The 461,373-nt window shown below is 67.8% G+C and carries 429 protein-coding genes, 2 tRNA genes, 1 pseudogene and 2 riboswitches (2 of these 434 running past the window's edge); of the genes and pseudogenes, 183 read left to right on the forward strand and 249 right to left on the reverse strand.

Annotated features, from left to right (window positions below; all coding sequences use genetic code 11):
* A protein-coding gene (locus MNR00_RS11090; RefSeq protein ID WP_241925982.1) for a peroxidase family protein crosses the window boundary here: on the reverse strand, positions 1–258 show its 5' portion. Its footprint begins 5,364 nt before the window's first position; only the first 258 of its 5,622 coding nucleotides appear in the window; the start codon lies at positions 256–258; its stop codon lies off the left edge, out of view.
* Positions 259–673: 415 nt separating this feature from the next.
* On the opposite strand from MNR00_RS11090, the gene MNR00_RS11095 reads away from it, so the two are divergent.
* Positions 674–1,192, forward strand: coding sequence for a hypothetical protein (locus tag MNR00_RS11095; RefSeq protein ID WP_241925983.1), 519 nt, complete (start codon positions 674–676; stop codon positions 1,190–1,192).
* Positions 1,193–1,212: 20 nt separating this feature from the next.
* Here MNR00_RS11095 and MNR00_RS11100 read toward each other — a convergent pair whose 3' ends face one another.
* From MNR00_RS11100 to MNR00_RS11125, 6 genes are all read right to left on the reverse strand, one after another.
* Complete coding sequence (locus MNR00_RS11100; protein WP_241925984.1) at positions 1,213–2,319, reverse strand: hypothetical protein; 1,107 nt, start codon at positions 2,317–2,319, stop codon at positions 1,213–1,215.
* Entirely contained in the window at positions 2,316–3,449 is a 1,134-nt protein-coding gene (locus MNR00_RS11105) for a glycosyltransferase family 2 protein (protein WP_241925985.1), read from the reverse strand. The genes MNR00_RS11100 and MNR00_RS11105 overlap by 4 nt, the downstream gene beginning before the upstream one ends.
* Positions 3,450–3,457: 8 nt before the next feature.
* Positions 3,458–4,753, reverse strand: a complete 1,296-nt coding sequence (locus tag MNR00_RS11110) for a nucleotide sugar dehydrogenase (RefSeq protein WP_241925986.1) — start codon at positions 4,751–4,753, stop codon at positions 3,458–3,460.
* Between the two features lie 65 nt (positions 4,754–4,818).
* On the reverse strand, positions 4,819–5,886 hold the full coding sequence (gene wecB, locus MNR00_RS11115; protein ID WP_241925987.1) for a UDP-N-acetylglucosamine 2-epimerase (non-hydrolyzing): 1,068 nt from the start codon (positions 5,884–5,886) through the stop codon (positions 4,819–4,821).
* 12 nt (positions 5,887–5,898) lie between these two features.
* Positions 5,899–7,038, reverse strand: coding sequence for a hypothetical protein (locus MNR00_RS11120; protein ID WP_241925988.1), 1,140 nt, complete (start codon positions 7,036–7,038; stop codon positions 5,899–5,901).
* A complete protein-coding gene (locus MNR00_RS11125) occupies positions 7,035–8,177 on the reverse strand; it encodes a glycosyltransferase (RefSeq protein ID WP_241925989.1) in 1,143 nt (380 codons plus the stop codon). The genes MNR00_RS11120 and MNR00_RS11125 overlap by 4 nt, the downstream gene beginning before the upstream one ends.
* A gap of 85 nt (positions 8,178–8,262) precedes the next feature.
* Here MNR00_RS11125 and MNR00_RS11130 point away from each other — a divergent pair, with 85 nt between their 5' ends.
* Together MNR00_RS11130 and MNR00_RS11135 are read left to right on the forward strand one after the other, a co-directional pair.
* Positions 8,263–9,591, forward strand: coding sequence for a glycosyltransferase (locus tag MNR00_RS11130; RefSeq protein ID WP_241925990.1), 1,329 nt, complete (start codon positions 8,263–8,265; stop codon positions 9,589–9,591).
* Positions 9,591–10,013, forward strand: coding sequence for a hypothetical protein (locus tag MNR00_RS11135; RefSeq protein ID WP_241925991.1), 423 nt, complete (start codon positions 9,591–9,593; stop codon positions 10,011–10,013). Before MNR00_RS11130 ends, MNR00_RS11135 begins: the two co-directional genes overlap by 1 nt.
* Here the strand turns inward: MNR00_RS11135 and MNR00_RS11140 are convergent.
* From MNR00_RS11140 to MNR00_RS11245, 22 genes are all read right to left on the reverse strand, one after another.
* Positions 9,997–10,428 carry a hypothetical protein gene (locus MNR00_RS11140; RefSeq protein WP_241925992.1) on the reverse strand — a complete coding sequence of 144 codons (432 nt, stop codon included), beginning with the start codon at positions 10,426–10,428 and terminating at the stop codon, positions 9,997–9,999. The genes MNR00_RS11135 and MNR00_RS11140 overlap by 17 nt on opposite strands.
* Complete coding sequence (locus MNR00_RS11145) at positions 10,425–11,756, reverse strand: glycosyltransferase (protein ID WP_241925993.1); 1,332 nt, start codon at positions 11,754–11,756, stop codon at positions 10,425–10,427. The genes MNR00_RS11140 and MNR00_RS11145 overlap by 4 nt, the downstream gene beginning before the upstream one ends.
* Positions 11,753–12,919 (reverse strand): hypothetical protein, encoded by a 1,167-nt coding sequence (locus MNR00_RS11150; protein ID WP_241925994.1) that lies wholly within the window; start codon positions 12,917–12,919, stop codon positions 11,753–11,755. Before MNR00_RS11150 ends, MNR00_RS11145 begins: the two co-directional genes overlap by 4 nt.
* A 35-nt stretch (positions 12,920–12,954) precedes the next feature.
* Complete coding sequence (locus MNR00_RS11155; RefSeq protein WP_241925995.1) at positions 12,955–14,745, reverse strand: ABC transporter ATP-binding protein; 1,791 nt, start codon at positions 14,743–14,745, stop codon at positions 12,955–12,957.
* Complete coding sequence (locus MNR00_RS11160; protein WP_241925996.1) at positions 14,742–15,749, reverse strand: Gfo/Idh/MocA family oxidoreductase; 1,008 nt, start codon at positions 15,747–15,749, stop codon at positions 14,742–14,744. Before MNR00_RS11160 ends, MNR00_RS11155 begins: the two co-directional genes overlap by 4 nt.
* Entirely contained in the window at positions 15,749–16,846 is a 1,098-nt protein-coding gene (locus MNR00_RS11165; protein WP_241925997.1) for a DegT/DnrJ/EryC1/StrS family aminotransferase, read from the reverse strand. The genes MNR00_RS11160 and MNR00_RS11165 overlap by 1 nt, the downstream gene beginning before the upstream one ends.
* Complete coding sequence (locus tag MNR00_RS11170) at positions 16,843–17,454, reverse strand: acyltransferase (protein ID WP_241925998.1); 612 nt, start codon at positions 17,452–17,454, stop codon at positions 16,843–16,845. Before MNR00_RS11170 ends, MNR00_RS11165 begins: the two co-directional genes overlap by 4 nt.
* Positions 17,451–18,683 carry a glycosyltransferase family 4 protein gene (locus MNR00_RS11175; RefSeq protein WP_241925999.1) on the reverse strand — a complete coding sequence of 411 codons (1,233 nt, stop codon included), beginning with the start codon at positions 18,681–18,683 and terminating at the stop codon, positions 17,451–17,453. The genes MNR00_RS11170 and MNR00_RS11175 overlap by 4 nt, the downstream gene beginning before the upstream one ends.
* A complete protein-coding gene (locus MNR00_RS11180) occupies positions 18,680–19,087 on the reverse strand; it encodes a DUF2304 domain-containing protein (RefSeq protein ID WP_241926000.1) in 408 nt (135 codons plus the stop codon). Before MNR00_RS11180 ends, MNR00_RS11175 begins: the two co-directional genes overlap by 4 nt.
* Positions 19,088–19,089: 2 nt before the next feature.
* Positions 19,090–19,818 carry a glycosyltransferase family 2 protein gene (locus tag MNR00_RS11185; protein WP_241926001.1) on the reverse strand — a complete coding sequence of 243 codons (729 nt, stop codon included), beginning with the start codon at positions 19,816–19,818 and terminating at the stop codon, positions 19,090–19,092.
* 33 nt (positions 19,819–19,851) lie between these two features.
* Positions 19,852–21,777 carry a DUF6541 family protein gene (locus tag MNR00_RS11190; RefSeq protein WP_241926002.1) on the reverse strand — a complete coding sequence of 642 codons (1,926 nt, stop codon included), beginning with the start codon at positions 21,775–21,777 and terminating at the stop codon, positions 19,852–19,854.
* A complete protein-coding gene (locus MNR00_RS11195; protein WP_241926003.1) occupies positions 21,774–22,511 on the reverse strand; it encodes an ABC transporter ATP-binding protein in 738 nt (245 codons plus the stop codon). The genes MNR00_RS11190 and MNR00_RS11195 overlap by 4 nt, the downstream gene beginning before the upstream one ends.
* Entirely contained in the window at positions 22,508–23,443 is a 936-nt protein-coding gene (locus tag MNR00_RS11200) for an ABC transporter permease (RefSeq protein ID WP_241926004.1), read from the reverse strand. Before MNR00_RS11200 ends, MNR00_RS11195 begins: the two co-directional genes overlap by 4 nt.
* Before the next feature lie 101 nt (positions 23,444–23,544).
* Entirely contained in the window at positions 23,545–25,560 is a 2,016-nt protein-coding gene (locus MNR00_RS11205) for a cell wall-binding repeat-containing protein (RefSeq protein ID WP_241926005.1), read from the reverse strand.
* A 180-nt stretch (positions 25,561–25,740) separates the two neighbouring features.
* The gene (locus tag MNR00_RS11210) at positions 25,741–26,814 is read right to left on the reverse strand and encodes a glycosyltransferase (RefSeq protein WP_241926006.1); all 1,074 of its coding nucleotides are present in this window, start codon (positions 26,812–26,814) and stop codon (positions 25,741–25,743) included.
* A 91-nt stretch (positions 26,815–26,905) separates the two neighbouring features.
* A complete protein-coding gene (locus MNR00_RS11215) occupies positions 26,906–28,375 on the reverse strand; it encodes an LCP family protein (RefSeq protein ID WP_241926007.1) in 1,470 nt (489 codons plus the stop codon).
* The gene (gene purE, locus MNR00_RS11220; RefSeq protein WP_241928830.1) at positions 28,372–28,839 is read right to left on the reverse strand and encodes a 5-(carboxyamino)imidazole ribonucleotide mutase; all 468 of its coding nucleotides are present in this window, start codon (positions 28,837–28,839) and stop codon (positions 28,372–28,374) included. Before purE ends, MNR00_RS11215 begins: the two co-directional genes overlap by 4 nt.
* A gap of 123 nt (positions 28,840–28,962) precedes the next feature.
* A complete protein-coding gene (locus MNR00_RS11225) occupies positions 28,963–30,087 on the reverse strand; it encodes a 5-(carboxyamino)imidazole ribonucleotide synthase (protein WP_241926008.1) in 1,125 nt (374 codons plus the stop codon).
* Positions 30,088–30,176: 89 nt separating this feature from the next.
* On the reverse strand, positions 30,177–30,716 hold the full coding sequence (locus tag MNR00_RS11230; protein WP_241926009.1) for a PH domain-containing protein: 540 nt from the start codon (positions 30,714–30,716) through the stop codon (positions 30,177–30,179).
* Positions 30,717–30,785: 69 nt separating this feature from the next.
* Positions 30,786–31,562 (reverse strand): biotin--[acetyl-CoA-carboxylase] ligase, encoded by a 777-nt coding sequence (locus MNR00_RS11235; RefSeq protein WP_241926010.1) that lies wholly within the window; start codon positions 31,560–31,562, stop codon positions 30,786–30,788.
* On the reverse strand, positions 31,563–32,849 hold the full coding sequence (locus tag MNR00_RS11240) for a CDP-glycerol glycerophosphotransferase family protein (RefSeq protein ID WP_241926011.1): 1,287 nt from the start codon (positions 32,847–32,849) through the stop codon (positions 31,563–31,565).
* 23 nt (positions 32,850–32,872) lie between these two features.
* Positions 32,873–34,102, reverse strand: a complete 1,230-nt coding sequence (locus tag MNR00_RS11245) for a hypothetical protein (protein ID WP_241926012.1) — start codon at positions 34,100–34,102, stop codon at positions 32,873–32,875.
* Positions 34,103–34,219: 117 nt separating this feature from the next.
* Between MNR00_RS11245 and MNR00_RS11250 the strand changes: the two genes are divergently transcribed.
* Positions 34,220–35,239, forward strand: coding sequence for a glycosyltransferase family 2 protein (locus MNR00_RS11250; RefSeq protein ID WP_241928831.1), 1,020 nt, complete (start codon positions 34,220–34,222; stop codon positions 35,237–35,239).
* Between the two features lie 21 nt (positions 35,240–35,260).
* On the opposite strand, the gene MNR00_RS11255 is transcribed toward MNR00_RS11250, so the two are convergent.
* The 4 genes from MNR00_RS11255 to MNR00_RS11270 form a co-directional block, all read right to left on the reverse strand.
* Positions 35,261–36,637 carry an FAD-dependent oxidoreductase gene (locus MNR00_RS11255; RefSeq protein WP_241926013.1) on the reverse strand — a complete coding sequence of 459 codons (1,377 nt, stop codon included), beginning with the start codon at positions 36,635–36,637 and terminating at the stop codon, positions 35,261–35,263.
* Positions 36,638–36,647: 10 nt separating this feature from the next.
* On the reverse strand, positions 36,648–38,084 hold the full coding sequence (locus MNR00_RS11260; RefSeq protein ID WP_241926014.1) for a CDP-glycerol glycerophosphotransferase family protein: 1,437 nt from the start codon (positions 38,082–38,084) through the stop codon (positions 36,648–36,650).
* The gene (locus MNR00_RS11265) at positions 38,081–39,334 is read right to left on the reverse strand and encodes a CDP-glycerol glycerophosphotransferase family protein (protein WP_241926015.1); all 1,254 of its coding nucleotides are present in this window, start codon (positions 39,332–39,334) and stop codon (positions 38,081–38,083) included. The genes MNR00_RS11260 and MNR00_RS11265 overlap by 4 nt, the downstream gene beginning before the upstream one ends.
* A gap of 65 nt (positions 39,335–39,399) precedes the next feature.
* On the reverse strand, positions 39,400–40,950 hold the full coding sequence (locus MNR00_RS11270; protein ID WP_241926016.1) for a trypsin-like peptidase domain-containing protein: 1,551 nt from the start codon (positions 40,948–40,950) through the stop codon (positions 39,400–39,402).
* A 97-nt stretch (positions 40,951–41,047) separates the two neighbouring features.
* On the opposite strand from MNR00_RS11270, the gene MNR00_RS11275 reads away from it, so the two are divergent.
* Positions 41,048–42,253: an aminotransferase class I/II-fold pyridoxal phosphate-dependent enzyme gene (locus MNR00_RS11275; RefSeq protein ID WP_241926017.1), complete on the forward strand. Its 1,206-nt coding sequence runs from the start codon at positions 41,048–41,050 to the stop codon at positions 42,251–42,253.
* Between the two features lie 66 nt (positions 42,254–42,319).
* Here the strand turns inward: MNR00_RS11275 and MNR00_RS11280 are convergent, their stop codons facing one another.
* The 4 genes from MNR00_RS11280 to MNR00_RS11295 all read right to left on the reverse strand — a co-directional run bounded on the left by MNR00_RS11280 (position 42,320) and on the right by MNR00_RS11295 (position 47,527).
* Complete coding sequence (locus tag MNR00_RS11280; RefSeq protein ID WP_241926018.1) at positions 42,320–43,126, reverse strand: carbon-nitrogen hydrolase family protein; 807 nt, start codon at positions 43,124–43,126, stop codon at positions 42,320–42,322.
* Between the two features lie 89 nt (positions 43,127–43,215).
* Positions 43,216–43,292 (reverse strand) — tRNA-Met (locus MNR00_RS11285).
* 147 nt (positions 43,293–43,439) lie between these two features.
* Positions 43,440–46,358: a UPF0182 family protein gene (locus MNR00_RS11290; protein ID WP_241926019.1), complete on the reverse strand. Its 2,919-nt coding sequence runs from the start codon at positions 46,356–46,358 to the stop codon at positions 43,440–43,442.
* A gap of 83 nt (positions 46,359–46,441) precedes the next feature.
* Complete coding sequence (locus MNR00_RS11295) at positions 46,442–47,527, reverse strand: S16 family serine protease (protein WP_241926020.1); 1,086 nt, start codon at positions 47,525–47,527, stop codon at positions 46,442–46,444.
* Between the two features lie 121 nt (positions 47,528–47,648).
* Between MNR00_RS11295 and MNR00_RS11300 the strand changes: the two genes are divergently transcribed.
* The gene (locus tag MNR00_RS11300; RefSeq protein ID WP_241926021.1) at positions 47,649–49,130 is read left to right on the forward strand and encodes a zinc-dependent metalloprotease; all 1,482 of its coding nucleotides are present in this window, start codon (positions 47,649–47,651) and stop codon (positions 49,128–49,130) included.
* Positions 49,131–49,960: 830 nt separating this feature from the next.
* Here MNR00_RS11300 and MNR00_RS11305 read toward each other — a convergent pair.
* Together MNR00_RS11305 and nudC are read right to left on the reverse strand one after the other, a co-directional pair.
* Positions 49,961–51,682, reverse strand: a complete 1,722-nt coding sequence (locus MNR00_RS11305) for an ATP-dependent helicase (RefSeq protein ID WP_241926022.1) — start codon at positions 51,680–51,682, stop codon at positions 49,961–49,963.
* Positions 51,679–52,584, reverse strand: a complete 906-nt coding sequence (nudC, locus tag MNR00_RS11310; protein ID WP_241926023.1) for an NAD(+) diphosphatase — start codon at positions 52,582–52,584, stop codon at positions 51,679–51,681. Before nudC ends, MNR00_RS11305 begins: the two co-directional genes overlap by 4 nt.
* 165 nt (positions 52,585–52,749) lie before the next feature.
* On the opposite strand from nudC, the gene MNR00_RS11315 reads away from it, so the two are divergent.
* Positions 52,750–54,093 carry a hypothetical protein gene (locus MNR00_RS11315; RefSeq protein ID WP_241926024.1) on the forward strand — a complete coding sequence of 448 codons (1,344 nt, stop codon included), beginning with the start codon at positions 52,750–52,752 and terminating at the stop codon, positions 54,091–54,093.
* Here MNR00_RS11315 and MNR00_RS11320 read toward each other — a convergent pair.
* Together MNR00_RS11320 and MNR00_RS11325 are read right to left on the reverse strand one after the other, a co-directional pair.
* Positions 54,039–57,491, reverse strand: coding sequence for an ATP-dependent DNA helicase (locus MNR00_RS11320; RefSeq protein WP_241926025.1), 3,453 nt, complete (start codon positions 57,489–57,491; stop codon positions 54,039–54,041). The two genes, MNR00_RS11315 and MNR00_RS11320, sit on opposite strands and share 55 nt — an antisense overlap.
* On the reverse strand, positions 57,488–60,718 hold the full coding sequence (locus MNR00_RS11325) for an ATP-dependent DNA helicase (RefSeq protein ID WP_241926026.1): 3,231 nt from the start codon (positions 60,716–60,718) through the stop codon (positions 57,488–57,490). Before MNR00_RS11325 ends, MNR00_RS11320 begins: the two co-directional genes overlap by 4 nt.
* A gap of 153 nt (positions 60,719–60,871) precedes the next feature.
* Here MNR00_RS11325 and MNR00_RS11330 point away from each other — a divergent pair, with 153 nt between their 5' ends.
* Complete coding sequence (locus MNR00_RS11330) at positions 60,872–61,096, forward strand: DUF3107 domain-containing protein (protein WP_241926027.1); 225 nt, start codon at positions 60,872–60,874, stop codon at positions 61,094–61,096.
* A gap of 1 nt (position 61,097) precedes the next feature.
* Positions 61,098–61,385, forward strand: coding sequence for a hypothetical protein (locus MNR00_RS11335; protein WP_241926028.1), 288 nt, complete (start codon positions 61,098–61,100; stop codon positions 61,383–61,385).
* A 39-nt stretch (positions 61,386–61,424) separates the two neighbouring features.
* On the opposite strand, the gene MNR00_RS11340 is transcribed toward MNR00_RS11335, so the two are convergent.
* Entirely contained in the window at positions 61,425–62,135 is a 711-nt protein-coding gene (locus MNR00_RS11340; RefSeq protein WP_241926029.1) for a ferritin-like fold-containing protein, read from the reverse strand.
* Between the two features lie 212 nt (positions 62,136–62,347).
* Between MNR00_RS11340 and MNR00_RS11345 the strand changes: the two genes are divergently transcribed.
* The gene (locus tag MNR00_RS11345) at positions 62,348–63,880 is read left to right on the forward strand and encodes a DEAD/DEAH box helicase (RefSeq protein WP_241926030.1); all 1,533 of its coding nucleotides are present in this window, start codon (positions 62,348–62,350) and stop codon (positions 63,878–63,880) included.
* A gap of 12 nt (positions 63,881–63,892) precedes the next feature.
* On the opposite strand, the gene MNR00_RS11350 is transcribed toward MNR00_RS11345, so the two are convergent.
* Positions 63,893–64,813, reverse strand: coding sequence for a DUF817 domain-containing protein (locus MNR00_RS11350; protein WP_241926031.1), 921 nt, complete (start codon positions 64,811–64,813; stop codon positions 63,893–63,895).
* Positions 64,814–64,895: 82 nt separating this feature from the next.
* Positions 64,896–65,774: a PHP domain-containing protein gene (locus MNR00_RS11355; protein WP_241926032.1), complete on the reverse strand. Its 879-nt coding sequence runs from the start codon at positions 65,772–65,774 to the stop codon at positions 64,896–64,898.
* A gap of 54 nt (positions 65,775–65,828) precedes the next feature.
* Here MNR00_RS11355 and MNR00_RS11360 point away from each other — a divergent pair, with 54 nt between their 5' ends.
* The 5 genes from MNR00_RS11360 to MNR00_RS11380 all read left to right on the forward strand — a co-directional run bounded on the left by MNR00_RS11360 (position 65,829) and on the right by MNR00_RS11380 (position 71,513).
* Positions 65,829–66,851 carry an endonuclease/exonuclease/phosphatase family protein gene (locus MNR00_RS11360; protein WP_241926033.1) on the forward strand — a complete coding sequence of 341 codons (1,023 nt, stop codon included), beginning with the start codon at positions 65,829–65,831 and terminating at the stop codon, positions 66,849–66,851.
* Between the two features lie 147 nt (positions 66,852–66,998).
* A complete protein-coding gene (locus MNR00_RS11365; RefSeq protein ID WP_241926034.1) occupies positions 66,999–68,471 on the forward strand; it encodes a S8 family serine peptidase in 1,473 nt (490 codons plus the stop codon).
* Positions 68,472–68,557: 86 nt separating this feature from the next.
* The gene (locus MNR00_RS11370; RefSeq protein WP_241926035.1) at positions 68,558–69,985 is read left to right on the forward strand and encodes an aminopeptidase P family protein; all 1,428 of its coding nucleotides are present in this window, start codon (positions 68,558–68,560) and stop codon (positions 69,983–69,985) included.
* A gap of 8 nt (positions 69,986–69,993) precedes the next feature.
* Complete coding sequence (locus MNR00_RS11375) at positions 69,994–70,881, forward strand: aminoglycoside phosphotransferase family protein (RefSeq protein ID WP_241926036.1); 888 nt, start codon at positions 69,994–69,996, stop codon at positions 70,879–70,881.
* Positions 70,878–71,513, forward strand: coding sequence for an HAD family hydrolase (locus MNR00_RS11380; protein WP_241926037.1), 636 nt, complete (start codon positions 70,878–70,880; stop codon positions 71,511–71,513). The genes MNR00_RS11375 and MNR00_RS11380 overlap by 4 nt, the downstream gene beginning before the upstream one ends.
* Here MNR00_RS11380 and MNR00_RS11385 read toward each other — a convergent pair.
* Entirely contained in the window at positions 71,503–72,135 is a 633-nt protein-coding gene (locus MNR00_RS11385; RefSeq protein WP_241926038.1) for an HAD family phosphatase, read from the reverse strand. The two genes, MNR00_RS11380 and MNR00_RS11385, sit on opposite strands and share 11 nt — an antisense overlap.
* A gap of 95 nt (positions 72,136–72,230) precedes the next feature.
* Here MNR00_RS11385 and MNR00_RS11390 point away from each other — a divergent pair, with 95 nt between their 5' ends.
* On the forward strand, positions 72,231–73,163 hold the full coding sequence (locus MNR00_RS11390; RefSeq protein WP_241926039.1) for an alpha/beta hydrolase: 933 nt from the start codon (positions 72,231–72,233) through the stop codon (positions 73,161–73,163).
* Between the two features lie 254 nt (positions 73,164–73,417).
* Here the strand turns inward: MNR00_RS11390 and MNR00_RS11395 are convergent, their stop codons facing one another.
* Entirely contained in the window at positions 73,418–73,645 is a 228-nt protein-coding gene (locus MNR00_RS11395) for a hypothetical protein (protein ID WP_241926040.1), read from the reverse strand.
* Positions 73,642–74,193, reverse strand: a complete 552-nt coding sequence (locus MNR00_RS11400) for a helix-turn-helix transcriptional regulator (RefSeq protein ID WP_241926041.1) — start codon at positions 74,191–74,193, stop codon at positions 73,642–73,644. The genes MNR00_RS11395 and MNR00_RS11400 overlap by 4 nt, the downstream gene beginning before the upstream one ends.
* A 286-nt stretch (positions 74,194–74,479) precedes the next feature.
* On the opposite strand from MNR00_RS11400, the gene MNR00_RS11405 reads away from it, so the two are divergent.
* Complete coding sequence (locus MNR00_RS11405; protein WP_081860107.1) at positions 74,480–74,791, forward strand: thioredoxin family protein; 312 nt, start codon at positions 74,480–74,482, stop codon at positions 74,789–74,791.
* 175 nt (positions 74,792–74,966) lie between these two features.
* Here the strand turns inward: MNR00_RS11405 and MNR00_RS11410 are convergent.
* The 7 genes and pseudogenes from MNR00_RS11410 to MNR00_RS11440 form a co-directional block, all read right to left on the reverse strand.
* A pseudogene (locus tag MNR00_RS11410) lies at positions 74,967–75,176 on the reverse strand (CoA-disulfide reductase); the annotation flags it as partial.
* A gap of 54 nt (positions 75,177–75,230) precedes the next feature.
* On the reverse strand, positions 75,231–75,668 hold the full coding sequence (locus MNR00_RS11415) for a signal peptidase II (protein ID WP_241926043.1): 438 nt from the start codon (positions 75,666–75,668) through the stop codon (positions 75,231–75,233).
* 92 nt (positions 75,669–75,760) lie between these two features.
* On the reverse strand, positions 75,761–76,366 hold the full coding sequence (locus MNR00_RS11420; RefSeq protein WP_241926044.1) for a cadmium resistance transporter: 606 nt from the start codon (positions 76,364–76,366) through the stop codon (positions 75,761–75,763).
* Positions 76,366–78,282, reverse strand: coding sequence for a cation-translocating P-type ATPase (locus tag MNR00_RS11425; protein ID WP_241926045.1), 1,917 nt, complete (start codon positions 78,280–78,282; stop codon positions 76,366–76,368). The genes MNR00_RS11420 and MNR00_RS11425 overlap by 1 nt, the downstream gene beginning before the upstream one ends.
* Positions 78,279–78,638 carry a metalloregulator ArsR/SmtB family transcription factor gene (locus MNR00_RS11430; RefSeq protein WP_241926046.1) on the reverse strand — a complete coding sequence of 120 codons (360 nt, stop codon included), beginning with the start codon at positions 78,636–78,638 and terminating at the stop codon, positions 78,279–78,281. Before MNR00_RS11430 ends, MNR00_RS11425 begins: the two co-directional genes overlap by 4 nt.
* Positions 78,639–78,822: 184 nt before the next feature.
* Positions 78,823–79,821, reverse strand: coding sequence for a MerR family transcriptional regulator (locus MNR00_RS11435; protein ID WP_241926047.1), 999 nt, complete (start codon positions 79,819–79,821; stop codon positions 78,823–78,825).
* Positions 79,822–79,823: 2 nt separating this feature from the next.
* Positions 79,824–80,498, reverse strand: a complete 675-nt coding sequence (locus tag MNR00_RS11440; protein WP_241926048.1) for a HEAT repeat domain-containing protein — start codon at positions 80,496–80,498, stop codon at positions 79,824–79,826.
* A gap of 456 nt (positions 80,499–80,954) precedes the next feature.
* Between MNR00_RS11440 and MNR00_RS11445 the strand changes: the two genes are divergently transcribed.
* The 3 genes from MNR00_RS11445 to MNR00_RS11455 all read left to right on the forward strand — a co-directional run bounded on the left by MNR00_RS11445 (position 80,955) and on the right by MNR00_RS11455 (position 83,455).
* Positions 80,955–81,143, forward strand: coding sequence for a hypothetical protein (locus MNR00_RS11445; RefSeq protein WP_241926049.1), 189 nt, complete (start codon positions 80,955–80,957; stop codon positions 81,141–81,143).
* Positions 81,107–82,588 carry an HNH endonuclease signature motif containing protein gene (locus MNR00_RS11450; protein WP_241926050.1) on the forward strand — a complete coding sequence of 494 codons (1,482 nt, stop codon included), beginning with the start codon at positions 81,107–81,109 and terminating at the stop codon, positions 82,586–82,588. The genes MNR00_RS11445 and MNR00_RS11450 overlap by 37 nt, the downstream gene beginning before the upstream one ends.
* A 228-nt stretch (positions 82,589–82,816) precedes the next feature.
* Entirely contained in the window at positions 82,817–83,455 is a 639-nt protein-coding gene (locus MNR00_RS11455; protein WP_241926051.1) for a YdcF family protein, read from the forward strand.
* Here MNR00_RS11455 and MNR00_RS11460 read toward each other — a convergent pair.
* The 3 genes from MNR00_RS11460 to MNR00_RS11470 are packed head-to-tail and all read right to left on the reverse strand — an operon-like array spanning position 83,430 to position 85,344.
* Positions 83,430–84,119 carry an alpha/beta family hydrolase gene (locus tag MNR00_RS11460; protein WP_241926052.1) on the reverse strand — a complete coding sequence of 230 codons (690 nt, stop codon included), beginning with the start codon at positions 84,117–84,119 and terminating at the stop codon, positions 83,430–83,432. The two genes, MNR00_RS11455 and MNR00_RS11460, sit on opposite strands and share 26 nt — an antisense overlap.
* A complete protein-coding gene (locus tag MNR00_RS11465) occupies positions 84,116–84,526 on the reverse strand; it encodes a hypothetical protein (protein WP_241926053.1) in 411 nt (136 codons plus the stop codon). The genes MNR00_RS11460 and MNR00_RS11465 overlap by 4 nt, the downstream gene beginning before the upstream one ends.
* The gene (locus MNR00_RS11470) at positions 84,523–85,344 is read right to left on the reverse strand and encodes a general stress protein (protein WP_241926054.1); all 822 of its coding nucleotides are present in this window, start codon (positions 85,342–85,344) and stop codon (positions 84,523–84,525) included. The genes MNR00_RS11465 and MNR00_RS11470 overlap by 4 nt, the downstream gene beginning before the upstream one ends.
* A gap of 76 nt (positions 85,345–85,420) precedes the next feature.
* Between MNR00_RS11470 and MNR00_RS11475 the strand changes: the two genes are divergently transcribed.
* The 3 genes from MNR00_RS11475 to MNR00_RS11485 are packed head-to-tail and all read left to right on the forward strand — an operon-like array spanning position 85,421 to position 88,333.
* On the forward strand, positions 85,421–86,701 hold the full coding sequence (locus MNR00_RS11475) for a CBS domain-containing protein (protein ID WP_241926055.1): 1,281 nt from the start codon (positions 85,421–85,423) through the stop codon (positions 86,699–86,701).
* The gene (locus MNR00_RS11480) at positions 86,701–87,225 is read left to right on the forward strand and encodes a DUF1003 domain-containing protein (protein ID WP_241928832.1); all 525 of its coding nucleotides are present in this window, start codon (positions 86,701–86,703) and stop codon (positions 87,223–87,225) included. The genes MNR00_RS11475 and MNR00_RS11480 overlap by 1 nt, the downstream gene beginning before the upstream one ends.
* On the forward strand, positions 87,212–88,333 hold the full coding sequence (locus tag MNR00_RS11485) for a P-loop NTPase (RefSeq protein WP_241926056.1): 1,122 nt from the start codon (positions 87,212–87,214) through the stop codon (positions 88,331–88,333). The genes MNR00_RS11480 and MNR00_RS11485 overlap by 14 nt, the downstream gene beginning before the upstream one ends.
* Before the next feature lie 3 nt (positions 88,334–88,336).
* On the opposite strand, the gene MNR00_RS11490 is transcribed toward MNR00_RS11485, so the two are convergent.
* Entirely contained in the window at positions 88,337–88,735 is a 399-nt protein-coding gene (locus MNR00_RS11490; protein WP_241926057.1) for a twin-arginine translocase TatA/TatE family subunit, read from the reverse strand.
* An 87-nt stretch (positions 88,736–88,822) separates the two neighbouring features.
* Between MNR00_RS11490 and MNR00_RS11495 the strand changes: the two genes are divergently transcribed.
* Positions 88,823–89,455: a class I SAM-dependent methyltransferase gene (locus MNR00_RS11495; RefSeq protein WP_241926058.1), complete on the forward strand. Its 633-nt coding sequence runs from the start codon at positions 88,823–88,825 to the stop codon at positions 89,453–89,455.
* An 83-nt stretch (positions 89,456–89,538) separates the two neighbouring features.
* Here MNR00_RS11495 and MNR00_RS11500 read toward each other — a convergent pair whose 3' ends face one another.
* From MNR00_RS11500 to dapE, 3 genes are all read right to left on the reverse strand, one after another.
* Positions 89,539–89,712 carry a DUF3117 domain-containing protein gene (locus MNR00_RS11500; RefSeq protein ID WP_241926059.1) on the reverse strand — a complete coding sequence of 58 codons (174 nt, stop codon included), beginning with the start codon at positions 89,710–89,712 and terminating at the stop codon, positions 89,539–89,541.
* 100 nt (positions 89,713–89,812) lie between these two features.
* Positions 89,813–91,051 carry a hypothetical protein gene (locus tag MNR00_RS11505; protein ID WP_241926060.1) on the reverse strand — a complete coding sequence of 413 codons (1,239 nt, stop codon included), beginning with the start codon at positions 91,049–91,051 and terminating at the stop codon, positions 89,813–89,815.
* A complete protein-coding gene (gene dapE / locus MNR00_RS11510) occupies positions 91,033–92,106 on the reverse strand; it encodes a succinyl-diaminopimelate desuccinylase (protein WP_241926061.1) in 1,074 nt (357 codons plus the stop codon). The genes MNR00_RS11505 and dapE overlap by 19 nt, the downstream gene beginning before the upstream one ends.
* A 90-nt stretch (positions 92,107–92,196) precedes the next feature.
* On the opposite strand from dapE, the gene dapD reads away from it, so the two are divergent.
* Positions 92,197–93,138, forward strand: coding sequence for a 2,3,4,5-tetrahydropyridine-2,6-dicarboxylate N-succinyltransferase (gene dapD / locus MNR00_RS11515; protein ID WP_241926062.1), 942 nt, complete (start codon positions 92,197–92,199; stop codon positions 93,136–93,138).
* Positions 93,139–93,336: 198 nt separating this feature from the next.
* Positions 93,337–94,896 (forward strand): DEAD/DEAH box helicase, encoded by a 1,560-nt coding sequence (locus MNR00_RS11520; RefSeq protein ID WP_241926063.1) that lies wholly within the window; start codon positions 93,337–93,339, stop codon positions 94,894–94,896.
* Positions 94,897–95,054: 158 nt separating this feature from the next.
* Here the strand turns inward: MNR00_RS11520 and MNR00_RS11525 are convergent, their stop codons facing one another.
* From MNR00_RS11525 to MNR00_RS11555, 7 genes are all read right to left on the reverse strand, one after another.
* On the reverse strand, positions 95,055–95,393 hold the full coding sequence (locus MNR00_RS11525; protein WP_241926064.1) for an SHOCT domain-containing protein: 339 nt from the start codon (positions 95,391–95,393) through the stop codon (positions 95,055–95,057).
* 45 nt (positions 95,394–95,438) lie between these two features.
* Complete coding sequence (locus MNR00_RS11530; protein ID WP_241926065.1) at positions 95,439–96,758, reverse strand: citrate synthase; 1,320 nt, start codon at positions 96,756–96,758, stop codon at positions 95,439–95,441.
* A gap of 165 nt (positions 96,759–96,923) precedes the next feature.
* On the reverse strand, positions 96,924–98,036 hold the full coding sequence (gene dapC, locus MNR00_RS11535) for a succinyldiaminopimelate transaminase (RefSeq protein WP_241926066.1): 1,113 nt from the start codon (positions 98,034–98,036) through the stop codon (positions 96,924–96,926).
* Complete coding sequence (gene fdxA, locus MNR00_RS11540) at positions 98,037–98,357, reverse strand: ferredoxin (protein ID WP_241926067.1); 321 nt, start codon at positions 98,355–98,357, stop codon at positions 98,037–98,039.
* Between the two features lie 9 nt (positions 98,358–98,366).
* Complete coding sequence (locus MNR00_RS11545) at positions 98,367–98,801, reverse strand: histidinol dehydrogenase (RefSeq protein ID WP_241926068.1); 435 nt, start codon at positions 98,799–98,801, stop codon at positions 98,367–98,369.
* Between the two features lie 31 nt (positions 98,802–98,832).
* Positions 98,833–99,147: an AzlD domain-containing protein gene (locus MNR00_RS11550; RefSeq protein WP_241926069.1), complete on the reverse strand. Its 315-nt coding sequence runs from the start codon at positions 99,145–99,147 to the stop codon at positions 98,833–98,835.
* Complete coding sequence (locus MNR00_RS11555) at positions 99,144–99,890, reverse strand: AzlC family ABC transporter permease (RefSeq protein WP_241926070.1); 747 nt, start codon at positions 99,888–99,890, stop codon at positions 99,144–99,146. Before MNR00_RS11555 ends, MNR00_RS11550 begins: the two co-directional genes overlap by 4 nt.
* A 66-nt stretch (positions 99,891–99,956) precedes the next feature.
* On the opposite strand from MNR00_RS11555, the gene MNR00_RS11560 reads away from it, so the two are divergent.
* Complete coding sequence (locus MNR00_RS11560; RefSeq protein ID WP_241926071.1) at positions 99,957–100,502, forward strand: XRE family transcriptional regulator; 546 nt, start codon at positions 99,957–99,959, stop codon at positions 100,500–100,502.
* A 7-nt stretch (positions 100,503–100,509) separates the two neighbouring features.
* Here the strand turns inward: MNR00_RS11560 and MNR00_RS11565 are convergent, their stop codons facing one another.
* Together MNR00_RS11565 and typA are read right to left on the reverse strand one after the other, a co-directional pair.
* Positions 100,510–101,385: a phospholipase gene (locus MNR00_RS11565; protein ID WP_241926072.1), complete on the reverse strand. Its 876-nt coding sequence runs from the start codon at positions 101,383–101,385 to the stop codon at positions 100,510–100,512.
* Between the two features lie 270 nt (positions 101,386–101,655).
* Positions 101,656–103,566, reverse strand: coding sequence for a translational GTPase TypA (gene typA, locus MNR00_RS11570; protein ID WP_241926073.1), 1,911 nt, complete (start codon positions 103,564–103,566; stop codon positions 101,656–101,658).
* Positions 103,567–103,732: 166 nt separating this feature from the next.
* Between typA and MNR00_RS11575 the strand changes: the two genes are divergently transcribed.
* A complete protein-coding gene (locus MNR00_RS11575; protein WP_241926074.1) occupies positions 103,733–104,512 on the forward strand; it encodes a CPBP family intramembrane glutamic endopeptidase in 780 nt (259 codons plus the stop codon).
* A gap of 23 nt (positions 104,513–104,535) precedes the next feature.
* Here the strand turns inward: MNR00_RS11575 and MNR00_RS11580 are convergent, their stop codons facing one another.
* The 9 genes from MNR00_RS11580 to MNR00_RS11620 form a co-directional block, all read right to left on the reverse strand.
* Positions 104,536–105,093 (reverse strand): PH domain-containing protein, encoded by a 558-nt coding sequence (locus tag MNR00_RS11580; RefSeq protein ID WP_241926075.1) that lies wholly within the window; start codon positions 105,091–105,093, stop codon positions 104,536–104,538.
* 15 nt (positions 105,094–105,108) lie between these two features.
* Entirely contained in the window at positions 105,109–106,752 is a 1,644-nt protein-coding gene (locus MNR00_RS11585) for an ABC transporter ATP-binding protein (protein ID WP_241926076.1), read from the reverse strand.
* On the reverse strand, positions 106,749–107,693 hold the full coding sequence (locus MNR00_RS11590) for an ABC transporter permease (protein ID WP_241926077.1): 945 nt from the start codon (positions 107,691–107,693) through the stop codon (positions 106,749–106,751). Before MNR00_RS11590 ends, MNR00_RS11585 begins: the two co-directional genes overlap by 4 nt.
* Entirely contained in the window at positions 107,680–108,612 is a 933-nt protein-coding gene (locus MNR00_RS11595) for an ABC transporter permease (RefSeq protein WP_241926078.1), read from the reverse strand. Before MNR00_RS11595 ends, MNR00_RS11590 begins: the two co-directional genes overlap by 14 nt.
* Positions 108,613–108,690: 78 nt before the next feature.
* The gene (locus tag MNR00_RS11600) at positions 108,691–110,325 is read right to left on the reverse strand and encodes an ABC transporter substrate-binding protein (protein ID WP_241926079.1); all 1,635 of its coding nucleotides are present in this window, start codon (positions 110,323–110,325) and stop codon (positions 108,691–108,693) included.
* A 180-nt stretch (positions 110,326–110,505) separates the two neighbouring features.
* Positions 110,506–113,334 (reverse strand): aminomethyl-transferring glycine dehydrogenase, encoded by a 2,829-nt coding sequence (gene gcvP / locus MNR00_RS11605; protein WP_241928833.1) that lies wholly within the window; start codon positions 113,332–113,334, stop codon positions 110,506–110,508.
* Positions 113,335–113,390: 56 nt separating this feature from the next.
* Positions 113,391–113,768: a glycine cleavage system protein GcvH gene (gcvH, locus tag MNR00_RS11610; RefSeq protein WP_241926080.1), complete on the reverse strand. Its 378-nt coding sequence runs from the start codon at positions 113,766–113,768 to the stop codon at positions 113,391–113,393.
* Positions 113,765–114,871, reverse strand: a complete 1,107-nt coding sequence (gene gcvT / locus MNR00_RS11615; protein WP_241926081.1) for a glycine cleavage system aminomethyltransferase GcvT — start codon at positions 114,869–114,871, stop codon at positions 113,765–113,767. The genes gcvH and gcvT overlap by 4 nt, the downstream gene beginning before the upstream one ends.
* A gap of 153 nt (positions 114,872–115,024) precedes the next feature.
* A riboswitch (glycine riboswitch) is annotated at positions 115,025–115,118 on the reverse strand.
* Between the two features lie 61 nt (positions 115,119–115,179).
* Positions 115,180–116,091, reverse strand: a complete 912-nt coding sequence (locus MNR00_RS11620) for an amidohydrolase family protein (protein ID WP_241926082.1) — start codon at positions 116,089–116,091, stop codon at positions 115,180–115,182.
* Positions 116,092–116,142: 51 nt separating this feature from the next.
* Between MNR00_RS11620 and MNR00_RS11625 the strand changes: the two genes are divergently transcribed.
* From MNR00_RS11625 to MNR00_RS11645, 5 genes are all read left to right on the forward strand, one after another.
* Positions 116,143–116,796 (forward strand): NUDIX domain-containing protein, encoded by a 654-nt coding sequence (locus MNR00_RS11625; protein WP_241928834.1) that lies wholly within the window; start codon positions 116,143–116,145, stop codon positions 116,794–116,796.
* A gap of 89 nt (positions 116,797–116,885) precedes the next feature.
* The gene (gene nadA / locus MNR00_RS11630; protein WP_241926083.1) at positions 116,886–118,190 is read left to right on the forward strand and encodes a quinolinate synthase NadA; all 1,305 of its coding nucleotides are present in this window, start codon (positions 116,886–116,888) and stop codon (positions 118,188–118,190) included.
* Entirely contained in the window at positions 118,187–119,677 is a 1,491-nt protein-coding gene (gene nadB, locus MNR00_RS11635) for an L-aspartate oxidase (RefSeq protein ID WP_241926084.1), read from the forward strand. Before nadA ends, nadB begins: the two co-directional genes overlap by 4 nt.
* Positions 119,674–120,525, forward strand: a complete 852-nt coding sequence (nadC, locus tag MNR00_RS11640) for a carboxylating nicotinate-nucleotide diphosphorylase (protein ID WP_241926085.1) — start codon at positions 119,674–119,676, stop codon at positions 120,523–120,525. The genes nadB and nadC overlap by 4 nt, the downstream gene beginning before the upstream one ends.
* 3 nt (positions 120,526–120,528) lie before the next feature.
* On the forward strand, positions 120,529–121,668 hold the full coding sequence (locus MNR00_RS11645; protein WP_241926086.1) for a cysteine desulfurase family protein: 1,140 nt from the start codon (positions 120,529–120,531) through the stop codon (positions 121,666–121,668).
* A 131-nt stretch (positions 121,669–121,799) separates the two neighbouring features.
* Here MNR00_RS11645 and MNR00_RS11650 read toward each other — a convergent pair whose 3' ends face one another.
* Complete coding sequence (locus MNR00_RS11650) at positions 121,800–122,789, reverse strand: squalene cyclase (protein ID WP_241926087.1); 990 nt, start codon at positions 122,787–122,789, stop codon at positions 121,800–121,802.
* A gap of 81 nt (positions 122,790–122,870) precedes the next feature.
* Here MNR00_RS11650 and MNR00_RS11655 point away from each other — a divergent pair, with 81 nt between their 5' ends.
* On the forward strand, positions 122,871–123,809 hold the full coding sequence (locus MNR00_RS11655) for a glycosyltransferase family 2 protein (protein ID WP_241926088.1): 939 nt from the start codon (positions 122,871–122,873) through the stop codon (positions 123,807–123,809).
* A gap of 4 nt (positions 123,810–123,813) precedes the next feature.
* Positions 123,814–124,581: an SDR family oxidoreductase gene (locus MNR00_RS11660; protein WP_241926089.1), complete on the forward strand. Its 768-nt coding sequence runs from the start codon at positions 123,814–123,816 to the stop codon at positions 124,579–124,581.
* 12 nt (positions 124,582–124,593) lie between these two features.
* On the opposite strand, the gene MNR00_RS11665 is transcribed toward MNR00_RS11660, so the two are convergent.
* Positions 124,594–126,480: an ABC transporter ATP-binding protein gene (locus MNR00_RS11665; RefSeq protein WP_241928835.1), complete on the reverse strand. Its 1,887-nt coding sequence runs from the start codon at positions 126,478–126,480 to the stop codon at positions 124,594–124,596.
* Positions 126,481–126,661: 181 nt separating this feature from the next.
* On the opposite strand from MNR00_RS11665, the gene MNR00_RS11670 reads away from it, so the two are divergent.
* Entirely contained in the window at positions 126,662–128,134 is a 1,473-nt protein-coding gene (locus MNR00_RS11670) for an MDR family MFS transporter (RefSeq protein ID WP_241926090.1), read from the forward strand.
* Between the two features lie 101 nt (positions 128,135–128,235).
* Here MNR00_RS11670 and MNR00_RS11675 read toward each other — a convergent pair whose 3' ends face one another.
* A complete protein-coding gene (locus MNR00_RS11675) occupies positions 128,236–128,394 on the reverse strand; it encodes a hypothetical protein (RefSeq protein ID WP_241926091.1) in 159 nt (52 codons plus the stop codon).
* Positions 128,395–128,514: 120 nt separating this feature from the next.
* On the opposite strand from MNR00_RS11675, the gene MNR00_RS11680 reads away from it, so the two are divergent.
* The 4 genes from MNR00_RS11680 (at position 128,515) to MNR00_RS11695 (ending at position 130,650) form a co-directional block, all read left to right on the forward strand.
* A complete protein-coding gene (locus tag MNR00_RS11680; RefSeq protein ID WP_241926092.1) occupies positions 128,515–128,994 on the forward strand; it encodes a DUF6328 family protein in 480 nt (159 codons plus the stop codon).
* A gap of 20 nt (positions 128,995–129,014) precedes the next feature.
* Positions 129,015–129,587: a GNAT family N-acetyltransferase gene (locus MNR00_RS11685; RefSeq protein WP_241926093.1), complete on the forward strand. Its 573-nt coding sequence runs from the start codon at positions 129,015–129,017 to the stop codon at positions 129,585–129,587.
* Positions 129,588–129,671: 84 nt separating this feature from the next.
* Positions 129,672–129,962 (forward strand): Fe-S cluster assembly protein HesB, encoded by a 291-nt coding sequence (locus tag MNR00_RS11690; RefSeq protein ID WP_241926094.1) that lies wholly within the window; start codon positions 129,672–129,674, stop codon positions 129,960–129,962.
* Positions 129,963–130,074: 112 nt separating this feature from the next.
* On the forward strand, positions 130,075–130,650 hold the full coding sequence (locus MNR00_RS11695) for a 1-acyl-sn-glycerol-3-phosphate acyltransferase (RefSeq protein WP_241926095.1): 576 nt from the start codon (positions 130,075–130,077) through the stop codon (positions 130,648–130,650).
* A 46-nt stretch (positions 130,651–130,696) separates the two neighbouring features.
* On the opposite strand, the gene MNR00_RS11700 is transcribed toward MNR00_RS11695, so the two are convergent.
* The 4 genes from MNR00_RS11700 to MNR00_RS11715 form a co-directional block, all read right to left on the reverse strand.
* Positions 130,697–131,341, reverse strand: a complete 645-nt coding sequence (locus MNR00_RS11700) for a DUF1345 domain-containing protein (protein ID WP_241926096.1) — start codon at positions 131,339–131,341, stop codon at positions 130,697–130,699.
* A 52-nt stretch (positions 131,342–131,393) separates the two neighbouring features.
* On the reverse strand, positions 131,394–132,458 hold the full coding sequence (locus tag MNR00_RS11705; protein WP_241926097.1) for a tellurite resistance/C4-dicarboxylate transporter family protein: 1,065 nt from the start codon (positions 132,456–132,458) through the stop codon (positions 131,394–131,396).
* A gap of 24 nt (positions 132,459–132,482) precedes the next feature.
* A complete protein-coding gene (locus tag MNR00_RS11710; RefSeq protein WP_241926098.1) occupies positions 132,483–133,052 on the reverse strand; it encodes an alpha/beta hydrolase in 570 nt (189 codons plus the stop codon).
* 91 nt (positions 133,053–133,143) lie between these two features.
* Complete coding sequence (locus MNR00_RS11715) at positions 133,144–133,539, reverse strand: hypothetical protein (RefSeq protein WP_241926099.1); 396 nt, start codon at positions 133,537–133,539, stop codon at positions 133,144–133,146.
* 116 nt (positions 133,540–133,655) lie between these two features.
* Between MNR00_RS11715 and MNR00_RS11720 the strand changes: the two genes are divergently transcribed.
* On the forward strand, positions 133,656–134,075 hold the full coding sequence (locus tag MNR00_RS11720; protein WP_241926100.1) for a hypothetical protein: 420 nt from the start codon (positions 133,656–133,658) through the stop codon (positions 134,073–134,075).
* Positions 134,076–134,205: 130 nt separating this feature from the next.
* A complete protein-coding gene (locus MNR00_RS11725) occupies positions 134,206–134,640 on the forward strand; it encodes a hypothetical protein (protein ID WP_241926101.1) in 435 nt (144 codons plus the stop codon).
* 13 nt (positions 134,641–134,653) lie between these two features.
* Here the strand turns inward: MNR00_RS11725 and MNR00_RS11730 are convergent, their stop codons facing one another.
* Positions 134,654–135,091 (reverse strand): VOC family protein, encoded by a 438-nt coding sequence (locus MNR00_RS11730; RefSeq protein ID WP_241926102.1) that lies wholly within the window; start codon positions 135,089–135,091, stop codon positions 134,654–134,656.
* 231 nt (positions 135,092–135,322) lie between these two features.
* Here MNR00_RS11730 and MNR00_RS11735 point away from each other — a divergent pair, with 231 nt between their 5' ends.
* Both MNR00_RS11735 and MNR00_RS11740 read left to right on the forward strand, forming a co-directional pair.
* Positions 135,323–137,140 (forward strand): ribonucleoside triphosphate reductase, encoded by a 1,818-nt coding sequence (locus MNR00_RS11735; protein WP_241926103.1) that lies wholly within the window; start codon positions 135,323–135,325, stop codon positions 137,138–137,140.
* Positions 137,137–137,874, forward strand: a complete 738-nt coding sequence (locus MNR00_RS11740) for an anaerobic ribonucleoside-triphosphate reductase activating protein (RefSeq protein ID WP_241926104.1) — start codon at positions 137,137–137,139, stop codon at positions 137,872–137,874. The genes MNR00_RS11735 and MNR00_RS11740 overlap by 4 nt, the downstream gene beginning before the upstream one ends.
* 103 nt (positions 137,875–137,977) lie before the next feature.
* Here the strand turns inward: MNR00_RS11740 and MNR00_RS11745 are convergent, their stop codons facing one another.
* Complete coding sequence (locus tag MNR00_RS11745) at positions 137,978–138,346, reverse strand: hypothetical protein (protein WP_241926105.1); 369 nt, start codon at positions 138,344–138,346, stop codon at positions 137,978–137,980.
* An 84-nt stretch (positions 138,347–138,430) separates the two neighbouring features.
* Here MNR00_RS11745 and MNR00_RS11750 point away from each other — a divergent pair, with 84 nt between their 5' ends.
* Positions 138,431–139,438: a GNAT family N-acetyltransferase gene (locus MNR00_RS11750; RefSeq protein WP_241926106.1), complete on the forward strand. Its 1,008-nt coding sequence runs from the start codon at positions 138,431–138,433 to the stop codon at positions 139,436–139,438.
* A 5-nt stretch (positions 139,439–139,443) separates the two neighbouring features.
* Here MNR00_RS11750 and MNR00_RS11755 read toward each other — a convergent pair whose 3' ends face one another.
* Both MNR00_RS11755 and MNR00_RS11760 read right to left on the reverse strand, forming a co-directional pair.
* Positions 139,444–139,845 carry a VOC family protein gene (locus MNR00_RS11755; RefSeq protein WP_241926107.1) on the reverse strand — a complete coding sequence of 134 codons (402 nt, stop codon included), beginning with the start codon at positions 139,843–139,845 and terminating at the stop codon, positions 139,444–139,446.
* Positions 139,842–140,675, reverse strand: a complete 834-nt coding sequence (locus tag MNR00_RS11760) for an ornithine carbamoyltransferase (RefSeq protein WP_241926108.1) — start codon at positions 140,673–140,675, stop codon at positions 139,842–139,844. The genes MNR00_RS11755 and MNR00_RS11760 overlap by 4 nt, the downstream gene beginning before the upstream one ends.
* Before the next feature lie 119 nt (positions 140,676–140,794).
* Between MNR00_RS11760 and MNR00_RS11765 the strand changes: the two genes are divergently transcribed.
* Together MNR00_RS11765 and MNR00_RS11770 are read left to right on the forward strand one after the other, a co-directional pair.
* Positions 140,795–141,136 carry a YciI family protein gene (locus MNR00_RS11765; protein WP_241926109.1) on the forward strand — a complete coding sequence of 114 codons (342 nt, stop codon included), beginning with the start codon at positions 140,795–140,797 and terminating at the stop codon, positions 141,134–141,136.
* A 44-nt stretch (positions 141,137–141,180) separates the two neighbouring features.
* Positions 141,181–141,675: a tetratricopeptide repeat protein gene (locus MNR00_RS11770; protein WP_241926110.1), complete on the forward strand. Its 495-nt coding sequence runs from the start codon at positions 141,181–141,183 to the stop codon at positions 141,673–141,675.
* On the opposite strand, the gene MNR00_RS11775 is transcribed toward MNR00_RS11770, so the two are convergent.
* The 3 genes from MNR00_RS11775 to MNR00_RS11785 all read right to left on the reverse strand — a co-directional run bounded on the left by MNR00_RS11775 (position 141,642) and on the right by MNR00_RS11785 (position 143,126).
* Positions 141,642–142,109 (reverse strand): DUF2809 domain-containing protein, encoded by a 468-nt coding sequence (locus tag MNR00_RS11775; protein ID WP_241926111.1) that lies wholly within the window; start codon positions 142,107–142,109, stop codon positions 141,642–141,644. The genes MNR00_RS11770 and MNR00_RS11775 overlap by 34 nt on opposite strands.
* 31 nt (positions 142,110–142,140) lie before the next feature.
* A complete protein-coding gene (locus MNR00_RS11780; RefSeq protein ID WP_241926112.1) occupies positions 142,141–142,554 on the reverse strand; it encodes a PaaI family thioesterase in 414 nt (137 codons plus the stop codon).
* 101 nt (positions 142,555–142,655) lie between these two features.
* Positions 142,656–143,126: a hemerythrin domain-containing protein gene (locus MNR00_RS11785; RefSeq protein ID WP_241926113.1), complete on the reverse strand. Its 471-nt coding sequence runs from the start codon at positions 143,124–143,126 to the stop codon at positions 142,656–142,658.
* Positions 143,127–143,323: 197 nt separating this feature from the next.
* Here MNR00_RS11785 and MNR00_RS11790 point away from each other — a divergent pair, with 197 nt between their 5' ends.
* Positions 143,324–144,130, forward strand: coding sequence for an inositol monophosphatase family protein (locus tag MNR00_RS11790; protein WP_241926114.1), 807 nt, complete (start codon positions 143,324–143,326; stop codon positions 144,128–144,130).
* Here MNR00_RS11790 and MNR00_RS11795 read toward each other — a convergent pair.
* The gene (locus MNR00_RS11795) at positions 144,124–144,699 is read right to left on the reverse strand and encodes a HEAT repeat domain-containing protein (protein ID WP_241926115.1); all 576 of its coding nucleotides are present in this window, start codon (positions 144,697–144,699) and stop codon (positions 144,124–144,126) included. The genes MNR00_RS11790 and MNR00_RS11795 overlap by 7 nt on opposite strands.
* A gap of 40 nt (positions 144,700–144,739) precedes the next feature.
* Complete coding sequence (locus tag MNR00_RS11800; RefSeq protein ID WP_241926116.1) at positions 144,740–145,354, reverse strand: dihydrofolate reductase family protein; 615 nt, start codon at positions 145,352–145,354, stop codon at positions 144,740–144,742.
* A 150-nt stretch (positions 145,355–145,504) separates the two neighbouring features.
* On the opposite strand from MNR00_RS11800, the gene MNR00_RS11805 reads away from it, so the two are divergent.
* Positions 145,505–145,939, forward strand: coding sequence for a GNAT family N-acetyltransferase (locus tag MNR00_RS11805; protein WP_241926117.1), 435 nt, complete (start codon positions 145,505–145,507; stop codon positions 145,937–145,939).
* A 13-nt stretch (positions 145,940–145,952) separates the two neighbouring features.
* On the opposite strand, the gene ychF is transcribed toward MNR00_RS11805, so the two are convergent.
* Entirely contained in the window at positions 145,953–147,026 is a 1,074-nt protein-coding gene (ychF, locus tag MNR00_RS11810; RefSeq protein WP_241926118.1) for a redox-regulated ATPase YchF, read from the reverse strand.
* Between the two features lie 57 nt (positions 147,027–147,083).
* Here ychF and MNR00_RS11815 point away from each other — a divergent pair, with 57 nt between their 5' ends.
* Positions 147,084–147,731 (forward strand): SAM-dependent methyltransferase, encoded by a 648-nt coding sequence (locus tag MNR00_RS11815; RefSeq protein WP_241926119.1) that lies wholly within the window; start codon positions 147,084–147,086, stop codon positions 147,729–147,731.
* Positions 147,732–147,876: 145 nt separating this feature from the next.
* Here MNR00_RS11815 and MNR00_RS11820 read toward each other — a convergent pair whose 3' ends face one another.
* Positions 147,877–148,617: a class I SAM-dependent methyltransferase gene (locus MNR00_RS11820; protein ID WP_241926120.1), complete on the reverse strand. Its 741-nt coding sequence runs from the start codon at positions 148,615–148,617 to the stop codon at positions 147,877–147,879.
* Between the two features lie 58 nt (positions 148,618–148,675).
* Here MNR00_RS11820 and MNR00_RS11825 point away from each other — a divergent pair, with 58 nt between their 5' ends.
* Both MNR00_RS11825 and MNR00_RS11830 read left to right on the forward strand, forming a co-directional pair.
* Entirely contained in the window at positions 148,676–149,260 is a 585-nt protein-coding gene (locus tag MNR00_RS11825; RefSeq protein ID WP_241926121.1) for a 3'-5' exonuclease, read from the forward strand.
* A gap of 27 nt (positions 149,261–149,287) precedes the next feature.
* Positions 149,288–149,671 (forward strand): ankyrin repeat domain-containing protein, encoded by a 384-nt coding sequence (locus MNR00_RS11830; RefSeq protein ID WP_241926122.1) that lies wholly within the window; start codon positions 149,288–149,290, stop codon positions 149,669–149,671.
* Positions 149,672–149,710: 39 nt separating this feature from the next.
* On the opposite strand, the gene MNR00_RS11835 is transcribed toward MNR00_RS11830, so the two are convergent.
* Entirely contained in the window at positions 149,711–150,013 is a 303-nt protein-coding gene (locus MNR00_RS11835) for a hypothetical protein (protein WP_241926123.1), read from the reverse strand.
* Positions 150,014–150,108: 95 nt separating this feature from the next.
* A complete protein-coding gene (glpX, locus tag MNR00_RS11840) occupies positions 150,109–151,095 on the reverse strand; it encodes a class II fructose-bisphosphatase (RefSeq protein WP_241926124.1) in 987 nt (328 codons plus the stop codon).
* A gap of 182 nt (positions 151,096–151,277) precedes the next feature.
* Between glpX and fbaA the strand changes: the two genes are divergently transcribed.
* On the forward strand, positions 151,278–152,306 hold the full coding sequence (gene fbaA, locus MNR00_RS11845; RefSeq protein ID WP_241926125.1) for a class II fructose-bisphosphate aldolase: 1,029 nt from the start codon (positions 151,278–151,280) through the stop codon (positions 152,304–152,306).
* A gap of 150 nt (positions 152,307–152,456) precedes the next feature.
* Positions 152,457–152,900, forward strand: coding sequence for a hypothetical protein (locus tag MNR00_RS11850; protein ID WP_241926126.1), 444 nt, complete (start codon positions 152,457–152,459; stop codon positions 152,898–152,900).
* Positions 152,901–152,918: 18 nt separating this feature from the next.
* Here the strand turns inward: MNR00_RS11850 and MNR00_RS11855 are convergent, their stop codons facing one another.
* From MNR00_RS11855 to MNR00_RS11865, 3 genes are all read right to left on the reverse strand, one after another.
* Positions 152,919–153,419, reverse strand: a complete 501-nt coding sequence (locus tag MNR00_RS11855) for a hypothetical protein (RefSeq protein WP_241926127.1) — start codon at positions 153,417–153,419, stop codon at positions 152,919–152,921.
* A gap of 117 nt (positions 153,420–153,536) precedes the next feature.
* Complete coding sequence (locus tag MNR00_RS11860) at positions 153,537–154,220, reverse strand: zf-HC2 domain-containing protein (protein ID WP_241926128.1); 684 nt, start codon at positions 154,218–154,220, stop codon at positions 153,537–153,539.
* On the reverse strand, positions 154,217–154,723 hold the full coding sequence (locus tag MNR00_RS11865; protein ID WP_241926129.1) for a sigma-70 family RNA polymerase sigma factor: 507 nt from the start codon (positions 154,721–154,723) through the stop codon (positions 154,217–154,219). The genes MNR00_RS11860 and MNR00_RS11865 overlap by 4 nt, the downstream gene beginning before the upstream one ends.
* 81 nt (positions 154,724–154,804) lie before the next feature.
* On the opposite strand from MNR00_RS11865, the gene MNR00_RS11870 reads away from it, so the two are divergent.
* Complete coding sequence (locus MNR00_RS11870) at positions 154,805–155,275, forward strand: DUF2231 domain-containing protein (protein ID WP_241926130.1); 471 nt, start codon at positions 154,805–154,807, stop codon at positions 155,273–155,275.
* A 3-nt stretch (positions 155,276–155,278) separates the two neighbouring features.
* Here MNR00_RS11870 and MNR00_RS11875 read toward each other — a convergent pair whose 3' ends face one another.
* Positions 155,279–156,037, reverse strand: a complete 759-nt coding sequence (locus tag MNR00_RS11875; protein ID WP_241926131.1) for a GntR family transcriptional regulator — start codon at positions 156,035–156,037, stop codon at positions 155,279–155,281.
* 201 nt (positions 156,038–156,238) lie between these two features.
* On the opposite strand from MNR00_RS11875, the gene ehuB reads away from it, so the two are divergent.
* Genes ehuB through ehuA form a run of 4 tightly spaced genes read left to right on the forward strand, consistent with a single transcriptional unit; the run spans position 156,239 to position 159,332 of the window.
* Positions 156,239–157,138, forward strand: coding sequence for an ectoine/hydroxyectoine ABC transporter substrate-binding protein EhuB (gene ehuB, locus MNR00_RS11880; protein WP_241926132.1), 900 nt, complete (start codon positions 156,239–156,241; stop codon positions 157,136–157,138).
* 10 nt (positions 157,139–157,148) lie between these two features.
* Complete coding sequence (gene ehuC / locus MNR00_RS11885) at positions 157,149–157,874, forward strand: ectoine/hydroxyectoine ABC transporter permease subunit EhuC (RefSeq protein ID WP_241926133.1); 726 nt, start codon at positions 157,149–157,151, stop codon at positions 157,872–157,874.
* Positions 157,871–158,533 carry an ectoine/hydroxyectoine ABC transporter permease subunit EhuD gene (ehuD, locus tag MNR00_RS11890; protein WP_241926134.1) on the forward strand — a complete coding sequence of 221 codons (663 nt, stop codon included), beginning with the start codon at positions 157,871–157,873 and terminating at the stop codon, positions 158,531–158,533. Before ehuC ends, ehuD begins: the two co-directional genes overlap by 4 nt.
* A gap of 22 nt (positions 158,534–158,555) precedes the next feature.
* The gene (ehuA, locus tag MNR00_RS11895) at positions 158,556–159,332 is read left to right on the forward strand and encodes an ectoine/hydroxyectoine ABC transporter ATP-binding protein EhuA (RefSeq protein ID WP_277884369.1); all 777 of its coding nucleotides are present in this window, start codon (positions 158,556–158,558) and stop codon (positions 159,330–159,332) included.
* 55 nt (positions 159,333–159,387) lie between these two features.
* Here the strand turns inward: ehuA and MNR00_RS11900 are convergent, their stop codons facing one another.
* Genes MNR00_RS11900 through MNR00_RS11910 form a run of 3 tightly spaced genes read right to left on the reverse strand, consistent with a single transcriptional unit; the run spans position 159,388 to position 162,293 of the window.
* Positions 159,388–160,647, reverse strand: coding sequence for a hypothetical protein (locus MNR00_RS11900; RefSeq protein ID WP_241926135.1), 1,260 nt, complete (start codon positions 160,645–160,647; stop codon positions 159,388–159,390).
* A 9-nt stretch (positions 160,648–160,656) separates the two neighbouring features.
* Positions 160,657–161,262, reverse strand: coding sequence for a DUF6264 family protein (locus MNR00_RS11905; RefSeq protein ID WP_241926136.1), 606 nt, complete (start codon positions 161,260–161,262; stop codon positions 160,657–160,659).
* Positions 161,259–162,293 carry a 4-hydroxy-3-methylbut-2-enyl diphosphate reductase gene (locus MNR00_RS11910; protein ID WP_241928837.1) on the reverse strand — a complete coding sequence of 345 codons (1,035 nt, stop codon included), beginning with the start codon at positions 162,291–162,293 and terminating at the stop codon, positions 161,259–161,261. Before MNR00_RS11910 ends, MNR00_RS11905 begins: the two co-directional genes overlap by 4 nt.
* Before the next feature lie 118 nt (positions 162,294–162,411).
* On the opposite strand from MNR00_RS11910, the gene xseA reads away from it, so the two are divergent.
* From xseA to MNR00_RS11950, 8 genes are all read left to right on the forward strand, one after another.
* The gene (gene xseA, locus MNR00_RS11915; protein ID WP_241926137.1) at positions 162,412–163,689 is read left to right on the forward strand and encodes an exodeoxyribonuclease VII large subunit; all 1,278 of its coding nucleotides are present in this window, start codon (positions 162,412–162,414) and stop codon (positions 163,687–163,689) included.
* Position 163,690: 1 nt separating this feature from the next.
* A complete protein-coding gene (locus tag MNR00_RS11920) occupies positions 163,691–163,936 on the forward strand; it encodes an exodeoxyribonuclease VII small subunit (protein ID WP_241926138.1) in 246 nt (81 codons plus the stop codon).
* Positions 163,936–164,577 carry a DUF4245 family protein gene (locus tag MNR00_RS11925; protein WP_241926139.1) on the forward strand — a complete coding sequence of 214 codons (642 nt, stop codon included), beginning with the start codon at positions 163,936–163,938 and terminating at the stop codon, positions 164,575–164,577. Before MNR00_RS11920 ends, MNR00_RS11925 begins: the two co-directional genes overlap by 1 nt.
* Positions 164,574–165,245, forward strand: a complete 672-nt coding sequence (locus MNR00_RS11930; protein WP_241926140.1) for a carbonic anhydrase — start codon at positions 164,574–164,576, stop codon at positions 165,243–165,245. The genes MNR00_RS11925 and MNR00_RS11930 overlap by 4 nt, the downstream gene beginning before the upstream one ends.
* Complete coding sequence (locus tag MNR00_RS11935) at positions 165,242–166,636, forward strand: class II fumarate hydratase (RefSeq protein WP_241926141.1); 1,395 nt, start codon at positions 165,242–165,244, stop codon at positions 166,634–166,636. The genes MNR00_RS11930 and MNR00_RS11935 overlap by 4 nt, the downstream gene beginning before the upstream one ends.
* A 94-nt stretch (positions 166,637–166,730) precedes the next feature.
* Positions 166,731–167,681 (forward strand): DUF559 domain-containing protein, encoded by a 951-nt coding sequence (locus MNR00_RS11940; protein ID WP_241926142.1) that lies wholly within the window; start codon positions 166,731–166,733, stop codon positions 167,679–167,681.
* 61 nt (positions 167,682–167,742) lie between these two features.
* Positions 167,743–168,303: a hypothetical protein gene (locus tag MNR00_RS11945; protein WP_241928838.1), complete on the forward strand. Its 561-nt coding sequence runs from the start codon at positions 167,743–167,745 to the stop codon at positions 168,301–168,303.
* Positions 168,304–168,563: 260 nt separating this feature from the next.
* A complete protein-coding gene (locus MNR00_RS11950) occupies positions 168,564–169,118 on the forward strand; it encodes a hypothetical protein (protein WP_241926143.1) in 555 nt (184 codons plus the stop codon).
* Positions 169,119–169,246: 128 nt separating this feature from the next.
* Here the strand turns inward: MNR00_RS11950 and MNR00_RS11955 are convergent, their stop codons facing one another.
* From MNR00_RS11955 to MNR00_RS11965, 3 genes are all read right to left on the reverse strand, one after another.
* Positions 169,247–170,569 carry a PhoH family protein gene (locus MNR00_RS11955; RefSeq protein WP_241928839.1) on the reverse strand — a complete coding sequence of 441 codons (1,323 nt, stop codon included), beginning with the start codon at positions 170,567–170,569 and terminating at the stop codon, positions 169,247–169,249.
* Between the two features lie 204 nt (positions 170,570–170,773).
* Positions 170,774–171,901 (reverse strand): aminotransferase class V-fold PLP-dependent enzyme, encoded by a 1,128-nt coding sequence (locus MNR00_RS11960; protein ID WP_241926144.1) that lies wholly within the window; start codon positions 171,899–171,901, stop codon positions 170,774–170,776.
* Positions 171,902–171,950: 49 nt separating this feature from the next.
* On the reverse strand, positions 171,951–172,733 hold the full coding sequence (locus MNR00_RS11965) for an isoprenyl transferase (RefSeq protein ID WP_241926145.1): 783 nt from the start codon (positions 172,731–172,733) through the stop codon (positions 171,951–171,953).
* 138 nt (positions 172,734–172,871) lie between these two features.
* On the opposite strand from MNR00_RS11965, the gene MNR00_RS11970 reads away from it, so the two are divergent.
* Together MNR00_RS11970 and MNR00_RS11975 are read left to right on the forward strand one after the other, a co-directional pair.
* A complete protein-coding gene (locus MNR00_RS11970) occupies positions 172,872–173,558 on the forward strand; it encodes a hemolysin III family protein (RefSeq protein ID WP_241928840.1) in 687 nt (228 codons plus the stop codon).
* 75 nt (positions 173,559–173,633) lie between these two features.
* Positions 173,634–174,107 carry an S-ribosylhomocysteine lyase gene (locus MNR00_RS11975; protein ID WP_241926146.1) on the forward strand — a complete coding sequence of 158 codons (474 nt, stop codon included), beginning with the start codon at positions 173,634–173,636 and terminating at the stop codon, positions 174,105–174,107.
* A 24-nt stretch (positions 174,108–174,131) separates the two neighbouring features.
* Here MNR00_RS11975 and MNR00_RS11980 read toward each other — a convergent pair whose 3' ends face one another.
* A complete protein-coding gene (locus MNR00_RS11980) occupies positions 174,132–174,374 on the reverse strand; it encodes a hypothetical protein (RefSeq protein ID WP_241926147.1) in 243 nt (80 codons plus the stop codon).
* A gap of 74 nt (positions 174,375–174,448) precedes the next feature.
* On the opposite strand from MNR00_RS11980, the gene MNR00_RS11985 reads away from it, so the two are divergent.
* A complete protein-coding gene (locus tag MNR00_RS11985; protein ID WP_241926148.1) occupies positions 174,449–174,835 on the forward strand; it encodes a DUF4307 domain-containing protein in 387 nt (128 codons plus the stop codon).
* Positions 174,836–174,956: 121 nt separating this feature from the next.
* The gene (greA, locus tag MNR00_RS11990; RefSeq protein WP_241926149.1) at positions 174,957–175,448 is read left to right on the forward strand and encodes a transcription elongation factor GreA; all 492 of its coding nucleotides are present in this window, start codon (positions 174,957–174,959) and stop codon (positions 175,446–175,448) included.
* Between the two features lie 69 nt (positions 175,449–175,517).
* Here the strand turns inward: greA and ilvA are convergent, their stop codons facing one another.
* Together ilvA and MNR00_RS12000 are read right to left on the reverse strand one after the other, a co-directional pair.
* Positions 175,518–176,747, reverse strand: a complete 1,230-nt coding sequence (gene ilvA, locus MNR00_RS11995; protein WP_241926150.1) for a threonine ammonia-lyase — start codon at positions 176,745–176,747, stop codon at positions 175,518–175,520.
* Positions 176,744–177,940, reverse strand: coding sequence for an AI-2E family transporter (locus tag MNR00_RS12000; RefSeq protein WP_241926151.1), 1,197 nt, complete (start codon positions 177,938–177,940; stop codon positions 176,744–176,746). The genes ilvA and MNR00_RS12000 overlap by 4 nt, the downstream gene beginning before the upstream one ends.
* Positions 177,941–178,009: 69 nt before the next feature.
* Here MNR00_RS12000 and MNR00_RS12005 point away from each other — a divergent pair, with 69 nt between their 5' ends.
* A complete protein-coding gene (locus MNR00_RS12005; RefSeq protein ID WP_241926152.1) occupies positions 178,010–179,290 on the forward strand; it encodes a crosslink repair DNA glycosylase YcaQ family protein in 1,281 nt (426 codons plus the stop codon).
* A 4-nt stretch (positions 179,291–179,294) separates the two neighbouring features.
* Here the strand turns inward: MNR00_RS12005 and MNR00_RS12010 are convergent, their stop codons facing one another.
* The 13 genes from MNR00_RS12010 to MNR00_RS12070 all read right to left on the reverse strand — a co-directional run bounded on the left by MNR00_RS12010 (position 179,295) and on the right by MNR00_RS12070 (position 191,561).
* Complete coding sequence (locus tag MNR00_RS12010; protein WP_241926153.1) at positions 179,295–179,861, reverse strand: LemA family protein; 567 nt, start codon at positions 179,859–179,861, stop codon at positions 179,295–179,297.
* A gap of 73 nt (positions 179,862–179,934) precedes the next feature.
* Positions 179,935–181,248, reverse strand: a complete 1,314-nt coding sequence (locus MNR00_RS12015; protein WP_241926154.1) for a D-arabinono-1,4-lactone oxidase — start codon at positions 181,246–181,248, stop codon at positions 179,935–179,937.
* A complete protein-coding gene (locus MNR00_RS12020) occupies positions 181,245–182,465 on the reverse strand; it encodes an alanine racemase (protein WP_241926155.1) in 1,221 nt (406 codons plus the stop codon). Before MNR00_RS12020 ends, MNR00_RS12015 begins: the two co-directional genes overlap by 4 nt.
* 233 nt (positions 182,466–182,698) lie before the next feature.
* Positions 182,699–182,771, reverse strand: a tRNA-Leu gene (locus tag MNR00_RS12025).
* A gap of 70 nt (positions 182,772–182,841) precedes the next feature.
* On the reverse strand, positions 182,842–184,443 hold the full coding sequence (locus MNR00_RS12030; RefSeq protein WP_241926156.1) for an FAD-dependent oxidoreductase: 1,602 nt from the start codon (positions 184,441–184,443) through the stop codon (positions 182,842–182,844).
* Between the two features lie 20 nt (positions 184,444–184,463).
* A complete protein-coding gene (locus tag MNR00_RS12035; RefSeq protein ID WP_241926157.1) occupies positions 184,464–185,849 on the reverse strand; it encodes a S8 family serine peptidase in 1,386 nt (461 codons plus the stop codon).
* Positions 185,846–186,379 (reverse strand): DUF501 domain-containing protein, encoded by a 534-nt coding sequence (locus tag MNR00_RS12040; RefSeq protein WP_241926158.1) that lies wholly within the window; start codon positions 186,377–186,379, stop codon positions 185,846–185,848. The genes MNR00_RS12035 and MNR00_RS12040 overlap by 4 nt, the downstream gene beginning before the upstream one ends.
* Positions 186,380–186,414: 35 nt before the next feature.
* Positions 186,415–186,966 carry a septum formation initiator family protein gene (locus MNR00_RS12045; RefSeq protein ID WP_241926159.1) on the reverse strand — a complete coding sequence of 184 codons (552 nt, stop codon included), beginning with the start codon at positions 186,964–186,966 and terminating at the stop codon, positions 186,415–186,417.
* Positions 186,967–187,043: 77 nt separating this feature from the next.
* Positions 187,044–188,324, reverse strand: coding sequence for a phosphopyruvate hydratase (gene eno, locus MNR00_RS12050; protein ID WP_241926160.1), 1,281 nt, complete (start codon positions 188,322–188,324; stop codon positions 187,044–187,046).
* A 113-nt stretch (positions 188,325–188,437) separates the two neighbouring features.
* Complete coding sequence (locus MNR00_RS12055) at positions 188,438–189,100, reverse strand: O-methyltransferase (RefSeq protein ID WP_241926161.1); 663 nt, start codon at positions 189,098–189,100, stop codon at positions 188,438–188,440.
* 70 nt (positions 189,101–189,170) lie between these two features.
* Positions 189,171–190,160, reverse strand: a complete 990-nt coding sequence (locus MNR00_RS12060; protein ID WP_241926162.1) for a CPBP family intramembrane glutamic endopeptidase — start codon at positions 190,158–190,160, stop codon at positions 189,171–189,173.
* Entirely contained in the window at positions 190,157–191,215 is a 1,059-nt protein-coding gene (locus MNR00_RS12065) for a DUF1648 domain-containing protein (RefSeq protein ID WP_241926163.1), read from the reverse strand. Before MNR00_RS12065 ends, MNR00_RS12060 begins: the two co-directional genes overlap by 4 nt.
* On the reverse strand, positions 191,205–191,561 hold the full coding sequence (locus MNR00_RS12070; RefSeq protein WP_241926164.1) for a GntR family transcriptional regulator: 357 nt from the start codon (positions 191,559–191,561) through the stop codon (positions 191,205–191,207). Before MNR00_RS12070 ends, MNR00_RS12065 begins: the two co-directional genes overlap by 11 nt.
* 98 nt (positions 191,562–191,659) lie before the next feature.
* Here MNR00_RS12070 and MNR00_RS12075 point away from each other — a divergent pair, with 98 nt between their 5' ends.
* The 4 genes from MNR00_RS12075 (at position 191,660) to MNR00_RS12090 (ending at position 195,461) form a co-directional block, all read left to right on the forward strand.
* The gene (locus MNR00_RS12075) at positions 191,660–191,959 is read left to right on the forward strand and encodes a DUF4442 domain-containing protein (RefSeq protein ID WP_241926165.1); all 300 of its coding nucleotides are present in this window, start codon (positions 191,660–191,662) and stop codon (positions 191,957–191,959) included.
* A gap of 102 nt (positions 191,960–192,061) precedes the next feature.
* Entirely contained in the window at positions 192,062–193,168 is a 1,107-nt protein-coding gene (locus MNR00_RS12080) for a tyrosine-type recombinase/integrase (RefSeq protein WP_241926166.1), read from the forward strand.
* Positions 193,169–193,179: 11 nt separating this feature from the next.
* A complete protein-coding gene (locus tag MNR00_RS12085; RefSeq protein ID WP_241926167.1) occupies positions 193,180–193,497 on the forward strand; it encodes a helix-turn-helix transcriptional regulator in 318 nt (105 codons plus the stop codon).
* A 569-nt stretch (positions 193,498–194,066) separates the two neighbouring features.
* Entirely contained in the window at positions 194,067–195,461 is a 1,395-nt protein-coding gene (locus tag MNR00_RS12090; RefSeq protein ID WP_241926168.1) for a hypothetical protein, read from the forward strand.
* Positions 195,462–195,754: 293 nt separating this feature from the next.
* Here the strand turns inward: MNR00_RS12090 and MNR00_RS12095 are convergent, their stop codons facing one another.
* Positions 195,755–198,115 (reverse strand): arylsulfatase, encoded by a 2,361-nt coding sequence (locus MNR00_RS12095; RefSeq protein WP_241926169.1) that lies wholly within the window; start codon positions 198,113–198,115, stop codon positions 195,755–195,757.
* Positions 198,116–198,326: 211 nt separating this feature from the next.
* Between MNR00_RS12095 and MNR00_RS12100 the strand changes: the two genes are divergently transcribed.
* Positions 198,327–198,578, forward strand: coding sequence for a DUF4442 domain-containing protein (locus MNR00_RS12100; protein ID WP_241926170.1), 252 nt, complete (start codon positions 198,327–198,329; stop codon positions 198,576–198,578).
* A 6-nt stretch (positions 198,579–198,584) separates the two neighbouring features.
* Here the strand turns inward: MNR00_RS12100 and MNR00_RS12105 are convergent, their stop codons facing one another.
* Genes MNR00_RS12105 through MNR00_RS12115 form a run of 3 tightly spaced genes read right to left on the reverse strand, consistent with a single transcriptional unit; the run spans position 198,585 to position 199,841 of the window.
* Positions 198,585–198,974 (reverse strand): DUF5655 domain-containing protein, encoded by a 390-nt coding sequence (locus tag MNR00_RS12105; protein WP_241926171.1) that lies wholly within the window; start codon positions 198,972–198,974, stop codon positions 198,585–198,587.
* A gap of 55 nt (positions 198,975–199,029) precedes the next feature.
* Positions 199,030–199,590, reverse strand: a complete 561-nt coding sequence (locus tag MNR00_RS12110) for a hypothetical protein (protein WP_241926172.1) — start codon at positions 199,588–199,590, stop codon at positions 199,030–199,032.
* Positions 199,587–199,841 carry a hypothetical protein gene (locus MNR00_RS12115; protein ID WP_241926173.1) on the reverse strand — a complete coding sequence of 85 codons (255 nt, stop codon included), beginning with the start codon at positions 199,839–199,841 and terminating at the stop codon, positions 199,587–199,589. Before MNR00_RS12115 ends, MNR00_RS12110 begins: the two co-directional genes overlap by 4 nt.
* A gap of 100 nt (positions 199,842–199,941) precedes the next feature.
* Between MNR00_RS12115 and MNR00_RS12120 the strand changes: the two genes are divergently transcribed.
* Positions 199,942–201,168 (forward strand): amino acid permease, encoded by a 1,227-nt coding sequence (locus tag MNR00_RS12120; RefSeq protein ID WP_241926174.1) that lies wholly within the window; start codon positions 199,942–199,944, stop codon positions 201,166–201,168.
* A gap of 3 nt (positions 201,169–201,171) precedes the next feature.
* Here MNR00_RS12120 and MNR00_RS12125 read toward each other — a convergent pair whose 3' ends face one another.
* A complete protein-coding gene (locus tag MNR00_RS12125) occupies positions 201,172–201,942 on the reverse strand; it encodes a helix-turn-helix domain-containing protein (protein WP_241926175.1) in 771 nt (256 codons plus the stop codon).
* Between the two features lie 102 nt (positions 201,943–202,044).
* Here MNR00_RS12125 and MNR00_RS12130 point away from each other — a divergent pair, with 102 nt between their 5' ends.
* Positions 202,045–202,542 (forward strand): VOC family protein, encoded by a 498-nt coding sequence (locus MNR00_RS12130; protein WP_241926176.1) that lies wholly within the window; start codon positions 202,045–202,047, stop codon positions 202,540–202,542.
* 196 nt (positions 202,543–202,738) lie between these two features.
* On the opposite strand, the gene hisS is transcribed toward MNR00_RS12130, so the two are convergent.
* On the reverse strand, positions 202,739–204,004 hold the full coding sequence (gene hisS / locus MNR00_RS12135; RefSeq protein WP_241928841.1) for a histidine--tRNA ligase: 1,266 nt from the start codon (positions 204,002–204,004) through the stop codon (positions 202,739–202,741).
* Between the two features lie 77 nt (positions 204,005–204,081).
* On the opposite strand from hisS, the gene MNR00_RS12140 reads away from it, so the two are divergent.
* Positions 204,082–204,309 carry a hypothetical protein gene (locus MNR00_RS12140; RefSeq protein WP_241926177.1) on the forward strand — a complete coding sequence of 76 codons (228 nt, stop codon included), beginning with the start codon at positions 204,082–204,084 and terminating at the stop codon, positions 204,307–204,309.
* Positions 204,310–204,334: 25 nt separating this feature from the next.
* Complete coding sequence (locus MNR00_RS12145; RefSeq protein WP_241926178.1) at positions 204,335–204,631, forward strand: type II toxin-antitoxin system PemK/MazF family toxin; 297 nt, start codon at positions 204,335–204,337, stop codon at positions 204,629–204,631.
* A 227-nt stretch (positions 204,632–204,858) separates the two neighbouring features.
* Here the strand turns inward: MNR00_RS12145 and MNR00_RS12150 are convergent, their stop codons facing one another.
* Positions 204,859–205,476 carry a MazG family protein gene (locus tag MNR00_RS12150; RefSeq protein WP_241928842.1) on the reverse strand — a complete coding sequence of 206 codons (618 nt, stop codon included), beginning with the start codon at positions 205,474–205,476 and terminating at the stop codon, positions 204,859–204,861.
* Positions 205,477–205,573: 97 nt separating this feature from the next.
* The gene (gene nhaA, locus MNR00_RS12155) at positions 205,574–206,758 is read right to left on the reverse strand and encodes a Na+/H+ antiporter NhaA (protein ID WP_241926179.1); all 1,185 of its coding nucleotides are present in this window, start codon (positions 206,756–206,758) and stop codon (positions 205,574–205,576) included.
* A gap of 68 nt (positions 206,759–206,826) precedes the next feature.
* Here nhaA and MNR00_RS12160 point away from each other — a divergent pair, with 68 nt between their 5' ends.
* Complete coding sequence (locus MNR00_RS12160; RefSeq protein WP_241926180.1) at positions 206,827–209,490, forward strand: phosphoenolpyruvate carboxylase; 2,664 nt, start codon at positions 206,827–206,829, stop codon at positions 209,488–209,490.
* Between the two features lie 122 nt (positions 209,491–209,612).
* Positions 209,613–210,980 (forward strand): NADP-specific glutamate dehydrogenase, encoded by a 1,368-nt coding sequence (gene gdhA / locus MNR00_RS12165; protein WP_241926181.1) that lies wholly within the window; start codon positions 209,613–209,615, stop codon positions 210,978–210,980.
* 91 nt (positions 210,981–211,071) lie between these two features.
* Here the strand turns inward: gdhA and MNR00_RS12170 are convergent, their stop codons facing one another.
* Both MNR00_RS12170 and MNR00_RS12175 read right to left on the reverse strand, forming a co-directional pair.
* The gene (locus tag MNR00_RS12170; RefSeq protein WP_241926182.1) at positions 211,072–211,668 is read right to left on the reverse strand and encodes a gamma carbonic anhydrase family protein; all 597 of its coding nucleotides are present in this window, start codon (positions 211,666–211,668) and stop codon (positions 211,072–211,074) included.
* 25 nt (positions 211,669–211,693) lie between these two features.
* Positions 211,694–213,382: an MFS transporter gene (locus MNR00_RS12175; RefSeq protein ID WP_241926183.1), complete on the reverse strand. Its 1,689-nt coding sequence runs from the start codon at positions 213,380–213,382 to the stop codon at positions 211,694–211,696.
* A gap of 187 nt (positions 213,383–213,569) precedes the next feature.
* Here MNR00_RS12175 and MNR00_RS12180 point away from each other — a divergent pair, with 187 nt between their 5' ends.
* Entirely contained in the window at positions 213,570–214,445 is an 876-nt protein-coding gene (locus MNR00_RS12180) for an SDR family oxidoreductase (RefSeq protein ID WP_241926184.1), read from the forward strand.
* Between the two features lie 46 nt (positions 214,446–214,491).
* Positions 214,492–215,325 carry an alpha/beta hydrolase-fold protein gene (locus tag MNR00_RS12185; protein ID WP_241926185.1) on the forward strand — a complete coding sequence of 278 codons (834 nt, stop codon included), beginning with the start codon at positions 214,492–214,494 and terminating at the stop codon, positions 215,323–215,325.
* A 111-nt stretch (positions 215,326–215,436) separates the two neighbouring features.
* Here MNR00_RS12185 and cydB read toward each other — a convergent pair whose 3' ends face one another.
* Both cydB and MNR00_RS12195 read right to left on the reverse strand, forming a co-directional pair.
* On the reverse strand, positions 215,437–216,477 hold the full coding sequence (cydB, locus tag MNR00_RS12190) for a cytochrome d ubiquinol oxidase subunit II (RefSeq protein WP_241926186.1): 1,041 nt from the start codon (positions 216,475–216,477) through the stop codon (positions 215,437–215,439).
* A 27-nt stretch (positions 216,478–216,504) separates the two neighbouring features.
* Positions 216,505–218,097 (reverse strand): cytochrome ubiquinol oxidase subunit I, encoded by a 1,593-nt coding sequence (locus MNR00_RS12195; RefSeq protein WP_241926187.1) that lies wholly within the window; start codon positions 218,095–218,097, stop codon positions 216,505–216,507.
* Between the two features lie 151 nt (positions 218,098–218,248).
* Between MNR00_RS12195 and MNR00_RS12200 the strand changes: the two genes are divergently transcribed.
* Complete coding sequence (locus MNR00_RS12200) at positions 218,249–218,605, forward strand: BlaI/MecI/CopY family transcriptional regulator (protein ID WP_241926188.1); 357 nt, start codon at positions 218,249–218,251, stop codon at positions 218,603–218,605.
* Positions 218,606–218,610: 5 nt separating this feature from the next.
* Positions 218,611–219,435, forward strand: coding sequence for a M56 family metallopeptidase (locus MNR00_RS12205; RefSeq protein WP_241926189.1), 825 nt, complete (start codon positions 218,611–218,613; stop codon positions 219,433–219,435).
* A 30-nt stretch (positions 219,436–219,465) separates the two neighbouring features.
* Here the strand turns inward: MNR00_RS12205 and cydC are convergent, their stop codons facing one another.
* Genes cydC through MNR00_RS12225 form a run of 4 tightly spaced genes read right to left on the reverse strand, consistent with a single transcriptional unit; the run spans position 219,466 to position 228,230 of the window.
* Positions 219,466–222,924, reverse strand: coding sequence for a thiol reductant ABC exporter subunit CydC (gene cydC, locus MNR00_RS12210; protein ID WP_241926190.1), 3,459 nt, complete (start codon positions 222,922–222,924; stop codon positions 219,466–219,468).
* 30 nt (positions 222,925–222,954) lie between these two features.
* Positions 222,955–223,752: an alpha/beta hydrolase gene (locus tag MNR00_RS12215; RefSeq protein ID WP_241926191.1), complete on the reverse strand. Its 798-nt coding sequence runs from the start codon at positions 223,750–223,752 to the stop codon at positions 222,955–222,957.
* A 20-nt stretch (positions 223,753–223,772) separates the two neighbouring features.
* A complete protein-coding gene (mfd, locus tag MNR00_RS12220) occupies positions 223,773–227,309 on the reverse strand; it encodes a transcription-repair coupling factor (RefSeq protein ID WP_241926192.1) in 3,537 nt (1,178 codons plus the stop codon).
* 9 nt (positions 227,310–227,318) lie between these two features.
* Complete coding sequence (locus MNR00_RS12225) at positions 227,319–228,230, reverse strand: permease (protein WP_241926193.1); 912 nt, start codon at positions 228,228–228,230, stop codon at positions 227,319–227,321.
* Between the two features lie 95 nt (positions 228,231–228,325).
* Here MNR00_RS12225 and MNR00_RS12230 point away from each other — a divergent pair, with 95 nt between their 5' ends.
* The 14 genes from MNR00_RS12230 (at position 228,326) to MNR00_RS12295 (ending at position 244,045) form a co-directional block, all read left to right on the forward strand.
* Positions 228,326–228,892 (forward strand): GNAT family protein, encoded by a 567-nt coding sequence (locus MNR00_RS12230; protein WP_241926194.1) that lies wholly within the window; start codon positions 228,326–228,328, stop codon positions 228,890–228,892.
* Positions 228,893–228,945: 53 nt separating this feature from the next.
* Entirely contained in the window at positions 228,946–229,809 is an 864-nt protein-coding gene (locus MNR00_RS12235; protein ID WP_241926195.1) for a DNA-formamidopyrimidine glycosylase family protein, read from the forward strand.
* Between the two features lie 100 nt (positions 229,810–229,909).
* Complete coding sequence (locus MNR00_RS12240) at positions 229,910–233,515, forward strand: family 20 glycosylhydrolase (RefSeq protein WP_241926196.1); 3,606 nt, start codon at positions 229,910–229,912, stop codon at positions 233,513–233,515.
* A gap of 335 nt (positions 233,516–233,850) precedes the next feature.
* Positions 233,851–234,900 (forward strand): bifunctional diaminohydroxyphosphoribosylaminopyrimidine deaminase/5-amino-6-(5-phosphoribosylamino)uracil reductase RibD, encoded by a 1,050-nt coding sequence (ribD, locus tag MNR00_RS12245; protein WP_241926197.1) that lies wholly within the window; start codon positions 233,851–233,853, stop codon positions 234,898–234,900.
* Positions 234,900–235,529, forward strand: a complete 630-nt coding sequence (locus MNR00_RS12250) for a riboflavin synthase (protein WP_241926198.1) — start codon at positions 234,900–234,902, stop codon at positions 235,527–235,529. The genes ribD and MNR00_RS12250 overlap by 1 nt, the downstream gene beginning before the upstream one ends.
* Positions 235,526–236,794 (forward strand): GTP cyclohydrolase II, encoded by a 1,269-nt coding sequence (gene ribA / locus MNR00_RS12255; RefSeq protein WP_241926199.1) that lies wholly within the window; start codon positions 235,526–235,528, stop codon positions 236,792–236,794. The genes MNR00_RS12250 and ribA overlap by 4 nt, the downstream gene beginning before the upstream one ends.
* Complete coding sequence (ribH, locus tag MNR00_RS12260; protein WP_241926200.1) at positions 236,791–237,267, forward strand: 6,7-dimethyl-8-ribityllumazine synthase; 477 nt, start codon at positions 236,791–236,793, stop codon at positions 237,265–237,267. Before ribA ends, ribH begins: the two co-directional genes overlap by 4 nt.
* Positions 237,268–237,313: 46 nt before the next feature.
* Positions 237,314–237,670 carry a Fe-S protein gene (locus MNR00_RS12265; RefSeq protein ID WP_241926201.1) on the forward strand — a complete coding sequence of 119 codons (357 nt, stop codon included), beginning with the start codon at positions 237,314–237,316 and terminating at the stop codon, positions 237,668–237,670.
* Positions 237,671–237,812: 142 nt separating this feature from the next.
* Positions 237,813–238,985, forward strand: a complete 1,173-nt coding sequence (locus tag MNR00_RS12270; protein ID WP_241926202.1) for an ABC transporter substrate-binding protein — start codon at positions 237,813–237,815, stop codon at positions 238,983–238,985.
* Between the two features lie 23 nt (positions 238,986–239,008).
* Positions 239,009–239,887, forward strand: coding sequence for a branched-chain amino acid ABC transporter permease (locus MNR00_RS12275; protein WP_241926203.1), 879 nt, complete (start codon positions 239,009–239,011; stop codon positions 239,885–239,887).
* Positions 239,888–239,889: 2 nt separating this feature from the next.
* Positions 239,890–241,647: a branched-chain amino acid ABC transporter ATP-binding protein/permease gene (locus MNR00_RS12280; RefSeq protein ID WP_241926204.1), complete on the forward strand. Its 1,758-nt coding sequence runs from the start codon at positions 239,890–239,892 to the stop codon at positions 241,645–241,647.
* Complete coding sequence (locus MNR00_RS12285; RefSeq protein WP_241926205.1) at positions 241,640–242,365, forward strand: ABC transporter ATP-binding protein; 726 nt, start codon at positions 241,640–241,642, stop codon at positions 242,363–242,365. Before MNR00_RS12280 ends, MNR00_RS12285 begins: the two co-directional genes overlap by 8 nt.
* Positions 242,362–243,588: an alpha-hydroxy acid oxidase gene (locus MNR00_RS12290; RefSeq protein WP_241926206.1), complete on the forward strand. Its 1,227-nt coding sequence runs from the start codon at positions 242,362–242,364 to the stop codon at positions 243,586–243,588. Before MNR00_RS12285 ends, MNR00_RS12290 begins: the two co-directional genes overlap by 4 nt.
* A gap of 43 nt (positions 243,589–243,631) precedes the next feature.
* Complete coding sequence (locus MNR00_RS12295) at positions 243,632–244,045, forward strand: hypothetical protein (protein ID WP_241926207.1); 414 nt, start codon at positions 243,632–243,634, stop codon at positions 244,043–244,045.
* 3 nt (positions 244,046–244,048) lie between these two features.
* Here MNR00_RS12295 and MNR00_RS12300 read toward each other — a convergent pair whose 3' ends face one another.
* On the reverse strand, positions 244,049–245,080 hold the full coding sequence (locus MNR00_RS12300) for a S66 peptidase family protein (protein ID WP_241926208.1): 1,032 nt from the start codon (positions 245,078–245,080) through the stop codon (positions 244,049–244,051).
* Positions 245,081–245,165: 85 nt separating this feature from the next.
* On the opposite strand from MNR00_RS12300, the gene MNR00_RS12305 reads away from it, so the two are divergent.
* Both MNR00_RS12305 and MNR00_RS12310 read left to right on the forward strand, forming a co-directional pair.
* Positions 245,166–245,372 (forward strand): AsnC family protein, encoded by a 207-nt coding sequence (locus MNR00_RS12305; RefSeq protein WP_241926209.1) that lies wholly within the window; start codon positions 245,166–245,168, stop codon positions 245,370–245,372.
* 36 nt (positions 245,373–245,408) lie between these two features.
* Positions 245,409–247,292: an ABC transporter ATP-binding protein gene (locus tag MNR00_RS12310; RefSeq protein ID WP_241926210.1), complete on the forward strand. Its 1,884-nt coding sequence runs from the start codon at positions 245,409–245,411 to the stop codon at positions 247,290–247,292.
* A 12-nt stretch (positions 247,293–247,304) separates the two neighbouring features.
* On the opposite strand, the gene MNR00_RS12315 is transcribed toward MNR00_RS12310, so the two are convergent.
* From MNR00_RS12315 to MNR00_RS12325, 3 genes are all read right to left on the reverse strand, one after another.
* A complete protein-coding gene (locus MNR00_RS12315) occupies positions 247,305–247,664 on the reverse strand; it encodes a DUF202 domain-containing protein (protein ID WP_241926211.1) in 360 nt (119 codons plus the stop codon).
* A complete protein-coding gene (locus MNR00_RS12320; protein ID WP_241926212.1) occupies positions 247,661–248,020 on the reverse strand; it encodes a DUF202 domain-containing protein in 360 nt (119 codons plus the stop codon). Before MNR00_RS12320 ends, MNR00_RS12315 begins: the two co-directional genes overlap by 4 nt.
* Before the next feature lie 119 nt (positions 248,021–248,139).
* Complete coding sequence (locus MNR00_RS12325) at positions 248,140–249,921, reverse strand: phosphoenolpyruvate carboxykinase (GTP) (protein WP_241928843.1); 1,782 nt, start codon at positions 249,919–249,921, stop codon at positions 248,140–248,142.
* A gap of 200 nt (positions 249,922–250,121) precedes the next feature.
* On the opposite strand from MNR00_RS12325, the gene MNR00_RS12330 reads away from it, so the two are divergent.
* A complete protein-coding gene (locus MNR00_RS12330) occupies positions 250,122–251,564 on the forward strand; it encodes an XRE family transcriptional regulator (protein ID WP_241926213.1) in 1,443 nt (480 codons plus the stop codon).
* 56 nt (positions 251,565–251,620) lie between these two features.
* Here MNR00_RS12330 and MNR00_RS12335 read toward each other — a convergent pair whose 3' ends face one another.
* From MNR00_RS12335 to MNR00_RS12355, 5 genes are all read right to left on the reverse strand, one after another.
* The gene (locus MNR00_RS12335) at positions 251,621–252,397 is read right to left on the reverse strand and encodes a thioesterase family protein (RefSeq protein WP_241926214.1); all 777 of its coding nucleotides are present in this window, start codon (positions 252,395–252,397) and stop codon (positions 251,621–251,623) included.
* Positions 252,398–252,409: 12 nt separating this feature from the next.
* Complete coding sequence (locus MNR00_RS12340) at positions 252,410–253,609, reverse strand: M20 family metallopeptidase (protein ID WP_241926215.1); 1,200 nt, start codon at positions 253,607–253,609, stop codon at positions 252,410–252,412.
* Between the two features lie 52 nt (positions 253,610–253,661).
* The gene (locus MNR00_RS12345) at positions 253,662–254,717 is read right to left on the reverse strand and encodes a winged helix DNA-binding domain-containing protein (RefSeq protein WP_241926216.1); all 1,056 of its coding nucleotides are present in this window, start codon (positions 254,715–254,717) and stop codon (positions 253,662–253,664) included.
* Between the two features lie 137 nt (positions 254,718–254,854).
* Positions 254,855–256,303, reverse strand: coding sequence for a glyceraldehyde-3-phosphate dehydrogenase (locus MNR00_RS12350; RefSeq protein WP_241926217.1), 1,449 nt, complete (start codon positions 256,301–256,303; stop codon positions 254,855–254,857).
* A gap of 140 nt (positions 256,304–256,443) precedes the next feature.
* Complete coding sequence (locus tag MNR00_RS12355; protein WP_241926218.1) at positions 256,444–257,601, reverse strand: DUF998 domain-containing protein; 1,158 nt, start codon at positions 257,599–257,601, stop codon at positions 256,444–256,446.
* 80 nt (positions 257,602–257,681) lie between these two features.
* Between MNR00_RS12355 and MNR00_RS12360 the strand changes: the two genes are divergently transcribed.
* The 3 genes from MNR00_RS12360 (at position 257,682) to MNR00_RS12370 (ending at position 260,391) form a co-directional block, all read left to right on the forward strand.
* Complete coding sequence (locus MNR00_RS12360) at positions 257,682–258,236, forward strand: GNAT family N-acetyltransferase (protein WP_241926219.1); 555 nt, start codon at positions 257,682–257,684, stop codon at positions 258,234–258,236.
* A gap of 9 nt (positions 258,237–258,245) precedes the next feature.
* Positions 258,246–259,652: an amidase gene (locus MNR00_RS12365; RefSeq protein ID WP_241926220.1), complete on the forward strand. Its 1,407-nt coding sequence runs from the start codon at positions 258,246–258,248 to the stop codon at positions 259,650–259,652.
* Between the two features lie 82 nt (positions 259,653–259,734).
* On the forward strand, positions 259,735–260,391 hold the full coding sequence (locus tag MNR00_RS12370) for an HAD-IA family hydrolase (protein WP_241926221.1): 657 nt from the start codon (positions 259,735–259,737) through the stop codon (positions 260,389–260,391).
* A 6-nt stretch (positions 260,392–260,397) separates the two neighbouring features.
* Here the strand turns inward: MNR00_RS12370 and MNR00_RS12375 are convergent, their stop codons facing one another.
* Positions 260,398–260,835 (reverse strand): Lrp/AsnC family transcriptional regulator, encoded by a 438-nt coding sequence (locus MNR00_RS12375; protein WP_241926222.1) that lies wholly within the window; start codon positions 260,833–260,835, stop codon positions 260,398–260,400.
* A gap of 148 nt (positions 260,836–260,983) precedes the next feature.
* Here MNR00_RS12375 and pdhA point away from each other — a divergent pair, with 148 nt between their 5' ends.
* The 11 genes from pdhA (at position 260,984) to MNR00_RS12430 (ending at position 272,794) form a co-directional block, all read left to right on the forward strand.
* The gene (gene pdhA / locus MNR00_RS12380; RefSeq protein ID WP_241926223.1) at positions 260,984–262,093 is read left to right on the forward strand and encodes a pyruvate dehydrogenase (acetyl-transferring) E1 component subunit alpha; all 1,110 of its coding nucleotides are present in this window, start codon (positions 260,984–260,986) and stop codon (positions 262,091–262,093) included.
* Positions 262,090–263,127 carry an alpha-ketoacid dehydrogenase subunit beta gene (locus MNR00_RS12385; RefSeq protein ID WP_241926224.1) on the forward strand — a complete coding sequence of 346 codons (1,038 nt, stop codon included), beginning with the start codon at positions 262,090–262,092 and terminating at the stop codon, positions 263,125–263,127. Before pdhA ends, MNR00_RS12385 begins: the two co-directional genes overlap by 4 nt.
* Positions 263,124–264,638, forward strand: coding sequence for a dihydrolipoamide acetyltransferase family protein (locus MNR00_RS12390; RefSeq protein ID WP_241926225.1), 1,515 nt, complete (start codon positions 263,124–263,126; stop codon positions 264,636–264,638). The genes MNR00_RS12385 and MNR00_RS12390 overlap by 4 nt, the downstream gene beginning before the upstream one ends.
* A 149-nt stretch (positions 264,639–264,787) precedes the next feature.
* Positions 264,788–265,975 carry an acetyl-CoA C-acyltransferase gene (locus MNR00_RS12395; RefSeq protein WP_241926226.1) on the forward strand — a complete coding sequence of 396 codons (1,188 nt, stop codon included), beginning with the start codon at positions 264,788–264,790 and terminating at the stop codon, positions 265,973–265,975.
* Between the two features lie 148 nt (positions 265,976–266,123).
* A complete protein-coding gene (locus MNR00_RS12400; protein ID WP_241926227.1) occupies positions 266,124–266,864 on the forward strand; it encodes an enoyl-CoA hydratase/isomerase family protein in 741 nt (246 codons plus the stop codon).
* Complete coding sequence (locus tag MNR00_RS12405) at positions 266,861–267,712, forward strand: 3-hydroxyacyl-CoA dehydrogenase family protein (protein WP_241926228.1); 852 nt, start codon at positions 266,861–266,863, stop codon at positions 267,710–267,712. The genes MNR00_RS12400 and MNR00_RS12405 overlap by 4 nt, the downstream gene beginning before the upstream one ends.
* Positions 267,709–269,811 (forward strand): phenylacetic acid degradation bifunctional protein PaaZ, encoded by a 2,103-nt coding sequence (gene paaZ / locus MNR00_RS12410; RefSeq protein ID WP_241926229.1) that lies wholly within the window; start codon positions 267,709–267,711, stop codon positions 269,809–269,811. The genes MNR00_RS12405 and paaZ overlap by 4 nt, the downstream gene beginning before the upstream one ends.
* Positions 269,812–269,816: 5 nt before the next feature.
* On the forward strand, positions 269,817–270,197 hold the full coding sequence (gene paaI / locus MNR00_RS12415) for a hydroxyphenylacetyl-CoA thioesterase PaaI (protein WP_241926230.1): 381 nt from the start codon (positions 269,817–269,819) through the stop codon (positions 270,195–270,197).
* A 39-nt stretch (positions 270,198–270,236) separates the two neighbouring features.
* Positions 270,237–271,538, forward strand: coding sequence for a phenylacetate--CoA ligase PaaK (gene paaK, locus MNR00_RS12420; RefSeq protein WP_241926231.1), 1,302 nt, complete (start codon positions 270,237–270,239; stop codon positions 271,536–271,538).
* 223 nt (positions 271,539–271,761) lie between these two features.
* Complete coding sequence (locus MNR00_RS12425) at positions 271,762–272,166, forward strand: hypothetical protein (RefSeq protein ID WP_241926232.1); 405 nt, start codon at positions 271,762–271,764, stop codon at positions 272,164–272,166.
* A gap of 268 nt (positions 272,167–272,434) precedes the next feature.
* Positions 272,435–272,794 carry a hypothetical protein gene (locus MNR00_RS12430; protein WP_241926233.1) on the forward strand — a complete coding sequence of 120 codons (360 nt, stop codon included), beginning with the start codon at positions 272,435–272,437 and terminating at the stop codon, positions 272,792–272,794.
* Between the two features lie 249 nt (positions 272,795–273,043).
* Here MNR00_RS12430 and MNR00_RS12435 read toward each other — a convergent pair whose 3' ends face one another.
* From MNR00_RS12435 to MNR00_RS12445, 3 genes are all read right to left on the reverse strand, one after another.
* Complete coding sequence (locus MNR00_RS12435) at positions 273,044–273,415, reverse strand: hypothetical protein (protein ID WP_241926234.1); 372 nt, start codon at positions 273,413–273,415, stop codon at positions 273,044–273,046.
* 333 nt (positions 273,416–273,748) lie between these two features.
* Positions 273,749–274,426 carry a hypothetical protein gene (locus MNR00_RS12440; RefSeq protein WP_241926235.1) on the reverse strand — a complete coding sequence of 226 codons (678 nt, stop codon included), beginning with the start codon at positions 274,424–274,426 and terminating at the stop codon, positions 273,749–273,751.
* A gap of 197 nt (positions 274,427–274,623) precedes the next feature.
* Positions 274,624–276,732, reverse strand: a complete 2,109-nt coding sequence (locus MNR00_RS12445) for a RecQ family ATP-dependent DNA helicase (RefSeq protein WP_241926236.1) — start codon at positions 276,730–276,732, stop codon at positions 274,624–274,626.
* Between the two features lie 88 nt (positions 276,733–276,820).
* Here MNR00_RS12445 and MNR00_RS12450 point away from each other — a divergent pair, with 88 nt between their 5' ends.
* Entirely contained in the window at positions 276,821–277,153 is a 333-nt protein-coding gene (locus MNR00_RS12450; RefSeq protein WP_241926237.1) for a helix-turn-helix domain-containing protein, read from the forward strand.
* Positions 277,154–277,253: 100 nt separating this feature from the next.
* On the opposite strand, the gene MNR00_RS12455 is transcribed toward MNR00_RS12450, so the two are convergent.
* The gene (locus MNR00_RS12455) at positions 277,254–277,943 is read right to left on the reverse strand and encodes a hydrolase (protein ID WP_241926238.1); all 690 of its coding nucleotides are present in this window, start codon (positions 277,941–277,943) and stop codon (positions 277,254–277,256) included.
* Positions 277,944–278,128: 185 nt separating this feature from the next.
* Here MNR00_RS12455 and paaA point away from each other — a divergent pair, with 185 nt between their 5' ends.
* From paaA to MNR00_RS12485, 6 genes are read left to right on the forward strand one after another with little or no spacing between them, the layout of a single operon-like run.
* A complete protein-coding gene (gene paaA / locus MNR00_RS12460) occupies positions 278,129–279,106 on the forward strand; it encodes a 1,2-phenylacetyl-CoA epoxidase subunit PaaA (protein ID WP_241926239.1) in 978 nt (325 codons plus the stop codon).
* Positions 279,106–279,393 (forward strand): 1,2-phenylacetyl-CoA epoxidase subunit PaaB, encoded by a 288-nt coding sequence (paaB, locus tag MNR00_RS12465; protein ID WP_241926240.1) that lies wholly within the window; start codon positions 279,106–279,108, stop codon positions 279,391–279,393. The genes paaA and paaB overlap by 1 nt, the downstream gene beginning before the upstream one ends.
* Complete coding sequence (gene paaC, locus MNR00_RS12470) at positions 279,390–280,220, forward strand: 1,2-phenylacetyl-CoA epoxidase subunit PaaC (RefSeq protein WP_241926241.1); 831 nt, start codon at positions 279,390–279,392, stop codon at positions 280,218–280,220. The genes paaB and paaC overlap by 4 nt, the downstream gene beginning before the upstream one ends.
* Positions 280,214–280,714 carry a 1,2-phenylacetyl-CoA epoxidase subunit PaaD gene (gene paaD / locus MNR00_RS12475; protein WP_241928844.1) on the forward strand — a complete coding sequence of 167 codons (501 nt, stop codon included), beginning with the start codon at positions 280,214–280,216 and terminating at the stop codon, positions 280,712–280,714. Before paaC ends, paaD begins: the two co-directional genes overlap by 7 nt.
* Before the next feature lie 14 nt (positions 280,715–280,728).
* On the forward strand, positions 280,729–281,874 hold the full coding sequence (paaE, locus tag MNR00_RS12480; protein WP_241928845.1) for a 1,2-phenylacetyl-CoA epoxidase subunit PaaE: 1,146 nt from the start codon (positions 280,729–280,731) through the stop codon (positions 281,872–281,874).
* A gap of 30 nt (positions 281,875–281,904) precedes the next feature.
* The gene (locus MNR00_RS12485; protein WP_241926242.1) at positions 281,905–282,675 is read left to right on the forward strand and encodes an enoyl-CoA hydratase-related protein; all 771 of its coding nucleotides are present in this window, start codon (positions 281,905–281,907) and stop codon (positions 282,673–282,675) included.
* An 18-nt stretch (positions 282,676–282,693) separates the two neighbouring features.
* On the opposite strand, the gene MNR00_RS12490 is transcribed toward MNR00_RS12485, so the two are convergent.
* The gene (locus tag MNR00_RS12490; RefSeq protein WP_241926243.1) at positions 282,694–283,203 is read right to left on the reverse strand and encodes a phosphoribosyltransferase; all 510 of its coding nucleotides are present in this window, start codon (positions 283,201–283,203) and stop codon (positions 282,694–282,696) included.
* A gap of 47 nt (positions 283,204–283,250) precedes the next feature.
* On the opposite strand from MNR00_RS12490, the gene MNR00_RS12495 reads away from it, so the two are divergent.
* Complete coding sequence (locus tag MNR00_RS12495) at positions 283,251–284,066, forward strand: class II glutamine amidotransferase (protein WP_241926244.1); 816 nt, start codon at positions 283,251–283,253, stop codon at positions 284,064–284,066.
* A 155-nt stretch (positions 284,067–284,221) separates the two neighbouring features.
* Positions 284,222–285,946 carry a thiamine pyrophosphate-binding protein gene (locus MNR00_RS12500; RefSeq protein ID WP_241928846.1) on the forward strand — a complete coding sequence of 575 codons (1,725 nt, stop codon included), beginning with the start codon at positions 284,222–284,224 and terminating at the stop codon, positions 285,944–285,946.
* 25 nt (positions 285,947–285,971) lie between these two features.
* Here MNR00_RS12500 and MNR00_RS12505 read toward each other — a convergent pair whose 3' ends face one another.
* From MNR00_RS12505 to MNR00_RS12535, 7 genes are all read right to left on the reverse strand, one after another.
* A complete protein-coding gene (locus MNR00_RS12505; RefSeq protein ID WP_241926245.1) occupies positions 285,972–287,705 on the reverse strand; it encodes a Na+/H+ antiporter in 1,734 nt (577 codons plus the stop codon).
* Positions 287,706–287,819: 114 nt separating this feature from the next.
* The gene (locus MNR00_RS12510; protein WP_241926246.1) at positions 287,820–288,926 is read right to left on the reverse strand and encodes an endonuclease/exonuclease/phosphatase family protein; all 1,107 of its coding nucleotides are present in this window, start codon (positions 288,924–288,926) and stop codon (positions 287,820–287,822) included.
* 55 nt (positions 288,927–288,981) lie between these two features.
* Positions 288,982–289,614, reverse strand: coding sequence for a response regulator transcription factor (locus tag MNR00_RS12515; protein ID WP_241926247.1), 633 nt, complete (start codon positions 289,612–289,614; stop codon positions 288,982–288,984).
* A 5-nt stretch (positions 289,615–289,619) separates the two neighbouring features.
* Positions 289,620–290,774: a histidine kinase gene (locus MNR00_RS12520; protein ID WP_241926248.1), complete on the reverse strand. Its 1,155-nt coding sequence runs from the start codon at positions 290,772–290,774 to the stop codon at positions 289,620–289,622.
* Between the two features lie 10 nt (positions 290,775–290,784).
* Positions 290,785–291,540, reverse strand: a complete 756-nt coding sequence (locus MNR00_RS12525; protein WP_241926249.1) for an ABC transporter permease — start codon at positions 291,538–291,540, stop codon at positions 290,785–290,787.
* A 3-nt stretch (positions 291,541–291,543) separates the two neighbouring features.
* Positions 291,544–292,494 (reverse strand): ABC transporter ATP-binding protein, encoded by a 951-nt coding sequence (locus MNR00_RS12530; RefSeq protein WP_241926250.1) that lies wholly within the window; start codon positions 292,492–292,494, stop codon positions 291,544–291,546.
* 127 nt (positions 292,495–292,621) lie between these two features.
* Entirely contained in the window at positions 292,622–294,478 is a 1,857-nt protein-coding gene (locus tag MNR00_RS12535) for an FAD-dependent monooxygenase (protein ID WP_241926251.1), read from the reverse strand.
* Positions 294,479–294,634: 156 nt separating this feature from the next.
* Here MNR00_RS12535 and MNR00_RS12540 point away from each other — a divergent pair, with 156 nt between their 5' ends.
* Positions 294,635–295,321, forward strand: coding sequence for a helix-turn-helix domain-containing protein (locus tag MNR00_RS12540; protein ID WP_241926252.1), 687 nt, complete (start codon positions 294,635–294,637; stop codon positions 295,319–295,321).
* A gap of 13 nt (positions 295,322–295,334) precedes the next feature.
* Here MNR00_RS12540 and MNR00_RS12545 read toward each other — a convergent pair whose 3' ends face one another.
* Positions 295,335–296,516 (reverse strand): FAD-dependent monooxygenase, encoded by a 1,182-nt coding sequence (locus MNR00_RS12545; RefSeq protein ID WP_241926253.1) that lies wholly within the window; start codon positions 296,514–296,516, stop codon positions 295,335–295,337.
* A 92-nt stretch (positions 296,517–296,608) separates the two neighbouring features.
* Here MNR00_RS12545 and MNR00_RS12550 point away from each other — a divergent pair, with 92 nt between their 5' ends.
* Positions 296,609–297,319 carry a TetR/AcrR family transcriptional regulator C-terminal domain-containing protein gene (locus tag MNR00_RS12550; RefSeq protein WP_241926254.1) on the forward strand — a complete coding sequence of 237 codons (711 nt, stop codon included), beginning with the start codon at positions 296,609–296,611 and terminating at the stop codon, positions 297,317–297,319.
* A gap of 78 nt (positions 297,320–297,397) precedes the next feature.
* Here the strand turns inward: MNR00_RS12550 and MNR00_RS12555 are convergent, their stop codons facing one another.
* Complete coding sequence (locus tag MNR00_RS12555) at positions 297,398–298,780, reverse strand: MFS transporter (RefSeq protein ID WP_241926255.1); 1,383 nt, start codon at positions 298,778–298,780, stop codon at positions 297,398–297,400.
* Positions 298,781–298,913: 133 nt separating this feature from the next.
* Between MNR00_RS12555 and MNR00_RS12560 the strand changes: the two genes are divergently transcribed.
* From MNR00_RS12560 to MNR00_RS12585, 6 genes are read left to right on the forward strand one after another with little or no spacing between them, the layout of a single operon-like run.
* A complete protein-coding gene (locus tag MNR00_RS12560; protein ID WP_241926256.1) occupies positions 298,914–300,401 on the forward strand; it encodes a fumarylacetoacetate hydrolase family protein in 1,488 nt (495 codons plus the stop codon).
* Complete coding sequence (locus MNR00_RS12565; RefSeq protein WP_241926257.1) at positions 300,398–301,075, forward strand: GntR family transcriptional regulator; 678 nt, start codon at positions 300,398–300,400, stop codon at positions 301,073–301,075. Before MNR00_RS12560 ends, MNR00_RS12565 begins: the two co-directional genes overlap by 4 nt.
* Positions 301,075–302,571 (forward strand): 5-carboxymethyl-2-hydroxymuconate semialdehyde dehydrogenase, encoded by a 1,497-nt coding sequence (gene hpaE / locus MNR00_RS12570; protein WP_241926258.1) that lies wholly within the window; start codon positions 301,075–301,077, stop codon positions 302,569–302,571. The genes MNR00_RS12565 and hpaE overlap by 1 nt, the downstream gene beginning before the upstream one ends.
* A 14-nt stretch (positions 302,572–302,585) precedes the next feature.
* A complete protein-coding gene (gene hpaD / locus MNR00_RS12575) occupies positions 302,586–303,767 on the forward strand; it encodes a 3,4-dihydroxyphenylacetate 2,3-dioxygenase (protein ID WP_241926259.1) in 1,182 nt (393 codons plus the stop codon).
* A 2-nt stretch (positions 303,768–303,769) separates the two neighbouring features.
* Entirely contained in the window at positions 303,770–304,552 is a 783-nt protein-coding gene (locus MNR00_RS12580) for a fumarylacetoacetate hydrolase family protein (RefSeq protein WP_241928847.1), read from the forward strand.
* Positions 304,537–305,340, forward strand: coding sequence for an HpcH/HpaI aldolase/citrate lyase family protein (locus tag MNR00_RS12585; RefSeq protein ID WP_241926260.1), 804 nt, complete (start codon positions 304,537–304,539; stop codon positions 305,338–305,340). The genes MNR00_RS12580 and MNR00_RS12585 overlap by 16 nt, the downstream gene beginning before the upstream one ends.
* Before the next feature lie 26 nt (positions 305,341–305,366).
* Here MNR00_RS12585 and MNR00_RS12590 read toward each other — a convergent pair whose 3' ends face one another.
* Positions 305,367–306,776 carry an NAD(P)-binding protein gene (locus tag MNR00_RS12590; RefSeq protein WP_241926261.1) on the reverse strand — a complete coding sequence of 470 codons (1,410 nt, stop codon included), beginning with the start codon at positions 306,774–306,776 and terminating at the stop codon, positions 305,367–305,369.
* A 155-nt stretch (positions 306,777–306,931) separates the two neighbouring features.
* On the opposite strand from MNR00_RS12590, the gene MNR00_RS12595 reads away from it, so the two are divergent.
* From MNR00_RS12595 to MNR00_RS12610, 4 genes are all read left to right on the forward strand, one after another.
* On the forward strand, positions 306,932–308,161 hold the full coding sequence (locus MNR00_RS12595) for an MFS transporter (RefSeq protein ID WP_241926262.1): 1,230 nt from the start codon (positions 306,932–306,934) through the stop codon (positions 308,159–308,161).
* Positions 308,162–308,261: 100 nt separating this feature from the next.
* Entirely contained in the window at positions 308,262–309,116 is an 855-nt protein-coding gene (locus MNR00_RS12600; protein ID WP_241926263.1) for a transporter substrate-binding domain-containing protein, read from the forward strand.
* Between the two features lie 40 nt (positions 309,117–309,156).
* Positions 309,157–310,002, forward strand: a complete 846-nt coding sequence (locus MNR00_RS12605) for an amino acid ABC transporter permease (protein ID WP_241926264.1) — start codon at positions 309,157–309,159, stop codon at positions 310,000–310,002.
* Positions 309,999–310,733, forward strand: coding sequence for an amino acid ABC transporter ATP-binding protein (locus MNR00_RS12610; protein ID WP_241926265.1), 735 nt, complete (start codon positions 309,999–310,001; stop codon positions 310,731–310,733). The genes MNR00_RS12605 and MNR00_RS12610 overlap by 4 nt, the downstream gene beginning before the upstream one ends.
* Positions 310,734–310,788: 55 nt before the next feature.
* Here the strand turns inward: MNR00_RS12610 and MNR00_RS12615 are convergent, their stop codons facing one another.
* Complete coding sequence (locus MNR00_RS12615; protein WP_241926266.1) at positions 310,789–312,153, reverse strand: TIGR00366 family protein; 1,365 nt, start codon at positions 312,151–312,153, stop codon at positions 310,789–310,791.
* Between the two features lie 91 nt (positions 312,154–312,244).
* Between MNR00_RS12615 and MNR00_RS12620 the strand changes: the two genes are divergently transcribed.
* Positions 312,245–312,964, forward strand: coding sequence for a DUF6882 domain-containing protein (locus MNR00_RS12620; RefSeq protein ID WP_241926267.1), 720 nt, complete (start codon positions 312,245–312,247; stop codon positions 312,962–312,964).
* A 49-nt stretch (positions 312,965–313,013) separates the two neighbouring features.
* Positions 313,014–313,592, forward strand: coding sequence for a hypothetical protein (locus MNR00_RS12625; protein ID WP_241926268.1), 579 nt, complete (start codon positions 313,014–313,016; stop codon positions 313,590–313,592).
* Between the two features lie 88 nt (positions 313,593–313,680).
* Here the strand turns inward: MNR00_RS12625 and MNR00_RS12630 are convergent, their stop codons facing one another.
* Entirely contained in the window at positions 313,681–314,562 is an 882-nt protein-coding gene (locus MNR00_RS12630) for a bifunctional methylenetetrahydrofolate dehydrogenase/methenyltetrahydrofolate cyclohydrolase (protein ID WP_241926269.1), read from the reverse strand.
* A complete protein-coding gene (gene glyA, locus MNR00_RS12635; protein ID WP_241926270.1) occupies positions 314,559–315,833 on the reverse strand; it encodes a serine hydroxymethyltransferase in 1,275 nt (424 codons plus the stop codon). Before glyA ends, MNR00_RS12630 begins: the two co-directional genes overlap by 4 nt.
* A gap of 36 nt (positions 315,834–315,869) precedes the next feature.
* Positions 315,870–315,952, reverse strand: a riboswitch (ZMP/ZTP riboswitch).
* A 61-nt stretch (positions 315,953–316,013) separates the two neighbouring features.
* Here glyA and MNR00_RS12640 point away from each other — a divergent pair.
* From MNR00_RS12640 to MNR00_RS12665, 6 genes are all read left to right on the forward strand, one after another.
* Positions 316,014–317,540, forward strand: a complete 1,527-nt coding sequence (locus MNR00_RS12640) for a family 20 glycosylhydrolase (protein WP_241926271.1) — start codon at positions 316,014–316,016, stop codon at positions 317,538–317,540.
* Positions 317,537–318,727, forward strand: a complete 1,191-nt coding sequence (locus MNR00_RS12645; RefSeq protein WP_241926272.1) for an amidohydrolase family protein — start codon at positions 317,537–317,539, stop codon at positions 318,725–318,727. The genes MNR00_RS12640 and MNR00_RS12645 overlap by 4 nt, the downstream gene beginning before the upstream one ends.
* Before the next feature lie 404 nt (positions 318,728–319,131).
* Positions 319,132–320,907: a sigma-70 family RNA polymerase sigma factor gene (locus tag MNR00_RS12650; protein WP_241926273.1), complete on the forward strand. Its 1,776-nt coding sequence runs from the start codon at positions 319,132–319,134 to the stop codon at positions 320,905–320,907.
* 40 nt (positions 320,908–320,947) lie between these two features.
* The gene (locus MNR00_RS12655) at positions 320,948–321,319 is read left to right on the forward strand and encodes a YrdB family protein (RefSeq protein WP_241926274.1); all 372 of its coding nucleotides are present in this window, start codon (positions 320,948–320,950) and stop codon (positions 321,317–321,319) included.
* 10 nt (positions 321,320–321,329) lie between these two features.
* Complete coding sequence (locus tag MNR00_RS12660) at positions 321,330–322,694, forward strand: FAD-linked oxidase C-terminal domain-containing protein (RefSeq protein WP_241926275.1); 1,365 nt, start codon at positions 321,330–321,332, stop codon at positions 322,692–322,694.
* Entirely contained in the window at positions 322,687–323,082 is a 396-nt protein-coding gene (locus tag MNR00_RS12665; RefSeq protein WP_241926276.1) for an NUDIX domain-containing protein, read from the forward strand. The genes MNR00_RS12660 and MNR00_RS12665 overlap by 8 nt, the downstream gene beginning before the upstream one ends.
* 45 nt (positions 323,083–323,127) lie before the next feature.
* On the opposite strand, the gene MNR00_RS12670 is transcribed toward MNR00_RS12665, so the two are convergent.
* Both MNR00_RS12670 and MNR00_RS12675 read right to left on the reverse strand, forming a co-directional pair.
* Positions 323,128–323,907, reverse strand: a complete 780-nt coding sequence (locus tag MNR00_RS12670; RefSeq protein ID WP_241926277.1) for a glucosamine-6-phosphate deaminase — start codon at positions 323,905–323,907, stop codon at positions 323,128–323,130.
* The gene (locus tag MNR00_RS12675; RefSeq protein WP_241926278.1) at positions 323,900–324,835 is read right to left on the reverse strand and encodes an ROK family protein; all 936 of its coding nucleotides are present in this window, start codon (positions 324,833–324,835) and stop codon (positions 323,900–323,902) included. The genes MNR00_RS12670 and MNR00_RS12675 overlap by 8 nt, the downstream gene beginning before the upstream one ends.
* 202 nt (positions 324,836–325,037) lie before the next feature.
* Here MNR00_RS12675 and MNR00_RS12680 point away from each other — a divergent pair, with 202 nt between their 5' ends.
* A complete protein-coding gene (locus MNR00_RS12680; protein ID WP_241926279.1) occupies positions 325,038–326,504 on the forward strand; it encodes a L,D-transpeptidase family protein in 1,467 nt (488 codons plus the stop codon).
* A gap of 85 nt (positions 326,505–326,589) precedes the next feature.
* On the opposite strand, the gene MNR00_RS12685 is transcribed toward MNR00_RS12680, so the two are convergent.
* Entirely contained in the window at positions 326,590–328,809 is a 2,220-nt protein-coding gene (locus MNR00_RS12685; RefSeq protein ID WP_241926280.1) for an NADP-dependent isocitrate dehydrogenase, read from the reverse strand.
* Positions 328,810–328,987: 178 nt separating this feature from the next.
* Here MNR00_RS12685 and MNR00_RS12690 point away from each other — a divergent pair, with 178 nt between their 5' ends.
* Both MNR00_RS12690 and MNR00_RS12695 read left to right on the forward strand, forming a co-directional pair.
* The gene (locus MNR00_RS12690; protein ID WP_241926281.1) at positions 328,988–329,446 is read left to right on the forward strand and encodes a GNAT family N-acetyltransferase; all 459 of its coding nucleotides are present in this window, start codon (positions 328,988–328,990) and stop codon (positions 329,444–329,446) included.
* A 241-nt stretch (positions 329,447–329,687) separates the two neighbouring features.
* Positions 329,688–330,560 (forward strand): DUF559 domain-containing protein, encoded by an 873-nt coding sequence (locus MNR00_RS12695; RefSeq protein ID WP_241926282.1) that lies wholly within the window; start codon positions 329,688–329,690, stop codon positions 330,558–330,560.
* 122 nt (positions 330,561–330,682) lie between these two features.
* On the opposite strand, the gene MNR00_RS12700 is transcribed toward MNR00_RS12695, so the two are convergent.
* The 3 genes from MNR00_RS12700 to MNR00_RS12710 all read right to left on the reverse strand — a co-directional run bounded on the left by MNR00_RS12700 (position 330,683) and on the right by MNR00_RS12710 (position 335,265).
* Positions 330,683–331,471, reverse strand: coding sequence for a hypothetical protein (locus MNR00_RS12700; RefSeq protein WP_241926283.1), 789 nt, complete (start codon positions 331,469–331,471; stop codon positions 330,683–330,685).
* 81 nt (positions 331,472–331,552) lie between these two features.
* Positions 331,553–333,361 (reverse strand): ABC transporter ATP-binding protein, encoded by a 1,809-nt coding sequence (locus tag MNR00_RS12705; RefSeq protein WP_241926284.1) that lies wholly within the window; start codon positions 333,359–333,361, stop codon positions 331,553–331,555.
* A complete protein-coding gene (locus MNR00_RS12710) occupies positions 333,358–335,265 on the reverse strand; it encodes an ABC transporter ATP-binding protein (RefSeq protein ID WP_241926285.1) in 1,908 nt (635 codons plus the stop codon). Before MNR00_RS12710 ends, MNR00_RS12705 begins: the two co-directional genes overlap by 4 nt.
* Before the next feature lie 285 nt (positions 335,266–335,550).
* On the opposite strand from MNR00_RS12710, the gene MNR00_RS12715 reads away from it, so the two are divergent.
* On the forward strand, positions 335,551–335,991 hold the full coding sequence (locus MNR00_RS12715; protein ID WP_241926286.1) for a hypothetical protein: 441 nt from the start codon (positions 335,551–335,553) through the stop codon (positions 335,989–335,991).
* 4 nt (positions 335,992–335,995) lie between these two features.
* On the opposite strand, the gene MNR00_RS12720 is transcribed toward MNR00_RS12715, so the two are convergent.
* From MNR00_RS12720 to purN, 4 genes are all read right to left on the reverse strand, one after another.
* A complete protein-coding gene (locus MNR00_RS12720) occupies positions 335,996–336,505 on the reverse strand; it encodes a methylated-DNA--[protein]-cysteine S-methyltransferase (RefSeq protein WP_241926287.1) in 510 nt (169 codons plus the stop codon).
* Positions 336,502–337,998: an Ada metal-binding domain-containing protein gene (locus MNR00_RS12725; RefSeq protein WP_241926288.1), complete on the reverse strand. Its 1,497-nt coding sequence runs from the start codon at positions 337,996–337,998 to the stop codon at positions 336,502–336,504. Before MNR00_RS12725 ends, MNR00_RS12720 begins: the two co-directional genes overlap by 4 nt.
* A 213-nt stretch (positions 337,999–338,211) precedes the next feature.
* The gene (gene purH / locus MNR00_RS12730) at positions 338,212–339,819 is read right to left on the reverse strand and encodes a bifunctional phosphoribosylaminoimidazolecarboxamide formyltransferase/IMP cyclohydrolase (RefSeq protein WP_241926289.1); all 1,608 of its coding nucleotides are present in this window, start codon (positions 339,817–339,819) and stop codon (positions 338,212–338,214) included.
* Between the two features lie 52 nt (positions 339,820–339,871).
* Complete coding sequence (gene purN, locus MNR00_RS12735) at positions 339,872–340,453, reverse strand: phosphoribosylglycinamide formyltransferase (RefSeq protein WP_241926290.1); 582 nt, start codon at positions 340,451–340,453, stop codon at positions 339,872–339,874.
* 94 nt (positions 340,454–340,547) lie between these two features.
* Between purN and MNR00_RS12740 the strand changes: the two genes are divergently transcribed.
* Positions 340,548–341,477: an LLM class F420-dependent oxidoreductase gene (locus MNR00_RS12740; RefSeq protein WP_241926291.1), complete on the forward strand. Its 930-nt coding sequence runs from the start codon at positions 340,548–340,550 to the stop codon at positions 341,475–341,477.
* 16 nt (positions 341,478–341,493) lie between these two features.
* Here MNR00_RS12740 and MNR00_RS12745 read toward each other — a convergent pair whose 3' ends face one another.
* The gene (locus MNR00_RS12745) at positions 341,494–342,768 is read right to left on the reverse strand and encodes a DUF6350 family protein (protein ID WP_241926292.1); all 1,275 of its coding nucleotides are present in this window, start codon (positions 342,766–342,768) and stop codon (positions 341,494–341,496) included.
* 90 nt (positions 342,769–342,858) lie between these two features.
* On the opposite strand from MNR00_RS12745, the gene MNR00_RS12750 reads away from it, so the two are divergent.
* Positions 342,859–344,337 (forward strand): NCS2 family permease, encoded by a 1,479-nt coding sequence (locus MNR00_RS12750; RefSeq protein ID WP_241926293.1) that lies wholly within the window; start codon positions 342,859–342,861, stop codon positions 344,335–344,337.
* A gap of 96 nt (positions 344,338–344,433) precedes the next feature.
* Here MNR00_RS12750 and MNR00_RS12755 read toward each other — a convergent pair whose 3' ends face one another.
* The 5 genes from MNR00_RS12755 to sucC form a co-directional block, all read right to left on the reverse strand.
* Entirely contained in the window at positions 344,434–345,660 is a 1,227-nt protein-coding gene (locus MNR00_RS12755) for a Dyp-type peroxidase (protein WP_241926294.1), read from the reverse strand.
* Complete coding sequence (locus MNR00_RS12760; RefSeq protein WP_241926295.1) at positions 345,657–346,202, reverse strand: copper chaperone PCu(A)C; 546 nt, start codon at positions 346,200–346,202, stop codon at positions 345,657–345,659. Before MNR00_RS12760 ends, MNR00_RS12755 begins: the two co-directional genes overlap by 4 nt.
* Before the next feature lie 148 nt (positions 346,203–346,350).
* Positions 346,351–346,956 (reverse strand): hypothetical protein, encoded by a 606-nt coding sequence (locus tag MNR00_RS12765; protein WP_241926296.1) that lies wholly within the window; start codon positions 346,954–346,956, stop codon positions 346,351–346,353.
* 113 nt (positions 346,957–347,069) lie between these two features.
* The gene (gene sucD / locus MNR00_RS12770) at positions 347,070–347,972 is read right to left on the reverse strand and encodes a succinate--CoA ligase subunit alpha (protein ID WP_241926297.1); all 903 of its coding nucleotides are present in this window, start codon (positions 347,970–347,972) and stop codon (positions 347,070–347,072) included.
* Positions 347,973–348,002: 30 nt separating this feature from the next.
* A complete protein-coding gene (gene sucC / locus MNR00_RS12775) occupies positions 348,003–349,169 on the reverse strand; it encodes an ADP-forming succinate--CoA ligase subunit beta (RefSeq protein WP_241926298.1) in 1,167 nt (388 codons plus the stop codon).
* A 131-nt stretch (positions 349,170–349,300) separates the two neighbouring features.
* Here sucC and MNR00_RS12780 point away from each other — a divergent pair, with 131 nt between their 5' ends.
* Positions 349,301–349,960, forward strand: a complete 660-nt coding sequence (locus MNR00_RS12780) for a TetR/AcrR family transcriptional regulator (RefSeq protein ID WP_241926299.1) — start codon at positions 349,301–349,303, stop codon at positions 349,958–349,960.
* A gap of 66 nt (positions 349,961–350,026) precedes the next feature.
* On the opposite strand, the gene MNR00_RS12785 is transcribed toward MNR00_RS12780, so the two are convergent.
* Complete coding sequence (locus MNR00_RS12785) at positions 350,027–350,527, reverse strand: hypothetical protein (protein ID WP_241926300.1); 501 nt, start codon at positions 350,525–350,527, stop codon at positions 350,027–350,029.
* A gap of 88 nt (positions 350,528–350,615) precedes the next feature.
* On the opposite strand from MNR00_RS12785, the gene MNR00_RS12790 reads away from it, so the two are divergent.
* Both MNR00_RS12790 and MNR00_RS12795 read left to right on the forward strand, forming a co-directional pair.
* A complete protein-coding gene (locus tag MNR00_RS12790) occupies positions 350,616–352,064 on the forward strand; it encodes an NAD(P)/FAD-dependent oxidoreductase (RefSeq protein WP_241926301.1) in 1,449 nt (482 codons plus the stop codon).
* Positions 352,061–353,101, forward strand: a complete 1,041-nt coding sequence (locus MNR00_RS12795) for an ATP-dependent DNA ligase (RefSeq protein WP_241926302.1) — start codon at positions 352,061–352,063, stop codon at positions 353,099–353,101. Before MNR00_RS12790 ends, MNR00_RS12795 begins: the two co-directional genes overlap by 4 nt.
* A gap of 12 nt (positions 353,102–353,113) precedes the next feature.
* On the opposite strand, the gene MNR00_RS12800 is transcribed toward MNR00_RS12795, so the two are convergent.
* The 3 genes from MNR00_RS12800 to MNR00_RS12810 form a co-directional block, all read right to left on the reverse strand.
* Complete coding sequence (locus tag MNR00_RS12800) at positions 353,114–353,599, reverse strand: nitroreductase family deazaflavin-dependent oxidoreductase (RefSeq protein ID WP_241926303.1); 486 nt, start codon at positions 353,597–353,599, stop codon at positions 353,114–353,116.
* Positions 353,592–354,659, reverse strand: coding sequence for an ATP-dependent DNA ligase (locus tag MNR00_RS12805; RefSeq protein WP_241926304.1), 1,068 nt, complete (start codon positions 354,657–354,659; stop codon positions 353,592–353,594). The genes MNR00_RS12800 and MNR00_RS12805 overlap by 8 nt, the downstream gene beginning before the upstream one ends.
* Before the next feature lie 79 nt (positions 354,660–354,738).
* Complete coding sequence (locus MNR00_RS12810) at positions 354,739–355,866, reverse strand: ABC transporter substrate-binding protein (protein ID WP_241926305.1); 1,128 nt, start codon at positions 355,864–355,866, stop codon at positions 354,739–354,741.
* A 127-nt stretch (positions 355,867–355,993) separates the two neighbouring features.
* On the opposite strand from MNR00_RS12810, the gene MNR00_RS12815 reads away from it, so the two are divergent.
* Together MNR00_RS12815 and MNR00_RS12820 are read left to right on the forward strand one after the other, a co-directional pair.
* Positions 355,994–357,010 (forward strand): iron ABC transporter permease, encoded by a 1,017-nt coding sequence (locus MNR00_RS12815; RefSeq protein ID WP_241928848.1) that lies wholly within the window; start codon positions 355,994–355,996, stop codon positions 357,008–357,010.
* A complete protein-coding gene (locus MNR00_RS12820; RefSeq protein WP_241926306.1) occupies positions 357,007–357,810 on the forward strand; it encodes a heme ABC transporter ATP-binding protein in 804 nt (267 codons plus the stop codon). Before MNR00_RS12815 ends, MNR00_RS12820 begins: the two co-directional genes overlap by 4 nt.
* Here the strand turns inward: MNR00_RS12820 and MNR00_RS12825 are convergent.
* From MNR00_RS12825 to MNR00_RS12855, 7 genes are all read right to left on the reverse strand, one after another.
* Entirely contained in the window at positions 357,807–358,616 is an 810-nt protein-coding gene (locus MNR00_RS12825; RefSeq protein ID WP_241926307.1) for an HtaA domain-containing protein, read from the reverse strand. The genes MNR00_RS12820 and MNR00_RS12825 overlap by 4 nt on opposite strands.
* Before the next feature lie 64 nt (positions 358,617–358,680).
* Entirely contained in the window at positions 358,681–361,134 is a 2,454-nt protein-coding gene (locus MNR00_RS12830) for an HtaA domain-containing protein (protein WP_241926308.1), read from the reverse strand.
* 184 nt (positions 361,135–361,318) lie between these two features.
* Entirely contained in the window at positions 361,319–362,395 is a 1,077-nt protein-coding gene (locus MNR00_RS12835) for a biliverdin-producing heme oxygenase (RefSeq protein WP_241926309.1), read from the reverse strand.
* Between the two features lie 96 nt (positions 362,396–362,491).
* Positions 362,492–363,631 (reverse strand): SseB family protein, encoded by a 1,140-nt coding sequence (locus MNR00_RS12840; protein WP_241926310.1) that lies wholly within the window; start codon positions 363,629–363,631, stop codon positions 362,492–362,494.
* Positions 363,632–363,790: 159 nt separating this feature from the next.
* Complete coding sequence (locus tag MNR00_RS12845) at positions 363,791–366,340, reverse strand: UvrD-helicase domain-containing protein (RefSeq protein WP_241926311.1); 2,550 nt, start codon at positions 366,338–366,340, stop codon at positions 363,791–363,793.
* Between the two features lie 56 nt (positions 366,341–366,396).
* Positions 366,397–367,416, reverse strand: coding sequence for an ABC transporter permease (locus MNR00_RS12850; protein WP_241926312.1), 1,020 nt, complete (start codon positions 367,414–367,416; stop codon positions 366,397–366,399).
* On the reverse strand, positions 367,413–368,435 hold the full coding sequence (locus tag MNR00_RS12855; protein ID WP_241926313.1) for an ABC transporter ATP-binding protein: 1,023 nt from the start codon (positions 368,433–368,435) through the stop codon (positions 367,413–367,415). Before MNR00_RS12855 ends, MNR00_RS12850 begins: the two co-directional genes overlap by 4 nt.
* 36 nt (positions 368,436–368,471) lie before the next feature.
* Here MNR00_RS12855 and MNR00_RS12860 point away from each other — a divergent pair, with 36 nt between their 5' ends.
* Positions 368,472–368,852, forward strand: a complete 381-nt coding sequence (locus tag MNR00_RS12860; protein ID WP_241926314.1) for a YccF domain-containing protein — start codon at positions 368,472–368,474, stop codon at positions 368,850–368,852.
* A gap of 4 nt (positions 368,853–368,856) precedes the next feature.
* On the opposite strand, the gene MNR00_RS12865 is transcribed toward MNR00_RS12860, so the two are convergent.
* The gene (locus MNR00_RS12865) at positions 368,857–369,843 is read right to left on the reverse strand and encodes a glycerophosphodiester phosphodiesterase family protein (protein ID WP_241926315.1); all 987 of its coding nucleotides are present in this window, start codon (positions 369,841–369,843) and stop codon (positions 368,857–368,859) included.
* An 88-nt stretch (positions 369,844–369,931) separates the two neighbouring features.
* On the opposite strand from MNR00_RS12865, the gene MNR00_RS12870 reads away from it, so the two are divergent.
* Both MNR00_RS12870 and MNR00_RS12875 read left to right on the forward strand, forming a co-directional pair.
* Positions 369,932–370,852: a Bax inhibitor-1/YccA family protein gene (locus MNR00_RS12870; protein ID WP_241926316.1), complete on the forward strand. Its 921-nt coding sequence runs from the start codon at positions 369,932–369,934 to the stop codon at positions 370,850–370,852.
* A gap of 163 nt (positions 370,853–371,015) precedes the next feature.
* Entirely contained in the window at positions 371,016–371,288 is a 273-nt protein-coding gene (locus MNR00_RS12875) for a GlsB/YeaQ/YmgE family stress response membrane protein (RefSeq protein ID WP_241926317.1), read from the forward strand.
* 2 nt (positions 371,289–371,290) lie between these two features.
* On the opposite strand, the gene MNR00_RS12880 is transcribed toward MNR00_RS12875, so the two are convergent.
* The 15 genes from MNR00_RS12880 to MNR00_RS12950 all read right to left on the reverse strand — a co-directional run bounded on the left by MNR00_RS12880 (position 371,291) and on the right by MNR00_RS12950 (position 393,252).
* Positions 371,291–372,559 carry an RNA polymerase sigma factor gene (locus MNR00_RS12880; RefSeq protein WP_241926318.1) on the reverse strand — a complete coding sequence of 423 codons (1,269 nt, stop codon included), beginning with the start codon at positions 372,557–372,559 and terminating at the stop codon, positions 371,291–371,293.
* A gap of 10 nt (positions 372,560–372,569) precedes the next feature.
* Positions 372,570–372,995: a YciI family protein gene (locus MNR00_RS12885; protein WP_241926319.1), complete on the reverse strand. Its 426-nt coding sequence runs from the start codon at positions 372,993–372,995 to the stop codon at positions 372,570–372,572.
* Between the two features lie 181 nt (positions 372,996–373,176).
* Positions 373,177–374,763 (reverse strand): glutamine-hydrolyzing GMP synthase, encoded by a 1,587-nt coding sequence (gene guaA, locus MNR00_RS12890; RefSeq protein WP_241926320.1) that lies wholly within the window; start codon positions 374,761–374,763, stop codon positions 373,177–373,179.
* Positions 374,760–375,269, reverse strand: a complete 510-nt coding sequence (locus MNR00_RS12895) for a DUF3817 domain-containing protein (protein WP_241926321.1) — start codon at positions 375,267–375,269, stop codon at positions 374,760–374,762. The genes guaA and MNR00_RS12895 overlap by 4 nt, the downstream gene beginning before the upstream one ends.
* A gap of 118 nt (positions 375,270–375,387) precedes the next feature.
* On the reverse strand, positions 375,388–379,725 hold the full coding sequence (locus MNR00_RS12900; protein ID WP_241926322.1) for an ExeM/NucH family extracellular endonuclease: 4,338 nt from the start codon (positions 379,723–379,725) through the stop codon (positions 375,388–375,390).
* Positions 379,726–380,035: 310 nt separating this feature from the next.
* Positions 380,036–380,842, reverse strand: coding sequence for an SURF1 family cytochrome oxidase biogenesis protein (locus MNR00_RS12905; RefSeq protein WP_241926323.1), 807 nt, complete (start codon positions 380,840–380,842; stop codon positions 380,036–380,038).
* Complete coding sequence (locus MNR00_RS12910; RefSeq protein WP_241928849.1) at positions 380,839–381,957, reverse strand: GuaB3 family IMP dehydrogenase-related protein; 1,119 nt, start codon at positions 381,955–381,957, stop codon at positions 380,839–380,841. The genes MNR00_RS12905 and MNR00_RS12910 overlap by 4 nt, the downstream gene beginning before the upstream one ends.
* 232 nt (positions 381,958–382,189) lie before the next feature.
* Positions 382,190–383,875, reverse strand: coding sequence for an ATP-binding cassette domain-containing protein (locus MNR00_RS12915; RefSeq protein ID WP_241926324.1), 1,686 nt, complete (start codon positions 383,873–383,875; stop codon positions 382,190–382,192).
* A gap of 686 nt (positions 383,876–384,561) precedes the next feature.
* Entirely contained in the window at positions 384,562–386,043 is a 1,482-nt protein-coding gene (locus tag MNR00_RS12920; protein ID WP_241926325.1) for a pyridoxal-dependent decarboxylase, read from the reverse strand.
* Complete coding sequence (locus MNR00_RS12925; RefSeq protein ID WP_241926326.1) at positions 386,040–387,404, reverse strand: MFS transporter; 1,365 nt, start codon at positions 387,402–387,404, stop codon at positions 386,040–386,042. The genes MNR00_RS12920 and MNR00_RS12925 overlap by 4 nt, the downstream gene beginning before the upstream one ends.
* Before the next feature lie 41 nt (positions 387,405–387,445).
* Positions 387,446–387,997 carry an OsmC family protein gene (locus MNR00_RS12930; RefSeq protein WP_241926327.1) on the reverse strand — a complete coding sequence of 184 codons (552 nt, stop codon included), beginning with the start codon at positions 387,995–387,997 and terminating at the stop codon, positions 387,446–387,448.
* Between the two features lie 101 nt (positions 387,998–388,098).
* Positions 388,099–388,374: a DUF2277 domain-containing protein gene (locus MNR00_RS12935; protein WP_241926328.1), complete on the reverse strand. Its 276-nt coding sequence runs from the start codon at positions 388,372–388,374 to the stop codon at positions 388,099–388,101.
* 112 nt (positions 388,375–388,486) lie between these two features.
* The gene (locus tag MNR00_RS12940; protein WP_241926329.1) at positions 388,487–390,346 is read right to left on the reverse strand and encodes a hypothetical protein; all 1,860 of its coding nucleotides are present in this window, start codon (positions 390,344–390,346) and stop codon (positions 388,487–388,489) included.
* Positions 390,347–390,604: 258 nt separating this feature from the next.
* The gene (locus tag MNR00_RS12945; RefSeq protein ID WP_241926330.1) at positions 390,605–391,303 is read right to left on the reverse strand and encodes a response regulator transcription factor; all 699 of its coding nucleotides are present in this window, start codon (positions 391,301–391,303) and stop codon (positions 390,605–390,607) included.
* The gene (locus MNR00_RS12950) at positions 391,303–393,252 is read right to left on the reverse strand and encodes a histidine kinase (protein WP_241926331.1); all 1,950 of its coding nucleotides are present in this window, start codon (positions 393,250–393,252) and stop codon (positions 391,303–391,305) included. The genes MNR00_RS12945 and MNR00_RS12950 overlap by 1 nt, the downstream gene beginning before the upstream one ends.
* A gap of 224 nt (positions 393,253–393,476) precedes the next feature.
* Between MNR00_RS12950 and MNR00_RS12955 the strand changes: the two genes are divergently transcribed.
* Complete coding sequence (locus MNR00_RS12955) at positions 393,477–395,450, forward strand: S16 family serine protease (protein ID WP_241926332.1); 1,974 nt, start codon at positions 393,477–393,479, stop codon at positions 395,448–395,450.
* Positions 395,451–395,515: 65 nt separating this feature from the next.
* Positions 395,516–395,923, forward strand: a complete 408-nt coding sequence (locus tag MNR00_RS12960; RefSeq protein WP_241926333.1) for a hypothetical protein — start codon at positions 395,516–395,518, stop codon at positions 395,921–395,923.
* Between the two features lie 65 nt (positions 395,924–395,988).
* On the opposite strand, the gene guaB is transcribed toward MNR00_RS12960, so the two are convergent.
* Positions 395,989–397,491 carry an IMP dehydrogenase gene (guaB, locus tag MNR00_RS12965; protein ID WP_241926334.1) on the reverse strand — a complete coding sequence of 501 codons (1,503 nt, stop codon included), beginning with the start codon at positions 397,489–397,491 and terminating at the stop codon, positions 395,989–395,991.
* A 333-nt stretch (positions 397,492–397,824) separates the two neighbouring features.
* Here guaB and MNR00_RS12970 point away from each other — a divergent pair, with 333 nt between their 5' ends.
* The 4 genes from MNR00_RS12970 to MNR00_RS12985 are packed head-to-tail and all read left to right on the forward strand — an operon-like array spanning position 397,825 to position 401,856.
* Entirely contained in the window at positions 397,825–399,132 is a 1,308-nt protein-coding gene (locus tag MNR00_RS12970; RefSeq protein WP_241926335.1) for a branched-chain amino acid ABC transporter permease, read from the forward strand.
* A gap of 3 nt (positions 399,133–399,135) precedes the next feature.
* Entirely contained in the window at positions 399,136–400,113 is a 978-nt protein-coding gene (locus MNR00_RS12975) for a branched-chain amino acid ABC transporter permease (RefSeq protein WP_241926336.1), read from the forward strand.
* A 43-nt stretch (positions 400,114–400,156) separates the two neighbouring features.
* A complete protein-coding gene (locus MNR00_RS12980) occupies positions 400,157–401,083 on the forward strand; it encodes an ABC transporter ATP-binding protein (protein ID WP_241928850.1) in 927 nt (308 codons plus the stop codon).
* Positions 401,080–401,856, forward strand: a complete 777-nt coding sequence (locus tag MNR00_RS12985) for an ABC transporter ATP-binding protein (RefSeq protein WP_241926337.1) — start codon at positions 401,080–401,082, stop codon at positions 401,854–401,856. The genes MNR00_RS12980 and MNR00_RS12985 overlap by 4 nt, the downstream gene beginning before the upstream one ends.
* A 76-nt stretch (positions 401,857–401,932) precedes the next feature.
* Here MNR00_RS12985 and MNR00_RS12990 read toward each other — a convergent pair whose 3' ends face one another.
* Complete coding sequence (locus MNR00_RS12990; RefSeq protein WP_241926338.1) at positions 401,933–403,186, reverse strand: ABC transporter substrate-binding protein; 1,254 nt, start codon at positions 403,184–403,186, stop codon at positions 401,933–401,935.
* A gap of 110 nt (positions 403,187–403,296) precedes the next feature.
* Entirely contained in the window at positions 403,297–404,244 is a 948-nt protein-coding gene (gene rarD / locus MNR00_RS12995; RefSeq protein ID WP_241926339.1) for an EamA family transporter RarD, read from the reverse strand.
* A gap of 129 nt (positions 404,245–404,373) precedes the next feature.
* Between rarD and MNR00_RS13000 the strand changes: the two genes are divergently transcribed.
* From MNR00_RS13000 to MNR00_RS13010, 3 genes are all read left to right on the forward strand, one after another.
* On the forward strand, positions 404,374–406,290 hold the full coding sequence (locus tag MNR00_RS13000; RefSeq protein ID WP_241926340.1) for an Hsp70 family protein: 1,917 nt from the start codon (positions 404,374–404,376) through the stop codon (positions 406,288–406,290).
* 21 nt (positions 406,291–406,311) lie between these two features.
* A complete protein-coding gene (locus MNR00_RS13005) occupies positions 406,312–408,852 on the forward strand; it encodes a LuxR C-terminal-related transcriptional regulator (RefSeq protein ID WP_241926341.1) in 2,541 nt (846 codons plus the stop codon).
* Between the two features lie 144 nt (positions 408,853–408,996).
* Positions 408,997–409,839, forward strand: a complete 843-nt coding sequence (locus MNR00_RS13010; protein WP_241926342.1) for an IniB N-terminal domain-containing protein — start codon at positions 408,997–408,999, stop codon at positions 409,837–409,839.
* Positions 409,840–410,299: 460 nt separating this feature from the next.
* On the opposite strand, the gene MNR00_RS13015 is transcribed toward MNR00_RS13010, so the two are convergent.
* The 5 genes from MNR00_RS13015 to groES all read right to left on the reverse strand — a co-directional run bounded on the left by MNR00_RS13015 (position 410,300) and on the right by groES (position 415,874).
* A complete protein-coding gene (locus MNR00_RS13015; RefSeq protein ID WP_347271911.1) occupies positions 410,300–411,961 on the reverse strand; it encodes a GTPase in 1,662 nt (553 codons plus the stop codon).
* On the reverse strand, positions 411,958–413,832 hold the full coding sequence (locus tag MNR00_RS13020) for a dynamin family protein (protein WP_241926343.1): 1,875 nt from the start codon (positions 413,830–413,832) through the stop codon (positions 411,958–411,960). The genes MNR00_RS13015 and MNR00_RS13020 overlap by 4 nt, the downstream gene beginning before the upstream one ends.
* Positions 413,833–413,872: 40 nt before the next feature.
* The gene (locus tag MNR00_RS13025) at positions 413,873–414,094 is read right to left on the reverse strand and encodes a hypothetical protein (protein WP_241926344.1); all 222 of its coding nucleotides are present in this window, start codon (positions 414,092–414,094) and stop codon (positions 413,873–413,875) included.
* Between the two features lie 95 nt (positions 414,095–414,189).
* Positions 414,190–415,374, reverse strand: coding sequence for a hypothetical protein (locus MNR00_RS13030; protein ID WP_241926345.1), 1,185 nt, complete (start codon positions 415,372–415,374; stop codon positions 414,190–414,192).
* Between the two features lie 203 nt (positions 415,375–415,577).
* Complete coding sequence (groES, locus tag MNR00_RS13035) at positions 415,578–415,874, reverse strand: co-chaperone GroES (RefSeq protein WP_067242196.1); 297 nt, start codon at positions 415,872–415,874, stop codon at positions 415,578–415,580.
* A 138-nt stretch (positions 415,875–416,012) separates the two neighbouring features.
* On the opposite strand from groES, the gene MNR00_RS13040 reads away from it, so the two are divergent.
* Positions 416,013–417,191 (forward strand): class I SAM-dependent methyltransferase, encoded by a 1,179-nt coding sequence (locus MNR00_RS13040; RefSeq protein ID WP_241926346.1) that lies wholly within the window; start codon positions 416,013–416,015, stop codon positions 417,189–417,191.
* Here the strand turns inward: MNR00_RS13040 and MNR00_RS13045 are convergent, their stop codons facing one another.
* The 20 genes from MNR00_RS13045 to coaA form a co-directional block, all read right to left on the reverse strand.
* The gene (locus MNR00_RS13045; protein ID WP_241926347.1) at positions 417,192–418,310 is read right to left on the reverse strand and encodes a hypothetical protein; all 1,119 of its coding nucleotides are present in this window, start codon (positions 418,308–418,310) and stop codon (positions 417,192–417,194) included. It lies immediately after the preceding gene.
* Positions 418,300–419,463 carry a hypothetical protein gene (locus MNR00_RS13050; RefSeq protein WP_241926348.1) on the reverse strand — a complete coding sequence of 388 codons (1,164 nt, stop codon included), beginning with the start codon at positions 419,461–419,463 and terminating at the stop codon, positions 418,300–418,302. Before MNR00_RS13050 ends, MNR00_RS13045 begins: the two co-directional genes overlap by 11 nt.
* A 3-nt stretch (positions 419,464–419,466) precedes the next feature.
* A complete protein-coding gene (locus tag MNR00_RS13055; protein WP_241926349.1) occupies positions 419,467–419,904 on the reverse strand; it encodes a hypothetical protein in 438 nt (145 codons plus the stop codon).
* Positions 419,901–420,995, reverse strand: coding sequence for a tRNA (adenosine(37)-N6)-threonylcarbamoyltransferase complex transferase subunit TsaD (gene tsaD, locus MNR00_RS13060; RefSeq protein WP_241926350.1), 1,095 nt, complete (start codon positions 420,993–420,995; stop codon positions 419,901–419,903). The genes MNR00_RS13055 and tsaD overlap by 4 nt, the downstream gene beginning before the upstream one ends.
* Positions 420,992–421,474 carry a ribosomal protein S18-alanine N-acetyltransferase gene (gene rimI / locus MNR00_RS13065; RefSeq protein WP_241926351.1) on the reverse strand — a complete coding sequence of 161 codons (483 nt, stop codon included), beginning with the start codon at positions 421,472–421,474 and terminating at the stop codon, positions 420,992–420,994. The genes tsaD and rimI overlap by 4 nt, the downstream gene beginning before the upstream one ends.
* Positions 421,471–422,058: a tRNA (adenosine(37)-N6)-threonylcarbamoyltransferase complex dimerization subunit type 1 TsaB gene (gene tsaB / locus MNR00_RS13070; RefSeq protein ID WP_241926352.1), complete on the reverse strand. Its 588-nt coding sequence runs from the start codon at positions 422,056–422,058 to the stop codon at positions 421,471–421,473. Before tsaB ends, rimI begins: the two co-directional genes overlap by 4 nt.
* Positions 422,059–422,223: 165 nt before the next feature.
* The gene (gene tsaE, locus MNR00_RS13075) at positions 422,224–422,706 is read right to left on the reverse strand and encodes a tRNA (adenosine(37)-N6)-threonylcarbamoyltransferase complex ATPase subunit type 1 TsaE (RefSeq protein WP_241926353.1); all 483 of its coding nucleotides are present in this window, start codon (positions 422,704–422,706) and stop codon (positions 422,224–422,226) included.
* On the reverse strand, positions 422,703–423,803 hold the full coding sequence (alr, locus tag MNR00_RS13080) for an alanine racemase (RefSeq protein ID WP_241926354.1): 1,101 nt from the start codon (positions 423,801–423,803) through the stop codon (positions 422,703–422,705). The genes tsaE and alr overlap by 4 nt, the downstream gene beginning before the upstream one ends.
* On the reverse strand, positions 423,800–424,162 hold the full coding sequence (locus MNR00_RS13085) for a holo-ACP synthase (RefSeq protein WP_241926355.1): 363 nt from the start codon (positions 424,160–424,162) through the stop codon (positions 423,800–423,802). Before MNR00_RS13085 ends, alr begins: the two co-directional genes overlap by 4 nt.
* 214 nt (positions 424,163–424,376) lie before the next feature.
* Entirely contained in the window at positions 424,377–424,868 is a 492-nt protein-coding gene (locus MNR00_RS13090) for an SRPBCC family protein (RefSeq protein WP_241926356.1), read from the reverse strand.
* The gene (locus MNR00_RS13095; protein ID WP_241926357.1) at positions 424,865–425,257 is read right to left on the reverse strand and encodes a metalloregulator ArsR/SmtB family transcription factor; all 393 of its coding nucleotides are present in this window, start codon (positions 425,255–425,257) and stop codon (positions 424,865–424,867) included. Before MNR00_RS13095 ends, MNR00_RS13090 begins: the two co-directional genes overlap by 4 nt.
* 43 nt (positions 425,258–425,300) lie before the next feature.
* A complete protein-coding gene (locus tag MNR00_RS13100; protein WP_241926358.1) occupies positions 425,301–426,137 on the reverse strand; it encodes an ATP-binding cassette domain-containing protein in 837 nt (278 codons plus the stop codon).
* Positions 426,134–427,015: an ABC transporter ATP-binding protein gene (locus MNR00_RS13105; protein ID WP_241926359.1), complete on the reverse strand. Its 882-nt coding sequence runs from the start codon at positions 427,013–427,015 to the stop codon at positions 426,134–426,136. The genes MNR00_RS13100 and MNR00_RS13105 overlap by 4 nt, the downstream gene beginning before the upstream one ends.
* Positions 427,012–428,073, reverse strand: coding sequence for an ABC transporter permease (locus MNR00_RS13110; protein ID WP_241926360.1), 1,062 nt, complete (start codon positions 428,071–428,073; stop codon positions 427,012–427,014). Before MNR00_RS13110 ends, MNR00_RS13105 begins: the two co-directional genes overlap by 4 nt.
* Complete coding sequence (locus tag MNR00_RS13115) at positions 428,066–429,061, reverse strand: ABC transporter permease (protein WP_241926361.1); 996 nt, start codon at positions 429,059–429,061, stop codon at positions 428,066–428,068. The genes MNR00_RS13110 and MNR00_RS13115 overlap by 8 nt, the downstream gene beginning before the upstream one ends.
* A gap of 48 nt (positions 429,062–429,109) precedes the next feature.
* Positions 429,110–430,804 carry an ABC transporter substrate-binding protein gene (locus tag MNR00_RS13120; protein ID WP_241926362.1) on the reverse strand — a complete coding sequence of 565 codons (1,695 nt, stop codon included), beginning with the start codon at positions 430,802–430,804 and terminating at the stop codon, positions 429,110–429,112.
* 268 nt (positions 430,805–431,072) lie between these two features.
* On the reverse strand, positions 431,073–432,212 hold the full coding sequence (locus tag MNR00_RS13125; RefSeq protein ID WP_241928852.1) for an ROK family transcriptional regulator: 1,140 nt from the start codon (positions 432,210–432,212) through the stop codon (positions 431,073–431,075).
* 262 nt (positions 432,213–432,474) lie between these two features.
* Entirely contained in the window at positions 432,475–434,322 is a 1,848-nt protein-coding gene (gene glmS / locus MNR00_RS13130; RefSeq protein WP_241926363.1) for a glutamine--fructose-6-phosphate transaminase (isomerizing), read from the reverse strand.
* A 137-nt stretch (positions 434,323–434,459) separates the two neighbouring features.
* A complete protein-coding gene (locus MNR00_RS13135; protein ID WP_241926364.1) occupies positions 434,460–435,263 on the reverse strand; it encodes a hypothetical protein in 804 nt (267 codons plus the stop codon).
* Positions 435,264–435,379: 116 nt separating this feature from the next.
* Entirely contained in the window at positions 435,380–436,324 is a 945-nt protein-coding gene (gene coaA, locus MNR00_RS13140; protein ID WP_241926365.1) for a type I pantothenate kinase, read from the reverse strand.
* 85 nt (positions 436,325–436,409) lie between these two features.
* On the opposite strand from coaA, the gene MNR00_RS13145 reads away from it, so the two are divergent.
* Entirely contained in the window at positions 436,410–437,420 is a 1,011-nt protein-coding gene (locus MNR00_RS13145) for an LCP family protein (RefSeq protein WP_241926366.1), read from the forward strand.
* Positions 437,421–437,728: 308 nt separating this feature from the next.
* On the opposite strand, the gene MNR00_RS13150 is transcribed toward MNR00_RS13145, so the two are convergent.
* A complete protein-coding gene (locus tag MNR00_RS13150) occupies positions 437,729–438,871 on the reverse strand; it encodes a histidine kinase (RefSeq protein WP_241926367.1) in 1,143 nt (380 codons plus the stop codon).
* Between the two features lie 241 nt (positions 438,872–439,112).
* Here MNR00_RS13150 and MNR00_RS13155 point away from each other — a divergent pair, with 241 nt between their 5' ends.
* The 11 genes from MNR00_RS13155 (at position 439,113) to MNR00_RS13205 (ending at position 451,969) form a co-directional block, all read left to right on the forward strand.
* Positions 439,113–439,769 carry a response regulator transcription factor gene (locus MNR00_RS13155; protein ID WP_241926368.1) on the forward strand — a complete coding sequence of 219 codons (657 nt, stop codon included), beginning with the start codon at positions 439,113–439,115 and terminating at the stop codon, positions 439,767–439,769.
* Between the two features lie 57 nt (positions 439,770–439,826).
* On the forward strand, positions 439,827–440,537 hold the full coding sequence (gene lepB, locus MNR00_RS13160; protein ID WP_241926369.1) for a signal peptidase I: 711 nt from the start codon (positions 439,827–439,829) through the stop codon (positions 440,535–440,537).
* A gap of 272 nt (positions 440,538–440,809) precedes the next feature.
* Entirely contained in the window at positions 440,810–442,246 is a 1,437-nt protein-coding gene (locus MNR00_RS13165) for a sugar transferase (protein WP_241926370.1), read from the forward strand.
* Between the two features lie 43 nt (positions 442,247–442,289).
* Complete coding sequence (locus MNR00_RS13170) at positions 442,290–444,137, forward strand: DUF4012 domain-containing protein (RefSeq protein ID WP_241926371.1); 1,848 nt, start codon at positions 442,290–442,292, stop codon at positions 444,135–444,137.
* A gap of 42 nt (positions 444,138–444,179) precedes the next feature.
* Positions 444,180–445,490: a UDP-glucose/GDP-mannose dehydrogenase family protein gene (locus tag MNR00_RS13175; RefSeq protein ID WP_241926372.1), complete on the forward strand. Its 1,311-nt coding sequence runs from the start codon at positions 444,180–444,182 to the stop codon at positions 445,488–445,490.
* A complete protein-coding gene (locus MNR00_RS13180) occupies positions 445,490–446,596 on the forward strand; it encodes a glycosyltransferase (RefSeq protein WP_241926373.1) in 1,107 nt (368 codons plus the stop codon). Before MNR00_RS13175 ends, MNR00_RS13180 begins: the two co-directional genes overlap by 1 nt.
* A 45-nt stretch (positions 446,597–446,641) precedes the next feature.
* On the forward strand, positions 446,642–447,313 hold the full coding sequence (locus tag MNR00_RS13185) for a low molecular weight phosphatase family protein (protein WP_241926374.1): 672 nt from the start codon (positions 446,642–446,644) through the stop codon (positions 447,311–447,313).
* A complete protein-coding gene (locus MNR00_RS13190) occupies positions 447,297–447,791 on the forward strand; it encodes a VanZ family protein (RefSeq protein WP_241926375.1) in 495 nt (164 codons plus the stop codon). The genes MNR00_RS13185 and MNR00_RS13190 overlap by 17 nt, the downstream gene beginning before the upstream one ends.
* Positions 447,792–447,853: 62 nt before the next feature.
* Entirely contained in the window at positions 447,854–449,164 is a 1,311-nt protein-coding gene (locus MNR00_RS13195) for a UDP-glucose/GDP-mannose dehydrogenase family protein (RefSeq protein WP_241926376.1), read from the forward strand.
* A gap of 207 nt (positions 449,165–449,371) precedes the next feature.
* Entirely contained in the window at positions 449,372–450,511 is a 1,140-nt protein-coding gene (locus tag MNR00_RS13200) for a glycosyltransferase family 4 protein (RefSeq protein ID WP_241926377.1), read from the forward strand.
* Positions 450,512–450,703: 192 nt separating this feature from the next.
* Positions 450,704–451,969, forward strand: a complete 1,266-nt coding sequence (locus MNR00_RS13205) for a nucleotide sugar dehydrogenase (RefSeq protein WP_241926378.1) — start codon at positions 450,704–450,706, stop codon at positions 451,967–451,969.
* Between the two features lie 545 nt (positions 451,970–452,514).
* Here MNR00_RS13205 and MNR00_RS13210 read toward each other — a convergent pair.
* From MNR00_RS13210 to MNR00_RS13245, 8 genes are all read right to left on the reverse strand, one after another.
* On the reverse strand, positions 452,515–453,852 hold the full coding sequence (locus MNR00_RS13210; protein ID WP_241926379.1) for a hypothetical protein: 1,338 nt from the start codon (positions 453,850–453,852) through the stop codon (positions 452,515–452,517).
* A gap of 100 nt (positions 453,853–453,952) precedes the next feature.
* Positions 453,953–455,128, reverse strand: coding sequence for an oligosaccharide flippase family protein (locus MNR00_RS13215; protein ID WP_241926380.1), 1,176 nt, complete (start codon positions 455,126–455,128; stop codon positions 453,953–453,955).
* Between the two features lie 46 nt (positions 455,129–455,174).
* Positions 455,175–456,275: a glycosyltransferase family 4 protein gene (locus MNR00_RS13220; RefSeq protein WP_241926381.1), complete on the reverse strand. Its 1,101-nt coding sequence runs from the start codon at positions 456,273–456,275 to the stop codon at positions 455,175–455,177.
* 22 nt (positions 456,276–456,297) lie between these two features.
* Positions 456,298–457,008 carry an acetyltransferase gene (locus tag MNR00_RS13225; RefSeq protein WP_241926382.1) on the reverse strand — a complete coding sequence of 237 codons (711 nt, stop codon included), beginning with the start codon at positions 457,006–457,008 and terminating at the stop codon, positions 456,298–456,300.
* Complete coding sequence (locus MNR00_RS13230) at positions 457,001–457,621, reverse strand: sugar transferase (RefSeq protein ID WP_277884358.1); 621 nt, start codon at positions 457,619–457,621, stop codon at positions 457,001–457,003. The genes MNR00_RS13225 and MNR00_RS13230 overlap by 8 nt, the downstream gene beginning before the upstream one ends.
* Positions 457,622–457,624: 3 nt before the next feature.
* Positions 457,625–458,758 (reverse strand): aminotransferase class I/II-fold pyridoxal phosphate-dependent enzyme, encoded by a 1,134-nt coding sequence (locus MNR00_RS13235; RefSeq protein ID WP_241926383.1) that lies wholly within the window; start codon positions 458,756–458,758, stop codon positions 457,625–457,627.
* Positions 458,751–460,631 (reverse strand): nucleoside-diphosphate sugar epimerase/dehydratase, encoded by a 1,881-nt coding sequence (locus MNR00_RS13240; protein ID WP_241926384.1) that lies wholly within the window; start codon positions 460,629–460,631, stop codon positions 458,751–458,753. The genes MNR00_RS13235 and MNR00_RS13240 overlap by 8 nt, the downstream gene beginning before the upstream one ends.
* Positions 460,632–460,716: 85 nt before the next feature.
* Positions 460,717–461,373, reverse strand: the 3' portion of a protein-coding gene (locus MNR00_RS13245; RefSeq protein ID WP_241926385.1) for a hypothetical protein. Its footprint extends 552 nt past the window's final position; 657 of the gene's 1,209 nt are visible here — the last part of the coding sequence; its start codon lies off the right edge, out of view; its stop codon occupies positions 460,717–460,719.

The following is a 461,373-nucleotide window of genomic DNA, read 5'->3' on the forward strand; positions in this document are numbered from 1 at the left end:
TCCGTTCACGAGGTTGTTGAAGCTGCCATCCACCGTGCGAAGGCCGAACGGGAGCTTCGCGTCGGGAACGCACTTGCCGGTCGTGTCGGTGGGAGTTGCGCAGAGCAGCGCCCCGACATCCCCGCCAGTCGTCGTGCGCTGGTCATGCGCTTCGGCGATCTGTATCTGCCGGAGGATGAAATCCAGATCGTTGGCGTTCACGTAGAACGATGTGGTTTCCGGTGTCTCCGTCACCGCGACTGCAGCGGGTCCGGACATGACCAGTCCGGTGAATATCATCGTCGCTGAAGCGACACTGGCGATCACCGCCCTGAGTGTTCGTGGACGACGAACCGGATCTCTTTGCATGACCATGTCCCCAGACATGAGGCCCCCTTGTTGTCTTGACAGGAGCCACAGGCGCAGGCCTAGAGCACGGCTTATCCTCGCAAACCCGAAGATACCCCTGACGCGCCCCAGTTCGCGTCTGAGCGTCCGTGTCTTCCCAGTAGTACAACGGATGCTCACAATCACAACTTCGTGATGGTGTACTCATGCGTACACGAGATTCTCAGCCAGCACAAGAGAAGACTCTCAGCTGAAACAAAAGAATTTCTGGAATGGAGTTCTTGGCACCGGAGACGTCGGGCCCTAGACTGCGAGCACTCAATGACCATCGAACTAGGAGGCGCCGATGACTCGACTGGTCACCGTACTGACGTCGCTCGCCGTCGGCGCCGCCCTGCTCAGCGGCTGCACGGCGCAACCGGAGCCCGACACGTCGGAATCGCCCGCTCCCACACGGACCCTTGCGCTGCCCTCCGAAAACGATATCGCCGAGTACCACGACGTGTCCTGCGCGGATCTCATCACGGCAGATCTCGCGCGCACGTTGAACACGGGCGGCTTCGAAGCGGGGGAACCTCAGCCGTGGCCGGCCGACGAGCCGACGTTCGCCGACGGGCAGATCTGCGAATGGAGCGACGGCACTTCCGAACCCGAGCTGTTCGGGTGGGCACGAGCGACTCCCGACGAGATCGAAGCCGCACAGACGCACCTCGACGGCGAGGGATGGAGCACCGAGCAAGGCGAAGCCGAAGCGGTCGTCTATCTCGCACCTGACGCCGACCGCGCATTCATCTTCGATCTGAACGGAGAAGTACACTACGGTTCGACCCTGGACGGCGCGAAGTCAGTCACGCCGCCCGCATGACGTCCCTGAATCCTCGCTGATCAGGGTGAGTAGGGTGCGTGCACCAGAAGGTACGCGCCGTACCACGCAGAGATCAGCGCCAGCGTGATCAAGATGATCAGTCGTGTTGACCGGCGCGCTCGCGCGAGCGCTTGTGCGATCGGTATCAGCAGCGTGAAGGCGGGCAGGATCAACCGCGCCTTCGACTGGTAGTAGCCGGCCGCGCCGAACGAGAGCACGACGACCAGCAGCCCATACAGCTGCAGCTCCCAGCGCCCCCGTTCGGCCGCCGAGATCGCGAGCAGCGCGATCGTGATCGCGATGATGGCCGTCACCACCAGCAGTTGCAGTGACGCCTCACCGGACAGCATCGTCCGGAATGTGCGCAGAGTGTAGAGCCCGCCGTCGAAGGTGGTTCCCCAGCCCCGCTGCACCTCCAGCCAGCCATCGATGCCGCCCGTGCGCGTCGACACCCAGGCGATGTACCCGAGCCACCCCAGCGGCGAGATCGCACCGCCGACCCAAGCCCGCCAAGACCGGCCCCGCGTGCGGATCAATTCGACGATCGCCGCGATCCCGACGACGGCGATCAGCGCGGCGGCCGTGGCCCGAGTGAGTCCCGCGAACGCGGTGAGCACGCCTGCGAGGAGCCATTGCCGGCCGATGACGGCGAAGAGCGCCCAGGCTGCGAGTGCCGTGAAGAGGGATTCCGTGTACGCCATCGACTCGGTGATGGCGTGTGGCAGCGCACCCCAGAGCACCGCAAGCATGGTGCCCATCAGCGCGTTGCCCAGCCGCCTGCCGATGAAGAACAGGGCGAGCGCACATGCAAGTCCAGCGGTCCAGCTGATGATCAGCCCCGCTGCCGGAATTCCGACGACCGCTCCCAGAGCGCGTGCGAGCATCGGGAACAGCGGGAAGAACGCGAGATTGCTGGGCGCGACGCTGCCGTCGTCGTAGCCCTCCGCAGCGATCGTGAGCAGTGGACCCGCGTCGTATCGCGCGGTGAGCGAATGCCACAGTGTCGGCAGCGAACGACCGCCCGCCCACCAGAGCGCGATGATGCCGAGTGCTCGGACCGCGACGTAGCCCAGGGCTGCGGGGAGTGCGGCGCGCAGTGCCGTGCGAATCGCGCCGGGGGTGCTCACGCCTCTCCGCTTCGGAGCGGCAGACGCTGCGGTCCCGTGGCCTCGGCGCCGAACGCGGTCGTGCCGTGCCGCGGACGATAGACCACCAGCGAATGGAAGACGAAGCGCACGACGAAGGCGACGGCGAGTGTGGCTGCTGTCGCGACGGCAGCCGAGATGTGCCAGCTCTCGACCAGCATCGCCATCACCGGGATTCGAATCACGGCCTCGGCGTTGTTGAACAGGAACGACTGCCCGAAGCGGCGCCGGAACGGTGCTGCCGCACCCTTCAGCTCGAAGAACACATACCGATCGAGGACGAGGAAGTTGCCGACGATCGTCACCTCAGCGCCGACGATCGCCGCCCAGACGTAGCCGACGCCAAGGTTCGTCAGCATCCACACGATGAAGATGTTGACGACGGCGCCGATCGCACCGACTAGGGCGAACGCAGGCATCTTGCCGAACCGCAGCGAGGAGAGCTGCCGGAGAAACCGGATCCCCTGGCGCAGGGATGCCTTGGACTCGCCTGCGTTGCGATCCGCGAAGTCGAAGGAAACCTCGGCGATCCGCAGCGTGTGCCTCGCGAGGATCTCGAGCAGGATCTTGAACCCCTGCGGGCGCAGTGACGCGCGGTCGATCTTGCGCAGATCGACAAGGAAGAAGCCGGTCATCGGGTCGCTGCAGCCGAACAACCGACGGGGGAACATCGCCTTCGTCAGCAGCGTCGATCCGCGTGACACGGCGCGACGCGTGAAGCCTGCCAAGCCTGCCGCTGAACCCTCCCCCGCGTAGCGCGAGGCGACCACGACGTCGGCTTCGCCACGGTCGTAGCGTTCGATCAGCTGCGTGATGACTTCGGGCGGATGCTGCAGATCTCCGTCCATGACGATGCAGACCTCAGAGGTCGCCACGTCGAAGCCTCGCAGCACGGCACCACCCAGACCACCTGTCGCCTCATCGCGATGCAGCAGGCGCACCGGCACTGAGGAGTCAGCCGCGACGCGCTCGATCTCCGCCGGGGTGCCGTCGGTCGAATCGTCGACGAACACGACCTCAGCGATGTTCGGAAGCACACTGAGCCGCGCCACCAAGGGGGCGACGTTCGGCCCCTCGTTGTACGTGGGGATGATGACGGAGACTGCGACCAAGGCTCGACTCAGACGGCAGTGCCGACGACGATGCGGGGCGTGCCGGCCCACCGGGTCGCGTCGCTGGCGTTGCGGCCGTCGACGAGCAGCTTCACACCGGGGATCTGTTCGGGGCTGAGGGTCTTGTAATCGGCGTGGTCGGTCTGCAGGATCGCCAGGTCCGCGTCGCCGCCGATCTCGTACGGCTCGAACCCGAGTCCGCGCAACTCATCATCGGTGTACAGCGGGTCATGCACGACGACCTTCGCCCCACGCGACTGCAGGGCCTTCACTGTCGGGAACACTCCGGAGAACGCGGTCTCCTTCACCCCGCCACGGTACGCGGCTCCCAGCACGACGGCCTTCTGCCCTGCCAGGTCTCCGAGGATGCCCTCGGCCTGCGCGACCAGACGCTCCGGCATCGACGCGTTCAACTGCCGCGCGACACGCACGATATCCGCATCCGGATCCGTCGACAGGTACAACCGCGGATACACTGGGATGCAATGCCCACCCACCGCAATACCCGGGCGGTGGATGTGACTGTACGGCTGCGAATTGCACGCCTCGATCACCTTGTACACATCGATCCCGTGCGACGCCGCGAACAGACCGAACTGGTTCGCCAGGCCGATGTTCACATCCCGGTAGGTCGTCTCGGCGAGCTTCGCCATCTCCGACGCCTCCGTCGAACCCAGATCCCACACGCCGTTCGGGCGGGGCAGGTCAGGGCGCTCATCGAACTGCAGCACGGCCTCGTAGAACTCCCGCGCCCGTCGCGTCCCCTCGGCAGAGAGCGCACCGATCAGCTTCGGATACTTCCGCAGATCCTCGAACACCCGACCGGTCAGCACCCGCTCCGGCGAGTACACGACATGGAAGTCCACACCCTCCGTCAGGCCGGACCCCTCTTCCAGCATCGGCTTCCACCGCGTGCGGCTCGTCCCCACCGGCAGCGTCGTCTCATATGAGACCAGCGTGCCAGGCGTGAGGTGCTCTGCCAGCGACTTCGTGGCGGAGTCCATGTACTTGAAGTCCGGCTCCCACGTCTCGTCGTCCACGAACACCGGGGCGACCAACACGACAGCATCCGCCCCGGGAATCGCCTCGGCGTAATCTGTGGTCGCACGCAGCTTGCCTGCGGGGATCAGCTCCTCGAGGCGCTCCTGCAGATGCGCCTCACCCGGAAACGGCTCCACTGCCGCATTGATCGAATCAACCGCCTTCTGATTCACATCAACACCGATCACCTCATGACCGGACGACGCGAACTGAACAGCAAGAGGAAGCCCGATCTTACCCAGGGCGACAACAGCAATACGCATGGGCTCCATTCTAAGGGCCTCGTCCTGGGTGAACGGCCCCGCGTGGCCCACGTCGCCCGAGGAGATCACCGCCTCCAGATGGAGAGCACCTCGATCACGCGCTGCGCGGCATGGCCGTCACCATACGGCTCAGCATTCGAGTCTGCGGGCCGTGGCCGGGTCACACCGGCGGCGATCTCCTCGGCCGAGTTCGCCAGCACGTTCCACCCCAGATCGACCGTTTCGACCCATTCCGTCTCGGTACGCACGGTCGTGCACGGCACACCCAACAGGAAGGCTTCCTTCTGCAGGCCGCCTGAGTCTGTCACGATGCCTGCGCTGTCCAGCGCAGCGGCGATCAACTCGGGATAAGCCAGCGGTGCGTGCGCGATCAGCGAGCCTTGGGTGAGTGAGATGCCGTGTGCGGCCGCCTTCGCCACCACCCGAGGATGCGCGAGCAGAACGACCGGCTTGTCGAGCCCGGCGAGACTCCCGGCGACCTCTGCCAGGCGCGTCGGCTCATCAGTGTTCTCGGCGCGGTGAATCGTCGCGACATAGAACCCACCCGACTCAAGCCCGAGCTCCTGCAGCAGAACTGACCGCGTTCCAGCCACCTGATCACGTACCTCGTAGAGCACGTCAGTCATGACGTCGCCGACCAGCGCAGTGCGCTTCGCCAGCCCCTCGGACGCCAGATGATCGACGGCCACCTGCGTCGGCGCAAGCAGCAGATCCGCAGCGTGATCGGTCATCACCCGGTTGTGCTCCTCGGGCATCCGACGATTGAAGCTGCGCAGCCCCGCCTCCAGATGCGCGACCGGAATGTGCATCTTCACAGCACTCAAAGCGGCCGCCACCGTCGAGTTCGTGTCGCCGTAGACGAGTACCCAGTCGGGCCGGTGCTCATCGAACACCGCATCCAACGCTGCCAGCATCGCCCCCGTCTGCACACCGTGAGAACCGCTGCCGACTCCCAAGTGCACATCTGGTGCACCGATGCCGAGGTCTTCGAAGAAGACGTCGGAGAGCATCGGATCGTAATGCTGCCCGGTATGCACGATCACATGCTCCACCCCGGCTGCCTTCGCAGCTTTGTGGATGGGGGCGAGCTTCACGAACTGCGGGCGTGCGCCCACGACACTGACGATCTTCACGGTGAGTCCAGTCTACGGAGCAGCCAGGAGCGGTAGGAGCATCGCGACCGCAGCGGCTCCTTCGTGCTCGAAGCTCAACCTCTCAGCATTCGCATCCGATGCGTCCTTGAATGCCATGATCTGTTCGGCTGTCAGCGATCGCAGCGAATCCGCGCAGCTGCGCGCATCGAAGCCGGTGCTGACGACGCCGAGACCGTACTCGCGCACGAGTCGCTCCATTTCGACCGTCGGGCCGATCGCCAGCGCCAGACGCCCCTGAACGAAGTCGAACAGTTTGTTCGGCAGCGTCAGACGCGCGTTCGTGTGCACGGGCGGGATCCAGAAGACACCCACATCGTACGCGTTCAATGTGGCGGGCAGCATGGCCGGCGGCACCGGATCATGGAAGACGATGCGCGGGTCACCAGCGGCACGGTCACGCAGGGATCGCAGGTATTTGCCGCCGTCGGCGGCGGGAACGAGGTACATGTCGAGAGTGAACCGCGCGTCGAGCAGCTTCACAGCGTCGATCATCGTCTCCAGGTTGCGGCCGTGCACGGCTCCTCCGCTGTGCACCAACCGGATCCGGTTGGGCTGCACGGCGGTAGGCGACAGATCCTCGAACGGAGCAGCGTTGCGCATCACCTGTGGTCTCACGCCGAAGTCACGGTGATATAGCTTGGCAATCTCGCCCCCGACCGTGGTCATGACGGCCGCACGCGGCAGATACTTGCGGCAGAGGTGGACCATGAAGGGCGCTACGAGAAGGCGCCATGACAGCACGTGCGTTCGCTCTTCCGGAGCCCACTCGTGCATGTCGGCCCACACCGGGGCATCGCCGGCGACGGCGAAGGCCAACCCCAGCACGCGAGCGTCATTCGCAACCACCAGGTCGAACTCGCGCCCGCGAAGCTGTCCGAGCGCGTACGCCACTCCAGGCGCCGTCAATTCGACGGAATCGAACCTGCGCAGCGCCAGCTTCATCACGCCCCCGAGTGTCTGAGGCAGAGAGAGACTGCCGTCTGGGACGCGGATGTGCTCGACGACTCCGTCAGGCTGATCACCGTAGCCGACCGTGACGACATCGCCGAGTGCACGGAGGATGCCGATCTGGCGCAGCACTCGCGCGTCACGCCGGATGGGTGAGAGTGAGATGCAGAGGATGCGGGTCACCGGTGGAACTCCTCGTAGATGGCGGAAAGCCGGCGGGCGCTGGTGCTGAGGCTGCGATGCTCGACGACGAACGCTCGAGCTCTGCTGCCCATCTCCCGGCGACGATCCGGGGTCTGGGAGAGGGATTCGGCGAGCCTTTCCTGCAACGCGGCGACATCTCCCTCCGGGGCCAGCCATCCCGTCACATCGGCTTCCATCATCTCGGAAGTGCCACCGCTGTCATACGCGATGACTGGGACACCGCACGCCTGCGCTTCGAGCAGAACCAGACCGGCGGCCTCCCTGGCACGCCCGTTGATGCGGGTGGGAAGCGCGAGCGCGTGTGCTGAGTGCAGCAGATCCCGCACCTCGGCGCTGGCGCGCCCGCCGAGCACGTGCACATGGGGCAGATCCCGTGCAGCCTCCTCCAGTCCTGCTCGCGCCGGCCCATCGCCGACGAAGACCAGCTCGTGCGGGTGATCGTCGATGACCGCACTCGACGCAGTCAGCAGATCGAATACGCCCTTGACGTCGACCAGGCGGCCGACAAAGAGCAATCGCCGGGTCCCTGCCTCATCGACTGCCGGCGACGGCGCGAAGATATCCGTATCGACACCCTGGTAGTGCACGCGAACCCGGTCAGGGGAGGCGCCGCCCTGCACGGCGATACCGGCGATGTACTCGCTCACCGCCAGGATCAGGTCCGCCTCGCGATACGCCGTCTTCACCTCGCGCTGCATGGCGAGCAGCGCGGGGCGTGCACGGACTCCCCGCTCGCGCAGCGGTGTGAGCGGGACGAACGCATCGCCACCATGCACTGTGACGATCAGGGGTCGTCGGGTGCGTCTGGCGGCCGACACCGCGGCGCGTGACCCGTACGCGAAGTGCTGATGGATGACGTCTGGCGCCCACCGCGCGATGCGACGGGCTGTCGCCTGCCACAGCAGCGCCCCGATCTGCTCCCGTCGACGCACGGGCAGTCGGTTCGCTATGGGAAGAGACTCCGTCAGCGTCTCATCCAGCTTGATCCCGTCGAGCGCAGACGAGTCGGTGATGTGGGCGGTTCCCGTGAAGATCCGCACTTCGTGCACCGCACGCAGCATCCGCGCATGGGCGACGGCGAAGTACGTCGGAGGGATGAGAAGGGATCCCTTCGTCACCGCTACGCGCATCTGCTCCTCCAAGAACCCGATGTTATTGTTAGGCGTTCTCGCCCTCTGATCACTTATTCTCAGCAGGTTCGCCTTGTCGCACGTCTCGCCGCCTCACCTACTCTATGTTGCCTGGGGCTTTCCTCCGTCACGCAGCGGTGGTGCGTACCGGCTTCTCGCGACCGCCAATGCGTTCGCGAGAGAAGGTTGGGAGGTCACGGTCCTCACCGTGCCCCGTGAGGTGTTCCTGCGCAGCACGGGCATCGACCCCTCGATGGAGGAGCGCGTGGATCCGCGCATCCGCGTGGAGCGTATCCCGTTCCCCCACGATGAGACGGTCCTGGACCTGCGAACGTGGAGCAGCTTCCGAGCGCATGCCCCCGAACTGTGGAACGGCTGGCGAGGCTGGCGTACGTCCCGCGTCTTCCCCGAACCCCGATATGGACTGTGGCGCACGAATCTGGAACAGGCGGCGACGCGCATCCACCGCGAGCGACCGGTCACCCTCACAATCGGCTCCGGGAACCCGAACGTCGTACACACCGCGGGTTTCCATCTGAAGAACACCGCCGGAGTCCCGTTCATCATGGACTACCGCGACACGTGGCAGCTGGACATGTACTCCGGACGCCGGACGCTCACCGACCGGCATCCCGGTGCCCGATGGGAGCGACGTCTCATCGAGACTGCGGATGAGGTCTGGTTCGTCAATGAGCCGATCGCACAATGGCACCGGCAGCTGTACCCGGACGCCGCGGGCCGCGTCCAGGTGGTCTCGAACGGATTCGACCCGGAGTTCGTCGGAGACGTAGCCCCTCCACGCGCCGACCGCTCCGAAGGGCTCGTGTTCGGGAACATCGGCACGATGACCTCCCAGACCCCCATCCCGCAGCTCGTGGATGGATGGCTGACAGCCCGGGCTGGCGGCGCGCTGCAGGATGCACGGATCGACCTCTACGGGTACCTCGGTCATCAGGGCGACGACGAGGGCGGTGTGCTGTCGACCATCGCGCGCGTTCACGACGGCTCCGTCCGGTACGTCGGCCCGGTTTCGAAGGCCGAGATCTCTGACACCTACGCCGGATTCGACGCGCTGATACTGCCGCTCGGCACAAGCCGCTTCATGACAAGCGGGAAGGTCTTCGAGTACATGTCGACGGGTCTTCCGATCGTGTCGGTGCATGACCCGGTGAACGCTGTAAGCGACACGCTGCGCGGTTACCCCGCTTGGGCGCCCGCCGCCTCGCTGAGCGCGCGGGACATCGCCGACGCTCTCACTCGCGCCGCTGACCTCGCAGCCGGACAGACGCTCGATGACCGACGGCGGGCGCGGGAGTGGGCAAGCCGCTACGAGCGCGCACACATCCTTCGGCCCGTTGCGCAGAACTGGCGTCAGCGACTCACCCGAGAGGTCGGTGTCTGATGCGCATCGTCGCCATCATGTCCAGCGGTCAGGAGAATCCCGCGCTCGCTGAGCTCGCTGCGCAGGCGGAAGTCATCCGTGTCCGCCCGGCGTCGAAGAACGCGGGCACTCCCGAGCACCCACTCACCCTTCCAAGCCAGGGGCCCGTAGCGCGTCGCATCGAACGACTGGCCTGGGGCTCTGCACTCGGCCGAAATCTGATCCGCATCACCCCTCTGGATCGGTCTCGACGACTGTGGAGCGCGGCGAGAAGAGATCCCGTTCTGCGCGACCTGGTCCGCGAAGCGGACGTCGTGGTCGCCCTCGACCGAGACGCCATCCTCACCGTATGGAAACTCTCCCGGATGCGCGAACTCGGGGTGTCCTGGGACGCCGTCTACGGCGGTACCGCCGCGCTGTTCGCACTCAATAATCGCGGCTGAAGCGGTCCACGGCAGCTCGTGCCGCCGGGAATCCGGCGACTGCCGAGATCCTCCGTCCCCGCGCCGAGAGATCACGCGCCGTCCGCCAGACCGCGAAGTGCGCATCGCGTTCGGTCGACACGAGAAGATCCGCTTCGGCGATCGCGGCTCCCGCATCGGCCGACCTGCGTACCCGGTGTGCGAACATCGCGCCGGGATCCAAAGGCGTCAGCCGCCGAAGCACACGACCGGGCGGTGTGCGGCGCGCGTACTCGGACAGTCGCTCCCGAATGCCGGATCCCCCCACCGCAACGGAGTATGCGCCGTCCCACTGCGCGTGAGCAGCGGACACGACGGTGACTTCGGCGTGATCGGTGAGCGTGGCGAGGCTCGCCCTGATATCGTCTGCAGTCGGCGCGAACACGACGATCTTCATGCTCTTGACCTCGCATCCAGAGCAGCTTCGACGTCCGCGACGGCCGCCGCCAGGATGCGCGTGCGCTCCCAGCGACCGCCGGATGAGATCGTGCGGCGTCGGTCTTCCACGGTGGTGGACTGCACCTGGCGCGCGGCCGCGAGCAGGGCGTCGGCGATGTCTGCTGTGTCAAGAGAACGAGGTGCGTGCCAGTGGTCGGTATCGTCGAGCACCTCGCCGACGGGTGTCTCGGGAGTATGCACCGAAACGATGGGCAGCCCTGTCGCTGCGTACTCATAGACCTTGCCGCTGGTGACACCGGGGCCGCTGGGCAGCGCCAGCAGCAGTGCGTCGAACTGCTGGTACGCTTCCGCGAGCCGGCTGCGCTTCACCGGGCCTTCGTAGACGATGCCAAGGGGCTCGGCTTCGGCCAGCGCCGCCATGAGCTGCGGGCTGCCCACTCCCGTGCGGCCCAGGTGTCCACGCAGCACAAGACGTGTTCCCGGTGGCATCAGCAGGCGGGCGGTTCGCCACGCTTCGACGACCTCGTCAAGCGGAAACGCGCCGAAGTTGATCGTCCCGATGTAGCCGAAGGTCAACGGACCGCTCGAGCAGTCGCGATGTGGCACCCCCAACGCCTCTGGCCCCGAGGCGTGCGCGGGGAGATCGAAGCCGTTGCGCACCGTGCGCATGACCGAGGCGCTTCCCGGGTACTCGCCGGCATGCCAGACGCGGATCGGGTCGTTGACGAACCAGACCTGGAAGGCGCTGCGCATCAGCCCCCGCTCGCGCCGGCGGACAGCATCCGTCAGGCCCGCGGGCGGCTTCCCGGTGAAGGTGAGGAAAGTCCACGCGTCACGATAATCGAGGATGTACGGCACCCCGTGCTTCGCGTGCAGGTGCTCTCCCGGAACGAAGTCGACGTACGGTGCGGCGGTGCCCAGCGCGAGGTCGACCGGACGGGCTGAATGCACAGCTTCGGCTGTCCTGCGCAGGGGCGGGGCCCACGATCCGTACCATGCCTCAGGAAACTCACGCTGATCCCGACGCAGTCGGCGGCGTGTCCAGAACTCAGGCTGACGAGCGCGAGTCCGTGACCACTCGGTGATGTCAGTCGACAGCTCATGGTGTTCAAGCGGCACCTCGATGATGTCGATACGCGGATCGATCGTCTCGAGCAGCGTCTCGTCCGACACCTCATTGGCGCGAAACAGCGCCGCTGGACCAGTGAGCACGGTCACGTGCCAGCCGGCGCGCACGAACGCATTGGCGATGCCGGCCGCGCGATAGACGCCGCTGGTTCTGGCCGGCGGAAATGCCCATGCCGTCAGCAGCAGGTGCCTGCTCATGGCTGCGCCCTGAGGAACGGCTCGAGAACCTGTGCAGAAAGCATCCCGTCGTGCACCGCGCGCACGAAAGCGGGGCCGCGCTGTGCCACCTCGCGGTAGTGGTCGGGACGTGAACGGATGTCGTCGAGCACCTCGCGCAGCGTAGCCGGGGTCGCTTCGACGACAGGCAATTCCAAACCCGTGGTCTCGCGCACGTGATCGCGCACCTGATCGTGCACGTGCGCAACGGCGATGCGGCCGGCTGCCATGGCTTCAACCGAGGTGACCGAGTACATGCCCAATGCGAACTGCTCGAGCACAACGTCGGCCTCGGAGTACAGAGCCGGCATCTGGCGCGACGGCACACGGATGACGCGCCGATAGTCGATCGCTTCCGAGTCGTGCATCGTCTGCACGATCGGTTCGATCAGCGCGGTGCCCTTGACCCGCGGGTTGGTGGGCGCGTGCAGAACGACAGGACGGACATCGCGAAGGATCTCGCTCGAGTCCGCCCAACGGTCGGGGTCCACGACGATGGGCAGCCACTGCGCACCGGGCCTGTCAAGTAGCATCTCCGGCGTTGAGACGAACACCGGCGCAGCGACACGGTCGAGCACGCGCTGGTTGAAAGCGGCTCGGGCCTGGAGCCTGCTCACCCAATCGGTCGGCGCATCGCGGAACGGAGACCATTCGTCAAGTTGGGCATGCCGGTCGGGCAGTCGGATGTCGGTGCCATGGCACAGCATCCCGATCTGCACCCCCCGTGCCCGCAGCCACTCGACTTCGCGGGCCACGACCTTGTCGCTGGCCGCGCCGAACATTGAAGACACCGCCTCGATCATCACGTGTGTGAAACCAGATCCGACGGTGTCACGCTGGGCGACGCCCCAGCGCCGGGAGTTGGTATAGACCGCGTCAGGCACCCGGTAATCGACTGGAAAGTCAAGCCCGCCGTTGTCGCCCGCGAGCATCGACACCGCGCCGACCCCCGGCAACCGCTCAGCGGCACGAGCCCAGCTATCACCTTGGCCGGCGAAGTTGCGCGGCCCGACCAGCAGTCGCACGTCCGTCGCTGGTGGGCGAACCGGCGCAGGCACATCCCGTGGTCGGTAGCGCCCCGTTTCCGGGCCGGTGCGAGCGGTGATCACTTCGGGCAGATAGGTGCGCAGCAGGCGCTTGCCCATGCGCCAACGCGACGAGACGAGACCCGCGAGACTACTCACGCCAACCCCGAAAGCCGCGCCAGGAGCGCGAAATCCTCGTGCTCGGTGGCGACCTCGTCAAAGGTGCCTGTGGCGGCAATGCGGCCCTCCTGCATGAACAGGACCTGATCGGAAGCCCGGATAGTCGAGAGCCGGTGAGCGACCGCGATGACGGTGACCTCACCGTGCAGTTCGTGAATCGCCTCGGTCACGTTCGCCTCGGTCTTGCTGTCAAGCGCACTGGTAGCCTCATCGAGCACAAGGACGAGTGGGTCCGTGTACAGAGCGCGAGCGATGCCGAGCCGCTGGCGCTGGCCCCCGGAGAGCGTCATGCCGCGCTCACCGACCGTGGAATGCACGCCGCCATCACGGTCTGAGATCACCTCCCACAGCTGTGCACGGCGGGCAGCGCGCTCAACGCGTTCGAGATCGTAGCTGTTGTCCCACACCAGTGCGATGTTCTGGGCAATGGTGCCATCGAACAGCGCCACATCCTGTGGAACGTAGCCCACGTGGTGACGCCACGCTGCGAGGACGTCCTGCAGCGGTCTGCCGTCGATGAGGATGCGCCCCGAACTCGGCGAGATGAGCCCCAGGAGCAGATCAACGAGGGTTGATTTGCCCGCGCCCGATGGCCCTGCGATTCCTACCGTCGTCCCCATTCGGATATCGAGACTGAGCCCTTCGACGGCGGGGGTCGAGGAGCCGGGGAACGTGAACGCGACGTCTTCGAGAGCGAGCACGTGCGGAGCAGACGGCAGCGGCTCGCGTCCGAGATGCTCCTGCGCCTTCAGATATTCCTCCGCCGACTCGATGTCGGCGATCACGGTGTCGACATACGGCGCTGTGGTGACGGTGCGTGTGATGACGGATTGGAAGCCGGTGAGGGCGGGCACCAACCTGAAGCCGGCGATGCCGAACAACGCGACCGCGCCGATGGCGTCCTGCGGCCCATTGATCGGCCCGCCGACGAAGTACGCGACACCGCCCGTGAGCAGGAATCCGCCGATGACCGCGGAATCGAAGATGAAGCGGGGCACGGCCGAGAGGAAGTTCGAGTTCGACCGGGCGCGGGCCGAAAGGGATCGTTGCTTCTCGACGACGACTTCGACTTCGGAGGCCTTATCACGCAGCGTGATCTCTTTCAGCGCCGACACCATGCCCGAGATCAGTGCAGCCGCGGCCATCTGCGAGTCGCGCGCGACTCGAGCCGCCTGGCGTGTGCGCCCGCCCAACACGAAGTACTGCAAAGCGGCGATACCTACCAGATACACTGCGGTGATCAGCGCGGTCAGCGGCTGCGCCACGACGATCACCGCCAGCACGCCGATCGAGGTGACGAGCAGGCCGGGCAGTGTGGTGACCGGCAGAAGGAAACCGCTTGTCACGTTCGCAACACCGGTGTTTGCCATCTGCACAACCTGAGCGGAATTTCGGCGGAGTCGGTCGGTCCACGGTGCACGAAGGTAAGCAGCGAGCAGCCGAGCGCCGACACGGACCTCGAACTCCGCGAATCGCCGGGTTGCAATCCACTGCAGACCCACATTCGCAGCCGACTTCGCAATGACCAGCACCGAAAGGCCCGCGATCATCCAGACCAGCGCCGATTCGGGCATCGCTCCGACGATCGGCAGTGAGATCGCGCTCCCCGTCGCCGCCGCTGCCAGCGTCAGCGCCAACAGCATCAGCGCGATCACATCGACGATCGACAGCAGGGCTGCGACGACGGAGTACCACAATAGAAACCGCCGCGCGGACTGCGGAAGATACGGCAGCAGGCGCCGCAACAGGACAGTGATCTGCTTCATCGGGCTGTGAAGCTCGCCACGTCGACTGACGTGTGTGTGCGGGCGGAGTCGAGTGCGGCTTCGACGACGGTGAGGGTGCGTTGTCCTTGTGCCATGGTGACGATGTCGGTGGCCTTGCCGAGCACGGCGTCGCGGAAGGCTTCGTGTTCGACGCGCAGTGGTTCGCGTTTGGGGAACGCGTAGCGGGTGACGTCGCCTTCGGAGACGCCGCGGAAGGAGGAGACGGATTCCCACTCGAGGGGGATGGTGCCGTTGGCGTAGAAGGTGAGGTCGCCGGTGGAGGTATCGGCGACGAACGCGCCCTTCTCCCCCGTGACGACGGTGAGGCGTTCCTTCATCGGGCTCAGCCAGTTGACGATGTTGTTCACGATCACCCCGGACGTGGTGCGGCCGGTGATGGTGATCATGTCCTCGAACTCACGGCCGGACTTGAATGCCGTCTGCGCGAACACGGTCTGATAGTCGGACTGCACCACCCACGCGGTGAGATCCACATCGTGCGAGGCGAGGTCCTTCGCCACCCCGACATCCGCGATCCGGGACGGGAACGGCCCCTGCCGGCGGGTCGCGACCTGATAGACCGCACCCAGCTCCCCCGCCTGAATCCGCCGACGCAGCTCCTGCAGCGCCGGGTTGAAGCGTTCGATGTGCCCGACAGCGCCGACCAGCCCCGCGGCTTCGAACGCGTCGACCATCCGCTGCCCGGCCTCGAGACTGTGCGCGATGGGCTTCTCGACCAGGGTGTGCACCCCGGCGGCGGCGAGTTTCAGTGCCGCGTCCTCATGGAACCGGGTCGGCACCGCCACCACCGCCATATCGATCCCCGCACCGATCAGCGCGTCGATATCGGGCAGCACCTGCAGATCTCCCGCGACACCGTGCGGGTCCCCGCCCGGGTCGGCGATCGCGACCAGGTCGACCCCATCCAGCTCACGCAGCACGCGGGCGTGATGACGCCCCATCATCCCCACACCGAGCAGCCCTACCCGCAGCACCTCAGTCATCAGGAGCCCGCGCCTGCGACGGCGTTGACGGCAGCGACGATGCGGTCAAGGTCGTCCTGAGACAGCGACGGATGCACCGGCAGCGACGCGACCTCCCGCGCCGCGCGCTCCGTCTCGGGCAGCTCCAGGCCCGGCGCGAACGGCGCGAGCGAGGGCAGGCGGTGATTGGGAATCGGGTAATACACCCCGGCCCCCACCTGGTGCTCCTCCTTCAGCGCCGCCACGAACCCGTCACGGTCCTCCGGGACGCGGATCGTGTACTGGTGATACACGTGCACCGCGCCGTCGGCAACCGGCGGAACCACCACACCCTGCAGGTGCGCATCCAGGAACGCCGCATTCTGCTGGCGCTGCGCCGTCCAGGCATCGACCTTCGTCAACTGCACCCGACCGATCGCCGCGTGAATGTCCGTCATCCGGGCGTTGAACCCGACGACCTCGTTCTCGTACTGCCGCTCCATGCCCTGATTGCGCAGCAACTTGACCCGACGGGCGATCTCCGCCGTCGCCGTCGTCACCATGCCACCCTCACCACTGGTCATGTTCTTCGTCGGATACAAGCTGAACATCGCGAACTCACCGAACGACCCCACCGGACGGCCATCCAACGCCGCACCGTGCGCCTGCGCCGCATCCTCATACAACGCCACACCGCGCTCTGTCGCCAGAGCCTCCAGCTCCCGCATCCGCGCCGGGTGCCCATACAGGTGCACCGGCAGGATCCCCCGAGTCTTCGACGTGATCGCCGCAGCCACCGCGGCCGGATCCAGGCTGAACGTCGCCGGCTCGATATCGACGAACACCGGGCGCGCACCCGTCAACGCCACCGAATTCCCCGTCGCCGCGAAGGTGAACGACGGCACTATCACCTCATCACCCGGACCCACGCCCGCGGCGAGCAGCCCCAAGTGAAGCCCCGCAGTCCCGGAGTTGACCGCCACCGACGGCCGACCCGGCACGAAATGAGCCGAGAACTCCTCCTCAAACGCCGCCACCTCCGGCCCCTGCGCCACCATCCCACTACGCATCACACGATCAACAGCAGCCCGCTCCTCATCACCGATGATCGGCTTCGCCGGGGGAATGAACTCGCTCACGCGACCTCCTTGGTGAGAATTCCATTGGATTCGAAGTATGTGGCGCCCGTTGTCGGGCACACCCACGTGGCAGCATCATCACCGGCGATCAGCGGCACTCCGGATTCACCTACCCAGCCGATCCGGCGGGCCGGAACGCCGGCCACCAGCGCGTATGCAGGCACATCCCTGACAACTACCGCACCGGCGGCGACAGTCGCCCACGCGCCGATCGTGACCGGGGCGACGCACGTCGCGCGCGCGCCGATGGCGGCACCCCGCTCGATGGTCACACCGACCGGCTCCCAGTCGTGAGCGCTCTTGATGGAGCCATCGGCGTTGATCGCGCGTGGGTAGGTGTCATTTGTCAGGACAACGGCCGGACCGATGAAGACGCCGTCTGCCAGCTTGGCGGGTTCATACACGAGTGCGTAGTTCTGCACCTTGCAATTGTCACCCATCTCCACGCCGGTGCCGATGTACGCACCGCGGCCGACGATGCAGTTCTCACCCATCCGGACGCCCTCACGAACTTGAGCGAGATGCCAGATCGAAGAACCATGACCGATCTTTGCGTCGGGCGAAACGTCGGCGGAATCGACGATCCGCACGTTGTTCGAAGATGTCATTGAGTTGGCCTTTCGGGGCCGCCAGATGCCAGGCGGGAGTCGGCTTCGAGTTTACGTGCACGCGTGCTTGCAGCCTGAGTGACCGCCCGTGCTACACGCTGAGCCACAGCACGAAGCGACACGTTCTGCTGCGCCCACGACGCGCGGTGCGGTCGCATCCGCTCAGTCGTTCCGTCCTTGGCCTGCGCAAGCAGCTGCTGCATTGCCGTTGCAACGGCATCGGGTGTGAATCCAACCGCGAAACCGAGTTGACCCGAACGCACGAGCTCGGCCCCGGCGTCGGGCCCGGCGAACAGCACCGGTGTGCCCGTGGCGGCCGCAGCGTACGTCTTGGTCGGCTTGGCGAAGTCATAGCCGATACCGGGAACGATGCTGACAAGGGACGCCGCGGCCCCGCGGATCCAAGACGTCGATTCCGCCGGGCTCACCACGCCGCCGAACTCGACGCGCCCCGGGACGAGTTCCTGAGCGACCTGCTTCAGTTGGGATTCCACGGCGCCCTGGCCGAAGAAGCGCAGCCGCACACCCGGGTGACTTTCTGCGATCTGTGCGAAAGCACGAATGAAGATATCTGGCTGCTGCCACTCCGACATCGTCCCCGTGTACACGAAGTACGTCTCATCCGAAGCCGGCTCCACGTCAGGCGTGAAGATGTCGGTGTCGATCCCGTTGCCGACTGTCACGACGTGCTCGGGGTCGGCACCGAGAAGCACAAGTCGTTCGGTGACTTCGGCGGAGACCGAGATGATGATGCCCGCGCGTTTCAGGACCGCACGCTCCATCCGGCGCATAACGGAGACGATGACGCTTGGCGCCCCCATCGAGATCACTCCATCAGTCCAGACATCAGCCGCATAATAGACGAGCGGTCGGCGCTTGAGACCTGCGATCACCGTGGCGACGAGGCCGGTAGTGGGAGGTGATTCCGCAACAGCGACGTCGAATCGAGTCGCGAGCAGACGCCCCAAAAGTGGGAGGTCGAAGCTCATGTACTGCACGTAGCCGCGCACATTGCCACCCTCGTCGCGGAGCACTGGCCAGCGACGCACGTCGACACCACGAGCGTCCGGCGTCTTCGGTGCGTGCGCGGGTGGTGTGGTGGTGAGAACGGCAACGTCGGCGCCCCGTTCAGCGAGCTCACGCGCAAGCGCGCCGAGCCGGAACGCACCTGCGCTCACCTCCGGCGGAAACAGCCGCGAGGCGATGACAACGCGCAACCCACCGGTCATGAATCCGCACCGTCCGGCCGTGGCGCGTCACTCTCGACCACGGTGCTGCCACCGAGTCGCTTCTCGAGCTGCGCGATGCGGCGCTCGTGGAAGGCGGATTGCTCGGCCAGCACGCGCATCTTCTCCTCGGTCCTGGTGAGCTCTGCGCCATACTGCAGGCTCACCAAAAACAGCAGCGCGATCGCGACGAAGAACACCAGGTTGATGGGCACGACGATGCCCAACGCTGCCGCGGCCCATCCCAGCGTCTGCGGAAACACTGCGATAACCAGCGCCATCACTCCACCGACGAACCACCAGCCGGCGTGGCGCTCGCGCAGCGTGCCGCGCCGCATTAGCTCGATGATGGCTATCAGCGCCAGCACAGCTGCGACTACGCCGAAGATGTAGGTGATGGTGCTCATGTTCATACGTCACTCCCCATTCGTGCGCGGGGACGGATCATCGCGAGTCCGAAGGCCGCGCAGGCCCGAATCAGGTACGCGGCGGCCCTGATCGGGCGATGTGAGGGCTCGCCGCCCTGACGCACGCGCATCGCCACAGGCACCTGTCGGATGCGCAACCCGGCACGGGCCGCGATGACGAGCGCCTCGATGGTGTCACCGAGGTACTCCGCCGGAAACTCTTCAGCGAACAGATCGACCGCTCGCGGACCGGCGGCCTTGAACCCGCTAGTGACGTCGGTCAGGGCGGTTCGCGCAACCCGACTGATAACGGATGCGAGCAAGCGCATCGCCCAACGGCGCGGTCCACGAGCGCCGTAGTCGCCTTTGCCCGCGAAGCGTGCGCCGATCACCAGGTCGGCGTCCGCGAGCGTTGCGATCATGTCGGCGATCATCTCGGGATCGTGTTGTCCGTCAGCATCCACCTGGATGACCACATCGTGCCCGTTCGCACGGGCGAAGCGGTACCCGGCACGCATTGCGCCGCCGACACCGAGATTGAACGGGAGACGCAGCACATCCGCACCGACGGCGTGGGCACGGTCTGCTGTCGCGTCCTGCGAACCGTCGTCAATCACGAGGCATCGTGCGGATGGGTACGCGGTACGGACATCACGGACCACGTCCGCGACGGATTCTTCTTCGTTCCAGGCCGGAATCACGACGAGAACGGACGGATCAACCGGGCGCATCACAACAGATCTTACCGAGTCGAGCCCAAGACGCTACTGAGCGCACGCCGTGATGCGCCAGAGCGAGGCGTCCCCCACGGAGTCGATGAGCTCGAAGCCCGGCTGGCCCGCGAAGTCTGTCATGCCAGGCATCAGATACCGGCCGGGTCCCGCTTCGCCCTCGCCGAAGTCGAGGACGTACTCCGGGTCGCCGAACGCTTCGAGCGCGGTGCAGACGGTGGGATCGGTGCCCGCATCCCGAAGCCCGGCGGCGAGGACATCCCACTCAGATGTGCGCGGAGCCGCCCACGTTCGCGGATACACGTCGATGCCGCTGAGGAAGTAACCGAAGCCTGAGCCCGTAGAAGGGTTTCCGATCACCCGCGCATCCGCCGGGACGTTCTCGTCCAGCGATTCAAGCAGCTGTCGCTCGTCAGGGTTGAGGTAGGCGTCGGTGGCCGCCAGGTAACGTGACTCGCGGTCGTACGTACCTTGCGTGACGGCCGGCATGGCGACCGGTCGCAGGAGGATCAGCACGATCATGAACACTGTCGTCGCTGCGAGTCCCACCAGCGTCGACGTCGGCTCGGCGGACCATCGTGTTCGGGCTGAGATCCCACGCACGAGGGCTTCCGCCCCGATGGCGGCGAGCGGGATGACCACGATGGGCGCCAGCGAGGCGATCCGGTATGGATCGGCATACCACGCACCGAGGATGCCGACACGTATCAACGGGGCGCCGATGGCCGCCACCAGCAGGTACAACGTCGAGATCCCGGCCCAGGCGACCACGAACCAGCGCAACGCTGCTGCACGTGCCGCCACCACCAGTCCGATCAGCATCAGTGCACTGATGCCGAATGCGAACGGGATCATCACCTGCCCGTTCAACAGCACGTCGAGGAACACCGCGAGTTTGCCGCGGAACGGTGGCCAATGCGATCCGGACGTTCCCTGCGCGAGGTACAGCCAGATCGCGATCACCGCAAGCCAGAGCACGCCGAGCGCACCGGCCAAACGCGGCCAGCCCCAGGCTGCACGTCGCGCGAAGGCCTCGAACGTCAGCCACACCGCGCAGATCGCCAACCACGGCAAAACACCAGCAGGCTGCGCGAGCAGAATCGCCGCGACTCCCACGAGGATGAGCAACGCGACTCTCACGACGTGGGCGACCGGGCGCGTGGTCCCTCCCCAGCGCGGGAGAGTGATGACCAAAGCAATCGCGGCCGGGATCATGGCGGTCGACAGGGCGTTCGGGAAGAGCACTCCCCACTGGAACATCAGCAGTGGAAAGGTCTGCAGCGCACCCGCGAGGATCGCCGCGTAAGCCGCAACGTCAGATGAGGCCGTCACGGCGCGCGCCAACCAGGTGATGCCAAGAGGCCAGATCGCAGCTGCGATCACCACTGTCACCATGTTGGTCGCCACAGTGATCTCAGCACCCGTAAGCAGCACGATGAGTGAGACGGTCCCGTGCCACGCTGCAGGATAGAAGCTTCGGCCGCCGATCACCGAGTTGACGTGCAGCGATGAGGCATTGTCGGTCTCGAGGATGTAGCGGACGGCATTCATGTGGAACACGGCGTCGTTCGTCTGCGAGATACCGAAAGGATCCTGCACGTAAGCGACGACGCGCCAAGCGGACAGCACGATGCCGACACCAACGGCTGCCGGCAGCAGCCAGTGCAGCGACGGCCGCACGGCATCATGGAGTTGTCCACCGGCCCATCGACCGATGAGCAGAGCGATGAGGACCAAGGCCACCATGGCCGCAGCCCACGGCACCAGGCCCCACGGCACCCCGAGTCGACCCAGCAGCATCGCGATCACAGCTGTCGCCGCGACCGTGAACAGTGGCGCGAAGGCCACCATCGGCAATCCGCGTAACCCTGCGAACCGGAGCGCGAGCACCCCCGGCACAAAGATCACGCCTGCGGCGACCAGCAGAACCGGCAGTTGCGCGAACCAATCGAGAATCACGCGACGTCCACCAGAGCGATCGCGCCTTCGAGTTCGCCGTCGTAGATGACTTCGCCCCTGCTGATCACGACGCCGCGGGTGCAGAGGTCGCGGACCATCTCCATGTCATGGCTGACCACGACGAGAGTCTTGCCTGCAGCGATCAACTCCTCGAATTTCCGGCGGCATTTCTCTCGGAACGGGACATCGCCGACCGAGAGGATCTCGTCCATCAGGAGAACGTCGAGCCGGACATGAATAGCGACCGCGAAGGCGAGGCGGAGGAACATCCCAGACGAGTAGTGCTTTACCTCCTGATCGATGAATTCCTCGATCTCACTGAAGGCGACGATCTCGTCGTAGCGTCGGTCGATCTCGGCCTTCTTCATTCCGAGGATCGCGGCATTGAGATACACGTTCTCGCGTCCGGACAGCTCGGGGTGGAATCCCGCACCCACCTCGATGAGCCCGGCGACCCGGCCGCGCGTGAGGACTTGTCCGCCATCGGGCTCCATCACTCCGGATATCAACTTGAGCAGTGTCGACTTGCCCGATCCGTTCATGCCCAGGATCGCCACCGATTCACCCTCGCCGATCACCAGGTCGACACCCTTGAGTGCTTCGAACGTGGATGTCAGCTTGCGGCGTCGTATCCACGCCACCACGGTGTCTTTCAGCGAGAACGCGTGGTTCAGGGTGAACGTCTTGCGTACATCATCGATGATGATGCTCGGGCGCAGTGTGGTTTCACTCATAGGTCCTGGGCGAACTTTCCCTCAAGGCGGCGGAACACGAACTGCCCGAGCAGAAGTGTGGCGACCGCGATCAGCGCCGTCCACAGCGTGTTGATGCCGAGGCCGGGAGGCAGCGGGATGATCGCATCGCCCACATATCCCGCGGCGTTGACCAGATCCTGGGTGGCCGGCCGCCAGAACGCGTAGTGGAACAGCTGCACTCCCTGGGTGATCGGGTTGAGCATGTACACCTCGACGAGCCAACTCGGCCAATGCAGCTTGTCGACAATGGCGTCCTCGACCATGGTCCAGGAGTAGAGCACCGGTGATGCCCATGTTGCGAGCAGCAGCAGAAGCTCGACGATGTTCTCAGCGTCGCGGAACCGGACGTTGATCGCTCCGAACAGCAGGCCGAGACCGAGCGAGAAGACCATGACGATGGCCATGCCGGCGAGTGCGGCCAGTACGCCGAGCACCGTGATGTGGGCTGCCCATCCCATCAGCAGGCATACCAGCAGCAGCAGACCGACCTGCGGAAGGAAGTGCACGAACGAGACGAGCACGGCGGAAACCGCGAACAGCTGCCGCGGGAGGAACACCTTGCGCACAAGCGCGGCATTCCCGACGATCGACGTCGTGGCGTTCTTGAATCCCTCGGAGAAGAGGTTGATGACGACGATCCCCGAGAACAGATAGACCGCGTAGTTCGGGACGCGATCAAGATTCATGAAGATGCCCAGGACGATCCAGAACACCAGGAACTGAGCCGCTGGGCGCACGTACGACCAGAGCCAGCCCAGTACCGAGTTGCGGTAACGAGTCGTGACTCCGGTTCGCACCAGCAGGCGCAGCAGATAGCGCCAGCGCACGACATCGATCAGGCCGTGGCTCTTGCCAGGGGTGTCGAAGTCGGAGCGCGGCACAGCGATGAAAAGATCTCGGGTATCAGTCACGGGCCCACTAACTCGTACGGCGACGGTGGCGGTCGTCGCGGCCCAATCATCTTATGGCACGAGCGCTGGACAGACGATCATCGCCGCCACCCTGCGACTGATCATTCATACAGTTGCGCGCTGATCTGCGCCTCGACGGCCGCGGACACGACCCCTGTCCCCCCCAGAATCACCACTCGTTTCGGCGCGAGTCGCGCCAGCTCAGCCGTCACCGCGTCCGGCACTGCCCCAGGCCAGGTCAGGAGCACCGGTCCTCCGAGCGCCCCCGCGGCGGCGGCACCCGACAACGCGTCAGGGAAATCCCGGCCGTTGGCGACATACGCGACCGGCACACCCGCCGACGGGAACCCCGCCTTCGACACCGCAACCGCCGTGTCATAACGCGACGCACCACCCTGACGCGTCACCGCAGGCACCACGGCACGCACCTGCTTCTCGACAGCCGCGGACACCACGCCGGTGCCCCCCAGAATCACCACTCGCTTCGGCGCCAAACGCGCCAACTCCGCCTTCGCCACGTCCGGCAGACCACCCGAACGTGTCAACAGCACAGGACCACCCAGCGCACCCGCCGCAGCCGCACCCGACAACGCATCAGGGAAATCCTGCCCACTGGCAACATACGCGACCGGCACACCCGCCGACGGGAACCCCGCCTTCGACACCGCAACCGCCGTGTCATAACGCGACGCACCACCCTGACGCGTCACCGCAGGCACCACGGCACGCACCTGCTTCTCGACGGCCGCGGACACCACGCCGGTGCCCCCCAGAATCACCACTCGCTTCGGCGCCAAACGCGCCAACTCCGCCTTCGCCACGTCCGGCAGACCACCCGAACGTGTCAACAGCACAGGACCACCCAGCGCACCCGCCGCACCCGCACCCGACAGCGCATCAGGGAAATCCTGTCCACTGGCGACATAAGCCACCGGAACACCCGCCGACGGGAACCCCGCCTTCGACACCGCAACAGCCGTCTCATAACGCGACACACCACCCTCACGCGTCACCGCAGGCGACTTCGGCGCGACCGCGGCGGACGCAGCGGACGCCTTCGAGGTGCCGGCGAGGTTCTTGGCCGTGACAGAGAACGTGTAGCTCGTGCCGTTGCTGAGGCCCGTGACCACGGTCTTGGTCGCACCGGTCGTCGTCACTGACCGACCGCCGGGCTGCGCCGTCACCGTGTAGCTGGAGATAGCAGCCCCGCCGTTGGATCCAGGCGCGGGCCAGGACACGGTTGCCTGACGGTCACCCGCTGTGGCCGTCGGTCTGCCGGGCGCGCCCGGCACATTCGCCTTCGTCGGTCCGAACCAGTCGGTGAAGTAGTTGTAGAAGTTGCGGTTGCCGTATGCCGAGCACGAATCGCCAGTGCCATAGCCTGCTCGGAGCGCCGCCGCGTTCGGCTGGTACGGCGTGTAGTAATACAGCGCCGAAGTCGCCTTGTTTGCAACTCTGACGGGTGATGTGCCGCAGCTCTTGTTCGGGTTGTAGAGGATGTTCCACGTCTTGCCGGGGGCGTACCAAGTGAAGTACCTGCCCTCCATGTAGAGCTGCATCTGGCGCGCAGCACCGTAGATCTGGTGGAAGAAGCCGACGAAGTTCGGATCGCATGGGGCGGTATCCGGGCAGCCTTGGCCGAGGGCGATGTCATAGCGCCATGCGCTGGGCCAGGTGTGTGTGACCAGGCCCTGCTCCTTCTGCAGCATGACGATCAGCACCTGGGGGTTGATGTTGCACGCCTGCGACACCCGGTAGATGATCCGTGCCGCACTCTCGTTCTTCGCTCCGGTGTAGCCCTTGCAGTACTTGTCGGCGGGCATCGTCACGGAGTTGATCCGGAAGTCCTTCAGACAGACGATCGGACCGTACTTGTCGCTGCCGCCGCGGCAGGTCTTCACCTTCGAGGTGAAGAAGGACTGGATCTGGGCCTCGGTCATCGTTGTCTTGTTGGTGAAGACCGCGTCGCTGATGAGATTGCCGGCGTCGAAGCCGGCCAGCGAGGTCTTGACCGGACCACCACTGACTCCTGCCGCCGCGGGAGCGACAGGCACGGATATCGCTGTCGCCGGCACCGCAGTACCGAGCACAAGGCCGACGACGGCGAGCAGCGTCACCCCCCAACGGGTTGCTGCGGACACGCGTCTGGAACGGACTCCACCCCAAGTCATGTGACTAGTGTGACGGAAGTTGCCGGATGATGCCACCCGACCGGTATATCGGCCGCCTTTCGACGGCGTTTCGCCACGGCTCGCAGGCGGCTCGCAGAAGGTTCGCAGACAGCATGCAGTCTGCCGTCAGAGCTCGGCGTGCAGCGCCCAGACCCGCTCGGCCGAGCTCGCCCACGAGAACGCGCGGGCGCGATCGGCTGCCAGCACGCGCAGACGCCGTTCGCCAGCGTGCAGAGCATCGTCGACGGCATCCGAGATCTCATCGGACGCGACCACCGCTCCCCCGTCGGCGATGACATCCAGGTGCACGCCGGAGTCGACCGCGACCAGCGGCACTCCCAGCGACATCGCCTCGACGGCGCGCCACGGCCAGGCCGTCGACTCAGATGTCGCGATCAGTGCCGCAGCGCCGCCGAGCACAGCCGCCCGTTCGGCGTTTCCGAGGGCACCGCGGATGTGCGCCCTGCGCTCCGGCAGGCCCGCCGCTGATGCGGCATCCACCAACAGCGGCTCCGTGCCGTCTGGTGCATCAAGCACGACCATGTCGATGTCAGCCGCCGCCACAGCGCGAAAGGCCACCGCCATCGACTTCGCATCCCCTGTCACGACGACGTAGCGCTCAGGGAGCTGCAGATCCGCGCGACGCTGCTCAGCATCCGCCGGCACTGCGAAACCAGTCGGAGCCGCCCCGGCGATCACGCGGATCCGATCGCCGAGACGCACCAGATCGCTCAGTCGCGCTGCCATGGCATGCGAGGGGACGACGACAGCATCCGCGTGCTTCACGGCGCGCTTGAGCATCGCGCGCTGCCAGGCGACGGCGGACTTCGACAGCGAGCCCGGATTCTCCCACGCGTCGAGATCCCACAGCGTGATGGTCGTCTGATCGTTGTCGTGCACGCGATCATGGCGCACGAGCGGCGCCATCAGACTGGGCGCGTGGATGAGCCCGCCGCCGACTCCGGCGGCGATTCCCAACTGCCACGCTCCGGCGAGTTCACGTCGCCCGAGCGGCAGGGTGCGCACGTCCTGAACGCCATGCAGCTGCAGATCTGTCCCACTGGGAACGATCGCCGAGACGACGCATCCGCGGGGCGCGGTCTGCACGAGGCCGGCGGCCAGCGCGAGCCCCGCCCGTGCCTGATCGGCGTCGACGACATGCACCGCCTGATCGAGGACGATCCGCAACTGCACACTCATGACGTCATGCTATCCGCGGCCTGCTGGGAGAACCCGAGGCGCGGCCGTCGACCCGCTTGGCCCATTCACGAACGGAGATCGGCGCGAGCGCTCACGGCGCCGGCGTCTCGGTCTTCGGCGGGTGCAGCGCCTCCTGCATCATCTCGTGGACGTGATCGAAGTCGACCTCGCCCTCCTGGAACCCGTTGTCCGGAGTCAGCTCGATCTCGGTGACCTTCTGCTCCTTGGCCTTCATCACCAGGTCGAAGAACTCCGGCAGCTTGTCCTGCGGCAGGTCGGTCTGCACGAGCTCCGTTCCCGCTGCGGCGATCTCGTTGAAGCGGGTCACGACGTTCTGCGGCGTGAACTGGTTGAGGATCGCGACCTGCAGCTCGCGCTGGCGCTTCATGCGGTCGAAGTCGTCGGTGGTGTAGCGGGAGCGGGCGTACCACTGGGCGGTGTCGCCGTCCATGACCTGCGTGCCCGTTTCGATCCAGCCGGTCGCCCAGTCCTTGGCGGGCTGGTTGGGGTACGCGGGTCCGCCACCCTCGGGCAGCCTCTCCTTCACGGTGATCTCCACCCCGCCGAGCGCGTCGATCATCGCGGCGAAGGCGTCCATGTCGACGAACACGTAGTAAGGGATCTCGATGCCGAGGATCCCCTCTGCGGCGTCCTTGGTGGCTTCGATCTCGGGGGTGGAGCCGTGCTCCGCCGCGTCCGGGTACAGGCCGACGCCGTCGTCCTCACGACACACCTGCACGGCGTTCGTGAGCTGGTTGACGCCGGGTCCCCAGCCGCACTGCTGGTCGTCGTGTCCCTCGAAGTAGTTGCGGTAGTCGAACCCGACGAGGTCTGGATCGCGCATCGGGCTGTCCTCTGCGAACGGGAAGCTGCGCATGTCGCGCGGGATGCCGGTGATCGTCACTGCCCCGGTGTCGGCGTTGACCGAGACGACCGAGATGCTGTCGAACCGCATCGAGTCACGGCCGTCGCCGCTGTCGGCACCGAGCAGCAGGATGTTGTAGTAGCCGTCGCTGGGCGGCAGGCTGGGCCCGCTGTTGCCGAACAGCGTCGTCAGCGCGCCACGGCTGGACGCGGCGACCGTCGAGGCGTAGACCGCCCCAGAGCCAACCAGGGCGAGGATGAGGATGGATGCCACGGGCAGGGCCCACCGTGAGAATGTCGGCACCTTCACCAGCTTCACCTGTCGCAGCGTGTCGATGGTCAGCACGACCCACAGCACGACGTACGCCAGCAGCAGCACCTGCACAAGGGTCAGCACGATCCACGACAGCGGTCCGGTCATCAGCCAGACCAGCGCGGGCCTGGCGAACAGCGCCAGACCGGCGAACACGATCAGCGCCAGCCACCCGAACAGCGTGGCGCCGATTCCGAAACGGCCGAGTCTGCGGTTGCCCGCGAGCACCTGCGCCGAACCGGGGATCAGCACGTTGAGGACGACCAGCCACCAGCCGCGCCTGCCCATCAGGCCCGGATCGGTGGCATCCGGATTGCGCAGCGGACGCGTCTCGATCAGCGGGCGCCCGCCTCGTTCGGAGGCGCGCGGAGCCGCCAGAGTCACAGCGAGTCCTTCAACCGCTGGTTCTTCTGCTCCACCTGGCCCTCGAGGTCGCGCGCGTACGCCTCGACCCGGTCGCCGAGAGCGGCGTCGGAGGTGCCGAGGATCCGCGCGGCGAGGATGCCCGCGTTGCGCGCGCCGCCGATCGACACGGTCGCCACCGGGATGCCGGCGGGCATCTGCACGATCGAGAGCAGCGAGTCCATCCCGTCGAGGTAGGCCAGCGGCACAGGCACCCCGACGACCGGCAGCGCGGTCAGCGATGCCAGCATGCCCGGCAGGTGGGCGGCTCCCCCGGCACCGGCGATGATGACGCGGATGCCACGGCCGCGCGCTTCACGTCCGTAGCTCACCAGCTTCTCGACGGTGCGATGCGCCGAGACGACCTCGACCTCATGCGGGATGCCGAAGTCGGTGAGCGCCTGGGAGGCGTCACTCATCACGCGCCAGTCGGAGTCGGAACCCATCACGACGCCGACCAGGGGCGAGCTCGAGGAATGCAGTGGCTCAGTCACCATGACAGGCTACGGCGCGCCGCTGGGAGAACGTCGCAGCGGCACGCAACAGACCTGGTTCGATCGCGCGCAGTGTCAGTTGAAGTGCGCGGCTGCCGCCCTGGCCGTGTACACGACGTCGTCGAGGTCTTCGCCTGTCACGTTGACGTGTCCGACCTTGCGCCCTGGGCGCGGCGCCTTGCCGTACGTGTGGATCTTCGCCTCGGGATGCTCGGCCATGGCCGGCGCGAAGCGCTCTGCGAGCGTGCCCTCAGCCGGGCCGCCGAGGATGTTCACCATCACGGTCCACGACTCCCTGGGCTCGGTGCGGCCGAGTGGCAGGTCGGCGACGGCACGCAGATGCTGTTCGAACTGTCCGGTGACCGCGCCGTCCTGGCTCCAATGGCCGCTGTTGTGCGGGCGCATCGCCAGTTCATTGACGAGAATGCGCTCGTCGTCGGTTTCGAACAGCTCGACAGCCAGCATCCCCGTCGCGCCGATGCCTTCCGCGATCTGCCGCCCGATCTGCTCGGCGACCTCGGCGAGGCGCTCTGTCACGTTGGGCGCGGGGGCGATGACCTCCGCGCACACGCCGCCGCGCTGCACGGTCTCGACGACCGGGTACGCGACCATCTCTCCGCTCGGGCGCCGCGCGATCTGCTGCGCGAGTTCGCGGGTGAACGACACCATCTCCTCTACGAGCAGGGCTTCACCCTCAGGAAGCTGCTCGAACCAGTCGGCGGCCTCGAGGCCCATGCGCACGACGCGCACGCCCTTGCCGTCGTATCCGCCGCGCGGGGTCTTCACCACTGCGCGACCGCCGTGATCGTTGATGAAGGCCTGCAGCTCGAGGTGATCGTGCACTGCCGCCCAGTCGGGCTGCGGAATGCCGAGCTCGGTGAGCTTCGCCCGCATGACCAGCTTGTCCTGCGCGTACTGCAGCGCGTCAGGGCCGGGGTGCACCTGAGCGCCGTCGGCGACCAGCGCACGCAGCACGTCCTGCGGCACGTGCTCGTGATCGAAGGTGATGACGTCGACGTCACGCGCGAACGCGCGGACCGTCTCGAGATCGCGGTAGTCGCCGACAGCGGTCGCCGCCAGCTGCGCTGACATGCCCTCGCCCTCGGCGAGCACCCGCAGTTCGAGACCGAGCTCGACCGCCGGGGCGATCATCATCCTGGCGAGCTGTCCTCCGCCGATCACACCTACGCGCACCGTCATCAAAGCACCTTTCATCACTGCCATTCTCGCGCACTCCGCGCGTGCGATGGATCAGGGCGACGCCGACGGCTCACGGCGCCGGCGGGCGATCAGATGGAGCCGGGCTGCGCGTCGCGGTGCGCGAGGATCTGATTCACCTCGACCTGATCGGCCAGGGTCTCGTGCACCAGGTTGACGCTCGGCACGTTCTGCAGCCGCAGAGGCGCATCGACACCATTGTTCAGCGTGAGCGTCCCTGCACCCCACAGCCGCTGCAGCAGCCCCCGGCGCACCGCGATCGAGTAGCCGCGGGTGTGCGACAGCTCCGTGCGGTGACGCGAACCGAGACCGTCGCGCAGGATCACGCGCCTGTTGGTGATCGTGTAGCTGCGCGAGAGCCAGCGCAGGAACGGCACCACGACAAGCAGCAGCACGAGCGCCGCGGCCGCCACCAGCAGCATCCAGTTCTCGAACGGCGCCGGCAGGTTGTCGTAGAAGTAGGTGGTCGCGCCGCAGATCGCGATCAGCGCCAGTGCCGACCAGAGCAGGCGTCTCGCATGACCGCGGAATCGGGCGACCAGCAGCTCTTCGACGGGCGCGCCGGGTGGCGGCATCATCGGCCGTCCTCCGAGCGTCACCGGCTGTGTCATGCCTCCATTGTGCCTGCGGCTGCTGACAACTCTGTGAGGCGGCCCGTGCGTGTCAGAAGACGTCGCAAGTCAGACCAAGCGGGCATGCACGACGTCGCCGGAGGCCACCGCGATCTCCACCGCACCGGCCGCGCTCGAATCGTCGACCACCAGGCGCCCATCGGCCTCCAGCCGCACGGCACGACCGCGCAGCACCCGGCCGTCGGGCAGCGACACCTCGACATCCTGCCCGAGCGTGAGACAGCGTTCACTCGCCTCGGTGTGCAGACCAGAGCTGCCGGCATCGCCTGCCAGGGAGAGGTCTCGCACGATCCTGTCTAGCCTCGCGAGGTAGTCGGTGACCAGCCGGTCGACGTCTGCTGTCACGCCGAGGGCCGCGAACGACGTCGCCGTCGGGACGGGCAGCTGATCAGCGGTCATGGCGGTGTTCACCCCCGTGCCGACGATGATCGCTACACCGCTGACCTCGGCGAGGATGCCGCAGATCTTGCGTCCGTCGACGAGCACGTCGTTCGGCCATTTCAGCCCCACCTGGTGTTCAGGCAGCTGCGCCGAGACAGCATCCGTCATCGCGACCCCCGCGGCCAGCGGAATCCAGCCTCGGGCTTCGATGGCGGCCGGCAGGTCGCGCAGCAGCACCGAGACGGCGAGCGCTGCGCCCGGCGGCGTGTTCCACGTGCGATCAAGGCGACCGCGTCCTGCCGTCTGCGAGTCGGTGAGCAGCACCGACAGATGCGGCCAGGCGACAGCATCCGACGCCCTCTCGCGCAGCTCGGCGTTCGTCGAGCCGCACTCCGGCATCGTCAGCAGCCGCGAGGCGACCGCGCTCGCGCGTGTCAGGTCCACTCAGTCCTCGTCGTCGTCATCGCGCTCGTCGTCCTCGTCATCGTCGTCAGCGGGTTCGTCGTCGACGTCGCGGCTGTGCCAGTCATCCCATTTGGCCATCAGCTCTTCGATGGCCGCGTGGAACTTCGCGGTGGCGACCCCAGGCGTGGTGTCACCGAAGTAGTGCTGCACCCAGGTGCGCAGCCGCGCGATCGCTTCCTCGTCGACACTGACCCGATCGACTTCTGCGACGATATCGGCTGCGCCGGAGGTCGTCAGCCACTCGCACGCCGAAAGGTATCCCTTCGTGTCGATCGAGGCCCGCTCGTCGGCGGGACGCGTGATCAGCAGGGGCTTGCCCGCGGCGAGACGGTCGTAGACCATTGCCGAGATGTCGACGATGGCCACGTCTGCGGCTGCAAGCTGCCAGCCGAGCTCAGGGCCGTCGTCGTAGACGTGGTGCGCGGCGGGATCCGCCGAGTTCGCCGTGGAGATCGCGGCGAGGATGCGCTGGTGCGCGGCGCCGTACGCATCGTCCACCACACCGCTGCGCGGGTGCGGGCGGTAGATGACGCGATGGCGGCCAGTGGCCAGCAGACCGTTCACGATCGCTTCACCGTGCGTGGCGATCGAGCCGTAGTGGGCCGACGGCCGATCACCCTCCCACGTCGGCGCGTACAGCACGACCATGCGCTCGTCGGGCGTGTACGGCAGTGTGCCGGAGTAGTGGTCGGCCTGCGGGCGGCCGATCTCGATCGTGCGGCGGTCGATGTCGTAGTCCCACAGTGTGCGGCTCAGGCGATCGCGGGCCGCCTGACCGGCGACCAGCGCGTAGTCGTACGCCTTGTACTGGTTCGTCGTCATGTACATCTTGTCGGACTCGCCGTGGTTGATGAACACGTGCCAGCGCCGTCCGTAGCGGAACATCTGGAAGTTGCGGGTGTTCTGGTTCACATACAGCACGACGCGGATGTCCTGCTTGGCGATGAACTTCTCGAGGTTGCGCACGGTGGGAACGAAGGCCACCGGAGGACCGTCCTCGGCGATGAGCTTCTCAGCCCCAGTGGCGCTCCGAGAGAGCACGACGACCGGCCAGCGCTTCGCCAGGTCTTCAAGCGGGCGGTACCACTGCCGCATCTGGTACATGTTGACCGCACCGTCGGCGAAGTACACCGCGACCTTGTAGTGGCCCTTCGGATGCGGCCCCTGACGCGAGAGGGTGCGCCTGACGTGCTGCACGGCGGTGCGGGAGGCGAGTGCCTTCCTCAACAGCCGATATGCCTTCTTTCCATCTGAGACGACACCCATCGGTCCAGGATACTGGGGCCGCGCTATGCGTCTCCTCGCGCGGCGTGCTCCTCCCAGGCATCCGACAGCCGCTGCACGGCCGCCTCGAAACGCTCGGTCGCAGCCCCGGGGGTCGTATCGCCGAAGTAGCGCGTCGACCAGCGGCCCAGCCGAGCGACCGCGTCCTCGTCGGCGCGGACGCGCTCGACCTCGGCGACGACGTCGTGCGCCGCGTCGGCCGTCAGCCATTCGCAGTCGGCGAGGTATCCGGTGCGATCGATCTGCGCCTCGTCGCTGACCGGGCGCGTGACCAGCAGCGGCTTGCCGGTGGCGAGGCGGTCGTAGATCATCGCCGAGACGTCGACGATCGCGACGTCGGATGCTGTCAGCTGCCACCCGATCTGCGAGCCGTCATCGTGCACGTGCTGCGCCGCCGGGTCCGCAGCGTTCGCGGCGCGGATCATCGAGACGATGCGAAGGTGTGCGGCACGGTACGCATCATCCGTCACCCCGGTGCGAGGATGCGGGCGGTAGATCAGCCGATGCCGACCGGTGCTGAGCAACTGCTCCACCAGCGTCACGCCGTGGCTGCGCACGGAACCGTAGCTCATGGACGCGCGATCGCCTTCCCAGGTCGGGGCGTAGAGCACGACGCTGCGCGCATCCGGGACGTAAGGCAGCGCACCGCCGAAGTGATCGGCCTGTGGGCGGCCGATCATGCTCGTGCGCGCGTCGACCTCGTAGTCCCACAGCGCATCGGCCAACCGGTCGCGTGCGGCGTCGCCCGCGATGAACGCGTGGTCGTAGGCCTTGTACTGGTTGCTGGTCATGTACACCTTGTCGGACTCGCCGTGGTTGATGAACACGTGCCAGCGCCGTCCGTAGCGGAACATCCGGAAGTTGCGGGTGTTCTGGTTCACGTACAGCACGATCCGAATCTGCTGATCGTCGAGGAACCGTTCGAGATCATCGACACCGGGCACGAAGGCGGTCGGCAGCGCATCGTCATCCAGCAACGCCTCCGCCCCCAGCGGCGAGCGCGAGAGCACGACGACGGGATGTCTTCTGCTGAGCCGCTGCAGCGGCCCGTACCACTGCCGGATCTGGTACATGTTCACGTCGCTGTCGGCGAAGTGCACGGCGATCCGGAATCGGTCGGCATCCAGCGGACCGCGGGCCGCGAATCTGCGCCGCACGCGGTCGCGAGCGGCCCTGATGGCGAACGTCCGCCGCAGCAGACGGTACGCCTTCTTCACATCTCTGATGGCGTCCATCCGGTGACCATAGTCGGCCGACCTCAACGGCGGCCGATTCTGACGCCCATCCCCGCATGACATGATCGACTCGTGCACGAGAACGACCGGACCGCAGCAGAGGGCGTCTCGTTCGTCATGCCCGTGCTCAATGAGCGCGACTACCTCGAGCACGCCGTGCGCTCGGTGCTGGAGCAGGATGTCGACGGCCCGACCGAGCTCGTGCTGGCGCTCGGCCCATCGACGGACGGCACCACAGAGCTGGCGCACCGCCTCGCGGCCGAAGACGCCAGAGTGCACCTGGTGCAGAACCCGGCTGCGCACATCCCGGTCGGGCTGAACGCGGCGATCCGCGCCAGCAGGTACCCCACCGTCATCCGGGTGGATGCGCACTCCGAGCTCTCGCCCGGATACGCGCATCAGGCCCTGGAGACCCTCGCTCGCACGGGAGCTGCGAACGTCGGCGGCGTGATGCGCGCCGATGGACGCACCCCGTTCCAGCGCGCAGTGGCACGGCTGTACAACTCCCCCGTCGGCCTCGGTGGCGGCGCCTACCACGGCAGCGAACACGAGGGCGAGGCCGAATCGGCCTACCTGGGCGTGATGCGCCGGGAGGTGCTCGACGAGGTCGGCCTGTTCGACGAGACGATCCGCCGCGGTGAGGACTGGGAGCTGAATCTGCGCATCCGCGAGGCCGGTCACCTGGTCTGGTTCGATCCGAGACTGTCGGTGACCTACTGGCCCCGGGAGAACTGGTGGCGACTTGCCCGCCAGTTCCGCGCCACCGGTGCATGGCGGGGCGAGCTGGTGCGCCGATTCGGCCGCAGCAACGGCCTGCGGTTCTTCGCCCCTCCCGCCCTGGTGGTCGTGACAGCTCTCGCGCTGATCGTCGGCGTGCTGCAGTTGACCGGTGTGCTCACCGGCGGGCTGAGCCTTGCCGCATCCGCCGTGTACCTGCCCCTACTCGCCTATGCGGTGCTGGTCATCGCTGTGGCGCTGTCAGGGAGACGCGGGCTGCGCGAGCGGCTCTGGACGATGGCGGTGCTGCCGACCATGCACTTCGCGTGGGGACTCGGCTTCCTCGCCGGCGTACTGCGCGGCGCGGGCGACACCGTCGACGCCTCCCGGCTGGGAGATCGCAACACGCCACTGCCGTGACGCGCCTGCAGCAGCCGCGCCTCAGTTCAGATGCGCCAACACGTCGTTCAGCGCCTCGGTCATCGACGGATGCGTGTAGATGCCGTCGCGCAGTTGGCTCGCGGTCGCGCCGAGCCGCATGCCGACGGCGACCGCGTTGATGACCTCGTGGCTGTCGTGGCCGAGCATGGTCAGGCCGAGCAGCTCATCGGTCTCAGCATCCACCACCGCGCTCATCACGCCTCGTGCGTCGGTCATCTTCGCGCGCGGGACGGTCGCCATCTCCGCAATGCGCCGCGTGGATGTCCGCACGGCGCGGCCAGCGGCCCTTGCCGCGCTCTCTGTCAGACCGACCCGCGCCAGCGGCGGGGTCGTGAACACGACCGTGGGCACGGCGACGCGATCGCTGACCCGGCGGGTCCCCGCCCCGAGCAGCTGATCGCGCACGATGCGGAAGTCATCCAGTGAGAGGTAGGTGAACTGCGGTCCACCGTGCACATCGCCGACGGCGTAGACGTGCTCGAGGCCGGTGCGCAGCCGGTCGTCCACGACGACCTCACCACGCTCGCCGACTGCGATGCCGACCCGCTCCAGCCCGAGGCCGGCCGTGACAGGCCGGCGTCCAAGCGCGGCGAGCACACGATCCCCGGCGATTTCGACCGTGGCCCCGTCAGCGGCGCGCGCGATGACGCGAACCCCCTCATCGTCGTCTTCGACTGCCGTGACGGTCGTGTTCGTGCGGACCGCGACACCGGCATCGGCGAGCAGCTGTTCGACCTCGGCTGACGTCGACGGGTCCTCGGCGGGGAGCACACGCTCTCCCCGGTGCACCAGGGTCACGCGCGTGCCGAAGGCCGCGTGCATCGAGGCGAACTCCACACCGACGTAGCCGCCGCCGAGCACGATCAGGTGCTCTGGCCGCTCCGCCAACGCGAGTGCACCGGTGCTGGTCACCACGCGCGCGCTCTCGCGCAGACCGGGCAGCGGCGGCAGAACCGGCTCCGCGCCGGTGTTGATGACGATCGTCTCTGCTCGCAGACGCAGCTCGTCGTCCCCTGCCGTCACCAGCAGGGTGTGCGGGTCCTCGAACTCCGCGCGGCCGGTGATGACCCGCGCCGTGTCCGGGCTGTCGAAGATCTCGAAGTTCTTCGCACGCATCGTCGCGGTCAGCATCTGCGTGCGCGTCGCCGACGCGCGGAACCAATCCTCGTCCGACATCGAGCGATCCGGATTCTCGGCGGCATGGATCAGGGCTTTGGTGGGCACGCACCCGATGTTGATGCAGGTGCCGCCGTACATCGCGGCGGACTGCTCGACGATGGCGACCTGTCGACCGGCAGCGGCGAACGCACCAGCCAGCGTCTTGCCACCTTTGCCGAAGCCGATCACAGCCAGCTCCACGGCAATGTGCCCGTCCATACTCAGCCTCCTACGCTGTCAGCCACCCCTGGTCGAGGATGCGCGAGACGACCCGATCGGCCGCCGCTCCGTCGTCGAGTCGGTTGAACTGCGCCTTCCACGCCGCGTAGCGCTCCTGGTAGGCGACGGGAACCTCACGGTCCTCCAGTGCCTGCACGAGCTCGGCCTGCGAGTGCACCAGCGGACCAGGCGCGCGTTCCGCGAGATCGAAGTAGAACCCGCGCAGCTCACCGCGGTAGTGCTCCATGTCAGGCACGAGGAAGAACATCGGTCGCCCTGTGACGCTGAAATCGAACATCACCGAGGAGTAGTCGGTGATCAGTGCGTCTGCGATCAGCAGCAGGCGCGAGGTCTCCGGATAGCCCGTCACATCGATCACCCGTGCCCCGGCGTGGTCGCGGCCCGGCTTGAGCGTGCGCGAGTGCCCTCGCACGAGCACGACCGAGTTCGTGTCGGCGGCGAGCTGCTGCGGATCGATGAAGTCGACCATCTCGGCGCGGTCGTCGCGCCAGGTCGGCGCGTACAGCAGCACGCGCTCGTCGGCGTCGATGCCGAGCGCCTCGCGGATCGGCGCAGGGCCGCCGGTGACGAGCATGTCGTTGCGCGGGTACCCCTCCACCCAGATCGGCTTGCCGAAGAACGCGTATGCCTTCTTCAGGATGCGCGATGCGTAGGCGTTCTGCGCGAGCAGCACGTCCCACCGGCGGGACTCCTTCACGACGGCAGCCATCCGCCGCGGGTCGAACCCCGGCCGGTGCAGTGCGAGGCGCTTGAGCGGCGTGCCGTGCCAGGTCTGCAGCACGCGCTGCCCCGGCTTTCGCACGAAGCGCTTGCGCAGCCAGTCGTTGACGATCAGCATCCGGGATTCGGCTCGCGCACGCCACCACTCCGGCCCGCCCTCGACGACCGCGACGGCGCCGTCCGGCACCTCGACAGACAGGTCGGTGACGCTCCAGTAGCGGGTGACCGATGGTGCGCGCTCGGCGAGCACCCGGTCGATCGCTCGAGGGTTGCATCCCGCGGTCTGCCCGTAGAAGCTCTCGAAGAACACGGCGTTCTCACCGGCGCCGATCTGCGACGCGTAGCGCTCCTCGAGCGTGCGCTGCCCCTCTGTCGTCTCGTAGATGGGTGCGATCGCCGGTGCGATCGTGACCGCGTCCCCGCGCACCTCGACCCGCAGAGTGGGCAGCAGCGTCGGCTCGACGTCGAGATCGCTCACCTCGGTGCCGTCGACGGTCAGACCGTACTCGCCTGACGGCAGCGGCAGTTCGGCGCCGCCCCAGCGCGCCGCGCGCAGCGGGAATGTGGCCTTCCAGGTCTTGCCGCCGCCGGTCACCTTGGCCGCGACCCGTGCACGGGGGCCTTCGAGTGCGGCGGAGGCCGGGCGCTGGCCGGTTCCTGCGATGATCAGCGACTGCGTCTGCTCATCGATCCGAGCGGTCGTCATCGTGCTCCCTTCGGCGCGGGGATCCCCCGCGCGCGGATGGCCTGGTACACGCGGTGGGCGTTGCGCCCGTCGCGGTAAGCGTGCATCTGCGCGCTGAGCGCGGCAGAGCGGTCGGATGCCGCGGTATACGCGTCGTGGTCGCCGAGCACCTCGTCGATGCGGTCGATCGCATCGTCCCAGTCCCTGGCGTAGTCGGGGCCTGCGACATCCTCGTATCGCCCGTAGAAGCCGCGATCCCTGCTGTAGTCCTCGACGTCAGGGGCGAGGTAGACGACGGGCATGGCCAGCAGGCCCACGTCATACGCCATCGACGAGTAGTCGGTGACCAGCATGTCGATGCGCGGCAGCGCAGGGGTGGCATCCGGCAGCAGGTCGGAGTTCAGCATCCGCACTCGTCCACTGGACCACGGCGGCGCATACGCCCCCTCGCCCAGCGGGTGCGAGCGGATGAACAGCACCGCGTCATGCTGCTCGAGCAGCCGCACGATCCGCACCCACTGCTCCGCGCTCGGCACTGCGGCATCTCCCGCGCCGTCGCGCCAGGTCGGCGCGTACAGCAGTGCGCTCTGGTCGGAGCGCAGCGGACCTGTGCGGGTGAGCAGGGTCGTCGCGGTGGCGACGCGCTGCTGCGCGGTGCCCGCCGAGAGCACGTCAACGCGCGGCTCTCCGGTGACGATGACTCGCTCATCACCGAGCCCGAACGCAGACTCGAGGCGCCCGCGGGAGCGATGCGAGGCGGCCGGCAGCACGCGGATGCGCTGTGCGGCCCCGCGGTACAGCGCGGTGAGCACGTGGCGCAGGATGCCTGCGGCAGGGATGCCGCTGGGCACCTGCACGGTGACCGGCGAATCGAGTCCTATCCGCTTGAGCGGGATGCCGTGCCACAGCTGCACGACGAAACCATCGCTGCTGCCGTAGCGGTTCACGTCTCCGAGCCCGTGCGTGACGACGAGAACACCGGCTCTGGCCGTCGCCCACCAGCCCCGAAGACCGTCGCGGCGCCTGGTGCGGATGCCGATGGCCTTCGCATCGTCCTCATCGCGGGAGCTGCGCGCCAGCCAGAGCGTGCGGTGCCCGGCATCCGACGCCTCGCGGTACAGCGCGAGCGCCCCATCGCCCACTCCGGCACCGCACCCGAACACCCAGGTGTCACCGCGCGGCAGCAGCAGGGTTCCTATGCGCCCAAGGGCATACAACGGCAGCCGGAGCAGCTTGGCCGCGTTGCCGGTTCCGAACGAGAAGGACGCCACCCCGCGAGCCTATCGCGGGGTGGCGTCCTGTCCTGAGAGCGAACCGGGGCGGATTCGCGCCGGATTCAGAGCTTCAGTTCACCGAGCGTGACCTCGGTCGTGTACGTCTTTCCTGAGCGGACGTAGGTCAGCTCGGCCTTGCTGCCGGCAGCGGCGGCCCGCACCTGGGCGGTGAGGTCGCTCGCGCTGGTGATCGGCGCACCGTTGAACTCGGTGACGATGTCACCGCCGCGCAGTTCCGCGTCAGCAGCGGCGCCGCCTGCGGTCGGGTCGACGATCACCGCACCGGCGACCGAGGCACCCTCGACGCTGGACGCATCGCGCACCGTGGCTCCGAGCAGGCCGTGTGTGGCCTCGCCGTTCTCGATCAGCTCACCTGCGACACGCTTGGCGATGTCAGAAGGGATGGCGAAGCCGAGACCGATCGAGCCGGGCTCGCCGCCCTGCGACGAGTTGCCCGCGGTGGCGATGGCGACGTTGATGCCGATCAGGCGTCCCTTGCTGTCGACCAGTGCGCCACCGGAGTTGCCGGGGTTGATGGCGGCGTCGGTCTGGATCACCGCGATCGAGATGGACTGCTTGGCCTGCTGGGCGCCCATTCCGGGGATGTCGAACTGGAACGGTCCGCCTTCGGAGTCACCGCCGTCCGATCCATCGCCTGGGGTCTGGTTCTCGTCAGGAGCGGTGTCGGGCAGAGCCGACGAGGCGACCTGGATGCTGCGGTTGAGCGCACTGACGATGCCGGTCGTCACCGAGTTCGACAGCCCGAGCGGGGCGCCGACGGCCACAGCCGTGTCACCCACGTTGAGCTTGGACGAGTCGGCGAAGTCGATCGGCTTGAGGTCCTTGGCGCCCTCGAGCTTGATCACCGCGAGGTCGTAGACCGGGTCGGTGCCGACCACGGTCGCCGAATAGATGTGCCCGTCAGATGTGGTCACGCGGATCGTCGGATCGGCGACCGCACCGCCAAGGGTGACCACGTGCGTGTTGGTGAGCACGTGACCCTCCTTGTCGAGGATCACTCCGGATCCGCTGCCGGACTCCTGCTGGCCGGCGACCTCGATCGTGACGACCGACGGCAGCACCTCGCTGGCGATGGCCGTGGTCTCGTTGACCGACCCTGGGTTGTTGACGGTGACCGTCTCGGGCCCTGACGCGGACTGCGAGACCGGCTGGTTCAGCACGGCGGCGCCGAGTGCGCTGCCGCCGAAGCCCGCGACGCCACCCACGATGGCAGCGGCCAGGAGGAGGCCGGCGACCTTGACAGTGCCGTTGCCCTTCTTGGACGACTGCGGCATGGTGGCGACGTTCGAGTCGATGGGTGCCGTCTGCGCCGCGCCATACGGCGGGACGTGCGCCTGCTGCGAGGCACCGAACGACGCGCCAGGCTGCGCCGGCGCGGCGTGCGGCGCCTGGAAGCCCGGCGTCGGCTGCTGGTGCGAGCCGAACGTGGCGGGGATGCTGTGCCCGGCCGGAGCCTGGGGAGCCTGGGGGGCCTGCGGTGTCTGCGCGCCGGCATCTGGAGCCGGCGTCTGCGGGTTCGAGTGCGTCGGGGTCGCACCGACGTTCGGCACCTCGGGGTTCGAGGCCTGGCCGTTGTTGTTGTTGTCGCTCATGATCTGCTCCTTCTCAACGCCCTATCAGAGTGGCAAGCGAGGCTGTGCGATTCCTATGGTGAGGATGGAATTCCCCTATGGTCTTAGCCTGTTCTGCATGAGTGTCATTCCGGGCGCCTGGCGCCGGACCGCCGCAGGAGCAGGTCTGCTGTCGCCGCAGGGCGACGTCGCACCCACTATTTTCGCAGAGATGTCCGCCGCGGCGGTGCGAACCGGGGCGATCAATCTCGGTCAGGGCTTCCCCGATGAGGACGGCCCGCACGAGGTGCTCGACGCCGCAAGGGCCGCGATCGCGCAGGGCGCGAACCAGTATCCGCCCGGCCGTGGTATCCCTGATCTGCGTGCCGCGATCAGCGAGCATCAGCAGCGCTTCTACGGGCTGACCGCCGACCCCGACACCGAGGTGCTCGTCACGGCCGGTGCGACGGAGGCTCTCACGGCGACCCTGCTGGCTCTGATCGACGGGCCGGACGACGAGGTGGTCGTCTTCGAGCCGTACTACGACTCCTATGCCGCGGCGGTGGCACTGGCCGGCGGGCGGCTGCGCACTGTTCCACTGCACCGGCCCGATTTCCAACCCGATCTCGACGAGCTCTCCGCCGCGGTGACCGATCGCACGCGGGTGATCCTGGTGAACGACCCGCACAATCCGACCGGCGCGGTGTTCTCGCCGCAGGTGCAGGCAGAGGTGGTGCGACTGGCGAACAAGCACGGAGCGATCATCGTCACCGACGAGGTGTACGAGCACCTGTCGTTCGACGGCCCGCACGTGCCGATCGCCACCCTGCCCGGCGCCGCGGAGCGCACGCTGACCGTCTCGTCGGCGGGCAAGACCTTCTCGGTCACTGGCTGGAAGATCGGCTGGGTGCATGGCCCGGCAGCGCTGATCACCGCTGTGCTCACTGTGAAGCAGTACCTCACCTATGTGAACGGCTCCCCGTTCCAGCCCGCAGTCGCCGTCGGGCTGCGTTTGCCCGACACGTACTTCTCGGATGCCCGTGCTGCGCTGCGCGCCAAGCACGCACTGCTGGGTGACGCACTCGTCTCAGCCGGATTCGAAGTGCATGCTCCGCAGGGCGGCTACTTCACGGTCGCCGACGCCACGGCGCTCGGCGGAGCGGATGCAGCGGCATTCTGCCGAACGCTGCCCGAGCGGGCCGGGGTCGTCGCCATCCCGCTGACCGCGTTCGTCTCTCCGCAGCACCAGGGCGACTACGCCGAGCTGGTGCGCTTCGCCGCCTGCAAGCGCATCGAGGTGCTCGAGCAGGCAGCGGCGCGGCTTGCCGCCCTGCGGCCGGTGTGACTCGCGTGACGGACTACTGACGCTCTCGGCGTGTTGCGTAGGTGGCCGGTGGCACGCCTGGGCGCGTCAGTGATCGGGCACGACGCGGTAGCGGCGCAGCGCCAGCACCGGATTCGTCTCGCGGGTGCGGGTGATGAGCTCACCGTCGATGGATGCCAGGGCGATGCCCTCCCCTGCGCTCACGCCGGCGACCACCACCCCCTGCGGGTCGATCACCTGCGACAGCCCGACCCCGATCGGCGCGGGGTGGTCAGCGGCGATCACGTAGGCGGTGTTCTCGATCGCGCGGGCAGCCAGCAGCGTGGTCCAGTGATGCTCCTTCAGCGGACCGCGCACCCATTCAGCCGGAACGATCATGGCATCCACACCGGCATCGGCCAGGGTGCGCGCCACCTCGGGAAAGCGCAGGTCATAGCAGGTCATCAGCCCGAATCGGATGCCGTCGACGTCGAAGATCGCGGCTGCGCCCACCTCGCCGGGCGCGATCCAGTCGGACTCGCGCTGCCCGAACGCGTCGTACAGGTGCTGCTTGCGGTAGACCGCGAGAGTGCCGGCATCCGACACGGCGACGACAGCGTTGTGCACGCGACCCGCGTCTGCCGTTTCGAGCATCCCGGCGACGACGATCACGTGGTGCTCTGCGGCTGTCGCGCTCAGCGACGCGACGAACGGGCCATCGAGCGATTCGGCGTTCACAGCGAGGGACTCATCGAACGGGTTCGCGAAGTAATTCGAGTACTCCGGCAGCACCACGACGCGCGCGCCGCGAGCGGCGGCCCGCGCGACCAGGTCGACGACCTGCGCGCGGTTCTGCGCCGCGTCTGCTCCGGGCGCGAACTGGCAGACGGCGACGAGCGGAGTCGATGCTGGCATCTGCCCATCCTGGCACGCGGCCCGCGCAGGTGTCCGTGCACGGGAAAGGCGGAAGGCCCGGTCTCTTTCGAGACCGGGCCTTCCTCATCTGGTTGCGGGGACAGGATTTGAACCTGCGACCTCCGGGTTATGAGCCCGGCGAGCTACCGAACTGCTCCACCCCGCGGCACGTTTAGAAGCCTAACACGGCTCTCGGAGCACGGCGAATCGACGACCCTGCACGGAGCGCACCGGGCGTGTCGTGCGGGTGCGTGAGACGCGGAAGAGGGCGCCCCCTCGGGGACGCCCTCTTCCGATCAGATTGAATCGGAAGCTACTTACCGGCCTCTTCCTCCAGCGCGAGCAGCTGCTCGATCGCGGTGGTGAGCTTCTTGTCCGCAGCGGCGAAGGCCTCCAGGTCACCGGACTTGAGGGCCGTCTCACGCGCGGCGAGTGCGTCCTTCGCATCCGACAGCGCGGCTGCCATCGCATCCGACGGCGGGGTGGGCGTGCCACCCTCGTCCGGCTCGGTCGGGGTATCCGGATCCGTCGGCGTCTCGGGATCCGTCGGCGTGACTTCCTCATCGCCGCCCTCCGCTCCGGCGTCGCCGCCGAACAGGGCATCCAGCGCCTCAGTGAGGGTGTCTTCGAACGCGACGCGGTCACCGAACGCGACCAGCACCTTCCGCAGGTTCGGCAGCTTGGTGCCCTCGGACGACTGCACGAACACCGGCTGCACGTACAGCAGGCCGCCGCCGACAGGCAGCGTCAGCAGGTTGCCGTACTTCACCTCGGAGTTTCCGAGGGTCAGCACGTTCAGCTGATCGGCGATGTCGGTGTTCGAGTCGAACGTGTTCTGCACTTGACCTGGACCTGGCACTGTCGTCGACGAGTCGATCTCGAGCAGCTGCAGCTTGCCGTATTCGTCCGATTTCACTCCCGCCTTCGTGCCGGCATCGGAGTCGACGGCGAGGTAGCCCATCAGCACCTCGCGACTCTCACCCTGCTGGGCGGCCGGGATGAAGGTGGAGAACATCGAGAAGCGCGACTCATCCTGCCCCGGCATCTTCATCGACAGGTAGTACGGCGGCTGCAGACGGTCCTTGGCACGCGGGTCGTCCGGCGTCTGCCAGCGGTTGACCTCCTGCGCGAAGGCGTTGGCGTTGTCGATGTGGTAGACGCCGAGCACGTCGCGCTGCACCTTGAACAGATCAGTCGGGTAGCGCACGTGGCTCATGAGCTGCCCTGACATCTCACTGATCGGCTCGACGGTGGTCGGGTAGACCTTCTGCCAGGCCTGGAGGATCGGGTCCTCCTCGTCCCAGGCGTACAGCTTCACCGACCCGTCGTAGGCGTCGACGGTGGCCTTGACCGAGTTGCGGATGTAGTTGACGTTGTCGAAGGCGACGACGGATGCCGGGGTGCGGGAATCCGCGATGGCGTCCTGCAGGCTCACCGTCGTCGAGTACGGGTAGTTCGCACTCGTGGTGAAGCCGTCCACGATCCAGACGATGCGGCCGTCGACGACGCTCGGGTACACGTCCTGATCGAGCGTCAGGTACGGCGCGACCTTCTCGACGCGGGTCTTCGGGTCGCGGTCGTACAGGATCTGCGACTCGTCGTTCACGAGGTTCGAGAACAGGATCTGCTCGGACTGGAACTTCATCGCGTAGAGCAGCTTGCGGAACGTGTTGCCGATGCGGGGTCCGCCGTCGCCCTCGAACGTCGTCTTCGTGTCGCTCGCGCCGTCCTGGCCGCGCGGATAGTCGATCTCGACGGGGGCGGTGTCCTTCGGCGCGCCGACGATCGAGTACTCGGGCGAGGATTCGCCGAAGTAGATCCGCGGCTCGTACTCGGCTACTTCGCTGAGCAGACCGGAGGACGGGATGCCGCTCTCGAGGAAGACAGGCTCACCGTCATCGGTGCGCTGGTTTCCGGCGAGGGCGACCAGACCGTAGCCGTGCGTGTAGACGGCTGCGCGGTTGTTCCAGCTGTCACCGCCACCGAGCTTGGTCATGTCGAGGTCGCGCACCGAGACCACGGTGTCCTGCGTCTTGCCGCCGAGCTCGTAGCGGTCGACGTCCAGCTCAGGGGCGAACTGGTAGTACTGCCGGTACTGCTGCAGCTGTCGCACGGTCGGGCTGATGACAGCCGGGTCCATGATGCGGACGGATGCCGTCGTCTCGGCGTCTGCGCGCAGCTGGCCCGGCTCGGTGTCGACGGTGGCACTGAACGGGGTGACCTCCATGTCGGCCACGCCGTACGCCTCCTTGGTCGCGGCGATGTTCCGGTCGTAGAACTCGGACTGGTAGGCGTTCTCGTTCGGAGCCACCTGGAAGGTGGTGACCACCCACGGGTAGCCGACGCCGACCACCAGCGAGGCGACGATCAGCAGCGCCGTCGCGACCAGCGGGAAGCGCCAGCGGCCGATGATCGCGGTGACGAAGAACAGCACGGCGACGACGGCGGCGATGATCGACAGGATCGCAAGGCCAGGGATCGTGGCGTTCACGCCGGTGTATGCGGCACCGGTGATGCGTCCCTCCTGCTGGACGAGCGTGAGGTAGCGGTCGAGCCACAGGCTGACCGCCTGCACTGCCAGGTACAGACCGGCGAGCACCGCGAGCTGGATGCGCGCCGGCTTCGAGATGCGCAGTTCGCGCTGGCCGATCTGCACCGAGCCGTAGAGGTACGAGACCAGTGCTGTGATCACCAGGCTCAGCAGCAGCACCGCCGAGACGAACGCGAGCAGCATCGAGTAGAACGGCATGGCGAACAGGTAGAACCCGGTGTCGAGGCCGAACTGCGGGTCGAGCGTGTCGGTGGTGACACCGTTGAGCCAGAGCACCACGGTCTTCCAATTGCCTGCAGCCGCGAACCCGGCGAAGACACCGAAGAAGACGGGCAGGCCCCACATGGCCAGTCGGCGCAGTGGCTCGATGACCTCCTGGTAGCGGTCCAGCTGCGAGCTCAGCCGCACATACACGGGCCGCAGCCGGTAGGCGAGCTGGATGCACAGCAGGATCGGCAGGGCCATGCCGAGGAAGCCGATCACGAACATCGTGACCGTGGCGATCCACTGCGTCGTCAGCACGGACGCGAAGTCCAGCTGATCGAACCAGAGGTACTCGGTGTACAACGATGCGAACACGAAGAAGCCTGCGATCAGGGCGGCGATCACCGCCACCGAGATCACAATGATTCTTCGGGACGTGCTTGGTGTGGCCTGCTGCGGCGCTGGGGTGGTGGTCACCACTCCATCCTAGGCAGGCGCCCCTATGCGGCGGCCGCGAGTACGCTCAACGCGGACAGCGACGGCACCGGAAGCTCGGCGATTCAGCGCGTGCAGGTCGGCAGCTCGGACGTGTCACCGCCGTCGGCGATCACCTCGAGGATGTCCAGCGACTCCTCCAGCGTGCTGGTGCTGTACACGTCGAGACCGGCGGGGACATGCCCGACGACCTCGTCGCAGTTGCTCTCCGGTGCGAGGAACACGGTCGCTCCCCCGTCACGTGCGCCGTACAGCTTCTGTCGGATGCCCCCGATCGGCCCGACCGCGCCCGATGCCTCGATCGTCCCGGTTCCTGCGATGTTCTCCCCGCCGTTGAGCTTGCCCGGAGTCATCGTGTCGATGATCCCGAGCGCGAACATCATGCCGGCGCTCGGTCCCCCGACGTTGTCGAGCTGCAGCTGCACATCCACCGGGAAGTCGTACTCGGTGGTGAGTGAGACGCCGATCAGCCAGAACGGGTCGCCGGCGGCATCCGTCGTCTTCTCAGGGGTGAGGGTGACGTCCTGCTCCTCACCGTCGCGTTCGACGACGAGGGCGACCTCCTCGCCTTCGCGCTTCTGGATCTCGTCGCGCAGCACGCTGGCCGAGTCGACGGCGACGCCGTCCACAGAGAGGATCGTGTCGTCCTTCTCGAGCACGCCGTCGGCCGGGGTGTCCGCGATGGCCTCGACGACCTTGACCTCGGCGCCCACGTCGTAGCCGAGCTCGTTCAGCGCGGCTGCCGTCGCCTCGTGCTGCGAGTCGACCATCAGCTCGGCGTTGCGCGAGTTGCGCTGGTCTGTGGTGACCCCCTTGGGGAAGAACGTGTCCAGCGGAACGACCGCACGTGACGGATCGAACCAGGCCAGCGCGAGTTCGAACCACGTGGGGGTGCGATCGGGGCTGCCGACGACCTGCAGGGTCGTGAGATCGAGGGTGCCTCCGGTGGGGTACGTGCGCGCTCCATCCACCTCGATCAGCGGCACCTCCTCGCCGTCGGCGCTGAGCGCCGTGCCGAGGGTGTCGTAGATCGGTCCCGGCCGCTGGATGACGTACTGCGTCGGCATGAAGGTGAGCCCGACCAGGGCGACCAGGGCGACGCTCAGGGCGGTCACACCCAGCACGGTGCCGTTGCTGCGGCGTGATGACACGGGTCCTCCGAAGGGCGTTCGCGAGCGGCGTACAGCGATCCGGGCCCTCAGGGTCCGAGCACAGGATCGTGTGACTAGCGTAGAGCGCACACGCCAAGAGCATGCTGAAAGGGCCACCCCCATGCCAGATGACGACCAGGATCCTTCGGACTTCGAGGAGATGCTCCGCCGCATGATGTCCGGCGGGAACATCGATCCAGAACAGCTGCGCGAAGCGCTGTCGGGCATGGGCGGCATGCAGATCGACCCCGCGCAGATGCAGGGCTTCATGGCGCAGATGCAGGGGATGTTCGCTGGCGACCCGTGGCAGAACGCCGAACGCCAGGCGCTGCACATCGCCAACCGCGATGGTCTCGGCATCACCGACGGCTCTCGCTCGTCGCTGGTCGACGCGTTCGGCCTGGCCAACCTGTGGCTGAGCGAGGCCACCACGATCTCAGAGCTCGCCTCGCCGCCCCAGGCGATGACCCGAGGTGAATGGGTGGAGAAGACCCTTCCTGTGTGGAAGGAGATCGCAGCCCCGGTGTCGACGTCGATCGCGGACGCGCTCACCGGTGCGCTGGAGACTCAGGTCCCCGAAGACATGCAGGGCATGGTGCAGGGCGCCGGCCAGCTGATGCGTGGCCTTGGCGGCACGCTCTTCGCCGCGCAGTTCGGGCAGGTGCTGGGGCGGCTCTCGCTGGAGGTCGTCTCGGGTGGGGATGTCGGCATCCCCGTGCTGCCCGCAGGGACCGCGGCCGTCATCCCGCAGAACATCGCCGCCTTCGGCGAGGGGCTCGAGGTGCCGGAAGACCAGATCGCGCTGTACCTCGCGGTGCGCGAGCTCGCGTACGCCCGGCTGTACCGACACGCCAAGTGGCTGCATCTGCACGTGCTGTCGCAGATCACCGACTTCGCCCGCGGCGTCACGGTCGACATCGAGGCACTCGAGGACGTGGCATCGCGCCTTGACCCGTCCAACCCTGAAGAGCTGCGAGCCGCGATCGAGGGCGGCGCACTGCTGCCGGCGCAGACCGAGGCGCAGCGCGAAGCACTGACCAGGCTGGAGAATCTGATCGCCACGATCGACGGCTGGGTGGACGTCGTCACCGAGCAGGCCGTCGCGCGTCTGCCCGACAGCGTGCGTCTCGCCGAGGCGGCGCGCCGTCGCCGTGCGGTCGGCGGCCCTGCGGAGGATGCCCTCGGTGCGCTCGTCGGCCTGAAGCTGCGCCCGCGGCGACTGCGTGAGGCGTCAGCGATGTGGCGCGCGGTGACCGACGCGGTCGGCGTCGCGGCGCGGGATGCCCTGTGGGATTACCCGGACATCATGCCGCAGTCCAGCGACATCGACGACCCCACGGCGCTGATCGCCCGCATGCAGGCGGTGCAGCGCGGCGAGGCCCCGGTTGCCGACGAATTCGACGAAGCACTCGCTCGTCTGCTGGACGGAGACGACTTCAGCGGCGAGGCACCTGCCGCGGCGTCAGATGCTGACGCGGCGTCAGATGCTGACCCGTCGTCGGAAGCTGGCGCAGAAGCCTCGGATGCCGACAAGACGTCTGATGCTGACACCGCGTCGGATGCTGAGGACGACGACCGCCCGGAGGGCGACCGCCCCGTCTGATCCCGCCTGTTCCGTCGTTCGGGTCGTCGTCTGCGACGGCTGTCCACAGCCATCCGAAAACCGAAATCCCTCCACAGATCCCATTCGGGCGTCCCATGGCGTGCGGTGCGTGACGAGAATCAGGGGCATGAGTCCCCTGACCCCGTCGACGCTCACCCACCTGGATCCCCGATACCCGATGCTCTGGCGTGACGACTGCACCATGCAGTTCGGGCTGGAGGGTGCGGTGCGCGTGCAGGTCGACGAGCCCTGGGTGGAGCCGCTGCTGCAGCAGCTGATCCGGGGCATCCGACACGGCTCGTTCGACGTCGTGGCGCACGGCGTCGGCGCGCCGCGCGCCGCGGCACGTCGGATGCTCGAGACGCTGCGGCCCATCCTGGTGCAGGACGCCCCCGCCGCCCCGCCGGTGTGGATCGACGATCTCAACATCGCGGACGGGCGCGTCGCTGAGCGGATGCGCCTGGCGCTGGAAGACGAGGGGATCCAACAGGCGCCCCGCGGCACACCGAAGGCCGTGGCGGTGGTCGTCATCGGCGGTGCGGCGGCTGCACTGCAGCTCGCGCCGTATCTGCGCGACGACGTACCGCATCTGCCAGTGGGGTTCGAGCAGCAGGCCGCACTGGTCGGCCCGCTCGTGGTGCCGGGTCAGACCCCGTGCCTGTCCTGCCGCGACGCGCATGAAAGCAGGCGCGACCCGGCGTGGCCGACTCTGCACGCCCAGCTGGTGGGACGCAGTGTGGCGATCAGCACGGCCAGGATCGCGCACGCCGCGGGGCTCGTGGCCCGGATTCTGCGCACGCCCACCCCGGCGGCCGGTCTGATGGTGCGGGTCAGTCCGGACGGACGGAACGCCTGGCGTTCGATCCGCCATCACGAAGAATGCCTGTGCCTCGAGATGTCGTCCCGATCTCAGCCAGGAACCGAGACGGCACCCGCTCCCCTCGCCCTGCCGAGCGGGACCACGACACCGCCAGCGTTCGCGCGGCCCGCGTGATGCCGACATAGGCGAGCCGGCGTTCCTCGTCGACCTGCTCGAACGACGACGCGTACGAGATCGGCAGCGCCCCCTCGGCCCAGCCGGACAGGAACACGTGCGGCCATTCCAGCCCCTTCGCCGCGTGCAGTGTCGACAGCGTGACCGTGTGCAGCACCGGCTCATGCTGATCCTGAGCTCGGGCCATCAGATCATCGGCGAAGACACGCAGCGTCGTGCCGACCGGGGCCTCCTCCGCCAGCCGCAGGATCGCTCGGCGCGCTTCCCATCCATCGCGCTGCGCTCCCCCGGCCTCTGGTGGCTCCTCGGTGAGCCCCAGCCCACGCAGCACATCCCGCACGGTCGGCAGGAATCCAGCATCCGACGGCGCCACAGCCGCACCCCGGAGCCCCAGCACCGCCTGGCGCACCTCCGGCATGTCGAAGAAGCGCGTGCCGCCGAGCACGCTCGTGGCGATGCCGCGCGCGGCGAGCGCCTGCTGCAGCACTGCCGACTGCGCATGCGCACGGTAGAGCACCGCGATGTCAGCCGGCGATGCCCCAGATGCGATGCGCTTCACGATCGCGGCGGCGATGCCGTCGGCCTCCTCGCGCTCACTGTCATAGGCGCTCAGGGTGGGCGTCTCACTGCCGATGCCCCCACCGGCGGGTACGAGGGCGAGTGCCCCTGGACGCCCGCGCATCAGCGCGTTGGCGGCTTCGAGGATCGGCGCCTGCGAGCGGTAGTTGGTCTCCAGACGCACGATCTTGGCGTCCGTGTAGCGCTTCTCGAACTCGAGCAGATAGCGCTGCTGCGCGCCGGCGAAGGAGTAGACCGTCTGGCTCGCATCGCCGACCACGCAGATGTCACGGCGGTCGCCGAGCCACAGCTCGAGCAGCCGGTTCTGCAGCGGCGAGACGTCCTGGAACTCGTCGACCGTGAAGTGCCGATACTGCTCGTGCACAGCGGCAGCGACGCGGCTCTCCGCTTCGAGCATGCCTGCGCAGGCCAGCAGCACGTCCTCGAAGTCGAGTTGCCGGCGATCGTCCTTGAGTGCCTCGTAGGCGGCTTGAAGTTCCAGGAGCTGCTCAGGTCGGATGCCCGAGATCGGTCGATTCTGCGCGGCGTACTGCTCGATCGAGAGCATCGAGACCTTGCGCCATTCGATCTCGGAAGCGATGTCGCGCAGGGTCGCGGTGCTGGGCCGCAGCCGCATCGCGTCGGCCGCCTGACCCAGCATCCGCACCTTGTTGTCGATGATCTTGGGGGCGACGTCGCCGGTGAGGGTCGGCCAGAAGAAGTTCAGCTGCTTGAGCGCTGCCGCGTGGAAGGTGCGCGCAGCGACACCGCCGACGCCGAGGTCGCGCAGCCGGCCACGCAGCTCCCCCGCCGCCTTCGCTGTGAAGGTGACTGCCATCACGCGGGACGGCGAGTACGCTCCGGTGTCGACACCGTGCGCGATGCGGTGAGTGATGACACGAGTCTTGCCGGTGCCGGCGCCGGCGAGCACGGCGACGGGTCCTCGGAGCACCGACGCCGCCTCTCGCTGTCGGTCATCGAGGGAGTCCAGGGCGCTCACAGTGCTCGGCTTCCCCGATCGGCGTGCCAGTCGACGATGAGCCTTCGTGCGATCGATGCTTCACCTGGCAGTCCCACTGGGCCGTCACCGGCGAGCGCACTGCCGATCTCGTCCCTGGTCAGCCAGCGCACGTCGATGATCTCCTCACCGTCTGGCACAGCGCGCTCATCGTCGGCGACGGCGCGGAATCCGATCATCAGCGATCGCGGGTACGGCCACGGCTGCGACCCCAGATAGCGCACATCGGCCAGCCGCACGCCGGCCTCCTCCTCGATCTCGCGGTGCACCGCAGACTCCAGCGACTCTCCTGCCTCGACGAAGCCCGCGAAGCACGAGTACATCCGTCCGCGCCAATTGGCGTTGGCACCGAGCAGCAGCTTCTCGCCGTCCGGGCTCTCCACCGCGACGATCACGGCGGGGTCGGTGCGCGGGAAGTGCTCGCGCCCGCATCCGGGGCAGTGCCGCGCCCAGCCCGCCTGGGTGAGTTCGAGCGCGGTGCCGCACGACGGGCAGTGCCGCGCCTCGACCAGCCAGCCCGCCAGCGCGATGGCGCTGACGAAGATTTCGGATTCGAGGGCAGAAAGCCGGCCGCCGGCATCCCGAAGTCCCAGCCAGGTCTCATCGGGTGCCGCGTCGATGCTGTCGGCGTGGGCGGAGACGGATGCCAGCAGCAGCGCCGCACCGTCGGAATCGCGCCCGAGCAGTGCCCATTCGGCCTCACCGACGCTCCCGGAGTCGACCCGCAGCACGCTCACATCGTCGGCGGTGTCGGCTGTCACGCGCAGGCGCCCGTCACGGACGACGACCACGCGGGTGTCAGGTTCGGCGATCAGTCGCTCGATGACTCCGGACTCGGGGCGAAGCTCCGCAGCCCTGTCGAGGGCGCCCTGTGATGCGATCATGCGATCCCCCTGATCTCGTACGTTTCACTCCTGCTCGTGCGCATGATGCCTGGGTGCATAAACCGCGGCAAGGGCGTGGCGCGGGCGCACCGACAAGGGTGCAGACCTACCCTTGAGAACATGGCACGCTCTCCTTTCACTCTAGTGGCGGCGGTTACTGCTGCATTGCCCGGGGCGGAGGTCGTCGGCGCCCGCACTCTGACTTCAGACGGCGACGGACGGTTCGACTCGGCTGTGGCGACCCTGGCCGACGGGCGCGAGCTGGTGATCCGCGTCGCCGAAGACGATGCCGCCGCCCTCGAGCTCGCCGAGGAGTCGCTGGCGCTGCGGGCTCTGACCGCAGGAGCCCGCGAGATGCTGCCGTTCCGCGCCCCGACGCATGTCGGGGAGACCCGCGTGGGTGAGGCTCGAGCCCTGGTCACCGATCTGATGCCCGGCTTCCAGATCGATGCGACACTCATCCCGGCAGGACGCGGAGCCGCCGTCTCGATCGGCGAGACGATCGCAGCCGTGCATGCGCTGCCGACCTCGGTCGTGCGGGCCGCAGGCCTTCCGGTCCGCGACGCCGCCGAAGTGCGCGCCGAGGTTCAGCAGATCGTCGATCGGGCCGCAGCCACCGGCAAGGTTCCCACACGGCTCACGGTGCGCTGGCGCGACGCGACAGCAGACGATGACCTGTGGCAGTTCGAGACCGCGGTGACCCTGGGAGGCGTGCAGGCGCAGTCCTTCCTGTTCGAGGACCACCCGGACGATGGTCCGCAGGTGGTCAGCATGCTCGGCTGGCGTGGTCTGACGGTCGGCGATCCGGCTGAGGACCTCGGCTGGCTCTCTGGTGCACCCGACGCTGCCGGCGACGTGCACGAGGCGTACACCGCCGCATCGTCACGGGCATCGGACGACGCGCTGCGGGTGCGCGCCCGGATGCACGCCGAGCTGGAGTTCGCCCGCTGGCTGGTGCACGGCGCCGAGTTGCGCCGCTCCGACATCATCGACGACGCCGCCGCGCTGCTGGAGTCGCTGGCCGAAGGACTGCGCAGCGATGATCTGCGCGTCATCGCCGCGTACACCGGCGGGGTGGATTCCGCCCTCGACGTGCTCGAGCGCGTGCCGGACACGACCGCGGCGACGATCGACACGTCGATGCAGACCGACGCGTACCGTCCCGAGGATCTGATGTGGCAGGACGTGGATCTGCCGGAGGCCGAGGACGCCGAGCAGGATGAGTCTCCGGCTGACGCGGACGCACCCGACGACGCCGAGGCAGCGGACGACGTGCCGTCCGCGGATGCGGTGGCCGAGAACCCGTCCTGGGAGGATCCGACGCAGGATCTCACCGAGATCAGCGGCGTGCGCGGCTCGGGGCACGACGCTGCGACGCCGATCGCGGAGGCGGAATCGGATGCTGTCGACGACGACCAGGAGCGCCCGAGCGACCTGGATTCGGCCGAAGAGGCTCAGCGCGCCGCGCGGGCGGCACTCCAGCGCTGGACCAGCTCCGACTCAGAGTAGACGCGGTCGCCGCGGATGACCAGATCGTCCGCCACGTAGTACAGCGCGACGTCGATCTCCTCCAGAGGCACCCCGAATCGCCGGTGGTAGGCGAGGCGGTAGAGCGCGAGCTGCAGCATCCGATCCTCGCGCTCAGCAGCCGTGCGCGGTGCGCGGCCCGTCTTCCAGTCGACGATCTCGATGCGGCCGTCGCGGTCCTCGCGGCGGTAGACCGCGTCGAGCTTGCAGATGACGATGTGCCCCTGCGCGCTCGCCGCGTCACCGTGGAAGGCGAAGTCGATCTCGATCTCGACGGCGATGGGCTTCAGCGGCGCCCACTCGCTGGCCTCGAACGTCGCCCGAAGGCGATCCAGGTCAGCGGCGTCCGCATCGGAGACTCCCGGCCCCTCCGGTGCATCGTCGTCGATCTCCCACAGGCCGTCATCGATCCCCGTGCCACCGCCGACGAGGCCGGACCGGTTCTCGACCCAGGCGTGGAACAGGGTGCCAAGCCGGGTCTGGCGGTAGGGGCGCTCCGGCATGGGCCGGACGATCTGCCCCAGCGTTCCGGCGTAGTCGGTGACGTAGTCCTTGAAGCGCGAGGCGGGCACGCGGGTCGGCGCCTCGGCGTCAGTGCCGCGCTGGCGCGCAGCGCGCTCGGCGAGCAGCCGCTGCAGTTCGACCGTCGGCTGCGGCTGCGTCTCCTGCGCGCGGCGCACGTCGTCAGCGGCGCGCTCGATCAGCGGGCGCCTGGCGCCGAGCGGGTCAAGTGGCCAGGTGGTCGTCATGCCGGGGCCGTCGTACGGATTCTCCTCCGGGTCCACGGGCGCGATCGCGTCGAGTCCGAGCACGTCGATCGCCTCGAACAGGTACGGGCTGGGCGTGCGCGGCTTCTTCTGTCCTGCCCAGTGCGCCCCGGTGAGCAGCAGATCGCTGCGGGCACGGGTGACGGCGACGTACGCGAGTCGGCGCTCCTCCTGCTTCTGGTAGTCGGAGTACGCCTTCTTGAATCGCGTCAGCGCGCCGCCTGGATACGTCTTCGTGATGCCGCCCGACAGCGACCGCTGCCCTTCGCGCTGACGCTTGACCGGATCCAGGCCGGCAGCATCCATCGCCTCCTGCGGGTCCCACTCGAACGTCGGCAGCGCGTCGGCGTCTCCGCGCAGCGGGAACGGAACGGCGCCGAACCCGAACCAGCCCGCGGTGTCGGTGGCCCGCGAGGGCAGTTCGTCGTCCACCAGGCGCACCACGGCCACCGCATCCCATTCCAGGCCCTTGGAGCCGTGGATGGTCAGCAGTTGCACGACACCGGGCTCGGGAGGCTCGGGGCGCGGCATGAGCTCATCGGTGCTCTCGGCCTTCTCCAGCCAGGCGAGCAGACTGCTGATCGTGCCGCGCTCGTCGGCGGCGAGGAACGCGCGCACCTCGTCGGCGAACGATCGCAGCTGCGTTGTGGCGATGCGTGCGGGGCCGCGGGTCTCGTTGACGGCGAGCTCGATGTCGAGGCGCAGCTCAAACTCGATGAGCCGGATCAGCTCGGGCAGCGGCTGGGTGATCGCCCGGCGCAGGCGCTCGAGCATCTCCCCCGCGGCGCGGATGCGCGCTCGCCCTTCTGGTGTGATGCCCTCGATCAGGCGGTAGTCGTCGCGCATACCGCGCACCACGTCCACCGCGTCGACGATCGACACCGATTCGTCGGCACCGCTGGAGGACCGCACCAGCGCCCGCACCTCGTCCGACAGCGGCATCAGTGCGCTGTCGCGGCGGGAGATCTCGGCTGCCAGGTCGTACAGCGCCGCCATGTCGGCCACACCCACCGCGAAGCGCGGTCCGGTGAGCAGACGGATGAGCGCAGAGCCCGCATTGGGGTCGTGGATGACACGCAGAGTGGAGACGACGTCGACCACTTCCGGCGTTGCGAGCAGGCCGCCGAGTCCGAGGATGCGATGCGGGATGCCTGCCGCGGCGAGCGCCCCGGCGAAGGTCTGCATGTGCCGCTTGGAGCGGAACAGGATCGCCCCGGTGTGCGGAGAGGTGCCCTGTTTCGCGGTGTGGTGCGCGGTGCGACGGGCGGCGAACCACTCGGCGACCTGCGTCGCCTCCTCGTCCACGGTGAACGCGAATCGCACCTCGACCGAGCCTTCGCCCGCACCGGGCCGCGTCTCGAGCGGCGGCACGTCGAGCCCTTCACGCTGCAGCGGCTTCAGCACCTCGTTGGCAACATCCAGGATGTGTGCGTCGTTGCGCCAGCTCGTCATCAGGCTGTACGTCTGCGCAGGCTGCTCGATGGCGAACGAGCCGGAGAAGGCGTACAGGTTGTCGGCGCTGGCACCGCGCCATCCGTAGATGGACTGGTGCGGGTCACCCACCGCCATCACCGCCGAATCGCGGAACAGCTCGGCGAGGAATCGCGTCTGTATTACGGAGGTGTCCTGATACTCGTCGAGCAGCACGACGCGGTGCTGCTCGCGCAGCTCGCCCCGCACATCCGGTGACGACTCGATGATGTCGTACGCGCCCGACACCTGGTCTGCGAAGTCGAGCACGCCGCGGCGGGTCTTCTCCGAGATGTAGTCGCGCACCAGGTCTGCGAGCACGGGCAGGGCGAGCAGGTTCGCCGACGCCTTGTCGACGGGGTCGGTGCCGAGATAGGGCTGGAAGGCGGAGGCCTGGTCTACGGCGATCCGCACGGCACGGTCGAGGTCGACACGATGGTCGAGCACATCGCCGGCGAGCTTCTGCACAGCATCCACGATGCCGGGCAGAGCGCGATCGATCAGCTCGAGCCCTGGCAGGTCGGCGCGCAGCACCACATCGCGGGCGAGGATCCACGACGCGGCCTGGCTCAGCATCGCGACGTCCGGGTCTCGGCCGATGCGCGCGGCGTGCTCGCGCACGATTCCGTCGGCGAACGCGTTGTACGTCGACACCCGCGGACGGATCATCAGGTCTTCCGCCGCGCGCGGCAGCGTGGCGTCCCACCCGGTGGCGTGGGCGGCGGCGAGCTCGTCGAGCACGTGCGATCGCACCAGGTCACGCTGGCGGCCTGGGGCGGCAGCATCCACTCGTTGCAGTGCGCCCGACGCGACGATCTCCGGCAGATGCGGCAGCAGCCCGCGGCGGCCGTACTCATCGATCATCGCCAGCCGGGCGCCGATGCGCTCCGACAGCTCTCCGGCCGCCTTTCGGGTGAAGGTGAGGCCGAGGATCTCATCGCGTCGCACATGCCCGTTGGCGACGAGCCACACGACGCGGCCCGACATCGTCTCGGTCTTGCCGCTGCCAGCGCCGGCGACCACGAGTGCCGGGGTTGGGGGCGCCTCGATCACCTGCTGCTGCGCCGGCGTCGGGGTCGGCAGTCCGAGTGCGCTGGACACGTCCGTCGCCGAGATGCCCAGTGACCCCTGCCAGGCGCTCACGCGCTCACCGCCGGCACTGTGTGGATGAGACAGGGCTGCACCCGCCATTGCGTGTCGGCGCAATGCGCCTCCACCTGTGCCGTGAAGCTGCTGGCCGACATGCCGCGCGCGGCTTCGGCGACGCGCTTCAGGAACTCATCGCGCGCCTCGCCGTCGAGTGTGTGCTGGTGCGCGACGCGGTAGTCGCTCTTCGAGAGCGTCTTGGCCACGAGCACCAGGCGGGCACCCGCGAGCGCGGCAGGTTCGGCACCGTCGACCAGCCCCTGTTGCACGGCGAGTTGATATGCCGACAGCTGCGCGTGTGCGAGCACTTTCTCATCGCTCTCGGGTTCGTACTTGCCGGTCTTCAGATCGACCACGACCACGTTCTCCTTGTCGCGCGTCATCGCCTGCCATCCGCGGCCACGCGCATCGGGGTGTTCTCCGCCACCGGCCGGGTAGGCCTCGACGCGGTCGATGTAGCCGTGGATGATCGCCTGGCGTGTGGCGTCCTCGCCTGCCTCGCTCTCAGCGACGGCGTGCACGGTGGGCATGGCATCCTCATCGGCGGGGACGTCGACGGTCAGCCGGAACTCCACCTCGCTGGCGAGCACCCTGCCGCCGTCGGCCGCCACCTGACCCAGGTACGAATGCACGCGGTCGACGTACTGCTCGGCCCTCCGCCGCTCCTTGCGTCCGATCCACTCGGTGTCGAAGTCGAGTTCGGGCCAGCGCTGGGCGACCACCTCGCGCATGCGCTCGAGGTCGCCGTCGGGGGCGGTCTCCATGGCGGCGTGCACGATGGTTCCGATGCCGGCCGAGGGCGGCAGCACGGTGTCACCGCCGAGGGCGGAGACGACCCAGTTGAGACCGCACTCCTCGAAGGCCTCCATGCGCGAGGGCGATACGCGTGCCGCCTCGACATCGAGGTCGCGCAGCGGCGCCACCGTCGACGGCGGCGTGACGCCGTACCACTCGCCGGTCGCTGCCCCCGGCACGCCTTCCTGTGCCAGTACGGCCAGCTGGCCGGCGGCTTCTTGGCGGGCGGCCGGCGAAGTCGAGGTGGTCAGCGCGCGGCGATGCCGTGCGACCAGGCCGCGCAGGGTCAGCGGATGCTCGGCAGACGGATGCCGCTCGGGTGGTTCGGGCTGCGGGAGGAACCCGAAGAAGGGGCTCGGAGTGGAGTCGTCGTCGTCGACTGCGGTGATCAGCAGGCGCGAGCGCGCCCGCGAGACCGCGCGGACGAACAGTCGCAGCTCGTCGTGCAGCGCGCTGCGGCGGCGGTCGAGCACACCGGGGACGATGGCGTCGGTTCCCGTGCGTGCGGCGGTGATGGCGTCGGCGAGGCGCCAGGTCTGCAGCATTCCGCCGCGAAGACGCACATTCGGCCAGACGCCGTCCTGTACGCCGGCGATGACGACGGCGTCGAACTCGGCACCGAGTGCGGTCGCCGGTGTCAGCAGCGTGACGCGTCCAGGACGCTCGGGGGCGGAGAGCGTGTCCTCCGGCACCTCGCTGCCGAGGATGTCGCGCACGAACGTCTCGGGCTTCTCCTGTGGGGTGCGTTCGACGAATCGCTTGGCCGCATCGAACAGGGCGACCAGCGCGTCGAGCGCCCTGGCGGTCTCGCCGCCGGTGGACTGCATGGCGTTCTCGCGCCACGAGATCTGCAGCTTTCGCCCGTCCACTCCCCTGGCCGCATCCCACGCCCGCCACAGCAGATCGTGGATGGTCTCGCCGGCCTCGGCAGCGGCCGTCATCTCGGCGAGCGTCTCGGAGAACCGGGCAGCGGCACGCGCCTCGCCGGCGTCGATGAGGGTCAGATGGGTCGGGGCGGCCATCGCCTGCCGCAGCAGTTCGCGCGCTGGCGCCTGACCGCCGTGTTCGAGTTCGAGGTGGCGCAGTCGGGCCCGCAGACGCCGCAGACCGATGGCGTCCATGCCGCCGAACGGCGACCGCAGGGCCTCTTCGAGCTGCTGAGGGGTGCGCTCCTCCAGCGGTGTCAGAGCGAGGTCGACGATGCTGACCAGGTCCCGCACGACCGACTCGTCGCCGAGGGGCCGCTGCACCCCGGCGGCGCGGGTGGGCACGTCACGTGCGGCGAGTTCGGCCTCGAGCTGAGCGACCTGCCTGGTGTCGTGGGCGATGACGGCCATGCGATCCCAGCGGATCCCGGCGCCGAGGTGCCAGTCGCGCAGAACACCGGCGATGCGGTCGACCTCTTCATAGGGCGAGGGGGCGATGAAGGTCGTGAGGGCCGCGTCGGCGTCGTCGACCGCAACGGGTGCTCGACGGTGATCGACCCGCCCTGACGCGCCGATCGCCTGCGTCACAGTGCGGGTGAGCGCGGTGAGGGCGGGCACCTGTCGGTGCGGGGCGTCGAGCACGTGCACGTCGCCGAGCTCTGCGGCGAGCCGCGCGAACAGCTCGGGGCTCGCGCCGCGGAATGCGCCGGACGAGATGTCGGGATCGCCGAACGCCAGCACGGCAATGCCCCGCGAACGCAGGGCGCGTACGAGGGCGATGCCGCCGCGCGTGAGCTCCTGGGCGTCGTCGATGAGCACGACCCGCAGACCCGCGAGCGGCCCCAGATCTGCGGCGTCGGCCGTGTGCAGGATGCCAGCGGCCTCACTGAGCAGATCCGCCGCATCGCGATGGGCTGAACGCAGGCGACCCAGCACGTCGTGGTAGTCGTCGAGGAAGTCACCGGCGGCCGCCCATAGCTCGTCGCCCTGATCCCGCAGCTCCCCGGGCAGCACACCGAGTTCCGTGCACTCGGCGAGGAATGCACGCAGTTCGGAGCGGAAGCCCTTCGACGCGCGAACCGACGGTCCGAGCGAATCCGGCCAGCGCACGGCACCGTCTTCATTGTCGTCTTCGGCGTCGCCAGCGAGCAGATCGGCGATGATGCGGTCCTGGTCCGCGCCGGTGAGCAGAGCCGGCGGCTCTTCGCCGGCGCGCACCATGGCGCCGCGCACCAGCTGGAATGCGAACGATCCGACCGACCGTGCCAGCGGCCCAGGCGTCGCCTGCGCGACGCGCACGCCGATCCGGTCACGCAGCGCCGTCGCCGCCTGCCGGTTCGGCGTCAGCGCCAGCACCTCCTCCGGACGCATGCCCGCATCGAGCAGGTGCACGACGCGGTCGACGAGCGCGGTCGTCTTTCCGGTGCCGGGGGCGCCGATGACGACGCCGGATGCTGCCGGGTCAGCATCCACGATCGCGCGCTGCGCAGCATCCTCAGTCATGGTTCCCACGCTATCGGCGCGGACGGACATCCCCACTCTGCGCCACCGCGACCCTCGCGCTGTGCGCCCACGGCGAAATCGACCGCGCCGTCGAACCGAGGCCGGATGCCAGCCGGTAGAGTTGCCGGTGTTCGCAGAACGTCAGGAGATCGCGTGGAAATCCGCATCGGCATCGTCAACACCGGCCGTGAGCTCAGCTTCGAGACCAGCAGCAGCGCCGAAGAGGTGCGCAAGCAGGTGACCGACGCGCTCGAGCAGAACGCGAGCCACATCAGCTTGGCCGACGCCAAGGGCAGCTCGTACATCGTGCCCACCGCGAACCTCGCCTACATCGAGCTGGGCACCGAAGAGTCGCGTCGCGTCGGCTTCGTCGCCTGACATGTACATCCTGCTTGCACTCATCGCCGCGTGCTCGCTGGGCATCGGACTGCATTTCCTGATGCCCAAGCGCGACCTGCGCGGTGTCGCCGTCACTCCGGCGGTCGCGACCGCGGTCGCGGCCGCGGTCTACACGATCATGCAGTGGGCCGGCATCGCCGACGGAAACGTCTGGCTGTGGGTGGTGAGCATCGGGGGCGGCCTGCTGGTCGCAGCGATCGCCACCGCCAGCATCAGCGCGCAGCGCACGCACCACGACCGGCTCGAGAAGCAGGCCCTCGGGATCTGACCGGCGGACGGCTGCTGCCGCCCGCGATCCGATCGGATGCTACGAGGCGAGACCCATGGCATCCATCCGCCGCGCGTGCGCGCCCATCAGCTCGGTGTAGACCGGCTCGATGCGGACGTCATCGGCTTCGAGGCGCCCTGGGCGCAGCGCGCCGCGGCAGACCAGCAGTGTGTCGCCGACCAGGCGCCTGCCCCACATCGACAGCAGTGAGCGCCATTCGTCGTCGCTCTCGATGGTCTGCTGGATGATCGCGACGATCTCGCTTCCGCGATCGTCCTGACGCAGGATCGCGGCGACCCGCTCCCCCGTCTCGCCGTAGCTCGAGGCGAGCGCGAGGTAGAAGTCGTCGAGCATGCCTGCGGTGAGGTACACCGACAGCAGCGTCTCCTCCTGGCGCACGCCGATGGTCTTGAGCCGGAACGCGTCGAGGTTCTCGCGGAACGGCAGCATGACCTCGGTCGGGTCATCGCCCAGGTCGGAGATGATCTCGACGATGCCGCGATGCTTGTCGAGGGCGGCGCCCGCGGCGCGGGAGAGCGCCTCCTTGCGCGCGAGTTCGTGCGTGCCTCGGATGCCGCGGGTGAGCGTCTCGAAGTAACCGAGCTGCAGATAGGCGGCTTGGCCGAGGAAGCGGTTCAACTCCGGCGCGAGTTCGGCGAAGTCGATGCGCGTGGCGCCGCTACTGTCGCCCCTGCTGCGCAGCGTCAGATTGCGCCTCTGCGGCTTGCGCTTCCAGAACCAGTTGACCACCTGCTCAGACTACCGGCCGCGAGCTGAGGCGCTGCAGCAAGGCGCCTTGAAGCCCTCCTCCCGGCATCCGACGCCCTCTCCGGTAGGCTTACCCCTGTCCTGCCATCGGAGCAGGGCCCCGCGCCTGTGGCAGCAGTTGACGGCGTGGATCCGTTAACAAGGCGCCGCTCGTGAGGCAACCGCCGCGCACGCGCCGGACAGGCAAACATACTGTGACTTCATTCGCTGATCTGGGGATCGATCAGGACATCGTCGAGGCGCTCGCCGCCAAGGGGATTGTCGACGCCTTCCCCATCCAGGAGCAGACCATCCCCCTCGGCCTTCCCGGCCAGGACATCATCGGGCAGGCCAAGACCGGCACCGGCAAGACCTTCGGCTTCGGCATCCCCGTGGTGCAGCGCCTCGGCCTTGACCCCGAGCCTGGCGTCAAGGCGCTCATCGTCGTCCCCACCCGCGAGCTCGCGGTGCAGGTGTACGAGGACATGGATCTGCTCACCTCGAACCGCTCCACGAGCGTCGTCGCCATCTACGGCGGCAAGGCGTACGAGGGCCAGATCGACCAGCTCAAGGCCGGCGCGCAGATCGTCGTCGGCACGCCGGGTCGTCTGATCGACCTCGCCAACCAGCGTCTGCTCGACCTGTCGAACGCGACAGAGGTCGTGCTCGACGAGGCGGACAAGATGCTCGACCTCGGCTTCCTCGCCGACATCGAGAAGATCTTCTCGAAGCTGCCGCCGGTGCGCCACACGCAGCTGTTCTCGGCGACCATGCCCGGCCCGATCGTCGCGCTCGCGCGTCGGTTCATGACCAACCCGATCCACATTCGCGCCAACGACCCCGACGAGGGCCTGACGCAGGCGAACATCAAGCACATCATCTACCGCGCGCACTCGCTCGACAAGGACGAGATCATCGCCCGCATCCTGCAGGCCGAGGGCCGAGGCAAGGCCGTCATCTTCACCCGCACCAAGCGTGCAGCGCAGCGACTGGTCGATGAGCTCGGCGATCGCGGATTCAACGTCGGCGGCGTGCACGGCGACATGGGCCAGGAGCAGCGCGAGCGCTCGATGGCGGCGTTCAAGGCCGGCAAGCGCGACGTGCTCGTCGCCACCGACGTCGCCGCCCGAGGGATCGACGTGGACGACATCACCCACGTCATCAACCACACCATCCCCGACGAGGACAAGACGTACCTGCACCGCGCCGGTCGCACCGGCCGCGCGGGCAAGACGGGCATCGCCGTCACGTTCGTCGACTGGGAGGACCTGCACAAGTGGGCCCTGATCAACCGCGCCCTCGAGTTCGGCCAGCCCGAGCCCGTCGAGACCTACTCGTCGAGCCCGCACCTGTTCACCGACCTCGACATCCCCGAGGGCACGAAGGGCCGTCTGCGCACGGCGCCGAAGGCCGAGAAGGCACCGGCGGAGCGCAAGCAGCGTCCGCCGCAGAAGGCATCGGATGCTGCCGCCGAGGGCACCGACGAGGGCACCACCCGCCGTCGCCGTCGTCGTCGTCGCGGCTCCGAGGGCGAGAAGGTCGGCTCGACCTTCGCCGAGGGCGCTGAGCAGCCGGCATCCTCCGCTGCCACGGAGGCTGTCTCGGACGCACTTCGGAATTCCGAGGGCGGCGGAGGTACGCACGACGGTGACACCACGACCGAGCACCGCGACGGCAAGCCGGCACCGCAGCGTCGTCGCCGCCGTCGCCGCAGCGGCGGTGGTGCAGGCGCCCCGACCGGCGCCTGACGCTCCATCAGCTCATCGAGGCCTCTCCTGCTCAGCAGGAGGGGCCTCGACGCTGTCATCGGGACGCACTCGAGCGGATGCCACCGCCCCCGGCCCCCGCGGCGGGTACACCCACGTGACCAGCACGACCGAGATGATCATCAGCAGGAACCACGAGCCGAGCTTGCTGATCGACACCAGCTGCCAGCCGTCCACCTGGTCGGGGTAAGCCCACGCTCCCGCCCAGGTGCCGATGTTCTCGGCCAGCCAGATGAAGAACGCCACGCCACCGAACACCGCCAGCACCGGCAGCCGCAGCACCTTCACGCGGATCCGCGCGTACATCACGGTGCGCCCCCAGAGCACGACCACGGCGGCGAAGAGCACCCAGCGGGCATCCCACCAGAAGTGGTGCGTGAAGAAGTTCGCGTAGATCGCCACTGCGACGATCGCGGTCAGCCAGCGCCGCGGGTATCGCGAGAACCGCAGATCGAACAGCCGGTACACCCGCACCATGTACGACCCGATCGCCGCGTACATGAAGCCGCTGAACAGCGGCACTCCGCCGATGCGCAGCATCCCCTCGGCCGCATATGCCCACGATCCCACGTCGGTCTTGAACAGCTCCATGATCGTGCCGGTGAGGTGGAACAGCACGATCACCCGCAGCTCGCGCACCGTCTCCAGCCCGAAGACGAGCATGGCGACCTGGATCAGCACCGCGGCCACAGTCAGGAAGTCGTTGCGGGCCAGCGCCGCATCATCGGGATAGAACAGCCGAGCCGCGATTATCACGACCAGCAGGCTCGCGCCGAAGGCACACGCCCATGCCTGTTTGAGCACGAACACCACGAACTCGATGAGCGCAGCGCGCACTCCCTGCGCGGCTGCGTCCTGCAGCATCCGATCTGCGACCTGATCGATGCGCTGCTCCAGCGCGGTGCCCCACTGCATGCCGTCGACGGTATCGACACCGCCCGACAGACCACCGGGAGAATCCCGACCGTTCGCTGAGGCCCGGGCGCGCAGTCGGGTGCTAGGCGTATCGCGGCTGTGCGCCGGTCGCGCGGTCGATGATCCTGGCCACCATCTCGTCGGACGTCGTGTTCTCACCAGGACGGTTCGGCTTGCCGGTCATGCCGTGATAGTCGCTCGAACCCGTCGCGATCAGGTCGTGTCGGGCGACCAGCTCGCGCAGCGCCTTCTTGCCGTCCTCGGTGTTCTCGCGATGGTCGATCTCGAAACCGCCGAGCCCCTCGGCGATCAGCCTCTCCAGGAACGACACCGGCAGCATCCGATCCCTACCCATCGTGACCGGGTGGGCGATGATCGCCACTCCCCCAGCTCTCGTGATCAGCCGCACCGCGGTGAGCGGATCGGGCGCGTAGTGGGGTTCGTAGTAGCCGCTGCGCGGATGCAGGATGCCCTCGAATGCCTCCGTGCGGTCGAGCGCGAAGCCGCGCGCGATGAGCGCGTCGGCGATGTGCGGGCGGCCGACCGTGGCATCCACCGTCGTCTGCTCGAGCACGTCGTCCCAGCGCAGGTCGTAGTCGCGGGCGATGTTGCGCACGATCCGCTCGGCGCGGCCGACGCGGTCGGCACGGATCTTCTCGGTCTCTGCGGCGAGCGCCGGATCCGTCGGGTCGAAGAGGTAGCCGAGCACATGCACGCTGCGCCAGTCGTGCCTGGCCGACAGCTCCATGCCCGGCAGGAACGTCATGCCAAGCGAAGCCGCCGCGGCGCCCGCCTCGTCCCAGCCGGTGGTGCGATCGTGGTCGGTGAGGGCGAGAGTGCGGATGCCATGCGCATGGGCCTGTCGCATGACCTCGGTCGGCGTCTCGGTGCCGTCGGAGTGGTTGGAATGCAGGTGCAGATCACTCGGCCCTGTGAAGGTGGAGTGCGCGCCTGACGTCATCCTCTGAGCGTACCGCCAGGGCCGTCACAGCCGGCTCCTCTAGGCTTTCGGACGATGCTACGACTGATCGGAATCCTCATCTCGGTGCTGTTCGCGATCGCGACGGCGATTCTCGTGTGGCCGCAGTTCTTCCGGCTCGAGATGACCTTTCCGATCGCGCAGCTCGTGTCGTCCCGGATGCTCCTGGTGGTCGCGTTCCTCGCCATCGCCGTGTTGGCCGTGCTGCTGATGTTCGCCCGGCCGCTGCGCGGCTTCGCAGCATCCATCCTCATCATCGCGCTACTCGGCGCCGGTGCGAACGGCGTCGTCGGTGCCGTGCGCGGGTTCGGGTTGGATGCGCTGCCGCAGAAGTCGGATGCCAGCATCCGCGTGCTCACGTGGAACACCGCCGGCGCTGCGGTGTCGGCCGAGACCATCGCCAAGGTCGTCCGCGACCAGCAGGTCGACATCGTGACGCTGCCCGAGACCTCTGAAGAGGTCGGCGAGCAGATCGCCATCATGATGCGCGACGCCGGCGACCCGATGTGGGTGCATCACGTGAACATCCGCCCCGACGTGCCAAACGGCCCGCAGGCGTGGCAGACCACGATCCTCACGTCGGCAGAGCTCGGCGAGTACGCGGTCATCGACTCGTCGACCGACGGGTCGAGCAACACCGGCTCGGTGCCGAGCGCCGTCGCGATGCCGGTGAGCGGCGATGGCCCCACGATCGTCGCCGTGCACGCGGTGGCGCCGCGACCGGATGCCATGACGCGGTGGAAGTCGGACCTCGCGTGGATCGCCGACCAGTGTCCCGAGGGCGACTTCATCCTGGCCGGCGACTTCAACGCGACCGTCGATCACATGGCCGGTCTCGGCATGGACGGCGGCACGATGGGCCGCTGCAGGGACGTGGCGTCGAACACCGGCAACGGGATGGTCGGCACGTGGCCCGCTGACCTGCCGCGCCTGCTCGGTGCACCGATCGACCACATCATGGCCAGCGCGAACTGGCGGGCCTCCGGGTCGGTCGTCCTCGATGATGCCGGCGGCAGCGACCACCGGGCCGTGGTGGCGCAGCTGGAGCCCGCAAGCTGAGCTGTTCTGTGCGTTATCTTCGAGCAGCCATTGAACCGCCAGTGGGCGCACGCTAGAAATGCAGGTGAGGGCCACAGCCCTCCCGGCGCACCGCCGGTCTTCCAACGATGAAAGGCCGTCATGACTCCCCATTTCCGACGCCGAACGATGCGCAGCATCGTCGGCACCGCCGCCGCCCTGGCGCTCGTCCTCGCGGGCGGACTCAGCGCCACCGCAGCAACCTCCGAGACCTCGACCCCCGTCCCGATCCTGCCCCCAGACGGCACTGTCATGAGCTACGTGGTCAACACCGGCCAAGCCAACCCCGGTCAGACCCGCAAGGCTGAGAAGGCCATCGCCGCAGCCGGCGGCGTGGTCGTGCAGAGCTGGCCGCAGATCGGTGTGATCGTGGCGCAGTCCGACCGTGCGGCTTTCCGCGACGACATCAAGGTCACCGGCAAGAACGCGGTATCTTCCGTCGGGGCCACCCGCACAGCGGAGGTCAAGGACAAGGTCACCGGCTCGGGTGTGCCGTGGGGTCCCGGTTCGTCTGGCTGGAACCAGGGCAAGAACAAGCCGGTGAACGGCGACGAGCCATCCGTCCCGATCCCGGGCTCCGGCACCGAGCAGTACACGTCGCTGCAGTGGGACATGACCATGATCGGCTCCGACAAGGCGAACCTCGTCACCGACGGCAGCCGCAACGTCCTGGTCGGCGTGCTCGACTCCGGCATCGACCCGAACCATGTCGACCTCAAGGCGAACATCGACGTCGCCAACTCAGTCAACTGCACGGTCGGCGGTCGCCCCGACCAGTCCGAAGGCGGCTGGTATCCGACCACCTCGGATCACGGCACGCACGTCGCCGGCACGATCGCCGCGGCACGCAACGGCGTCGGCATCGTCGGCGTCGCACCGAACGTGCGACTGGCCTCTGTCAAGGTCGTCAACGACGACGGGTACATCTACCCCGAGTACGCGATCTGCGGATTCATGTGGGCCGCGCAGCAGGGGATGGACGTCACGAACAACAGCTACTACGTCGACCCGTTCGAGTTCTGGTGTGCTGACCAGCCCGACCAGGCCGCCGTGCAGGAGGCCGTGACGCGCGCCGTGAAGTGGTCCGTCGACAAGGGCGTCGTCAGCGCCGCAGCGGCAGGCAACTCAGCGCTCGATCTGCGAACAAACACGACCGATGCAGGCAGTCCCAATGACGCTGCAGAACCGGTCACGCGCACGATCAACTCCGGATGCCTGGACCTTCCCGCCCAGCTCCCAGGGGTGGTCACCGTGTCGTCCATCACACAGACGGGTCAATTGTCGTCCTTCTCGAACCGCGGTCTCGGGCAGATCGATGTCGCGGCCCCTGGTTCGCGCATCGCGTCGACGGTTCCGGGCGGCTGGGCGTACAAGAACGGCACGTCGATGGCCTCACCGCACGTCGCCGGTGTGCTCGCCCTGATGAAGTCGGTGCATCCCGAGCTGACCCCGGCGCAGATGGTCGAGAAGCTGCAGGCCGATGCGACACCGACCCCGTGCTCGCCGCCGCAGAGCAACCGGGGCGCGGCCTGCGAGGGCACGACCGCGCTGAACAGCTACTACGGCTACGGCATCGTGGACGCGCTGAAGGCCGTGCAGTGATCTGACGACGCTGCATGATCTGCGGGACCCGGGTGCTCATCACGATCACCCGGGTCCCGTCGTGTGAGGAGTGAGAGGATGGAGGCATGAGCACCCCCGCAGATGGCGACACGATCGCCGAGTCCTCCGACGCCGTCGTCGAAGAGCAGCCCAAGAGCCCCCGCAAGCAGCCGTTCCCGCAGGGCTTCCTCGACACGATCTCCACCGGATGGGCCGATCGCACCGAGTCGATGCCGTCGGCCCGTGCCCAGGCGTCCTACGCCGCCGCGCGTCGTGCCAAGGTCTCTGAGGCCTTCCCCGGTAAGCGCCTGGTGATCCCGGCAGGGTCGTTCAAGCAGCGCAGCAACGACACCGACTACCCGTTCCGCGCGCACTCCGCTTTCGTGCATCTGACCGGCTGGGCGAACGAGTCCGAGCCCGACTCGCTGCTCGTCTTCGAGCCGGCGTCCTCTGGCGGCCACGAGGTCACCTTGTATTTCCGTGAGCGTGCGGATCGCACCACCAGCGAGTTCTACTCGGATGCCACGATCGGCGAGTTCTGGATCGGCCCGCGCCCGTCACTGGCCGGCGTCGCCGCTGACCTCGACCTCGCCACGGCGCACGTCGACACGTTCGTCTCCGGAGACGGCGACCTCGTCGTCGATGCCGATGAGGACCTCACCCGCTTCGTCTCCGAGCTGCGGCTCGTGAAGGACGAGTACGAGATCGCCGAGATGCGCAATGCGATCGCGGTGACAGCATCCGGATTCGATGACATCATCAGCGAATTCGACAAGGCGATCGCGCACCCGCGCGGCGAGCGCATCGTCGAGGGCGTCTTCCACCAGCGCGCCCGCAGCGACGGGCATTGGGAGGGCTACGACACGATCGCGGCGTCCGGTCACCATGCCTGCTACCTGCACTGGACCCGCAACGACGGCACCGTCGTGCCTGGTGACCTCATCCTCATCGACGCCGGTGTCGAGGTCGACAGCCAGTACACGGCTGACATCACGCGCACACTGCCCGTGAACGGCACCTTCTCCGACGTGCAGCGCCGCGTGTACGACGTGGTGCTCGAGGCTGCGGATGCCGCGTTCGCCGTCGCGAAGCCCGGCGCACGGTTCCGTGAGGTGCATGAGGCCGCCATGGCGGTCATCGCCCGTCGCACCGCTGAGTGGGGCGTGCTGCCCGTCAGCGCCGAGGAGGCGCTCGACGCCGACAAGGGCGGTCAGCACCGCCGCTACATGGTGCACGGCACGTCCCATCACCTGGGGATCGATGTGCACGACTGCGCGCAGGCGCGTCGCGAGATGTACTACGACGGCGTGCTGGAGCCCGGCATGGTCTTCACGATCGAGCCGGGACTGTACTTCCAGATCGATGACCTCACGGTGCCGGCTGAGCTGCGGGGCATCGGGGTGCGCATCGAGGACGACATCCTGGTGACCGCGGATGGCGCCGAGAACCTCTCGGCTGACATCCCGCGCACGGCCGAGGACGTCGAGGCCTGGATCGCACGGCTGAACGGCTGAGCATCAAGATGCACGACGACCAGCTGGTCGTCACCACGGAACTCGCGGGCGAGCTGATCGCCCGCGAGTTCCCACGTCTGGCGGGGCTGCCGATCACGGCGGTGTCGGGCGCGGGGACCGTCAACGCGATCTTCCGCGTCGGCGCCGACGTCGGCGCCCGCTTTCCGCTGCAGGCGACGGATGCTGCGGTGCTGAGCGCCGAGGTCGCGGCGCTGACGGAGTTCGCCGACGCATCACCGTTTCCCGCGCCGCGGCCCCTCGGCCTCGGTGCGGGTGACGAGCGCTACCCGTCGGCCTGGGCGCTGCAGAGCTGGCTGCCCGGCGACGTCGCCGATCCACTGCGCGCTGCCCACTCCGAGGCCTTCGCCGAGGATCTGGGCGAATTGATCGTCGCTTTGCGGGCGGTGCCGGTCGGTGACCGCATCTTCGCGGGCCGCGGACGTGGCGGCTCGCTGAGCGACCATGACGGCTACATTGCACACTGCCTCGAACAGAGTGCCGGTCTCGTCGACGTCACGAGGGTCGCGGCGGTCTGGACGGCCCTGCACGAGACTCCGACGGCCGGCGAGCACGTCATGAGTCACCGCGACCTGACCCCGGCGAATCTGCTCGTGTCGGAGGGACGCCTGGTCGGCGTGCTCGACGGTGGCTCGTTCGGCCCCGCCGATCGCTCGCTCGATCTGGTCTGCGCGTGGCATCTGCTCGATGCCCCGCGGCGAGCTCGGCTGCGCGGGATCGTCGGTGCGTCGGATGCTGAGTGGCGCCGCGGTGCGGCTTGGGCACTGCAGCAGGCGATGGGTCTGGTCTGGTACTACGAGGAGTCCAACCCGGTCATGGCAGAGCTCGGTCACAGCACAGTGTGGCGGGTGCTGAGTGACAAGGATGTCAGCGGGTGAGCGCACCCGGCATCATCGTCTTCGACCTGGACGGCACACTGGTCGATCAGCTCGCCGCCGTGCGGCGTTGGACTGACGAGTTCGTCATCCGGTATGACGTCGACCCTGCCTTGTCTCGGTGGATCACAGATCAGTTGACCGCTCGCGCACCCAAGGACGAGGCATTCGAGCGCATCTCGGAGAGGGTGCCCGCATCCGGGCATCCATCGAAGTCATGGCGGGACTACCGCGTACGCATGCCCGAACTCGTCAGTCTGTTCCCCGGAACGGAGGACGCCCTGCGTGGACTGCGGCGTGCGGGATGGGTGCTCGGCATCGCCACCAACGGCATGGCCGACAATCAGGTCGGCAAGATCAGGCGCACCGGCCTCGATGCCCTGGTGGACGGCTGGGTGGTGTCGTCGGAGATCGGGGTCCGCAAGCCGGATCCGCTTCTGCTCACGGCGCTCGCCACGCAGCTCGACGTCCCTCTGCACGGCTGGATGGTCGGCGACGGCATGGAGTCGGATATCGAGGCCGGCCGCCGTGCGGGTCTGCGCACGGCACGGGTCTGTGCCGCGGGTGACTCCGCTGATGCCGACCTCATCGTGCCGGACGTCGCGGCGTTCGCCGCGGCGATTCTCACACGCTGACAGCGAGCCCCGTTGCGCGCAGCGCCTCGCGCAGCCCGTCGATGCTGGTGAAGTGATGCGTGGGCATGCCGAGCACGTGGGCCCCGGCAAGCTTGCCGGCCGAGTCGTCGGTGAAGAACACCTCGTGCGGGTGGAGGGAGAGCGCGTCGAGCACGTGCTGGAAGGCGCGCACGTCAGGCTTGGCGAAGCCGATGTCGGCTGAGTTGAAGACAGCGTCGACGCGAGAATCGATCCCGAGCTCACGCAGTTCGGCCGGGATCGTGTCCGTGCCGTTGGTGAGGATGGCCGTGCGGATGCCGGATGCCCGCAGCTCGTCGCTGAGCGCCAGCATGTCCTCATCGGGCGTCGACGGGTGCGCCGCCCATTCGGCCGCGGCGACGGTGTTCTCAAGGAGGGCGCCGACGCGCAGCATCCACTCCTCCCGCGTGATCGCGCCGGTCGTGACGGCGGCGAGCAGCGACGCATCGAAGGCGGTCTCATGGATGCTGCCGGCAGGCAGCCCGTGCCGGGCCTCGATCCGCGCGACGTGCACCGGGTCGAAGTGCCGCAGCACTCCGTCGAGATCGAAGACGACGGCACGGATCATGCGACGGTCGGTGTCGGTCGGCTGTGATCTCTCCATTCATCCATGCTGACATCCGCAACGACATCCGATGGACAGATCGGAGATGTACAAGGAGGCTTCTCGAGGTCGACGCTTCGCCATAGGATGCCGCAGTGGAATCGCTTCTTGAGATCAACGGCACCCGACTGTTCGTCGACGAGCGAGGGCCGGCCGAGGGCCGACCTCTCCTCTTCATTCATGGAGGCCCCGGCAACTCGTGCTGGGACTTCATGTCATCGGTCGGCGACAGGTTCGCCGACCAGGGTTTTCGCGTCATCGGAGTGGACCAGCGCGGGGTGCTGCGCTCGGATCCCCTGCCCGCGGATCCGCCGCTGACCGTCGACCTGCTGGTCGACGACTTCGAGCAGATCCGTGAACAGCTGGGGATTGCGAGCTGGGCGATCATCGGTCATTCCTCGGGCGGGGCGTACGCCTTCGACTACGCGCTGCAGCATCCCGAGCGCATCGATGCGCTCGTACTCGACTGCCCGGCGCTGGACACGGATGCGACCGACCGGTTCCGACTTCCGCAGGCCGCCGCGATGCTCGATGAGATCGGACTGCACGATGACGCTGCGGCGTGCCGCCGATTCGCCGCGCTCGATCGCCCCATCACCGCCGAAGATCGCACGTGGGAGGCCATGCAGCCCCTCGGCTCGCGGTATCTCGACCTGTTCCTGCACGACGCCGAGACCCGTGCGCGCTACGAGGGTCTGATGGGCTCGGCACCGGACGACCTCGACTGGTCGCGCGGGACCTCGCATCTGCCGCTGCTGGCAGAGATGTACCGGGACCAGCCGCCGCAGCTGGCGGAACTGTCCATGCCGTCGATGCTCGTTGCGGGCGAGACCGACATGGTCGCGCCGCCCGTGGTGCGGGAACGGCATCGAGCCGCCACGGGGCATGACGTCGTCACGGTTGCCGGCGCGGGGCACTTTGCGTACGTGGAACGGCCGGAGGAGTACGTCGAACGCGTGGCGGGGTTCTTGAGGGCATGTCCGATCTCACCAGAGTGGCCGGTTGGCGAGACAGAGCATCCCCGGTAAGGCGGGCGCGTGGTGCGCTGCCGAAACTGCCGACTGTCTCACGAAACTTGTCGGTAGTCGCGTTTCGCTCTCGGCCTGCCTAAAAGGTCGGGCGGACCGTTTCGGCGCGATAGGTTGCGGCAGGGGGTTTCGGCAGGTGCGCGACGGGCGTGTCGTGCAGTCAACCGGCGACCTCGGTGCGCATGCCGGAAACGATCGTTTTCGGCAGGGTCATCACAAGACAGCGAGGCACGCCCGCACGGACAGCAGAGCCCTCAACGAGGGCTACTCGCGACTTCCGCCTCTTGCCGAAGCCGATCGAGTGCGTCGCGGTACTCGGGGTCTTCAGTCACATCGTCCTGCGAGTGAACTTCCCACGTGCTCCGCTCATACTTCGTTTCGAGAAGCTCGATGATGTCGTCGTACAGCGCCGTGAACGTCTCAGGAGATGCAAACACCGTGACGGACAACTCCGCGAGTGTGAACCCGTCGAGCGCCGTCACGATACCGGCTCGACAATCGCGGGCATCTTGGCCGAGGGCGCACGCCGTTGCTCGCGAAGCTGCCGCTTGCTACGGGAGAGCGGATAGCGGGAGTCAAGGCGGGAGAGCGGATAGCGGGAGTCAAGGCGGGGTTCGAGGATAATCCGGCCGAGTGCGATGAGGATCACCAGTCCACCCGTCCAGTAAGCGAGGAAAAGCGCAAGGCCGGACGACCCCATCGTCAAACTCAGAACGGTCAGAACCACTCCGATCCCGACGTACAGCCACCGCCACGCCGCAACCGCACGATCGCGGGCGCTCTGCTGTTCGGCAGCGCGTGAATCGAGCGCTTCCACGCGATTGCCAAAGTCCGCGTCGTCGATGCTGGCGAAGAGCTCGCTCACCGATACGCGCAGTGCGTCGGCCACCAGAGACAGAGTCTCCAGGCTCGCTTCATTGCCCGCTTCCAGGCGCTGAATCGTCCGCAACCCGACGCCGCTCTCAGTGGCGAGCCGCTCCTGGGTCCAGCCGGCCGCCTGCCGAAGGTCCGTGATTCGGGTTGTGTTCATGGAACTCATACTCGTCGTTCGCTGCCGCCTTCACCACGTCACGGGCCCGCCAGTCAGCCGCCAGCTTCCCGCCGTGGGGCCGCCATCGCGGTCTCACTGTCTTTCGCGATGCAGGTTGCTCACGCGGATCGGCCAAAAACCTCTGCCTAAACCCCCTTGCGGACACCGTTTGCGGCAATCCCTCTCGCCAACATCCGCCGAAGGCGCCAGAAACGATCGTTTTCGGTGATAGCCCTCCACCACAAATGGGTCACGACATCAGCAGAGAATCGAGGATGATTGAGTCGTGGAGATTGAGCTGCTGCATATCGCTGATTGCCCTAGCTGGGTTGAGGCCAGTCGTCGTGTTGCCGAGGCGCTTAGCGAAACAGGCCACGACGGATTGAGCCTGCGTTATCGACTCATCCGAACAGAGGAAGACGCCGCCGGGGTTCAATTTGCGGGCTCCCCGACGATCACGGTGGACGGAAACGATCTCTTCCCGGGGTCGGATCGTAGTAGTGAGTTGGCTTGCCGCATCTACAGCACACCTGCTGGGTTGGCCGGGATGCCAACGGTTGAACAGATCCGAGAGGCAATGAGGGCCTATGGAGACTGAGCTCGATGTCGCCTGCACGTGCTGCGGCCGGCATCTACCACGAAGGAAGCTGCACGCCCTCGGAGACGACGGTGCGTTCATCTGTCGACGATGCGGTTTGTGGGTCGCGCTTCGCTTACGACGTGACCGCCCGCCTACGTAGTCCCCACACTCAGAAGCCGCACGCACGGGCGAGCTACACCACGGCGATTGTCCGGACTTCGCGCTCCCATGCCTGTGTTGCGACCTGCACGGCATCCCAGGGGGAGCCGAGCGGGGGCGTGTAGGAGAGGTCGAGGTCGCTCATTGCGGCGATCGTCATGCTGTGGTGCAGCGCTGCCGCGTAGGTGTCGATGCGCTTGGAAATTTCCGCACCGCGGGTGCCGACGAGCTGCGCGCCGAGCAATAGCGCCGATGTAGAGGGCGAGTTGATGGGTTGTCCCCTGCTTCTCAAGGGGTTTCACTTTGTGGTCTCATCGCCGGCGCGGATCATGAGGAGCGCTCCGGTGATCGCTGCGGCGAAGATCACGATGTCGGCGATGTTCCCGATGAACCAGTTTCCGTAGGCGAGAAAGTCCACGACGTGTCCGCGGGCGAATCCCGGATCGCGGAAAAGGCGGTCGCCTGCGTGTGAGGCGGCAGCTCCTCCGAGCGCGCCGATGACGATTGCCCATCCCAGGCGTTGTACTCGGAACGCGAACACGATTGCTGTGACGGTGGCGGCGACGGCTAGCAGCGCGAACACCCAGGTGAAGCCTTCCCCGAAGGAGAATGCCGCTCCGGGGTTGTAGGCGAGCTGCAAACCCAACAGGTCACCGATTAGGGGGACGCGCTCACGCTCAGTGAGGGCCGCTTCGGCCCACACCTTCGTTCCCTGATCAATCAGCACGACAATCACGGCGATCAGGAGCGCTCCGCCAGTGAGCTGCCACCGCCGCGCCGACGGCAGCTTTCGCGCAGCGGGCGGGTGGCCTTCTGCCTGGGAGGAGGTCACCCGAGCACCTCGATCAGACGGACGATGACGCCGGATTCGATCAGGATGAACAGGCCCAGACCGATGAATACGGCCGGTACAAGCCAGTGCTCGACGCGCTCCAACCCCTCGGTGACTGCCTTGTTAGTGCCGATGAGCCGGCCGGCCGCGCACCAGACGGCAACGAGGATGAGGAACACGACGATCATGATCGCGACGTCGCCGGGCGTGCTGGTGCGGAAGATCGGCGTGTAGAGGGAGATGTTGTCCGCCCCGTTGGCGATCGTGATACCCGCGACCCCCCACAGTCCGACCGCGGTGATCTTGGCGTCGTCATCGTCATCGCCGTTGCGGCGCAGGCCGTGAATGAGCGTCCAGATGCCGATGCCGAGCGGGATCAGGCCAAGGAAGCCGACCCATTCGTCCGGGACGATGGTGAGGCCGAGCGCGGCGATCACGCTGATGACGACGAGGGTGATGAACCCGAGGTACTGGCCTGCGACGATCTGCCACGGCCGGGGTTTTCCTCGGCTGGAGGCGAGGAACAGCACGGTGAGCACGACGATGTCGTCGATGTTGGTTGCCGCGAACAGGCCGATCGCTGATCCGATGGTGGCGAGCATCAGCTTTCCAGTCGTGGCGTGCGGGTGCGGGCGGCACGTAGGCCGTTGAGGATCACGATGACCTCGGCGACCTCGTGGACCAGGACGACAGCCGCGAGCCCCAGGACTCCGAAGAGTGCGAGCGGGAGCAGGGCGGTGATGATCAGCAGCGACAGGATGATGTTCTGGTTGATGATCCGTCGACCGCGCCGGGCGTGATCGAACGCCCGCGGGATGAGGCGTAGATCATGGCCGGTGAAGGCCACGTCGGCGGATTCGATCGCTGCGTCGGAGCCGGTCGCGCCCATCGCGATGCCGACGTCTGCGCCCGCGAGGGCGGGGGCATCGTTGATGCCGTCGCCGATCATCGCGACCGGTCCCGCCTTCGACAGTTCCCCGATCGCGGTCGCCTTGTCCTCCGGGCGCAGCTCCGCGCGCACGTCGCTGATCCCGGCCTGCGCAGCCAGGGCACGAGCGGTCCGGGCGTTGTCGCCGGTGAGCATCGTCACCCCGACGCCCTGGCCGGTGAGTGTCCGGACTACCTCGGGGACTTCAGGTCGCAGCTCGTCGCGGACGCCGATCGCGGCGACCGGTGACCCGTCTCGGTGCACGATGACGACGGTCATGCCCTGCTCTTCCAGCGTTGCGACCCGCTCGACGAGGTCGCCGGCGTCCAGCCAGCGGGGACTGCCGACGGTGATTCTCGATCCGTCGATGGTGCCGTCAATACCGTGGCCGGCCTGCTCGGTCACATCTGCAGCTGCCGGTGTCCCCGGGGCTGCGGCGGTGATCGCTGAGGCAAGAGGATGTGTGCTGTGCTGCTCCAGCGCAGCCGCCCACGCCAACGCCTGGATCTCGGTTACACCGTTCGCGGTGAGCACGGCGGTGACCACGGGCTCGTTGCGGGTGAGGGTGCCGGTCTTATCGACGGCGACGTGCCGGACCGTGCCGAAGCGCTCGAAAACGGCGCCGGACTTGATGATCACACCGAACTTGCTCGCGGCGCCGATCGCAGCGACGACCGTCAGCGGGACCGAGATCGCCAGCGCACACGGAGACGCCGCGACCAGCACGACGAGCGCGCGGGTGATCCACACCTCCGGGTCCCCCAGCAGCGAACCGATAATCGCGACAAGCGCCGCGAGGATCAGAACGCCGGGCACCAGTGGGCGGGCGATCCTGTCCGCCAGACGGGCACGCTCGCCCTTGTCGGTCTGCGCTTTCTCGACCAGCTCCACGATCGTCGTGAGCGAGTTATCGGTGCCCGCAGCCGTCGCCTCAACCTCCAGCGCGCCGGCACTGTTGATCGCACCGGCCGACACAACATCGCCAGGCTCGACCTCGACCGGGATCGACTCCCCGGTGATCGCCGATGTGTCCAGGCTGGAGCGCCCGGATCGGACGATCCCATCGGTCGCGATCCGCTCACCCGGGCGGACCACCATGACCTGGCCAACCGTCAACTCTCTCGCCGGCACCTGCGCGGAGACACCGCCCTGCAGCACCGTCGCTGTCTCCGGCACGAGCTTCAGCAGTGCCCTTAGCCCGCCGCGGGCGCGGTCCATCGCCTTGTCCTCGAGCGCCTCAGCGATCGAGTACAAGAACGCCAGAGCTGCAGCCTCCTCCACGTACCCGAGGATGACTGCGCCGATCGCGCTGATCGTCATCAGCAACCCGATGCCGAGCTTGCCCTTGAATAGTTTCCGGATCGCGCCCGGCGTGAACGTCGACGCGCCCAGCAGTAGTCCGACCCAGAACAGCACCAACGCCGGGATCTCTAAGCCGGACCACTCGAGGATCAGACCCCCCAGGAACGCGACACCCGAGAAGATCGGCACCATGATCCCGCGGTCTTTCCACCAGGGCCGCTCAGCCTCTTCGTGTTCCTCTCCCGCCGTGGCGGCAGGCTCATGCTCGCAACCACACGCCTCGCTCACGCGCCAGCCCCCGCTCCGCAGCAGCCCGCCACCGTGCACGCCGAGTCCACGCACGGGGCGTGCACGTCGACAGCCAGCGTCACGTCCACCAGTGCGACGAGGGCAGCAGCTAGGTGCGGGTCGGCGATTTCGTATCGGGTCTGACGGCCCTCCGGCTCGGCAACGACGATGCCGCAATCGCGCAGGCAGGTGAGGTGGTTCGACACGTTCGAGCGCGTCAGCTCCAGCCCGCGCGAGAGCACAGCGGGATAACTCGGTCCCTCGAGCAACGTCATTAAGATCCGGGAACGCGTCGGATCCGCCATGGCCCGGCCGAGTCGGTTCATCACATCAAGACGAGAAGCAATGGTCAGCATGCACTGAACTATACAGTTGCTGCTGACCTATCGCCAATCCTCCAGGACTGCAGGAGGCGATCGCCGCTCCATCCGAATACCTTCGCCCAAACCACCATCCGGCAAACGTTTATGGAGGGACTACCACCATCCCAGACAAGCCCCCGCCGCAAACGATCGTTATTGGCAGTTGCAGCAGTGGTTGCTATCGCCTTGATCGAGCTTTGAGGTGGGCATGGGCGGCGATCGCGACGGCAGCATCGGTGTCGGCGGCAAGTAGTTCCAAAGTCGAGTCCGCTGCCGCGCCCGGCATGGAAGCGAGCATCCCGACGAGGCGGCGGCGCCCGTCGGTGTCCGCTGCACTGCTAGCGACGCTCGCATGACGGGCGATGCGCGTCGCAACCTGCTCGTCTGTCGCGAGGATCTCGAGCGCGTCGCCGGCTTCGATATCCAAGTCACCGGCCGCCACCAGCGCGACCAGTGACGGAACGGCACGGTCGTCACCCTTCATCCCCGCGGTGATATGTGCCCGCGCGCGGATCTGCGGATCTGAGTGCGCGGTTTGCGCGGCGACCACCGCCAGCGATCCTGGCGTGCCAATCTTGAGCAACGCTTCGAGCGCGCGATGGCGTCGTTGCTGCCCGTCCGACTTGAGCGCTCCGCTGAGGGCGGGAACCGCGGTATCGCCGATTCGCGCTATCGACCAGAGGAGTGCGCCGGCCGCGTTCGGCTCTTTCTCGCGAAGCAAGGCTTCCACGAGAACCGCGGAGTTGCTTTCATCGACCGTGTCGAGCGACAAGGCCAACCGTTGCCGGTCGGACGCGCTACTGGAGTCGAACCCCCGAATGAGTTCGACGATGCGCAGCACGTCCGACCAATGGCGCGGCTCGCTCGCGTGCACTCTCTCGAGTCTCGAGAGAAGTTCTACGGTCGTTTCCAACTGCGCTCGGGCGCGCTCAGCGAGCTGTTCGACGAGCTTCCCGGGTGCGAAGTCGGCGGTGTCGAGGGTTGTCGAGATCTGCGCGAGGCTGAACCCGAGCGAGCGGAGGCTCTCTACGTGGAAGAGCCGTTGCACGTCCGCGTCCGTGTACTCGCGGTAGTCGCCGGCCGTGCGCGTCGACGGAGAAACGAGACCGATGCGGTCGTAGTGGCGCAGCATCCGTGCGCTGACGCCACTACGCCGCGCGACCTCGCCAATCAGCACAGTCAGTCCTGCCCGATCGTAGGTGCAGCACGCAGCGCGACCACACGCCGCGATTCGACGACCGCGGCCTCGAAGCTGTCGTCGGGGTGCGCCATGACATGTGCGGTGGCGAGGGCGTGAGCTCGAACGTCCGGGTCTCTGGACTCTGAGGCCTCCTCAACCACGTCTTCGGCCACAGGACCGAGCATGGCGATCGCACGACTCAGGCTCCGCCGAAGCTCACCATCACCCCGGCCAAAGTTCCTCCCCAACTCGCGGGCCAACGCGGCACGTTCATTCTCGGGCGCGAGCCCCGCCGCCGTACGCCATGCGGTCTTGGCAACTTCCTCATCGGCATCGCGCAGCAGGGCAGTCGTGATCGCCGGCCATGCTCGAGGGTCCCGAAGCTTGGACAGACTGTGCAGCGCTTGACTGCGAGCCTGCGGGCTCGCCGAGCCGAGTTCCGGCAGCAGAAGATCGACGGCCTGAGTGCGATCGTGTCGGGTGATCGCCCACGTGAGCATGTCCCTCACGTAGAAATCTGGTTCCACCGCGCACCGGTCGATAAGGATCGGTAGATAGGCGTCGTCTGCATGGATGCCGGCCGTGAGAGCAGCCTGCAGGCGAGCGGACGCATCGCCTGCGCGCAGGGAATTGCTCAGTCGTGTTACCTGCGTAGTCGTGTTGTTTTCGTTCATCAGAACCACCTCCGCATCAGACTCCACACCTTGTCATCGTGTCAAGGTCAAGCGGCTTCTGACTCCATCTCCTTGAAGTGAGGATTATGGGCCGTGCCCCCGAGCTGATAGGTGAAGCCGAAAGCATGTGCTCGCCGCCGACTACGGCAGGGCATCCGACTCGAGATGCACGCCCCGCCGCAAACGATCGTTTACGGCTGAGAGACGACAACTTAGCCATCGCACCTGACCGAATGCGCCTCGTCCGACGCACTTCATGAGATTCCGACACTCCCGTGAGACACTCCCCTACAGCTTTCGTGAGACTCCGAGACTCTCCGTGAGATCGGACAAAGCGACGGTGTTTTTGCAGAAGGTCTGACTTTCGCGACAGTCGTTACACTTCCGTGATCTTCTGGCGGCCAGAACTGTTCGCATATTCGTTCTAATGTCGGTGGTAGTGACCATGATGGAGACATGGCAGTTTTCACCGAGTTCGAGCAACAGGCAGCGGTGCTCCGCGATCTGTTCGGCGACGATGTTCAGGTGGATGCGCTCACGGGAAGGATGTCGTCGTTCGGCAGCGAGAAGCTCGTGAGCGCACTGCAGGCCGCCTCTGCCCTCGCGCGATGCGCGGAACGCATCAGTTCGTCGGCGCTGGCCTGATCGCCACCCGTTCGACGCGTGTGGCCGGACAGGACGGGCTCGCGCAGACTCGTGGGCATCGCACGCCGGCAGCCCTCGTGCAGCAGATCACCGGCGTTGGCTACGCCGAGGCCCAGCGACACGTGCGACTGGGGCTGGCGATCCTCGAGACGGATGCCGCGCGGGGCAGCACACGTGACGACGGCTCAGACTCGCAGAGACCACATGACCATGACCCTGGCTGCAACGGCACTGGCAGCCCTGGCAGCAATGACGCAGCGGATCATGACGATTCGGGTGCCGGAAGGCCCGGCTCAGACGGGTCGGACGGCGACAAACCGGCCGGTGACGAGTCGGAGGCTGGTGATGCTGGCACTGGTGCTGCTGACGGTGGTGAGCATAGTGGTCGGCGAATCCCCTGGCACGCGCCGCTGTCGACCGCGCTGATGCAGGGGCGGATCTCACCCGCCCAGCAGGACGCGATCCAGCGCGGTCTCGGCCAGCCGATCGAGGACTCTGACGACACGCACGCCGCCTGGACGGCAGCGGCCGAGCAACTCCTCGCAGATGCTGCAGAACGCACCGTCGAGGAGCTGCGCATCCAAGCACGTGCGATCCGGGACCAGCTCGATCCTGAGGGCGCGGCGCGCCGGTTCGCGGAACGGTACGAGCGACGCAGCTTCCGCACGTGGATCGATGCCGACGGGCGCGAGCGCGGACACATCGAGTTCGAAGACGAAGGTGCTGCCTGGATGAGGGCCATCCGTGACGCAGCTCTCCGCCCACGGCGCGGTGGCCCGCGGTTCGTGGGCTCCGATGAGGTGCGGGAGGCCCGAGATCTGGCCGCCGACTCGCGAACGAACGATCAGCTGTTCTACGACCTGCTCATCGACCTGCTGCACGCGGGCGCTCTCGCTGACGCGAAGGACGTGTTCGGCACCCGCCAGGCGGGAGTGCGACTCGTGCAGGTGCAGGGCGCCGATGGCGTACCGACCAGCGCGCGCACCGAGGACTACGGCATGCCGGTGCCGTTCGCGAGCGTCCAACAGCGCATGTGTGAGAGCGGAGCCGCACGGGTCACCATCGATTCCTCCGGAAATCCGCTCGACGTCGGCCGAGAGCACCGACTTTTCACACCCCGGCAACGTATCGCCCTCGCCATACGCGACGGCGGATGCCGCTGGAGGGGCTGCGATCGGCCCGCGTCGTACTGTGAAGCCCATCACATCGACGAGTGGCATGCAGAAGGCGGCAGAACAGACGTCGCTCGTGGCATCCTGCTCTGCCGCCATCACCATATGCAGTTGCATCACAATAGCTGGCGCATCACACGCGACGGCACCGACGACTTCCTGCTTCATCCGCCGGGCGGCAAACCACCCATATGTCTGCGCCCCCGCACAGCCCTTGTAGCGGCGTGGGCGGGCATCGACCCACCGCCGAAGCGATTCCGGCCCGTGGCGTGATCAAGAACCGGCCGATTGTCGACCCCAGTTCGAGCCCACCGCCGCAGTCACACCCGCCCGCAGTCGCACCGGTGCGTCCCGGGCAGACAGCGGTGCACACGTGTTGCAGAACAACGGCCATGCGGGACCCGCAGCGCACCTCCATCGCGAGCATCCCGCACCAGTGCATTGCACGCCGCGTCCGATCGGCGCTCACTGCAGGTGATCGACCGCTCTACAGTTGCTGATGTGTCCGACCCACGACCTCCCCGGCGCGCCGCCATGGCTGTCGCCGCCGCAGCCTGCGTCGCGTGGCTCTGGGCCGAGTCGATCGACCTGCGAGCGAACCGACGGGGGCTCGGCGCCGAGACCGGCCTCAGCCATCGCAGAAGACGAACCGATGCGGTGGTCGTGCTCGGCTACCGCAACCGCGGCGAGCGCGCCAACTTCGTCAATCGGTTCCGCGTGCGGGCGGGCATCCGATCCCTCGATCCTGCAGCGTCGACGTCACGGCTCGTGCTCTGCGGCGGCGCCGTCGGCGGTGAGACGCCCGAGGCGATCGTCATGCAGAAGTACGCGCGCGAGGAGCTCGGTTTCCGCGGCGCCATAGCCCTCGATCTCGACAGCCGCTCCACGTGGGAGAACGTCACCAACGCCATCCCTCATATCGAGCACGCCGACACCATCAAGATCGTCTCCAATGGGCCGCACGCCGAGATGGGGCGAGAGATCCTGTGGCAGCAACGCCCCGATCTCGCCGCACGTCTCGTCCGTGGCGCAGAGCACCGTTTCGGCGAGGCACCGGTGCTGAAGATCCTCAGCGCGCTGCGAATCGTGCAGGCCCGACTCAGCGGATCGCGCGTCAGCCGAGCCCGCGCTCCACGATGAACTCCCCCACCAGCGGCGCGAGCGACGCGCCGACCTGATCGGCCGGGCGCTTTCGTCCCTTCACCTCGAACGAATGACCGCCACCCTCGATCCACGCGATCCGGGCATCCTGGCATGCCGCGACAGCCTCCTCCAGCTGCGACAGCGGCTGCACGAACGGGTCGTTGGTGCCCTCGACGAACAACTGAGGTGGGCGCACAACAGGCAGGTGCTCCACCCGCGGCTTCTCCGGCCGCCCCGGCGGATGCAGCGGATACCCGAGGTAGACGAGGCCATCCACCTGCATTCCCTCGGCGGCCGCCATCGACGCCATCCGGCCACCGTACGACTTGCCGCACGCCCACACCGGCGCATTCGGCTCGGCCGAGTCTGCGGCATCCGCTTCCTCGGCACGGATCCACTCGACCACCGCGCGCCATGTCAGGATCGCGTGCGCCGCCGGTCCCGGCAGGCGCCGCCCCGCCTCGACATACGGAAAGTTGAACCGCAGCGTCGTGAAGCCCTGCTCGCGCAGCGCGGCGGCGAAGCCGATGAGGAATGGATGCCCCATGCCCGCGCCTGCGCCGTGCGCGATCGCCACGACCCCGCGTGATTCCCCCGCCGGCCGCTCCCACGCCGAAGTCACCGTCACCGCGCCGTTCGGCAGCGGCACAGCGATGCTCATGACGCGCTCCGCGCGAACGGCAAGCGCACGATCTGACCGCGACGCGCGCGCAGGACGGCGAAGACTACGACGACCAGATGCACGACGCACGCCAGCGCGTAGAGCGCGATGGGGATGGCCTGTGGGAAGAATCCGGATGCCGCGGCGCTGGGCTGCGTCATGCGGATCAGCCCCCACACCAACTGCATCACGAGCAGCGCCGTAGTGACGAAGAGAAACGCGGTTCCCCAGCGCCGGGCCGATGTCGCGTTGGCCTTCGCCACCTCACCCTCGCGCGCCAGGGAACGGTAGGACGCCACCATCCCGCCTCCCGCCACGAGCGGACCGAGCAGCGGAATCGGCAGCAGCACGAGCAGCCCCCACGCCCAGGCGGACGCTCCGGTGACTGACCGTGACGCGGAGGTCATCGCGCAGTGGCCGGGGGCTCCTGGCCGTTGCCGTCGCCGTCCGCGGGTGCGTCGATCGGCGCATCGCCGGCAGCATCCGCTGAGCCCCCGCCTGCAGCATCCGACGAACCCTCGACCACGGCATCCGATGTTTCCGCATCGGGAACGGCCGGCGCGGCAGCAGCAGGAGCAGCCGGCGCGGCAGCAGGCGGAAGCGGCGGCGGCGGCGGCGCGGCGGCCGTGTGCGGCGCACCGGCACCAGACTCAGCGGCACCGGACGCAGCACCGCCGGCCCCGGCCGCACCACCCGGCGTGATCCGCTCGCCATACCGCGGCGGCTCGCTCAGGTCGACTGCGGGGCGCGTCGTGGTCGGACGCTCCGGCCCCACCACCGAGCGCGCTTTCGCCAGCGAGGCCGCCTGCACGCGCACCTCGTAGTGGTCGGCCAGCATCTGCGACACGCTCGCGAAGTCCCGGCGGCGGCGCACGATCGCATACGTGATCAGGCTCATGATCATGCCGAGCGCGACACCGACGAGGATGAACCCGAGGAACAGCGTGATCGGCGCCTCGGGGTTGCCGAACAGCATGATCGCCGAGAGCACCAAGCCGATCAGCACGCCGTTGGTCGCACCGGATCGCGCAGCGGCCGCGTACCCGAGTTTGCCGGTCACCCGCTCGACGGTGCGCACCCCCTCGCCGACGATCGCGATGTCACGCGCCGGCACTTCGCCGGCGATGAGTTTCGACACGGTCTTCTGGGCGGCTTCGTAGTCGCGCGTCGACGCGATGACCTCGCCGAGGTCACTGCCGTTCATCGGGCGGTTCAGCATGCTCATCCCGCCATTGTCCCATCGTCAGGTATGAGGCGACACCTACCGCGGTCAGCGGGCCCGCCCGGACTACGCTGGAGCCGTGAGCACACAACGGATCTTCGTCGCGCGCCTGGCCGGGTGCGCCGTGTTCGATCCCGCCGGCGACCGGGTGGGCAAAGTCCGCGATGTCGTCATCGTGTACCGAAAAACCGCCGCGCCCCGTGTGATCGGCCTCGTCATCGAGATCCCGGGCCGCCGCCAGGTGTTCCTCTCGATCGGACGCGTCACCTCCATCCGCGCCGGTCAGGTGATCAGCACCGGCCTGATCAACGTCCGCCGCTTCCAGCCGCGACACGGCGAAGTGCGCGTGCTCGCCGAGTTCCTCGGCCGCCGTGTGAGCCTCGTCGACGGCTCCGGCACGGCGACGGTCGAAGACGTCGCGATCGAGCAGGATCGCCACGGAGAGTGGGCCATCACGCAGCTGTTCCTGCGCAAGCCCAAGACCAACCCCTCGCCGTTCGCGAAGGGACCGACCACGTTCGCAGTGTGGAACGAGGTCGCCGAGCTTCGGATGCCAGGAGAATCCCAGTCCGCCGAGCAGCTCGTGGCCACCTATTCCGAGATGCATGCCGCTGACCTCGCCACGACGCTGCTCGACCTGCCGCAGCAGCGCCGCATCGAGGTCGCAGAGGAGCTCCCGGACGGGCGCCTCGCCGACGCGCTCGAGGAGATGCCGGAGGACGACCAGATCGGCATCATCGATCGCCTCGACGACGAGCGCGCCGCCGACGTGCTCGACGAGATGGAGCCCGACGACGCCGCCGACCTGCTCGCCCAGCTGCCCCCCGAGCGTCTCGAGCAGCTGCTCGCGCTGATGGACCCCGAAGAAGCCGAGGACGTGCGCACTCTGCTGCGCTACGGCCCTGACACCGCCGGTGGTCTCATGACGCCGGAGCCGATCGTCCTCTCTGCAGACGCCACCGTCGCCGAGGCGCTCGCTCTGATCCGCCGGCACGAGCTGCACCCCGCGCTCGCTGCCGCCGTCTTCGTCACGCTGCCGCCGTTCGAGACGCCGACCGGCCGCCTGCTGGGCGTGGTGCACTTCCAGCGGATGCTGCGCTATCCCCCGCACGAGCGACTCGGGGCGATCCTCGACGACAGCCTCGAACCGGTGTCGGTGACGGCGTCGGCCGCCGAGGTCGCGCGCATGCTCGCCAGTTACGACCTGGTCTCGCTGCCAGTGGTCGACGCAGTGCACCGACTCGTCGGCGTGATCAGCGTCGACGATGTGCTCGACTACCTGCTGCCGGATGACTGGCGCACCACCGACGCCGAGGAGAGCACCGATACCGCCGATGCCGGCGCGGGCGGTGCCCGATGATGGCCCGCGCCAATCGCCTTGACACCCCGGGCAGCCGCGGTGCCGGTCGCGTCCCCGCTCAGTCCAGCGATCGATTCGGCCGATTCACCGAATGGGTCGCCCGCGCGATGGGCACCCCGGCGTTCCTGGTCATCCTCACCCTGTTCTGCGCGGTGTGGGTCACCTGGAACACCCTGATGCCCGAGCAGCTGCGTTTCGATGACGCTGCTCTCGGCTTCACGGCGCTGACCCTGATGCTGTCGCTGCAGGCCTCGTACGCCGCCCCCCTCATCCTGCTCGCGCAGAACCGCCAGGACGACCGCGACCGCGTGCAGATCGAGCAGGACAGGCAGCGCGCCGAGCGCAACCTGGCCGACACCGAGTACCTCGCCCGCGAGATCGTCGCCCTGCGCCTGGCTCTCGAGGAGCGCAGCTCGCAGGCCGTCACCCGCGACGTGCTGCGCCAGGAGCTGAAGGCCCTGCTCGCCGAACTCGGCGACGACCGGACCGACGAACGAGGCAGGGATCGCGATGACACCCGCTGACCGGGTGCGCGCAGCGGTCGCGGCCGTCACCGACCCCGAGCTGCGCCGCCCGATCGGCGACCTCGACATGGTGCGCGACATCACCGTCCACGACGGCACGGCGCACGTCGGCATCGTGCTCACGATCGTCGGTTGCCCCGCCGCCCAGCGCATCGAACAGGACGTGCGCACTGCCGCAGCATCCGTCCCCGACGTCACAGACGTGAACGTGGATGTGGGGGTGATGACCCCCGACGAGCGCCGCGCGCTCACCGAGAAGCTGCGAGCAGGGCGTCCGGCTCGGCAGATGCCGTTCGGGCCGGACTCGCTGACCAGGGTGATCCTGGTCTCGAGTGGCAAGGGCGGCGTAGGCAAGTCGACGATCACCGCGAACCTCGCCGTCGCCCTGGCCCAGCAGGGCCTTCGGGTGGGGCTGGTGGATGCTGATGTGCACGGCTTCTCGATCCCTGGCCTTCTCGGCATCGCGCCGGGCACCCAGCCGACGCGCATCGACGATCTGATGCTGCCCCCGGTCGCCCACGAGGTGAAGACGGTGTCGATCGGGATGTTCCTGCGCGAGGGCGAGGAGGTCGTCGCGTGGCGCGGACCGATGCTGCACCGCACAGTGCAGCAGTTCCTCACCGACGTGTTCTTCGGCGACCTGGACGTGCTGCTCATCGACATGCCGCCCGGCACCGGCGACATCGCCATCTCCATCGGGCAGATCCTGCCGCACGCCGAGGTGCTCGTCGTCACCACCCCGCAGTCAGCGGCGTCCGACGTGGCGATTCGTTCTGGCCTGGTGGCCAGGCAGACCGGTCAGAAGGTGATCGGCGTCGTCGAGAACATGGCCGCCTTCACGCTGCCCGATGGCACGCTGGTCGACCTGTTCGGCGCCGGTGGCGGCGCCGAGGTGGCCGGCGCGCTGAGTTCGGATGCGGAAGCCGTGCCGCTGCTGGCATCCATCCCGCTCAGCCCGGCGCTGCGCCAGGGCGGCGATGCGGGCATCCCGGTCGTGCTGGACGACCCCGACGACCTCGCGGCCCACGCGATCATCGAGCTCGCTCGGACGATCGCCCAACGTGGCCGGGGACTGGCAGGGCGCTCCCTGCCGATGCGTCTGACCTGAAGCTCAGGTGGCTTCGGCGTCGAACGGCGGCGGCGTCGCACGCGAGAACGCCGTGCGTGTCATCGGCGTGCGCGGCGACTGCACGGGATCGGTGGTGAACGGGTTGCTCGAGGCCGGCTTGGCCACCGGCGCCGCGGTGAAGTCGGGCTCCTCGAACAGGGCGTCCCTGATGATGCGGCGCGGGTCGTATTGACGCGGGTCGAGCTTGCGCCAGTCCACCTCGTCGATCTCAGGTCCGAGCTCATCGCGCATCTTGCTGCGTGTGTCGCGCAGGTACTCCCCCGCCCGACGCACGAACTTCGCGAACCCCTCCGCCGCCTTCGGCAGGCGCTCAGGACCGATGATGAGCACAGCGACAAGGCCGATGAGCAGCAGCTTGTCGAAGGTCAACCCGAATTCCATCCCCTTAGGCTACCCGTCGCGCCTCACCTTCGGATCCACCTGTGCCGTTTACTCTGGACAGTGCCCCCCATTCTCAGGAGAATCCCCATGAGCGAGCACGACGCGAACGCCCGATTCGCCCGCGAGACCATAGCGGAGCCCTCTGCCATCGCGCGCGCCCGCGCGCATGCCGTCGAGCTCGGCGCCGCGCCCGTCAGCCCTGGCATCGGTGCGCAGTGTGCTGTGCTGGCCGCGACCAGCGGCGCGCGTTCGATCGTCGAGATCGGCACTGGTGCCGGCGTATCCGGGCTGTGGCTGCTGCGCGGCGCCCCGCAGGCAGTGCTGACCACCATCGACAACGAGCCCGAGCATCTGGGCGTCGCTCGCCAGTCGTTCGCCGACGCGAAGATCCCGCCGGCACGGGCCCGCTTCATCACCGGCCGTGCCGCAGATGTGCTGCCCCGCATGAACGAGGGCGCCTACGACATCGTGCTGGTCGACGCAGATCCCGAGAACGTGATCGAGTACGTCGAGCACAGCCTGCGCCTGGTGCGCAACGGGGGGCTCGTACTCGTGCCCCGCGTGCTCGCGGGCGGCAAGGTCGCCGACCCGGTGCAGCGTGACGCGGTCACGACCGCATACCGGTCGCTCATCCAGGAGACCCAGGAATCGCAGGCGGTACTCGCCGCGCTCTCCACCACGGGTGAAGGCCTGCTGCAGCTCGCGCGCATCTCGGAATAGCGCCGACGCCGACCGGACAGACACGCGCACAGCCACAAGAAGGGCGATGGATCGCATCCATCGCCCTTCTCGCTGTCGATCTGTCAGGCCGGATTCACAACGCCGGCAAGCACGTCATGAAGCTCCTTCGCTTCTGCATCGTTCACGGACACGACCAGACGGCCGCCGCCTTCGAGCGGAACCCGCACGATGATCAGTCGACCTTCCTTCACGGCTTCCATCGGCCCGTCGCCAGTCCTCGGCTTCATCGCTGCCATCGTGGCTCCCTTTCCTCGGTGGTATGCGACCAGTTTATCGGTAGCAGCAGACACCGTCGTCCGCCTGCCATGATGCGACCCCCTGATCGGCGTCGAGCGGCTACGGAACCTGCCAATAGGTCTGCGCCATCGCGTACATCGCCAGGATCCACAGCCACTGCAGCAGCAGGCAGACCACCAGCATCCCCCATCGATACGCGCGCGAGCGCGGCACGGCCAGCGCGCCGACCAGCGGCGTCAGCGGCATCAGCAGTCGGAACGTGCTGGACTGCGGAAAGAACACCGCCAGCAGGTAGAGCAGATAGCTGGCGCTCCACAGCCGGATGTCGATTCCGAGCCGACGCACGCTGCGCGCGCGCAGCAGCATGAGGGCCAGGCCGACCACCAGTGCTATCAGCAGGATCCAGCCCGCCCATGCCGGCATCCCCCACTGCCTCGCCCAGAACTCCGCCCCGCGCACGAAGCCCTCGAACGGGAAGAACTCGGGGCTCGGCTCCGCGAGCCAGTTGCGCCGCCAGGACAACTCGGTCTTCAAGTACGCGCCGGGGTCGCCGGTGACGACGCCGGCGATCACCTGCCAGCTGAAGCCGACGACGGTCGCCAGCGCGCCCAGCGCGACGATGTGCACCATGTCGCGCACCGGCAGCGGTTCACGCCCCCGGCGCAGCCAGCGCGAGATGCCGTGCAGTCCGAGGAACAGCGCGAAGGCGAGGATGCCAGGACGGGTGAAGCCCATCACCGGGATCATCAGGTACAGCAGCGGGTAGCGGTGACGCGAGGCGAGATCCAGCGCGACCAGCAGCAACAGGACGAACAGCGTCTCGGCGTATCCGACCTGGAACAGCGCCGCCAGCGGGCCGTTCGCGAAGAACACCACCGCCCACATCGCCGCCCCCGCTCCGATCCGCGGTCGCAGCAGGCGGTGCAGCGCAAGGCAGGCGAGGAAGCCGGCTGCCAGTGAGATCAGCAGCGCACCAGCCCCCCAGTCGCCGAAGCCGGCGAACTTGGCGAGGTAGGCGTACACGGGCATGAACGCCCAGGCGTTCTCGGTGACCTCTCCGGACGGTGTCCGCGGCAGCGTCTGCGGGTAGCCGTTCTCGGCCACCCACCAGTACCACTGGGCATCCCAGCCGAGCACGTACTCGCCGAGGGTCGGGTCGACCCCGAACCGCGAGGCTGACGTCGACAGAGTGCCGGCCAGCACCAGGAATCCGGTCGTCACCAGCCGGGCGAGCAGGTAGACGATCGCGATGCGCCCCGTGACCGGCAGCCGCGCCCAGCCGCGCACCGTCGAGCGCCACGGGCTGGTGCTGCCCGAGGTCAGGACCCGCTCAGCCACGCCCGCAGTCCGCGTTCGACGTCATCGATCTGCGCGAGCGGGACGCGCTCTTCGTCGTGGTGAGCCAGGTGCGGGTCGCCAGGGCCGTAGTTGACAGCGGGCACCCCCATCGCCGAGAACCGGGCGACGTCCGTCCAGCCGTACTTCGCGTGCGCTTCACCGCCGACTGCAGCGAGGAACCGCTGCGCGATGGGTGCGTCGAGTCCTGGGCGGGCGCCGGCGGCGGCATCCGTGAACTCGACCTCGAAGCCGGCGAAGACGCCGCGCACATGCGCCTGCGCGTCGTCGATGCTCTTGATCGGCGCGAAGCGGTAGTTGACCTCGACCTCGCAGAGGTCCGGGATCACATTGCCGGCGATCCCGCCACGGATCGCGACGGCGTTGAGTCCCTCTCGGTACCCAAGGCCCTCCACCTCGATCTCACGCGCTCGGTATTCGGCGAGGCGGGCGAGGATCGGCGCAGCACCGTGGATCGCGTTCTCGCCGACCCAGGAGCGCGCGCTGTGTGCGCGGACACCGTGGGTGCGCACGATCGCGCGCAGTGTTCCGTTGCATCCGCCCTCGACCCGTCCGTCGGACGGCTCGCCGAGGATCGCGAAGTCCGCTGCGAACAGGTCGGGACGCGCTGACGAGAGCAGGAACAGGCCGTTCTTCGACTCGTCGACCTCTTCGTTGTCGTACCACATCCAGGTGATGTCGACGGCCGGCTCGGTGAGCTCGGCGGCGAGCTTCAGCTGCACCGCGACACCGGCCTTCATGTCGACAGTGCCGCGTCCCCAGATGTGCGGCACGCCGTCGATCTCGATGTCGCGGGTCGGCACATTGCCGTTGATCGGCACGGTGTCGATGTGTCCTGCGATGACGACGCGCTGCGGGCGCCCGAGGTTGGTGCGGGCGACGACGGTGTTGCCGTGCCGGATCACCTCGAGATGGTCGTACGCCGATGCGGCCCGTTCGATGTCGTCGGCCAGCGGCCCCTCACCCCCGGACACGCTGTCCATGTCGCAGAGGGCGCGAGTGAGGTCGGCGGCGGATGCGGTCAGATCGAGCACCATGTCCTCCACCCTATCGACGCGGCACCGGCCCTGGCCCCACAGCGTGACCCGGCGTACCGACGCGGGCCATCCGCGCGTTACCGTAGACGGATGAGCAGCGAGCGCACCGTATCGGCAATGGGACTGGCGACGATCGCGTCGGACGAGACAGTGCTGGATGCCTGGTTCCCCACGGTCCGCTTCGGGGAGTCGGATGCCGGCGACGCAGCCGCCCTCGAGCAGCACGCCGGCACGGATGAGCGGCGCGCGGTGCGCACCGAGGTCATCGGACTCACGATCGATCTCGACGCATCCGTGGCATCCACGCCCGACGCCTACCTGCGCCTGCACGCTCTCTCGCACCTCCTGGTGCGCCCCAACGAGGTCAATCTCGACGGGATCTTCGGGCACCTGCCCACGAACGCCTGGACCAATGCCGGGCCGATGCTGCCCGCCGACGCCGCCCGCCTGCGCCCTGCGCTGCTTCGGCACGGCATCCAGGTGCAGGGGCTCGACAAGTTCCCGCGACTGACCGACTACGTCCAGCCCGAGGGCGTGCGCATCGCCGATGCGTCGCGCGTGCGCCTTGGTGCGCACCTCGCACCTGGCACCACCGTGATGCATGAGGGTTTCGTGAACTTCAACGCCGGCACCCTCGGGCCTGCGATGGTCGAGGGCCGCATCTCGCAGGGCGTCGTCGTCGGCGCGAACAGCGACATCGGCGCCGGCGCCTCGATCATGGGCACCCTCTCGGGCGGCGGCAGTCACCGCGTCTCGATCGGCGAGCGCGCCCTGCTCGGCGCGAACGCCGGCATCGGCATCTCGCTGGGCGATGACAGTGTCGTCGAGGCCGGTCTGTACGTGACGGCCGGGTCGAAGGTCGTGCTCAGCGATGGGCCGGTGGATGCCTTCGGTGCGAAGCCGACGGTGAAGGCCGCAGAGCTCTCCGGACGCGCCGGTGTGCTGTTCTGGCGCAACTCGCTGACCGGCGCCATCGAGGCGAAGTCGCGTGCGGGCTCGGGCGTGACTCTGAACGACGCACTGCACGCCTGAGCGGTCCGTTCACAGGGTCAGCCACTCAGGACTGCTACCCTTGATCCTGACGCCCCTCGCCAAGCGAGACGTCTGCGTCGTCGAAACACTTCCGCACCGGCATCCGGCAGCGGTCTTATCGAGCGGCGAAACGATGCGCGATCCCGCGCCGTCGCCCACTTCCCGCAGAATTCCTGCGCCTTTCACGGAGCTACACCTATGCCTACCTTCCTCGACCTCGGCGTGCCCGCCGCCCTCGCGAACGTTCTCGCGGCCGACGGCAAGACTGAAGCGTTCGCCATCCAGCGCGACACGCTGCCCGACTCCCTCGCGGGACGCGACCTGCTCGGCCGCGGCCGCACCGGCAGCGGCAAGACCATCGCGTTCGCGCTGCCCCTGGTGGCGCGACTGGCAGCATCCGCCAGCAAGCGCCAGCCCGGCCGCCCGCGTGGCCTCGTGCTCGCCCCGACGCGCGAGCTCGCCACGCAGATCGCGGCGACCATCTCGCCGCTCGCTGCCGCAGCGAACATGCGCGTGACCACCATCTTCGGCGGCGTGAGCCAGCGCCCGCAGGAGACGGCCATGCGCAATGGCGTCGACATCGTCGTCGCCTGCCCTGGCCGTCTCGAAGACCTCATGAAGCAGGGCGTCGTCTCGCTGAAGGACGTCGAGATCGCCGTGCTCGACGAGGCCGACCACATGGCCGACCTCGGCTTCCTGCCCGGCGTGACCCGCATCCTGTCGGCCACGCCGGCGAACGGGCAGCGCCTGCTGTTCAGCGCCACGCTCGACCGTGGCATCGATTCGCTCGCCAAGCGCTTCCTGCACAACCCGGTCAGCCACGAGGTCGACGAGGCCAGCGTGCCGGTCGGCGAGATGACCCACCGGGTGCTCGTCGCCGCCGACGCGGATGCCAAGAAGAAGCTCGTGCAGGACATGGCATCCGGCCTCGGCCGCCGCATCATGTTCACGCGCACCAAGCACCAGGCCAAGAAGCTGGCGAAGGTGCTCACCGCCGCCGGCATCCCCTCGGTCGACCTGCACGGAAACCTCGGCCAGAACGCCCGTGAGCGCAACCTCGCGGCCTTCAGCGCCGACCCGGCCGACGGCGGCGTGCGTGTGCTCGTCGCGACGGACGTCGCTGCGCGCGGCGTGCACGTCGATGATGTCGAGCTGGTCGTGCATGTCGACCCGCCCGTCGAGCACAAGGCGTACCTGCACCGCTCCGGCCGCACGGCGCGCGCCGGTGCCGCCGGCACCGTGGTCACCCTGATGCTGCCTGAGCAGCGCAAGGATGTGCACGACCTGCTGCGCAAGGCCGCGATCAAGGTCGCGCCCGAGCCCGCGACCGCCGCCGCTGTCGACGAGCTCGTGGGCGAGCGCGCCCCGCACGTGAAGCCTGCTCCCCCGCAGCAGCAGAGCCAGCCCAAGCAGGGTGGCGGTCGCGGTGCAGGCCGTGGGCAGTCCGCCGGTGGCGGGCAGCAGGCGGCCGGTGGTTCGCGCCGTCGTCGCTCCGGTGGCCAGGCCGCCGGCGGTCAGGGCGGTGCGGCATCCGCCGGGCAGTCGCAGCGTCAGGGCCAGCGCGGCCAGGGCGGGCAGAGCCAGGGCAATCAGGGCGGTCGCGCCCAGGGACAGCGGGATCAGGCCGCCCGCGGCCAGAACGCTCCCCGCGGTGAGCGCAGCCAGGGCGGGTCCTCGCGTCCCGCGCACGGCGGTCCCACGCAGGGCGCACCTCGCACGCAGGGTTCCCGTCGCGCCAGCCGCCCGCAGGGCCGCTGACCAGCATCCACGTCCGCGTCATCCGGCGCTGCGCGCCAGTGACGCTCCCGTCGCAGAATGTCCCGTTCGGCTCACCGCCGAGCGGGACTTTTTGCGACCCGAGTGGCGCGGGTCAGCATCCGAGCGAGAGAAATCGCGACCGGAACAGCGCCGAAGCGTCAGCCTTCGAGCGCTTTCGCACGGGCAGCGGCGAGTTCGCCGTCTGAGATCACACCACGTGCGTGCAGGCCGTCGAGCTCGATCAGACGCTCCTCGATCGACTTCGCAGGCGAGGATGCCGCCGTGGCTCCTGCAGGCGCCAGAAGAGCGCTGCGGCCGACCTGGGCGGCCAGCTGCGTCTCCATGGCGAGCGGGTCGTAGCCGGCTTGCTTGGCGACTCTCCAGTTGCGCACGCTGACCACGATGATGAAGATCACGGCGCCGACGAAGAGCACGCCGAACAGCACGAAGAAGACGCCCATCAGATCGGGCGCGGCTTCGAACATCACATCATCCATGCGTGAACGCTACACCCCGCGCCGGCTCACGGACGACCGCAGGGATCAGCGGGTGGGGAACTGCCGCTCCGGCGATCCCGTGTACAGCTGCTGCGGGCGGCCGATCTTCGTCTGCGGGTCGAGGTTCAGCTCGCGGTACTGCGCCAGCCAGCCCGGCAGGCGACCGATCGCGAACAGCACAGTGAACATGCGGGTCGGGAAGCCCATGGCCTTGTAGATCACGCCGGTGTAGAAGTCGACGTTCGGGTATAGGCGACGCTCCTTGAAGTAGTCGTCTGCGAGCGCGATCTCCTCGAGCTCCTTCGCGAGATCGAGCAGCGGGTCGCTGACGCCGAGCGAGGCGAGCACCTCGTCTGCGGCATCCTTGACGAGCTTCGCGCGCGGATCGTAGTTCTTGTAGACGCGGTGCCCGAAGCCCATCAGCTTCACGCCGTCTTCCTTGTTCTTCACGCGCTCGACGAAGCGCTGCATGCTCTCGCCCGACTCGCGGATCTGACCGAGCATGGTCAGCACGGCCTCGTTCGCACCGCCGTGCAGCGGGCCGGAGAGCGCCTGGATGCCGGCGGAGATCGACGCGAACTGGTTCGCCCCTGTGGAGCCGACCAGGCGGACCGTCGAGGTCGAGGCGTTCTGCTCGTGGTCCTCGTGCAGGATCAGCAGCAGTTCGAGCGCCTTCGACATCACCGGGTTGACCTCGTACGGCTCGGAGTGCACGCCGAAGTTCAACTTGAGGAAGTTGTCGACGAAGCTCAGCGAGTTGTCGGGGTACAGGAAGGCCTGTCCCACGCTCTTCTTGTGCGCGTACGCCGCGATCACCGGAAGCTTCGCGAGCATGCGGATCATGTTGATCTCGACGTGCTCGGGGTTGTTCGGGTCGGTCTGACCCTCGTAGTAGGTCGACAGCGCGGCCACGGCCGAAGAGAGCACCGACATCGGGTGCGCGGTGTGCGGCAGCGCCGAGAAGAAGTGCTTCAGGTCCTCGTGCAGCAATGTGTGCCGGCGGATGCGCTCGTCGAAGTCGGCGAGCTCGGCCGGGGTGGGCAGCTCACCGTAGATGAGCAGCCAGGCGACCTCGAGGTACGTGCAGTTCTTCGCGATCTGCTCGATCGGGTAGCCGCGATAGCGCAGGATGCCCTTGTCGCCGTCGATGAAGGTGACGGCCGACTTGGTCGATGCCGTGTTCACGAACCCGTAGTCGAGACCGGTGTACCCGGTCTGGCGAGTGAGCGTCGAGAAGTCGATGCTGTTGGTTCCGCTGGTGGAACGCAAGAGAGGGAACTCCGCCGTCGTGTCACCGATCGAGAGGGTCGCCTTCTCGGGCTGAGCTGCGCTCACGCCAACCTCCTGCTGCGTCTGAATCGTCATGGGGCGATGGCTGGCACGTGGCACCGGGTCGCGTGGCATGGAGCCGAACGCGATCACATCGCTTTTACAGCCTAGCCGCGCCTCCGGCCTACTGTGACATCCGCCAAGAGATCGCCGATTCTGGCAGTGATCCACACAAAGGCCTCCGCAGGATGCGAAGGACTTTCACGAATCGGATGCTGTCAGCCGGGCCGCCGCCTGCTGCACGCGCTCCAGTGGCGCGGTCAGCGACAGGCGCACGTGCTGTGCGGAGTGGTCGCCGTAGAAGTGGCCGGGGCCGGCGAGGATGCCGAGCCGCGCGAGGCGGTCGATCGACTCCCAGGCGTCGCGCCCCTCCGTCACCCACAGGTACAGCCCCGCCTCTGAGCCGTCGATCCGGAAGCCGGCCTGCCGCAGCGCCGGCGCGAGGGCATCCCGCCGCTGCCGGTAGAGGTCCTTCTGGGCCGCGACGTGCGCGTCGTCGCCCAGAGCCACGGCCATGGCGTGCTGCACTGGCTCCGGCGGCATCAGCCCCAGGTGCTTGCGGGCGGTGAGCACGTCGCCGACGATCCGGGCGCAGCCGGCGATGAATGCGGCCCGATAGCCGGCCAGGTTGGACTGCTTGCTCAGCGAGTAGACGCTGAGAAGTCCCGCACGGGTGCCTCCGGTCACCCGCGGGTCGAGCACCGAGGGGATCGGCTCACTCTCCCACTGGCCCTCCCAGCCGAGCTCCGCATAGCATTCGTCGCTGGCCAGCACAGCACCCAGTTCGCGCGCGCGGCGCACTGCGGCGGCGAGTTCGTCGACGGTCCAGGTCCGACCGTCCGGATTGCCCGGCGTGTTGATCCAGATCAGCTTCGCGCCCTCCGGCCACTCGGCCGGGTCATCGGCGGCGACAGGGGTGGCACCCGCCACCGTCGCGCCGACGGCGTACGTCGGGTATGCGACCCTCGGATGCACGACGATGTCACCGGCCCCGAGGCCGAGCAGGGTGGGCAGCAGCGCTACGAGCTCCTTCGAGCCGATCGTGGGCAGCACGTTCGCGACGGTCAGATCAGGCACGCCGCGACGCCGCGCGTACCAGTCGACGATGGCCTCTCTCACGGCCGGTGTGCCCACGGTCTGCGGATAGGAATGCGCGTCGGTCGCCTCGGCGAGAGCCGCACGGATCACCGCTGGCGTCGGATCGACCGGCGAGCCGATCGAGAGGTCGACGAGGCCGTCGGGATGCTGGGCTGCGCGCTCCCGGTACGGGACGACCGCGTCCCAGGGATAGTCCGCGAGGTCCCGGACGCTCACCTACTCCCCCTGCGGGGGCAAGACGGAGACGACGGGGTGGTCGAAGTCGTACACGCCGACCTTCGCGGCGCCGCCGGGCGAGCCGATCTCATTGAAGAACTCGACGTTGGCCTTGTAGTAGTCCGACCATTCCTCGGGGAGGTCGTCCTCGTAGTAGATCGCCTCCACAGGGCAGACCGGCTCGCAGGCACCGCAGTCCACGCACTCGTCGGGGTGGATGTACAGCATCCGCTCACCCTCGTAGATGCAGTCCACGGGACATTCGTCGACGCAGGCGCGGTCCTTGACATCGACACAGGGAAGGGCGATCACGTACGTCACGTGATCAGTCTACGACCCCTCAGCAGTGCCGGTCTCTCGGGGCGGGGTGCCGGACGCCTGCGGGGGCACGGGCGGCTGTGACAGCGCTCGGAGCCTGGCCATGTCCGGCCACGCGACCACGAGCAGCACGATGCCGGAGGCGACATACATCCAGATGTTGCCGAGCGGAGTGTCGGGCACCACGATCGACCCGCCGGGTCCGCGCTGCGAGATGACCAGGATGAGCACCATCATGCCGAGCCCCGCAGCCAGGGCGGCCCATCGATCACCGGTCAGCGCGCGCAATGCGATGAGCAGTGCCGCACAGCCGATGGCGCCGACGATCAGCCCGACGGGCACAGGTCCCAGCATGAAGCTGTGTGCGATGGTGGCCGCGATGCCGTAGACGGCACCGACGAGGGCGGCGGCGAGCCAGGACAGGCCGCGGGTGAGGATGCTGCGCACAGAAACAGCCTAGCCACCCGACCAGCCTCGATCAGACGGCCCAGCCGACGAGCCGCAGCAGCGCAGCGACGGCGGCAGCCGCCACGACCACGACGAGGAACGACTGCCGCATCCACAGCAGACCGGCGGCGACGAGGACCGCCGGCACTCGGGCATCCACCACCACCGCCTGCCCCGCACCCAATGTCTGCACCGCGACCAGCGCTCCCAGCAGCGCGACCGTGAGCAGATCGGAGATCCGGGCAGGGCGCGGCGCCTCGAGCAGGTGCGCGGGGATCAGGTACCCGAACGCCTTCAGCGCCACGCAGATGCACGCGGCCAGCAGCACCGCACTCCACACGCTCACAGTGCCACCTCCTTCGCCGGCTCGACGTCATCGCGGCCCAGCCAGTTGAACCAGCCGACGAGGATCGCGACGGCCTCAGCGACGAGCACCGGCAGCCCCGGCATGAGGAACGGCGTGAGCGAGCCGGCGACCACGGCCGCGGCGACCCCCACGGCCACCGCCTGGCGCTGCTTCAGGCGCGGCCAGAGCAGGGCGAGGAAGGCGGCCGCAGCCGCAGCATCCAGGCCCCACGCCTTGGGGTCGCCGAGCACGTCGCCCAGCAGCGCCCCGGCGAGGGTGGTGAGGTTCCAGCCTATGAAGACGCCGAGACCGGTGATCCAGAACCCGAGGCGACGCAGCCGCGTGGAGCTCTGCGAGATGGCGACGGCGGTGGACTCGTCGATGGTGACCTGAGCCGCGGCGGCGCGGCGCCAGAATCCGTCGCCGATGATCGACGACATGCGCATGCCGTAGGCGACGTTGCGCACGCCGAGCAGCGCCGCCGAGGCGACGGCTGAGGGAAGAGCAGCCAGGCCGCCGGCTCCGAACACCCCGATGAAGGCGAACTGCGAGCCGCCGGTGAACATCAGCACGCTCAGCACGCAGGTCTGCCAGACGTCGAGCCCGGATGCCACCGCGAGCGCGCCGAACGAGATGCCGTAGGCGCTGGTGGCGATGGCAACGCCGAGCCCCTCGCGCCACACCTCTCGGGTGCCGACGCGATCACCGTCGACATCCTCGACTGTTCGATCTGCTGAACGCATGCGTATCATTCTGAACGGCGACACATCGTCAGTCAAGTCGAACGATCGTTTGCAATACTGAACGACATGGATCTGCGCGAACGACTCGCCCGCTCACTGCGCCGAGAGCGGGAATCCGCCGAATTGTCGGTGTCAGAGCTGGCGCGTCGCGCCGGGGTGTCGAAAGCCACGATCTCCCAACTGGAAAGCGGGTCAGGCAACCCCAGCGTGGAGACGCTCTGGGCGATCGGCGACGCCCTCGGCATCCCCTTCGCCACGCTCGTCGAGGAGCGCGTGAACGCCCCCCGGCTGATCCGAATGGGCGACCATGCCGGTGTGCCCTCTGCCGCCTCGCCCTATCTGGCGACACTGCTGTCGGCGGCCGCACCTGGTGCACGACGCGACATCTACCTCATTCAGGCCGAGCCCGGTGAGCCTCGTCGGTCACTCCCCCACCACGCCGGCACCACGGAGCACGTCGTCCTGGTCAGCGGCGAGGCGCTCATCGGCCCCGCCGAAACGCCGGAGCTCATGCATCCCGGCGATTACCTCTCATACGCAGGAGACGCGCCTCATGTGTTCGAGGCGCGCCTTCCTGGCACGAGTGCCGTGCTCGTCACCGAGCTGCGGTGATGCGGGATCAGTACCAGTTGACGGACTGCGAGTGCCCCCACGCGGAGCACGGCGAACCGTACGCGCGCTGGATGTAGTCCAGGCCCCAGGAAATCTGGGTGGCAGCGTTGGTCTGCCAGTCACTGCCGGCAGTGGCCATCTTGCTGCCGGGCAGCGCCTGCGGGATGCCAGTGGCTCCGCCGTTGTTGTTGTACGCCTGGTAGTTCCAGCCGGACTCCTTGGTCCACAGCGATGCGAGGCATGAGAACTCGCCGTCGCCCCAGCCGTAGCGCTCGGCCGCCATCTTGCGTGCGGCGACCTTGGCCCCGTCGGGAGTGTTGACAGCGGCCAGTGCCTCAGCGGCGCGCTTGGCGTCCGCTGCGGCCTTCGCCGCGGCCCTCTCGGCCGCGATCCGCTCCGCCTCGGCCTTCAGCCTGGCATCCTCGGCGACCTTGTCGCGCTTCGCCGTCGCGAGCGCGTTGCGCAGCGCGGTGGTGTGGCTCTGCACGGCGGCGGTCTCCTGGGCGACGTCGTCGGTGAGTCCGGCAAGGGCGACTGCCGACAGGCCGTCCGTCGCAGCCAGGGCCTTGACATCGGCCTTCAGGCCTGTGATGTTCACTGCGGTCGACACCGTGCCCGGCTGCACGTCGGATGCTGCCACGACATTGTTCAGCGCTTCGGCGTAGGTCAGCGCGATCTTGCCGTCATCGACGGCGTCCGACGCGCTCGCGAGCGCGGTATCGGATGCAGCCAGGGCGGCGGGGGCATATACGATGCCGGCTGCTGCGGCGGCGACGAGGGCCGCACCGACGGCGATGCCGATCAGCGGGCGGCGCATTGCGGTGTTCGCGGAAGCGGCGGCGGCCACCCGGCGGGACACACGGGTGTTCTGGTGATGAAGCATGGGTTCGACTTTCGGGTCGTCGTCGGCCCGGACCCGCATGGGGGTTGCTCATCGGGAGCGGCTTCCCGGGCACGAAGAACGAGTCTGTCGGGTCGACCTGGGCAGAACCCCTCGCCGACCTGGGCATTCCGTGGTGGCTTCCCGGGAATCCAGGCATCAGCATTCAGGTGAAGTATGTTATGGGTTCGTTATCTTCGGCTTCGGAGCCGCGGCGAGAACGACGAAGGCCCCGGTCGTAACCGGGGCCTTCGCACGCATGTGGAGTGCTGATCAGACGTTCGCGTCCTGACGCTTCTGGCGCGAGGTCTCGCGGCCACGGGTCGTCTGGTCCAGGATCACCTTGCGGATGCGCACGACCTCGGGGGTCACCTCGACGCATTCATCATCCCGGGCGAACTCGAGGCTCTCCTCGAGCGAAAGGTCGCGCGGAGGCGTCATCGACTCGAAGGAATCAGAGCTCGCCGCACGCATGTTCGTGAGCTTCTTCTCCTTGGTGATGTTCACGTCCATGTCGTCCGCGCGCGAGTTCTCGCCGATCACCATGCCCTCGTAGACCTCCTGCGTGGGCTTGACGAAGAACGACATTCGCTCCTGCAGGGCGATCATCGCGAACGGGGTGACGACACCAGTGCGGTCAGCGACGATCGAACCGTTCTGGCGGGTCGAGATGTGACCAGCCCAAGCCTCGTAGCCGTGCGAGATGCTGTTGGCGATACCGGTACCACGCGTGGTGGTCATGAACTCGGTGCGGAAGCCGATCAGACCGCGCGCGGGAACGACGAACTCCATGCGCACCCAGCCGGTGCCGTGGTTCGTCATGCCCTCCATGCGTCCCTTGCGGTTCGCGAGCAGCTGCGTGATCGCGCCGAGGTACTCCTCGGGGGCGTCGATGGTGAGGTGCTCGAACGGCTCGAACGTCTTGCCGTCGACCTTCTTCGTGACCACCTGGGGCTTGCCGACGGTGAGCTCGAAGCCCTCGCGGCGCATGTTCTCGACGAGGATGGCCAGCGCCAGCTCACCGCGGCCCTGCACCTCCCAGGCATCCGGACGGCCGATGTCGACGACCTTGAGCGAGACGTTACCGATCAGCTCGCGGTCGAGGCGGTCCTTCACCATGCGAGCGGTGAGCTTGTGGCCGCGCACCTTGCCGACCAGCGGCGAGGTGTTGGTGCCGATCGTCATCGAGATCGCGGGGTCATCGACGTGGATCTGCGGCAGAGCGCGCACGTCGTTGGGGTCGGCGATCGTCTCACCGATCGTGATGTCGGCGAAGCCGGCGATGGCCACGATGTCGCCGGGGCCGGCGGACTCGGCCGGGTAGCGCTCCAGGGCGCGGGTCATCAGCAGCTCGGTGATGCGGGCGCTGCTGGTGGTGCCGTCGGCGCGCACCCAGGCGACCGTCTGGCCCTTCTGCAGCGTGCCGTTGAAGACGCGCAGCAGCGCGAGCCGCCCGAGGAACGGGCTCGAGTCGAGGTTGGTCACCCACGCCTGCAGCGGCGCCTCGTCGTCGTATGAGGGTGCCGGGATGTGCTCGAGGATCGCTTCGAACAGAGGCTCGAGGTCGTCGTTGTCAGGTAGCGCGCCGTTGTCGGGGCGGTTGCCGGAGGCAGCGCCGGCGCGGCCGGACGCGTAGACGACGGGCACGTCGAGCAGCGCATCGACATCGAGGTCGGGCACGTCGTCGACGAGGTCGGATGCCAGGCCGAGCAGCAGGTCCTGCGCCTCGGCCTCGACCTCGGCGATGCGAGCGTCAGGGCGGTCGGTCTTGTTGACCAGGAGGATCACGGGCAGCTTCGCCTCGAGTGCCTTGCGCAGCACGAAGCGGGTCTGCGGCAGCGGACCCTCGGACGCGTCGACCAGCAGCACCACGCCGTCGACCATCGACAGACCGCGCTCGACCTCACCGCCGAAGTCTGCGTGACCGGGGGTGTCGATGACGTTGATCGTCACCGGCGTCTCGGTGTGCAGCCCGTTGTACGTGATCGCGGTGTTCTTCGCGAGGATCGTGATCCCCTTCTCACGCTCGAGGTCACCGGAGTCCATCGAGCGCTCTTCGAGGTGCGCGTGCTCGCCGAACGAGCCGGTCTGGCGCAGCATTGCCTCGACGAGCGTGGTCTTGCCGTGGTCGACGTGCGCGACGATTGCGACGTTGCGGAGATCAGAGCGGAGGGCGTGCGCCATTCAGGAGTCCTAAAGGATGTGTGGGATGGAGGTTGCCGCTTGTGCTGAGCGAGCTCCAGCGAGACGAAGTGCCTGTGCTGAGAGAGCTTGAGCGAGACGAAGTGACGTTCCAGGATACCGTATGGCCGGAAGTGCTTCCTGAGCGGGAGGTCGTAGCATCAGAGCTGTGACCTCGTCAGTACCCGCTCCGTCTCGTGCCCGCCTCTGGTGGGAGATCGCGATCGTGCTGGCATTGGGGCTCGGTCAGTCCGCCGTGTATGCGATCGTGCAGCTGGCGTACCGGCTCACGGACCCGATCCCTCTGGCTGATCAGACGGCGACCTTGAACCCGCCGCGCAGCGACCGCGAGATCTTCGACTTCATCTATCAGGTGCTGTCCATCGGGTTCGGGATCGTGCCCGTTCTGCTGGTCTGTTTCCTGCTGTGGCAGTCTCGCCGCCCGCACCTCGGCGCGCTTGGGCTGGATGGCGCGAAGCCTGCGAGGGATGTCGGCTGGGGCGCACTGCTGGTGCTCGCCATCGGCATCCCCGGCATCGGCCTGTACCTGCTCGGCCGCTCGCTGGGGTGGTTCGTCGCAGTGAACCCCGGTGGCCTTGACACGCACTGGTGGACGGTGCCGATCCTGCTGCTGTCGGCGGCTCGCGCGTCGATCCAGGAGGAGTTCGTCGTGCTCGGCTATCTGTTCGCCCGCCTGCGACAGCTGGGTTGGGGGCCGTGGCCGATCATCATCGCGACAAGTGTGCTGCGTGCCAGCTACCACCTGTACCAGGGGCCAGGCGCCTTCGTCGGCAACCTCGCCATGGGACTGCTGTTCGGGTGGCTGTTCGCGCGCACCGGACGGCTGCTGCCGTTCCTGGTGGCGCACTTCCTCATCGACGCCTCGGTGTTCGTGGGCTACCCGTGGGCGGCGGCGACATGGCCGGCTCTGTTCGGACTGCCCGGCTGACACCCGAGACGGAACCAGCCCACTCAGCGGGTGACGACCACCGCCACGATCGCCCACAGCAGCAGAACGCCGAACGCGGCGATCGCCATCCAGTCCCAGGTGCGCACGACCACGGCATCCGATCGGGGCGACGCCGCCGCCTCGGCACGCAGTCGGTTCAGTCGCGCGATGCCGTCGTCGGTCTCAGCCACGCCGTGCTCTTTGACGCGTCCAGGAGACAGGCGTCGATCGCGCGTGCGCGCGGGCCCGCCGAAGCTGCGCACGAGCGCGCCGTCATCGAGGACCAGCTCCAGCTGCCACCGCATCTCGATGCGCTTCACGCGCGCCCACGGGATCCAGATGCGACGCAGCAGGTTCTGCACCTGCACGCCCGTCGCATCTGCGCGGACATCCGAGACGACACCGACCACATAGACGCACCAGACGATCAGCAGCGGCCAGGGCGCCAGCAGCAGCATGTTCGCGAAACCGGAGCGCACCACGGCATCGACCAGCAGCAGCACGGCCACCACGGTGACGAGCCCGAGGAGCACAAGTGCTCCGGTGACCCGGAAGATCCGTGGTGGCCGCGTGTCGCTCATACGTCCAGTCTGCCGTCAGACGCCGCCGAGCGTCAGCGACGCTCCGGGGATGGCATCCAGCAGCCGCTTGGTGTACTCCTCCTGCGGGTTGGCGAAGATCTCGTCGACCGTGCCCTGCTCCACGATGCGCCCCTGCTCCATGACGCATACCAGGTCGGCCGCGACGCGGACCACGGCGAGGTCGTGCGTGATGAACAGGTACGTGAGGCCGAGGTCGCGCTGCAGGTCCGACAGCAGGTGCAGGATCTGATCCTGCACCAGCACGTCGAGCGCCGAGACGGCTTCGTCGAGCACGACGATGTCCGGCTTGAGCGCCAGCGCCCGCGCGATCGCGACACGCTGCCGCTGTCCGCCCGAGAGCTCGTTCGGGTACCGCCACGCGAGCTCGCGCGGCAGCGCCACCTGCTCGAGCAGCTCGAGAGAGCGCTGGTGCTGCTCTTCACTGGTGCCGATGCCGTGCACCTGCAGCGGCTCTGAGATCAGGCTGCCGATGCTGCGGAGCGGATCCAGAGACCCGTACGGATCCTGGAAGACCGGCTGCATGCGGCGGCGCAGCTTGAAGACATCAGCGCGCGACATCGTGCTCGTCGCCTGCCCGTCGATGAGGATCTCACCGTCAGTGGGCTTCTCCAGCTGCAGCAGCATCTTCGCGACGGTGGACTTGCCGGAGCCCGACTCCCCCACCAGCGCCAGCGTCTTGCCGCGCGGGATCGTGAACGACACCTTGTCGACCGCGCGGAACTGCTCGCTGCGCAGGCCGCCGGTGCGGATCGCGTAGTCCTTGACCAGCTCGCGCACCTCGACGACCGTCGGGGCGTGCTCGATCGACTCCGCCGACCCGTGCGAACCTGCACCGATCCGCTGCGAAGCGAGGCTCGGCGCCGCGGCGACCAGCCGCTGGGTGTACGGATGCTGGGGGTTGGCGAGGATCTCCTGACTCGGCCCCGCCTCGACGATCTCGCCCTGGTTCATCACCAGAATGCGATCGGCACGCTCGGCCGCGAGGCCGAGGTCGTGCGTGATCAGCAGCACCGAGGTGCCCCGCTCGGCGGTGAGAGACGCGAGATGGTCGAGGATCACGCGCTGCACGGTCACATCGAGCGCACTGGTGGGCTCATCCGCGATCAGCAGCTTCGGGTCGGCCGCCAAGCCGATGCCGATCAGTGCCCGCTGGCGCATGCCGCCGGAGAACTGGTGCGGGAACTGATGCATGCGCCGCTCGGCATCGGCGAGGCCGGCCTGCACCAGCACCTCGACCGCCCGATCGTTCACCTGCTTCTTGCCCTTGGCCAGTCCGTTCGCCCGCACGGCTTCCTTGACCTGGAAGCCGATCGACCAGACCGGGTTCAGGTTCGACATCGGATCCTGGGGCACGTAGCCGATCTCGCGGCCGCGGATGCGCTCCATGTCCTTGCGGCCGGCCTTGGTGAGGTCCTTGCCGTCGAGCATGATGCTGCCGCCGGTCACCTCGCCCGTCCCGGGAAGCAGGGAGATGATCGCCGCCGCCGTGGTCGACTTGCCGGAGCCGGATTCGCCGACGATCGCCAGCGTCTCACCGGCGAGCACGTCGAAGCTGACACCGTGCAGGACCTCGCGCGAAGTCTTGCCGGTGCGGAAGGCCACCTTGAGGTCGCGGATACTGAGAAGCGGTTCGCTCATCGCTGGGCCCTCGCCTTCGGGTCGACGGCGTCGCGCAGAAGCTCGCCGAGGGTGATGAATGCCAGCACGGTCACCGTCAGCGCCAGTGACGGCCAGAACAGTGCCATCGGCGCTGTGCGGATGTTCGTCTGCGCCTGGCTGATGTCCAGACCCCACGACATCGTGTCGCCGCCGAGTCCGACGCCGAGGAACGACAGCACCGACTCCGCGACGATGGCGCCTGCCAGCGCGAGCGTGGCGACGACGATGACGGGTGCCATGGCGTTGGGCAGCACGTGCGACAAGAGGATCTTGAAGCGCGACATGCCGACGGCTTCGGCGCCCATCACGAAGTCTGACTGTTTCACGCGCAGGATCTCAGCGCGCATGATCCTCGCGGTCCCCGCCCAGGCGAAGCCGCCGATGGCGAAGGCGAGCACCAGCTCGTTTCGCACCGGCATCACCGACATCACGACGATCGCAGCGATGATGTAGGGGATCGTGAAGAAGATGTCACCGATGCGGGAGAGCAGCGAGTCGAGCCAGCCACCGTAGAAACCGGCGTAGGCACCCATGATGACGCCGATGATGGTGCCGATCAGCGTCGCCAGCACACCCACCACGATCGAGGTGCGGGCACCCCAGATCACGCGCGAGTAGACGTCACAGCCCTGTCGGGTGAATCCGAGCGGATGCCCTGACTCGGGTCCGCCGTTGCTGTTGGCGAGCTGGCAGTCGTTGTTCGGCGCCACGTTGGTGAACCACTGCGGGAAGATCGCGACGACGAGCACGAGCAGCACGAAAGCCGCCGAGATCCAGAACATCGGGCGACGACGCAGGTCGCGCCAGGCGTCCAGCCAGAGGTTGCTGCGCTTCTCGTCGATGCGCACCTCGTCCACCCGGACGGTGGTCGTGTCGATGGGAGCGACGTAGTGCTCCTGGTTCGATTCAGTTCGAGACATAGCGGATCCTCGGATCGAGCAGGCCGTAGATCAGGTCCACGATGATGTTGATGAACACGTATACGACGACGAAAACGGTCACGAAGGACACCACTGTGGGGTTCTCTCCGCGGATGATCGCCTGGTAGAGCGTGTTGCCGACGCCGGGCACGTTGAAGATGCCCTCTGTCACGGTCGCACCGACCATGAGCACGCCGAAGACGGTGCCGAGATCGGTGACCATCGGGATCAGCGAGTTGCGCAGCACGTGCACGGGGATGACCCGGCGACGCGACAGGCCCTTGCTGTATGCGGTGCGCACCCAGTCCTGCCCCAGCGTCTCGATCGTCGAGGCGCGCGTGAGACGCATGCTGGTGGCATAGACGCTGAAGCCGAGCACGATTGCCGGCAGCCAGAGATCGCCCCAGTCGTTGTCGGCTCCCACCGTGGGTCTGAACCATCCGAGCTGGATCGCCAGGAAGTACTGCGCGAGGAATGCCAGCACGAAGATCGGCAGCGCGACGAAGATGAGCGCCAGCACGAGCATCGAGTTGTCGAAGAGGCCGCCCTTGCCGAGCGCCGAGAACAGGCCGATCACAATCGCCAGGGCGAACGCGATGCCGACTGCCATTACAGCGAGCCGCAGGGTGACGGGGAACGTCCGCGCAAGGATCTCGCTGACCGGCTGGCCCGAGAAGCTGACGCCGAAGTCGCCCTGGAAGATGCCGGTGATGTAGTAGAAGTACTGCACGAGGAACGGCTCGTCGAGGTGATACTGCGCACGCAGACTCTCGAGCAGAGCCGGATTCGGCGGTCGGTCTCCGAACAGCGCGGCGATCGGATCGCCCGGCATCGCGAAGACCATGAAATAGATCAGCAGGGTGGCGCCAAAGAACACCGGGATCGCCTGCAGGATCCGTCTGAGGATGTAAAGAGCCACCCTCGACCTCCCTTCGGGTAAGGAAGCACAGGAAAAAGGGGCGGTGGTGGTGTCACCACCGCCCCTTCACCTGGCGTGTCAGCCGATCTTGGTGATCTCGTTGTAGAGCGGCACCGAGTTCCAGCCGAACTGGACGTTGTCCACCTTCTTGCCGAAGCCTCCGACGACGTTGGAGTACCACAGCGGCATGGCGGGCAGGTCCTTCAGCAAAACCTCCTGTGCCTCCTGGAACAGCTTGTTCGCCTCAGCCGGGTCGGTGGCGGAGATGCCCTCCGACAGCAGCTTGTCGAAGTCAGCGCTGGAGTAGTCACCGTCGTTGGAACCGGCGTTGGTCGCGTAGAGCGGGCCGAGGAAGTTGTACAGACCCGGGTAGTCGGCCTGCCATCCGGTGCGGAACGCGGTCTCGATGGTGCGGTCGGTGACCTTGCCACGAAGTTCGGCGAACGTCGGGTACGGTGCACCCGATGCGTCGATGCCGAGCACGTTCTTGATCGAGTTCACGGTCGCGTCGACCCAGGCCTGGTGGCCACCGTCGGCGTTGTACGCGATCTGGAAGGTTCCACTCCACGGGCTGATCTTGTCAGCCTCGGCCCACAGCTCCTTGGCCTTGTCGGGGTCGAATGCGAGAACCTCAGCGCCCTTGAGCGAGTCGGACCAGCCGTCGATGACCGGCGAGGTGAAGTCGCTGGCCGGGGTGCGGGTGCCCTGGAAGATCACGTCGGTGATCTCCTTGCGGTCGATCGACATCGACAGCGCCTGACGGCGCAGGTTGCCCTCTTCGCCGCTGAAGTGCGCGAGACGCTCGGGGATCGTGAACGACTGGAAGATCGCCGCCGGCTGGTTCACCGCGCGGTCTCCGAGGTCGGACTCGAAGGTGCCGAAGGCGGAGTCCGGGATCGCGTCGAGCACGTCGAGCTGGTCACCCTGGAGGTCTGCGTAAGCAGCGTCCTGCGAGGCGTAGAACTTGATGTTCAGGCCACCGTTGGCGGGCGTGCGAGGGCCGTCGTAATCGGGGTTGACGACGAGGTCGATGCCCACGTCGTGCTTCCAGGCGCCTTCGCCGTCGAGCATGTACGGGCCGTTGCCGACCGGGTTCTCACCGTAGGCGGCGAGGTCGTCCCACGCGACGTCGGGCAGCGGGAAGTAGGCCGAGTAGCCCAGGCGCTGTGCGAAGTCGGATGCCGGCTTGTTCAGCGCGATGGTGAACGTGTAGTCATCCACCTGCTTCAGACCGGTCAGCTCGGAGTCCGCGTCGTAACTGAAGCCCTCGATGTCCTCGAAGAAGTAGCTGGAGAGCTGCTTGTTCGAGGCGAGTGCGCCGTAGTTCCACGCCTTGATGAAGTTGTCGGCCGTGACCTCTTCACCGTCGGTGAACTTCAGACCCTCGCGGATCTTGACGGTGAGGTGCTGCGGGTCGTCGACCTTGACCTCTTCGGCGACATCGTTGTAGACGGCGCCGTCGGCCGCGTACCCGATGAGGCCGGCGAAGATCGAGTCGAGGATCTTGCCGCCACCGGTCTCGTTGGTGTTGGTCGGGATCAGCGGGTTCTGCGGCTCGGAGCCGTTCGCCGTGATGATCGCGTTCGGATCCGCCTTGGCATCACCGCTGTCGCCTTTATCCCCATTGCCGCTATCGCTAGCGCATCCGGCCAGCGCCAGAACGCCTGCGGTGAGCAGGCCGACACCGGCGAGGGTGATCTTGTTTCGCTTCATTGCGCGTCCTCCTGTGGACAGGTACATGGGCGCGCCATCAGTGATCGCACCCGCAATGGCTCAAGGCTACATGGCCGCCACCCTGACACGGGTCCGCCGTTAATGAACCGTTACTGAGTTCACAGACGACGACGCCCCCGCCACACATGTGGCGGGGGCGTCGGAGCGCGCTGGCGGATGCTATGCGAATGCCTCGATGGGCGGGCAGGCGCACACCAGATTGCGGTCGCCGTAGGCCTGATCGATGCGGCGCACCGGCGGCCAGTACTTCGTCGCCACCAGTGAGCGCACCGGATAGGCCGCCACCTCGCGGGTGTAGGCCTGATCCCACTCCCCCGCGATGAGGCTCTCCGCTGTGTGCGGAGCATTCACCAGCGGGTTGTCCTCGGCGGGCCAGGTGCCGGCGGCGACAGCATCCGCCTCCGCCTTGATCGCGATCATCGCCTCGATGAAGCGGTCGACCTCGCCGAGGTCCTCCGACTCGGTCGGCTCGACCATCAGCGTGCCCGCGACCGGGAACGACATGGTCGGCGCGTGGAAGCCGTAGTCGATCAGTCGCTTGGCGACGTCGTCGACCGTGATGCCGGTGGCCTCCTTGAGCGGACGCAGATCGAGGATGCACTCGTGCGCGACGCGGCCCTGCTCGCCGGTGTAGAGCACCGGATAGTGGTCGACCAGGCGCGCGGCGATGTAGTTCGCCGAGAGCACTGCGGCTGCGGTCGCCTGACGCAGGCCGTCGGCTCCCATCATGCGCACGTACGACCACGAGATCGGCAGCACGCCGGCCGAGCCGTACGGTGCTCCCGAGACGGGGCCGCCGTCGAACACGAATCCACCGGCGTGCACGTCGCTCTGCGCCTGCGGGTGGCCCGGCAGGTGGGGCGCGAGGTGCGCCTTGGCCGCCACGGGACCGACACCAGGTCCGCCGCCGCCGTGCGGGATGGCGAACGTCTTGTGCAGGTTCAGGTGCGACACGTCGCCGCCGAGGTCGCCGAAGCGCGCATAGCCGAGCAGCGCGTTGAGGTTCGCGCCGTCGACGTACACCTGGCCGCCGGCCGCGTGCACGGCCGCCGTGATGTCGGTCACCTGCTCCTCGTACACGCCGTGCGTCGACGGATACGTGATCATCAGAGCGGAGAGCGTCTCGGCGTTGGCCTCGATCTTGGCGCGCAGATCGTCGAGGTCGACGTTGCCGAGCTCGTCCGTGGCCACCACGACGACCTTCATGCCGGCGAGCACGGCGGATGCCGCGTTCGTGCCGTGCGCCGACGATGGGATCAGGCACACGGTGCGGTGATCGTCGCCGTTGGCGAGGTGGTAGCCGCGGATCGCCAGCAGCCCGGCGAGCTCGCCCTGCGAGCCGGCATTCGGCTGCAGCGAGACCGCGTCGTAGCCGGTGACCTCGGCGAGCCAGGCCTCGAGCTGATCGATCATCGCGAGCGAGCCCTCGACGTCCTCGCGCGGGGCGAACGGGTGCAGCAGCGCGAACTCGGGCCAGGTGATGGCCGCCATCTCGGTGGCCGCGTTGAGCTTCATCGTGCACGAGCCGAGCGGGATCATGCCGCGATCGAGCGCGTAGTCACGGTCGGCGAGCTGCTTGAGGTAGCGCATCATGGCGGTCTCGGAGCGGTGCGCGTGGAAGACCGGGTGCGTGAGGTACTCGTCCTCGCGCAGCAGAGTCTCGGGCAGAGCCCCGGTGGAGCCGGCGCCGACGAAGCCGAAGACGCGCTCCTCCTTGCCGCCGAAGAAGACCGCGACGCGGTGCAGGTCGGTGAACGTGGTGGTCTCGTCGACCGAGATGCCCACGGTGTCAGCATCCACCAGCCGCAGCAGGATGCCACCGGCGTGCGCCGCGGAGACGATCGACTCCGCCGTGCCAGGAACGGTGACGGTGACGGTGTCGAAGAACGCGTCGTGAGCGACGGATGCCCCGGCCTCGACCAGCCAGTCGCGCAGGAGCGCGGCCTTGGCGGCGACCTCCGCGCCGATCGCGCGCAGCCCGTCAGGACCGTGGTAGACGGCGTACATCGAGGCCATCACTGCGAGCAGCACCTGGGCTGTGCAGATGTTCGAGGTGGCCTTCTCACGGCGGATGTGCTGCTCGCGCGTCTGCAGCGCAAGACGGTAGGCGGGGTAGCCGACTGCATCCTGAGAGACGCCGACCAGGCGACCTGGGAGCTGACGCTCGAGTCCGGCGCGCACGGCCATGTAGCCGGCGTGCGGGCCACCGAACGCCATCGGCACGCCGAAGCGCTGCGATGTGCCGACTGCCACATCGGCGCCGAGCGAACCCGGCGAGCGCAGCAGCGTGAGAGCGAGCAGGTCGGCGGCGGCGACCGCGATGCCGTTCGCCACGTGCACGGCATCGAAGACCGCGGACGGGTCCCAGATGCGACCGGAGGCGCCCGGGTACTGCACGAAAACGCCGAACAGCTCCGCGGGCAGCTCCTCGCCGGCGGCGAGGTCGCGCTCGACGAGCTCGATGCCGACAGCATCCGCTCGGGTGGCGAGCAGTGACTTGGTCTGCGGCAGTGCGTCGGCGTCGACGACGAACACGTTCGACTTCGACTTCGCGGCGCGGCGCGCCAGCAGCATCCCCTCGGCCACGGCCGTGGACTCGTCGAGCATCGAGGAGTTCGCCGTCGACAGCCCGGTGAGGTCGGACACCATGGTCTGGAAGTTGATCAGCGCCTCGAGGCGGCCCTGCGAGATCTCGGGCTGGTAGGGCGTGTACGCCGTGTACCAGGACGGGTTCTCGAGCACGTTGCGCTGAATCACACTCGGCGTGAACGTGCCGTGGTAACCAAGGCCGATCATGGCGCGGTTGACCGTGTTGCGCGAGGCGAGCGCGCGCAGCTCGGCGAGCGCCTCGGCCTCGGAGGCAGCACCGGGGATGACGGACTCGGCGTCCGGCCCGATGTAGATCGAGTCCGGCACGGCCTGGCGCATCAGCGCCTCGACCTGATCCCAGTGCTCGAGGTCAGAGGCGACGCCCAGCGCGTCGAGCATGTGCCGCTGCGCCTCAGACGTCGTCCCGATGTGGCGGTCGGCGAATGAGGTCACTCTCACGCCTCCGTGATCGCGACGTAGCCGTCGCGGTCGAGCAGTCCGTCGAGCGCGCCGTCGGCGATCTCGACCTTGATGAGCCAGGCGCCCTCGAACGGCGAGGAGTTCACCAGAGCGGGGTCGTCGACGACGGCGTCGTTGATCTCGACGACCTTGCCGGTGACGGGTGCGTAGAGCTCGGAGACCGACTTGGTCGACTCGGCCTCGCCGAAGACGTCGCCGCGGCTGAGCTCGGTGCCCACCTCCGGCAGTTCGACGAAGACGATGTCACCGAGTGCGTCTGCGGCGAAGTCGGTGATCCCGATCGTCGCGACGGCGCCGTCGGTGGCCACCCACTCGTGCTCTTCGCTGTACTTCAGGCTGTTGAGATCGGTCATTTCTTCCTCCGGTAGAAAGGCAGGGCGGTACGGGTCGCGGGGATCTTGGTGCCCCGCACATCCAGGAACAGCTCGGTGCCCTCTTCGGCTGAAGAGGGGTCGACGTAGGCCATCGCGATCGGGTGGCCGAGGGTGGGGCTGAGCGCACCACTGGTGATCTCGCCGACGACGGTGCCGTCAGCGAGCACGACGGGGTAGCCGGCGCGACCGGCACGGCGGCCCTCGGCGGTCAGGCCGATCAGCACGCGGGCATCCGATGCGGGCGTCACCTGCTCCTTGCCGACGAAGTCCTCCTTGTCGGCGACCACGACGCGGCCGAAACCGGCCTGCGCGGGGCGGATGTCACGCGAGAGCTCGTTGCCGTACAGCGGCATGCCGGCCTCAAGGCGAAGGCTGTCGCGGGCGGCGAGGCCGGCCGCGACCAGTCCGTGATGCTCGCCGGCGACGACCACGTCATCCCACAGCGCGGCCGCGTCATCTGCAGCCACGAGCAGCTCGAAGCCGTCCTCACCGGTGTAGCCGGTGCGGGCGAGCAGCAGCGGCTTGCCGTTGTAGGTGGCGGCAGCCCAGGCGTAGTACTTCTGCTCCGCCCACGGCACGGTGAGTTCGTCGATGCCGGCCACCGCGGCGAGGATCGCTTCGGAGTTCGGCCCCTGCACGGCGATCAGACCGTACGCGTCTGAGACGTCCTCTGCGGCGACAGCCAGGTCGCCCGTACGTTCCTGCAGCGCCGCGCTGACAGCATCCCGGTTGCCGGCGTTGGAGATGATCAGGAAGTCGTCGTCCTGCAGGCGGTAGACGATCACGTCGTCGATGATGCCGCCGTCCTCGGCGAGCAGCAGCGAGTACTTCGCCTTGCCGATGGACATGACCGACAGTCGACCGGCCAGCGCGTAGTCGAGGTACTCGGCCGCAGCGGCTCCCCGCACGGTGAACTCGGCCATGTGCGAGATGTCGAAGATGCCGGCGGCCTCGCGCACGGCGCGATGCTCGGCGAGGTCGGACGTGTAGCGCACCGGCATCTGCCAGCCGCCGAAGTCGGTGAAGGATGCCCCGAGCGCCTCGTGGCGTTCGCGGAGCGGGGTGTAGCGGGGGTCGGTCACGGAGTTCTCCCGGTCAGGATCGGGTAGGACGGCGTCTTCGTCGTCCTCGGAACTCCCCCTCTGTCATCGGGCCTGAGAGCTTCACCCTGACCTTCGAGAAGGAGTGGGGCTTTCACCGTCGGCGGATGCCGGAGCATCGCTTTCCAGAGCGGCCGGACATGCGCGGTATGGATACCTGAGAGATTGGCGGGGAGGCTTGCTCCTTCGGTGCTCGGCTGCGATCACCGAGCTCTCCCGCACACGTCATACGGCCATTGTTGAATTGGCTGTTCAGTTAGCCCTTACAGCATAGCGGGAGGTCGGCCCCGCTACGGGGTCGCGGCGCTCAGACCAAGAAGCCGTGCGCCATTGCTCCAGAGCACCGAGCGCATCCAGTCGTCGCCGAGGTCGAGTTCGGCGAGTCCCGCGAGCTGGCGGGCGTAGGCGTAGGGGATGTTCGGAAAGTCGGAGCCGAGCACGATCTTGTGCTGCAGGCGGCCCAGCCGCGCAAGGTACGCCGCCGGAATCGCGGGCTCATCGAAGTACCCGGTGGCGAACATCGTGGTGTCCAGGTGCACGTTCTCGTACTGCTCGGCGAGGTCTGCAAAGGCGTCGTATTCGGGCATCCCCATGTGCGCGATGACGAAGCCGAGGTCGGGGAACCGTGCGAGCACTTTCGCGATCGCATCCGGCCCGGTGTGCTGGCCTGGCAGCGGCTGGGACCCGGCATGGATCACGACCGGCACGCGCGCCGCGGCGAACGCGGCCCATGCCGGATCGAGCACGGGGTCGTCGGGCGCGAAGCCACCGACCTGCACGTGCACTTTGAAGAGACGGGCGCCGGCGGCGAGGGCTACCGGGACGTAGTCGGATGCCTCGGGCTCGGCATACAGCGTGCCGCAATGCACGACATCGGCGTTGGCGACCGCGAAATCGCGGTTCCAGTCGTTCAGCCATTCCGCCATGCCCGCCTTGTGCGGGTAGGTCAGTGCGGGGATCGCGCGCATGCCGAGGCGGCGTGCGATCGTGAGCCGCTCCTCGGTGCTGACCCGGTAGTGGATCGGCCAGGCTTTGCCGTAGTTGCGCTCGGCATCGTCGAAGTACGCCCAGACCTTGTCGAGCATCCGGTCGGGCAGGAAGTGCACGTGGATGTCAGCGAGACCCGGGACGCCGAGAGCGTCGAGGTAGGCGGGGATCTCGGCATCCGACTGCGGTCCTGGCGTGGTGTCGGATGCGGGCATCCACTCAGCCTACGCAGGCGACCCTCTAGGCTCGTGCCTGTGACGACAGGGATGCCAGCAGACGACGCGATCGGCGTCGCCGTGTCGACAGTGATCTTCTCGCTGCGCGGCTCTTCAGACGGCGATCGGCTGATGCTGCCGCTCGTGCGACGCACCAGGGAGCCGCACCTTGGCCAGTGGGCGCTGCCGGGTGGCTGGCTGGATCCTCGTGAGGACCTCGACGCGTCAGCATCCCGCACACTCGCCGAGACCACGGCTCTCAAGCCGAGCTATCTCGAGCAGCTGTACACGTTCGGCGACGTCGATCGCGCACCCAGTCGTGCCATCGCGATCGTGTACTGGGCGCTGCTGCGCTCGGATCTCGTCGATGCACAGCGCGCCGCGGCCGACGCGCCGGAGAACGTCGAATGGTACGACGTCGATGCCCTCCCCCCGCTCGCTTTCGACCACAACCGCATCGCCGACTACGCGCTGGACAGGCTGCGCAACAAGGTCGGCTACAGCCGGATCGCGGCCGGTCTGCTGCCGGACGAGTTCACGCTCACAGAGCTCCGAGAGGTCTATGAGGCCGTGCTGGGCGAGCGTCTTGATCCCTCGAACTTCCGCCGCCTGCTGGCTGACTCGGACGAACTGGTGCCTACTGAGTCGTTCCGCACCGGCAAGCACCGCCCGGCGCGGCTGTTCCGCTACGTCGCGCACGCCTGAGGTGCGGGGCCGGATTGCACTTAGGGTCAAGTCGACATAATCTGTTCACGACGCAGTAAGTGTCGAAGTGACCAGAAGGCGGCGCCGGAATGTCCACTCACCCCCTCAGCACGCTCGATCCGTCGGTCGACCACGCCATCCAGGCGATCGTCGACGGAGCCTCGATCGAGAGCACCTGCACCACTGACCTGGCTGCAGGTCCCTGGGACTTCGACATCCGCCCCGGATACGGGCCAGGCTCGTCGATGGGCGATGTGATCCCGACGGGCGCTCCCCGCCAGGGCGAGCTGCCCACCGCGTACCGCGAAGCAGACGAAGAAGACCTGCACGACCGCATCCGCGCCGCGAAGGAGACCCTCGGCGACCGCGTCGTCGTGCTCGGCCACTTCTACCAGCGCGAGGAGGTGGTGCGGCACGCCGACTACGTCGGCGACTCGTTCCAGCTCGCGAACGCCGCACTCGAACATCCGGACGCCGAGGCGATCGTGTTCTGCGGCGTGCACTTCATGGCTGAGACCGCCGACCTGCTCTCCCGTCCTGAGCAGTCGGTGATCCTGCCGAACCTCGCGGCGGGCTGCTCGATGGCCGACATGGCCGACATCGATCAGGTCGAGGACTGCTGGGAGCAGCTGGCCGATGTCTTAGGCCCTCTGGATGAGGCGGATGCTGACGGACTCGTCCCGGTGATCCCGGTCACCTACATGAACTCCTCCGCCGCGATCAAGGGCTTCGTCGGCCGGCACGGCGGCATCGTCTGCACGTCGTCGAACGCCGCGACAGTTCTGGAATGGGCGTTCGCCCGCGGGCGACGGGTGCTGTTCTTCCCCGACCAACACCTCGGCCGCAACACCGCGAAGGCGATGGGCGTGCCGCTGGAGCGGATGCCGATGTGGAACCCCCGTCGCCCACTGGGCGGCTCGTCAGCTGCCCAGCTCACCGACTCGCAGGTGATCCTGTGGCACGGATTCTGCTCGGTGCACCGCCGCTTCAGCGTCGACCAGATCGAGACGGCACGCGCTGAGCACCCTGATGTGCGCGTGATCGTGCACCCGGAGTGCCCGATGGAGGTCGTCGATGCCGCCGATGAAGCGGGCTCCACCGACTACATCCGCCGAGCGATCGCCGATGCCACCGAGCCCACGACTTTCGCGATCGGCACCGAGATCAACCTGGTGCGTCGCCTGGCGGCGCAGCATCCTCAGCACGAGATCTTCTGTCTCGACCCGGTGGTCTGCCCCTGCTCGACGATGTACCGCATCCACCCCGGCTATCTCGCGTGGGTGCTGGAAGAACTGGTCGCCGGCCGAGTGCAGAACCGCATTCAGGTCGCAGATGACGTCGCGGCACCTGCGCGGGTCGCACTCGAGCGGATGCTGGCAGCGAAGCCGCGATGAAGGTTCTCGTCGTCGGGTCGGGCATCGCGGGACTGACCACGGCGCTGCGTGCCGAGGCCCTCGGGCACGACGTGGAGCTGGTCGTCAAGGGCGCCATCGGCAGCGGGTGCACTCCCCTGGCACAGGGCGGCATCGCCGGGGCCTACGGCCCTGATGACTCCCCCGCGCTGCATGCGCTGGACACGATGCACGCGGGCGACGGACATGGTGACCCGCGCGCGATCGCGGCGCTGGTCGACGGGGCCGCTGCTGCCGTCGAGGCGCTGATCGACGCCGGAGTGGCGTTCGACCGCGGCGACGACGGCGAGATCGCGCGTGGACTCGAAGCCGCCCACTCGCTGCCCCGCATCGCCCACGCCGGCGGGGATGCCACCGGCGCCGCGATCTCGGCTGCCCTGATCGACCGGGTTCGCGCATCGGGCATCCACATCCGCGAACACGCCTTCGCAGCGGATCTTCTCGTGACCGATGAGCGCGCCCATGGCATCCGACTGCTGGATCGGACTGTGCTCGCGGCCGATGCCGTCGTGCTCGCCACGGGCGGCGCCGGGCAGCTGTACGCGCACACGACCAACCCCGCGGGCGCGACCGGCGATGGCATCGCGATGGCGCTGCGCGCCGGTGCCGCCGTCGCCGACCTCGAGTTCGTGCAGTTCCATCCGACGGTTCTCGAATCGTCCGGCGTGCCGTTCCTGATCTCGGAGGCGGTTCGAGGGGCGGGTGCTGTGCTGGTGGATGCCGATGGCCACCGGTTCCTGCTCGACCAGCATCCGGATGCCGAACTCGCCCCACGCGATGTCGTGGCCCGTGCGGTGACGCGGCAGGCAGCGGCGCAGGGCTCGCCAGTGCGGCTTGACGCGACCGCGCTCGGCGCTGCCGCGCTCGCCCACAGGTTCCCGACCATCGACGCCGAGCTGCGGCGACGCGGTCTGGACTGGTCGCGCGAGCCGGTGCCGGTCACGCCCGCCGCGCACTACCTGATGGGCGGCATCGCAACCGATCTCGACGGCCGCACGTCGATGCCGGGGCTGTGGGCCGTCGGCGAGACCGCTCGCACCGGTGTGCATGGCGCGAATCGCCTGGCATCCAACTCCCTGCTCGAGGGAGCCGTCTTCGCCGCCCGTGCCGCCGATTCACTTGGCGACACCCCACCACACGCATCCAGATCGCGATCGTTGTCGCCATCGAGCGCTGATAGCGACAACGATCGCGACCTGGACGGCACGACGCCCTTCACCCGCGCCGATCTGCAGCAGCTGATGTGGGATGGGGTCGGGCTGCTGCGCACCCACGACGGGATGTCGGATGCTGTCGCGCAGCTGTCTGCATGGGCCGCGCCCGCGGGCACGACTGCGACCGCTCAGGAGGACGCGAATCTGCTGACGGTCGCTCGCGCCGTGGCATCCGCCGCCCTTGCCCGCACCACCTCACTCGGCGCGCACCACCTCTCGCACGCACCAGCCCCCGCCTTGATCGGAGCCTCATGATCACCCCGGCCACCTTGCATCGCACCGTGCGCGCTGCCCTCGAGGAGGACGCACCCTGGGGTGACATCACCTCCGCCGCTCTGCTCCCCGCAGACGCCACGGCCATCGCCGATCTGGTCGCGCGTGAGTCGGGGGTCTTCAGCGGCGGCGAGGTGTTCGCCGCCGCGTTCACCCTCACCGACCCGAGCGTGCAGGTCGATCTGCACTTCGCCGACGGTGATCGGTTCGCAGCGGACGACGTGCTGGCATCCGTCACGGGACCAGCGCGCAGCCTGCTCACGGCCGAGCGGGTCGCCCTGAACTTCAGTCAGCGCATGAGCGGCGTCGCGACGCTCACCGCGGCATACGTGGATGCTGTCGCCGGCACCGGCGTACGCATCGCCGACACCCGCAAGACCACGCCGGGCCTGCGCGAGTTCGAGCGGCACGCCGTGGTCTCTGGCGGCGGCAGCAATCATCGCCGCTCGCTGTCAGATGCGGTGATGGCGAAGGACAACCACCTTGCCGTGCTGCGGGCGGGCGGTCAGGATCTGGCCACCGCTCTGCGCTCGGCACTCGGCAGCCTGCCGCACACCACGCATGTCGTGGTGGAGGTTGACCGGCTCGATCAGATCCCCGCTGTGCTCGACGGCGGCGCCGACACGGTGCTGCTCGACAACTTCTCACTCGACGACCTGCGCGCCGGCGTCGCCGTGCTCGCCGGGCGGGCGACGGCCGAGGCGTCAGGAGGAGTGAACCTCGACACCGTGCGCGCCATCGCCGAGACCGGGGTGCAGGTCATCTCAGTCGGCGCGCTCACGCACTCCGCTCGGGCTCTGGATCTCGGGCTCGACCTGCGGATCGGCTGACACATGCTCTACCTCGACCACGCCGCGACCACGCCGGTGCGCCCCGAGGTGCTCGAGGCGATGCGCCCGTACCTGACGAATGTGTTCGGCAACCCGTCGAGCCATCACACGGTCGGCGAGGCGGCGGCCGAGGCGCTGGAGTGGGCGCGCGGGCGGGTCGCCGCGGCGCTGGGGATGCGCGCCGCCGAAGTGATCTTCACCTCGGGCGGCACCGAGTCGAACAACCTCGCAGTGAAGGGCATCGTGCTCGGGGCGCCGCGCGCGGGTCAGCCGACACTCATCACGACCCCGATCGAGCACGAGTCGATTCTGGAGTCCGTGGACTATCTGCGGCGGCTTCACGACGTCGACGTGCGGATGCTGCCAGTGGACGCCCTTGGCGTGGTGACGCCCAATGCCCTGCGCGTGGCGCTAGCCAATGATGCCGTGCTGGTCAGCTTCGGCCACGCGAACAACGAGATCGGCACGGTGCAGGACGCCGCGGGGCTCATCGCCGTGGCCAGGGAGCACGGCGTTCCTGTGCATGTGGATGCGGTGCAGTCCGCGGGATGGCTCGACCTGCGCGATCTCGGCGCGGATGCCGTCTCGATCGCCGGCCACAAACTCGGCACCCCCAAGGGCATCGGCGCACTGGGCGTGCGCTCGCGCGTGCCGCTGGAGCCGCTGCTGCATGGCGGCGGCCAGGAGCGCGGTCGCCGCAGCGGCACCGAGAACGTCGCCGGCGCCGTGGGCCTGGCGACGGCGCTGGACCTCGCCGAGTCCGAGCGCGAATCCGCCGCAGCGGCCGTCGCCGCGACGACGTCCGAGTTCATCGCCGCAGTGTTGGATGCTGTGCCGCGGGCCGCCTTGACCGGCTCGCCCGACCGGCGCCTGCCGAATCTGGCGAGCTTCACCTTCGAGGGCACCAGTGGCGAAGCCGTGCTGCTGGAGCTCGAGCGCCGCGGGGTGGTCTCATCGAGTGGTTCCGCGTGCGCGGCCGGAAGTGACGAGCCCTCCCCCGTGCTGCTGGCGCTCGGCATCCCCGCCGCCACCGCGCAGACCTCTGTGCGCTTCACGTTCGGCCACACGCCGCTGCCCCCGGGGTCGGGCGATCATCTGGCGTCCCTCGTCGCTGCGGCGGTCTCAGCCGTCTCGGGTCCGTGACCGGCGTCCCAGCTCAACGTCTGCTCCCCCACCCTGCTCGCGCTCTGTTCGCGCGTTGCTCGCGCATTGCTCGTGCTCTGGCCTGTGCGCTCCGCACGAAGCGCACGCCCCGAGTAGCGCAGAACCAGCGCTCAGCCCGCGGGCTGCGCGGCATCCCACCAGTCGAGCACGCGCGCGCCGATCAGCGTCAGCCACTTCGACGGCTCGCCTGGCAGCACGTCGATGTCGATCCAGACCGCTCCTGGCAGCGAGTCGCCCTGCAGCCACGTGCCGTCCGGCTGCCGCGCTGCGCGCACCGACTCGACGGCCTCCGCCAGCCGCGGGTCGGGCTCGGTGCCCTCGAACTCCGCCACGCGCCGGAAGTGGTCCAGCGCGGCGAGCGCGCTGTACTGCCAGCGGCTGGGGGCGATGAAGTCCGTGACCCACGGCGCCACGAGCTCTCCTGTCGACAGCCGGCGCAGCAGCCGGCGCTCGAGCAGATACTCCTCACCCGCGTGGCGCGCCGCGCGCAGCGCCCCGTCACCCGTGAGCGTTTCGTACGCCAGCATCTCCACCACGGCGTTCAGGGTCGAGTGGAAGGACGAGCGCACCGAGTCGCCCTCTTCGGCCTCGCAGTTCCAGCCGCCGTCGGCCAGGCGGTGCTCGGGGAACCACGCCGCGATCGCAGAGACGTCCGCTCCCAGCCACGCACCGGTCGCGAGTGTGAAGCCGTTGATGCAGACATCGATCTCTCCACCCCAGTACGGCCGGTCCTCGAACTCCCACACGCAGTTGGCTGCCAGTTTCTCGGCTGTTCCAGACAGCGCCGCGGCGTCCAAGCCGAGATCGCGCAAGTCCTTCAGCGCCCATGTCGTGGCGATCCACGGCTGCGCGTCCCAGTCCCGTGCGCTGGCACCGGCGCCGTCGAACTCCCGCGACGGGAAGTACGCCCCTCCCGCCCATTGCCCGTCGGCATCCTGCCTGGCGAGGATCGCCGCGCCGACCCCCTCCGTCTCTACGAGGGCGCGCGTCGCCTGCCAGGTGTTCTCAGGCAGCCCAAGCAGATCGCGTTCGACCTGCCACCGCAGCGCCGGGTCGGATTCCCGCAGCCAGTCGGTCTTCTCGTCCGTCAGCGAACTCATGCGCGCGACGCTACGCCGATACGCCGTCCCTCGATACCCTTATCGCGCCGGGCGGCCTGTGCGGCGCAATAGGATCGAGGGGTGAGCGCGCGCGTGACGATGATCGTTCCGGGGCGCGACATCGCAGCATTCGCTCCGGCGGCCATCGCGTCGTTGCAGGCGCAGAGCGAGCAGCGCTGGCGCGCGATCCTCATCGACGACGGCTCGACCGACGACACCGGCGCCGTGTTCGCGGACGCAGCCGCGGCAGACCGGCGCTTCGAGGTCCTTCATCACCACGAAGCCAGGGGTCTCGGGGCCGCCCGCAACATCGGTCTGGAGCGCGTCGACACTCCGTTCGTCGGATTCCTGGACGCCGATGACGAGCTGACCCCGCACGCGATCGAGCGGTGGCTGCGCACTCTCGACGAGTCCGGCAGCGACTTCGTCGCGGCGGCCTATGTGCGCTCCCGCCTCATCGACGGCGTGTACCGCCCCGGCCGCGTGCAGCCGTGGGTCTCGGATGCCACGAACCCGCGCCGTCTGGGTATGACCCTGGCAGACCACCCGGCGGCATCAGCGAACATCGTCGCGTGGTCGAAGCTCAGCCGCACGCCACTGTGGGACGACCTGCGCTTTCCCGAGAACGTCGCCTACGAGGATCAGGTCGTCGCGCAGCGGATGTACACCGAAGCTCGCGCGTTCGATGTGATCCCCGATGTCGCTGTGCATTGGCGACTGCGCGCCGACGGCACCTCGATCACGCAGGGCAAGTCGCAGCTGCCGGTGCTGCACGACTATCTCGCGGCCCTCCTTGGCGGCATCGACGTGCTGACCGCGGCCCGACAGAGCGAGGCGGTGCGCACCCGCATCGCGCTCATCCGCGCCATGGATCTTCCGCCGCTGCAGCGCATCGCCGCGCAGCATCCGGATCCCGCCTACCGTGCCGCTCTCGAGGCGTTCCAGACAGCCCTGCGCGCCCTGCCGGAATACGACGCGGCGCGCCCCGACTCGACTCTGGCCGCGGCCCTGGCATGGTGATCGGATGAATCTCGACGCACTGTTCTCGCTGCGTGGCCTGACCGCCGTCGTGACCGGCGGCTCGTCAGGGATCGGCCGTGGCATCGCCCTCGCGCTGGCCGGCGCTGGGGCATCCGTCGTCATCGTCGCCCGCGACCGCGCTCGCGTCGACGCGACCGTCGCCGAGATCGCCGCCGCCGGCGGCCTGGCTGCTGGCATCGCCGGCGACCTCAGCACGCGCGACGGCATTCGTGCAGCGGCGGATGCTGCCGCCGAGCCGTTCGGTGAACCGGACATCCTGGTGAACTCCGCCGGCATCAACCTGCGACCGCCGTTCGGCGAGATCGACATGGACGTGTGGGATACCACGATGACCGTCAACCTCGAGGCACCGTTCCTGCTGAGTCAGCGCTTCGCGCCTGGCATGGTCGAGCGCGGGTTCGGTCGTCTGATCCATGTCAGCTCGCAGCAGGCGCATCGCGCCTTCGTCACCAGCGGCGTGTACGGCGTCTCCAAGGGCGGGCTGGAGTCCCTGACGCGCTCACAGGCCGAGGCCTGGTCGGCGAACGGGGTCACGGCGAACACGCTCGTGCCCGGATTCGTGCTGACACCGCTGAACGCCAGACTGCAGCAGGACACCGAGAAGGTGCGGCAGCTGGCAGAGCGCACCATGGTCGGCCGCAACGGCGTCCCCGAGGATTTCGCCGGAATCGCGGTGTTCCTCGCCGGCCGCTCTTCGGGCTACATCACAGGGCAATCACTGTTCGTCGACGGCGGCCTGTCGGTGCACTGACCGTACGCCGGGTCAGGATTCGCGATCGTCGATCACGCGCGACGCGGCCAGCTGCTGCGCGGCAAGGCTCGAGTACAGCCCACCCTGTGCCAGCAGTTCGGTGTGCGTGCCGGATTCGACGATGCGGCCCGCGTCGACGACATGGATCATGTCCGCCGCGATCACGGTCGAGAGCCGGTGCGCGATCGAGAGCGTCGTGCGCCCCTGCGCTGCGGTGTCCAGCGCGTCCTGCACCACGCGCTCCGACACGGTGTCGAGGGCCGAGGTCGCCTCGTCGAGCAGCAGCACGGGCGGATCCTTCAGCAGCACTCGCGCGATCGCGATGCGCTGCTTCTCGCCGCCGGAGAGGCGGTAGCCGCGTTCGCCGACGACCGTGTCGTACCCCTGCTCGAAGCCGGCGATGACGTGGTGGATGTTCGCGGCGCGACAGGCGCGCTCGAGATCGGCGTCGGTGGCGTCCGGTTTCGCGTACCGCAGGTTCTCTCGGATGGTCGCGTGAAAGAGGTACGTCTCCTGCGAGACGATCCCGATCTGATCGATGATGGATGCCTGCTTCAGGCTGCGCACATCGGCGCCCGAGAATCGCACCGTGCCGGCCGAGGCCTCGTACAGCCGAGGCGCGAGGTAGAGGATCGTCGTCTTGCCTGCGCCGGAGGGACCGACGAATGCGACGTGCATGCCGGGGTCCGCAGTGAACGAGACGCCGTCCAGCGTCGGGCGAGTGTCGGGCGCAGCATCCGGATAGCGGAAGACCACATCCTCGAACGCGATCCGTCCCCGCGGACCCGGCGCCTCGGCGACATCGATCGCATCGGGGCGATCGCTGATCTGCGGCACCATGTCGAGGTACTCGAAGATGCGCGCGAACAGTGCCGCCGAGGTCTGCAGATCGAGCGCCACGCGCATCAGCCCCATCAGCGGCATGAGCAGCCGCGCCTGCACGGTCGTGAACGCGACGACCGCACCGGCGGTGATGTCAGGGGCGCCGCCGGTGAGGAAGAAGCCCGCCACGAGGTAGATGATGGCAGGCACGCTCGACATCAGCACCTGCACGACGGCGAAGAAGCCCTGACCGCTCATCGCGCGCTTTACCTGCAGGCGCACCTGGTTGCGGTTCTCGTTCTGGTACCGCACCGACTCGGTGCGCTGCCGGTTGAACGACTTCGACAGCAGGATGCCCGAGACGCTGAGGGTCTCCTGCGTGATGCTCGTCAGCTCTGACAGCGACTCCTGCGTCTCTGCCGCGATCCGTGCGCGCACCTGACCGACGCGACGCTGGATCAGCACGAGCACCGGCATCATGATCACGGCGATGATCGTCAGACGCCAGTCGATGAGGATCATCGCGACCAGCGAGGCGATGACGGTGACCGTGTTGCCGAGGATGCTGGTGACGGTGTTGGTCAGCACTCCCGACACCCCGCCGACGTCGTTCTGCAGGCGCGACTGGATCACGCCGGTCTTGGTGCGGGTGAAGAAGCCCAGCTCCATGGCCTGAAGGTGCTCGAACAGCTTCACTCGCAGGTCGCCGGTGACGTGGTTGCCGACAGTGGAGGTGAGCCACGTCTGCACGACGCCGAGCACGGCCGACAGGAGGAACAGCCCGATCATGGCGCTCACGAGCGTGATCAGCAGCGGGATCTGCGGCCCACCGCCCTGCAGTGGGAACAGCGCATCGTCGAAGACGCGCTGCACGAGCAGCGGCGGGATGACGGCCAGCCCGGCGCTGATGACGACGAGCAGCGCGGTGAACACCAGGCGAGCGCGGTACGGCGCGAACAGCGCCACCACGCGCCGCCCGAGACCCGGCACCTTCGGGGCATCCGCATTCAGGCGCCGCTGCGCCTCGATGTCGACGCCGCGGAATCCGCCACCACCTCCGCCGCGCCCGCCACCCATGCTCATGTCCAAAGGCTAGTCCGCGATGGACGCCCCCGAGTCGAATGCGCCACCGGCACAAGAAATATCGACGGTGCGGGAATGCGCATGCCGGGGTCCGGGTTACGATTGACGGCTGATCTCTCGCATCCGCATCTCGGATTCGCGATTCCCATTCGAAAAACGACCTCTGAGGAGACCCATGTCTGCTGTCCACACCGGGTCATCCCCTGTGGTCCACGCACCCGGCGACATCCCCCGCAAGGATATGGCCGTCATCTGGGTGCTGCTGACCGCCGCCTTCGTCGCGATCCTGAACGAGACGACGATGGGCATGGCGATCCCGCACCTCATCGAGGACCTGCACATCACTCCGCTCGCCGCGCAGTGGGTCACCAGCGCCTTCATGCTGACGATGGCAGTCGTCATCCCGACCACCGGTTTCCTGCTGCGTCGATTCACGACACGGCAGATGTTCCTCGCCGCCCTGACGCTGTTCTCCGCCGGCACCCTGCTGGCGATCTTCGCCACCGGCTTCCCGATGCTGCTCGGTGCGCGCATCGTGCAGGCCTCGGGCACGGCGATCATGATGCCGCTGCTGATGACCACGGTGATGAATCTCGTGCCGCCGGCTTCGCGCGGACGCATCATGGGCCGCGTCAGCGTCGTGATGTCGCTCGCCCCCGCGCTCGGACCGACGATGTCCGGCTTCCTGCTCGACCACTACGGCTGGCGCGCGATCTTCGTCGTCGTGCTGCCGATCGCCCTGGTCGCGATGTTCATCGGCTGGCGCTGGCTCGCGAACGTCGGCGAGACCATGGAAGCACCGATCGATGTGCTCTCGATCATCCTGTCTGCGTTCGGCTTCGGCGGTCTGGTGTACGGCCTCAGCCAGATCGGCGGACTCACCACCGGCGCGAACCCCGTCCCGCTGGTCGGCGCTCTCGCCATCGGCGTGATCGGCCTCGCGCTGTTCCTCTGGCGTCAGGTCGTGCTGCAGAAGAAGGACGACGCGCTGCTGGATCTGCGCATCTTCCAGTCGAAGGACTTCTCGCTCGCGATGGGCCAGATGTTCCTGCTTTCGCTGGCGTTCTTCGGCAGCATCACTATCATCCCGCTGTTCCTGCAGGACGCCCTGCAGCTGGATGCCACCCAGGCGGGACTCATCGTGCTGCCCGGTGCTCTGGCGATGGGCCTGCTCGGCCCGTTCATCGGCCGCATCTACGACAGCCGCGGCACGCGCGTGCTGCTGGTGCCTGGCTCCATCCTCGCCGCATCGATGCTGTGGGTGTTCACCACCGTCGGCACCGACACCTCGGTGTGGGTGGTGCTGGTCGCCCAGACGCTGCTCTCGGTGGGCCTCGCCCTGTCGTTCACGCCGCTGTTCACCGCGGCGCTGGCGTCGCTGAAGCCGAAGTTCTACTCCTACGGCAGCGCCGTCATCGGCACCGTGCAGCAGGTCTCCGGCGCCGCCGGCATCGCGGTCATGATGACCGCGTTCACGGCCGTCGTGCTGGCCGGCGGCGGCACTGAGGTGCCGTCGGCTGTGGCTGCGGGCACGCGCACCGCTGTGACGATCGGCGCGATCATCGCAACCGTCACGATCATCGGCGCGTTCCTGATCCGCAAGCCCGAGGACGACAGCGACGAGGCTCCGGCGCACGCCGGACACTGACGAACGCGGTCAGACGACGGCGTCTCGCGCTTCGGCGCGGGGCGCCGTCGGCGTCTGGCGGTCAGTCGCGTCTGGTCAGGCCGTGGGCAGCGCTCTGGCGGTCAGTCGCGCTTCTCGGCGCCGGCGGCGGTGACCGTCGACCCCGGAATCACGCACACCCCGTCGACGCACACGCCCATGGCGGTGTCGTCGCCGAGCAGCTGCAGGCCGGGAAGCACGGCGAGAGCCTCGCCGCCAGGGGCCTTCTGCGCATCAGTCATACCTCGATGGTACGCGCCCTGGCGGCAGTCGGCTCGCACGTGTACCGTCCCTGCCATGATGATCTTCACCCCGTCACCGGGCTTCCTGCTCGCATCGGCCCTGAGCGAGCGGAGCCGTCCTTGAGCGCCCCCGATGCGCGAAAGGACGGCCGCGACGAGACCGAAGACGAGCGCGCTGATCGCAATTGGGATGAGCTGATGCAAGAGCTGCGCGTGATGCAGACCGGCACGCAGATCCTCACCGGCTTTCTGCTCGCCGTCGCCTTCCAGCCGTTGTTCAACGACCTGAGTGAGCTGCAGCGGATGCTGTACGTCCTGCTGGTGCTGCTCGCCGCCACGGCCACGGTGCTGGCACTCACCCCGGTGGGGATGCATCGCATCCTGTTCGCACGCGGCCGCAAAACCGAACTCGTGCGGGTCGCCAATCGCATCGTGAAGGCCAACCTGGTCGTCATCGCCGCGCTCACCGTCGGGGTGACCGTGCTCATCATCGACTTCACCTTCGACCACGTCTTCGCCCTCATCGCGGCCGGAGTGGGCGTGATCGCCATCGTCGTGCTGTGGGTGGTGCTGCCGGTGGGCCTCCGCGCCCGCGACTGACCGTCTGACAGAATCGTGCGGTGATCATCGAGACGACGCGCCTGCGGCTGCGCGAGATGGATGCTGGTGACCTGCCTGCCCTTCGGGCGATCCTGCAGGATCCGCTGGTGATGGTCGCCTACGAGGGCGCCTTCGATGATGACGGCGTCGATGAATGGCTGCAGCGGCAGCGCGACCGCTACCTCGCCGACGGGTTCGGGCTGTGGGCGGTCGAGTCCCGCGACACCGGCCGGGTGATCGGCCAGTGCGGGCTCACGAGGCAGAGCGGATCAGGCGAAGAGGCCATCGAGGTCGGCTACCTGTTCTGCCACGACGTGTGGGGGAAGGGGTACGCGACAGAAGCGGCGGCCGGATGCGTGCAGCTCGCCTTCGACACCATCGACGCGCTGCCAGGCGATGCCGTGCATGCGCAGATCCGCGACACGAACATCGCGTCGATGAATGTCGCCATCCGCCTCGGCATGACGGTGCGTGGTCGCTTCACGAAGCGTTACCGCGGCATCACCATGCCGCACCTCGACTTCGCCGTCTCGCGCTCCGCCTGGGAGGTGCGCAAGCGCGAGGTGGGAAACCCCTCCGAGTCGATGCGCTGAGGTTGAACGATCGCCGCAGGTGCGGAATCGTGGCCGGGACATCGCGCCGGACGGCGTGGTGTCCGCAACCGGAAGGAGAGCGCGATGCTCACCCTGACCGAGAACGCAAACACCATCGCGGCGACCATCGTCGCCCAGCAGAGCACCGGTCCGGATGCCGGTCTGCGCATCCATTCGTCTGGTACCGACGCCGAACCGCGATTCGCGGTCACCGTCGCCGCGACCGCCGAACCCGGCGATGCCATCGTCGGTGACGAGGAGATCCACGTCTTCCTCGAGAAGACGGCCGCCGAAGCCCTCGACGACAAGGTGCTCGACGCCGCCGTCGATGAGCAGGGCGCGGTGTCGTTCACGCTGCTGCCTCAAGCAGTCTGAGATCGAGACTGCGAGAGCCGCCGCCCCACGGGGTGGCGGCTCTTCTGCATCCGCTGTTCGATGCGCCCTGCGTATGCCGAGGAGCGCATGCGCCCTGCCCTAGCTTGGAGACATGCTTCGTCGTCTCATCGCGCGGGTGTACTGGACTTTCAGCCACTGGACGTTGCAGACACAGCCCGCCCCCACCCGCCCTACCCTGCTGATCGGGGCGCCGCACACCTCGAACTGGGATTTCGTGCTCATGCTCGCCATTGCATGGAAGCTCGGGATCGACGTGCACTGGCTGGGCAAGAAGAGTCTGTTCAATGGACTGGCCGGACCGATCATGCGAGCGATCGGCGGCATCGCCGTCGATCGCGAGAACCCGAGCCGCATCGTGGGCGAAGTCGTGTCGCAGGCGCACTCGGGTGAGGTGTTCGCACTCGTCGTCACCCCCGATGGCACGCGAAAGGGCCACACCTACTGGAAATCGGGCTTCTACCGCATCGCCCGCGAGACCGGGATGCCCGTCACACTCGGCTACGTGGATCGCACCACCATGACCACCGGTCTCGGCCCCACGATCGAGCTGACCGGAGATGTCGCCGACGACATGGATCGCATCCGCGCGTTCTACGCCGACAAGTCGGGTCTGCGCCCCGAGCACCGCGTCGAACCGCGCCTGCGCGAAGAGTCCGCAGCGAACTGACCCGCACGCGGCGAGCCTGGCCGAGCCATCGACCGCCCCTGAGCTCTCATCCGCCCAGGCTGGTGACGAGATTGATGACGGTGGCGAGGATCACCGCGCCGAACAGGTAGGCGAGCAGCGTCTGCGCCACGACGATCCGCCGGATCTCGCTGGTGGAGACGTTCGTATCCGCGACCTGGTACGTCATGCCGAGTCCGACCGAGAAGTAGGCGAAGTCGGAGTACTGCGGGTCTTCACGCTGATTGAACGAGATGCCGCCGATCGGCTCGGAGTAGTAGATCCTCGCGTAGCGCAGCATGTAGTCGACCTGGATCAGCGCCCAGGATGCTGCCACGCCGAGCACCGTGATCGCGGCGAGCAGATTGCCCTCGAGCTCGGGGGCGTTCCTCGCCTGCAGCACCACGACGCCCACCGCAACGAGGCTGACCAGGCTGCCGATGATCGCGATCAGGCGGGCCGTGCGCCGACCGGGATCCTCCGCGAGGGCATGCGTGCGTGTGGCGTCGGCGTCCATCGGCCAGACGACCAGCAGCACCCAGATCGCGTTCACCAGCGCGAGCGCGCCCCAACCGCCGACGACCCCCACCGCAGGGCCGAAGACAGCCCCCATGCCGACCCCCGCGGCGATGCCGAGCAGAATGGCACATCCGAGGCGCAGACGCACGTGCGCGCGATCAGCGGTTTCGGCCATGCCCGCATCGTACATCCGGCCACGACAGCAGTACCCGCGCGCGACACGACGGTCAGGCGTCGATGCGCACAGGCTCCTGCCGCGTCCGCAGGGTGTCCCACACCACGCGGAAGACCCGGTGCAGCATGGCGATGAACACCACAGCCCACACGATCACGGCCACCACCAGGGCGACCTGTCCGACCAGGCCTGCGGCCGGCAGTTCGTCAGCGGTGCCGAGTGATATCGATGCCGCCGCGAACATCCCGATCGGGAAGACCATCGACCAGAGCGTCGCCACGTAGGTCAGCGGCACCTTGTGCACGACGTGCCGCCACACACCGGCGCCGACCAGCAGCGGAATGAGCCACACGCAGAACACCCAGAAGATCACCACCGTCGCAGCGATCAGCGGACGCACCGCATCGACCATCGGCGATCGCTCCATCTCGACGATGCTCGCGCCGGCCACAACGGCGATCGCAAGCGCACCCATCGCGACCCAGTAGGCGGGATCGAACTGCTGCGGCGTGACGCCGAAGTGCACGACGCGCAGCAGAACGAGCATCGCCATGGCCGCGTAGAGGATGACCCCGACCGACCAGGCCAGCACAGCCAGCATCCCCACCCACGGCGCGGCGACCGCGTCGACGTACGGCCGCAGCTGAGCCATGCCGATGGCCAGCGATTGGCTGGCAACGGCCCAGATGAACCACGTGCCGTTCGCCCGAGCGAGGATGGGCTTGCCGTCACGCGTCATCAGCACCTGCCACGGCAGCAGGTACCCGAAGACGAACCACAATAGCCCGGCAAGCAGGAACAGCGGCGTGGCAGCAGCGATCATGCCCTCCTTCGCCAGCCGCACCCCGAGCACGTCAGTGGCGGCGACGATGGTGAAGAATGCGAAGGCGATCTCGGGGTCACGCACGTCTGTGGCGACCTGACGGCGGAATTCGACGGCGCGCCAGATGTACAGCGCCCACAGCACGACGTAGAGCCCGGCTGCGATCCACATCAGCGCAGCGGACAGGGGCAGCACGCCCGCGTCGTGCAATCCGATCGATACGATGCCGGTGCCCATGACCGCGGCGAAGTAGCCGGGCGCCAGGTGGGCGATCGCGTGCCGAATCGGATTCATCTCGCGGGTCTCAGTCGACGGTGGTCAGTCCCAGTCCAGATACTCCTCGATCACGACCGCGGTCTCGATCGGGTGCGTGGCCGGGAAGAAGTGGTCGGCGCCGGCGATCGTCGTGACGCTGGCACGCTCGGGTGCCGTCGCGCGCAGCGCCTCGGCGTTGGCTGCCGGGGTGACGTCGTCGTGCTCGGCCTGGATCATCAGCACCGGGATGCCAGGGGCGAGAGCGAACTGCGCGTCCTCGACGCCGAGCATGAGCAGTCCGTTCACCCGATCGGTGTGCTCTGCGGCGAACACCCTGGCGATCGTGCTGCCGTGGCCGTGTCCGCCGATCCAGGTGTCGGCGATGTCGAGATGGTCGAGAACGGCGACAGCATCCGACGCCCTCTCGCTCGCGGTGAGCCCATCGGCGGCCGTGCGCGCGCCGATGCGCACGACGCGGAAGCCGGCTTCTTCGGCGAGGTAGTGCGAGATGACGCCAAGGCCGTCGGCCTCGAGGTCGCGGTTCGTGACGAGCACGAGCGTGACGGGGCCCTCGCCCTCGTCAACGAACGGCACTGCACGGCCTTCGGGCTCGAAGGTGCTCTTCTGCGTCACTGTCGTGTTCTCTCTGTGCGGTGCGGCGTGGTGCTCTCGGCGCATTCGCCGACCTCATCACCGTACGCAACCACGACACCCGCCGACAAGTTCACCGGGCCGTGTGCACCTCATCGAACTCCTGGCGCAGGTATCGCGGTGCCTGTACACGCCAGGCCTCGGTCACGAGTTCGTTGAAGTGGTCGGGGTCGACGGCCGCCATGCGGAACGCGATCTTCGGTTCACTCCATCTGGTGGTCTCGCGCAGGAACACATCAGGGCTCATCTGCACGAGTGCCCGCGCCTCGAGGGGCTCGGCGACCTTGACACCCACGACGAGCTCTGCGGCGATGATCGCGCGCATGTCCTCGGGGATGCTCGGCCAGGGGTGGCACTCCCACGCGAAGAGCTTGCCGCGCACGAACCAGGCTGCGCCCCCGGTCATCGCGCGCTCCTCGCAGCCAGGCAGCGCGTCGGCGATGCGCCGCAGATCATCAAGAGTGGCCATACACACAGAGAGTACGATGTGCCACGGACAATAGCGCATGCCGAATCCGATGGCACGGCGAGCATGATCCGACGATCACGACGCACGACAGAATCACACCCGGGGGGGGACGACGGATGGGCGCTGACTGGGCGCGACTGTGTGAACTGCTCGACGACGACCCCGAGCTGGGGCCCGGCGTCGAGCGCAGCTTGGATGCCGATCCGTGGATCGCTCTGATCGACGGCCTCGACGACGCGGGTGCTCTCGCGTACCTCGAGAGCACCGACTCGGGAGTCGAGCTCGCCGATGCTCTGGCGCAGCTGCCCCGTGTCTTCCGCGCGGGCGCCGAGCTCGACAGCGTGGGTGACGTCGACGGAGAGCTGGCGACGGCGATCGCGGTTGCCGACGGCATCCTCTCTCGTCATGACCTGCGCATCGTCCGACTCGAGGAAGACGAAGACGCCTGCCCGCTTGTCGTCGTCCCGCACTCGCACGTCGCCGAGATCGTCGCACTGGCAGCACGCTGCGGTCACGGGGCGCACCTCTTCTCGTAGGACCGATTTTCTTCTGAGAGCCCGCGGAACGGGTGCAGTTCAACCCGAAGCGCTGTTACAGTGACGCCGTGTGCGGCTGCCGAACACGGGGCTGATCGACATCAGGTCCGAATGATCGAAGGAGAACGCGATGGCCGAGAAATCCGAGGGGCTGTCCGCGCAGGAGCGCGAGGCGGTCAAGGAGCGCGCCGCCGAACTGCGCGCTGAGCAGAAGGCTGGCAAGTCACGTGAGGCCGGCGAGAAGGCGATCCGCGAGGCCATCGACGCAATGCGGTCGGACGACCGTGAGATCGCGGAGGGCATCGGGCGGGTGGTCGCGAGAGTCGCCCCTCAGCTGGTGCCGAAGACCTGGTACGGATTCCCTGCGTATACGGATGCCGCAGGCAAGGTCGTGGTGTTCTTCAAGCCCGCTGCGAAGTATGAATCGCGCTACGCGACCATCGGCTTCGAGGAGGCTGCGCAGCTGGACGACGGCGACATGTGGGTGACCTCGTTCGCGATCCTCGCCTGGACGCCGGACACCGAGCAGACCGTCACCGAGTACATCCGCACTGCGGCCGGCTGACCCGGCATCCGACTCACGGCTTGGTCAGGTCCTGCGCGAGCATCACGATTATGCCGCTGGGCCCGCGGACGTACGCGAGCTTGTAGACGTCCTGATAGTTCGCCACGCCGCGCAGCGGGTGGCACTCGTGTCGTGCGGCGATCTCGAGCGCTGCATCGATGTCATCGACTGAGAAGGCGACCCGGTGCATCCCGATCTCGTTGGGCAGCGTCGGCGACGTCTCGATCGCGTCCGGGTGGATGTACTCGAACAGCTCGAGTCGGCCGTGTCCGTCTGGCGTCTGCAGCATGGCGATCTTGGCGTGATTGCCGTCGAGACCGACCGCGGTGTCGGCCCACTCACCGCTCACGGTGTCGCGCCCGACGACGGTCAGTCCGAGGTCGGTGAAGAACGCGATCGTGGCCTCGATGTCGCGTACCGCGATGCCCACATTCTCCATTGCGATAGCCATGCGCTTCACGCTAGCTGGCGTCCCATCGACGCGCAATACACCCGCCACGACAGCTTGCCCGCGCGCGACACGCGAGGCTGTGCAGACCCACAACCGCGCACAGGTAGATCAGGTTTTCCACGGCCGTGACGCTACATATAGGCTTCGCAAGGGCGATAGACACTACATATAGTGGTGCTGCGCTCCGGTGGTCGGAAGGACGCAGATGGCTCGACAACTCTAGGAGAACTCATGCGCACACCGGAATCCCGCCCCGAACCGCGAACGGTCGAGGTCGGCAGCACGATCGACGAGTACCTCTCGCGCGGCGATTGGCGCGTCAACGCGAACGCCAACCAGGGCTACTCGCTCGGCGGACTCATCCTCAACTCGGCAGGCAAGCTCATCGCCAACTACTGGCTCGACGAGGTCTACGCACCCGCGGCCGGCACTGCCCACCGCGAGGGCGACCTGCACATCCACGACCTCGACATGTTCGCCGGCTACTGCGCCGGCTGGTCGCTGCGCATGCTGCTCGAGGAGGGCTTCAACGGGGCACCCGGCAAGATCGCCTCCTCTCCCCCGAAGCACCTCACCAGCGCGCTCGGACAGATGGTCAACTTCCTCGGCACGCTGCAGAACGAGTGGGCCGGCGCCCAGGCGTTCAGTTCGTTCGACACCTACCTCGCCCCGTTCGTGCGCCTTGACGCGCTGACGTACGAGCAGGTCGAGCAGGCGATCCAGGAGTTCGTGTTCAACCTCAACGTGCCCTCCCGCTGGGGCACGCAGACGCCGTTCACCAATCTCACGTTCGACTGGACCGTTCCCGATGACCTCGCCGACCAGCATCCACTCATCGGCGGCGCCGTCTGCGACTTCACGTACGCCGACCTCACCGCCGAGATGGCGGTCATCAACCGCGCCTTCATCGCGGTGATGAGCCAGGGAGACGCCGACGGACGCTCATTCACCTTTCCGATCCCGACGTACAACATCACCAAGGACTTCGATTGGGACGGTCCGCTGGTCGACGAGCTGTTCGCGATGACGGCGAAGTACGGCCTGCCGTACTTCCAGAACTTCGTGAACTCCGACCTCGATCCGCACATGATCCGCTCGATGTGCTGCCGGCTGCAACTCGACCTCACCGAGCTGCTCAAGCGCGGCAACGGTCTGTTCGGCTCGGCGGAGCAGACCGGTTCCTTGGGCGTGGTGACGGTGAACTGCGCGCGGCTCGGCTTCGTGCACCCCGGAGACATGGATGCCGTGTACCGCCGCCTGGATGAGCTGCTGGACGTCGCGCGCGACAGTCTCGAGGCCAAGCGGCGCGTGATCGACCGGCACATCGAGGGTGGGCTGTTCCCCTACACGAAGCGGTACCTGGGCAACCTCGACAACCACTTCTCGACGATCGGGGTGAACGGGCTGAACGAGTTCGTGCGCAACTTCACCCTGGACGACACGAACATCACCTCCGACGAGGGTCGAGAGCTGGTCGGAGCCCTGCTCGATCACGTCCGCGCGCGCATGGTGGAGTTCCAGGAGTCCACCGGCAACATGTACAACCTCGAGGCGAGCCCCGCCGAGGGCGCGACGTACCGGCTCGCGAAGTCCGACATCGAGCGCTTCGGGCAGGCGATCGTGCACGCGGGCACCCCTGCCAACCCGTACTACACGAACTCGTCGCAGTTGCCGGTCGGCTTCACCGACGATGCGTTCGAGGCAATGGAGCTGCAAGAGGCACTGCAGGGCAAGTACACCGGCGGTACGGTGCTGCACCTGTACATGGGCGAGGCGATGGTCTCGGCCGCGGCGTGCAAGACGCTGGTCAAGCGGTGCCTGGAGGGCTTCCGCCTGCCGTACATCACGGTGACGCCGACGTTCTCGATCTGTGCACAGCACGGGTACGTCTCGGGTCATCACGAGAACTGCCCTGACTGCGGCGCCGCGTGCGAAGTGTGGACGCGCGTGATGGGCTACTTCCGTCCGATCTCGTCGTTCAACATCGGCAAGAAGGGCGAGGCTGCCGAGCGGCTGTATTTCGACCAGTGCGTGCCGGTTCCGGCATGAGTGCGCAGCGCGCCGGCGAGGCGATCGATCTGCGGGTGGCGGGGATGTCGAAGCTGTCGAGCGTCGACTGGCCGGACAAGCTGGTGACGACGGTGTTCCTGCAGGGATGCCCGTGGGACTGCTTCTACTGCCACAACCCCGCACTGATCGATCCGCGAGCCGCCGGCGCGCTGGGGTGGTCTGCCGTGTGGCAGCACCTGGAGCGGCGGGTCGGCCTGCTCGACGGCGTCGTGTTCACTGGCGGCGAGGCGACGATGCAGCACGAGCTGCTGCCTGCCGTGGCCGCTGCGCGGTCGCTCGGCTTCGGCGTCGGGCTGCACACCGGCGGCGCGTATCCTGGCCGGCTGGCGGCCCTGTTGCCGCTGCTGGACTGGATCGGATTCGACATCAAGGCGACCGCGTCAAGGTACGAGAAGGTCGTCGGCCGCCCCGGCTCGAGCGAGAAGGCGTGGCACAGTCTGGATCTGGTGCTCGACGAGCAGCAGCGCCGTGCCGGCACCGCCGCGCCTCTCGACCTCGAGGTGCGAACGACCGTGCACTCCGAGGCGGTCGACGAGCAGGGGCTGGCCGAGTTGTCGGCCCGGTTGTCGGATGCTGGCGTGCGCACCTGGGCACTGCAGCGGTTCCGCGACACCGGGACCCGTGATGTGCTCCCCCGTGTGACCGCGCCGGGTCGCCGCATCGATCTGGGCGCTGCACCCACCGACCGGTTCGAGCGCGTCATCGTGCGCTGAGCGGTCCGATTCGGCCGTCTGAGCACCCGCAGACGCCCGGCCCTCGCTGTGCGCGACCACCCGCGCAGCGCGGGTCGGGCCCTTATCGGCAGAGAACGGCGCGTCAGTCGCAGAACGGGTCGAGCGAGGTCTTGATCTGCTCGATGGCCTCGATCGACTCCGGCGAGGTCGGGTCGACGGACTCGGCGAGCTTCTGCGCGTTGGATCTGATCAGATCCCCCGGCTTGCCGCCGATGTCATCCGCGAGTCCTTTCAGCGTGGCGACCAGGTCGTCGCGCGTCGATGCGACCTGATCCGCGGTCGCATCGCCCTGGTCCAACAGCCCCTCGTACTGCGCGTAGGCATCGTCGAAGGACGTGCACACCTGGTCGACGTCGACGCCGACGGCGTCCCCGGCGAACTGCGCCACCTGTGAGCACCCGGCCAGAAGGCCGATGGCGAGGACGGCGGGGATCAGGGCGAGTCGGCGCATCGTGCCAGCGTACTGGGCCGTGCTGTGCACGACGTTGCAGCTCGGACGAGAACCAAGGCACCGTGCATCCTGTTCAATGATCAGATGATCACCACGCCGCCTGCCCTCAGCATCCGATCCCTCGACGCCACCTCGCCGGCCGAGATCGAGACGTTCTGGCGGGTGCGGAACGCGGCTCATCACGCGGACCGCCCTCATGCTGTGCTGGAAGGACTCGGAGCGCTCCGCGAGCTCATCGATCGGCCGACGCCGTACCACGAGCGGATCTGGCTCATCGCGCTGCTCGACGGTGAGATCGTCGGGATCGTCGAACTGGAGCTGCCACTCGCTGACAATGTGCACTCGGCCGCGATCGATGTAGCCGTCGCCGTCGATGCGCGTCGTTCCGGCGTCGCCAGTGCTCTGCACGCTGCTGCCGTCGCTCGCGCTCACGCCGCTGGGCGCTCGGTGCTGGTCGGTGAAGTGTCGGCGCCGAACCTCGCCGGCAGCGCGGCGATGGCGTTCGCCGCGGCCATGGGCTACCAGCGCGTGCACCTCGAGCACCATCTCGTGCTGGACCTGCCGGCGCCGTCCGATGCGCTTGCGGCGCTGGGTGAGGTGGATGCTGAGTACGAGATCATCTCGTGGGCCGATGCCTGTCCGCCCGAGTGGCGTCCGGCGTATCTCGCGATGCGCAACCAGATGAATGCCGACGTCCCGCGCGGCGACGCCGACGTGGAGCCTGTTCTGCTCACCGACCAGAGACTCGCCTCAAGTGAGCAGCTGCTTGCGGCCTCGTATCGGATCCTTGTCGCGGCCGCCCGGCATCGCGCGACGGGGGCGTTCGCCGGCTACTCCGTCGTCTTCCTGCCGCACGAAGACGTGGAACTGGCCTGGCAGGATGCCACGCTCGTCATGCCTGAGCACCGCGGCCATCGGATCGGGCTCGCGCTGAAGCGCGCCAATCTCGAGCGCATCGCTGCGCAGCATCCATCCCGCCGCGTGGCGCACACCTGGACCGACCCCGACAACACCGCCATGTACCGGACCAACAAGCGGGTCGGATTCCAGCGCGCGGAAGTCACGTGCGAGATGGAACAGAAGATCAGCTGAATCGGTCAGCCGGCGAGGTCACCCACAGCGGGCGTCATGATCTCGACCCGATTCCCGAATCCGTCGCGCGCGTGGAAACGGACATAACCCTCGAACGTGTCGCGCTCCGCCCAGGAGACGTCGAATCCGCCGCGTTCGATCCGGGCTGCGACCTGCTCCAACTCCGCGAGCGAGTCGCACACGAGGCCCGGATGCGCCTTCTTGGCCGGGACGAACGGGTCATCCACACCGAGGTGGATCTCGGCGGTGACCGTGTCGCCGTCATAGGCACGGAACCAGCATCCGCCACGACCGGCGAGGGAAGGCGGCTTCTGCACTTCCGTCAGGCCGAGGGCGTCGGCGTAGAAGCGCCGCGCTTCTGCTTCTCCACCGCGCGGAATGGACACCTGAACATGGTGCAGTTTCATCGGGGACTCCTACTCGTCAATGCGCGCGCCATCACAGCCTGCTGCACGGGCTTGAGGCCGCACTTGAACTCATAGCCCACGAAGGCTTCGTGCTCGACAGCATCCGCACTCACTTCGCGTCCTCTCACGAACGGCGGGCACGGCGCCAGCCGCACCCCGCTCGGCGCGCGGTCGAGCAGTTCGGCTGTCACTCGGTACGGCGCCAGGAGCTCGGCGTGTGCACCGGGGCCGTCGGTGATCACGACGTCGGCCGATGCGATCGCGCGGCGCAGGTCGCCTTCCCATCGGATGCCCGGAACACGAAGGTCCATCGGGCAGCTCTGCGTGAGGTCCAGACCGAAGGCCTGCGCGGCCTCCCACCAGGCGCGGCCGATGTTGCCGTCGGCGCCGACGAACAGATAGCGCAGCTGACGGGCATCCGCGACGCGCGAGAGCGCGTACAGGTCGGAGAGCACCTCGCAGGGATGGTTGGCGTCGGTCATGGCGTTGACGACAGGCAGTGCGTCGGGGGATGCCAGCCGCTGCAGCACCCCGATGTCGGGATGCCGCACGACGGCGATGTCAGCCCACTGAGCGAGGTATCCGGCGACGTCGACGAGATCTTCACTTTTGTCGAGAGTCTCGGGCGGGAACGTGATCGGCTGCAGCCCCATCTCGGCTGCACCCCGCTCGAATGAGAAGCGCGTGCGCAGGCTGGACGGTGGGAAGAACATCGCCACGGCGCCTGCGAAGCACGGGCCCCGTCCTTCGGCGTATTCGTCGGCCAGGGCGAAGAGGGAATCGAGGTCGTCTGTGGTCCACTCGGTCAGCGAAAGCAGGTGGGTCGTCATCTTCTCGCTTCCTGTCGCGTACGCGATTCGAATCTACGCCGATTTCGCAGAGGGCTTTCTTGCGCCGACCCGCGGGGCTAACTTGAACACGTCACCGACGTCGTCTGCGAGGAGCGATCATGGCGCAATACATCATCTACTTCAACCAGCAATGGGTGGGCGACCACTCTTCTGAGTGGTTTGCGTCGCGCGGGCCGCTCGCGAATGCGGTGGTGGACGAGATCAAGGGTGCCGGCGCCTACGTGTTCGCCGCGGGCGTTGATGAGGACATCGACGGCGCCTTCAGCGCAGATGCCACCAGCGGCGAGGTCGTGGTCCGCACCGGACGCGTCGCTCCTGGTGAGGCGTACCTCGGCGGCCTGACGATCATCGACGTCCCCGACGAGGACACGGCGAAGATGTGGGCGGGCAGGATCGCCGAAGCGTGCGGCTGGCCGCAGGAGGTCCGCCCGGTCTTCTGAGCATTGGGCCTTGCGAGCGGCGGCGACCTGTAAGACTGGGCGGCATGACGCTGACAACCGAAGAGTGGGAAGCCGCCGTCCGCGAACTCTGGGGGCGCTTCGACGCCCTGGAACGGGAAGACGGCGTGGCAGCGATGCGTGGCCTCGCCGCGCAGTCTCCCGCCGGTGATGGTCGGGGCGCGTTCGAGCTCGCAGGCATGTACGACTCGATGGGCTTCGAGGCTGAAGCCGGCGCCGAGTATGAGCGTGCGCTCGCACTCGGACTCGATGACGCCCGGCATGCGCGGCTCGCCGTCCAATACGGATCGACGCTGCGCAACCTCGGCCGCCTCGATGAGGCGATCGCCGTCCTGCGAGCCGCGCCGACGCATGAATCGACCGGATCAGCACCTCGCATCGTGCTCGCACTTGCGCTGCACAGCGCCGGTCGCAAGGACGAAGCTCTGCGAGAGGCGATCGAGGCGCAGATCGATGCGCTCCCCCGCTATCAGCGCTCGATGCGGAACTACGCCGCGTCACTCACCGACGGCTCCGACTGAGTCGCCTCGCCACGGGGACGCGCACGCCGCAGCATTCCGAGGATTCCCGCAGCGAGCGCGATACCCACCGCGTACCAGAGCAGATCCCCTGGCGAGAAAGCCGTTCCGAAAACAAGCCGCAACGGAGGAAACGCTGCTCCCCACTGAGCAGGTAGCGGGGACAACTGCAGCAGTTCCACGCCGAAGCACCACACGAGCGCTGCGGCCCCCGTCACCCACCACGACGCCCGCGGGGCGACGAACGCGACGAGCAGCACGATCAGGACGGCATAGAGAACGTCGCCCAGCGCGTCGCTGATGATGCCGGCCGGGGCGAGCAGATGCACGGCGAGCCCTGCGGCGACGGTCCCGATCGCGGCCAGCGCGAGGACGGATCGACGAACCCGACGCGTCTCGCGTCGGTCTGGTTCGCTGAGCGATTGAGCGGATGCCACGGGTCCAGCCTCGCACGTCGGGCTGGGCACATCACCGCGTTCGCGCGGTCACCGTGCCGGAGCCGACCGCGCACAGATACTCGCCCTCGGCGTTCTGCACGTGGATCTCGACCTGAGTCGCGGCCGTGCGCGACGTGCTGCCCTGGGTGCGGGCGCGGGCGATCAGCCGCTCCCCCTGCGCGGGGCGCAGGTAGGTGAGCGCGACCCCCGAAGTGAGCACATCAGGGCCGAGGGTCAGGCCACCGGCGAAAGTGATCGCATTGTCGGCCAGGTAGCACAGCACGCCGCCGTGGACGTAGCCGTGCTGCTGCAGCAGCTGCGCGTTCACGTCGAGCTCGAGCGTGATCCCGCTCTCATCGAATCGTGTCAGGACCGTGCCGAGCATCATGCTGAAAGGCTGTGCCTGCAGCACACCGCGCGCTTCCTCGAGGGTCAGCGTCGTCATCGAGTGTCTCCTCACTGGCATCCCGAATCGGCGGGCGAGGCGACTCTACTCGACGTACCTCGCTGATCAGCGTGCACAGTTGACTCTTCTGCACCGACGTCTCAGAGCGGGCCGAGCACCCTGCTCGGCTCGATGTCGAGGGAAAGGCTCTGCAGTACGACGAGCAATTGGCGCTCCTCGTACCGGAAATGGCTCTCCATGATCGCGGCGATGCCTTCAAGATGGCGGGCCAGCGTCTCGCGGGGCTCGGATGACGACGCTGCCGCCTGCAGTTGGCCGATCAGGTGCGCGATCATCGAATGATCCTGCTCGAGCTTTCGCAGCACGTCGCGCAACTCCGGATGCGCCTCGCCGATCGCCGGGAACAGCTGACGGTCCTCACCCTCGTGGTGCTCGGTCAGTGCGACACAGAAGCCGTGACAGAATAGCAGCAGTTCGCGGCTCGCAGCCTGCGCGGGTGCACCGGACGCCAAGGCTTCCTGCGTCACCGCCAGGGCATTGCGCAGTCGCGCGTGGACGCTGCGCAGTTCATCGGCCCAGGCGACGAGCCTGGACTTCTCACCCTCAGTCACGTGAGGGTGAAGGTGTCGACGGGTTCATTCGTCCTCATCCTTCGGATTCCACGCCTCCATGCCTGGCACGGTCTGCCACCGGCACGCGATGCTGGCACCAAGCTAACACGCCTGGTCCTCCGGAGCCGATCTCCGAGAGCCGTTCGGGTGCCGCCGCGTGGCTCGACCGGAAAGCGCCCGGCTAATACGCTCGACGTATGGAACTGAGCGACGCAGAGGTTGCGATTGCCGCGACCCTGGCAGGGTCTGACGTCGTCGCGCGGGGATACGGGACCAGCCCCCGCCGGTTCGCCAAGTCTGCGACAGACTTCGCCACCCAGACCGACATCGATGCCGAGTCCGCGATCCTGAGAATTCTCGGCGAGCACCGGCCGGATGACGCGCGCATCGGAGAAGAACTGGGTACGTCCGGCGGCGAGCACGCCGAGCGGCGGTGGTACATCGACCCGCTCTGCGGAACTCAGAATTTCGCGGCAGGCACGCCGCTCGTCGCCGTGAACGTCGCGTTGCTGTCCGATGGTGTTCCTCTTGCGGCTGCGGCGGCAGATCCGATCGCTCAGGAACTCTTCTGGACCGACGGCGTGCGCGCCTATCGCCGTCACAACGGTGACGACCAGCAGCTCGCGCCGACGGCGCATTCAGGCCTCGTCGAGGTGAACTGCGACGGACCGCTGGATCAGGCATTCGTCGGTGGACAGCTTGTGGGTGACCCGAGACTGCGCGAGCGCTACGGACCTCGGGTGATCTCGTCGACGCTCGGCGTCGTCTGGGTAGCAGCAGGGCGGCGGGCCGCTTACATCTCGGATGGAGATTTCAGGGACAATATCCACTTCGCTGCGGGCATCGCGCTGTGCGAGGTAGCCGGCTGCATCGTCAGCGACCTGAGCGGAAACGCGCTGCACACCGGTCGCGGTCTGCTCATCTCAGCTGACAGCGCGACCCATGACCGGATGGTCGCGCTCGTCGATCCCCATCTTCGGTCGGTGCTGTCGACGAGTCACTGAGATTCGGTCGAGGGCGACTTGGGGAATCGTGCGCGCAACGCGTCGCGTGCTTGCTGAGCACCACGGCGAACCTCGACCAGCGGATCCTTGAGCAGCGTCCGGATGGAGTCGAGGTCGTCCATTGTGCCCACCGCGCCAAGCGCCCGTGCCGCGGCGATCCGCACGCGCGGCGTGTCATCGGTGATCAACGCAGTCAACTCGGCGACCGCGGGCAGATCACGCGCGGCGATGACGCGCGCTGCCATCTCGCGCACACGCCAGGCCGGGTTGCCCAGCGCGCGGATGACGGCGGGAGCAGCCGATTCATCCCATGCGTACAACAGAGTGCGAGTGCCCCACAGCTCTGGCCAGTACAGCGGCGGGGCTCCGTCGAGGATGCCCTGCGCGTGCTCACCTCCGACAAGGATCAGGAACGAGTCCCCCTCGTTGTTGCCGGCCATCAGCGAGAGCGCGCGAGTGACGACTTCAGATTCGCCATCGAGCTCGACAGCGCTCTCGATGCGCTGCGCGAGCGGGATGCTGTCGGGCAGAGAGCCGTCGGAGGATGTGGCGTGAGGATTTTGAGGCACGCTTCAACGGTAGTCCCTGATGAGATCCACCAGTGTTGACCTACGCCGCGGGATCCACTCGCCAGCGCATGAGGACGTTCCCGGACTCCTCCCACACGTGCGTGCCAAGGAGCTTGAGCGCGACTGGGGGCCTGCGGTCGAACAGCGGCACTCCCCCGCCCGCTATGAGCGGGAAGGTCACCAACTGCAACTCATCGACCAGTCCCGCGTGCATGAGGTCGTTCCAGAGCACTCGCCCGAGCAGGATCAGGATGCCGCGCCCTTCGCCTTGCTTCAGCATCCGCACTTCATCCCGCGCATCGGCGATCCGCACGATCCTGGTGTGTGGCCACGCGGCGACGTCCGCGTCGCTGATCGTGTCGGAGACGACGATCTTTTCGACCGCCATGATCAACTCGGCGAACTCGCGTCGGATCGCCGTCGCATCCGGATCCTCGAGCACGCTGGCCCAATAGGTCATGTTCCCGAGGAATGACCGTCGTCCCGACAGCAACAGCGTCCCTGCGTCGCGCAGGAGGGCCGTGGTGTGAAAGTCGAACGAGTCTGCGCCGTGATAGTCGGGATGCCAGTGCTCGAAGAACGAGGCGATGTCGTGGTCATCGTCCTCGTACATCCCGTCGACGGTGGCGAAGTTGCAGACCGTGAGCGCGCGCATGCCGCGATGCTAGCGTACCGACAACAACGCCTAGCTGTTGAAGCGGAACCCCACGGCATTGCGTCGTCGATAGGCATCACGCCGCGACCGCAAAGGTCCCGCAGGCTGTGCAGACGCTGCCCGCGCGGGCCGGATCTTATGCTGTCAAGGATGGAACTACGCTCGGCAAAGACCACCGACATCGAATGGCTCGTAGAACTCCGCGCCCAGGTGCTGCACACTGACCTGGAACGGCTCGGAAGGTATGACGCCGTCCGAGTCCGTCAGCGGATGCGGGACGGATTCCGTCCCGAAAGCACACGGATCATCGTCTTCAAGGGCGAGGATGTCGGGTCCATCTCAGTGCGGGAGGAGCCGGATACTCGCTGGATTGAGCACTTCTATATCGCGCCGGTAGTGCAGAACAGAGGCATCGGGTCGAAGGTGCTGACCCTCATCCTCGCCGAGCACGATCCGCTTACCCATCGGCTGAATGTCCTCCAAGGCAGCCCCGCTCGCCGCCTCTACGAGCGCCACGGCTTCACCGTCGACTCCGAGGATGATGTGGACGTTTGGATGACGCGCCGAGGTCACGCCTCAGCGTGAGCCGGACCGACGATCAGTTGTTGAAGCGGAATTCCACCACGTCGCCGTCCTGCATGACGTAGTCCTTGCCCTCGAGGCGGGCCTTGCCCTTGGCGCGCGCCTCGGCGACGGACCCAGTGGCGACGAGGTCATCGAAAGAGATGACCTCGGCCTTGATGAAGCCCTTCTCGAAGTCGGTGTGGATGACTCCGGCCGCCTGCGGTGCCTTCGCACCCTGCGGGATCGTCCAGGCGCGCGACTCCTTGGGGCCCGCGGTCAAATACGTCTGCAGCCCGAGCGTCGCGAATCCGATGCGCGCCAGCTGGTCGAGGCCCGACTCGGTCTGACCGGTGGCCTCCAGCAGCTCCTGAGCGTCCTCGGGGTCGAGGTCGATCAGCTCCGACTCGATCTTCGCGTCGAGGAAGACCGCCTTGGCCGGGGCGACCAGTGCCTCGAGCTCGGCCTTGCGCGCAGCATCCGTCAGCACCGACTCATCCACGTTGAAGACGTAGATGTACGGCTTCGCCGTCAGCAGCCCGAGTTCGCGGATCGGTGCGAGGTCGATGTTCGAGTGCGAGAGCAGCTCACCACGTTCCAGGGCATCCTTCGCCGCCGTCGCTGCCTCGAGAACCGAGCCGTCGATGGTCTTGCGCTTGGTCTCCTTCTCGTACCGAGGAAGGGCCTTCTCGAGCGTCTGCAGGTCAGCCAGCATCAACTCGGCGTTGATGGTCTCCAAGTCGTTCTTGGGATTCACCGCACCTTCGACGTGCACCACGTCGTCGTCGACGAATCCGCGGACGACCTGAGCGATGGCATCCGCCTCACGGATGTTCGCGAGGAACTGGTTACCAAGCCCCTCACCCTCGCTCGCGCCGCGCACGATGCCGGCGATGTCGACGAACGACACCGTCGCGGGCAGCAGGCGCTCGCTGCCGAAGATCCCGGCCAGCACGGCGAGCCGCGGATCAGGCAGGCTGACGACGCCGATGTTCGGCTCGATCGTCGCGAACGGATAGTTCGCCGCGAGCACGTCGTTCTTGGTCAGCGCGTTGAAAAGGGTGGACTTGCCGACATTGGGCAGGCCGACGATACCGATAGTGAGAGCCACGGGCACTCAGTCTACCGGGGCATTGCCGCACCGCCGCCGCGGAGGGATACTGAGGCCGTGAACGACTGCTGCCCGCCGAACCGCTATGAGCGCGAGTTCAACCCGCGATTCTCGCGCGAGCTCACGCGTCGGTACCGACGCGGCGGGCTCACGACCAGCGCGCGGTGGATGGTCGACTTCGCTGAGAAGGTCGGTCTCGACGGCGCAACGGTCCTGGAGATCGGCGGCGGCATCGGCGACATCCAGGTCGAAGCACTCAAGCGCGGCGCCGCGCACACGACGAACCTCGAGCTCTCCTCTGCCTACGAAGACGACGCCGTCGCCCTGCTCGACGAGGCCGGGTTGCGCGATCGCGCGACGCGGATGCTGGGCATCGACCTCGCGCAGAAGCCGGATGCCGTGGATCCGGCCGACTTCGTCATGCTGCACCGCGTCGTGTGCTGTTACCCCGACTACGACCGCCTGCTCAGCGCCGCTGCAGATCATGCGCAGCGCGCCGTGGTGTTCAGCCACCCTGTGCAGGGCTGGGCTGGCCGCATCGCGGTGCGCGTGGTGAACGCGTACTGCGCCCTGATGCGCCGCGAGTACCGTGCCTTCGCACATTCGCCTTCGGCGATGCTCACCGTGCTGCGCCGGCACGGTTTCGAACCGCGTTTCAACGAGCGCAGCGGCCCGTGGCGAGTGGTGGGTGCGGTGCGCGCGTAGGCGTCAGGTGCAAGGCGTCGGATGCCCGTAATCAGCGATCCGCGCCAGTACCCGCGCTCGAGATCAGGCGAATGCCCCGGCAGCAGGTGAATTCGCGCGAAATCGGCCTGCCACGCCCGGCCCGCGTGCGGCGGACCCGAACTCCCTACCCGCGCTGCGCGCGGAAGGCCGAGGTCACATACGGGACATCGATGGTCGCATCGCCGGCCAGGCCGAGTTCGTCGAAGAGGGCATCCATCCCCTGCCGCACAGCCTCGCGCGTCTCGTCGGATGCCGTGATCCAGTGACTGCGTGATGCGGCCATCCGATGCAGCTGAGCACGCGTCATGGGGCGCAGCCACTCCCAGCGCTCACTCTGCACCGCATCGAACGGTGCGGCGACGGTCGGCCCGCCGGCGTCGATCATCTCTTCGGCGACGCTGGAGCTCATGACCTCCGTCAGCCGCCGCACCCAGTCCACGCGATTGTCGCGCGTGTTCCAGATCAGTCCCAGCGTGCCGCCCGGGCGCAGAACCCTCCCGACCTCGGCGGATGCACTGGCCGGATCCACCCAGTGCCAAGCCTGGCCGAGCACGACGGCGTCCAGACTGGCATCCGGCAGCGGCAGAGCCTCCGCGCTGCCGACGAACGTCGGCACCCCCGGCACGGTCTCGCGCAGTTTCGCGAGCATCGCAGCATCCGGATCGACCGCGACGACTTCCGCCTGCGGCGCATCCGCCAGCACCCGCGTCAACTTGCCCGTGCCGGCCCCGACATCGGCGATGCGCCGCGAGCGGTGCGCGAGCGTCTCCAGCATCCATGCCACGGCCTCGAACGGGTACTCGGGCCTCGCCGCCTCGTAGTCATCCGCCGCTGCACCGAAGGAAGTCGCTCGCGAATCGCTCATGCGTTCAGACTACGGCGCGCCTGCGGGCCCGGCGCACCCTTCGAACAACACTGGAATCGTGCCTTTGGACTTCACCGCAATCGACTTCGAGACGGCGAACTCCAGCCCCGCCTCCGCCTGCTCCGTCGGACTCGTCCGCGTGCGTGACGGCGAGGTCGTCGCTCAGACCGGATGGCTGATCCGTCCGCCCGCGGGACACGACGAGTTCAACATGTGGAACACCAAGATCCACGGCATCCACCCGCACGACGTCGCGGGCGCCGCCACCTGGGCCCAGCAACTCGACCGCTTGTGCACGTTCGCCGGAGACGACGTGCTCGTCGCGCACAACGCCGGTTTCGACCTCAAGGTTCTGACCACCTCATCGCAGGTGGCCGGTTTCGCTGCTCCCCCGTACCGGTCGCTGTGCTCGCTGGCCGTCGCCCGCAAGACCTACGAGCTCGAGTCCTATCGCCTGCCGGTCGCCGCAGCCGCCGCCGGCTTCGGCGAGTTCGCACACCACGACGCGCTGGCCGACGCCCGCGCGTGCGCGCAGATCGTCATCGACGCCGCCCGCCGCGCGAAGGCGGACGATGTGGATGCCCTCGGTGCAGCGCTCGGCGTGCGACTCACCGAACCCGAACTTCAGCGCGCCGTGGCCTGATCGTCTGGCATCCGCGACAATGGTCGGGTGACCAACGACGTGAGCCTCGAAGTGATCGAGGGAACCTTCGACCTGGCCCGTCAGGGGCGCACCGGCCCGCTGGGCGAGATGATCGACGCCGGAGTGCCTGTCGATGTCCGCAATCCGCGCCAGGACACGCTGCTGATCGTCGCGACCTACGCCGAGCACGGCGAGACGGTCGCCGACCTGATCGCGCGGGGCGCGAACCTGGATGCTGTCAACGCAAACGGTCAGACGGCGATCTCATGCGCCGTGTTCCGCCGCAACGAGCCGCTGCTGCGCATGCTGCTCGACGCGGGTGCGGATCAGGATGCCGGTGCGCACACCGCACGGCAGGTCGCCGACCAGTTCGGGCTCAGCGACATGCGCACGATTCTCGACTCGTACTGAGTGCTCGACTCTTCCTGACGACCGGCTGATGCTGGCGACTCAGGCGCCGCCCGGCACCCACGACAGCAGCGCGATCACGACACCGGAGAAGACGACGAACGCGCCGACCATCCACCATGAGCTCAGCTCGTGCCCCTCGTCTCGGCGCACGCGGAAGAGCACGTCGGTGCGACGCGCCGGGTCGATAGCGGGCTTCGCCGCTGCCGCTGCCTGCTGCGCAATCACCGCGGCCGCGATCTGCTCTTCGGTCACCCGCAGGATGCGTCCGGTTTTGGTGGTGATGTGCTGCACGCGACTGGGTTCGTCGGAGCTCGGCTTGTCAGACTCTTCGTTCGATGACATCCCGACCTCTCCTGTTCCTGCCTTGCCGACGCATATGGCGCGTCAGACACCCCTCATTCTGCCAGGGTGCGCAGGAAATCGCGGCATTCAGCCGATCAGAGCCACTTCGAGACGAGGTGATCCGAGGTGATGCGGCGCAATGTGCCCGACGCGCTGCGCAGCACGACGCTCTCGGTGTAGAGGTAGCCGCCCTCGCGGCGCACGCCGCGCACGAGCTGGCCATCGGTGACACCGGTGGCGACGAAGATCGTGTTGTTCCCCTTGACGAGGTCGTCGGCCTCGTAGACCTTGTCGATGTCGAGGCCCGCGTCGATGCCACGCTGGCGCTCTTCATCGTCGCGCGGCCAGAGGATGCCCTGGATGTGACCACCCAGCGCCTTGATCGCACACGCGGTCACGATGCCCTCTGGACTGCCGCCGATGCCGACGCACATGTCGGTGCGGGCGTCGTGACGGGCGGCGTTGATGCCGCCGGCGACGTCGCCATCGCTCATCAGGCGCGTTCCCGCACCGGCATCCCGGATCTCCTGGATGAGCTTCTCGTGCCGCGGCCGGTTCAGCACCGAGACGACCATCTCGTCGACGGGCTTGTCGAGTGCCTTCGCGAGGCGGCGGATGTTCTCGCCGATCGGCAGACGGATGTCGACGACGCCGACGCCGGCGGGGCCCGTGACGAGCTTGTCCATGTAGAACACGCTGGACGCGTCGAGCATCGAGCCGCGGTCCGAGACGGCGAGCACCGAGAGCGCGTTCTGTCGTCCGGCGGCGGTGAGCGAGGTCCCATCGATCGGGTCGACGGCGATGTCGCACTCGGGTCCGCGGCCGGTGCCGACCTCTTCGCCGTTGAACAGCATGGGGGCGTTGTCCTTCTCCCCCTCGCCGATCACCACGCGGCCCTGGAAGTCGACGGTTCCGAGGAACGCGCGCATCGCGTCGACGGCAGCGCCGTCGGCGGCTTCCTTCGCGCCGCGGCCGATGAACGGCACCGCGCGGATCGCCGCCGCTTCGGTGGCGCGCACGAGTTCCAGTGCGAGGTTGCGGTCGGGACGGAGGGGGCTGAGATCGGCCGTGAGACTCACCATGCGGTCAGCATAACGATCGGATGCAACGAAATTGCCGACTTTTCCACGAAACGCCATGAAGGAATCAGCGTTCTTAACGGTGCCTCAAGAACTCGTGGTGGGGGCGTGCAACAGCCGAAAGATCTCTCCTGCACGCGGCTAAAGTTGAGGCTGACCCCCGCACACCAGAAGCAGGAGAATCCATGCCCATCGCCACTCCGGATCAGTATGCAGAGATGCTCGACCGCGCCAAGGCCGGCGGCTTCGCGTACCCCGCCTTCAACGTCTCCAGCTCGCAGACGATCAACTCCGTGCTGCAGGGTCTGACCGAGGCCGGCTCCGACGGCATCATCCAGGTCACCACCGGCGGCGCCGACTACTTCGCCGGCCAGACCGTCAAGGCCCGCGCCACCGGCGCCCTTGCCTTCGCGCGTTTCGCGACCGAAGTCGCCAAGAACTACCCCATCACGGTCGCTCTGCACACCGACCACTGCCCGAAGGACGCGCTGCCCGGCTTCGTCGAGCCGCTCATCGCCGCATCCGAGGAAGAGGTCAAGGCGGGCCGCAACCCGATCTTCCAGTCGCACATGTGGGACGGCTCCGCCGTGCCGCTCGCTGAGAACATCGAGATCGCGCAGCAGCTGCTGCCCCGCATGAAGGCGATCAACGCCATCCTCGAGGTCGAGATCGGCGTCGTCGGCGGCGAAGAGGACGGCGTGCAGCACGAGGGCTCGAACGACGCTCTCTACACGACCTTCGCCGACGTCGATCAGGCCATCCAGGCACTGGGCCTCGGCGAGCAGGGCCGCTACATCGCCGCCCTCACTTTCGGCAACGTGCACGGTGTGTACAAGCCGGGTGGTGTGAAGCTGCGTCCCGAGCTGCTCGGCGAGATCCAGGCCGAGGTCGCCGCGAAGTACAACACCGGCGCAAAGCCGCTCGATCTGGTCTTCCACGGCGGATCGGGCTCCAGCGATGAGGAGATCGCCACGGCGGTCGCCAACGGCGTCATCAAGATGAACATCGACACCGACACGCAGTACGCGTACACGCGTGCCATCGCCGACTACATGTTCAAGAACTACGACGGCGTGCTCAAGGTCGACGGCGAGGTCGGCAACAAGAAGCAGTACGACCCGCGCGCGTGGGGCAAGATCGCCGAGACCGCCATGGCGGCTCGCGTGGTCGAGTCGACCCGCCAGCTCGGCTCGTACGGCCAGTCGAAGAGCTGACGCGCACCAGAACAAGACGAAGCGCCGCCGAACGCTGTCCGGCGGCGCTTCGCTGTCACTGGGGCCTTGTCCCGGGATTCACCCGCGTGGGTGAGTCGCTCACCCCTCGGGAGGATGCTGCCGAGCGGCCGCTGCGCGGAACATGGGCGCATGACCACACACCACAGCATCCCCTCCAGCATGGACAGGTCCGGCTCGAATCAGCACTCAGCAGTGCACGCGGATCGTCTCACGGTCGGCGCGGCCGTCACACTTCTCGTCATCAGCGTCCTGCACACTGCGGCCTTCGCATTTCACCAGTGGTGGGGTCCGTGGCTCGCAGGCCCCCTCCGCACGGAGCAGCTGCCGATGGAGGCCGTCGCGCAGTTCTGGGGCCTCCCCGGGGGATTCGTCGTGCCGGGTGTGCTGCTGGCGCTTCTGATTCTGCAGACGGGCCGACGCGGCCACACGATGCCGGCCTACGTCGGCGTCATCCTCGGCGCCTGGGCGCTGACCTGCGTGTGGATCGTCGGGCCGAGTGGATTCCTGCTGCTGCTCGTCCCCGCCGTGCTGCTGCTGGTCGCACGAGGGCGGGCACGCCGACGCGCGCCGTGAGCGAGTCGCGCGTCAGGTTCAGCCCCCGATCTTCTCGCCAGCGGCATCCACCACCCACCAGACATCCTTCACACCCTGACCGTTGGTGTCGCCGGCCTTGGTGTCGCCGGCGAAGAGGTACAGCGGCCAGCCGTTCAGCGTGACCTGCATCTTGCCGTCGGCGGTCTTGATGGTGCCGAGCTCGCCCGTGACGCCGTCACCCTTGGGCGTGTCGCCCGTGGCGATGATCGGCGGCCAGTTCTGCAGGCAGGCGCCGGTGCAGGCGCTGGTGTCCGCGCCCTGCGTGTCGGTGTCGAACATGTAGGCCGTCATGCCGTCGCCGGTGACGACGATCTCACCGAGGTCGGTGTCGGCGAGCTTGAGCTCGGATGCCGAGGTGCTGCCACCGCCATCGCCGTACATGCCGCCGCCATCGCTGCTCGAAGGGGCCTCCGTTCCGGAATCCCCGGCTCCTCCCGAGCCGCAGCCGGTGAGGATCAAGCCGAGGGCGAGTGCGGCAACCGCGAGTGTCCTGCGCATGTTCGTGTCCTTTCGTGGGCGCGCTCGCTGGAAGAAGCGAAGCGCTGACTGTGACACGAGACGGGTGCGCCCAGGGTTCATCCGAGCCACCCAGGGTTCATCCGACTCGCCCAGAGTTCATCCGAGTTCTGTGCGCAGCAGCACTTCACCCGCTGCAGTGCGGATCTCCACTGCGCGGATGTCGTCGATCGCGAGTGCGGTCCCGGCCGAGAGTCGCGCCGTGCGGCCGGGCTCGACCCGCCATGTCGACAGGTCGGACTCGGCCCCATCCGCGCCGACGACCGCGAGAACGTAGGTCCACCCCTCGTCGGGAGCATCCGCCCCGTAGTCGCAGGCCATGTCGATGCGCGTGCCCCATGCCAACGAGGTCAGTTCGACTTCAGCATCCACCTGCACGGGAACGACCTGCTCGAGCGCCACCGACACGGCGGGTCGGGGCGACAGCGCGACGACTCCGACCGGCACGGCGATCGCGATCGCCGCTGCGATGCCGACGGCCGCCCACGTGCGCCGACGCCGCGTGCGACGACGGGCCCGCGCGATGTCGAGCAGCTTCACCCCGGCCGCAGCGGTGTCGTCCGCATCAATGTCGCCGGCGCCGGATGCCACGGCATCGGCATTCAGACGGGACAGCAGCCCGACCGCCGGCGTGAGTTCGGCGACCGCCGCGCGACACCGCGCGCAGCCGGCGAGATGTGCCTCGTACTGCGCCCGATCGGATGCTGACAGCGCCCCCAGCGCATACGCGGCATCCCAGGTCGCGAACCGCTCGTGCTGGTCGTTCACACGATCACTGCTCACCTGGTCACCCCTCTCTCCTGCAGCGCCAGCCGCAGGGCCCTCAGTCCGTAGTGCATCCGCGACTTGACCGTGCCGCCGGGAATGCCGAGTTCTTCCGCGATCTCATCCACGCTGCGACCCCGATAGTGCGCCGCGACGATGACCGCCCGGTGTTCGTCGCTGATGGTGGCGAGCGCGTCTGAGATCAGCATCTGATCGAACAGCCGATCCGTCTGATCATCGACCGCCCGCTCCGGCAGCTCGGCCACCGGATTTTCGTGCCGGCGCCTGGCGCTGCGCGCCTCATCGATGACGATGTGCCTGGCGACCGTGAAGAACCAGGCGCGGGTCGTGGAGGCATCCTGCTCGAGGATCCGCGGGGTGCGCCATGCGCGCAGCAGCGTCTCCTGCACGACATCGTCGGCCGATCCGCGATCACCGGTCAAGCTGACGACGTAGCGCCGAATGGGCGCGGCGTGCACGTCATACAGCGCGGCGAGTCGTTCATCGTCGTCAGCGGTCACATCAGCCTCCGTAGGAGACACGAGATCCGGATGCCCGCGGTTCATTCTGAACCGAAGAAGGCTCCGGATCGTTTCTCCAGTATGAACCTGTTCGACTTCGAGTTGGCCGGCCTGCCTCTGCATCCGCTGCTTGTGCACGCGACTGTCGTGCTCACACCACTGACCGCACTCGCCCTTGCCGTCGCCGCGCTCTGGCCCGCGGCCCGTCGGCGGATGGGCCTCGCGCTGCCGATCGCCGCTCTGATCGTGGCGGTGCTCGTGCCGGTGACGATCCTCGCCGGCGAATCGCTGGCCGATCTCGTCGGCCGCACGCCCGCGGTGAGCCGCCACGAATCGCTCGGCATCATGCTGCTGCCCTGGGCAGTCGCGCTGCTGCCGGCGTCGGTCGTGGTGTGGTGGATGGGGCGCCCATCGCCCGCCGCGTCGCGCCGACCGAGGTGGGTGTCAGTGACGGTCGCGGCGATCGCCGTGGCCGTGGCGGTCGTCACGCTCGTGCTCGTGGTGCTGACCGGGGATGCCGGCGCGCGGACCGTCTGGGAGGGGACGGTCTGACAGTCAGTCGGCGACCGTGGGGTCGATGGGCTGGAAGACCTGGCCCTCCTCCTCGACGTCGACCTCGACCGTATCGACGTCGGCGTCTCCGCGCAGGCGCGACACCGCATCCGAGAACTGCTTCTCGAGCGCGTCGGCAGCGGAATCCGCGTCACCCGATGCGAGGGCGTCGAGCAGCGCGCGATAGGTCGACGACACCGACCGGCGCACCGAGTAGCCATCCGGCACGCTGAAGCTCACGATGCGGGTCTGCATCACCAGGGTGGCCATCGCTCGGGTCATCCGCTCGCTGCCGGCAGCGTCCACGAGCACCTGATGGAACTCCAGGTCCGCGTCGCCGATGGCTCTGGCATCGTCTCCGTCGCTGACGGCGACGAGGTCCTCATACGCGCGCGTGATGCGGGTGAGCACCTGCGGGTCGGCGCCGCGTGCGACCCGCCGCGCGGCCTGCGCCTCGATGGCCAGGCGCATCTCGTACACATCGGCGATCTGGTCGCCTTCGATCACCGCGACACTCATCCCTCGCCCGGGCACCGCGACCAGAATCCCCTCCTGCACCAGCCGCTGTGCGGCCTCGCGCAGCGGGCTGCGGCTCACTCCGAGCTGTGCGGCGATCTCGACCTCACCCAGCGAAGAGCCGACCGCGAGCGCTCCCGAGAAGATCGCCTTGCGCAACTCGATCGCGATGAGGTCGACGGTCGACAGCCGCGGCACGCGCAGCACTGACGCGCGGCCGACCGAACGGGGCAGGTCACGGGGCATGCAGGTCTCCTCATCCGTTAGAACGCGTTCCCATTGTCGCGCGCGCGGCGGCACATTGCCGCGCACGACTCCAGGACAACAGTTTTGTCTCGTTGTCGACAATCTGCACGTCCGATTGTACGTGCATAGACAATCTCCCGTATCGTGTGTCGCGGTCGTCGCCCACTCCGGCGACGACAGACAGTCACGAAGAGGAGCATCATGAGCAAGCGCACAGTCCGAACCGCACTCGCCGCACTGGGGGTGCTGACCCTCGCTCTCACCGGATGCGCGTCGGGTGACAACGGCGACGCCGGCGGTGACGGCGGCAGCGACGCCCAGACAACCCTCGAGAAGGCGCAGGAGTCGGGCACCATCACGCTGGCCGTGGCCTCCGAGCGCCCGTACTCCTGGGTCGAGAACGGCGAGCCGACCGGCGCCACCATCGCCATGCATGAAGAGATCTTCAGCAACCTCGGCATCGACGACATCAAGGTCGAAGAGGTCGAGTGGAACTCACTCATCCCCGGATTGAACGCCGGACGCTGGGACGTCATCAGCGCGGGAATGTCGATCCTGCCCGACCGCTGCAAGCAGGCCGCCTTCGGCGATCCCGAGATCATGTACACGACGACGCTCGCCGTGCCGAAGGGCAACCCTCAGGGGCTGACCGACCTCGACTCGGTCGTGAAGAAGGGCGACGTCAAGCTGGCCGTGCAGTCCGGGGCCATCGAAGAGGGCTACGCCAAGGAGCTCGGCATCGGCGACGTCACCAAGGTCGACAGCGCCACCGCCGGCCTCGAGGCCGTGCAGTCGGGTCGGGCGGATGCCTTCGCCCTGACCGCCGTCTCGCTGAACTGGATGACCAAGGACAGCGACGATCTCGAGACCACCGACGCCTTCGTGCAGGAGATCGACGGCGTCGAGCAGATCGGCGCCGGCGCCACGGTCTTCCGCAAGGAGGACAAGGACCTGCTCGAGGCATACAACAAGGAGCTCGCCAAGATCACCGGCGACGAGAAGTCGTACCTCGACCTCGTCGAGCCGTTCGGCTTCACAGCCGAGAACCTGCCACCCGCAGATCTGACGACGGACCAGCTCTGCTCCGGCGACCTCGGCTGACTCACACGTCGTGACCGAGAATCTCGAGGCGCTCCAGCGGGCGCTGCCCCACCTGCTCGACGGGTTGTTGATCACCGTCGAGCTCACGGTGGGCGGCGCCCTGCTGGCGTTCGTCATTGCCATCGCGCTCGGCCTGCTGGCACGGTCAGGCAACATCCTGCTGCGCGGCTTCGCCCGCACGGTGATCGAAGTGTTCCGCGGCACTTCGCTGCTGGTGCAGCTGTTCTTCCTGTTCTTCGTGCTGCCGCTCCCGCCGTTCAATCTGGAACTGCCGCCGGTCTTCGTCGGCATCCTCGGTCTGGGGCTCAACTACGGGGCGTACGGGGCGGAGGTCGTGCGCGGCTCGATCAACTCCGTGCCGCGAGGCCAGTGGGAGGCGACGACAGCGCTCAGCCTGTCGCGCACGCAGCGCATGTGGCGCGTCATCTTCCCTCAGGCCTGGGCGCTGATGATCCCATCGCTCACCAACCTGCTGATCCAGTTGCTGAAGGGCACGGCGGTGGTGTACCTCATCACGATCGTCGACCTCACCGCGCAGCTGAACAAGCTCCGCATCGACACCGACGTGTTCTTCGCCTACTCCCTGGGGCTGGTCATCTACTTCGTGATCGCGTACATCCTCACCATCGCCATGAACGCCCTCGAGGCGCGTGCCAAGCACCGCCTCGGCCAGGGCACCCGGCTGCGTGAAGCAGTCGCCGCGCCCACCGTCGACGCAGAGGGGGACGTCCCGTGAACGACGATCGAGTCATCTGGAACTGGGATCACGTCTTCGCCGCTCTGCCGGACATGCTGTGGGCGTTCCTCACCGTCACGCTGTTCGTCACGGTGCTCGGCAGCATCATCGCCGCGGTGCTGGGGCTGCTGATCGCCCTGGCGCGCAGGAGCACGCCGCGTCCGGTCGCCGCGATCCTGACGTTCGTGATGAACTTCATCCGCATGACGCCGCTCGTGGTGCAGCTGCTGTTCGCGTACTACGCCTTCACCGCCGTGCCGCCGCTGACGCTGGGTGTCATCATCTTCGGCATCCACTACGCCACCTACATGGCCGAGGTGTACCGCGCCGGTATCGACGCGGTACCGCACGGTCAGTGGGAGGCCGCCACAGCCCTGTCGATGTCACGCGGACGCACGTGGACCGCCGTCATCATCCCGCAGGCGCTGCGCTCCACCCTTCCGGCGCTCGGCAACTACGTCATCTCGATGTTCAAGGAGACGCCGTTCCTCGCCGTCATCACCGTGACCGACATGGTCCGTGCCGCGCAGGAGTACGGTGCATCGAACTTCCGGTTCATCGAAGCCATCATCATGGCGGGGGTCCTGTTCCTCGTCGCCAGCTACCCGACCTCACTGCTCATCGGGCGATTGGAGAAGCGTCTTGCCTACACAGCCTGACACCCACACCGGGGCCATCACCTTGAACGACGGCGATGTGCCCGCCATCCGCTTCGACAAAGTCGAGAAGCGCTTCGGCGACCAGGTCGTGCTGCACGACCTGGACTTCACCGTTCGCAAGGGCGACCGCGTCACGCTCATCGGCCCCAGCGGCTCGGGCAAGACGACGATCCTGCGCCTGGTGATGACACTCGAAGAGGCAAACGCCGGGTACATCCTCATCGACGGCAAGCCGCTCACGCACGTCGAGCGCGAGGGCAAGCGCGTCGAGCTGAAGGAGAAGCACAAGAACGAGATGCGCAAGCGCATCGGCATGGTCTTCCAGCAGTTCAACCTGTTCCCGAACATGACAGTGCTCGAGAACATCATCGAGGCGCCGGTGCACGTGCTGAAGGTGCCGAAGGCTCAGGCCGTCGCACGTGCGCACGAACTGCTCGAGATGGTCGGCCTGCCCGACAAGGCACATGCACACCCGACGCAGCTCTCCGGCGGTCAGCAGCAGCGCGTCGCGATCGCCCGCGCCCTGGCCATGGAGCCCGAGATCCTGCTTCTCGACGAGGTCACCAGCGCGCTGGATCCCGAAGTCGTCGGCGAGGTGCTGAACATCCTGCGCGACATCGCCCGCGACACCGACGTGACCATGCTGATCGTCACGCACGAGATGCAATTCGCCCGCGACGTCTCCAACCGGGTGCTGATGTTCGACGGCGGCCGCATCGTCGAAGAGGGCTCGCCGGAGCAGATCTTCACGGCACCGCACGAGCAGCGTACGAAGGACTTCCTCGCCGCCGTACTGTGACGGTGCTGTGAAGCCGGCGGCAGCGGGGATGCCCGTCGCCGCCGGCTGCACGAGGTCAGCGCCGCAGCATCCGCACCGTCCAGATCACGAGGTCGGCGACCGCGTCGATGATGAGCAGGATGCCCACGCCACGGCCGATCCGCGACCGGCTGCGGCTGAACGCGATGCCGGTGGCCAACTCTGCCGTGCTGATCGAGGCTCCGAGCAGCGGACGCTTGCGCAGGAATCGTGCGAAGCGATCGAGCGGCCGGCCGCGACGGGTCAGCGACGTCGTCTCGACGAGGCCGCCGAGCAGGAAGTCGCCGGCTGTGCGGCCCCAGCCCCGTGGGGTGAAGCGGCGACCGGATGCCCGATCGTCGAGCCCTGCGGAGATCAGCGTGGCGGGTACGCCGAACGCCGCGATGAAGGCTTCGATCCGGGCTGTCTCCCCCACGACGCCGCCGAGCACCTCGGGCAGGCAAGCCCGCTGCGCGGCGGCGATGTCGATCGCATCTCCCATGTCGAGCCCGGCAAGCTCCTCGCCCGTGCCGTCGGCCTCGGTCAGCATCCGCCGATACACCTCGGCGCTCTCCGGCACCGTCATCGCGTCGATCTCGAGCACGGGTCGTGTGTGCTGTTCGGAGTTCGGCCAGATCATGGCCGTGCGCCCACGCGGTGAGGTGATCTCGACCCAGGCGTCGCCGTGCGCCGGCAGGTTCACCTCGATGATCGGACCGTCGGCGCTGCCACCGGAGACCGCCATGTGCGGGCGGTCGGTGCGATAGCCGTACAGCGACCAGGTGCCCACCTCGAGATAGTCCACGCTCGTCTGCAGGATCTGCGCGGTCAGCCGCGCGCCCCACGGTCCGCGTCGCGAGAACTCCGCCACCTGCACCGGATCGACGGCGAACAGGTCCTCATCCAGCTCGGCATCGCCATCCGGCATCCCGAATCCCGCGAGGTCCTCCGGGGACGCCGCCGAGTCATCCAGCTGCTCGAACGCCTCACTGAACTGCTCGTCGAGTTCGGCATCCACCGCCTCGAGCGCATCATCCACGAACCCGAGGTGCAGCGTGAGCCCCTCAGCGTCGAACAACTCCAGCAGATGCTGGGCGGTCAGGTCGAATCGCAGCCTGCCATCCGCGTCGAGGGCGACGACATCGCCGCTGTCGGTGACCGGGATCAGCAGCACGGTCTCGTCGCCGTCGAAGCCGCGCACCGCGGCGAGCACCCGCTCATCGCGCAGGATGCGCTCAGCCGCCGACGTCGGGTCGTCACCGCCGCCCGAATCGACCGAGGCGTACGTGATCTGAAAGGCGATCTGTTCTGCTGACACCTCTCGAGGCTACCCGGCAGGCGCTGTGGGCAGACTCTGAATGAACGCCGGATCACCCATCATCGGCACCGACACGCACACCGAGACGAGCAGCATGGTCACGACGAAGCCGACCAGCGGAAGCCACCAGGCCGCGCGTCCGCGCTTGAGTCGCCGGAACGACAGCCAGGCGGTCGCAGCGTAGCCGACGACCATCACGATCACCGCGATCGTTCCCCACACACGGGCGGCTGCGAAGTTCGAGAACTCCCCCTCGACCCCGAGCATCTCCAGAGAGGTGCTCAGCGTGGTGGACAGATCCAGGAAGCCGGGGATCGACGAGACGACGTTGACCAGACCGAGCGCGAGCAGCACGATCGTGACGAGACGATTCATCGGTCCGGCGGCACGTGCGGGCGCATCCGACACAGCCTGTGAACCCGCCGTCCCGAGCGGCGCGACGGCGTGATGCGCTGGTGCCTGCGGAGGCATCGGTGCGAACTGCGAATGTGGCGTCGGATGCCCGCCCGCGGGGGCGCCCGCGGCGGCGTTCGGCTCCAACGGCGGCAGACCCGCCGCGGCGCGCTGCTCCTCGGGAGTCGCGTACTCGCCGTACTGCGGCCGATCCATGCTCATGCGCGGACAGCCCGCCCGCCGAGGGCACGCTCGTCGCGCTTGCCCGTCAGGTCTTGGCGCAGCTCCTTGGGCAGCGAGAACATCAGGTCCTCCTCGGCCGTGCGCACCTCTTCGACGTCGTGGTAGCCCGCACCGCTGAGGGCAGCGAGCACTTCCTCGACGAGCACCTCTGGCACCGAGGCGCCGCTGGTGATGCCGACGGTGTTCACTCCGTCGAGCCACTCCTGCTTGACCTCTTCGGCGTAGTCCACGCGGTACGCGGCCTTCGCGCCGTACTCCAGCGCGACCTCGACCAGACGCACACTGTTCGACGAGTTGGCTGAGCCGACGACGATCACGAGATCGGCGTCCTTGGCGACCTTCTTGATCGCCACCTGACGGTTCTGGGTGGCGTAGCAGATGTCATCCGACGGCGGATTGTGCAGCTCGGGAAAGCGCGTGCGCAGGCGATTGACCGTCTCCATGGTCTCGTCGACCGACAGCGTGGTCTGCGAGAGCCAGACGACCTTCGACGGGTCCGTGACCTGCACGGTGTCCGCCTCTTCAGGCGAGTTCACGATCGTGACGCGCTCGGGCGCATGCCCGGCCGTGCCCTCGACCTCTTCGTGCCCCTCGTGGCCGATCAGCAGGATCTCGAAGTCGTCGCGCGCGAAGCGCACGGCCTCGCGGTGCACCTTGGTCACCAGCGGGCACGTCGCATCGATCGCGTGCAGTCCGCGGTCCGATGCCGTGTTCACCACGGCCGGCGAGACGCCGTGCGCGCTGAACACGATGTGCGCGCCCTCTGGCACCTCTTCGACCTCCTCGACGAAGATCGCGCCCTTCTGCTCGAGTTCTGTGACGACGTGGATGTTGTGCACGATCTGCTTGCGCACGTACACCGGCGAACCATAGCGCTCCAGCGCCTTCTCGACCGCGACGACCGCGCGATCGACACCGGCGCAGTACCCGCGCGGGGCCGCCAGCAGCACCCGCTTCGCACCGTCGACAGGGACGTCACGCAGCGGCGCGGTGCCCACGGGGCGGGGCATGCGAGGAACGGGCAGGATAACGGCGCTCATGGCCTCGAGTCTATCCGCGGGCGCCTTGGCAAGGGCCGGGAGCGCGCGCCGGACGACCGGCGTCGGCGGCATCCGGAACAATGGATGCATGACCGTCTTCGAAGCCACTGCAGTCCCAGGCGAGCCGCCGCCGGCCGACTCGGTTTCGCCGCGCGAGTCATCCCCTGATGCCCCGACGTCCATCGCCAGGCTGAACGCCACCATCCGTGACTTCGTCGCCCAGTGGGGAACCGTGTGGGTCGAGGGTGAGATCACGTCATGGAACCAGCGCGCCGGCAACATCTTCGCGCGCCTCAAAGACGTGAGCTCCGACGCGCACATCTCGATCAGGGTGTGGTCGAGCGTGCGCGCACGCATCCCCGGCGACCTCGCCGTCGGCGATCACGTCATCGCCGCGGTCAAGGCCGACTACTTCGTCAAGGGCGGCGACTTCAGCTTCATCGTCTCGGCGATGAAGCACGTCGGGCTCGGCGACCAACTGGAGAGGCTCGAGAAACTGCGTGCCCAGCTGCGCCAGGAGGGGCTGTTCGACTCGGCGCGCAAGAAGCCGCTGCCGTTCCTGCCGCGCTGCATCGGGCTGATCACCGGTGAGCGCTCGGACGCCGAGAAGGACGTGCACCGCAACGCCGAGCTGCGCTGGCCGCAGGTGCGCTTCCGCACCGAGCACGTGGCGGTGCAGGGCGACCGCAGCGTCGCCGACATCCTCGCAGCGCTGCAGAGACTGGATGCCGATGACGAGGTCGACGTGATCATCATCGCCCGCGGCGGCGGCGACCCGCAGACGCTGCTCGGATTCAGTGACGAGCGACTCATCAGGGCGGTGGCGGCAGCATCCACTCCCGTCGTCAGCGCGATCGGGCATGAGAACGACCATCCTCTTCTCGACGACGTCGCCGACCTGCGCGCCTCGACGCCGACCGATGCCGCCAAGCGCGTCGTCCCGGACGTCGGCGAGCAGCGCGCCATCGTCGCGCAGCTGCGCGCGCGAGCCACGACCCGGCTGACCCAGCGCATCAGCCACGACATCGCGCAGCTCGAGCAGCTGCGCTCGCGTCCGGTGCTGCGCTCGCCCGACCCGATCATCGAGCAGCGCGCGCAAGAGGTGTGGCTGCTGGCCTCACGCGGGCGCGACACCGTCACCCGCCGATGGGATGCTGCGCAGCGCACCACCTCCGAGCTGCGCGCCTCGCTGCGCGCGCTCTCCCCCGCCGCCACCCTCGCGCGCGGCTACGCGATCGTGCACCACGACGGCGGGCGCATCCTCACGGACGCCGCCGATGCCCCGACGGGCACAGTGCTGACCGTCACCGTCGACCGCGGGTCGCTGCACGCACGCTCCGAAGGGCAGATCGAAGAAGGCGGATAGGATGGAGGGTGTGACCGCGCCCAACGAATCACCCGTCGAATCACCCGTCGAATCGCTGTCGTTCGAGGCCGCGCGCGACGAGCTCGTGCGAGTGGTCGCCGAACTCGAGCAGGGTTCGCCCACCCTTGAGCACTCGCTCGCCCTGTGGGAGCGCGGCGAGGCGCTGGCCGCCAGGTGCGAGGAGTGGCTGGTCGGCGCGAAGCGCCGGCTGGATGCTGCACGTGCAGCATCCGATGGAGATGAGTGATGAGCAAGCAGCCGACGGTCGTCGCGGGTCTCGGACGCCCTGAGACCCCGCAGGAGACCGCCGATCGCAAGGCCGAGTCGAGCCACGTCTACCGCTCGAGCCAGACCTTCCGCAACCTGATCGCGGCGCTGATCGTCACGGTCGCAGTCGTCGTCATCGTCGTCTTCGCCGTCCCCCGCGGCGAGCGCGTGCCTGCCCCCGAGATCGACGTCGCCGCCATCGCGGCCGATGTCGAGACGAGCATGCAGCGCCCCGCCCTCGTGCCCGATGCCGACGACTTCTGGCGCGTGAACGCCGCCGCCCTCGAGGGAGGCGCTGTCACCGTCTGGAACGTCACCCTGGCGCCGGCCGCCGACGATGAGCGCGGTTTCGTGCGCGTCGCGCAGGCGTTCAACGCCGATGTGGCCTGGGCGCCGCAGGTGCTCGGCGGCAAGGCGCCGACCGGCACGATCACCATCGACGGTCGCGAATGGGACGAGTTCAAGATCGGCAAGGCGACCGATGCGAATGTCTCGTACGCCATCGGCACCCAGGCCGGGCCCGACTACGTGCTGCTCTACGGTTCGCGATCCGCCGAGTCCACCGCTGAACTCGCCGATTCCCTGTCCGCGCAACTGGATGACCTGGAGGAGGCCGAATGACGACGACGATCACACCCGCCGAAGCATGGCAGGAGATGCTCGACGGCAACCGACGGTTTGTGTCCGGAGAAGCGCGGCATCCGAACCAGGGTGCCGACCGACGTGCTGAGATCGCCGAGGGCCAGCATCCGATCGCGACGTTCCTGGGCTGCTCGGACTCGCGCGTCGCCGCTGAGACCCTCTTCGACGTGGGGCTGGGCGACCTGTTCACCATCCGCAACGCCGGTCACATGGTGACGGACTCGGCCGTGGCGAGCATCGAGTTCGCCGTCGCCCTGCTCGATGTGCCCCTGTTGATCGTGCTCGCGCACGACTCGTGCGGCGCGGTGAGCGCGGCGGTCAAGGGCACGGCGATCGACGCCGAGCCGATCCCCATGAACATCTGGAAGCTCATCGCCCCGATCGTCCCTGCCGCACGCCGCGTGCTGCACGAGACCGGTGGCACCTCGGTCGACGACATCGACCCCGAGAAGGTCGGGCGCGAGCATCTGCGCGGCACCGTCAAGGCTCTGATGCAGTCCTCCGAGATCATCAGCGATGCCGTCGCCGCAGGGCGCCTGGCCATCGTCGGCGCGAAGTACCGTCTGGTCGATGGCACGGCCGTGCCGGTCGTCCAGGTCGGCCTCACCGATACAGACATCCCCTCTCTCGCAAAGGAGCAGCAGTGACTGACACCGAGTACCGCATCGAGCACGACACCATGGGTGAAGTGCGTGTGCCCCTGAACGCGCTGTACAGCGCGCAGACCCAGCGTGCCGTCGAGAACTTCCCGATCTCGGGCTCTGGTCTCGAATCCACTCAGATCGCCGCGCTCGCACGCATCAAGAAGGCCGCAGCCCTCGCCAACAAGGAGCTCGGCACCCTCGACGGTGACATTGCCGACGCGATCGCGGCCGCTGCAGACCTGGTGGCCTCCGGCAAGCACGACGGCGAGTTCCCCGTCGACACGTACCAGACCGGTTCTGGAACCTCGTCGAACATGAACATGAACGAGGTGCTCGCGAATCTCGCCACCGGCATCCTCGGTGCGCCCGTCCACCCGAACGACCACGTCAATGCGTCGCAGTCGTCCAACGATGTCTTCCCGACGTCGGTGCACATCGCCGTCACACAGGCACTGATCGACACGTTGATCCCGTCGCTCGATCACCTCGCCGTCGCCCTCGAGGCGAAGGCCGAGCTGTGGAAGGACGCCGTGAAGTCGGGCCGCACCCACCTGATGGATGCCACCCCCGTCACCCTCGGCCAGGAGTTCGGCGGCTACGCCCGCCAGATGCGCCTCGGCATCGAGCGTGTGCAGTCGGCGCTCCCCCGCGTCGCTGAGGTCCCGCTCGGCGGCACGGCGGTCGGCACCGGCATCAACACGCCGCTCGGCTTCCCGCAGAAGGTCATCGAGCTGCTCGCCGCCGAGACCGAGCTGCCGATCACCGAGGCCAAGGATCACTTCGAGGCGCAGGCCAACCGCGACGGCCTGGTCGAGGCATCCGGTGCACTGCGCACCATCGCCGTGTCGCTGACCAAGATCAACAACGACCTGCGCTGGATGGGCTCGGGCCCCAACACGGGCCTCGGCGAACTGCACATCCCCGACCTGCAGCCCGGCTCGTCGATCATGCCAGGCAAGGTCAACCCGGTCGTGCCGGAGGCCGTGCTGATGGTCTGCGCCCGCGTGATCGGAAATGACGCGACAGTGGCCTGGGCCGGTGCGTCCGGCTCGTTCGAGCTGAACGTCGCGATCCCGGTGATGGGCACAGCGCTGCTCGAGTCGATCCGCCTGATCTCCAACGCCGTGCGCGTGCTGGCCGACAAGACCATCGACGGCCTGGAGGCCAACGTCGAGCGCGCCGCCGCCTTCGCCGGCATGAGCCCCTCGATCGTGACGCCGCTGAACAAGGTCATCGGATACGAGGCCGCGGCGAAGATCGCCAAGCACGCCGTCGCCAAGGGTATCACCGTGCGCGAGGCCGTGATCGACCTCGGCTACGTCGAGCGCGGCGAGATCAGCGAAGAGGTGCTCGACCAGAAGCTCGACCTGCTGTCTATGACGCACGCCGGCTGACGCTGCTGTCCGCGCCTGTGGGCTGACGCGCCTGCACACTTTTCCCCGCCCTGCACACGAATCCTCGGATTCCGTGTGCAGAGCGGGGTTTTCTGTGCATGGGCGTCGTGTCCGATTCCTCCTGCACAGTCTGCGGATCGTCGCGGGTTGTCCCCAGAGCAGGGATTTCCGGCGGGAGCAGGATGCGACGTTGGTCAGAGTGGATGCCATGCTCTCCGCCTCTGACACCATCGACCGCCTCGGCGGCATCGCGCGCAGCGCTCAGTTGTATGGGTTGGGTTTCGACCGTCGATCGCTCGCCACGTGCGTGGCGAAGGGCGAGATCCGGCGCCTTCGGCCCGGTGTCTTCGGTGCCCTGTCGCTGCCCGGCGACCTCCGCACTGCGGCTCAGCATGGCGGGGCGCTGACCTGTGTCAGCGTCCTTCGCCGAGCGGGTGTCTGGACCGTTTCCGAATCGGACGTTCCGCACGTCTGGCTGGGACCGGGCCGCCACTCAAGTGCCCACGTCGGATGCCAGTGCATCGACCACTATCAGAAGGGCCGCCCGCCGATCGGCGCCGCGTCCCTCGTCACCGCATTGCTGCATTTCCGTCAGTGCGAGGGGGACGAGGAGTTCTTCGCAGCGTTCGAATCCGCGTGGAGCAAGGGACTGCTGTCCAGATCCGAACGCGCTGCGGTACGGGCAGGTCTGCCAATGAGTGCCCGCTGGCTCGTGGATCTGGCTCGCCCCGATGCCGACAGCGGCCTGGAGTCGCTGCTGCGCCTGCGGCTGCACATCCTTGGCATTCAGCTGCAGTGCCAGGTGAAGATCGACGGCGTCGGACGCGTCGATTTCGCGGTCGCTGATCGGCTCATCATCGAGGTGGACGGAAAGGAGAATCACGACGGTCACAGCATGCGTCACAAGGACTTGGTTCGGGATGCTGCCGCTTCCGCCCTGGGGTACGAAACCCTTCGATTCGACTACGCACAGGTGCTCCATGACTGGGAGACAGTCCAACGAGCGATCGTGGGTGCGCTGCTGCGGTTGAAGGTGCACGCATGACCGAGTTTGTGGATAACTCCAGCACGGTTCCCGACATACGGGTTAGCGTGGGCGGGTGACGATGACGACCGCGCCTGTGAAGACCGTGCTCATTCGAGCGGGCGCCGCGCTCATCGCCGGCGGCCTCATGCTCGGGATGCTGTCCGCCTGCTCCCCCGCGGAGCCCGAGCCGACCCCGACGAGGACCGCGCTGTTCGCCGGTGAGGACGAGGCGTTCGCGGCGGCGGAGGAGACGTATCGGGCGTACAACGATGCCTTGAATGAGGTGGATACCGAAGACCCTCATACCTTCGAGTACGCGTTGAAGCACTCAACCGGCGACTTCGAGAGTCGCGACCGCAAGAACTTGAGCACTATGCACGCTGAGGGCTACAAGATGACAGGTGACTCAGTTGTTCAAAGCTTCGCGGGAGAGAGCTACGACTCCTCCGAGGGCGTAGTCGTTGGAATAGTGTGCATCGACGTCAGCGAAACTGACATCGTTGATTCGAGCGGCGGGTCGGTGGTCGCTGACGATCGTCCTGATGTTTATGGCGCAACCGTGACCTTCATCGCGAAGGGAGAACGGTTGCTGATTTCCCGCGCCGACAAGGCTGAGGACGGCCAATGCGTCGGGGCATAGCAGCTGCGCTCTTGGTAGCGCTGATGGTTTTGATCTCATCTCCGCCGGCAGCTGCGTCAGACGACGACGGCATCGCCGGCACAGACATCATCGCCGGCACCGAGGGGAATCGCCTCGACGTGCAAGGGACCGAGTCAACGCCAGGATCCCGTGGAGATGGCGGTGATAGAGGCGCTGACTCCGGCGGAGGCATCCAAGACGCCGGCTACGTACCGCCCCCGCGGCGCACTGCAGCGGAGTGTCTGACCAATTGGAGCAACATGATCTCCTGTTGGGAGTTCGTCAACCAGCCCGAAGAAGGCGAAGACCCCGAGGAGGCCACGCCCGCGATCCCCGAGATCACGATCACTGACCTTGCCAGCTTCTCCCCCGAGCCGGGGATCCTCGCGGGCGAGCCGGACAACCTCGGCGTCGCAGGGCTCCCGACCAACTTCACGACCGACGCTGACGTGCACACGCAGGCCGGCGAACTGTTCGGCTTCCCGATCCAGGTGCGATTCACGCCCGCCACGTACACGTTCCTGTACGGAGATGGTGAGTCGCGGGCATCCGACACTGCCGGCACCAGCTGGGACGACCTCAAACAGGCCCAGTTCACGCCCACTGACACCAGCCACTCCTACGCCGAACGCGGCACCTACGATGCCAGTGTCGACGTCTCGTACACCGCCGAGATCGACCTCGGCGTCGGGTGGTTCCCCATCGACGGCCAGTTGACCATCACCGGAGCCACGCAGGAGATCCGCATCTACGAGGCGCACACCGCCCTCGTCGCGCGCACCTGCGACGAACAGCCCACCGCCCCCGGCTGCTGACCCACCCCGCGCCGGCACCGCCCGCCTCACGCGCGCACGGAACGGGGGGCCGACCGTAAACTCGCCAGACACCCATCGCGCCCGGCTGCAAGGCAACCGGGCGCGGGGGCGAACTCCGCTGAACCCCCTCAGCTGAGCTCGCTGCCCTCCAGCAGTTCGGTGACCAGCGCCGCGATAGCCGAGCGCTCCGAGCGCTGCAGCGTCACGTGGGCGAACAGGTCGTGGCCCTTCAGTGTCTCGATCACGCTGGCGACGCCGTCGTGGCGCCCCACGCGCAGGTTGTCGCGCTGACCGACATCGTGGGTCAGCACCACTCGCGAGTTCTGACCGATGCGGCTCAGCACCGTCAGCAGCACGTTGCGCTCCAGTGACTGCGCCTCGTCGACGATCACGAAGGCGTCATGCAGTGAGCGACCGCGGATGTGCGTGAGCGGCAGCACCTCCAGCATCCCCCTGGCGATGACCTCCTCGAGAACGTTCCCTGAGACGACCGAGCCGAGCGTGTCGAACACGGCCTGACCCCACGGGTTCATCTTCTCGCCCTGGTCACCGGGCAGGTATCCGAGTTCCTGGCCACCCACCGCGAACAGCGGGCGGAAGACGATGATCTTCTTCTGCTGCTGCCGCTCGAGCACCGATTCCAGACCCGCGCACAGCGCCAGGGCCGACTTGCCGGTGCCGGCGCGTCCACCCAGCGACACGATCCCGACTTCGGGGTCGAGCAGCATCTCGATCGCGATGCGCTGCTCGGCAGAGCGCCCGTGCATGCCGAACAGCTCGCGGTCACCGCGCACCAGCCGGAACTCCCCGTCGGCGACGACCCGCCCCAGCGCCGAGCCGCGCTCGGAGTGGATCACGAGCCCCGTGTTCACCGGCACTCCGCGCAGGTCCTCACTGAGGCCGACCTCGCTCTCGTACAGATCGCTCATCTCATCGCCCGACAGATCGAGCGTCGTGATGCCGGTCCAGCCCGAATCCACGGCCTGCTCAGCAAGGTACTCCTCCGCCGCCAGCCCCAGCGATGCCGCCTTCACCCGCATCGGCAGATCCTTCGAGACGATGGTGACGTCCTGCCCGTCCTGCGCGAGCTGCGCGGCGGTGGCGAGGATGCGGCTGTCGTTGTCACTGAGCCGGATGCCGGCCGGCAGGATCGACATGTCGGCATTGCCCAGCTCTACCCGCAGCGTGCCGCCCTCGCCGACCTCCACCGGGAAGTCGAGCCGTCCGTGCTCGATGCGGAGTTCATCGAGGTGGCGCAGTGCGCGGCGGGCGAAGTAGCCCAGCTCGGGGTCGTGACGCTTGTTCTCGAGCTCCGAGATCACGACGACCGGAAGAACGATGGAATGCTCCGCGAAGCGGAACAGTGCCTGCGGATCACTCAGGAGCACGGAGGTGTCGAGCACATATGTGCGAAGAGCCGTGTCGTCATGCGACACGGCTCCGGTTTCGATCTTCCGGCTGGTGGACGTCTGCTGCGCTGTACGTGTGGTCACGATCCACTCCTACTTCCCGGGAGTGATCCCGGCTCTGCAGCGAGTCGACCAGGGGCCACGAGTCGCGAACCTTGAGGCCGACTCGACCGGGCACGGTGCCCGATGCCTTGAAGGTACGACTCAGACGCAGAGACGACGCGCAGGACGCGCGGGCGTGTCGCCTTAAGAGATCGTGAACGGTGCGTGATCGGATGCCATCAGCGCCCCCTCCAGCATCCGCAGTGTCTCGTCGTCGGTGCCCGCGTGCGGCGCCACGCGCACCGTCTCCCCTCGCGCCGTCGCCGTCACGCCGGCGTCGGCGAGCGCCTGTGCGAGCCGCGCCGGATCGGCGGGCGCCAGGACCACGATGCCCGCGCGCTGCGCGCGCTCGCGCGGCGATGCCACCGGCACGCCCGCCCGATCGGCGATCTCGATGACAGCATCCACCCGTTTTGCGAGAAGCTTCTCGATCTCGGCGACCCCGATGTCACGCACGTCCCTCAGCCCCGCCGCCAGGCGCGCCGCGGCGAGCGGGTCGGGTTTGCTGACGCCGTAGGCCTGTCCGGATGCCGCCGGATCGGGAAGCGAGTCGACGAACAGTCCGTCGACGGTCGTGCCAGTGGTGCCGCTGAGCACCGGGGCGATGCGCTCGCGGGCCCGAGCGTTGAAGCGGGCGAAGCCCGTGCCGCGGCCCGCGCGCACCCACTTGTATCCGTGTCCGACGACGACGTCCGCGAGCGCGTAGTCATCGTCGACGACGCCGAAGGACTGCACGGCATCGAGCACCAGCAGCCGGTCGGGCCCGATCGCATCACGCAGCGCGGCGAGATCGATGCGGTATCCGGTGCGGAAGTCGACGTGGCTCACCGTGACGGCCGTGACGTCCTCGTCGAGCGCCGCGGCGATGACGTCCGGCGTCACGCGTCCGTCCGCGGGAGTGATCCAGCGCGGCGTCAGCGCCGTGCCGCGCGACTGCGCAGCCCGATGCAGCGTGAGACTGACGGCCGGGAATTCGGCCGTCGACACCAGCACGTCTCCGGTCAGCCCGTAGAACGCCTGCATCAGCCCGTGCGTCGACGAGTTGTGCAGCGTCACATCGGCAGCGTCGGCGCGCAGCAGCTCGGCGAGCAGCTCGCGCGCGCGGCCCTCGTACTCGAACATGGTCGGCACCGATGTCGGATACCCGCTGCCGAGCATCTCCAGGCCGCGGATCGCCTCGTCGCGCACGGTCGTAGAAATCGGCCCGAAGGCCGCCCAGTTCAGATAGCCAGGCACGAGATCGAACGTGGCGAGGTAGTCGGTGGCGCTCATCCGCTCAGTCTGCCACCGGGTGCGGACGTTCGCCCAGGGGACCGCCGGGTCAGCGCCCGAAGCGACGGTCGCGGTCGGCGAAGTCGCGGATCGCGCGCAGGAAGTCGACTTCACGCAGATCCGGGCCCAGCGCCTCGACGAAGTAGAACTCGCTGTGCGCGCTCTGCCAGAGCAGGAAGTCGCTCAGGCGCTGCTCGCCGCTGGTGCGGATCACCAGGTCCGGATCCGGCTGGCCGCCGGTGTACAGGTGCTCGCCGATCATCTCGGGGGTGAGGTGCGCGGCGAGGTCGTCGAGTGTCCCACCTGAGGCGTTGTGCTGACTGATGATGCTGCGCACAGCATCCACGATCTCATTGCGCCCGCCGTATCCGACCGCGAGGTTCACGTGCAGCCCGGTGTGATCGGCGGTACGGCGCTGCGCCTCGTCGAGAACGCGTGACAGCTCGGCCGGCAGGATGTCGGAGCGGCCGACGTGCTGCACGCGCCAGTTGCCCTGCTGCGACAGCGTGTCGGCGAGTTCGGCGATGATCTCGATGAGATCGCCGATCTCCTTTGAATCGCGCTTGGTCAGATTGTCGGCCGAGAGCAGGTAGAGCGAGACGACCTCGACCCCGAGCTCATCGCACCAGCCGAGGAATTCGCGCATCTTCGCGGCGCCGGCACGGTGGCCCTCCGCGGCGGATTCGTAGCCGAGCTGCCTGGCCCAGCGACGGTTGCCGTCGATCATCATCGCGACGTGATGGGGAACGGATGCCGGGTCGATGCGCCTTCGAAGACGGTTCCCATAGAGCCGATAAAGCGGTCCCCGCCCCGAGCTCTCGCGTTCACTCACGTGCCTACGCTACCGCCACAGACGGCGCCTCCCTGTGACTGCCCAGGATATGTACGGCAGACGGAATGGGCGCGAGCCTAGAGTGAGCACGTGAGCACCCGCCGTTCAGACAACGCCGACGTCCCAGAACTGCCGCTGATGGCGGCGGCCGACGCGGATGCCGCGGTCGAGATCAAACCGACCTGGCGCGGGTGGATCCACGCAGCCGTCTTCCCGATCGCGATCGCCGCCGGAATCGTGCTGATCGTCCTGGCGCAGGGCACCCCGGCGAAGTGGGCGGCGGCCGTCTTCATGACCTCGTCGCTGCTGCTGTTCGGCAACTCCGCGCTGTACCACCGGTTCGACTGGGGGCCGAAGACCAAGGCCGTGCTCAAGCGCATCGACCACGCCAACATCCTGCTGCTGATCGCCGGCACCTACACGCCTCTCGCCGTGCTGGCGCTTCCGCCCGAGAAGGGCACACTGCTGCTGTGGCTGGTGTGGGGCGGCACAGTGCTCGGCATCCTGTTCCGTGTGTTCTGGATCAACGCGCCGCGCTGGTTGTACGTCGCGCTCTACCTCGCGCTCGGCTGGACCGCCGTGATGTACATGGGCGACCTGCTGACCGCCAACGCCGCGATGATGGTGCTGGTGATCGTCGGCGGGCTTCTCTACACGGGCGGCGCGATCGTGTACGCGCTGAAGAAGCCCAATCCGTGGCCGGGTCATTTCGGCTTCCACGAGATCTTCCACGTCTGTACCGTGCTGGCGTTCCTGTGCCACTGGGTCGCCTGCCTGCTCATCTCGCTCGCACCGTACTCCCCCTCGCTCGGGCTGCCGGCGTAACGCGAAGCCTTCCAGCGCTCCACCCGCCCGTACGGCGTTACGCTCGACAGAGACCCCTCAGCAAGGAGCATCCCCATGGCCGATGTCGAGAGCTTCACCCTCGATCACACCGCTGTCATCGCCCCGTACGTGCGCCTGATCGGCGTCGAGCACGGCCCCAAGGGCGATGCGATCTCGAACTTCGACGTGCGCTTCGTGCAGCCGAACGAGGGCGAGATCCCCACCGCCGGACTGCACACCATCGAGCACACGCTGGCCAGCGTGCTGCGCGACCACATCGACGGCGTGATCGACATTTCGCCGTTCGGATGCCGCACCGGCTTCCACTTGATCATGTGGGGCGAGCCGGCGATCGTCGACGTCGTGAGCGCGGTCCGCGCTGGGCTGGAGTTCATCGCCGGTCCCGCCGAGTGGAGCGACGTGCCCGGCGTATCCGCCGTCGAGTGCGGCAACTACCGCGACCACAGCCTGCATTCCGCGAAGGAATGGTCGAAGCGGATCCTCGAGCAGGGCATCAGCCTCGACGCGTTCGCCCGCGTCGGCGTCTGAGCCCGGGACGTCTGAGCCCGCGGCTCAGGACTTCGTCGAGTCGCCGTCCGATTCCTCGCGGGCGGCCTCTTCAGCATCCAGCTCCTCGCGCACTTCCTCGCGATAGCGCACGCGGCGGATGCGGCGGTTCATGTCCCAGATGAGCAGGATCACGACGACGACGATCAGCACGATGATCGCGAAGCCGGCGAATCCCGGGGTCACGGAGTCCGGATCGACCGTCATGGTCGGCGTCGGCATCGGGGTGTTCTCGCCGAACAGGATCATGATTCCGCCTTCTCTCCGCAGGTCGAATACCCTGGGAGTACCAGCCTATCCGCCACCCGAGATGCAGGAGACCTGTGACCACCGCACGTGAGCTCGATGAGCGCTACGGCCGCAAGGGCCGTCGTCCCCTCCCGTGGATCATCGGAGGTGTGCTGGCCGTCGCCGTCATCGTCTTCTTCGGATGGACGACAGTCGCCAAGCAGATGAATGCGGTGGATGCTGCTGATCTGGGATTCACGGTCGTCGACACGCACAGTGTGGACCTCCGCTTCCAGTTCACGGCGCCTCGCGGTGCCGACGTCGCCTGCGCCGTGGAGGCGCTCGATGTCGAGTTCGGCGTGGTCGGCTGGAAGATCGTCGAATTCTCCGGCAACGAGTCGCACACTCAGGGTGTGCAGGTCAGCATCCCGACGGTCGCCGAGGCGACGACCGGTTTGGTGAAGTCCTGCTGGGTCGCCTAGAATCGTGGCCAGATGACCGACGCCCCGGCCCATGCCGGGGCGTCTTGGCATATCCCCGGGCATCGAATGATGTCCCGGCACTCCCCAAGCCCCTGCCGGGGCCCGCACAAAGGAGCACGCTGTGTCCACAGACGCTCAGGTACCGTTCCTCACGCAGGAGGCGTACGACCGGCTCGTCGACGAGCTCGAGACCCTTTCGACCACTGGCCGCGACGAGATCGCGGCGCGCATCGAGGCGGCCCGCGAAGAGGGCGACCTCAAGGAGAACGGCGGATATCACGCTGCCAAGGACGAGCAGGGCAAGCAGGAGGCTCGCATCCGCACGCTGCAGCAGCTGCTGAAGACGGCCAAGGTCGGCGAGGCTCCTGCCAGCCGCGGGATCGTCGAGCCCGGCACCGTCGTCACCGCGCTCGTCGCGGGTGACGAGGAGGTCTTCCTGCTCGGCAGCCGTGAGATCGCCGCCGCCGGCGTCGACCTCGACGTCTACAGCGAGGCGAGCCCGCTCGGCCAGGCCATCATGGGCCTCAAGGTCGGCGCGAAGTCCAGCTACGAAGCACCGAACGGCCGCGCGATCTCCGTCGAGATCACCGGCGTCGAGACGTACACCGGCTGAGTCCCCCAGAACCGCGAGACGGCGGGATGCCCCAGGGCATCCCGCCGTCTTCTCGTTGCAGGGACCTGATCAGTCGGGCAGCACCGAGGGCTCGTATCCGGCCGCGCGCAATGCGTCGAAGGCCAGCTGGGTGTGCTCGGGCCCGCGGGTCTCGATCGAGAGTTGCAGGATCATGTCGCTGATCTGCAGGCCGTGCCCGTGCCGCGTGTGCAGTACCTCCATGACGTTCGCACCGACCTGCGACAGGATCTCACTGACCTTGGCCAGCTGACCGGGTCGATCCGGCAGCGGGATGCGCACGGTGGCGTAGCGTCCCGAGGCCGCCAGCCCATGGGCGACGACGCGCTGCAGCAGCATCGGGTCGATGTTGCCGCCGGACAGGATCGGCACCGTGGTGCCGTTGGCCTTCACCTTGCCGGCCAGAATCGCGGCGACGCCCACTGCGCCGGCGGGCTCGACGACGACCTTGGCGTGCTCGAGCAGCACGAGGATGGCGCGGGCGATGTCGTCCTCAGAGACGGTGACGACGTCGTCCACGAGATCGCGGATGATCTCGAACGGCACCGCGCCGGGTTCGGCGACCAGGATGCCGTCGGCGATGGTCGGCTGCGTCTTGATCTCGACCGGGTGCCCGGCTGCCAGCGACGGCGGCATGGCCGCAGCGCGTTCGGACTGCACGCCGATGATGCGCACGGTACGGCCGGCCTCGGCGGCCGCCTGCTTGATGGCCGCCGCGACACCCGCGATCAGTCCGCCGCCGCCGATGCCCATGATCACGGTGTCCAGGTCGGGGACGTCGTCGAAGATCTCCAGGCCCAGCGTGCCCTGTCCGATCACGACGTCGCGATGATCGAAGGGGTGGATGAGCACGGCGCCGGTGCGCTCGGCAAACTCAGCCGCGAGGCGCAGCGAGGTCGCGACGGTGTCGCCCTCCAGCACCACCTCAGCTCCGTATCCGCGCGTGGCGAGCAGCTTCGGCACCGGCACGCCGAGCGGCATGAAGATCGTCGCCGCGATGCCGAGCGACTGCGCCGCGAGTGCCACACCCTGCGCGTGGTTGCCGGCGGATGCTGCGACGACACCTCTCACGCGCTCCTCTGGCGTGAGCTGGGCGAGGCGGTACGTCGCACCGCGGATCTTGAACGACCCGGTGCGCTGCAGGTTCTCCATCTTCAGCAGCACCGTCGCGCCCAGCGTCTCGGTGAGGGCGCGGGAGAGCTCCGTCGGCGTGTGCGAGATCACCCCGTCGAGGCTCTCGGCTGCTGCTCTGAACTCGGCAAGGCTCGGGCCTGTGGTCATCGATTCCTCCTCGGCCGCTCACGCGGCACTGTGCTCCAGATGAGATCTGCTTGTGGGTCTTCGCCGGTGCGCCACGCGCCGGTGCTGATCGTCACCGCGGCGACGTTGATGAACGCGGCCAGCGGCACGGCGAACAGCGCACCGGGGATGCCTGCGATCATCGCGCCTCCCGCGACCACCAGCACGACGGCCAGCGGATGCACCTTCACGGCGGCGCCCATCATGAGCGGCTGCAGGATGTGCCCCTCGACCTGCTGAACGAGCAGCACGACACCGAGCATCGCCAGCGCGATCCACGGCCCGTTGTAGACCAGCGCCAGGAACACCGCGATCGTGCCGGTCAGCACGGCACCGACGATCGGGATGAACGAGCCGAGGAACACCAGCACCGCGACGGGAATGGCCAGCGGCACGCCGAGCAGCGCCGCACCAGCGCCGATGCCGACGGCATCGATCGCAGCGACGGCGAGCTGCGTCCTGGCGTAGTTGACGACCGTGTCCCAGCCGTTGGTCGCGGCGGCATCGACAGCAGGCCGAGCGCGACGAGGGAAGACCTTGAGCGTCCAGCGCCAGATCCCGCCTCCGTCGGCGAGAAGGCAGATGAGGATGAACAGAGCGAGCAGCGTGCCTGTGACGATGTGCGCTGCAGTGCCGGTGACAGCGCCGGCGGCATTCCACAGCAGCGACGCCTGCTCCGTGAGCAGATTGAGTCCCTGCTGGATGAAGTCGTCGATCTGCTTGGCTGTGAGGTTGAGCGGCCCGTCGAGCAGGAACGTGCGCAGCTGGTCGATCGCCTCCTTGGTCTTGGCCTGCACATCTGGCAGTTGCAGGCGCACCTGCCAGACGACCAGCCAGACCAGTCCGGTGACGATGCCGAGGGTGGCTCCGATGGCGACCGTGATCGCCAGCCACCGGGGGAAGCGCGCGCGCATCATCAGCTGGAATCCCGGCCACAGCAGGGCGGTGATCAGGATGCCGACCATGAGCGGGATGACCAGGAGCTTGAGCAGCATCACCAGCCAGATGAACAGGGCGATGGCTCCGGCGATGACGAGTAGACGCCAGGAATACGCCGCGGTCAATCTGAGCGATCGAGGCACGGCCTCATCGGCCTCGATCTCCACGATTCGGTGGGTGGACGGCGGATCGGCACGGAACGGATTGCGGAACCTCGGTCTGGGGTTGTCGCTCATTGTGCAATTCTACGTATCGTCATGTGATCGCCCCGGCATGATGTCGGTGGTGCCGCATAGTCTGGCCGAATGGCTCCTGCGATGACCGCGACCAAGATCCCCACGCTGAGTGCTTCCGAGGCGCGCCGGATGACGCTGGCGGCGCAGGGCTTCTCACGGCGGATGCCCGATGCTGTCGCTCCCCGGCATCTGCATCGCGCCATGGAGCGCCTTGGCGTGCTGCAGATCGACTCGGTGAACGTGTTCGCCCGGTCGCACTACATGCCGATGTTCTCGCGTCTGGGCGACTACGACCCGACGCTGCTGGATCGCACCTTCGTCTCGCGCACCACGCACTACGTCGAGTACCTGGCCCACGAGGCCACCTTCATGCCGGTGGCGGACTGGCCGCTGTGGGGGTTCCGCATGCGGGCGTGGCAGGAGCGCGTGTCGACGCCGGACGCCTGGGGGCACGTGCACGCCCGCACGCTGGACTGGGTGCGGGCCGAGCTGCGCGACCGCGGACCGCTGCGTCCGGCCGACCTGCGCGAGGACGCCCCGCGGGATCGCGGCACGTGGTGGGATTGGGACGAGGCGAAGCTCGCCCTCGAGCATCTGTGGCGCAATGGTGAGGTCGCGATCGCCGGCCGGATCGGCTTCGAGCGGCGCTACGGCCTGGCCGAGCAGATCATTCCCGCCGACGTGCTCGGCACCGAGATCAGCCGCGAAGATGCGGTGCGCGAGCTGGTGCGCCGCGCGGCGCGATCGTACGGAGTGGCGACGGTCGCCGATCTCAACGACTACTACCGACTGCGCGACCAGGCGGCCGTGCGATCGGCGGTGGACGACCTCGTCGACTCTGGCGAGCTGGAGGCCGTGACCGTACGGGGGTGGGAACGCGGCGGACGCCCGATCCCGGCCTGGCGGCACCGTGAGGCCGCGCTCCCCCGCCGGATCGACCGGGCGGCCCTGCTGACCCCGTTCGATCCGGTCGTGTGGTTCCGAGACCGCGCGCTGCGGGTGTTCGACCTCGACTACCGCATCGAGATCTACGTGCCGGCGGCCAAGCGCCGCTACGGCTACTACTCGCTGCCGGTGCTGGTCGGCGATCGCATCGTCGCCAGAGTCGATCTGAAGGCCGACCGCCCAGCATCCGCTCTGCAGGTGCAGTCGGCGTGGTGGGAACCGCACGCCGACCCGCTTCGTGACGCTGAGCGCGTTGCCGAAGAGCTGGTGCGCGCGGCGCGCTGGCAGGGGCTGGAACGGCTCAGCGTGTCAGGCTGGGGTGATGCGTCGGATGCTGTCGCGCGTGCGCTGCACGGCAGCGAGCCGCCGATCGAACGCCATCAGCATCCGAGGGAAGCCGCCTAGAGGTCTAGAACTGCACCCGCGGCGGCTCGGAGATCGCGCCGTCGTCGGCGACCTCGAAGAACTCGCGCTCGGTGAAGCCGAGCCCGCGCGCGAACATGTTGTTCGGGAACACCTTGATCTTGGTGTTCAGCTCGCGAACGCCGCCGTTGTAGAACCGGCGGGCAGCCTGGATCTTGTCCTCGGTGTCGACCAGCGAGTGCTGCAGCTGCAGGTAGTTCTGGCTGGCCTGCAGCTGCGGGTAAGCCTCGGCCACGGCGAAAAGACTGCGCAGCGCCTGCTGCAGGTGCCCCTCGGCGACGCCGGCCTCAGCGGGCCCGGTCGCCGACAGTGTCTCAGCACGAGCCCTGGTGACGCCCTCGAAGACGGCCTTCTCGTGCGCGGCGTAACCGCGCACGGTCTCGATCAGATTCGGGATCAGATCCGCCCGCCGCTTCAGCTGCACGGTGATGCCGCTCCACGCCTCATCGACGCGCACATTCAGCTGCACCAGCGAGTTGTATGTCGCCCACAGATAGATGCCGACGAGCACCAGCACGCCGACGACGATCAGTACCGGCCACAGCCATTCCATGCGGAGCCCCCTCGAGAATCGAAAACCATCCTATGCGGCGATCACTGCGGATCACCTGGGCGACAGGCGTGAATCACGCACCGAGGATGCGCTCCAAGTGCCTGTTGCCGAACACGCGCTGCGGGTCGAGCCGATCGCGCAGCGCGACGAAGTCGTCGAACCGCGGATAGCGCTCGCGCAGCTGGTCGGCATCGAGGCTGTGCAGCTTGCCCCAGTGCGGACGTCCGCCGTAGCGCAGCATGATCTGCTCCACGGCGTCGAAGTATTCGCGGGGGTCCGCGCGCCAGTAGCGGTGCACGGCGATGTAGGCGCTGTCGCGCCCGGAGGCGGTCGACATCCACAGATCATCAGATGCTGCGAAGCGCACCTCCACGGGGAACTCGACCGACCAGCCGCGATCGGCGATGAGCTGCTGCAGCTCGCGGAATGCCGACACAAGGTGCTCGACCGGGATCGCGTACTCCATCTCGCGGAAGCGGACGGTGCGGCTCTGCGTCAGCACGGCGTTCGACCGGTCGGTGTACTCGCGGTCGCCGGTCATCTTCACGGCCAGACGATTGAACGGCGGGGTGATCGCGGGCACTGCCTGAGCGGTGGCGCAGACCATCCGGTAGATGCCGTTCGAGAGCAGCGTCTCGTCGATCCACTTGCCCACCGGAGGCAGCGGCTTGCGCGGGGTGGACTCGGGCAGACGGGTCTGTCGCTTGGTGAGGGCGACGTCGGTGTGCGGGAACCAGTAGAACTCGAAATGATCGTTCTCGGTGGCACGCTCGTGCACTGTGTCGAGCACGTCCGCGAGCGGGGCCGGTTCATCGACCGCGTGCAGGATGAACGCCGGAACACACTGCAGCGTCACCTCGACGATGATGCCGAGCGCGCCGAGGCTGAGCACGGCCGCACCGAGCAGCTCATTGTTGTGCGTCTCGTCGATGCGCAGGAACTCGCCGTCGGCGGTGATCATGCTCAGCCCGCGCACCTGGGTCGCGATGCCGCCGAAGCCAGACCCCGTGCCGTGCGTGCCTGTCGAGATCGCCCCGGTGATCGACTGCCGATCGATGTCACCCAGGTTCTCCATCGCGAGGCCGTGCGGGCGCAGCAGCTCGGGGATGCGGTGCAGGCGCGTGCCACCGCGCAGCGTGACGCGCCCGCGCTCAGCATCCACCGAGACGACACCCTGCAACTCGTCGAGCTCGACCAGCACGCCTGGCGCGACGGCGATGCCGGTGAAGCTGTGCCCCGCGCCGACGGCTTTGATCGTGAGTCCTTCAGCGGCCGCCGCCTTGACAGCGCGCTGCACGCCCTCCGCCGAACGCGGACGCTCCACCCGCACAGGGCGCACACTGGCCGAGCGGCCCCAGTTCTGCCAGGTTCCGCCGGGTCGTGTCATAAGAACGTCTTTCCTTCGCCTCGATAAGTGGGGATCTCGTCGATGACGACGCCGTCGGCGACGAGGTGGTACGTGTCGACCCGTTCGGCCGGCTCGCCGCTCTTGGCGTGCCGGAACCAGACGCGGTCGCCGATCTTCAGGTCGCGCGCGGTCTCGCCGCGCAGTGGGGTCTGCACTTCACCCGCCGCCTCGCGGGGCATCGTGCGCAGGTGCTGTGGCCAGACCGGCAGCGGCTGCCGTGACGCGACGGCGGGTCCAGAGGCGATCCATCCGCCGCCGAGAACGGTGGCGATGTCGGGCTCGGGCTTGCGCACGACGTCGAACGCGAAGGCGGTCGCCGGTGCGGGCGAGAACGAGCGGTACCCGTCGAAGAGGTGACCGGCAAGCAGTCCGCTGCCGGCCGTGGCCTCGGTGAGCGACTGGTCGCTGCCGGTGAACTCCAGTGATCCGGTGCCACCGCCGTTGAGGAACTCCAGCGGGGCGACGTCGAGCATCGCCTCCGCGATCTCGGCACGGCGCCGTCGCAGCTCGTCACGGGAACGGGCCTGCATCATGCGGATGATCGGAGCGTCGGCGCCCGCGGCATCCCCCTGCCCTGCGATCTGCGCCTCGTACATCTGCAACCCGACCAGCGTGAATCCGGGACGACGCACCACCTGCCGGGCGAAGCCGGCGACGTCGGCCGCGGTGAACAGCGACGAGCGGCGCACGCCGATGTGCCCGAGTGCCGCCGACCGCAGCGAGGCGTCCACGTCGATCGCGACGCGGACGTCAGGACGCTTGCCGGGTGCCGCGATGGCGTCGATGAGGTCGAGGTGGGCAAGGTCGTCGATCATCAGCGTGATGCGCGCCGCGAGCTTCTCATCGGCCAGCAGGGTCGCCAGCCCCGCCTTGTCGACGGTGGGATAGCCGAGCACGATGTCGTCGTGATCCTCAGCGAGCCAGAGCGCCTCGGCGAGGGTGAATGCGAGGATGCCACGGTAGCCGGGCAGGGCGAGCACAGCATCCAGCACCGCGCGCACGCGCACCGACTTCGTCGCGACGCGAATCGGGATGCCGCCGGAGCGCACCAGCAGATCCATGGCGTTGTACCGCAGCGCGTCGCGCTCGATGACGGCGACGGGTGCGGGCAGATGGGCCGTCGCTTCCGTCAGCGAGCGCCAGTAGCGCGCAGGCGAGCGCCACGCGGCATCGCGAGAGGAGGAATCCGGGCCCACATCGGCAGTCTTCGGGCTCTGTTCAACAGTGAGGTCGAGCACCCCTCTACCTTACGACCAAATCGGACTGAGTTTCACAACTCGTGAGACGCTGGTTCATCTTCGTGGCGCCACTTCGTGCCCCCACTGGGATTCGAACCCGCCCCACCGGCCCTCCACCCGCCGCTTCGCGTCGCGCGGAGCCTCCGCCGGCGTGGGCCCTAGTCTGGGTCTCACCCAGTGGCGCCACTTCGTGCCCCCACTGGGATTCGAACCCAGACTGAAGCGATTTTAAGTCGCCTGCCTCTGCCGTTGGGCTATGGGGGCCCACCGATCAGCCTAGCGACGCGAAAGGACCCGCACGATCGCTCGCGCGGGTCCTTCAGCAGTCAGGTGATCAGGCGTCGGCCTTGACCGTCTCCGCCTTGACGTCGGTCTTCTTGGCAGGCGTCTTGCGGGCTGCCGGCTTCTTCGGTGCGGCCACCTCAGCGGTCGACGCGTCGGCCTTCTCAGCCGAGGTCTTCACCGGTGCCTTGCGGGCCGGAGCCTTGCGCGCGGCAGGCTTCTTGGCGGCGTCCTTCGCAGGCGCTGCATCTGCTTCTGCCTTCGCCGGGGCATCCTCCGTCTTCGCCGGAGCCGGTGCGGGCGCCGCGGCGACCGCAGGACGCGGACGCGCTGCGAACTCCTCGAACGCGGCACGGGGCTGCTGCACAGCCTCGAGGTTCACGATGTCGCGGCCGAGCCACAGGTTGTTCCACCAGCCCCACAGCACGCGCCACTTGCGCTCCCACGTCGGCATGGCCAGGCCGTGGTAGCCGCGGTGTGCGATCCAGGCGACGAAGCCCTTCAGCGCGATCTTGCCGGACTGGAAGACGCCGTTGTACAGGCCGAGGCCTGCGACAGCGCCGAGGTTCTTGTGGAAGTACTCCTTGGTGCCCTCACCGCGCAGCACGGCGACGAGGTTCTTCGCGAGCACCTTCGCCTGACGCACGGCATGCTGGGCGTTCGGCACGCAGTAGCCGCCCACACCGCCGCCGGACAGGTCCGGCACGGCCGAGACGTCACCGGCGGCCCAGGCACCCTCGACGGGAGCCTCGGCGGTGCCGACGCGCAGGTCGGCGCGGGTCTGGATGCGACCGCGTTCCTCGACGGGCAGGTCGCCGCCGCGCACGACGGTCGGGTTGGCCATGACTCCTGCGGTCCAGACGATCAGGTCGGTCGGGATGACCTGGCCGGTGGAGAGCTCGACGTCGCCGCCGACGGCACCCGTGACCTGAGTGTCGAGGTGCACGTTGGCACCGCGCTTCGCGAGGTCCTTGAGCACCCACTCGCTGGTCTTCAGCGAGACCTCGGGCATGATGCGCCCCATGGCCTCGATGAGGTGGAAGTGCGTGTCGTCGAAGGTCAGCTGCGGGTACTTCGACACCAGCGACGAGGCGAGCGAGCGCAGCTCGGCGAACGCCTCGATGCCGGCGAAGCCGCCACCGACGACGACGACCGTCAGCAGACGGTCGCGCTCGGGGCCGGCGGGGATGGAAGCGGCCTTGTCGAAGTTCGACATCAGCTTGTCGCGCACGGCGACGGCCTCTTCGATGGTCTTCAGCCCGATGGCGTTGTCGGCGATGCCCGGGATCGGGAATGTGCGCGAGACTGCACCGGCGGTGACGACGATCTGGTCGTATGCGAACTCGTAGGACTCACCCACGGGCGGCGTGATCGTGGCGACCTTGTTCGCGTGATCGATGCCGGTGATCTTGGCCGTGATGACGTTGGTGCGCTTCAGATGGCGGCGGTGCGCGACGACCGCGTGGCGCGGCTCGATCGATCCGGCGGCGACCTCGGGCAGGAACGGCTGGTACGTCATGTACGGCAGCGGATCCACCATCGTCACATCAGCTTCACCCTTGCGAAGGTGCTTCTCGAGCTTCCATGCGGTGTAGAAACCTGCGTAGCCTCCACCGACAATCAGAATGCGGGGTGCAGTGCTGTTCTGAGGCACAGGGGGACAACTCCTCGTCGTCAGGGTGTGGGAGTGCGTCGACCGCGCTCCGTTCGGATGCGCCGGGCAGCTGCGGTGACGCCAAGCGCTACCAGGATACCAGGCACTGTGAGTGCCAGAAGCGGCAGGGTACCGTACCGCAGAGATTCGGTCGTCGGAAGCAGGGGCGAGCCCGCCTCGGTCGGCGGCTCGGCCGGAGGCAGCGGCGGCACGGCCTCTGGCGTCGCGGTGGCCTGCGGCTCGGGATCCTTCGGAGCGTCAGCGCGCCGGTACACCCGCACCCACTCCTTCAGATCGCCCATCGGGTTGGCATCGACCTTCGGGACGGATGCCGTCACGGCCGCGTTCACGTCGAGAAGTCCGTATCCGTAGAGCGGATCCGGCTTCTCGCGCATCTCTGGAACCGGAACCGCGGTCTTGATCAGCCGGTTGATGACATTCGCGGCATCCAGCTCCGGATGCGCGGCGCGCACCAGCGCCGCCGCCCCGGCGACGATCGGCGCGGCGCCGCTCGTGCCGTCCCACCCGACGACCTGCCCGTCGGCTGCGATGCCGACCAGCGACTCGCTCGGCGCCATGATGCCGATCGTGATCCCCTGCGTCGACGCGCCACGGCTCGCCATTCCGGTCTGGTCGACGCCCCCGACCGTGAGCACGCCGGGGATCGTGGCGGGTGCGCCGATGATCGAGGTTCCGCTGTCGCGGTTTCCCGCGGCGGCGATCACGACGACATCATGCTCGTAGGCGTACAGGAACGCCTCGTCCCAGCTCTTGTCCCAGTCCAGGGTGTTGGTGGTGAAAGACAGGTTGATCACATCGGCGCCGTTGTCGACGGCCCACTTCATGCCCTCCGCGACCTGCTCGCTGAAAGGCACGGTCGACGAAGTCCCCGGAAAGCCGAGCGAGATCGACAGCAGGTTGGCCCGCGGCGCGACCCCGATCATGCCGGTGCCGTCGGGCTTGCCCGGTGCCGCGGCGACCGAGGCCACGAGCGTGCCGTGCCCACGGTTGATGACTCCCACCGGCGTCCGGCCGTCCGCGGTGCCCACCCCGGACATGTCCTTGCCGTCCTTGACCGCGCTTCCGAACACCCCGCCGGCCTCGCCGATCCCGGTGTCGAGCACTGCGATGGTCACGCCCTTGCCGCGCGTGACGCGCCAGGCGTCGCGGATCTTCGCGCCGTCGAGCCAGTACTCCTTGGCGCGGACTGGATCGCTCGGGTCGTCAGGGATCGGCAGCGGAGTCGGCTCCGGTGTCTCGGCCTCGGTCGCTGCATTCGACTGGGGGACGGTGTCAGCGAAGGCTGTCGCCGGGGTCACGGCCACGGCCGGCGCGGCACCGAGGATCGCGGACGCCGCCATCGCCGTGAGCACGGCAATGCCCGACAGCATCCGCAATCTCGTCATTCCGCCGTGCTCCCACGGGCCGCCCCCGGATCGGTGCACGCGCACCGCTCGGGCGACCAGCTGGAGCGCGCCAGCGCGGCGTCGCCGATCGGGTTCACGCCAGGGCCCGCCGCCAGGGCATGTCCGGCCAGAGCGTGCAGGCACTTCACGCGTGTGGGCATTCCGCCGGCCGAGATGCCGTCGATCTCCGGCACGTCGCCGAACTGCGCGCGGTCGGCGAGGTAGGCCGCGTGCGCGCGCTGGTAGGCGGCGGCGACGTCGGCATCCTCTTCAAGCAGGTGTGCGAGTTCGGGCATCACCTGGGTGGCCTCGAGCGTCGACATGGCCGCTGTCGCGGCAGGATGCGTGAGGTAGTAAAACGTGGGGAACGGCGTGCCGTCGTCCAGTCGAGGCGCCGTGGCGACCACGGTCGGGTTCCCGCAGACGCAGCGTGCGGCGATTCCGACGACCCCGCGGGCTGTGCGCCCCAGCTGGCCGGAGACCGCGTCGATCTCGGCGGTGGTCGGCGTCTCGTAAGGCGGTGTCGTCACCTGACCAGCGTACGGGAGCGAGTCTGTGTGCTGACTCAGCGCGCCGGGGCCTGAACCGCGGTCTTGGCGAGCCCCGCCGAGGTGAGGCTGCGCAGCAGCTGGGGCATCCAGTCGGATGCGCGCTCCTGCAGCTCGTCGCTGACCTCGTCCTGCTCAGGAGGGAGATCGGCGGGGTCGAGATCGAAGTCGATGAGGTAGGGAACCTGCCCCGGTTTGACGTAGTACAGGCGCTCGCGGGCCTGGGTCGTGATGTAGGCGGGGTCGTCCCACCGCGCCTGCTCGCGTTCGAGTTCGGCGATCTGCTCCTGGGTGACCTGCACCGAGTGCTCGAGCGCCGAGATCTTCTGTTTCTGGTCGAGATAGGTGCCGATGGTGGGCACCAGCACCCAGGTCCCGAGCACGACGAGCGAGAGCATGATCGCGGCGAAGGCGGAGAGGCGGATGCCACTGGCCCACTCGCGCACGTCCACGGCGCGGCCCGCGATGCTGCCCCGTGCACCGTCGCTCGACTGTGCACCACGGCGCGGACGCGTCGGCGTCTCCTCGCGCGCAGGGGACGACGAAGGGGGAGCCGGTCGTCGTGCCATGCTCCCCCTCCTTCGCGTGTCTCGGCTGCTGTTCAGTGGTTCCTGTTCAGCGCTTCGGGTTCAGCGGTTCGTGCGCCTCAGCGACCGAAGCGCGGGAACGCCGATGCACCGGCGAAGACTGCGGCGTCGCCCAGGTCCTCCTCGATGCGCAGAAGCTGATTGTACTTCGCGACGCGCTCGCTGCGAGCGGGCGCACCGGTCTTGATCTGGCCGGCGTTGGTCGCAACGGCCAGGTCGGCGATCGTGGTGTCCTCGGTCTCACCAGAGCGGTGCGACAGCATCGCCGTGTAACCAGAGCGCTGCGCGAGGCTGACCGCGTCGAACGTCTCGGTGAGCGTGCCGATCTGGTTCACCTTCACCAGCAGCGAGTTGGCGACACCGCGATTGATGCCGTCGGCCAGGCGGGCGGGGTTGGTGACGAACAGGTCGTCGCCGACCAGCTGCACCTTTTCGCCGAGCGCCTCGGTGAGCAGCTTCCAGTTGTCCCAGTCGTCCTCGGCGAGCGCATCCTCGATCGTGACGATCGGGAAGTCGTTCACCAGTCCCTGGTAGTACTCGATCAGCTCGGGGCCGGTCCAGTCCTTGTTGTCGAGGCGGTACACCCCGTCGTTGAAGAACTCGGTGGCGGCGACGTCGAGACCGAGCGCGATGTCCTTGCCGGGGGTGAAGCCGGCCTTCTCGATCGCCTTGATGAGGAACTCGAGGCCCTCGCGGTTGCTGGGCAGGTCGGGGGCGAAGCCACCCTCGTCGCCGAGGCCGGTGGCGTAGCCGGCGGCCTTCAGCTCGCCGCGCAGCACGTGGTAGGTCTCCACGCCCCAGCGCAGCGACTCGGAGTACGTGTCGGCACCGATCGGCGCGAGGAAGAACTCCTGCATGTCGATGCCGTTGTCGGCGTGCTCGCCGCCGTTGATGACGTTGAACAGCGGAACGGGCAGCAGGTGCGCGTTCGGGCCACCCAGGTAGCGGTACAGCGGCAGGTCTGCCGAATCGGCTGCGGCCTTGGCGACGGCCAGGCTGACGCCGAGGATGGCGTTCGCGCCGACGCGCTTCTTGTTGTCGGTGCCGTCGACCTCGTTGAGGATCTCGTCGACGATGCGCTGCTCGCTGGCCTCGACACCCTCGATGGCCGGGCCGAGCTCGTCGAGGACTGCCTCGACGGCCTTCAGCACGCCCTTGCCGCCGTAACGGCTCTTGTCGCCGTCACGCAGTTCGTATGCCTCGAAGGCACCGGTGGATGCGCCGGAGGGAACGGCTGCGCGCTGCACGACGCCGTCATCGAGGAGCACCTCCACCTCAACGGTCGGGTTTCCGCGCGAGTCGAGAATCTCGCGTGCGCCTACTGCCTCGATAAGTGCCACAGGTGTGCTCCTTTGTCGGAGGGGAAAGGGTTCGTGGAGCGACGTCGATCCGCGGCCCAGTCTAGCCCGGGCTGTTTTCAGGACCGAGCCCCGCGTCACAGGGAACGGCGGAGTCAGACGATGACAGCGAGGGCGAAGCCGTCCCAGCCTTTGAGGCCGACAGTCTGCAGAGCGGTCGCGTCGAAGCGGGGGTCCTCCCCCAGCATCCGAAGCGCGTCGCGGGTGCCGACGACCATCGGGTCGGCGCTGCCGGCGTCGACGATGTCGCCACTGCGACCGATGTTGTCGACGATGACGACCGTGCCGGGATGCCCGAGGCGCGCCGCCCAGTCGAGGTAGATCGTGTTCGACTCCTTGTCGGCGTCGATGAACACCAGATCGAACCCGCCGACCAGCGTCGGCAGCACGTCGGCGGCACGGCCGATGCGGATGTCGACTCGCTCGCCGACCCCTGCCGAGTCGATGCTGGCGCGGGCCACGGCGGCGTTGGCGGCCTCGGCCTCGATCGTGGTGACACGGCCGGTCTCGCCGACGGCACCGGCCATCCAGATCGTGGAGTAGCCGCCGAGCGTGCCGATCTCGAGCACGCGCTTCGCGCCGCTGATGCGCACCAGCAGGTTCAACAGCTTTCCGGCGACGGGTGCGACCTCGATCTCGGGCAGGCCGGCCGCCCGCTGCGCGGCGAGCGCGGCTTCGAGCGCCGGGTCGTGCCCTACGAGCGTCTCGGCGAGGTAGTCATCGGCGGCACGCCAGTTCTGCGGAGTGGATTCGACCATGTCTTCAGCCAACCCCGGGGTGCGTGCCGCGGTCAAGGGCTCGCGGCCACGATCTGCGTGCGGCGCTGGGTCAGACGGCAGGCGGCAGTGTGGATGCCGGGTACTTCGGCGGCCTCGGCGCTGCGAGCGGCGGCTGCTTGCGGAACTGCCCTGTCAGCAGCAGGACCACGATCACGAGGCCTCCGACGATCCAGCCCGAGGCACCGAGTGCGAGCGCGAGCGCCGGGTCCATCGTCGCGCCGGCGGCGCTGAAGACGATCGGCAGACCCGCCGTGGCGTTGAGCGCGCCATGTGCGAACACGGCCGGCCACATCGAGCCGCTGCGCAGACGCAGCAGGCCGAGCAGGACACCCCACACGATGCATCCTGCGGTCATCAGCAGCACCCCGGTGAGGTCGGTGCGGCCGAAGTTGTAGCCGAGCAGGATGATCGGCGCGTGCCAGAGTCCCCAGATCGCACCGCTGATCAGCAGCGCGGGCCACGTGCCGTACCGGCGCAGTGCGGGCACGAGGAATCCGCGCCAGCCGACTTCCTCGCCGAAGGCCGCGACCGCGTTGATGGTCGCCGCGGCGAACGGGATGGATGCGAGCTGCGCCGCGAGCAGGATCCACGGCGCTGGCAGCTCGGTGCCTGCAGGAACGCTCTGTCGCAGCAGCTGCTCGAAGCCGGACAGCCCCGCGAAGTCGGCCGTGAGCCAGCCGAATGCGGCCGCGACCAGCAGCGCCGCGATCACCACGGCTGCAGCGCCGAACAGCCCGATCACCATCATCCAGACGACCCGCTTCGCAGGCCGAAGCGGCCACATGCCGAGGAACCGCAGCCGCTCCCCCTTGGGGATCGGCTTCAGCACGACCATCACGATCAACAGGGCGATCGCCGGCGTGTACATGATCACCGGCAGCAGCAGTCCGGCGTACGGCTCGGCCAGGCCGTGACCGAGCCAGAGCGGCAGCGCGATCAGCCAGGCCAACCCGCAGGCCAGCACGATGAAGGTGATGATCGCGCCGAGGCTGACCGTGACAGGGGCAGGCTCCGGCCTGCGCTGGTCGGGGTGCGTCATGATTCTTCCTCCAGGTCAGTTCGTCTGCGCTGTCGTTCCATGGCCCGCTCGCGCAGGCTCTCCAGCACGGCGGCCGCCTCGCGTGCACCATCCACGGTGACCACGAAGACCTTGCCTCTGCTATCGGTCACCTGCAGCGCCTCGCCAGCGCGCAGCACGACACCGCGCCGCCCGTCGACGCCGATGCGCCAGCCCCATCCGCCGAACTCGGCCATCGGGGCGATCTGAACGACCTCGATCCTCTCGATGCGGTCGAGCGGGATGCGGGTGTTCGGCCACCCGAGGATGGAGCGCACCTGGAGCCCACCGTCGCTCACCTGAACCCGGAAGACGAGCATCGTGGCGACCAGAACCAGCAGCAGGGCGGTCGTGCCCAGCAGGATCCATCCTCCGCCCGCTTCCTGCGCGAGGATCACGAAGGAGAGCACGAGCATCAGCAGCATCGTGCCGACCAACCCGATGGTCGCGCCCCGTGCCATCTTCGCCGTCCCGAACCAGGCCGCTCGCTCAGCGCACTGGAGGGTGATGCCCGCGACCTGCGCGCCGGCCTCTGCGGCGCGCTCCGGCGAGCGCGGCTGCAGGAACCAGCCGAGCGCCGTGCCGCCGAGGAGCAGGACGAATGCGATCGGAATCCAGCGACCGATGTCAGGCGTCTGCGTCGCGTCGGCGAGTCCGCGCTGCAGGCCCGCCGTGACCAGTCCGATGTACGAGATGAACAGCGCGATGCCGAGCCCCATGCCGCCGAGGAAGCGGGAGGTCGGACCCCACGCCTGAACCTGCTGCGTCGTGCTGCTCTGCGGCATGCGGTGTCCGAATGCGCCGATCAGCGCCATGAGAGCGACGGTGCCGCCGCCGACGCCGAGCGGCAGCGCGATCGCCGCCCACTTCGGTGCGAAACCGTCGACGCCCGAGGTACCCCAGTGCGTCGCGATGGGGTCGGGGAGCTCGGGCAGCCAGGTGGCGATCACCGCCGCGGTGATGAGCAGGATCGCCACGGGGATGATCACCCCCACCCAGAAGAACGCGGTGCGGGATCGCCGGATGTCATCGGTCATCGTGTGTCTCCTTCATGAGCGAGGCCAGCGTGGTCGAGGAGATACCGAGCGCCGCCGCGCGGCGCATGAGGTCGGCGACGTCGCCGGCGAGTTCGGCGAGCGGTGCGGCGGATGCTGACACCACGGCGCCACGTCCCCGACGCAGGTCGATCAGGCCCTCGTCCCGCAGTTCCTGGTAGGCGCGCAACGCCGTGTGCACGTTGACGTCGACAGCATCCGCCACCTCGCGGGCTGCCGGCAGCCGGTCACCTGGACGCAGCCGCCCGGCCAGCACGTCACCGCGCACCGACGCCGCGATCTGCTCGAACAGCGGGCGTGTGCTCTCTGGGTCGATCCGGATCAGCATCTCGCCTCCTACACGCTTACTCTAGTGCAACTAGAACAATTGTGGAGCGCATCCAGTCGATCATGCATGGCGCACGCCCGACCGGCAGACTGACCGACATGCGCATCACCCCTCGTCGCCTCGCCCTCGGAATGAGCCTGTGGATCCCGAACCTGTTCAGCGGCATCCGCGTGCGCCGCTACAGCGACGACTGGACGCACGCGACCGTCGAGCTGCACGTGAACCTCTTCACCCGCAACTATGTCAAGACGGCGTTCGGCGGCTCGATGTCGGCGATGACAGACCCGTACTTCTTCATGCTCGTGATGCATCAGCTCGGGCGCGACTACGTCGTGTGGGACACCGTCCGGGAATTATTGCGCCAGATGCATCATTCGTCACCACGCCGTACGGCCTAGCCGCCGCATCTCGCGGCGACCATGCCCTCCTGATCTGGAGTTTCCTTCCAACCTACCCTAATGCAATAATGTTGCTTCTAATGCAACAAGGTTGGAGGGGTTGTGGATCCTGTTCCGGGTGCTGCGAGCCTGGTCTTGGTGAGGGGAGTTAGTTACCTCGATGAGGCGGCTGCCGTTTTCGAAGCAATGGTGGAAGGGTGGTCCCGCCAGCAGGCCAGTCGACGACTGCAGCCGTCGACGATCAGTGCACGGCTGAATCTGATTCGACGGTTCCAGCGTTTCACGGAGGAGTATCCGTGGCTGTGGAGGGCGCAGGACGTCGAAGACTTCACTGTCTCCCTGATGAGCCGGAATCGACTGAGCACCAGCACGATCCGCGGCTACCACCTCACGTTGCGGCAGTTCTGTGACTATCTGACCGATCGTCGCTATGACTGGATGACCGAATGTGAACGGCGATTCAGTTCCGTTCCTACACAGGTGTGCCATGAGTGGAACACCGTGGTGCATCTTGATGAGTACGAGGGACGACCGGCCCGCCGCCCATTGACCTACGACGAGCTCGAAACGCTGTTCGGCCATTGCGATGACCGTGTGGAGCAGATTGCACGGACTGGTCGTAAGGGTGCGTTAGCCGCGATGCGTGACGCGCAGATATTAAAGACCACCTATGCGTTCGGACTCCGACGTCGCGAGGTGGCCAGGCTCGATATCGCCGATCTGCGCGTGAATCCGCAGGTACGGGAGTGGGGTCAGTACGGCTCATTGCACGTTCGATATGGGAAAGCGGTGCGCGGCGGTCCTCCACGACGTCGCACGGTGCTCGCGGTTCCAGAGTTCGACTGGGCATTGGACGGTCTGCGACAGTGGGTCGAGGAGGCGCGCCCGAGGATGGATCCCCGCGCGCATCCCGCGGTCTGGATAACCGAACGCAACAGCCGTGTTTCGGTCCGATATCTGGATATACGTTTCGCCGAGCTCCGCGCCGGTGCAGGTCTGCCTGCTGAGCTCACGTTGCACTGCCTGCGCCACTCGTACGTCACCCACCTGATCGAGTTCGGATACGCGGAGCGATTCGTTCAAGAGCAGGTGGGCCACGCGACGGCATCGAGCACCGTGATCTACGCTTCCGTCGGCAGCGACTTCAAGAACCGCATCCTGGCGGACGCGCTGCATCGTGTCTACGATCCCGCGAAAGGTCGCCGCTGATGATCAAGAAGATGAGCGCACGCTGGAAGCTGAGGGAGCTGATGGCATCGCAGGGATGGTTTCAGACCACAGATCTCGTGCCGCTGCTCGCAGAGCGCGGCATCCACCTCTCTCGAGAGCAGGTGTTCCGGCTGGTGACGAAGCCCCCTCAGCGCCTGAACATGGATGTGCTGGTCGCACTTTGCGACATCCTGTCCTGCACACCCAGCGATCTGATCGAAGCGGTGGAAGATCCCGTGACGGTGCAAAAGACCGGGACGGATGAAGCCCGCGGCATCGGAGAGCTGCGCCCGATTCCGGCTCGGATCCGCAGGCCCGATCAGACGTGAGCGAATCCCGTCGTCGAGTTTCGGACCGTGAGATCACCGAGATGATCATCGCGATCGTGACGGACGCGAACACGGGATTGGATCGCTCCGTCGTCCGCGAAGTCACGCTCACCGTGGCAACCCGACCGAACATGCGCGGACGCCTTCTTCGCACGCTCGAAGAAGCCTCGGCTCCGCTGACGTCTCCGGGTTCAGGGATGCCTCGCCAAGCGCAGAGGTTTCTGCGCGCCCTCATCGACGCAGGCGCCCAGGGTTTGCGCCTCCCGGTCTGCCAGAACTGTGCGCTGACTCGACCGATCAGTCATTCCCTGAACGATGGCCGAAGAGTGTGCGGGCCCTGTCACCGAGCCGCGCGAGCAGTCGCTTGTGGGAAGTGTCGTAATCACCGCTTTTGCTCGTATCGACTCGATGGCACGCTGGTCTGCGCACCTTGCTACTCGGCCGACCAGCGGAACAAGGTGACGTGTGCGTCGTGCGGACGTCTCGACCGTCGAATCGCTCGCTCGGAAATCGGGGTGCTCTGCCCGCGCTGCGCACCCCGCCCCGACCGCGCGTGCTCCAGATGCGGGATGTCCAGGCCAGTCAAAGGGACGCTGCAGAACCAGCAGTTCTGCGCGCCCTGTTACAACCGGATCACCACGACCGCCTCAGGATGCCCCGAGTGCGGTCGGTTCCGCATCCTCGCCTACCGTGGCGTCGACGGAGTGTTTCTCTGCGCCGAGTGCGCCGGACAGCCCGTCAGATTTGCCTGCAAGACGTGCGGAGGCGAAGAGCATCTGGTCGGCCGCAACTGCGCCCGCTGCGTTCTCACCGATCGAATGACTGCGCTCATCACGGCGCCCTCCGGTGAGGCGCATCCTCAGCTGAAGCCTGTGCGCGACGCCGTCCTTGCCCGCAAGAATCCGCGATCGGCGTTGAGATGGGTGGCACGAGCGAGCGCCACCAGCATCCTCAAGAGCATGGCTGACGGGCGCACCCAAATCAGCCATGAAGGCATCGACTCCTTTGCTCGCAGCGCTTCCCGCGAGTATCTTCGAGACCTTCTCATCGCGAGTGGCGCCCTCGCGGCTGAGCCTCGCGAGCTCCGCGACACGCTTGAGTGGATCGATGGTTTCCTCACCGACTACGCCGGCCCCGACCGGCATGTGCTAACGGCCTACTCCCGATGGAACGTCATCCGTAGGGTTCGAGCGCGTGCGGCGCGGGGCAAGTTCACCAGCAGCGCCGCAAAGAACGTACCGCCGCACCTCCGCGTGCTCGGCGATTTCATGATGTGGCTCGCTGAGCGACGAACCGACCTCGCGACGGCACGCCAGGCCCACGTCGACGAATTCCTCACGACCCACCCGGAGGGCGCAAGACACCTACCGCAGTTTCTCAAATGGGCACACTCAAGCGGCCGCTGCGGCCCGCTGACATCGCCTACCTATCGTTCGCAGCAGCCCACGCCGCAAGTCCCTGCTAATGAACACTGGGACACCGTCGAACGGCTGCTCCACGACAACAGCATACGAATCGACACGCGCATCTGCGGCTTGTTCGTGTTGCTGTATGGTCAGCGTCCGTCCCACATATGCCAGTTGACTCGTGATCTCGTCGTCGTCAACGAAACGAACGTCCTGGTCCGCTTCGCTGCCGATCCAATCGTGTTGCCTCCTGGCGTCGACGACCTGTTCCGAGAACATCTGAGTACGCTCGAAGATGAGCCCACTCCCTGGCTCTTTCCCGGGCGCAATCCCGACCGTCCCATCGTCGAGGCTGGCCTAAGTCTCCGGCTGCGAGACCTTGGCATCTCACCGCAAGCCAGCCGAACCACGGCCATGATGCAGCTTGCTGCCCAACTCCCGGCCGCGGTACTCGCAGGCTTCCTCGGCATCCATCCGCAGACCGCCGTCGCCTGGAGCAAGATCGCCGCAAGCGATTGGAGTACCTACCCGGCGTTGCGGCTGACCACAATACACTAAGGGTTGCCTCCCGGACTCTGAGCCGCAGTTCCAGACGCTGGTGCGTGCGACGGAAGCAACCGCAGGGCGCGGCGTACTGTCTTTGTCAAAGCGATACACGACCAGGATGGCGGTCGAATGTTCCGGTGTCCCGTTCACGAGGACCCGAGCCTTCTCCAATGTGACAGTCTGCTGGGTGGACTCTCGCCAAGTAGCTCACCCAGGCAGCCTGGACTTCCCCCGTCATCCAGTACAAGTCTGCAGTGTCGCTGCATGGGCCCCGACCTAAGGGACCGATTCGGCCCGCTCTGGTCTCAGTCCATGCCGAGGTGCTGCTTGACCTTCTCTTCAGGCGAGATGTCGGCGGCATCGGAGACGAAGTCGATGTCGACGCTTGTGATCTCGCCGGTGAATGGGAAGCCGCGCTTGTCACGGTAGGAGTCCACTACGGGCGAGCCGGTGTTGATGCCGACGCTCATGCTCTCCACTCCGAAGCGCGCGCGCACCTGCTGCGGGATGTCGAGGTGACCGACCTTCTCGCCGTCGATCACGAGGTCGAGCTCGGCGGGGCCGCCGGGAACCTCTCCGACTGAGCGGAACTCGAACCCGAGCGTGGTCTCGCCGGTAGGCACGTCGATGTCGGACTCCACCTCGTAGCGTTCAAGGTTGAAGAAGTTGTAGTGGTAGACGAGTTTGCCGTCACGCACGAACAGCGCCCAGCCTGCCGGGTCGCCGCCGACATGGAACAGCACGCCCTCGGCCCCGCCGTCGGGGATCACGACCGGAACCGTGACGTTGTGATCGACGTTGTTGGTCTTGGGACCGCTGCCCTCGGGCAGCCGCACCAGTCCGGGCGGGAAGCTGATGTGCGTGCGACCGAAGAAGTAGCTCGGCCGCAGGCGCACGTCAAGTCGCTCGGCGAAGCGGTCGTCGAGCGGGAGCACGTCGTGTTTGGCGGCCTCGACGGTGAACAGCGTCTGCAGTTCGGCCAGCTTGTCGGGGTGCTCCGCCGCGAGGTTGTGCGCCTGCGAGAAGTCGTCGGCGATGTTGTACAACTCCCAGGTGTCGTCGTCCCAGGAGAACGAGCCCGCCCCGATCCACGGCAGCCGGCCGTGACGGCAGGATGCCATCCACCCGTTGTGGTAGATGCCGCGGTTGCCGTACATCTCGAAGTACTGGGTGGTGTGCCGGCTCTGGTCGGGGTTCGAGTTGAACGTGTAGGCGAACGAGGTGCCGTCCATGGGCTTCTGCGGGACCCCGGCGATCATCGAGGGTTCGCTGATGCCGACGACCTCGAGGATCGTCGGTGCGACGTCGATCACGTGCGAGAACTGGAAACGGCGTTCTCCGGTGTTGCGCACGTGTTTCGGCCAGTGCACGGCCATGCCGTTGCGGGTGCCACCGAAGTGCGAGGCGATCTGCTTCGTCCATTGGAACGGGGTGTCCCCGGCATGCGCCCAGCCGACCGCCATGTGCGGCGAAGACCCGGGCAGGCCCCACTCGTCGATGTGCGGCAGCAGGTCCTCGATCTTCTCCTGGTAGCCGTTCAAGGTGTGGATCTCGTTGAACGTGCCGATCAGGGTCCCCTCGGCCGAGGTGCCGTTGTCGCCCATGATGTACAGGAACAGGGTGTTGTCCAGTTCGCCCATCGCATCGAGCTCGTCGACGAGCCGCCCGACCTGATGGTCGGTCGCTGCCAGATAGTCGGCGAAGTTCTCGAACTGGCGGGCGAACAGCCTCTTCTCCTCATCGGTGTGGTCATCCCACGCCGGGATTTCAGCGTGGCGCTCGGTGAGGTCGGTGCCCTCGGGAATCACGCCGAGGTCGAGCTGCCGCTGGTAGACCTTCGCCCGGTACTCGTCCCACCCGAAGTCGAACTTGCCCTCGTGCCGGCCGCGCCAGTCGAGTGGCGGATGGTGCGGGGCGTGCATCGCACCGGGCGCGAAGTAGGCGAGCACCGGGCGGTCGGGGGCGATGGACTTCTGGGTGCGGATCCAGTGGATGCAATCGTCGGTCAGGTCCTCGGTGAGGTGGTATCCCTCTTCGGGCGTGCGGGGCGGCTCGACCGGCGTCGTGTTCCGCGTCAGTTGCGGGTAGAACTGGTCGGTTTCCCCGGCGATGAAGCCGTAGAAGTAGTCGAAGCCCATGCTCGTCGGCCAGTTGTCGAAGGGGCCGGCCGGGCTCGTCATGTTGTCGGGCACGTTGTGGTTCTTGCCCCACCAGCCCGTGGCGTAGCCGTTCAGCGACAGGATCTCGGCGAACGTGCCGCAGCTCTTCGGGATGATGCCGGTGTAGCCGGGGAACCCCGTGGCCTGCTCGCCGATGACGCCGCTCGCCGCGGTGTGGTGGTTGCGACCGGTGAGCAGCGCCGCACGCGTCGGCGCGCAGAGCGCCGTCGTGTGGAACTGGCAGTACCGCAAGCCGTCATCGGCGAGGCGGTCGAAGGTAGGTGTGTCGATCAGCCCGCCGAAGGTGCTCGCCAGCCCATAACCGGCGTCGTCGATGAGCACGACCACGACGTTGGGCGCGGCGTCGGGCGCCGCCTGCGGAGGCGGGAAGTCGGCAGTCGAGTCCTTCGCGTAGGTCTCGATGCCGACGTTCGGAAATCGGTATTCCGGTCGCGGATAGGTGTCCCGATCGACCTTCAATTCGAACCCGGAATCCTCTGTCGACATTGTGACGCTCCCTTCCAATATGCAGCGGCAATCGCAACCACGCCTTCGACCCTATCGACCGGCATGCGACCCACGCCAGAGGCACAGACAATGCCGCCTTACTCGCCAGGGAACTGCTGTCGTGCGCTGCCGCCCGGCAACAGAGGGGGTGAGTGGCGATCCGCATCATTTCGGATGCGCGCGTGCTCGTGGAATATGTCACAGTTCGAATATGAATGGTCCGCCAGTACGCGGCGAGATCGAGTTCATCAAGCCGGGGCGAGGAGTGCTCACCGCTCACTTCCATGTTCCACCCGAGAAGGCGCAGGAGCTGCGCGAGCGCGCCGAGGGCGGAGCGAAGGTGCTGGAGTGGTTCGAGACCGAGATCACGGACGCCGCCGGAGATGTCGTGGCTCGCGTGCGCCGCGAGGTCTATGTGCGCGAGAAGAAGCGGGTGACGGATGCCAGGGGCTCAGCTGACTGAGCAGCCTCACCGGATCGTCGGTCCGGCGAGATGCATCCCCTGCCCGACCTCGTAGGCCCCGCTCAGCCAGCCGCGGAACGTGTCGTCGAGCTCGTCGACGGCGGCGATGCGGAAGTGGTGCACGAACAGTCGCTTGCCGTACGGATCGGAGCGCACTCGCCGCGGATCATCGGGGATCTGCCGCGGCAGGTCGAGATACACCTTGAGGTGTGTCGCACTCAGCGCCGCGCCCGCAAACCCTCGGCGCTCCCCCTTCAGCGTGATCGCCGACTTCGAGACGGCATAGGTGAACGGCCCGCACTCCTCCGCCATCGTGATGAAGCGCCGGTACAGCGCGACGATCTGCGGCGGCCGACCGGACAGGTGCTGCTCGACATCCCCTTCCCGGCTCTCCATGGCGTGATGCTATCCGTGACCGGGGACACGACTGGGAGCGCGGGTCGACACCGGCTCAGTCCGCCGAATCTGCGACCGGGATGCCGATGTCGCGCACCAGGTAGATCCAAGGGAAGGCGCGGCAGCCGATCTGCCAGCCGCTCTCGACCTCTCTCGCCGATGGCCCCCGCCACAGCGTGCGGCGATGCTCCCAGCGGGTGTCGGTGCGCAGCATCCGATGTGCGAGCATCCCCGCCTCGACAGTGTGCCAGCCCTCGCGACCGGCGAGCGCGAGCTCTGCCATCTCATCGAATGCGGTGACCGGACCCAGCCACCGCTCCGTGTCACTGTCGACCACGTCACCCTGCCCGCCGAATCGCTGCTGCGCCGCCTGACGACTCATGCCGAGGCGCTCGCCGATGCGCGCCCAGCTCACGCCGGCACCGCGCGCGGCGATGACGGCGCGATGCAGCATGCCCGCGGCCAGCTGCTCCGCGTGAGCGCTTGCGGTGATCACGGCGAGATGCGCGTCAGCATCGAGGCCGCTCGCGACGTCGGCGGCGGAGTCGGATGCTGCATCCTCGACACCCGCTTCAGTGAGGACCGCACGCGCGACGGCATCAGCCAGGTCGGTCACTGCACTGAATCCGCGCTCGGCCGCCAGCCGCTGCGCGACAGGGGTCGGCCGACTCCGTTCGCGTAGCCCCAGAAGTACACACTGACCAGCATCACGCCGATCCCGGCGCCCGTCGCCAGCCCCCCGCCGAATCCGGACCAGTCGAGTCCGGCGGCCAGGAGCACGGCGAGGAGTCCGATGACGATGCCGATGATCGCAACGATGCGGATGCGCGATATGGATGTGGCGGAGAGCGCCGTGGTCTTGGTCATTGCGTCAACCTATCGTTGACAGGGCTAGATTGTCAACGATCACTTGACAGACCTGCACGCCGGACACCAGGTGTTCACCATCCGGTGGCACGATGATCGAATGCCCCTCGCACGCCGTCTGAACCTCGTCGATGCCGTCGCCATCGGCCTCGGCTCGATGATCGGCGCCGGCGTCTTCGCCGTGTGGGCGCCGGCTCTCGGAGTGGCGGGGTCCGGCATCTTGATCGCCCTCGCAGTCGCCGCCGTCGTCGCATTCTGCAACGCGACCTCGTCTGCGCAGCTGGCGGCCGTGCATCCGGTCGCCGGCGGCACCTACGCATACGCACGGGCCGAGATCGGCCCGTGGTCGGGGTTCATCGCCGGCTGGTGCTTCGTGATCGGAAAGATCGCCAGCTGCGCGGCGATGGCGATGACCTTCGCCGCCTATGCCGCGCCAGAGGCATGGCGGACGCCGGTGGCGGTCATCGCGGTCGCCGCACTCGTCGCGGTCAATTGCTTCGGTGTGACGCGCACGGCACTGGTCACGCGGATCCTCGTCGTGGTCTCACTGATCGGGCTCGCAGTCGTCGTGTCGGCGGGGTTCACCGCGGCGCCGTCCGCCACCCCCGCTCCCCTGCCCGATGCCACCGCCTATGGAATCCTGCAGGGTGCTGGGCTGCTCTTCTTCGCGTTCGCGGGGTATGCGCGCATCGCGACCATGGGTGAAGAGGTCGTCGACCCGGCGCGGACCATCCCCCGCGCGATCGTGCTGGCGCTGTCGGGTGCTGTCGTCGTGTACGTGCTGGTGGCCGGAGCGGTGATTCTGACGCTGGGCTCGGATGCCATCGGCAGCGCGCATCCGGTCTCAGACGTCGTGGCCGTTGCGGGATGGACGTGGCTCGAACCCGTGGTGCGACTGGCCGCGGCGACCGCCTCGCTCGGGGCGCTGCTGGCTCTGCTGACCGGCATCGGGCGCACGACTCTGGCGATGGGGCGTGAAGGAGACCTGCCGCGGTTCCTCGCCAGGATCGATGAGCGCTGGCAGGTGCCGCGCCGCGCAGAGATCGTGATCGGACTGATCGTGATCGGCATCGTGCTCATCGCCGATCTGCGAAATGCGATCGGATTCTCGTCGTTCGGGGTGCTGCTGTACTACCTGATCGCGAACGCGGCGGCGTACCGCCAGACGGGCGCGGCGCGGCGCTATCCCCGTTTCCTGCAGATCGTCGGCGCACTCGGATGCCTGCTGCTGGCGAACACGCTGCCACCGATCGCCTCACTGGTGGGCTTCGCCGTGGTGCTCATCGGCGTCGGCTATCGGATGCTGCGGGTGAGGGTGACCCGCTGAGCCTCACTGCTCCGCTCTGTAACGCGTCGGCGGCATACCGAGCACGGTGCGGAAGTCGGCGGTCAGGTGAGCGTGGTCGGCGTACCCGAGCGCAGCGGCGAGAGCGCTGAGGTCGCTGGCAGGGTCATCACGCAGTCGCTGCGCCGCCTCCTGCAGCCGGCGACGACGGATCATCATGAGCGGCGGCAGCCCCACGTACCGATGCGTCATCCGCTGCAGCGTGCGCAGCGACATGGCGAGGCTGGCGGCCGCCTGCTCAGCGGTGCGCACCCTGTCGTCGGTCATCAGGACCTCCGCCATGTTGTTGGCATCGCGGTCAGCATCCGAGATCACGCCCTTCTGCTCCGCCAGCCAGGCCGACACGATCTCGACGACCCTGGTCAGTCGTTCGGGTCCGGCCATCGCCGCCGTCACCGCATCTACCAGAGCGGGCGCCGACAGCGAGATCTCCGCATCGCGCAGCCCGGCGGGCTGTGCGGTCAGCGCGGCCGCCCCCGCCGGGCGCAGCAGGGCACCGACCGCCCAGCCGCGTCCCGTGAGGTCGCGGAAGCTGGCCTTCGTCGTCGGACCGACGAGCTGCGCGCCCTCTGACGAGATCACCAGGTTCAGCGCGGGGTAGGCGACGACGTCCTGTCGCGAGACCGCACCGGCAGGCAGGTCCCACTCCGGGATCCAGAACCACGACACCAGCTCGGCCGCGGCGGGCGTCGGAGCGAGCCGATGGAACTGCGGCATCCGATCGGGGAACAGCACCCCTCGTCGCGCGTCGATCACGTCTTCGACGCTAGACGCGGGCACCGACATCGTGTCTGGTGGACCGACATCGTGTCGCGAATCTTCAAGCGCCGCCTCCGGTCGCGCTCGTACGGTCGAGGCATGACCACTCAGACCGCCGGCTTGACCGGCATCCACACGACCGACGGCCGCCCGAACGGGGCGACCTCACTCACTCCCTTCCTCGCCATCCCCGGCGCGGCCGAGGCCATCGCGTTCTACCGCGATGTGTTCGGCGCGCGGGTCGTCGACGTCACCGAGTTCAGCGGCGTAGTCGTGCACGCCGACCTCGACTTCGGCAAGGGGATGCTGCAGCTCGGCGAGCCCTCGCCTGACTACCATCTCGTCGCTCCGCCGCAGGGCGGGGACGACTGCTACTCGATGGGCGTGTACGTGCCTGATGTGGATGCCGTCGTCGCCCGCGCGGTCGAAGCCGGCGCAACGGTGCGCGAAGCACCGTCTGACTTCGTCTCCGGCGATCGGTTCGCCAGCATCCGCGACCCGTTCGGCGTGCGCTGGTCGGTGATGAGCCGTGTCGAGGACCTCTCTGAGGAGGAGTCGACCGCCCGCGTGGCGGAGTGGGCCGCACAGCAGGGGTGACCGCGGGGTGACCTCGGCCTGACCGCGGCTGACCTCGGCCTGACCGAGCTGCGCCGAACCGGGCTGAGGGCCTGCCGAGATCAGGCGATCCGCCGGAGGAAGGCCGATTTCCGTGCGATTCACCTTGTGCGGGCGGATCGCCTGATTTCAAGCGGCGAACCCGGCATCAGACGACCGCGGCACCCCCGGGACCGGGTCAGGACAGCGGCTTGACCTCGAGCCGGCCGACGGCGTCGCCGGCGCGCACCGAGGCGAATCCGGTGTAGCCGTCGGATGCGGCGCGCTCGAGCAGTGCCTTCAGGTTCTTGGGGCGACGCTCCAGGCGCACGCGCGCGGCGCCGTTCTCGCGCAGCAGCGCGGCCTTGTGCGCGAGCAGCTCGGCGACCGGCACGTCACCGTCGTGCACCAGCACGACCGCCTGCGCGGCCTCGGCCTCGACCTCGGCGACCAGGTCGACGATGCGCTCGAAGCCGATCGAGAAGCCCACAGCCGGCACCTGCTGGCCGAGGAAACGGCCGATCATGCCGTCGTAGCGTCCGCCGCCGCCCAGCGAGTAATCCACCGACGGGTGCGCAAGCTCGAAGATCGTGCCCGTGTAGTAACCCATGCCGCGCACCAGGAACGGATCGTAGATGAGCGGCGGCTCGCCGGCGTCCGGCCGGGCCGCGGTGACCGACTCGCCCAGCGAGACGAGGTGCGCGACGATCTCGTCCGGCGCGCCCTCCGGCAGCGCCTTGCGGATCTGCCGCTCGCCATACGGGTTGTACTCCATGGTCATCGGACGCTTCAAGAAGGACTCGAACGCGTCGACGGCCGTCGCCGTGACGCCGCGCTCGCGGAGCTCTGCCGCAACGCCCTCGGCGCCGATCTTGTCGAGCTTGTCGATCGTGATGAGCACACCGGGTCGCTCATCTTCGGTGAAGCCGAAGGAATCCAGCATCCAATCCAGCGCGCGACGGTCGTTGACGCGCACGATGCCACCGGTCAGCCCGAGCGCATCGATCGTGTCGATCGATGCCACGATCAGCTCGGCCTCGGCGCGTGCCGAGTCGTCGCCGATGATGTCGATGTCGCACTGCACGAACTGGCGGTAGCGCCCCTTCTGCGGACGCTCGGCCCGCCACACCGGCCCGATCTGGATCGATCGGAACACCGTCGGCAACTGGCCGCGGTTGGTCGCGTAGAAGCGTGCGAGGGGAACCGTCAGGTCGTAGCGCAGACCGAGATCGCTCAGCGCGGCGGGGTCGTCGGCGGCGTCGCGGATGCCATCGGCATCGAGTCCGCGGCGGAGGATGCTGTACGAGAGCTTCTCGTTGTCTCCGCCGATTCCGGCGTGCAGCCGGCCATGCTCCTCGACGACGGGCGTCTCGATCTCATCGAAGCCATGGGCGCGGTAGCGCTCGCGGATGACGGCGAGCACACGCTCTCTGCGGGCCTTGTCAGCGGGGAGGAAGTCGCGCATGCCGCGCGGCGGGTTCACGTTTGCCACACACCCATCTTTCCAGGTCAGACGAGTATCCGTTTCGGTATACTTCAAGTATGACCACGACGACGATCAAGGTCTCCACCGAACTGCGCGACCGGCTCAAGGAACAGGCGCAGGCCGAGAACCGCACCCTGGGTTCGTATCTGGAGAAGCTGCTGGAGCGAGAACTGCGTGCCCACCGCTTCGAGCAGCTGCGCGAGGCAATGGCTCAGACCACTCCGGACGAATGGCAGAGCTACCGCGAGGAAACCGAGTGGTGGGACCGTGCCGCCGAAGCCTGAACTCGCGCCGCGTGACATCGTATGGATGGACCCCGACCCGACGGTGGGCCGCGAGCAGGCCGGCCGCCGCCCCGCTGTGGTCGTCGCAGGCGGAGGATACCTTCACGTGGTCGACGCCCTCGCAATCATCGTGCCTGTCACCTCTGTGGACCGTCGCTGGCCGAATCATGTTCAGATCAGAGGTCTAGGGAAGCCGTCTTGGGCGATGACAGAGCAGTTGCGCGCCGTCTCACGCGATCGACTGCACGGCGACCTCGGCCGGGTCAACGAAGCGACCTTCCTACAGATTCGGAACTGGCTCAGGGATCATCTGGATCTGTGAGCACGTCGCGAGCCCCTGAGTGATCCCCGATGATGGACGGATTCCTCTGTTTGCACCGTCGGCCGATCGCTTCGCCGAGTGGGCGGAGATCGAGAGCGTCCTGATCATCTGCGACGGCCCTGGCGGGGGGAGCCATATGTCGGCTATCGCGCCCTCAGAACCGACATTTGGCTCCCCGCCGCAGCATCCGGCGGGCACCGGCGCACGCTCAAGCGCCCGCAACCCCGTCAGGCGTCGGACTCCGCGGCGCGCACCTCGTCTTCGAGGGCGCGGGTGCGCTCGCGCAGCGCGCGCTCGGCATCCCAGCCGTTGGCGTCGGCGTGCGCGACGAGCGTGAGCAGGGCGTCGCCGAGGGCGGATTCGGATGCTGGCAGCGCAGCACCTTCGTCCCCTTGTTGCTCCGTCACGTCGGCGGCGCCTTCCACGACGCGGGCTGCACGGTCGAGCACCTTCTGCGCGCGTGCGAGCGCGGGCATGCCCGACGGCACGCCGTCGAGCACACTGGTCCGCGCGCGCTTCTCAGCGGCCTTCGCGGCGTTCCAGTGCACCAGCACTTCTTCGGGCGTCGTCGCGACAGCATCCGAGAACACGTGCGGATGCCGCCGCACCATCTTCTCGGTCAGCCCTCGCGCCACGTCGTCGATGTCGAAGGCGCCGTCCTCCGCTGCGATCGCGGAGTGGAACAGCACCTGCCAGAGCAGGTCGCCGAGTTCCTCACGCAGCTCGCCCTGCGAACCCGTCTCGACGGCGTCGATCACCTCGTGCGACTCCTCGATCAGGTAGGGCACGAGGTCGCGGTGCGTGATCTGCTGCGACCAGACGCACCTCTCGCGCACCTGACGCATCGTCTCGGCGGCGGTGCGCAGCGCGTCAGGCACGTGCAGTGGGCTCGGCTCACCCACGGATCCGGCGTCCTGCTGCGGATCGGTCACCGGATTCCCCTCACTCCGCAGCTGACGTGTCCGCAGCGGCTTCGAGACGGCGGTAGTGCCGCGCCCGCGCCGACACGATGAAGCCCGACAGCACGAGGGCGATCAGCGAACCGGCCAGCACGCCGAGGATGGCCTCGTCGCGCAGCAGCTCATCACGAGCGAACGCCAGGTTCGCCAGCAGCAGCGACACGGTGAATCCGATGCCGCCCAGCGCTCCCGCTGCGAGCAGATCGGGCAGCACCAGCGCGGGGGCAGAGCCACGGGGCCTGATGCGCATCGCGATCCAGCCGAACAGCCCGATTCCGAGGATCTTGCCCACCGGCAGGGCGACGAGGATTCCCCAGAAGGACGGAGACAGGTCCGAGATCGGCACCGAGGGGATCACGACGAAAGCGGCGACGAACGCGAACACCGGCAGGATCGCGCCGTTGACCGTCGGCTCCAGCCCGTGCCGCAGCTTCTCGGCGGGAGCCGGCGACATGAACAGCCCGAGCAGCACGCCCGCGATGGTGGCGTGGATGCCCGATGCCGCCATCAGGCCCCACGTAGCGATCCCGATCACGCCCATCAGCACGGCGATCCCCGAGGAGCCGTTCTTGGCGACGATGCGGCTGAGCAGCGCGAAGATCACGACGCCGACGACGGCGAGCACGAACATCAGCCAGTCGACGTCGTGCGCGAACAGCACGGCGATGAAGATGATGCCGATGATGTCGTCGAGGATGGCGAGCGCGAGCAGGAACACCCGAACGCCAGACGGCAGACCCTTGCCGAACATGGCGAGCACGCCGAGCGCGAAGGCGATGTCGGTCGCAGTCGGGATCGGCCAGCCGCCGGCCGTCGCGGGATCGGCACCGGCGAACAGCAGGTAGACCGCGATCGGCACGAGCACGCCGCCCGCCGCCGCGATCGCCGGCTGCATTGCCTTGCGCGGCGAGTCGAGCTCGCCATGGGTCAGCTCGTGCCGCAGCTCGATCGCCACCACGAGGAAGAAGATCGCCAGCAGACCGTCCGACACCCAGTGCGCGACCGACAGGTCCAGCGACGTGCCGGGGATCGCGATATGCGCGTCGAGCACGGCGGCGATGCCGTCGTGCGTGGGCAGATTCGCCAGCAGCAGGCCGAGACCTGCCGCGATGAGAAGAAGAGCCGCGGGGAACTGCTGCCCGCGCAGAGGATTGTCCGAGATGCGCATCCACTCCATCGTATGCGGACGCCGTCACGTGGCACAGGAGTCGCTCGTCGCGGGGATACGCTCGAAGGATGTCCCCCGAGCCTACGAATACCGAAGCCATCCGCGTCATCACCCGCTTCGAGGCGTCGAACGGCATCCCCGAAGCCATGCGCAGCGATGTCCGCATGCTCGGCGGGCTGCTCGGGCGGGTCCTGCGCGAATCGGGCACGCCTGGACTGTTCGAGGACGTCGAGCGGCTGCGCCTGGCGACGATTCAGGCGTCGGATGCTGACAGCGAGGCCTTCCAGCGTGCCGCCGCGATCGCTGACTCGTTCACGATCGAGCGGGCAGACGAGGTCGCCCGCGCCTTCACCTGCTACTTCCACCTCGTGAACCTCGCCGAGGAGCACCAGCGCGTGCGCGTCCTGCGCGAGCGGGCAGGGCAGCCGGGCCGGGAGGACGCTGCGGACACCGTCGCGACCGCCTTCGCGAAGCTCCGCGGCGAGATCGGAGACGAGGCAGCCCGCGAGCGCCTCGCCGAGCTGCGCTTCCACCCCGTCTTCACCGCTCATCCGACCGAGGCCCGTCGTCGGGCGGTGTCCGGTAGCATCCGACGCCTCTCCGATCTGCTCGCACAGCACGACCTCGCCAGCCCCGGCGGCGCCGAGGACAGTCGAGCCGAGCGCCGCATGCTGGAGGAGATCGACACTCTGTGGCGCACCGCGCCGCTGCGGGCTGAGAAGCCGAGTCCGACCGACGAGGTGCGCACGGTCATGGGTGTCTTCGATGAGACGCTGTTCACCACCGTGCCGCACGTGTATCGCCGGATCGACGATGCGCTGCGCGGCGAGGAGTCCGGCTCGACTGCCCCGGTCGTTCCGGCGTTCGTGCGCATCGGCTCATGGGTGGGCGGCGACCGCGATGGCAACCCCTTCGTGACCGCGTCGGTCACTCGCGAGGCCGCCGAGATCGCCTCGGACCACGTGCTGCGCGGACTCGAGCGCGCCATCGAGCGCATCGGCCGCACCCTCACCCTCGATGCCGACGGCACTCCCCCGAGTGCGCAGGTAACCGCGATCTGGGAGCAGTTCGCACAGCAGCATCCGCCGCTCGCCGGCGAGATCGCCAAGCGCTCGCCGTCCGAGCCGCACCGCCGGGCGATGCTCGCGATCGTGCGTCGGGTGCACGCGACGCGCACCGAGACCACGGGCGCATACAGCGCCCCGGAAGAGCTGCTCGCCGATCTGCGCGCGGTGCAGTCGTCGCTGTCGGATGCCGGTGCGCGCCGCCATGCGTTCGGCGGCATGCAGCATCTGATCTGGCAGGTGGAGACGTACGGCTTCCACCTCACCGAGCTCGAAGTGCGCCAGCACTCGCAGGTGCACGCCGAAGCGCTGGCCGAACTCGACGCCGGTGGGCAGCTCAGCGAGCGGACACACGAGGTCCTCGAGGTCTTCCGCGCCGTGGCCGACATCCAGCGCCGCTACGGGATGCGGGCCGCCGGCCGCTACGTCGTCTCGTTCACCCGGTCCGCCCAGGACCTCGCGAACGTGCACCGCCTGGCGAAGTACGCGCTCGGTGACGACGCACCTGTCCTCGATGTCGTACCGCTGTTCGAGACCTTCGCCGACCTGCAGGCGGCCCCAGGCATCCTCGCCGAGGTCGTGCAGTTCCCCGAATTCCGCGCCAGGTTGGCTGCCACCGGAAATCGCCTCGAGGTGATGCTCGGCTACTCCGACTCGTCCAAGGACGTCGGCCCGGTGGCTGCGAACCTCGCCCTGTACGAGGCGCAGCGCGACATCGCGCAGTGGGCGGTGGAATCGGGCATCCGACTCACGCTCTTCCACGGCCGCGGCGGCGCCCTCGGTCGCGGCGGCGGCCCCGCCAACTCGGCGATCCTCGCCCAGCCGCCGCACTCGGTCGACGGTCGGTTCAAACTGACGGAGCAGGGCGAGGTCATCTTCGCCCGCTACGGCGAACCGGCCATCGCGATGCGGCACATCGACCAGGTCGCCGCAGCCACGCTGCTGGCCTCCTCCCCCAGCGTCGAGGCGCGCACCAGCGGCGCGGCAGAGCGATTCGCCGCGATCGCGAGCGTCATGGACGTGGCCTCCCGCGAGCGGTTCTTCTCGCTGGTGAAGGCCGAGGGCTTCGCCCCCTGGTTCGCGACCGTCACGCCGATGGAAGAGGTCGGGCTGCTGGCGCTGGGCTCGAGACCCGCCCGCCGCGGACTCTCCGTGGAGTCGCTGGAAGACCTGCGGGCGATCCCCTGGGTGTTCGCCTGGACACAGGCGCGCATCAATCTCGCCGGATGGTTCGGTCTCGGCACAGCTCTCGAAGCCGTCGGCGATGAGCAGGCGCTGATCGAGGCGTACCGTGAATGGCCGCTGCTGCGCACCATGGTCGACAACGTCGCGATGAGCCTGGCGAAGACCGACGAGCGCATCGCCGGCGAATACCTGTCCCTGGGCGACCGCGACGACCTCGCCGCGATCGTGCTGGACGAGCTGAGGCTCACCCGCGAATGGGTGATCCGCCTCACCGGCGGTGCGGATCTTCTCGAGAACAAGCCCATCCTGCAGCGGGCCGTGCAGCTGCGCACCCCGTACGTCGATGCCCTCTCGCTGCTGCAGCTGCGGGCGCTGCGGGCGCTGCGGGCCGACGCCGATGCCCCCACCGCCGATCCCGACCTGCAGCGGCTGCTGCTGCTTTCGGTCAGCGGCGTCGCCGCCGGCCTGCAGAACACCGGGTGAGCGCACCGACTCACGTTCTTCGCTCTCGATCACGCACGCTAAAGTGAAATCTCCTGCCTGATCCGGCGAAGCATCGCGCGACACGATCGCACTCTCATGCCCACTCCCAGAAAGCTTCCCGCGTGACCGATACCACTGCCGTCTTCCATCCGCTCAGCGCTGCCGCACAGCCCGTGTTCGACTCGGTCCTCGCGCTCAACCCGAACGAGCCGGAGTACCACCAGGCGGTGCACGAAGTGCTGCACTCCATCGGCCCCGTGCTGGAGCGCCGTCCGGAGTACATGGAGAACGGCGTGCTGGAGCGCATGGTCGAGCCCGAGCGGCAGATCATCTTCCGAGTGCCGTGGATCGACGACTCGGGCAAGATGCAGGTCAACCGCGGCTACCGCGTGCAGTACTCCTCGGTGCTCGGGCCGTACAAGGGCGGACTGCGCTTCCACCCCTCGGTGAACATCTCGATCATCAAGTTCCTCGGTTTCGAGCAGATCTTCAAGAACGCGCTCACCGGTCAGGGCATCGGCGGCGGCAAGGGCGGCTCGAACTTCGACCCGCACGGCAAGAGCGAGGCCGAGGTCATGCGCTTCTGCCAGTCGTTCATGAACGAGCTGTTCCGCCACATCGGCGAGCACACCGACGTTCCCGCGGGTGACATCGGCGTAGGCGGGCGTGAGATCGGCTACATGTTCGGCATGTACCGCAAGATCACGAACCGTCACGAATCGGGCATCCTCACCGGCAAGGGCATCGGCTGGGGCGGTGCCCAGGTGCGCACCGAGGCGACCGGCTACGGCGCGGTCTTCTTCGTGCAGGAGATGCTGGCCGTGCACGGCGAGAGCCTCGAGGGCAAGCGCGTCGCCGTCTCGGGCTCTGGCAACGTCGCGATCTACGCGATCGAGAAAGCCACCCAGCTCGGAGCTCGCGCGGTGACAGCATCCGATTCGTCGGGCTACATCGTCGACGACGCCGGCATCGACCTCTCGCTGCTTCGGCAGATCAAGGAGGTCGAGCGCGGCCGCATCGTCGAGTACGCGAAGCGTCGCCCCGGTGCACGCTTCGTCGAGGGCGGCAACGTCTGGGAGACGCCCGTCGACATCGCCATCCCGTCCGCCACGCAGAACGAGTTGGATCTCGAGTCGGCGCAGATCCTGATCGCGAACGGCGTGCGCGCTGTCGCCGAGGGCGCCAATATGCCCTCGACGCCCGAGGCCGTCGGCGCATTCCAAGACTCCGCAGTGCTGTTCGCACCAGGCAAGGCCGCGAACGCCGGTGGCGTCGCCACGTCGGCGCTGGAGATGAGCCAGAACGCCTCGCGTCAGCGCTGGAACTTCGCCGACAGCGAGCAGAAGCTGCGCGACATCATGGCCGACATCCACGACGCGTCCTTCCGCGCCGCCGAGCGCTACGGCACTCCTGGCGACTACGTCGCCGGCGCCAACATCGCAGGCTTCGAGCGCGTCGCCGACGCGATGCTCGCCCAGGGCGTCATCTGAACCCTGCGATCCGCTGAGAAGCCACTTCTCGGCTGAGACATCACGCCCCGGCGTGTTTCTCAGGCGGGAAGTGGTTTCTCGCGTTCGGAGGTCAGAGCTCGCTGTCGGTGGCGTGGCGAGAGAGCGAGCTGGCGTAGCGCTCGGTGAGCTGCACCATCAGGTCGGGGGTGTCGCGATCGACGCCGAAGACGTGCCCTGGAAAGTCCAGATCGGGCATCGCCGCGGCGATCTCGTCGGCCTGATCCGGTGAGAACAGCTGCACGGGGTCGCCGGCTGCGACCCATCCGATCGGCAGCACCGTGCCCTCCGGCAGCACCGCCCGCCGCTGCACGATCGCATTGACGCGGATCTCGCAGTGCGAACCCACGATCGCGCCGTTGAACACGCGGGCCCCCGAGGCGAAGAACACCTCCTGCCCGACGGTCGCGCCGGCGATGCTCGCGAGCGTGCCGACCAGCGTGTGGTCACCGATGTGCACGGCGTTGGCCGCGGTGGCTCGGATCAGTGCGTTCTCCATCACGATCACATGCTCGCCGAGCGTGATCGGGCCGCCTTCGGCCGTGATCACCGCACCGTGCAGCACTTGACAGTCCGGGCCGATCTCGACGTCACCCGAGATGACAGCGGTCGGCGCCACGACGGCGGTGTCATGGATGCGGGGCCGAGCCCCGAGGTGCTCGTAGATCATGCCGCCAGACTAGTCGCCATCGTCGTCAGCCGGCGGAGGACTCCTCGGGCGCGCTGCCGGGCGAGAACCGGTCCAGTTCGCTGTCGATGTCGGATGCTGCTGCCGCCGCACTCGGGGTGAATCCGAGCACCGACACCGTGAAGCGCTCGGCAGTGAGAGCCCGCAGCCGCAGCGCAGTGCGGGCGATGACCGTCGCGGTGCGGGGCATGCGGCGCAGCAGGGCGATCTCACCGAAACCCTCCCCCGCGCCGAGCGTCGCCACCAGACGGCCGTCGCCGATCACCTCGGCCTCGCCCGACTCGATCAGGTAGTACCGGTCGCCGATGTCGCCCTGCGCGAAGACGGTCGTGCCCGCCGGCACCGACACCGGGTCGATCCCTCGGGCCAGGTGCTCGATCGCGGGCAGAGGCAGCGGCGCGAACATGGGAACGCGCTGCAGCAGCTGCACCTGCTCGTCGAGCGCACCGACCGAAGCGTCGAGACGACGCAGCCGCCACCAGAACGCCACCGCGAGCACCGGACAGATCGCCCCTATCACGATCAGCGCTGCCGTGAGCCCGATCCATTCGATGAGCCCGGACGCCAGCATCGATCCGACGCCGATGGAGACCGCGATGATGCTCTCCTGCACCGCGAACACGCGGGCCATGACGGCATCGGGCGCCAACCGCCCGATGAGGGTGAACCCGGCGACGTCGATCAGTGCATTCGCGGTGCCGACGACGGCGAGCAGCACCAGCACAGCCGCCCACTGCGGGAACAACCCGATCAGGACGAATGGCAGCCCCCACAGCCCCACGCCCACCGCGAACCAGACGCCGAGCCGGTGCGAGCCGACCAGCAGTGAGGAGGCCATCGACCCGAGCACGGCGCCCACCCCGACGGCAGCCATGAGCGTTCCGACGCCGGCGTCGCCCATGCCCAGCATCTCGATCGCGACGACGACCGAGAAGACCGAGAGCGCACCTCGCGTGAACGTCTGCGCGAGGATCAGCGCCGTGATGATCTGAAGGTCAGGGCTGGCGCCAAGCGCGCGGAACCCGTCGGCCACCTCCGTCATGAGGTGCGGTCGCCTGGCCGGCGTGTCACGGGGCGGGGCCTCGTAGCGCACGCGCAGCAGCAGCAGGGCCGCCCACAGCGAGGCGCCGGCCGCGACGGCGAACACCACTGACACGTCGGTCGTCGCGAGCAGCACCGCCGCGCCGAGGGGCCCGATCAGTGTGGCGATCGAATCCAGCATCCCGCGCACCACGTTCGCACTGGCCAACTCGTGTCCGGTGCGGCACAGCGTCGGCAGCAGAGCGGAATGGGCGGGACGGAACAGGGTGGACGCGACCGTCGTCACCGCCGCGATCACGTAGACCAGTTCGACCGGGCCGGAGAGTGCCACGATCACTGCCGCCGCACCGGTGGTCACCGCGCGGATCAGAGACACCACGATCAGCGTCCGCTCGCGCCTGCCGCGGTCGGCGAACGGAGCCAGCAGCGGCGTGAGCACCGCCGATGGCAGCATCCGCAGCATCCCGACCAGCCCCACCGCGACGACCCCGCCGGCGTCATACGCGACGATGCCCAGCGCGACGGTGAACGCCCACTCCGAAGCCCACGCGCCGAAGAAACTCAGCTGGGCGCGACGCAGATTGACGTTCCGCCAGTTGCTCGAGAATGCCTCGACCGCATCGCCGAAGCGTCCCCGGCTCGCCCGAGGCCCCATGTCGCGACTCTAGACCCTCGGCGGACTGGGCCACCAGGGCGAGCGCTGCCTCGACGAGCGGGCTCCGCGCCCTGCTAGCCTGGCGGGCATGCAATGCAGGTGAGTCGCCACTCAGGGCCGCCGTTCGGCGCGCCTCATCCTTCTACCGTCACCCTTCGACGCGTCAGCTTCAACAGAGAGACCCACCATGCCGCAGCCGCTTTCGGGGCGCACCGCCCTCATCACTGGCGCTTCCCGCCGCAAGGGCATCGGCTTCGCCGTCGCCTGCGAGCTCGCCGCGCTCGGCGCGAACGTGTTCGTTCACCATTTCCAGGCGCACGACACCGCCCAGCCGTGGGGCGGGGATGACCTGGATGCCGTGCGTGACGGCATCCGCTCCTCGCTCATCCCCAGCGCCGCCTTCGGCGACCGCGCGGCGGACCTGCGCGATCCGACCCAGATCGAGACGCTGTTGGATGCTGCCGCCGATCTGACCGGATCGCTCGACATCCTGGTGTGCAACCAGGCGCTGAGCGGCGGTGACGGCAGCGTGTTCGATCTGACGGCCGACAGCCTCGACGCTCATTGGCGAACCAACACGCGTGCATCTCTGCTGCTGACCGCCGGCTTCGCGCGGCGCGTGCGCACCCGGTTCGGGGAGTTGGATGCTGCCAGCGCGCGACCAGGCGACAGAACAGCCTCGGCCCGACCGTTCGAGAAGCCCACCGGACACGTGATCTGGATGACCTCGGGCCAGGGGGACGGACCGATGCGCGGCGAGGTCGCATATGCGACGAGCAAGGCGGCGCTGGCCGGGGTGACGAAGACCGCCGCGGCGGAGCTGCTGGATGCCGGGATCGTGCTGAACACGGTGAATCCGGGGCCGGTGAACACCGGCTATCTCGACGCCGACACCACAGATCGTGATCTCGACTGGGTGCCCGAGTTTCTGGCATCCACTCCCTTCGGCCGCTTCGGCCGCCCCGACGACCCGGCGCGCCTGATCGGCTGGCTGTGCACGGATGCCGGCTCGTGGGTGGTCGGGCAGGTGCTCACCAGCGACGGCGGCTTCGCGCTGCGGTGACTGCGCGGACGGCGTGACCGAGCAACCCGAATGGCAGGATGACCACGTGACCGCAGTGCCCTACACATCGATTCCACTCGACCCGAATGCCGTGACGTATGCGTACGGACCCGACTCGGCACCGCGACCTGGCGTGTCTCCCGGACACATCGAGCGCTTCACGATCGAGGCTTCCCGCACTTTTCCGGGCACCACACGCACGGTCTGGGTGCATACCGCGGCCGTTCACGACTCGTCTGCGCCTTCATCTGCGATGTTCTTCAATGACGGCTGGTGGTACCTCGATCCGGATGCTGCCGTTCGCGGCGCCGTCGTGCTCGACAATCTGGCCGCCCAGGAAGCTATACCGCCGTTGGTCAGCGTGTTCGTGGATCCGGGCATCCGGACCGCATCCGAGAGGCCCAAGAACCGCAACATCGAATACGACGCCTTCGACTCGCGCTACGCGGACTTCCTCCTCGATGAGGTGCTGCCCCTGGTCGCTGAACTTCATGCGATCTCTCCGCTGGCATCCGATCGCGGAATCTGCGGCGGGAGCTCGGGCGGCAATGCCGCGTTCACGGCCGCGTGGCAGCGACCAGATGCCATCGGTCGCGTCATCGCATTCAACTCGAGCTTCGCGCAGATGCCGGGAGGCAATCCGTACCCTGCTCTGCTCCACGGAGGCGCAAGACGGGACCTGCGCGTCCTGCTCCATGCAGCGCACCGTGACATCGGCTGGAATGACCCCGAGGACAATTGGTTCGCCGAGACGCTCGAGACGAGTGCGGCACTGACGCGCACCGGTCACGACGTCCGTCTCGTGGTCGGTGACGGAGGCCACAGCCCCGAACACGGTGGAGTGCTGTTGCCGGATGCACTCCGATGGCTGTGGCGGTGACCAGCGCCCAGCGCCGCCGGGCGCTTCCCGCGGGAATGTGCGCTTCGCGCGGATGCGAACCTGAGTTCACGTCCGCGCGAAGCGCACATCTGCGCGGCAGGCGCATGCCACTCAGTTGGCCCGAAGCACCGCCGGAAGCACGATGTGCACCTCGGGGATCATGCCTGGCGTGACGCGCTTGCGGAAGATCCAGTAGCTCCACGCCTGGTACAGCAGGATGACCGGCAGCGAGACGGCGGCCACGATGGTCATGACTCCCAGCGTGTACGAGCCGTTCGCGGCGTTCCAGACGGTCAGGTCGAAGGCGGCATCCACCGTCGAGGGAAGCAGCAGCGGGAACATCCCGGCGAAGATCGCCCCCGCTCCGAACAGCCCGAACCCGGCGTAGCCGATGAAGGCCCAGCCCTCGTTGCGGCGTCGCGCGGCCAGCCAGCCGAACAGAGCGGCCACGACCGCGAGCACGATGAACGCCCACGAGAGCACACTGCCGCCGCCATGCGAGAACTGCACCCACAGGGCCCAGACCGCCGCGGGCACCAGGCAGAGCGGCGCCCACCGCGCAGCGAACTGGCCGGCGCGCTCACGCACCGGGCCGTCGGCCTTGAGCCCGAGGAACGTCGAGGAGTGCGCCAGTGCGAAGCCGACCACCGCGAGGCCGCCGATCACCGCCGGCAGCGTGAGCCACACGAAGGGACCGCCCACGCGGTCGCCGTTCGCATCGATCGGGAGCCCGGTGGAGGTCAGGCCGAGGGCGGCGCCGATGCAGAACGCCACGATCAGCGAGCCGAGGCCGATCATCCAGGTCCAGAAGTCACGCCAACGCACCGTGTGCACCTTGCCGCGGTACTCGATGCCGACGGCGCGGACGATCAGTCCGACCAGCGTGAAGGTCAGCGGCACGTACAGCGTCGAGAACAGCGACGCATACCAGGCGGGGAAAGCCGCGAACATCGCGGCACCGGCCGTGATGAGCCACACCTCGTTGCCGTCCCAGACCGGACCGATCGTGTTGAGCATGACCCGGCGGTCCTGCTCGGAGCGGGTGGAGAAGATCATGCGCATGCCGACGCCGAGGTCGAAGCCCTCCAGCAGCAGGTAGCCGATCCACAGCACGGCGATCGCGATGAACCAGACGACGGGAAGCGGTTCCATTTCCTTATTCCTCCAGGACTCAGCCGGTCAGTACGCGAACGCGAGCACGTCGTCGCGCTTGTCGTCGCCATCGGGGTCATCGCCGGAGCCGCCGCTGTGTGCAGAAGCTGTCAGCTCGGGCATCGCGGCCGCCACACCGCCGCGGATGTACTTCACCATCAGATACATCTCGATCACGAGCATGACGCCGTAGACGAGGGTCAGAGTGATGACGGAGAACAGCATCTCGCCCGCCGTGACACCAGGTGAGACGGCGGCCGCGGTGAACATGAACACGCCGTCGATGCCACTCGGGTCCGGGTTCGGTGCCACGACGAACGGCTGTCGTCCGATCTCGGTGAAGATCCATCCTGCGATGTTCGCCGCGAAGGGGGCGACGATTCCGAGCAGCGCGAGACGCATGATCCACGGCGAGCGCGGCACGGTGCCCTTGCGCGTCAGCCACAGCGCGACCACGGCACCGAAGGCCACGATGCCGCCGAGGCCGATCATCAGACGGAAGCCCCAGTAGGTCACCCACATCACTGGCACGTAGTTGACCTCGGCGCCGGCGTGCGCGCCGTAGAGCGCGTCGTCGGGGATCGTCTTGCCGTACTGGTCGACGTACTGCGGTTCGAGATCGCGGATGCCAGGCATGTCGGCGCCCCACTCCCCTGTGCCGAGGAAGCCCAGCACGCCGGGGATCTCGATGAGGGTGACGACGTCGGAGCAGTCGGTCGATCCGGGGTCCCCGAGGGAGAGCACCGAGAACGACGAGCCGGTGTGGCAGGCTGCCTCCGCAGCCGCCATCTTCATGGGCTGCTGCTCGTACATGAGCTTGCCCTGGATGTCTCCGGATACGACGGTGCCCATGAAGCCGAGGATCGCGACGACCGCGCCCAGCCGCAGCGACCAGATCCAGACGCCGTGGTCGGTGCGGTCGCGCCCCGGCGCAGCATCCGATTCCCCTACGACGACGTGACCGGTCTCGGAGACCGTGTCGATGCCGTCGTGGCGCCGGCGCCACAGGTGGTACCAGGCGATGCCGATCAGGAACATGCCCGCCACGACCAGGGCGCCGAGGATCGTGTGGGTGTACGCGGCGAGTGCCGTGCTGTTGGTGAGCACGGCCCAGATGTCGGTCATGACGGGGCGGCCGTCGGCACCCATCTCGACGCCGACCGGGTGCTGCATCCACGAGTTGGCGACGATGATGAAGAAGGCCGAGATCCACGAGCCGATCACCGCGCACCACAGGGCTGTGAGGTGCAGCCCCTTGCGCAGCCGACCCCAGCCGAAGATCCAGATGCCGAGGAAGGTCGACTCGACGAAGAACGCCAGCAGGCCCTCCATCGCCAGCGGTGCGCCGAACACGTCGCCGACGAATCGGGAGTACTCGCTCCACGCCATGCCGAACTGGAACTCCTGCACGAGTCCGGTGGCGACGCCGACGATGAAGTTGATCAGGTAGATCTTGCCCCAGAACTTCGTCATGCGAAGGAACTTCTCGTCGCCGGTGCGCACCCAGCGGGTCTGCATGATGGCGACCATCAAGCCCAGCCCCAGCGTGAGCGGGACCATCAGGAAGTGATAGACGGTCGTGATGCCGAACTGCCATCTGGCGATATCGAGCACGTCCACGCGGGATCTCCTTCTCGGTTCGGATGTGGCGGCTGGGCCTGCCCACCACTCGAATTCTACGCCTAGTAGAACTACTTCGACTGAGCATAGAACAATTTCGACAAGGGGTAGAATAGAAGGGCTGGAGAAAACCGGCGCGAAGGAGGACGACATGGCGACGCTCGGAGAACTGGAACGCGCGGTCATGGACACCCTCTGGGATGCCGACGGGGCCCAGAGCGCCTATGACGTGCAGCACGCGCTCGAATCCGCGGGCCGCACCCTGGCTGTGACGACGCTGTTGACCGTGCTGTCACGCCTCGAGAAGAAGGGCTTCGTGGCATCCGACCGCTCAGCCCGGCCGCATCGCTACACCGCAATCGCCTCGCGCGCCGACCACGTCGCCGAGCTCATGCACTCGGTGCTGGGTGGCGCGGGCGACCGCACGGCCGTGCTGGAGCGCTTCGTCGGCGGCGTCTCTGCCGAGGATGCCGCCATCCTGCGCCAACTGCTCGCACACGCGAGCTGAGACTCATGACAGGGTGGACGCCCTTCGCCGATGCTGCCCCCATCGGCGCGCTCGTGATCCCGCATGGTGCGATCGTGGCCGGCGCCGTCCTGCTCGGTGCGGTCGCGATCGCTCTCGCCTGGCCAGTGCCCGTCGCGCTCTCCAGGGCGTCGTGGCCGATGCGCACGCCGGTGATGGCGCTGCTGCTGTGGCAGGCGATCGGACTGGCCGGCGGTCTCTCGATGATCGGCGCCCTCGCCCTGGCGGGATACGCCGCGCTGCCGCAGCACCCGTGGCTGGCCATCATCCCCGCCGCACTGTTCACCGTCTACCTGCTCGCGCACCTCGGCGCGACGACCCTGCAGGTGACCAGCCAGCGCCGACGCCACCTCGCCCTGCTCGAACTGCTGACCTCACCCCATCCCACTCGCGCCCGCACACGCGTGCTCGATGACAAGGTGCCAGTGGCCTACTGCCTCCCCAAGGGCACGCGCTCGGTGACCGTGCTCTCGCAGGGTCTGCTCGACCGCCTGGATGCTGATGAGCTGGTGGCCGTGATCGCCCACGAGCGCGCCCACGTCGAGCAGCGACACGACCTCTTGCAGCTCGCGTTCCGAGCCTGGCGCTCGGCACTGCCGTGGTTCCCGATCGCGGCTCGCGCTGAGGTCGAGGTCGCGGCTCTCGTCGAGATGCTCGCCGACGATCATGCCCGTCGCGAGGTGCGCGATGAAGTGCTCGCGCGCGCGATCCTGCAGGTCGGGGCCGGCGGCCTCACCGGTACCGCGGGTGCCGAGCAGCCGGTGTCGGGCTCGACGCGCGTCAGCGACCGCTTCCGACGCCTCGCGGCCTGAGCGCCGGTTGCACCGCGTCGATACCCGCGATCAGCGCTGGGCGAGCTCCGGCTTCGCCGGGTGTCGGATGCTGTCGCCGAGCCGCACGATCGCATCACCGACCTGTCGATCGGCGTCGCGGTGAGAGACGAGCACGACCACCCGGTCGGCTGTCGCCCCTCGGACATCGGTCATCATGGCGGCCGCCGTGGGCTCATCCAGGTGCGCGGTCGGCTCATCCAGCAGGATGACTTCAGCCCGCGTGAGCAGCGCGCGGGCGACCGCGAGCCGCTGACGCTCGCCACCGGACAGCGCCGACCCTGCTGCCCCGACGCGGGTGTCGAGACCGTCGACGAGTCCACCCAGCAGCGGGGACAGCCCGGCTTGGGCGAGCGCATGCCGCATCGCGGCATCGTCGGGGACATCGTCGCGAGACCGGGCGAGCAGCAGGTTGCCGCGCAGGGTGGAGTCGAACACGTAGGCGTCCTGCGGGCACCAGGCGACCTGGGCGCGCCAGCTGCTCTCGTCGAGGGTCGTCAGCGGCGTGCCGTCGGCCGAGATCGCTCCGGATTCGACGGGCAGAGCACCCATCACCGCCGACAGCAGGGTCGACTTGCCCGACCCTGACGGCCCATCGAGCACCAGCCAGCGCCCGCGCTCGGCCGCGCCGTTCACGTGCTGCACGGCTGGCGCAGCAGCGCCCGGATACCGGATGGTGACATCATCGAGAGCGAGCAGCGCGGTGGCATCCGCGGTCTGCACACCCCACTCGGAGGTCGGCGCCGGCCGCAGGACCGGATCGAGGTGGCGCAGCAGCGTGCGCAGCGCCGGGATCCGCTGCACGGCCGACACGAGATCGGCGAGGGGCTCGAGCACGGCCAGTGCGAGCAGCGCGATGACAGATGCCAACTCGGCAGGCACGCCCGCGGAGAGCACCGGCACCAGCACGGCGAGCATCGCCGTGGCCGCCGTGATCACGGCCGCGCCGAGGCCGGCTGACCACGCCGTGCGTCGCTCTGCGTCGGCGAGGGAGTCGGCCGTGCCGTCGAGCTCGTCCAGCGCGCGCGGGGCGACGCCGTTGCCGCGCAGATCGTCGGAGGCGGATGCCAGCGCCGCCGTTCCGCGCACGATCGACGACCTCGCGGCGATGCGCGCAGCCCCGGCACGGCGCTCGCCGACGATGGCGAGGACGGATGCCAGCACGACGGCTGCGATCAGCACCGCCGCGACGAGCACGGTCAGGTGCGGGGTGACGAACGCCGTGGTAACGATCGTGCCCGCGATGACCAGGACCCCTGCGCCGATCGGCGGGATCACCCGTGGCAGCTGGTCGCGCAGATCGTCGGCGAGCGTGACGAGGTAATCCAGCGGCGCGCCTCCCTCGAGCAGCCTGCGCGATCCCGCGCCTCGTGCCGCGATCGCCCGCCACAGCCGCAGCCGCAGGGCGTCGACGACGAGGAATGCCGCGCGGTGGGTGACCAGCCGTTCTGCGTACCGGCCGGCCGCCCTGCCGATGCCGAAGGCCCGCACTCCGACGATGGCGACGAGCAGGTACATGATGTACTCCTCGACGCTGGCGCGCACGATCAGCCAGCCCGAGACGGCCGTCAGTGCGGCGGCCAGCCCGGCGGCGAGGGCGGCCAGGGCGATCGATCCGGCCCACAGCCAGGCGTGCGGTCGCAGCAGCGAGGCGAGCGTCAGGCTGCGAGACCCGCTGGCGCGCTTTGTCACCGAGCTCGGGCGCGCTGGCTCAACTCTGGAGGTCGACTGCAACTCTGCAGGATGCTGGCGGCCGGATCGTCCTGCAGAAGTGGATTCGTCCTGGATTCCTACGGCGGCATCGGGGCGCTCTGCAGCATCGGCGGATTCAGCGAACGCATTAACCGGCACGCGATGATCCGCGAACGCATTAACCGGCACGCGATGATCCGCGAGCGCAAGGGTCTCGGGCTCGTGGCTGGCGAGCACTACGACGCAGCGCTGCGCACGCCGCAGCACGGCCCCGCGCACCAACTCGGCCGCGACCGGATCGAGATGCGCGGTGGGCTCGTCGAGCACGAGCAGGTCGGCTCCGGCATCCACTCTGGCGAGCGCCCGCGCGACAGCCAGCCGCCGCAGCTCGCCGGGGCTCAGTTCAGCGACGGCGGCATCGGCGAGGGAACCAAGCCCGAGCTCGTCGAGCGCGTCGACATCGGCGCCGTAGAGCGCCAGCTCGGCGCGTGGCGTGTCAGCGAAGGCCTGCGGCGCCTGAGGCGCCCAGGCGACAGCATCCGACCGCACGCCGGTGATCGCGCCCTCGATCTCGGCATCCGCCGGCAGCACACCGGCGAGCGCGGCGAGCAGCGTCGACTTGCCGGCACCACTGGGGCCGGTGATGGCGGTGATCCCGCGCAGTTCGGCCGTGACGGCATCCAGCGCCGGCGCCTGCCGCCCGGCATAGCGGACCGTCAGGGCATCGAGGCGCGCGACGCGGGCATCCGCGCCGCCCGGGCCGGCCGGCGTGCGGACGTCGCGGGCGAGCGGCCGCGCGAGCAGCGCCTTCGCGCGATCGAGCGCCGAGAGTCCGTCCTGCGAGGCGTGGAACGCCGATCCGACGTCGCGCAGCGCCTGGAAGCACTCCGGTGCGAGGATCAGTGCGACCAGCGCCGCCTCCAGCCCCATCGTGCCGTTCAGCAGCCGCAGCCCGAGGAAGACCGCGACGATGGCGACAGAGATCGTCGCGATGAGCTCGAGCGCGAGCGCCGAGAGGAACGCCCATCGCAAGGTTTCTTCTGTGCGTGCGCGGTAGCGGCTCTGGATGCCGTCGAGGGCTCGGGTCTGCTCGTCGACGCGGCCGAGTCCGACGAGCACGGGCAGTCCGCGGGCGAGTTCGGTGAGATGGTCGGCGAGGCGGGTGAGAGCACTGAGCGCGGCGTCGGTGCGCTGCTGGGTGTGCTTGCCGATCAGCGTCATGAACAGCGGCACGAGCGGCACCGTGAGCACGATGATCAGCGCACTCAGCCAGTCGGCGCCGAGGATGCGCAGGCCCACCAGCAGCGGGATGACCGCTGCCGAGATCAGGGCAGGCAGCGACTGGACGTAGTAGTCGTCGAGGGCGTCGAGGGCGTCTGATGCCAGCACCGCCGTTCCGCCACCCGAGCGGTCACCGGCCACGATGCGGCGCCAGAGCTGCGTGCGCAGATCACGCTTCACGGCGGTGGCGATACGGCGAGCGACGACCGCAGTGGCCCACTCGCCCGTCGTGCGAAGCAGCACTCCGGCGATGCCGAGCAGCAGGACCAGACGCACGGTGGGTGCGGGCAGCCCGTCGCCTGCGAGCGCGGCGATGCCGCGTGCGACGGCTTCGGCGATCAGGACGAGACCCGCAGCGCGCGATGCGGCGAGCACACCCAGACCGTACAGCGCCCGGCGCGGAACCGGACCGAGCTCGGGGCGCCTCGGCGCCGGCGCCTTGGCCACTCGCGCGGCCTCCAGCACCCAGGGGTCGTTCGGGATCGGTTCTGCGGTCACCCGGCAATTCTACATCGCGTAGAACTACCTCTACCGTTCGTCGAACCCGCCGAGCACCTCGAGGATCGCGCGGGTGCTGGTTTCAGGGGCATCCAGCGTCACGACGTGCCCGGCATCGGGCACGACCCGCTCGGTCACGCCTTCGGTCGCCGCCCACACCGGCATCGCCTTCGCGATGTTGCCTGTGCGATCCTGCGCCCCGCGGATCAGCCCGAGCGGCACAGGAGTGCGGTAGAGCGGATCAGGATCGACGAGCGATGCGGTGGCACGCCACACGTCGAGGAAGGCCTTCTTCGGCATCCGCTCGAACACGCCCGCGATCTCGTCGATCACACGAGGGTCGACGGCGGAGGCCCCTGCCATCAGCCTCGGCAGCGACCGGGCCGGGATCAGCGCGAGCAGCGGTGCGGCCAGACCAAGTGCGAAGCGCTCCAGCCAGGTGAGGGGGCCGGCGTTCCAGGTCGAATCGACGACGATCAGGCCACCGGCGCGCTCGGGGTGCTCACGCACGAACGCCTGGGCGAGGTTGCCTCCAAGCGAGTGGCCGACCAGCACCGGGTCTGCCAGCTCCAGCGTGTCCAGCAGCGCACCGAGGTCGTCGAGCGCGTCCGACGCCGTGAATCGGATGCCGGCGCCGAGCTCCGATTCACCGTGCCCGCGCAGATCCCACAGCACCACCCGACGGCCCGCCGACTGCACCGCAGCGGCCTGCGCGGCGAACATGGTGTGGTCCATCCCGGCGCCGTGCAGGAACACGACGGCCCGCCCGTCGCCGCTGTCGCGATATCGGATGCCGGCTCCGGGCCGCTGCAGAGTGCGATCGAGCATGCCTCCGACCGTAACCCAGCTCACGCGTCCGAGGAAGCCGCCTTCACCGGTTCGGGGAACATCGCCGTGAACAGATTGCCGACCCACTCGATCAGATCCGCATCGACCGGCATCGGCACGACCAGCGCCTCTCCCCCGCCCACGAGCTTCGCCTTCGGATACAGCCGCTGCAGGCGCACCTTCATGGAATCCTCGAAGCGCGCCGGCGCGACGCGCAGGTTCGACCCCATCGCGACGACGTCCGAGAGTCCGGCCCTGGCCGCCCGGCGGCGCAGCCGTGCCACCTTCACCAGCGTGGTGACCTCGTCGGGGAACGCGCCGTACCGGTCGACGAGCTCTTCCACGACCAGGTCGATCGCGTCGTCGGCGACACCGAGCCCTGTCGCGGCAGACAGCTTCTGGTAGGCCTCCAACCGCAGCCGCTCACTGTCAATGTAGTGCTCGGGGATCCGGGCATCCACCGGCAGCTCCAGTCGCAGCTCCACCTCGCTCGAGGTGTCCTCACCACGGAACGTCGCCACCGCCTCGCCGACCATTCGGAGGTAGAGGTCGAAGCCGACGCCAGCGATGTGACCTGCCTGCTCGGCGCCGAGCATGTTGCCCGCACCGCGCAGCTCGAGGTCCTTCAGCGCGACCTGCATGCCGCTGCCGAGCTCGTTGTTCACCGCGATCGTCTGCAGCCGATCGGCAGCCGTCTCGCTGAGCGGCTTCATGTCGTCGTAGAGGAAGTACGCGTAGGCGCGGTCGCGCCCGCGCCCGACTCGCCCCCGGAGCTGGTGCAGCTGCGCAAGGCCGTATTTGTCGGCGCGGTCGATGATGATCGTGTTGGCATTCGAGATGTCAAGGCCCGTCTCGATGATCGTCGTAGAGACGAGCACGTCGTACTTGCGCTCCCAGAAGTCGTCGACGACCTGCTCGAGCTGATGCTCAGCCATCCTGCCGTGCGCGACGGCGATGCGCGCTTCTGGCACCAGCTCGGCGAGCTCGGACGCCACGCGCTGGATGGACTGCACGCGGTTGTGCACGAAGAAGATCTGCCCTTCACGCAGGATCTCGCGGCGGATTGCCGCGCCGATCTGCTTGTCGCTGCGCGGGCCGACGAAGGAGAGGATCGGATGCCGGTCCTCAGGAGGGGTCTGCAGCGTCGACATCTCACGGATGCCGGTGACCGCCATCTCGAGCGTGCGCGGGATCGGGGTGGCGCTCATGGCGAGGATGTCGACGTTCGTCTTCATCTTCTTCAGGGCGTCCTTGTGTTCGACGCCGAAACGCTGCTCCTCGTCGATGATCATCAGACCCAGGTCCTTGAAGATGACCTGGTCGGTGAGGATGCGGTGCGTGCCGATGACCATGTCGACCGATCCGTCAAGCAGCCCCTGCAGTACGAGCCTCGCCTCTTTGTCGGTCTGGAACCGCGAGAGCGGGCGCACCTTCACCGGGAAGCCCGCGAAGCGCTCGGTGAACGTCTCGAAGTGCTGCTTGACGAGCAGGGTGGTCGGCACCAGCATGGCGACCTGCTTGCCCTCCTGGATCGCCTTGAACGCGGCGCGTACGGCGACCTCGGTCTTGCCGAAGCCCACGTCACCGCTGAGCAGGCGGTCCATCGGGATCGGCCGCTCCATGTCGGCCTTGATCTCATCGATCGTCTGCAGCTGGTCCGGCGTCTCGGCGAACGGGAACGCCTCTTCGAGCTCGCGCTGCCACGGTGTGTCCGGCCCGAACGCATGCCCCTTCGCGCTCATCCGCGCCGAGTACAGCTTGACCAGCTCGACGGCGATGTCGCGTACCGCCTTGCGGGCCTTGCCCTTCGCGGCTGCCCAGTCGCTGCCGCCCATCTTCGACAGCACGGGGGCCTCACCGCCGACGTATTTCGAGAGCAGGTCGAGCTGGTCGGTGGGCACGAACAGCTTGTCGCCTGGATAGCCGCGCTTGGACGGCGCATACTCGAGCACGAGGTACTCGCGAGTGGTCTTGACGGCGTTGCGTCCACCGCTGGACACTTCGCGCTTGGTCAGCTCGACGAAGCGGCCGATGCCGTGCGTGTTGTGCACGACGAAGTCGCCGGGCTTCAGCTGCAGCGGGTCTACGACGTTGCGACGGCGGGACGCCAGCTTCTTGACCATCCGCTGATCGCCACCGATGGTGCGCCCGTAGAACTCGTTGTCGGTGAGGACGGCGATCTTCGCATCCGGCACCTGGAAGCCCGACTCGACGGTCGCCGCGACGATGCTCGCCACACCGCCCTCCGGCGCGTCTTCGAGGTCGTCCATGATCCGCGCGGCAAGGCCGCGGTCACTCAGCACGTCGCGCGCGCGCTCGACCAGCCCCTGGCCGGACGCGACGATGACGACCCGCCAGCCCTCACTGAGCCGCGCCTCGACGAATGCGATCGCGCCGTCGACGTTGCCGTGGAACGAGGGGATCACCGAGGAGTCGAGGTTCGCGGCATCATCATCGTCGGTCGCGAACGGGCTCAGCCGCCACCACACGCCGTCGCGGTCCCGCACGATCTCGCGCAGGCGGGCGAGCGAGATGAAATCGCCCGCACCGAGGTCGATCGGAGCGGATGCCCCTGAGGTGGCCGCACTCCAGGCGGCGTCAAGGAATTCGCGGTTGGTCTCACCGAGGTTCTGCGCCCTTGCGCTGGAGCGCTCGGGGTCGATGACGGCGGTGGCGGAGTGCGCGGGAAGGTACTCGGCGAGAGTCACCAGTGGGCCGGCGACGGCGGGCAGCAGAGATTCCATGCCCTCGACCGGGATGCCCTCTGACATCTTCTCGAGCATGCCGGCGATGGCGGGGAACTGCCCCACGAGCGCCCCGGCGCGCTCGCGCACCTCGGTGGTCAGCAGCAGTTCGCGGCTGGCCGGCAGTTCGACGGTTTCGACATCGCCGGGCAGCGAGCGCTGGTCGGCGACCGAGAACGCCCGGATCTGGTCGATCTCGTCGCCGAAGAACTCCACTCGCAGCGGGTGGTCGGCAGTCGGCGGGAACACATCGAGGATGCCACCGCGCACCGCGAACTCGCCACGCCTCGACACCATGTCGACGCGCGTGTAGGCACGCTCGACGAGCTGCTCGATGGCCTGCTCGAGTTCGATCCCGCGGCCGCCGATCTTCAGTTCGAGCGGGGCGGCGTCGCCGAGGTTGGCGGCCAGCGGCTGCAGGGCGGCGCGCACCGAGGCCACGACGACGAGCGGGCGCTCGGCAGTCCACGTGGTGACGCGGCGCAGGGTGTCCAAGCGGTGCCCGACGGTATCGGGGCTGGGGCTCAGGCGCTCGTGCGGCAGCGTCTCCCAGGCCGGGAAGGTGAGGATCTCGGCTTGCGGCAGGTAGGCCTGGAGCGCCGTCGCGACCGATTCGGTCCGGCGGCCGGTGGGCGTGACGATGAGCGCGGATGCCGGATGCCCGGCGGCCGCGCGCTTCTCGAGCAGCCCCGCGACGATCGGCGCGTCGAGCCCGTCGACGGCGGAGATGTCGGCATCGGTCTGCGCCCAGGTGAGGGCGTCACGGTAAAGGTTCGCCTCTTCCAAGGCGCGCAGAATCCCCGGAACAGTCACCGCAGAAGTCTACGCGGGGCCGGGGACATCGGGAGTCTTCGGCGGGCGCGGGCGGCGGGCCGCGCGGAACCCCTCCACCGCCAGCAGCGTGAGCGCGACGGCGAGGACGCCGTAGACGATGGCATCCGCGCCCTGCATCCGCTCCCCCAGCAGCAAGGCGACGGCGACGAGCATCACGGGCTCGACATACCCGAGCAGCCCGAAGACCGGCATGGACAGCAGGTAGGACGCGCCGAGGTAGAACGTCATCGCCACCGCACTCGCGAGGCCGATGGCCGCGAGCGCCATGTACTCACGCGCCGACGGTTCGACGGGCGCCGCGGTGACGAGCGCCAGGATGGCGACGGGCGTGAGCAGCGTCACCTCCCACCCGAACGCCATCGGTCCGTCAAGGCCGAAGCGCTGACGCAGCACGAAGTACAGCGCATACGGAACGCAGATCATCAGCGTCACCCATGACAGCTCGGGTGTCGCGATGAGCTTCACGACGACCGCGACCGCGGCGAGGCTGACGACCAGCCACTGCATGCGACTCACATGCGCCTTCATCAGGAAGCGTCCCGCGAGCACCAGAGAGATCGGCAGCAGCAGGAACCCCAGCGCCGCATCCAGGCCCCGCCCATGCATCGGCGCCCACATGAAGAGCCACAGCTGCACGCCGGCGATGGTGGTGAGCAGAAGGCTGAGCAGGGGCATCCACCACCGCGCGCGCAGCCGACGCCACAACACGCCGACCTCTCGCCGCACCGCCGGATGCAGGAGCGCCACGGCGTAGCAGAGCACCGTGAGCAGCACGCGCGCGGCGAAGACGACCTCGGCCGACGAGGTGACCAGCGTCGACAGGTAGAACATGCCGGCGAAGAGTGCGGATGCCAGCAGCGAGAAGACCACGCCTCGCGGCGAAGAGCGTTGCTCGACCACGGCTGTCCTCCTCGGGTGACGGCGAACGGCCGCAGTGCAATTGTACTGGCGGGCGAGTTTTGCCCGGCTGTCCGCGACGCCGTTACGCTGGCGCGATGGAACCGGTGACCCTGCGTACAGAACGGCTCGTCCTCAGCATCCCCACGATGGCGGATGTGGATGCCATCACCGCGGCCTGCCAGGATCCCGAGGTGCCGCGCTGGACCACTGTGCCGACCCCGTACTCGCGTCAGAACGGTGTCGACTTCGTAAACCTGGTCGCAGGCTGGTGGGCTGACGGCGTGGAGACCGTCTGGGCGATCCGGTCAGGTGGCGAACTCGCCGGCATGATCGGCCTGCATAAGATCGAGCAGCACCCGCATGGCGGCGAGGCCGAAATCGGATTCTGGGGCGCGGCGGCATTCCGCGGTCAGGGTGTCATGGGCGAGGCGTCACGCGCGGTCATCGAGTACGGCTTCGGCGACCTGAAGCTCGCCCGACTGAGCTGGCGCGCTGTCGCGGACAACATCCCATCCGCTCGCACCGCTCGGAGGCTGGGCTTCCGTTACGAGGGCATGCTGCGTCAGGGCCTGACCAGTTCGCGGGGCCGCGACGACGGGTGGATCGCCGGCCTGCTGGCATCCGACGACCGCACGCCGGTGGAGTGGCCCGTCCTCGACTGAGCCGCCTGGCCGAACACGGTCCGGATGTCGGCACCGCGTGACAGGATGTCTGCATGCCCGAGATGCCGGAGGTGCAGGGTCTGGTCGCGTTCCTCGGCGAGCGCGCGGTGGGTCATGCGATCACGCGCACGAGCGTGGGCGAGATCGCCGCACTGAAGACGTACGATCCGCCCAACACGGCGCTGCACGGTGCGACGATCACCGGCGCATCCCGGCAGGGCAAGTTCGTCGTGCTCAGCCTCGGCGACGATCTGCACCTGGTGTTCCATCTGGCGAAGGCCGGCTGGCTGCGCTGGTACGACACACTGCCGACCACGCTGATCAAGCCGGGCAAGTCCCCCATCGCGCTGCGCGTCGCGTTCGACGACGGCAGCGGCTTCGATCTCACCGAGGCGGGCACCAAGAAGTCCCTCGCCTACTACGTCGTGCGCGACCCGCAAGATGTCCCCGGCATCGCGCGACTGGGGCCGGACCCGCTCGATGAGACCTTCACCCGCGAGGCTTTCGCGGCGCTGCTGGCAGGCCGCCGCACCCAGATCAAGGGTCTGCTGCGCGATCAGGGCCTGATCGCCGGAATCGGCAACGCGTACAGCGATGAGATCCTGCACGCCGCGAAGATGTCTCCGTACGCACCCGCCGCGAACCTCGACGACGACGAGATCGACCGGCTGTACTCGGCGATGCAGACCACGCTGCGAGAGGCCATCAGCGAGGCAGCAGGCAAGCCACCCGCGGACCTGAAGGACGCCAAGCGTGCCGGCTTCCAGGTGCATGCCAGGCGGGGTGAGGCGTGCCCGGTCTGCGGCGACACCGTGCACAGCGTGTTCTTCGCGGACAGAAGCCTGGAGTACTGCCCCACCTGCCAGACCGGCGGCAAGGTGCTCGCAGACCGGCGCCTCTCACGCCTGTTGAAGTAGGTCGAAAACCAGCCGAAACAATGGTTGACAGCGTTTGTTAACCATCCGTATCATTTCGGCAACCGCGTGTTTGCGGAAACATTCGACGAAGGTGATCTCAATGCTGAGAAGACAGAAGTTCGTTCGCAGATTCACCGCCGGAGGCGCAGCACTCGCCACCGGCGCAGCCCTGGTCCTGACCGCTCTCCCCGCTTCCCCCGCCCTGGCTGCCGGCGGCGCCACCCCTGGCGAGGGCGAGAACATCGCCCTCGCCGCCAAGGGCGGCAGCGTGACGGCCACTGGCCAGGAGGTGGCTGACCGATGGGGTCCAGCGCTCGTCATCGACGGCGTGAGGAACCCGTCGGCTCCTTCGCGCGACCAGTCGCGCTGGTCGTCGAACACGGCCGATGACGCCTCGATCACCGTCGAACTCGCTGAGCCGGCGGTGATCGATCACATCGCCATCGAGTGGGAGGACGCGTGCGCGGCGAAGTACAAGCTGCAGGTCTCGACCGATGGCGAGACCTTCGTCGACGCGACCGATGTGATCACCCCGGTATGCGGGCTCCGAGACGTGCAGAAGCTCACCAAGGCGGACACCGCGAAGGCATACTCGCACGTGCGCATGCAAGGGCTGGAGCGCACGCCGATCGGCGGCCAGAAGTATGGCATGTCGATGTGGGAGTTCGAGGTGTGGGACGGGGCCGAACCGGTCGTGGTCCCCTCTCGCACGGACACCCTCGTGCCGCTGCCGCAGAGCGTCACGTCTGTCGCCGACGCGCCGGACTTCGTGCTCGCACCGGATGCCCGCATCGTCGCGGATCCCGCGATGCAGAACAGCGCGGAGCACCTCGCCGATCTGCTGCGCGGATCAACCGGGTTTGCGCTCCCATTGGCTGCAGATCCCCGTGACGGCGACATCGTCCTCGCGCAGGGCGATGTCACCGGGTTCGAGGGGCAGGAAGAGGCCTATGCCTTGACCGCAGGCAGCACCGGCATCCGCATCACCTCGGCTACCGACCACGGGGCGTTCAACGCTGTGCAGACACTGCGTCAGCTGTTCCCCGCCTTCGTCGAGTCCGACACCGAGGTCGTCGTGGACTGGACGGTTCCGGCCGTCGAGATCGCCGATGCGCCGCGGTTCTCGCACCGAGGATCGATGCTCGACGTCGCTCGCTCCTTCCTCACCGTCGACGAGGTCAAGGCCTACCTCGACTCCATGGCCGCCTTCAAGCTCGACACACTGCACTTCCACCTGGCCGACGACCAGGGCTGGCGTCTGGAGATCACGAACGAGGGCAAGGCCCCTGGTGACACGATCGACTACTCGCAGCTCACCAAGCGGTCCGGCGCCACTGCCATGACCCAGCAGGGGTTCAAGAACGAGCTCGGTCGCACGGGCTACTACACGCAGGAGCAGTACAAGGACATCGTCGCCTACGCGGCTGATCTGCACATCACCGTCATCCCCGAGATCGACACCCCCTCGCACACCAACGCTGCGCTGCATGCGATCCCCGAGCTGAACACGGCGGGAACGCGCCCTGGGGCTGACGAATCGGGTCGAGTCCCCGCGAACGGCACCGGCAGCGTCGGGTACTCGACGATGGATGCGAACTCCGAGGCCACCTGGGTGTTCCTCGAGCACGTCCTGACGCAGCTGGCGGCCATCACCCCCGGCGAGTACATCCACGTCGGTGGCGACGAGTCACATGTCACCCCGCACGACGACTACGTGAAGTTCATCACTCGCTCGGTCGAGCTGGTGCACAGCCTGGACAAGAAGATGATGGGCTGGAACGAGGCATCGATCGGCGGCGTGCAGACCGATGACGCCATCCAGTACTGGGTCGGCGGAACAGCCGACACGCTCGACGCGGTCAAGAACAAGGGCGCCAAGCTGGTGCTCTCACGCAGCAACAGCGCCTACCTCGACATGAAGTACAACAGCAAGACGCCCATCGGTCTCACCTGGGCAGGCATCGGCGACTTCCCGAAGTACTACGACTGGGATCCGGCGACCGTCGTCACGGATGCCGGCGCGAAGCTGCCGGACGAGTACATCCTCGGCGTCGAGGGCCCGATGTGGGCGGAGACGATCCGCGGCGGCGAGCAGGCCGAGTTCCTGGGCTTCCCCCGGGTGATCTCACACGCCGAGATCGGCTGGACCCCCCAGGCTCAGCGTGACGTCACGGACTTCACGAAGCGGATGGGTTCTGTCGGCGAACGTCTGCTGGCGATGGATACGAACTTCTACGACGGCGCCAGTGCCGAGTGGAGCTGGTCGGCCGCCGGCGTGCCGGTGGCAGTGTCGCCCGATCGTGATCTCACTCTCTCTGTTGCCACCGTCGCCGCACCGGGTACCAAGACCACCGAGGATGCGACAGGGATCGCCGTCGACCGCGTCGACGATGCCGACGGTGTGAGCGCATCGAAGATGCAGAACACCGTGACCGCGACGATCGACTGGGGTGACGGGACTGCCGAGTCGGCAGCGACCTTCCGCACGGACGAAGCGCGCAACGCGCTGCGCGCCGCGGGCCTGTATGAGGTGCGCGGGCAACACTCCTACGCTGAGGCCGGCGACTACAAGGGCACCGTGACCTTCTCGGACGGCACCGTCGCGGAGTTCACCACGACCGTCGCCGACGGCACCCCCGACCCGGCCGTGGACGAGGAATGGGATGACTCCGTCACCCCGAAGGTCGACGTCGCCGCCGCTGTGAACGCGGGTGATCGCCTGCCAGGCACACTCTCGGGCTTCGAGCCCGGCTCGTACGTGACCATCACCATCGGCGATCGCGAACTGGGCACGGTGCGACCGGACGAGGACGGCGAGTTCGCCCTGTCGCTGCCTGTCATCCCCGAGACGTACAGCGGCACCTACGCGGTGACCGCGACGCTCGGCGATCGCACCGCCTCCGATGAGACCGTCATCAAGTCGTCGCTGGTGCCACTCACGAACCGGCTCGACCAGTCGGTGCTGTCCGTGGTGGGCGTCGATTCCGAGGAGACTGTCGGCGAGCAGGCCGGCGCCGCGAACGCGATCGATGGCGATCCGAGCACGTTCTGGCACACCCAGTGGCAGGGCGGCGCTCCCGAGTACCCGCACTGGATCACGCTGGATCTCGGCGCCGAATACGACATCACCGGCTTCGCCTACACCCAGCGCGCCGGTCAGTCGAACGGCCGGATGAAGGAGTTCGAGGTCTACGTCAGCGACTCCGCCGAGGAGTTCGGTGACGCGGCCTACGCGGGGTCGTTCCTCGACCTGACCCGTGAGCAGGTGTTCGAGTTCGACAAGGCGGCCCGCGGTCGCTACCTCAAGCTCGTCGGTCTGTCGTCGATCAGCGGCAACGCGTTCGGCGGCGCAGCGGAGATCAGCGTCGGCGCAGTCGAGCCCGGTGCGGAACCCACTGAGCCCACCGTCGAGCTCACCTCGGCCGAGGTGGCTCGCGGAGGAACGGCGTCGCTGTCGGCCGAGGGACTCGCGCCCGACGCCGAGACCGCCGTGCACCTGGTTCCGATCGACGTGGACAAGGGCTCCGGCAAGACGATCGTGCTGAAGGACAAGCTGCGCACAGATGCGGATGGCGCCGTCGTCGCTGAGATCGCAGTGCCCAACAAGGCGCACGAGGGCAGCTATGAGCTGGTGCTCGTGCAGACCGTCGACGGTGAGCCGATCGAGGCGCGGACGCCTTTGACAGTCACTCCGAAGAAGGGCTGAGATCAGGCGATCCGCCCCGCGGCAGGTCGATCCGACGAGGATCAGCCTGCTGCGGGGCGGATCGCCTGTTCTCGTAGAGGAAACTCGACCGCGCGCCCGGGAATGATTCCGCCCCGCTCACGTTGAGTACACTCAGAAGCATCAAAGTGCTCCGGGGTCGGTGTGAATCCGAACCGGCGGTGACAGTCCGCGAACGCCTGGCGACAGGCGCCGATCCGGTGGAATTCCGGAACCGACGGTGATGCGAGCGAAAGCTCGCTAGTCCGGAAGAGAGGCAGCACGAGCGACGCGAAAGCGCCCGCTGCCATCCCCGGGATCCCAGAAAAGGATGACCGATGGCAGTGACCGAGACCGAACGCGACGCCATGCGACGTGCTCTCTCGCTCGCGACGAACGGCCCCCTCGGCATCAACCCGCAGGTCGGCGCCGTCATCCTCTCCCCCGCAGGCGACATCCTCGCCGAGGGGTGGCACCGTGGCGCGGGCACGGCCCACGCCGAGGTCGACGCGCTCTCGAAGCTGACATCGGATGCCACGCGCGGGGCGACCGCGATCGTGACCCTTGAGCCGTGCAACCACACCGGCCGCACTGGCCCGTGCGCGCAGGCGCTGATCGACGCCGGCATCGCCCGTGTCATCTACGCACTCGATGATCCCGGCGACCACTCCAGCGGCGGCGCCGACCGGCTGCGCGCGGCCGGTGTCGACGTCATCGCCGGGGAGCAGATGGATGCTGCCGAAGCGCTGATCCACGACTGGCTGGTCTTCCACCGCCTCGGGCGTCCGCACGTCACCGTGAAGTGGGCTCAAAGCCTGGATGGCCGCGCGGCAGCATCCGACGGCACCAGCCAGTGGATCACCGGACCTGACGCCCGCGCGGACGTGCACCGCCGCCGCGCCGACGCCGACGCGATCGTCGTCGGCACCGGCACCGTGCTCGCCGACGACCCGGCGCTCACGGCGCGCGACGGCGCCGCGCTCTACCCGCGCCAGCCCATGCCGGTCGTGATCGGGCAGCGGGAGACCCCATCGGATGCTGCCGTGCGTCAGCATCCGATCACTCCGCTCTTCTACGACACCCGCGATCTCACCGCCGTCCTCGCCGACCTCGGGGCGCGCGGCGTGCAGCGGGTCTTCGTCGAGGGAGGGCCGACTCTGGCGAGCGCCTTCATCGCCGCCGGCTTCGCCGACACCGTGCTCGCGTACATCGCGCCGGTGCTGCTGGGCGGCAACCGCCTCGCCCTGACCGACATCGGCGTCGCCACGATCGGCGACGCCCGACGACTGCAGATCGATGAGTGGAGGCCGCTCGGAGCGGATCTGCTGGCCATCGCACATCCCGTCTCAGCCCCCATTCATCCCATCGCGCAACCGGAAGGAAGCTGATGTTCACCGGAATCATCGAGGAGATCGGCGAGATCGCCGCGATCTCACCCTCAGGAGACGGCTGGCGGCTCACCGTGCGTGCCCCGAAAGCCGCATCGGATGCCGTGCACGGCGAGTCCATCGCGGTGAGCGGCGTGTGCCTGACGGTCGTCGGCTCCACCTCCGACACGTTCGACGCCGACGTCATGAAGCAGACGCTCGACGTCTCAGCGCTGGGCGCTGTCGTCGTCGGCACGCGCGTGAACATCGAGAAGGCCATGCCGGTGGGCGCCCGCCTTGGCGGCCACATCGTGCAGGGCCACGTCGACGGCACCGGCACCGTGCTCGAGGTGCGACCGGGCGCGCAATGGCGCGTACTGCGCATCAGTCTGCCCGCCGACCTCGCGCCGCTCGTGGTCGACAAGGGCTCGATCAGCGTCGCCGGCACCTCTCTCACGGTGAGCGCCGTCAGCGACTCCGCCAGCGCCGACGCCTGGTTCGAGGTCTCGCTGATCCCCGAGACCCTCGACGCGACCGTCCTCGGCGCCCTTGCCGTCGGCGACGTCCTCAACCTCGAGACCGACATCCTTGCCCGCCATGTGGAGCGTCTGCTGGCGTTCCGTTCCCTTCCGGAAGGAGGCTCACGATGAGCCTTTCCCCCATCGCCGAGGCGCTCGACGCGCTGCGCGCCGGTCGCCCCGTCATCGTCGCCGACGACGAGAACCGCGAGAACGAAGGCGACATCATCATCTCCGCCGAGCTCGCCACCCCTGAGGTGATGGCCTGGATGGTGCGCTGGACGTCCGGCCTGATCTGCGCGCCGATGCCCGCCGACCTCGCCGACAAACTGAACCTGCCGCCGATGGTCGAGAACAACGAGGACGCGCGCACCACCGCCTACACGGTCAGTGTGGATGCTGCGACCGGTGTCACCACCGGCATCAGCGCGCACGACCGCGCGCTGACGCTGAACGTGCTCGCGAATCCGGAGTCCACGAGCGCGAGCGTTATCCGCCCAGGGCACATCCTGCCGCTGCGCGCCGTCGACGGCGGCGTGCGCGAGCGCGCCGGACACACCGAAGCGGCCGTCGAGCTGATGCGCCTGGCAGGTCTCCACCCGGTCGGCGCGATCGCCGAGGTCGTCGCAGAGGACGGCAGCATGATGCGCCTGCCAGGGCTGCTCGAGCTCGGCGAGCGCGACAACGTCCCGGTGATCACCATCGAGCAGATGATCGCGCATCTGAACGAGCACCAGCCGCTCGATGCCTCGGCGCCGAAGCCCGCGCAGCGCCGGGTGAGCCTGCGCGCAGACGCCAACGTGCCGACCACGCACGGCGACTTCCGCATCCTCGCCTACAAGGACCGCGTCACCGGCACCGACCACCTCGCGATCATCTCGGGCGCCCTCGATGAGACCGCACTCGTGCGAGTGCACTCCGAGTGCCTCACCGGCGAAGCCCTCGGCTCACTGAAGTGCGAGTGCGGGCCGCAGCTGCAGAGCGCGCTCGACCTCATCGAGAAGGAGAGCGGCGTCGTGATCTACATGCGCGGCCACGAGGGTCGAGGCATCGGGCTGATCAACAAGCTGCGCGCGTACAGCCTGCAGGAGGACGGTCTCGACACCGTGGATGCCAACCTCGCCCTCGGCCTGCCGGCGGACGCCAGGGACTATGCCGCAGCGGCGGGCATCCTCACGGACCTCGGCATCTCGAAGGTGCGCCTGCTGACGAACAACACCGACAAGGTCGCGAAGCTGCGCGAACTCGGACTCGACGTCGTCGAGCAGGTGCCGCTGATCGTCGGCGTCGGACCCAACAACCACCAGTATCTCGAGACCAAGCGCGACCGCATGGGCCACATCATCGGCGAAGCCGAGCTGGCCGAGGCACTCGCCCACGGAAAGGACCACGCATGAGCGGCGCAGGAGCACCCACCACCGAGTCCCCCCTCGACGGCAGCGGCCTTCGGGTCGTCGTGATCGCCGGCACTTGGCACGAGGTCATCTCGAACGGCCTGATCGCCGGTGCGCAGCGCACGCTGGATGCCGCCGGCGCCGAGCATTCGCTGGTGCGGGTTCCGGGTTCGTTCGAGCTGGCCGTGGCCGCGCAAGCCGCCTTCGCCGGCGGCGCCGACGCCGTGGTCGCGCTCGGCGTGATCATCCGCGGTGGTACGCCGCACTTCGAGTACGTCTCGGCGGCGACCACGGACGGCCTGACGCGGGTGTCGCTGGATGCCGGCAAGCCGGTCGGCTTCGGGCTGCTCACCCTCGACGACGAGCAGCAGGGCCTTGATCGCGCCGGGCTCCCCGGTTCGATGGAGGACAAGGGCGCCGAAGCGGCGGATGCTGCCGTGCGCACCGCTCTGGTCGTGCGGGCGCTGCGCGGCTGACGCTTATCAGATCCCATGGGGGCGCGCAGGTGGCTACCCTAGGCACATGGAGACCCTGCGGCACATCGTCCTGTTCATCCACCTGATCGGCTTCGCCCTGCTCTTCGGAGCCTGGGCCGTGCAGGCCTTCGGCGGCAAGCACGAGGTGACGCGCCTCATGCAGATCGGCATCTCGATCGCCGCAGTCGCGGGACTCGCACTGGCTGCGCCGTGGGGGGTGCCAGAGGGCGTCGAGTTCAACTACGCCAAGATCGGCACCAAGCTCGTCGTGCTGCTCGTCATCGGCGCTTTCCTCGGCATCGGCCAGGCCCGCCAGAAGAAGTCCGGCGCTGTCCCGCCGGTGCTGTTCTGGGGCATCGGCGTGCTGACGCTGGTGAACGCCGGTATCGCCGTCCTCTGGTGACGTCAGGCGGCCGTTCGCGCCGCATAAGATCGATATATTGCCGTGTGCGCATCAAAGAGGCTGACGCGCCGTTCCGGTGACACCGTGTTGTGTTCCCGTCGGCAATCCTGCAATCCGTGTTGCCTCACTGATTGGAATCCTCATGCGCAAACTGCTCAGCACCGCTGTAGTCCTGTCCGCTTCCGTTCTCGTTCTCGCCGGCTGCAGCAGCAGCGGTGACGGCGGGGGCGCCTCTGCCGAGGGCCTGAAGGGCACCGGCAGCGGCGACAGCTGCGTCATCGACGCGACGGTTCCCGTCGGCGCGGCGCTCAGCCTCACCGGTGGCGCAGCGAGCTACGGCGAATCTCAGCAGAAGGGTCTCGAGCTCGCCCTCGAGGACCTCAACGCCAAGGACGGCGTGAAGTACGAGCTCACCGTCGAGGACGACGGCACCGACCCGCGGCAGGCGATGAGCGTGTTCGAGGGCTTCGTGGCCGACGGCACCAGCACCATCATCGGGCCCACGCTGTCGAACACCGCGTTCCAGGCACAGCCGATCGCGCAGGAGGCCGGCGTGCCGGTGCTCGCCATCTCGAACACCGCCACCGGCATCACCGAGCAGGGCGACTTCATCTTCCGCGACTCGCTGACCGAAGCGCAGGTGATCCCGCAGACCATCGAGGCCGCCAAGGACAAGCTCGGCCTGAAGAAGGTCGTCGTGATGTACAGCAACGACGACGCCTTCACCGAGTCGGGCTTCCAGGTGATGGAGTCGGCGCTCAAGGACCAGGGCGTCGAGATCGTCGACACTCTCAAGTTCTCGGTCAAGGACACCGACTTCCGCAGCCTGCTGACCACCGCCAAGCAGAGCGACCCCGATGCCATCGTCGTGTCGGCCCTGATCGAGGCGGCCATCCCGCTGGTGACCCAGGCGCGTGAGCTGGGCATCGACCAGCCGATCATCGGCGGCAACGGCTTCAACAACCCGGCGCTGATGAAGGACGCGGGTGAAGCAGCCGAGGGCGTGATCGTCGGCGCCGCGTGGAACTCCGCGTCCGACAGCCCTGAGAACACCGCGTTCATGAAGGCGTTCGAGGAGAAGTACGGCGCTGGCCCCGACCAGTTCGCGGCTCAGGCGTACGCCGGCATGCAGATCATCGACCACGCGGTGCGGGTGAACTGCTCCGGTGAGCGCACCGACGTGCAGGACGGCCTGACGCAGGTCAAGGACCTGCCGACCCCGCTGGGCTCGATCAGCATCAACGCCGACCGCGACGCCGAGCACCCGGCCGTCGTGCAGATCGTGAAGGACGGCAAGTTCGCCGTTCTGAACTGACCTTCTGAGCGCAGAGAACACCCATGCAGCAACTGCTGAACGGCCTGTTCCTCGGTTCGATCTACGCCCTGTTCGCCATCGGCTTCACGCTGGTGTTCGGGATCCTCGACCGACTGAACCTGGCTCATCCCGCCGCTTTCGCCGCCTCGGCGTTCTTCGGCATCTGGCTGTCGGACTCGTTCGACCTGCCCATCGCCCTGGTGCTCGTCATCGTGTTCGCGTTCGGTGCGATCCTCGGCCTGATCATCGAGCGCGTGGCGTTCCGTCCGCTGAAGGATCGTCCTGACGCGCATTTCGCGGGGCTGATCTCGTCGATTGCGATGGGCGGCATGATCATCGCCCTGCTGCAGGCCGTGTTCGGTCCGAACACCCGGCGTTTCCCGGTCGGCACGGTGCCCGATGACGCGATCGAGTTCGGCGCAGGCGTCACCGCCAGCGTGCTGCAGATCGTCATCGTGGCCGTGTCGCTCGGTCTCATGATCGGGCTGACGATCCTGGTGGGTCGCTCAGCACTGGGACGCTCCATGCGCGCTGTCGCCGAGAATCCGGGTGCTGCCCGGGTTCTCGGCGTCAACGTCGACCGGGTGACCGCGACGACCTTCGCGATCTCGACGGCACTCGGTGCGGTGGCGGGTGTGCTCTTCGCGCTGAGCGTGAACAGCGCCCAGCTGGGCATGGGGTCGGCGATCGAGTTGAAGGGCCTTGCTGTCATCATCGTCGGCGGCATGGGATCGCTGCCAGGTGCGCTCGTCGGCGGACTCATCATCGGCATCGCCGAGGTGTTCGCCATCCAGTACGTCGGCTCGAGCTGGCGCGACCTGATCGCGTTCGGGCTGCTGTTCCTGATCCTGCTCGTGCGCCCGCAGGGACTGTTCGGCAAGCGCAAGGTGCGTGAGGTCTGACGATGATCACCGAATCGACCCTCGTCTTCATCGCACTCAACGGCGTCTTCGCGTTCTCGTTCTACGCGGTGCTGGTCGCCGGCCAGCTGAGTCTGGCCCAGGCCGGCTTCGCCGGACTTGCCGCGTTCGCGGCAGCGACACTCGCCCCGGCGCCGACCATGTGGGGTCCCATCCCCACGCTGCTCTTCGCGATCGTCATCGGAATGCTCGTCGGAGCGGTGGCCGCCGTCATCATCGGGCTGCCGACCATGCGGCTGCGCGGAGTGTTCCTCGCGATCGCGACCCTCGGCGCTGCCGAGGCGATCCGCATCTTCCTGCTGAATGCCGAGTGGACCGGCGGCGCACAGGGCATGCCGGTGCCGAAGATCATGACACCGCTGATCGCATGGATCATCCTGCTGATCGTCGCGTACTGGTTCTGGCGCCAGGCGCGCTCGCGCTACGGCCGCGCGCTCGACGCCATCCGCGAGGATGAGCTGGCCGCGCGCTCGATCGGCATCAACGTCAGCGGCCACCGGCTCAGCGCGTTCGTCGCCGCCGGCGTGCTCGCGGGGCTCTACGGCGTGATGTGGGCGTACTACCTGCGTCTGATCGCGCCAGAGGACTTCGCGTTCGACAAGGCCATCGAAGGACTCGTGAACGCCGTCGTCGGCGGCACGGCGAACTTCCTCGGCCCGATCCTCGGCAGCGGCTTCCAGACGCTGCTCCCAGAACTGCAGCGCATGATCGGCATCGAGGCCGGCTGGATCCGTCCGTTCATCTCGAGCCTGCTTCTGCTGCTGGTCATCCTGTATCTGCCCGGCGGCATCGCGAGCCTCATCCCCCGCCGCAAGCAGCGCATCGATGTCTCGACGCTCGACAGCGGCGAGCCGTTCGTCGGCCGCGCTCACCCCGCCAAGGGCGAGGTCATCGCCGAGCTGAAGGGCATCTCGAAGGAGTACGGCGGCGTGCACGCGGTGCGCAGCGTCGACCTCACTGTGCGCAGTGGCGACGTCGTCGGGCTGATCGGCCCGAACGGCGCAGGAAAGACCACGCTGGTCAACATGATCAGCGGCCTCATCCCGCCGTCGGCCGGCACCGCCACCGTGCTCGGAGTGCCGATCGGCCGCACCCCTGTGCACAAGATCGCCGCGGCCGGCGTCACCCGCACGTTCCAGCATTCGAAGCTGTTCAACCGCCTGACCGCGCTGGAGAACGTGCTGATCGGCGCGCACCTGGTAGCGAAGCCGACCTTCCTGCGACGCCTGCTCTGGCTGCCATCGGCGCGTCGCGATGAGCGTCTCGCCCTCGAGCACGCCGCACGGTGCCTGCGCCGGGTCGGACTGCTCGAGAAGGCCGATGTGCTGGCGAAGGGCCTCTCCTACGGCGACCAGCGTCGCCTCGAGATCGCCCGTGCCCTCGCCGCTGACCCGTCGCTGCTGATCCTCGACGAGCCGGCCGCCGGCATGAACCACGTCGAGGCGGAACAGCTGTCGACCCTGATCCGCTCGCTCACCGAAGACGGCCTGACGATCATCTTCATCGAGCACAACGTCGGCATGGTGCTCGACACGTGCGACCACATCATCGTGCTGAACTTCGGCGAAGTGCTCGCCGAAGGCACGCCCGCCGAGATCGCGGCCGATGAGCGCGTCATCGAGGCGTACCTCGGTGCTGCTGAAGACGAGAGTGCCGCCGAAGACGAGAGTGTCGCAGGCCGGTCGGATGCCGGTGCGCAGCCGTCCGCGAGCGCAGCGACCCCGGAGGAGAGCAATGGCTGAGCCGCAGCTGTCTGTCACTGACCTGACGGTCTCATACGGGCGCGTACACGCCGTGCGCGGCATCTCGTTCGACGTCACCGCCGGGTCCCTGGTCACGCTGGTCGGCGCGAACGGTGCCGGCAAGTCGTCGATCATCAACGCCATCGCCGGGCTCGTGAAGCCCTCGGGCGGCACGATCCTGTTCGAAGGCGACGACATCACCAAGACGAAGTCGCATCGACTGGTGCCGCGCGGACTGGTGCAGGTGCCGGAGGGGCGGCAGATCCTCGCGACGATGACGATCGCCGAGAACCTGCAGCTCGGTAGCCGCTACTACGGCGCAGGCGCGAGCTCGGCCATCGACGAGATGTATCAGCGCTTCCCCGTGCTCGGCGAGCGCCGCAAGCTGGCCGCCGGATCGCTGTCGGGCGGCGAGCAGCAGATGCTGGCCATCGCACGGGCGATGCTCGCGCGTCCCAAGCTGATCCTGATGGATGAGCCGTCGATGGGGCTGGCGCCCAAGATCGTCAACGAGGTGTTCGCGGTGATCGACCAGGTGCTGGCAGGCGGCACGACCGTGCTGCTGGTCGAGCAGAACGCGCGTCGCGCCCTGCAGGCCGCAGACGAGGGCCACATCCTGCAGAACGGCGAGATCGTGCGATCAGGGGCATCCGATGTGCTCCTCGCCGACGACGACATCATCCAGGCGTACCTCGGCACCGGCCGGGCGAAGGAATGACCCTCCCCGACCGGCGCATCGCGCGCCGCATCCCCACCTGGGGTGCGGTCGCGCCGCTGCTGGGCTTCCGGCGGCCGGTGTGGAATCGCGTCGATCGGCGGCTCGCCCAGGCACTGTCAGTGAAGGACCTCGCGCGCATCGCCCGGCGGACGACGCCGCGGTCGGTGTTCGACTACGTGCACGGCGCCGCCGAGGACGAGTTGAGCATCGCCAGAGCCAGGCGCGCGTTCGCGAGCGTCGAGTTCGAGCCGCGTGTGCTGCACGACGTGGCCGAGGTCGACACGTCGACGACGATCCTCGGGTCACCGGCATCCTTCCCGCTGATCATGGCGCCGACCGGCTTCACGCGCATGATGCAGCATGAGGGCGAGATCGCGGTGGCCCGCGCCGCCGCCCGCGCCGGTGTGCCGTACACGCTGTCGACCATGGGCACCACCTCGCCCGCCGAGCTGCAGCAGGCGGTGCCCGCAGGGACGAACTGGTTCCAGCTGTATCTGTGGAAGGATCGCGACGGCACACGCCAGCTGATCGACGAGGCGCGCCGCGCCGGCTACGACACCCTCGTGCTCACGGTCGACACCCCGGTCGCCGGCAACCGCCTGCGTGATGCGCGCAACGGCCTGACGATCCCGCCGACACTGAATCTGAAGACCATGTGGGACATGGCCTGGCACCCGTCGTGGTGGTTCAATGTGCTCACCACCGACCCGATCGAGTTCGCCAGCCTGCGCTCGTTCGACGGGACCGTCGCCGAGTTGGTCGCGAAGATGTTCGACCCGTCACTTCGGCTCGAAGACCTCGCGTGGCTGCGCGAGGAATGGTCGGGAAAGCTCGTCGTCAAGGGCATCCAATCCGTCGCCGACGCACAGCGGGTGGTGGATGCCGGGGCCGACGCCCTGGTGGTCTCGAACCACGGCGGCAGGCAGCTCGACCGCGCGCCCACTCCCCTGCGCCTGCTGCCGGACGTCGCTGCCGCAGTCGGCGATCGCGCCGAGATCTTCCTTGACACCGGCATCCTCTCCGGCGCCGACGTGCTCGCCGCCGTCGGGCTGGGTGCGGATGCCTGCATGGTCGGCCGCGCATACCTGTACGGCCTGATGGCCGGCGGCGAGCGCGGAGTGGACCGGATGCTGCAGATCATGCGCCATGAGGCCGTGCGCACCATGCAGCTGTCGGGCGTCTCGACCGTTGCCGAGCTGCGCGGCCGGGTGCGGCTGGGCTGAGGAAGCCCTGGATGCCCGGTACGCGCCCGCGTACGCTGTCGCCATGGCGACGCTCGATGATGTGCGACGGATCGCCCTCGAGTTCCCCAGGGTGACGGAGAAGGCGGAGGGACACTCCGGCAGCGCCGCGTGGCGCACCTCGGCGGGAATGCTGGCGTGGGAGCGCCCACCCCGCAGGCACGATCTGGAGCAGCTGGATGCCCTCGGCCGGGAGTGGCCGAAGGGCACGATCATCGGCATCCGGGTCGACGGCGAGCAGGCGAAGGCCGCGCTGATCGAGACCTGCCCCGACGTGTTCTTCACCATCCCGCACTTCGACGGCTTTCCCGCGGTGCTCGCCGTGGCGGATGCCATGGACGAGACGCTCCTGCGCGAGATGCTCACGGATGCCTGGCTGCTGCGCGTGCCCACCACCATCGGACGCGCCTGGCTCGCCGAGCACGGGCTCGCGGAATAGCGCTCAGTACCGCGCTGTGACCTTCTGCGCGGCGCCATCCAGCGTCATCTCGCCACCGTAGGGGACGATCCACTGCGGGCGGGTGTGGCCGAACGGCACGCCGACGCACACGACAGCATCCGCGTTGTACCGGGCGACGACATCGATCACGACGTCGCGCTGGGCGGCGCGCAGGTTCGCCCGCTCAGCCGTCGAGGGCAGCACGTCGAAGCTGCTCGTCGCCGGTCGCGCGAACACGATGCCCGCCACCGATTCCAGCAGCCCGCGCTCGCCATAGGCGCGCAGCTGCTCGGCGACGTCCTCAGCGGGGGTGAGTCGCTCACTGGTCTCCAGCATCAGGACGCTGCCCGCCAGTGCCTCTGCGGATGGCATCCGACCCGCGAGAGCGATCTGGTTCACGACCTCGAGGCAGCCACCCCACGTGGGGCCGGTGACGCGCGTGGCGGGGCCGGCCCACGTCCACGGTTCGGTGGGCTCGCGGTCGCCGAACTCGGTGAGTGCTTCGGCGCTGTCCCAGTGGCGTCCGAAGTCCTCGGACTCCCCCGGCTCGGTGAGCTCGACCTCGCCGCCGTCGATCAGGGCGGCGCGAAGTGACATCAGGTGCACGTCATCGACGCGCGGTCCAGGGCCGAGATGCACCTGCGTCGACCCGCCGTAGTACCCGGCGATGCCGTGCTGCCACAGCCAGTTCAGGATGTTCGTGTTGTCGCTGTGTCCGACGAACGGCTTGGGGTCGGCGAGCGCGAGGGCAGGATCGAGGTGGGGCGTGACGAGGATCTGATCGTCGCCGCCGATGGTGGCGATGATGCCGCGGATGCCGGGATCGGCGAACGCCGCATTGACGTCCTGCGCACGAGCCTCGGGGCTGGCGTCGAGCTGCCGTGTGGTCGGAAACTCGACAGGGATGAGTCCGGTCAGCTCGGTGAGCCGCTGCATCGCCTGCTCGTGGACGTCAGGGCCGACCGCCGGCGCCGCGAACGCGGGCGACAGGACTGCGATGCGGTCACCGGACTGGAGCTTCGGAGGAATCAGCATCCGTCCATCCTGGCATCCGCGCTCGAAGGGTCACCCGCGTCAACGATCATTGACACGTCATGCGCGTCAACTTAGGATGACAAACATGAATCGCAACACGTCCATCGCGACCGATCCAGCCGGTGAACCGCTCGCCGAACTGCACCGGCTCACGGGCATCCGACGCGAGATAGCGCGCGCGGAGGAGGCGCAGGTGCGCCGCGCGCGCCTTGCCGGCTACTCGTGGCAGGCGATCGCGAGCGCGCTGGGCGTAACCAGACAGGCCGCTCATAAGAAGTTCGGCAGACAATAGAAGCGTCCCGCATCATCCCTCAAGAACGAGGTCCCCATGTCTCGCACGGCGCCAGCACGCCGACGCGGACGCCGTGCGCAGCAGGACGGCCCGCGCGCCACGTTCCGCCAGCTTCTCCCCTTCCTCTTCGAGCACAAGAAGACGCTCGTCGTCGTCACCGTGCTCAGCATCATCGGCGCGGCAGCCTCCTTGGTGCAGCCGCTGCTGGTCGGGCAGGTCATCGGCCGGGTGCAGCAGAATGAGGCACTCGGGATGCTGGTGTGGCTGCTCGTCGGCTTCGTCATCATCGCCTCGGTGATCTCGGGCTACCAGCACTACCTGCTGCAGCGCACCGGCACAGCCGTGGTCTACTCCAGCCGCCGCAAGCTGATCGCGCGCATCCTGCACCTGCCGATCAGCGAGTTCGACGCGCGCCGCACCGGCGACCTCGTCTCGCGGGTCGGCACTGACACGACGCTGCTCTACGCGGTCCTCACGCAGGGCCTCGCAGATGCCGTCGGCAGCGCGATCCTGTTCCTCGGCGCCCTGATCGCGATGCTCATCATCGACCCGCTGCTGCTCGTGCTGATCGTCGTCGTGATCGGCATCTCGGTGGTCGTCGTCGTCGCCCTCAGCGGTCGCATCCGCACCGCGTCGGCCGCGCAGCAGCAGAAGGTCGGCGAACTGGCATCCGGAATCGAGCGGGGCATCTCCTCGATCCGCACCGTGCGCGCGTCTGGTGCGACCGAGCGCGAGACGGCCGCCGTCGAGCGCGTGGCCGGCGAGGCCTACGGACTGGGCGTGCGGATCGCGAAGATTTCGTCGATGGTCGTGCCGGTCGCGGGCATCGCCCTGCAGCTCTCGCTGCTGGTCGTGCTCGGCGTCGGCGGGTTCCGCGTCGCCTCCGGCGCGCTCACCATCGCCTCGCTCGTGACGTTCATCATGTTCCTGTTCATGCTCGTGATGCCGTTGGGGCAGGCGTTCGGCGCGATCACCTCGGTGAACCAGGCGCTCGGCGCGCTGGGTCGCATCCAGGAGGTGCTCGACTTGCCGACCGAGACCCAGAACGACGAATCGGATGCTGCCGTCACCGCAGCCTCCGTGGTCGGCGCCCCGGCGATCGAGTTCCGCGACGTGCGTTTCCGGTACCCGGACAACGTCATCGCCGCACGCGAGGCGGCGGCGAAGGAGGCGCAGTCACTGCTCGTGGATGCGCACCTCGAGCGCGCGTCGGATGCTGTCGCCGCCGAGGTGGATCGCGACGTGCTCAAGGGCGTCTCATTCTCGGTGCCGCGCGGATCGCGCGTGGCTCTGGTGGGCCCGAGCGGCGCCGGCAAGAGCACGATCCTCTCGCTCATCGAGCGCTTCTACGACCCGACCGGCGGCTCGATCCGCCTGGCAGGGCACGACGTGCGGACCTACCCGCGCGAGCAGCTGCGCGCCCAGTTCGGATACGTCGAGCAGGATGCTCCGACGCTGGCCGGCACGCTGGCCGAGAACCTGCGCCTCGCCGCACCCGATGCCACGGACGAGGACTGCGAGCGCGTGCTGCGCTCAGTCAACCTCGGCGACGTGCTCGAACGCAGCCCGCTGGCGCTGGAAGCGCCGGTCGGCGAGGACGGCGTGATGCTCTCAGGCGGCGAGCGTCAGCGGCTCGCGATCGCACGCGCGCTGCTGACCGAGGCGCCGATCCTGCTGCTGGACGAGTCGACGTCGTCGCTGGACGGCGTGAACGAGCAGCGGATGCGTGAGGCGATCGATGCCGCCGCCGAGGACCGCACGCTGGTGGTGATCGCGCATCGCCTGTCGACCGTGATCGACAGCGACCTGATCGTGGTGCTGCAGAACGGGCTCGTGGTCGGCCAGGGAACGCACGAGGAACTGGTGGAGTCGACGCCGCTGTACCGCGACCTCGCCCGCCACCAGCTGCTCACGGCCTGAGAGAGTCCTCGCTCACCACGGTTGCCACTGCACGAACAGCACGACAAGGGCCGCCACGCCTGCGGCGCCGACGGCCGCGGTGACGATCGCGGGCAACCGCCCGCTGACGATGAGCGACTCATCGCTCACGAGCCCGGTGTGCGCCCGGCGGTAGCGGATGGTGCACACCACCCACGCGACGACGGAGAGCACGAGGCCGAGGACGCCCAGCAGCGTCGCCCACACCCCTAGTGCGTCGGAGAGGTATTTGATCGCGGCGCCGTTGCCGACCGCGAGCGCCAGGCAGGTGCGTCGCCAGGCGAGCAGCGTGCGCTCGGCCTGCAGCCCCACATCGAAGGGGCGGTCGACGAAATCGTCCGGTGCAGTCGTCACAGGAAGAGCCCCGCACCGAGCAGCAGGATCGCGACGATCACCCCGGCGGCGATGACGACGCCGGTGGTCGGTCCAGGCAGCGCCCTGTGCAGGCGCATCGCCCGCTCGCTGCGCGCCCACGACAGCCACGCGTGCACCGTCGCGATGACGCCGAGCACCACGAAGAGCACCGCGGCGAGGAAACGGGGCACCGGATGGATGTCCAGCTGCAGCGCCTCGATCGCGATGCCCACCGCCACCAGAGCCAGCGCCGTGCGAATCCATGCGAGGAAGGTGCGCTCATTGGCGAGCGAGAAGCGGGGATCCGGCTCCTCTCCCACGCCGTAGACGCGGCGCGGGAATCGTCGATCGCTCATGACCCCAGCCTAGGACGCGATGCCCGTTGATGTGAGAACGCGACGGAGGGATGCCGGGGACCACTCAGCCGTGGGTTGTCCTCGGCATCCCGCCGTCGCGGGTCTGTGCGCCGTCCGCGTCAGCGGGCAGCGGTGAGGCGGTAGCGCAGCGCCTCGAGTTCGCTGCGCAGAGCCGGAGGCAGGGTCTCTCCGAAGATCTTGTAGAACTCCTCGGTCGAGTCCGCCTCGGCCAACCACGCCTCGACGTCGACGTCGAACAGCTCGTCGAGGTCGGCATCCGAGATCTCGAGGCCCTCGAGGTTGAGGTCCTCACGACGCGGCAGGCGACCGATCGGGCTGTCGACGGCGTCGACCTCACCCGAGATACGACGGATGATCCAGTCGATCACGCGCGAGTTGTCACCGAAGCCCGGCCACAGGAAGCGGCCGTCCTCACCGCGGCGGAACCAGTTCACCTGGAAGATGCGCGGAGCGCGGTCGAAGCGCAGCATCCGCCCGACCTTCAGCCAGTGCCCGAAGTAGTCGCCCATGTTGTAGCCGCAGAACGGCAGCATCGCGAACGGGTCGCGGCGCAGCTCGCCGACCTTGCCCTCGGCCGCGGCCGTGCGCTCGGACGAGATGGTCGAGCCGAGGAAGACGCCGTGCGTCCAGTCGGTCGCCTCGACGACGAGCGGCACGTTCGTCGCGCGGCGACCACCGAACAGGATGATGTCGAGCGGAACGCCCTCCGGCGCCTCCCAGTCGTCCGAGATCTGCGGGCACTGCGCGGCCGAGACCGTGAAGCGGGAGTTCGGGTGCGCGGCGGGACGGCCGGAGTCCGGAGTCCACGCGTTGCCCTGCCAGTCGGTGAGGTTGCTCGGCGGGGTGTCGGTCAGACCCTCCCACCAGACATCGCCGTCGGGGCGCAGCGCCACGTTCGTGAAGATCGTGTTGCCCCACAGGGTCTCCACGGCCGTCACGTTGGTGGACTCGCCGGTGCCGGGTGCGACGCCGAAGAAGCCGGCCTCGGGGTTCATGGCGTACATGCGGCCATCAGCACCGGGGCGGAGCCAGACGATGTCGTCACCGAGCGTCTCGACCTTCCAGCCGGGGATCGTCGGGCGCAGCATGGCCAGGTTGGTCTTGCCGCACGCCGACGGGAAGGCGGCGGCGACGTGGTGCGCCTCGCCCTTCGGGTCGGTGACGCGGATGAGCAGCATGTGCTCGGCGAGCCAGCCCTCGTCGCGGGCGATCACCGAGGCGATGCGCAGCGCGAAGCACTTCTTGGCGAGGATGGCGTTTCCGCCGTAGCCCGAGCCGTACGAGTAGACCTCGAGCGTCTCGGGGAAGTGCACGATGTACTTGTCGTCGTTGCAGGGCCACTCGACGTCGGCCTGACCTGGTTCGAGCGGGGCGCCGACCGAGTGCACGGTCTTGACCCAGGGCGCGCCCTCGGCGATCCGTCTGGTGACCGCGTCGCCGACGCGGGTCATGATGCCGATGGATGCCACCGCGTAGGCGCTGTCGGTGACCTGCACGCCGATGTGCGAGAGCTTGCCGCCGACAGGGCCCATCGAGAAGGGGACGACATACATGGTGCGACCGCGCATCGACCCCTCGAAGACGCCATCGAGGGTCTTGCGGATCTCTGCGGGCTCGGCCCAGTTGTTCGTGGGACCGGCGTCCTGTTCACGCTCCGAGGCGATGAAGGTGCGCCCCTCGGTGCGGGCGACATCGCTGGGGTGCGAGCGCGCGAGGTACGAGCCCGGGCGCCACTCGGGGTTGAGCTTGATGAGCTTGCCCTCGTCGACGAGGCCGCGCAGCAGTGCGTCGTTCTCGGCGCGCGAGCCATCGATCCAGTGGATGCGGTCGGGCTGGGTGAGTGCGGCGATGCCATCGACCCATTCGCGAAGCTCGGCCATGGCCGGCGTGTCATACGCCGGCACCGCACCGAAGCTGCGCAGGGGTGCGACGGCGGGGATGCGGGGTGCGTACGTCTCAGCGAGTGCCATGTCTGCTCCTTTGAAGAGGGATGCTGTATGACCATCTTCTGCGAGGTTTTGACCCACTTTCGGGCCGTTTGGGTTGAAAGAACCATTGATCTTTCGGTTATGCTCAAGGAATGGCGACCAGTGGACTCGAACTCAGCACTCTCGGACATCGCATCCGACACCACCGCACAGCGAAGGGCTTCACGCTCGACGAGCTCGGCGCACGGGTGGGCATCGCCGGCTCGCAGCTGAGTCTGATCGAGAACGGCAAGCGCGAGCCGAAGCTCTCGCTGCTGCAGGCGATCGCCGAGGCGTGCGCCACCGATGTCGCCGATCTGATCTCGGGCGAGCCGCCGAACCGTCGCGCGGCGCTGGAGATCGAACTCGACCGTGCGCAGGCGAGCCCGGTGTTCCGCCAGCTCGGCATCTCGCCGATCCGGGTGTCGAAGGGCATGAACGACGAGACGATCGAGGCGGTGCTCGGACTGCACCGCGAGCTGCACCGTCGCGAGAGCGAGGCCATCGCGACGCCGGAAGAGGCACGGCGCGCCAACACCGAGATGCGTCTGACGATGCGGGCGAAGGACAACTACCTGCACGAGATCGAGGCACTCGCCGAGAAGCAGCTGAAGTCCGCCGGACACGTCTCTGGGGCGCTGACGCACCGCACGGTCAGCATCATGGCGGAGAAGCTCGGCTTCGAGCTGATCTACGTCGACGATCTGCCGCACTCGACCCGCTCGATCACCGATCTGGAGAACGGCCGGATCTATCTGCCTCCGGCATCCATCCCCGGCGGTCACGGACTGCGCTCGATGGCGCTGCAGGCGATGGCGCACCGCCTGCTCGGCCACAAGCCCCCGACCGACTACGCGCACTTCCTGCAGCAGCGCCTCGAGATCAACTACTTCGCGGCGTGCTGTCTGGTTCCGGAGACCGCGGGCGTCGCCTTCCTGCAGCAGGCGAAGAAGGATCGCAACCTGGCGGTCGAGGACTTCCGCGACGCATTCGGCGTGACGCATGAGGCCGCTGCCATGCGGATGACCAACCTGATGACCCACCATCTCGACATGCGCATGCACTTCCTGCGCGTGGACGAGAACGGTGCCATCACGCGGGTGTACGAGAACGACGACTTGCCTCTGCCGATGGATGTCACCGGCGCCGTCGAGGGACAGCCCGCCTGCCGCAAGTTCTCGGCGCGCGCAGCGTTCGAGCAGCGCAACCGCACCACCGAGCACTACCAGTACACCGACACCCCGTCCGGCACGTTCTGGTGCGCGACCCAGACGGGTTCGGCCAGCGACGGCGGGTTCTCGATCACCGTCGGCGTGCCCTTCGACGACGCGCGCTGGTGGCGCGGTCGCGAGACGCAGCACCGTGCGCAGTCCACCTGCCCCGATGAGGCGTGCTGCCGTCGTGCGTCGGCTGTGATCAGCCAGCGCTGGGAGGGCCGGGCCTGGCCGAGCGCCCGGGTGCACACGCACATGTTCTCGCCGCTCCCCCGCGGCGCCTTCCCCGGCGTCGACGACAGCGAGGTCTACTCGTTCCTCGACCGGCACGCCGGCGAGTAGACGCCCAGCGGCGGCAGTGCGGCGGCGCGTCAGCATCCAACGACCGAGGCCGACCGTCAGCGCAGACGCACCGTCAGCGTCTGCGAGGACGTGCCGAGCGGTCCGGCCTCGTCGCTGAGCACGGTCTCAGTGAGTCCCACGCCGTCCGGCCCGAACGAGACGTTGGTGTCGAATCCGATCCACTCGCCCACGGGCTCACGGAACACGCTCGCGGTGAGGTCGACGTTGGGATAGAGCACTTCGGTCGGCGAGACGCGGATGGCGATGCCGTTCGCGAAGTCGGCCGTGCCGAGCAGTCTGGAGCGCGCCGAGATCGGCTCGTCGACCAGGAGCGGTACGCGCGGCCGGATCCAGGCCTGCGCGCGGCCCGGCCCGAAGCTGCGGTGCCGGAAGTCGATCGATCGGATGGCGCCGCCGAGCCATCCCGCATCCGCGTGCCACTCGGCCAGCGCCTCGGCGGGCGGCATCGTCGCCATCTCGGTGCCGACGACCCCTGTCGTGTCCGAGGTCTGCAGCATCCACGCGCGCAGCGTGAGCGCAGCGCGCCCGCCCTGGCTCAGCGTCGCTTCGACGAGTTCGATCGTGCGACCGGCGCGGATCACTCGCGTCTCGACCTCGAACGGCGCCATCGGGATGACGCCGAGGATGTCGTAGTTCGCACGTGCCAGCACCAGCGGCGCATCCGGCCTGCGCGTCTCATGGTCGGTCTCGACGATGTGCGCCAACAGCCCCAGCACCGGGGCGACATGCTGCTCCGCGGGGTTCCAGGCTCCCCCGACGTGCTCGGTGGGCTCGAAGGTGGTTGCGGACAGGCGGTGGAAGTAACTCGTCACAGGCTCATTGTGTCAAGCGGCGCCGACGTGGTGAAACGCGAGCACCGCGAGAGCGAGCGACTGATCGGCAAGCACGTCGTCGTCGAACAGCGCACGCGGCGAGTGGTTCGGCTCGACGTCCTGGACTGCGACGTGCGGCGGACGCGCCCCGAGCAGCAGATACGCACCGGGGACGCGTTCGAGAACGTACGAGAAGTCCTCGGCAGCCATGCGCGGGGTGTCCAGGGGCAGCACGCGCTGCTCGCCGAACACCGGGACCAGCGCCCGCTGCGCGTCGAGGACCGCCTGCGCATCGTTGACGGTCGCCGGGTACCCTGGCACGATCTCGACGGTGGCTGTGCATCCGTGTGCTGCGGCGATCCGATCGACCAGCAGCGGCAGCTCGCGCGTGGCCTGTGCGAGTGACGCCGCAGACAGCGTGCGCAGCGTCGCGCCGAAGCCCGCCTCATCGGGGATCACATTCAGCACCTCCCCCGCGTACAGCTTGGTCACCGAGAGCACAACGGGGTCGAAGATGTCGACGCGGCGCGTGACCCACGACTGCGCAGCCAGGACGAGCTCGGCGACGACCGGCACCGGGTCGACCGCCTGATGCGGACGCGAACCGTGCCCGCCGGCGCCGCGGACGCTGACTTTCACCGCGGATGTGCCGGCGAGGATCGTACCGGGACGCGTGCGGAACACCCCTAGATCGTCATTTCCGACATGCAGCGCGTACGCCGCATCGATCGGCTTACCCGCAGCGTCGAGAACGCCCTCGTAGATCATTCCCGCGGCGCCGGCACCACGCTCCTCGCCCGGTTGGAACATGAAGATCACGGTGCCGGCGATCTCGGAGCGCACCTCGGAGAGCAGTCGTGCGGCGCCGATGAGGCCCGCCACGTGCAGGTCATGGCCGCAGGCGTGCATGGCGCCGTTCTCGGACGCGTAGTCCAGACCTGTCTGCTCGGTGAGCGGCAGCCCGTCCATATCGGCGCGCAGCAGAACCACAGGGCCGTCGGTCCCGCCGCGCAGCACCGCCGTGACCGAGCTGAGCTCGGAGCCGACCGTCACCTCGAGATCGAGAGGGGCGAGCGCGTCGAGCACTTCGGCCTGAGTCCGCGGCAGGTCCAGGGCGAGCTCCGGATTCGCATGCAGTCGCCGACGCAACGCGATCAGGTCCGGGCTGATCTCACGTGCACGGCTGCGGAGGCGTTCGACGATCGCGGTCATGCAGTCATCCTCTCGCGAGCGCACGGGCCCCGGTGACACCTCGGCGGCCGGCTCAGTTCTCGACGAAGTGGGCGAAGCGCGCGAGGGCGGATGCCAGGGGCTCGGTCGACTCGCGTGCGTCGAACAGCTCCGGGGCAGCTCCGCGCGTGGCTGCGGCATGGGCCCACGTTCCGATCACCTGCCCTGATTCGATGATCGTCGGCCGCACCATGCCGTTCTTGCCCGGTCCGACGGCATCCAGGTTCTGCAGGGCGCAGACCGCCGATCGGTCCGCGTACGAGATGTAGTACTCGTCGAACGCGGGCAGCGCGAAGACCGTCGAGTCATCCAGCGTGCGGCGCGACGCCCGCCGTGCCGCGTATGTCCCGGCATCCACTTCTCGCACCCGCCCCTGGGCTCGCTCCGCCGCTTCGCGCGCCGCTGTGAGGGTCAGCCCCGACCACCAGGCGAAGTCCCGCACGCCCGCCGGACCGTGCCCGTCGATGTAGCGGACGAACAGCTCGGCGAGCGGGTCGTCCGGCGCGGCGGACTCCCGAACCCACTCCTCGACCGCGACGAAGCGCTGCTCGCGCGCTCTGCCGTCGCCGCCGGTGATCGGCCCCTGACAGATCTCGCCGCCGACGGTCAGCGCGAAGAGCAGATGGATGCCCCGCTGGCCCGACGGGTCGATGCCGACGCTCTCGAATCGGGCGAACGCCTCGGCCCGCGTGCATCCGCCGTCGGCGAGCGCCGGCCGCAGCGCACGCCGAGCAGCATCCATCGTCTCGGCGTCGATGCCGAGGTCGCGGTGGCGACCCGCCGCCTGCTGCCGCTGGCGATCTGCCGTCACCGACAGCACCCAGCGCAGGTCCCTGGCCGGGACGATGTGCAGCGTGCCGCGCATCGTCCACGCCCGCACCAGCCGACCGCGCGCGAACAGACGATCCACTGCACTCAGCGTCACTTCGCCGCGCGTGCGCGCACCCAGCGCCCACCGGCCGGCGAGGAAGTCCTGAGCCTGCACTGCCAGGAGGTGATCCGCAGCATCCGCCATGGTCTGGACGGGCGCCGTGAGCCGGTGAGACCGAAGCCGGTCGGATCGGAGACGATGACTGCGCAGGTCGCTCATCGTCCCATCATGCCGACCGCGACCGACATCCTGCGTGTCGGATCACTGATGCATCGCGCACGCCACGGCGTGTCAGCGTCGCGACACGCCATGGCGCCAGCGTCCGATCAGTAATCCGACACGGGGCCGATCCGCTCTCAGCCGTGCAGAGTCACCTCGCGACGAGGCGGCAGCACCACCGGGTGCGCACCGGCCATCACCTCGAGCACGCGCACGACCTGGCACGAGTATCCGTACTCGTTGTCGTACCAGACGTACAGCACCACGTCGCGGTCGTTCGCAATGGTCGCGAGCCCGTCGACGATGCCGGCGCGGTGCGATCCGACGAAGTCCGTCGAGACCGATTCGGGGCTCTCGATGTAGTCGATCTGCTGACGCAGCTTGGAGTGCAGCGACGCACGACGCAGATAGTCGTTGAGCTCATCGCGGGTGGCAGGGTTCTCGAGCGTGAGATGCAGCACCGCGAGCGACACATCCGGCGTGGGAACGCGGATCGCCGATCCGGTGAGCTTGCCGGCCAGCTCTGGCAGCGCGCGGGCGACGGCCTTGGCCGCGCCGGTCTCGGTGATGACCATGTTCAGCACCGCCGAGCGGCCGCGACGGTCGCCCTTGTGGAAGTTGTCGATCAGGTTCTGATCGTTCGTGAACGAGTGCACGGTCTCGACGTGTCCTCGAACGATGCCGTACGCCTCTTCCATGGCCTTCAGCACCGGCGTGATGGCATTGGTGGTGCAGGATGCGGCCGAGACGATGCGGTCATCGGGCGTGATGGTCGAGTCGTTGATGCCGTGCACGATGTTCTTCAGCTCGCCCTTGCCGGGGGCCGTGAGCAGCACGCGTGCCGCGCCCTTGGCCTGCAGGTGGCGGCTGAGCCCCTCTTCGTCGCGCCAGCGTCCGGTGTTGTCGACGATGATCGCGTCGCTGATGCCGTAGGCGGTGTAGTCGACCGTGGCCGGGTCATCCGAGTAGATCACCTGGATCCGGGTGCCGTTCGCGATGATCTGCGAGCGTTCCTCGTCGACGTCGACAGAGCCCTCGAACCGTCCGTGCACCGAGTCGCGCAGCAGCAGTGACGCGCGCTTGACGAGATCGTTGTCAGCGCCACGCCGCACGACGATGGCCCGAAGGCGCAGCCCGCTGCCACCACCGGTGTGAGCGATGATGATGCGCGCCAGCAGTCGGCCGATGCGGCCGAAGCCGTAGAGCACGACATCGACGGGCTCGGCGAGCTCGGCGCCCAGCGCCGGGGCGAGCGCGTCGCGCAGGTAGTCCTCGAGTCCGCGGCCGCTGGCGGCGTGCTCTTCGACGAGGCGGGCGACGTCGAGCGACGAGGCGCCCGGCTTGATCTCGCACAGCGCCTCGAGCACCGAGAGCGTGTCTTCCAGCGCGAGTCGGCTGTGACCGAGCGCGGCGACGCGCTCATGGACCTCGAGGATGCCGGCGGTGGAGAGTCCGAGCAGCCGGTGGCCGTGCAGCGACGTGACGACGTCGCGCGTGCGGTTCAGCTTGCCGATGAGCGGGATCATCCGCTCGGCCAGTTCTTCTTCTGCCTGCCATTCGTCGCGATGCGTCGCGATGTCGTACATGTGGGTCCTTGTGCGGGTGCGGGCGCGCCGACGGGGTTTCGGTGCGGGCGGGATTCGGGCGGATGTGCCCGATTACAGCGTAGGACGGCGCACCTGAGCAGACCTTCGGATGTGGCCGTGAAGATCGGCCGTTGCGCAGATCAGGTTAAGTTTTGCGATTCGGATGCCCGATTGCCGCGTTCGGATGCTGATTCTTGCGATTCCGGAGACGAGATTCGCGATTCGGAGACCGCACCGGCGGTGCGCAGGAACAGGATGATCCAGGTGAAGATGAGGATGCCGGCGATCAGCTCGACCGCGGTGAGGTTGTAGTAGCCGGTGGCGAAGAAGACGCCCAGCAGCACGATCACGGCGACGAAGACGTAGCCGACGGCGAAGAACACCCGCGGCAGCGTCGGCAGCATCCACGGCAGCGCGCATACGACGACGGCGTAGATGACCGCCATGCCGGTGGCGAAGGTGTTGTGCAGCAGGAAGAACCGGTCGACAGGGAAGACGCCGACGCAGGCCAGCAGGACGCCGACCAGCACCAGTCCCGCGCGCACCTGGGTGCGACGTCGACGCTGCAGCGGCGTGTCCACCGGGAGTCCGGCCGTCGCATAGCGGGCGATCGTGGTGATCATGACGCCCGAGACGATGAGGGTGAGGTTGAACGCGGGCGCGGCCTGATTGCTCGTCATGCCCAGCGCCGAGAGGTTGTTGCGCCACCAGCCGGGGTCACTGGATTCGAGCATGCTGGAGAACGCGCCGATCACGAGGAAGATCGCCAGCGCCAGCGAAAGCGACATCGGTGTGAGAGAGGCCGAACCGAGGAACGCCACGTAAGCCGTGAGGGCGAACGCCACTCCGACGAGCACAGCGCCAGGGAACGCGTACACCGGTGCGCCGATGAAGCTCAGCTCGAGCAGCTGCGCGATGCCGAGCCAGCCCAGCAGCGCGACCGAGGCGTAGGCGACGGCGATGGCGACAAGGTCGTACCACCGCAGGTGCACACCTCCCCCGCGTTGCACGCCTCGCCCACGGTGGTCGGAGCGCGCGGGGCGCACGGCCACCCGCCCGAGCACGAAGGCGATCGCCGCCACGATCGCTCCGCCTCCCGCTGCGTACACGCCGATGGAGCCGGATCCGCTGATCGAGAGCTCGGTCCCCCAGAACAAGAGGAGCGATACGAGGAAGCCGATGACCAGGACCGCCGCCCCGACGAGCACGGCGATCGTCTCGAGCGCCTCCGTCGTGCGGGCGGGCCGGCGCAGGGCATCCGACACGCTCTCGAACGTGCGACGCAGCCGACTCGACATCTCCCCCGGCCGATCGCGGCCGCCTCCCGCGATCACTCTAGGGGGTGGAGTACGTCGGAACCGGGATCTAGAGTCGGCTCATGGCTGACGCGCTCCTTCCTCACCGCACCGAACGCCTGCAGCTGCGCTTTCACGAAGAGCGCGACGCCGCCGACCTGCTGCGGGTGTACAGCCGAGAAGACGTCGCGCTGTACCTGCTCGAAGAGCCGTGGACGGCTGAGCAGACCGCCGAGCGTCTCGCGAAGCGCATCACGCGACGCACGCTGTTCGACGAGCCGCACTCGCTGTCGCTGGTCATCCAGGACGAGCGCGGCCGATACGTCGGCGATCTCGCGCTGTGGCTGACCGACGTTGAGCACCGGCAGGCTGAGATCGGCTGGGTGCGCGACCCTGAGCACCCAGGCCGGGGCTATGTCACCGAGGCGGCGTCGGCACTGATCAGGATGGCGTTCACGCAGCTCGACGTGCACCGCATCGCGGCGCAGATGGATGCCCGAAATGATGCCAGCGCGGCGCTCGCACGCAGACTCGGATTCCGGTTCGAGGGCCACATGATCGAGGACCTCTACTGCAAGGGCGAGTACACGGACACATTCGTGTTCGGCATGCTCGCGAGGGATCTGCCTGCGACATAGGCTCGAGGCATGGCCGATCTGCACGACCTCACCGCAACTGAGCAACTGGTGGCGCTGCGCAACGGCGAGACGACGCCGGTCGATCTCGTCAGCCACTATCTCGATCGCGTCACCCGTCTGAACAGCCGTCTTGGGGCGTTCGTGGAAGTCACCGCGTCTGGAGCCCGCGGCCGCGCCTCGCATCTGCAGCGCACCGCGCCCGACCGGCCGCTGTGGGGTCTGCCGTTCGCCGACAAGGACCTCGTGGCCCGCGCCGGCGTGCCGACGCGCTTCGGATCGCGCCTGCACCTCGGCTTCGTTCCGGATGCCACCGCCGACGCCGCCGCCGTGCTCGACGAGGCCGGCGGCGTCAGTCTCGGCAAGACCAACACCCCCGAATTCGGACTCACCGGCTACACCGAGTCGCTGGTCGCGCCGCCCGCACGCGATCCCTGGAACCCCGACAACGGCGCAGGCGGATCCAGCGGCGGCGCAGCGGCAGCCGTGGCGGCGGGTCTGCTGCCACTGGCGCCGGCCTCTGATGGCGGCGGATCGATCCGCATCCCGGCCGCGACGGTCGGCATCGTGGGCATCAAGCCGTCTCGCGGGCGGGTGCCGTACGCGTCGGGCATGGACAGCCCCGCAGGCCTGCCTGTCGCCGGCCCCATCGCACGCACGGTGGCGGATGCCGCCCTGCTGCTGGACGTGCAGACCTCAGGGCGTCGGTACGCATACGCGACGCAGGCGCCTGGCGCCGGCCCGTTCGTCGAGGCGCTGCATCGGCCGATGGCCTTCGCCCGCATCGGCGTGACCACCGTGTCGCCCTGGGACGACGCCGAGGACATCCGTCTGTACCCTGCGGCGGCGCGTGCGGTCGAGGTGGCGGCGGCGATGCTGTCGGATGCCGGGCACGGCGTCGATCCGCTGGATTGGCGTCCGCGCGGGTATGCCGAGATGTTCACGACGATCTGGCGCATGAGCGCCGCACGGATGAAGCTGTCGGACGCAGAGCTCGCGCTGGTCGAGCCCATCACGGCGTGGCTGGTGCGTGAGGGCCGCGCCCTGAGCGGCACGCAGGTGCTGGACGCGCTCGCCGCGGCATCCGCCTTCGAGCGGGACACGATCTCGGCCTTCGCACCGTTCGACGTCGTGCTCACCCCTGCCCTGGCGATGCCCCCGCTGCCGGTCGGCTCCTTCGACCGCACCGACGCCGCCCGCAACTTCTCGCAGCAGGTGCGGTACGCGCCGTACAGCAGCTTCGTGAATGTAGCGGGCCTTCCGGCGCTCGTGCTGCCGGTGACGACCGACGTGTCGGGGCATCCGGTGTGCGTGCAGCTGATCGGCAGGCCAGGCGGCGAGGCGGGCCTCATCGCGCTCGCCGCGGCGCTCGAGAAGCAGGCGGGTGCGATGCCGAAGCCCGCGATCTGGCGCCACTGAGCCCGCCGCCACTGAGCCCGCGCCGCTCGGCAGCTCCGTCACCGATGGGCGGCCCCGCACGGGGCGCGGCTAGCCTGGTGCCATGACCACCACCCTTCGCGCCCGCGCCGTTCTGCTCGACATGGACGGCACCCTCGTCGACTCGACGGCGGTGGTCGAGCGGCTCTGGCTGCAGTGGGCGGAGCCGCACGGGCTGGACCCGGCGTTCGTGCTCGACGTCGTGCATGGCAGGCAGGGGCATCAGAGCATGGCGATCATGCTGCCCGAGCGCGACCACGCGATCAACCTGATCGAGAATCAGCAGATGCTCGACCGCGAGACCGGTGATGTCGAGGGCGTCGTCGCCATCGGCGGGGCGCAGCAGCTGCTGGATGCACTGGCCCGGCATCCGCACGCCATCGTGACGTCGGCGGACGTCGCGCTGATGACAGCGCGGATGGATGCCGCCGGTCTGCCGATCCCCGAGCTGCGCGTCACGGCCGAGAGCGTCTCGGCATCGAAACCGCACCCGGAGGGCTTCCTGAAGGCCGCGGCGATGCTCGGCATCGACCCGGCAGACTGCGTGGTCTTCGAGGATTCGGGCGCCGGCATCCAGGCCGGACGCGCCGCAGGCATGACCGTGATCGGCGTCGGACGTCACGCTGCAGCGCACAACCCGACCCTCGCGGTGCCCGACCTGACGCACGTCACGATCACCGAGGCGGAGGACGGTTTCGAGCTGACGGTAGAGGCGCCCTGACCGGATTCACTCCCGTGTGAAGTCCTCGAAGATCAGGGTGGTGCGGGTCGAGCGGATCGACGGGATCGCCTGGATGTCCTCCAGCACGATGCGGCGAAGGTCACGGGCGTCGCTGGCGCGCACGAGCAGGATGACGTCGAAATCGCCGCCGACGAGAGCCATGTGCTCGACCTCGGGGATCGCCCGCAAGCGCGCCTGCACGTCCTGCCAGGTCGCCTGCTCGATGGCGAGCATGACGTAGGCCGAGGCGTGGTGGCCGAGCTGCACCGGATCGGTGCGCACGGTGTATCCGGTGATCACCCCGAGGTCGGCGAGCCGCTTGATCCGGGCGTGCGCGCCGGCGCGCGAGATGTGCACCGCCTCGGCGATGGCGGTCATCGACGCCCGCGCGTCGCGGCGCAGCTCGGCGAGGATCGCGTGATCCGTGGCATCCATCTCGCTCATGGGACTCCTTCATTCCGTCACCGAATCCTGACACTTTGCCACTTGCCTGCGCAATAGGTGACCATTCGTTCGGTAAACAGCCAGAGCGGTTGGACGATTGCGCCGCGCGAGGGATGCTGGGGATACCCGTTCGGCGAAGGAGGCGAACATGCAAGACCACCTGCTCCCCCGCGATGTCCCGGTCTGCCTCATCGAGAAGGACGGCACGGCCCGAGGCGATGCGCAGTATCGGATGCCCGATGCCGACCATCTGCTGGATGCGTACCGTGCGCTCGTCGAGGGCCGCCGCATCAACGACCAGGCCAGCGCGCTCGTGCGCCAGGGCCGGCTCGCGGTGTACCCGTCCTCGCACGGGCAGGAGGCGTGCCAGGTCGCAGCCTCGCTCGTGCTGGGCGAGCGCGATTGGCTGTTCCCCACCTACCGCGACTCGGTCGCCGTGATGGGGCGCGGCGTCAGCCCTGCCGATGCCATGGTGCTGCTCGCCGGCGATTGGCACTCCGGCTACGACCCCGCCGAGCATCGCGTCGCCCCGCAGTCCACTCCCCTGGCCACTCAGCTGCTGCACGCGGTCGGCTTTGCGCAGGCCGCGAAGCACCGCGGCGAAGACACCGTCGTGCTCGCACTGTGCGGCGACGGTGCGACCAGCGAGGGCGATTTCCACGAGGCGATGAACTTCGCCGCCGTCTTCCACGTGCCGGTGGTGTTCTTTGTGCAGAACAACGAGTTCGCGATCTCGGTGCCACTCTCGCGGCAGACTGCATCGCCGTCGCTCGCGCACAAGGCGATCGGCTACGGCATGCCGGGGCAGCGTGTCGACGGCAATGACGTCGCCGCGGTGTTGGCGGTGTTGGGTGAAGCCGTGGACCGTGCCCGCGCCGGCGGCGGACCGTCGCTGGTCGAAGCGCACACCTATCGGATGCAGGCGCACACCAACGCCGATGACGACACCCGCTACCGCGAACGCGACGAGGTGCGGGCGTGGATCGATCGCGATCCGCTCACCCGCATGCGCGCGTACCTGACCGCGTCCGGTGCTCTCGACGCGCACGCCGAGGAGCAGATCGCGGCCGGTGCCGAGACGATCGCCGCCGAGCTGCGCGCCGCGCTGAACGCCGACGCTGAGCTCGACCCCGAAGACCTGTTCCGCTTCGTCACCGCGAAGCGCTCCCCGCAGCTCGAGGAGCAATGGGAGCTGCTGCGCGGCGAGATCGCCCGTGCGGCAGCATCCGATATGTCCACGGCAGGAGGATCACGATGACCATCGCCCACGACGACTTTCGGCTTGACGCCGCAGCGCCGACCATGCAGACGATGACCATGGCCGCAGCGCTCAATCTCGCTCTGGCCGACGCGATCCGCGAGGACTCGAACGTCGTCGTGTTCGGCGAGGACGTCGGCGCACTCGGAGGCGTGTTCCGGATCACCGACGGACTCACCGAGCGGTTCGGCGAAGAGCGCTGTTTCGACACGCCCCTGGCCGAATCGGGCATCGTCGGCACCGCGGTCGGCATGGCCATGAACGGCATGCGACCCGTGATCGAGATGCAGTTCGACGCGTTCGCGCTGCCCGCCTTCGAGCAGATCGTCAGTCACGTCGCCAAGATCGGCAACCGCACCAGAGGGTCGATGCGGATGCCACTGGTGATCCGCATCCCGTTCGGCGGCGGCATCGGCGGCGTCGAGCACCACTGCGACTCGTCCGAGGCGTACTACGCGCACACCCCTGGGCTCACGGTCGTGTCGCCTTCCACTCCGCAGGATGCGTACTCGATGCTGCGTGCGGCGATCGCCTCGCCCGACCCGGTGATCTTCCTCGAGCCGAAGAAGCTGTACTGGTCGAAGGGTGAGGTCGACACCTCGCTGACACACGACCTCGGCACGGCCCGCATCGCCCGCGAGGGAACGGATGTCACGGTGCTCGCCTACGCCGCCATGGTGCCTGTGGCCCTGGAGGCCGCCGAGATCGCGGCCTCCGAGGGACGCAGCGTGCAGGTGATCGACGTGCGCTCGCTGTCGCCGTTCGACGACAAGCTGGTGACGGCCGCTGTCCGCGCGACCGGACGCGCAGTGGTCGTCGCCGAGGCGCCAGGGTACGTCAGCGTCGCGAGCGAGATCCAGGCGCGGGTGTTCGAGCGCTGCTTCGAGTACCTCGAGGCGCCGGTGCGGCGCGTGACCGGATTCGACACCCCTTTCGCCCCGCCGAAGCTCGAGCACTTCTACCTGCCGGATGCGGACCGCATCCTGGATGCCATCGACTCGCTGCACTTCACTGAAAGTGATGAGGAATCGTGAGCACCGCGACGACGCAGGTGTTCCGGCTACCCGATCTCGGCGAGGGGCTCACCGAGGCCGGCCTCGTGCAGTGGCTGGTGCAGGTGGGCGATGAAGTCCACATCGACCAGGCGATCGCCGAGGTCGAGACCGCGAAGAGCGTCGTCGAGCTGCCCTCGCCGTACGCCGGTGTCGTGACGGCACTGCACGGCGAACCAGGCGAGATGCTCGAGGTAGGTGCGCCGGTGCTCGAGGTGGACTCCTCGTCTGTGCCTGGATCTGCACCCGCGGCTGAACCAGCCGAGAAGCCCGAGCTCGTTGAGAAGCCCGAGCTCGTTGAAAAGCCCGAGCTCGCCGAGAAGGAGGCGTACCGGGCTGAGGAGCGCGCCGGCGCCTCTGGCAACGTGCTGATCGGCTACGGCACGAAGGAGCGCGTCGGCGCCGGCCGTCGGCGGGCCCGAACGGCGTCCCTGCCGCCGAAACAGGGCGCGCAATCGCCGAGTGCACCGGATGCTGTCGAGCGCACGACTCCGGCACGTGAACAGCCCGTGCATTCGTCGACTGCCCGTGCTGTCGACGAATCGACGCCGCGCAGGACGGTCGCCGTGCGGTCGCCCTTGGTGCGGCGGCTCGCGCGCGAGCTCGGCATCGATGTGCAGACGATCACCGGGTCGGGTTCGGACGGGGCGATCACCCGCGGAGACGTGGTGCGCGCGGCTGTGGACAGCGCCGTGAACGGGGTGGCCGCGTCGACAGCGTTCGCGGTACCTGCGGCCGTGTCCGGCTCCCCAGCATCCGCCTCCCCGGCACCGACCGCCGGCTCGACCGTGGATGCCCTCACGGTCACCTCCCGCGAGAAGCTCAGCCCGCTGCGCAAGGCGGTCAGCGCGAAGCTGACCCGCAGCCGCTCCGAGATCCCCGATGCGACGGTCTGGGTCGATGTCGATGCCACCCGGCTCTGGCAGCTGCGCGCGGAGATGGCGTCCGACGGCGAGCGCGCACCGTCGCTGACCGCATTGGTCGCGCGGTTCACGCTGCTCGCGCTGGCCGAGTACCCGCTGCTGGCGTCACGACTCAGCGATGACGCGGGCGAGATCATCTCATTCGACGGCGTGAACCTGGGCGTGGCTGCAGATACCGCGCGCGGTCTGATGGTGCCGGTCATCCCCCGCGCTCACGAGCTGTCTGTCGACGAGCTCGACGCGCAGCTGCGGGAGCTGGCCGAGTCCGCGCGCTCGGGCGGCATGCCGCCCGAGCGCCTGCGCGGATCGACCTTCACTCTGAACAACTACGGCAGTCTCGGTGTCGACGGGTCGTCGGCGATCATCAACCACCCCGATGTCGCGATCCTTGGTATCGGCCGCATGATCGAGCGTCCGTGGGTGGTCGACGGAAGCATCGTGCCGCGCCGCATCGCGCAGCTGTCGCTGGTGTTCGACCACCGCGTGTGCGACGGCGGATACGCCGCAGGGTTCCTGCGGAGGGTGGCACAGTTGATCGAGCATCCGCTGCGCGCCTACGGTCAGATCTGAGCGATACGAACCGACCCGGCCATGCAACAGAGTTGCGGGCGCATCCCGCGTCTGGATAGATTACTGACCGATTGGTTAGGAAATGCCGTCGCGCGTCGCACGCCCGGCTCACCGACCCAGTTCAGGTTCCACGCAACGGAGATGGAAACATGACGGACGCTTTTCTCGTCGGCGGTGCCCGCACCGCGGTGGGCCGCTACGGCGGTGCCCTCTCAGGTGTGCGTGCCGATGATCTCGCGGCGCTGGTCGTGCGGGCGGCGGTGGACCGCGCCGGCATCCCTGAGGACGCCATTGATGACGTGATCCTGGGCTCCGCCAACCAGGCCGGTGAGGACAACCGCAATGTCGCGCGGATGGCCGCGCTGCTGGCTGGACTGCCCGATGAGATTCCCGGCATCACCGTGAACCGGCTGTGCGCGTCGGGAATGTCGGCGATCGCGATGGCCGCGCAGGCGATCCGCGCGGGTGACGCCGATCTGATGGTCGCCGGTGGCGTCGAGTCGATGACCCGCGCGCCCTGGGTGCAGGCCAAACCCGACCGCGCGTGGGGGAAGCCCGGCGCGGCGTTCGACACGGCGATCGGGTGGCGATTCACCAACCCGAGATTCCTCGAGCGCGACAAGGCGACGTACTCGATGCCTGAGACGGCCGAAGAGGTCGCGCGTCGGGACGGCATCACGCGAGAGGATGCTGACGCCTTCGCCCTGGCGAGTCAGCAGAAGGCTGTCGCGGCGGTGGATGCTGGGCGCTTCGCCGACGAGATCGTCGCCGTGCCCACGCGGGCAGGTGACTTCGCCGTCGATGAGGGGCCACGGCGCGACACGAGTCTGCAGGCGCTCGCTGCGCTGCGCCCAGTCGTACCGGGCGGGACCGTGGTCACCGCCGGCAACGCCAGCACCCTCAACGATGGCGCCTCGGCCGTGGTCGTCGCCAGCGGCGAGGCCGTGCGCCGGTACGGTCTGACGCCGCGCGCCCGGATCGTGACGTCCACGACCGCAGCGCTGGCCCCCGAGATCATGGGCCTTGGCCCGGTGCCGGCCACCGAGAAGGCGCTGAAGCGCAGCGGTCTCGATCTGTCGGCGATCGGCGCCGTGGAGCTCAACGAGGCGTTCGCGACGCAGTCGCTGGCATCCATCCGCCGCCTCGGCCTCGACCCCGACATCGTCAACCGCGACGGCGGGGCGATCGCCCTCGGCCACCCGCTCGGCTCCAGCGGCAGCCGCATCGTGATCACCCTGATGGGCCGCATGGAGCGCGAGAACGCCGGTCTCGGCCTGGCATCCATGTGCGTGGGCGTCGGCCAGGGCACGGCCATGATCCTGGAGCGGGTGGCATGAGCGCCGCCCCAGACCCTCGCCCGAGCGCCACTCCGGTCGCAATTTCTCCCGCCGTCTCGGCGCGCAGCACTGTTCCGGTCGCAATTTCTCCCGCTCAGCAGGCTGCGAAGCGGGAGAAATTGCGACCGGAACGACAGGTGGTGGGCGCATGACCTCACCGCTGCTCATCGAGCGCCGGGCCGATCGGGTCATCGCGACGCTGAACCGGCCCGAGAAGCGCAACGCGATCGATCAGCACACGATCGACGCCCTGCACGCCCTGTGCGCCGAGCTCGAGGCCGAGCCGCGCACGCTGATCCTCGCGGGCAGCGAGCAGGTCTTCGCCGCCGGTGCCGACATCGCCCAGCTGCGCGAGCGGCGAGCCGACGATGCCCGAAACGCCATCAACGCCAGCGCGTTCATCCGCATCCATGAGCTGCCGATGCCGGTGATCGCAGCCGTCAGCGGCTATGCCCTCGGAGGCGGCGCCGAACTCGCGTATGCCGCAGACCTGCGCATCGCCGCGCCGACGCTGAAGATCGGCAACCCCGAGACCGGGCTCGGCATCATGGCGGCGGCCGGGGCGACCTGGCGCCTGCCCGAGATCGTCGGCCACGCACGCGCGAGCGAGCTGCTGCTCACCGGACGGGTGCTCGGCGCAGACGAGGCACTGGCCTGGGGGCTCATCTCGGGCATCCACCCCGCCGAGGAACTGCTCGATGCCGCCCACGCGATGGCCGACCGCATCGCCGCGAACGACCCACTCGCGACACAGCACACCAAGCGGGCGCTGCGCGCGCCCCGACACGAGCACCCCGACATCGAGCGCGAGCTGCAGGCCGAGCTGTTCGAGAGCACCGAGAAGATGCGCCGGATGACCGAGTTCCTCGAGCGGAAGGCCCAGCGATGAGCGAGCACGTGGGCGTCCTCGGCGGTGGGCGGATGGGCGCCGGCATCGCGCACTCGTTCCTGCTCGCAGGCGCCAGGGTGTCGGTCGTGGAGCGTGACGACGCGAGCGTGGATGCTGCCGTGGCGCGCATCGGCGACAGCATCCGACGCTCCGCCGAGCGCGACCCGGATCTCGACCCCGATGAGACCGCCTCGCGGCTGCGCGTCGGCATCGATGTCGGCCTGTTCGCGGATGCGAATCTGGTGATCGAAGCCGTCCCCGAGGACCGCGGGCTGAAGCAGGAGGCCCTCGCGCGCGTCGACGCCGTGCTCGGAGAAGCTGCGGTGCTGGCATCCAACACCTCGTCGATCTCGATCGACGACCTCGCCGCGACGTTGCGCGACCCGGCGCGCTTCCTCGGGCTGCACTTCTTCAACCCGGTGCCCGCGTCGGCGCTGGTAGAGATCGTGCGCGGCTCCGCCACCGCCCCCAGTGTCATCGAGGCGGCGCGCTGGTGGGTGCAGTCGCTGAATAAGACGCCGATCGTCGTCCGCGACTCCCCCGGCTTCGCGTCGTCGCGACTGGGAGTGATGCTCGGGCTCGAGGCGATCCGGATGCTGGAAGAGAGCGTCGCCTCCGCGGAAGACATCGACACGGCCATGACGCTCGGGTACCGGCATCCGATAGGCCCGCTGCGCACGACCGACATCGTCGGACTCGATGTGCGACTCGGCATCGCCGAAGAGCTCGCCCGAGAGCTGGGCGACCGCTTCGCCCCGCCGGAGCTGCTGCGCACGATGGTCGCCGAGGGCAGACTGGGTCGCAAGTCCGGCGAAGGCTTCTACAACTGGAACGAGGAACGATCATGACCGAGATCCTGCCCAGCTACGTTCAGGGCGAGTGGTGGACGCCGGCCTCTGCCGAGGGCGCGACCCCGGTGCGCGACGCCTCCACCGGCGAGGTCATCACCCACGTCTCGACGCAGGGCCTCGACCTGGCCGCCGCACTCGAGTACGCGCGCACCACCGGCCACGAAAGCCTCGCCGCGCTCACCTTCCACCAGCGCGCGCTGCTGCTCAAGCAGTTCGCGCTCACCCTCACCGAGCGCAAGGCCGAGCTGTACGCGATCTCGGCCCGCACCGGCGCGACCAAGGCCGATTCGTGGGTCGACATCGACGGCGGGATCGGCGTGCTGTTCGCGTACTCCGGCAAGGGGCGCCGCGAGCTGCCGAACAGCCACGTGTACGTCGACGGCCCTGTGGAGCCGCTGTCGAAGGACGGCTCCTTCCTCGGCCGCCACATCTACACGACCCTGCCCGGCGTGGCCGTGCAGATCAATGCGTTCAACTTTCCGGTCTGGGGTTCGCTCGAGAAGTTCGCGCCGGCGTTCCTCGCCGGCATGCCGACACTCGTCAAACCCGCGACCCCCACCGGCTACCTCGCCGAGGCGATGGTGCGCATCCTCGTCGAGTCGGGGCTGCTGCCGGCCGGGTCGCTGCAGCTGGTCAGCGGCAGCGTGCCCACACTCTTCGACCACCTGCGCCTTGGCGATCTGGTCGGCTTCACCGGCAGCGCCTCGACAGCCGAGAGTCTGCGTAGCAGGCCAGCTGTGCAGACTGGCGGCGTGCGCTTCACCGCAGAGACCGACTCGATCAATGCATCCGTTCTCGGTACCGATGCCGTCGAGGGAACACCCGAGTTCGACGCGTACGTGCGCCAACTCGTCGTCGAGATGACCACCAAGGCCGGGCAGAAGTGCACCGCGATCCGCCGGGCGATCGTGCCGGCGGCGTCGGCCGACGCCGTGATCGACGCCGTGCGCGCCAGGCTCGACGCGAAGACCGTGATCGGCGACCCCCGCGCCGAGGGCGTGACGATGGGACCGCTCGCCTCGACGGCGCAGCGCGATGAGGTGCAGCGGCAGGTGCAGAAGCTCGTCGACGGCGGCGGCCGGATAGTGATCGGCTCGACCGACGCACCCTCGGTGCGCCACCAGGACGGCACCACCGGTGCTGCGCCCGAAGGCGCGTTCGTCTCGCCCGTGCTGCTGCGCTTCGACGACGCCGATGCCGACGCCGTGAACTCCGTCGAGGCGTTCGGCCCCGTGTCGTCTCTGATCACCTACGACACCGTCGCGCAGGCATCCGACATCGTCGCGCGCGGCGGCGGCTCGCTCGTCACCAGCATCGCCACCCACGACCCGGCGCAGGCGGTCGCCCTCGCGACGCGCATCGCGCCGTTCAACGGTCGGATGCTGCTGCTCGACCGCGACGGCGCCCGAGCCTCCACCGGGCACGGCTCGCCGATGCCAGGACTCGTGCACGGCGGGCCCGGTCGCGCCGGCGGCGGTGAGGAGCTCGGCGGCATCCGCGCCGTGCTGCACCACATGCAGCGCACGGCCGTGCAGGGCTCCCCCGACATGCTCACCGCACTGACCGGCATCTGGCATGCGGGTGCCGCCGCGCACGCGGGCGAGCGGCATCCGTTCCGCAAGTCGCTCGCCGAGCTGCGCATCGGCGACCAGATCACATCGGATGCCCGTGAGGTGACACTCGACGACATCGAGACCTTCGCGCACTTCACCGGCGACACGTTCTATGCGCACATGGACGAGGAGTCCGCTGCGGCGAATCCGTTCTTCCCCGGCCGCGTCGCACACGGGTACCTGCTGGTGTCCTGGGCCGCCGGCCTGTTCGTCGATCCAGAGCCGGGGCCCGTGCTCGCCAACTATGGCCTCGAGAATCTGCGGTTCATCACTCCGGTCTCGCCTGGCGACAGCATCCGCGTCGATCTGACGGCCAAGCAGATCACCCCGCGAGAGACCGACGAGTACGGCGAGGTGCGCTGGGATGCCGTGATCCGCAACCAGAACGACGAGATCGTCGCGACCTACGACGTGCTCACGCTGGTGAGCAAGGAGCCCGTCCCGTCGCCCGGCGAGCCGCAGTCAGAAGCCGTGAGCGCATGAGGCCGATGATGCAGCGCGACGCCGCCTCGGCGATGCTCGGCATGCAGGTCGATGCCGATGAGCCGGGGCGCGCCATCGTGTCGATGACGGTGCGCGACGACATGCTCAACGGCTTCGCGATCACCCACGGCGGGCTCGTGTTCGCGCTCGCCGACACCGCCTTCGCGATCGCCTGCAACGAGGACGAGCGCGTCACCGTGGCATCCGGCGCCGACATCACGTTCCTGAAATCCACGCATGCAGGTCAGGTGCTCACGGCCACCGCCGTGCGCCGCATCGTCAGCGGCCGAAACGGGCTGTATGACGTGACCGTGCGCGATGAGGCCGGCGACGTCGTCGCGGAGTTCCGCGGACGCTCGATCACCACCAATCGCTCCGTGCAATAGCCCTTCACCCACGCACCCGAACCGACCCCCGGAGAACCGATGTCGACGAAGACCGGACCCGAATCCTCCACGCTGGACGCCGCAGAGCGCCTGACCCGACCCGAGCTGGAGGCGCTGCAGCTCGAACGACTGCAGTGGACCGTGCGGCACGCGTACCAGAACGTGCCGCACTACACGCGCACGCTCGATGAGGCAGGTGTCTCACCAGACGACATCCGCTCGCTCGACGACGTGCGACTTCTGCCGTTCACCACCAAGGAGGACCTGCGCGCGAACTACCCATTCGGCATGTTCGCCGTGCCGATGGAGCAGGTGCGCCGCGTGCACGCCTCATCGGGCACGACCGGGCGGCCGACGGTGGTCGGCTACACCGAGAACGACCTGTCGAACTGGGCAGACCTCGTCGCCCGCTCGCTGCGCGCCTCTGGCATCCGCCCCGGCATGAAGGTGCACAATGCCTACGGCTACGGGCTCTTCACCGGCGGGCTCGGCGCGCACGCCGGCATCGAACGGCTCGGCGCGGTCGTGATCCCGATGTCGGGCGGGCAGACCGCGCGGCAGGTGCAGCTGATCCAGGACTTCGAACCGGATGCCATTCTCTGCACGCCCAGCTACCTGCTGACGATCGCCGACGCCATGGAGGCCGCCGGCATCGACCCGGCATCGACGTCGCTGAAGATCGCGGTGCTGGGTGCCGAGCCGTGGACGAACGAGATGCGAGGGGAACTCGAGCGTCGCATGGGAATCGACGCGCTCGACATCTACGGACTCAGCGAGGTGATGGGCCCTGGCGTCGGCAACGAGTGCGTCGAGACGAAGGACGGCCCGCACATCTGGGAGGACCATTTCCTGCCGGAGGTGGTGGATGCTGACGGACAGCCGGTTGCGGACGGCGAAGTCGGCGAGTTGGTGTTCACCTCGCTCACCAAGGAGGCCTTCCCGGTGCTGCGGTACCGCACCCGCGACCTCACGCGGCTGCTGCCTGGCACGGCGCGGCCCGCGATGAGGCGGATGGAGAAGGTGACAGGACGCAACGACGACCTGATCATCCTGCGCGGTGTGAACATCTTCCCCACCCAGATCGAGGAGCTGGTACTCGGCATCGAGCAGCTCACCCCGCACTTCGTGATCGAGCTGACCCACCAAGGGGCGATGGATGCCATGACCGTGCGCATCGAGCGAGACCCGCACCTGCCAGCGGAGGTCTGCGAGGCCGCGACGGTCGTGCTGGCGCAGCGGATCAAGACGCACATCGGCTCGACCGTCGCCGTGCACCTGGAGGAACCGGGCGCGCTGCCGCGCAGCGAGGGCAAGTACAAGCGGGTGTACGACCTGCGGTGACACCGCCACGAGAGTAGTTTGACCGCCTGATCGGGACTACGGGCGTGCGGGGCAGATCACCGTTGCGTGACCACCTTCTGATGACGATCATGTTCGGCAGGTTGAGTACTGTTCCGAGATGCTGCCTGGAGGCTCAGCCGGGGAGAGCATGCCCGGCTGTTTGCCCGCCACCACAGAGGTCGACGGCGTTGTGGCTCCGGTCTGACTTGTGGAGAATGGGCTGATGAACCAACTTTTCGGCGGTGCTGCACTGGTTGCCGCGATCGCGCTCTGCATCGCAGCCGCAGTCGGTAGATGGCTGCCACCGAGAGCCGTCCCGGAATACTCGGCCGCACTCGTAGTCTGGTGTCTCCAATTGTTCGTGTCGATGGCAGCCGTCTTCTGGGTCGGGTTCCTCGGAATCTCTACCCCGCATTGCTCCCCGAACTGCGAGTGGGATCTTCTGGGCAACAATTTCCAAGGATTCATGATCGCTTCCGCGCTGATCCAACTCGCCAGCATCGTGGTCATCGTCTTGTTGCGCGATCGGCAAAGAGTCTGGGTAGTCCCACTTGCTTCGATAGTTCTCGTCATCGTGTTGTGCGGTGCCTCATCCGTCATCGCCTACAAAGCGATGCTGTTCTTCTGAGCCGTCCCAGCGCGCATGACGGGTGGCAGGCCAGACGAAGAGCCTCGGCGTCACATCACGCGCAACGCCGGGTGGCGGGCATCGACGCAGTCACCTACGTTGAAACGCAGGTGGGTCAACACCGAGGCCGAGTTCTACTGATCGGAGATCAATGAGGTTTCGCAGGTGTCGGCTCGCTTTCGTCGCCGTCCTTTCCTTGGCTCTCTGCGGGTGCGCTCCCGCGGCTGACCCGGGGAACTCCTCAACGGCGGCTGAAGACTTCGTAGAAATGGCCATCTCCGAGACGTGCGCCGAAGAATCCGGACTTCAGTGCATCCTTGTCGCTGGTGACTACGTCATGCGCCCCTCCTCTTTCGAACGTGCCGCAGTAGCTGACGCCGCAGCGAGCGACGGTCAGCAGCAGAATGCCGTCGACATCACATTCACCACTGAGGGTGCAGCAGTCTTCAACGACCTCACTGGCCAAGCAGCCCAGGCCGGAGCTGAATCCCGTCTTCTCATCAAGTTCGGCGACGAAGTGATTGGTGCAATCGTCGTGATGGAAGCTCTACAAGGCGACCAAGTCACCATCGCGGTCCCCTCCGAACACACTCCCCAGGAAGTGCTCGAGCTACTGCACGGCACCTGATGCTTGTCGGAGCTCATGCGAGTTTGACGGGTTGTCGCCTCGAGCCAGTCAAAGCCCTCGCCGCTTCGCGATTGCGGTGACCGCGTGCGAATGCCGCTCCGGCACTCCCTTCTGGCTCGTGCCACAAACGATCGTTTCCTGCGGTCGGGATGTGGACTCGGAAATCCAGCCGCCATCGGTGTTCACAACCGCCAAACGGCGAGGGCTTTCGGTTGCCTCGCGAGCAGTCGAAGTCGACAAGAGATGCGCTTACGCGTCGATCCACACAGTTGCGTTCACGTCAGCCAACCGCTTGAGGGTTGTCGCGGAGATCGTTTCGGCGCCCCGGCCCAACGTCATGAAGAGACGGACGAACGCCTCGGGATGGTGCAGTGCATCGCGGGGCGTCGATTCTACGAGTTCAAGGAAACTGTTGATCGTGGCGTCGAGTTTGTCAGCCCGCGATGCCGAGGATGGTTCTTCGAACGTCTCCGTGCCGAGATCATAGAAGAACTCGGCTCCCGGTGCGGGCGAGGGGTGCAGATACTGCACGAGGTTTTCGATGGGCGCCGCGGTGCCAATTGTGAAGCTGACGATCACATGGCCGAAATTGTCCGGGTCGACATCTGAATCGTGTGTCACGTGGCGATTCTCGCACGGCCGCAGTGGACTATCCAGCAATTGAGAAGCCGACAGAACGAGTGCGGCGCGCACGAGAAGACGTTCGGCGACACGACGGCGAGCTACCGAAACCGATGGTTTTTGGTGGGACCGTGCCTGGACGCGGAACCGGTCGTCGCTAACGTCGTCTGGAACAAACCTCATGGCAAGTGGGTCCGGCAGACAATCACGGTCTGGGTCTGTCTCTGTCCATCGATCTGATCGACAGGCGAGGGTGATGCGGCGCGAGCGACCGCCAGTCCATTGGTGGGCGGAAGCTGCCTCAAATCTCATGGAACTAGAAGTAGGCAGGACTCACGGGGCGCTTGGGGCAATCTCAGTGATGACAAGCGAATCGTTGATTTTGTCACGGCCGTCCGCATACACAAGGTTCACTTCAACATCGGCCGGCAAGATCTCCTGAACTGCCCTGGCAACGTCCACCCGTGACGGATCATCCGCAGGCAGGTCCTTGCTGGTGACGACCTCGATGGTGCACTCGACATCGCCGAACACAACATCCGGGACACGGACTTGGGCGAGATAAGCATCGTCGCCGTAGCGTTTCACGACAAGCTTCTCGACCCGCTCGGACATCGTCCTGCACTCGATTAGGACGACGCTTTCCCGGGTGTCCAGCAGTAGGAAGTCTTGATCCGTCGCATAAAAGAGGGTGACCTCGACACCGCTGCTGAACGTCTCTTCCAGAAGCGCCTGCAGTCTATCCCGCAGTTCAATTCGGGTTTCGTCGTCGACTGCGACGTCTTGGCCCGTGAGCACATCAAAATTGCACCAGACGGTATCGTCCTCTCCGGCCCACAGGTTGTCGATCTGAGGCGTCTCCCCATAGGCAGCTTGTGTAGCGTCTTGAATCTCTTCGGAGAAATCTGTGCATTCCGCGATCATCGCGTATTCACCCCATTGCATGCACCCGGAAGTGCTCAATGCTGCGAGCAGGATCGCCAACAGCAGAGGAGCGCGATATCGTCGCATGCTCACAATCTACCTGGGACCTAGCGATCGGCGGTTTCTCGTAGTGTCTTAAACCGGGTCGTCTTTTCCGACATGACGTCCGACGGCACACGCCAGCCGCCGAAACGATCGTTTGCGGCGGCAGGCGACCTCAGCACCACGCGCACACGGTAAGCCAGTAAGACGCCTGACGAAACGCCGTGCCGCAACACGTCCCCTCACCCCCGCAGCGCCAACACGAACGGCAGCACCTCGCTCGCGCCGGCGCGGCGCAGCTCGCGGGCCGCGACAGTGAGCGTCCACCTACTGTCGGCCTGGTCATCGACGAGCAGCACCGGGCCGTCCGGCAGGTCGAGACCGTCGGCTGTGAAGCGGTCCCAGAGACCTGCGAGCCGGAAGACGCTGTTGCCGCCTGGCTGGCCGCTCGGGCCGCCGTTCGCGAATTCGAGCGAACCCAGATAGGGCAGTCGGCCGATGTCGGCGATCCCCCGCGCCAGCGAATCTACGAGCAGTGGATGCGAGCGCGAGGGCATCCCGATCACGGCGACCGGCCGCCGCTCCCAGCCCCAGTCGGCGAGAACGCGCACGCAGGCGCCGAGCACCTGTGGTGACACCGGCGCATCAGGAGCGCCCGCAGCGAACAGTTGTCGCAGCGTGCCGCCCCAGCCGAGATCCGTGAGCCGGGCCAGAGCCCGCCCCTCGCCCGCCTGTTCTTCGGCGGGAATGCGTCCCTTGACCGGCACGCCCACTCGATCCGCCCCGGTCGGCCACTGCTTGCGCGCCTCGATCGGAACGCCGACCCGGTCGAGAGACTGACCGGCGGCATCCGTCGCCGCCCCGCCGATCTCACTCGGGAACCACACGCCGGCGCAGTTGTCGCACCGACCGCACGGCACCGCGGTGTCGTCGTCGAGCGAGCGCTGCAGGAACTCCATGCGGCAGCCGTCGGTCTGCTCGTAGTCGATCATGTGCTGCTGCTCGGCCCGGCGTTCGGCGGCGATGCGCTCGTAGCGCTCGGCGTCGTACGTCCACGCCTGGCCTGTGGCGACCCAGCCGCCCTGCACGCGGCGCACCGCGCCGTCGACGTCGAGCACCTTCAGCAGCAGTTCCAGCGGTGTGCGGCGGATGTCGACCATCGACTCCAATGCGGGCGTCGAGATGGGCGAGTCGCCCAGGGCCCTTATGACGCGCTCGGCGCGCTCCCGGTCGGGCATGGATGCTGTCGCGAAGTAGTGCCAGATGTCACGGTCCTCCGTGCCAGGCAGCAGCAGCACATCGGCGCTCTCGCTGGCACGGCCGGCACGACCGACCTGCTGGTAGTAGGCGACCGGCGATGAGGGCGCGCCGAGGTGCAGCACGAACCCGAGGTCGGGCTTGTCGAATCCCATCCCCAGCGCGCTCGTGGCGACCAGCGCCTTCACCTCGTTGCGCTTGAGTCTGCCTTCGAGATCGGTCCGCTCATCGGTGTCGGTCTGCCCGGTGTAGGCGTGCACCTCGTGTCCGTGCTCGCGCAGCAGCCGTGCGGTGTCGACGGCGGCGGCGACGGTGAGCGTGTAGATGATGCCGGATCCGGGCAGGTCGGTCAGGTGGCTGAGCAGCCAGGCGAGGCGCTGCGCAGATCCGGGCAGCCGCAGCACGCCGAGACGCAGCGAAGCACGGGCGAGTGGGCCGCGGATCGTCAGCACACCAGCATCCGCCGCCCCAGCACCCGCCGCCCCCAGCTGCTCGGCGACATCGGCGACTACCCGGCTGTTCGCGGTCGCCGTCGTGGCGAGCACCGGCACCTCGGGCGGCATGGCGGCGATGAGGTCGCGCAGGCGCCGGTAGTCGGGGCGGAAGTCATGGCCCCAGTCGCTGATGCAGTGCGCCTCGTCGACCACCAGCATGCCCATCCGCTGCACGAGCGTCGGCAGCTGCTGCTCGCGGAACGACGGGTTGTTCAGCCGCTCCGGCGACACCAGCAGCACATCCACCTCGTCGCGGTCTAGCTGAGCGAGCACATCGGTCCACTCATGAGCGTTCGTGGAGTTGATCGCCACCGCCCGTACCCCGGCCCGCTCCGCCGCTGAGATCTGGTCGCGCATCAGCGCGAGCAGCGGCGAGACGAGCACGGTGGGCCCTGCGCCCTGCCGCCGGAGCAGCAGCGTCGCGACGAAGTACACCGCCGACTTGCCCCACCCGGTGCGCTGAACGACCAGCGCGCGCCGCCGCCCCTCGACCAGCGCCTCGATGGCCTCGTATTGGCCGTCGTGGAAGTCCGCGTCCGATCGCCCTACGAGTTCACGCAGTGCTCCGAGCGCGGCGGTGCGGGTGTCGACGAGTTCCATGGCATCCACTCTGCCTCACGCCGCCGACGCTGACGCGTGCCGACAATCAGCTGACCCATGTCCAGGTTACTTTCGGTATCCTGGTTGCATGGGTGAGGTTCTGGACACCGAGCTGTGCACCACGTCGGATCGTGCGTGGACAGTTCTCGGCAAGCGATGGAGCGGGTTGATCATCGACCTGCTGCTGCAGCGGCCTGCCCGTTTCAGCGAGCTCGAGCGTGGCGTGCCCGGCCTCTCGAAGCGCGTGCTCGGGGAGCGCCTTCGCGAATTGGAAACACTCGGACTCATCGTGCGCCACGTCGATCCTGGTCCGCCGATCACGTCGACGTACGCTCTCACTTCCCGTGGCGAGGCGCTTCGCCCTGCGCTGGATGCACTGCGCGCCTGGGCCTCTGAGTCCCCGTCCGCCGAAGAAGTCTGAGCCGCCAAGGTCACTGCCGCGCCCGATCGCGCTTGCAGGGGCCGCGCAGCAGAAGGGGCGACACGGTCGTCCGACCGGTCGCCCCCTGTTCTGGTTGATGTCAGGACTTCATCGAGTCCATGACCTCCTGCGTGCGCTCGACCTCCTGAGCCTTCACGTGGCTCTCGATGAGCAGCTGGTACGCGGGGAAGATGTTGGTGTAGATCTGCGCCCACTCCATGGCGTCCTCGCGGTTCCAGGTGATCTGCAGCTCTGAGACCACTGCGGCGATGTCCATCGGGACAACACCGGCCTGAACGATGCGCGCGAGCGTGATCTCCTCCGCCATCTTCGAGTACGTGCCCGAGGCGTCGACGACAGCGAACACCTGGTAACCCTCGGCCAGTGCGCTGATGGCTGGGAACGCCATGCAGACGCTCGTGATGGTGCCGGCGATGATGAGCTGCTTCTTGCCGGTCGCCTTCACCGCGGCGACGAAGTCCGGGTTGTGCCAGGCGTTGATCTCGCCCTTGCGTCCGATGTACTGCGCGTGCGGAGCGTTCTCGTGGATCTCGGGAATCAGTGGACCGTTCGGCCCCTGCGGCACAGACGCCGTGGTGATCACCGGCACATTCGACAAGGTCGCCATCTTGGCCAGGGCCGCGGCGTGGCGGCGGAGCGTGGTCATCGGCATGTCCTTGACGGTCTGGAACAGGCCGCTCTGGTGGTCGATCAGCAGCAGGACTGCGTCCTCAGGGTTGATCACAGGCAGTGCGCCGTCGAAGTTTGCGGGACCGGTGGAGGTGGTCATGAGGTTCCTTTCCATTGTAAGGTGACGATATGTAACCTCGTTCTGATTTATAACCTACATGATGATTCAGGCACCGGGTCGCACGCGGCGGAACAGGCCGTATTGCGACCGTCCCGTCGTCGTGCGAGAATTACCGTACGATCGGTCAGTAAAGCCGATGAGTCCCGCATGTCCAGGAGTCGATGATGACCAGCCCCGCAGACCTGTCGCTCGTGCAGAGCGACGACGCCGACGCGCAGACGCGCTTCGACGAACTCGTCGCGCACGAGCAGCGCATCGAGCCGCGCGATTGGATGCCAGAGGCGTACCGCAAGACGCTCATCCGGCAGATCTCGCAGCACGCCCACTCCGAGATCATCGGCATGCAGCCGGAGGGCGACTGGATCACCCGGGCCCCGAGCCTGAAGCGCAAGGCCATTCTGATGGCGAAGGTGCAGGATGAGGCCGGCCACGGTCTGTACCTCTACTCCGCCGCGCAGACCCTCGGCATCACCCGCGACGAGATGATGGACCAGCTCATCACCGGCAAGGCCAAGTACTCGTCGATCTTCAACTACCCCACCCCCACCTGGGCCGACATGGGTGCGATCGGGTGGCTCGTCGACGGCGCCGCGATCGTCAACCAGGTGCCGCTGTGCCGCGCCTCGTACGGGCCCTACGGTCGCGCGATGGTGCGCGTCTGCAAGGAGGAGTCGTTCCACCAGCGGCAGGGCTTCGAGATCCTGCTGCAGCTCATGCGGGGCACCGACGAGCAGCGCGCAATGGCGCAGGATGCCGTGAACCGCTGGTACTGGCCGAGCCTGGCCATGTTCGGCCCGCCCGATGACGAGTCGCCGAACTCGGCGCAGTCGATGAAGTGGAAGATCAAGCGGTTCTCGAACGACGCCCTTCGACAGCGCTTCGTGGGGATGCTGGTGCCGCAGGCCGAGATCCTGGGGATCACGCTGCCCGATCCGAAGCTGCGCTTCGACGAGGAATCAGGTCAATACGAGATGGGTGAGGTCGACTGGGACGAGTTCTATGAAGTGCTGCGCGGCAACGGGCCGTGCAACGCCGAACGGGTCGAGCGCCGTCGCACGGCGCATGAAGACGGCGCGTGGGTGCGCGAGGCGGCAGCCGAGTACGCGCGCAAGCAGTCGCTGCGCGCGAAGGAGGTGGCGTGATGGATGCTGAGATCTGGCCCCTGTGGGAGGTCTTCGTCCGCGCGAACCGCGGCCTGAACCACGTGCACGTCGGCTCGCTGCACGCGCCGGACGCCGACATGGCGCTGCGCAACGCCCGCGACTTGTACACCCGTCGCGGCGAGGGGGTGTCGATCTGGGTGGTGCCGTCGGATGCCATCACGACGAGCGACCCTGATGACAAGGACGCCTTCTTCGAGAGCCCCACAGGCAAGAACTACCGGCACGCCGTGTACTACACGGCCTCCGAGGGGGTGCCGCACCTATGAGCGCCCCTGTCGGGAACAAGAACGTCATTGTCTCGGTCGACCAGCTCAACCTGGCATCCGAGCTCTCTGGCGGTGACGCCAGCGCGACCTCAGCCGACGTCGCGGAGTACGCGCTTTGGCTGGGCGACGACGCACTGATCCTCTCGCAGCAGCTCGGCGCATGGATCTCGCGCGCTCCGGAGCTCGAAGAGGACGTGGCGCTCGCGAACATCGCCCTTGACCTGCTCGGCCACGCCCGCTCGCTGCTGCGCTACGCCGGCACCTGGGACGACCGCACCGAGGACGACCTGGCGTATCTGCGCGATGAGCCCGAGTTCCGCAGCGCATGGCTCATGGAGCAGCCCAACGGCGACTTCGCGCAGACCATCGCCCGCCAGCTGTTCGCCTCGGCCTACATGTTCGAGCTGTACACGGCGCTGCGCGCCTCGACAGACGAGACCATCGCCGCCATCGCCGCGAAATCCCTCAAAGAGGTCGACTACCACCGCGATCACGCCGTGCAGTGGGTACTGCGTCTGGCCGGCGGCACAGACCTGTCACGCGAGCGCATCATCCGCGCGATCCATGACGTGTGGCCGTACATCGACGAGCTGTTCCGGGACGAGCCGCTGATCGACCGACTCGGCGATGCCACTGTGCGGCCATCCGCGCTGCGCGCCGGCTTCGACGCCGTGATCGACGAGGTGTTCCGCGAGGCGGATCTCGAGGCGCCGACGATCGCCGCCTCCCGCGGCGGCGGCCGACATGGCGCGCACGCCACGCCGATGGGGCACCTGCTGGCCGAGATGCAGGTGCTCGCACGACGGCATCCGGGGGCGATCTGGTGACCACCACGACGACTCGCGAGCGCCGCGCCTGGCAGGTCGCGGCGACAGTCACCGACCCCGAGATCCCGGTGCTCACCATCGAGGATCTCGGCGTGCTGCGCGCCGTGCACGTGGCAGAGGACGAGCGCATCGTCGTCGACATCACGCCGACATACAGCGGATGCCCGGCGATGGACGCCATCCGCGACGATGTCGTGCTGGCGCTGACGCACGACGGATTCGCCGACGTCGAGGTGCGCACCGTGCTCTCCCCCGCCTGGACCACCGACTGGATGAGCGACGACGGCAAGCGCAAGCTCACCGAGTTCGGCATCGCACCGCCCAGCGGGCGTGCCGCCCATCAGGGCCCGGTGCGCCTCGCCCTCAGCATCCGATGCCCGCAGTGCGGCTCGCTCGACACCCGCGAGATCTCGCGATTCGGATCCACCTCGTGCAAGGCGCTCTACGAGTGCCGCGCCTGCCTCGAGCCCTTCGACCACTTCAAGGTGATCTGATGCCGCTGTTCCGGATGCCGGCCGCGCCGTCTTCGCGCGTCGCGCCCACCCACACCGGCGACCGCCACCGCGCGCGATTCCACACGCTGACCGTGTCGGACGTGCGCCCGCTCACCAAGGACGCCGTCGAGGTCACCTTCGCCGTGCCGCCCGCCCTGATCGACGAGTACGCCTACCTGCCTGGACAGTACGTCGCCCTGCGCGTGCGGCTCGAGGGCGAAGAGGTGCGGCGCTCGTACTCGCTGTGCCAGCCACCGACCCCCGCCGGCGAGGACGGCACCACCCTCAGTGTCGGCGTCAAGCGCGACGAGGGCGGCCTGTTCTCGACGTGGGCGCAGACCGAGCTGAAGCCCGGATTCGAGATCGATGTGATGAGCCCGCAGGGCACCTTCACCTCGGGACTCGCCGGACTCGACGGCGCACACGTGGTCGGGATCGCCGCAGGGTCTGGCATCACGCCGATGATGGCTCTGGCCAGGAGCCTGCTGACAGCATCCGACACCACGCGATTCACGCTGCTGTACACGAACAAGGCGACCAGCGACGTGATGTTCCTCGAGGACCTCGCCGACCTCAAGGACCGCTACCCGACCCGCATCGTGCTGCACCATGTGCTCTCACGCGAGCAGCGGACGGCGCCGGTGCTCTCCGGGCGCATCGACGAGGAGCGGCTGCGGACGATCCTCGACGCGCTGATCCTGCCGGCGACCGTCGACGAATGGTTCCTGTGCGGGCCGTTCGCGCTGGTCGACCTGTGCCGTGAGGTGCTTGCCGACCTCGGAGTGCCGCGCGAGCACGTGCGGTTCGAGCTGTTCACCACCGGCGACGAACCCACCGAGCGCGGGCCGCGCAAGGTCGAGGTGCACGCCGGCGATGCGACCGTGCGCATCGAGATCAACCTGGACGGCGTCTCGTCGACGGTCGAGAGTCCGGTCGACGCGCATGAATCGGTGCTGAACGCCGCGCTGCGGGTGCGTCCTGACGCTCCGTTCGCGTGCTCCGGCGGCGTGTGCGGCACGTGCCGCGCGCGCGTGCTCGAGGGCAGCGTCACGATGACCGAGAACTACGCGCTCGAGCCCGACGAGATCGAGCGCGGCTACGTGCTCACCTGCCAGTCCCATCCCACCAGCGACCGCATCGTGGTCGACTACGACGTGTGACCGCCGCTGTTCACCTCGCAAGGAGCCGCCATGATCGATCTCACTTACGCCGGCGATGTCGCGCACATCACGCTGAACGCCCCTGACAAGCTCAACGCCCTCGATGAGCAGGCGTTGCACGGGCTGGATGCCGCCTACGCAGAGGCGGCTGATGCCGGCGTGCGCGCCCTCGTGCTGCGCGGCGAGGGCAGGGCGTTCTGCGCCGGCCGCGACATCTCAGGGGTCGATCCGCGGGACGACGACGTCATCGGATACCTGGGCGGCATCGTCACCCCACTGCTCAAGCGCATGGTGACCTTCCCCGCACCGACATTCGCCGTGGCGCACGGCGCGTGCCTCGGCGTCGGGCTCGGTCTTCTGATCGCCTCCGACGTCGTCTATGTCGCCGAGTCCGCGAAGATCGGCTCGCCCTTCGCAGCGCTCGGGGCGACCCTCGATTCCGGCGGACACGCGCTGTTCGCCGATCGGCTCGGCGCGCACAAGACGCTCGATCTCATCTACACCGGACGGCTCATGTCGGGTGCCGAGGCTGTGGCATCCGGCCTCTTCTCACGCGTCTTTCCCGACGATGAGGTGCGGCAGGCGACGGAGGATGCCGCCACCACCGCATCCCGCGGTGCGACCGCGGCGTTCCTGGCGAGCAAGCAGCTCATCGCGCGGATCCGCGACGAGCGGCTGGCGCTGTGGGAATCGGTCGACATCGAGAATGCCGCGCAGGCCGCACTCTGCGACACGGATGACTACCGCGAGGGCTTCGCGGCGTTCCAGCAGAAGCGCAAGCCGGAGTTCCACGGGCGCTGAGCGCGCCTCGCGCCAGCCTCACGCGGTCGGCGGCAGGCCCTGGTCCTCTTCCACGACGGTGCCCTGGTACGACCACGGGAAGTTGATCCACAGATCAGTGTCCTTCCAGGCGTAGTCGGGCTGGATGATGGTGGACGGCTTCGTGTAGATCGTCACCGAGCGCACGTCGGCACCCTTGTCCTGCAGCAGCTGCACGGCGAGCGCGAGCGTGCGTCCCGAATCGGCGACGTCGTCGACCAGCAGCACGCGGCGCCCGTTCAGGTACTCCATGTCCAACTCGGGCGGCAGCACCGCAGGGGCGTCCAGCACTGTGCCGATGCCCGTGTAGAACTCCATGTTGATCGCGCCGCAGTTCTTCGCGCCGAGACCGTAGGCGATGGCGCCGGCCGGCAGCAGTCCACCGCGGGCGATCGCGACGACCACTTCGGGCATGAAGCCGCTGTCGATTATGGCGCGCGCGAGCTGCCGGGTCGCGTCACCGAATCCGTCCCAGGTGAGCGTCTCGCGCTCGGTCACCACATCCGTCATGTGCCTATTCTGCCCCTCGCACGCCGCGGGCGTACGGTAGGAGCATCATGTGCCGACTCTTCGCGTTCGTCTCGCCCGTGGCATCCACCGCGCGCAGCCAGCTCCACCTCGACGGACTCGAGAGTCTGCTCTCGCTCGCCCGGCTGCACGGCGACGGCTGGGGCTGGGCGGGAGTCGAGACGCTCGGCGCGGCACCCGAGGTGCGCAAGTCGCCGCTCTCGGCGGTGTCGGATGCTGATTTCACCGCCGCCATCGATGCTCCGGCGCGTGCGGCGATGGTGCACCTGCGCTGGGCGACAGCTGGCCTTCCGGTCAACATGAACAACGCGCACCCGTTCGACGTCGACGGCATCACCTTCGGCCACAACGGCACGATCAAGCCCCTCGACGAGCTGCGCGCGTTGCTCTCCCCCGCGAGCGCATCGGCACTGACCGGCACGACGGACAGCGAGATGTACTTCGCACTGATCCGCGAGCAGGTCGCGCTCGGCTCGAGTCTGCACGACGCCACCGTCGCCGTGGTGCGGATGCTGCGCGAGAAGTTCCCGCAGGTGAGCCTGAACGCGCTGATGCTCGACGGCGAGCAGCTCATCGTCGTGCATGCCAGCGCGACCAGCGCTCTCAACGACGACGACCTCGGGCGGATGGGCCCGCTCGCTGACAGTCTGCCGCCTGGACACAACGAGGACTACTTCGCGCTGCGCTGGCGGGAGGGAGTTGACGGGACGGTCGCCGTCAGCTCCACGGGCGTGGCGGGCGACGGCTGGCAGCCGCTGCCCGCCGAATCCGTCACCGCGATCCGGCTCGACGACCGCTCGCGCACGACGATCGAGCTGACACCGGCAGCCATCGCTCAGGGGTAGTTTCGACGCGACCGGGTTCGGCACGCGGCTAGAATCGAACGGTCCGGCCGCTTCTGCGGGCCGATGCCCGAAAAAGGGGCACGAAGCACTCCGCGCTGATGCGTGAGCAGCGAGACATATACGGATCCCCTCCGTTCATGTCGAAAGGCCCCACCATGCCCACAGTGTCGGCGCACGTCGCTCTCACCCTCGCCCAGCACATCGACCACGTCTTCGGGGTGATGGGCAACGGAAACGCCTATCTGCTCGATGCGCTCGAGAAGCAGACGGATGCCATGTTCACCGCCGTCCGGCACGAACAGGGCGCCGTGGTCGCCGCAGATGCGCACTTCCGGGCATCCGGCCGCATCGCCGCCGCGACCTCGACCTACGGCGCCGGCTTCACGAACACGCTGACGTCGCTCGCAGAGGCCGTGCAGGCGCACGTGCCGCTCGTGCTCGTCGTCGGCGATGAGCCGACGTCTGGGCCCCGGCCGTGGGATGTCGATCAGGTCGCGCTGGCCTCGGCCGTCGGCGCCCGCACCTATACGACCGGGCGTGCGGATGCTGCGGCCACCACGGTCATCGCCATCGAGCACGCCCTGACCTACCGCGTTCCCGTGGTGCTGGCGATCCCCTACGACGTCGCTGCCCTCGAGGCGGGTCCTGTGCCCGAGGCTCCGGCCCCGCGGATCTCGGCGCCGCTCGCTCCGCGCGGGGAGTTCGCCGATGGGATGCTGGGCGAGATCGCCGCGGCTCTGGCCGACGCGGAGCGTCCGTTCCTGTTGGCCGGCCGCGGTGCCTGGCTGGCCGGCGCCGGTGAGGCCCTCGGACAGCTGGCCGATGCCACCGGGGCGCTCACCGCCTCGACGGCGCTCGGCCGGGGCATCTTCCCCGAGAGCCGCTACGACCTCGGCGTCACAGGCGGCTTCGGCGCCGACGGCGCCATGGAGCTCATCCGGCACGCCGATGTGGCCGTGGTGTTCGGCGCCTCACTGAACCAGTTCACGATGCGCTTCGGCGAGCTGTTCGCCCCCGGCACCCGCGTGTTCCAGGTCGACGTGGCACCGGCTGCGACCCACGCGCACGTGGGCGGCTTCGTCCGCGGGGATGCCCGTGTCGTGGCATCCGACCTCGTTCAGCGCCTCGCATCCGAGCGCTCCGCGCGGGAAAGCGCGCTTCCCGCGGACGAATCCGCGGAATCCTCCCGCGCGAAGCGCGCATCGCCGCGCGAAGCGCACACCCCGTGGCGCGAAACCGTCGACATCGCTGCCGCGCGCGTCTACGAACGAGCTGACGAATTCGCCGCCGACGGCCGGCTCGACCCGCGCGCAGCGGCTCGCCTGCTCGCGGAGCTGCTGCCGCAGGACCGCGTGGTCGTCTCGGACGGCGGGCACTTCATCGGCTGGGCGAACATGTACTGGCCGGTCGCGTCACCTGACCGCATGATGATGATCGGCACGGCGTTCCAGTCGATCGGGCAGGGCTGGCCGAGCGTGGTCGGCGCGACCCGCGCCCGCCCGGAGTCGACCGTCGTGCTCACCTCTGGCGACGGCGGAGGGCTGATGGCGATCGCCGACCTCGAGTCGGCCGTGCGGGCAGCCGCCGGCCACGGCATCGCGGTCATCTGGAACGATGCCGCCTACGGCGCCGAGGTCAATCTGTACGGCCTGAAGGGGCTGGCCGAGGGCCCCATGCTGATCCCCGAGGTCGATTTCGCGGCGTTCGCCGGCGCGGTGGGCGCAGAAGGCGTGGTCGTGCGGACGCTCGCGGATCTCGAGCGACTGCGCGAATGGACCGCCGAGCCCGTCGCCGAGCGCCGGTTCCTGGTGCTCGACCTGCGCATCTCCGGAAAGGTGATCGCCCCGTACCAGCAGGAGATCATCCGCGTGAACTCCTGAGTCCGGAACCGCGCCGGAGCGGGATTCACTCGAGCTGCTCGATGCCCTCCAGGCGGATCTGATCGAGATCGAGGCGCGCCGAGATCCGGTACACCACGAGATCGTCGATCGTCCCCGACCGGCGCAGACCGCGCAGCACCTCGCGCTTGTGGTCGAGCATCGCGAGCTTGAGTCGCGAGAGCTCGTCATGTCGGATGAGCGGGGAGCGCTGCTCGAGGTCGACATCCGCCGATGTCGCGACCATCTGCAGCGTCGTGCCATCGCCTGCAGCAGGAGCACCGCTCTGCTCGGCCGAGCCGTCGGCGAGCGGGTCCGGTGAATCCAGCAGATCCTCCAAGGCGCCCACCTCGGCGTCGATCAGCGCCCGCTCGCGGGCGAACGCCTTGGCGTTGGCGAGCTCGAGCATCTCGTAGCCGTCGCGGCGCACCCGATCGCGCACCTCGTCACTGATCCCGTGCTCGGCTGCGAGCGAGTCGAGTGCAGCCATGGCCGCGCCTGAGATCGCACGTTCGGCGAGTTCGAACTCCTCGTCCTCACCGTGATCGACGGGGTACTTCGCCCACCGCACGACGGCGGGCAGCAGCGGGCCCTGCACGAGAAGACTGAGCAGGATCACGCCCGCCGTGACGAAGATGATGTCATCGCGGCCGGTCAGGGCCGTGCCGTCCGGCGCCGTGAGCGGGACCGAGAGGGCGATCGCCAGCGAGACAGCGCCGCGCATCCCGGCGACGGTGCTGACGACCTGAATCCGCGTCCGAAGTCCGGGCGGGTGCGCCGGGCCGCCGCCCATCCTCTGGAACGGAACGGCTAGCAGCTGGAACAGGAACCGCACGATGAGCAGCACAGCCCAGACCGCGACGGTCGCAAGGCTGAGCCAGCCGATCGTCTGCAGCGAGGTCTGATGCACGACCCACTGCACCTCCAGCCCGATCAGGACGAACAGGGCGCCATTGAGCAGGAAGACCCCGAACGGCCAGGCGGCTTCGGCCTGACGGCGCGACGCTGCGGTGGTCACCTGCGAGCTGAGATAGGCGGCGATGAGACCGGCGACCACCACCGAGAGCACACCGGACGCATGGATCAGCTCGGCGATCATGAAAGCCGTGAACGGCAGCAGCAGCATCGTCACGTTGATCACGATCGTGGTGCGCACCCTGCGCAGCAGCAGCCACGCGGCCGCTGCCGTGACGACGCCGACGATGATCCCGCCGAGGTACGAGACGATGACCGTCCACGTCACCATCAGCGGTGTGACCTGACCGCCGACCGCGATCGACACCGCGATCGCGTACAGCACGAGCGCGGTGCCGTCGTTCGTCAGGCTCTCGGCCTTGAGCTTCATGAAGGTGCGCCTTGGAAGCAGCCTTCCCAGGGCTGCGACAGCCGTGGCATCCGGCGGCGCCACCGCGGCACCGAGGATCAGAGCGACCTCCCAGGGCAGCCCGAACAGCGCTGCGACGCCGGCGACGGCGAACGCCGATGCGACGACGAGCAGCGTGCTCATCGGCAGGATGTAGCGGAAGTCCCGCCGGATGGACCGCAGTGAGGTGGTGAGGCTCTCCCAGAACAGCATCACAGGGAGGAACAGCAGCAGCACGGTCTCTGGCGGCAGCTGCACCTCGCGCAGAGCGGGAACGAAGCCGAGCAGCAGGCCGAACACGACGAGCACCAGGGGCAGGGCCAAGCGCAGGCGCGGTGCCAGCAGTGTCCCCGCCAGAATCGTCAGCCCCAACAGGACCGTGATCTCCAGACCTTCCATGCGCATCACCCCTCTGACGCCGCGGGTGTACACGCAACGTGCTCAGAGCACAGCACCCGACAAGGAAACGGTATTCCCGACTCGTCGGCAGCGAAAGGCCTCGAGCGCTGACCGCTACTCCGTCACGGTGAAGCGCGTCAGCACGGCCTTGTGATCGGTTGGCCATGCGGCCTTCGGCGTGAGGATCTCGTCGGCACTGTCATCCACGACCCGCTCGTTCCGCACGATCGACGACTGCGGCCCGACGACGGTCGACGACTCGATCGTGAGGCGCTCGTCCGGCACGGCGAAGATGTAGTCGATGCGGTCGCGCTCATCGGCCTCTGGCGCCCAGGTCAGATCAGTGGTCTCGAACGCCTCATTGTCGGACGGCCACGTGAAGCCGGGGTTCGCCACCGGGTCGGGGTACATCTCACGGAAGGAGTCGACGAGACCGGCATCGAGCAGCTTCTGCGTCGTCTGCCACTTGATCGCGACGCCGTTGTGGTCGAAGAGGTCAGCGGCATCCGAAGTCCAGTCCAGCGCCGGGGGCTCGTTGAAGTCCCCACCCAGGATGACGATCCGGCCCGCTTCGCGCTCTGCGGCGATATCGGCGATGACCTCATCGGCCGCTGCCGGACGGCCGGATGCCTCGTTCGCGGCGAGGATCTGCTCGGAGTCGGTGACCGGAGCGTCCAGCTGATCCCAGCCGTCCCATCCCGCAGGCCAGTCGCCCTTGACCTCGCCGCCGTACCCGCGCGGCAGGTAGGTCGTGTACCACCGGTACTCGAGGTGTCCGCCGTAGACGACGACCTCCGTGCCGTTCACGTCGAGGACGGCCTTCGACCACCACTCGCCGACGGGCTCACTGGAGATGATCGGGTAGCGCGACACGATGCCGGTGTCCGTCGCGATGTAGTTGTCGTAACCGAGCAGTCGACCGACTTTGACCGGCGCGCGACCCACCTCGGGCATGAAGGTCACGTCAGCGTCCGTCTCGACGATGACGTCGGCGATCGCCTGGGCCCCCTCGCGCAGCTGGGTGCCGCCGTGCCAGACGTTGAACGTCAGCACGTTCAGGCCACTCGCCCCGTCGACTGCGGGCTTCGGCTTCGCCGGATCCGCGGCCGGCAGCGTCTGTTCGTCGATCCACAGCCAGGCACTGAGCGCCGCTGCGATGGCGAGAACCGCGCCGATGCCGATGAGCAGAATGCGATGGCGTTTCAGGGCGGGTGCGACCATCCGACGGGAGTCCTTTCTCACGACTGATCGGAGGCTATCACTCCCCGGACAGGCGTCAGATCCACCCCTTGTCCTGCGCGATGCGCACGGCCTGGGCGCGGTTGGCGGCGCCCGTCTTGCCGATGGCAGCCGAGAGGTGGTTGCGCACGGTGCCAGCCGAGAGGAAGACGTCGGATGCTATCGCGCCGGCCGACCGGCCGTCGGCCGCCAGGCGCAGCACCTGCTGCTCACGCTCGCTGAGCGGATTGGCCCCGTCGAACAGACTCTCCTCCGCCAGCACGGGGTCGAGCACCCGGAATCCCGCGTGCACGCGGCGCACGGCCTCCGCCAGCTGATCGGCCGGGGTGTCCTTCACGATGAAGCCGCTGGCACCGGCATCCAGCGCCGAGCGCAGGTAACCGGGTCGGTCGAACGTCGTCACGATCAGCACCCTGGTGTCGGGGCCGGCCGCACGCACGCGGCGGGTGGCCTCGATACCGTCCAGGTCGGGCATCTGCACATCCATCAGGCACACGTCTGGGCGCAGCTCGGCGACCATCCGCACCGCCTCCAAGCCGTCTGCCGCGACTCCGACGACGGCCAGGTCGCCCTCCAGTTCCAGCAGCGCGGCGAGCGCACCGCGCACCAGCGCCTGATCGTCAGCGATCACCAGTCGGATCCGCTCGTCCGCGCCCTCCGCTGCAGGCATCCGATTCACCACCTGATCTCCACTCGAGTGCCGCGATCAGGCCCTGGACCGAACTCGAATGCGGCGCCGGCAGCGGCCGCGCGTTCCCGCATTCCGCGCAGGCCGCTGCCGTCGGCATCCTCGGCGGCCTGGGACGGACCGCATCCGTCGTCCACGACGATCAGCCGTCCCGGCTCGATCGTCACCGACACGCTCGTCGCCTTCGCATGCCGGAGCACGTTCGTGATCGCCTCGCGCAGCACCCAGCTGGCCGTCAGCGACTGCGCGGGCGAGAGCGAACTCGACTCCCCCGCGACGCTCATGTCGATGCCGGCGGCCCGCAGGACGTCGCGGGCGGATGCCAGCTGCTCGACGAGCGTCGTCGCCCGCACCCCGGCGACAGTGGCGCGCACGCCGGCGATCGCCTCGGTGGTGAGCGCGGTGATGTCGGCGAGCTCGGCCTTCGCGCGCTCGGGGTCGGTGTCGATCAGTCGCGCGGCGAGCTGGGACTTCAACTGCACGACGGTCAGTGAGTGACCGATCAGGTCGTGCACGTCGCGGGCGACGGTCTCGCGCGCCTCGCTGGTCGCCAGCTCCAGCCCGAGACGATCTGCCTGGGACGAACGGATGATCAGCGAGGTGGAGACGGTGTTGACCACGCCGAGCAGTGCGACGATCGCCAGGATCGAGATGAACGTCATGCCGCCAGGCAGCAGAGACACGCACAGCGCGGTGAGGACGACGCCGCCGATGGTGGTGATCCAGTGCGCCGGTCTGGTGAGCCCGTACGAGGCGAACGACATGATGAACGGCAGGAAACCAAGGGCGTTGACGCCGCCCGCCGGTATGTAGACCAGCGCACACGCGATCATTCCGCCGAAGATCCACCACTGCCCGGCCGGCACCGGTCTGCCGAGACCCGCGCCGCGACGCATCCCGCGGATGAACCCCCCGACGTAGAGCACCACGAACGCCGCCATGGCGGTCCATCCGACACCGATCCAGATCGGAGCCGCGTCCGATTCCACCAGCGCGATCGCCGGGTAGATCAGAAAGAACAGCCAGATGACCGCCATCAGCCAGCCGTATCTGTCCCACGGGTTGCTCGGCTGACGTGCAACCGCGGCCGAAGCCGCACCCGATGGATCGGGCGCGGCTTCGGCGACGGGTTCGCGGGTCATTCTCCCCACCCTACTGACGGCGCCGCGAGCGCTTCATACCGGCGATGACGAGTGCGGTGAACAGCAGCACCCAGACGACGATGTTCAGCAGCACCACCCAGAGCGGGTCGGCCTGACCGGTCGTGAGCACGCCGTCGGTCAGAGGCCAGCGCGAGAGCGCAACGAACCCGTACAGCGGAGTGAAGCGGGCGATGTCGAGCATGACGCCGTCCAGTGGCATGAACACGTTGCCGAAGAAGGCGAAGAAGGTCATCGAGATGGATGCCAGTGCGGCGGCCGAATCGGCGTTGAAGAACAGCCCGACGCCGAGGCCGAACAGTCCGTAGATGAGACCGACGCCGAGGATGATCCCGGCGCTCGCGAACCAGCGCCACAGGTCGGTGGTCTCCGCGCCGGTGATGACACCGGCGGTGAACACGGCGAGAAGTGCGAGGACGGCGAACGAGAACGCGGTGATCAGCTTGGTCATCGCGTATCCGGCGCTGCTGAGCGGAGTCATGGCGAGCTGGCGGCCCCAGCCCTGCTTCGACTCGGCGGCGGCCAGCGAGGTGAGCGAGCTCATCGCGACGGCGGTGCCGTACGCCGCCATCGACACCATCACATAGAACGAGACGTTGCCGTGTCCGGCGGTCGTGCCCCCATAGGCCGGGTTCGCACCGAACAGCAGGTACATCACCACCGGCATCGCAAGGGTGAAGGCGAGCGTGTAGGGGTTGCGCAGCTGGCGCACGCCTTCGATGCGAAGCATCGTGGTCGAAGTCATCATGTGTCAGTCCTCCGTGAGGGTGGTGAAGGCGGTCTCGAGGGTGGGCGCTGCGATCTCCAGATCGTGGGCGCCTGCAGCCAGCAGAAGGCCGGCGATGGCATCCGAATCCGCGCTGCGCAGGGTGAGCCTGGTCGCATCGACGCGCAGGTCGACGACATCCGGATGCTGCCGCAGCGAGGCGACCAGTGAGTCGGCATCGCCCGGCAGTGTCGCGGCGACCGAGCGGGCGCCGAGACCTGCACGCAGTTCGGCTGTCGGGGCATCGGCGACGATCGTGCCATGGTTCATCACGACGGTGCGGCGGGCGAACTGCTCGGCCTCCTCCAGGTAATGGGTGGCGAACACGATCGTGCGGCCGGCGTCGGCATCCGCCCGCATGACGTCCCAGAACCGGCGGCGGGCGGTGACGTCCATGCCGGCGGTGGGCTCGTCGAGCACGAGGATGTCGGGATCGGCCGTGAGCGCGAGCGCGAACTTCACGCGCTGCTGCTCGCCGCCGGAGCACTTCGACACGCGGCGGCGGGCGAGGTGGGTGAGGTCGGTGCGCTCGAGGATCTCTGGCACCCGCGCGAGGGCTGCCTTGCCGTGCAGCGAGGCGATCAGCTGCACGGTCTCGCCGACGGTGAGGTCGCCGAGCAGCCCGCCGGTCTGCAGCACGGCCGCGATCGCACCGGACTTGGCGGCGCGCATGGGCGTGGTGCCCAGTACTTGCACGGTGCCGTCGCTGGGGTCGGTGAGTCCGAGCAGCATGTCGAGGGTGGTCGTCTTGCCGGCGCCGTTCGGGCCGAGCAGGGCGACGACCTCACCGCGTCGGATGCTGAGATCGACGTTCTCGACGGCCTGGACGCGGTGGTCCCCGGCGCCGTAGTGGCGACGGACGCCGCGCAGTTCGACGACCGTGTCAGTGGTTGATGTCGCTGGTGCGACAGTCTGGGTTTGGGTTGCGCTGAGCATGTATCCAGCATCGTCAGCGTGAGCGTCGGATGCCGGATGCCGATGTCATGGGTTCGACATGACAGATGTCATGTCGCGCGGCGCGTCGCAGGCAAAGTGCCGAACGCTCGGGGGGCGAACCTCCGGATCAGGACGCCGGCAGCAGCATCCCCGCCAGGTACTCCCCCAGCTCGTCGACGGCGTCCAGGGGCAGGATCGCCGCGACGTACTGATCGGGCCGCACAACGATCACGACGCCGTCGCGAGAGAGCTCGCGCGCCTCGAAGATGTCGGTATCGGTCCACTTCGAAGGGCCTGCCGCGTAGACCTTCTCCCAGTCGGTGAGGCCCAGCGGCCCGCTCTTCGGCGCGAACAGCTCGTGCGCCGTGGTGACCTCGAGCTCTTCGAACGCCTGCTGGTGGATCGCCTTCACGTCGAAGACCGAGTCGACATCAGCATCCGACGGCGTGTACGTCGCGAGCAGCGGCGCGACCCGCTCCGCCCAGGCATTCAGCCGGGTGCCGGTGCGGTCGCCGAAGGCGTATACGCGCCAGCGGCCGTCGGCCTTGGCGTGGTGGCCGAGGTGCGTGACGTTGCCGTCGCAGACGCGCACCACCTCTGCCGACTTGAAGCGCTTGCCGAGGGGGAAGCCCGCGGCGAGCGCCTGGTGTGCATCGGTGCCGGTGATCATCGACGAGGTGTACTGCGTCATGAAGCCGGAGGGGAACTCCGCCGTACCCAGGTAGAAGGTCGCGAGTTCCTGCGGGTCGCTGATCTCCTCGGGCTTGCGTGCCATCAGGCTCGACCACTCCTTGTCGAAGTCGATCAGCTGCTGCGCCACCGGTCGACGTTCGGAGCCGTAGGTCGACAGCAGCGATTCCGGGCTGCGGCCGGTGAGCACCGCGCCGAGCTTCCACGCGAGGTTGAAGCCGTCCTGCATCGAGACGTTCATGCCCTGACCTGCCTTGGCGCTGTGCGTGTGGCAGGCGTCTCCGGTGAGGAAGACGCGCGGGGTGCGATCGGATTCGTCGATCACGTCGTCGAATCCGTCGGTGACGCGGTGTCCTACTTCGTACACGCTGTGCCAGGCGACGTTCTTCACGTCGATGGAGTATGGATGCAGGATCTCGTTCGCCTTGCGGATGACCTCTTCGATCGGGGTCTGCCGCACGCGGTGGTCATCGTCATCTGCGACCGCGCCGAGGTCGATGTACATCCGGCTGAGGTAGCCGCCCTCGCGCGGGATGTGCAGGATGTTGCCCGCCTCGGCATTGATCGCGCACTTGGTGCGCCAGTCCGGGAAGTCGGTGTTGACCAGCACGTCCATGACACCCCAGGCGTGCGCGGAGATGCCGCCGACGTGCTTGCGGCCGATCGCCTCGCGCACGCCGCTGCGGGCGCCGTCGCATCCGGCTACGTACTTCGCGCGGATGGTGCGCTCGCCGTTCTGATCCTTCACGCGCACCTCGACCGGGTACTCGCCGTCCTCGTGCACGGTGAGTCCCACGAACTCCACGCCGTAGTCGGGGACGATCCGCCCTGGCCCGTGCGCGGCTGCCTCGGCGAAGTAGTCGAGCACACGCGCCTGGTTGACGATCAGGTGCGGGAACTCGCAGATGTCGTAGGCGTAGTCGGCGGTGCGCGCGGTGCGGATGATGTTGTCGCGGTTCTCAGGATCTGGACCCCAGAAGTTCATCCAGCCGATGTTGTAGGCCTCGGCGATGATGCGCGACGCGAACCCGAAGGCCTGGAACGTCTCGACGCTGCGCGGCTGGATGCCATCGGCCTGCCCGAGCACGAGGCGCCCCTCGCGCTTCTCGATGATGCGCGTGTTGACGTTCGGGTACTGCGACATCTGCGCTGCCATCAGCATGCCGGCGGGACCGGAGCCGACGATGAGCACGTCCACCTCGTCGGGGAGGTCTGCGGGGCGGTCGATCCCCAGCCCTTCGGCGGGCAGCACCCGCGGGTCGTGGGAGACGTAGCCGTGGTGGTGGAACTGCATCTTCGGGTCCTTCCCGGGACATCGTCGTCTTGTGCGCTGGTCTTGCCCCGCATGAGCGTGTGTTCTATATTCGAACACAACGTTCTACTATGGAACAGATCGTATACGATGACGGGTGCCGCCACAAGGATGCCCGTCCGCACGCGAAGGAGCCCGATGGCCGCCCCCGCCTCGCAGACGCTGAGCCGTGGCATCCGAATCCTCGAGATCCTCGCCGACGGCCCACTCTCGATCGACGATGTCGCGGCGCGACTCGAGGTGCACCGCTCGATCGCGTACCGCCTGCTGCGCACGCTGGAGGATCACCGGCTCGTCGCGCGCGACTCGGCGGGGCGCGTCTCGCTCGGCCCGCGCATGGCAGCCCTCGCCGCCGGGGTCGCGCACGACCTGCAGGCCGAAGCACTGCCAGAGCTCACCGCCGTCGCGAACGAGTTGGGCATGACGTGCTTCCTCGCCGTGCTCGATGGCGACGAGTGCATCACGCTCACCAGCGTCGAACCGAGGCACGCAGTCGCGAACGTCGCTCAGCGGCCGGGCACGCGGCATCCGATCACCGTCGGCGCGCCGGGAAAGGCGATCCTCACGCAGCTGCGCGACACCCAATGGCCTGCGGTCGACGAGGCGCTGCGCGCCGAAGTCGCCGCCGCCGGCGAACGAGGCTACGCGATCAGCCACGACGAGGTCATCCCGAATCTGCGCTCCGTGGCGGTACCCCTGGTGCTGCGAGGCAAGCGCCCGGCGGCACTGGCTGTCGTGCACGTGGCCTCGCAGCGTTCGGATGCAGAGATCGCGGCCCGTCTGCAGCAGTCGGCGACCGGCATCCGGGACGCTCTCGGAGGGTGAGGCTGGTGCCCGCTCAGACCAGCCTGTAGTCCGGGATGCGATCATCGGTGGCGAACGCGTCGGTCATCCACAGCATCGAGCGATAAGACACCGGATTGGCGAACGTCCAGTTGCGCATCCGGATGCGCCGGTTCGACCGCGGCGCCAGAAACGGCCCGGCATTGCCGGTGCGGGCGATCTTGGTCGGCTTGCGCATCCGCCGATCGTAGGCCGCGAGCGCTGCGAGGTGGTCGCCGCGGGCGCGAACCAGTTCGCCGGCGAGGACATACGCTCCGATGAGCGCCAGCCCGGTGCCGAATCCACCCAGCGTGTTGGCGTACCCGGAGTCGCCGACGAGAGCGAGGCACCGCCGGGTGAAGGTCGACATGCGCGTGCGCGCGAGCACATCGAGGTAGAAGTCGGATGCTGTGCGCGCCGCCTCCAGGGCCGCAGGCGCTCGCCACCCCGTGTCGGCGAAGGCGGTCTCGAGGAAGGCGCGCTGCGAGCCGACGTCCCGGCGATCGTAGTCCGGCCGCTCCGCGTGGAAGACGAAGAGCGCCGGTGCCTTCTGTCCGCCGAGCAGCACCAGCCGATTCGGGGTGTTGTATCCGTAGGCGACGGCGCGACCATCGGCCAGCCGCGTCTCCAGACCGTCGAGTGACACCTGTCCACCGGCGACGGCGTAGTAATAGCCACGTGATTCGACGCACTCCTCTTCCGGGCCGAAGCCCAGCCGCCGCACCGCGGAGTGCACGCCGTCGGCGCCGATCACGAGGTCGAAGCGCTCGGAGTCGCGTCCGGCGAATGCGACGTCGACCCCTGCTGCAGCTTCCTTCATCGCGACGATTTCCTCGCCGAAGATGTACTGCGCATCCAGCGCGGAGTGTCGATGCAGGATGCCGGCGAGATCACCGCGCAGGATCTCGATGTCACCGCCGATGAACTCCCCCGGCACGACCGCCTGCACCTCGTCGTGCGCATCGACCATCCGCCAGTCGGTCTTGTCGGTCTGGTGCGCACGCACATCATCGAGGACGCCCATCCGCGTGAGCAGCTCGCGATGCGTGCGGCCCTTGAAGTCGACGGCCTGCCCGCCAGGTCGGATCCCGTCGGACTTCTCGACGACCGTCACGTCGAAGCCGTTGCGGCCGAGCCACCGCGCCAGGGCAGGGCCGGCGATGCTCGCCCCCGAGATGAGGACTTTCGGTGCTGCCATGACGGGCTCCTTCGTCGCGATTGAACTGCGTCCCTCAGACACAGTAACAAACAGCGTACGATGGACGCAATAGACATTCGGAGGGAGCCACCGTGGGATCACCCGAGCACGGCAGCGGCACAGCATCCGGCAGCGGCGTGCTCTGGACCGCCCCGCCAACGGGCCGACGAGGCCCCAAGCCCCAGCACTCGCTCGCCGGGATCGCTGCCGCCGCGATCGCCGTCGCCGACGCCGAGGGGCTCGCAGCCGTCACCATGCAGCGCGTGGCAGAGTGCCTGGACACGACGAAGATGGCCCTTTACCGGTACTTGCCCGCCCGCTCCGACCTCGACGCGATCATGCTGGACAGCGCACTGGGGACACCACCCGCCCATATCGACTCCGGCTGGCGCGAGACCCTCACCGCCTGGACGCGATCACTGTTCGACCGCGCAGTGCAGCACCCCTGGACCGCCGAGCTGACCCAGCATCCACACGTTCCCGGCCCTGCGGAACTCGCCTGGTACGAAGCAGGGCTGGCCGCCACCGCGGCACTGCCGCTGAGCGGCGGCGAGCGCCTCGACCTGCTGGCGCTGCTCTCCGGCCACGCACTGTCGCTCGTGCGGCAGCGTACGGGTTCCACATCCCCCGAGGCGGACCTGGCGGCCGGCCTCGCTCCTGTCCTCGCCGCGCACGGCGACCGCTATCCGCTGACCTCAGCGGCGTTCTCGACCGCGGCGCTCGACGACTCCCGAGACCAGGCCCTGCAGTTCGGCATCGAGGCGATCCTCACCGGTATCGCCGCGATGGTTGCGGCGCGCTGACCGCGGCATCGCCGGGCGAGACGGCGGAGCAGGTGCGGCTGCGGCGGCGCGGCCACTCGAGCCGCGCCACCGCCGGTTTCAGGCCCTCGACAGACCGTAGATCGGGCTCTTCGACTGCTCGACCTCGTGATCCGGCCCGAGCGGGATGCCGCTGCGGTCGCGCAGCAGGAGGGTCGCGATGAGACCCAGCACGGTCATGCCGGCGAGGTACCACGTGACGGCCTGCGTCGATCCGGTGGCCTGCACGATGGCCGTGGCGATGGTCGGGGCGAAGGCACCGCCGGCGATCGCGCCGATCGCGTACGAGATCGAGACCCCCGAGAAGCGGATGCTGGCCGGGAACAGCTCGGTGTAGAGCGCCGCCTGTGGACCGTACGTGAATCCGAGGCCGATCGTGAGGATCGCCAGGCCCGCGAACAGCAGCCCGACCTCGCCGGTGTTCACCAGCGGGAACAGCGTGAACACGCCGACGAGCTGCATGACCCAGCCGGCGATGTACGTGTTGCGACGGCCGATGCGGTCGCATACCCAGCCGGCCAGGAGGGTGGAGAGCAGCCAGGTGACGGCGGATCCGGCGACGGCCCAGAGCACCGGACCGCGTTCCATCGCGAGCGCACCCTCGGGGTTGGTCGCGTAGCCCTGGATGTAGCCACCCGTGGTCATGTAGCCGACGGCGTTGTTTCCGGCGAAGACGAGTGCGGCGATGATCACGAGCAGGGCGTGCTTCTTGAACAGCTGCACGATCGGCATCCGCGCCTCCTCCTTGCGCTCAGCGAGCTCGGCGAAGACGGGGCTCTCCTCGACACGGCGCCGCACGTAGTACCCGACGAGGATCAGGACGACGCTGAGCAGGAACGGCACGCGCCACCCCCAGATGAGGAACTGCTCACCTGGAGCGATCGCGGTCATGATCGCCATCACGCCCGAGGCGAGCAGCAGACCCAGCGGCACACCGATCTGCGGCGATGCGCCGAAGATGCCGCGCTTGGTCCTCGGCGCGTGCTCGACAGCCATGAGCACGGCGCCGCCCCACTCGCCGCCTGCCGAGATGCCCTGCAGGATGCGCAGCAGCACGAGCAGGATCGGAGCGGTGATGCCGATGGCCTCATAGGTGGGCAGCACACCGATCAAGGCGGTGGCCGCCCCCATCAGGATGAGCGTCCACATCAGCACGACCTTGCGACCGAGCTTGTCGCCGAAGTGTCCGGCGAGGAACGCGCCGAGCGGGCGGAACAGGAAGCTCACACCCACTGTCGCGAATGCGATCAGGGCGCTGTTCGCGCCGAGTGGAGCGAAGAAGAGCTGCCCGAAGACCAGGCCGACAGCCGTGGCGTAGATGAAGAAGTCGTACCACTCGACGGTGGTGCCGATCACGGTTGCGAACACCACCCGGCGGCGGTCGTGAGGGCTGGCGATGGTGCCTGTCGGCGTGAATCCTGGTGAACCGAGCTGATCGCTCATGATGCTCCTTGGACGGCGTTGTCGGATGGCAGCGATGACGCTTGCCACGGGGTGCTGTGATCATATACGATTTCGAATACGACGCACAAGGCACCGTCCGGAGGTGCCCCACCAGCGCGAGGAGGCGCCCCCAGTGACTGAGATCGACCGCCCAGGCAAGATCATCGCGATCCACCTCAACTACCTCTCGCGTGCCGAGCAGCGCGGCCGTCGCCCGGCCGCCCCCTCCTACTTCTTCAAGCCCGCGAGCTCCGTGTCCGGCACAGACGGCACGGTGGAGCGCCCGGCCGGCACCGAACTGCTGGCCTTCGAAGGCGAGATCGCCCTGATCATCGGCACCCCGGCCCGGCGCGTCTCCGCGGCAGATGCCTGGTCGCACGTGGCGTCGGTGACAGCATCCAACGACCTCGGCCTGTACGACCTGCGCGCGAACGACAAGGGCTCGAACGTGCGCTCCAAGGGCGGCGACGGCTTCACGCCGATCGGCCCCGACCTCATCGACGCGGCGTCCGTCGACCCTGCCGCCCTGCGCGTCCGCGCCTGGGTCAATGGCGAGCTCGCACAGGACGACAGCACGTCCGGTCTGCTCTTCCCGCTCCCCCAGCTGGTCGCCGATCTCTCGCAGCACTTCACGCTCGAACCGGGTGATGTCATCCTCGCCGGCACACCGGCCGGCTCCAGCGTGATCGTGCCTGGTGACGTCGTCGAGATCGAGGTGGATGCCCCTGATGCTCCTGGCACCCCCTCGTCGGGGCGCCTTCGCACCACGGTGACGCAGGGCGAGACGCCGTTCGACCCCGCGCTCGGCTCGATGCCGGCCGTAGACGATCTGCAGCGCGCCGAGGCCTGGGGCTCGCGGGAAGCTGCCGGGCTGCCGCCGGCCGAAGCGAAGCCCACCCTCTCCCCCGAGCTGCGCGCCAAGCTGCTCGAGGCGCCGACCGCCGGACTCTCCAGCCAGCTGCGCAAGCGCGGCCTGCACGCCTGCTTCATCGACGGACTCTCGGCCAACATCGCCGGCGCGAAGATCGCGGGCACAGCCAAGACGCTGCGTTTCGTCCCCGCCCGCGAAGATCTCTTCAAGAGCCACGGCGGCGGCTACAACGCCCAGAAGCGCGCGTTCGACGCCGTGGACGAGGGTGAGATCATCGTCATCGAGGCTCGCGGCGACGCGAGCACCGGAACCCTCGGCGACATCCTCGCACTGCGCGCCAAGACGCGCGGCGCTGCCGGCGTCGTCACCGACGGCGGCGTGCGCGACTTCGACGCGGTCGCCGAGATCGGACTGCCGGTGTTCTCGAAGGGCGCACACCCCTCGGTGCTCGGCCGCAAGCACGTGCCGTGGGAGTTCGATGTGACCATCGGCTGCGGCGGCGCCACCGTGCAGCCAGGCGACGTGATCGTCGGCGACGGCGACGGCGTGATCGTGATCCCGGCGCATCTCGCCGAGGAGGTCGCCGACGCCGCGCTCGCGCAAGAGGACGAGGATGCCTGGATCGCCGAGCAGGTGGCGGCCGGCCACCCCGTCGACGGACTGTTCCCGATGAACGCCGAGTGGCGGGCACGCTACGACCAGCGGGAGCGCGCATGCGGTGCGCTGAGCGAGCGGAGCGAGACGAAGTGACCGCCGTGCGCGAGGCGAGCAAATCCGAGCAGGCCTACGTCTGGTTGCGCGGACGCATCTCCTCGCACGCCTACGGACCCGGATACCGACTGGTGCTCGGTTCGATCGCAGACGAGCTGCAGATGAGCGTCGTGCCGGTGCGCGAGGCCATCCGCCGCCTCGAAGCCGAGGGTCTGGTCACCTTCCAGCGCAATGTCGGCGCACACGTGTCGCTGGTGGACGAGAGCGAGTACGCGCACACCATGCAGACGCTCGGACTGGTCGAAGGCGCCGCCACCGCACTGTCGGCGCCGCTGCTCGACGTGGCCGCACTCGACCGCGCCGAAGAGATCAACGATCGCATGCGGGATCTGCTCGAGCACTTCGACGCGCATCGCTTCACGCAGCTCAATCGCGACTTCCACTCAGTGCTGTACGAACCGTGCCCGAACCCGCACATCCTCGACCTCGTGCACCGAGGGTGGGCCCGGCTCTCGGGCATCCGAGACACCACCTTCGCGTTCGTGCCGGGCCGCGCACGGGAGTCGGTCGAAGAGCACTCCGAACTCATCCAACTGCTGCGCAACGGCGCGACACCTCTGAACATCGAGTTGTCCGCACGACACCACCGCTGGCGCACCATGGAGGCTTTCCTCGCCTCGCGCCACCCACACCACACCGAAGAAGGACGATGATGACCGACGTGTACACCCCGGCAGACCTGCCGGCGAAGATCCAGCACTACATCGACGGTGAATTCGTCGACTCCGTCGACGGCGACACGTTCGAGGTGCTGAACCCCGTCACGAACGAGACGTACGTGCACGCCGCGGCGGGCAAGAAGGCCGACATCGACCTGGCCGTCGCCGCCGCGCGTCGCGCTTTCACCGAGGGCCCCTGGCCGCGGATGCTGCCGCGCGAGCGCTCCAGGGTGCTGCACCGCATCGCCGACATCGTCGAGTCGCGAGACGCGCGTCTGGCAGAGCTGGAGTCCTTCGACTCTGGCCTGCCGATCACCCAGGCCCTGGGTCAGGCCAGGCGCGCCGCCGAGAACTTCCGCTTCTTCGCGGACCTGATCGTCGCGCAGTCCGATGACGCCTACAAGGTGCCCGGCAAGCAGATCAACTACGTCAACCGCAAGCCGATCGGCGTCGCCGGCCTGATCACCCCGTGGAACACGCCGTTCATGCTCGAGTCGTGGAAGCTCGGGCCGGCACTGGCCACCGGCAACACCGTCGTGCTCAAGCCCGCCGAGTTCACGCCGCTTTCGGCCTCGCTGTGGGCCGGGATCTTCGAAGAAGCCGGACTGCCCAAGGGCGTCTTCAACCTCGTCAACGGACTCGGCGAGGACGCCGGCGATGCGCTGGTGAAGCACCCAGAGGTGCCGCTGATCTCGTTCACCGGCGAGAGCAGCACCGGGCAACTGATCTTCGGCAACGCGGCTCCGTTCCTCAAGGGGCTGTCGATGGAGCTGGGCGGCAAGAGCCCGGCGATCGTGTTCGAGGACGCAGATCTCGACCTGGCGATCGACGCCTGCATCTTCGGCGTCTTCTCGCTCAACGGCGAGCGCTGCACCGCCGGCTCCCGCATCCTGGTGCAGCGGTCGGTGTACGACGAGTTCGTCGAGCGCTACGCCGCCCAGGCGCAGCGCGTGAAGGTCGGCATGCCGCACGATCCGACCACCGAAGTCGGCGCACTCGTGCATCCGGAGCACTTCGCGAAGGTGATGAGCTACGTCGAGCTCGGCAAGAGCGAGGGCCGTCTGGTCGCCGGCGGCGGCCGCCCCGACGCGTTCCCCGAGGGCAACTTCGTGCAGCCGACCGTCTTCGCCGACGTGCCGTCGGACGCCCGCATCTTCCAGGAGGAGATCTTCGGACCGGTCGTCGCGATCACCCCGTTCGACACGTACGACGAAGCCCTCGCGCTCGCCAACAACACCAAGTACGGCCTCGCCGCGTACGTCTGGACGAACGATCTGAAGGGCGGCGTCAACTTCGCCCAGTCCGTCGAGGCCGGAATGGTGTGGCTGAACTCGAACAACGTGCGCGACCTGCGCACCCCGTTCGGCGGCGTGAAGGCATCCGGTCTCGGCCACGAGGGCGGCTACCGCTCGATCGACTTCTACACCGATCAGCAGAGTGTGCACATCACGCTCGGCGAACCCCACAACCCCACCTTCGGAAAGCACTAGGCAAGGACGCTGACATGACCAACCGCACCGACTCGACACATCGCGCAGGCATGACGCTCACCTCCTCGGGCTTCTACGTGAGCCAGGAGTCGAACATCCGCGCCGACAACCCTGTGGCGACCCCGACCAGCACCCCGCCCGACATCCTGCGCTGCGCGTACATGGAGCTCGTGGTCACCGACCTCGCGGCCTCCCGCGAGTTCTACGCCGATGTGCTGGGGCTGTACGTCACCGCTGAAGACGACGAGGCGATCTACCTGCGCTCCACAGAGGAGTTCATCCACCACAACCTGGTGCTGCGCAAGGGACCGATCGCGGCTGTCGCCGCGTTCTCGTACCGGGTGCGCTCGGCTGAGGACCTCGACCGGGCCGTGGAGTTCTACCATCAGCTCGGCTGCGAGGTGCGCCGGGCTCCGGAGGGCTTCGTGAAGGGCATCGGCGACTCGGTGCGCGTCGTCGACCCTCTGGGCTTCCCGTACGAGTTCTTCTACGAGACCACGCACGTCGAGCGCCTGTCATGGCGCTACGACCTGCACACGCCGGGCGAGCTGGTGCGCCTGGACCACTTCAACCAGGTCACCCCCGACGTGCCGCGCGCCGTGCGCCACTACCAGGACCTCGGCTTCCGCGTCACGGAGGACATCCAGGATGAAGAGGGCACCGTGTACGCGGCGTGGATGCGACGTAAGCCCACCGTGCACGACACCGCCGCCACCGGCGGTGACGGCCCGCGCATGCACCACGTCGCCTTCGCGACGCACGAGAAGCACAACATCCTCGCCATCTGCGACAAGCTCGGCGCGCTCCGCCGATCGGATGCCATCGAGCGGGGTCCAGGTCGCCACGGCGTCAGCAACGCGTTCTACCTCTACCTGCGCGACCCCGACGGTCACCGCGTGGAGATCTACACGCAGGACTACTACACCGGCGACCCCGACAACCCCGTCATCACCTGGGATGTGCACGACAACCAGCGTCGCGACTGGTGGGGCAACCCGGTCGTGCCCTCGTGGTACACCGACGCCTCGCTCGTGCTGGATCTGGACGGCAACCCGCAGCCGGTCATCGCCCGCACCGATGACAGCGAGATGGCCGTCACGATCGGCGCGGACGGGTTCTCGTACACCCGCCCTGACGACACGTCGGAGATGCCGGAGTGGAAGCAGGGCGAGTACAAGCTTGGACACCAGCTGTGACTCTGCCCGCTGCGACCATCGCCGACCTCGCGGCCGAGCTGGCAGAGGCTGAGCGCACGCGCGGCGTGATGCCGCGCATCACTGCTCGGCATCCGGACGCCACGATCGAGGACTCCTACGCGATCCAGGGTGTCTGGCGTGACGCCCAGATCGCCGCGGGGCGCAGGCTCGTCGGTCGCAAGATCGGACTGACCTCGAAGGCCATGCAGCAGGCCACAGGCATCAGCGAGCCGGACTACGGCGTGATGTTCGACGACACCGTCTACGCCTCAGGGTTGGAGATCCCCTTCGATCACTTCTCGAACGTGCGCATCGAGGTCGAGCTGGCGTTCATGCTGAAGGCCCCGCTCGAGGGGCCGGACTGCACACTCGACGACGCTCTGAACGCGATCGACTACGCCGTGCCGGCGCTCGAGGTGCTCAACTCGCACATCGAGCTCGAGGGCCGCACGATCGTCGACACGATCAGCGACAACGCCGCATACGGTGCGATGGTGCTCGGCGACGTGCACCTGCGTCCAGACGAGATCGACCTGCGCTGGGTGCCTGGTGTGCTCTCGCGCAACGGTCAGATCGAGGAGACCGGGGTCGCCGCTGGCGTGCTCGGGCATCCCGCGACCGGCGTCGCGTGGCTGGCGAACAAGTTCCACCAGCACGGCGCACGGCTGGAGGCGGGTGAGCTGATCCTGGCAGGATCGTTCACACGGCCGATGTGGGTCGAGCGCGGCGATGAAGTGCTGTGCGACTACCGCGAGATGGGAACCATTTCATGCCGCTTCGTCTAGAGTCCACGTTCCGCGACAGGCTCGCGGACGCCGACCGCCCACTGATCGGCATGTGGCTGAGCACCGGCTCTCTCCTGAACGCCGAGATCTGCGCCGGTTCCGGGCTGGACTGGCTGCTGATCGACATGGAGCACGGCCCGAACACTCTCACCACTGTGCAGCAGCAGCTGCAGGTGATCGCCGCGTACCCGGTGACCGCCGTCGTGCGCGTGCCGGTGAACGACGCCGTGGTCATCAAGCAGGTGCTGGATGCCGGTGCGCAGAACCTGCTCGTGCCGATGGTCGCCTCGGCCGACGAGGCGCGGGCGGCGGTCGCCGCCGTGCGCTATCCGCCGGAGGGCGTCCGCGGCGTCGGCTCGGCGCTGGCCCGCAGCGGCCGCTGGGGTCGGGTCGCCGGGTACGTGCCGAGTGCGTCCGAGACGATCTCGCTGCTCGTGCAGATCGAGTCGTCGGATGCCGTGGATGCCGCCGCCGAGATCATCGCGGTCGACGGCGTCGACGGCGTGCTGGTGGGTCCTGCGGACCTGGCTGCGTCCATGGGCGTGCCTGGTCAGCAATGGCATCCCGATGTGCTGGCGGCCGCTCACCGGGTGTTCGATCTCGTGCACGACGCCGGCAAGAAGGTCGGTGTGAACGCCTTCGACCCGAAGATGGCGGACGAGTACATGGCCGCCGGTGCCGACTTCGTCTCGGTCAGCGCCGACGTGACGCTGCTGGCACGGGGTTCCGAGGCTCTCGCCGCGCGCTTCATCCCGGCATCCGACGGCAGCGCGGCCGACGCGTACTGACCCCCACTGACGCTCGGTGCGCCGCACTACGCCGCGGCCGCGCCCAACTCAATCAGGCGCGCCATGCCGGCCGGGGCGTGCGCCGCAACCCGCGCAAGGGCGGCGTCGAGATCGGCCGAGTGGGCGGCATTCGGATCGATACGTGCCGGGTTGATCGCGACGGTGGACGCCCATTCGGCGATGTCGGGCACGGCGCCGAACACGGCCGCGTTGCGGCCGCCGACCGCGATCATGCGCACCCACGCGGCGAGCGTGTCGGGGTACGGCGACGGGCGGCAGAGCTCGTTCTTGGACTCATCGTCTTCGCCGCTGCTGCCGGCCCCGCGGGTCGCCTCGACGTAGCCGGTGATCGCCGCGCCGAAGCAGGGGAACCCGGCGCGCACCGGCTGCAGGGTGATCTCTCCTGGTGACCAGATCGGCACGAGCGGGCGCGACAGCAGCCCCTCGGCGGCGCAGTGGATGACGAGGGCGTCGTCACCGACGGCGAGCGATCCGTCATCGAATTCGACCCGTCGTCGTTCGACGCGGCGAATGTGCCCTCGGCGCACGATGTGCTCGATCGTGCGCAGCAGGTCGAGCTCCCATTCGGCGAGGGTCGGCGCCCGCGCCATCGTCGGCGTCACCTTCGGGTCGATGCGCAGCATGACACCTGCGTCCTCGAGCGCGAAGAAGAGTTCGTCGACGGAATGGGAGTGCTCGGCTGCCGTCACGATGTCGGCGAGCATGCCGAGGAACACCTCCGGCACTGGTTGCACGACGGCGCGGTTCGTCATCCAGGGATCGCGCGGACGCACCCAGGTGATCGCATCGGGCGCGACACCGTGCGTCAGCAGCCAGACACACGCATCGGTCGCGGTCTTGCCGGAGCCGGCGATGACGTACTCGCCAGCCGGTTCGGCGAGGTGGACTAGTTCACCCACCGGCAGCACCCGTGCGCCCTCGGCGACTTCGAAGGGCGGCGGCACCTCGGCCGGGATGCGCGGGGCGAGGTAGTGGGCGTCGACCACGACGCAACCATCCGGCACCGAGTACTCTGCCCCCGACACCCGTGAGGCGAAGCGACGATCGCCGCGCCCGAGGCCCGGGTACTCGCAGCCCGAGAAGAACTCGACGCGATCAGTGTCGCGCAGCCGATCGAGCACGCGCTCGAAGTAGCTGCAGATCTCGGACTTGGTCGCGCGCTCCTGCAGGCCCACCTCAGAGCCGCGATGCTGCGTCCGACCGCCTCCGAGCAGCGTCGAGCCGACTCCGTACAGCGCCGAGGCCTGATGCAGCCGCACGAACGGGTATGCCTCGAGCCAGTGCCCGCCGACGCCGTGTCGGCGGTCGACGAGTGCGACGCGTGCGCCTGGCGCATGGTCGATCAGCGCGTCGGTGAAGGCCATGCCCATCGCTCCTGCCCCGACGACCAGGTAGTCGAACTCGAGCTTCGTCATGATCAGCCCACCCTGCTGTCCGATGCGGTCGAAACGGTGCGCGACCCGCCACCATTGATCTCAGGATCCTCCCCTCGAAAGCTCACTGCAATGACCCGTGCGAGGAGGACAGCGCACGCGTGCTTAGATGGTCGGGTGCTGAATCGCGGACACCTGTGAACCGTGGCTTCGCCGCACTCGGCGACCGCAACTTCCGCTGGTTCTTCCTGGCGCGCGCCATCACCATGATCACCGGCTCGATGTCGTCGATCGCGCTGGCGTTCGCAGTGCTGCAGATCGACAACGACCCGGTCAGCCTGTCACTCGTGCTGACCGCCTTCACCCTCGCGAACATCGTCTTCGTGCTGTTCGGCGGCGTCGTCGCCGACCGGCTCCCACGCGCGCTGGTGATCCAGGTCTGCTATGTGCTCGACATCCTCTCGATCGGCACGATCGCGTACCTGCTGTTCAGTCAGACCGCCACGATCCCGATCGTCGTCGGGCTCGCCGCCGTCAACGGGGCATCCACCGCATTCGTCCTTCCGGCGATGCAGGGCATCATCCCGCAGCTGACCAAGCCCGAGACGCTGCAGCAGGCCAACGCGATGCTGTCGTTCATCCGCTCGGCGGTCACGATCGGCGGACCGGTGATCGCGGGCATCCTCGTCACGACTGTGGGACCCGCCTGGGCGATGGTGGTGCAGATCTTCGGCTGGCTTGCGGCCATCCCGATCCTCGCCATGGTGAAGCTGCCGCCCCCGACCGGCGACGGCCGGTTCTCGCTGTTCGCCGACCTGCGCATCGGCTGGACCGAGTTCTGGAGCCGCTCCTGGCTCGTCGCCGTCGTCCTGGCATTCATGGTCATGAACGCCATCCACGTCGGCGCGTGGGGCGTGGTCGGCCCGTACATCGCGAAGAACGACGAGCGGCTGGGCATCGCCGGCTGGGGCTGGGTCGTCAGCGCCGAGGGCGTCGGCGTGCTGCTGATGACCCTCGTGCTGATGTGGGTCCCGCTCAAGCGCCCGCTGCGGATGGGCATGATCGGCATCAGCCTGTTCGCGATCCCCTTGACGATGCTCGGGGTGCATCCGGTCGTGGTGCTCGTCGCGATCGCGGCGTTCCTCGCCGGCGCCGGCGCCGAGATCTTCAGCACGGGCTGGAGCGTCGCGATGATGGAGAACATCCCCACCGACAAGCTCAGCCGCGTCTCCAGCTACGACATGCTGGGCAGCTTCGTCGTCATGCCGATCGGCACGCTGGTGTACGGCTGGCTCATCACGCATGCCGACCCCGCCGTCGTTCTGACGACCTCCGGCATCATCTACGCCACCATCGCCATCGGCACCGCCTTCGTGCCGAGCGTGTGGAAGATGGGCCGCGTCGAGGCGGCGACCGTCCGCACGTAACAATCGGACCGCTAATCGGCCCAGCGGGGCGCGGAGCGCGGATGATGGAGGTGGTCGGCGACGCTCGTCAACGACCGCACCCGACATCTCTGGAGACCCCATGCCCCGCGTCGCCCTGCGTTCGCTCGCCCTCACCGCCGCCGCTGCGGCGCTGCTCGCGCTGACCGCGTGCGCCGGGTCTCCGGCCGCGCCGTCGGGATCGGACGAGCCCGCCCCGGCAGACGCCGGCTACGTCACCCCGGGAAAGCTCACCATCGCCACCGGCGAGATCGCCTACTTCCCGTACGTCATCGACGACGACCCGGCCTCCGGCGAGGGGTTCGAGGCATCCGTCGCCTATGCCGTGGCCGAGAAGCTCGGCTTCGCGAAGGACGACGTCGAGTGGGTGCGCACCAGCTTCGATGCTGCCATCGCCCCTGGCCCGAAGAACTTCGACTTCAACATCCAGCAGTACACCATCACCGATGAGCGCCGGCAGGCCGTCGACTTCTCCTCACCGTACTACGAGGCCAGCCAGGCCGCGGTCGCCATCAAGGGCGGCACGGCGGATGCCGTGGACTCGCTCGCCGACCTCGGCGCCCTGCAGCTGGGCGCCATGGCGGGCTCGACGAGCGCGCTGACGATCGACGAGGCAGTGAAGCCCGAGAAGGATGCCCTGCTGTACGACTCGAACGAGGATGCTGTCGCCGCACTGAAGGCGAACCAGATCGACGCCATCGTGCTGGACCTGCCCACCGCGTACTACGCCACCGGCGTCTACATCGAGGACTCGTTCATCATCGGCGAGCTCCCCGTGGCCGGAGTGCCCGATGAGTGGGGTCTGCTGCTGCCGAAGGACTCGGCGCTGACGGCCGAAGTGAGCGCCGCGGTGGATGCGCTGCGCGCGGACGGCACCCTCGAGAAGATCACGGACCAGTGGCTCGGCTCTGGTCAGGGCGTCACGAAGCTGAAGTGAGCGCCGGCCGACCAGCATCCGATCCGCTACGGTCGATCGCGTGAGCACGCATCAGCCCAGCGCCCTCGAGCTGGATCGCCGCGCCTACCGGCGCGGACGCTCTCAGCGATCGATCCTGGTGGCGATCGCCTCCACGGTCGTCTTCGCGGCCGTGATCTGGCTGACCGTCGTGCGCACGCCGGGCTGGGCGTCCGTGCAGCAGGCGTTCTTCGACCCCGCCGTCGCGCTGCGCGCGCTGCCGAAGGTGTGGGACGGCTTCCTGCTCAACCTGCAGGTGCTTGGTCTGTCGGTGGTGACCGTCGCCGTCGTGGCGCTGCTGATCGCGACGCTGCGCACCCTGCGCGGTCCGATCTTCTTCCCGCTGCGAGTGCTCGCCGCCGCGTACACCGACATCTTCCGCGGTCTGCCGTTCATCATCGTGCTGTACCTGGTCGGGTTCGGCATCCCGACGGTGCTGAACCAGCGCCTGTCGCCCGTGCTGCTCGGCACCATCGCCGTCACTCTGACCTACTCGGCCTACGTCTCAGAAGTGATCCGCGCCGGCATCGAGGCGGTGCACCCATCGCAGCGCCTCGCGGCCAGGGGCCTGGGGCTGAGCCACATGCAGACCCTGCGCCGCATCATGCTCCCCCAGGCTCTGCGTAAAGTCACGCCCCCGTTGATGAACGACTTCGTCTCGATGCAGAAGGACGTCGGCCTGATCTCCATCCTCGGTGCGGTGGATGCCGTGCGCGCGGCGCAGCTGGTGCAGGCCCAGACCTACAACTTCACGCCGTACATCGTCGCCGGCATCCTCTTCATCCTGCTCGCGATCCCGACAATCCGTCTCACCGACTGGTACACCGCACGGCTGCGCGAACGCGAGCAGACGGGATCGATCGTATGACCGCACTGCTCGAGGGTCGCGACCTCTACAAGTCCTTCGGCGAGCGCGAGGTGCTGCGCGGGATCGACGTCTCGCTGCGGCAGCACGAGGTGGTCGCGCTGATCGGCGCGAGCGGATCGGGCAAATCGACCCTGCTGCGGTGTCTGGGCCTGCTGGAGCAGATCGATGACGGCCAGATCGTGCTGCACGGCGATGACATCTCCGACCCCCGCGCGGATGCGAACCGCGTGCGCGCCCGCTTCGGCACGGTGTTCCAGAGCTACAACCTCTTCCCTCATCTGACCGTGCTCGAGAACGTCACCCTCGCCTCCCGGGTCGTGCACCGCCGGCGGCGGCGCGACGCGGAGGAGCGCGGGATGGCCTTGCTGGAGCGCGTGGGTCTCGCCGATCTGGCACGCGAGCACCCCGACCGGCTGTCCGGAGGGCAGCAGCAGCGCACGGCGATCGTGCGCGCCATTGCGACCGATCCCGAGGTGCTGCTGCTCGATGAGATCACCTCGGCGCTCGATCCGGAGCTGGTCGGCGAGGTGCTCGAGCTCGTGCGTCAGCTCGCCGCCGATGGGGCGACGATCCTGATGGCCACCCACGAGCTGTCGTTCGCGCGCGACGTCGCCGACCGGATCGTCTTCCTCGACGGCGGGGTCGTCGTCGAGCAGGGGCCGCCGGCGCAGCTGCTGGTCTCCCCCGCCCAGCAGCGCACGCGCGAGTTCATCGCGCGCTTCACCGCCTGAGTGGATGCCAGTGGCCGGCCGGCCACTGGCATCCACTGCTCACATCGCGATCAGTTCACATGCTGACGAGGATCAGCACCGTGGCCAACACCACGCCCGAGCCGAGCAGCGTCACGAACGTGTAGCCGAGGATGTCGCGCATCTTCAGCCCGGCGATGGCCAGCACCGGCAGCGCCCAGAACGGCTGGATCATGTTGGTCCACTGGTCGCCGTAGGCGACGGCCATGATCGCGACCGACGGGTCGACGCCGAGCTGGTTCGCAGCGTCGAGCATGATCGGCCCCTGCACGGCGAACTGTCCGCCGCCCGACGGCACGAAGAAGTTCACGACACCGGCCGAGAGGAACGCCAGCACGCCGAACGTGACAGGCGTCGCGATCGAGACGAACGCATTCGAGAACAGTTCGATCAGGCCCGAACCGGCCATGATGCCGAGGATTCCGGCGTACAGCGGGAACTGCAGCAGGATCTCGCCGACGTTCGACGCCGCCTTCTTCGTGAGGTGGATGATCTCGAACGGGCTGCGCACCAGCAGCAGGATCAGCGCGAGGAACGACCAGTTCACGATGTCGAGGGTGAGCGTGCCGCCCTGCACGAAGTGCACGACCAGGTAGATCACCAGTGCGAGGCCGAGCACGAGCGTGAGGATGCGCGATGCATCGATGCGGTCGGCAGGGGTGACGACCTCGTCGTCGAAGTCATCCTCCCCCTCAGAGCCGACGCTGGCCGGCAGCTCGTAGATCGGGTCGTCCTTGCGGGGGCGGATCAGGAAGAACAGCAGTGCGCAGACCACGATCACGGCGAGTGCTGCGAGCATGTTCCAGCTTGAGAAGATCGTCTCTGAGACGGGGATGACCTCGCCGCCGAGCGCCGGTGCGAGGAACGAATCGGGCGTGGCAGCGGTCAGCGGACCCGAGCCCGAGTACCCCATGTGCCAGACGACGAAGCCCGAGTAGCCGGCGGCGACCAGCAGCGGGAAGTGCACCCTCATGCCGCGCTTGCGCGCCTGAACCGCGATCTCGCGAGCCAGCAGCGTGCCGACGATCAGCCCGAGGCCCCAGGTGATGAGGCTCGCGATGGCCGCGACGACGAATACGAAGACGTACGCGAATGCGGCGTTGCTCGGCACGCGCGCGAGCCAGGCCAGCAGCTTGCGCACTGGGCGAGTATTGGCGAGCATGTACCCCAGCAGCAGGATGAGACACATCTGGGTCATGAAGGCCAGTAGCCCTGCCAGCCCGTCGCCCCAACTCTTGACCACGTCCACCGGGCTGGTCTGCGTGAGTGTCATCGCCAGGACGGCGACGATCAGTGTCAGGACGATGGCGAAGGTCAGGGCGGAGGGTATCCACCGCTCGAGGAAGCGGTTGACGGGGCGCATCACGCTGCGCTTCTCGGGCTTTGTCTGCGTCGTGGGCATGACAGCAACTCCTTTGTTCCGGTGTATCGACCATAGCCATTTCACGGCAGAGGCTTTGGCATCGCACAGCCTGGGCACGCAGACTGGAGCCATGACCTTCGACACACTGCGCTCGCTCGCCGACCGCGCTGCCCTGTTCACGGCTCTCCGGCAGGATCAGCTGATCACCGCCGTCGACGACCTGGGCGAGCACCGGTGGAACGTCGACCTGTCGGCCGGTGTGTTCACCTTCGCCGCCGACGCCGACCCGTCGCGCACGCTGCAGGCCACGCCGCACCTGATCGCGTCGATCGCTCCTGGCCCGCGCTCGGTGATGTGGGCCTGGGCCCTTGCCGAGCCCTACGACACCGCGACTGCTGAGAAGCTGCGCGCCTACGGCGAGCAGCACGGCATCCCGGAGCTCACCGAGGGCGAACTGCCGTTTCCCGACGACACCGGCGACGACCCCGACACCTGGCTGATGAACCTCGCGCACGCGATCGGCGGCGCTGCCACCGAGATCACCGGCCTCTCGCCGTACTACCTCGCACAGGCGGGCGAGTCGCGCGCGGTGATGCTGCTGGACACGCCGCTCCCCCCGCTCACCGTCCACGTCGCCGTGACTGCGCTCCCCCGTGTGCTCGCTGGCCTCACCATGCGCGATCCTCGCGCCTCGGTGTGGGACCTCGCCCGGTTGGCCGGATGGCGACTCGAGTGGGCCGACGAGGCGTTCTCGGCGGCGGTGATGTCGGATGCCACTGGCACCGCGACCGTCAGGTTCGACGAGCAGGCGCGCATCGCCGGCATCGAGAGCACGCTCACCGGCGCCTGATCCCTGCGTCTCCCACCCGGAGGCGACGCTGATGTGCGACGCTGGACGCATGCGCAATGCGATCGTCCGCTTCGGTGCCCTGTACGTGTTCAATGCGGCGGTGCTGCTGCTCATCGGCCTGCTGCCGAGTGTGCGCGTCGGATGGCACGCCCTGTGGGCATCCGTCATCCTCACGGCGGCGGCGCTGCTGATCAAGCCTCTGCTGTCGAAGATGTTCAGCAAGGGCGCGGCGAAGTCGGCGGCGGAGCGCACCAAGACGGGCGAGAAGCTGGTGCAGTACGGCAGCATCTTCATCGTCGAACTGATCATCTGGGTGCTCACGGTGATCTTCAGCGGCGTGACCGTGAGGGGTTTCGTCTGGGGCTGGGTGCTGCCGCCGGTGCTGCTGATCATCGGCTGGATGATCTACGACCGCATCGATGACCGCCTGCACTCCAAGGCCGGCAGACTGTACGACGCCGCATCTGCGAAGATCGGCGGCTCACGGGCATCCGACAATGCGAACGCGACGGGCGCACCGGCGGCCGCGGACGCACCGCCGTCACCGGCCGAGACCGCCGGCCGCGCCGAGCTCGCCGGCGACGGCCTGACGCCAGAGCAGCGCCGCATGCTCGACGAACTCGGCTGACCTCGCCGAGACCCCCAGTAGTCGCCGAGACCCCTGGCTGCAGACGTCTGCAGCCAGGGGTCTCGGCGGTAATACGGCGTGTCGGCGATCAGGCTGCCGCGCGCTCTGCCGCCTCCACGACATTCGTCATGAGCAGTGCGACCGTCATCGGGCCGACGCCGCCGGGGTTCGGCGACAGCCAGCCGGCGACGTCTGCGACGTCGGGATGCACGTCGCCGTACACCTTCGGCTTGCCGGTCTCGGGGTCATCCTCGCGGGTGACGCCCACATCGAGCACGGCAGCTCCCGGCTTGACATCCGAGGCCGTGATGAGGTGCTTGACCCCGGCGCCGGCGACGATCACGTCGGCCATGCGCAGGTACGGCGACATGTCAGGCGTGCCGGTGTGCACCTGCGTCACCGTCGCGTTGATGTCGCGACGAGTGAGCAGCAGGCCCATCGGGCGTCCGATCGTCACTCCGCGACCGACGACGACCACGTGCTTGCCCTTCAGATCGTAGTCATTGCGCAGCAGCAGCTCGATCACGCCGCGGGGGGTGCACGGCAGCGGCGTGTGGATCGGGGCGTTGACGTTCAGCACCAGACGACCGAGGTTGGTCGGATGCAGGCCGTCGGCGTCCTTGGCCGGGTCGATCCGCTCGAGGATCGCGTCGGTGTCGAGGTGCTTCGGCAGCGGCAGCTGCACGATGTAGCCGTGACATGCCGGGTCGGCGTTGAGCTCATCGATCAGCGCCTCGACCTGCTGCTGCGTGGCATCCGCCGGCAGCTCGCGCTGGATCGAGTTCATCCCGACGGCCTCGGACTGCCGGTGCTTCATGCCGACGTAGAGCTGGGATGCCGGGTCAGCGCCCACCAGGACGGTGGCGATCCCCGGCACGATGCCGCGCTCGCGCAGCGCCGCAACCCGCTCGGTCAGCTCGGCACGGATCTCGGCCGCGGCCGCCTTGCCGTCAAGCAGCTTCGCCGTCACTGCTGCAGGCCGGGGTAGAGCGGGAACGCCAAGGCGAGGGCATCCACCCGCGCGCGCAGCGCATCCACGTCGGCACCAGGAAGCAGCGCCAGCGCGATCACGTCGGCGACCTCGGTGAACTCGGCGTCGCCGAAGCCACGCGTCGCGAGCGCCGGCGTGCCGATACGCAGGCCGGAGGTGACCATCGGCGGACGCGGGTCGTTCGGGACCGCGTTGCGGTTGACCGTGATGTGGATCTCGTGCAGCAGGTCTTCGGCCTGCTTGCCGTCGATCTCCGCCTCACGCAGGTCGACCAGCACCAGGTGCACGTCGGTGCCGCCAGAGCGCACAGCGATGCCGGCGTCCTTCACGTCCTGCTGCGACAGGCGCTCGGCGAGGATCGCCGCTCCGCGCAGCACGCGCTCCTGGCGCTCCTTGAACTCGGGCGTCGCCGCCAGCTTGAACGCGGTCGCCTTCGCAGCGATCACGTGCATGAGCGGGCCACCCTGCTGACCGGGGAACACCGCCGAGTTGATCTTCTTGGCGATGTCGGCGTCGTTCGTGAGGATGAAGCCCGAGCGCGGGCCGCCGATGGTCTTGTGCACGGTCGACGACACGACGTGCGCGTGCGGCACCGGGTTCGGGTGCAGCCCTGCTGCGACGAGACCGGCGAAGTGCGCCATGTCGACCCAGAGCAGCGCGCCGACCTCGTCGGCGATCGCACGGAACGCGGCGAAGTCGAGCGTGCGGGGGTAGGCCGACCAGCCGGCGATGATGACCTTCGGCTTGTGCTCGATGGCGAGGCGGCGCACCTCGTCCATGTCGATGGTCGAAGTCTGCTCGTTCACGCCGTAGGCGACGATGTTGTAGAGCCGGCCAGAGAAGTTGATCTTCATGCCGTGCGTCAGGTGGCCGCCCTGATCCAGCGAGAGGCCGAGCAGGGTGTCGCCGGGGCGGGCGATGGCGTGCAGCACAGCGGCGTTGGCGGATGCCCCCGAGTGCGGCTGCACGTTCGCGAACTCCGAGCCGAACAGGCTCTTGGCCCGCTCGATGGCCAGCGACTCTGCGACGTCGACCTCTTCGCATCCGCCGTAGTAGCGGCGGCCGGGGTAGCCCTCTGCGTACTTGTTGGTCAGCACGGAGCCCTGCGACTGCAGCACCGAGACCGGTACGAAGTTCTCAGAGGCGATCATCTCGAGGTACGTGCGCTGGCGATTCAGCTCGCGCTCGAGGACCTCGGCGATCTCAGGGTCGACCTCAGAGAGGGGGGCGTCGAAGTAACGGTCGGTCATGGGTGTCTCCTGCTCACACGGGAAAAGGGGTTGTACCTCATCGGCCCAGGCGCGCGGTCGAATCCTATGAGGCCGCTCCCCGGTGGTGACCCACCCAGACGCCAGTCGCGACGCAACCGAGTTTAGCGGATGTCTGCGCCTTCAGCCGATGTCGGTTTCACGACACGATAGGTTTTGTTCATGGTCCTTCCTGTTGCGCTCCCCCTCGTCCCGACGCCCCACTCGGCCATCGCCGGTGAAGGCCTCCTCACGCTCGACCCCAACGCCCGCGTGCACGGTCCGCCCGCCGCAGCATCCGTCCTCATCGAGGCGGTCGCCCGGCGCACGGGCATCCGCCTCGGCACCGCTGCCGGCGCCGCCGACATCACCCTGCGCGTCGACGCCGATGCCGCGGCATCCGAGGGGTACACCCTCGTCATCACCGACGGCATCGAGGTGGTCGGCGCCGACGACGCCGGCCTGTACTACGGCGTCCAGACGCTGCTGCAGCTGCTGCGCGAGGCCGACGCGGCTGTCGGCGGCGAAGTCGGCTGGGGCTGGCAGCGCGCCGAGATCGCGGATGCCCCGCGCTTCGCCTACCGCGGTGTCATGCTCGACGTGACCCGCCACTTCTTCCCTGTCGACGAGGTCAAGACCGTGATCGACCGCGCCGCCGCCCTGAAGTTCAACCATGTGCACCTGCACCTCACCGACGACCAGGGCTGGCGCCTGCAGATCGACGCCTGGCCGCTGCTGGCCGAGAAGGCGTCGACCTCGGCCGCGAACGGCGACACCGGTGGGTTCTACACGAAGGACGACTTCCGCGGGATCGTCGCGCACGCGGCATCCCGCCACGTCACGATCGTCCCCGAGATCGACCTGCCTGGCCACACGCACGCGATCGGCGTCGCCTACCCCGACCTGGTCGAGGCTCCGGTCATCAGTGACGCGCTGGCGGAGAGCCAGGCCCAGCTCGGCCAGGACCTGCCCATCGCGGGAGTGCCGTTCACCGGCTACGGCGTCGGCCACTCCAGCGTGCGCATCCGCGAGGAGCGCACGTACGACTTCGTGCGCGATGTGCTCGCCGAGCTCAGCGAGCTGACACCAGGTCCGTACCTGCACATCGGCGGCGACGAGTCGCTCGGCACGACACCGGAGGATTTCGCGTACTTCGTCGAGCGCGCCAGCGCCATGGTCACAGAACTCGGCAAAACGCCGATCGCCTGGCATGAAGCGGGGGCGGCCGAGCAGATCGCCGAGGGCACCGTCGGGCAGTTCTGGGGCAGCACCACTCCGAGCGAGACGCACGCCGCCGAGGCCGAGCACTTCGTCACCCGCGGCGGCACGCTGATCCTCTCCCCCTCGAACGCCGTCTACCTCGACATGAAGTACGACGCCGACTTCCCCCTGGGCCTGTCGTGGGCGGGACTGGTCGACGTCCGCCGCGCGTACGAGTGGGAACCGACCGAACTGCTGGGGGTGCCGGCCGAAGCGATCCTCGGCGTCGAGGCGCCGCTGTGGACCGAGACCGTGCGCCGGCTGACCGACGCCGATCAGCTCATGTACCCCCGCATCGCCGCCGCCGCTGAGCAGGCATGGACGGCCGTCGATGCCGCTGAGCGCAACTGGGATTCGTTCCGGGCGCGAGTGGGGGCGATGGCGCCGATGTGGCAGGCTGACGGCATCCGATTCCACCCCACCCCCGAGATCGACTGGAACGAGCGATGACACCGACAGCGACGACCCCAACCACCGACTTCCACGGATCGCGGGTCATCCACTCCGCGCGTCTCGTCGACGGCGACGGCTCGATCACCGAGAACGCCTGGGTGCGCTTCGAGGACGGTCTCGTCGTCGCTCGCGGCACCGGCGCCGACTGGGCGGACGCCGATGACGTCATCGACGCCGCCGCCGTCGCCGGATCGGATGCTGTTCTCACGCCTGGGTTCATCGACATCCACGGCCACGGCGGAGCCGGCGCCGCCTATGACGAGGGCACCGAGGCGATCCGCATCGGTCGCGACATGCACCGCGCGCACGGCACGACCCGCGCCGTGATCTCCCTGGTCACGGCCTCGGTCGACGACCTCGCCCGGCAGGTCGCGACGATCGCCGATCTCACCGAATCGGATGCTGAGATCCTCGGCAGCCACCTGGAGGGGCCGTTCCTCGATCCGGGCCACCAGGGGGCGCACGAACCGACACTGCTGCGGCACCCGAACACCGCCGATGTCGCCCGCCTGCTCGAGGCCGGCCGCGGCACCGTGCGTCAGGTCACCATCGCTCCCGAGCTGCCTGGCGGGATGGACGCGGTGCGCCAGGTCGTCGCCTCGGGTGCGGCGGCGGCAGTCGGGCACACGGATGCCGACGCGGATGTCGCCCGCGCGGCGTTCGAGGCCGGCGCCTCGATCCTCACGCACGCCTTCAACGCGATGAACGGCATCCACCACCGCGCCCCCGGCCCCGTGCTGGTCGCCGCAGCCGACCACCGGGTCGTACTGGAGGGCATCGCCGACAACATCCATCTCGACCCGCATGTCATCAAACTGCTGTTCGACGCCGCCCCCGGCCGTGTCGCACTGATCACCGATGCCATGGCCGCCGCCGGAAGCGCAGACGGACACTACGACCTGGGCGCCGTGAAGGTCACCGTGAAGGACGGCGTGGCGCGCACCGACGACACCGGCTCGATCGCAGGGTCCACGCTCACGCAGGACGTCGCGCTGCGACGGACTGTCGAGGCGGGTGTGCCGCTGGCCGAGGCCGTGCGCGCGCTGACCACGACTCCCGCCGGTGCGGTCGGCTATGGCGCCGCGCTCGGGCTGCTGCATCCGGGGCATGTCGCCGACGCGGTTCTACTGGGTGCCGACTTCACCGTGCACGGCGTGTGGGTGGGCACTGCGCCGACCCGCTGAGCGACCGGCTGTCGAAGGACGGGCTGTCCAGAGACGGATGAGGGCCGCTGCTCCCCAGAGACAGCGGCCCAAGTCCCCCTGAGCTGGCCGGGCCGAAGGCTCCTCCCCCGAGGTCTTCGGCCCGACCATGTTTCTCGATGCGATACCCCGTGCATCGGCCCGCAGCGCCGCCCCCCGGAGGCGCTTTGGGATGCTCTACGAGAAGAGACGACGCAAGACGCGTTCCATTACGCGGGTTTCCCACAATTTTTTCGGTGAACTTCCCCGGCGTCTTCCGGGAGTTCTCCACAGGGCTGGTTTCGACGGCCGATTCCGACCAGAATGGGACAGACGCGTGATGAAACGAGCTCTCACGCGTCTCTTCATGTGAGAGCGTTCCCGCGACGGCGGGGTGAGGACTTCCTTTGGACGACCAGCAGACCGATCACGTGGCGTCAGCGGACGCCAACCTCGTGTTGCGGACCCGATCGGGTGATGCCGAGGCATTCGGCGAACTCTGGCGTCGCCACTACCCCTCCGGACTCACGGTCGCGAAGTCGATCACGTCTTCCATCGATCCGGACGACCTCGTGCAAGAGGCGTATGCGCGCATCTACCAGGCCATCCTCAAGGGCGGCGGTCCGAACGGATCGTTCCGCGCGTACCTCTTCACCAGCATCCGCAACACTGCCGCCGCCTGGGGGCGCGCGCGTCGCGAGACGCCGATCGACGAGCTCGACACCGTCGCCGACCCCGACACCACCGAATCGGCCGCAGATGAGGCCCTCGACCGCGGACTGACCGCGCACGCGTTCCGCTCGCTGCCCTCGCGCTGGCAGGAGGTGCTCTGGTACTCCGAGATCGAGCGGATGAAGCCGGCCGAGATCGCACCGCTGCTCGGGATGACCGCCGGTGCTGTGTCGCAGTTGACCTTCCGCGCCCGCGAAGGTCTGCGCGAGGCGTGGATCCAGGCACACCTGCGCAGTGCGGGTGACGGCTCGGAATGCCAGTGGACGATCGAGCACCTCGGCGCGCACTCCCGCGGCAATCTCGGACCTCGCGCGCAGCAGCGAGCTGACGATCACCTCGAGTCCTGCGCGCGATGCATGATCGTCGCCGCTGAGGCGAAGGACGTCTCCGGTCGCCTCGCCATCATCATGCTCCCGCTCGTGATCGGCGTCGGCGGCGCGTCCAGCTATCTCGCGACTCTGCAGGGCGGCGGCGCGCCGATCGTCGCGCTGGCTGCTGCCATGCCCTCCGGTGTCATCGAGGGCGGTATCGCCACGGCCGGCGTCGCGGGGGCCGGCATCGGTGGTGCTGCGGGCGCGGGTGCAGGCGGATCGGCCGGTTCCGGCACGGGGTCGGTGACCGGCATCGGCGCACTGATCGGCGCGGGCTCCGCGGCACTCGTCGTCGCTGGAGTCGTCGCCGCCGTGGCCGTCGTTCCCGCGATCACCTCGGCGGGCGTCGCGACCTCACCGCCCAGCGCTTCCGAGTCCGATTCGTCGTCCATCGCCTCGGAGTTGAGCCCCGACGCGACCATGTCCCTCGAGGACCCGATGGTGATCGAGGTGGACGACGCGGACCATGTCGATCCTGCCCCGGTGCCGGACGCCGACAAGCCGGATGGGCCGCAGGTCGACGCTGTCGTGACGGCGCCACCAGCCGCGACGACCGCGCCGGAGGACACCCCCGATCCGAAGCCGGTGCCTCCGACGACCCCGACGCCGTCACCGAGCCCCACGCCGACGCCGACGCCGGCACCCCCGACGCCTACGCCCACGCCCACGCCAACGCCAACGCCAAGTCCCACTCCGACTCCGACTCCGACTCCGACGCCGAGTCCCACCACGCCGCCCCCCGTTGACCCCGATCCGGGTGAGGAGACGGGGCCGGCCCCAAGCGATGATCTGACCTGGGGCAAGGCATCGCTGCGTCTTGAGGGAAACAGCGTGACCTACGTGGTCCCCGTGAGCGGCACGCCTGGCTCGACTGTGCGGGTGGCGATCAAGGGCATCGACAATGCCCGCGCCGACGAGGTCTCACTGGACGACACCGGCAGCGGCGTCGCCGAGATCCGCCCGACCTGGGCAGAGCTCTGGAAGAACTCTGCCGTCGGATTCACCTACCTGGTCGACGGAGTGCCCGCCGAGTGGAAGACGACCGATCTCTGGTCGCTGCATCGGCCACCGCAGTTCTGACCCAGCCGAAGCACCCGCACCGGCCGAATAGACTGGGGACATGCCCCAGGATCCTGTCACCGAACCGGGCGTGACCCGCCCCGCGGTCACTCCACTCGACATCATCCGCGTACTCGTGCTGCTGGCGGCCCTCGCCACCCTCGCCCTGTGGGGCTTCGCCACGTGGACGCTTCCGTGGAGTGTCGTCGTCGGCATCGGAGCACCGGCGATCGTCCTGGTGCTGTGGGCGCTCGTGCTCTCGTCCAAGCCGGTGCTGCGGCTGCATCCGTTCCTGCGCGCGCTTGTCGAGCTGCTGATCTACGTCGGTGTGACGCTCGCGTGGTGGTCGATGGGCTCGGCCTGGATCGGCATCGCCTTCGCTGTCGTCGCGGTCACGTCAGGCGTCATCGCCGGCCGACGCTCCCTGAGCTGAGCGCGATCCCATGACCGGGCCGCTCGAGCGCCTCCGCGATGATCTCGGCGATCTGGTCGACACATCGCCGACGTCGCTCGAGGCCGCAAGGGCCGACCGCAGCGGACACCGCTCCGCCGGTCGCCCGCTGGCCGTTGTCCACTCGCACACCGTCGACGACGTCCAGCGCACCATGCGGATCGCGACGGCCACCGGCACTCCGGTCGTCATCCGCGGGGCGGGCACCGGGCTCGCCGGCGCTGCGAATGCCGGCCCTGGCGAGATCGTGCTGTCGACCGCGTCGATGACCGGGATCCTCGAGGTGCGGCCGGACGACCTCGTAGCCGTCGTCGAACCCGGCATCCTCAACGCCGATCTGAACACCCACCTCGCCCAGCACGGCCTGTGGTGGGCTCCAGATCCCGCCAGCCGCGACATCTCGACGGTCGGCGGCAACATCGCCACCGGGGCGGGCGGGCTGCTGTGCGCGAAGTACGGAGTCGTCCGCGACGCCGTGCTCGGCGTGGATCTCGTCCTCGCCGATGGTCGGATGCTGCACCTCGGTCACCGCACAGTGAAGGGCGTCACCGGGCTCGACCTGACCTCGCTCGTGATCGGCTCCGAGGGCAGGCTCGGCGTCGTCGTCGGCGCGACGCTCAAGCTGCGGCGCCTCACCGAAGGCGTCGCATGCACCATCACCGCCGCGTTCCCCGCTGTGCGAGACGCTGCCGCAGGCTCGGCCGCCGTGACCGCGGCGGGAGTGCAGCCGGCGATCATGGAGCTCATGGATGCTGCCTCGCTGGCCGCAGTGCACGACCTGCTGCGGCTGCCGGCACCAGCCGAGGGCACCGCGCAGCTGACCATCCAGACCGACGGCCCCGCCGCTCGCGACGAGGCCGCGCGCATCGTCGCCCTGCTCGAGGCAGCAGGCGGCGCTGTCGCCGTCACCGACGACCCTGTGGAGGGCGCCCGGCTGCTGCAGGTGCGCCGCTCGATGCACCCCGCAATGGCGGCGCTCGGCACGACGCTGATCGAGGATGTCGCCGTGCCGCGCAGTGCGATGGTCGCGATGTTCGACGAGATCGCGCGCATCGAACGGCAGTATGGCGTCCGCATCCCCACCGTCGCCCATGCCGGAGACGGCAACCTGCATCCGAACTTCATCTTCGACGGTGACGATGTCCCCGCCCACATCTGGGCCGCGGCGGACGACCTGTTCCGCACCGCCATACGCCTCGGCGGCACGCTCACCGGCGAGCACGGGATCGGGATGCTGAAGAGTCGCTGGCTCGCAGAGGAGCTCGGTGAGGATCAGTGGCAGCTGCAGCGTGACATCGTGCGCGTGTTCGACCCTCTCGGAATCCTCAACCCTGGAAAGGTCTTCGACGATGCCTGACATCCACGTCAGCGCGGCGATCATCACCGACCGGGCCGGTCGTGTGCTGGTCGTGCGCAAGCAGGGCACGACCAGATTCATGCAGCCTGGCGGCAAGCCCGAGCCCGGCGAGACACCCGCACAGACACTGATCCGCGAGCTGCACGAAGAGCTGGCACTGCAGGTAGACGAGACCGCCCTGCATCCTCTCGGCGTCTTCGTCTCGGCAGCGGCCAATGAACCGGATCACCGGGTAGTCGCCGATGCCTTCGCCCTGCGCGCCGAGGCGGCGGACGTCATCGTGCAGGCCGAGCTCGCCGAACTGCGCTGGCTGGAACCCGGAGACGTGTCCAGCGTGCCGCTCGCCCCGCTGAGCGTGGAGCACCTGCTGCCGATCGCCTGGGCGTGACCGACGACGGCCTCAGCCCGGCGTTCCGGGACTGAGGCTCAGCGGTCAGATGCCCTGCCAGGCCGGCTTGTTCGCGTAGCTGTACCGGTAGTAGTCGGCGAGCTTCAGTTCGCTCGCTGCGGCCTCGTCGAGCACCACCGTGACGTGCGGGTGCAGCTGGATCGCCGAGGCCGGCAGCAGCGCACTCACCGGGCCCTCGACGGCGCCGGCGACCGCGCGGGCCTTGCCCTCGCCGAATGCGAGCAGCACGAGGTGGCGTGCACGCAGGATCGTGCCGAGCCCCTGGGTGACGCAGTGCCTCGGCACATCGTCGATGGAGTCGAAGAACCGGGCGTTGTCCTCGCGGGTGCGCTCGGTCAGGGTCTTCACTCGTGTGCTGGACGCGAACGACGAGCCGGGCTCGTTGAAGCCGATGTGTCCGTCCGTGCCGATGCCGAGGATCTGCAGGTCGACGCCGCCCGCAGCGGCGATGGCCTTCTCGTACTCCTCCCCGGCATGCTCGACGGTCGCGATGGCGCCATTGGGCACGCGGATCAGCGCGGGGTCGAGACCCAGCGGCTCGATGACCTCACGGGTGATGACGGAGCGGTAGCTCTCGGGGTGCGAGGGGTCGATGCCGACGTACTCGTCGAGGGCGAACCCGCGCAGGTGCGAGACGTCGTGGCCGGCCAGCCGCTCGCGCAGCGCCTCGTACACCGGAAGCGGTGTGGACCCGGTGGCAAGACCCAGCACGGGATCCGCAACCGAGTCGATCAGCCGAACGATCTCGTCGGCGACCAGCGCACCTGCCGCTGCCTTGTTCTCGAGGATGACGACTTCAGCCATGAACGATGATCTCCTTGTCGAGGGCGATGGTCTTCGCGGGGACTGACCCCAGCAAGGCGGCTCCGACAGCCGCCACCGGCGAATCCGCCGGAAGCATCTCTATCCTCTCATCGAGGCGCAGTGACCGCAGGAAGGATGACTGCGCGGCATCAGCGCGCAGCGCGGCGTGGATGCCCGGCTCGAGCCGGCCGGTGAGCGCCGTCAGCCCGCCGCCGATCACGATCACCTCGACGTCGACCGACAGCACCAGCGCCCGAACGGCCGCCGCCGCTCCGCGGAACAGGTCATCACGCAGTGCGATCGCGACGTCGTCGCCGGCATCCGCGGCATCCAGGATGTCCTTCACCGGCAGCTCTCCCGCTCCGCCCCAGGCGCGGGCGAGCGCTCCGCCGCCGCAGAGCGTCTCGATGCATCCGCGCTGACCGCAGCCGCAGAGCCGGCCGTTGGGGTCGACCACGAAGTGGCCCACTTCACCGGCGGTTCCGCGGGCACCACGCCAGATCCGTCCGTCCACGATGATGCCGGCCGCGACACCGGTGCCGAGGTTGAGGTAGGCGATCGGTGCGCCGTCGTCCCGCAGCGCCGCCGCACCGAGGGCGGCGGCCTTCACATCGTTCTCGACGAAGCACGGCACCCCCAGCATCCGCTGCACGTGCTCTGCGATGGCCAGCGACTCGACGCCGAGGTTCACGGCGTGCACCACGAGCCCCGCTTCCGCATCGACCAGGCCGGGGATGCCGATCCCGATCGAGCGGAGGTCAGGGTCGGCGAGCTGCGCGCGCAGTTCGCCGGCGGCGTCGAGGATGCCGGTGAGCACGGCGTCACCGCCGCTGCCGGTGGCACGGCGCACATGCGCGAGGACCGTGCCGTCATCGGCGCGCGCGATGCCGGCGATCTTGGTTCCGCCGACGTCGAGCCCGATGCGCACGCCAGTCTGCCGGTTTGCCGAGATCACATTTGTTAGTACACCTTACGAACCGGGTTCCACGCAACACGAGCGACGCACCAAGGACTCCCGGTTATCGAAACGTTACTCAGTGGCGCTACCCTCCGCCTACCCGATACCCTGTCGTGATCTCGCGTCGCTTACCATGAATGGATACGTCACGCTGTCCTTGGGGGGTGAGTCCGTGACCGATCTGATCTCCGGACCCGACACTGGCGCCACACAGGCGATTCCGACCACTGCGAGCACTGCTGTGCAGCCGCCGCATGATGGCGAGCCGGCCGTGCAATGGGGTCCGTCCGAACCCACGCCGAAGAAGCGTCGGATCGGACTGTGGGTGGGCCTCGGCGCGGGCGCGCTGCTACTGGCAGCGGCGGGCGCATCGACGATCCTGATCGCCCCTGGCACGACTGTGGCCGGCGCCTCGGTCGGGTGGATGACCCCCGGCATGGCAGCCGACGTCATCAGCGACCGTGTCGCCACCACCGAAGTCGAACTGACCGGCGCCGGCGATGACGCACAGCTGCAGGGCGCTGACCTCGGCGCAAGCGTGGACGCGCAGGCACTCGCCGAACAGGCCTTCGCCGATCGGCCGATGTGGAACCTCGGCGCATGGATGGGCGAGCCCGTCACGGCGACGGTCGTGCTCGATGCTGACGCCGCAGATCGCGCGCTGCGCGCCACGGTGCCGACGAGCTTCGTCGACCCAACTGAGGCCACCGTCGTCTTCGATGAGGCCACGGCGAAATACGTGGCGACTCCGGCGGAGTCCGGCACCGGCATCTCGGTCGATGCGCTCACCACGGCGTTCAACACCGCCGTCAGCGACGGCGATGCGACCTTCACGTTCTCCGGTGACGCGACCGACGTCGCGCCGCAGATCACCGACGAGAAGGCCGCGGCGACTGTCGAGCAGCTGAACGGAATGCTGGCGACCATCGGCTTCTACGTGGGCAAGGAGCGCACCGTGCCGGTCGCACCAGCGGTCGCCGCGAGCTGGCTCACGGTCGAGGCCGTCGACGGCGAACTGCAGGTCTCTGCCGACTCGACCAAGATCCAGACCGTGGTGGACTCGCTCGCCAAGGCCGTCGACCGTGCACCAGTTCCCGCGACGACCATCGTCGACTCGGGCGGCCAGGTGCTGCGCACTGAGGCCAAGGGCGTGACGGGCCGCGAACTCGGCGAGACCTCTGGCGTGGCATCCGACTTCGCCGCCGGACTCGAGAAGGGCGACGCGGTCTTCCCCCTCACCGTCTCGGAGACGCCGTTCGAGACCACCGCCGTCGCACGCAGCCTCACGGTCGACATCAGCGATCAGCGCACCTATCTCGTCGAGAACGGCAACGTCGTGCGGTCGTGGGCGGTGTCGACCGGCCTGCCTGGCACCGCCACCGACCTCGGCCACTTCCGCGTGCGCGCACACGTGCCCATGCAGGACATGAAGGGCACCAACGCCGACGGCTCGAAATACGTGACGAAGGACGTCCCCTGGGTGACCTACTTCAACGGCGACGAGGCCTTCCACGGCACGTACTGGCACACCAACTTCGGCAACCGGATGAGCCACGGCTGCGTCAACATGCCTATCGATGTCGCCAAGCAGGTGTTCGACCTCGCCCCCAGCGGCCTCGAGGTCTGGGTGCGCCAGTAAACCCGCCCGCCACGACAGGAGGCGGGAACGCGAAGAGGGCGGATGCTGTCAGCATCCGCCCTCTTCGCGTATTCGCAGCTCTGGATCAGACCATCGCGTCGATGACGCCGTTCAGCGTCTGCGACGGGCGCATCGCCGCCGCGACCTTCTCGGTGTCGGGACGGTAGTACCCGCCGATGTCGAGCGGCGAGCCCTGCACGGCGTTCAGCTCGCTGACGATCTGCTGCTCCTTCTCGCCGAGAGCCGCGGCGACCGGTGCGAACGCGGCGGCAAGGGCGGCATCCTTCGTCTGCGCCGCCAGCTCCTGCGCCCAGTACAGGGCGAGGTAGAAGTGGCTGCCGCGGTTGTCGATCGTGCCGAGGGCGCGGCCGGGCGAGCGGTCCTCCTCGAGGAAGGTGCCAGTGGCGGCGTCCAGCGTCTCGGCGAGGATGCGCGCGCTCTCGTTGCCGGTGCGGTCAGCGAAGTGCTCGAGCGATGCGGCGAGCGCGAAGAACTCGCCGAGCGAGTCCCAGCGCAGGTAGTTCTCGCCGACGAGCTGCTGCACGTGCTTCGGGGCGGAGCCACCCGCACCGGTCTCGAACAGCCCGCCACCGGCGAGCAGCGGAACGATCGAGAGCATCTTGGCGCTGGTGCCGACCTCGAGGATCGGGAACAGGTCGGTGAGGTAGTCGCGCAGCACGTTGCCGGTCACCGAGATGGTGTCAAGGCCGTGGCGCATGCGCGCCAGCGTGTAGCGCGTCGCCTCTTCGGGGGCGAGGATCGTCAGCGTCAGACCGCTGGTGTCGAGCGTCGCAAGACCCTGGTGCACCTTGGCGATGATCTGCGCGTCGTGCGAGCGGTTCGCGTCCAGCCAGAACACGGCAGGCACGCCAGTGGCGCGGGCACGGGTGACCGCGAGCTTGACCCAGTCCATGACCGGAATGTGCTTGGTCTGCGTGGCACGCCAGATGTCGCCCTTGCCGACCTCGTGCTCGATGAGCACGGTGCCTTCGCTGTCGAGCACCTGCACGACGCCGTCCGTCGCGATCTCGAACGTCTTGTCGTGGCTGCCGTACTCCTCGGCCGCCTGCGCCATCAGGCCGACGTTGGGAACAGTGCCGATCGTCGCGGGGTCGAGAGGACCGTTGGCGATCACGTCGTCGAGCACGGTCTGGTAGACACCGGCGTACGACGAGTCCGGAATCACTGCCAGCGTGTCCGCTTCGCCTCCGTCGACGCCCCAGAGCTTGCCGCCGTTGCGGACCAGCGCCGGCATCGATGCATCGACGATGACATCGCTCGGCACGTGCAGGTTCGTGATGCCCTTGTCGGAGTTGACGTACGACAGGCGAGGGCCTTCGGCGATCGCCCGCTCGAAGGCGGCCTTGATCTCGTCGCCGTCGGCGATGCCGGACAGGCCGGCGAGGATCGAGCCGAGTCCGTCGTTGGCGCTGAGGCCGGCCGCGGCGAGCTGGTCGCCGTACTGGGCGAAGACGTCCTTGAAGAAGGCCTTCACGACGTGGCCGAAGATGATCGGGTCGCTGACCTTCATCATCGTGGCCTTCAGGTGCACCGAGTACAGCACGTCCTCGCTCTTGGCGGTCTCGAGCGTCTCGGCGAGGAACGCGTCGAGGTTCGAGGCCGACAGGAAGGTGGCGTCGATGATCTCGCGTGGAAGGACCTTCAGTCCCTCCTTGAGCACGGTGACGGTGCCGTCGGCTGCCGTGTGGCGGAAGCTCAGCACGTCGTCGTGGGCGGCGACCCAGGAGCGCTCGTTGTGCTTGAAGTCGTCGTGGCCCATGGTGGCGACCCGCGTCTTCGAACCGTCGGCGAAGGGCTTGTTGCGGTGCGGGTGCTTCTTGGCGTAGTTCTTCACTGCCAGCGGAGCCCTGCGGTCACTGTTGCCCTCACGCAGCACGGGGTTCACTGCGGAGCCCTTGATGCGGTCGTAGCGGGCGCGAACGTCCTTCTCCTCGAGGGACTGCGCCTCGTCCGGATAGTTCGGCACGTCGTAGCCCTGCTCCTGCAGCTCGGCGATGGCCGCCTTGAGCTGCGGGATGGATGCCGAGATGTTCGGCAGCTTGATGATGTTCGCCTCGGGCAGCGTCGCGAGCCCACCGAGCTCGGCCAGCGCGTCGCCGACCTGCTGCTCTGGTGTGAGCTTCTGCGGGAAGGCCGCGAGGATGCGGCCCGCCAGCGAGATGTCGCGCGTCTCCACCTCGATGCCCGCCTGGCCGGTGTAGGCCTTGATGATCGGCAGGAAGGACGCGGTCGCCAGAGCCGGCGCCTCGTCTGTGTAGGTGTAGATGATGGCGTCGTCGGTCACCGGATCTCCGTTCGCGAGGGCAATTTATCTCGATACCAAGATACCTGAGTGCGGCGCGGACCGTTTGCGGCCGTCTTCAGGCACTTCCCTGATGAGTGATACCGCGGTGTATTGCGCGCGATGTATTCTGCCGATCACATTTTCTCCACCACACACGACTAGGGGCTAGCCTGGGGTCATGTCGGAACTGCGCGTGGTCGAACTATCCGCGGCGACGATCGTCGCCGTCAACAAGCTGTCACTCAAGCCTGGGCAGGAGCAGTTCCTCGCTCCGGTCTCCTACGGCATCGCCGCCACCGTGGTGAACCCTCAGACCTCCTGGCAGCGCGTGGTGCTCGACGGCGACCAGGTCGTCGGCTTCGTGAGCGCGAGCTTCGACCCTGAGGCTCTGGAAGAGAACTTCCGCAGCGTGCTCTGGCGCATCAACGTGGATGCGGACGATCAGGGCCGCGGCATCGGCCGCTTCGCCGTGCAAGCTCTGATCGACGAGGCCCGCGCACGCGGTGTCGATCACGTGAACGTGATCTATGAAGCCGGCGACGGCGGCCCCGAGGCGTTCTTCCGCCGAGTGGGCTTCGAACCCGTCGGCGAGACCGAGTACTCAGAGGTCATCGCGCAGATCCGCGTCACGGACTGAACCGGCGGCGGGGTCTCGAATCCCCTCCCCCATCGAGATCCCGTCGCCGCCTGCCCGACTGACGAATCCAGGACGGTTCCACTTTCACAGGACGATCTGGCCGCCAGCATCCTGTGAAGTTGCAATCGTCCTGCGCAATTGCGGCGGCACTCATCCTGCACAATCCACGCGAACCGGATTCTCTCCACAGATCGTGTGATTCGGACCTCGAGCACGCCCGGTGCTGCACGACGCTGACCGGATGAGACTGACGACCTGGCTCGCAGAGCGCGACGGCATCGGCCATCGCGATGACGCGTCGGATGCTGGATTCACACCTTCGCATGTGCGCGCGGCGATCCGGTCCGGCAGTGTTCGCCGCATTCGCGCGAAGTGGATCGCACTCGACTCGGCTGCCCCGGAGCTCGTCACTGCGGCATTCGCGGGTGGTGCGCTGACGTGCACGACCCTGGCGCGACGACGTGGGTGGTGGGTGCCGCCCAGTGTGACTGAGAAGTCCACGGGTGAGAAGCCGAGCACGGTCGAGAAGGTGCACCTGCACCTGCCCGTCCACGAGTCGCTGCGGGCGGATGACGTCACCGCGCACTGGGCGAAGCCACTCGCGCCTCGGCATCCGCGCACGTTGGAGGCGTCGGTCGAGGATGCCTTATCCGATGCTGCGCAGTGCTTCGAAATCGATCAGGCCGTCGCGATCTGGGAATCGGCGATCCGCACGAACTCGACGACCCTGGAGTCGCTACGCAGTGTTCGCTGGCGCTCCGCCGCGGCCCGGCGATGTCTGCTGCATGTGCGACCGGGAACGGACTCGTCGCTGGAGACCGTGTTCCACGTGCGGCTGAGCGCGTGGGGCGTGCGACTGCGCCTCCAGGTGCAGCTCGCAGGGCATCCGGTCGACTTTCTCATCGGCACCCACCTGGTCGTGCAGATAGACGGGTGGAGCTTTCATTCCTCCTCCGCCGACCGCACCCGCGACCTCGCCCACGACGCCGAGCTGAGGATGCGCGGGTACACCGTGCTGCGCTTCTCGTACTCGCAGGTGATGTTCAATTGGGAGCATGTCGAGCATGTGCTCGCGTCGGCGATCAGCCGCGGACTGCACCTCGCAGCGGCGTAACGCCGCGTCGGACGACCCCTGCAGCTCAAGAATCCAGGACGATTGAAATTCCACAGGATGATCCGGCGTCCAGCATCCTATGGAATTGAATTCGTCCTGTGAAGCTGAGGGCCGCAACCGCGTCAGCGGTCGTCGCCCTTGCGACGCCCCCACGAACCCAGCACATCCGAGGTGCGGTCCAGCACCTCTGTGGTGCGCTCCATCAGGTTGCGCGCCGCGTCGCGCAGCGCTTCCGGCACCTCAGCGGCCGTGCGCGCGTCGCCGCGCACGCGGCGCTCGGCGATGTCGAAGGCTCGCTCGAGCCGTTCGACGGCGTCGCGGTACTCGCCGTAGTCGGATGCTGTAATCCGCGCGCCCTCGTCGTTCGGACGCCGATCTCGGGCGACCTGCACGGTGGCGAGGAACTCCGCCGTCGTCGGGATGCGGGCATCGCTCATCTCGGGGAACGCCAGGGCCTTCACGGGATCGGTCTCGTACTCCATCCACCGCGCCAGGATGGCGTCATGGCGGGCGCGCAGCTTCGCCAGGGGCGGCTCACCGCCGACCGTCAGCGCCGTGCGCTCGGCCGAAAGTCGCGCCCGCGCCGCCTTCACCCTGGCGTTGCCCGCCTTCGCCGCGAGCTGCGCCTCGCGCAGGGCGCGCCGCGCGGCCGCAACGGCACCCGTGTCCGTCCGTCCGGCCGCGCGCTCTGCACCGACCCGCGTCGCCTCTGCGCGGGCGATGCGGGCGTTGTCGGCGGCGATCCTCGATTCCTGCTGAGCGCGGCGCAGCTCGAGCCGCGCCGCGTCATAGCCGAGCCGCTTGCCACTCACTTGATGCCTCCGCTTCGCGACGAAGCCGACCGCCGCACCGCCGATGACGACAGGGGTGATCCACCACACTTCGGCTGCCATCGCCCAGAACGGATCCACACCTTCAACCTAACCACGCGCGGCGTCTGCTCGGAACAGAATCAGACCCCAATCGTCGCGATCAGACCCCGATCATCGTGATCAGACCAGAGTCTCCTGCCACGCGGCGTGCAGCTGCGCGAACTTTCCGGCGCCGCCGATCAGTGCCTTCGGGGTGTCGTCCTCGATGATCCTGCCGTGTTCCATCACGAGCACACGGTCCGCGATCGCGACAGTGGACAGCCGGTGGGCGATGATGATCGCCGTGCGGTCGGCAAGCAGCGTCTGCAGGGCATCCTGGATCAACCGCTCCGACGGGATGTCCAGCGAGGCGGTCGCCTCGTCGAGGATCAGCACCGCTGGGTCGGCGAGGAACGCCCGCGCGAACGAGATCAGCTGACGCTGCCCGGCCGACACGCGCCCACCGCGCTTGTTCACGTCGGTGTTGTACCCGTCGGGCAGCGACGAGATGAACTCGTCGGCGCCCACGGCGCGCGCGGCTGCGCGGATCTCCTCGAGCGTCGCATCCGGCTTTCCGAGCGCGATGTTGTCGGCGACGGTCCCGCTGAACAGGTACGCCTCCTGGGTCACCATGACGATCGCTCGCCGCAGATCCTTGGGGTGCAGCATCCGAAGATCGACGCCGTCGAGCGTGACCGAGCCGATCGTCGGGTCGTAGAAGCGCGAAATGAGCTTGGCGAGCGTCGATTTGCCAGCACCGGTGGTGCCCACGAGCGCGATCGTCTGACCGGACGGGATGTCGAGGGTGAACTCCGGCAGGATCGTCTTCTCGCCGTTGTACCCGAAGGTGACGTCGTCGAAGCGGATCGCGCCGCGCGACTCCCACAGGTCGACCGGCTTGTCGGGGTCCGGCACCGTCGGCACTTCGTCGAGCACGCCCGAGACCTTCTCCAGCGCCGCCGTGGCGGACTGGTAGGAGTTCAGGAACATCGCGATCTCCTGCATGGGCGCGAAGAAGTTGCGGACGTACAGCACGGTCGCCAGCAGCACGCCGACGCCGAGCACGCCGTCGGCGACGCGGATGCCGCCCCACAGCACGACCAGCGCGATCGTCAGGGCGGAGACGGCCATCAGCCCTGGCTCGAACGTGCCGAACAGCACCATCGAGCGACGGTTCACGTCACGGTAGTCACCGGCGACCTTGCGGAATGTCTTGTCGTTGCGCGGCTCCTTGCGGAACGACTTCACGGCGCGGATGCCCGTCATCGTCTCCACGAACTGCACGATCACCTTGGCGCTGATCACCCGCGACTCGCGGTAGACGAGCTGCGACCGCTTGTAGAACCAGCGCATCAGGAGCGCAAGCGGGATTCCGGCGAGAGCCAGGATCACGCCGGACTGCCAGTCGTAGATCACCAGCGCGATGAAGGTGAACAGGCCGAACAGCACGCCGGAGACGAGGTTGTTGAGTCCGCCGTCGAGCAGTTCGCGGATCGAATCGAGGTCGCTGGTCTGCCGCGAGATGATGCGGCCAGAGGTGTACGACTCGTGGAACTCGAGGCTCAGTCGCTGGGTGTGCAGGAAGATGCGCTTGCGCAGCTCGAGCAGCACGGCCTGGGTGATGCGCGCGGCCAGCACGACGTAGAACCCGATCAGCGCAGAGCCGACGATGCCGGCGAACAGGTACGCACCTGTCACCATGATCGCCGGCATCCAGTCGGCGTTCTCGAGCAGCTGCGGCAGGGCCCGGTCCAGGGCGACGCCGATCAGGATGGGGCCCGCCACCTGCAGGGCCGTCGAGACGACCAGCACGAGCGCGGCGATCACGATGCGCGCGCGCAGCGGCTGGATCAGCGATCCGAGCAGGCGCAGTGAGCGCTGCCGGATGGCGCGGCTCTCCTCTTTGGTGTAGTCGGAGCGGTCTTCGTTCTGAGTGCCGGTGATGCTCATGCCTGCACCTCCTCTTCGAGTGCGTCCTGTTCGTCGATGGCGTCCGCCGCTTCTTCTTGGCGCTGGTGCGCCTCGGCGACCGCCTCGGTGATGATCGGAATGGCTCCGGTGCGAGCTGCCTCGTCCGCCTCGAGGCTGGAGATCACGTGCCGGTAGTGGGCGCTGGTGCGCAGCAGATCGGAGTGCTTTCCGACCGCGGTGATCCGGCCCTTCTCGAGCAGTGCGACCCGGTCGGCCAGGGCGACCGTCGACGGTCGGTGCGCCACGATCAGTGCGGTGGTATCGGCGAGCACGTGGCGCAGCGCCTCTTCCACCATGGCCTCGGTGTCGACGTCGAGCGCCGAGAGCGGGTCATCGAGCACGAGCACCTTGGGAGCGGCAGCGACGGCGCGGGCCAGGGCGAGGCGCTGACGCTGTCCACCGGACAGGCTCAGTCCCTCTTCGCCGATGATCGTCTCGAGGCCTTCTGGCAGCTGCTCGGCGAAGCCCGCCTGCGCGACGCCGAGTGCCTCGTGCAGCACGCGGTCGGCCTCTTCGCTGTGGATGTCGAGGTCGGCGCGTCCGAGCAGCACGTTCTCACGGACGGATGCTGAGAACAGCGTCGCGTCCTCGAACGCCATCGCCACGTGGCGGCGCAGCTCACTCAGCTCCAGGTCGCGGATGTCGACGCCGTCGAGTGTTACCCGCCCTCCCGTCACGTCATACAATCGCGCAGGCAGCGTGGTGAGAGTGGTCTTGCCGCTGCCGGTCAAGCCCACCAGGGCCATCGTCTCGCCTGGTTCGAGCACGAGGTCGATTCCGTCGAGCAGGTCGCGCTCTGACGCGCCGGCGTCCTGATACCGGAAGCGCGCGCTCTCGAAGGCGAGCTCACCGCGCGGCTCCTTGATCCGCACCGGGTTCTCGGGGTCGGTGATCGTGTTGGTCTCCTGGAAGATGTCGAACACGCGGTCGGTCGCAGTGCGGGCATCCAGCATGAACGAGAACAGGAACCCGATCGACTCGATCGGCCAGCGCAGCACCGTCGCCATGGCGAAGAACGCGAACAGCTGGGGCACGTCGATCGCGTCGTTCGCGATCAGCCAGATGCCGGTGATCAGGCTCAGACCGAACGCGATCTGCGGCATCAGGTCGAGCCAGAACCAGATCTCGCCGACCGCGCGCGCCTTGCTCAGCTCGGTCTCGCGCAGCGTCTCGGCCTGACGGCTGAAGCGCGAGAGGGCGTGCTTGCCACGGCCGAACGCCTTCAGCACGCGGATGCCGTGCACGCTCTCCTCGACGCTGGTCGCGAGGTCGCCTGCCTGGTCCTGGCTGCGGCGCGCGAGCACGCCGTAGCGCTTCTCGAACAGATACCCCTGGATCCACATCGGGATGCCGGTGACGAGGAAGATCGTGCCGAGCAGCCAGTGCCAGCGGAACAGCAGCACGGCGCCGATGCCGATCGTGAGGATGTTCACCACCAGCAGGATGAGGCCGAAGGCGATCCAGCGGCGGATCAGGCCAATGTCCTGCATCATGCGGCTGAGCAGCTGGCCGGACTGCCAGCGGTCGTGGAACGCCACCGGCAGGCTCTGCAGGCGGGAGTACAGGTCGGTGCGCATCTGGTACTCGACCTCGGTGGCCGGGGTCAGCACGAACCAGCGGCGCAGCCACACCATGGCGGCCTCGCCGAGAGCGAGCGCGAAGACTGCGAAGGCGCCGACGGCGATCAGGCCGGTGACGCCGGTGGCGATCGGGCCCTTCACGATCTGCTCGAGGACGATCGGGATCATCAGCGCGATCACGGCCGCGGCGAGCGCACTGAGTGCGCCCCCGATCAGGCGTCCGAAGATCGGCCGGACGAAAGGCTTCAGCCGCCACAGCGCAGCGAAGGTGGACAGAGACGACGGGGAGGAGGTGACAGACATGACTCTCAGATGAGTAGCGAGCGGAAGACGAAGACGAAGACGAAGGCGGATGCCACTGGCATCCGATTCAGGGCGGCGCGACGCGAGGTGACCGGTCGCGAACCGCGATCAATCGCGCGGGCGAACCGCGCGCGAACCGAGGGCGATGAACGTCTTGACAATCGTCGTGGACATGGAGTCCTCCTCAGGCTCGGCTTCGTCGGCCGGTTGGCGCGACAGCCTTCGAGCATATTCCTGAGAACGCGTCTGCCGCAAGTGGAATTCCCGACGCGTACTGTTGCTGACATGAGTTCGCGTCTGCGCATCGAAGCCATCGACGTCGGCCCTGCCGACCTCTCCCCTCAGCTGCCCGCCGAGGCGCGGCTGCTGCGTCAGGCACCGGGCCCCGACCGCCCGGATTACTTCTTCGCCGTGCTCGACGAGGCGATCGGCTACCGCACGACGCTGACGGAGCTGCGGGAGCAGGGCATAGACCCCGATGCCGCAGACCCGCAGCTGATCCACGTCGGTGACGACGGCACCGTCGACCTTCGGGTCTTCGGCATCGTGTTCGCCGCGCGGATCGCCGGGGAGATGCCGCACGTCGGCATGAAGGACTTTCCCGTGACCCTGGCGTACGTGATCGACAACACGGCGCTGCGCGATGAGGTCATCGACTTCTCCAAGCTCGTCTACGCCGCTGTCGCGTTCATCACCGACATCGACGCCGAGGCTGCCGCGGTCTGAGCCGTCAGGCGACCGCAGACATCGCGGCGGCCTCACGCGCCAGCAGGCTCCGCTTCACCGGCACACCCCAGGCGAAGCCGCCCAGGGTGCCGTCCGCGCGCAGCACGCGGTGGCAGGGCACGAACAGGGCTGGTGCATTGCGGGCGCAGATGGATGCTGCCGCACGCACCGCCTGAGGACTGCCGAGCTCGATCGCGAACTCCGAGTACGTCAGCGGGCTGCCAGGGACGATGCGGCGCAGCGCCGCCCACCCGGCAGCCTGCATCTCGGTGCCGTGCTGACGGACTGCCACGCCGTCGATGGCCGCCAGATCGCCGGCGTAATACGCGCGGGCTGCGTCCGCAGCATCCGACTCGCCGTCGGCGATCCGCTCCGGGCGCAGGGACGGATGCACGCGCGCGACGATCTCGGCGTGGTCTGTGCTCCAGCCGGAGGCGAGCACGCGCTGGTCCTCGTCGACGAGAAGCGTGAGGGCCCCGTCCGGGGTGTCGATGGTCTGGATGAGGGCGGTCATGAGGACTCCTTCGAAAGCGTCTTGGTGGTTGCCGTGCGGGACGTCCGCACGGGGGCGGCGCGCCACAGGTGGGCGGTGAGATAGCTGCGCCACGGCGCGATGCGCGCGGCCCAGTCGGTGAGGGGCCGTGCCTCGCCAGGGAGCCCCGCGGCGGCGGCCCCCGCCCGCATGGCGACGTCTCCCGGCAGGAACACGTCGGGGTCGCCGATCACTCGCATCCGCACGTAGTCGGCGGTCCACGGACCGATGCCGGGCATCGCGAGCAGTCTCGCGCGCTGCTCTGTCGCGTCGTCTCCGACGGTGAGAACGAGGTCGCCGGATGCCAGTGCCGCGGCCGCCCCGGTGATCGCGCGGATGCGCGCGGCAGGCCCCCGCAGCACCTCTGCGCCGTGTTCGGCGATGGCCACCATGGTCGGGAAGAGCAGTCCGCCGTCGGCCGTGCGCTCCCCCAGCTGCTCGGTCAGCGTCGTCAGCGCGGTGCGCGCCGCGACGACCGTGATCTGCTGCCCGACCATCGCACGGATCAGCATCTCGTGCGGGTCAGCGGCGCCTGGTACGCGGATGCCGGGGATCGCCGCCACGAGCGGGGCGAGCTCGCGATGCGCGGACAGCGCCTGGTCGATCGCCGTCGGGTCGGCGTCGAGGTCGAACAGCCGCCGGGCGGTCGAGACCAGAGGGGCGAGGTCGCCGAGCCTGGTGACGCGGACGCGCAGCCGCAGCGTGCCGTCGGGGGTCTGGCGGACCTCGAGGTGAGCGGGGCCACCCGGCATCCGCAGGTGCCGACCGAAGGAGTTCTCGGTCGCGACCTCCATGCCGGGCAGGGCGCGAGCGGCCATCCAGGCGAAGATGCCGCTGGCATCCATCGGCGTGCGGTGCGGCAGGAGCAGGTCGATGATGCCAGGAGCCTCGGCGATGTGGCCGCGGCGCCGTGCGCGCAGCTGACCTGGGGTCATCTCGAACACCTCGCGGATCGTTTCATTGCACTGGCGGATGCTGGCGAAGCCGGCCGAGAACGCCACTTCGGAGATCGGCAGGTCCGTGCCGACCAGCAGCATGCGGGCGGTGTGCGCACGGTGCGCGCGGGCAAGCGCGAGGGGCCCTGCACCGAGTTCAGCGGTGAGCAGGCGCGTCAGGTGTCGTGGTGAGTACCCGAGCCGCCCGGCGAGGCCGGGCACGCCCTCCTGCTCGACGACACCGGCTGCGATCAGGCGCATGGCCCTGGCAGCGGCGTCCCCTCGCAGATTCCATGCCGGGGACCCTGGTGCGGCCTCCGGCAGGCATCGCTTGCACGCCCGGTAGCCGGCCTCGTGCGCCGCGGCGCTGGTCGGGTAGAACGTGACGTTCTCTGGCTTCGGCGTGCGGGCAGGGCAGCTCGGTCGGCAGTAGATGCCCGTCGATCGCACCGCCGTGACGAACTGCCCGTCGAAGCGGGTGTCCCGCGCGCTGATGGCGCGGTACCGCTCGTCGTGCTCGCGTTCGACCTGGGTTGTCATGCCTCCATGGTGACACGCTCAGGGTATCCGGGCTGGCGGAAATCGGACATGGCTGTTTCCGGTTGTGACTCCTCAGCCGCCATGTTTCGAGGTCGGGTCACCGCGTCTCGACTCTTGCGGCTCCGCCGCCTTCGCTCGACGAACGGTTGCGCCCTCGCGCAGCTCGGCCGCTGTAAGGACACTTCTTCCACTTCCCGGTCGCTTCGCTCCCGGTTAGTGGAAGAAGTGGCGCTCTCCGGTGAAGAACATCGTCACGCCGGCCTTGCGGGCCGCGTCCACGACCTCGCCGTCGCGCACCGATCCACCCGGCTGCACGATGGCGCTGATGCCGGCATCCAGCAGCACCTGCGGGCCGTCCGCGAAGGGGAAGAACGCGTCGGACGCGGCCACAGAGCCCGCTGCACGGTCTCCTGCGCGCTCGACCGCGAGGCGGCACGAGTCGACGCGGTTGACCTGTCCCATGCCGACGCCGACCGTGGCGTTGCCCTTGGCGAGCACGATCGCGTTCGACTTCACGGCGCGGCAGGCCTTCCACGCGAAGATCAGGTTCTCCATCTCCTCGTCGCTCGGACGCTCACCCGAGACGAGCTCCCAGTTCTTGGCGACCGAGACGATGTCGTCGGGGAAGCGGTCGGCGTCCTGCAGCAGCAGACCGCCGGAGACCAGGCGGATGTCCATGCGCTCCTGCTGCCAGTCATCGGGCAACTGCAGCAGCCGCAAGTTCTTCTTCGCTTTGAATACCTCCAGCGCCGCCGGCTCGAAGGATGGGGCGACGATGACCTCGGTGAAGATGTCCTTCAGGTTCTCGGCCATCTTCAGTGTGACGGTGCCGTTGGCTGCGATCACGCCGCCGTACGCCGAAACAGGGTCGCACTCGTGTGCGCGCAGGTGCGCGCTCGCGATCGGGTCGAGCGCGTTCGGTGCAGTGGTCGCGATGCCGCACGGGTTGGCGTGCTTGACGATGGCGACAGCCGGCAGCACCATGTCGTAGGCGGCGCGCAGCGCGGCATCCGCATCGACGTAGTTGTTGTACGACATCTCCTTGCCCTGCAACTGGGTGGCCTGGGCTATGCCGTGGCCGCCGGCGCGGGTGTAGATCGCACCGCGCTGGTGCGCGTTCTCGCCGTAGCGCAGTGTCGCCAGACGCTCGGCCTTGACGGTGAGGTGCGCCGGCAGGTCGCCGTCCTCGGCGAGAGTGCCCTCGGCGAACCACTGTGCGACGGCCGAATCGTAGTTGGCGGTGTGCGCGAACGCGCGGGCGGCCAGCTCGCGGCGCTGCACGAGGCTGGTGCCGCCGGCGGTGACCGACTCGATGATGGCCGGGTACGACTCAGGTGAGACGACGATCGCGACGTTGGCGTGGTTCTTCGCCGCTGCGCGCACCATGGCCGGGCCGCCGATGTCGATCTGCTCGACGATCGCATCGGGCTCGGCACCGGATGCCACGGTCTCGACGAACGGGTACAGGTTCACCACGACGAGCTCGAACGGCTCGATGTCCAGCTGCTTGAGCTGGTTCTCGTGGTCCTCCAGGCGCAGGTCGGCGAGCAGACCGCCGTGCACCTTCGGGTGCAGCGTCTTCACTCGTCCGTCGAGCATCTCGGCGACTCCGGTGACGGCGGCGACGTCGGTGACGTCGTGGCCGGCGTCACGGATGGTCTGCGCGGTCGATCCTGTCGAGACGATCTCGACTCCGGATGCCACGAGGGCCGCAGCCAGGTCGAGCAGGCCGGACTTGTCACTGACCGACACCAGGGCGCGCCGGATCGGCACCAGATCGCGATCGCGGTACAGCGAGGGGTCGAGACGTGGGCCGGCCATGAGGATGCTCCTTCGTTCGGGCGGTGATGTTCGTGAGTGGAGTGCAGAGGGGTCAGTGGGCGAGGGTGAGATCGCCGGTCGCGATGCGCTGCACCACGTCGATCAGCAGGCGCCGTTCGACGGGCTTGATGCGCTCGTGCAGCGTCGCCTCGGTGTCACCCGCGAGCACGGGGATGCGCTCCTGGGCGAGGATCGGTCCGCTGTCGACGCCGTCGTCGACCACGATCACGCTGGCGCCGGTCTGCGTGGCGCCGGCGGCAAGGGCATCCCGCACGCCGTGCGCGCCGGGGAACTCCGGCAGGTAGGCCGGATGGGTGTTGATGATGTGGGGTGCGTAGCGCGCGACGACGGCGGCGGGCAGCAGGCGCATGAGTCCGCTGAGCACGATGAGGTCGGGCTGCCACACGTCCAGCTGAGCGGCGAGCTCTTCGCCCCACGCCTCGCGACTCGCGTGTGCGGCGTACGGCACGGTGAACGTCGGGATGCCGAACTGCTCGGCGTGCGCGAGCCCCTCCGCGTCGCGATCAGCGCCGACGGCGACCACTCTGGCGGGGAAGTCGGGGTGGCTGGCGGCCTCGAGCAGGGCTCGGAGATTCGAGCCGGTACCGGAGATGAGAACCGCGAGCGTCAGCACTTGGTCAGTCTACCGGGGCGGACTCATGCCGATGAATGCTGTGACGGTCGGCCCGCCGCGCGCACACCTGTGCAGGGCACGACAGACTGGGGCCATGGAGTTCACCGTCTTCACCGAACCGCAGCAGGGCTTCAGCTATGACGATCAGCTGGCTTTCGCGCTGCTCGCCGAACGTCACGGGTTCGATGCGTTCTTCCGATCCGACCACTACATGCGCATGGGCGAGGGGGATCCGCTTCCCGGCCCGACCGACGCGTGGACGACTCTCGCCGGGCTCGCTCGCGAGACCAGTCGCATCCGGCTCGGCACGCTGGTCTCGTCTGCGACCCATCGCGTGCCGGCCGTGCTGGCGATCCAGGTCGCGCAGGTCGACGCGATGTCGGCAGGACGGGTCGAGTTCGGGCTCGGCACCGGCTGGTTCGAGGAGGAGCACCGCGCCTACGGCATCCCGTTCCCCGCTCGCCGCTTCGGGATGCTCGAAGAGCAGCTCGCGGTGATCACGGGGCTGTGGCAGACACCGGTGGGCGAGACGTTCTCGTTCCACGGCGAGCACTACACCCTGCTGGATTCGCCGGCCCTGCCCAAGCCGGTGCAGGAGGGCGTGCCTGTCATCGTCGGCGGAGGTGGCCCGAGGCGCACACCAGCGATCGCCGCGCGATTCGCGACCGAGTTCAACATCGGATTCGAATCCGAGCAGGTCGTCGCCGAGCGGATCCCCGTCGTGCGCGCGGCGTGCGAGGCCATCGGTCGCGACCCGCAGACGCTGAAGTTCTCCGTCGCGCTGCCGACGTTCGCCGGCAGGACGGATGCTGATGTCGCACGGCGCGCGGAGGCAGTGGGCATCGCGGCCGCGGACGTGCGCGATGGCGTGAACGTCGTCGGAGCGTCGGACGAGATCGCCGCGAAGGTCGACCGGCTGCGCGCCCTGGGCGTCGACCGCGTGCACTTCCAGTTCCTTGATCTGCGCGATCTCGACCACCTGGACTACGTGGGCGCGGAGGTGCTGCCGCTGCTGCGCGGGTGATCCAGCCGGACGGACCTCAGCCTGCGCTCGAGTGCCCGTCCCACTCGGCCATCTCAGCGCGCCAGCGATCGGTGCGCTCCTCGGCCAGTTCATCGTGATGCCGTGGGGCCAGTAGCAGGATGGCGCAGCCGACCAGCACCTCGAGTCCGATGGCGAGCGCGAAACCACCGACTGGCGGACCCACCTCGGAGAGCCGACCGGGCCCGATCGAACCGGATGCCAGCAGTGCGGCGAGCGCCGCGACGCCCGCTGACAGAGCAGCGATGCCGACAGCGATCGCGACCCGGGGCAGGTAGCGGTCTCCGGTCCCCTCCCAGACCAGACGCGAGCGCACCATCCAGCCGGCCAGTGCACCGCAGGCGATCGGGATGAGCACGACCACCAGCATCCACATCGACCCGTGCTCGGGAACCAGCCCGAGCACCGGGATGCCCGGGACGACGCCCAACTCGGTGCCGGCCGGCGAGACCGCCGTGCCGGCGCCGAGCGCGAAGCCGGGTCCGGCGATCCAGCTCGCCGCCCACACGAGCAGCGTCGGCAGGTAGGCGAGGTGCGCGAGGGTGAGCATGCCGGCGCCGAGCACATCCACGTGAGCCGCCTCGAACAGGGCGATGACCTCTCCCCCGCGCAGCACGGTCATCACCGCGATTCCGATCGCCGAGACGCCGCTCAGCGCCACCAGAGCGATGCCGGCGCCGCGCAGTGACTCCGCAGGAACCGGAGCCCAGTCGCCCCAGCCGTCGACGATGTCGTGCAGGTGATCGATGATCCCGCCGTCCCCCTCGCCCCAGGCGTACACCAGAGCGCCTATCAGGGCCCCGGCGATGTAGACGCCAGCCGGGACGACGATCGCGACCCACACCGGCGCCTGCAGCACCTCGGCCTGCGAGGTGAGAGCGACCAGGGTCGTGATCAGCGAGAAGGTGACCGCGCCCGAGAGCACGCCGGTCAGCCAGGTTCCTGCGACCGCGGCGCGACGTCCGGAGCGGGCCGCGAAGAGCGCCGTGAACGCCAGGATCACCAGCGGCGGCACCGAGAGGGCGAACGTCGCGGCCTCCTTCGGGATCGCCAGAGACGACAGCAGCGCATCAGGCAGCACCACCTTGAGCGGAACCCCGTGCCCGAACTGCCACAGGGTGCCGCTGATCGGCCACAGCGCACCCCATTCCGCGCTCGCGCCGAAGGCGAGAACCCACAGCAGAGTGAGCGGGGCGAGCACGATCGCAAGCCCGACTGCGGCCGCGATGGCGGCGTCGAGGGCGGCGAGGAGCACGACGGTGACACGTTGCATGACTCATCGAGCCTACGGCGTGCGCGCGCCCGCTCGCTCCGGCCACGCGAGAGTGCCAGGACACGATAGATTTCTCAGCGGAGGTTCCCGATGACAACTGCCCCTGCCCGCCCTGACACCGAGCAGAAGCCGACAGGCTCACTCGATCGATACTTCGAGATCACGAAGCGGGGGTCCAGCTTCGGCGCGGAGATCCGCGGTGGACTCGTCACCTTCGTGACGATGGCGTACATCGTCATCCTCAACCCGATCATCCTCGCCGGCAAGCCGGACGTCGCCGGCAACGTGCTCGACTTCAACGCCGTCGGCGCCGCCACCGCGCTGACCGCCGGTGTGATGACGATCCTGTTCGGCCTGATCAGCCGCCTGCCGTTCGGCTTCGCCGCCGGTCTCGGCATCAACGCGTTCGTCGCATTCAGCGTGGTCGGTCAGGTCACCTGGCCCGAGGCCATGGCCCTGGTGATGATCAACGGTCTGCTGATCGTGCTGCTGGCAGCCACGGGTCTTCGGAAGGCGATCTTCGACGCCGTGCCGTTCCAGCTGAAGATCGCGATCACGGTCGGAATCGGCCTGTTCATCGCCTTCATCGGCTTCGTCAACTCGGGCTTCGTCACCGCCACCGGCACCTCATCTCCTCCGGTCGGCCTTGGCGTGAACGGCTCCGTGGCCACGATCCCGTCGCTGCTGTTCGTCGCGACGCTCATCATCACCGGCATCCTGATCGCACTGCGAATCAAGGGCGGCATGCTGATCGGCCTCGTCGCCGGCACAGTGCTGGCCGTCATCGTCGAGGCGATCTGGAAGATCGGCCCGCGGACGTTCGACGCCGAGGGCAACGTCGTGAACCCCGGCGGCTGGGGCCTCACCGTGCCCGCGCTGAACGGATCACCGGTCAGCATGCCCGACCTCAGCCTCGTCGGCGCCGTGGACTTCAGCTTCGACTTCGGCAAGGTCAGCTCGGTCGCCCTGGTGATGATCGTCTTCACCCTGCTGTTCACGAACTTCTTCGACGCCATGGGCACCATGACCGGCCTCGCCAAGGAGGCCGACCTCGCCGATGCGAAGGGCGACTTCCCTCGCATCAAGTCGGCGCTGATCGTCGAGGGCGTCGGTGCGATCGCCGGTGGCGCGACCTCGTCGTCGTCGAGCACCGTGTTCATCGAGTCGGGCGCCGGAATCGGCGAGGGCGCGCGCACAGGCTTCGCGAACCTCATCACGGGTGGCATGTTCCTGATCGCGATGTTCCTCACCCCGCTGACCTCGATCGTGCCCACCGAGATCGCCGCCGCCGCGCTGATCATCGTGGGCGCCATGATGATGGCGCAGATCCGCCACATCGACTTCGCGGACTTCCGCGTGCTGCTGCCGGTGTTCCTGACCGTCACGGTCATGCCGCTGACGTACTCGATCGCGAACGGCATCGGTGCGGGCTTCGTCAGCTGGGTGCTGATCCACGCGTTCTCCGGCCGTGCGAAGCAGATCAGCCCGCTGCTGTGGGTCGTGGCCGTCGGCTTCCTGATCTTCTTCGCCCGCGGGCCGATCGAGATGCTCTTCGGCGCCGCGATCTAGGTTCGTCGCATTCGACAGGACGATTCCACTTCTGCAGGATGATCTGGCTCCCAGCATCCTTCAGAAGTGGAATCGTCCTTTGTCATTGCGCGGAGCTCAGCCCTCGAGCAGCGTCTCGCCGATGTAGCCGCCCTCGTCGCAGCCGGGAGGCACAGCGAACACTGCGCTGCCGATCGGCGTCGTCCAGATGTTCAGCAGATCGGCCTTGGCGAGGCGCTCCTGCATCGGGGTGAACTGCCGAGCGACGTCGGCCTGGAACGCCACGAAGATCAGCCCGGACTCCGAGACCGACTCTCCCGACGGTGCCACGTCGTAGTTGTACGCGCGGCGGAAGATCTGCTCGCGCGGATCCGCGGAACGCGCGCGTCGGATGTGCGCGATGTCATCGATCACCGGAAAGCCTCGGGGCCCGGTGGCCTCGAAGTCGGGCTCGTCGTGCTCCTTCTTGCCCGTGAGAGGCGCTCCGGTGTCGAGCGTGCGCCCGACCGCGAACTCACGGGCATCCCGATCGACCTCGTCCCACTTGTCGACATCCATGCGGATGCGACGTATGACCACCCCCGTCCCACCCGCGAGCCAGCCATCGCCGTTCCAGACGACGGCGTCGAACCCCTCGGCGCCAGGGCGGATGTTGGCCGTGCCGTCGACCTGGCCGAACAGGTTCCGCATGGTGGTGCCTGGCGCGACCGTGCCGTGCGCGCGGCGGAAGCCGTGCTGCGTCCAGCGCAGCGTTGCGAACGTGCGGGTGTCCTTCAACAGCATCCGCGTCGCGTGCGCCACCGTCAGCGGGTCGTCGGCCGCGATCTGCAGCAGCAGGTCGCCGTCACTCCACTCGGCGCGCAGTGCGTCGATCGAGAACGCCGGCAGCGGCGCCAACCAGGGCGGCGCCTCGCCACCCGCTCGTGCCACGAACCCCGGACCGAATGCGAAGGTGACGGTGAGGCGCGCAGGTGAGTGCGCGAGCTCGGGCTCGGAATCCGCCAGGGCGGGGATGCCTGCGGTGAGGCGCTGCGCATCGTCGGTCAGCAGACGCATCATCCGCCGCAGGCCGTCACGATCCACGTCGGGGCGCAGGTCCAGCGCGACGAAGGTGCCGTGCGCCTGCGCGTCGGTGCCGATCCCAGCTTGATGGACACCGTGGAACGGCACGATCCCCTCGCCGTTCAGCGGTTCGGGCGCGGCAGGTGCGGTGACACTCGGGGGCGAGAGCGCACGATCCACCCCGAGCGCGACGGCGGCCCCCGCCCCGGCGATGACCCCACCGCGCAGCAGCTGCCGGCGCGTCGCCGCGCGTCGCGAGACATCCACGCCGGGTGTCGTCACTTGTGGCCTTCCGATTCCGGCATGTCGTGATCGGAGTACTCCTCCTGCGCACCGGAGTAATCCTTCACCGGCGCGGAGAACGACATCGTCGAGTCGTCAGAGAACGTCAGAGTGAACGCGATCTCCTCCCCCGCCTGAACGGGCTCGGTCAGTCCCATCAGCATGAGATGGTTCGCGCCGGGTTCGAGGTCGAGCGACCCGGAGGCGGGGATCGTGAACCCGCCCTCCACCTGACGCATCGTCATCTTGCCCGCGTCATCGGCGACGGTCTCGTGCAGTTGTGCCGACGCTGCGGCCTCTGTCGTCGCCGAGACGACGATGATGTCGTGCCCGGTCGGGTTCGACAGGGTCCCGAAGGCCGCGGTCATCCCCTCGGGTGCGGCCTTCACCCAGGCGTCGCTGACGGTAACGCTGTCACCGGCGACGGCGGGCTTCGGCTCTGCCGTGGGCGCAGCCGCGGGAGCGCAGCCGGTGAGGGCGATGAGGGATGCCGCGATCAGGGCGAGCACCCGGGGTGCGGTGGTGTGCGTGCGGTGGTTCATGATCTTGCCTTTCGAAGCTCGATTCCGGCCGCGCGGACGCGCGGCCGCGCACGCCGGCGGACTCGACGGAACACGTCGAGAGGGCGGCATGCGTCTCGCCCGCTGCGCGCGGGCGATGCCCCTCACCGCTCAGACGGTGACGGGCTTCTCAGAGAGTCGAGAGCAGCGGAGGGCCACGTCGTGGCATCCGACGCACGACGCGCAGCGCGATGGGCGCATCCGCGTCGGCGTCGATGGGGCGCAGGCGGGATCGGGAGCGCTCGCCGATCGGCAGGGTGCGCCGGCGCACCACGACGCTGATGACCCAGCCGAGAACAGTGCGCGCGAGGCTCAGCAGCTGCCGCAGCACGGACTCACCGCGGTGCAGCAGCGCGGTCGTCGCGACGGCGGCGAAGACGTGGCCGAGCCACATCCCCGCATCCGGCATCACCATTCCCTCGGCGATGGGCGCAAGGACGAGCGGCGCACCGTGCTGATGCCCGGCCGCCGAGTGCACCGGAGCGATCGACCCGAGGACGAAGAGGGTGTGGAAGAGCACCTGGCTCGCCGACACCGAGGCCGCAAGGCGCACAAGGGAGAGCCGTCGTCCGGCGAGCAGCACGCTGATCATCGTCGAGAGCAGCAGCGGCACGGCGATGCCCAGCGGGCCGGGCAGGTCGCCACCGGCGGCGACGTGCGAGAGCAGCGCCGTGAACGTCGCGATGACTGCCGCCACCCCACCCCGCAGCAGGAGCGGAAGTCTCGACGGGCGCATGACTCCATTGTGTCAGGCGCCTGCGTCGCTGACATGTCGGATGCTGCGCCAAAGCATCCGGGCATGAAGAAGGCCCCGGGGTGGAGCCCGGGGCCTTCGTCTACGAGTCTAGCTCAGAGCGCCTCGACGATGGCGCGCATCAGGTCAGCCGTCTCGGAGGGCGTCTTGCCCACCTTGACGCCGGCGGCCTCGAGGGCCTCCTTCTTGGCCTGAGCGGTACCGGCCGAGCCCGAGACGATGGCGCCTGCGTGGCCCATGGTCTTGCCCTCGGGAGCGGTGAAGCCCGCGACGTAGCCGACGACCGGCTTGGTGACGTTCGCCTTGATGTACTCGGCCGCGCGCTCTTCGGCGTCGCCGCCGATCTCGCCGATCATGACGATCGCCTTGGTCTCGGGGTCAGCCTCGAACGCGGCGAGCGCGTCGATGTGCGTGGTGCCGATGACCGGATCGCCGCCGATGCCGATGGCGGTCGAGAAGCCCAGGTCGCGCAGCTCGAACATCATCTGATAGGTCAAGGTGCCCGACTTCGACACGAGGCCGATCGGGCCCTTGCCGGTGATGTTGGCGGGGGTGATGCCGACCAGCGCCTCACCGGGGGTGATGATGCCGGGGCAGTTCGGGCCGATGATGCGGGTCTTGTTGCCCTTCGAGGTCGCGTACGCCCACGCCTCGGCGCTGTCGCCGACGGGCACGCCCTCGGTGATGACGACCAGCAGCGGGATCTCGGCGTCGATGGCCTCGATCATCGCGTCCTTCGTGAACGCACCGGGCACGAAGGCGATCGACACGTCAGCGCCGGTCTTCTCCATGGCCTCGGCGACCGAGCCGAAGACGGGGATCTCGATTTCACCCTCGTGCGGCTTCTCGTGCGTGACGGTCGTGCCTGCCTTGCGGGCGTTGACGCCGCCGACGACGTTCGTGCCGGCCTTCAGCATCAGTGCGGTGTGCTTGGTGCCCTCACCGCCCGTGATGCCCTGGACGATGACCTTGGAGTCCTTGTTGAGGTAGATCGACATATCTTCTGTCCTTCGCAGTCTCAGTCGGGCTCAGGCGTTCGCCAGCTCGGCGGCCTTGTCAGCGCCCTCGTCCATGGTGGCGGCGAGGGTGACCAGCGGGTGGTTCGCCTCGGCGAGGATCGCCCGGCCCTCCTCCACCTGGTTGCCGTCGAGGCGCACCACGAGCGGCTTGGTGGCCGCGTCGCCGAGGATCTCGAGCGCCTTGACGATGCCCTCTGCGACAGCCACGCACGAGGTGATGCCGCCGAAGACGTTCACGAACACGCTCTTGACCTGCTCGTCGCCGAGGATGACGTCGAGGCCGCTGGCCATGACCTGCGCGTTCGCGCCGCCGCCGATGTCGAGGAAGTTGGCGGGCTTGACGCCGCCGTGGTTCTCGCCGGCGTAGGCGACGACGTCGAGGGTGGACATGACCAGACCCGCGCCGTTGCCGATGATGCCGACCTGGCCGTCGAGCTTGACGTAGTTCAGGCCCGCGGCCTTCGCCTTGGCCTCGAGCGGGTCAGCGGCGGCTGCATCCTCGAGCGCTGCGTGCTCGGGGTGACGGATCTCGGACGCGTTCTCGTCGAGGGTGACCTTGCCGTCGAGGGCGATGATGTCACCGGACTCGGTGCGAACCAGCGGGTTCACCTCGACCAGCGTGGCGTCCTCGCCCTTGTAGACCTCGTAGAGCTTCACGAAGACGTCGGAGACCTTCTCGATGAGGTCCTCGGGGAAGTTCGCGGCCTTGGCGATCTCGACGGCCTTGGCCTTGTCGATGCCGGTCAGCGGGTTGACCTCGACGCGTGCGAGCGCCTCGGGCTTCTCGACTGCCAGCTGCTCGATCTCCATGCCGCCTTCGACCGAGCACAGGCTCAGGTACGAGCGGTTGGCGCGGTCGAGCAGCACCGAGAAGTAGAACTCCTCGGCGATCGCGGCGCCCTGCGCGACCATGACGCGCTTGACGACGTGGCCCTTGATGTCGAGGCCGAGGATGGCCTTGGCCGCCTCGTACGCCTCGTCTGGGGTCTTGGCGACCTTGACGCCGCCGGCCTTGCCACGACCACCGGTCTTGACCTGGGCCTTCACTACGACAACACCGCCGATCTTCTCAGCGGCCGCCTTCACCTCCTCCGGCGTATCGGCGACGATGCCGGCAAGAACCGGCACTCCGTACGATTCGAAAAGGTCTCGTGCCTGGTACTCGTAGAGATCCACTCTGCAGTCCTTCGCTGGTTGCGGCGTTTGGGACGCGACAAATGTGTCGGGTGTCGAATATCATTCGACCCGATCCTCAAGCCTACTACCGCTGGCGTCATCGCACGGACGCCGGGTCTAGGCTCTCCGGTATGCAGCAACCGACCCCGCTCCGCACCGGCGTCGTCGCCGCGGCTCTCGAGTTGTTCGCCGCGCAGGGCTTCGAGGCGACCTCCGTCGAGCAGATCGCGAAGGCCGCCGGCGTCTCGCGTTCCACCTTCTTCCGCCAGTTCGGCGGCAAGGAGGACGTCGTCTTCACGGATCACGAGGAGATGCTGGACGAGGTGCGGGTCTTCCTCGAGCAGCCGCACGACGACCCGTGGGCTGCGGTGTGCGAGGCATCTGAGCGCGTCTTCGGGCACTTCGTGCGCGATCCCGAGCTCGCCCGACGCCGCTACGAGGTCGTCAGGCAGGTGCCAGCGCTGCGCGAGCGCGAGATCGTCACCGTGTTCCGCTACGAGCGGCTGTTCGACGAGTATCTGCGCGCCGCTAGGCCCGGACTCGCGCCCATCGACGCGGTGGGCTTCTCCGCTCTGGTCACCGCCGTCCACAATCACGTCCTGCGACAGCTGCTCCGCGGCGCCAAGGTTCCGGTGGCCACCCTGAGCAAGGCGCTGGACGAGGTCAGGCGTCGCTACGGCGTGCTCCCGGAGGGGTCGCCGTCGGCAGCAGACGATGTGGTCGTGGCGGTGTTCCCTCGGTCGATGCCGATCGCCGAGATCTCACGCCGGGTGCAGGCCGAACTGTCCTGACTGCGGGCGCTGCGCGCGCAGTCAGGCAGGCGGATGCTGCCGAAGCAGCACCCGCGAGGCCGAAGTTCAGTCGTCGCAGCCGCAGCGGCCGGCGGCGTTCTTGACCATGAAGCACACGTCGCACGTGCCGTAATCACGTTCGATCGGCTTGGTCTTGATGGCGCGCGGCTCGGCCTTCGGCTTCGCGGCACGGGGTGCCGAGGAACGTCCGGTCGAGGTGCGGGCGGCGCTCGGTGCGCCAGGCAGCACGCTGGGGTGGTTCACGTAGTAGTACGGGGCACGGCCTTCGCTGGGCAGCAGCGGCAGCACGCGTCCGAAGACGAGCACCTGCTCGTCTTCGGAGAAGCCGTTCGTGTAGGTGCGGCCGATGTGCAGAGCCGCACCGTCGCGGCGGAGCGCCTCGATGTAGCGACCACGGTCGATGTAGCTGCTGATGCCGACGGCACCTGTGACGGCGACGATGAACTCGTGGTTCTCGTCGGGGATGCGGTGCGCGCGCAGCGCGTCCGCGAGAGATCGGTAAGGGCGGGAGGTTCCTGCGGGGGTGGGCCCCTGAGCTTCATTCATCACCTTGATTGTCTCACCCGCGCCTGTGCCGCGGGGGACGATCCTGCTCGTCGGTGCCTGCACCGCCGAGCCGTGACACACTGAGCACATGGCACGCGCGACAGTGATCGGCAGTGGCCCGAACGGGCTGTCCGCGGCGGTGGCACTGGCTCGTGCGGGCTACGCGGTCGAAGTGCTCGAGGGCGCCGACACGATCGGCGGCGGCGTTCGCACCGAGCCGGCCACGCTGCCCGGATTCACCTGGGACGTCTGCTCGGCCGTGCATCCGGCAGCCATCGCCTCGCCGTTCTTCCGCGCCTTCGGCTCGGACCGCATCGACTGGATCACCCCCGACATCTCCTACGCGCACCCGCTGGACGACGGCCGCGCGGCGATCGCGTGGCACGATCTCGACAGGACGGCGGATGCCCTTGGGCCAGACGGCCCGGCCTGGCGGGCCCTGCTGCGACCGCTCGTCCGGCGCATCGAGGGGGTCGTCGACTTCACCGGCGGCGCGCTCCTGCGCCTGCCGCAGGATCCGATCGCGGCGGCCCGGTTCGGATTCCGGATGCTGGAGCAGGGCACTCCCTTCGCACGGGCCACTCTGCGCACCGAGGTCGGCGCGGCCCTGCTGTCTGGCGCGCTCGCACATGCGAACGTTCCTCTGCCCTCGCTGAGCGGCGCAGCTGCTGGGCTCCTGCTGGCCGCGCACGGACACGCCCGCGGCTGGGCGTACCCACGAGGTGGGGCGCAGCGCATCGCCGACGCACTGGTCAGCGACATGGAAGCGCACGGCGGTCGCGTCCGATCCGGTGAGCACGTGCACGATCTGGCCGCACTCGACTGGGGCGACCCTGCCCGCGGCGACCTACTGGTGCTGAACAGCTCGCCGCGGCTCGCGCTCACGCATCCCGAAATCCCGGCCGGGTACGCCAAGGCATTGCGCGCCTACCGCTACGGCCCGGCCGCGGCGAAGGTCGATTTCGCCCTCGACGGACCGGTGCCGTGGACGAACGAGCTCGTCGCGCAGGCGCCCACCGTGCACCTCGGCGGAACGCGCGACGAGGTCTGGGCGAGCGAGAACGCCGTGGCACGAGGCACCGTCAGCGACCGCCCGTACGTACTGGCGGTGCAGCCATCGGTACTCGATGACACCAGGGCCCCGGCGGGCAAGGCCGTGCTGTGGGCGTACATCCATGTGCCCGCAGGCTCGGACCTGGATGCCACCGAGCTGATCACTCGTCAGGTCGAGCGCTTCGCACCGGATTTCCGCGAGCGCATCCTGGCCAGTCGCGCCGTGCCGGCGTCTGCCCGCGAGATGCTCAACGCCAGCGAGATCGGCGGAGACGTGTTCGGCGGAGCCTTCACGATCCGCCAGGCGTTCCGGCGGCCTGTGCTCTCCCCCACACCGTGGCGCACCCCGATGCCAGGGGTGTACCTCGCGTCAGCATCCACCCCTCCCGGCCCCGGCGTGAACGGCATGTCGGGCTGGCACGCCGCGCGCACCGCGCTGCGCGATGCGCGAACCCCCGCGACCCTTGAGGAGCTGTTCACATGACCAAGTATGAGATCCCCGCTCCCATGCTCGCCAAGGCCGCGGCCGCCGTGCCCGACCCCGCGAAGAAGCCCATGCTGTACGAGCCCAAGTGGGACGGCTTCCGCGGACTGATCGCGTGGGATGGCGAGACGCTCGAGATCGGCTCCCGCGGCGCGAAGCCGCTGACCCGCTACTTCCCCGAGCTGGTCGAGCAGCTCGCCGAGATCCTGCCAGGACCCTGCCTGCTCGACGGTGAGATCGTCGTCGCCACCGGCCCCGAGGGCGCGCAGCGCCTGGACTGGGAGGCGCTCAGCCAGCGCATCCACCCCGCCGCGTCGCGGGTCGCGAAGCTCGCCGCTGAGACGCCGGCGATGTTCATCGCCTTCGACCTGCTCGTCGAGGGCGACGAGGATCTGCAGTCGCTGCCGTTCCGTGAGAGACGAGCGCGGTTGGAGCGGATGCTGGCGCACGCCCGCCCGCCGCTGCACCTCACCCGCACCACCGAAGACCCCGATCTCGCGCAGCGCTGGCTCGCCGAGTTCGAGGGCGCTGGGCTCGACGGCGTGGTCGCCAAGCCGCTCGATGACCCGTACGCGCCGGGCAAGCGCACCCTGATCAAGATCAAGCACGCCCGCAGCGCAGATGTCGTAGCCCTCGGGTACCGCGTGCACAAGAGCGGGTCCGGCGTCGGATCGCTGCTGGTCGGCTTGTACGGCGACGACGGCGAGCTGCGGCAGGTCGGCGGGGTCGCGGCGTGGTCGGATGCCATGCGTGCGCAACTCGTCGAAGACCTCGAGCCCCTGGTCGAGCGCGATGTGGACGGTGCGGCGGTGACCGGTGCGGGCGAGCGCTCGCGGTTCAGCGGAGCGAAGGACGTGTCGTTCGTGCGGCTGCGCCCGGAGCGCGTGCTGGAGGTGCGCTACGACCAGCTGGAGGGCTGGCGGTTCCGACACACGGTGCAGTTCGAGCGCTGGCGCCCGGATCGCGACGCCCGCTCCTGCACGTACGATCAGCTCGAGACGGTGGCCGGTTACGACCTGGCCGACGTGCTGGAATGAGAGCGGAGCGCCTCAGCGCACAGGCGGGGTGAACTCCACGATCGGGATGTCGGCCTCGCCTCCCGCGGCGTAGTCCATCGCCGCGCTGAGGTGCTCCCACGCCTCTGGATGCTCGGCGGCGTAGCGCTTCAGCCGCTCGGCGGATTCTTCAGCATCCAGCATCCGCACCTTCGCCGGCACGCGCCGTGCGCGGCCGGTGCTCAGGTACGCGACCCCGTTCGCCTTCAGGTTCCGGTACCACTGCGCTTTCGTGCCGAATCCGGATGCCACCCGGATCGCGTTCCGCTCGCGCTCGACCACCTCGACGACGACGTAGCGCGGCTCGTGGGATTTGCGTCCGAGGTGCTCGATCATCACCAGCCGTTCGCCGAACACCCACCCGAAGCCAGCGCGGTACATCCCGATCGGCAGTCGGACCAGCCACGGCGTCTCCAGCAGCTTCGCGGCGAGGCGATCCATCATGCCCGTCCGCTCGGTCAGGTCCGTGCGCTCAGGCATCTTCCTCTTCCCAGTTCGCAGCGACCTTCTTGCTCGGCTGCACGCGCGGGGGCTCACCAGGCATCTTGGGGAACTCCGGCGGGAACGAGAGCTCTCCGAGCCCGTTCTCGACGTCGCGGTCCCACCACTGCAGCAGGGTGTCGATGCGTCCCGGCGCCTGCTGCATGTCGGCCCACGGGTCGCCTACGTCGGCGAGCCTGCCGGGGATCGTGCGGATCGTGAACTGCTTCGGGTCGATGCCGTCGAGTTCCTCCCAGTGCACCGGCGTCGAGACGGGAGCCCCGGGGATCGCACGAGGGCTGTAAGCGCCGGCCATGGTCCGATCGCGATTGGCCTGGTTGAAGTCGACGAAGATGCGCTCACCGCGCTCCTCTTTCCACCAGCTCATGGTGACGGCTTCGGGCATCCGACGCTCGAGCTCGCGACCGGCGGCGATCACGGCATGCCGCACGACCAGGAACTCCCACTCCGGAACGATCGGGCAGAACACGTGCAGCCCGCGGTTGCCGCTGGTCTTGATGAACGCTTCCAGCCCCGCCTCGCGCAGCACCGTGCGCAGCTCGTGCGCAGCGATGACGGCCTCGGCCATGCCGGTGCCCGGCTGCGGGTCGAGGTCGATGCGCAGCTCGACGGGGTTGTCGGTGTCGGACGCAAGCGACGCCCACGGATGGAACACGATGGTGTTCATCTGCACGGCCCACACGATCGCGCTCGGCCGGTTCAGCACGAGCTGCGGGTGCTGCCTGCCGCTGTTGTAGGTGACGGTGACGGCATCCACGAAATCGGGCGTGCCCTTGGGCGGGTTCTTCGAGAAGAAACCGGCGGCCGCCTTGCCGCCGGCGGCGGCGATGCCGTCGCGGAAGCGTTCCAGTGAGACCGGCCGGTGGCCGGTGGATGCCAGGAACGGCACGGCCACCTGTTGCACGTATTCGGCGTACTCGGCCTTGGTGATGCCGTCCGCGCCTTCGACTGGCCAGACGACCTTGTTCGGGCTCGACAGCGAGATGTCGCGTTCGCCGTCGGGGTCCTGCACGGTCACGGTCACACGCTCGGAGGCCATGGGAACGACCTTAGGCGCTCCGGTGGAACCACGACAGTAGCTGTTGTGCGTGCGTTGATCGGGTGTGCGTGTGACGGCTTCAGTGCGTTGATGGCGGCAACGAGTCTGGCGCATACAGAGCCCTGGCCAGTCCGTCCATGATGTCGGGAATGCGGGTGCCTCCGGCGAAGATCTCGGTATCAGCGGCATCCACGATGCGCCTGTTCTCGCCCGCCTTCGTCAGCGCGATGCTCGGCTGGGCTTCAAGCAGTCCGTCGATACCTCCGGCGCTCTCGAGTCCCTTCGTCATCACCAGGATGACATCGGGATCGATCTCGATGAGAGCTTCTGGCGTCATCGGCCGCTCACCCTGCCAGCCGATCTCGGAGGCGACATCGATCGCGCCCACCGAGCTGATCAGCGAGTCTGCCCCGCTTCCGCTTCCGAACAGGTAGTAGATGCCTGCCGTGCCGCGCACGTACAGGAACGCGACTCGCGGCAGCAGCTTCTCATCGGCCGGCAACAGGCGTGCGATCTCAGTGCGCTTCTGCTCGATCGCGGCGGCGAGGCCGTCGATGAGTTCATCAGCCGAGTCGGTGACGCCGAGGGCGTTCGCGATGGCGTGGATGGTCTGAAAGGTCGAGTCGGGATCGGTTGCGCGGGGCACGGTGACCACCGGAATCCCCGCGTCGCCGAGCTGCAGCACGACGTCGGTGGGTCCGATCGATCCGTCGGTGAGGATCAGCGTGGGATTCAGCGCGAGCACGCCCTCAGCATCGATGGTGTGCCCCTTCTTGGTCACCACCGGGAGGTCGCCGCGGCCGGGCAGGTCCGTCGCGATGTCACGGCCGACGAGGCGATCGCCGAAGCCCAGCGCGTCCACCAGCTCCGCGACGGTTCCGCTCAGCGACAGCGCGATGATCCGCGAGGTGTCGGTGACTGCCACCTCGCGCGAACCGTGTCCATCCACAGAAGTGACTGTCGAGGGGAGGTTCGGCTCGGCTGCGGCGATCCCGTCCAGCGAGGAGTCGCCGATGACGACGGTGGAGGGCCCCGTGATGGCGCTCGGATCATCGACGGCGGTGAGCTCGGACAGCGGCGGCAGGTCGACGGACGCCACTTCGGTCGGCGTCGAGGGGTTCTGCGCGGCAGCCCCTTGACACGCGACGAGCGTGAAGGCGAGGAGGATGCCACCCAGTGCGGCCGCGAGAGGATGAGCGCCGCGCATGCGAACCCTTCTGCTGGTGAGAACTAAAGTAAGCCTACCCTAAACTGGTTGGGTGACCTCAGATCTCACTTCGGCCCCAACGCCGCTTCGAACGGGCGCAGACGACGGCCGGCGACGGGGACGGAGCATCCTGTTCTGGTCACTGGGTGTCGCACTGATCGCCTCGTTCATCACGAGCACCGGGGTGGGTCAGCTGAATGTGCCACCACTGCAGGTGCTCGGCACGCTGCTCGAGCCGCTCGGCATCGGGGGCCTCCCCCTGCCCGACACTGAAGCCGCCCAGCGGGGCCTGTGGATGATCCGCTTCCCGCGGGCGGCGATGGCCGCCGTCGTCGGCGCCTCCCTCGCGGTCGCCGGTCTCCTCATGCAGGCGATCTTCGGCAATCCGCTTGCCGAGCCCGGGGTCGTCGGGGTCTCCTCCGGCGCCGCCGTGGGTGCGGGAATCTGCATAGTGTTCGGCGTCACCGCGTTCGGCGAGTGGACCCTGCCTGTGTTCGCGTTCGCTGCGGGCCTGGGCGTCAGCCTCGCGGTATATGCGCTGAGCCGCGCAGAAGGACGCACCGAAGTCGTCACGCTGGTGCTCACCGGCATCGCCGTGAACGCTGTCGCCGGCGCCGCCATAGCCCTGCTGACGTTCCTGGGGGACACGCAGTCGCGCGAGCAGATCGTGTTCTGGCAGCTCGGCAGCCTGGCTGGAAGCCGATGGTCGCAGGTGCTCATCTGCGTCGTCCTTCTGGCCGGCGGACTCATCGCCGCTTATCTGATCGCGCACCGCCTGGATCTCCTCGCCCTGGGCGAGCGCAGTGCGCGCCACCTGGGCGTGCACGTCGAGCGACTGCGACTGTTTGCGATCGTCGTCGTCGCGCTGCTCGTCGGCTCCGCCGTCGCGTTCGCCGGCATCATCGCCTTCGTCGGCCTGGTCGTGCCGCATCTGATGCGCATGATCCTCGGCCCAGCGCACCTGCCGCTGATCACCGCCAGCGTTCTGGGCGGCGCGCTGCTGCTCACGCTGGCCGATCTTGGAGCCCGCACCCTCGTGCCGATGGCCGATCTGCCGTTGGGGATCCTCACCTCGCTCGTCGGCGGACCGTTCTTCTTCTGGCTGCTGCGGCGCACCCGCCGAACGTCGGGAGGCTGGGGATGACCGGGTCTACGACGATGCCGGCGTGCGCTCTGCGTGACGTGCGGGTGATCCGCGCTGGCCGGCCCCTGCTCGACGGCGTCGACCTGGAGCTGCACCACGGCGAGGTGCTGGCCGTCCTCGGGCCGAACGGCGCGGGCAAGTCGACACTGCTCGGTGTGCTCGCCGGCGACGTCGACGCCGATCAGGGCGCGGTGGAGTTCGCCGGACGCCCCCTGGCCTCGTGGTCTCTGCGCGACCTGTCGCGTCGGCGCGGTGTGCTGCTGCAGGAGAACCGCACGGCATTCCCGTTCACGGTGCGCGAAGTGGTCGAGATGGGCCGTGCGCCGTGGCGGCGCACCGAGCACGCCGGGGAGGACGAAGAGGCGATCTCTTGGGCGATGTATGTGGCAGACGTCGCGCACCTCGCCGAGCGCCGCACTCCGTCACTGTCCGGCGGAGAGCGCGCCCGCACCGCGTTCGCTCGCGTGATCGCCGGGAGCACGACCGTGCTCTTCCTCGATGAGCCCACTGCGGCTCTCGACATCGGTCACCAGGAGTCTCTGCTGCGGCGCGCCCGCGAGCTCGCATCCGCCGGTGCGGCGGTGCTGATCGTGCTGCACGATCTGAACCTCGCCGCCGCCTACGCGGATCGAGTGGTCCTGCTGCAGGACGGCCGGGTCGCGGCATCCGGTCCCCCGGAGACCGTGCTCACTGCAGCGATCGTCTCGGACGTCTACCGCACCCAGGTAGAGGTGATCGCCCACCCGGGAACCGGGCAGGCGATCATCGTTCCGCTGCGCGAAGAGCTGCGGCCGGACTAGCTCCCGCCGCGGCGCCGCACCAGCAGCACGGCGCCGGCGGCGGCAGCCACGGCGACCGTGCCTCCTCCTAGCGCGATCGGCAGCCAATTGATCCCATCGTCCGCGATCGGGGCGGATGCCTCCGTCGTGGACGGGGCGGGAGTTTCCTGTTCAGCCGGTTCCTCCGGCTCATCGGTCGCACAGGCGAGGGCGACGTCGAGCGTGACCGGGTCCAATTCGTCCCCGGCCTGGTAGAAACCGCCGAATGCCGGGGCTCCGGCCTCAGTGAGCGTCATCGGCGCGGACGCGACGGCCAGTGTGCCGGCGTCGGTGTCGACGGCGACCGGTGCATCGAGGGCAGCGACTTCGGCCTGCTTCTCGTCCAGCGCGAGTTCACCGGACGTGTCGTTGCTGCGCACGTCCAGGTGCAGCGTCGCGCTGCCGTCTTCGGCGATGACGATCTGCGGTGCGCCGAGCGTCATGTCGAGCACGCCACCGTGGCCCGTGAAGTGCACGGTGCCGGCGAAGGTCACAGTGCCTGCGCCGGTCTCTGCGTCGAGTTCGCCGGTGGGGGCGGTGAAGGTGAATTCGGGTGTGGCGTACTCCGCGCCGTCGGCGGCCTGCCACTCGCCCTTGGCGATGCTGCCCGAGATGTATGAGCGGAAGCTCTCCTTCACCCCCCAGGTCAGGGTTCCGGAGGAGACTGTGCAGACGCCGGAACCTGCGGCTGTGACGGTCGTTGTGGCGGCTGCCGACGTCGGCGCCGCGCCGGCGAGCACGGCGCCTGCCGCCAGAAGCAAAGCGGGCATGCGGAGGAAGTTGTTCATCAGAAGCTCCTGTGTTCAGTGCGCAGGGGGATGCCGCTCGCGACGAGCGACATCCCCCTGTCAGTCAGACGGTGCGACGACGAGCGACGACCAGCGCGCCGCCCACCAGGAGCAGGACGATGCTGAGCGCGACGCCGAAGATCGGCGTGTCGGATCCCGTCGTGGCCAGCGCCGCGGCGCCGCTGCCAGTGGGATCCGTGGCCGCGTCACAGCTCACGGTGCCGCCAAGGTTCACACTCAGCGACACGGCATCGAGCGGGGCCCCCGCCTCGTAGAAGCCGGCGAACGCTGCGGCTCCGTCGGCCGTGAGCCGTGCGGACGCACCGTTCACCGAGAAGCTCGAACCCGAGCTCTTCGCGTTGAACGAGAGCGTCGCGAACCGCACGGTCGCGTTGGTGGTCTGATTGCCCGCAGTATCGGTCGAGCGCACGTGCGCGTACAGCGAACCCGTTCCGTTCCCGTTGAGCACGACCCGTGGATTGCTCAGCCGGAAGTCGAGCAGTCCGTTGTGGCCGGTGGCGCTGAGACTTCCCGAGAAGCGGATCTGCCCGCGGTCGCCGGCCTCGGTGTTCAGCGAGCCGTTGGCGACGCTGAACGACCCGCCCGAGAACTCGCCCTTGGCGATCGGTCCCTCGACGTACGAGCGGAAGCTCTCCTTGAGACCCCAGTCGAGCGTGCCACCGGTGACGCTGCGCGCCACGCAGACGGGCTCGGCAGGAGCGGTCGGGCCGACCGGCGCGGTCGGCACGGTCGGCTTCGGCGTGACCGGCACCACCACAGCAGCGGACACCTGAAGCGGGGCGACGAGGAAAGGCGTCGCCGCGCTCTGTCCGCCCTCGTCGACGAGGAACGCCTGCACCTCGTGCCGCCCCTCGGCGAAGTCGGCAGGAACGCCCCATCCGAGTCGGGCGACACCCTGACTGTCGGCCACGGCGGTGCCGGCGTCGACGGGATCGGAGTGCACTTCGAAGCGTACCTTCTGCCCCTCGTCGAGGCCCTTCACGACGAAGCTGACGATGTCACCGGGACGCACAATCGAGTTCGTGCCGGTGAGCACATCGAGCGTCGGCTCGTCGGCCGGCGTCTCAGGCTCGATCGGACGCTTACCTCGGTAGTCGACCGTGATCGCCAACTCCTGCTCAGCGTTCTTCATACCACCGGCGGCATACGTGTACACGCCGTAGCTGCCTCCTTCGACTTCTGCCTCGACCGGGGCGACGGCGAGAGTCGCGGTGAACGTGCCGTCGGCCTTCAACTCGACCCACTGCTTGCGAACCGTCTCCTGGAACACGGGTGGGATCTGGTCGACCGTATCGGCCGTCAGCGCCCACAGCTGCGAACTCACCTTGCGAACGCTGCTCGCGGCGCCCGCGGACGGGCGCCAGTCGGCGCCGAAGTTGCCGAAGACGACGTAGTCGCCCTGTGGGAGGGTCGCGGGGATCGGCATGCCGCGTCCGCCGATGTTGGCCTGCGGGTCGAAGCCCGATCCCTTGACCACGAGCGTGTCGCCGTCGTACACGGGAGCGCCGCCGACTGGGGTCACGCCGTCAGCGAGGAACACCTCGACTGCGGGCGTCCACTGCGGATCGGTGGGCGTTGTGCCCTCTTCGGCGCTGACGGTGAGCGAAACGGCAGCGGAGGCGGACGCGCGGAATGCGTCGGAGTCGGCAGGAGCGAACGATGCGGTGAGACTGTGCGCGCCTGCTGCGAGGGCCGTTGTCTTCAGCGTCGCGGCGCCGGCAGCGACCGGGACGGTTCCCAGAGTCGCCTGACCATCGCGGAACGTCACCGTCCCTGCCGCGCCCGCGGGCGTGACCGTGGCGGACAGCGTGACCTCGTCACCGGTTTCCGGCGCGATCGGGCCGACCGCCAGCGTGGTGGCAGTGTCGACGGCGGGCTGAACGGGAGCCGTGACCGGAGCCGTCAGCGTCAGCGCGTCGAGCGCCGTACCGGCCGCGTAGAAGCCGCCGAATGCCTCCGCGCCTGCCGCAGTGAGGGCGACCGCCGCGTTGCTCCAGGTGTACGTGTCCCCGGACCGAGTCGGCGTGGGGAGCGAGATCGCACCGAAATCGACGTCGTTCAGCGTGAAGACTTCTCCGATCTCGGTCATGCTCGCGAACTCACGGCCGGTCACGTCGAGCAGGAGACGTGCCGTCGTGGCGGAGGTGAAGACGACCTGCGGCTGGGTGAACTCGAGATCGAGCGCGTGCCCGCCCGCCATGGCGTGCCCCTGGAAGCGCACGCCGGCTCCGTTGGCGAAGGCGATGGCGGCCGAGCTGCCATCGACCGCTGCGGTACCGGAGCCGCCCGTCCACCGGAACGCGCCGTTCACACCGCCGAGATTCGTGATCGAGCCGTGGGCGATCGGGCTCACCACGTAGGAGCGGAAGGACTGTTTCACTCCCCATTCGAGGGTGGCTGCCGACACAGTGCCCGGCGTCGGCGCCGCGGTCGCGGCGATGGGGGTCAGCAGGCCGCCGATGGCGACCAGTGCGGCGGTGGCGAGCGCGAGCAGCACTCTGGGCCTCCGCGATGTTCTCGGGATCATGGACACGGCGAACGAGTCTCCTCTGTGAAGGTGAAGCTGTGCAGATGACCCGCGATCGCAGGTCAAACTAAGGTTAGCCTCACCTAACACAAATAGCCAAAGGGATGACGGAAGTACCCCTTCGCGCCAGCTGCGGTCGCGGCCGAGGTGCCGGTCAGGCTGCGGGGCGCAGGCGACCCAGGTCGAGGAAGACGGCCGTGTTGAACCGGTAGGCGGCGCGCACCTCGTCGAGCATGCGCTGCTGCTCGGCATCCGACAGCGTTTCGCCGTACGCGTCGAGAACGCCACGGTAGGCGTTCTTGAACGCGTCGAGGTCGCCGAGCGCGGCGAAGTCGTAGAACGCGACGCCGTCGGCCTCGAAACCGAACTGCTTGATCATGCGGCGGGCGATCATCTGGCCGCCGGAGAGGTCGCCGAGGTAGCGCGTGTAGTGGTGCGCGATGATCCCGGGGATCCAGCCCGCTTCGCCCACCTCGGCGATGCGCTGCGCGTAGGCCGCGGCCGCGGGGACGGCTTCGATGCGGTCCTGCCAGTCCGCGCCGAGCAGGTGCACGAGGTCGCGCTCCAGCGTGGCCAGGCGCAGCAGCGCCTCTGGGTGCAGCGGGGCGAGCAGCGGGTCATCGAGCAGCTGACGCGCCGCGACTTCGAGCGCCTCGTACATGAAGTAGTGCTGCACGACGAGATCGGTGTAGTCCTCGAGCGTGCCCTTGCCGCGCATGAGATCGGCCATGAACGTGGCCCCCTCACTGTCACCGTGGTCGCCCCAGGTGGCGGTGCGGATGCGGTGCGCGAACCCCTCGCCGGCGGGCGGCTCGGCCGAGTGCGCACCGTGGTGTCCGGGTGCGCCGTGGTGACCCGCTGCGCCATGGTGTCCGGGTGCGCCATGATGACCGGCGGCACCGTGGTGGCTGTCAGCGGGTGCGGGAGCGTGCTCCTCGCGCGGTGAGATGCCGAGCGTCTTGCAGGCGTCGCGGTAGATCATCACGACCTCGCGGCGGATCTGCGGGCGCTCGGTGACCTCTCCCCCGGGCCAGCCGAGAGTCAGGGTGTGCTCACCGTCAGCATCCGTCACCTGCCACGTGCCGCCGTGTGCGTCGAGGGACGTCATCACCGAGCCGGTCGCTGTGGGGTGCCCGAAGGCGCGCGCGATCAGCAGGCTGTCGCCGGTGTGGTCGTCATTCATGTGCGCAGTGACGGCGCCGATGACGGACTCGTCGATGATCAAGGTCACGGGATCTCCCCAGAACTGGCTCGCGGTTGAGGTAAGGCTCGCCTTAGTCTACGGCCAATTGCTGAACACCGGTTGCGATTGGGGGACCCCGCCTGCTCAGTCCTCGATGTCGATCGCCAGCACGAGAACCGCGCTGAGCGAATCGCGGCCGACCGCGAGCGACGGGCCCGCGATGTCGACGATCACGCCGGCGATCTCGGGGTGATCGCTGAGAACCTTCGCCAATTGCTCCGGCTGGAACGGCATCGGCCGGTCGTTGCGCCCGAGGGCGACGACCTCGAGCGGGTGCGAGAACACCTGCAGAAAGCGCGTGCCGTCCGGCCCGTGCACCTCGGCGATGCCGACCGGCTGACCGTTGCTGCCGTCGTTCACCGCCACCCAGCTGCGCGTCTTGGCCAGCGCCTCGGCGACGCGCACCGGAGTCTGCTCGTCACGCGGGGCGACGACCTGCGTCTTGATCGCCATCTCTGCATCGCCCTGCTCAAGCGCCTTCTGCAGCAGTTCGGTCGGGAACACCGCACGGTGCGGGGCGGAAGAGTTGTCGAGGATGATGCCGGCGAAGTCCCCTGAGACGACCTGCTGGTAGACCGCGGTCACCGGCTGGGCGATCGCAGATGTAGATGCCGCATCCTCTGAGCCGTCCACCGAGTCGCGCAGTGCCTTGCCCGAGCTGTACGCGAGCATGAACGAGCGCTCGCCGTCGCGCACGACACCGACGGCGAGCGGCTTGCCGGAGTTCAGCTGCTCACGGGCGTCACCGTGCACCCGCAGGTAGAGGTGGCCCTGCAGCGACTGGCGCATGACGCCGATCAGCTGTTCGTTCGAGGCGCCCTCTTCGAGCTCGGCGAGCGCCTCGCGCAGCAGCACGTTGTCGTTCAGCCCGTCGACGGTGTGCTTCTGCTCTGGCGGGGTGGCAGCGGCCAGCGGCAGGCTCGGCTTGGCCTGCTCGCCAGGCATCGGGGGCGCCGGCGTACGCGGGCGGTCAGTGTCCGCCGGCTTAGCCGGGGCGGCATCTTCGGTCGGCAGCGCCACTTCCGGCCCTGCGTCGGCACCGACGCCGCGGAAGGCCTGCACCGAGATGTTCACCGCGGGGATGTTCGCGTCTGGCGCCGGCTCGGCGGAGACCTCCGCCGCAGCATCCTCCGCCTGCTCGGGCAGATCCGCCTGCTCCGGCGCGACCTCGGCGTCGGATGCGGGCTGGGCGTCGGACTTCTTGCGACGGGAGAAGAGGGCCATGTCAGTCAGCCTAATCGCCGCCGCGAGTCGCGACTCGCCACGATTTCACAGGACGATTGCAATTGCGCAGGAGGATCTGGCCCGGATTCTCCTGTGGAGTTGCAATCGTCCTGGATTGTTGCGGGCAGAGTTCCGAGCGGAGACGTCGGATGCCCGCGACTACAACTTCGTGATCGGAGCGATCTTGATCAGCAGCTTCTTCTGCCCCGCGGAATCGAAGCGCACGTGCGCGATGCGCTTCGCGCCCTCACCGGTGACGGCCTCGACGCGGCCCTCGCCGAAGTCGTCGTGGCGGATGCGATCTCCGGAGGTCAGCTCGAGATCGCCGTTGTCGCGGACCTTTCCGGTGACCTTGTTCGGGAAGCGGTCCATCGCGGTCGACAGCGGCTTGAGCCCGGCGCCCTTGGGAAGCGACTTCGGGGCGAACGGGTCGTTGCTGCGACCGCCGAACCCACCACCAGAGCCGCCGCCGTACCCACCCCCGGGGCGGCGGGCGTTCAGCGCGCGCGACTGCGTGCCACCGCGGGAGTTCACGTCCCCCGGCGACTGCCGCCAGTCGACCAGGTCTGCCGGGATCTCCTGCAGGAACCGGCTCGGCATGGCCACCGACACCTCGCCGAACTGCGCTCTGGTCATAGCGAGCGAGAGGTGCAGGCGCTTGCGCGCCCTGGTGATGCCGACGTAGAACAGCCGGCGCTCCTCCTGTGGACCGCCCGGTTCCCCCGCCGAGATGCGGTGCGGGATCAGGTCCTCTTCGACGCCGGTGACGAACACCGCGTCGTACTCCAGCCCCTTCGCGGTGTGCAGCGTCATCAGCGAGACAGAGCCCGACTCGTCGTCGAGGTCATCCGCATCCGAGACCAGCGCCACTTCGGTCAGGAAGTCCACGATCGTGCCATCGGGGTTGTTGCGTGCGAAATCACGCGCCACGGCGATGAACTCATCGAGGTTCTCGAGCCGCGCCTCATCCTGCGGGTCGCGGCTGGCGCGCAGCGAATCGAAGTAGCCGCTCTTGTTCAGCAGCACGGTCAGTCCCTCGGCGACCGAGGTCGACGCCGGCACCTCGCCGGATGCCGGCAGCAGGATCTCGGTGGCCTCGTTCAGCACCTCGTCGAGTCGCGTGATCGCGGCCTGGATCTTCGGGCCGACACCCAGCTGCCCCGGCGAGCGCAGCGCATCGCGGAAGCTGATGCCGTGCTGCTCGGCGAACATCGCGATCGAAGCCTCGGTGACACCGCCGATGCCACGACGCGGGGTGTTGAGGATGCGCCGCACTGCCATCTCGTCGGCAGGGTTCGCCACCGCGACCAGATACGCCAGAGCGTCCTTGATCTCGGCGCGCGCGTAGAACTTCGTTCCGCCCATGATCTTGTATGGCACGGCCGAGCGGATGAAGATCTCCTCCAGCGCACGGGACTGCGAGTTGGTGCGGTAGAACACGGCCATCTCGGAGTACGGAATGCCGGCACGACGCAGGGACTCCACCTCATCGGCGACGAACTGGGCCTCGTCGTGCTGCGAGTAGCCGGTGAAGCCGACGATCTTCTCGCCCGCACCGCGGTCGCTCCACAGGTTCTTCGCCTTGCGGTCGAAGTTGTTGCCGATCACGGCGTTGGCAGCCGAGAGGATGTTCTGCGTCGAGCGGTAGTTCTGCTCGAGCAGAACTACCTTCGCACCGGGGAAGTCCCGTTCGAACTCGGTGATGTTGCGGATGTCGGCGCCGCGGAACGCGTAGATCGACTGGTCGGAGTCGCCGACCACCGTCAGCGACGCGCCCTCCACGTCCCCCGCCGCAGAACCTGAGCTCGAAGAACGATCGGGTTCGAAGATCATCATCCCCGTATCCCGGTCGTTGAGCCAGCCCGAAGGGCGAGTCGAAACGCGCATGCCGTTCATGGCATACGGGTCGGGAGCCGCGCCCTCGTTCGACGGCGGCCTGGTCAGTTCGTGGATCAGCGCGTACTGCGCGTGGTTGGTGTCCTGGTATTCGTCGACGAGGACGTGCCGGAACCTGCGGCGGTACACGTCGGCGACCTTCGGGAACGCCCGGAACAGGAACACGGTCTGCGCGATGAGGTCGTCGAAGTCGAAGGCGTTGGCCTTCTGCAGGGCGCGCTGGTAGTCGGTGAAGATGTCGGCGAACTTGCGCTCGGCCGGGTCGCTGAGGTTCGCCTGACGGGCGTGCCCCTCAGCATCCAACAGCTCGTTCTTCAGCTTCGAGATGCGCGATTGCACCGCACCGGGGGTGAGTCCGTAGGCGTCGGCCTCGTGCTCTTTGACCAGCCGCTTGATCAGCGCGCGGGAGTCGCCGGAGTCGTAGATCGTGAAGGTCTTCGTGAAGCCGAACTGCTCGGCCTCGCGGCGCAGGATGCGCACGCACGCCGAGTGGAACGTCGAGATCCACATGCCGCGCGCGGCATCGCCGACCAGCGCGGCGACGCGCTCGCGCATCTCGCCGGCGGCCTTGTTGGTGAACGTGATGGCGAGGATCTGGCTCGGCCACGCCTCGCGCTGACGCAGCAGCAGGGCGATGCGGCGGGTCAGCACGCTGGTCTTGCCAGAGCCGGCGCCGGCGACGATCAGCAGCGCGCTGCCGCGGTGGGTGACAGCTTCGAGCTGCTGCGGGTTCAGCCCGGCGAGCAGCTCGTCAGGGCCGTCTGAGGACTGCGGGCCGGATGCTGCGGGAACGATGAGGGGTGCGTCGGTCATGTCCCTTCGAGTCTAGGCCGGGCTCCTGACACCGACCCGCCGCTCGGGAGCAGCGGTCAGGCGATCCGGGTGCCGGGCGGAAGGCGGCGGGCCGGAGTGCGGGTGCGCGCCCACGCACCGGCGAACAGACCGCCGGCGATCAGCGCCTGCACGCCGAGTCCGACGAACCAGCTCGGCACGGTGCCGTTAACGAGCTCCTCGGCAGTCGGGCCCTCGGTCCAGCCCTGATCGCACGCATCCCACTGCTGCGGCTCTGGCGGCCGCTGCGCCATGCGCACTCCGACCTTGAGCTGCCCGAACAGGTCGTTCGGGTAGCCGTTCACGAACGTCGTCGGCGTCGCGTCGGCGAGCACCACGAACGGATTCGCCGCGAGGAAACCCCAGACCAGGTCGAAGCGCGGCTGCTCGTAGCTCGTCTCGATCCACTGATCGCAGATCGGCTCGCCGGTCGTGTCATCCCACGGCCGCTCCTGCTGCGTGAACTCGGTGCGGATCGCCGCGCCGCCGAGCCCGAATGCGATGAGTGTGCCGATGACGAGCCCGGCCACCGCCAGGTACGTCGCCGCGATCGAGAACAGCGGGCGGGCGATCAGCCCGCTGAGTCCGACGCCGATGGCGGCCACGACGATGATCTCGGCCAGCAGCACCAGCACCGAGACCACCAGCATCCCCGCAGTGACGCCTCCCCCGATCATGCTGATCAGCAGGAACGGCACCGCGATGAGCAGGAACACCGCGCCCGTCGCGACGGCCGCCAGCAGCTTGCCGAGCATGATGTCGCCCGTGGTCGCCGCGGTCACCTGGATCGGTGCGAGGGTGGCCGCCTCGCGGTCGCCGTTGATCGCGTTGCCGCTGAGCGTCGGCGAGACCAGCACCACCAGCAGCAGCACGAAGTTGACGACGATCGAGTAGACACCCGCATTGGGTTCGCTCTGGAACGAGAACACCAGGAACGACAGCGCCGTGATGCCGATCAACAGCACGACGAAGACGCCGATCAGCACGTACCAGCCGACGCTGCGCAGCCGCTGCGTCAGCTCGAGACGGGCGATGGTGAGAATTCGCGCGAAGCTCATGACCCCGCTCCTTCCTGCGGGGCGGCGGGCGGGTCGGCGCGCGGTGCGGGCGGCGGCGGGGCTGCGGCGGGCGGAGGTGGGCTCGCGGCGGGCGCCGGTCCTGCCGGCGCTGTCGAAGGCGTCGGATGCTGCAAGGCGAGGAACGACGCCTCAAGCGCGCTCTGCGCCGGCGAGAACTCGAGCACAGGGAGTCCGGCGCTCACCAGACGCCGCAGCCCTTCGACCACACCGGCATCGCCTGTGAACGACACCAGCGCGTCACCGCGGTCGTTCCCAACCTGCTCGACCGGCAGCTCCAGCGCTGCTGACACCGCGGCGACAGCATCCGGCGCCGCCAGGCGCACGCGATACGCGCGGGACGTGCGCGCCGCGACGGGATCGACCACCGCGCCGGCGACCATGAAGACCGCGTCGTCGATGACCTCCTCGAGCTCGGAGAGCACATGACTCGAGATCAGCACCGTCTTGCCCTGGGCGGCGAGGCCGCGCAGCATGATCCGCAGCTGCACCCTGGCCTCGGGGTCGAGGCCGGATGCCGGCTCATCGAGCAGCAGCACCTGCGGATCGTGCACCAGCGCACGCGCGAGTCCGAGCTTCTGCTTCTGGCCGCGCGACAGCACTCGCGCGGGCGAACCCGCGTGCTCGGCGAGCCCCACGATGCGCAGCAGCTCATCCGCGCGCCCTGCGGCATCCACCGCCGACATGTCATGCAGCCGGGCCGTCGTCACGATGCTCTCGCGTGCCGTCAGCGACGGCCAGGCGCCCAGCGCGTCTGGCATCCATCCGAGCATCCGACGCGCTGCAGCCGGGTCGACGACGGGGTCGACTTCGCCGATGCGGATGCTGCCGGCGTCAGGGGCCAGCAGCGATGCGAGCATCAGCAGCAGCGTCGTCTTGCCGGCGCCGTTGGGACCGACGAGGCCCGTCACACGGCCCGCCTCAGCACGGAACGTGGCATCCGACACGGCGTGCACCTGACCGAACGACCGCCGGACGTTCTCTGCGACGATTCCACTCATGGCCGAAGCCTAGGCGAGGGATGCGAGAATCAGCGCATGCGCACGATCCTCAACATCATCTGGGTCATCTTCGCCGGCTGGGCACTGTTCCTCGCCTACGTCGTGGCCGGAATCCTGCTGTGCATTCCCATCGTGACGATTCCGTGGGCGATCGCCTCGTTCCGCCTGGCGAACTACGCGTTCTGGCCGTTCGGGCGCGAGGTGATCGAGAAGTCGACGTCCGGATTCGGCTCGCTGCTCGGCAACATCATCTGGGTCGTGCTGGCGGGCTGGTGGCTCGCACTCACGCACATCGTGTCGGGTGTCGCGCTGTGCATCACGATCATCGGCATCCCGATGGCGATCGCCGACTTCAAGATGGTGCCGATCTCGCTGATGCCCCTGGGCAAGGAGATCGTGCCGGCCCGCAACCGCTGAGGACTCAGCCTCGGAAGAACGCGACGCCGAGATCGGGATGGTCGACGAAGACGCCGTCGACGCCGCTGCGGGCGATCACGCCCCATTCCGACTCGTAGTCGCCGAACGCGCCCTTGCCGCCGCCGCTGCGGAAGTGCGGCGAGAGGAACGTATTCTCCGGACGGCATGTCCAGGTGAAGACCCGAAGGCCGCGCGCGTGCGCGTCGGCGACGAGCGTGGAGTCGGATGCCAACAGCATCCGCTTGTTGACGCTGATGCCGTCCACATGCCCGACGAGCCCGTTCAAGCCGCCGGAGGAGACGGTCGCCGCGTACGTCGGCGCTGCACGTCCCAGTGCGGTGACGAGGTCGAACGGCTTGCCGCTCGCCTCGATCAGATAGATGAAGGATGCCACGATGCCGGCCTTCTTCAACCGCGCGAGCACCGTCGACTCGAATGCCTCGACGATCAGCGGCAGCTCTCCGTCGGCCCAGCCGCTCGCACGCAGGTCGCGCTCGATGAGCGGCACGAGGTCGAGGCCGATCTGCTCGAAGTAGGTGGCGTGCTTGATCTCGAGCACGATGCCGATCTCGCGGCCGTGCTCGATCGACCCCTGGCGCACCAGGTCGAGCAGGTCGATCAGTCGCAGGATCGGCTGTGCGTCGTCGAAGGTCGCGCTCGACCGGCGGATCTTGGGCAGACGCTCGCGGGTGCGCAGGGTGGCCAGCTCGTCCCAGGTGAAGTCCTCGGTGAACCAGCCGGTCAGCGAGATCCCATCGATCCTCTTGGTGGTGCGCCGTGCGGCGAACTCGGGGTGGTCGGCGACGTCGGTGGTTCCGGAGATCTCGTTCTCGTGTCGCAGCACGAGCACGCCGTCCTTCGTCGCCACGATGTCGGGCTCGACAGCATCCACCCCCATCGCCAGAGCGAGCTCGTACGAGGACCGACTGTGCTCTGGTCGGTAACCGGGGGCGCCGCGGTGTCCGATCACGAGCGGAGATCTCCTGGGCACGTTCTCAGCGTAAAGCAACGCACTCATAGCTTTCCGCCACTATTCTTGTATAAAGCGTTGACCGATCCCTCGGGAGTAGAGGCCACCAATGAGCAACTTCGCATTCAACAACCCCGCGTTCCAAGAGCCGCGCAACGGCCGCGGTGGGGCGCCGACGCAGTACGCGCCCCCGCCCGCACCTGGCGCGCAGGGCGCCGCCGCTTCGTCGGCCGCGCATGCCGGAATGGATGCTGCCGCCAACGCGCAGCTCGAGGGCATGTACGCCGCGCCGCCCGCCGGTGCCATCGAGACCGACCGGATGACGATCGAGGACACGATCTGGAAGACGGTCGGGATGTTCGCCATCCTGCTCGTCACCGCCGTCGTCGGCTGGGTGTGGACCGCGTCGAGCTTCGACCCGACCACCGGAAACGTCAGCCTCGTGCCGTGGATCGCGGGCGCACTCGGTGGTTTCGTGCTGGCCATGGTCATCACCTTCACCTCGCGCAAGAAGATCCGCCCCGCGCTGATCTTCGCCTACGCGGCGTTCGAGGGCCTGTTCGTCGGCGCCATCTCGGCGTTCTTCGAGACCATCTGGCCCGGCATCGTCATGCAGGCCTCGCTCGCGACCTTCTCGGTCGTCGGCGTCACCCTCGCCCTCTTCGCGAGCGGCAAGATCCGCGCTTCGGCGAAGATGACCAAGATCGTGATGATCGCGATGTTCGGCTACCTCGCGTTCTCGGTGCTGAACCTCATCCTGATGTGGACGAACGTCCTGCCGCAGGACCTCATGTTCGGCATGCACAGCGCGAAGATCGCCGGCATCCCGCTCGGACTGATCATCGGAATCCTCGTCGTCTTCATGGCCGCGTACTCGCTGGTGCTCGACTTCGACCAGATCCAGCAGGGCGTCCGCAACGGCGCTCCGCGCAAGTACGGCTGGCTCGGCGCCTTCGGCATCATGGTCACGGTCGTCTGGCTCTACGTCGAGATCCTGCGCATGATCGCCATTCTGCGCGGCAACAACTGATCTCGGTTCAACGCTGAAGGGCCGCTCTCTTCGGAGAGCGGCCCTTTTCCGTCGGCTCTGGGAGCAAAGTTCTCAGGGCATCTCATTCCCTTTTCGGCGCTGATCGTGCATTGTGGGGTCCACGGACGGACAGTCCGCAACCGAAAGAAACGGAGCCACCATCATGAGCTTCCTCGCCTTTATCCTCCTCGGACTCATCGCGGGCGCGATCGCGAAGCTGATCCTGCCCGGCAAGCAGGGCGGCGGGTGGATCATCACCTTGCTGCTCGGCATCCTCGGTGCCATGCTCGGCGGCTGGCTCGGCGGAATGCTGTTCGGCGCTGACATGAACGAGTTCTGGTCACTGTCGTCATGGCTGCTCGCCATCGGCGGATCCATCATCGTGCTGCTGATCTACGGCCTCATCGTCGGCCGCGGAGACCGCACCAAGGCCTGATCTCAGGGAAGGGCCTTCTGCTGCAGAAGCGCGCGTTCGCGGTCGTTGCCCGCCAGTCGGGCGGCGACCGCGAACTCGGCTCTCGCCTCGTCGTCGCGTCCCAGCCTCAGCAGCAGCTCGCCGCGGGTCGCGGGAAGCAGGTGGTAGCCGCGCAGGGCATCGGATGCCGAGAGCCGATCCACTATCCGCAGAGCGGACGCGGGGCCAGTAGCCATTGCGACGGCCGCCGCCCTGTTCAGTTCGATGACCGGTGACGGCGTGACCTGCCCGAGTGCCTCGTACAGCAGCACGATCCGCTCCCAGTCGGTGTCATCGACGGATGGCGCGACCGCATGGCATTCGGCGATGGATGCCTGCAGGGCGTAGCCCCCACGGCCGCGGCCGATGGCATCCACTCGCTCAAGAGCGGCCCGCCCGCGGGAGATCGCACTGCGATCCCAGCGCGTGCGATCCTGGTCGGCGAGCAGCACTGGGTCCCCGTGCGCGTCAGTGCGGGCGGGAAAGCGCGCAGCGGTGAGCTCCATCAGCGCGATCAGCCCGTGCACTTCCGGCTCACGCGGCAGCAGACCGGCCACGATGCGGGTCAATCTGGTGGCCTCGCGTCCGAGGTCTGGCCGAATCCAATCGTCCCCCGAACTGGCAGTGTGCGCCTCGTTGAAGATCAGGTACAGCACGCCGAGCACGGCGGCGAGGCGCTGGCCGTGCTCCTCTCGCGGCGGAAGTTCGAACGGCACTTTCGCCGCTGCGAGGGTCTTCTTCGCCCGCACGATGCGCTGCTGCACCGTGGCGACGGGCACGAGGAACGCTCGTCCGATCTGCTCGGACGTCAGACCGCCGACGACCCGCAGCGTCAGCGCCACCTGGGCCTCCCGCGAGAGCACAGGGTGGCACGCGATGAAGATCAGCCGCAGCACGTCGTCGTCGATGGCATCCGGATCCCACGGCGCAGCATCCGACGCCTGCTCGCGCTCGAGATCGTGCGCGATCACCGCGAGGCGGTCGTCGTAGCGCTCCCGGCGTCGCCAGCCGTCGATCGCCCGGCGCTTCGCGACGGCGGTCAGCCACGCGGCGGGGTTGGCGGGCACGCCCGCATCTGGCCACTGCTGCAGCGCCTCTGTGAGGGCATCCTGCGCAAGGTCCTCGGCCAACGCGAAGTCGCCGGTGAGACGGGTGAGGGTCGCCACGATCTTGGCGGACTCGATGCTCCACACCGCGGCGACGGCGCGCTCGGCGGCAGTCCTGCCGTCCGAGCGCGCCGTGTCATCGGTCATGATCGGGCTCTCAACCCTGCGCGCGGCCGGCCTGCTCTTCGCGCCAGCCCTCTTCCTTCTGCACCCACTCGTTGTCGGCGGGAAAGTCCTCGGGTCCGGTGACGCGACGCACCTCGAGGAAGCTGCCGGGTCCGAGGGGTGCGCGGCTCGCCCACTCAGCGGCCTCTTCACGAGTACGGGTCTCGATGATCCAGAAGCCGTTGAACAGCTCCTTCGTCTCGCCGTAAGGGCCGTCGGTGATGAGTGGCGTCTCGGCGCTGAAGTCGACGACGAAGCCCTCCGCCGCATCGGTGAGTCCCTCACCGGCCAGCAGCACGCCGGCCTTCATCATCGACTCGTTGTAGCGGCCCATCTCGGCGATGATCTCCTCGAAGGGACGCTCGGTGTACTCCTGCACGGCGTCGTCGGTGGCGCGCATGATAAGCATGAACTTCATGATGTGTTCTCCTTGTCGAGGGGCCGTCGTTCGACCCTCTCACTAAGGACGTCGAACGAGAAAGGCCAGGATCGACATCCGCGAGAAACTTCTCTGAAATTCTTTCCGTGTGAGGTTCCGGCGCGTGAGTACAGCTGCTGCCGCCGGAACGAAGAAGGGGCCGCTCTCGCGACCCCTTCTCTCACTCCCACTCGATGGTTGCCGGCGGCTTCGACGTCACGTCGAGCACGACGCGGTTGACCTCGCGCACCTCGTTGGTGATGCGGTTCGAGATCTTCGACAGCACGTCGTACGGCAGGCGGGTCCAATCGGCGGTCATGGCATCTTCCGATGACACCGGTCGCAGCACGATCGGATGCCCGTAGGTGCGGCCATCCCCCTGCACGCCCACCGAGCGGACGTCAGCGAGCAGCACCACGGGGCACTGCCAGATCGTCTGGTCGAGGCCGGCCTTGGTGAGCTCCTCGCGGGCGATGGCGTCGGCCTCGCGCAGGATGTCGAGACGCTCGCGGGTCACCTCGCCGATGATGCGGATGCCGAGGCCGGGGCCCGGGAAGGGCTGGCGTCCGACGATCGCCTCCGGAATGCCGAGCTCGCGGCCGATCGCGCGGACCTCGTCCTTGAACAGGGCGCGCAGCGGCTCGACGAGGTCGAAGTCGAGGTCATCGGGCAGACCGCCCACGTTGTGGTGCGACTTGATGTTCGCGGTGCCGGCGCCGCCGCCTGATTCGACGACGTCGGGGTACAGGGTGCCCTGCACGAGGAACTTCACCGGGGCGCCACCAGTGGCTTTGGCCTCGTCGACGAGGTCGCGCTGCACCTGCTCGAACGCGCGGATGAACTCGCGGCCGATGATCTTGCGCTTGGTCTCAGGGTCGGTGACGCCTTCGAGGTGACCGAGGAACGTGTCGACGGCGTCGACCGTGATGAGGCGCACGCCGGTGGACTCGACGTAGTCCTTCTCGACCTGCTCGCGCTCGCCCTTGCGCAGCAGACCGTGGTCGACGAAGACCGCGGTGAGCTGGTCGCCGATGGCCTTGTGCACCAGAGCGGTCGAGACGGCGGAGTCGACGCCGCCGGACAGCGCCGAGATGACGCGGGCATCGCCCACCTGCTCGCGGATGCGCTCGAGCTGCTCGGCGATCACGTTGTCGCTGTTCCAGTCGGCGGGCAGGCCTGCACCCTTGTGCAGGAAGTTCTCGATGATCGCCTGGCCATGGTCGGAGTGCTTGACCTCGGGGTGCCACTGCACCCCGTAGAACCCCCGGCTCTCATCGGCGAACGCCGCGACCTTGGTGGCGTCGGTGGTGGCGAGCACCTCGAAGCCCTCGGGGGCGCGGGCGACCTGATCGCCGTGGCTCATCCACACGTTCTGCTCGGCGGGCTGTCCGCCCAGCAGGGTGCTCTCCCCCGCCGCGATGTGCGCGTCGGTGGCCCCGTACTCACGCAGTCCGGTGTTGGCGACCTCGCCGCCGAGGGTCTGGGCCATGTATTGGAATCCGTAGCAGATGCCGAGCGTCGGCACGCCCAGCTCGAACACGGCCGGGTCGAGCTTCGGGGCGCCGTCCTCGTACACCGACGACGGTCCACCTGAGAGGATCAGCGCGACGGGGTTCTTCGCCGCGATCTCCTCGGCCGTGGCCGTGTGCGGCACGATCTCGCTGTAGACGCCCGCCTCGCGGACGCGGCGGGCGATCAGCTGCGCGTACTGCGCGCCGAAGTCGACGACGAGCGCTGGGCGCTGCTGGGTCTCGGTCTGCTCGGTCACCGGGCACCTTCCGTGGTGGTTGAGATCTGGGGATCAGCGGCGGCACCGGCGTCGCCTGAGGCAATGGATGCTGCCGCTTCGCGCTTCGCAAGGTAGGCCTTCACGTCGCGGGCGACCCGCGCCTCCATGATGAAGGACAGGAACGGGATGACGCCGCCGAGCGCGAGCAGGATGAACCGCAGGAACGGCCAGCGCATCATGCTCCACATCCGGAAGCAGGCGAAGAGGTACACGACGTAGAACCAGCCGTGCACGACGAGGATGCTCAGCGACAGGTTGATCCCGTCTCCGGTCGACTCGAGTCCGTCGGGGCCTTCGACGACGTCGGCGAACCAGAGGAATCCACCGGATCCTCCGAGGAAGAGTTCGAGGCGGATCGGCGTGTACTTCAGCACCATCTCGGCGACGAGCAGCAGCAGCATGACGCCGGTGATGATCGAAGCGATCTGATAGAACTTCAGCGCTCCGCGGATCGCCGGAAAGCTGGCGACTCTGGGCTCGGGCATGCCCTCCATTCTAGCCGCCGACCAGGGCGGCTTCGGCCGCACGGTCGTCGGCCCGCTGCCGCGCACGGCGAAGGCCGCCGGGATTGCTCCCGACGGCCTCACCGTGTGATCGCTGAACTCAACGCCAGCGGGCGAGGAAATCCAGCAGCCAGTTGATGATCTGGTCGAAGACGCTGCCGGCACCGCCGCCACCGCCGTCGCCACCACCGTCACCGTTGCCGCCACCGTCACCGTCACCATTCCCACCGCCGGTGCCCGCGAACACCAGGGGCAGCGTCACCGGCCCGCCGACGTTCGGCGTGGCGACCAGCGTCTTGCCGGCGGCATCGGCCGGGACGGTGAAGGTGAACGTCACCTTCCCCGCCTCGTCGAAGGCGTCGACGATGGCCGAGTCCACGCTGGCCGTGCCCAGCTGCGTGTCGCCGATCGCGAAGCCGACCTCGGTGGGCTTCTGCTCGCCGGCGCTGAACGACAGCGACGACAGCTGCACGGTGACCGATTGGCCCGCCTGGTAGCTGCTGGCGGCCGGAGTCACCGTCACGCCGACGGCGCGCTGCACGAGGTCGGGCACCGCGGCGGATGCCGGGTCGGCCGCGTTCGCCGCGAACCAGTCGACCATGGACTGCAGGTCGATCTTGCCGGTGTCCTTCTTGTTCGTCCCCGCCTGGAATGTGGAGAAGTTGTCACCACCGGCCGCGAGGAACGAGTTCGCTGCGACCGAGTACGACGCCGCCGGGTCGATCGCCGCACCGTTGAGCGTGATCGCCGTGATGCGACTGCCGGCCGCGCCCGTCGGGTCGTACGTGTACGACAGGCCCTTCGACAGCCCCAGTTTCAGGAACGGACGGCTTGCGCCGGCCGGCTGCCACTGCTCCTCGAGCACGGACTTCAGCTGCGCCCCTGTCAGCTGCAGCGTGACCAGCGTGTTGGCGAACGGCTGCACCGTCGCCGCCTCACGGTAGGTCACGTTGCCGTCTGGATCGGATGCTGCGCCCGAAGACGCGTAACTGAGGTTGGCACGGATGCCGCCGGGGTTCATCAGGGCGATATCCGCACCGGTCGCCCACTGCTGCACATCGGCGACGAAGTTGCCGATCGTCGACTCGCCGCCGCGGTTCTCGACCTTCGGGTCGGTCTGCCTTGCGCGGTTGAAGTCGCCTGCGATGTCTCCGACCTTGATCGCGCCGAGGACGTCCGCCTCCTTCTTGGCCTGGTCGACGATCGCCTGCACCTCAGGGTCGGCCGGGTACTTGCCCGCCAGCGGACGGATCTCGTTCTCGATCGACAGCAGCTTGACCTTGTTCTTGTTCTTCTTCTCGACCTGCAGGTTCATCACGCCGAGGTTCTCGCCGTACTGCCCCGCCGAGACGACCGGGCGACCGTTGATCACATGGTTGTACGCGAGGTGCGTGTGCGCCGAGACGATGGCATCCACGTCGCGATCGACGCCGTAGACGATCTCACCCAGCGGCGAGTCGCGCGTGATGCTCGACGCGTCGGTGGTGGCAGCGCCCTCATGAACGAGGAGGATGATCACATCAGCCTCTCCGTTGGAGGTCCTGCCATCGGTGAGGTCGTCGGCGACGTCGTTCACGGAGTCCACGATGCTGCGCACCTCGAGGTCCTTGATGCCCTCGGGTGACACCAGCGAGCCGAGCTCTTCGGTGACGGCACCGATGAATCCGACCCGCACGCCGTCGATCTCCTTCACCCAGGACGGCGCCAGAGCGGGCTCACCCGTCTCGGTGAGGAAGACGTTCGACGAGATGTACTCCCAGTCCGCGCGGTCCTGCACGCGGTCGCGCAGGTCTTCCCAGCCCTGATCGAACTCGTGGTTGCCGGCGGCGCTCACGTCGAGGCCGGCCGCGTTGAGCGCGTCGATCGTCGGTTCGTCGTTGTTGATGAACGATGTGAACGTCGAGGCGCCGATCAGGTCGCCAGCTGCGGCGAAGATCGTGTTCGGGTTCTCATCGCGCACGCGCTCTACCGCGCCGGCGAGCACCGCCGCGCCTGCAGCAGCGCCGTCCGCTTCGATCCGACCGTGGAAGTCGTTGATCGTGGCGATGTCGATGCTGATCGGAACGTCCTTCTCCTTCTGGGCGATGCCGACGAGGATCGGGTCGTGATCGCTGGAGCGGTACGGGGTGCCGGTCTCCGTGGCGCCGAATGCGTATCCGCGATCGCTCCACTCCGGGGAGTTGATGCCCCAGACGCCGGCCCCGGCGACGGATGCCTTCAGCGATGGGGACGCGATCACGTGATCGAGAGAGCCGAGCTCGCCGTCGAAGGTGTAGGTGTACTGGCCGGCGGTCTTGTCAGCGACCAGGTCACTCCATCCGGCGTCGGTGAACACGTCGATCGGGTCCTCTTCGCTGTACGCGTTGAAGTCGCCGATCAGCAGCATGTCGTCGCTGCGGGACTTCTTCGCCAGCTGTTCGGTGAATGCCAGCACCGACTGCGCCTGCTCGACGCGCTCGGCGTTGAAAAGGCCCTGCCCGTCAGCCGGCTCCGCTCCATCGCCACCCTTCGACTTGAAGTGGTTCGCGACGACGGTGAACGTCCTGTTCTTGAACTTGAACGTCTGCGCGATGGGCTCGCGGGCGATGTCCCACACGCTCTCGTCGCTGACCGTCGAGCTGTCGCCGACCGTCTTCACATCACGCTTCTTGTAGATGATCGCGTTGGTGATGAAGTCGGTCGTCGCCGCGTTGTGCAGCGCCTTCGGGGTCGGAACGTACGCCCACACCTCGCGACCAGCGGCCGCGTTGAGTCCGCTCACGAGGTCCTTGAGCGCGGTGTCAGCCGGCTTGCCGAACTTGACCGAGTTCTCGATCTCCATCAGCGAGACGATCTCGGCGTCGAGCCCGTTGATCGCCGCGACGATCTTCGACTTCTGGATCGCGAACTGCGCGGCGTTGCTTGCGCCACGGGCATCCGGGTTCTCAGACTTGAGCGTCGTGAAGTAGTTGTACACGTTGAACGAGGCGACCTGCAGATCCCCGCCCACTGACGGTGCAGCAGGGCGCGGATTCTTCACCGTGAATGCGACCTTGGCCGTCGCCGGCGACTCGCTGCTCAGCGGCATCGTCGGCTGCAGGCGCCAGTCGTCGAAGCCGTACTGCAGCACGAAGCCCTTCGTGCCGAAGTCGACGACATCGCCGTTTCGCACCACGACGTCCTTGGTGAAGTAGGGCTGGTCACCCGGATGCGCGCTGTTGCTGATCTGGATGTTGTAGCCGTCGTCGAGGAAGATGCGGTCGGCGCGGTTGGACGCGGCTATCGCGTCAGCCCCGGCACCCGGCTGCTTCAGCTCGGTGCTCTTCACGTTCAGCGTGCCAGGGTTCAGCCAGAGCGTGCCGAAGTTGAACAGCTGGTGGCTGGATGCCACGGCGTAGTCACCCGTCGGTGCGACGAGCATGTTCTCGTACGCCTCGCGCGCATTGCCCACGACCGAGGTCGGCAGCGGCGTCAGTGCCGGGACGCCGACGGCGGCGGTCACGACCTTGACATCGGCTGCCGCCTTCGGAGTGATCTGCGTCTGCAGGAACCGCTCGGTGACCGTTCCCGTGACCGAGACGAGGTCGCCGATCGCGCCTGGCACGGTCTTGCCGCCCAGGAAGACGAAGACGCCGTCCGAAGCACCAGGCGTCTTGTCGGTGGCGCCGCCGGAGCCCGCGGTCTGGATCACGATGCCGTCGTAGCCGCCGGCGCGGTAGTCGGCGGTGATGACACCCTCGACGGCGACGACCTTGCCGTCCAGAGGCGAGATGCCACCGGTGCCCTGCACCTCGGCGATCGTTGCCTTCACGGCGGGGTCGGGATCGGGGCCAGGGCCGGGGTCCGTGCCGCCGGTCTCGCCCTTCGCGTTGGTCGGGGTGATCGATGCCGACAGCGAGAAGTCGTCCTTGTTGACGTCGGTGTCCTTGCCGCCGGTGCGGTTCAGCGACTTGACGTCGGTATTGCTGGACGGGGCCCCCGCGACAGCGCCTTCGAACGTGTTCGAGGTGCCGTAGCCGAGCAGATCGATGACATTCGATCCGGTGGCCACATCGCCGACGACAGATCCCGTCGGCAGCGTGACGGCGGCGGTGCCGTTCACGAGCGCGAGGGTGCCGGTGGTGCCGCTCGGTGTCAGCGAGCTGACCTTGTCGGCGGCCGGCAGGTCACTGCCGGCAGGGCCGTTGCTGTTCGCCTGAACGAGGTAGTAGCCCTTCGACGCGATCGTGCCGGTCAGGGCGATCGTGCCGTTCGAGGCGCCGGACCCCGTAGCCGATCGGTACTGCAGCGACATGCCGTCAAGCGTGATCGCGGCATCGGTCGGGTTGTACAGTTCGACGAATTTGTTCTTGAACGCGGCGCCGGCGCTGCCACCGGACAGGTACGCCTCATTGATGACGACCCCCGTTCCGGTGGTGTCGGCGAATGCGGGCGCTGTTATCAGCGTTCCGAAGCTCACTGCGCAAGCGGTGGTCAGCGCGAGAGCGCTGATGCGCCCCCGGCTCCTGTGGCGTGGGAGGGGAGCCTGGTGGCTCGCGTCCCGGGGGTCGGGCATCATCGTTGCTGTCTCCTCGATCAGGGTCCAGTCGCGGATCTTGTGGATCCGTGGCAGGCGCGTGCCCCAGGCGCACGCGCATGAATGTGACCATAGAGCGCCCCGGTGACATCCGGCAAGGGTGTTCTGTGTTCGGGCACCGATCCGTCGGTCAACGGGCACCGATCCGTCACCAAGCGGTCACCGAGATGAACGGCCGGCGAACAGCATCCGATCAGGCCGCTGCGGCGTCCTCGAACTCCTCGACCTCGCGCTCCCACGCATCGCGCGCGAGGCGGTACCAGAGGTAGAAAGCGAAGCCGGCGAAGATGGCCCATTCGGCCGCGTAGAAGATGTTCAGCCAGTTGATCGGCGACTTGATCTCGGGGGCGGGCGAGCTGATGTCGACCAGTCCCTCCGGCGCCTCGATGGATGCCAGGTACGGGCGGTACACGCCCAGCTGATCGACATCGTGCCAGCGGCTCAGCAGTGCGGCCGGAGACATCCGGTCCAACCGCATCACGTCGTCGCGCGGCGGGAGCTGCACGCCCTCGTCGTCGATGATCCGGCCGGTGATCTCGACCGGAGTGGAACCAGCGCCGGACGAGAGCGCCTCGGCGGCAGCATCCGCCTCTTCGCGCGTCGCGGCCCAGCCGAGCGCCACGGCGATCGAGGTGCGCTCGTCGACGCGCAGCTGCCCGGTGACCCAGTACCCCTCAGCACCGTCGTTCGCGCGAGACGAGACGATGATGAAGTCCTCGGCGACCCAGGTGCCTGCGGTCTCCACGCGCTGCCCGCCCAGCGACTCGTCGAGGTACTCCCCCGGCTCGACGACGTCGGTCAGAGGGCGCACCTGCTCGGTGGCTCCAGGCGCGGGCGGGTCGGTGTCGATCGCGCGCGCCAGCTGCCACTGGCCGAGCCAGGCGAACACACCTGCCACGACCAGACACAGCACGAGCACGCCGATCCAGCGGCCGCGCAGCATGACCTCGCGCAGCGTGGGCGGGAACTGCTGCGGCGCGAGCGGCTCTGGCGTCGTCATCCCAGCTCGTACGGTGCGAGCACGACCTCGACCCGCTGGAACTCCTTGAGGTCGGAGTATCCGGTGGTGGCCATCGACTTGCGCAGCGCCCCGATCAGATTCGCGGTGCCGTCGGCGACAGGCGCCGGTCCGTACAGGATCTCCTCGAGGTTCGCGACGCGGTCGACGGCGACACGACGGCCGCGCGGCAGCTGCGCGTGGTGCGCCTCGGCGCCCCAGTGGAAGCCCTGCCCTGGGGCATCCGACGCACGCGACAGCGTGACGCCGAGCATCACGGCATCCGCACCCATCGCGAGGGCCTTGACCATGTCGCCCGAGGTGCCGACGCCGCCGTCGGCGATGACGTGCACGTAGCGTCCGCCTGATTCGTCGAGGTAGTCGCGGCGCGCCGCGGCGACGTCAGAGACGGCGGTCGCCATCGGGGCGTGGATGCCGAGGGTCACCCGCGTGGTGGATGCCGCTCCCCCGCCGAAGCCGACGAGCACGCCTGCTGCTCCGGTGCGCATCAGGTGCAGCGCCGCCGTGTACGTCGATGCTCCGCCGACGATGACGGGCACGTCGAGGTCGTAGATGAACTTCTTCAGGTTCAGCGGCTGGGCGACGCTGGAGACGTGCTCGGCCGAGACCGTGGTGCCGCGGATCACGAACAGGTCGACGCCGGCGGCGACGACGGTCTCGTACAGCTCCTGCGTGCGCTGCGGGGTGAGGGAGCCGGCGACGGTGACGCCTGCCTCGCGAATCTCGGACAGACGCTGCTTGATGAGCTCGGGTTTGATCGGCTCGGCGTACAGCTGCTGCATGCGGACGGTGGCCGTCTCGGCAGGCAGCGAGGCGATCTCGTCGAGCAGCGGCTGCGGGTTCTCGTAGCGGGTCCACAGGCCCTCGAGGTCGAGCACGCCGAGGCCACCGAGCTGACCGAGCATGATCGCCGTCTGCGGGCTGACCACCGAGTCCATCGGGGCCCCGATGACGGGGATGTCGAACGAGAAGGCGTCGATCGTCCAGGCCGTCGACACGTCCTCAGGGTTGCGAGTGCGCCGCGACGGAACCACCGCGATGTCGTCGAACGTATATGCGCGGCGCGCGCGCTTGCCTCGGCCGATCTCGATGTCCATGCTCACGGGTACAGCCTACCCGGCGGGTCTATGAGGGCCGCCGACGGGCCGGCGCGATCTCGGATGCTCGGCGCCTGGCATCCGACTCCTCCGACCGGCCCGGATCAGGCGATCACCCCGAAAGCAGGACGAGTCCTCGAGAATCGGCCTGACGCGGAGCCGATCGCCTGATCTCGGGCGTCACCTCCGTCGGCGCACCGAAGGCGGTGGATGCCCGGTGCCGGGCATCCACTCACCGCTGGCGCACCACCCGGCGCTCGTCCCACACCGGCGCATCCGACTCGTACACCTCGCCGTCCTCGCCGAAGACGAGGAAGCGGTCGAACGAGCGGGCGAACCACCGGTCGTGGGTGACGGCGAGCACGGTGCCCTCGAAGCGGGCGATGGCCTGCTCCAGGGCCTCGGCCGACTCCAGGTCGAGGTTGTCAGTGGGCTCGTCGAGCAGCAGCAGGGTCGCCCCGCTGAGCTCGAGCAGCAGCACCTGGAACCGCGCCTGCTGCCCGCCGGAGAGCTGGTCGAACGCCTGCTGCGCCTGCTTCACCAGCCCGTAGCGATCCAGCGCCGAGCTCGCCGCGTCGCGCGGCATGCCGGCGCGACGGTCGTCACCCCGATGCAGGATCTCGAGCAGCGTGCGCCTGGCGAACTCCGGATGCGCGTGCGTCTGCGCGAACAGTCCCGGAACGACGCGAGCGCCGAGCACGGCGGTTCCGGTGTGCGGCACAGCCGCCAGATCCTCGGATGCTGCCGTGAGGTGGCCGAGCGTCGGATCGGGATCGCTGCCGCCGCGCGCCAGCAGCCGCAGGAAGTGCGACTTGCCCGACCCGTTCGAACCGAGCACCGCGACCCGGTCGCCGAACCAGACCTCGGCGTCGAAGGGCTTCATGAGTCCGGTGAGCTCGAGCCTGGTGCTCACGATCGCGCGTTTGCCGGTGCGGGCACCGCGCAAGCGCATGTCGAAGTCCTGCGCCGGCGGGCGCTCCTCTGGCGGGCCCGCCTCTTCGAACTTGCGCAGCCGGGTCTGGGCGGCCTGGTAGCGCGAGGCGAAGCCGTCGTTGGCCGAGGCCTTGACCTTGAGGTTGGCGACGAGGGTCTTCAGCTTCTCGTGCTGTTCATCCCAGCGCCGACGCAGCTCGTCGAGCCGGTCCATCCGGTCGGTGCGGGCCTGGTGGTATGTGGCGAAGCCGCCGCCGTGCACCCAGGCGCTCGCGCCCGCTCCTCCTGGCTCCAGGGTGATGATGCGATCAGCGGCCCTGGCGAGCAGTTCGCGGTCGTGCGAGACCAGCAGCACCGTCTTCGCGCTCTCGCGCAGGCGCCCCTCCAGCCAGCGCTTGCCAGGCACGTCGAGGTAGTTGTCCGGCTCGTCCAGCAGCAGCACGTCGTCTGGTCCTCGCAGCAGCGCCTCGAGCGCCAGGCGCTTCTGCTCGCCGCCCGAGAGGGTGTCGAGATCACGGAACCGCGCCCGCTCGTACGGCACGCCGAGGGCTGAGATGGTGCACTGATCCCAGACGGTCTCGTGCTCGTAGCCGCCGGCGTCCGCGTAATCGGCGATCGCCGTGGCGTACGTCATCTGGTTGCGCTCGGTGTCGTCCTCGATGAGCGCGTTCTCGGATGCCTCGAGAGCTTCGGCTGCGACGCGGATGCGGGCCGGCGCCACCCGCACGAGCAGATCGTGCACGGTTCCGGCGTGGCCATGGCCGACGAACTGGTCCATGACGCCGAGTGATCCGTCGATCGTGACGACACCGGCATCCGGGGCGAGATCGCCGCGGATGATCCGCAGCATCGTCGTCTTACCGGCGCCGTTCGGGCCGATCAGTGCGCTGGTCTTGCCGGCGCCGACGCGGAACGTGGCCTCGTCGAGCAGGGGACGGCCGTCGGGGAGGGTCAGCGAGATCGCGCTGACATCGATGTAGCCCACAGTGGTTTCCTTCCGCCCACCATGTGGCGAGCCGATCAGGATATCAGGATGCAGGGAGGCTCATGCGGGCAGCCAACTGCTTCGCGCTCGCCCAGCCCAGCATCCGACGCCTTCCCGCCCAGCCCGCCCGGCCGGCCCCGCCAGGCCCCGCCCCGCTCGGCTCGGCTCGGCTCGGCTCGGCTCGGCTCGGCTCGGCTCGGCTCGGCTCAGCTCAGCTCAGCTCAGCTCAGCTCAGCTCAGCTCAGCTCAGCTCAGCTCAGCTCAGCTCAGGCTCAGGCTCAGGCTCAGGCTCAGGCTCAGGCTCAGGCTCAGGCTCAGGCTCAGGCTCAGGCTCAGGCTCAGGCTCAGGCTCAGGCTCAGGCTCAGGCTCAGGCTCAGGCTCAGGCTCAGGCTCAGGCTCAGGCTCAGGCTCAGGCTCAGGCTCAGGCGATCAGCCTGACATCAGGCCGAAATCCGCGAAATCGACCTGATTTGGGGCTGATCGCCTGATCTCGGGTCGGCTACTGCAACTGCCAGGTCGCCACCCTTGCCCAGCATCCGCCCCGTCGCCCCGCGCCCAGCATCCGCCACCGCGCACCAGCGTCGCCGCCCCTGCTCATCGTCGCCGCCCCTGCTCATTTGCGTAAATGAACGGGGGCGGCGCAGCTCAGCAGGGGCGGGGGCGACAAGGGCAGTCGCCCGAACCCTCAGCGTGGGTCGGACAGCCGCGCCAGCAGCTCCGACAGGAGCGCCTCGGACACCGGCGCCGGCAGCTGCTCGACCAGGGCCATCAGCGTCGCCAGCGGCGCGCCGGCATCGACCTTCGCCGCGCCGGCCAGGCGCAGCAGCGTCCACGCGGACGACGGTCCGGGCACCCGACCGCCTTCGCGGTAGCCGAGTGCGCGCATGGCTGCGGCGAGCGCGCGTGCGTCGGCTGGCGCCTCGCCGCGCACCTGATCGGATGCTGCCGCCAGCGCCCCGGTGAACTCGCCGATTCCGCGCTCGAGTGCGGGGGTGAGGGTCAGGTGGGCGCTGTGCGGGATGCGCACCCCGTCGGCCTGCGTGAAGCCGGGCTGGTGCTGGATCTTCCACCCGAATCCGACCAGGGCGTCCGCGAGCCGGTGCGGATCCACCCGCTCCGCCGCAGGCACAGACAGATCGGCGACGACGGCGATCGCCGGCCCCACAGGATCGCCGAGCACGATCAGACCGCGGATGCCGTCCACCGCGCGGCGCACCACCACGGCGGTCCGCCGGATCGCGGCGGTGAGATCGGCGTATCCGTCGTCACCCAGGTGCTGCGTGATCGCCCAGGCGGCTGCCAGCGGCGAGGCCGACCGCGAGCCGAGCAGCGTCGGGTTGACGACCGGGTATCCGGCCCAGCGCGTCGTCGCGAAGAACTGCGCGCGCCGGCGGTGGCGGCCGCGGTGGAGCAGCACCGAAACGCCCTTGGGCGCATAGCCGAACTTGTGCAGGTCGGCCGAGATGCTGGTCACGCCGCGCACGCGGAAGTCCCAGGCCGGCAGCTTCGGCCACCACGGCAGCACGAAGCCGCCGAAACACGCGTCGACATGGCACGGGATGCCACGATCGGCGGCTGCGGGCGCGACGGCGCCGACCGGGTCGAGCAGTCCGGTGGGGTACGCGGGTGCCGAGACGACCACCAGCGCGACGTCGTCGTCGAGCCGGGCGATGATGTCGGCGGGGTCGACCGAGCCGTCGGGCGCGCACGGCACCGGATCGAAGTCCAGATCGAACAGCAGCGCCGCTTTCTGGAACGCCGCATGCGCGGTGGCAGGGGCGACCAGGCGGGGGCGTCGCACTGCCGGCCGCGATCCCGAGTCCGGATGCTTCTCCCGCCACAGCTCGCGCGCCGTCTTCACCGCGAGCAGGCAGCTCTCGGTGCCTCCACTGGTGACCGAGCCGACCACGGACCGCCCGCCGTTCAGCATCCGACGGGCGAAGCCGATCACATCCCGCTCCATCGCGGCGATCGAGGGGAACACCGTCGGATCGAGTCCGTTCAGCGGCCGTGCGAGCTGCGCGGCAGCATCCGCCAACTCGTCGAGCTCGGCGAGGCCGGAGTCGTAGACGTACGACAGCACCCGCCCGCCGTGGGTGGGCGCGTCGTCGGCGCGCAGTCGACGCAGCCGGGCGAGGATCTCGCTCGTGCCCTGCCGCCCGCTCATGCACTCGTCCCGACGATGTCCTGCTCGCGCAGGCGGTAGCGGGCGAGCGTGATCAGGCTGAGCACCATCAGCACCGCCGGGAGCAGGCTGAAGGCCACGGCGATGCCGGTGACGGCCGCAGCGGGCTGCGCCACCTCGGTACCGGCAGTCGATTCGATGTAACCGGTGATGGCGAGCACGATCGAGAGCACAGTGGCCCCGAGCGCCATGCCGGTCGTCTCCCCTGCTGTCCACACTCCGCCGAACACTCCAGAGCGGTTGCCGCGCGTCGCGTCCGCCTCATGCGCCGTGCGGTCGTGCGCGATCACGTCCGGCAGCATCGCCATCGGCAGCGTCTGCATGCCCGCATACGCTGCGCCTGCAAGCGCGACCGGAGCGAGGATCCACCAGCCCGGGACCCACACCATGACCGTGAGACCGAGGGTGGCCACGAGGAACACACCGCTCGCGAGGCGGAAGCCCCGCTCCTTGCCGACATGATCGGCGATCAGCTTCCACACCGGAGCCATCAGCAGCGCCGGCGCGATGAGCGAGGCGAACAGCGGTGTCACGGCACTCTCGTCATGCAGCACCCAGCGGGCGACGAACTGGGCAGCGGCGAGCATGAGGCCCGTCGCGAGCCCTTGCAGCATGAAGGTGGCCAGCAGCGCGCGGAAAGGCTGGCTCTCGCGCAATACGGCGATGCCCTCGCGGTAGTGCATGCCGATCGACGAGCCGGCGCGCACAGGCAGCAGCGGCCGCTGCGGGGCGACGGTCGAGGCGACGTACAGTCCGATGCCGAGCAGCACGGCTGCGACGATCGCCATGACGAGGTAGCCGAGCAGCTCGTTGCCGGGGAACATGCCGCGGATCTCGGGCCCGCCGGCGCCGAACAGCAGGATCGCGACGGTCAGCACGACCACGCGCCAGGTGAGCAGGCGCGTGCGCTCGCGGTAGTCGTCGGTGAGCTCGGCCGGCAGTGCGATGTAGGGCACCTGGAACAGGCTGAAGCAGGTCGCGGCGGCCATGAACGCGATCAGCACCCAGATCGCTGAGGGGATGGCGCCGAGTCCGGCGGGCACTGCGAAGGTCAGCACGAACGCGATCGGCAGTCCGATCGCACCGATCCGCATCAGTCCGCGGCGGCTGCCCCTTCGGGCGAGCTCATTGTCGCTGAGCCCGCCGATGACGGGGTCGATCAGCACGTCCCACACCTTCGCGGCCGTCACGATCGCGCCGGCGGCGAGCGCCGTCACGCCGAGCGAGTCGGTCAGGTAGTACACGAGCACAAGGCCTGGCAGGGTGGCGAAGCCGCCGGTCCCCAGTGATCCGATGGCGTAGCGGGTGACTTGCCCCCGGGTCAGGTTCGACGCTGAATCCATGGGCTCACTCTATCGGCGGCTCACGGGCCGCCGATCCGCCGTCAGACGAGCGCGCCCGTCACCGGCACCTGGTTCGCGAACAGGTCGAGCACGGGGCAGTGCTCCTCGACGACAACGCGAAGGCGGTCGTACTCCTCGATCGTGTTCGGTCCGGTGATGTCGACCTTCACCCGCACGTCGTGGAACCCCGCGCGGCCGGACTCGTCGATGCCGAACAGCTTGCGCACGTCGAGGTCGCCCTCGGCGGTGATCTCGAGATCGTCGATGGTCAGTCCGAGTGCCTGGGCGTACAGCCGGAACACGACGACCTGACAGGAGATCAGCGCGCCGAGTGCGTATTCGACAGGGCTCGCTGCGGCATCGTCACCGGCGAGCGCGGCCGGCTCGTCGACGAGGAAGCGGTGCTTCCCGGAGCGGATCTCGGTGCCGACCGAGCCGACGCCGCGACCGGTGACCTTGTAGGTGAGCTGAGCATTGGTCGCGTCGCGCGCGATGCGCTCGCCCCAGGTCGTTCCGGCCTCGGCGAGGCGCTGCGCGCGCTCGTCGGCGGAGACATCGGCGATGGCTGCGAGCTGGTCGTTGAGAAGAGTCATGCGGCGACCGTAGTCGGATGCCCGCGGCGGGCGCGACCGTTCGCGTCACGCCCCGCAACACCGTGTCACAGACGGCAACGATGCGTCACAGACGGCAACGCTCAGGCGGCGTAACGGCCGGAGGCCACAGCCTTCGCCCTGGCCTTCGCCGCCTCCTCCTCGCGGTTCTTCGGCGGCCTGGTCGCGACGAGGTCATTCAGCAGATGCTGCGTGACGTGCGCGATCTCGGCGACGGCCTGTTCGAACGCGGCTTCATTCGCCTTCGACGGCTTGGTCGTCCCCGCGATCTTCCGCACGTATTGCAGCGCGGCTGCCTGCACCTCATCAGAGGTCGCGGCGGGCTCGAAATTGTGGAGAGTGTGGATGCTGCGGCACATACCGGCACGCTACGCCTGGCATCCGACGCTGGAAAGGGGCGGATGCTGATCAGCATCCGCCCCTCGCGCGTCTCGCGCTGGACTCCCCAGTGCAGGCGCGAGACGGCCCCGGTCAGGCGCCGCTGCGTCGACGCGCCGCGATCAGCGCGCCGCCGACCCCGAGCAGCAGCGCGCCCGCCGCACCGGCGAGCAGTGCGGAATCGACATCGCCGCCGGTCTTCGCCAGCGCGGATTCACCAGCATCTCCGTCCCCAGAGGCGGACGCCGGCGCCGCAGGTACCTGCGTCGGTGTCTGCGTGGGCAGCGGCACCGGCTGCGTTTCCTGCTCCGTTCCCGGCTCCGGCTCGGGCTCCGGCTCGGGCTCCGGCTCCGGCTCCGGATCCGTGTCGGGACCACCGTCAGCGACCGTCGCGAGCTCGGTGCAGTCGTTCTGGCGGTTCAGGTCGATGCGTGCGGTAGTGGCGCAGGCTTCGACCGGCCGAGTCGACTCGCCCGAGGTGAGCCGTGCACGCAGCGTCAGCGTGGTCTCGGTTCCGAGGGCGAACGCGGCGGTCGGAACGTAGGTGTACACGGCGCCATCGACAGAATCGAGCCGCCAACCCTGCGGAGCCGCCTGCGGGTCGACCAATTCGACGTTGTCGCCCAGTGTCACGCGCAGACGCAGGTCGTCGATCGCCTCAGCAGAGAACCCGGACAGCAGATTGCTCACACCCACGTGCATGTCGAATTCGGTGCCCGCGTCGCCGTACACGCCGTTCCAGCCCAGGTTCACCTCTGCCGAGTGATCGATCTCTGCCGCGAGATCGGCCTCGGCATCCGTGACCACCGTGTTGCAGGTCAGGGTCTGCCCTGGCACGAGTTGCACTGTGGAACCATACGGACCCGACTGGCCCGATCCACAGTTCCAGTCCGCCATGCGCCAGACAGTCGGATCGAATCCCGACTGCGCGGTGCTGGATGCCACCAGGCGCGGCGTGTACGCGCCGGCGGGCACCTGGACCTGACCCCCGGGGGCGACGGATGCGGTGACAGCGCCCTTCGCGTCGATCAGCGTCAGAACCCAGTCCGAGTTCTCACCGACGTGCGCAGGATCTCCGGCGGCGTCCTCACCCGCCAGAGTGAGGAGCGAAGTGAAGCCGAAGTACGGATCGGGCAGCGGGCCCGTGACCTCGTAGATGTACACGCATGAGGTGGCGAAGGCCGGGCGCACATCTACGAACCACACACCCCCCTGCTGATACTGGATGCCGAACTCAGCCCCCTCGACCCCGCCGGCCTGCTCCTGATAGGCGCATTCCAGGCTCGAGAACGTCAGCTGCGCCGCGGCGGTGGCGTTCAATTCGACGTCCAGCGCGTAAGCGCCTGCGATCGGGTCCATCGCGGCGATGGCGTTCGTGGCGGGATCGGACGTGTATGACGTCGTGCCGGTCGCGGTGATCGTCCAGTCGAAATCCGCCGGGTAGGGCGCATCGACCGGATCGCCTGCGCCATCGATCAGATGCACCGAGACGACAAAGAGGTGGGGCAGCGCACCGGGGTCGTCCGCCGCGGCAGCCATCGGCGATCCGCCACTCGGCGCCGCGATCACATCAGTCGCGGTCGCGTCGGTCGCGGTCGCCGCCTGCGGTGCGTCGGATGCCACGGCGTCCGAGTCGGATGCTGACTCTTCCGAGTCGGATGCTGACGGTGGCACTGTGTCGGCGGCGTCGTGCTCGGGCGCTGCGGGAGCTGTATTCCCTGCCGGCGCTGCGGGCGCGGCCGCGTCAGAGGCGGGTTCCGGTGCCGACGGCACCGCAGACTGGTCCGGTGCCGGTGCGGAGGCCGCCGCACCGGCAGGGCTCGGTGCCGGAGCGGTGTCCTCCGTCACGACAGCAGCGGGTTCGGCGCCCTCTGCGCCCTCGTCCGCACTCGCGGTCATTCCCGGCCCCAGCAGCGCGATCGCAGCGACGAGAGCGGCCCCGGAGAGGCGCATCCAGGGCGGTCGGATTCTGTCGGCATGTCGTGGCGACGTCGTGTGTCTGCGTTCTCGGCGCATGAGGAACCCCCAAGGTGTCCGGTGAGTAAGAACTCCGTCGCCGCGGTGACGGCAGGACGGAGAGCGCCTCGCAGCGCTCCCGACACTCTTTCGGCCGCAGCGGTCGCACAGCATCCACCCGCGGGGAACACCACATGCGACGAAAGTGGACAACCTGAGTCGACCTTGGTCGCATCAAGGTGAGTCGCGCCCGCGTCAGTCAGCGTCCTCGTCGGGGACGAGCCCGTGCTGCAGCGCGAAGATCACCGCCTGAACACGGTCGCGCAGACTGAGCTTCGCGAGCAGCCGGGTGACGTAGGTCTTCACCGTCGCCTCGCTGAGGTACAGCACCCCGGCGATCTCGGCGTTCGAACGCCCGCGAGCCAGTTCGATGAACACGTCGTACTCGCGCTCGGTCAACAGGCGCAGCTCGGCCGGCGGCTCGGGCGCCGGGCGCGCCCGCCCGAGGAACGAGTCGACCAGACGGTCCTGCACAGCGCGGGAGAAGACCCGCTCTCCCCGATGCGCGGCCCTGATGGCGACGAGCATCTCCTCAGTCGACGCGGTCTTCAGCAGATAGCCGGCGGCCCCTGCCCGCAGCGCCTGCTCGATGCTCTCGCCCATGTTGAAGGTGGTCAGCATGATCACGACGCAGTCGAGCTGCTGATCGACGATCAGCTGAAGCCCCTGCAACCCGTCGGCCTCCGGCATCGACACGTCCATGAGAACGACATCGGCGTCGTGCTCGCGGGCGACTGCGGCGGCTTCCGCGCCGTCGGATGCCTCGGCGACGATCTCGAGATCGGCTTCCACATCGATGATCGCGACGAGCCCGGCCCGCACGAGCTCATGGTCATCAGCGACCACGACGCGGATGCGCCGACCGGCCTGCTCCGTCTCTGTTGCTTCGGCCATCAGGTCTCCCTCCCCTGGTCCCGCACGGCGGGCCCGTCGTCGTGTTCTCTAGAGCTGCGCCATTCGGCGTACACCTCGAAACCGGCATCCCGCGGACCGGCTCTGAACCTGCCGCCGTACTCCGCTACCCGATCGGCGAGCCCTGGCAGACCCCGGCCGCGGCCGAGGCTCTCGAGCGCTCTCCTCGCGCCGGTGAACGGGTCCGACATCGGAGCCGCTCCGCTGTCGCAGACCCGCACGAACCGCTTCATCCCATCGCCACCGGTCTCGATGACGACTCTGGCTCCGGGTGCGTACCGCGTGATGTTGGTCAGCGCCTCCTGCACGATCCGGTAGCTCAGCAGATCGGCCTCGCCGATCGGACGATGCCGAATCTGCAGCCCCGTCGCCCGCGCCCCTTCGATCAGGGTGTCCAGGCTCAGCCCGGTGTCGCCCTCATCCCCCGGACGTCCGCGCGCGAGGGCGTCGATCTCGTCCAGCGTGCGCTCGCCCACCGCGAGCACCGACGTCATGCTGCGGCGAGCGCGATCGGGGTCCTTGGCGCACAGCGCGTGCGCGGCGCCGGTCTGCAGACTCATGGCTGTGATCCCGTGGCTGACGCCGTCGTGCAGTTCGCGCGACAGCAGCATCCGCTCGGCCCGCTCCGCGCGCAGACTCGCGGCCGCGATCGCTGCCAGCAGACGCACCGACCTGGCCTGTTCGGTGTGCAGGATGTCGTCGCGCTCCTTCCAGGCGGTCGCCGCCCCGAAGGTGAAGGCCGCGAGCACCGCGATGAAGCCGAACCCGCGCGGGCCGAAGTGCGCGCCGAGCATCAGGGCGCCGGCGATCAGGACGATCAGCGGGATGGCTCCGCGCGCCGCGGGCATCCGGGTCAGCTGCCAGATCAGCGTGCCGACCCCTACCCCCAACGGCAGCAGCGCGTCGGGTTCGAAGCCGGCGTCGATCGCCACCACGGCGAGCGCACCACCGGCCGCGACACCGGCGAGGAGCGGGACTCGATGCACGATCATGATGCACAGCGGCACGATGATCGCCGCCTGCATCAGGTACGCGTTGCCGTCGCCGAGAACCACAGCTGCGGCGACCGAAGCGGCCAGCAGCGGCACGCCCATCCACCACGCGAGTGCCAGGTTCTCTCCCGCCGCATGAGCCACATCGACCGTGTCGCCGTCAGGTGATCGTCCCTCGCCTCCGGATCGGGAGTGCCGATGAGGCCGCCGGCGTGCCCCCGCCGCATCGTCCTCGTCGTCGAGCATCGTCAGCGTCTCGTGCAGCTGCCCGATCGCCCTGTCGCCCTCCCGGCGGATCGACTCCGCATCGGCCGCACGGTATGGCAGTCCTCGCTGGTGCATCGCGTGGGCGAGCTCACACATCCGGTGCACCGCCGACCGCAACACGTCCAGAGCGGCCTCCGACGCTCGCAGCCGACTGGTGCGCGCCGACTCGCTCATCGTGCGCTCCAGATCGACGGCCGCCAGGGCTGCCGACTTCCGCGCGGCGTCGACGGCCTGCGCGGCGCGACGCCGGATGACGAGGCCGAAGACCCAGGCCGCCGCGTGCACGAGCACCGAGACGGGAAACGCATACCAGGGCGCATCGACGCGCATGGCCGCCAGCGCACCGAAGGCGACGACAGCGAGACCGCCCAGCGCGACGCTGCCGCCTTTCCGCCCGAGATATCCGAGGACGTACAGGCTCGGCAGCAGCAGCTCGATCTGACCGTACGGAATGCCCGCCCAGGCGCTCACCGCAGATGCCGCCAGGGCGAGCATCGCCGCCGTCAGCGGGTGTCGGTTCAGCAGGGCGATCGCGCCCATGCTGAGCGGCACCACGAGCCACACGCTCCAGGACACGCCTGGCGACTCGAACAGCAGGAAGAACGTCACCCAGGCACCGCAGAGCAGCGCGGCCGCGAACGGCTGGCGCAGAAGCCCTGCGACGCTGCTCATGCCCTCATGCTAGGGCGCCCTGTGACTCACGCCCCAGGGTCGCCGATTCACTCACAGAAGGTTGACCGACCTGTCGACTTTCGGTGATCCGACGCCACCCACGGTCGCTAGCCCGTACGGCTCAGGTGGAGTCGGATGGTGCCAGGGGGATGCGAGTGCGCCACGGAACGCTGGTGCGGCGCCGACTGCGATCGCCCGCACATCGACCGCTGAGGAGCGCACTCATGAGCACGCCGTCCCTATTCGCACCGCGAGAACACCGCGCACGGCGCACACGGCGCCGGCTGGCGCTGGTGGCCATCGTCACCGCCGCAACGACGGCGTTGAGCGGCTGCTTCGCCCTGCCGATGCCGAAGCCGGCAGCATCCGCCTCGGCCAAGGCCGACGCCAAGACCGGGCCGACCTCGGTCACGATCCCCGTCATGCTCGTCTCGAGCGGCGGCGGGGGCGGCAGCGTCGGCTCGGCGTCGATCAGCATCGCGCAGGGCGCGGAGGACGGGATGACCGTCGAGGTCGCCGAGTCGGAGGTCAGCGGCATCGGCGAGAGCTTCCGCGCCGCAGCGTGGAACTCGGTGATCGTATCAACGCTCATGTCGGGCGCGTCGGTCGAGAACGACTACCGGTTCGAGATGCACGGCATGGTCGACGGCCCGAGTGCGGGCGGTGTGAGCACCGTCGCGCTGCTGAGCCTCATCCACGGTGACGAGCTCGCCGATGACGTCGCCATGACGGGTACGATCACCGCCACAGGCACGATCGGGCCCGTCGGCGGGATCCCCGAGAAGGTGCAGGCGATCGCCGATGACGGCCGGTTCACCAAGGCGCTGATCCCGCTCGGCTCGCGCAACTCCCGTGATTCGTCCGGTGCTCAGGTCGATGTCGTCAGACTCGGCAAGGACGCCGGGATCGACGTGGTCGAAGTCGGCGACATCACCCAGGCCTACCGGGAGTTCACCGGCGTCGAGCTGACCTCGGGAACGGCGCCGAAGCCGAAGATCAGCGATGAGGGGTACACGCGTCTCGAGGTGGCCACTCAGAAGCAGGTCACCGCCTACGTCGATCTCGAATCGCGATTCCTCTCGCTCTCCCCGACAGTGCAGGAGTTCGGCTGGGGTCTGTACGAGGACACGCTCGCCGACATGCAGCAGGCCGAGCGGCTGCTCGATCAGGGGCTGCCCGGCGGCGCGTTCGTCAGTGCCGTGAACGGCGTCGTGCTGATGGCGGCCGCCGCGGCGACGTACGACACCATCGACGCCGCCCTGACCGGGGACGTCACTGGTGTCGAGCGTGCGCTGCGCATCGCGGGGAACACCGAGCAGAAGATCATCAACTACATCAGCGAGCTGAACACCTTCAAGGTCGCGACGCTGGCGGATGCCGAAGCACTCGCGACCAGCTACGGCAACGGCTTCGACGCGCTGACCGTCTACCAGTTCGCACAGCGCCGCATCCAACCCGTGCTGGCGCGCCTCGACGCAGGCGAGTACAGCGCCGACGAGTTCCTCAATGACGCGGTGCAGCCGCTGCTGTTCCTGCAGATCGCCGAGTCACAGCTCGCCGCCGCCGACGCCATCTTCGAGATCGGTCGGGGCCTCGAGGGGCCGGCGATCGATAAGTCGGCGGATGCGGAAGCGCTGGGAGCTTTCCTCCGTCGCGCCTCCGAGGCCAATCTCGAGGTGTTCGACTCTGCCGTGCTGCGGGGACTCGCCGAGGGCTCGGGCCTGTCGATGGAGGTCGCCAGGGCGCGGCTGGGCGGATGGGATGTCGGCGTGGAGCTGGCTTACACCTCGAAGGACAACATCCACGCCATCACCTCGTTCATGGGCGAGGACAACCCGAACGCGGCGTACGCCATGATCGGCCACGGCTGGCTCAACTACGCGCGCAACGCCAGCCTCGTCGACAAGTACTACAACAACGGCATCGTCGATCCGAGCACGTTCGAGCTCTCGGGCGTGCGATCGGAGCCGGTGCTCATGCACACGCTCGACTTCGCCAGGGACCGCGTCTCAGCGGCAGTGGACGCTCTCGAGCAGAGAGAGCATTCTCCCGCCCTGATCGTCGGCGCCTTCGAATCGGACTCGCTCGATCGCGAGGGCGACGTCGACGCGAAGTTCACCGCCATCCAGGGCTACACCGGCTCATACGCCATGGCGCGGATCCTCGCCTATCTCGGTGGCTTCCCCGAGGCCGGTTGACGCACGAAGACGCCCGTATCGAATACCGACATATCGAAGACCGACACATCAAAAGGAGAACCGAAATGACCACTCAGGAACCCATCGCCTCGCCGCCCTCAGCGGGCCCCAGCCACCCTCAGCCGGGCCCACAGGCCCACGTTCAGCCCGCGGCACCCGCGTACGCGCAGCCCGTCGCTGCACCTGCGCCCGCGGCACCGGCCGGCGGCTTGGCCATCGCCGGGCTGATCCTCGCCTTCGTCGCCGCTCCCATCGGGCTGGTGCTCAGCATCGTCGCGCTGGTGAAGCGCAAGCGCGGAGGCGCCTCGATCGGCCTGCCGCTGACCGGCGTGATCATCAGTGCGCTGTTCATCATCGGCACCATCACCGCGATCGTCATCGCCGTCAGCATGCTGACGCAGGTGGCCGCGATCTGCACCGAACTCGGACCGGGCGTCTGGGAGTCGGGCGGAGTGACCTACACCTGCGGCTGAGACGATGAAGGGGCGGATGCTGATCAGCATCCGCCCCTTCATCCTGCTTCAGTCGCTCGCGCGACTCATTTCTTGTAGTTGGGCGCCTCGACGACGATCTGCACGTCGTGCGGGTGTGACTCCTTGAGCCCCGCCGCGGTGATGCGCACGAACTTGCCGCGGGCCTTGAGCTCGTCGATCGTGCGCGCGCCGACGTAGAACATCGACTGGCGCAGCCCGCCGATCAGCTGGTACGCGACCGCCGCCACCGGACCGCGATAGGGCACCTGGCCCTCGATGCCCTCAGGGATGAGCTTGTCGTCGCTGGGCACGTCGGCCTGGAAATAGCGGTCCTTCGAGTACGAGGTCTGCTTGCCGCGGGTCTGCATCGCACCGAGCGAGCCCATGCCGCGGTACAGCTTGAACTGCTTGCCGCTCTGGAAGACGATCTCACCCGGCGACTCGTCAGTGCCCGCCAGCAGCGAACCGAGCATCACGGCATCCGCTCCGGCGACGAGCGCCTTGGCGATGTCGCCCGAGTACTGCAGACCGCCATCGGCGATCACCGGCACGCCGGCTGGTGCCGCGGCGAGTGATGCCTCGTACACGGCGGTGACCTGCGGCACTCCGACGCCCGCGACGATGCGGGTGGTGCAGATCGATCCGGGACCGACGCCGACCTTGACGGCGTCGACTCCGGCATCCACCAGTGCCTGCGCCCCCTCGCGGGTCGCGACGTTGCCGCCGATCACGTCGATGTGCGCGAACGACGGGTCGGCCTTGAGTCGCTTGACCAGGTCGATGACGCCCTGCGACTGCCCGTTGGCGGTGTCGACGACGAGCACGTCCACCCCGGCATCCCGCAGCGCCTCGGCGCGCTCCCACGCGTCGCCGAAGAAGCCGATCGCAGCTCCCACGCGGAGACGTCCCTGCTCGTCCTTGGTGGCGAGCGGGTACTTCTCGCTCTTGTCGAAGTCCTTGATCGTGATGAGGCCGGCGAGCTTGCCGTCATCGTCGATGAGCGGCAGCTTCTCGACACGGTGCTTCGCGAACAGGGCGATCACGTCGCCGGCGGCGACGCCGACCTTCGCGGTGACGAGGTGCTCGCTCGTCATGACGTCCTTGACCTTGGTGGTCACGCGCTCGCGTCCCGAGACGAAGCGCATGTCACGGTTGCTGATGATGCCGACCAGGCGACCGTCGCCATCGATGACGGGCAGGCCCGAGATGCGGTACTTCGCGCACAGCTGGTCGACCTCTTCGACCGTCGCGTCGGGTGTGGTCGTGACGGGGTCGGTGATCATGCCGGACTCGCTGCGCTTGACGCGGTCCACGTCGGCGGCCTGATCGGCGATCGAGAGGTTGCGGTGCAGGATGCCGATGCCGCCCTCGCGTGCCATCGCGATGGCCATGCGCGCCTCGGTGACGGTGTCCATGGCGCTGGAGAGCAGCGGCGTCGCGACCGAGATGCGCCGCGTGATGCGCGACGACGTGTCGGCATCGCTGGGGATCACATCGGTATGCCCCGGCAGCAGGAGCACATCATCGTAGGTGAGTCCGACGAAACCGAATGGATCGTTCTGCTGCATGGAACTTTGCTCCTCTGCGCCGATGCGGCGCCGTGTCGTGACGAATGCGCGTAGACGAAGCGGGGACGGCCCGACTCCGTCGTGATACTGATTCTAAGCGCGCGACGCCTGCGGATATTCCGAGAGTCGCCAGCAGCCGCGCCGAAAGCGGATGCTGCGCGGCCGCGCCAGGCATTTCGATCCGGCCACAGATGATGCGCTCCGCGTGCCCGTCGGGTTACGCTCGATCACGTCCATCATCGAACGGCTGCCCGAGGCTCGTTCGAGGGCACTCGATGTGGAGGATGCGTGGGACACAGATCAACGGCGCTTCGGCGTCCCCGAAAAGGGCTGATGACGCTGTTGACAGCGCTGGTGGCCGCTTTCCTGGTGCTCGGCGCACCGGCCGGCGCGGCTTTGGCCGACACGACGGATGACGGCCAGGACGTGACGGACTTCTACTTCGCCGGCAACATCACCTTCAAGGGCGAGCCGATCGTGGGCGTCGGCGTCTCGGTGGACGGTGGCGGTTTCAAGGCGGAGACCGAGACCGATGCCGACGGCAAGTGGCGGCTGTACGTCCCCGAGAAGGAGAAGTACACGCTCAGCATCGACGAGGAGTCACTTCCCGACGGCGTGATCGTCGATCCGGCACAGCTTCCCGAGGGCGTGTCGCCCGTTGACGGCACCAGTGGCTCGTTCGAGGCCGAGTTCGGCCTCACAGGCACCAAGATCATCAACCTCTTCCTCGGCCAGGGCGAACGCGTCACGGTCTCGTTCATGGACCAGCTGATCTCACGCACCGTCGGCGGCATCAACTTCGGCCTGCTCCTCGGACTGGCATCCATGGGTGCTGCGCTGATCTACGGCACGACCCGACTGTCGAACTTCGCCCACGGTGAGATGGTCACCTGGGGCGGCGTGGTGGTCGTGCTGGTCACCTCGTTCTGGCAGCTACCGCTCTGGCTCGGATTGATCGCGGCGGTCGTGGGCGGAGGCGCACTCGGCTGGGCGATGGATGCCGGGCTCTGGCGCCCCCTGCGACGGCGCGGCCTCGGCATCGTCCAACTGATGATCGTCAGCATCGGCCTCTCACTCGCGCTGCGATACGCCATGCAGTACATGATCGGCGGCGGCACCCACCAGCTGCCAGGCGCGAGCCCCACCCCGTTCACGTTCGGGCCGATCACCCTGTCGTACATCGACATCATCGGCATGGTGATCAGCATCGTGGTGATCCTCGGCATGGCCTACTTCCTCACCCGCACGCGCGTCGGCAAGGCGACAAGGGCGATCTCGGACAACCCGCAGCTCGCGGCGGCATCCGGCATCGACGTCGACAAGGTCGTGCGCATCGTCTGGATCGTCGCCGGCATGCTCGCCGCGCTCTCCGGGGTGCTGTGGGCCTACTTCCGCCCCGGCGTGAAATGGGACATGGGCATGCAGATGCTGCTGCTGATCTTCTGCGCCATCACGCTCGGCGGGCTGGGGTCGGCGATCGGCGCCCTGATCGGATCGATCATCGTCGGCATCGCCGTCGAGGTGTCGACCTTGTTCGGCGTCCCCTCCGACCTGAAGTACGCGTCCGCACTCGTCGCGCTGATCGTCATCCTGCTGGTCAGGCCGCAAGGCCTACTCGGTCGCAAGGAAAGGCTGGGCTGACGCATGGACTTCGGATCGATCTTCGGCAACACCGCCGCATACATCTTCAGCCCGGTGACCATCGCCTACGCACTGGCGGCGACAGGTCTGGCTGTTCACTTCGGCTACGCGGGCCTGCTCAACTTCGGCATGGCGGCCTTCATGGCCGTCGGCGCGTACGGCTACGCCATCCCGATTCTGGCCTTCGGCGCCCCGTGGTGGCTCGGCATGCTGATCGGGCTGCTCGGCGGCGCGGTGTTCGCGCTGCTGCTGGGCATCCCCACACTCCGTCTCCGCGCCGACTACCTCGCCATCGCGACGATCGCGACCGCCGAGGTCGTGCGACTGCTGTTCCTGACGCAGTTGTTCGAAGACGTCACCGGCGCCGCCGGAGGCCGCAGCGGCTACCACGCGAGCTTCCGCGCGGCGAACCCGTTCCCGCCAGGGGTCTACGGCTTCGGCCCGTGGACGTACAACGCGACCGAACTGTGGGATCGAGTGTTCGGCCTGATCCTGCTGGTCATCGCCATCGTGCTGGTCTGGGCGCTGATGCGCAGCCCGTGGGGCCGCGTGCTCAAGGGCATCCGCGAAGACGAGGACGCCGTGCGCTCGCTCGGCAAGAATGTCTTCTCGTACAAGATGCAGGCACTCGTGGTCGGTGGCGTGCTGGGCGCAGCCGGCGGAATCGTGTTCGTGCTGCCGTCGGCCGTGGTGCCGGGCAGCTACTCCACATCACTGACGTTCTTCCTGTGGACCGTGCTGCTGCTCGGTGGAGCCGCGACCGTCTTCGGCCCGACGCTCGGCGCGGTGCTGTTCTGGGTGCTGTTCGCCTTCCTCGGCAACCTGCTCCCGCAGATGGCCGCGGCGGGCTACCTGCCCATGTCGACGTCACAGGCCGAGGTGGTCCGCTGGATCCTCGCCGGCGTGGCGCTGATGCTCATCGTGATCTACCGCCCGCAGGGCATCCTCGGAGACAAGAGGGAGATGACCTTTGTCAAGTGAGCAGCAGTCGAGCGAGAAGCGCCAAAAGGCGACCGGCCTCGCCGTGGGGCCGGCGAAGCCCGGCGTCGCCAAAGTCGATCCGATCCTCGTCGTCGACGGGGTCGAGCGGCATTTCGGCGGCCTGACCGCCGTCGATGTCGAGCACCTCGAGATCCCCCGCGGCGCGATCACAGCGCTGATCGGTCCGAACGGTGCCGGCAAGACGACACTGTTCAACCTGCTGTGCGGCTTCGACAAGCCGAACAGCGGCACCTGGCAGTACGACGGCAAGAACCTGGCAGGCGTGCCTTCTTTCAAGGTCGCGCGGATGGGCCAGGTGCGCACCTTCCAGCTCACCAAGGCGCTGTCCCTGCTTACCGTGCTCGAGAACATGAAGCTCGGCTCGCCCGATCAGCCCGGCGAGAAGTTCTGGGTGAGCCTGTTCCCCGGGCTCTGGCGGAAGCAGGAGATCGAGATCGAGAAGAAGGCGCGCGAGCTGCTCACGCTGTTCAAACTGGATGCGAAGGAGAAGGACTTCGCCGCGTCGCTCTCCGGTGGCCAGCGCAAGCTGCTCGAAATGGCGCGCGCGCTCATGAGCAACCCACAGCTGGTGATGCTCGACGAGCCGATGGCCGGAGTCAACCCGGCCCTGACCCAGTCGCTGCTGGATCACATCCTGGGGCTGAAGGACCGCGGCATGACCGTGCTGTTCGTCGAGCACGACATGCACATGGTGCGCCACATCGCGGATTGGGTCGTCGTCATGGCCGAAGGTCGGGTGGTCGCAGAAGGCCCGCCCGAAACCGTGATGGAGGACCCGGCCGTCATCGACGCGTATCTCGGCGCCCATCAGGACGTCGACCTCGGTGAGGTCACCGGGCGCATCTCGGTCGTCTCCGGTGACGCCGCGGCGTCGGATGCTGCCGCCACCCGCATCCGCGAGAAGATCGAGGCCGAGGCCGAGGCAGAGCTCGAGGAGGAGCAGAAATGACCGACCCTTCGACGGACTCAGGACCGCAGCCTGACACCGATAACCGCGAGATCGTCGTGGAGTTGAAGGACGTGCACGCGGGATATCTTCCCGGGGTGAACATCCTCAACGGTGCGAACCTCGTCGCCCGCAAGGGCGAGCTGATCGGCATCATCGGACCGAACGGCGCCGGAAAGTCGACCCTGCTGAAGTCGATCTTCGGCATGGTGCATGTACGCGACGGTGAGATCACCGTCGACGGCTCGAGCATTCTCGGTCTGAAGGCCGACAAGCTCGTGAAGCGCGGGGTCGGCTTCGTTCCGCAGACGAACAACGTCTTCCCGTCGCTGACCATCGCCGAGAACCTGCAGATGGGGCTGTACCAGAACCCGAAGATCTACAAGCAGCGTCTCGAGTTCGTCACCGGCATCTTCGCCGAGCTCGGCTCGCGACTGGGGCAGCGTGCCGGATCGCTGTCAGGCGGCGAGCGCCAGATGGTGGCGATGTCGCGCGCCCTGATGATGGACCCGTCGGTGCTGCTGCTCGATGAGCCCTCGGCCGGTCTCTCCCCCGTGCGTCAGGATGACGCGTTCATCCGCGTCTCCGACATCAACAAGGCCGGCGTGACGACGATCATGGTCGAGCAGAACGCCCGCCGCTGCCTGCAGATCTGCGACCGGGGCTACGTGCTCGATCAGGGCCGCGACGCCTACGAGGGCACCGGTCGCGACCTGCTGAACGACCCGAAGGTGATCGGACTGTACCTCGGCACTCTCGGCCAGGACGCCGCCTGATCTGCCGAGAACAATCCGCTGAGAGCAGTGAAGAGAGCCCCGGATGCATCGCATCCGGGGCTCTCTTCACTCGTGCTTACTTGATGCGGGTCTGGACGTTGCCAGCACCGAACTCGTAGACGCCGATGGCTGCACCCTTGGGGTCGTTGTTCTCGTCGAACGTGACCTCGCCGGACAGGCCGTCGTAGTCGGCAGTGCCGCCGTCGTTGATGATGGTGGCGCATTCGGCGAAGGTCTTGCACTTCTCGCCGTCGCCCTCACCACCGGAGACCTCGCGCATCTTGCCCGCGATGTCCGCGCCCTCGACCGACTGTGCCTTCAGGGCAGCGAGTGCGATCAGGATCGTCGCGTCGTAGGCCTCTGCCGAGTATGTGACGGCATCGATCGGGTCGTTGCCCTCAGCAGTCCAGACCTCGTTGAGCTGGTCGATGAAGTCATCGGGCAGCACAGCGCCGGCACGGGTGCCCTTGGAACCGGTCAGGTCGACCGAGAGGTCGGGCCAGTCCTTGAGGTTTCCGTCGACCAGGTACAGGCTGCCGGTGTCCACGCCGGCGTTGCCGAGCAGCGGGGCGATGGTGGCGAACTGGTCGTAGGAGACGATCGCGACAGCATCCGGCTTCGCGGCCGCAACCTCGTCGACCTGGGCGTTGAACTGACCATCACCCTGGTTGTACGAGGTCTCCGCGACCACCTCGCCGCCGGCGGCCTTGAACGTGTCGCCGATGGCCTTCGCCAGGCCTGTTCCGTAAGGGTCGTTCTGGTAGATGATGCCGAGCGACGTGTGACCGTCCTCCGCGATCTGGTTGCCGAGCACTTCGCCCTGCAGGTTGTCGCTGGGTGCGGTGCGGAAGTACATCGGGTCGATGCCGGTGAAGTCGGCCGAGGTGTTCGACGGCGAGACGGTGACGATGCCGGCGCCGACGTTGCCGTCGAGGATGAGCTTCGTGACGCTGGACGATGCGGCGCCGACCATGGCGGTGATGCCCTCGCTCTGCAGCTTCGAGACCGACGTCTCGTACGCCTTGTTGTCGAGGTCGCCCTCGTCGCCCGTGGACAGTTCGACGGTGATGCCGGCGTCGGCCTCATTGATCTGTGCGACCGCGAGCTGCACACCGGCTTCCATCGGCGCGCCCAGGAATGCGAGCGTGCCGGTGGCCGGCAGCAGCGATCCCAGCTTGAGCGTCAGATCGACAGCAGCCGGCTTGTCGCCGCCTTCTGACGGCTTGTCTGTCGGCGTGCTGCTGCAGCCGGCGATGACCAGTGCGGTCGCGCTGATCAGCGCGATCCCCGCGAAGATCCTCGCCGGACGCGAGCCCTTCATTGCGTTCATGTTGCTCCCTTGCGTAACTGAACGTGGATAACCACTTTCGGGTGTCTATCACACTATGGGTTCAGGCGCACAGAACGCTCCACGTTCTGTCTCGGTCGCCTAACAATCCGTCACAGCACGGGAGCGGGCGCCTCATGCCGGCCTCGCCGCTTCTGCAGCACCAGATCGATCACGAACACGATGATCGCGATCCACACCAGAATGAATCCCGCCCAGCGCTCCAGCGGCATGGGCTCCCCCAGCAGTGCCCACCCGACGAGGAACTGCATCACGGGAGTGATGAACTGGAACATCCCGACCAAGCTCAGATCGATGCGTCTGGTGCCTGCGGCGAACAGCAGCAGCGGCACGGCGGTGGCGATGCCGGCTCCTGCAACGAGTGCGGTGTGCAGCGGCGAGACCGTGCCGAACGTGATGCCTTCGGTCTGCGAGACGACGATAAGGGTGACGACGGCGATCGGGATCAGCCAGAAGGATTCCAGCGTGAGGCCGCTGACAGCATCGACGGCGGCGCCGATTCGCTTCTTGACCAGGCCGTACAGACCGAACGACGCCGTCAGCGAGACGGCGATCCACGGGAAGGCACCGTACGCGACGATGATGACGACGACCGCCACCGCCGCGATGCCGATCGCGACGGCCTGCAGCCTGGTGATGCGCTCACGCAGCACGATGACGCCGAGCAGCACGGTGAATATCGGATTGATGAAGTAGCCCAGACTCGTCTCGATGACCCGATCACTGAGGGTTCCGATCAGGAAGACCTGCCAATTCACGTAGATGAGCACACCGGCAAGAGCGGTCCATCCGAGCAGCGCCGGCCGGCGCACGACCCTCCACAGTGATGACCAGCCGCGCATCACCGTGAGCAGGATCAGACAGAACACGAACGAGAGCAGCACGCGCCAGGCGACGACCTCCCATGGTCCGGTCGGCGCGAGGGCGAGGAAGTACAGCGGCAGCACACCCCAGATGAGGTACGCGCCGACAGTGAAGGCGACGCCGCTGCGAAAGGCTCCACGCGCAGCAGCAGGGGACGCGGAGAGATCGGATGTCACTTCAGCACCCTATTGCCTCCTCACGCCGGCACGGCGGCTACGCGCGTAGATCACTCTTCCCATAGCACGAAGAAAGTCTTATAGTTGCGGCATCCAGGATTTGGATGACTGGGGAATTCGGCGGAAGTGATGGGCGAGTCATACGTACTCGCGCTCGACGTAGGCACGACCAGTGTGACGACGGTCTCTGCCAGCGCTGCTGAGCGCGAAGGGTTGCAGGTGGTACCGCTTGCGGTGGGGCGCGAGCGGGCCGAGATTGCGGTGCTCGCGTATGTCACCGAGGAGGGTGACGTGCGCTTCGGTGCCGAGGCCGCCGAGCGCGGGCTCGAGCACCCCGAGCGCCTGGTGCGTGATTTCACGCGATCGGTCGGCGATGATGTGCCGATCGTGGTGGGCGGATTCGCGATGCCCGCCGAGGAGCTTTTCGCGCGGATGGCGCTGTGGATCGTGTCGACGGTGGCCGCCGAGCGCGGCATGCTGCCCGGCGCCGTCGCGGTCGCGCATCCGACGGGCTGGACGCGGTATCGGATGGATGCTGTGAGCACCCGTCTTCGCGGGCTCGGCCTACCCGATGTGCTGCTGGTGCCATCAGCGGTCGTCGCGGTGGAGCATTACGCCTCGAGCGACGCACGCGGCCATCAGGTGGGGGTTTACGACCTCGGGGGCAGCACGTTCGAAGCGAGCGTGCTTCGCCGCTTGGATCTGCTGGCAGAGCCGCAGGTGCTCGAGGTCGGCGGATTCGACGTCGACGCCGCGCTGCTTCGTCACGTACTCAACCTGGTCGGCGCAGCCGGCGGCGAGAATCCCCAGATCACGACCGGACCCGATGCCGCCGAGACCTTCGCGGTCAGCATGCGCACCGATCTGCTGCATGCCCGCCGCGCCGTGACCACGGCCAAGGAGGCGCTGTCGTTCAGCGCCGATGCGGCAGTGCCGGTCACACTCGCCAGCGCCTCGACGAGCGTGCGCGTCACGAGGTCGGAGCTCGACGCGATGGCGCGCCCCGCGATCGCCGCGACGGTGGACTCATTCGAGCAGGCGCTGGATTCTGCGGGCATCGACGCGAGTGACCTCGACGAGATCATCCTGATCGGCGGATCCGCGCGCATCCCGCTGATCGCCCAGCTGCTCTCGGAACGCATCGACCTGCCGCTCACGGTGCCCGAGAATCCGCAGTACGCCGCAGCCATCGGCGCGGCGCACGCGGCGTGGGCGCGTCTGCAGAAAGCCCCAGCCCCACTCGCCGAGTCCGAGCTGACGGAGGTTCCAGAGCCCGCCACCCATCGCTTGGCCCTCGCGGCCCTGCGCCCGTCCGGCCGGATTCGGGTGCCGTATGGCGCGGCCACGGCGCTGGTCGCCGGCGCCGTGATCGTCGCCGGCGGGATCGTGTTCGCCTCTACGACGCCGCTCGGCACCGGAATCGATTCCGCGAAGGGCGCATCTCACGAGGGATCGTCCAACGGTCCAGGCACGATGTCGCTGCTGCGCTCGACATCCGGATTCTCGGTGCTCGGCGGGACGCCGGTGGTGGCAGAGGACTCCGACGACCAGGACGATGACGAGGACGGCGATGAGTCGTCGCCGTCAGAACGCGATGCGTCACGCACGCCGGACGCGACCCCAGGCCGGGGTGGTCCGAAGGTGGAGGCCCCAGACGCGGCCGATCCGGGGCCGCGCACTCCGACATCGTCGCCGGATCCCGGTGCCCAGCCGGCCGGTGGCCCTCAGGTCGAGAACCCCGATCCGACACCCACACCGACACCGACCCCGACACCGACCCCGGATCCGACACCCGATCCGACCCCGGATCCCACGACCGATCCGACACCCGACCCCACGCCCACCACGGACCCGACCCCCGATCCGACACCGGACCCGACACCGACGACTGACCCCGCACCGGACCCGACACCGGACCCCACACCAGCGCCTGATCCGACGACGGACCCCGCTCCAGAACCGTCGCCGACGTCAGCGCCCGCAGACCCGTCCCCCCAACCGTCACCGCCGCCGACGGATCCGCCAGCAGCCGACCCGGCACCCTGATCGAAAGCGGCCCCCGACGCCATGACCATCACCTCCGAGACGCTGGCAGAGCGTCCTCAGTCGAATGCCCCGCTGACGTGGGAGCGTCAGCTGCGTCCGGCGCTCGACGCGGTCGGCATGCGCACGCCGCGAGCGGCGCTGGTCGGCACGGCAGGATCGGGGAAGTCGACCGGCCTGCAGCACCTGCACGATCTGTTCCTCGACGAATCCCGTGACGTGCTGCTCGTACAAGACGCCTCCGACGGTCTTGATGAGATCCCGGCCGCGCAGGTGCTGCTCGTCGACGACCTGCACCTGCTCTCAGACGCGCAGCTGACCCAACTCGGTGAGCGCGCCGATGACCCGACTGCGGCTCTGATCGTCGCGCGAAGACCGTGGCCCGCACGGCCCGCCGTGCGCGCGATCGCCCGCCGCCTCGAGCAGCAGGTGCCCGCGATCGTGCTCGGTCATGTGTCGCGGTCGGACGTGCTCGACCATCTCGTCGCGCTCGAGATGACGATGTCCGACGAGTGCGTGGAGCACATCCTGCAGGCCACGCTCGGCATGTCATGGCTGGTCGCCGCCGCGGTGCAGCACCACGATGCGCGCGACTGCGCACACGACGGCGCGCACGGTGAATTGGATCGTTCACTCGCCGAACTGATCATCCATCGGCTCGACTCCAGCGATGACGAACTGCGTCACGCTGTCGAGGAGGTCTGTGTCGCAGCACCCGCCCAGTCGCACGCCATGCCGGATTCCCCGGAGGACGACTGGGTCATGCAGGGCTATGCCCAGGGGCTGCTGCTGCGCAATGGCGACGCCGCACCGCTGGTGCGCGAAGCGGTGCGCGAAGCGCTTCCGACGCATCGCCTGATCGACCTGTGCGCCCGCTTTCCCGAGGCTCTGGAGCACCGCGACGGGCTGCGACCCGTGCGCGATGTGCGGGTCGCGGATGCGCTGGTGGCCAGCGCCGATCGAATGCTCTCTGCCCAGCCCCTTCGTGCGAGCGAGCTCTACGAGGCCTCAGTCGAGTGCGGGGCAGACCCGCATCCGCTCGCGGTGCGCCGGGCGCATGCCGCGTGGTCGGCCGGCGACCTCGACCAGGCGACAGGGTTCGTCGACGAAGTGCTGCGCACCGCCTCGGGCGAGATCCTCTCCTCGATGGCGACGGTCTCGGCCGCGATGTGGTCGGCGCGCGCCATGATGACGCAGGCGAACGAGGTGTTCCGTTTTGCCCCGCCGCAGGACATCACTGCGCGCGCGAACGCGACCGTCGCCGCGTATGGTGTCGGCCAGATCGATGCTGATGCTGTTGCCGATCAGCCGGCGGTGCCGGATGCCATCCCCTCCGCCTTCGGCGTCGCGATGGAGCTGCTTCGCGCCGGGCTGCACAGCACGATGACGCCAGAGGACGGCGAGGATGCGCTGCCCACGCTGCTGCGCGCCGCCGAGATGTACTCCAGCTCACGTCGCGCCGGCGCTCTGGTGGAGCTGCCGGCGGTGATCGCGGCCATCACCGCGCTGAACCTCGGCAGACTCGTCACCGCGCAGACCGTGCTCGACGACGCGATCGCCCGTGACCACGGCGGACCGTGGGCGCGCACGCGCCTGCTGCTGTGGAGTGCGTGGGTGGCCGTGCAGCGCGCGCACCCGGTCGACGCCAAGGAGCTGCTGGATCGAGCGGTCGCCACTTCTGAGACGACGCTGCCGACCCGCGACGCGCTGATGCTGCATGCCGTCCGCGTCGCGATCGCACGTCGGTACGACGACGCCTCGGGCTTGGAGGCGGCGTGGCTCGAAGCCCGCGGCAGCCTGCTGCGCGCTGATGTCGACCTGTATCTGCTGCATCCGCTCGCCGAGCTGGTCAGCGCAGCGGCGCGCATCGGCGATGCACCGCGGGTCGAGGCGCAGCTGACGCGCGCACTGCAGATCGTCGAGGGACTCGGCAGCCCGCCGATTTGGTCGGCGCACGTGCACTGGGCCGGCATCCAGCAGGGCATCCTGCTCGGCCGACCAGACCGCCTCGCTCCGCACGCCAAAGCGCTCGTCGCCGCGGCCGCTCACAGCCGCGTCGCCGCCGGGATGGCCAAGGCGGGACGCGTGTGGACCGATGTGCTGGCGGGAACGGTGGATCCGGATGCCGTGGTCAGCGCCGCCGAGGGACTCGCCGGCATCGGACTGATGTGGGATGCCGCACGGCTCGCCGGTCACGGCGCCGCGCGCACCGACGACCGCAAGGTGGCGGCTCAGCTTCTCGCGTGCGCCCGCGAACTGCATCCGAACGACGGCACCAGGCGCCCCACTCCGACGACGAGCGACGATGTCGAGAGCACGACGCAGGCGCCGGCTGAAGAGGTGCTCAGCGACAGGGAGATCGAGGTCGCGCGACTGGTCGTGCAGGGCAAGACCTACGCCGAGATCGGCGAATCGATCTTCATCTCCCCGCGCACCGCAGAGCACCACATCGCGCACATCAGGCGCCGTCTCGGCGCCACGTCGCGCTCGGCGCTGCTCGCACGGTTGCGCCAGCTGCTGGGGGACGGCGGCGTCAGCGCGGGGTCTTCGGACCAACCCCCGTGAACCCCCCATCGGGTATCGGGTAAACCCCCGATGCCGTGAGGGCATGGCTGCGCATACGATCCGAGTCAAGGTGTGATCCTGGCGGCTGAGGGGCATTGAGCCAGGATGCGAAAGAGAAGTTGAAGAAGTTAAGGGGGCTTGCAGATGACTTCACCAGTAGAGACCATCGCGGACGCACTCATCAGGTTCATCCTGAGTCTGCTGAACGATCCGAATGCGGCTGGGGAGTTCGCCGCACGACCGACCGCGACGCTCGCCGACAACGGACTGCAAGGCGTCTGCATGGCCGACGTCGCCGCCGTTCGTCCGGTGATCGTCGACAATCCGAGAGTGGTCCACCACGACAATCCACCGCCTCCGCCGCCTCCAGGGCCGGACGACCATGAGACGGTGCGCGAGATCATCCGCATGGTGCAGCAGTACACCACCATCGATGCGCGATCGACGATCGTCGATCAGTCGGTGAACCAGAACATCTGGACAGAGGGCGGCGACGTCACCCAGGTGTTCGACCAGGAGGCCGTGGTCGCTTCTGGCGATGACTCGATCGCCGCCGGCGATGACGTCTCGGTCGTCGACTCCGATGTCGACGTGTCGATGGGCGACGTGTCGATCGGCAACGAGACCAACGACGGCAGCTTCAACCAGACCGGCGGCGGCAGCGATGCTGAAGACGGCGCGGCCGAGGTGGATGCCACCGACGAGACGATTCCCGCAGACGCGACCGGCGACGGCGCCGACGACGTCACGCCTGACGCTGTCACGACGGCAACAGATGCGGCCGATGGTGCGGTCGACACTGCCACCGATGCCGCGACAGCGGCCGCACAGTCGGCAGCGCCTCCTCCCCCGCCGGCCGATGTGCCAGAGCCCGCCGACCTGCTGGAGGGCGACATGGCCTCCGGTGGCGGCGACACCTACGAGGCCGACGCCTCCAGTGCCGCGCTCGATGACACAGCGGTCGATGCGCCGCTCGAGGATGGCTGACACTCCGCGCAGGACTCAAGCGCCTCCTCCCTCGTCCCAGGGAGGAGGCGCCGAGTCGGTCGCGCCGTACGGTTCGCGCGAACTGCCGACCCGCCCGGCGATGGCCAGTCCCAACCTGGCCCCGGTGATCGTCAAGGCGACACCGCCGTTCTCGATCCGGCTGAGCCTGTTCTTCTGGGTGCTCAGCTTCGCCGTCGGCGCATTCACGATCGTGTACATGTTCGTGATCCGGCAGGACCTGCTGCCCAAGATCACTGAGGTCGCGAAGACCGCGACAGCAGGTCGCGAAGACGTGACCTACGAGCGGGCGGCCGACATCATCTTCTGGGTGGTGTTCGGCGCGATGGTCGCGGTGCTGTTCACGCAGGTCACGTTGCTGGTGTCGTTCATGGGACGCCGGCGCCAGGTGCGCTGGTGGCAGCTGCTGACGTTCGGCGTGCTGCTGCTGCTGGTGCTGCTGTCACCCGAGTGGGTGGCGCTCGGGGCGAAGGGGGAACCACTGCAGCCGCTTCTTGCGGCGCAGGCCGCCCTGGTTCTGCTCGCCCTGCTCAGCAGCATCCTGCCCGGAGGCGTCGCCTGGTCCGCCCGCCGGTACGATGTTCGGCGCGGGCCGCAGGGGTCGGGCCAGTCCGACCTCTGAGGCGATGGCCGCCAGGCTGCGCAACACCGCCTGGCACACCATCAGCGTGCTCCGCTCGGCCAGCGGAGAAGCCGCCAGCGCACGCCAGCGGTCGATCTCAGCGCTCGTCCGGTCGGCGATGTCGCTGGGCGTCGCGTCGGCGGCCAGACCCAGGCGGTCGGATGCGGTCACTCCGGCCGCCCCGAGGATGCGCGCCGCGTCTTCGGCGTCCGATGCCGGCAGCGGCAGGCCGCGCGACCGCGCCTGAGCGAGCAGCGAGAGCTCACGCAGCACGTGCGCCGAAACGGTGAAGCGCTCGATCCCCGCTCGGATGCTGTCGACGCCGGCGCGCGGCGAACGGCGCAGCAGCGCCTGCAGCTGGAGCACCACGCCGCGCGCTTTCAGCGTCTCGGCACGAGGCTGGAACTGCGCCTTCACGAAGTCCTGCAGCTCGATCAGTCCGCTCTGATGCACCAGGGCATCCGACAGCTCGGACGAGCTCGTCACGCCGCCGCGGATGATCGCCGTCGCCAGCCGCACGCCGAAGATGCCGAACCGCGACAGCAGCTCCTCGCGCACCGGCACACTCAGCCCGGTGGCGTCGCTGGGGCGGACGAACCGGTCCGCCGACACGAGCAGGCTCTCCCGCGCGGCGCGCTCGAGGCCGGCGAGCTCGCGGAAGGCGATGTACTCGCTCTCCCGCAGTGTGCGTGCCCCCTCCGCGAGCAGCCCCGCGACCGGCACGACGCCCAGTGCGAGGGCCGCCAGATCGCCGTCGCGCTCGTAGCGCTTGGCGACGCGACGGGCCGACAGCAGCGAGTCGATTCGGCCCGAACCGACCTCGTCGGTGCGCGAGAGCACGGCGACCGCGCACACGCTCTGCGCCGCACCGGCGGCCGTGTCGCGGAAGGCCTCGAGGAACTTCACGTCCGAGCCGTGCAGATGGCGCATCAGGTACACGACGGCGTCCGCCGACGACGGCGAGTCCTCGGGTGTGAGGAAGCGCGCCGTGCGGGCCGAGGTGTCGCCGGAGAGCGAGGCGATGCCAGGGGTGTCGATGAGGATGAGCGATTGCAGCCCATCCAGCGGCCAGCCGACGTCGATCCACTCGATCTCCTCGGCAGTGCGCCCGTCGAGATCGAACACGAGCAGTCCGTGTTCGCGTCGGATCGGCATTCGCACGCAGCGCCCGTCACGCAGGTGCATGGTGATCGCCGGAGTAGGCGAGTACCGGTACCAGGTGACGATGCGGGTGCACTCGGCCGTGTCGGTGGCGGCGATCCGCTCGCCGAGCAGGGCGTTCAGCAGCGTGGATTTGCCGGCTTTGACCATGCCTGCCAGAGCCAGCCGCAGCGGCTCGTGCAGGCGGATCTCCAGCCGGTCGATCAGGGCGGTGGCCTCGCGATCACCCGCGTACACCGAGCGCGCGGTGCGCAGCAGATCCTCGGTCTCTGCGATCACGGAGTGCGCCGGCGCGTCCAGCTGCGCTGTGGCTGCCATCATGCTTCCACCTTCGCGCCGATCGCGGCCGGCTGTGCGCCCGCTCGGAGCGCCGGTGTGGGCGCCGGCGGCAGCGCGGGAATGGTCTTGCGCACGTTCTCGAGATCGCCGATGCGAGTGCGCAGCGCCCCGATACGCTGGTCGCGCGTCGCCGAGAATCCGGTTGCCGCTTGCTTGGCGCGCAGCAGCGCGTCGGCGAGCGAGCTGTGCAGCTCCTCGGCGAGCGACCCGAAGTGATCGCGGGTCGCGCGCTGCACCAGGCGCAGCCTGTCTTTCAGCTGCTTGCCGACTTGGAAGGTCACCTCGTCGATGTACTTGCGGACGATGACCTTCGCCTCCTGCTGGCGGCGGTTGAGCCTGTTGCCCATGTCCTCGCGATAGGCGCGCCGTCCCACCAGCACCCCGGCCAGCAGCGAGAGCGGGTTGATCAGGGCCATGCCGACCAGGCTCGTGGCCAGCCCCACCATCAGCACGCCGCCGTACGAGCCGCGCACGCCGATGTACATCTTCTCTGCGGCGCCCAGCTGCCCGGCGTCGAGGCCGGAGATGTCATCGACGACGTCGAGCACTCCGGTGATGTCCGAGACGTCGTGGATCGGGATGTCGGACTGGTCCTGGCTGAACAGCTCTGCGACCTCTTCGGCCAGCCACCGCGAGCGCTCGTCCGTCCATACGAAGGTCTCCGAAACGGCCGCGGTCACGCGCTGATCGAGCCACTCGCGGATCTGATCCCAGATGGGGCCGGGGTCGCCGTCGTCGATCGCGCGCTCTGCCTCGCGCTGCACCTTGCGCAGTCTGTCGCGCACGTCGTGCTCCATGTCGGCGACGAGGTCGGCGATGCCGTCGGTCAGCAGCACCTGCCAGCGGGCCGAACGTCCGCGGAACTCATCGGCCTTGGATTTGGCGGCCTCGAGCTCGGCGATCATGCGCGGGGTGTCCTCGGGGTTCACCAGTGCGTTCAGCTCGGCCCGAAGCGACATCTCCAGCTGGTCGACGACCGAGATCAGCTCGTGCACGGCACTGCGCTCGTGAATGACCTCGGCGCGGCCGAGCACCTCACGACGCAGGTGCGCGACCAGCGCCGGAAAACCGGACTCGTCGTTGAGTGTGCGGTCCTGCAGCTCGGCAGCGAGCAGACGCAGATCACTCGACACCGAGAAGATCGGCACATCATCGTGACCGCTCAGGTGCCGGCGGTCGATCTCTTCGATGCGTCGCCATTCCGGATACAGGTCGGTCTTGGCCAGCACCGCGGCGACGTTGGGCGACATCCGCATGGCGTGCTGCAGAAACTGCACCTCGGGCTCTGTGTACTCCTGCGAGGCGTCCGAGACAAGCAGCACCGCGTGCGCGCTGGAGAGCGCTGCCAGCGTGGCCAGCGAGTTCGACGATTCGAGTCCGCCCACGCCTGGCGAGTCGACGAGCTTCAGCCCGCCGCGCAGGATCTCGCGCGGCAGCAGCACCTCAGCCGAGACGATGCCGCGCTCGTTGCCGGGATTGCCCCGCTCGGAGACGTAGTCGGCGAGCTGCTCGAGTTGGATCTCGCGCCTGTTCGGTGCGGCGCCGTTGCCGGTGGGCTGCTCCACCACCCAGGCCGACGGCTGCTCCGCGTAACCGACGCTCGTGGGCACACTGGTGGCCACGTCATCGTCCACCGGGCATGCCGGTGCGTTGACGAGGGCGTTGATGAGCTTGCTCTTGCCCTGCTTGAACTCGCCGACGACGATCACCCGCACGGCAGGATCTGCCAGCCGCTCGCGGGTGTTGGCCAATCGTGCAGCGAGATCCTGACGGCCCGCGGACGCGGCGAGATCGCCGACATCGTGGATGACGTCGACGATCTGAGTCTGTTCGGTACTGCGGTGCTCCGGCACTTGTCCCCCTCTTGCGCGCGGATGCTGGCTGCCGTGCTTCTCAGCCGAGCAGGTCGCCCTCTGGTGCGTCGCTGCCAGGGTCGGCGACGCCAGTGGCATCGTCGTCCCAGAACAGGTCCGCATCTCCCCAGTCTGATTCGTCGATATTGACGAGCTCCTGGCTGAACGAATCGGTCGAGAAAGGGTCGAACAACGGACCGTCTCCCCAGACGGTGTCCTGCAGGCCGTCATCGGCCCCGGGGACTTCGTGTTCCTCAGACATGGCTTTCGCTCCGGATCAGATGCTTCAGGAGTTTAGTGGTGTGCCCGGCCGTCCACCAGAGTGGACGGCCGGGCAGGTCATGCGGCTTCTCAGTCTCAGAAGTCGAACTCGTTCGCGTCAGCGTTGGGGCTGAGCACGTTGGAGTTGTCGACGTCGACATCCACATCGACGTCCGTCTCGTTCGAGTTGTCCTGGAACGAGTCGTTGACGCTCCAGTTGTCGGAGTTGTCGGTCATCGAGTTGTCCTGGAACGAGTCGTTGATCGACCAGTTGTCAGAGAAGTCCTCATTGAACGAATCGGTGTTCCACGTGTTCCCGATCGAGATGTCTCCCATGTCGATGTCGGTGTCGATGTTGCGGACGTCGACGTCGCCGCCAGCTGCGATCGAGTTGTCACCCGAGGCGATATTGCTGCTCTGGCCGAAGTACTGACCGACGTTGCCGCCGCTCGCGCCGCCGCCCATCGCACCAGCGTCTCCGCCGGCACCACCGTCGTTGTCCCCCGAGCCCGCGAAGGACCCTGCAGCTCCGCCGGCACCGCTGCCGCCGGCCGCGCCGCCGGCACCGCCGGTGCCCGCCCCTCCGGAACCACCCGAGCCGAGAATGCCGAGGCCGCCATCGCCGCCCGTGCCTGCTCCGCCCGCACCGCCGTTGCCGCCGTTGCCGGTGTCGCCGCCGGCCGCCCCCGAGAACGCGGGGCCGCCCCAGCCGCCGTCCGCGTCTCCGCCGACTGCGATCGCCGCTCCGCCGCTGCCGGAGGAGGTGGTGATGTTCTGGTTGACCGACTGGTCGTTGACCGTGGTGCGCGCGTCGATGTCGATGTCGACATCAGCGCCGCCGCCGTGCATCTTCGACATGGCGGCGAAGTCGCCGTCTCCCACGCCGATGTTGAGGTCGCCCATTCCGGTGTCGTACTGGCGGATGCCTGCGTTGACCGAGTGGTCATAGAGCGTCTGGTTGCCCGAGTCGTGCACCGAGTTGTCCTGGAACGAGTCGTTCACCTGGAACGAGTCGTTGATGGAGTCGTCGTTCTCCGAGTTGTCGGAGTTGTCCGAGTTGTCGGAGTTGTCGGAGTTGTCCGAGTTGTCCGAGTTGTCGGAGTTGTCGGAGTTGTCCGAGTTGTCCGAATTGTCGTTGCCCGAGTCGCTGACGTCCGTGTCGTTGTTCGAGAGCAGGTCGTTGTTCGAGTCGTTCGTCGAGTTGTCGTTGCCAGAGTCCTGGACGTCGAGCCCGAGGTTCCACTGAGCTCCGAGAACGTTGATGTTGTCGTTCGCAGCCATGATTTTGATCCCCTTCATCAAAGAGTGCCGTTTGGCGCCTAAGAAGAGTGTGCGCGGCTGCGGCTGCCGCGGCATCGGGGGTGATCCCGAGGGTTGACGGGGGCACCCGGGGGATCGATAGGGGGTCGATGGGGGCTGATAGGGGAATGCAGAAGGACCCGGATGCCAGGCATCCGGGTCCTTCTGGTGATTCGAGGGGTGCGTCAGCGGACGACGACCGCCAGCACGTCGCGAGCCGAGAGCACGAGGTACTCGTCAGCACCGAACTTGACCTCGGTGCCGCCGTACTTGCTGTAGAGCACGCGGTCGCCCACGGCGACGTCCAGCGGAACGCGGTTGCCGTTATCGTCGATGCGGCCGGGGCCCACTGCCACGACCTCGCCCTCCTGGGGCTTCTCCTTGGCGGTGTCAGGGATGACCAGACCGCTTGCGGTGGTCTGCTCGGCCTCGACCTGCTGGATGACGATGCGGTCCTCGAGCGGCTTGATGGAAACCGACACGGTGTACCTCTTCTTTCGTGACTGGAGATCAGAAGACTATTAGCACTCTCATACCGAGGGTGCTAACTCCAGTGTATGCCGACGGCTGGCACTCACGCAATGCGAGTGCCAATCGAACGCCGCGCGTAGGCTTTGCGTGTGGAGATGGGTGAACTGACCGCACTGCTCACTCGCGAGGGGCTCGCCCTGCTCGACGAGGTGGGCCCGATCGAGTCATCAGCGGATGTGGCGAAGGCCGTCTCACGGCTGCGGGCTGCCGGGCACTCCCCCGAACTCGTCTCTGCCGTCGTCGGTCAGGCGCACTTGCGAGTGAAGGCACACGCGAAGTTCGGCGAGTTCGCCGCACGGATGCTGTTCACCAGGGCCGGGCTCGAGCAGGCCACCCGGTTGCACGTCGCCACGCTGCACGCCGTGCGGATGCGCCAGGCCGACATCACGACGGTCACCGATCTCGGCTGCGGCATCGGCGGCGACAGCCTCGCCTTCGCCGCCGCCGGGCTGGACGTGACGGCGGTGGATGCTGACGAGGTCACCGCCGCGATCGCCGCCTATAACTTGGCTCCCTTCGAGGCGACCGTCCGCCAGGGCCTCGCCGAGGACGCCCTCCCCACAGAGGGCGCCATCTGGCTGGATCCGGCGCGACGGACCGCCGGGCACAGCGAGACGCGTCGCACCTCAGCATCTGATTGGTCGCCGTCTCTGGATTGGTGCGCAGGCGTCGCCCGCACACACCCGACCGGCATCAAGCTCGGCCCCGGCCTCGACCGCGACCTCATCCCCGACGATGTCGAGGCGCAGTGGGTCAGTGCCGATGGCAGTGTCGTCGAGCTGGTGCTGTGGAGCGGCGTGCTGGCGCGCCCTGGCATCCGACGAGCGGCTCTGGTCGTGCGCGACGGCAAGACGCACGAGCTGACGGCGGCGGCGGATGCTGAAGACGAGCCGGTGCGCGAACTCGGCGCGTTCCTGCATGAGCCAGACGGCGCGGTTATCCGCGCGCGGCTGATCGGCGAGGCGGGGCGGATGCTGGAGGCCGGCATGCTCGACGAGCAGATCGCCTATCTCACCGGCGATGCCGCGCTGACGAGTCCGTTCGTGCAGTCGTTCCGGGTGCGCGAGACCATGCCGGCTCACGTGAAGGCGATCAGCGCCGCCCTGCGTGCGAACGACATCGGGCGGCTCGAGATCAAGAAGCGCGGGATGGACATCGATCCTGCCGCGTTCCGCAAGAAGCTGAATCTGAAGGGCTCGAAGGCGGCCACGCTGATCCTCACCCGCACGCCCGCCGGACGCGTGGCGATCCTCGCCGATCGGGTCTGATCACTCCTCAGGGAAGCCGGTCTTGTCATCTGCTGTGGCACAGTACCCCGAATCGACGTCGCACACCACGGATGCCGGGGTGCGGATGACGGTCAGCAGCGGACCCCGCGAATCGGTCATGCGCACGCTGTACGTGGCCCCAGGCACCGAGAGGTCGAGGGCTCGCGCAGAGTCGAGACCACCGCACGCCTGAGCCGAGATCTCGGTGGCCGTCGCGACCAGCACGCAGTTCTGCGCGTCCTGATGCAGCCAGATCGGGACGTCACCGTCGTAGCCGATCAACTGCAGCATGTCTCCGCGGAAGCCCTTGCTGTCGAGGAACTCGGCGATCGGCAGCTCGTCGCCGGAGTACTGCGAGCGCCAGTTCCACTCCTGGTCATCGTCTTGACGCTGCATGACCAGGACCTGCGTCCCCGTGATGTCCTCGATCAGAGAGGCCCAGACCGTCTCCCAGCGATCGTCGTTCTCGATCGAGGCGCTGGCCTGCAAGCCGAATTCGTTGCCCTCGCGATCCGACTGCACGCACGAGGGCGTGGGATACCGCTCGCTGCCACCGGTCTCGCTGCCGCCCGTGAGGAAGAAGCAGTCGAGTTCGCCGTCGTCCTTGGTCGCGGTCCAGGCATCGACGCCATACTTCGAGCCGACCAGTTCGATGGAGCCGGCATCGAGGTCATCGGATTTCTGCAGCTCGATCCACACGTCGCGCTGGGCGCCGGTCATCGCCGGCGCGCCGCCGTCGCGACCGAAGGCGAGCCAACCGGCGCCGAATCCGAGGAGGAGCGTGAGGACGGCCGCGAGCGGAGCAAGCCAACGGCGAGGGGGCTTCGCGAGTTCTGCGGGAGCCGTCGGTGGCTGAGGTGGTCCCTGTCCCTCGTCGCGTTCCGCCCGTTCCGGGGCCGGAGGGCGTTCCAAGGGCGCTTCGTCTCGCTCGTGGGGCTCAGGGCGCTCAGGAGCGGGTGCGGTGACGGCCGGGGTCGGGGTGACTGCGACAGGCTCTGACTCGGCAGGTCGTGTCAGGCCCCGCAGTTCCTCGGCTTCGGCATCCGACAGGCCGCCGCCGGGTGCATAGGCCTTGTGCTCGAGTTCACGGCGGCGAGCGCGTGCGGCGTCATCCAGCATCCGGCGCCTCCGCGGTCTTGGTGACGGTCAGGACCGGTGCACTCGTGTCAGAGGTGCGCACCGAGTAGGTCGTGCCTTCGACGGTCAACTCGGTCACCTGCCCGTCGTCCGACACCTCGCACGAGCTCAGCACGTCGTTGGCGCCTTGGGTCACGACGTACAGGCACTGCTCGGGCGCGTAGCCCAGCCAGATCGGGGTGTCCCCGTCGTAGCCGACGATGCTCAGTGCGTTCGGATCGACGCTCTGCGCCTCCAGAACGCGCGCCAGCTCGACCTCCTCGGGGGTGAACTGCGCTGTCCAGTCAGTGGACTCCACGATCTCGGACCGCTGAATCACGGTCGTATCCCGTCCGGTGATGTCCTGCACCATCGTCGCCCAGTAGACCCAGTGGTCGCCGTCACCGGTCGAGTCCAGGGTGGCCGTTAGATATTCGTCCGACGTGCGAGCTTCATCGATCGTGCGGCACTCGTGCTGGGTGGCCGGTCCCCGGTTGAGGATGATGCACTCACTCACGCCCTTCTTGGCCGTGCCCGTCCACACCGTGACGCCGTACTGCTCACCCCGGAACGTGAGGGATCCGGGGTCGTAGTCCCCCGACGCCTCGAGGTCATTCTTCAGCTCGGCCTGATCGGCGGACATCTTCGGCGTTGCCTCGTTCTGCTGCCCGAAGGCCAGCCAGCCGCCGACAAAGCCGATCAGCAGCGCGAGACCCGTTGCGGCAGGGATCACCCAGCGCCGCGTGCGCGGCTGGGAGCTGGCGAGCTCGGTCTCGGTCTCGGGTTGGAGGTCTTCCTCGGACCGGACCGGCTCCGGCGGGATGATCTCCGGTGCGGCGCGGATGCTGTCGGCGGCCGCTCTCGACACGCGCGCTGGGGCGATCGGCGCCGCGTGCGGATCCCTCTCCGCACCGAGCGACGCGGCCTGCGCACGGGCTGCCTCCGCGGCATCCAACTCCCGAAGCTCGGCCGCTTCAGCATCCGACAGCCCACCGCCAGGCGTGAATGCGCGGCGCTGCAGCTCGCGGCGGCGCGCAGCGCCCCGGTCGGTCAGGGCGTGCAGCTCTGCTGCCTCAGCATCCGACAACCCGCCGCCGGGCGCGTACGCCCTCAGCTCCAGCTCACGTCGTCGTGAACTGTCCGCGCTCTCCAGCATCGGTCACCCCAGCTTCTCGAACTGCATCGTCGCCCAGATCAGCCATCCTGCACTGAACAGCGTCGCGCAGAGCCCCAGTACCAGCGCCCACACCGCGATCGCACGGTTCTCGACCGGTCGACGCAGTGACATGATCGCCGCGATCACGGCGACGATCGCGACCGGGATCCCCCAGCCGACGAACATCGACGTCGCCAGCGCCACGATCGCCGCGAACAGCGCCCACGGCGCGAGCCGCCCGTCATCGGCGGACTCCGGCGCCCATTCATGCGGCACGAACTCGCCGGGATCCGCCGCAGGTCCTGCTCCGGCCATCGTCGCATCGGTCGGCACCGGCCCTGTAGGCAGCTTGCCGTACCCCTTGCGCGCACCAGGCAGCGATGCCGAGCCCTCGGTCTTCTCGACTTCGGGGGTCGGGCCCTCGATGCGCGGATCGGTCATGATGCGCTCACGCCCTCGTTCACGCTCTCGTTCACCTGGATCTCGGTCACCGGCAGCGTCGAATCCGCCCCGAAGGCGAGGGTCGACGGGCGGCGTCCGCTGGAGATCAGCTCGGCGGCGAGTCCAGCGATCATGGCTCCATTGTCAGTGCACAGTGACAGCGGCGGGATGCGCACGGCCACCCCGGCGGCCGCGGCACGCTCGAGGGCGACCTCGCGCAGGCGCTTGTTGGCGATCACTCCCCCGCCGAGCAGCAGACGCGGCACGCCGCGGTCTGCGCAGGCGGCGAGCGCCTTGGTGACGAGCACATCGACCACGGCCTCGCGGAAGCTCGCTGCGACGTCGGCCAGCGGGATCTCCTCGCCGTTCGCCTCGGCGCGCTCGACCCAGCGTGCGACAGCGGTCTTCAGACCCGAGAACGAGAAGTCGTAGCGGTGCTTCGCGAGGTCGGATGCCTTCGACAGCCCGCGCGGAAAGCGGATCGCCTTCGGGTCTCCGCCGATGGCGGCCCGGTCGATCTGCGGTCCGCCTGGATAGGGCAGGCCGAGCAGACGGGCGACCTTGTCGAAGGCCTCGCCCGCGGCGTCGTCGACGGTCTCGCCGAGCAGTTCGACGTCAGTGGTCAGGTCGCGCACGTGCAGCAGCGAGGTGTGCCCGCCCGAGACCAGCAGCGCGATGGTGGGGTACTCGAGAGGTTCCGATTCAGCTTCGTCGGATGTCAGGATGTCAGCTGCGATGTGCCCGACGAGGTGGTTCACGGCGTAGAGCGGCTTGTTCAGCGAGACGGCCAGTCCCTTGGCCGCTCCGACGCCGACCATGAGGGCTCCGGCGAGTCCGGGGCCACTGGTGACGGCGATGGCGTCGAGGTCGTCGAGGGTCACCTTGGCTTCGGCCAGAGCGCGCTCGATGGACGGCTGCAGCTCTTCGAGGTGCGCGCGGGCGGCGACCTCTGGCACGACACCGCCGAAGCGGGCGTGCTCGTCCATGCTGGATGCGATCGTGTTCGACAGCAGCCGGCGTCCGCGCACGATCCCGATGCCAGTCTCGTCGCAGCTGGTCTCGATGCCGAGCACGAGTGGTTCGGTGGTCACTTGTCGGCCTCCTGCTCGCTCTGCGCGGCCCAGGCCGGCAGATCCAGCCGCATCACCACGGCGTCCACATCGTCGGGCTGGTAGTACCGCGGGCGGCGGCCGAGCTCGGTGAAACCCTCCGACCGGTACAGCCCGTCAGCGACGGGGTTGTCTGCCCGCACCTCGAGGAACAGCTCGCGCGCGCCGCGGGCGATGGCTTCTGCGATGAGGGCGCGCAGCAGCATCCGCCCCCTGCCGCGTCCGCGGAACTCGGCATCCAGCGCGATGGTCTGGATGTCAGCATCCGACCCGCCCTGCAGGGAACGCAGCCCGCCGTACCCGACGATGCGATCGCCTTCGACGTCGACGAGGTAGTGGTTGTGGGCGCTGGCGATCTCGGTGCCCATGGTCTCTTCACTCCACGCGTCGGTGGCGAAGTTGCGGCGTTCGAGCTGCATGATCGCGGCGAGATCGTCGAGGACGGCTGGTCGCAGGGTCACGCGCTCACCCGCTTCGGCGCACCGGGCTGCATGACGTCGGGCGAGCGCAGATACAGCGGTTCGGTGCTCGCGAGCGTGCGGCCGGCGGCGAGCGCGCGTGCGCCTATCCGCGCGAGAGCGGATGCTGACAGCGCCGGCGTCACCGGTTCCTCATCCCTCTTGCGCAGGGACGTCGGCTCGATCAGGTTCGGGATGCCATCAGCATCCACCCCGTCGAAGACGCTCACCGCGATCTCGCGCCGACGCGCGTCGGTGATGACGGTGAACCGGCCTTCCGCGCCGTCGTCGAGCAGCGTCTGCGCGATCGCGAGATGGCTGGGCACGGGGATCACCGGGATGCCACGGCCGAGCGCGAACGTCCGCGCCGCGGCGATGCCGATGCGCAGGCCGGTGAAGGGCCCTGGGCCCATGCCGGCGACGACGTGCGTGATGCCGGAGCAGGCTCCTGCGACCTCGGCCAGCAGATCGCCGATGACCTCGGCGTGTCCGAGTGGATCGGTCGTTGCTGCCTCGGCGACGGTGCGCCCGTCAGCATCGATCACGGCGACGGCCGTGCCGAGAGAGGTGTCGACGGCGAGAATCACTCCTCCAGGTTAGTCGCCCCGCTCTGGGTGAACCCCGCTCCCCTGGTACGGATGGCGGTCAAGAATACGGATGGCGGGAGACACGCCGAGGAATCCACCTGCAAGCGTTCAATCTCCCGCCATCCGTTCCCGGACGGGGCTTGAATCCGCAGCCAGGACTCGAGGTCAGGGGCGGACGCAGTCGATCGTCACGAAGCGAGGGGCGTCGGCGTCGAGATCCTCGTCGGCGAGATCGGCGACGCCGCCCACTGGACGCTCGATCTCGATGTCCCACCACGAGTCGGCGACGGCGGATGCCATCCCCCGGCCCCACTCGATGACGACGACCGAGCGGGTGAAGTCGATGTCGAGGTCGTCGAGTTCGGCGGCGGAGCCGAGCCGGTAGGCGTCCACGTGCACGAGGGGCGCGCCGCCGACCAGCGACGGATGCGTGCGGGCGATCACGAAGGTCGGGCTCTGCACAGGCCCTCGCACGCCCAGTCCTTCAGCGAGCCCCCGCGTGAACGTGGTCTTGCCTGCGCCGAGCGGACCGGTCAGCATGATCAGATCGCCGGCCTGCAGCTGCTCGCCGATCCGAAGGCCGAGGTTCTCCATGGCATCCGACGTCGTGATCTCGTGCCGCCCGAGGAACGCGGGATCGACGCTCATGACACGGTCCTACGGGGCACGCGGTCGCCGATGCGCGTGACGATCTCGTAGTTGATCGTGCCTGCGGCATCCGCCCAGTCGGTCGCGGAGGGCTGGCGCAGCGTCGGGTCGCCGAAGACGATGACCTCGTCGCCGACTTCGACCGGCTCGTCGCCGACGTCGACGACGAACTGGTCCATCGCGATGCGGCCGGCGACGGTGTGCGGGCGGCCGTTCACGAGCACGGGGCCCGTGCCGGATGCCTGACGGGGAATGCCATCGGCGTAGCCAAGCGGCACCAGGGCGAGGGTGGTGTCCTTCTCGCAGCGGTACGCGTAGTCGTACGAGACGCCGGAGCCTGCGGGCACCCTGCGCACGGCGGCGACCGAGGCGCGCAGCGTCATGGCCGGGCGCAGCCCGAGATCCGACGAGGAGCGGTCGGCGAACGGCGAGAGCCCGTACAGTCCGATCCCGATGCGCACGGCGTCGAGCCGCGCCTCGGGGATGTCGATGGCGCCGGCGGTGGCGGCGAGGTGACGGATCTCGGGGTGGATGCCGAACGATGCGGCCTGCTCGATGACCGCCTCGTAGCGGGTGAGCTGCTCGCGGTCGTCGGCGATGCTGGCGCCGGAGAGGTGGCTGAAGATGCCGACGATGCGGATGCGTCCGATGCGCTCCAGTCGGGCGGCCTCTGCCAGCACCCTTTCCAGGTCGTGCGCGGCGATGCCGTTGCGGGAGAGGCCGGTGTCGACCTTGAGGTGGATGGATGCCGGCGCCGGCGTGGCCTCGGATGCTGCCATCAGCTGCTCCATCGACGAGATGCCGATCTCGATGCCGGCCTCGACGGCGTCGTCGAACCGGCGACCCGGTTCGTGCAGCCAGGCCAGCAGCGGTGCGGTGATGCCGGCGCGACGCAGCGCGAGGGCCTCATCGAGTGTGGCGGTGCCGAGTCGGGTGGCGCCTCCCGCGAGCGCGGCGATGGCGACAGCGGGGGCACCATGCCCGTAGGCGTTGGCCTTGACGACGCCGATCACCGCGACGCCGGTGAGCGCCCGCAGGTGCCGCACGTTGTCGGCGATGGCATCGAGGCTGATCGTCGCTTCGCGGAAGGGGTTCATCTGGCATCCGATCGCTCGGCGACGACGTACGCCGCGGCGAGCCCCGCGTCGTGCGTCATGGACAGGTGCAGGGCGGTGATGCCGCGCTCGACGACCACGGCGGCGGTCGACCCGCTCAGCACGAAGTGCGGGCGGCCCGAGGGCTCGGAGGCGATCTCGATCTCGGTCCAGTACACGCCGTCACTGCCGCCGAGTGCCTTGATCAGCGCCTCTTTGGCGGCGTAGCGGGCGGCCAGCGAACGCAGCTTCAGCAACTGCTCAGCGGGAGTGAACAGCCGTGCGAGCAGCCGGGGCGTGCGGGTGACCGAGCGCTCGAACCGCACGACATCCACGAGGTCGATTCCGGTGCCGATGATCACGCATTCAGCCTACTCGGCGCCCGATCCCGGCATCCGATCCCGATCCCGACATCCGATCCCGATCCCGACATCCGATCCCGATCCCGACATCCGATACCGGCACCCGACCCGTATCCCGGCACGGATGGCGGGAGATTGAACGGATGGCGGTCGAAATGCCGCGGAATCCACCTGCAACCGTTGATTCGACCGCCATCCGTTCCCGAGAAAGCAGTCAGATAGACCCGAACCGGGACTCGTACTCGGGTGAGAGCGCGGCGAAGCGGGCATCCCAGTCGGGCAGGAACGACTCGCCCGCCACGTGCGCGGCGAGGCGCTCGAGGTACGTCTGCCAGCCGGCACCGTAGAAGATCGAGCGGATGCCCGTGTGCACCAGCAGCATCCGCGTGCCGCCCTCGACTTCTTCCAGGGTCACGGTGAGCTCGGTGGGCTCCTCTTCGATCGCGTGCCAGGTGGACGTGAACGAGAGAGGAGCGTCGCACGCGGTGATGGTGCCGGTCGCCCAGGACGGTTCGTCGTCCTGGGCCGCGACCGCCCAGGTGCCGCCGAGGCGCAGATCGCCCGTGAGGTCGACCATCCAGCGTGCCAGGCGCTCGGCTGTGGTGATCGCCTGCCACAGGTCGTCGATGTCGGTCACGTAGACATCGTCGTAGACCAGCCGGAAGCCGGATGGATGCCTCTCGATGATCGGACTGGTGATGCTCATGATGCGTTCCTCTCCGTGTCGCCTTCAGAGCGAGTGCCGATGGCGGACTCGTCCACGACTCCCTTCGCCGCAGCGCGCTGGCCGCGCGCGATCTCGGTGTGCAGAGCATCGAGGCGCTGCCCGAGCGGATCGGTCAGTTCTGCGAGCGCGCGAGCGGCAGCATCCACCCCCGACGAATCGAGCGCGTACAGGCGACGGGTCCCCTCGGCGCGCACGGTGGCGAAGCCGTTCTCACGCAGCACCCTGAGATGCTGCGACACCGCGGGCTGAGAGATGCCGAATTCTGTGCGGACGACATCGGTCAGCAGCCCCGCGGGCTGCTCCCCCAGCGCGAGCAGCCCGACGAGTCGCCGCCGCACGGCGTCTGCCAGCACCTCGAACTCATGCACAATCGCACTATATAAGTCCCCACTTATTTAGCGCAAGAGGTCCTCAGATCGATGCGGCGAGTTCGCGGCGCACCTCATCGCGCAGACGGCCCAGGTTCTCGGGCTCTGGGGCGGCGTTCAAGAGCCGCTTGGTGTACTCGTGCTGCGGGTTCAGGATGACCTCGTCGCTCGGCCCTCGCTCGACGACGTCACCGTGGTAGAGCACCATGATCTCGTCGCTGAAGTGCCGCGCGGTGGCGAGGTCGTGCGTGATGTAGAGCACGCCGAGGTCGTCCTCGCGCTGCAGATCGGCCAGCAGGTTCAGCACGCCGAGGCGGATCGACACGTCGAGCATCGACACCGGCTCGTCGGCGACGATGAACCGCGCGCTCGGCGCGAGCGCCCTGGCGATCGCCACCCGCTGGCGCTGCCCGCCGGAGAGCTCATGTGGACGCCGGTCGATGTAGCTCTCCTCCGGCGTCAGCCGCACCCGCTCGAGCAGCTCGATCACGCGCGCCCGCACCTGCGGGCCCTTCAGCTCGGGGTGGTGGATGCGCAGCGGGCGCGCCAGGTGGTGCCCGATCGAGTGGTACGGGTTCAGCGAGGCGAACGGGTCCTGAAAGACCATCTGCACCTCGGAGCGGTACCGCGAGATCTCTCGGCCGCCGTTGCCGGTCGGATGCCCGTTCAGCAGGATCTGGCCGGAAGTCGGGGTCTCGAGCTTCATCAGCATCCGAGCGATGGTCGACTTGCCCGACCCAGACTCGCCGACCAGGGCGATGGTCTTGCCCGCCTCGATCGTGAACGACACGTCGTTCACGGCGTGCAGCTGGCGGGTCTTGAACCCCGACCGCAGCGTGAAGGTCTTGTTGAGGTCACGGGCCTCGAGAGTGGCGGTCATCGCACCTGCTCCTGACTGGGTCGGCTGCCGTGACGCACGAAGTCGCCACGCTCACCGCGAAGGCTGGGGAAGCTGGAGAGCAGCTTCTTGGTGTACTCGTGCTGCGGGGTGCGGTAGATCTGCTCTGCCGTGCCCTGCTCGACGATCTGCCCCTGCAGCATCACCGCGATGCGGTCGCTGATCTCGATCAGCATCGGCAGGTCGTGGGTGATGAAGATCACGGCGAAGCCGAGCTTCTCGCGCAGGCGCATGATCTCGCGGATGATGTCGCGCTGCACGACCACGTCGAGCGCCGTGGTGGGCTCATCCATGATCATGACCTGCGGGTCGAGGGCGAGTGCCATGGCGATCATCATCCGCTGGCGCATGCCGCCGGAGAGCTCATGAGGGAAGCTGGTGAGGCGATTCGGGTCGACCCCGACCAGCGTCAGCAGCTCTTCCGCGCGACGCTTCTTCTCGGCGCGTGAGGTGCCGGGACGATGCGTGTCGAAGATGTCGTAGATCTGCGCCTTGACGCTGATCACCGGGTTGAGCGAGTTCATCGCACCCTGGAACACCATCGAGACCTTGTCCCAGCGGAACGCACGCAGCTGCTCCGGCCCGAGCGAGACCACGTCGATGTCGTCGCCGCCGCGATCGTGGAACGTGATCTCGCCGGCATCCATCAGCGCCGGCGGCTTCAGCAGCCGGTTGAGACCATAGGCCAGAGTGGTCTTGCCGCAGCCGGACTCGCCGGCCAGCCCCAGGATCTCGCCGCGGTGCAGGGTGAGCGACACATTGCGCACCGCCTTCACCGGCGGGTCGACCTCGTACTCGATGGAGACGTTGCGGGCGGTGAGCACAGGTTCGAGCTGAGCCTCGAGCGCAGTGGCGGTCATGCCGACGCTCCCATCTTCGCTGCGGCCTTCGCCGCAGCGCTCTTCGCGGCGGCCTTGCGCACACTGCGGGCGGCCTGCGGCGCGTTGCGCAGCTTCGGGTTGATGACCTCGTCGATGGCGAAGTTGATCAGGGCGAGACCGGCGCCGAGCGTGGCGATCAGCACCCCAGGCGGGATGAACCACCACCACGCGCCGCGACTGAGCGCCTGACCGGACTGCGCGTCATTGAGGATCGTTCCCCATGTGATCGACGAGTTCGGCCCGAGCCCCAGATAAGACAGCCCCGCCTCGTTGAGGATCGCGAAGATGATCGCGAACAGGAACTGCGCGGTCAGCAGCGGCAGCAGGTTGGGCATCAGTTCGACGAGGATCGTGCGCCAGGACCTCTCACCGGCAACCTTCGCGGCATACACGTAGTCGCGCGAGCGCAGCGAGCGGGCCTGCAGACGCAGCACGTAGGCGGCACCTGCCCATGAGGTGATGCCGAGGATCACCGCGACCAGCTGCCAGCTGCGGTTCGAGACGAACGAGGCGATGACCATGATCAGCGGCAGCCCGGGGATGACGATCATGACGTTGGTGACCAGCGCCAGCGTGTCCTCGCGCCAGCCGCCGAGGTACCCGGCCAGCACGCCGAAGAACAGCGACAGCAGAATCGCGATGCCGCCGGCGGTCACACCGACCAGCAGCGAGCCGCGGGCCCCTGTGGCCAGCTGCGAGAACATGTCGTTGCCGAGCTTGGTGGTGCCGAGCAGATGGTCGGCCGACGGCGGCTGCAGCGCGTCGTTTCCGGTGAAGTACGGGTCCTGCGCGAAGAGCGGCACGAGGATCGCGAAGAGAGCGATCCCTGTGACCAGCACGACGCCGGTGATGAACTTGGCAGAGCGCAGCGGGGAGCCGCTGCGGGCGCGACGGGTGCGGGAGGTCGCGACGGCGGTCGTGCTGGACGGCCCGGTCGTCGGTGCGTCGACGGCGCTCTCGCGGGTCGCCGAGGTGTCGGAATCGGATGCTGCCGACGCGGCGCTCTGGCTTTCGGACACGATCTTGGTATCAGACATTCTGGCGAGCCCTCGGGTCGACGAACCCGTACACCAGGTCCATGAAGAAGTTGGCGCCGAGCACGGCGATCGTGATGACGAGGAACAGCCCCTGCATCAGGGCGTAGTCGTTCATGGTCACGGCCTGGAACATCAGTTTGCCGAGACCCGGGTAGGTGAACACCTGCTCCATCACGATCGAGCCGGCCACGATGAACCCCAGCGTGATCGAGAAACCAGCGATCGACGGGATGGCGGCGTTGCGTGCGGCGTAGGTGGTCATCACCCGGCGCGGATGCAGGCCCTTGGCCTCTGCGGTGAGGACGTAGTCCTCGGCGAGGGTGGAGACCATCATGTTGCGCATGCCGAACAGCCAGCCGCCGACCGAGCTGATCACGATGGTGATCGCCGGCAGGAGCGCGTGATAGACAGCATCCGAGAGGAAGGCCCACGACATCTCTGGGCCGTACGGGTACTCGAAGACGTCGTACCCTCCGAATATCGGGAACCAGCCGAGCGTCACCGAGAAGACGAACACCAGCAGCAGCGCCAGCCAGAAGTACGGGATCGACTGCAACACGGTGGTGGCGGGGATGATGTGGTCGACCCAGGTGCCGCGCTTCCATCCCGTCCAGGCGCCGAGCACGACGCCGAGGATGAACGAGATGACGGTCGCCGTGCCCACCAGGATCAGCGTCCACGGCAGCGCCTCGGCGATGAGCTCGGAGACGGGCTTGGGAAAGTCCGTGACCGAGATGCCGAGGTCGCCGCGGAACATCTGGCCCCAGTACTGGAAGTACTGCTGCCAGAGGGGGATGTCCTCGCCGCCGAGCAGCATGCGGATGTTGCGGATCGTGGTCTCGGAGACCTCACCGCCTGCGCGCTGCATCTTGGCGATCATGATGTCTGCCGGGTTCCCAGGCATGAGCCGGGGAAGCAGGAAGTTGAGGGAGATCGCGGCCCACAGCGTGAACGCGTAGAACCCGATCCTTCGTGCGTAGAACTTCATTTGCCTTTACTTCCTGCGTCCCCGACTCGACATCGATCAGTGCGAGCGTTACTTCGCCGGCTCGAGCTGCGTCAGGACGTACCCGGCAGAGATGGAACCCCACGACGGCGGGAAGGCGTAGAGGTCGTCCTCGGTCGGCCAGCCCGTGAAGTCCTTCGAGTTGTAGAAGGTCTGGGTCGCGTTGATCACCAGCGGGATGTAGGGCACGTCGTTCACGATGTGCTCCTGGATGCTGCCGTAGATCTCCTTCTTCTCGGCCTCATCGTTGGTGCTGATGGCCTGCTGGATGGCAGCGTCGACCTCGGGGTTGTTGTAGCGGCTGAAGTTCCAGCGTCCGGGGGGAACCTCTTCGCCGACCTTGGAGGTCGATGCGACAGCGGTGCCGCCGAACCAGTCGCGGTAGATCTGGAACGGGTCGGCGACCGAGGTGCCGATGACACCGCCCATGATCAGCTCGAACTGCCCGCTCTGACGGGCATCCGAGAATTCCTGCCACTGCACGGTCGAGACGTTGAGCTTGATGCCGGCGGCCTTCGCCTGCTCGCCGATCAGCTTGGCGGCGTCGTTGTAGTCGGTCCAGCCGTCCACCGAGGTGAGGCTCAGCTCGAGGACCTTGCCGTCCTTGGCGTAGTAGCCGTCGGAGCCCTTGGCGTAGCCGGCCGCCTCGAGGATCTCGCCGGCGGCAGCCGCGTCGGCCTTCTGCGGGCTGAGCTTGTTCGCGGAGTCCGCCACCCACTTCTCGTCACGAGGGATGAGCGCGAACGTCGGCGAGATCTCGCCGGTCAGGCCGACGAACGCCTTGTCGTTGATCGTGCCGCGGTCGACAGCGACGTTCAGCGCCTGGCGCACTGCCACGTCGGTCTGTGCGCCGACGCAGCCCAGGTCTGCGTTCGAGCAGGTGTACAGCACCGTCGGGTCCTGCGGGGTGTTGACCCACTCGATCTTGCCGTTGCCGGTGACCGAATCGGGGTTCGGGATGAACATGCCGGCCCAGTCGAGCTTGCCCGCGGCGAGCAGGTCCTGTGCCGTCTGGTTGTTGTCGACGCCGATGTACTGCACGCTCTTCACGCCGAGCTCGTCCGCGTCGCGGAAGTACTTGTTGGCGACGAGCGTGTACGACTCGCTGGTGGTCGCGTCGACCACGTAGGCACCGGATCCGACCGGCTCCTCATTGGCGAAGTTCGCGAAGTCGGTAATCTCGCCCCAGATGTGCTTGGGCAGGATGAGCGTCGAGCCGAGGCGCTGGAACTCGGTGGTGTACTGCGCGGCGCTGTAGGTCAGCACGACGGTGGTGTCGTCGGTCGCCTCGGCCGAGACGAGGCCGTTGGCCTCGGGGTTGTTCGGCTCGTAGGTGAACGTGAAGGCGACGTCCTCTGCGGTCAGGGGCTCGCCGTCGGACCACTTCAGGTCGCTCTTGAGCTTGACGGTGATGACGGTGCCGTCCTCGTTGTACTCGTACGAGTCGCCGAGCAGGCCGACGGGCTCGGTGTCGGCGGTCTTGTTGAAGAAGAACAGGGGCTCGTAGATCGGGCCCATGGCGCCGTGCAGGACGGTGGGTGCGAACGGGTTGTAGTTCGCGGTGATCGGGGTGGTGCTGCCTGCCCAGACGCGCAGCGGACGGTCGTTCTTCGACTCGCCCGAGTCGCCCGCGTCGGCGGTCGAGCACCCGGTCAGGGCGAGAGCGAGTACAGCTGCTCCCGCCGCGGTGGTCAACGCGATCTTGCGCGTCTTGTTGCGGATCATTTCGGTCTTTCCTCTCGGTGCTGCATTGCAGGAGGGGGTCCTCCACGCGGAGGCAAACCCCGGAGTGAGGTTTGTTAGGACAGCAACCTAACAAATAAACCTCAGGGGCGCCAAGCGGGCTTGAGTAACGATTGGGACTCGCCGATGGAAATCGCTGTGACCAGGTGGATTACTCGCTTCGGATGCCCAGTGCGGGCACAGCGAAGCGACCGCCGGATGCCGGGAAGCCCCGGCACGGCGAAGTCGGAAGTCTGCTACACCGCGCCCGCTACGAGATGCCCAGCTGCCCCGCGAGCACCATCACGGCGGCGCCGCGAAGCACGATGTCGGGCTGCTCGGTGCGGTGGATCGTGATGTCGCTGAAGACGCCGTCGAGGGTGCGCGCGTGCAGAGTGTCGACCGCCGCACGCAGGAAGATGTCATCGAGCAGGTCGGCAGGACCTGACAGCACGATGTCGGAGAGGTCGAGGGCCGCGACGATCGGGGCGATGCCGATGGCCATCCGGGCCCCGGCATCCCGCAGGATCTCGTCGCGCGCTTCGGGGCGCTCCTCGATCGCGGCGCTCAGGCGCCCGACGTTGAGCCAGGCCTCCAGGCATCCATCCCGCCCGCACACGCACCGAGGACCGCCGTCGGTGCCGACCACGACGTGCCCGATCTCCCCCGCCGCGAACCGGCTGCCGGTGAGCGGCTGCCCGCCGGTGATGAGGCCGGCGCCGACACCTCGGCCGACCTTGATGAGCATGAAATCGCTGCGGGCGCCGCCGAAGGTGTACTCGGCGAGTACGGCCGCGTTCGCGTCGTTGCCGACGATGACGGGCAGATCCAACTCGATGCTGGTTCGTGCCCGCAGCGGCAGACCCTGCCAGCCGAGGTTGGGCGAGCTGAGCACGGCGCCATCAGCACTGACGACGCCCTGGGTGCCGATGCCGACGCCGAGGATCGGCTTGTCGGATGCTGCGATCAGCCGCCTGGCGAGTTCGATCATGACCGCGAAGGTGGCGTCGCCGTCCTCCCCCGGCGGGCGCTCGACAGCGTCCCGCGTGACGACCTCGCCGTCGAGGTTCATCACCGCGCCCTCGAACCGGGTCGAGCCCGACATGTCGATGCCGATGATCTGGTGACCGTTGCGATCGATGTCGATGAGTGTGGCGGGCTTGCCTGGGCCTGAGGCCTCGCGGACGCCGATCTCCTTGACGATCTCGTCGGCGATGAGCTCGGCGACCAGGTCAGAGATCGTGACACGGGTCAGGCCGGTCTCACGGGCGAGGTCCGCGCGGCTGACCTGACCTGCGTGGTATAGCGTCTGCAGCACCAGCGAGCGGTTGTGCGCACGTGCGTACTCGGGCAGGAGTTTCGCGCGCGATCGCAGCTTTCTCGAGGGCCCGAAGGCTCCTGAGAACTGCACGCCGGCCTGCGCCGACCCCTGAGGTCCGTCCACGTTTCAAACACCTTTGTTAGTAAACTTTACGAACAAAGATAGTACAGGCTATCTGTGGGAAGACTACCGTGGCTTCGCCGACTCGGCCCCGCACGAGGTCGCGTCCCGGACTTGTCTGGGAACGGATGCAGGTCATCTGAACGCTTGCAGATGGATTTCGCGGTGCGGCGGTCCGCGTGTCGTGGAGTCCTGTCCTGCATCCGTTCCCGAAAAACGAAACGAGAGGAACTCACTCCACGGTGACGGACTTCGCCAGGTTCCTGGGCTGGTCGACGTCCAGGCCCTTGGCCGTGGCCAGCGCCATGGCAAAGATCTGCAGCGGCACGACGGCCAGCAGCGGCTCGAGCAGCGGCGAGGCGAGCGGAATGCGAATGACCTCGTCTGCATAGGGCAGCACGGCGGCATCCCCCTCCTCGGCGACGACGATCACACGGGCACCGCGCGCGCGGATCTCCTGGATGTTCGAGACGACCTTCGAGTGGATCAGCGCGGAGTGGCGCGGCGACGGCACCAGCACGAACACCGGCTGACCTGGTTCGATCAGCGCGATCGGGCCGTGCTTGAGCTCGCCGGCCGCGAAGCCCTCGGCGTGGATGTACGAGATCTCTTTGAGCTTGAGCGCACCCTCGAGTGCGATCGGGTAGCCCACGTGGCGGCCAAGGAACAAGACCGAGCGGGTGTCGGCCATCCAGCCGGCGAGCTGGGTGACGTGCTCGGTCTCCTCTGCCAGCACCTGAGACACCTTCGCCGGCAGCTCCTGCAGCTCGGCGACGACGTCAGAGGCCGAGGCGGGAAGAACCCCGCGCACGCGGCCCATGTGCAGGCCGAGCAGCAGCAGCGCGGTGATCTGCGCCGAGAATGCCTTGGTCGAGGCGACAGCGACCTCAGGGCCTGCGTGGGTGTAGACGACAGCATCCGACTCGCGGGGAATCGTCGCACCCTGCGTGTTGCACACAGACAGCGTGCGAGCGCCGCGCTCGCGCGCGTACTTGACCGCCATCAGCGTGTCCATGGTCTCGCCCGACTGGCTGATCGAGATGACCAGCGTGCCGTCGTCGATCACCGGGTCGCGGTAGCGGAACTCGTGCGCCAGCTCGACATCGACCGGCACGCGCGCCCACTGCTCGATCGCGTACTTGCCGACCATCGCGGCGTACGAGGCGGTACCGCAGGCGGTGATGATGATGCGTCGGATGCCCGTGAACAGCTCATCCAGTCCGTCGAGCTCTGGAATGACGACCTGGTCGTCCTGCACCCGCCCGCGGATCGTGTTGGCGACCGCCTCAGGCTGCTCGGCGACCTCCTTGGCCATGAACGACGGCCAGCCGCCCTTCTCAGCGGCGGCTGCGTCCCACGACACCTCGAACGGCTGCGCCTCGACGGTCACGCCGTCGAAGTCCGTCACCGTCACAGACGAAGGCGTGATCGAGACGATCTGGTCCTGACCGATCGCCAGCGCACTGCGGGTGTGCTCGACGAAGGCCGCGACGTCACTGCCGAGGAAGTTCTCACCGTCCCCCAGTCCGATCACCAGCGGCGAGTTGCGGCGGGCACCGACGACCAGGCCGGGCTGGCTCTCGTGCATGGCGAGCAGCGTGAACGCGCCCTCGAGGCGGTTCACGACCGAGCGGAAGGCCGTCGCCAGATCTCCGGATGCCCGGTACTCGCGCCCCAGCAGGGCCGCGGCGACCTCGGTGTCGGTCTCGCTCAGGAAGGTCGTGCCCTCGGCGGTCAGCTCATCGCGCAGGGCGGCGAAGTTCTCGATGATGCCGTTGTGGATGACCGCGAGCTTGCCGTCATCGGCGAGGTGCGGGTGCGCGTTCACGTCGGTGGGGCCGCCGTGAGTCGCCCAGCGGGTGTGGCCGATTCCGGTCGTGCCGTCGGGCATCGCAGCATCCGCCAGCGAGTCGCGCAGCACGGCCAGCTTGCCGGCCTTCTTGCGCATGTCGAGCACGCCGCCGTCATCGATGATGGCTATGCCTGCTGAGTCGTAGCCGCGGTACTCGAGGCGGGCGAGGCCCGCGAGAAGGATGTCCTGGCTGGGCCGCGGGCCCACGTATCCGACGATTCCACACATGGATTACAGCGTAAAGCGTGCTTTTTGCGAGGGATCCGAACGAAAACGGTGGCAGAAGAACGACCCCGCAGGAAAACGAAAGACGTCCACCGGCGGAGGGGGCCATACCGGTGGACGCCTGCTTCGCAGTGCGGTGATCAGCTGTCGATCGCCGCACCAAGCTGTGCCGGGGCCGGCACCTCGCCCGTGGCGTCGATCTTCACGCGACCGGACTCACGCGACAGCGACCGTGCCTTGGGCGATCCGCTGGCCGGCAGGCACGCGTCATAGCTGAGGTCGCCGATGCCGATGTGCTGGTTGGAGCTGCTGTCCTTGCCGGCGACGTAGCGCACCTTGATGACCGTCACGGGTCCTGGCCAGCTCACCGTCACGCGGCCGGCGCCTCCGGAGATGGGCGTGTCACCGTCGTTCTTCGGGCGGAACCGATCCGCCGACGTCCCACTGCCGATGATGTTCGTTCCGCGCTGAGAGGTGAAGCCGCCAGGTGAGACCTCGACAGTGTCATTCCAGCTGTCCTTATCGATGTCGTGGATGATGAACGACAGCCCTGTTAGCGGTTCGCTCAGCGTGATCGTGAGCTCGATCCAGTCGTCCTTCTTGACCTCACCCGACATCTGCATCTCGAGGTAGTTCCACTGCGGTGCGGTAGAGGTGCGCGCGACCTTTCCGGTGTCACCCCAGCCCGGACGGTGTTGGTTCCACCCGGACCCCGTCACACTGCGCTCGAACGCCAGGTTGGCCGTGACTCCGGACGGCTGGAACGTCAGTGCCTTCGGGCTTGAACCGACCGTCAGATCATCAAAGCTGGTGGTGTCCCTGCACGACGCCGCAGCGAGCGGAACCGTGGCTGCGACAGCGATCGCGGGTGCTGCCCAGGCCATGGCCTTGGTGACGGTGCGACGGCTGATTTCCTGATTCGAGGCGCGCTCGACGTCGTTCATCTGACTCCCCAGTCTGCGCGCGCACTGGGCTCTCCCACAGAGCCCTCGGGCACACACGCGATCTCGACGCTATCGGATTTCCGGGGTGTGCGGCAAGGCCGAAAATACGATGCGGCTCAGACCTTGCGCAATTGCACCGACTCGACAGCGTGGTCAGCGCCCTTGCGCAGCACCAGGGTCGCCCTGTGCTTGGTGGGCATGACGTTCTCGACGAGGTTCGGCATGTTGATCTCGTTCCAGTAGCCGAGTGCCGTCGTCACGGCCTCGTCGTCGGTGAGATGCGCGAACACGTTGAAGTAGGACGACGGGTTGCTGAATGCTCCCTTGCGCAGGGCGAGGAAGCGGTCGATGTACCAGCGCTCGATGTGCTCGGTGTCGGCGTCGACGAAGACCGAGAAGTCGAAGAAGTCGCTGACCGCAGCGTCGTTCGGGGCCGGCGGGGGCTGCAGCACGTTGAGCCCCTCGACGATGACGACGTCTGGCTGGCGCAGCACGACGTGCGCGTCTGGCACGATGTCGTATCGCATGTGAGAGTAGAACGGTGCGCGCACCTCAGCCGCGCCGCTCTTGACCTCGGTGAGGAATGACAGCAAGGCGCGGCGGTCGTACGACTCCGGAAAACCCTTGCGGTCCATCAGCCCGCGCCGCTCGAGCTCGGCGTTCGGATACAGGAACCCGTCAGTGGTGACCAGCTCGACGCGCGGCGTGCCGGGCCAACGACTCATCAGTTCACGCAACAGGCGGGCGATGGTCGATTTGCCGACCGCGACGGAACCCGCGACGGCGACGACGAAAGGCGTCGTCGTGTCGTCCTCCTGCAGGAACTCGCTGGTGGCGGCGCCCAGCCGGCGGGTCGAGCTGGCGTACAGGCTCAACAGTCGGCTGAGCGGCAGATAGACCTCGCGCACCTCGGTGAGATCGAGCCGGTCGCCGATGCCTCGGATCTCGACGACCTCGGTCTCGCTCAGAGGCTGATCGAGTCCTGCGGCGAGGCGCGCCCAATCGGCTCTGTCGATCGCACGGTACGGAGACAGCGGCAGGCTCGGGTCGACGGCGGTCACGCGTTACATCGTATCCGGCGGTCACGGACTGCCCCGAAATGAGCTGTCCAGCACTTCCACGGCCTCATCCCGCGATACTGATTCAATGACCACGAGCGACCCGATCTTCGACACCGAGCCTGCCCCGGCAAAGCGCCGCCGCCGCCGGTGGCCCTGGGTGATCGTGTTCGTGCTCGTCGGCATCCTGATCGCGATCGCTGCGGTCGCCGGTGCGTACCTGTTGCGACTGTCCGCCTCGTACGACAAGGCTGAGACGCTCCCCACGGCTGAGGTGTTCCCTACTGTCCGCCCTGCCGCGGTCAACCCCGAGGCCGTCAACATCCTGCTGCTCGGCTCCGACTCGCGCAGCGGCCTGGATGGCGAGCTCGACAGCATCCGAGGTCAGCGTGCCGACACCATGCTGCTCGTGCACATCCCCGCCGACCGCTCAGACGTGCAGGTCATCTCGTTCATGCGCGACAACTGGGTCGAGATCCCTGGCAAGGGTGAGCACAAGCTCAACGCCGCGCTCGCGTTCGGCGGCGTGCCCCTGCTGGTGCAGACGATCGAGGGCATCATCGACGTGCCGATCGATCACGTCGCGATCACCGACTTCGAAGGCTTCAAAGGTCTGACCGACGCGCTCGACGGAGTCTCGGTCGACAACGCGATCGCGTTCCAGTCGGAGGGCTTCTCGTATGAGAAGGGCGTGATCGACCTGCGTGGTGACGAGGCGCTGGCGTATGTGCGCGCGCGGTACCCGTTCAGCGACGGCGACTACCAGCGCGTGCGCAACCAGCAGGCGTTCATCAAGGGCGTGCTCGACAAGATGCTCAGCCGCGAGACGCTGACCGATCCCGGCCGCATCGCGGCGTCGGTCGACGCGATCTCGCCGTATCTGACGGTGGATGCCGGACTCGACGCCGCGACCGTCGCCCAGCTGGGCTTGAGCCTGCGCGAGGTCGGCCGCACCGACATCATCTTCCTCACCGCGCCGACGCTCGGCACCGGGATGATCGGCGACCAGTCGGTCGTGCTGCCCGACTGGGAGAAGCTCGGCGCGCTGTCGGAGGCGCTCAAGAACGACACCGTCGCTGAGTACGCCGCGGCCGGTTGACGCATCAGGTTCGCGCGGCGCAGGAGCCCAGCGCAGGTTCGCAGAACGCCGGCGCGCAGCACAGGCGCGAAGGTCGACGGATGCCAGCTCACGGCGCCTTTGTGCGCCGGCCGCATCCTGGCCGTTAACAGTATGATCGCGGGCGCAAGTAGATCAGAAGCCTAAGAAAGTGCGCCCGCGATCGTGGCGCTGGGGACGCCGTTACTGGGGAGCTTTAAAGATATCCGGGGCACTCGTGCCGGCGGTACGGTCAAAAGGTGAAACAGCACTGGACTTTCGTCTAGACATCTGTCGCGGCGGACGCCGACTCAGGTGACCGGCAGGCGCGCTGCTACTCGCCAGTGCTCGCCCTCCACGCCAGAGGCGAACTCCCCGTTGGCACCGATGACGCGCTCTGCCATGCGATTGAGGCCTGTTCCGCTGGACGACAGATTCCGGCGGGGAGTTGCGGCGAGTGGACTCAGCATAGTCAGCGCGACCGTGTCGTCGTCGGTGTCGACGCGGACGATGACGTCACCCGGTCCCGCGTATTTGAGGATGTTCGTGGTGGACTCGCGCACGATGCGGGCAAGCACGATCTCGGCGATGCGTGGAATCCGCTCGTCGGTGGAGGAGCCCTCCACGACCACGTTGTGTCCTGCCGCTTCGATCTCGGCGCTGGCTTCGGTGATGGCTGTGTCGAGGTCACCGGTCTGCACGGCAGTCGAGCGCGGCGCGTCGTCGGCGAGATCGATCACGAAACGCAGATCGGCCATCGCCTTGCGTGCCGCGATGCGAATCGCATCCTGCGACTCCTTGCTTACAGACGGGTCGTCGAGCATCTGCACGTGCAATGCCACCACGGTGAGGTGGTGGGCGATGCTGTCGTGCAGTTCGCCGGCGATCCATCGCCGCTCGGCGAGAACCGCCTGTCGCTCTTGTTCGGCGCTCTTGGCGAGCTGACGCTCCAGATTGTCGCCTCGGGCAGACGCAAGCCTCAGCGCGAATCCGATCGCACCTGCCACCGCAGCGAACAAGAGGTAGATACCAACGTTGACAGGGTCACCAGTGTCATCGAAGGCGACGATGGCCGTGGCGACGAGGAAGCCGGCGCCGTACAGCAGCACATGTGCCGTGCCGCCAAGGCGCATCACCATGCCTGCGGCGACGGCAGCCGCGAAGAGCACGACTGAGTCCTTGCCCGCGACGACGGAGACAGCGAAGACGAGTCCGAGGACGGCGGTGGCTGTGGCCGGCCACCACAGGTAGAGCACGAACACTGCAGTTGCGGTGACACTCAGCACGGATCCGGTGACGTCCGTTCCCGGTGTGAAAATCACGCCGAAAATGTCGAGCACCATCAGGACGACCAGGAACGCGAGCATGACGACACGCTCGAGCGTGGTCAGTCGCTCACCGCGAGTCAGCCGCAGGCGACCCGGATCGTCGCGTGTCAGCGGGCCAAAGGGCATGCCCCAAGTATCACCCACTGCGCGACAGTCTCAACGGATAGACTCAACGGATAGCACCAAAGAAGCGTGCGAGCTGTTCCCAGATGGACATTGGATTCACCTCCACAAGTGAACGTTTGTCTAAGTACGTGTTAATCCTCTCGGTATGGCCACGAGAGCACATCTGCCTCACGTCCACACTTGATTGCCCAAAGGTCTAAGTCACTAACTGACCTCTGGGCAGCACGGTTAGGCTCAACGCATGCCCAAGATCCGAGTCCTCATCGTCGACGATGACCCGCTGGTGCGCTCCGCGCTGTCACACTTCGTTGCGCGCGATCCTGAGGTCGATGTCATCGGTCAGGCCGAGAACGGACGCGAGGCGATCGCCTTTCTCGAGCGCGATCTGCCTGACGTGGTGATGATGGATGTGCAGATGCCCGAGATGAACGGGATCGAGGCGACAGCGGCGATCGCAAAACGCTGGCCCGACGTGCGCATCCTGGCCGTGACCACGCTCGACGGCAGCGACACCGTGCTGCCCATGCTGAGTGCCGGCGCCTCGGGTTACCTGCTCAAGGACTCCAGCGCCGAGAGCATCCTCGCAGGGTTGCGCGAGGTGCACAGCGGTGCGAGTTCGCTCTCGCCGCGCATCGCGTCGCTGCTCGTACAGCATGTGCGCAGCACGGCGCCGACGAGCGATTCCGCGGGCACGCTCGAGGCACTGACCGAACGCGAGACCGAAGTTCTGCAACGGCTGGCGAAGGGCATGTCGAACGCAGAGATCGCGCAGTCGCTGATCGTCTCCGAGGGGACGGTCAAGGCGCACCTCGGGCGCATCATGTCGAAGTGGCAGCTGCGCGACCGCGTGCAGATTCTCGTCACCGCTGCTCATGCGGGGCTCGTCGACTTCCGCTGATCGTCGACCGAGCGCCGCATCTGCGGCACGGTGCGGTTCGCAGGGCAGGATAGGGGCATGACCGACGTCGAGCAGCAGCCGCGACCGATGTGGCGGCGCATCACAGGCAGCACGCTGTTCCATCTCGTGCTCGCCTTCGTCGTCGTCGGCCTCGTGCTCTCGTTCGTCGCGAAGCCGTACTGGGTGCCGTCGGGGTCGATGGAGCAGACGCTGAAGATCGATGATCGCGTGCTGGTGAACCGGCTCGCGTATGCGGGCGACGCGCACCCGAGCACGGGTGAGATCATCGTGTTCGATGCCGACGAGACCTGGGGCGAGTGGGGCTCGAATGACGAGGGCCCACTCAAGAAGGCGTTTCGCTGGATCGGCGAGGTGAGCGGTTTCGGGCCGTCCGGGCCGCACACTCTGATCAAGCGGGTGATCGCCGGGCCTGGGCAGACGGTGTCGTGCTGCACGGCCGAGGGTGCGCTGATCGTCGACGGCAAGCCGCTCGATGAGCCGTACATCTATCAGGACCTCGCCTTCGACCCGGGCACGCTCGACTGCACGACCACGCCGATCTCACCGCGGTGCCTGCCGGAGGTGACTGTTCCAGAGGACTCGTACCTGGTGTTGGGCGATCATCGTTCGAGCTCGGCCGACAGCGCGTATCGATGTCGTGGAGAACGCGACGCCGATCCCGGATGCTGGCTGTGGGCGCGCGACGAGGATGTCGTCGGCCGCGCGACGGTGATCCTGTGGCCGGCTTCGCGGTGGAGCGGGCTGTAGCCGAAGAGCGAACGGACAGAACCGCGATTCTGTCACTACCGATTCGCGCCCAACACGGCTACGATCAACCAAGGACTCCGTCTGGGGCGAAGTCCGATAAGCGCCGCCGATCCGAAGCGGTGCTGATCCCTGCTGGGGCAGGGATGTGAGTCAAGTTTGTTGTGCCGATCCTCTGGGGAGGGGTTGTGGCGTTTTCTGGGGACTTCGTTCTGCGTGGACATCATGGCAGGGCGATTTCAGCGACCCCGCGTCGCTCGATCGATCTTGCGCCCGTGGCAACGGCCACGCGGCCGGTCGGATGGCAGCGTGCCTACGGCCGCCGTCTCGCGGTCACCGACACTCTCATCGTGATCGCGGCGGTCTTCGGCGCGCAGCAGCTGCGATTCGGACAGGCCGCTGATCTGCACATCCCGCGCATCTCTGGCGGCGGATTCGGGCTGGCGTACACCTTCGTGTCGGTGCTCGTCGTCGTCGCCTGGCTCGGCAGCCTCAAGATGCTCGGCACGCGCAGCCAGCAGCGGGTCGGGGGCGGTTGGGACGAATACCGTCTCGTCCTCGATGCCAGCCTGCGCATGTTCGGATTGTTCGCGATCGCGGCCTTCCTGCTGCAGGTGGATGTCGCGCGCGGCTACCTGCTGCTGGCTCTGCCAGTCGGTCTGGCAGCGCTGGTGGCCAGCCGCTGGGCGTGGCGCCAGTGGCTGGGTCGGCAGCGCGCACACGGGCGCTTCCTCGCACGTGCCGTCGTGGTCGGCGAGCACAGCAAGACGCTGCACGTCGCGCGAGAACTGCAGCGTGACCGCACGGCGGGCATCGTGGTCTCGGCCGCGATCACCGAACGAGACGGCAGCGAGCTTCTGCCTGGCGTGCCGATGATCGGCAGCCTCGACGATGTCGTGGCCGCCGTCGAGCACGCGCAGGTCGACACCGTCGTGTACAGCGGATCCGATCTGATCTCGCCGGCCAAGCTGCGACAGTTCGGGTGGGATCTGCAGTCACGGGGCATCGAGCTCGTCGTCGCCGCAGCGCTGACCGACGTGGCGGGCCCACGCCTGCACGCCCGCCCTGTGGCCGGCCTCTCGCTGCTGCACGTCGACTCCCCCGAGTTCACCGGCGCCAGGTACATCACCAAGCGAGCCTTCGACATCATCGTCTCGGGCCTGGCCCTGGTGCTGCTGAGCCCGCTGCTGCTGATGCTGACGCTGCGGGTGCGTGCCGATGGCGGCCCTGCGCTCTTCCGGCAGCAGCGGGTCGGCCTCGACGGACACACCTTCACGATGTTCAAGTTCCGCTCGATGGTGATGGGGGCCGAAGCTCAGCTGGCTGATCTGCTGGCAGCATCCGATGGCAACGGCATGCTCTTCAAGATGCGCGACGATCCGCGCGTGACGCCCATCGGGCGCACACTGCGCCGCCTGAGCCTCGATGAGCTGCCGCAGCTGCTGAACGTCATCCGCGGTGACATGTCGCTGGTGGGCCCACGCCCCCCGCTGATGAGCGAGGTCAGCGACTATGAGGCCTGGGCGCAGCGACGTCTGCTGGTCAAGCCCGGCATCACCGGGCTGTGGCAGGTCAGCGGCCGGTCGGATCTCTCGTGGGAAGACAGCCTGCGGCTCGATCTGTACTACGTCGAGAACTGGTCTTTGGCCGATGACATGGTGATCATCTGGCGCACCGTGCGGGCCGTCGTCGAGAGCCGTGGAGCATACTGACCGCTCACGGTTTCGCAGGACACCTGCCGGATACGATGACCTGATGACCACGACTGACGAGCGGCGCCCTGAGAAGGTGCGCCGCCCCCTGCTGCGCAGCTTCCGCTTCTGGATCCCGATGGGCATCCTGCTGCTGCTGATCGTCATCGCGGTGGTCGGCGCGATCGCCGGAAAGCACGTGTACGACCGCGCGATGTCGGCGAAGGGCTCGCTTGAGCAGGCGATGCCGTTGGCATCGAAGGCGGCGGATGCTGTGCTCGCCGGCGACACCGAGGACGCGAAGGCCGTGACCGCGCAGCTTGCCACGCTGACGGGCGAGGCGAAGAAGCAGACCGACGACGGTGTGTGGAAGGCCCTGGAATGGGTGCCTGTCGCCGGCCCGAACCTGTACGCCGTGCGGACGGCCGCCGCTGTGACCGATGACCTGGTTCGCGACGCGCTGACGCCGGCGACCGAGCTCTCCCTTGACGCGCTCAAGCCGAAGGACGGGGCGATCGACCTGGCCGGCATCGAGCAGATGCAATCCGTGGTGACTCAGGCGACGAAGGCGGTGAATGCAGCATCCGACGATCTCGGCACGATCGACAGCGACGCACTCATCCCGCAGGTCAGCGGAGCGCTCGATCAGCTCACCGGCACCGTCAACGAACTGCAGCCGATGCTCGCGCCCGCCTCTGAGATCCTCGGAGTGCTGCCGACCGCGCTCGGCGCGGAGGCACCCCGCAACTACCTGATGATCTTCCAGAACAACGCCGAGTCGCGCGGTACCGGCGGCAACCCCGCGGCGCTGGTGATGATCACCGTGGACAAGGGCAAGATCTCGATCGGCCAGCAGGCGTCCAGTGGCAACTTCAAGAACGGGCGCCCTGACCCGGTCGCGGGGCTGACGCCCGAGACGAAGGCGCTGTACGGCGACAAGGTCGCCCGCTGGATCTCGGATGCCACGATGACGCCCGATTTCACAGAGTCGGCCGCGATCGTGCGGTCGTGGTGGGCCGAGGAGTTCGGCACCCCGATCGACGCCGTCGTGTCGTTCGATCCCGTGGCGCTCAGCTACCTGCTGAAGGCCACCGGCCCTGCCGTCGTGCCGAACGACCCGATCGAGTTCAACGGTCAGACGCTGTACCCGCTTGAGAAGCCGCTGACGCTGACCGCTGAGAACGCGGTGCCGTTCCTGCTGAACGAGGTGTACTGGAAGTACGAGCCGGCGGCTCAGGATGCCATCTTCGCGGCATCCGCGAAATCGGTCTTCGACGTGCTGACCGCAGGCAACGTCGAGCCGAAGCAGCTGCTCGACAGCCTCACCCGCGCCGTCGACGAGGGGCGGCTGATGTACCAGCCCGCCACCGAGGACGAGGCGAAGCTCGTCGCTGAATCGAAGCTGTCCGGCAAGCTGCCCAGCACCAACGACGATTCCACGGCGCTGGCCGTGTACGTGAACGACTTCACCCAGAGCAAGCTCGACTACTACATGCAGCTCGACGTCGCCGCCGAGACCACACAGTGCACGGCACCCGACGCGCCGACTTTCGCGCTCACCGCGACGCTGACCAACACGGTCACCCCCGAGATGGCCCCGGATCTGCCGCGCTCGATCGCCCCGGCGAAGTACTTCGAGAAGGGGCGCGTCGCGACCAACCTGGTGTTCTACGGTCCCGTCGGTGCGACGTCGGCGACGGTGACCGTCGACGGCGCGGAGCAGAGCCGCAAGTCTCTGCCGCACCTCGGCCGCCCAGCGGTGATGGTGCCCGTCTACAACGATCCCGGTCAGAAGCACACCGTGACGGTGGAGTTCCACGGCGCGAAGGGCGAATACGGTCCGCTCGAGGTGCGCCACACGCCGATGGTGCGTGAGACGCCGGTGGAGCTCAGCACGCCCGGCTGCGGCTGAGCAGTCCCACTCACTCGACACGTCAGAGAAGAGGAGCACGTCGTGAAGCTCTCGGTCATCGGTTGCGGATATCTCGGCGCGGTGCACGCCGCCGCCATGGCGTCGATCGGTCACGAGGTGGTCGGCATCGACATCGACCCGCTCCGTGTCGCTGCGCTCGCCCGTGGTGAAGCGCCCTTCTTCGAACCAGGACTGCCTGAGCTGCTGCGCTCGGGGGTGCAGTCGGGCTCGCTGACGTTCACCACCGACATGTCGATGGCCGCAGGCGCCGCCGTGCACTTCGTAGGCGTCGGCACCCCGCAGCAGCAGAGCGGGCACGCGGCGGATCTCACTCACGTGAACGAGGCATTCGATTCGCTGCTGCCGCATCTGCGACCGGGTGACGTCGTCGCCGGCAAGTCGACCGTGCCAGTGGGCACCGCGATCGTGCTCGCCGAGCGCGTCACGCCGACCGGCGCGACGCTGGTGTGGAACCCCGAGTTCCTGCGCGAGGGCTGGGCGGTGCAGGACACGATCGACCCCGACCGACTGGTCGCGGGTGTGCCCGAGGGCGCCGACGGTGCGCGTGCCGCTGAGATCCTGCGCGAGGTCTACCACCCCGCCGTGGCGAAGGGCACGCCGTTCATCGTCACCGACTATGCGACAGCAGAGCTGGTGAAGGTCGCCGCGAACGCCTTCCTCGCCACGAAGATCTCCTTCATCAATGCCATGGCCGAGATCGCCGAGGTGACCGGGGCCGACGTGACGCTTCTGGCTGAGGCGATCGGACATGACAAGCGCATCGGGCGCCCCTTCCTCGGCTCTGGCATCGGCTTCGGCGGCGGTTGCCTGCCTAAGGACATCCGCGCGTTCGCCGCGCGGGCCGAAGAGCTCGGGCGCGGTGAGTCGGTCAACTTCCTGCGTGAGGTGGATGCCATCAATCTGCGCCGCCGTGACCGTGCCGTGCAGCTCGTGATCGACGGACTCGGCGGCAAGGCGTTCGGCAAGAAGGTCACGGTGCTGGGCGCTGCGTTCAAGCCGCACAGTGATGACGTGCGCGACTCCCCCGCGCTCGACGCGGCGGTGCGTCTGCACGGTCTCGGGGCTGAGGTGGTGGTCACCGATCCGCAGGCCATCGAGAACGCCCGCCGACTGCATCCACAGCTGACATACGTCGCCGATCGAGATGAGGCGCTGCGCGACGCGGATGCTGTGCTGCTCGTGACGGAGTGGGATGAGTACCGTCGCGAGCTCTCCCCCGAGCACGCCGCGTCGCTCACGCGCGGGCAGGTCATCGTCGACGGCCGCAATTCGTACGACGCTGCGGCCTGGCGGGCCGCCGGCTGGACGTACTTCGGCATGGGGCGGCCATAGTGGCTGGTCTGCTCGTTCACGAGTGGATCGAGACCTCGGGCGGCGCCGAGCATGTTCTCGAGGCGATGGCCCGCGCCTTTCCGGATGCTGACATCCAGTGCCTGTGGAACGATGCGCCTCAGCGATTCACGGATCGCCGAGTGCGCGAGACGTGGCTGGCACGCACTCCGCTGCGTCGGCACAAAGCACTGGCGCTGCCCTTCACCGTGCCGACGTGGCGGTCGCTGCGCGACGCCGATGACGCGGAGTGGATGCTGATCAGCTCGCACCTGTTCGCGCACCATGCTCGGCTGCGCCGACGAGACGTGCCGAAGTATGTGTACGCGCACACGCCTGCCCGCTACATCTGGGATCCCGAACTGGATGAGCGCGGCAGCAGCGCGGCCGTGCGGGCTGTGGCACCGGCGTTCCGCCGTGTTGATCGAGCACGTGCGCAAGAGGCGACGGCGATCGCTGCCAACAGTGGGTTCGTGCGTGACCGCATCAGGCGCGCGTGGGATCGCGATGCGACCGTGATCCACCCGCCCGTCGCCGTCGATCGCATCCTGTCGAAGGCCGACTGGCGAGACGCGGTGACCGACGACGAGCGTCGGGTGCTGAACGACCTGCCTGATGAGTATGTGCTCGGCGCTTCGCGCTTCATCCCGTACAAGCGTCTGGATCTGGTGATCCTTGCGGCAGAGCGCGCCGGCCTGCCTGCCGTGATCGCGGGCAGCGGTCCGGACGAGGATCGCCTGCGGGCGCTGGCATCCGAAGCCGGAGTGCCGGTGACGTTCGTGATCTTCCCCTCAGATGCCCTGATGTACGCGCTCATGCAGCGGGCGTCCGCATTCGTCTTTCCTGCTGTGGAGGACTTCGGTATCGTTCCTGTCGAGGCGCAAGCCGCCGGGACACCGGTCGTGACCGGCCCTGTCGGTGGGCAACTGGAGACGTTCGAAGACGGCGTGAGCGGCGTGGTCGCGTCATCGACAGAGCCGGTTGATCTCGCGTCGGCGATCACCACCGCCGTGGCGCTGCGCGCTTTCGATCCCGCGGCGGCGACGGCCGGTTTCAGCGAGCAGGTGTTCGCCACCAAGATCCGAGACTTCGTCCGCTCTGGTTCCTGAGCGCGCGCTCGGCGACGACGGAGACCTGCTGGATACCCTGTATTCATGACCGACGTCGACGGCACCACTCGCCCCAATCTTCGCCGGGCCGACCTTCGCCGCATGCGCGAGGCCCTCGACCACGCCAAGCCTGCGACCATTCTGACGGTCTGCACCGGCAACATCTGCCGCTCGCCCATGGGCGAAGTGCTGTTGCGCGCGTCGCTGCGTGATCTGGACGTGCGCGTGCACAGTGGCGGCACTCATGCGCTTGTCGACCACGGCATGACCGAGCAGGCACAGCAGCTCGCGGTCGTGAACGGAGCGGATGCCGGCGAGTCTGCCGCGCACCGGGCGCGTCTGCTCAACGAAGGCCTGCTGGCCGAGAGCGACCTCGTGCTGACAATGGCTCGCGAGCATCGCTCGCAGGTCGTGCAGCTGGCCCCCGCCATGTTGCACCGCACGTTCACGGTGCGCGAGTTCGGGCGTCTGGCTGCGACGCTCACCGATGATGACGTGCGTCGTGGTGTGGCGTCGGCAGGATCCGATGCCGGCACTCGCGTGCAGGCCCTCGCCCGTCTGGTCGGCGGCCAGCGCGGCATGGTGCCGGCGGCCCCTGATGACGATGACGTGATCGACCCGTACCGTCGTTCGCAGACGACGTACGAGCTGTCCACGTCTCAGCTCGTCCCCGCCGTCGCCGAGTCCACCCGGGTGATCCGTGCTGCGCTCGGTTGACGAGACCTACCCGGTCGTTGAGCGAGCCCAGCGAAACGAAGGACGACTGCCGTTCGTCGCGATTGCCGCACGCATCCTGCTCGCGCCATACGCGATCGCTCTCGCTCTCATCGTCTGGCTGCCGGCTGCCGAGGCGTCGAAGGTCACTGGCATCGCGTTCCGCATCGCCCGTTTCGTCAGTGAGCGCTCAGGCATCTCGCTGACCACCAGCTATACGGTTTTCGAGTTTCTCGCCAACATCGCACTGTTCGTGCCGCTCGGCCTGCTGCTGGTCGCCGCGCGCCCTCGGTCAAGCGCCTGGGTGGTGCTGCTGCTCGGGTATTCGGCCAGCGTGACGATAGAGCTCGTGCAGACTCTGCTGCCCAGCCGCTACCCCACGCTGTCCGACGTCGTCGCCAACACACTCGGCACGGCGATCGGATGCCTGATCGCGCGGATGTTCGTCCAGCGGCGTCCAGTGCGCATGCCCCGGGCCTAGCGCGTTCGGTCACATCCTCGACATACGAGATGATGGAGTGTGTTCAATCGGGGGGAACTTCTTTGCGTATCTCTGTAATCGGCTGCGGCTACCTCGGTGCCGTCCACGCTGCGGCAATGGCTTCAATCGGCCACGAGGTCGTGGGGATCGACGTCGACCAGCGAAAGATCGACGCGCTCGCTCGTGGCGAAGCACCGTTCTTTGAACCGGGCTTGCCGGAGATTCTCGCCGAAGGCATCGCCTCTGGACGGCTCACGTTCACAACCGACATCGCGGCAGCAGAAGGTGCCCGCGTGCACTTCATTGGTGTCGGAACACCACAACAGGCCGGTGGCTATGCCGCCGACCTCACCTATGTGAACGCCGCGATCGACACACTGTTGCCCCACCTGCGCGCAGGAGACGTTGTCGCCGGAAAGTCCACAGTGCCTGTTGGGACCGCTTCTGACCTTGCCGCGCGTGTCTCCCCGACCGGCGCGACACTAGTTTGGAACCCCGAATTCCTTCGGGAGGGCTGGGCTGTCCAAGACACTATCGACCCCGACCGCCTCGTCGCCGGGGTGCCAACTGGCCCCGAGGGCGAACGAGCGGCCGACCTCCTGCGGGAGGTCTTCCACCCGGCAGTCGCCAAGGGCACCCCGTTCATCGTGACAGATTACGCGACCGCTGAGCTAGTGAAAGTCGCCGCGAACGCCTTCTTGGCCACGAAAATCTCCTTCATCAACGCGATGGCAGAGATCGCAGAGGTGACAGGGGCAGACGTCACCCAACTGGCTGATGCAATCGGTCATGACGAGCGAATAGGTCGCCGCTTCCTTGGCGCCGGAATCGGATTCGGCGGAGGTTGCCTCCCGAAAGATATTCGGGCATTCGCGGCACGGGCGGAGGAACTGGGCAAGCACGAGTCAGTCACTTTCCTCCGCGAGGTGGATGCCATCAACTTACGGCGCCGTGACCGCGCAGTACAGCTAGTCGTCGACGCTCTCGGCGGTAGCGTGTTCGGGAAGCGTGTTGCTGTGCTCGGTGCGGCCTTTAAGCCGCACAGCGACGACGTTAGAGACTCCCCTGCGTTGGATGCCGCCGTGCGGCTCCACGGGCTGGGGGCGAATGTAGTCGTCACCGATCCGCAGGCCATCGAGAACGCTCGTCGGCTTCATCCGCAACTCAATTACACGGCCAACCGCGATGAGGCGGTTCGAGGTGCGGATGCCATTTTGATGGTTACTGAGTGGGATGAGTATCGTCGAGACTTCACACCGGAACAAGCGTCCGCGCTGACCGATGGTCGGATCGTCGTCGACGGCCGCAACGGGCTAGATCCTGCCGCGTGGCGGTCCGCCGGATGGGGCTACTACGGCATGGGGCGCCCGTAGAGTCCGATGCCTGCGAAAGACGAAGTCCGCGCAGGTAGCCCGGAGCACGGTCTCAACCATTGCGGACCTGCCCTGCCAACACGAACCCAGGAATATTGAACCTTGAAGCGAATAGTCTACTTGCATCAGTACTTTGCGACACCCCAGGATGGCGGCGGCACGCGATCGTATGAGTTCGCTCGACGCCTCGCACTTCGCGGCTTCGACGTGCAGATCGTGACCTCAGATCGCCGCCCGGGCAAAACTGCCCGCGGGTGGAGCGCGGAGGCTGTCGATGGGTTCACAGTGCATCGGATTTCAGTACCATATTCAAACACCATGAGCTTTCGGCGACGAATAGTCGCCTTTGCACGGTTTGCCACGAGCGCAAGCGTGAAGGCGAGAAGCCTCCGCGGCGACCTAATCTTCGCCACCAGCACCCCACTAACGATCATCTTCCCCGCCTTGTTTGCAAAGTTCAGAAGACAATCGCCATTGATCTTCGAGGTGCGTGATCTCTGGCCAGAACTTCCGATAGCGATTGGCGCTCTCAAGAATCCGATTGCGATTCGGATTGCGCGATGGATGGAAAAGCTTGCGTACCGTAGTGCGACGCATGTAATCGCGCTCTCGGAGGGAATGAAGATGGGGATAATTGAAGCTGGCACGCCAGTCAACAAGGTGTCCGTGATTCCGAACGGCTCGGACGTTGAATTGTTTACCACGTTCCCATCTGAACTCGCGAACTTCCACGCCGACCACCCCGAGTTGGCCGGTCGCCGGATTGTCACCTATGCAGGAACTCTCGGCTGGATAAACGATGTCGGGTACCTGGTTGAAGTCGCAAGCGTCGCGAGGACCCTTGACCCAGACCTAGCCTTTGTCATCGCCGGCGAAGGCGTCGACTATGAGCGCATTCGCGATCGAGCGAAGGAATTGGGACTACTCGACACAAGCGTGTACTTGTGGGGCCACGTCCCTAAACCCGAAATTGTCACCCTACTTGCGGCGTCAACGGTAGCTACTTCACTCTTTCTTCCTATACCTGCGATGGAAGCAAATTCCGCGAATAAGTTTTTTGACGCGCTCGCCGCTTCCAGACCGGTACTCGTCAACTATGGCGGCTGGCACAGAACCTTGGTCGAGGAGCATGGAGTCGGCCTCTTCCTTGACCCCACAAATATCGACGTCGCTGCTGCGGCGATGGTCTCGTTCGTCACTGATGAGGTTCGCGTCGAACACGCTCGCGCGAACGCAGGACGGTTGGCAGCTGCCAAGTTCGACCGCGACCTTCTCTCGAACCAGTTCATCGCCACGTTGACGCGGTTTCTCGAGGAGCCCGACTCCGGTGAAGTTGGTCGGCAATGAAGGCTTCGTCACTGCTGGATCGGATAGGTCGAGCACTCATCACGCCGGGCGGAATACCGTCTACGCGGCTTGCCATCGCCGATTGAGCTCAACGCGCACCGCGGTCGATCTCGACTGCCGCAGACCGTAAACTTGAGTTAACAACTCGGACTCGTGGTCCGCTTAAATCAGTCGCTCCACCGGAAGGATCCTATGTCCCTGCCTCGCAAGGTCGTCGTGATCGGTCAAGGCTATGTCGGGCTCCCAGTTGCGATGCGTGCAGTCGATGCAGGTTACCTCGTCGTCGGTCTTGACATCGATGACCGTCGCGTCGCCGCTCTCAACAACGCTGTCTCTTTCGTAGAGGACATCCGAGATGACGAGCTAGCCGAAGCAATCAGCACCGGGCGCTACTCGGCGTCCACTGACTATCAGTCCGCCAAGGACTTTGATATCGCGGTCATCAGTGTGCCCACACCGCTTCGCGAAACACTGCCCGACCTTACGTTCATCGAAGATGCCGGTCGCTCGCTGGCCGCACATCTATCCCGCGGGGCGACAGTCATCTTGGAGTCAACAACTTATCCCGGCACGACTGAAGAATTGCTGATCCCAATCCTTGAAGAAGTAAGTTCCCTGAAGGCAGGCAAGGATTTTCACGTCGGCTATTCTCCTGAGCGCATCGACCCTGGAAACGTTCGCTGGAATCTAAAGACGACTCCCAAGGTCGTGTCAGGAATCGACGATGCGTCTCTTGCGCAGGTCAAGGCCTTCTTCGACACGATTGTAGATGAAACGGTCCCGGTTTCCGGCACGCGAGAGGCGGAGCTGACGAAACTGCTGGAGAACACCTTCCGCCACGTCAACATCGCTCTGGTCAACGAGCTCGCTGTATTCGCCAATCAGCTTGGTGTTAACGTTTGGGAGTCGATCGACGCGGCTGCCACCAAGCCATTCGGTTTCATGAAGTTCACGCCCGGACCTGGAGTCGGTGGCCACTGTCTGCCAGTGGATCCCAGTTACCTGTCTTGGCAGGTACGCCAGCAGCTCGGACAGTCGTTCCGGTTCGTTGAACTCGCAAACGACGTCAACGAGAACATGCCAAATTACGTGGTCGAACGGGCGACGAGCCTGCTTAACAGCAAGAAGAAGCCGATGAACGGATCTCGCGTCCTCATCATTGGTTTGTCCTACAAGAAGGACACGGGAGATATCAGGGAAGCACCCGCCCTCCGCCTTGCCCCATTGCTTGCTCAGCGGGGTGCAACCGTCGTAGCAATAGATCCGCATGTCGTGGATCACCGCTGGCCAGCCAATGTGAAGCGCGTAGCGTTGACCGCTGCAGAGCTCGAAGCCGCCGATATCGCAATCCTGATCACTGATCACACAGAAGTCGACTTTGGACTACTTGAAGCGAGCAGCACTCCAATCCTTGACACTCGGAACGTCGTTGTCGGTGAACATGTAACGCAGTTGTAATTGCTGTGCATCGCGGTTGAACGGCACTGCAGTACTGATGAGTGACATCTGATCTGGCTTGCTTTGGAGGGCTCGTCCGGAAGGATATCGTTGTACGCAACCCTTCCCGGCCGAGCTCCGCAACGAGGTGCGTCGCGCGGAACCGCGAGCCCGAGTGCCGATCGAGCAGATCGTCAACGCGTTCAGGGGCGCCCGATGACGTTGCAGACTCAGTTGCGTTACGCGGCTACCTTCTCCGGAATCAAGTCCATGTTCTCGAGCCGGATCGGTGCGGTTTGTCCATCGCCTCGTACATCGATTCCCGACTGGCCACCTCGGCCCCTGAGATCGCCGTCGCCATGCGCGCGACGTCGGCGGCTGCGTGGTCCATGCAGCCGCCGATCTCAATGTCAGGGCTGAAGTTCCAGCGTGTTGACCCTGCCGCACAGTCAGATCAATGGGTCGCGGGGGATCGAGCGAGCACGACGCAGTCATGGATGCTTCTCCACCCTGATCCAACAGAACGCTCGCTCAAGCTCAGATGGTCTAGGTCTGACGCAACCTGTCTAAGTCGGATCTAGGCGGGATTCTGAGTCACGCGGATACAACGCAAGCAAGAGCGTAATCGCAAGCAACCCGTGGGTGAGAAGCGACGTCAATAGCGCCGTGTCGATGAGTGCGAATATGACACCAATCGATGACGCCACGACTACAGGAAACGGCGTGAACTTCGTTAGCCTATCCACGATGCCCAACACGCAACCGAGAATCAGCGAGAAAATCACCATCCCCAGGTACCCATAGTTCGCGAACCCATCCCCCAAGAAGTTCGCGTTAGCTGCCATGCCTGGGTCACCCCAATAGTTCAACCCAACCTCCAGTCCAGGCGGCAGCCTTTCACTCGGCCCCAAACCAGAGAATATCGAATGCCCCAAGTGCACAAATCCGTGCTCGGAAAAGTTGTCCACATACATTCCGACAAGCAGACCAGGGACCATAACAGTTCGACGTAATATCAATTCCATCAACGCCGGACTCAGAGTTGACGCCGCGGCGAGAAGGAAGAATGCCACGGAAACCACGGCCGCTTGAATACGCACCCGCTTACGGAGGAGTAGGTAAACAACCGGCACGAGTATGGCGGTGAGCAGCACGGATTTCTGCGCGTTCGCCGAAAATACCAGCCATGACCCCACTGCCCCCATTCCCACGAGGAGAAAGTTTCGCTTTCGAAGTCCAAGAACAATCAGCAGAGGATTCACAACTTTCGACGCCAGTGGGACACTGTAGGCCATAAAAACGTTCTGCGAAACGACGTTGGCACGGTACTCCGCGCGAGTGTCGTAAATGTCCCCAAAAGGCGTCGCTGTGAGCGAGACACCAGAAACGGCCAAGAACACGCCGAAAATGACCAGCCAGGCGATTACAAGAATCGCGCCATATGCTTTCGACGAAAGCGAGGGAAGCCTAATCGCCTCCCCTTGCGATATAACGTGATGCCCCGTTCGCAGCAAGATAAAGGAAACAAATATCCATAGACTAAAGAAGACCCCCTGGTCCTGAGTAATGTACCCGGAGGCAATGGGTATCACGAGACACGGAACGAATACTGCATAGAATAAAATCCATGATACAACGTCGCCAAATTTGACGCAGCTAAGTGGAAGCATGACGACCATGGCAACCATGAAGAGAATCGCGGCGACATAATTGTCGAGCGAGAACCCTGCCCAGTGCATATTGAAATAGTCATAGCGAGGAACCACGATCTCGCGATACCCGGCGACAAGGAGAAGCATATATCCCAACGAGAGCAGGATAAGGAGAGATCTTTTCCACATGCCATTTTGCTTCGCCACACTGCCGGCCGAGATGACAGCGCTGTGCCGCCTTGCGATTGTCATTGAGTCCTCCCGTCGCCTGCTAGCGGTTGGTTCATATCTTCACGCCGCCCACCTGCGGTCGTCTGCCTAGTCTTGCATTCGAGTCGGCTGCACGCCCGCACTATGGACCGCTGGGCGGATCAGGCCGCTTCTTGTACGCCAGTGCCAACCACACCCACAATCCAACCTGCCCGAGCAACACAGCAAGCGCCATGCCGACCGGACCCCAGATCGTGCCAAGGAGGAAGCCGAGGAGTAGCATCGCCGGCATCACCACGAGTCGAATCTTGGCAACTGTGTTCCCGTCGCCGATCGCGAAAAAGTGGGCGACATAGAGTTGTGTGAGCGCGGCGACCCCGGTCATCACCGTGAGGATCGCAGCAGGAAACGCAACCCCCGAGTAGCTCTCCCCCACCACGAACTCGGTAGCGAGGCCGACCAGGGGACTGATCAAGGTCAGAATCAGTGCAACTAGATACATGGATCGCCGCGATTGGCGGAACAACAAATCCCGCGTTTCACCCTCGAACCGCGAGGACAAGCGGGGCGTCAGGACTGACAACGCTGCGATAGTGAACGTGTTCAGTGGGCTGGTGACGCGCGCCGCCGCAGAGTAGACACCAGCTGCGACGCCAGGCATTGCGATCGCTGCAACAGATACGTCCAAGGTCTGAAGCTTTGCCAACATTGTCGGAGCCCAGTAGGACCGCGCTTCGCGAAAAACCCTTTTGAAACCTGCTGGACGTGCGAGCGTCCCCTGAAGCATCAACCCGACGGCAACGCACACGAGTCCTGCCCCCACGCACAGCCCCGCCATCAGATCGCCAGCACCTATTCCGATCATCACTCCGGCCAATACAACCACACGACGAGAAATGAGCGCCACTTGTGCTCTGGAAGTGCGGGATGATCCATACAGAAGCGATTCGACCCCCTCGCCAAGAGATTCTGCGGCCGCATAGAGAACGGCAGCAAGAACGATCGGCGTCGAGTCGGAGCCCATTAGCAATAGAGCAACAACCGTCGTCACCAATGCACTTGCTAGGACGGCCGGAACACGTAGCATCGCGATCGTCGCTGCGATTTGGCGCGAATCCTCGAATGCTGCGATTCGCAATGCCAAAGTATTGAGCCCGAACCCAAGGACCACAGATGCCATGCCGCTCGCCGCGCTCGTCGCCGCGAACTGGCCGAACAATTCGACTTCCAGTCCACGCGTCAATATCAGGAGAGTGACTGCCTGAATAATCGAGGCGACGACGCGCGAGCCTGTCACTGAGGCGATCAAACGGAACACGTACTCGAAACCTTCCGCCGTGGCGTTGCAACCACAATGCGTGCAATCATCTCTCGACGAGTCTCCGCAGTCCATCGGTGATCGCAGAGGCGTGTGCTTCCGCCGAGTATTTGTCGATTGCCAGCGTTTGGCCAGCAACTGACATTGCGGCATACTGCGCGTCAGTCAAATTGCTAGCGTGATTGACTGCCCGCATGAGTCCTTCGATGCCGTCTTCCCGCATGTAGCGCACACCAGTCTCACCGTTTCGAACTGCTTCGAGTTCCGGGCCGCTTTGCGGATCGCCGGACGCCGCGATAACCGGGACCCCAAAGCCTAGAGCCTGGATAACGTTGAGTCCCGTCGCACCGGGAGAGATCGCGAAATCCGCATCGCTGTATGCGCTTTCCAGAAATGACCGATCGTAGGCGGCGCCGAGGAACTCGATTTCCGCGTAGCCCGACGCCATCTCTTCGAGCCGCTGTCGCTCTTGCCCGTCGCCGATGATCTTCAGTCGCACGGAAGCGCCGTCATCGCTCATCTTCTTCACGAGCTCGATTGCCTGATCAACACGGTGGCGCGGAGTTAACCGCCCCGAGTACACGAGCGAGATGCACCCGCGATCTTCCCGTCCGGCCCGCGTGGCCATCGTCTCGAGGTCGGTTTGCCGGTAGATGCTGTTGTATACCGGGAAGAACACACTCGAATTGAGGCCAACTTGCGCCGCGTACTCCCTCGCCCAGTCACCATAGGTAAGGTGCCCGTCGGCAAGCTGATAGAACAGCCTCCTCACGCGGAGCTTCATCCCGGACTCCGGCCGCTTCCAACCATGCCCCCAGAAGATGACTTTCATCTTTCTCATCCGTGCCACGGGCACCGCGATCCAGTTCGAGACGCCGTAGATGTTGCCTTCGAGAACGACGGCTCGCGCGTCTGTCCTGAACACCCGCATAACGAGACCACTATCCCAGAAAAGCGCACGTACAAGTTCCCGCCGACGTAGCTCGCTCACCCGGCTTGTGAGTTCGGTGGACGCGCCCTTCGGGGTTGGACCCACCTCGCCAGCCGAGCGGTTTATGCGACCGATGAGCTCATACTCAAAGGTGTCTTGTCCGAGGAGCTCCCTCACCAGCGGCTCCCTATAGTGGCTCATGGACGGCTGAACCATGAGTAGAATCTTTGACCTTGCGCTATTCAACTTCATCACCCGTTCGTCCTTGCGCGTTCCGGCCCTTGCTTACGGCATCACGACTATCCACCCGCGCAGGGATCCCCATTACTGTGACGTTACTTTGAACATCTTTGGTGACGCACGCAGCGGCACCCACGGTGACGGACTGGCCGATCGTGAGCCCCTGCAATACTGTCGCGCCTGCCCCAATCAGTGTCGCCCGCTGCACGCGAACCTCGCCCGAGACGATCGCCCCTGGGTTGATCGAGACGAAGTCCTCCAGCACGGTGTCATGACCGATGATCGCGCCGGGGTTCACCTGCACGTGGGCACCGAGGCGCAGGTTCGTCGACAATTGCACTCCCCCACACACAACGGTTCCTGCCTCCAGCTCGGTCTGCGACCCCACTACCGCAGCAGGGTGCACAATCGTCGCTGCCCGCAGACCCCATGAGTCGAGGATCTCGGCAATGCGAGCACGAACGATCGGTGATCCAATGCCGATCACGAACCAATACTCCTCGACATGCTCTCGTAGGGCCTCGAGCCCATCGAATAGCGGAACGTCACGCGCGTTCAATCTGTCCCTCTGGACTTCAGCCGGCCCATCGTCAACAACGCCCACGACCTCCCACACCGGTTCGATAGCTGCCGCGTTGATTGCCTCGATCACGTCAAGGGTCTCGCGCCCGAATCCGCCGGCACCAACGACGACGATCTTTTCAGGCATCAGCGCCACCGAACTTGGGCATGGTCACTTCGCCAGGCGCCGAGATCCCGTCCCTCACTAACACTGCGCGGACCGTGTCGAGGATGATCTGCGCATCCAACCCTAGGCTCCGGTTCTCGACGTACTCCACATCGAGAGCGAACTTGTCTTCCCAGCTCAGCGCATTGCGACCGTTGACCTGCGCAAGGCCAGTCACGCCGGGACGCACCTCGTGTCGGCGAGCCTGCTCTTTCGAGTACAACGGCAGATACTCCACGAGGAGCGGACGAGGTCCAACCAAGCTCATTTCGCCACGCAGTACGTTCCAAAGGGACGGCAGCTCATCCAAGCTAGTCGACCGCAACAATCGGCCAAACCGAGTCACTCGCTGCTCATCCGTTACGAGGCCCCTCGCCTCATCAATGTCGCGCATCGAGCGGAATTTGCGCAGCACGAAAATGCGCCCGTCCACTCCGGGACGCTGCTGGGCGAAGAACACAGGCTTCCCCAGGTTCATGGCCACCAGGACAGCCACGATCACCATCACCGGCAGCAGTACGATGGCTGCCAACAGCGAGAGGAAAATATCGAGAAACCTCTTGAGTACGTCATACGGCCGATGGATGCGCGTCACGCCTCAGTGCTCTTTCACGAAAATCGAGATCGCCGCGGCCACGCGCTCCCGCTGCTCAGCGTTGAGCGCCGAGCCACTGGGCACAGTCAGCCCACGTTCGAACAGCGCGGCTGATGCTCCGTTGATCTCGCCACCCAGGTGCGCGAACACCGGCTGCAGATGCATCGGCTTCCACAGCGGACGGCTCTCGATGTTGTCGACTGCGAGCACCGCGGCGAGGTCGCTCGGCTCCCAGCCGGTGACCGCCGAGTCAACCAGGATCGATGTCAACCACACGTTGTCGTGCTCGTCGCCTTCGGCGCCGAAGATCTCCACACCTGCGACTCCGGCGAACAGCTGCTTGTACAGCTCACGCATTTCGCGTCGGCGGGCGATCATCTCGTCCAGGCGCGAAAGCTGAGCGCGGCCGAGAGCCGCAAGCAGGTTGCTCATGCGGTAGTTGTAGCCGACATCTGTGTGCTCATAGTGCACCACGGGCTGCCGTGCCTGCGTTGCGAGGTAGCGTACGTGTTTGGCGAAGTCCTCGTCGTCGGTGAGCAGCATGCCGCCGCCCGATGTCGTCATGATCTTGTTGCCGTTGAAAGACACGATCGATGCCTTGCCGAAGCTGCCGGCTGCCTTGCCAGCGTGTGTCGCTCCCAGCGACTCGGCTGCATCGGCCAGCACCGGCACCCCGAACTCGTCCGCGATCGCCAGAATGCTCGTGTAGTCGACGGCCTTGCCAAGCAGGTCAACGGGCACAATCGCCGCGACGTTCTCGCCCGCGTCCCGTAGCTTCGTCAGTGCCGCGCGCAATAGCGCCGGGTCCATGTTTCCGGTCGCCAGTTCAGCATCCACGAAGTACGGCTCAGCGCCGGTGTAGACGATCGCGTTCGTCGTTGCGGCGAAGGTCATGGTCGACGTGACGACGACGTCACCCGGCTTCACGCCCAGCGTCAGCAGGCCCAAGTGCAGAGCTGCGGTGCCCGAGCTCAGCGCGACTCCGTGCGCGACACCGACCCGCTCGGCCAGCTCACGCTCGAAGGCGTCGACGTCGGGGCCGAGAGGGGCGATCCACCCAGACCGCATGGCAGCAAGAACCGCCTGCTCTTCGAGCTCGCCGACATCGGGCGATGACATGTAGATGCGCTCAGTCATTGGTCACCAATTTATCGAGGATCAGCGGCTCGATTGCGGTGGTGTCGTTGTTGCGTGGCTCGGCTTGCATCCGAGCTTCCCACCCTGCCTTGTCAAGCCGCTCGGGGCTGATCGGATCCGCGCGGGTGTGCGAGACCTTCGGGTGGAACGGACGCTCGAGGTTCTCCCGTGAGCCGACGAGCTCTTCATGCAACTTCTCGCCGTGACGCAGCCCCGTGAAGATGATCTCGACGCTCTTGCCCGACATTGCGATCATGCGCTTGGCGACCTCGAGGATCGACACCGGCTCACCCATGTCGAGAATCAGCACTTCACCCGGGCGGCCGATGCCGCCGGCCTGGATCACCAGTTGGCACGCCTCGGGAATCGTCATGAAGTAGCGCGTAGCCTCGGGGTGCGTCACCGTCAGCGGCTTGCCCTCGCGGATCAGCGTCTGGAACGTCGGCAGCATCGAACCACGGCTGCCGATCACATTGCCGAAGCGCACCGACAGGTAGCGCATGCCGCTCTCTTCGGCCGCCCAGGCGGTGAGCTTCTCGGCGACGCGCTTCGAGTGGCCGAGCACACTGGTCGGGTTCGCGGCCTTGTCTGTCGAGACGTTCACAAAAGTCGTCACACCGACAGCGCGCGCCGCCTGCAGCACGTTCAGCGTGCCGAGAACGTTGGTCTTCCACGCCTCGTCGGGGTATTGCTCGAGCATCGGCAGGTGCTTCAACGCGGCGGCATGGAAGACGACCTCGGGTCGGCGCTCTTCAAAGAGGCGCTTGATCACGTCGGCGTCGCGGATGTTCGCCAGCACCACGTCGTCGGTGTCGAGCAGGCCATGGCCAGAGGTGCCCAGCTGCGCGACCTGCAGGCCGGTCTCGTCGCGATCGAGCATGATCAGCTCGCTCGCGCCGAACTTCGACAGCTGACGGCACAGCTCAGACCCGATCGATCCGCCGGCCCCTGTCACCAGCACGCGCTTGCCGGTGATGTATCCGGCGATCAGCTCGATGTTCGTGTCGACAGGGTGACGTCCGATGAGGTCTTCGATGCTGATATCGCGCACATCTGTCGGCGCCTGCTCACCTGAAGTCAGCGCGCTCAGCGTGGGGGTGACCGACACGCTCGCGCCGGCCTGCTCGGCCCGGTCACTGATCTTGCGCAGCATGACGCTGTCGGCTGAGCCCATGGCGATGATCACTCGGGTCGCCCCCGTGCGCCTGATGGCGTCGGCGACCTTCGAGGTCTTGCCCACCACAGGCACGCCGCGCAGTACGAGGTTCTTCTTCGCAGGATCGTCGTCGAGAAGCCCGACAGCACGGATCGGCGAGGTGGGATCCGTGGTCATGTTGTGCAGCAGCTTGTCGGCAATGAACCCGGCGCCGACGATGAGAGCTGGCTCGGCGTCATCGCCAGGCTTGCGGGATCGATCGATCGCCAGCCGCGCCAAGTAGCGGACGCCGAACATCAACATCAGCACCATGGGCGCCGCCAAGAACATCGTGCCCCGGGGAATGCCAACGGCGGTGCCGAACACGATCAGGAGCAGGCCGAGCACGATGGTGGTGGACAGGACGATCAGCCCGAGCAGCAGCACTTCGTCGAATGATCCGTAGGTGTGCCGCCCACGATAGAGCTTGGTCGCGTAGCCCGTGGTCACATGGATGCCCGCGGCGATGAGCGCCAGCAGAAGTGTCGCAACCCAGCCGTTTTCCGGCACAGTGAACTCGAACCGCAAAGCCACAGCAGCCAGCACTCCCACGATCCACGCGATCGCATCTACAGCTGCTGCTGCCGCACGACGTCGACGCTGACCGGCCTTCACGTGAGCGGGCAAGGTGATTTCGCCCGTAACAGGCGCGACAGAGTCGACCCTCTCAGTCTTCATGAATTCTCGAATACCCCCGCAGTCGACTAAAACCCTCAAGGTCCATGATCTCACATGGATTTCACAACCCCATCCGCTATAGCGGTCAGCCTTCGTCCCCAGGCGGAGGCTCTGTCGGAGGGGGTGTCGGTTCGGTCGGCTCGCTCGGAGGCGGTGTCGACTCGCCCTCACCAGGATCGGCCGGTGGTGGCTGCGCCGACTGCTCGCGCTCTCGCTCGATGCGCTCCTGCTCCGCGCGTTCCCGTTCACGGTCACGTTCGACCTGCACCTGTCCGGCGGCGAGCGCCGCAACAGCATCCCGATACTCGGCAAGGGTCGCAGGGGCGGCGTCGGACTGCAGATCGGATGCCGCGACCGCCGCACCCGCGGCGATGACAGCATCCTTGAGTTCCTGCTCCGCGTCCGGATGCGCGTCGACCGCCTTCTGCGCCACGGCCGGGAACGTCTTGGCAAAGGTGGCAAGCTGCGCGGCGAATGCCGCGGCCCGGGTGTCGACGGCGGCCCGCACCGTGCGCACCTCGGCACTGACGCGGTCGATCTCGTTCAGCTGCTGCTGAGCCTCGTCGATCGCCGATGCAACTCCGCTCAGCGAGCCGGTGTCGACGCTGGCGCGCGCATACTCCGCCGGCATCGCCGGAACCTCGAACGCGGCGAGGTCCGTGCGGTATGACTTGATCGCCGCGAGGGCAACGTCCAGGGCAGCGGGGTCAGCGATCGCGATGGTATCGGCATCTTCAGGAGC

This window comes from Microbacterium sp. H1-D42 (genome assembly GCF_022637555.1).
Lineage (GTDB): Bacteria > Actinomycetota > Actinomycetes > Actinomycetales > Microbacteriaceae > Microbacterium.

Coding starts and splice junctions, on each gene's coding strand:
- MNR00_RS11095 (WP_241925983.1), top strand. CDS start 674: ATGACTCGACTGGTCACCGTACTGACGTCGCTCGCCGTCGGCGCCGCC.
- MNR00_RS11110 (WP_241925986.1), bottom strand. CDS start 4,753: ATGCGTATTGCTGTTGTCGCCCTGGGTAAGATCGGGCTTCCTCTTGCT.
- MNR00_RS11135 (WP_241925991.1), top strand. CDS start 9,591: ATGCGCATCGTCGCCATCATGTCCAGCGGTCAGGAGAATCCCGCGCTC.
- MNR00_RS11140 (WP_241925992.1), bottom strand. CDS start 10,428: ATGAAGATCGTCGTGTTCGCGCCGACTGCAGACGATATCAGGGCGAGC.
- MNR00_RS11145 (WP_241925993.1), bottom strand. CDS start 11,756: ATGAGCAGGCACCTGCTGCTGACGGCATGGGCATTTCCGCCGGCCAGA.
- MNR00_RS11150 (WP_241925994.1), bottom strand. CDS start 12,919: ATGGGCAAGCGCCTGCTGCGCACCTATCTGCCCGAAGTGATCACCGCT.
- MNR00_RS11155 (WP_241925995.1), bottom strand. CDS start 14,745: ATGAAGCAGATCACTGTCCTGTTGCGGCGCCTGCTGCCGTATCTTCCG.
- MNR00_RS11160 (WP_241925996.1), bottom strand. CDS start 15,749: ATGACTGAGGTGCTGCGGGTAGGGCTGCTCGGTGTGGGGATGATGGGG.
- MNR00_RS11170 (WP_241925998.1), bottom strand. CDS start 17,454: ATGACATCTTCGAACAACGTGCGGATCGTCGATTCCGCCGACGTTTCG.
- MNR00_RS11175 (WP_241925999.1), bottom strand. CDS start 18,683: ATGACCGGTGGGTTGCGCGTTGTCATCGCCTCGCGGCTGTTTCCGCCG.
- MNR00_RS11180 (WP_241926000.1), bottom strand. CDS start 19,087: ATGAGCACCATCACCTACATCTTCGGCGTAGTCGCAGCTGTGCTGGCG.
- MNR00_RS11185 (WP_241926001.1), bottom strand. CDS start 19,818: ATGCGCCCGGTTGATCCGTCCGTTCTCGTCGTGATTCCGGCCTGGAAC.
- MNR00_RS11195 (WP_241926003.1), bottom strand. CDS start 22,511: ATGAGTGAAACCACACTGCGCCCGAGCATCATCATCGATGATGTACGC.
- MNR00_RS11210 (WP_241926006.1), bottom strand. CDS start 26,814: ATGAGTGTGCAGTTGCGGATCGTCCTCGATCAGGCGGTGCATGTCGTC.
- purE (WP_241928830.1), bottom strand. CDS start 28,839: ATGGGTTCCGACTCCGACTGGCGCGTGATGAGTGACGCCTCCCAGGCG.
- MNR00_RS11225 (WP_241926008.1), bottom strand. CDS start 30,087: ATGACGGTGCGCGTAGGTGTGATCGGCGGAGGACAGCTCGCCAGGATG.
- MNR00_RS11230 (WP_241926009.1), bottom strand. CDS start 30,716: ATGACACAGCCGGTGACGCTCGGAGGACGGCCGATGATGCCGCCACCC.
- MNR00_RS11240 (WP_241926011.1), bottom strand. CDS start 32,849: ATGGGTGTCGTCTCAGATGGAAAGAAGGCATATCGGCTGTTGAGGAAG.
- MNR00_RS11245 (WP_241926012.1), bottom strand. CDS start 34,102: ATGGACGCCATCAGAGATGTGAAGAAGGCGTACCGTCTGCTGCGGCGG.
- MNR00_RS11250 (WP_241928831.1), top strand. CDS start 34,220: ATGCCCGTGCTCAATGAGCGCGACTACCTCGAGCACGCCGTGCGCTCG.
- MNR00_RS11255 (WP_241926013.1), bottom strand. CDS start 36,637: ATGGACGGGCACATTGCCGTGGAGCTGGCTGTGATCGGCTTCGGCAAA.
- MNR00_RS11260 (WP_241926014.1), bottom strand. CDS start 38,084: ATGACGACCGCTCGGATCGATGAGCAGACGCAGTCGCTGATCATCGCA.
- MNR00_RS11270 (WP_241926016.1), bottom strand. CDS start 40,950: ATGAGCGACAACAACAACAACGGCCAGGCCTCGAACCCCGAGGTGCCG.
- MNR00_RS11275 (WP_241926017.1), top strand. CDS start 41,048: ATGAGTGTCATTCCGGGCGCCTGGCGCCGGACCGCCGCAGGAGCAGGT.
- MNR00_RS11280 (WP_241926018.1), bottom strand. CDS start 43,126: ATGCCAGCATCGACTCCGCTCGTCGCCGTCTGCCAGTTCGCGCCCGGA.
- MNR00_RS11300 (WP_241926021.1), top strand. CDS start 47,649: ATGCCAGATGACGACCAGGATCCTTCGGACTTCGAGGAGATGCTCCGC.
- nudC (WP_241926023.1), bottom strand. CDS start 52,584: ATGATCGCATCACAGGGCGCCCTCGACAGGGCTGCGGAGCTTCGCCCC.
- MNR00_RS11325 (WP_241926026.1), bottom strand. CDS start 60,718: ATGACTGAGGATGCTGCGCAGCGCGCGATCGTGGATGCTGACCCGGCA.
- MNR00_RS11335 (WP_241926028.1), top strand. CDS start 61,098: ATGTACATCCTGCTTGCACTCATCGCCGCGTGCTCGCTGGGCATCGGA.
- MNR00_RS11350 (WP_241926031.1), bottom strand. CDS start 64,813: ATGCAGTGGGGCACCGCGCTGGAGCAGCGCATCGATCAGGTCGCAGAT.
- MNR00_RS11355 (WP_241926032.1), bottom strand. CDS start 65,774: ATGACGTCAGGCGCGCACTCCACCTTCACAGGGCCGAGTGATCTGCAC.
- MNR00_RS11360 (WP_241926033.1), top strand. CDS start 65,829: ATGCTACGACTGATCGGAATCCTCATCTCGGTGCTGTTCGCGATCGCG.
- MNR00_RS11365 (WP_241926034.1), top strand. CDS start 66,999: ATGCGCAGCATCGTCGGCACCGCCGCCGCCCTGGCGCTCGTCCTCGCG.
- MNR00_RS11370 (WP_241926035.1), top strand. CDS start 68,558: ATGAGCACCCCCGCAGATGGCGACACGATCGCCGAGTCCTCCGACGCC.
- MNR00_RS11375 (WP_241926036.1), top strand. CDS start 69,994: ATGCACGACGACCAGCTGGTCGTCACCACGGAACTCGCGGGCGAGCTG.
- MNR00_RS11385 (WP_241926038.1), bottom strand. CDS start 72,135: ATGGAGAGATCACAGCCGACCGACACCGACCGTCGCATGATCCGTGCC.
- MNR00_RS11400 (WP_241926041.1), bottom strand. CDS start 74,193: ATGAACACAACCCGAATCACGGACCTTCGGCAGGCGGCCGGCTGGACC.
- MNR00_RS11420 (WP_241926044.1), bottom strand. CDS start 76,366: ATGCTCGCCACCATCGGATCAGCGATCGGCCTGTTCGCGGCAACCAAC.
- MNR00_RS11430 (WP_241926046.1), bottom strand. CDS start 78,638: ATGCTGACCATTGCTTCTCGTCTTGATGTGATGAACCGACTCGGCCGG.
- MNR00_RS11440 (WP_241926048.1), bottom strand. CDS start 80,498: ATGAACGAAAACAACACGACTACGCAGGTAACACGACTGAGCAATTCC.
- MNR00_RS11445 (WP_241926049.1), top strand. CDS start 80,955: ATGGCAGTTTTCACCGAGTTCGAGCAACAGGCAGCGGTGCTCCGCGAT.
- MNR00_RS11450 (WP_241926050.1), top strand. CDS start 81,107: ATGCGCGGAACGCATCAGTTCGTCGGCGCTGGCCTGATCGCCACCCGT.
- MNR00_RS11460 (WP_241926052.1), bottom strand. CDS start 84,119: ATGAGCATCGCTGTGCCGCTGCCGAACGGCGCGGTGACGGTGACTTCG.
- MNR00_RS11465 (WP_241926053.1), bottom strand. CDS start 84,526: ATGACCTCCGCGTCACGGTCAGTCACCGGAGCGTCCGCCTGGGCGTGG.
- MNR00_RS11470 (WP_241926054.1), bottom strand. CDS start 85,344: ATGAGCATGCTGAACCGCCCGATGAACGGCAGTGACCTCGGCGAGGTC.
- MNR00_RS11480 (WP_241928832.1), top strand. CDS start 86,701: ATGGCCCGCGCCAATCGCCTTGACACCCCGGGCAGCCGCGGTGCCGGT.
- MNR00_RS11485 (WP_241926056.1), top strand. CDS start 87,212: ATGACACCCGCTGACCGGGTGCGCGCAGCGGTCGCGGCCGTCACCGAC.
- MNR00_RS11490 (WP_241926057.1), bottom strand. CDS start 88,735: ATGGAATTCGGGTTGACCTTCGACAAGCTGCTGCTCATCGGCCTTGTC.
- MNR00_RS11495 (WP_241926058.1), top strand. CDS start 88,823: ATGAGCGAGCACGACGCGAACGCCCGATTCGCCCGCGAGACCATAGCG.
- MNR00_RS11500 (WP_241926059.1), bottom strand. CDS start 89,712: ATGGCAGCGATGAAGCCGAGGACTGGCGACGGGCCGATGGAAGCCGTG.
- dapE (WP_241926061.1), bottom strand. CDS start 92,106: ATGGTGCTCGATCTGACCGCATCCGCCGCCGACCTCACTCGCGCCCTC.
- dapD (WP_241926062.1), top strand. CDS start 92,197: ATGAGCAGCGAGCGCACCGTATCGGCAATGGGACTGGCGACGATCGCG.
- MNR00_RS11520 (WP_241926063.1), top strand. CDS start 93,337: ATGCCTACCTTCCTCGACCTCGGCGTGCCCGCCGCCCTCGCGAACGTT.
- MNR00_RS11525 (WP_241926064.1), bottom strand. CDS start 95,393: ATGGATGATGTGATGTTCGAAGCCGCGCCCGATCTGATGGGCGTCTTC.
- MNR00_RS11530 (WP_241926065.1), bottom strand. CDS start 96,758: ATGACGATTCAGACGCAGCAGGAGGTTGGCGTGAGCGCAGCTCAGCCC.
- MNR00_RS11555 (WP_241926070.1), bottom strand. CDS start 99,890: ATGCGTTCAGCAGATCGAACAGTCGAGGATGTCGACGGTGATCGCGTC.
- MNR00_RS11560 (WP_241926071.1), top strand. CDS start 99,957: ATGGATCTGCGCGAACGACTCGCCCGCTCACTGCGCCGAGAGCGGGAA.
- MNR00_RS11565 (WP_241926072.1), bottom strand. CDS start 101,385: ATGCTTCATCACCAGAACACCCGTGTGTCCCGCCGGGTGGCCGCCGCC.
- typA (WP_241926073.1), bottom strand. CDS start 103,566: ATGGCGCACGCCCTCCGCTCTGATCTCCGCAACGTCGCAATCGTCGCG.
- MNR00_RS11580 (WP_241926075.1), bottom strand. CDS start 105,093: ATGAGCGACACGCGGCCACCACGGATCTTCCGGGTCACCGGAGCACTT.
- MNR00_RS11585 (WP_241926076.1), bottom strand. CDS start 106,752: ATGAGCGAACCGCTTCTCAGTATCCGCGACCTCAAGGTGGCCTTCCGC.
- MNR00_RS11590 (WP_241926077.1), bottom strand. CDS start 107,693: ATGTCTCGAACTGAATCGAACCAGGAGCACTACGTCGCTCCCATCGAC.
- MNR00_RS11600 (WP_241926079.1), bottom strand. CDS start 110,325: ATGAAGCGAAACAAGATCACCCTCGCCGGTGTCGGCCTGCTCACCGCA.
- gcvP (WP_241928833.1), bottom strand. CDS start 113,334: ATGCTCGACGCGCTGGGCGTCGCCTCTGACCTCGAGCACTGGGATCAG.
- gcvH (WP_241926080.1), bottom strand. CDS start 113,768: ATGACCGATCTCAACAGCCTGAAGTACAGCGAAGAGCACGAGTGGGTG.
- MNR00_RS11620 (WP_241926082.1), bottom strand. CDS start 116,091: ATGCCCGCATCCGACACCACGCCAGGACCGCAGTCGGATGCCGAGATC.
- MNR00_RS11625 (WP_241928834.1), top strand. CDS start 116,143: ATGCCAGCAGACGACGCGATCGGCGTCGCCGTGTCGACAGTGATCTTC.
- nadA (WP_241926083.1), top strand. CDS start 116,886: ATGTCCACTCACCCCCTCAGCACGCTCGATCCGTCGGTCGACCACGCC.
- nadB (WP_241926084.1), top strand. CDS start 118,187: ATGAAGGTTCTCGTCGTCGGGTCGGGCATCGCGGGACTGACCACGGCG.
- nadC (WP_241926085.1), top strand. CDS start 119,674: ATGATCACCCCGGCCACCTTGCATCGCACCGTGCGCGCTGCCCTCGAG.
- MNR00_RS11645 (WP_241926086.1), top strand. CDS start 120,529: ATGCTCTACCTCGACCACGCCGCGACCACGCCGGTGCGCCCCGAGGTG.
- MNR00_RS11650 (WP_241926087.1), bottom strand. CDS start 122,789: ATGAGTTCGCTGACGGACGAGAAGACCGACTGGCTGCGGGAATCCGAC.
- MNR00_RS11660 (WP_241926089.1), top strand. CDS start 123,814: ATGAATCTCGACGCACTGTTCTCGCTGCGTGGCCTGACCGCCGTCGTG.
- MNR00_RS11665 (WP_241928835.1), bottom strand. CDS start 126,480: ATGGGTGGCGGGCGCGGCGGAGGTGGTGGCGGATTCCGCGGCGTCGAC.
- MNR00_RS11670 (WP_241926090.1), top strand. CDS start 126,662: ATGTCTGCTGTCCACACCGGGTCATCCCCTGTGGTCCACGCACCCGGC.
- MNR00_RS11675 (WP_241926091.1), bottom strand. CDS start 128,394: ATGACTGATGCGCAGAAGGCCCCTGGCGGCGAGGCTCTCGCCGTGCTT.
- MNR00_RS11690 (WP_241926094.1), top strand. CDS start 129,672: ATGCTCACCCTGACCGAGAACGCAAACACCATCGCGGCGACCATCGTC.
- MNR00_RS11695 (WP_241926095.1), top strand. CDS start 130,075: ATGCTTCGTCGTCTCATCGCGCGGGTGTACTGGACTTTCAGCCACTGG.
- MNR00_RS11700 (WP_241926096.1), bottom strand. CDS start 131,341: ATGGCCGAAACCGCTGATCGCGCGCACGTGCGTCTGCGCCTCGGATGT.
- MNR00_RS11705 (WP_241926097.1), bottom strand. CDS start 132,458: ATGAATCCGATTCGGCACGCGATCGCCCACCTGGCGCCCGGCTACTTC.
- MNR00_RS11715 (WP_241926099.1), bottom strand. CDS start 133,539: ATGGCCACTCTTGATGATCTGCGGCGCATCGCCGACGCGCTGCCTGGC.
- MNR00_RS11720 (WP_241926100.1), top strand. CDS start 133,656: ATGGGCGCTGACTGGGCGCGACTGTGTGAACTGCTCGACGACGACCCC.
- MNR00_RS11725 (WP_241926101.1), top strand. CDS start 134,206: ATGGCCGAGAAATCCGAGGGGCTGTCCGCGCAGGAGCGCGAGGCGGTC.
- MNR00_RS11730 (WP_241926102.1), bottom strand. CDS start 135,091: ATGGCTATCGCAATGGAGAATGTGGGCATCGCGGTACGCGACATCGAG.
- MNR00_RS11735 (WP_241926103.1), top strand. CDS start 135,323: ATGCGCACACCGGAATCCCGCCCCGAACCGCGAACGGTCGAGGTCGGC.
- MNR00_RS11740 (WP_241926104.1), top strand. CDS start 137,137: ATGAGTGCGCAGCGCGCCGGCGAGGCGATCGATCTGCGGGTGGCGGGG.
- MNR00_RS11745 (WP_241926105.1), bottom strand. CDS start 138,346: ATGCGCCGACTCGCCCTGATCCCCGCCGTCCTCGCCATCGGCCTTCTG.
- MNR00_RS11750 (WP_241926106.1), top strand. CDS start 138,431: ATGATCACCACGCCGCCTGCCCTCAGCATCCGATCCCTCGACGCCACC.
- MNR00_RS11755 (WP_241926107.1), bottom strand. CDS start 139,845: ATGAAACTGCACCATGTTCAGGTGTCCATTCCGCGCGGTGGAGAAGCA.
- MNR00_RS11760 (WP_241926108.1), bottom strand. CDS start 140,675: ATGACGACCCACCTGCTTTCGCTGACCGAGTGGACCACAGACGACCTC.
- MNR00_RS11765 (WP_241926109.1), top strand. CDS start 140,795: ATGGCGCAATACATCATCTACTTCAACCAGCAATGGGTGGGCGACCAC.
- MNR00_RS11770 (WP_241926110.1), top strand. CDS start 141,181: ATGACGCTGACAACCGAAGAGTGGGAAGCCGCCGTCCGCGAACTCTGG.
- MNR00_RS11780 (WP_241926112.1), bottom strand. CDS start 142,554: ATGACGACGCTGACCCTCGAGGAAGCGCGCGGTGTGCTGCAGGCACAG.
- MNR00_RS11790 (WP_241926114.1), top strand. CDS start 143,324: ATGGAACTGAGCGACGCAGAGGTTGCGATTGCCGCGACCCTGGCAGGG.
- MNR00_RS11800 (WP_241926116.1), bottom strand. CDS start 145,354: ATGCGCGCGCTCACGGTCTGCAACTTCGCCACCGTCGACGGGATGTAC.
- MNR00_RS11805 (WP_241926117.1), top strand. CDS start 145,505: ATGGAACTACGCTCGGCAAAGACCACCGACATCGAATGGCTCGTAGAA.
- MNR00_RS11820 (WP_241926120.1), bottom strand. CDS start 148,617: ATGAGCGATTCGCGAGCGACTTCCTTCGGTGCAGCGGCGGATGACTAC.
- MNR00_RS11835 (WP_241926123.1), bottom strand. CDS start 150,013: ATGTCATCGAACGAAGAGTCTGACAAGCCGAGCTCCGACGAACCCAGT.
- glpX (WP_241926124.1), bottom strand. CDS start 151,095: ATGGTGAGTCTCACGGCCGATCTCAGCCCCCTCCGTCCCGACCGCAAC.
- fbaA (WP_241926125.1), top strand. CDS start 151,278: ATGCCCATCGCCACTCCGGATCAGTATGCAGAGATGCTCGACCGCGCC.
- MNR00_RS11850 (WP_241926126.1), top strand. CDS start 152,457: ATGACCACACACCACAGCATCCCCTCCAGCATGGACAGGTCCGGCTCG.
- MNR00_RS11855 (WP_241926127.1), bottom strand. CDS start 153,419: ATGCGCAGGACACTCGCGGTTGCCGCACTCGCCCTCGGCTTGATCCTC.
- MNR00_RS11870 (WP_241926130.1), top strand. CDS start 154,805: ATGAACCTGTTCGACTTCGAGTTGGCCGGCCTGCCTCTGCATCCGCTG.
- MNR00_RS11875 (WP_241926131.1), bottom strand. CDS start 156,037: ATGCCCCGTGACCTGCCCCGTTCGGTCGGCCGCGCGTCAGTGCTGCGC.
- ehuB (WP_241926132.1), top strand. CDS start 156,239: ATGAGCAAGCGCACAGTCCGAACCGCACTCGCCGCACTGGGGGTGCTG.
- MNR00_RS11905 (WP_241926136.1), bottom strand. CDS start 161,262: ATGAGCATGGATCGGCCGCAGTACGGCGAGTACGCGACTCCCGAGGAG.
- MNR00_RS11910 (WP_241928837.1), bottom strand. CDS start 162,293: ATGCCCCGCCCCGTGGGCACCGCGCCGCTGCGTGACGTCCCTGTCGAC.
- xseA (WP_241926137.1), top strand. CDS start 162,412: ATGACCGTCTTCGAAGCCACTGCAGTCCCAGGCGAGCCGCCGCCGGCC.
- MNR00_RS11920 (WP_241926138.1), top strand. CDS start 163,691: ATGGAGGGTGTGACCGCGCCCAACGAATCACCCGTCGAATCACCCGTC.
- MNR00_RS11925 (WP_241926139.1), top strand. CDS start 163,936: ATGAGCAAGCAGCCGACGGTCGTCGCGGGTCTCGGACGCCCTGAGACC.
- MNR00_RS11930 (WP_241926140.1), top strand. CDS start 164,574: ATGACGACGACGATCACACCCGCCGAAGCATGGCAGGAGATGCTCGAC.
- MNR00_RS11945 (WP_241928838.1), top strand. CDS start 167,743: ATGACGACCGCGCCTGTGAAGACCGTGCTCATTCGAGCGGGCGCCGCG.
- MNR00_RS11950 (WP_241926143.1), top strand. CDS start 168,564: ATGATCTCCTGTTGGGAGTTCGTCAACCAGCCCGAAGAAGGCGAAGAC.
- MNR00_RS11960 (WP_241926144.1), bottom strand. CDS start 171,901: ATGAGCGCCACCGACTACCTCGCCACGTTCGATCTCGTGCCTGGCTAT.
- MNR00_RS11970 (WP_241928840.1), top strand. CDS start 172,872: ATGGCGGCGGCCGACGCGGATGCCGCGGTCGAGATCAAACCGACCTGG.
- MNR00_RS11975 (WP_241926146.1), top strand. CDS start 173,634: ATGGCCGATGTCGAGAGCTTCACCCTCGATCACACCGCTGTCATCGCC.
- MNR00_RS11980 (WP_241926147.1), bottom strand. CDS start 174,374: ATGATCCTGTTCGGCGAGAACACCCCGATGCCGACGCCGACCATGACG.
- ilvA (WP_241926150.1), bottom strand. CDS start 176,747: ATGACCACAGGCCCGAGCCTTGCCGAGTTCAGAGCAGCAGCCGAGAGC.
- MNR00_RS12000 (WP_241926151.1), bottom strand. CDS start 177,940: ATGAGCGACAACCCCAGACCGAGGTTCCGCAATCCGTTCCGTGCCGAT.
- MNR00_RS12005 (WP_241926152.1), top strand. CDS start 178,010: ATGGCTCCTGCGATGACCGCGACCAAGATCCCCACGCTGAGTGCTTCC.
- MNR00_RS12010 (WP_241926153.1), bottom strand. CDS start 179,861: ATGGAATGGCTGTGGCCGGTACTGATCGTCGTCGGCGTGCTGGTGCTC.
- MNR00_RS12015 (WP_241926154.1), bottom strand. CDS start 181,248: ATGACACGACCCGGCGGAACCTGGCAGAACTGGGGCCGCTCGGCCAGT.
- MNR00_RS12035 (WP_241926157.1), bottom strand. CDS start 185,849: ATGACGAGATTGCGGATGCTGTCGGGCATTGCCGTGCTCACGGCGATG.
- MNR00_RS12045 (WP_241926159.1), bottom strand. CDS start 186,966: ATGGCACGACGACCGGCTCCCCCTTCGTCGTCCCCTGCGCGCGAGGAG.
- MNR00_RS12055 (WP_241926161.1), bottom strand. CDS start 189,100: ATGGTCGAATCCACTCCGCAGAACTGGCGTGCCGCCGATGACTACCTC.
- MNR00_RS12060 (WP_241926162.1), bottom strand. CDS start 190,160: ATGACGCACCCCGACCAGCGCAGGCCGGAGCCTGCCCCTGTCACGGTC.
- MNR00_RS12065 (WP_241926163.1), bottom strand. CDS start 191,215: ATGACCGATGACATCCGGCGATCCCGCACCGCGTTCTTCTGGGTGGGG.
- MNR00_RS12070 (WP_241926164.1), bottom strand. CDS start 191,561: ATGCTGATCCGGATCGACCCAGAGAGCACACGCCCGCTGTTCGAGCAG.
- MNR00_RS12075 (WP_241926165.1), top strand. CDS start 191,660: ATGCGCATCACCCCTCGTCGCCTCGCCCTCGGAATGAGCCTGTGGATC.
- MNR00_RS12085 (WP_241926167.1), top strand. CDS start 193,180: ATGAGCGCACGCTGGAAGCTGAGGGAGCTGATGGCATCGCAGGGATGG.
- MNR00_RS12090 (WP_241926168.1), top strand. CDS start 194,067: ATGTCCAGGCCAGTCAAAGGGACGCTGCAGAACCAGCAGTTCTGCGCG.
- MNR00_RS12095 (WP_241926169.1), bottom strand. CDS start 198,115: ATGTCGACAGAGGATTCCGGGTTCGAATTGAAGGTCGATCGGGACACC.
- MNR00_RS12100 (WP_241926170.1), top strand. CDS start 198,327: ATGAATGGTCCGCCAGTACGCGGCGAGATCGAGTTCATCAAGCCGGGG.
- MNR00_RS12105 (WP_241926171.1), bottom strand. CDS start 198,974: ATGGAGAGCCGGGAAGGGGATGTCGAGCAGCACCTGTCCGGTCGGCCG.
- MNR00_RS12115 (WP_241926173.1), bottom strand. CDS start 199,841: ATGACCAAGACCACGGCGCTCTCCGCCACATCCATATCGCGCATCCGC.
- MNR00_RS12120 (WP_241926174.1), top strand. CDS start 199,942: ATGCCCCTCGCACGCCGTCTGAACCTCGTCGATGCCGTCGCCATCGGC.
- MNR00_RS12130 (WP_241926176.1), top strand. CDS start 202,045: ATGACCACTCAGACCGCCGGCTTGACCGGCATCCACACGACCGACGGC.
- hisS (WP_241928841.1), bottom strand. CDS start 204,004: ATGCGCGACTTCCTCCCCGCTGACAAGGCCCGCAGAGAGCGTGTGCTC.
- MNR00_RS12140 (WP_241926177.1), top strand. CDS start 204,082: ATGACCACGACGACGATCAAGGTCTCCACCGAACTGCGCGACCGGCTC.
- MNR00_RS12145 (WP_241926178.1), top strand. CDS start 204,335: ATGGACCCCGACCCGACGGTGGGCCGCGAGCAGGCCGGCCGCCGCCCC.
- MNR00_RS12150 (WP_241928842.1), bottom strand. CDS start 205,476: ATGCGTCAGGTGCGCGAGAGGTGCGTCTGGTCGCAGCAGATCACGCAC.
- nhaA (WP_241926179.1), bottom strand. CDS start 206,758: ATGCGCATCTCGGACAATCCTCTGCGCGGGCAGCAGTTCCCCGCGGCT.
- MNR00_RS12160 (WP_241926180.1), top strand. CDS start 206,827: ATGTCCCCCGAGCCTACGAATACCGAAGCCATCCGCGTCATCACCCGC.
- MNR00_RS12170 (WP_241926182.1), bottom strand. CDS start 211,668: ATGATCTACGAGCACCTCGGGGCTCGGCCCCGCATCCATGACACCGCC.
- MNR00_RS12175 (WP_241926183.1), bottom strand. CDS start 213,382: ATGGGGCCTCGGGCGAGCCGGGGACGCTTCGGCGATGCGGTCGAGGCA.
- MNR00_RS12180 (WP_241926184.1), top strand. CDS start 213,570: ATGCCGCAGCCGCTTTCGGGGCGCACCGCCCTCATCACTGGCGCTTCC.
- cydB (WP_241926186.1), bottom strand. CDS start 216,477: ATGGAACCGCTTCCCGTCGTCTGGTTCATCGCGATCGCCGTGCTGTGG.
- MNR00_RS12200 (WP_241926188.1), top strand. CDS start 218,249: ATGGCGACGCTCGGAGAACTGGAACGCGCGGTCATGGACACCCTCTGG.
- MNR00_RS12205 (WP_241926189.1), top strand. CDS start 218,611: ATGACAGGGTGGACGCCCTTCGCCGATGCTGCCCCCATCGGCGCGCTC.
- MNR00_RS12215 (WP_241926191.1), bottom strand. CDS start 223,752: ATGCTCGATCGCACTCTGCAGCGGCCCGGAGCCGGCATCCGATATCGC.
- MNR00_RS12230 (WP_241926194.1), top strand. CDS start 228,326: ATGGAACCGGTGACCCTGCGTACAGAACGGCTCGTCCTCAGCATCCCC.
- MNR00_RS12235 (WP_241926195.1), top strand. CDS start 228,946: ATGCCCGAGATGCCGGAGGTGCAGGGTCTGGTCGCGTTCCTCGGCGAG.
- MNR00_RS12240 (WP_241926196.1), top strand. CDS start 229,910: ATGCTGAGAAGACAGAAGTTCGTTCGCAGATTCACCGCCGGAGGCGCA.
- ribD (WP_241926197.1), top strand. CDS start 233,851: ATGGCAGTGACCGAGACCGAACGCGACGCCATGCGACGTGCTCTCTCG.
- MNR00_RS12250 (WP_241926198.1), top strand. CDS start 234,900: ATGTTCACCGGAATCATCGAGGAGATCGGCGAGATCGCCGCGATCTCA.
- ribA (WP_241926199.1), top strand. CDS start 235,526: ATGAGCCTTTCCCCCATCGCCGAGGCGCTCGACGCGCTGCGCGCCGGT.
- ribH (WP_241926200.1), top strand. CDS start 236,791: ATGAGCGGCGCAGGAGCACCCACCACCGAGTCCCCCCTCGACGGCAGC.
- MNR00_RS12265 (WP_241926201.1), top strand. CDS start 237,314: ATGGAGACCCTGCGGCACATCGTCCTGTTCATCCACCTGATCGGCTTC.
- MNR00_RS12270 (WP_241926202.1), top strand. CDS start 237,813: ATGCGCAAACTGCTCAGCACCGCTGTAGTCCTGTCCGCTTCCGTTCTC.
- MNR00_RS12275 (WP_241926203.1), top strand. CDS start 239,009: ATGCAGCAACTGCTGAACGGCCTGTTCCTCGGTTCGATCTACGCCCTG.
- MNR00_RS12280 (WP_241926204.1), top strand. CDS start 239,890: ATGATCACCGAATCGACCCTCGTCTTCATCGCACTCAACGGCGTCTTC.
- MNR00_RS12285 (WP_241926205.1), top strand. CDS start 241,640: ATGGCTGAGCCGCAGCTGTCTGTCACTGACCTGACGGTCTCATACGGG.
- MNR00_RS12290 (WP_241926206.1), top strand. CDS start 242,362: ATGACCCTCCCCGACCGGCGCATCGCGCGCCGCATCCCCACCTGGGGT.
- MNR00_RS12295 (WP_241926207.1), top strand. CDS start 243,632: ATGGCGACGCTCGATGATGTGCGACGGATCGCCCTCGAGTTCCCCAGG.
- MNR00_RS12300 (WP_241926208.1), bottom strand. CDS start 245,080: ATGCTGATTCCTCCGAAGCTCCAGTCCGGTGACCGCATCGCAGTCCTG.
- MNR00_RS12305 (WP_241926209.1), top strand. CDS start 245,166: ATGAATCGCAACACGTCCATCGCGACCGATCCAGCCGGTGAACCGCTC.
- MNR00_RS12310 (WP_241926210.1), top strand. CDS start 245,409: ATGTCTCGCACGGCGCCAGCACGCCGACGCGGACGCCGTGCGCAGCAG.
- MNR00_RS12320 (WP_241926212.1), bottom strand. CDS start 248,020: ATGAGCGATCGACGATTCCCGCGCCGCGTCTACGGCGTGGGAGAGGAG.
- MNR00_RS12325 (WP_241928843.1), bottom strand. CDS start 249,921: ATGGCCGAGCTTCGCGAATGGGTCGATGGCATCGCCGCACTCACCCAG.
- MNR00_RS12330 (WP_241926213.1), top strand. CDS start 250,122: ATGGCGACCAGTGGACTCGAACTCAGCACTCTCGGACATCGCATCCGA.
- MNR00_RS12340 (WP_241926215.1), bottom strand. CDS start 253,609: ATGACCGCGATCGTCGAACGCCTCCGCAGCCGTGCACGTGAGATCAGC.
- MNR00_RS12345 (WP_241926216.1), bottom strand. CDS start 254,717: ATGAGCGACCTGCGCAGTCATCGTCTCCGATCCGACCGGCTTCGGTCT.
- MNR00_RS12350 (WP_241926217.1), bottom strand. CDS start 256,303: ATGTACGACATCGCGACGCATCGCGACGAATGGCAGGCAGAAGAAGAA.
- MNR00_RS12355 (WP_241926218.1), bottom strand. CDS start 257,601: ATGTCGAGTCGGCTGCGTCGCACGTTCGAGAGCGTGTCGGATGCCCTG.
- MNR00_RS12360 (WP_241926219.1), top strand. CDS start 257,682: ATGGCTGACGCGCTCCTTCCTCACCGCACCGAACGCCTGCAGCTGCGC.
- MNR00_RS12365 (WP_241926220.1), top strand. CDS start 258,246: ATGGCCGATCTGCACGACCTCACCGCAACTGAGCAACTGGTGGCGCTG.
- MNR00_RS12370 (WP_241926221.1), top strand. CDS start 259,735: ATGACCACCACCCTTCGCGCCCGCGCCGTTCTGCTCGACATGGACGGC.
- MNR00_RS12375 (WP_241926222.1), bottom strand. CDS start 260,835: ATGAGCGAGATGGATGCCACGGATCACGCGATCCTCGCCGAGCTGCGC.
- pdhA (WP_241926223.1), top strand. CDS start 260,984: ATGCAAGACCACCTGCTCCCCCGCGATGTCCCGGTCTGCCTCATCGAG.
- MNR00_RS12385 (WP_241926224.1), top strand. CDS start 262,090: ATGACCATCGCCCACGACGACTTTCGGCTTGACGCCGCAGCGCCGACC.
- MNR00_RS12395 (WP_241926226.1), top strand. CDS start 264,788: ATGACGGACGCTTTTCTCGTCGGCGGTGCCCGCACCGCGGTGGGCCGC.
- MNR00_RS12400 (WP_241926227.1), top strand. CDS start 266,124: ATGACCTCACCGCTGCTCATCGAGCGCCGGGCCGATCGGGTCATCGCG.
- MNR00_RS12405 (WP_241926228.1), top strand. CDS start 266,861: ATGAGCGAGCACGTGGGCGTCCTCGGCGGTGGGCGGATGGGCGCCGGC.
- paaZ (WP_241926229.1), top strand. CDS start 267,709: ATGACCGAGATCCTGCCCAGCTACGTTCAGGGCGAGTGGTGGACGCCG.
- paaI (WP_241926230.1), top strand. CDS start 269,817: ATGATGCAGCGCGACGCCGCCTCGGCGATGCTCGGCATGCAGGTCGAT.
- paaK (WP_241926231.1), top strand. CDS start 270,237: ATGTCGACGAAGACCGGACCCGAATCCTCCACGCTGGACGCCGCAGAG.
- MNR00_RS12425 (WP_241926232.1), top strand. CDS start 271,762: ATGAACCAACTTTTCGGCGGTGCTGCACTGGTTGCCGCGATCGCGCTC.
- MNR00_RS12430 (WP_241926233.1), top strand. CDS start 272,435: ATGGCCATCTCCGAGACGTGCGCCGAAGAATCCGGACTTCAGTGCATC.
- MNR00_RS12440 (WP_241926235.1), bottom strand. CDS start 274,426: ATGCGACGATATCGCGCTCCTCTGCTGTTGGCGATCCTGCTCGCAGCA.
- MNR00_RS12445 (WP_241926236.1), bottom strand. CDS start 276,732: ATGGAACTCGTCGACACCCGCACCGCCGCGCTCGGAGCACTGCGTGAA.
- MNR00_RS12450 (WP_241926237.1), top strand. CDS start 276,821: ATGGGTGAGGTTCTGGACACCGAGCTGTGCACCACGTCGGATCGTGCG.
- MNR00_RS12455 (WP_241926238.1), bottom strand. CDS start 277,943: ATGACCACCTCCACCGGTCCCGCAAACTTCGACGGCGCACTGCCTGTG.
- paaA (WP_241926239.1), top strand. CDS start 278,129: ATGACCAGCCCCGCAGACCTGTCGCTCGTGCAGAGCGACGACGCCGAC.
- paaB (WP_241926240.1), top strand. CDS start 279,106: ATGGATGCTGAGATCTGGCCCCTGTGGGAGGTCTTCGTCCGCGCGAAC.
- paaC (WP_241926241.1), top strand. CDS start 279,390: ATGAGCGCCCCTGTCGGGAACAAGAACGTCATTGTCTCGGTCGACCAG.
- paaE (WP_241928845.1), top strand. CDS start 280,729: ATGCCGGCCGCGCCGTCTTCGCGCGTCGCGCCCACCCACACCGGCGAC.
- MNR00_RS12485 (WP_241926242.1), top strand. CDS start 281,905: ATGATCGATCTCACTTACGCCGGCGATGTCGCGCACATCACGCTGAAC.
- MNR00_RS12490 (WP_241926243.1), bottom strand. CDS start 283,203: ATGACGGATGTGGTGACCGAGCGCGAGACGCTCACCTGGGACGGATTC.
- MNR00_RS12495 (WP_241926244.1), top strand. CDS start 283,251: ATGTGCCGACTCTTCGCGTTCGTCTCGCCCGTGGCATCCACCGCGCGC.
- MNR00_RS12500 (WP_241928846.1), top strand. CDS start 284,222: ATGCCCACAGTGTCGGCGCACGTCGCTCTCACCCTCGCCCAGCACATC.
- MNR00_RS12505 (WP_241926245.1), bottom strand. CDS start 287,705: ATGGAAGGTCTGGAGATCACGGTCCTGTTGGGGCTGACGATTCTGGCG.
- MNR00_RS12510 (WP_241926246.1), bottom strand. CDS start 288,926: ATGGTCGCACCCGCCCTGAAACGCCATCGCATTCTGCTCATCGGCATC.
- MNR00_RS12515 (WP_241926247.1), bottom strand. CDS start 289,614: ATGCCTGCAGCGGAGGGCGCGGACGAGCGGATCCGACTGGTGATCGCT.
- MNR00_RS12520 (WP_241926248.1), bottom strand. CDS start 290,774: ATGACCCGCGAACCCGTCGCCGAAGCCGCGCCCGATCCATCGGGTGCG.
- MNR00_RS12525 (WP_241926249.1), bottom strand. CDS start 291,540: ATGATGACTTCGACCACGATGCTTCGCATCGAAGGCGTGCGCCAGCTG.
- MNR00_RS12530 (WP_241926250.1), bottom strand. CDS start 292,494: ATGCTCAGCGCAACCCAAACCCAGACTGTCGCACCAGCGACATCAACC.
- MNR00_RS12535 (WP_241926251.1), bottom strand. CDS start 294,478: ATGCAGTTCCACCACCACGGCTACGTCTCCCACGACCCGCGGGTGCTG.
- MNR00_RS12540 (WP_241926252.1), top strand. CDS start 294,635: ATGGCCGCCCCCGCCTCGCAGACGCTGAGCCGTGGCATCCGAATCCTC.
- MNR00_RS12545 (WP_241926253.1), bottom strand. CDS start 296,516: ATGGCAGCACCGAAAGTCCTCATCTCGGGGGCGAGCATCGCCGGCCCT.
- MNR00_RS12555 (WP_241926255.1), bottom strand. CDS start 298,780: ATGAGCGATCAGCTCGGTTCACCAGGATTCACGCCGACAGGCACCATC.
- hpaE (WP_241926258.1), top strand. CDS start 301,075: ATGACCGACGTGTACACCCCGGCAGACCTGCCGGCGAAGATCCAGCAC.
- hpaD (WP_241926259.1), top strand. CDS start 302,586: ATGACCAACCGCACCGACTCGACACATCGCGCAGGCATGACGCTCACC.
- MNR00_RS12585 (WP_241926260.1), top strand. CDS start 304,537: ATGCCGCTTCGTCTAGAGTCCACGTTCCGCGACAGGCTCGCGGACGCC.
- MNR00_RS12590 (WP_241926261.1), bottom strand. CDS start 306,776: ATGACGAAGCTCGAGTTCGACTACCTGGTCGTCGGGGCAGGAGCGATG.
- MNR00_RS12600 (WP_241926263.1), top strand. CDS start 308,262: ATGCCCCGCGTCGCCCTGCGTTCGCTCGCCCTCACCGCCGCCGCTGCG.
- MNR00_RS12610 (WP_241926265.1), top strand. CDS start 309,999: ATGACCGCACTGCTCGAGGGTCGCGACCTCTACAAGTCCTTCGGCGAG.
- MNR00_RS12615 (WP_241926266.1), bottom strand. CDS start 312,153: ATGCCCACGACGCAGACAAAGCCCGAGAAGCGCAGCGTGATGCGCCCC.
- MNR00_RS12620 (WP_241926267.1), top strand. CDS start 312,245: ATGACCTTCGACACACTGCGCTCGCTCGCCGACCGCGCTGCCCTGTTC.
- MNR00_RS12625 (WP_241926268.1), top strand. CDS start 313,014: ATGCGCAATGCGATCGTCCGCTTCGGTGCCCTGTACGTGTTCAATGCG.
- glyA (WP_241926270.1), bottom strand. CDS start 315,833: ATGACCGACCGTTACTTCGACGCCCCCCTCTCTGAGGTCGACCCTGAG.
- MNR00_RS12640 (WP_241926271.1), top strand. CDS start 316,014: ATGGTCCTTCCTGTTGCGCTCCCCCTCGTCCCGACGCCCCACTCGGCC.
- MNR00_RS12645 (WP_241926272.1), top strand. CDS start 317,537: ATGACACCGACAGCGACGACCCCAACCACCGACTTCCACGGATCGCGG.
- MNR00_RS12655 (WP_241926274.1), top strand. CDS start 320,948: ATGCCCCAGGATCCTGTCACCGAACCGGGCGTGACCCGCCCCGCGGTC.
- MNR00_RS12660 (WP_241926275.1), top strand. CDS start 321,330: ATGACCGGGCCGCTCGAGCGCCTCCGCGATGATCTCGGCGATCTGGTC.
- MNR00_RS12665 (WP_241926276.1), top strand. CDS start 322,687: ATGCCTGACATCCACGTCAGCGCGGCGATCATCACCGACCGGGCCGGT.
- MNR00_RS12670 (WP_241926277.1), bottom strand. CDS start 323,907: ATGGCTGAAGTCGTCATCCTCGAGAACAAGGCAGCGGCAGGTGCGCTG.
- MNR00_RS12690 (WP_241926281.1), top strand. CDS start 328,988: ATGTCGGAACTGCGCGTGGTCGAACTATCCGCGGCGACGATCGTCGCC.
- MNR00_RS12695 (WP_241926282.1), top strand. CDS start 329,688: ATGAGACTGACGACCTGGCTCGCAGAGCGCGACGGCATCGGCCATCGC.
- MNR00_RS12705 (WP_241926284.1), bottom strand. CDS start 333,361: ATGAGCATCACCGGCACTCAGAACGAAGACCGCTCCGACTACACCAAA.
- MNR00_RS12710 (WP_241926285.1), bottom strand. CDS start 335,265: ATGTCTGTCACCTCCTCCCCGTCGTCTCTGTCCACCTTCGCTGCGCTG.
- MNR00_RS12715 (WP_241926286.1), top strand. CDS start 335,551: ATGAGTTCGCGTCTGCGCATCGAAGCCATCGACGTCGGCCCTGCCGAC.
- MNR00_RS12720 (WP_241926287.1), bottom strand. CDS start 336,505: ATGACCGCCCTCATCCAGACCATCGACACCCCGGACGGGGCCCTCACG.
- MNR00_RS12725 (WP_241926288.1), bottom strand. CDS start 337,998: ATGACAACCCAGGTCGAACGCGAGCACGACGAGCGGTACCGCGCCATC.
- purH (WP_241926289.1), bottom strand. CDS start 339,819: ATGGCCGGCCCACGTCTCGACCCCTCGCTGTACCGCGATCGCGATCTG.
- MNR00_RS12740 (WP_241926291.1), top strand. CDS start 340,548: ATGGAGTTCACCGTCTTCACCGAACCGCAGCAGGGCTTCAGCTATGAC.
- MNR00_RS12745 (WP_241926292.1), bottom strand. CDS start 342,768: ATGCAACGTGTCACCGTCGTGCTCCTCGCCGCCCTCGACGCCGCCATC.
- MNR00_RS12750 (WP_241926293.1), top strand. CDS start 342,859: ATGACAACTGCCCCTGCCCGCCCTGACACCGAGCAGAAGCCGACAGGC.
- MNR00_RS12760 (WP_241926295.1), bottom strand. CDS start 346,202: ATGAACCACCGCACGCACACCACCGCACCCCGGGTGCTCGCCCTGATC.
- MNR00_RS12765 (WP_241926296.1), bottom strand. CDS start 346,956: ATGCGCCCGTCGAGACTTCCGCTCCTGCTGCGGGGTGGGGTGGCGGCA.
- sucD (WP_241926297.1), bottom strand. CDS start 347,972: ATGTCGATCTACCTCAACAAGGACTCCAAGGTCATCGTCCAGGGCATC.
- MNR00_RS12780 (WP_241926299.1), top strand. CDS start 349,301: ATGCAGCAACCGACCCCGCTCCGCACCGGCGTCGTCGCCGCGGCTCTC.
- MNR00_RS12785 (WP_241926300.1), bottom strand. CDS start 350,527: ATGAATGAAGCTCAGGGGCCCACCCCCGCAGGAACCTCCCGCCCTTAC.
- MNR00_RS12790 (WP_241926301.1), top strand. CDS start 350,616: ATGGCACGCGCGACAGTGATCGGCAGTGGCCCGAACGGGCTGTCCGCG.
- MNR00_RS12795 (WP_241926302.1), top strand. CDS start 352,061: ATGACCAAGTATGAGATCCCCGCTCCCATGCTCGCCAAGGCCGCGGCC.
- MNR00_RS12800 (WP_241926303.1), bottom strand. CDS start 353,599: ATGCCTGAGCGCACGGACCTGACCGAGCGGACGGGCATGATGGATCGC.
- MNR00_RS12805 (WP_241926304.1), bottom strand. CDS start 354,659: ATGGCCTCCGAGCGTGTGACCGTGACCGTGCAGGACCCCGACGGCGAA.
- MNR00_RS12810 (WP_241926305.1), bottom strand. CDS start 355,866: ATGCGCGGCGCTCATCCTCTCGCGGCCGCACTGGGTGGCATCCTCCTC.
- MNR00_RS12820 (WP_241926306.1), top strand. CDS start 357,007: ATGACCGGGTCTACGACGATGCCGGCGTGCGCTCTGCGTGACGTGCGG.
- MNR00_RS12825 (WP_241926307.1), bottom strand. CDS start 358,616: ATGAACAACTTCCTCCGCATGCCCGCTTTGCTTCTGGCGGCAGGCGCC.
- MNR00_RS12840 (WP_241926310.1), bottom strand. CDS start 363,631: ATGGCCCTCTTCTCCCGTCGCAAGAAGTCCGACGCCCAGCCCGCATCC.
- MNR00_RS12845 (WP_241926311.1), bottom strand. CDS start 366,340: ATGACCGACGCACCCCTCATCGTTCCCGCAGCATCCGGCCCGCAGTCC.
- MNR00_RS12850 (WP_241926312.1), bottom strand. CDS start 367,416: ATGAGCTTCGCGCGAATTCTCACCATCGCCCGTCTCGAGCTGACGCAG.
- MNR00_RS12855 (WP_241926313.1), bottom strand. CDS start 368,435: ATGAGTGGAATCGTCGCAGAGAACGTCCGGCGGTCGTTCGGTCAGGTG.
- MNR00_RS12860 (WP_241926314.1), top strand. CDS start 368,472: ATGCGCACGATCCTCAACATCATCTGGGTCATCTTCGCCGGCTGGGCA.
- MNR00_RS12870 (WP_241926316.1), top strand. CDS start 369,932: ATGAGCAACTTCGCATTCAACAACCCCGCGTTCCAAGAGCCGCGCAAC.
- MNR00_RS12875 (WP_241926317.1), top strand. CDS start 371,016: ATGAGCTTCCTCGCCTTTATCCTCCTCGGACTCATCGCGGGCGCGATC.
- MNR00_RS12880 (WP_241926318.1), bottom strand. CDS start 372,559: ATGACCGATGACACGGCGCGCTCGGACGGCAGGACTGCCGCCGAGCGC.
- MNR00_RS12885 (WP_241926319.1), bottom strand. CDS start 372,995: ATGAAGTTCATGCTTATCATGCGCGCCACCGACGACGCCGTGCAGGAG.
- MNR00_RS12895 (WP_241926321.1), bottom strand. CDS start 375,269: ATGCCCGAGCCCAGAGTCGCCAGCTTTCCGGCGATCCGCGGAGCGCTG.
- MNR00_RS12905 (WP_241926323.1), bottom strand. CDS start 380,842: ATGACGACGCCAGAGCCGCTCGCGCCGCAGCAGTTCCCGCCCACGCTG.
- MNR00_RS12910 (WP_241928849.1), bottom strand. CDS start 381,957: ATGGACATCGAGATCGGCCGAGGCAAGCGCGCGCGCCGCGCATATACG.
- MNR00_RS12920 (WP_241926325.1), bottom strand. CDS start 386,043: ATGAGCGGGCGGCAGGGCACGAGCGAGATCCTCGCCCGGCTGCGTCGA.
- MNR00_RS12925 (WP_241926326.1), bottom strand. CDS start 387,404: ATGGATTCAGCGTCGAACCTGACCCGGGGGCAAGTCACCCGCTACGCC.
- MNR00_RS12930 (WP_241926327.1), bottom strand. CDS start 387,997: ATGACTCTTCTCAACGACCAGCTCGCAGCCATCGCCGATGTCTCCGCC.
- MNR00_RS12935 (WP_241926328.1), bottom strand. CDS start 388,374: ATGTGCCGCAGCATCCACACTCTCCACAATTTCGAGCCCGCCGCGACC.
- MNR00_RS12940 (WP_241926329.1), bottom strand. CDS start 390,346: ATGCGCCTCTCCGGGGCCGCTCTCGTCGCTGCGATCGCGCTGCTGGGG.
- MNR00_RS12945 (WP_241926330.1), bottom strand. CDS start 391,303: ATGGCCGAAGCAACAGAGACGGAGCAGGCCGGTCGGCGCATCCGCGTC.
- MNR00_RS12950 (WP_241926331.1), bottom strand. CDS start 393,252: ATGAGCAGCGTCGCAGGGCTTCTGCGCCAGCCGTTCGCGGCCGCGCTG.
- MNR00_RS12955 (WP_241926332.1), top strand. CDS start 393,477: ATGAGCACGCCGTCCCTATTCGCACCGCGAGAACACCGCGCACGGCGC.
- MNR00_RS12960 (WP_241926333.1), top strand. CDS start 395,516: ATGACCACTCAGGAACCCATCGCCTCGCCGCCCTCAGCGGGCCCCAGC.
- guaB (WP_241926334.1), bottom strand. CDS start 397,491: ATGCAGCAGAACGATCCATTCGGTTTCGTCGGACTCACCTACGATGAT.
- MNR00_RS12970 (WP_241926335.1), top strand. CDS start 397,825: ATGACGCTGTTGACAGCGCTGGTGGCCGCTTTCCTGGTGCTCGGCGCA.
- MNR00_RS12975 (WP_241926336.1), top strand. CDS start 399,136: ATGGACTTCGGATCGATCTTCGGCAACACCGCCGCATACATCTTCAGC.
- MNR00_RS12985 (WP_241926337.1), top strand. CDS start 401,080: ATGACCGACCCTTCGACGGACTCAGGACCGCAGCCTGACACCGATAAC.
- MNR00_RS12990 (WP_241926338.1), bottom strand. CDS start 403,186: ATGAACGCAATGAAGGGCTCGCGTCCGGCGAGGATCTTCGCGGGGATC.
- MNR00_RS13000 (WP_241926340.1), top strand. CDS start 404,374: ATGGGCGAGTCATACGTACTCGCGCTCGACGTAGGCACGACCAGTGTG.
- MNR00_RS13005 (WP_241926341.1), top strand. CDS start 406,312: ATGACCATCACCTCCGAGACGCTGGCAGAGCGTCCTCAGTCGAATGCC.
- MNR00_RS13010 (WP_241926342.1), top strand. CDS start 408,997: ATGACTTCACCAGTAGAGACCATCGCGGACGCACTCATCAGGTTCATC.
- MNR00_RS13015 (WP_347271911.1), bottom strand. CDS start 411,961: ATGATGGCAGCCACAGCGCAGCTGGACGCGCCGGCGCACTCCGTGATC.
- MNR00_RS13025 (WP_241926344.1), bottom strand. CDS start 414,094: ATGTCTGAGGAACACGAAGTCCCCGGGGCCGATGACGGCCTGCAGGAC.
- MNR00_RS13030 (WP_241926345.1), bottom strand. CDS start 415,374: ATGGCTGCGAACGACAACATCAACGTTCTCGGAGCTCAGTGGAACCTC.
- MNR00_RS13045 (WP_241926347.1), bottom strand. CDS start 418,310: ATGCTGGATGACGCCGCACGCGCTCGCCGCCGTGAACTCGAGCACAAG.
- MNR00_RS13050 (WP_241926348.1), bottom strand. CDS start 419,463: ATGCTGGAGAGCGCGGACAGTTCACGACGACGTGAGCTGGAGCTGAGG.
- MNR00_RS13055 (WP_241926349.1), bottom strand. CDS start 419,904: ATGACCGATCCGCGCATCGAGGGCCCGACCCCCGAAGTCGAGAAGACC.
- tsaE (WP_241926353.1), bottom strand. CDS start 422,706: ATGAGCGTCGATCCCGCGTTCCTCGGGCGGCACGAGATCACGACGTCG.
- alr (WP_241926354.1), bottom strand. CDS start 423,803: ATGAACCCCTTCCGCGAAGCGACGATCAGCCTCGATGCCATCGCCGAC.
- MNR00_RS13090 (WP_241926356.1), bottom strand. CDS start 424,868: ATGAGCATCACCAGTCCGATCATCGAGAGGCATCCATCCGGCTTCCGG.
- MNR00_RS13100 (WP_241926358.1), bottom strand. CDS start 426,137: ATGACCGCCACTCTCGAGGCCCGTGACCTCAACAAGACCTTCACGCTG.
- MNR00_RS13105 (WP_241926359.1), bottom strand. CDS start 427,015: ATGACCGCCACTGCGCTCGAGGCTCAGCTCGAACCTGTGCTCACCGCC.
- MNR00_RS13110 (WP_241926360.1), bottom strand. CDS start 428,073: ATGTCTGATACCAAGATCGTGTCCGAAAGCCAGAGCGCCGCGTCGGCA.
- MNR00_RS13115 (WP_241926361.1), bottom strand. CDS start 429,061: ATGAAGTTCTACGCACGAAGGATCGGGTTCTACGCGTTCACGCTGTGG.
- MNR00_RS13120 (WP_241926362.1), bottom strand. CDS start 430,804: ATGATCCGCAACAAGACGCGCAAGATCGCGTTGACCACCGCGGCGGGA.
- glmS (WP_241926363.1), bottom strand. CDS start 434,322: ATGTGTGGAATCGTCGGATACGTGGGCCCGCGGCCCAGCCAGGACATC.
- MNR00_RS13135 (WP_241926364.1), bottom strand. CDS start 435,263: ATGAACGACGTCGAGCGCGCCTCGAATCAGGAAATCAGCCGTCGCACC.
- MNR00_RS13145 (WP_241926366.1), top strand. CDS start 436,410: ATGACCACGAGCGACCCGATCTTCGACACCGAGCCTGCCCCGGCAAAG.
- MNR00_RS13150 (WP_241926367.1), bottom strand. CDS start 438,871: ATGCCCTTTGGCCCGCTGACACGCGACGATCCGGGTCGCCTGCGGCTG.
- MNR00_RS13155 (WP_241926368.1), top strand. CDS start 439,113: ATGCCCAAGATCCGAGTCCTCATCGTCGACGATGACCCGCTGGTGCGC.
- lepB (WP_241926369.1), top strand. CDS start 439,827: ATGACCGACGTCGAGCAGCAGCCGCGACCGATGTGGCGGCGCATCACA.
- MNR00_RS13170 (WP_241926371.1), top strand. CDS start 442,290: ATGACCACGACTGACGAGCGGCGCCCTGAGAAGGTGCGCCGCCCCCTG.
- MNR00_RS13185 (WP_241926374.1), top strand. CDS start 446,642: ATGACCGACGTCGACGGCACCACTCGCCCCAATCTTCGCCGGGCCGAC.
- MNR00_RS13205 (WP_241926378.1), top strand. CDS start 450,704: ATGTCCCTGCCTCGCAAGGTCGTCGTGATCGGTCAAGGCTATGTCGGG.
- MNR00_RS13210 (WP_241926379.1), bottom strand. CDS start 453,852: ATGACAATCGCAAGGCGGCACAGCGCTGTCATCTCGGCCGGCAGTGTG.
- MNR00_RS13220 (WP_241926381.1), bottom strand. CDS start 456,275: ATGGTTCAGCCGTCCATGAGCCACTATAGGGAGCCGCTGGTGAGGGAG.
- MNR00_RS13225 (WP_241926382.1), bottom strand. CDS start 457,008: ATGCCTGAAAAGATCGTCGTCGTTGGTGCCGGCGGATTCGGGCGCGAG.
- MNR00_RS13235 (WP_241926383.1), bottom strand. CDS start 458,758: ATGACTGAGCGCATCTACATGTCATCGCCCGATGTCGGCGAGCTCGAA.
- MNR00_RS13240 (WP_241926384.1), bottom strand. CDS start 460,631: ATGAAGACTGAGAGGGTCGACTCTGTCGCGCCTGTTACGGGCGAAATC.